This is a genomic window from Fluctibacter halophilus, assembly GCF_020687825.1.
In the GTDB taxonomy this organism is placed as follows: domain Bacteria; phylum Pseudomonadota; class Gammaproteobacteria; order Enterobacterales; family Alteromonadaceae; genus Fluctibacter; species Fluctibacter halophilus.
Genome location: NZ_JAJEWP010000001.1, coordinates 914,433 through 1,375,805 on the forward strand (window position 1 = coordinate 914,433; position 461,373 = coordinate 1,375,805).

General features: G+C 52.2%; 413 protein-coding genes, 9 tRNA genes, 3 pseudogenes and 1 riboswitch (1 of these 426 cut by a window edge). Of the genes and pseudogenes, 263 read left to right on the top strand and 162 right to left on the bottom strand.

Features of this window, described 5'->3' with window-relative positions; genetic code table 11:
• Nucleotides 1–201 precede the first annotated feature (201 nt).
• Nucleotides 202–286 (bottom strand) — tRNA-Tyr (locus LJ739_RS04250).
• A gap of 108 nt (nucleotides 287–394) precedes the next feature.
• On the opposite strand from LJ739_RS04250, the gene LJ739_RS04255 reads away from it, so the two are divergent.
• The 3 genes from LJ739_RS04255 (at nucleotide 395) to LJ739_RS04265 (ending at nucleotide 2,279) form a co-directional block, all read left to right on the top strand.
• Nucleotides 395–874 (top strand): VC2046/SO_2500 family protein, encoded by a 480-nt coding sequence (locus tag LJ739_RS04255; protein ID WP_229157351.1) that lies wholly within the window; start codon nucleotides 395–397, stop codon nucleotides 872–874.
• Between the two features lie 94 nt (nucleotides 875–968).
• On the top strand, nucleotides 969–1,964 hold the full coding sequence (gene trhO, locus LJ739_RS04260; protein ID WP_229157352.1) for an oxygen-dependent tRNA uridine(34) hydroxylase TrhO: 996 nt from the start codon (nucleotides 969–971) through the stop codon (nucleotides 1,962–1,964).
• Between the two features lie 66 nt (nucleotides 1,965–2,030).
• Nucleotides 2,031–2,279: an EF-hand domain-containing protein gene (locus tag LJ739_RS04265; RefSeq protein ID WP_229157353.1), complete on the top strand. Its 249-nt coding sequence runs from the start codon at nucleotides 2,031–2,033 to the stop codon at nucleotides 2,277–2,279.
• A 63-nt stretch (nucleotides 2,280–2,342) separates the two neighbouring features.
• Here LJ739_RS04265 and LJ739_RS04270 read toward each other — a convergent pair whose 3' ends face one another.
• The 4 genes from LJ739_RS04270 to LJ739_RS04285 form a co-directional block, all read right to left on the bottom strand.
• Complete coding sequence (locus LJ739_RS04270; RefSeq protein ID WP_229157354.1) at nucleotides 2,343–3,710, bottom strand: DEAD/DEAH box helicase; 1,368 nt, start codon at nucleotides 3,708–3,710, stop codon at nucleotides 2,343–2,345.
• Nucleotides 3,711–3,809: 99 nt separating this feature from the next.
• Nucleotides 3,810–4,847, bottom strand: a complete 1,038-nt coding sequence (locus LJ739_RS04275; protein WP_229157355.1) for a tetratricopeptide repeat protein — start codon at nucleotides 4,845–4,847, stop codon at nucleotides 3,810–3,812.
• A gap of 78 nt (nucleotides 4,848–4,925) precedes the next feature.
• Nucleotides 4,926–5,582 (bottom strand): CoA transferase subunit B, encoded by a 657-nt coding sequence (locus LJ739_RS04280; RefSeq protein WP_229157356.1) that lies wholly within the window; start codon nucleotides 5,580–5,582, stop codon nucleotides 4,926–4,928.
• Between the two features lie 13 nt (nucleotides 5,583–5,595).
• Nucleotides 5,596–6,294, bottom strand: a complete 699-nt coding sequence (locus tag LJ739_RS04285) for a CoA transferase subunit A (RefSeq protein ID WP_229157357.1) — start codon at nucleotides 6,292–6,294, stop codon at nucleotides 5,596–5,598.
• 104 nt (nucleotides 6,295–6,398) lie between these two features.
• On the opposite strand from LJ739_RS04285, the gene LJ739_RS04290 reads away from it, so the two are divergent.
• Nucleotides 6,399–7,289 carry a LysR family transcriptional regulator gene (locus LJ739_RS04290; protein ID WP_229157358.1) on the top strand — a complete coding sequence of 297 codons (891 nt, stop codon included), beginning with the start codon at nucleotides 6,399–6,401 and terminating at the stop codon, nucleotides 7,287–7,289.
• Nucleotides 7,290–7,293: 4 nt separating this feature from the next.
• Here the strand turns inward: LJ739_RS04290 and LJ739_RS04295 are convergent, their stop codons facing one another.
• Both LJ739_RS04295 and LJ739_RS04300 read right to left on the bottom strand, forming a co-directional pair.
• Nucleotides 7,294–8,061 (bottom strand): hypothetical protein, encoded by a 768-nt coding sequence (locus LJ739_RS04295; protein ID WP_229157359.1) that lies wholly within the window; start codon nucleotides 8,059–8,061, stop codon nucleotides 7,294–7,296.
• Nucleotides 8,062–8,110: 49 nt separating this feature from the next.
• Nucleotides 8,111–8,809, bottom strand: a complete 699-nt coding sequence (locus tag LJ739_RS04300; RefSeq protein ID WP_229157360.1) for a sensor histidine kinase — start codon at nucleotides 8,807–8,809, stop codon at nucleotides 8,111–8,113.
• 195 nt (nucleotides 8,810–9,004) lie between these two features.
• Between LJ739_RS04300 and cysB the strand changes: the two genes are divergently transcribed.
• On the top strand, nucleotides 9,005–9,979 hold the full coding sequence (cysB, locus tag LJ739_RS04305; protein ID WP_229157361.1) for an HTH-type transcriptional regulator CysB: 975 nt from the start codon (nucleotides 9,005–9,007) through the stop codon (nucleotides 9,977–9,979).
• 34 nt (nucleotides 9,980–10,013) lie between these two features.
• Here cysB and LJ739_RS04310 read toward each other — a convergent pair whose 3' ends face one another.
• From LJ739_RS04310 to pabB, 3 genes are all read right to left on the bottom strand, one after another.
• Entirely contained in the window at nucleotides 10,014–11,387 is a 1,374-nt protein-coding gene (locus tag LJ739_RS04310) for an L-serine ammonia-lyase (RefSeq protein WP_229157362.1), read from the bottom strand.
• A 116-nt stretch (nucleotides 11,388–11,503) separates the two neighbouring features.
• Entirely contained in the window at nucleotides 11,504–12,091 is a 588-nt protein-coding gene (locus LJ739_RS04315) for a CoA pyrophosphatase (protein WP_229157363.1), read from the bottom strand.
• Nucleotides 12,084–13,481, bottom strand: a complete 1,398-nt coding sequence (gene pabB, locus LJ739_RS04320) for an aminodeoxychorismate synthase component I (RefSeq protein WP_229157364.1) — start codon at nucleotides 13,479–13,481, stop codon at nucleotides 12,084–12,086. Before pabB ends, LJ739_RS04315 begins: the two co-directional genes overlap by 8 nt.
• A 136-nt stretch (nucleotides 13,482–13,617) precedes the next feature.
• Between pabB and LJ739_RS04325 the strand changes: the two genes are divergently transcribed.
• Nucleotides 13,618–15,147: a fumarate hydratase gene (locus LJ739_RS04325; RefSeq protein ID WP_229157365.1), complete on the top strand. Its 1,530-nt coding sequence runs from the start codon at nucleotides 13,618–13,620 to the stop codon at nucleotides 15,145–15,147.
• Nucleotides 15,148–15,248: 101 nt separating this feature from the next.
• Entirely contained in the window at nucleotides 15,249–16,733 is a 1,485-nt protein-coding gene (rmuC, locus tag LJ739_RS04330) for a DNA recombination protein RmuC (RefSeq protein ID WP_229157366.1), read from the top strand.
• 39 nt (nucleotides 16,734–16,772) lie between these two features.
• On the opposite strand, the gene rimO is transcribed toward rmuC, so the two are convergent.
• Nucleotides 16,773–18,197: a 30S ribosomal protein S12 methylthiotransferase RimO gene (gene rimO / locus LJ739_RS04335; RefSeq protein WP_229157367.1), complete on the bottom strand. Its 1,425-nt coding sequence runs from the start codon at nucleotides 18,195–18,197 to the stop codon at nucleotides 16,773–16,775.
• 350 nt (nucleotides 18,198–18,547) lie between these two features.
• Between rimO and LJ739_RS04340 the strand changes: the two genes are divergently transcribed.
• From LJ739_RS04340 to LJ739_RS04350, 3 genes are read left to right on the top strand one after another with little or no spacing between them, the layout of a single operon-like run.
• Nucleotides 18,548–20,317, top strand: coding sequence for a GGDEF domain-containing protein (locus tag LJ739_RS04340; protein ID WP_229157368.1), 1,770 nt, complete (start codon nucleotides 18,548–18,550; stop codon nucleotides 20,315–20,317).
• A complete protein-coding gene (locus LJ739_RS04345; protein WP_229157369.1) occupies nucleotides 20,314–20,739 on the top strand; it encodes a GNAT family N-acetyltransferase in 426 nt (141 codons plus the stop codon). Before LJ739_RS04340 ends, LJ739_RS04345 begins: the two co-directional genes overlap by 4 nt.
• Entirely contained in the window at nucleotides 20,736–21,212 is a 477-nt protein-coding gene (locus LJ739_RS04350) for a DUF2919 family protein (RefSeq protein WP_229157370.1), read from the top strand. The genes LJ739_RS04345 and LJ739_RS04350 overlap by 4 nt, the downstream gene beginning before the upstream one ends.
• 3 nt (nucleotides 21,213–21,215) lie before the next feature.
• Here LJ739_RS04350 and LJ739_RS04355 read toward each other — a convergent pair whose 3' ends face one another.
• Entirely contained in the window at nucleotides 21,216–21,623 is a 408-nt protein-coding gene (locus LJ739_RS04355) for a hypothetical protein (protein WP_229159423.1), read from the bottom strand.
• Between the two features lie 8 nt (nucleotides 21,624–21,631).
• Nucleotides 21,632–22,561, bottom strand: coding sequence for a LysR family transcriptional regulator (locus LJ739_RS04360; RefSeq protein WP_229157371.1), 930 nt, complete (start codon nucleotides 22,559–22,561; stop codon nucleotides 21,632–21,634).
• A 118-nt stretch (nucleotides 22,562–22,679) separates the two neighbouring features.
• Between LJ739_RS04360 and LJ739_RS04365 the strand changes: the two genes are divergently transcribed.
• Nucleotides 22,680–23,318, top strand: a complete 639-nt coding sequence (locus tag LJ739_RS04365) for a hypothetical protein (RefSeq protein ID WP_229157372.1) — start codon at nucleotides 22,680–22,682, stop codon at nucleotides 23,316–23,318.
• Here the strand turns inward: LJ739_RS04365 and tcdA are convergent.
• The gene (gene tcdA / locus LJ739_RS04370; RefSeq protein ID WP_229157373.1) at nucleotides 23,309–24,100 is read right to left on the bottom strand and encodes a tRNA cyclic N6-threonylcarbamoyladenosine(37) synthase TcdA; all 792 of its coding nucleotides are present in this window, start codon (nucleotides 24,098–24,100) and stop codon (nucleotides 23,309–23,311) included. The genes LJ739_RS04365 and tcdA overlap by 10 nt on opposite strands.
• 74 nt (nucleotides 24,101–24,174) lie before the next feature.
• Here tcdA and lhgO point away from each other — a divergent pair, with 74 nt between their 5' ends.
• Nucleotides 24,175–25,374: an L-2-hydroxyglutarate oxidase gene (gene lhgO, locus LJ739_RS04375; protein ID WP_229157374.1), complete on the top strand. Its 1,200-nt coding sequence runs from the start codon at nucleotides 24,175–24,177 to the stop codon at nucleotides 25,372–25,374.
• On the opposite strand, the gene LJ739_RS04380 is transcribed toward lhgO, so the two are convergent.
• Nucleotides 25,366–26,343 carry an ion channel gene (locus LJ739_RS04380; RefSeq protein WP_229157375.1) on the bottom strand — a complete coding sequence of 326 codons (978 nt, stop codon included), beginning with the start codon at nucleotides 26,341–26,343 and terminating at the stop codon, nucleotides 25,366–25,368. The two genes, lhgO and LJ739_RS04380, sit on opposite strands and share 9 nt — an antisense overlap.
• Before the next feature lie 161 nt (nucleotides 26,344–26,504).
• On the opposite strand from LJ739_RS04380, the gene LJ739_RS04385 reads away from it, so the two are divergent.
• From LJ739_RS04385 to LJ739_RS04395, 3 genes are all read left to right on the top strand, one after another.
• Nucleotides 26,505–27,467, top strand: a complete 963-nt coding sequence (locus LJ739_RS04385; protein ID WP_229157376.1) for a glutathione S-transferase family protein — start codon at nucleotides 26,505–26,507, stop codon at nucleotides 27,465–27,467.
• A gap of 124 nt (nucleotides 27,468–27,591) precedes the next feature.
• The gene (locus tag LJ739_RS04390) at nucleotides 27,592–29,022 is read left to right on the top strand and encodes a mannose-1-phosphate guanylyltransferase/mannose-6-phosphate isomerase (protein WP_229157377.1); all 1,431 of its coding nucleotides are present in this window, start codon (nucleotides 27,592–27,594) and stop codon (nucleotides 29,020–29,022) included.
• The gene (locus LJ739_RS04395; RefSeq protein WP_229157378.1) at nucleotides 29,015–30,466 is read left to right on the top strand and encodes a phosphohexomutase domain-containing protein; all 1,452 of its coding nucleotides are present in this window, start codon (nucleotides 29,015–29,017) and stop codon (nucleotides 30,464–30,466) included. Before LJ739_RS04390 ends, LJ739_RS04395 begins: the two co-directional genes overlap by 8 nt.
• A gap of 21 nt (nucleotides 30,467–30,487) precedes the next feature.
• On the opposite strand, the gene LJ739_RS04400 is transcribed toward LJ739_RS04395, so the two are convergent.
• Both LJ739_RS04400 and LJ739_RS04405 read right to left on the bottom strand, forming a co-directional pair.
• Nucleotides 30,488–30,895 carry a DUF3429 domain-containing protein gene (locus LJ739_RS04400; RefSeq protein WP_229157379.1) on the bottom strand — a complete coding sequence of 136 codons (408 nt, stop codon included), beginning with the start codon at nucleotides 30,893–30,895 and terminating at the stop codon, nucleotides 30,488–30,490.
• 67 nt (nucleotides 30,896–30,962) lie between these two features.
• The gene (locus LJ739_RS04405; RefSeq protein WP_229157380.1) at nucleotides 30,963–32,246 is read right to left on the bottom strand and encodes a citrate synthase; all 1,284 of its coding nucleotides are present in this window, start codon (nucleotides 32,244–32,246) and stop codon (nucleotides 30,963–30,965) included.
• Between the two features lie 421 nt (nucleotides 32,247–32,667).
• Between LJ739_RS04405 and sdhC the strand changes: the two genes are divergently transcribed.
• The 16 genes from sdhC (at nucleotide 32,668) to LJ739_RS04485 (ending at nucleotide 58,982) form a co-directional block, all read left to right on the top strand.
• The gene (sdhC, locus tag LJ739_RS04410) at nucleotides 32,668–33,042 is read left to right on the top strand and encodes a succinate dehydrogenase, cytochrome b556 subunit (RefSeq protein WP_229157381.1); all 375 of its coding nucleotides are present in this window, start codon (nucleotides 32,668–32,670) and stop codon (nucleotides 33,040–33,042) included.
• Nucleotides 33,036–33,383, top strand: coding sequence for a succinate dehydrogenase, hydrophobic membrane anchor protein (sdhD, locus tag LJ739_RS04415; protein ID WP_229157382.1), 348 nt, complete (start codon nucleotides 33,036–33,038; stop codon nucleotides 33,381–33,383). Before sdhC ends, sdhD begins: the two co-directional genes overlap by 7 nt.
• The gene (gene sdhA / locus LJ739_RS04420; RefSeq protein WP_229157383.1) at nucleotides 33,384–35,153 is read left to right on the top strand and encodes a succinate dehydrogenase flavoprotein subunit; all 1,770 of its coding nucleotides are present in this window, start codon (nucleotides 33,384–33,386) and stop codon (nucleotides 35,151–35,153) included. It begins immediately after the preceding gene.
• 14 nt (nucleotides 35,154–35,167) lie between these two features.
• Nucleotides 35,168–35,878, top strand: coding sequence for a succinate dehydrogenase iron-sulfur subunit (locus tag LJ739_RS04425; RefSeq protein ID WP_229157384.1), 711 nt, complete (start codon nucleotides 35,168–35,170; stop codon nucleotides 35,876–35,878).
• Between the two features lie 187 nt (nucleotides 35,879–36,065).
• Nucleotides 36,066–38,891 carry a 2-oxoglutarate dehydrogenase E1 component gene (locus tag LJ739_RS04430; protein ID WP_229157385.1) on the top strand — a complete coding sequence of 942 codons (2,826 nt, stop codon included), beginning with the start codon at nucleotides 36,066–36,068 and terminating at the stop codon, nucleotides 38,889–38,891.
• 13 nt (nucleotides 38,892–38,904) lie between these two features.
• Complete coding sequence (odhB, locus tag LJ739_RS04435; protein ID WP_229157386.1) at nucleotides 38,905–40,422, top strand: 2-oxoglutarate dehydrogenase complex dihydrolipoyllysine-residue succinyltransferase; 1,518 nt, start codon at nucleotides 38,905–38,907, stop codon at nucleotides 40,420–40,422.
• Between the two features lie 127 nt (nucleotides 40,423–40,549).
• Complete coding sequence (gene sucC, locus LJ739_RS04440; protein ID WP_229157387.1) at nucleotides 40,550–41,719, top strand: ADP-forming succinate--CoA ligase subunit beta; 1,170 nt, start codon at nucleotides 40,550–40,552, stop codon at nucleotides 41,717–41,719.
• A complete protein-coding gene (sucD, locus tag LJ739_RS04445; RefSeq protein ID WP_229157388.1) occupies nucleotides 41,716–42,588 on the top strand; it encodes a succinate--CoA ligase subunit alpha in 873 nt (290 codons plus the stop codon). Before sucC ends, sucD begins: the two co-directional genes overlap by 4 nt.
• Before the next feature lie 267 nt (nucleotides 42,589–42,855).
• On the top strand, nucleotides 42,856–44,469 hold the full coding sequence (locus tag LJ739_RS04450) for a methyl-accepting chemotaxis protein (RefSeq protein WP_229157389.1): 1,614 nt from the start codon (nucleotides 42,856–42,858) through the stop codon (nucleotides 44,467–44,469).
• 291 nt (nucleotides 44,470–44,760) lie between these two features.
• Nucleotides 44,761–46,164: an alpha-amylase family glycosyl hydrolase gene (locus tag LJ739_RS04455; protein ID WP_229157390.1), complete on the top strand. Its 1,404-nt coding sequence runs from the start codon at nucleotides 44,761–44,763 to the stop codon at nucleotides 46,162–46,164.
• Between the two features lie 388 nt (nucleotides 46,165–46,552).
• Complete coding sequence (locus LJ739_RS04460) at nucleotides 46,553–49,339, top strand: TonB-dependent receptor (RefSeq protein WP_229157391.1); 2,787 nt, start codon at nucleotides 46,553–46,555, stop codon at nucleotides 49,337–49,339.
• Between the two features lie 109 nt (nucleotides 49,340–49,448).
• Nucleotides 49,449–50,942, top strand: a complete 1,494-nt coding sequence (locus LJ739_RS04465) for a tryptophan halogenase family protein (RefSeq protein ID WP_229157392.1) — start codon at nucleotides 49,449–49,451, stop codon at nucleotides 50,940–50,942.
• Nucleotides 50,943–51,006: 64 nt separating this feature from the next.
• Complete coding sequence (locus LJ739_RS04470; RefSeq protein WP_229157394.1) at nucleotides 51,007–52,869, top strand: alpha-amylase family protein; 1,863 nt, start codon at nucleotides 51,007–51,009, stop codon at nucleotides 52,867–52,869.
• Between the two features lie 80 nt (nucleotides 52,870–52,949).
• Entirely contained in the window at nucleotides 52,950–55,349 is a 2,400-nt protein-coding gene (locus LJ739_RS04475) for a TIM-barrel domain-containing protein (RefSeq protein WP_229157396.1), read from the top strand.
• A 107-nt stretch (nucleotides 55,350–55,456) separates the two neighbouring features.
• Entirely contained in the window at nucleotides 55,457–57,505 is a 2,049-nt protein-coding gene (locus LJ739_RS04480) for a glycoside hydrolase family 97 protein (protein WP_229157398.1), read from the top strand.
• Between the two features lie 16 nt (nucleotides 57,506–57,521).
• Nucleotides 57,522–58,982: an MFS transporter gene (locus tag LJ739_RS04485; protein ID WP_229157400.1), complete on the top strand. Its 1,461-nt coding sequence runs from the start codon at nucleotides 57,522–57,524 to the stop codon at nucleotides 58,980–58,982.
• Between the two features lie 68 nt (nucleotides 58,983–59,050).
• Here LJ739_RS04485 and LJ739_RS04490 read toward each other — a convergent pair whose 3' ends face one another.
• Nucleotides 59,051–60,079 carry a LacI family DNA-binding transcriptional regulator gene (locus LJ739_RS04490; protein ID WP_229157402.1) on the bottom strand — a complete coding sequence of 343 codons (1,029 nt, stop codon included), beginning with the start codon at nucleotides 60,077–60,079 and terminating at the stop codon, nucleotides 59,051–59,053.
• A gap of 204 nt (nucleotides 60,080–60,283) precedes the next feature.
• Here LJ739_RS04490 and glnS point away from each other — a divergent pair, with 204 nt between their 5' ends.
• Entirely contained in the window at nucleotides 60,284–61,951 is a 1,668-nt protein-coding gene (gene glnS / locus LJ739_RS04495) for a glutamine--tRNA ligase (RefSeq protein WP_229157404.1), read from the top strand.
• A 68-nt stretch (nucleotides 61,952–62,019) separates the two neighbouring features.
• On the opposite strand, the gene LJ739_RS04500 is transcribed toward glnS, so the two are convergent.
• The gene (locus tag LJ739_RS04500) at nucleotides 62,020–62,760 is read right to left on the bottom strand and encodes a YciK family oxidoreductase (RefSeq protein ID WP_229157406.1); all 741 of its coding nucleotides are present in this window, start codon (nucleotides 62,758–62,760) and stop codon (nucleotides 62,020–62,022) included.
• Nucleotides 62,761–63,029: 269 nt separating this feature from the next.
• Here LJ739_RS04500 and LJ739_RS04505 point away from each other — a divergent pair, with 269 nt between their 5' ends.
• From LJ739_RS04505 to LJ739_RS04530, 6 genes are all read left to right on the top strand, one after another.
• Nucleotides 63,030–65,609 carry a VolA/Pla-1 family phospholipase gene (locus LJ739_RS04505; protein WP_229157408.1) on the top strand — a complete coding sequence of 860 codons (2,580 nt, stop codon included), beginning with the start codon at nucleotides 63,030–63,032 and terminating at the stop codon, nucleotides 65,607–65,609.
• A gap of 119 nt (nucleotides 65,610–65,728) precedes the next feature.
• Entirely contained in the window at nucleotides 65,729–66,757 is a 1,029-nt protein-coding gene (gene sohB, locus LJ739_RS04510; protein ID WP_229157411.1) for a protease SohB, read from the top strand.
• A gap of 339 nt (nucleotides 66,758–67,096) precedes the next feature.
• Nucleotides 67,097–69,670 (top strand): TonB-dependent receptor plug domain-containing protein, encoded by a 2,574-nt coding sequence (locus tag LJ739_RS04515; RefSeq protein WP_229157413.1) that lies wholly within the window; start codon nucleotides 67,097–67,099, stop codon nucleotides 69,668–69,670.
• Between the two features lie 92 nt (nucleotides 69,671–69,762).
• Complete coding sequence (locus LJ739_RS04520) at nucleotides 69,763–70,338, top strand: RNA polymerase sigma factor (protein WP_229157414.1); 576 nt, start codon at nucleotides 69,763–69,765, stop codon at nucleotides 70,336–70,338.
• Nucleotides 70,339–70,341: 3 nt separating this feature from the next.
• Entirely contained in the window at nucleotides 70,342–71,394 is a 1,053-nt protein-coding gene (locus LJ739_RS04525) for a FecR family protein (RefSeq protein ID WP_229157415.1), read from the top strand.
• A gap of 182 nt (nucleotides 71,395–71,576) precedes the next feature.
• On the top strand, nucleotides 71,577–74,429 hold the full coding sequence (locus tag LJ739_RS04530; protein ID WP_229157416.1) for a TonB-dependent receptor plug domain-containing protein: 2,853 nt from the start codon (nucleotides 71,577–71,579) through the stop codon (nucleotides 74,427–74,429).
• A gap of 114 nt (nucleotides 74,430–74,543) precedes the next feature.
• Here the strand turns inward: LJ739_RS04530 and LJ739_RS04535 are convergent, their stop codons facing one another.
• Nucleotides 74,544–74,978 (bottom strand): hypothetical protein, encoded by a 435-nt coding sequence (locus LJ739_RS04535; protein WP_229157421.1) that lies wholly within the window; start codon nucleotides 74,976–74,978, stop codon nucleotides 74,544–74,546.
• Nucleotides 74,979–75,017: 39 nt separating this feature from the next.
• Complete coding sequence (locus LJ739_RS04540) at nucleotides 75,018–75,182, bottom strand: hypothetical protein (protein WP_229157423.1); 165 nt, start codon at nucleotides 75,180–75,182, stop codon at nucleotides 75,018–75,020.
• Between the two features lie 324 nt (nucleotides 75,183–75,506).
• Here LJ739_RS04540 and LJ739_RS04545 point away from each other — a divergent pair, with 324 nt between their 5' ends.
• A complete protein-coding gene (locus LJ739_RS04545; protein WP_229157425.1) occupies nucleotides 75,507–76,553 on the top strand; it encodes a serine hydrolase domain-containing protein in 1,047 nt (348 codons plus the stop codon).
• 12 nt (nucleotides 76,554–76,565) lie between these two features.
• On the opposite strand, the gene LJ739_RS04550 is transcribed toward LJ739_RS04545, so the two are convergent.
• On the bottom strand, nucleotides 76,566–77,192 hold the full coding sequence (locus tag LJ739_RS04550; RefSeq protein ID WP_229157427.1) for a methyltransferase family protein: 627 nt from the start codon (nucleotides 77,190–77,192) through the stop codon (nucleotides 76,566–76,568).
• A 183-nt stretch (nucleotides 77,193–77,375) separates the two neighbouring features.
• A complete protein-coding gene (locus tag LJ739_RS04555) occupies nucleotides 77,376–79,175 on the bottom strand; it encodes a M2 family metallopeptidase (protein WP_407646760.1) in 1,800 nt (599 codons plus the stop codon).
• A 270-nt stretch (nucleotides 79,176–79,445) separates the two neighbouring features.
• Here LJ739_RS04555 and LJ739_RS04560 point away from each other — a divergent pair.
• A pseudogene (locus LJ739_RS04560) lies at nucleotides 79,446–80,027 on the top strand (TetR/AcrR family transcriptional regulator); the annotation flags it as partial.
• Here LJ739_RS04560 and LJ739_RS19175 read toward each other — a convergent pair.
• Nucleotides 79,930–80,181: pseudogene (locus LJ739_RS19175) on the bottom strand (hypothetical protein); the annotation flags it as partial. The pseudogenes LJ739_RS04560 and LJ739_RS19175 overlap by 98 nt on opposite strands.
• Here LJ739_RS19175 and LJ739_RS04565 point away from each other — a divergent pair.
• On the top strand, nucleotides 80,074–81,021 hold the full coding sequence (locus LJ739_RS04565; protein ID WP_229157434.1) for a YbgA family protein: 948 nt from the start codon (nucleotides 80,074–80,076) through the stop codon (nucleotides 81,019–81,021). The pseudogene LJ739_RS19175 and the gene LJ739_RS04565 sit on opposite strands and share 108 nt — an antisense overlap.
• A gap of 72 nt (nucleotides 81,022–81,093) precedes the next feature.
• Here LJ739_RS04565 and LJ739_RS04570 read toward each other — a convergent pair whose 3' ends face one another.
• Entirely contained in the window at nucleotides 81,094–81,465 is a 372-nt protein-coding gene (locus LJ739_RS04570; RefSeq protein ID WP_229157436.1) for a hypothetical protein, read from the bottom strand.
• Between the two features lie 138 nt (nucleotides 81,466–81,603).
• On the opposite strand from LJ739_RS04570, the gene LJ739_RS04575 reads away from it, so the two are divergent.
• The gene (locus LJ739_RS04575) at nucleotides 81,604–82,368 is read left to right on the top strand and encodes a Nif3-like dinuclear metal center hexameric protein (RefSeq protein ID WP_324254895.1); all 765 of its coding nucleotides are present in this window, start codon (nucleotides 81,604–81,606) and stop codon (nucleotides 82,366–82,368) included.
• Between the two features lie 13 nt (nucleotides 82,369–82,381).
• Here LJ739_RS04575 and LJ739_RS04580 read toward each other — a convergent pair whose 3' ends face one another.
• Nucleotides 82,382–83,143, bottom strand: a complete 762-nt coding sequence (locus LJ739_RS04580) for an ElyC/SanA/YdcF family protein (RefSeq protein WP_229157438.1) — start codon at nucleotides 83,141–83,143, stop codon at nucleotides 82,382–82,384.
• Between LJ739_RS04580 and LJ739_RS04585 the strand changes: the two genes are divergently transcribed.
• Complete coding sequence (locus tag LJ739_RS04585; protein WP_229157440.1) at nucleotides 83,144–83,920, top strand: methyltransferase domain-containing protein; 777 nt, start codon at nucleotides 83,144–83,146, stop codon at nucleotides 83,918–83,920.
• On the opposite strand, the gene LJ739_RS04590 is transcribed toward LJ739_RS04585, so the two are convergent.
• The 4 genes from LJ739_RS04590 to sbcB all read right to left on the bottom strand — a co-directional run bounded on the left by LJ739_RS04590 (nucleotide 83,898) and on the right by sbcB (nucleotide 88,634).
• Nucleotides 83,898–84,923: a 2-hydroxyacid dehydrogenase gene (locus tag LJ739_RS04590; RefSeq protein ID WP_267494146.1), complete on the bottom strand. Its 1,026-nt coding sequence runs from the start codon at nucleotides 84,921–84,923 to the stop codon at nucleotides 83,898–83,900. The two genes, LJ739_RS04585 and LJ739_RS04590, sit on opposite strands and share 23 nt — an antisense overlap.
• Nucleotides 84,923–85,405 (bottom strand): glutathione peroxidase, encoded by a 483-nt coding sequence (locus LJ739_RS04595; RefSeq protein WP_229157442.1) that lies wholly within the window; start codon nucleotides 85,403–85,405, stop codon nucleotides 84,923–84,925. Before LJ739_RS04595 ends, LJ739_RS04590 begins: the two co-directional genes overlap by 1 nt.
• A gap of 31 nt (nucleotides 85,406–85,436) precedes the next feature.
• Entirely contained in the window at nucleotides 85,437–87,092 is a 1,656-nt protein-coding gene (locus tag LJ739_RS04600; protein ID WP_229157445.1) for a DUF342 domain-containing protein, read from the bottom strand.
• Nucleotides 87,093–87,206: 114 nt separating this feature from the next.
• Nucleotides 87,207–88,634 carry an exodeoxyribonuclease I gene (gene sbcB / locus LJ739_RS04605; RefSeq protein ID WP_229157447.1) on the bottom strand — a complete coding sequence of 476 codons (1,428 nt, stop codon included), beginning with the start codon at nucleotides 88,632–88,634 and terminating at the stop codon, nucleotides 87,207–87,209.
• A gap of 129 nt (nucleotides 88,635–88,763) precedes the next feature.
• On the opposite strand from sbcB, the gene LJ739_RS04610 reads away from it, so the two are divergent.
• From LJ739_RS04610 to LJ739_RS04630, 5 genes are all read left to right on the top strand, one after another.
• Nucleotides 88,764–88,970 (top strand): dodecin, encoded by a 207-nt coding sequence (locus tag LJ739_RS04610; protein ID WP_229157449.1) that lies wholly within the window; start codon nucleotides 88,764–88,766, stop codon nucleotides 88,968–88,970.
• 10 nt (nucleotides 88,971–88,980) lie between these two features.
• A complete protein-coding gene (locus LJ739_RS04615; RefSeq protein WP_229157451.1) occupies nucleotides 88,981–90,021 on the top strand; it encodes an isoaspartyl peptidase/L-asparaginase family protein in 1,041 nt (346 codons plus the stop codon).
• Between the two features lie 105 nt (nucleotides 90,022–90,126).
• The gene (locus LJ739_RS04620; RefSeq protein ID WP_229157453.1) at nucleotides 90,127–90,543 is read left to right on the top strand and encodes a CBS domain-containing protein; all 417 of its coding nucleotides are present in this window, start codon (nucleotides 90,127–90,129) and stop codon (nucleotides 90,541–90,543) included.
• Between the two features lie 109 nt (nucleotides 90,544–90,652).
• Nucleotides 90,653–94,579, top strand: a complete 3,927-nt coding sequence (gene hrpA, locus LJ739_RS04625) for an ATP-dependent RNA helicase HrpA (RefSeq protein ID WP_267494148.1) — start codon at nucleotides 90,653–90,655, stop codon at nucleotides 94,577–94,579.
• Nucleotides 94,580–94,651: 72 nt separating this feature from the next.
• Nucleotides 94,652–94,954: a PilZ domain-containing protein gene (locus LJ739_RS04630; protein WP_229157456.1), complete on the top strand. Its 303-nt coding sequence runs from the start codon at nucleotides 94,652–94,654 to the stop codon at nucleotides 94,952–94,954.
• 13 nt (nucleotides 94,955–94,967) lie between these two features.
• On the opposite strand, the gene LJ739_RS04635 is transcribed toward LJ739_RS04630, so the two are convergent.
• Nucleotides 94,968–96,155: a class I SAM-dependent rRNA methyltransferase gene (locus LJ739_RS04635; protein WP_229157458.1), complete on the bottom strand. Its 1,188-nt coding sequence runs from the start codon at nucleotides 96,153–96,155 to the stop codon at nucleotides 94,968–94,970.
• Between the two features lie 57 nt (nucleotides 96,156–96,212).
• Here LJ739_RS04635 and yccX point away from each other — a divergent pair, with 57 nt between their 5' ends.
• Both yccX and LJ739_RS04645 read left to right on the top strand, forming a co-directional pair.
• Nucleotides 96,213–96,485, top strand: coding sequence for an acylphosphatase (gene yccX / locus LJ739_RS04640; protein ID WP_229157460.1), 273 nt, complete (start codon nucleotides 96,213–96,215; stop codon nucleotides 96,483–96,485).
• Nucleotides 96,482–97,459: an NAD(P)H-quinone oxidoreductase gene (locus tag LJ739_RS04645; protein ID WP_229157463.1), complete on the top strand. Its 978-nt coding sequence runs from the start codon at nucleotides 96,482–96,484 to the stop codon at nucleotides 97,457–97,459. Before yccX ends, LJ739_RS04645 begins: the two co-directional genes overlap by 4 nt.
• Here LJ739_RS04645 and rnhA read toward each other — a convergent pair whose 3' ends face one another.
• Nucleotides 97,460–97,984, bottom strand: coding sequence for a ribonuclease HI (rnhA, locus tag LJ739_RS04650; RefSeq protein WP_407646738.1), 525 nt, complete (start codon nucleotides 97,982–97,984; stop codon nucleotides 97,460–97,462).
• A gap of 23 nt (nucleotides 97,985–98,007) precedes the next feature.
• Here rnhA and dnaQ point away from each other — a divergent pair, with 23 nt between their 5' ends.
• From dnaQ to LJ739_RS04675, 5 genes are all read left to right on the top strand, one after another.
• Entirely contained in the window at nucleotides 98,008–98,718 is a 711-nt protein-coding gene (gene dnaQ / locus LJ739_RS04655; protein ID WP_229157467.1) for a DNA polymerase III subunit epsilon, read from the top strand.
• A gap of 6 nt (nucleotides 98,719–98,724) precedes the next feature.
• Nucleotides 98,725–100,242: a TIGR03503 family protein gene (locus tag LJ739_RS04660; RefSeq protein ID WP_229157470.1), complete on the top strand. Its 1,518-nt coding sequence runs from the start codon at nucleotides 98,725–98,727 to the stop codon at nucleotides 100,240–100,242.
• 178 nt (nucleotides 100,243–100,420) lie between these two features.
• Nucleotides 100,421–100,497 (top strand) — tRNA-Asp (locus tag LJ739_RS04665).
• 32 nt (nucleotides 100,498–100,529) lie between these two features.
• Nucleotides 100,530–100,606, top strand: a tRNA-Asp gene (locus tag LJ739_RS04670).
• A gap of 25 nt (nucleotides 100,607–100,631) precedes the next feature.
• Nucleotides 100,632–100,708: transfer RNA gene (locus LJ739_RS04675), tRNA-Asp, on the top strand.
• A 79-nt stretch (nucleotides 100,709–100,787) separates the two neighbouring features.
• On the opposite strand, the gene LJ739_RS04680 is transcribed toward LJ739_RS04675, so the two are convergent.
• From LJ739_RS04680 to LJ739_RS04690, 3 genes are read right to left on the bottom strand one after another with little or no spacing between them, the layout of a single operon-like run.
• Nucleotides 100,788–102,152: an MATE family efflux transporter gene (locus tag LJ739_RS04680; protein ID WP_229157472.1), complete on the bottom strand. Its 1,365-nt coding sequence runs from the start codon at nucleotides 102,150–102,152 to the stop codon at nucleotides 100,788–100,790.
• 10 nt (nucleotides 102,153–102,162) lie between these two features.
• On the bottom strand, nucleotides 102,163–103,386 hold the full coding sequence (gene moeA, locus LJ739_RS04685) for a molybdopterin molybdotransferase MoeA (protein ID WP_229157474.1): 1,224 nt from the start codon (nucleotides 103,384–103,386) through the stop codon (nucleotides 102,163–102,165).
• Nucleotides 103,387–103,394: 8 nt separating this feature from the next.
• Complete coding sequence (locus LJ739_RS04690) at nucleotides 103,395–104,270, bottom strand: TraB/GumN family protein (RefSeq protein WP_229157476.1); 876 nt, start codon at nucleotides 104,268–104,270, stop codon at nucleotides 103,395–103,397.
• 413 nt (nucleotides 104,271–104,683) lie between these two features.
• On the opposite strand from LJ739_RS04690, the gene LJ739_RS04695 reads away from it, so the two are divergent.
• A complete protein-coding gene (locus LJ739_RS04695; protein ID WP_229157478.1) occupies nucleotides 104,684–104,995 on the top strand; it encodes a DUF3718 domain-containing protein in 312 nt (103 codons plus the stop codon).
• 413 nt (nucleotides 104,996–105,408) lie between these two features.
• Entirely contained in the window at nucleotides 105,409–105,762 is a 354-nt protein-coding gene (locus tag LJ739_RS04700; RefSeq protein ID WP_229157481.1) for a VOC family protein, read from the top strand.
• Nucleotides 105,763–105,821: 59 nt separating this feature from the next.
• Here the strand turns inward: LJ739_RS04700 and LJ739_RS04705 are convergent, their stop codons facing one another.
• The 6 genes from LJ739_RS04705 to LJ739_RS04730 all read right to left on the bottom strand — a co-directional run bounded on the left by LJ739_RS04705 (nucleotide 105,822) and on the right by LJ739_RS04730 (nucleotide 111,216).
• Nucleotides 105,822–106,031: a hypothetical protein gene (locus LJ739_RS04705; protein ID WP_229157483.1), complete on the bottom strand. Its 210-nt coding sequence runs from the start codon at nucleotides 106,029–106,031 to the stop codon at nucleotides 105,822–105,824.
• Between the two features lie 33 nt (nucleotides 106,032–106,064).
• Nucleotides 106,065–106,277: an EF-hand domain-containing protein gene (locus LJ739_RS04710; protein ID WP_229157485.1), complete on the bottom strand. Its 213-nt coding sequence runs from the start codon at nucleotides 106,275–106,277 to the stop codon at nucleotides 106,065–106,067.
• A gap of 259 nt (nucleotides 106,278–106,536) precedes the next feature.
• Complete coding sequence (locus LJ739_RS04715) at nucleotides 106,537–108,285, bottom strand: sugar phosphorylase (protein ID WP_229157487.1); 1,749 nt, start codon at nucleotides 108,283–108,285, stop codon at nucleotides 106,537–106,539.
• 4 nt (nucleotides 108,286–108,289) lie between these two features.
• Nucleotides 108,290–109,513: a glycosyltransferase family protein gene (locus LJ739_RS04720; protein WP_229157489.1), complete on the bottom strand. Its 1,224-nt coding sequence runs from the start codon at nucleotides 109,511–109,513 to the stop codon at nucleotides 108,290–108,292.
• Between the two features lie 8 nt (nucleotides 109,514–109,521).
• On the bottom strand, nucleotides 109,522–110,343 hold the full coding sequence (locus tag LJ739_RS04725) for an HAD-IIB family hydrolase (RefSeq protein WP_229157491.1): 822 nt from the start codon (nucleotides 110,341–110,343) through the stop codon (nucleotides 109,522–109,524).
• Nucleotides 110,344–111,216 (bottom strand): kinase, encoded by an 873-nt coding sequence (locus LJ739_RS04730; protein ID WP_229157494.1) that lies wholly within the window; start codon nucleotides 111,214–111,216, stop codon nucleotides 110,344–110,346.
• 174 nt (nucleotides 111,217–111,390) lie between these two features.
• Nucleotides 111,391–111,544: riboswitch (molybdenum cofactor riboswitch) on the top strand.
• On the opposite strand from LJ739_RS04730, the gene moaA reads away from it, so the two are divergent.
• The 6 genes from moaA to LJ739_RS04760 all read left to right on the top strand — a co-directional run bounded on the left by moaA (nucleotide 111,536) and on the right by LJ739_RS04760 (nucleotide 114,813).
• On the top strand, nucleotides 111,536–112,504 hold the full coding sequence (moaA, locus tag LJ739_RS04735; RefSeq protein ID WP_229157495.1) for a GTP 3',8-cyclase MoaA: 969 nt from the start codon (nucleotides 111,536–111,538) through the stop codon (nucleotides 112,502–112,504). It overlaps the preceding riboswitch by 9 nt.
• Before the next feature lie 4 nt (nucleotides 112,505–112,508).
• Nucleotides 112,509–113,078: a molybdenum cofactor guanylyltransferase gene (mobA, locus tag LJ739_RS04740; protein ID WP_229157497.1), complete on the top strand. Its 570-nt coding sequence runs from the start codon at nucleotides 112,509–112,511 to the stop codon at nucleotides 113,076–113,078.
• Nucleotides 113,068–113,589: a molybdenum cofactor biosynthesis protein B gene (moaB, locus tag LJ739_RS04745; RefSeq protein ID WP_229157499.1), complete on the top strand. Its 522-nt coding sequence runs from the start codon at nucleotides 113,068–113,070 to the stop codon at nucleotides 113,587–113,589. Before mobA ends, moaB begins: the two co-directional genes overlap by 11 nt.
• Complete coding sequence (gene moaC / locus LJ739_RS04750; protein WP_229157501.1) at nucleotides 113,586–114,089, top strand: cyclic pyranopterin monophosphate synthase MoaC; 504 nt, start codon at nucleotides 113,586–113,588, stop codon at nucleotides 114,087–114,089. Before moaB ends, moaC begins: the two co-directional genes overlap by 4 nt.
• The gene (gene moaD / locus LJ739_RS04755) at nucleotides 114,082–114,327 is read left to right on the top strand and encodes a molybdopterin converting factor subunit 1 (protein ID WP_229157503.1); all 246 of its coding nucleotides are present in this window, start codon (nucleotides 114,082–114,084) and stop codon (nucleotides 114,325–114,327) included. Before moaC ends, moaD begins: the two co-directional genes overlap by 8 nt.
• Nucleotides 114,328–114,333: 6 nt before the next feature.
• Entirely contained in the window at nucleotides 114,334–114,813 is a 480-nt protein-coding gene (locus LJ739_RS04760) for a molybdenum cofactor biosynthesis protein MoaE (protein WP_229157505.1), read from the top strand.
• Here the strand turns inward: LJ739_RS04760 and cmoB are convergent.
• Together cmoB and cmoA are read right to left on the bottom strand one after the other, a co-directional pair.
• Entirely contained in the window at nucleotides 114,810–115,778 is a 969-nt protein-coding gene (cmoB, locus tag LJ739_RS04765; RefSeq protein WP_229157507.1) for a tRNA 5-methoxyuridine(34)/uridine 5-oxyacetic acid(34) synthase CmoB, read from the bottom strand. The genes LJ739_RS04760 and cmoB overlap by 4 nt on opposite strands.
• The gene (gene cmoA, locus LJ739_RS04770) at nucleotides 115,771–116,520 is read right to left on the bottom strand and encodes a carboxy-S-adenosyl-L-methionine synthase CmoA (RefSeq protein WP_229157510.1); all 750 of its coding nucleotides are present in this window, start codon (nucleotides 116,518–116,520) and stop codon (nucleotides 115,771–115,773) included. The genes cmoB and cmoA overlap by 8 nt, the downstream gene beginning before the upstream one ends.
• 165 nt (nucleotides 116,521–116,685) lie before the next feature.
• Between cmoA and LJ739_RS04775 the strand changes: the two genes are divergently transcribed.
• The 9 genes from LJ739_RS04775 (at nucleotide 116,686) to LJ739_RS04815 (ending at nucleotide 125,985) form a co-directional block, all read left to right on the top strand.
• Entirely contained in the window at nucleotides 116,686–117,321 is a 636-nt protein-coding gene (locus LJ739_RS04775) for a response regulator transcription factor (RefSeq protein WP_229157512.1), read from the top strand.
• A gap of 25 nt (nucleotides 117,322–117,346) precedes the next feature.
• The gene (gene add, locus LJ739_RS04780) at nucleotides 117,347–118,345 is read left to right on the top strand and encodes an adenosine deaminase (protein ID WP_229159432.1); all 999 of its coding nucleotides are present in this window, start codon (nucleotides 117,347–117,349) and stop codon (nucleotides 118,343–118,345) included.
• A gap of 205 nt (nucleotides 118,346–118,550) precedes the next feature.
• Nucleotides 118,551–119,177, top strand: coding sequence for a GntR family transcriptional regulator (locus LJ739_RS04785; RefSeq protein ID WP_267494249.1), 627 nt, complete (start codon nucleotides 118,551–118,553; stop codon nucleotides 119,175–119,177).
• A gap of 21 nt (nucleotides 119,178–119,198) precedes the next feature.
• A complete protein-coding gene (gene prpB, locus LJ739_RS04790; protein WP_229157516.1) occupies nucleotides 119,199–120,077 on the top strand; it encodes a methylisocitrate lyase in 879 nt (292 codons plus the stop codon).
• A 78-nt stretch (nucleotides 120,078–120,155) separates the two neighbouring features.
• Nucleotides 120,156–121,280, top strand: coding sequence for a bifunctional 2-methylcitrate synthase/citrate synthase (gene prpC / locus LJ739_RS04795; RefSeq protein WP_229157518.1), 1,125 nt, complete (start codon nucleotides 120,156–120,158; stop codon nucleotides 121,278–121,280).
• 84 nt (nucleotides 121,281–121,364) lie between these two features.
• Nucleotides 121,365–123,959 carry a Fe/S-dependent 2-methylisocitrate dehydratase AcnD gene (acnD, locus tag LJ739_RS04800; protein WP_229157520.1) on the top strand — a complete coding sequence of 865 codons (2,595 nt, stop codon included), beginning with the start codon at nucleotides 121,365–121,367 and terminating at the stop codon, nucleotides 123,957–123,959.
• A gap of 12 nt (nucleotides 123,960–123,971) precedes the next feature.
• Nucleotides 123,972–125,144 (top strand): 2-methylaconitate cis-trans isomerase PrpF, encoded by a 1,173-nt coding sequence (gene prpF, locus LJ739_RS04805; RefSeq protein ID WP_229157523.1) that lies wholly within the window; start codon nucleotides 123,972–123,974, stop codon nucleotides 125,142–125,144.
• A gap of 154 nt (nucleotides 125,145–125,298) precedes the next feature.
• Nucleotides 125,299–125,709, top strand: a complete 411-nt coding sequence (locus tag LJ739_RS04810; RefSeq protein ID WP_229157525.1) for a hypothetical protein — start codon at nucleotides 125,299–125,301, stop codon at nucleotides 125,707–125,709.
• Nucleotides 125,710–125,766: 57 nt separating this feature from the next.
• Nucleotides 125,767–125,985, top strand: a complete 219-nt coding sequence (locus LJ739_RS04815) for a hypothetical protein (protein ID WP_229157527.1) — start codon at nucleotides 125,767–125,769, stop codon at nucleotides 125,983–125,985.
• 64 nt (nucleotides 125,986–126,049) lie between these two features.
• On the opposite strand, the gene fadE is transcribed toward LJ739_RS04815, so the two are convergent.
• Nucleotides 126,050–128,515, bottom strand: a complete 2,466-nt coding sequence (gene fadE / locus LJ739_RS04820; protein WP_229157535.1) for an acyl-CoA dehydrogenase FadE — start codon at nucleotides 128,513–128,515, stop codon at nucleotides 126,050–126,052.
• Between the two features lie 160 nt (nucleotides 128,516–128,675).
• On the opposite strand from fadE, the gene LJ739_RS04825 reads away from it, so the two are divergent.
• Nucleotides 128,676–129,461 (top strand): class II glutamine amidotransferase, encoded by a 786-nt coding sequence (locus LJ739_RS04825; protein ID WP_229157537.1) that lies wholly within the window; start codon nucleotides 128,676–128,678, stop codon nucleotides 129,459–129,461.
• A gap of 6 nt (nucleotides 129,462–129,467) precedes the next feature.
• On the opposite strand, the gene LJ739_RS04830 is transcribed toward LJ739_RS04825, so the two are convergent.
• Genes LJ739_RS04830 through purM form a run of 3 tightly spaced genes read right to left on the bottom strand, consistent with a single transcriptional unit; the run spans nucleotide 129,468 to nucleotide 131,843 of the window.
• Nucleotides 129,468–130,196: a DUF3108 domain-containing protein gene (locus LJ739_RS04830; protein ID WP_229157540.1), complete on the bottom strand. Its 729-nt coding sequence runs from the start codon at nucleotides 130,194–130,196 to the stop codon at nucleotides 129,468–129,470.
• Nucleotides 130,156–130,791: a phosphoribosylglycinamide formyltransferase gene (gene purN / locus LJ739_RS04835; protein WP_407646739.1), complete on the bottom strand. Its 636-nt coding sequence runs from the start codon at nucleotides 130,789–130,791 to the stop codon at nucleotides 130,156–130,158. Before purN ends, LJ739_RS04830 begins: the two co-directional genes overlap by 41 nt.
• A 14-nt stretch (nucleotides 130,792–130,805) precedes the next feature.
• Nucleotides 130,806–131,843: a phosphoribosylformylglycinamidine cyclo-ligase gene (gene purM, locus LJ739_RS04840; protein WP_229157544.1), complete on the bottom strand. Its 1,038-nt coding sequence runs from the start codon at nucleotides 131,841–131,843 to the stop codon at nucleotides 130,806–130,808.
• Between the two features lie 187 nt (nucleotides 131,844–132,030).
• On the opposite strand from purM, the gene LJ739_RS04845 reads away from it, so the two are divergent.
• Both LJ739_RS04845 and hda read left to right on the top strand, forming a co-directional pair.
• On the top strand, nucleotides 132,031–133,194 hold the full coding sequence (locus LJ739_RS04845) for a DUF2066 domain-containing protein (RefSeq protein ID WP_229157546.1): 1,164 nt from the start codon (nucleotides 132,031–132,033) through the stop codon (nucleotides 133,192–133,194).
• A 5-nt stretch (nucleotides 133,195–133,199) separates the two neighbouring features.
• Nucleotides 133,200–133,907, top strand: a complete 708-nt coding sequence (gene hda, locus LJ739_RS04850) for a DnaA regulatory inactivator Hda (protein WP_229157548.1) — start codon at nucleotides 133,200–133,202, stop codon at nucleotides 133,905–133,907.
• A 5-nt stretch (nucleotides 133,908–133,912) separates the two neighbouring features.
• Here the strand turns inward: hda and LJ739_RS04855 are convergent, their stop codons facing one another.
• The 4 genes from LJ739_RS04855 to arsC are packed head-to-tail and all read right to left on the bottom strand — an operon-like array spanning nucleotide 133,913 to nucleotide 137,237.
• Nucleotides 133,913–135,856 carry a hypothetical protein gene (locus LJ739_RS04855; protein WP_229157550.1) on the bottom strand — a complete coding sequence of 648 codons (1,944 nt, stop codon included), beginning with the start codon at nucleotides 135,854–135,856 and terminating at the stop codon, nucleotides 133,913–133,915.
• 16 nt (nucleotides 135,857–135,872) lie between these two features.
• Nucleotides 135,873–136,292, bottom strand: coding sequence for a DUF2069 domain-containing protein (locus tag LJ739_RS04860; protein WP_229157552.1), 420 nt, complete (start codon nucleotides 136,290–136,292; stop codon nucleotides 135,873–135,875).
• Nucleotides 136,289–136,882 carry an NAD(P)H:quinone oxidoreductase gene (wrbA, locus tag LJ739_RS04865; protein ID WP_229157554.1) on the bottom strand — a complete coding sequence of 198 codons (594 nt, stop codon included), beginning with the start codon at nucleotides 136,880–136,882 and terminating at the stop codon, nucleotides 136,289–136,291. The genes LJ739_RS04860 and wrbA overlap by 4 nt, the downstream gene beginning before the upstream one ends.
• Nucleotide 136,883: 1 nt before the next feature.
• Nucleotides 136,884–137,237, bottom strand: coding sequence for an arsenate reductase (glutaredoxin) (arsC, locus tag LJ739_RS04870; RefSeq protein WP_229157556.1), 354 nt, complete (start codon nucleotides 137,235–137,237; stop codon nucleotides 136,884–136,886).
• A gap of 78 nt (nucleotides 137,238–137,315) precedes the next feature.
• Between arsC and LJ739_RS04875 the strand changes: the two genes are divergently transcribed.
• Complete coding sequence (locus LJ739_RS04875) at nucleotides 137,316–137,798, top strand: TlpA family protein disulfide reductase (protein WP_229157558.1); 483 nt, start codon at nucleotides 137,316–137,318, stop codon at nucleotides 137,796–137,798.
• On the opposite strand, the gene bepA is transcribed toward LJ739_RS04875, so the two are convergent.
• Complete coding sequence (gene bepA, locus LJ739_RS04880) at nucleotides 137,795–139,222, bottom strand: beta-barrel assembly-enhancing protease (protein ID WP_229159434.1); 1,428 nt, start codon at nucleotides 139,220–139,222, stop codon at nucleotides 137,795–137,797. The genes LJ739_RS04875 and bepA overlap by 4 nt on opposite strands.
• A 310-nt stretch (nucleotides 139,223–139,532) precedes the next feature.
• Between bepA and LJ739_RS04885 the strand changes: the two genes are divergently transcribed.
• Nucleotides 139,533–140,609: an AI-2E family transporter gene (locus LJ739_RS04885; protein WP_229157560.1), complete on the top strand. Its 1,077-nt coding sequence runs from the start codon at nucleotides 139,533–139,535 to the stop codon at nucleotides 140,607–140,609.
• A gap of 18 nt (nucleotides 140,610–140,627) precedes the next feature.
• On the opposite strand, the gene bcp is transcribed toward LJ739_RS04885, so the two are convergent.
• Both bcp and LJ739_RS04895 read right to left on the bottom strand, forming a co-directional pair.
• Nucleotides 140,628–141,092 carry a thioredoxin-dependent thiol peroxidase gene (bcp, locus tag LJ739_RS04890; RefSeq protein ID WP_229157562.1) on the bottom strand — a complete coding sequence of 155 codons (465 nt, stop codon included), beginning with the start codon at nucleotides 141,090–141,092 and terminating at the stop codon, nucleotides 140,628–140,630.
• A 23-nt stretch (nucleotides 141,093–141,115) separates the two neighbouring features.
• Nucleotides 141,116–141,643 carry a glycine cleavage system protein R gene (locus LJ739_RS04895; protein WP_229157564.1) on the bottom strand — a complete coding sequence of 176 codons (528 nt, stop codon included), beginning with the start codon at nucleotides 141,641–141,643 and terminating at the stop codon, nucleotides 141,116–141,118.
• A gap of 271 nt (nucleotides 141,644–141,914) precedes the next feature.
• Here LJ739_RS04895 and dapA point away from each other — a divergent pair, with 271 nt between their 5' ends.
• The 14 genes from dapA to LJ739_RS04965 all read left to right on the top strand — a co-directional run bounded on the left by dapA (nucleotide 141,915) and on the right by LJ739_RS04965 (nucleotide 155,804).
• The gene (dapA, locus tag LJ739_RS04900; protein WP_229157566.1) at nucleotides 141,915–142,796 is read left to right on the top strand and encodes a 4-hydroxy-tetrahydrodipicolinate synthase; all 882 of its coding nucleotides are present in this window, start codon (nucleotides 141,915–141,917) and stop codon (nucleotides 142,794–142,796) included.
• Nucleotides 142,797–142,806: 10 nt separating this feature from the next.
• A complete protein-coding gene (gene bamC / locus LJ739_RS04905) occupies nucleotides 142,807–143,919 on the top strand; it encodes an outer membrane protein assembly factor BamC (RefSeq protein WP_229157568.1) in 1,113 nt (370 codons plus the stop codon).
• Between the two features lie 15 nt (nucleotides 143,920–143,934).
• Nucleotides 143,935–145,038, top strand: a complete 1,104-nt coding sequence (locus LJ739_RS04910; protein WP_229157570.1) for a phosphoribosylaminoimidazolesuccinocarboxamide synthase — start codon at nucleotides 143,935–143,937, stop codon at nucleotides 145,036–145,038.
• 274 nt (nucleotides 145,039–145,312) lie between these two features.
• A complete protein-coding gene (locus LJ739_RS04915) occupies nucleotides 145,313–145,816 on the top strand; it encodes a hydrogenase maturation protease (protein ID WP_229157572.1) in 504 nt (167 codons plus the stop codon).
• Between the two features lie 169 nt (nucleotides 145,817–145,985).
• Nucleotides 145,986–148,331, top strand: a complete 2,346-nt coding sequence (hypF, locus tag LJ739_RS04920; protein ID WP_229157574.1) for a carbamoyltransferase HypF — start codon at nucleotides 145,986–145,988, stop codon at nucleotides 148,329–148,331.
• Entirely contained in the window at nucleotides 148,322–148,570 is a 249-nt protein-coding gene (locus LJ739_RS04925) for a HypC/HybG/HupF family hydrogenase formation chaperone (protein WP_229157576.1), read from the top strand. The genes hypF and LJ739_RS04925 overlap by 10 nt, the downstream gene beginning before the upstream one ends.
• On the top strand, nucleotides 148,563–149,693 hold the full coding sequence (gene hypD / locus LJ739_RS04930) for a hydrogenase formation protein HypD (RefSeq protein WP_229157578.1): 1,131 nt from the start codon (nucleotides 148,563–148,565) through the stop codon (nucleotides 149,691–149,693). Before LJ739_RS04925 ends, hypD begins: the two co-directional genes overlap by 8 nt.
• Complete coding sequence (hypE, locus tag LJ739_RS04935; RefSeq protein WP_229157580.1) at nucleotides 149,683–150,711, top strand: hydrogenase expression/formation protein HypE; 1,029 nt, start codon at nucleotides 149,683–149,685, stop codon at nucleotides 150,709–150,711. The genes hypD and hypE overlap by 11 nt, the downstream gene beginning before the upstream one ends.
• A gap of 19 nt (nucleotides 150,712–150,730) precedes the next feature.
• Nucleotides 150,731–151,066: a hydrogenase maturation nickel metallochaperone HypA/HybF gene (locus LJ739_RS04940; protein WP_229157582.1), complete on the top strand. Its 336-nt coding sequence runs from the start codon at nucleotides 150,731–150,733 to the stop codon at nucleotides 151,064–151,066.
• A complete protein-coding gene (gene hypB / locus LJ739_RS04945) occupies nucleotides 151,066–151,815 on the top strand; it encodes a hydrogenase nickel incorporation protein HypB (protein ID WP_229157584.1) in 750 nt (249 codons plus the stop codon). Before LJ739_RS04940 ends, hypB begins: the two co-directional genes overlap by 1 nt.
• Nucleotides 151,808–152,905 carry a 4Fe-4S dicluster domain-containing protein gene (locus LJ739_RS04950; RefSeq protein WP_229157586.1) on the top strand — a complete coding sequence of 366 codons (1,098 nt, stop codon included), beginning with the start codon at nucleotides 151,808–151,810 and terminating at the stop codon, nucleotides 152,903–152,905. Before hypB ends, LJ739_RS04950 begins: the two co-directional genes overlap by 8 nt.
• Nucleotides 152,898–153,716 carry an FAD/NAD(P)-binding protein gene (locus LJ739_RS04955; RefSeq protein WP_229157587.1) on the top strand — a complete coding sequence of 273 codons (819 nt, stop codon included), beginning with the start codon at nucleotides 152,898–152,900 and terminating at the stop codon, nucleotides 153,714–153,716. Before LJ739_RS04950 ends, LJ739_RS04955 begins: the two co-directional genes overlap by 8 nt.
• Nucleotide 153,717: 1 nt before the next feature.
• The gene (locus LJ739_RS04960) at nucleotides 153,718–154,506 is read left to right on the top strand and encodes an NADH-quinone oxidoreductase subunit B family protein (protein WP_229157589.1); all 789 of its coding nucleotides are present in this window, start codon (nucleotides 153,718–153,720) and stop codon (nucleotides 154,504–154,506) included.
• Entirely contained in the window at nucleotides 154,503–155,804 is a 1,302-nt protein-coding gene (locus LJ739_RS04965) for a Ni/Fe hydrogenase subunit alpha (protein ID WP_229157591.1), read from the top strand. The genes LJ739_RS04960 and LJ739_RS04965 overlap by 4 nt, the downstream gene beginning before the upstream one ends.
• Nucleotides 155,805–155,818: 14 nt before the next feature.
• Here the strand turns inward: LJ739_RS04965 and LJ739_RS04970 are convergent, their stop codons facing one another.
• Nucleotides 155,819–156,316, bottom strand: coding sequence for a DUF2165 domain-containing protein (locus tag LJ739_RS04970; RefSeq protein ID WP_229157593.1), 498 nt, complete (start codon nucleotides 156,314–156,316; stop codon nucleotides 155,819–155,821).
• Between the two features lie 318 nt (nucleotides 156,317–156,634).
• Here LJ739_RS04970 and LJ739_RS04975 point away from each other — a divergent pair, with 318 nt between their 5' ends.
• From LJ739_RS04975 to LJ739_RS04985, 3 genes are all read left to right on the top strand, one after another.
• Nucleotides 156,635–158,728: a TonB-dependent receptor gene (locus tag LJ739_RS04975; protein ID WP_229157595.1), complete on the top strand. Its 2,094-nt coding sequence runs from the start codon at nucleotides 156,635–156,637 to the stop codon at nucleotides 158,726–158,728.
• Nucleotides 158,729–158,838: 110 nt separating this feature from the next.
• Nucleotides 158,839–159,378 (top strand): hypothetical protein, encoded by a 540-nt coding sequence (locus LJ739_RS04980; RefSeq protein ID WP_229157597.1) that lies wholly within the window; start codon nucleotides 158,839–158,841, stop codon nucleotides 159,376–159,378.
• A gap of 81 nt (nucleotides 159,379–159,459) precedes the next feature.
• The gene (locus tag LJ739_RS04985) at nucleotides 159,460–159,702 is read left to right on the top strand and encodes a hypothetical protein (RefSeq protein WP_229157599.1); all 243 of its coding nucleotides are present in this window, start codon (nucleotides 159,460–159,462) and stop codon (nucleotides 159,700–159,702) included.
• Between the two features lie 110 nt (nucleotides 159,703–159,812).
• Here the strand turns inward: LJ739_RS04985 and LJ739_RS04990 are convergent, their stop codons facing one another.
• Both LJ739_RS04990 and LJ739_RS04995 read right to left on the bottom strand, forming a co-directional pair.
• Nucleotides 159,813–161,441 (bottom strand): methyl-accepting chemotaxis protein, encoded by a 1,629-nt coding sequence (locus tag LJ739_RS04990; protein WP_229157602.1) that lies wholly within the window; start codon nucleotides 161,439–161,441, stop codon nucleotides 159,813–159,815.
• A 57-nt stretch (nucleotides 161,442–161,498) separates the two neighbouring features.
• On the bottom strand, nucleotides 161,499–163,355 hold the full coding sequence (locus LJ739_RS04995; RefSeq protein ID WP_229157604.1) for a sensor domain-containing diguanylate cyclase: 1,857 nt from the start codon (nucleotides 163,353–163,355) through the stop codon (nucleotides 161,499–161,501).
• 588 nt (nucleotides 163,356–163,943) lie between these two features.
• Here LJ739_RS04995 and LJ739_RS05000 point away from each other — a divergent pair.
• On the top strand, nucleotides 163,944–165,230 hold the full coding sequence (locus LJ739_RS05000) for an HAD family hydrolase (RefSeq protein WP_229157606.1): 1,287 nt from the start codon (nucleotides 163,944–163,946) through the stop codon (nucleotides 165,228–165,230).
• A 1,224-nt stretch (nucleotides 165,231–166,454) separates the two neighbouring features.
• On the opposite strand, the gene yfaE is transcribed toward LJ739_RS05000, so the two are convergent.
• The 5 genes from yfaE to ubiG form a co-directional block, all read right to left on the bottom strand.
• A complete protein-coding gene (gene yfaE / locus LJ739_RS05005; protein WP_229157608.1) occupies nucleotides 166,455–166,727 on the bottom strand; it encodes a class I ribonucleotide reductase maintenance protein YfaE in 273 nt (90 codons plus the stop codon).
• An 11-nt stretch (nucleotides 166,728–166,738) separates the two neighbouring features.
• Complete coding sequence (gene nrdB / locus LJ739_RS05010) at nucleotides 166,739–167,872, bottom strand: class Ia ribonucleoside-diphosphate reductase subunit beta (RefSeq protein WP_229157610.1); 1,134 nt, start codon at nucleotides 167,870–167,872, stop codon at nucleotides 166,739–166,741.
• Between the two features lie 62 nt (nucleotides 167,873–167,934).
• Nucleotides 167,935–170,256, bottom strand: a complete 2,322-nt coding sequence (gene nrdA / locus LJ739_RS05015) for a class 1a ribonucleoside-diphosphate reductase subunit alpha (protein WP_229157612.1) — start codon at nucleotides 170,254–170,256, stop codon at nucleotides 167,935–167,937.
• 375 nt (nucleotides 170,257–170,631) lie between these two features.
• Nucleotides 170,632–171,300 carry an HAD family hydrolase gene (locus LJ739_RS05020; RefSeq protein ID WP_229157614.1) on the bottom strand — a complete coding sequence of 223 codons (669 nt, stop codon included), beginning with the start codon at nucleotides 171,298–171,300 and terminating at the stop codon, nucleotides 170,632–170,634.
• Nucleotides 171,297–172,025 (bottom strand): bifunctional 2-polyprenyl-6-hydroxyphenol methylase/3-demethylubiquinol 3-O-methyltransferase UbiG, encoded by a 729-nt coding sequence (ubiG, locus tag LJ739_RS05025; RefSeq protein WP_229157616.1) that lies wholly within the window; start codon nucleotides 172,023–172,025, stop codon nucleotides 171,297–171,299. Before ubiG ends, LJ739_RS05020 begins: the two co-directional genes overlap by 4 nt.
• 253 nt (nucleotides 172,026–172,278) lie before the next feature.
• On the opposite strand from ubiG, the gene gyrA reads away from it, so the two are divergent.
• From gyrA to pyrF, 9 genes are all read left to right on the top strand, one after another.
• Nucleotides 172,279–174,969: a DNA topoisomerase (ATP-hydrolyzing) subunit A gene (gyrA, locus tag LJ739_RS05030; RefSeq protein WP_229157618.1), complete on the top strand. Its 2,691-nt coding sequence runs from the start codon at nucleotides 172,279–172,281 to the stop codon at nucleotides 174,967–174,969.
• Nucleotides 174,970–175,062: 93 nt separating this feature from the next.
• Complete coding sequence (serC, locus tag LJ739_RS05035; protein WP_229157620.1) at nucleotides 175,063–176,145, top strand: 3-phosphoserine/phosphohydroxythreonine transaminase; 1,083 nt, start codon at nucleotides 175,063–175,065, stop codon at nucleotides 176,143–176,145.
• On the top strand, nucleotides 176,145–177,431 hold the full coding sequence (gene aroA, locus LJ739_RS05040; protein WP_229157622.1) for a 3-phosphoshikimate 1-carboxyvinyltransferase: 1,287 nt from the start codon (nucleotides 176,145–176,147) through the stop codon (nucleotides 177,429–177,431). Before serC ends, aroA begins: the two co-directional genes overlap by 1 nt.
• A 123-nt stretch (nucleotides 177,432–177,554) precedes the next feature.
• Nucleotides 177,555–178,238, top strand: coding sequence for a (d)CMP kinase (gene cmk / locus LJ739_RS05045; protein ID WP_229157632.1), 684 nt, complete (start codon nucleotides 177,555–177,557; stop codon nucleotides 178,236–178,238).
• Between the two features lie 110 nt (nucleotides 178,239–178,348).
• On the top strand, nucleotides 178,349–180,022 hold the full coding sequence (gene rpsA, locus LJ739_RS05050; RefSeq protein WP_229157634.1) for a 30S ribosomal protein S1: 1,674 nt from the start codon (nucleotides 178,349–178,351) through the stop codon (nucleotides 180,020–180,022).
• A 79-nt stretch (nucleotides 180,023–180,101) separates the two neighbouring features.
• The gene (gene ihfB, locus LJ739_RS05055) at nucleotides 180,102–180,392 is read left to right on the top strand and encodes an integration host factor subunit beta (protein ID WP_229157636.1); all 291 of its coding nucleotides are present in this window, start codon (nucleotides 180,102–180,104) and stop codon (nucleotides 180,390–180,392) included.
• Between the two features lie 127 nt (nucleotides 180,393–180,519).
• Nucleotides 180,520–180,780 (top strand): lipopolysaccharide assembly protein LapA domain-containing protein, encoded by a 261-nt coding sequence (locus tag LJ739_RS19025; RefSeq protein WP_324254896.1) that lies wholly within the window; start codon nucleotides 180,520–180,522, stop codon nucleotides 180,778–180,780.
• 2 nt (nucleotides 180,781–180,782) lie between these two features.
• A complete protein-coding gene (gene lapB / locus LJ739_RS05070) occupies nucleotides 180,783–181,952 on the top strand; it encodes a lipopolysaccharide assembly protein LapB (protein ID WP_229157638.1) in 1,170 nt (389 codons plus the stop codon).
• Between the two features lie 3 nt (nucleotides 181,953–181,955).
• Nucleotides 181,956–182,657, top strand: coding sequence for an orotidine-5'-phosphate decarboxylase (gene pyrF, locus LJ739_RS05075; RefSeq protein WP_229157640.1), 702 nt, complete (start codon nucleotides 181,956–181,958; stop codon nucleotides 182,655–182,657).
• A gap of 54 nt (nucleotides 182,658–182,711) precedes the next feature.
• Here the strand turns inward: pyrF and LJ739_RS05080 are convergent, their stop codons facing one another.
• Both LJ739_RS05080 and cysK read right to left on the bottom strand, forming a co-directional pair.
• A complete protein-coding gene (locus LJ739_RS05080) occupies nucleotides 182,712–183,185 on the bottom strand; it encodes a hypothetical protein (protein WP_229157642.1) in 474 nt (157 codons plus the stop codon).
• A gap of 108 nt (nucleotides 183,186–183,293) precedes the next feature.
• Nucleotides 183,294–184,259 (bottom strand): cysteine synthase A, encoded by a 966-nt coding sequence (gene cysK, locus LJ739_RS05085; RefSeq protein ID WP_229157645.1) that lies wholly within the window; start codon nucleotides 184,257–184,259, stop codon nucleotides 183,294–183,296.
• Between the two features lie 187 nt (nucleotides 184,260–184,446).
• Between cysK and LJ739_RS05090 the strand changes: the two genes are divergently transcribed.
• The 9 genes from LJ739_RS05090 to LJ739_RS05130 all read left to right on the top strand — a co-directional run bounded on the left by LJ739_RS05090 (nucleotide 184,447) and on the right by LJ739_RS05130 (nucleotide 192,895).
• Nucleotides 184,447–185,283, top strand: coding sequence for an AAA family ATPase (locus LJ739_RS05090; RefSeq protein WP_229157648.1), 837 nt, complete (start codon nucleotides 184,447–184,449; stop codon nucleotides 185,281–185,283).
• 2 nt (nucleotides 185,284–185,285) lie between these two features.
• Complete coding sequence (locus tag LJ739_RS05095; RefSeq protein ID WP_229157651.1) at nucleotides 185,286–186,464, top strand: vWA domain-containing protein; 1,179 nt, start codon at nucleotides 185,286–185,288, stop codon at nucleotides 186,462–186,464.
• Between the two features lie 8 nt (nucleotides 186,465–186,472).
• Nucleotides 186,473–187,642 (top strand): RDD family protein, encoded by a 1,170-nt coding sequence (locus LJ739_RS05100; protein WP_229157653.1) that lies wholly within the window; start codon nucleotides 186,473–186,475, stop codon nucleotides 187,640–187,642.
• Nucleotides 187,623–188,600, top strand: a complete 978-nt coding sequence (locus LJ739_RS05105) for an XdhC family protein (protein ID WP_229157656.1) — start codon at nucleotides 187,623–187,625, stop codon at nucleotides 188,598–188,600. The genes LJ739_RS05100 and LJ739_RS05105 overlap by 20 nt, the downstream gene beginning before the upstream one ends.
• Nucleotides 188,601–188,603: 3 nt before the next feature.
• A complete protein-coding gene (locus LJ739_RS05110) occupies nucleotides 188,604–189,176 on the top strand; it encodes a nucleotidyltransferase family protein (RefSeq protein ID WP_229159437.1) in 573 nt (190 codons plus the stop codon).
• Between the two features lie 16 nt (nucleotides 189,177–189,192).
• Nucleotides 189,193–189,657, top strand: a complete 465-nt coding sequence (locus tag LJ739_RS05115; protein ID WP_229157658.1) for a (2Fe-2S)-binding protein — start codon at nucleotides 189,193–189,195, stop codon at nucleotides 189,655–189,657.
• 2 nt (nucleotides 189,658–189,659) lie between these two features.
• A complete protein-coding gene (locus LJ739_RS05120; RefSeq protein WP_229157671.1) occupies nucleotides 189,660–191,912 on the top strand; it encodes a xanthine dehydrogenase family protein molybdopterin-binding subunit in 2,253 nt (750 codons plus the stop codon).
• Nucleotides 191,913–191,982: 70 nt separating this feature from the next.
• Nucleotides 191,983–192,630 carry a rhomboid family intramembrane serine protease gene (locus LJ739_RS05125; RefSeq protein ID WP_407646741.1) on the top strand — a complete coding sequence of 216 codons (648 nt, stop codon included), beginning with the start codon at nucleotides 191,983–191,985 and terminating at the stop codon, nucleotides 192,628–192,630.
• Between the two features lie 118 nt (nucleotides 192,631–192,748).
• Nucleotides 192,749–192,895 (top strand): type II secretion system protein M, encoded by a 147-nt coding sequence (locus LJ739_RS05130; protein WP_229157675.1) that lies wholly within the window; start codon nucleotides 192,749–192,751, stop codon nucleotides 192,893–192,895.
• Nucleotides 192,896–192,964: 69 nt separating this feature from the next.
• Here the strand turns inward: LJ739_RS05130 and rne are convergent, their stop codons facing one another.
• On the bottom strand, nucleotides 192,965–195,976 hold the full coding sequence (gene rne / locus LJ739_RS05135) for a ribonuclease E (RefSeq protein ID WP_407646761.1): 3,012 nt from the start codon (nucleotides 195,974–195,976) through the stop codon (nucleotides 192,965–192,967).
• Nucleotides 195,977–196,537: 561 nt separating this feature from the next.
• On the opposite strand from rne, the gene rluC reads away from it, so the two are divergent.
• Together rluC and LJ739_RS05145 are read left to right on the top strand one after the other, a co-directional pair.
• Nucleotides 196,538–197,482, top strand: a complete 945-nt coding sequence (gene rluC, locus LJ739_RS05140) for a 23S rRNA pseudouridine(955/2504/2580) synthase RluC (protein ID WP_229157679.1) — start codon at nucleotides 196,538–196,540, stop codon at nucleotides 197,480–197,482.
• Nucleotides 197,479–198,171 carry an HAD family hydrolase gene (locus LJ739_RS05145; protein WP_229157681.1) on the top strand — a complete coding sequence of 231 codons (693 nt, stop codon included), beginning with the start codon at nucleotides 197,479–197,481 and terminating at the stop codon, nucleotides 198,169–198,171. The genes rluC and LJ739_RS05145 overlap by 4 nt, the downstream gene beginning before the upstream one ends.
• Here LJ739_RS05145 and LJ739_RS05150 read toward each other — a convergent pair.
• Nucleotides 198,159–198,755 carry a Maf family protein gene (locus LJ739_RS05150; protein WP_229159439.1) on the bottom strand — a complete coding sequence of 199 codons (597 nt, stop codon included), beginning with the start codon at nucleotides 198,753–198,755 and terminating at the stop codon, nucleotides 198,159–198,161. The genes LJ739_RS05145 and LJ739_RS05150 overlap by 13 nt on opposite strands.
• 107 nt (nucleotides 198,756–198,862) lie before the next feature.
• On the opposite strand from LJ739_RS05150, the gene yceD reads away from it, so the two are divergent.
• From yceD to LJ739_RS05215, 13 genes are all read left to right on the top strand, one after another.
• Nucleotides 198,863–199,390: a 23S rRNA accumulation protein YceD gene (gene yceD / locus LJ739_RS05155; RefSeq protein ID WP_229157683.1), complete on the top strand. Its 528-nt coding sequence runs from the start codon at nucleotides 198,863–198,865 to the stop codon at nucleotides 199,388–199,390.
• A gap of 9 nt (nucleotides 199,391–199,399) precedes the next feature.
• Nucleotides 199,400–199,570: a 50S ribosomal protein L32 gene (gene rpmF, locus LJ739_RS05160; protein ID WP_229157685.1), complete on the top strand. Its 171-nt coding sequence runs from the start codon at nucleotides 199,400–199,402 to the stop codon at nucleotides 199,568–199,570.
• A 9-nt stretch (nucleotides 199,571–199,579) separates the two neighbouring features.
• The gene (gene plsX, locus LJ739_RS05165) at nucleotides 199,580–200,611 is read left to right on the top strand and encodes a phosphate acyltransferase PlsX (protein WP_229157698.1); all 1,032 of its coding nucleotides are present in this window, start codon (nucleotides 199,580–199,582) and stop codon (nucleotides 200,609–200,611) included.
• Between the two features lie 3 nt (nucleotides 200,612–200,614).
• Nucleotides 200,615–201,574, top strand: coding sequence for a beta-ketoacyl-ACP synthase III (locus LJ739_RS05170; protein WP_229157700.1), 960 nt, complete (start codon nucleotides 200,615–200,617; stop codon nucleotides 201,572–201,574).
• Nucleotides 201,575–201,609: 35 nt separating this feature from the next.
• Complete coding sequence (fabD, locus tag LJ739_RS05175) at nucleotides 201,610–202,530, top strand: ACP S-malonyltransferase (protein ID WP_229157702.1); 921 nt, start codon at nucleotides 201,610–201,612, stop codon at nucleotides 202,528–202,530.
• Between the two features lie 20 nt (nucleotides 202,531–202,550).
• Nucleotides 202,551–203,288: a 3-oxoacyl-ACP reductase FabG gene (gene fabG, locus LJ739_RS05180; RefSeq protein ID WP_229157704.1), complete on the top strand. Its 738-nt coding sequence runs from the start codon at nucleotides 202,551–202,553 to the stop codon at nucleotides 203,286–203,288.
• 177 nt (nucleotides 203,289–203,465) lie between these two features.
• Entirely contained in the window at nucleotides 203,466–203,705 is a 240-nt protein-coding gene (gene acpP / locus LJ739_RS05185; RefSeq protein WP_012518211.1) for an acyl carrier protein, read from the top strand.
• 89 nt (nucleotides 203,706–203,794) lie between these two features.
• A complete protein-coding gene (gene fabF, locus LJ739_RS05190; RefSeq protein ID WP_229157707.1) occupies nucleotides 203,795–205,033 on the top strand; it encodes a beta-ketoacyl-ACP synthase II in 1,239 nt (412 codons plus the stop codon).
• 81 nt (nucleotides 205,034–205,114) lie between these two features.
• On the top strand, nucleotides 205,115–205,930 hold the full coding sequence (pabC, locus tag LJ739_RS05195; protein WP_229157709.1) for an aminodeoxychorismate lyase: 816 nt from the start codon (nucleotides 205,115–205,117) through the stop codon (nucleotides 205,928–205,930).
• A complete protein-coding gene (gene mltG / locus LJ739_RS05200; RefSeq protein WP_229157712.1) occupies nucleotides 205,927–206,928 on the top strand; it encodes an endolytic transglycosylase MltG in 1,002 nt (333 codons plus the stop codon). The genes pabC and mltG overlap by 4 nt, the downstream gene beginning before the upstream one ends.
• Nucleotides 206,929–207,564, top strand: a complete 636-nt coding sequence (gene tmk / locus LJ739_RS05205; protein ID WP_229157714.1) for a dTMP kinase — start codon at nucleotides 206,929–206,931, stop codon at nucleotides 207,562–207,564.
• A complete protein-coding gene (locus LJ739_RS05210) occupies nucleotides 207,548–208,462 on the top strand; it encodes an AAA family ATPase (protein WP_229157716.1) in 915 nt (304 codons plus the stop codon). Before tmk ends, LJ739_RS05210 begins: the two co-directional genes overlap by 17 nt.
• Nucleotides 208,452–209,225: a TatD family hydrolase gene (locus LJ739_RS05215; protein WP_229157728.1), complete on the top strand. Its 774-nt coding sequence runs from the start codon at nucleotides 208,452–208,454 to the stop codon at nucleotides 209,223–209,225. Before LJ739_RS05210 ends, LJ739_RS05215 begins: the two co-directional genes overlap by 11 nt.
• Before the next feature lie 51 nt (nucleotides 209,226–209,276).
• Here the strand turns inward: LJ739_RS05215 and LJ739_RS19120 are convergent, their stop codons facing one another.
• The 4 genes and pseudogenes from LJ739_RS19120 to LJ739_RS05240 all read right to left on the bottom strand — a co-directional run bounded on the left by LJ739_RS19120 (nucleotide 209,277) and on the right by LJ739_RS05240 (nucleotide 213,081).
• Complete coding sequence (locus LJ739_RS19120; protein ID WP_324254897.1) at nucleotides 209,277–211,706, bottom strand: S8 family serine peptidase; 2,430 nt, start codon at nucleotides 211,704–211,706, stop codon at nucleotides 209,277–209,279.
• Nucleotides 211,707–212,186: 480 nt separating this feature from the next.
• Nucleotides 212,187–212,573, bottom strand: coding sequence for a YchJ family protein (locus LJ739_RS05235; RefSeq protein ID WP_229157730.1), 387 nt, complete (start codon nucleotides 212,571–212,573; stop codon nucleotides 212,187–212,189).
• A 9-nt stretch (nucleotides 212,574–212,582) separates the two neighbouring features.
• Nucleotides 212,583–212,639 (bottom strand): annotated as a pseudogene (locus LJ739_RS19180) (SEC-C metal-binding domain-containing protein); the annotation flags it as partial.
• Nucleotides 212,640–212,712: 73 nt separating this feature from the next.
• Nucleotides 212,713–213,081 (bottom strand): hypothetical protein, encoded by a 369-nt coding sequence (locus tag LJ739_RS05240; protein WP_229157732.1) that lies wholly within the window; start codon nucleotides 213,079–213,081, stop codon nucleotides 212,713–212,715.
• A 196-nt stretch (nucleotides 213,082–213,277) separates the two neighbouring features.
• Between LJ739_RS05240 and LJ739_RS19125 the strand changes: the two genes are divergently transcribed.
• Nucleotides 213,278–214,999, top strand: a complete 1,722-nt coding sequence (locus tag LJ739_RS19125; protein WP_324254898.1) for a PepSY domain-containing protein — start codon at nucleotides 213,278–213,280, stop codon at nucleotides 214,997–214,999.
• On the opposite strand, the gene LJ739_RS05250 is transcribed toward LJ739_RS19125, so the two are convergent.
• The 3 genes from LJ739_RS05250 to LJ739_RS05260 all read right to left on the bottom strand — a co-directional run bounded on the left by LJ739_RS05250 (nucleotide 214,996) and on the right by LJ739_RS05260 (nucleotide 218,024).
• A complete protein-coding gene (locus LJ739_RS05250) occupies nucleotides 214,996–215,613 on the bottom strand; it encodes a protein-methionine-sulfoxide reductase heme-binding subunit MsrQ (RefSeq protein WP_229157736.1) in 618 nt (205 codons plus the stop codon). The genes LJ739_RS19125 and LJ739_RS05250 overlap by 4 nt on opposite strands.
• A gap of 2 nt (nucleotides 215,614–215,615) precedes the next feature.
• The gene (gene msrP, locus LJ739_RS05255; RefSeq protein WP_229157738.1) at nucleotides 215,616–216,620 is read right to left on the bottom strand and encodes a protein-methionine-sulfoxide reductase catalytic subunit MsrP; all 1,005 of its coding nucleotides are present in this window, start codon (nucleotides 216,618–216,620) and stop codon (nucleotides 215,616–215,618) included.
• Between the two features lie 72 nt (nucleotides 216,621–216,692).
• Nucleotides 216,693–218,024 (bottom strand): anti-phage deoxyguanosine triphosphatase, encoded by a 1,332-nt coding sequence (locus LJ739_RS05260; RefSeq protein WP_229157746.1) that lies wholly within the window; start codon nucleotides 218,022–218,024, stop codon nucleotides 216,693–216,695.
• A 244-nt stretch (nucleotides 218,025–218,268) separates the two neighbouring features.
• On the opposite strand from LJ739_RS05260, the gene LJ739_RS05265 reads away from it, so the two are divergent.
• On the top strand, nucleotides 218,269–220,923 hold the full coding sequence (locus tag LJ739_RS05265) for a cation-translocating P-type ATPase (RefSeq protein WP_229157748.1): 2,655 nt from the start codon (nucleotides 218,269–218,271) through the stop codon (nucleotides 220,921–220,923).
• Here LJ739_RS05265 and yfbR read toward each other — a convergent pair.
• Both yfbR and LJ739_RS05275 read right to left on the bottom strand, forming a co-directional pair.
• A complete protein-coding gene (gene yfbR / locus LJ739_RS05270) occupies nucleotides 220,904–221,512 on the bottom strand; it encodes a 5'-deoxynucleotidase (RefSeq protein WP_229157751.1) in 609 nt (202 codons plus the stop codon). The genes LJ739_RS05265 and yfbR overlap by 20 nt on opposite strands.
• The gene (locus LJ739_RS05275) at nucleotides 221,509–222,732 is read right to left on the bottom strand and encodes a pyridoxal phosphate-dependent aminotransferase (protein ID WP_229157753.1); all 1,224 of its coding nucleotides are present in this window, start codon (nucleotides 222,730–222,732) and stop codon (nucleotides 221,509–221,511) included. The genes yfbR and LJ739_RS05275 overlap by 4 nt, the downstream gene beginning before the upstream one ends.
• A gap of 159 nt (nucleotides 222,733–222,891) precedes the next feature.
• Here LJ739_RS05275 and LJ739_RS05280 point away from each other — a divergent pair, with 159 nt between their 5' ends.
• From LJ739_RS05280 to rmf, 33 genes are all read left to right on the top strand, one after another.
• Complete coding sequence (locus LJ739_RS05280; protein ID WP_229157755.1) at nucleotides 222,892–223,413, top strand: lecithin retinol acyltransferase family protein; 522 nt, start codon at nucleotides 222,892–222,894, stop codon at nucleotides 223,411–223,413.
• Nucleotides 223,414–223,651: 238 nt separating this feature from the next.
• Nucleotides 223,652–224,446, top strand: a complete 795-nt coding sequence (locus LJ739_RS05285) for a DUF2189 domain-containing protein (RefSeq protein WP_229157758.1) — start codon at nucleotides 223,652–223,654, stop codon at nucleotides 224,444–224,446.
• Between the two features lie 273 nt (nucleotides 224,447–224,719).
• Nucleotides 224,720–225,913, top strand: a complete 1,194-nt coding sequence (locus LJ739_RS05290; protein WP_229157760.1) for a thiamine pyrophosphate-dependent dehydrogenase E1 component subunit alpha — start codon at nucleotides 224,720–224,722, stop codon at nucleotides 225,911–225,913.
• Nucleotides 225,906–226,883, top strand: a complete 978-nt coding sequence (locus tag LJ739_RS05295; RefSeq protein WP_229157762.1) for an alpha-ketoacid dehydrogenase subunit beta — start codon at nucleotides 225,906–225,908, stop codon at nucleotides 226,881–226,883. The genes LJ739_RS05290 and LJ739_RS05295 overlap by 8 nt, the downstream gene beginning before the upstream one ends.
• Nucleotides 226,884–226,897: 14 nt before the next feature.
• Entirely contained in the window at nucleotides 226,898–228,457 is a 1,560-nt protein-coding gene (locus LJ739_RS05300; RefSeq protein WP_229157765.1) for a dihydrolipoyllysine-residue acetyltransferase, read from the top strand.
• Between the two features lie 89 nt (nucleotides 228,458–228,546).
• Nucleotides 228,547–229,401: a 23S rRNA (adenine(2030)-N(6))-methyltransferase RlmJ gene (locus tag LJ739_RS05305; RefSeq protein ID WP_229157767.1), complete on the top strand. Its 855-nt coding sequence runs from the start codon at nucleotides 228,547–228,549 to the stop codon at nucleotides 229,399–229,401.
• Complete coding sequence (locus tag LJ739_RS05310; RefSeq protein ID WP_229157769.1) at nucleotides 229,401–231,272, top strand: protein kinase domain-containing protein; 1,872 nt, start codon at nucleotides 229,401–229,403, stop codon at nucleotides 231,270–231,272. The genes LJ739_RS05305 and LJ739_RS05310 overlap by 1 nt, the downstream gene beginning before the upstream one ends.
• The gene (locus tag LJ739_RS05315) at nucleotides 231,253–232,119 is read left to right on the top strand and encodes an acyl-CoA thioesterase domain-containing protein (RefSeq protein WP_229157771.1); all 867 of its coding nucleotides are present in this window, start codon (nucleotides 231,253–231,255) and stop codon (nucleotides 232,117–232,119) included. Before LJ739_RS05310 ends, LJ739_RS05315 begins: the two co-directional genes overlap by 20 nt.
• A gap of 1 nt (nucleotide 232,120) precedes the next feature.
• Entirely contained in the window at nucleotides 232,121–232,642 is a 522-nt protein-coding gene (locus LJ739_RS05320) for a gamma carbonic anhydrase family protein (RefSeq protein WP_229157774.1), read from the top strand.
• 405 nt (nucleotides 232,643–233,047) lie between these two features.
• Nucleotides 233,048–234,175 (top strand): pyridoxal-phosphate-dependent aminotransferase family protein, encoded by a 1,128-nt coding sequence (locus LJ739_RS05325; RefSeq protein WP_229157776.1) that lies wholly within the window; start codon nucleotides 233,048–233,050, stop codon nucleotides 234,173–234,175.
• Between the two features lie 79 nt (nucleotides 234,176–234,254).
• Nucleotides 234,255–235,484, top strand: coding sequence for a nucleoside recognition domain-containing protein (locus tag LJ739_RS05330; RefSeq protein WP_229157778.1), 1,230 nt, complete (start codon nucleotides 234,255–234,257; stop codon nucleotides 235,482–235,484).
• 77 nt (nucleotides 235,485–235,561) lie between these two features.
• Nucleotides 235,562–235,825: a DUF3862 domain-containing protein gene (locus tag LJ739_RS05335; RefSeq protein ID WP_229157779.1), complete on the top strand. Its 264-nt coding sequence runs from the start codon at nucleotides 235,562–235,564 to the stop codon at nucleotides 235,823–235,825.
• A gap of 72 nt (nucleotides 235,826–235,897) precedes the next feature.
• Complete coding sequence (locus tag LJ739_RS05340; protein ID WP_229157780.1) at nucleotides 235,898–236,599, top strand: SIMPL domain-containing protein; 702 nt, start codon at nucleotides 235,898–235,900, stop codon at nucleotides 236,597–236,599.
• An 89-nt stretch (nucleotides 236,600–236,688) separates the two neighbouring features.
• Complete coding sequence (locus LJ739_RS05345; protein WP_229157781.1) at nucleotides 236,689–237,147, top strand: GAF domain-containing protein; 459 nt, start codon at nucleotides 236,689–236,691, stop codon at nucleotides 237,145–237,147.
• Nucleotides 237,144–237,431, top strand: coding sequence for a hypothetical protein (locus LJ739_RS05350; RefSeq protein WP_229157783.1), 288 nt, complete (start codon nucleotides 237,144–237,146; stop codon nucleotides 237,429–237,431). Before LJ739_RS05345 ends, LJ739_RS05350 begins: the two co-directional genes overlap by 4 nt.
• Nucleotides 237,432–237,457: 26 nt before the next feature.
• Nucleotides 237,458–238,102, top strand: coding sequence for an RNA chaperone ProQ (proQ, locus tag LJ739_RS05355; protein ID WP_229157785.1), 645 nt, complete (start codon nucleotides 237,458–237,460; stop codon nucleotides 238,100–238,102).
• Between the two features lie 4 nt (nucleotides 238,103–238,106).
• On the top strand, nucleotides 238,107–240,146 hold the full coding sequence (prc, locus tag LJ739_RS05360; RefSeq protein ID WP_229157787.1) for a carboxy terminal-processing peptidase: 2,040 nt from the start codon (nucleotides 238,107–238,109) through the stop codon (nucleotides 240,144–240,146).
• A 128-nt stretch (nucleotides 240,147–240,274) separates the two neighbouring features.
• Nucleotides 240,275–241,609 (top strand): sodium-dependent transporter, encoded by a 1,335-nt coding sequence (locus LJ739_RS05365; protein ID WP_229157788.1) that lies wholly within the window; start codon nucleotides 240,275–240,277, stop codon nucleotides 241,607–241,609.
• A 17-nt stretch (nucleotides 241,610–241,626) separates the two neighbouring features.
• Entirely contained in the window at nucleotides 241,627–243,090 is a 1,464-nt protein-coding gene (nhaC, locus tag LJ739_RS05370) for a Na+/H+ antiporter NhaC (protein ID WP_229157789.1), read from the top strand.
• A gap of 106 nt (nucleotides 243,091–243,196) precedes the next feature.
• Nucleotides 243,197–245,794, top strand: coding sequence for an aminopeptidase N (gene pepN / locus LJ739_RS05375; RefSeq protein WP_229157790.1), 2,598 nt, complete (start codon nucleotides 243,197–243,199; stop codon nucleotides 245,792–245,794).
• Between the two features lie 10 nt (nucleotides 245,795–245,804).
• Entirely contained in the window at nucleotides 245,805–246,044 is a 240-nt protein-coding gene (locus LJ739_RS05380) for a DUF2835 family protein (protein ID WP_229157791.1), read from the top strand.
• Nucleotides 246,045–246,216: 172 nt separating this feature from the next.
• Nucleotides 246,217–248,298, top strand: a complete 2,082-nt coding sequence (locus LJ739_RS05385) for a DUF1302 domain-containing protein (RefSeq protein WP_229157792.1) — start codon at nucleotides 246,217–246,219, stop codon at nucleotides 248,296–248,298.
• 11 nt (nucleotides 248,299–248,309) lie between these two features.
• Nucleotides 248,310–249,677, top strand: coding sequence for a DUF1329 domain-containing protein (locus LJ739_RS05390; RefSeq protein WP_229157793.1), 1,368 nt, complete (start codon nucleotides 248,310–248,312; stop codon nucleotides 249,675–249,677).
• Nucleotides 249,678–249,739: 62 nt separating this feature from the next.
• Nucleotides 249,740–250,762, top strand: coding sequence for a WD40/YVTN/BNR-like repeat-containing protein (locus tag LJ739_RS05395; protein ID WP_229157795.1), 1,023 nt, complete (start codon nucleotides 249,740–249,742; stop codon nucleotides 250,760–250,762).
• Nucleotides 250,759–253,074: an efflux RND transporter permease subunit gene (locus LJ739_RS05400; protein ID WP_229157797.1), complete on the top strand. Its 2,316-nt coding sequence runs from the start codon at nucleotides 250,759–250,761 to the stop codon at nucleotides 253,072–253,074. Before LJ739_RS05395 ends, LJ739_RS05400 begins: the two co-directional genes overlap by 4 nt.
• Nucleotides 253,075–253,364: 290 nt before the next feature.
• On the top strand, nucleotides 253,365–258,215 hold the full coding sequence (locus LJ739_RS05405; protein ID WP_229157799.1) for an NAD-glutamate dehydrogenase: 4,851 nt from the start codon (nucleotides 253,365–253,367) through the stop codon (nucleotides 258,213–258,215).
• 81 nt (nucleotides 258,216–258,296) lie between these two features.
• The gene (pyrD, locus tag LJ739_RS05410) at nucleotides 258,297–259,304 is read left to right on the top strand and encodes a quinone-dependent dihydroorotate dehydrogenase (protein WP_229157801.1); all 1,008 of its coding nucleotides are present in this window, start codon (nucleotides 258,297–258,299) and stop codon (nucleotides 259,302–259,304) included.
• A 113-nt stretch (nucleotides 259,305–259,417) separates the two neighbouring features.
• A complete protein-coding gene (locus tag LJ739_RS05415) occupies nucleotides 259,418–259,957 on the top strand; it encodes a cell division protein ZapC domain-containing protein (protein WP_229157803.1) in 540 nt (179 codons plus the stop codon).
• Nucleotides 259,958–260,053: 96 nt separating this feature from the next.
• Complete coding sequence (gene rlmKL / locus LJ739_RS05420) at nucleotides 260,054–262,156, top strand: bifunctional 23S rRNA (guanine(2069)-N(7))-methyltransferase RlmK/23S rRNA (guanine(2445)-N(2))-methyltransferase RlmL (RefSeq protein WP_229157805.1); 2,103 nt, start codon at nucleotides 260,054–260,056, stop codon at nucleotides 262,154–262,156.
• Nucleotides 262,149–262,397: a glutaredoxin family protein gene (locus LJ739_RS05425; protein ID WP_229157807.1), complete on the top strand. Its 249-nt coding sequence runs from the start codon at nucleotides 262,149–262,151 to the stop codon at nucleotides 262,395–262,397. Before rlmKL ends, LJ739_RS05425 begins: the two co-directional genes overlap by 8 nt.
• The gene (uup, locus tag LJ739_RS05430) at nucleotides 262,394–264,298 is read left to right on the top strand and encodes an ATP-binding cassette ATPase Uup (protein ID WP_229157809.1); all 1,905 of its coding nucleotides are present in this window, start codon (nucleotides 262,394–262,396) and stop codon (nucleotides 264,296–264,298) included. The genes LJ739_RS05425 and uup overlap by 4 nt, the downstream gene beginning before the upstream one ends.
• 28 nt (nucleotides 264,299–264,326) lie before the next feature.
• Nucleotides 264,327–265,985, top strand: coding sequence for a DUF3466 family protein (locus LJ739_RS05435; protein WP_229157811.1), 1,659 nt, complete (start codon nucleotides 264,327–264,329; stop codon nucleotides 265,983–265,985).
• Between the two features lie 267 nt (nucleotides 265,986–266,252).
• Entirely contained in the window at nucleotides 266,253–266,429 is a 177-nt protein-coding gene (rmf, locus tag LJ739_RS05440; protein WP_229157813.1) for a ribosome modulation factor, read from the top strand.
• A 58-nt stretch (nucleotides 266,430–266,487) separates the two neighbouring features.
• Here the strand turns inward: rmf and fabA are convergent, their stop codons facing one another.
• Nucleotides 266,488–267,006 carry a 3-hydroxyacyl-[acyl-carrier-protein] dehydratase FabA gene (gene fabA / locus LJ739_RS05445; RefSeq protein ID WP_229157815.1) on the bottom strand — a complete coding sequence of 173 codons (519 nt, stop codon included), beginning with the start codon at nucleotides 267,004–267,006 and terminating at the stop codon, nucleotides 266,488–266,490.
• Between the two features lie 135 nt (nucleotides 267,007–267,141).
• Between fabA and LJ739_RS05450 the strand changes: the two genes are divergently transcribed.
• The 7 genes from LJ739_RS05450 to LJ739_RS05480 all read left to right on the top strand — a co-directional run bounded on the left by LJ739_RS05450 (nucleotide 267,142) and on the right by LJ739_RS05480 (nucleotide 273,796).
• Nucleotides 267,142–267,399, top strand: a complete 258-nt coding sequence (locus LJ739_RS05450) for a hypothetical protein (RefSeq protein WP_229157817.1) — start codon at nucleotides 267,142–267,144, stop codon at nucleotides 267,397–267,399.
• Nucleotides 267,400–267,700: 301 nt separating this feature from the next.
• Nucleotides 267,701–269,197: a S8 family serine peptidase gene (locus LJ739_RS05455; protein ID WP_407646762.1), complete on the top strand. Its 1,497-nt coding sequence runs from the start codon at nucleotides 267,701–267,703 to the stop codon at nucleotides 269,195–269,197.
• Between the two features lie 173 nt (nucleotides 269,198–269,370).
• Entirely contained in the window at nucleotides 269,371–269,805 is a 435-nt protein-coding gene (locus LJ739_RS05460) for a universal stress protein (protein WP_229157821.1), read from the top strand.
• 5 nt (nucleotides 269,806–269,810) lie between these two features.
• Nucleotides 269,811–271,151, top strand: a complete 1,341-nt coding sequence (gene glgC / locus LJ739_RS05465; RefSeq protein WP_229157823.1) for a glucose-1-phosphate adenylyltransferase — start codon at nucleotides 269,811–269,813, stop codon at nucleotides 271,149–271,151.
• A gap of 117 nt (nucleotides 271,152–271,268) precedes the next feature.
• The gene (locus LJ739_RS05470) at nucleotides 271,269–271,904 is read left to right on the top strand and encodes a hypothetical protein (RefSeq protein ID WP_229157825.1); all 636 of its coding nucleotides are present in this window, start codon (nucleotides 271,269–271,271) and stop codon (nucleotides 271,902–271,904) included.
• Between the two features lie 79 nt (nucleotides 271,905–271,983).
• Nucleotides 271,984–273,339, top strand: coding sequence for a 3-oxoacyl-ACP reductase (locus LJ739_RS05475; RefSeq protein ID WP_229157828.1), 1,356 nt, complete (start codon nucleotides 271,984–271,986; stop codon nucleotides 273,337–273,339).
• A 178-nt stretch (nucleotides 273,340–273,517) separates the two neighbouring features.
• On the top strand, nucleotides 273,518–273,796 hold the full coding sequence (locus LJ739_RS05480; protein ID WP_229157830.1) for a hypothetical protein: 279 nt from the start codon (nucleotides 273,518–273,520) through the stop codon (nucleotides 273,794–273,796).
• Nucleotides 273,797–273,844: 48 nt separating this feature from the next.
• On the opposite strand, the gene LJ739_RS05485 is transcribed toward LJ739_RS05480, so the two are convergent.
• Complete coding sequence (locus LJ739_RS05485) at nucleotides 273,845–274,492, bottom strand: phosphoribosyltransferase (protein ID WP_229157832.1); 648 nt, start codon at nucleotides 274,490–274,492, stop codon at nucleotides 273,845–273,847.
• Nucleotides 274,493–274,777: 285 nt separating this feature from the next.
• Here LJ739_RS05485 and LJ739_RS05490 point away from each other — a divergent pair, with 285 nt between their 5' ends.
• Together LJ739_RS05490 and LJ739_RS05495 are read left to right on the top strand one after the other, a co-directional pair.
• Nucleotides 274,778–275,527 (top strand): zinc-dependent metalloprotease family protein, encoded by a 750-nt coding sequence (locus LJ739_RS05490; protein ID WP_229157833.1) that lies wholly within the window; start codon nucleotides 274,778–274,780, stop codon nucleotides 275,525–275,527.
• Nucleotides 275,528–275,550: 23 nt separating this feature from the next.
• On the top strand, nucleotides 275,551–276,114 hold the full coding sequence (locus LJ739_RS05495) for a hypothetical protein (RefSeq protein ID WP_229157835.1): 564 nt from the start codon (nucleotides 275,551–275,553) through the stop codon (nucleotides 276,112–276,114).
• Between the two features lie 182 nt (nucleotides 276,115–276,296).
• Here the strand turns inward: LJ739_RS05495 and LJ739_RS05500 are convergent, their stop codons facing one another.
• Genes LJ739_RS05500 through LJ739_RS05510 form a run of 3 tightly spaced genes read right to left on the bottom strand, consistent with a single transcriptional unit; the run spans nucleotide 276,297 to nucleotide 278,707 of the window.
• Complete coding sequence (locus LJ739_RS05500) at nucleotides 276,297–277,325, bottom strand: oxidoreductase (RefSeq protein ID WP_229157837.1); 1,029 nt, start codon at nucleotides 277,323–277,325, stop codon at nucleotides 276,297–276,299.
• A gap of 15 nt (nucleotides 277,326–277,340) precedes the next feature.
• Nucleotides 277,341–277,841 carry an MliC family protein gene (locus LJ739_RS05505; protein WP_229157839.1) on the bottom strand — a complete coding sequence of 167 codons (501 nt, stop codon included), beginning with the start codon at nucleotides 277,839–277,841 and terminating at the stop codon, nucleotides 277,341–277,343.
• A 26-nt stretch (nucleotides 277,842–277,867) separates the two neighbouring features.
• Nucleotides 277,868–278,707, bottom strand: a complete 840-nt coding sequence (locus LJ739_RS05510; RefSeq protein WP_229157842.1) for a type 2 periplasmic-binding domain-containing protein — start codon at nucleotides 278,705–278,707, stop codon at nucleotides 277,868–277,870.
• A gap of 92 nt (nucleotides 278,708–278,799) precedes the next feature.
• Between LJ739_RS05510 and LJ739_RS05515 the strand changes: the two genes are divergently transcribed.
• The 5 genes from LJ739_RS05515 (at nucleotide 278,800) to bfr (LJ739_RS05535) (ending at nucleotide 282,978) form a co-directional block, all read left to right on the top strand.
• Entirely contained in the window at nucleotides 278,800–279,669 is an 870-nt protein-coding gene (locus LJ739_RS05515; protein WP_229157844.1) for a D-Ala-D-Ala carboxypeptidase family metallohydrolase, read from the top strand.
• Nucleotides 279,670–279,751: 82 nt separating this feature from the next.
• Complete coding sequence (locus tag LJ739_RS05520; protein WP_229157846.1) at nucleotides 279,752–280,258, top strand: hypothetical protein; 507 nt, start codon at nucleotides 279,752–279,754, stop codon at nucleotides 280,256–280,258.
• A 78-nt stretch (nucleotides 280,259–280,336) separates the two neighbouring features.
• On the top strand, nucleotides 280,337–281,929 hold the full coding sequence (locus LJ739_RS05525; protein WP_229157848.1) for a cation:proton antiporter domain-containing protein: 1,593 nt from the start codon (nucleotides 280,337–280,339) through the stop codon (nucleotides 281,927–281,929).
• 102 nt (nucleotides 281,930–282,031) lie between these two features.
• Nucleotides 282,032–282,511 (top strand): bacterioferritin, encoded by a 480-nt coding sequence (bfr, locus tag LJ739_RS05530; RefSeq protein ID WP_229157849.1) that lies wholly within the window; start codon nucleotides 282,032–282,034, stop codon nucleotides 282,509–282,511.
• Nucleotides 282,511–282,978, top strand: coding sequence for a bacterioferritin (gene bfr / locus LJ739_RS05535; RefSeq protein ID WP_229157850.1), 468 nt, complete (start codon nucleotides 282,511–282,513; stop codon nucleotides 282,976–282,978). The genes bfr (LJ739_RS05530) and bfr (LJ739_RS05535) overlap by 1 nt, the downstream gene beginning before the upstream one ends.
• Before the next feature lie 7 nt (nucleotides 282,979–282,985).
• Here bfr (LJ739_RS05535) and LJ739_RS05540 read toward each other — a convergent pair whose 3' ends face one another.
• Nucleotides 282,986–283,420, bottom strand: a complete 435-nt coding sequence (locus LJ739_RS05540) for a hypothetical protein (protein ID WP_229157852.1) — start codon at nucleotides 283,418–283,420, stop codon at nucleotides 282,986–282,988.
• 303 nt (nucleotides 283,421–283,723) lie between these two features.
• On the opposite strand from LJ739_RS05540, the gene ccoN reads away from it, so the two are divergent.
• From ccoN to rssA, 12 genes are all read left to right on the top strand, one after another.
• Entirely contained in the window at nucleotides 283,724–285,157 is a 1,434-nt protein-coding gene (gene ccoN / locus LJ739_RS05545; protein ID WP_229157854.1) for a cytochrome-c oxidase, cbb3-type subunit I, read from the top strand.
• 11 nt (nucleotides 285,158–285,168) lie between these two features.
• Nucleotides 285,169–285,774, top strand: coding sequence for a cytochrome-c oxidase, cbb3-type subunit II (ccoO, locus tag LJ739_RS05550; RefSeq protein ID WP_229157856.1), 606 nt, complete (start codon nucleotides 285,169–285,171; stop codon nucleotides 285,772–285,774).
• A 1-nt stretch (nucleotide 285,775) separates the two neighbouring features.
• Entirely contained in the window at nucleotides 285,776–285,961 is a 186-nt protein-coding gene (locus tag LJ739_RS05555) for a cbb3-type cytochrome oxidase subunit 3 (RefSeq protein WP_229157858.1), read from the top strand.
• The gene (gene ccoP / locus LJ739_RS05560; RefSeq protein ID WP_229157860.1) at nucleotides 285,954–286,907 is read left to right on the top strand and encodes a cytochrome-c oxidase, cbb3-type subunit III; all 954 of its coding nucleotides are present in this window, start codon (nucleotides 285,954–285,956) and stop codon (nucleotides 286,905–286,907) included. The genes LJ739_RS05555 and ccoP overlap by 8 nt, the downstream gene beginning before the upstream one ends.
• A gap of 77 nt (nucleotides 286,908–286,984) precedes the next feature.
• Nucleotides 286,985–287,464, top strand: coding sequence for a FixH family protein (locus LJ739_RS05565; RefSeq protein WP_229157862.1), 480 nt, complete (start codon nucleotides 286,985–286,987; stop codon nucleotides 287,462–287,464).
• Nucleotides 287,464–289,851: a heavy metal translocating P-type ATPase gene (locus LJ739_RS05570; RefSeq protein WP_229157864.1), complete on the top strand. Its 2,388-nt coding sequence runs from the start codon at nucleotides 287,464–287,466 to the stop codon at nucleotides 289,849–289,851. Before LJ739_RS05565 ends, LJ739_RS05570 begins: the two co-directional genes overlap by 1 nt.
• Entirely contained in the window at nucleotides 289,852–290,070 is a 219-nt protein-coding gene (gene ccoS / locus LJ739_RS05575; RefSeq protein ID WP_229157866.1) for a cbb3-type cytochrome oxidase assembly protein CcoS, read from the top strand. It abuts the gene before it with no gap.
• The gene (locus LJ739_RS05580; RefSeq protein WP_229157868.1) at nucleotides 290,054–290,731 is read left to right on the top strand and encodes a sulfite exporter TauE/SafE family protein; all 678 of its coding nucleotides are present in this window, start codon (nucleotides 290,054–290,056) and stop codon (nucleotides 290,729–290,731) included. The genes ccoS and LJ739_RS05580 overlap by 17 nt, the downstream gene beginning before the upstream one ends.
• A gap of 14 nt (nucleotides 290,732–290,745) precedes the next feature.
• Nucleotides 290,746–291,501 (top strand): fumarate/nitrate reduction transcriptional regulator Fnr, encoded by a 756-nt coding sequence (fnr, locus tag LJ739_RS05585; protein WP_229157870.1) that lies wholly within the window; start codon nucleotides 290,746–290,748, stop codon nucleotides 291,499–291,501.
• Nucleotides 291,502–291,578: 77 nt separating this feature from the next.
• Nucleotides 291,579–292,511, top strand: a complete 933-nt coding sequence (uspE, locus tag LJ739_RS05590; RefSeq protein WP_229157872.1) for a universal stress protein UspE — start codon at nucleotides 291,579–291,581, stop codon at nucleotides 292,509–292,511.
• A gap of 153 nt (nucleotides 292,512–292,664) precedes the next feature.
• The gene (gene ttcA, locus LJ739_RS05595; protein ID WP_229157874.1) at nucleotides 292,665–293,576 is read left to right on the top strand and encodes a tRNA 2-thiocytidine(32) synthetase TtcA; all 912 of its coding nucleotides are present in this window, start codon (nucleotides 292,665–292,667) and stop codon (nucleotides 293,574–293,576) included.
• A gap of 16 nt (nucleotides 293,577–293,592) precedes the next feature.
• Entirely contained in the window at nucleotides 293,593–294,543 is a 951-nt protein-coding gene (gene rssA, locus LJ739_RS05600; RefSeq protein WP_229157876.1) for a patatin-like phospholipase RssA, read from the top strand.
• 18 nt (nucleotides 294,544–294,561) lie between these two features.
• Here the strand turns inward: rssA and LJ739_RS05605 are convergent, their stop codons facing one another.
• Together LJ739_RS05605 and LJ739_RS05610 are read right to left on the bottom strand one after the other, a co-directional pair.
• Nucleotides 294,562–295,203 (bottom strand): DUF2987 domain-containing protein, encoded by a 642-nt coding sequence (locus LJ739_RS05605; protein WP_229157878.1) that lies wholly within the window; start codon nucleotides 295,201–295,203, stop codon nucleotides 294,562–294,564.
• Complete coding sequence (locus LJ739_RS05610) at nucleotides 295,200–295,991, bottom strand: glucosaminidase domain-containing protein (RefSeq protein WP_229157880.1); 792 nt, start codon at nucleotides 295,989–295,991, stop codon at nucleotides 295,200–295,202. The genes LJ739_RS05605 and LJ739_RS05610 overlap by 4 nt, the downstream gene beginning before the upstream one ends.
• Before the next feature lie 186 nt (nucleotides 295,992–296,177).
• On the opposite strand from LJ739_RS05610, the gene LJ739_RS05615 reads away from it, so the two are divergent.
• On the top strand, nucleotides 296,178–296,801 hold the full coding sequence (locus tag LJ739_RS05615) for a hypothetical protein (RefSeq protein ID WP_229157882.1): 624 nt from the start codon (nucleotides 296,178–296,180) through the stop codon (nucleotides 296,799–296,801).
• 43 nt (nucleotides 296,802–296,844) lie between these two features.
• Here the strand turns inward: LJ739_RS05615 and LJ739_RS05620 are convergent, their stop codons facing one another.
• Both LJ739_RS05620 and cobB read right to left on the bottom strand, forming a co-directional pair.
• Nucleotides 296,845–297,492, bottom strand: a complete 648-nt coding sequence (locus tag LJ739_RS05620; protein WP_229157885.1) for a LysE family translocator — start codon at nucleotides 297,490–297,492, stop codon at nucleotides 296,845–296,847.
• A gap of 1 nt (nucleotide 297,493) precedes the next feature.
• Nucleotides 297,494–298,213, bottom strand: a complete 720-nt coding sequence (gene cobB, locus LJ739_RS05625; RefSeq protein WP_267494257.1) for a Sir2 family NAD+-dependent deacetylase — start codon at nucleotides 298,211–298,213, stop codon at nucleotides 297,494–297,496.
• A 131-nt stretch (nucleotides 298,214–298,344) separates the two neighbouring features.
• Here cobB and LJ739_RS05630 point away from each other — a divergent pair, with 131 nt between their 5' ends.
• The 7 genes from LJ739_RS05630 to LJ739_RS05660 all read left to right on the top strand — a co-directional run bounded on the left by LJ739_RS05630 (nucleotide 298,345) and on the right by LJ739_RS05660 (nucleotide 305,685).
• A complete protein-coding gene (locus LJ739_RS05630) occupies nucleotides 298,345–299,163 on the top strand; it encodes a MurR/RpiR family transcriptional regulator (RefSeq protein WP_229157888.1) in 819 nt (272 codons plus the stop codon).
• Nucleotides 299,164–299,228: 65 nt separating this feature from the next.
• Nucleotides 299,229–300,410 carry an amidase gene (locus tag LJ739_RS05635; protein WP_229157889.1) on the top strand — a complete coding sequence of 394 codons (1,182 nt, stop codon included), beginning with the start codon at nucleotides 299,229–299,231 and terminating at the stop codon, nucleotides 300,408–300,410.
• Complete coding sequence (locus LJ739_RS05640) at nucleotides 300,400–301,986, top strand: gamma-glutamyltransferase family protein (RefSeq protein WP_229157891.1); 1,587 nt, start codon at nucleotides 300,400–300,402, stop codon at nucleotides 301,984–301,986. The genes LJ739_RS05635 and LJ739_RS05640 overlap by 11 nt, the downstream gene beginning before the upstream one ends.
• Nucleotides 301,987–301,988: 2 nt before the next feature.
• On the top strand, nucleotides 301,989–302,807 hold the full coding sequence (locus LJ739_RS05645; RefSeq protein WP_229159443.1) for a sulfite exporter TauE/SafE family protein: 819 nt from the start codon (nucleotides 301,989–301,991) through the stop codon (nucleotides 302,805–302,807).
• A gap of 43 nt (nucleotides 302,808–302,850) precedes the next feature.
• Nucleotides 302,851–304,035, top strand: coding sequence for a pyridoxal-phosphate-dependent aminotransferase family protein (locus LJ739_RS05650; RefSeq protein ID WP_229159445.1), 1,185 nt, complete (start codon nucleotides 302,851–302,853; stop codon nucleotides 304,033–304,035).
• Nucleotides 304,007–305,269, top strand: coding sequence for an allantoate amidohydrolase (locus LJ739_RS05655; protein WP_407646742.1), 1,263 nt, complete (start codon nucleotides 304,007–304,009; stop codon nucleotides 305,267–305,269). The genes LJ739_RS05650 and LJ739_RS05655 overlap by 29 nt, the downstream gene beginning before the upstream one ends.
• 35 nt (nucleotides 305,270–305,304) lie before the next feature.
• Nucleotides 305,305–305,685 (top strand): PAS domain-containing protein, encoded by a 381-nt coding sequence (locus LJ739_RS05660; RefSeq protein WP_229157893.1) that lies wholly within the window; start codon nucleotides 305,305–305,307, stop codon nucleotides 305,683–305,685.
• On the opposite strand, the gene LJ739_RS05665 is transcribed toward LJ739_RS05660, so the two are convergent.
• Complete coding sequence (locus tag LJ739_RS05665; protein ID WP_229157901.1) at nucleotides 305,675–306,538, bottom strand: sulfurtransferase; 864 nt, start codon at nucleotides 306,536–306,538, stop codon at nucleotides 305,675–305,677. The genes LJ739_RS05660 and LJ739_RS05665 overlap by 11 nt on opposite strands.
• On the bottom strand, nucleotides 306,535–306,861 hold the full coding sequence (locus tag LJ739_RS05670) for an antibiotic biosynthesis monooxygenase family protein (RefSeq protein WP_229157903.1): 327 nt from the start codon (nucleotides 306,859–306,861) through the stop codon (nucleotides 306,535–306,537). The genes LJ739_RS05665 and LJ739_RS05670 overlap by 4 nt, the downstream gene beginning before the upstream one ends.
• A gap of 105 nt (nucleotides 306,862–306,966) precedes the next feature.
• Here LJ739_RS05670 and LJ739_RS05675 point away from each other — a divergent pair, with 105 nt between their 5' ends.
• The gene (locus tag LJ739_RS05675) at nucleotides 306,967–307,482 is read left to right on the top strand and encodes a cupin domain-containing protein (RefSeq protein WP_229157905.1); all 516 of its coding nucleotides are present in this window, start codon (nucleotides 306,967–306,969) and stop codon (nucleotides 307,480–307,482) included.
• Here LJ739_RS05675 and LJ739_RS05680 read toward each other — a convergent pair whose 3' ends face one another.
• Complete coding sequence (locus tag LJ739_RS05680; RefSeq protein WP_229157907.1) at nucleotides 307,483–308,496, bottom strand: adenosine deaminase; 1,014 nt, start codon at nucleotides 308,494–308,496, stop codon at nucleotides 307,483–307,485.
• 172 nt (nucleotides 308,497–308,668) lie between these two features.
• On the opposite strand from LJ739_RS05680, the gene LJ739_RS05685 reads away from it, so the two are divergent.
• The gene (locus LJ739_RS05685) at nucleotides 308,669–309,997 is read left to right on the top strand and encodes an NCS2 family permease (protein WP_229157910.1); all 1,329 of its coding nucleotides are present in this window, start codon (nucleotides 308,669–308,671) and stop codon (nucleotides 309,995–309,997) included.
• Here LJ739_RS05685 and puuE read toward each other — a convergent pair.
• Together puuE and LJ739_RS05695 are read right to left on the bottom strand one after the other, a co-directional pair.
• Nucleotides 309,984–310,898 (bottom strand): allantoinase PuuE, encoded by a 915-nt coding sequence (gene puuE, locus LJ739_RS05690; RefSeq protein ID WP_229157912.1) that lies wholly within the window; start codon nucleotides 310,896–310,898, stop codon nucleotides 309,984–309,986. The two genes, LJ739_RS05685 and puuE, sit on opposite strands and share 14 nt — an antisense overlap.
• 16 nt (nucleotides 310,899–310,914) lie before the next feature.
• Nucleotides 310,915–311,559 (bottom strand): TetR/AcrR family transcriptional regulator, encoded by a 645-nt coding sequence (locus LJ739_RS05695; RefSeq protein ID WP_229157914.1) that lies wholly within the window; start codon nucleotides 311,557–311,559, stop codon nucleotides 310,915–310,917.
• A 251-nt stretch (nucleotides 311,560–311,810) separates the two neighbouring features.
• Here LJ739_RS05695 and xdhA point away from each other — a divergent pair, with 251 nt between their 5' ends.
• From xdhA to LJ739_RS05730, 7 genes are read left to right on the top strand one after another with little or no spacing between them, the layout of a single operon-like run.
• Nucleotides 311,811–313,256: a xanthine dehydrogenase small subunit gene (xdhA, locus tag LJ739_RS05700; RefSeq protein ID WP_229157916.1), complete on the top strand. Its 1,446-nt coding sequence runs from the start codon at nucleotides 311,811–311,813 to the stop codon at nucleotides 313,254–313,256.
• Nucleotides 313,249–315,576 (top strand): xanthine dehydrogenase molybdopterin binding subunit, encoded by a 2,328-nt coding sequence (gene xdhB, locus LJ739_RS05705; protein WP_229157918.1) that lies wholly within the window; start codon nucleotides 313,249–313,251, stop codon nucleotides 315,574–315,576. The genes xdhA and xdhB overlap by 8 nt, the downstream gene beginning before the upstream one ends.
• Nucleotides 315,573–316,433: a xanthine dehydrogenase accessory protein XdhC gene (gene xdhC, locus LJ739_RS05710; protein ID WP_229157920.1), complete on the top strand. Its 861-nt coding sequence runs from the start codon at nucleotides 315,573–315,575 to the stop codon at nucleotides 316,431–316,433. Before xdhB ends, xdhC begins: the two co-directional genes overlap by 4 nt.
• Nucleotides 316,430–316,954 carry a 2-oxo-4-hydroxy-4-carboxy-5-ureidoimidazoline decarboxylase gene (gene uraD, locus LJ739_RS05715; RefSeq protein ID WP_229157922.1) on the top strand — a complete coding sequence of 175 codons (525 nt, stop codon included), beginning with the start codon at nucleotides 316,430–316,432 and terminating at the stop codon, nucleotides 316,952–316,954. Before xdhC ends, uraD begins: the two co-directional genes overlap by 4 nt.
• Entirely contained in the window at nucleotides 316,947–317,267 is a 321-nt protein-coding gene (uraH, locus tag LJ739_RS05720; RefSeq protein WP_229157925.1) for a hydroxyisourate hydrolase, read from the top strand. The genes uraD and uraH overlap by 8 nt, the downstream gene beginning before the upstream one ends.
• Before the next feature lie 3 nt (nucleotides 317,268–317,270).
• Nucleotides 317,271–318,578, top strand: coding sequence for a guanine deaminase (guaD, locus tag LJ739_RS05725; RefSeq protein WP_229157927.1), 1,308 nt, complete (start codon nucleotides 317,271–317,273; stop codon nucleotides 318,576–318,578).
• A complete protein-coding gene (locus LJ739_RS05730; protein WP_229157929.1) occupies nucleotides 318,575–319,777 on the top strand; it encodes a urate hydroxylase PuuD in 1,203 nt (400 codons plus the stop codon). The genes guaD and LJ739_RS05730 overlap by 4 nt, the downstream gene beginning before the upstream one ends.
• Nucleotides 319,778–319,789: 12 nt before the next feature.
• Here LJ739_RS05730 and LJ739_RS05735 read toward each other — a convergent pair whose 3' ends face one another.
• A complete protein-coding gene (locus LJ739_RS05735) occupies nucleotides 319,790–320,119 on the bottom strand; it encodes a hypothetical protein (protein WP_229157932.1) in 330 nt (109 codons plus the stop codon).
• A 372-nt stretch (nucleotides 320,120–320,491) separates the two neighbouring features.
• Between LJ739_RS05735 and LJ739_RS05740 the strand changes: the two genes are divergently transcribed.
• Nucleotides 320,492–320,722, top strand: a complete 231-nt coding sequence (locus LJ739_RS05740; RefSeq protein ID WP_229157934.1) for a hypothetical protein — start codon at nucleotides 320,492–320,494, stop codon at nucleotides 320,720–320,722.
• A 165-nt stretch (nucleotides 320,723–320,887) separates the two neighbouring features.
• Entirely contained in the window at nucleotides 320,888–321,754 is an 867-nt protein-coding gene (locus LJ739_RS05745) for an aminoglycoside 6-adenylyltransferase (RefSeq protein ID WP_229157936.1), read from the top strand.
• A gap of 779 nt (nucleotides 321,755–322,533) precedes the next feature.
• Here the strand turns inward: LJ739_RS05745 and LJ739_RS05750 are convergent.
• From LJ739_RS05750 to uvrY, 6 genes are all read right to left on the bottom strand, one after another.
• A tRNA-Leu gene (locus tag LJ739_RS05750) sits at nucleotides 322,534–322,620 on the bottom strand.
• Between the two features lie 26 nt (nucleotides 322,621–322,646).
• Nucleotides 322,647–322,720, bottom strand: a tRNA-Cys gene (locus tag LJ739_RS05755).
• A gap of 56 nt (nucleotides 322,721–322,776) precedes the next feature.
• Nucleotides 322,777–322,852: transfer RNA gene (locus tag LJ739_RS05760), tRNA-Gly, on the bottom strand.
• 334 nt (nucleotides 322,853–323,186) lie between these two features.
• Complete coding sequence (gene pgsA / locus LJ739_RS05765) at nucleotides 323,187–323,762, bottom strand: CDP-diacylglycerol--glycerol-3-phosphate 3-phosphatidyltransferase (protein WP_229157938.1); 576 nt, start codon at nucleotides 323,760–323,762, stop codon at nucleotides 323,187–323,189.
• 69 nt (nucleotides 323,763–323,831) lie between these two features.
• Entirely contained in the window at nucleotides 323,832–325,664 is a 1,833-nt protein-coding gene (gene uvrC, locus LJ739_RS05770; protein WP_229157941.1) for an excinuclease ABC subunit UvrC, read from the bottom strand.
• A gap of 32 nt (nucleotides 325,665–325,696) precedes the next feature.
• Nucleotides 325,697–326,341 (bottom strand): UvrY/SirA/GacA family response regulator transcription factor, encoded by a 645-nt coding sequence (gene uvrY, locus LJ739_RS05775; protein WP_229157943.1) that lies wholly within the window; start codon nucleotides 326,339–326,341, stop codon nucleotides 325,697–325,699.
• 498 nt (nucleotides 326,342–326,839) lie between these two features.
• Between uvrY and LJ739_RS05780 the strand changes: the two genes are divergently transcribed.
• On the top strand, nucleotides 326,840–327,082 hold the full coding sequence (locus LJ739_RS05780; protein ID WP_229157945.1) for a hypothetical protein: 243 nt from the start codon (nucleotides 326,840–326,842) through the stop codon (nucleotides 327,080–327,082).
• Nucleotides 327,083–327,085: 3 nt separating this feature from the next.
• Here LJ739_RS05780 and LJ739_RS05785 read toward each other — a convergent pair whose 3' ends face one another.
• Nucleotides 327,086–327,466, bottom strand: a complete 381-nt coding sequence (locus tag LJ739_RS05785; protein ID WP_229157946.1) for a VOC family protein — start codon at nucleotides 327,464–327,466, stop codon at nucleotides 327,086–327,088.
• 977 nt (nucleotides 327,467–328,443) lie between these two features.
• Nucleotides 328,444–328,535: transfer RNA gene (locus tag LJ739_RS05790), tRNA-Ser, on the bottom strand.
• 232 nt (nucleotides 328,536–328,767) lie between these two features.
• Here LJ739_RS05790 and LJ739_RS05795 point away from each other — a divergent pair.
• The 5 genes from LJ739_RS05795 to LJ739_RS05815 all read left to right on the top strand — a co-directional run bounded on the left by LJ739_RS05795 (nucleotide 328,768) and on the right by LJ739_RS05815 (nucleotide 330,865).
• Nucleotides 328,768–329,436, top strand: a complete 669-nt coding sequence (locus tag LJ739_RS05795) for a Bax inhibitor-1/YccA family protein (RefSeq protein WP_229157948.1) — start codon at nucleotides 328,768–328,770, stop codon at nucleotides 329,434–329,436.
• Between the two features lie 67 nt (nucleotides 329,437–329,503).
• Complete coding sequence (gene tusD / locus LJ739_RS05800; RefSeq protein WP_229157958.1) at nucleotides 329,504–329,893, top strand: sulfurtransferase complex subunit TusD; 390 nt, start codon at nucleotides 329,504–329,506, stop codon at nucleotides 329,891–329,893.
• Nucleotides 329,893–330,246: a sulfurtransferase complex subunit TusC gene (gene tusC, locus LJ739_RS05805; RefSeq protein ID WP_229157960.1), complete on the top strand. Its 354-nt coding sequence runs from the start codon at nucleotides 329,893–329,895 to the stop codon at nucleotides 330,244–330,246. The genes tusD and tusC overlap by 1 nt, the downstream gene beginning before the upstream one ends.
• Nucleotides 330,247–330,248: 2 nt before the next feature.
• Nucleotides 330,249–330,530 (top strand): DsrH/TusB family sulfur relay protein, encoded by a 282-nt coding sequence (locus LJ739_RS05810; RefSeq protein WP_229157962.1) that lies wholly within the window; start codon nucleotides 330,249–330,251, stop codon nucleotides 330,528–330,530.
• A gap of 5 nt (nucleotides 330,531–330,535) precedes the next feature.
• Complete coding sequence (locus tag LJ739_RS05815) at nucleotides 330,536–330,865, top strand: TusE/DsrC/DsvC family sulfur relay protein (protein ID WP_229157964.1); 330 nt, start codon at nucleotides 330,536–330,538, stop codon at nucleotides 330,863–330,865.
• A gap of 58 nt (nucleotides 330,866–330,923) precedes the next feature.
• Here LJ739_RS05815 and serS read toward each other — a convergent pair whose 3' ends face one another.
• From serS to lrp, 6 genes are all read right to left on the bottom strand, one after another.
• On the bottom strand, nucleotides 330,924–332,222 hold the full coding sequence (gene serS, locus LJ739_RS05820) for a serine--tRNA ligase (RefSeq protein WP_229157966.1): 1,299 nt from the start codon (nucleotides 332,220–332,222) through the stop codon (nucleotides 330,924–330,926).
• Between the two features lie 11 nt (nucleotides 332,223–332,233).
• Complete coding sequence (crcB, locus tag LJ739_RS05825) at nucleotides 332,234–332,623, bottom strand: fluoride efflux transporter CrcB (protein ID WP_229157968.1); 390 nt, start codon at nucleotides 332,621–332,623, stop codon at nucleotides 332,234–332,236.
• Entirely contained in the window at nucleotides 332,620–333,960 is a 1,341-nt protein-coding gene (locus LJ739_RS05830) for a replication-associated recombination protein A (RefSeq protein WP_229157970.1), read from the bottom strand. Before LJ739_RS05830 ends, crcB begins: the two co-directional genes overlap by 4 nt.
• Nucleotides 333,941–334,561 carry an outer membrane lipoprotein chaperone LolA gene (gene lolA, locus LJ739_RS05835; RefSeq protein WP_229157972.1) on the bottom strand — a complete coding sequence of 207 codons (621 nt, stop codon included), beginning with the start codon at nucleotides 334,559–334,561 and terminating at the stop codon, nucleotides 333,941–333,943. The genes LJ739_RS05830 and lolA overlap by 20 nt, the downstream gene beginning before the upstream one ends.
• A gap of 2 nt (nucleotides 334,562–334,563) precedes the next feature.
• Nucleotides 334,564–336,990 (bottom strand): DNA translocase FtsK, encoded by a 2,427-nt coding sequence (locus LJ739_RS05840; RefSeq protein WP_229157974.1) that lies wholly within the window; start codon nucleotides 336,988–336,990, stop codon nucleotides 334,564–334,566.
• 120 nt (nucleotides 336,991–337,110) lie between these two features.
• Nucleotides 337,111–337,599, bottom strand: a complete 489-nt coding sequence (gene lrp / locus LJ739_RS05845; protein WP_229157976.1) for a leucine-responsive transcriptional regulator Lrp — start codon at nucleotides 337,597–337,599, stop codon at nucleotides 337,111–337,113.
• 132 nt (nucleotides 337,600–337,731) lie between these two features.
• On the opposite strand from lrp, the gene ald reads away from it, so the two are divergent.
• Nucleotides 337,732–338,862: an alanine dehydrogenase gene (ald, locus tag LJ739_RS05850; RefSeq protein ID WP_229157978.1), complete on the top strand. Its 1,131-nt coding sequence runs from the start codon at nucleotides 337,732–337,734 to the stop codon at nucleotides 338,860–338,862.
• A gap of 65 nt (nucleotides 338,863–338,927) precedes the next feature.
• Here ald and ggt read toward each other — a convergent pair whose 3' ends face one another.
• Both ggt and LJ739_RS05860 read right to left on the bottom strand, forming a co-directional pair.
• Nucleotides 338,928–340,673, bottom strand: a complete 1,746-nt coding sequence (gene ggt / locus LJ739_RS05855; protein ID WP_407646743.1) for a gamma-glutamyltransferase — start codon at nucleotides 340,671–340,673, stop codon at nucleotides 338,928–338,930.
• A gap of 38 nt (nucleotides 340,674–340,711) precedes the next feature.
• Nucleotides 340,712–341,479: an enoyl-CoA hydratase gene (locus LJ739_RS05860; protein ID WP_229157980.1), complete on the bottom strand. Its 768-nt coding sequence runs from the start codon at nucleotides 341,477–341,479 to the stop codon at nucleotides 340,712–340,714.
• Between the two features lie 120 nt (nucleotides 341,480–341,599).
• Between LJ739_RS05860 and rrtA the strand changes: the two genes are divergently transcribed.
• A complete protein-coding gene (gene rrtA, locus LJ739_RS05865; protein WP_267494155.1) occupies nucleotides 341,600–342,196 on the top strand; it encodes a rhombosortase in 597 nt (198 codons plus the stop codon).
• A gap of 18 nt (nucleotides 342,197–342,214) precedes the next feature.
• Here the strand turns inward: rrtA and LJ739_RS05870 are convergent, their stop codons facing one another.
• On the bottom strand, nucleotides 342,215–344,704 hold the full coding sequence (locus tag LJ739_RS05870) for a S9 family peptidase (RefSeq protein WP_229157984.1): 2,490 nt from the start codon (nucleotides 344,702–344,704) through the stop codon (nucleotides 342,215–342,217).
• Nucleotides 344,705–344,867: 163 nt separating this feature from the next.
• On the opposite strand from LJ739_RS05870, the gene LJ739_RS05875 reads away from it, so the two are divergent.
• A complete protein-coding gene (locus LJ739_RS05875; protein WP_229157987.1) occupies nucleotides 344,868–345,407 on the top strand; it encodes a glutathione peroxidase in 540 nt (179 codons plus the stop codon).
• A 118-nt stretch (nucleotides 345,408–345,525) separates the two neighbouring features.
• On the opposite strand, the gene LJ739_RS05880 is transcribed toward LJ739_RS05875, so the two are convergent.
• A complete protein-coding gene (locus LJ739_RS05880) occupies nucleotides 345,526–346,137 on the bottom strand; it encodes an FMN-dependent NADH-azoreductase (RefSeq protein ID WP_229159451.1) in 612 nt (203 codons plus the stop codon).
• 177 nt (nucleotides 346,138–346,314) lie between these two features.
• Between LJ739_RS05880 and LJ739_RS05885 the strand changes: the two genes are divergently transcribed.
• Entirely contained in the window at nucleotides 346,315–347,694 is a 1,380-nt protein-coding gene (locus LJ739_RS05885; protein ID WP_229157989.1) for a DUF4397 domain-containing protein, read from the top strand.
• A gap of 37 nt (nucleotides 347,695–347,731) precedes the next feature.
• Here LJ739_RS05885 and LJ739_RS05890 read toward each other — a convergent pair whose 3' ends face one another.
• Nucleotides 347,732–348,979 carry a cystathionine gamma-synthase family protein gene (locus tag LJ739_RS05890; protein WP_229157991.1) on the bottom strand — a complete coding sequence of 416 codons (1,248 nt, stop codon included), beginning with the start codon at nucleotides 348,977–348,979 and terminating at the stop codon, nucleotides 347,732–347,734.
• Nucleotides 348,969–349,592: a 1-acyl-sn-glycerol-3-phosphate acyltransferase gene (locus tag LJ739_RS05895; protein WP_229157993.1), complete on the bottom strand. Its 624-nt coding sequence runs from the start codon at nucleotides 349,590–349,592 to the stop codon at nucleotides 348,969–348,971. The genes LJ739_RS05890 and LJ739_RS05895 overlap by 11 nt, the downstream gene beginning before the upstream one ends.
• Nucleotides 349,593–349,778: 186 nt before the next feature.
• Between LJ739_RS05895 and LJ739_RS05900 the strand changes: the two genes are divergently transcribed.
• From LJ739_RS05900 to LJ739_RS05910, 3 genes are all read left to right on the top strand, one after another.
• A complete protein-coding gene (locus tag LJ739_RS05900) occupies nucleotides 349,779–350,546 on the top strand; it encodes an NRDE family protein (protein ID WP_229157995.1) in 768 nt (255 codons plus the stop codon).
• Between the two features lie 79 nt (nucleotides 350,547–350,625).
• Entirely contained in the window at nucleotides 350,626–351,816 is a 1,191-nt protein-coding gene (locus LJ739_RS05905; RefSeq protein WP_229157997.1) for an amino acid aminotransferase, read from the top strand.
• A 120-nt stretch (nucleotides 351,817–351,936) separates the two neighbouring features.
• Entirely contained in the window at nucleotides 351,937–353,223 is a 1,287-nt protein-coding gene (locus LJ739_RS05910) for a DEAD/DEAH box helicase (RefSeq protein ID WP_229157999.1), read from the top strand.
• A gap of 6 nt (nucleotides 353,224–353,229) precedes the next feature.
• Here LJ739_RS05910 and LJ739_RS05915 read toward each other — a convergent pair whose 3' ends face one another.
• The 3 genes from LJ739_RS05915 to topA form a co-directional block, all read right to left on the bottom strand.
• Nucleotides 353,230–353,706, bottom strand: a complete 477-nt coding sequence (locus LJ739_RS05915) for a YaiI/YqxD family protein (protein WP_229158001.1) — start codon at nucleotides 353,704–353,706, stop codon at nucleotides 353,230–353,232.
• A complete protein-coding gene (locus LJ739_RS05920) occupies nucleotides 353,700–354,251 on the bottom strand; it encodes a DUF2058 domain-containing protein (protein ID WP_229158003.1) in 552 nt (183 codons plus the stop codon). The genes LJ739_RS05915 and LJ739_RS05920 overlap by 7 nt, the downstream gene beginning before the upstream one ends.
• 95 nt (nucleotides 354,252–354,346) lie before the next feature.
• Nucleotides 354,347–356,992, bottom strand: a complete 2,646-nt coding sequence (gene topA / locus LJ739_RS05925; protein WP_229158005.1) for a type I DNA topoisomerase — start codon at nucleotides 356,990–356,992, stop codon at nucleotides 354,347–354,349.
• 396 nt (nucleotides 356,993–357,388) lie between these two features.
• On the opposite strand from topA, the gene astB reads away from it, so the two are divergent.
• Complete coding sequence (astB, locus tag LJ739_RS05930) at nucleotides 357,389–358,729, top strand: N-succinylarginine dihydrolase (protein ID WP_229158007.1); 1,341 nt, start codon at nucleotides 357,389–357,391, stop codon at nucleotides 358,727–358,729.
• A 63-nt stretch (nucleotides 358,730–358,792) separates the two neighbouring features.
• Here astB and LJ739_RS05935 read toward each other — a convergent pair whose 3' ends face one another.
• Nucleotides 358,793–360,952, bottom strand: coding sequence for a beta strand repeat-containing protein (locus tag LJ739_RS05935; RefSeq protein WP_229158009.1), 2,160 nt, complete (start codon nucleotides 360,950–360,952; stop codon nucleotides 358,793–358,795).
• 118 nt (nucleotides 360,953–361,070) lie between these two features.
• On the opposite strand from LJ739_RS05935, the gene LJ739_RS05940 reads away from it, so the two are divergent.
• Entirely contained in the window at nucleotides 361,071–362,420 is a 1,350-nt protein-coding gene (locus LJ739_RS05940; protein WP_229158011.1) for a dicarboxylate/amino acid:cation symporter, read from the top strand.
• Nucleotides 362,421–362,461: 41 nt separating this feature from the next.
• Here the strand turns inward: LJ739_RS05940 and LJ739_RS05945 are convergent, their stop codons facing one another.
• The 8 genes from LJ739_RS05945 to LJ739_RS05980 all read right to left on the bottom strand — a co-directional run bounded on the left by LJ739_RS05945 (nucleotide 362,462) and on the right by LJ739_RS05980 (nucleotide 372,214).
• A complete protein-coding gene (locus LJ739_RS05945; protein WP_229158013.1) occupies nucleotides 362,462–363,691 on the bottom strand; it encodes a lipoprotein-releasing ABC transporter permease subunit in 1,230 nt (409 codons plus the stop codon).
• A gap of 1 nt (nucleotide 363,692) precedes the next feature.
• On the bottom strand, nucleotides 363,693–364,394 hold the full coding sequence (gene lolD, locus LJ739_RS05950) for a lipoprotein-releasing ABC transporter ATP-binding protein LolD (protein ID WP_229158015.1): 702 nt from the start codon (nucleotides 364,392–364,394) through the stop codon (nucleotides 363,693–363,695).
• Between the two features lie 5 nt (nucleotides 364,395–364,399).
• Complete coding sequence (locus tag LJ739_RS05955; protein ID WP_229158017.1) at nucleotides 364,400–365,455, bottom strand: CNNM domain-containing protein; 1,056 nt, start codon at nucleotides 365,453–365,455, stop codon at nucleotides 364,400–364,402.
• Between the two features lie 83 nt (nucleotides 365,456–365,538).
• Nucleotides 365,539–366,948: a M14 family zinc carboxypeptidase gene (locus LJ739_RS05960; protein ID WP_229158019.1), complete on the bottom strand. Its 1,410-nt coding sequence runs from the start codon at nucleotides 366,946–366,948 to the stop codon at nucleotides 365,539–365,541.
• A gap of 12 nt (nucleotides 366,949–366,960) precedes the next feature.
• Nucleotides 366,961–367,842 (bottom strand): alpha/beta fold hydrolase, encoded by an 882-nt coding sequence (locus LJ739_RS05965; protein WP_229158021.1) that lies wholly within the window; start codon nucleotides 367,840–367,842, stop codon nucleotides 366,961–366,963.
• A 50-nt stretch (nucleotides 367,843–367,892) separates the two neighbouring features.
• The gene (locus LJ739_RS05970) at nucleotides 367,893–369,161 is read right to left on the bottom strand and encodes a catalase family protein (protein WP_229158023.1); all 1,269 of its coding nucleotides are present in this window, start codon (nucleotides 369,159–369,161) and stop codon (nucleotides 367,893–367,895) included.
• Complete coding sequence (locus LJ739_RS05975; protein ID WP_229158025.1) at nucleotides 369,154–371,259, bottom strand: di-heme-cytochrome C peroxidase; 2,106 nt, start codon at nucleotides 371,257–371,259, stop codon at nucleotides 369,154–369,156. The genes LJ739_RS05970 and LJ739_RS05975 overlap by 8 nt, the downstream gene beginning before the upstream one ends.
• A gap of 46 nt (nucleotides 371,260–371,305) precedes the next feature.
• Entirely contained in the window at nucleotides 371,306–372,214 is a 909-nt protein-coding gene (locus LJ739_RS05980; RefSeq protein WP_229158028.1) for a lipase family protein, read from the bottom strand.
• A gap of 129 nt (nucleotides 372,215–372,343) precedes the next feature.
• Here LJ739_RS05980 and LJ739_RS05985 point away from each other — a divergent pair, with 129 nt between their 5' ends.
• Nucleotides 372,344–374,176: a sensor domain-containing diguanylate cyclase gene (locus LJ739_RS05985; protein ID WP_229158030.1), complete on the top strand. Its 1,833-nt coding sequence runs from the start codon at nucleotides 372,344–372,346 to the stop codon at nucleotides 374,174–374,176.
• A 39-nt stretch (nucleotides 374,177–374,215) separates the two neighbouring features.
• Here the strand turns inward: LJ739_RS05985 and LJ739_RS05990 are convergent, their stop codons facing one another.
• From LJ739_RS05990 to ftsH, 10 genes are all read right to left on the bottom strand, one after another.
• Complete coding sequence (locus LJ739_RS05990; RefSeq protein WP_229158038.1) at nucleotides 374,216–374,527, bottom strand: DUF1244 domain-containing protein; 312 nt, start codon at nucleotides 374,525–374,527, stop codon at nucleotides 374,216–374,218.
• 69 nt (nucleotides 374,528–374,596) lie between these two features.
• Entirely contained in the window at nucleotides 374,597–376,714 is a 2,118-nt protein-coding gene (gene pnp / locus LJ739_RS05995; RefSeq protein ID WP_229158040.1) for a polyribonucleotide nucleotidyltransferase, read from the bottom strand.
• A gap of 150 nt (nucleotides 376,715–376,864) precedes the next feature.
• On the bottom strand, nucleotides 376,865–377,257 hold the full coding sequence (locus tag LJ739_RS06000) for an MmcQ/YjbR family DNA-binding protein (RefSeq protein ID WP_229158042.1): 393 nt from the start codon (nucleotides 377,255–377,257) through the stop codon (nucleotides 376,865–376,867).
• Nucleotides 377,258–377,268: 11 nt separating this feature from the next.
• On the bottom strand, nucleotides 377,269–378,303 hold the full coding sequence (locus LJ739_RS06005) for a serine hydrolase domain-containing protein (protein ID WP_229158044.1): 1,035 nt from the start codon (nucleotides 378,301–378,303) through the stop codon (nucleotides 377,269–377,271).
• 355 nt (nucleotides 378,304–378,658) lie between these two features.
• Nucleotides 378,659–378,745 (bottom strand) — tRNA-Leu (locus LJ739_RS06010).
• Between the two features lie 11 nt (nucleotides 378,746–378,756).
• Entirely contained in the window at nucleotides 378,757–379,110 is a 354-nt protein-coding gene (secG, locus tag LJ739_RS06015; protein ID WP_229158046.1) for a preprotein translocase subunit SecG, read from the bottom strand.
• 21 nt (nucleotides 379,111–379,131) lie between these two features.
• Nucleotides 379,132–379,932: a triose-phosphate isomerase gene (tpiA, locus tag LJ739_RS06020; RefSeq protein WP_324254902.1), complete on the bottom strand. Its 801-nt coding sequence runs from the start codon at nucleotides 379,930–379,932 to the stop codon at nucleotides 379,132–379,134.
• 42 nt (nucleotides 379,933–379,974) lie between these two features.
• Nucleotides 379,975–381,318, bottom strand: coding sequence for a phosphoglucosamine mutase (gene glmM / locus LJ739_RS06025; protein WP_229158048.1), 1,344 nt, complete (start codon nucleotides 381,316–381,318; stop codon nucleotides 379,975–379,977).
• Nucleotides 381,318–382,148 (bottom strand): dihydropteroate synthase, encoded by an 831-nt coding sequence (gene folP / locus LJ739_RS06030; RefSeq protein WP_229158050.1) that lies wholly within the window; start codon nucleotides 382,146–382,148, stop codon nucleotides 381,318–381,320. The genes glmM and folP overlap by 1 nt, the downstream gene beginning before the upstream one ends.
• A gap of 82 nt (nucleotides 382,149–382,230) precedes the next feature.
• A complete protein-coding gene (gene ftsH, locus LJ739_RS06035; RefSeq protein WP_229158052.1) occupies nucleotides 382,231–384,171 on the bottom strand; it encodes an ATP-dependent zinc metalloprotease FtsH in 1,941 nt (646 codons plus the stop codon).
• Between the two features lie 518 nt (nucleotides 384,172–384,689).
• Here ftsH and yhbY point away from each other — a divergent pair.
• The 6 genes from yhbY to LJ739_RS06065 all read left to right on the top strand — a co-directional run bounded on the left by yhbY (nucleotide 384,690) and on the right by LJ739_RS06065 (nucleotide 390,027).
• Nucleotides 384,690–384,986 (top strand): ribosome assembly RNA-binding protein YhbY, encoded by a 297-nt coding sequence (gene yhbY, locus LJ739_RS06040; protein ID WP_229158053.1) that lies wholly within the window; start codon nucleotides 384,690–384,692, stop codon nucleotides 384,984–384,986.
• A 132-nt stretch (nucleotides 384,987–385,118) separates the two neighbouring features.
• Nucleotides 385,119–386,465 carry a pepsin-like aspartic protease gene (locus LJ739_RS06045; protein WP_229158056.1) on the top strand — a complete coding sequence of 449 codons (1,347 nt, stop codon included), beginning with the start codon at nucleotides 385,119–385,121 and terminating at the stop codon, nucleotides 386,463–386,465.
• Nucleotides 386,466–386,565: 100 nt separating this feature from the next.
• Nucleotides 386,566–387,009 carry a GNAT family N-acetyltransferase gene (locus tag LJ739_RS06050; RefSeq protein ID WP_229159456.1) on the top strand — a complete coding sequence of 148 codons (444 nt, stop codon included), beginning with the start codon at nucleotides 386,566–386,568 and terminating at the stop codon, nucleotides 387,007–387,009.
• Nucleotides 387,006–387,824 carry an SAM-dependent methyltransferase gene (locus LJ739_RS06055; RefSeq protein ID WP_229158058.1) on the top strand — a complete coding sequence of 273 codons (819 nt, stop codon included), beginning with the start codon at nucleotides 387,006–387,008 and terminating at the stop codon, nucleotides 387,822–387,824. The genes LJ739_RS06050 and LJ739_RS06055 overlap by 4 nt, the downstream gene beginning before the upstream one ends.
• Before the next feature lie 95 nt (nucleotides 387,825–387,919).
• Nucleotides 387,920–388,129, top strand: coding sequence for a hypothetical protein (locus LJ739_RS06060; RefSeq protein WP_229158060.1), 210 nt, complete (start codon nucleotides 387,920–387,922; stop codon nucleotides 388,127–388,129).
• Nucleotides 388,130–388,269: 140 nt separating this feature from the next.
• Nucleotides 388,270–390,027 (top strand): GGDEF domain-containing protein, encoded by a 1,758-nt coding sequence (locus LJ739_RS06065; RefSeq protein ID WP_229158062.1) that lies wholly within the window; start codon nucleotides 388,270–388,272, stop codon nucleotides 390,025–390,027.
• A 5-nt stretch (nucleotides 390,028–390,032) separates the two neighbouring features.
• Here LJ739_RS06065 and LJ739_RS06070 read toward each other — a convergent pair whose 3' ends face one another.
• From LJ739_RS06070 to LJ739_RS06080, 3 genes are read right to left on the bottom strand one after another with little or no spacing between them, the layout of a single operon-like run.
• The gene (locus LJ739_RS06070; protein WP_229158063.1) at nucleotides 390,033–390,515 is read right to left on the bottom strand and encodes an FKBP-type peptidyl-prolyl cis-trans isomerase; all 483 of its coding nucleotides are present in this window, start codon (nucleotides 390,513–390,515) and stop codon (nucleotides 390,033–390,035) included.
• Nucleotides 390,516–390,560: 45 nt separating this feature from the next.
• Nucleotides 390,561–391,106, bottom strand: coding sequence for a hypothetical protein (locus tag LJ739_RS06075; protein WP_229158065.1), 546 nt, complete (start codon nucleotides 391,104–391,106; stop codon nucleotides 390,561–390,563).
• Nucleotides 391,099–393,489, bottom strand: coding sequence for a Lon protease family protein (locus LJ739_RS06080; protein ID WP_229158067.1), 2,391 nt, complete (start codon nucleotides 393,487–393,489; stop codon nucleotides 391,099–391,101). The genes LJ739_RS06075 and LJ739_RS06080 overlap by 8 nt, the downstream gene beginning before the upstream one ends.
• Before the next feature lie 162 nt (nucleotides 393,490–393,651).
• Here LJ739_RS06080 and LJ739_RS06085 point away from each other — a divergent pair, with 162 nt between their 5' ends.
• A complete protein-coding gene (locus LJ739_RS06085; protein WP_229158069.1) occupies nucleotides 393,652–394,176 on the top strand; it encodes an SRPBCC family protein in 525 nt (174 codons plus the stop codon).
• Here the strand turns inward: LJ739_RS06085 and LJ739_RS06090 are convergent.
• Nucleotides 394,173–394,655 carry a zinc ribbon-containing protein gene (locus LJ739_RS06090; RefSeq protein WP_229158071.1) on the bottom strand — a complete coding sequence of 161 codons (483 nt, stop codon included), beginning with the start codon at nucleotides 394,653–394,655 and terminating at the stop codon, nucleotides 394,173–394,175. The genes LJ739_RS06085 and LJ739_RS06090 overlap by 4 nt on opposite strands.
• 178 nt (nucleotides 394,656–394,833) lie before the next feature.
• Between LJ739_RS06090 and leuS the strand changes: the two genes are divergently transcribed.
• The 15 genes from leuS to LJ739_RS06165 all read left to right on the top strand — a co-directional run bounded on the left by leuS (nucleotide 394,834) and on the right by LJ739_RS06165 (nucleotide 409,585).
• Nucleotides 394,834–397,431 carry a leucine--tRNA ligase gene (gene leuS, locus LJ739_RS06095; RefSeq protein ID WP_229158073.1) on the top strand — a complete coding sequence of 866 codons (2,598 nt, stop codon included), beginning with the start codon at nucleotides 394,834–394,836 and terminating at the stop codon, nucleotides 397,429–397,431.
• Between the two features lie 3 nt (nucleotides 397,432–397,434).
• Entirely contained in the window at nucleotides 397,435–397,956 is a 522-nt protein-coding gene (locus LJ739_RS06100; protein ID WP_229158075.1) for an LPS-assembly lipoprotein LptE, read from the top strand.
• 2 nt (nucleotides 397,957–397,958) lie between these two features.
• Entirely contained in the window at nucleotides 397,959–398,981 is a 1,023-nt protein-coding gene (gene holA / locus LJ739_RS06105; RefSeq protein WP_229158077.1) for a DNA polymerase III subunit delta, read from the top strand.
• Nucleotides 398,978–399,631, top strand: a complete 654-nt coding sequence (nadD, locus tag LJ739_RS06110; RefSeq protein ID WP_229158078.1) for a nicotinate-nucleotide adenylyltransferase — start codon at nucleotides 398,978–398,980, stop codon at nucleotides 399,629–399,631. The genes holA and nadD overlap by 4 nt, the downstream gene beginning before the upstream one ends.
• A gap of 45 nt (nucleotides 399,632–399,676) precedes the next feature.
• Nucleotides 399,677–399,994 (top strand): ribosome silencing factor, encoded by a 318-nt coding sequence (gene rsfS, locus LJ739_RS06115; protein ID WP_267494161.1) that lies wholly within the window; start codon nucleotides 399,677–399,679, stop codon nucleotides 399,992–399,994.
• Nucleotides 399,995–400,003: 9 nt separating this feature from the next.
• Nucleotides 400,004–400,474, top strand: a complete 471-nt coding sequence (gene rlmH / locus LJ739_RS06120; RefSeq protein ID WP_229158080.1) for a 23S rRNA (pseudouridine(1915)-N(3))-methyltransferase RlmH — start codon at nucleotides 400,004–400,006, stop codon at nucleotides 400,472–400,474.
• A gap of 2 nt (nucleotides 400,475–400,476) precedes the next feature.
• The gene (gene mrdA / locus LJ739_RS06125; protein ID WP_229158082.1) at nucleotides 400,477–402,384 is read left to right on the top strand and encodes a penicillin-binding protein 2; all 1,908 of its coding nucleotides are present in this window, start codon (nucleotides 400,477–400,479) and stop codon (nucleotides 402,382–402,384) included.
• Nucleotides 402,385–403,500 (top strand): rod shape-determining protein RodA, encoded by a 1,116-nt coding sequence (gene rodA, locus LJ739_RS06130; RefSeq protein ID WP_229158084.1) that lies wholly within the window; start codon nucleotides 402,385–402,387, stop codon nucleotides 403,498–403,500. It begins immediately after the preceding gene.
• Between the two features lie 43 nt (nucleotides 403,501–403,543).
• Nucleotides 403,544–404,551, top strand: coding sequence for a lytic murein transglycosylase B (mltB, locus tag LJ739_RS06135; protein ID WP_267494163.1), 1,008 nt, complete (start codon nucleotides 403,544–403,546; stop codon nucleotides 404,549–404,551).
• On the top strand, nucleotides 404,551–405,348 hold the full coding sequence (locus LJ739_RS06140; protein WP_229158088.1) for a septal ring lytic transglycosylase RlpA family protein: 798 nt from the start codon (nucleotides 404,551–404,553) through the stop codon (nucleotides 405,346–405,348). The genes mltB and LJ739_RS06140 overlap by 1 nt, the downstream gene beginning before the upstream one ends.
• Nucleotides 405,349–405,532: 184 nt before the next feature.
• A complete protein-coding gene (locus LJ739_RS06145; RefSeq protein WP_229158090.1) occupies nucleotides 405,533–406,705 on the top strand; it encodes a serine hydrolase in 1,173 nt (390 codons plus the stop codon).
• A gap of 92 nt (nucleotides 406,706–406,797) precedes the next feature.
• Entirely contained in the window at nucleotides 406,798–407,061 is a 264-nt protein-coding gene (gene ybeD / locus LJ739_RS06150) for a DUF493 family protein YbeD (RefSeq protein WP_229158092.1), read from the top strand.
• Nucleotides 407,062–407,067: 6 nt separating this feature from the next.
• Complete coding sequence (lipB, locus tag LJ739_RS06155) at nucleotides 407,068–407,718, top strand: lipoyl(octanoyl) transferase LipB (protein WP_229158094.1); 651 nt, start codon at nucleotides 407,068–407,070, stop codon at nucleotides 407,716–407,718.
• The gene (lipA, locus tag LJ739_RS06160) at nucleotides 407,711–408,673 is read left to right on the top strand and encodes a lipoyl synthase (RefSeq protein WP_229158095.1); all 963 of its coding nucleotides are present in this window, start codon (nucleotides 407,711–407,713) and stop codon (nucleotides 408,671–408,673) included. Before lipB ends, lipA begins: the two co-directional genes overlap by 8 nt.
• A gap of 48 nt (nucleotides 408,674–408,721) precedes the next feature.
• Nucleotides 408,722–409,585 carry a peptidylprolyl isomerase gene (locus LJ739_RS06165; protein ID WP_229158097.1) on the top strand — a complete coding sequence of 288 codons (864 nt, stop codon included), beginning with the start codon at nucleotides 408,722–408,724 and terminating at the stop codon, nucleotides 409,583–409,585.
• Here LJ739_RS06165 and LJ739_RS06170 read toward each other — a convergent pair.
• Nucleotides 409,582–410,262: a PilZ domain-containing protein gene (locus LJ739_RS06170; RefSeq protein ID WP_229158098.1), complete on the bottom strand. Its 681-nt coding sequence runs from the start codon at nucleotides 410,260–410,262 to the stop codon at nucleotides 409,582–409,584. The genes LJ739_RS06165 and LJ739_RS06170 overlap by 4 nt on opposite strands.
• Nucleotides 410,263–410,481: 219 nt before the next feature.
• Between LJ739_RS06170 and LJ739_RS06175 the strand changes: the two genes are divergently transcribed.
• Complete coding sequence (locus tag LJ739_RS06175) at nucleotides 410,482–412,272, top strand: M61 family metallopeptidase (RefSeq protein ID WP_229158100.1); 1,791 nt, start codon at nucleotides 410,482–410,484, stop codon at nucleotides 412,270–412,272.
• Nucleotides 412,273–412,290: 18 nt separating this feature from the next.
• Here the strand turns inward: LJ739_RS06175 and LJ739_RS06180 are convergent, their stop codons facing one another.
• From LJ739_RS06180 to yejK, 3 genes are all read right to left on the bottom strand, one after another.
• Nucleotides 412,291–413,100: a M23 family metallopeptidase gene (locus LJ739_RS06180; RefSeq protein WP_229158111.1), complete on the bottom strand. Its 810-nt coding sequence runs from the start codon at nucleotides 413,098–413,100 to the stop codon at nucleotides 412,291–412,293.
• On the bottom strand, nucleotides 413,093–413,968 hold the full coding sequence (locus LJ739_RS06185) for a 6-carboxytetrahydropterin synthase (RefSeq protein WP_229158113.1): 876 nt from the start codon (nucleotides 413,966–413,968) through the stop codon (nucleotides 413,093–413,095). Before LJ739_RS06185 ends, LJ739_RS06180 begins: the two co-directional genes overlap by 8 nt.
• Before the next feature lie 77 nt (nucleotides 413,969–414,045).
• A complete protein-coding gene (gene yejK, locus LJ739_RS06190; RefSeq protein WP_229158116.1) occupies nucleotides 414,046–415,119 on the bottom strand; it encodes a nucleoid-associated protein YejK in 1,074 nt (357 codons plus the stop codon).
• 118 nt (nucleotides 415,120–415,237) lie between these two features.
• Between yejK and LJ739_RS06195 the strand changes: the two genes are divergently transcribed.
• Nucleotides 415,238–415,462, top strand: a complete 225-nt coding sequence (locus tag LJ739_RS06195; protein ID WP_229158118.1) for a YejL family protein — start codon at nucleotides 415,238–415,240, stop codon at nucleotides 415,460–415,462.
• Entirely contained in the window at nucleotides 415,463–417,004 is a 1,542-nt protein-coding gene (locus LJ739_RS06200) for a DUF3413 domain-containing protein (protein WP_229158120.1), read from the top strand.
• Between the two features lie 23 nt (nucleotides 417,005–417,027).
• On the opposite strand, the gene rlmA is transcribed toward LJ739_RS06200, so the two are convergent.
• The 6 genes from rlmA to LJ739_RS06230 form a co-directional block, all read right to left on the bottom strand.
• Nucleotides 417,028–417,852 carry a 23S rRNA (guanine(745)-N(1))-methyltransferase gene (gene rlmA / locus LJ739_RS06205; RefSeq protein WP_229158122.1) on the bottom strand — a complete coding sequence of 275 codons (825 nt, stop codon included), beginning with the start codon at nucleotides 417,850–417,852 and terminating at the stop codon, nucleotides 417,028–417,030.
• 103 nt (nucleotides 417,853–417,955) lie between these two features.
• Nucleotides 417,956–418,717 (bottom strand): SDR family oxidoreductase, encoded by a 762-nt coding sequence (locus LJ739_RS06210; protein WP_229158124.1) that lies wholly within the window; start codon nucleotides 418,715–418,717, stop codon nucleotides 417,956–417,958.
• A 2-nt stretch (nucleotides 418,718–418,719) separates the two neighbouring features.
• Nucleotides 418,720–419,616 carry a 3-hydroxyisobutyrate dehydrogenase gene (gene mmsB / locus LJ739_RS06215; RefSeq protein WP_229158127.1) on the bottom strand — a complete coding sequence of 299 codons (897 nt, stop codon included), beginning with the start codon at nucleotides 419,614–419,616 and terminating at the stop codon, nucleotides 418,720–418,722.
• 5 nt (nucleotides 419,617–419,621) lie between these two features.
• Nucleotides 419,622–420,743, bottom strand: coding sequence for an enoyl-CoA hydratase/isomerase family protein (locus LJ739_RS06220; RefSeq protein WP_229158129.1), 1,122 nt, complete (start codon nucleotides 420,741–420,743; stop codon nucleotides 419,622–419,624).
• A 9-nt stretch (nucleotides 420,744–420,752) separates the two neighbouring features.
• Complete coding sequence (locus tag LJ739_RS06225; RefSeq protein ID WP_229158131.1) at nucleotides 420,753–421,910, bottom strand: acyl-CoA dehydrogenase family protein; 1,158 nt, start codon at nucleotides 421,908–421,910, stop codon at nucleotides 420,753–420,755.
• Nucleotides 421,911–421,981: 71 nt separating this feature from the next.
• Nucleotides 421,982–423,472 carry a CoA-acylating methylmalonate-semialdehyde dehydrogenase gene (locus tag LJ739_RS06230; protein ID WP_229158133.1) on the bottom strand — a complete coding sequence of 497 codons (1,491 nt, stop codon included), beginning with the start codon at nucleotides 423,470–423,472 and terminating at the stop codon, nucleotides 421,982–421,984.
• Between the two features lie 223 nt (nucleotides 423,473–423,695).
• Here LJ739_RS06230 and LJ739_RS06235 point away from each other — a divergent pair, with 223 nt between their 5' ends.
• Nucleotides 423,696–425,363: a response regulator gene (locus LJ739_RS06235; protein WP_324254899.1), complete on the top strand. Its 1,668-nt coding sequence runs from the start codon at nucleotides 423,696–423,698 to the stop codon at nucleotides 425,361–425,363.
• Here LJ739_RS06235 and LJ739_RS06240 read toward each other — a convergent pair.
• Nucleotides 425,360–426,814, bottom strand: coding sequence for a diguanylate cyclase (locus tag LJ739_RS06240; RefSeq protein ID WP_229158136.1), 1,455 nt, complete (start codon nucleotides 426,812–426,814; stop codon nucleotides 425,360–425,362). The genes LJ739_RS06235 and LJ739_RS06240 overlap by 4 nt on opposite strands.
• A gap of 233 nt (nucleotides 426,815–427,047) precedes the next feature.
• The gene (locus LJ739_RS06245; protein ID WP_229158138.1) at nucleotides 427,048–428,223 is read right to left on the bottom strand and encodes an acetyl-CoA C-acyltransferase; all 1,176 of its coding nucleotides are present in this window, start codon (nucleotides 428,221–428,223) and stop codon (nucleotides 427,048–427,050) included.
• A 218-nt stretch (nucleotides 428,224–428,441) separates the two neighbouring features.
• Between LJ739_RS06245 and LJ739_RS06250 the strand changes: the two genes are divergently transcribed.
• The 7 genes from LJ739_RS06250 to LJ739_RS06280 all read left to right on the top strand — a co-directional run bounded on the left by LJ739_RS06250 (nucleotide 428,442) and on the right by LJ739_RS06280 (nucleotide 436,061).
• Nucleotides 428,442–428,828 carry a MerR family transcriptional regulator gene (locus LJ739_RS06250; protein WP_229158140.1) on the top strand — a complete coding sequence of 129 codons (387 nt, stop codon included), beginning with the start codon at nucleotides 428,442–428,444 and terminating at the stop codon, nucleotides 428,826–428,828.
• Between the two features lie 4 nt (nucleotides 428,829–428,832).
• Nucleotides 428,833–430,002: an isovaleryl-CoA dehydrogenase gene (locus LJ739_RS06255; RefSeq protein WP_229158143.1), complete on the top strand. Its 1,170-nt coding sequence runs from the start codon at nucleotides 428,833–428,835 to the stop codon at nucleotides 430,000–430,002.
• 83 nt (nucleotides 430,003–430,085) lie between these two features.
• Nucleotides 430,086–431,693, top strand: a complete 1,608-nt coding sequence (locus tag LJ739_RS06260) for a carboxyl transferase domain-containing protein (protein ID WP_229158145.1) — start codon at nucleotides 430,086–430,088, stop codon at nucleotides 431,691–431,693.
• A 10-nt stretch (nucleotides 431,694–431,703) separates the two neighbouring features.
• Nucleotides 431,704–432,501 carry an enoyl-CoA hydratase/isomerase family protein gene (locus LJ739_RS06265; RefSeq protein ID WP_229158147.1) on the top strand — a complete coding sequence of 266 codons (798 nt, stop codon included), beginning with the start codon at nucleotides 431,704–431,706 and terminating at the stop codon, nucleotides 432,499–432,501.
• Complete coding sequence (locus tag LJ739_RS06270) at nucleotides 432,498–434,498, top strand: acetyl-CoA carboxylase biotin carboxylase subunit (protein ID WP_229158149.1); 2,001 nt, start codon at nucleotides 432,498–432,500, stop codon at nucleotides 434,496–434,498. The genes LJ739_RS06265 and LJ739_RS06270 overlap by 4 nt, the downstream gene beginning before the upstream one ends.
• A complete protein-coding gene (locus tag LJ739_RS06275; protein WP_229158151.1) occupies nucleotides 434,495–435,397 on the top strand; it encodes a hydroxymethylglutaryl-CoA lyase in 903 nt (300 codons plus the stop codon). The genes LJ739_RS06270 and LJ739_RS06275 overlap by 4 nt, the downstream gene beginning before the upstream one ends.
• An 88-nt stretch (nucleotides 435,398–435,485) precedes the next feature.
• A complete protein-coding gene (locus tag LJ739_RS06280) occupies nucleotides 435,486–436,061 on the top strand; it encodes a DUF922 domain-containing protein (protein ID WP_229158153.1) in 576 nt (191 codons plus the stop codon).
• A 7-nt stretch (nucleotides 436,062–436,068) separates the two neighbouring features.
• Here LJ739_RS06280 and LJ739_RS06285 read toward each other — a convergent pair whose 3' ends face one another.
• The 3 genes from LJ739_RS06285 to LJ739_RS06295 form a co-directional block, all read right to left on the bottom strand.
• On the bottom strand, nucleotides 436,069–436,602 hold the full coding sequence (locus tag LJ739_RS06285; RefSeq protein ID WP_229158155.1) for an SRPBCC family protein: 534 nt from the start codon (nucleotides 436,600–436,602) through the stop codon (nucleotides 436,069–436,071).
• 80 nt (nucleotides 436,603–436,682) lie between these two features.
• Nucleotides 436,683–437,618, bottom strand: a complete 936-nt coding sequence (locus LJ739_RS06290; RefSeq protein WP_229158157.1) for a nucleoside hydrolase — start codon at nucleotides 437,616–437,618, stop codon at nucleotides 436,683–436,685.
• Nucleotides 437,619–437,687: 69 nt separating this feature from the next.
• On the bottom strand, nucleotides 437,688–438,629 hold the full coding sequence (locus tag LJ739_RS06295) for a GlxA family transcriptional regulator (RefSeq protein WP_229158159.1): 942 nt from the start codon (nucleotides 438,627–438,629) through the stop codon (nucleotides 437,688–437,690).
• Between the two features lie 195 nt (nucleotides 438,630–438,824).
• Between LJ739_RS06295 and glgC (LJ739_RS06300) the strand changes: the two genes are divergently transcribed.
• Nucleotides 438,825–440,087, top strand: coding sequence for a glucose-1-phosphate adenylyltransferase (gene glgC, locus LJ739_RS06300; RefSeq protein WP_229158161.1), 1,263 nt, complete (start codon nucleotides 438,825–438,827; stop codon nucleotides 440,085–440,087).
• Here glgC (LJ739_RS06300) and LJ739_RS06305 read toward each other — a convergent pair.
• Complete coding sequence (locus LJ739_RS06305) at nucleotides 440,081–440,893, bottom strand: alpha/beta fold hydrolase (RefSeq protein ID WP_229158163.1); 813 nt, start codon at nucleotides 440,891–440,893, stop codon at nucleotides 440,081–440,083. The two genes, glgC (LJ739_RS06300) and LJ739_RS06305, sit on opposite strands and share 7 nt — an antisense overlap.
• A gap of 174 nt (nucleotides 440,894–441,067) precedes the next feature.
• On the opposite strand from LJ739_RS06305, the gene LJ739_RS06310 reads away from it, so the two are divergent.
• Nucleotides 441,068–441,358: a hypothetical protein gene (locus tag LJ739_RS06310; protein WP_229158165.1), complete on the top strand. Its 291-nt coding sequence runs from the start codon at nucleotides 441,068–441,070 to the stop codon at nucleotides 441,356–441,358.
• 72 nt (nucleotides 441,359–441,430) lie between these two features.
• Here the strand turns inward: LJ739_RS06310 and LJ739_RS06315 are convergent, their stop codons facing one another.
• Nucleotides 441,431–442,744 carry a spinster family MFS transporter gene (locus LJ739_RS06315; RefSeq protein ID WP_229158167.1) on the bottom strand — a complete coding sequence of 438 codons (1,314 nt, stop codon included), beginning with the start codon at nucleotides 442,742–442,744 and terminating at the stop codon, nucleotides 441,431–441,433.
• A gap of 203 nt (nucleotides 442,745–442,947) precedes the next feature.
• Between LJ739_RS06315 and LJ739_RS06320 the strand changes: the two genes are divergently transcribed.
• Entirely contained in the window at nucleotides 442,948–443,736 is a 789-nt protein-coding gene (locus tag LJ739_RS06320) for an acyl-CoA thioesterase (protein WP_229158169.1), read from the top strand.
• A gap of 47 nt (nucleotides 443,737–443,783) precedes the next feature.
• On the opposite strand, the gene LJ739_RS06325 is transcribed toward LJ739_RS06320, so the two are convergent.
• Together LJ739_RS06325 and LJ739_RS06330 are read right to left on the bottom strand one after the other, a co-directional pair.
• The gene (locus tag LJ739_RS06325) at nucleotides 443,784–444,629 is read right to left on the bottom strand and encodes an HDOD domain-containing protein (RefSeq protein WP_456151874.1); all 846 of its coding nucleotides are present in this window, start codon (nucleotides 444,627–444,629) and stop codon (nucleotides 443,784–443,786) included.
• Nucleotides 444,630–444,720: 91 nt separating this feature from the next.
• Entirely contained in the window at nucleotides 444,721–445,743 is a 1,023-nt protein-coding gene (locus LJ739_RS06330) for a 2-dehydropantoate 2-reductase (protein ID WP_229158174.1), read from the bottom strand.
• Between the two features lie 188 nt (nucleotides 445,744–445,931).
• Between LJ739_RS06330 and LJ739_RS06335 the strand changes: the two genes are divergently transcribed.
• A complete protein-coding gene (locus LJ739_RS06335) occupies nucleotides 445,932–447,155 on the top strand; it encodes a GGDEF domain-containing protein (RefSeq protein WP_229158176.1) in 1,224 nt (407 codons plus the stop codon).
• Entirely contained in the window at nucleotides 447,152–448,405 is a 1,254-nt protein-coding gene (locus LJ739_RS06340) for a glycosyltransferase (RefSeq protein ID WP_229158185.1), read from the top strand. The genes LJ739_RS06335 and LJ739_RS06340 overlap by 4 nt, the downstream gene beginning before the upstream one ends.
• On the opposite strand, the gene LJ739_RS06345 is transcribed toward LJ739_RS06340, so the two are convergent.
• The 3 genes from LJ739_RS06345 to LJ739_RS06355 are packed head-to-tail and all read right to left on the bottom strand — an operon-like array spanning nucleotide 448,402 to nucleotide 451,029.
• Nucleotides 448,402–450,051: an aminotransferase class V-fold PLP-dependent enzyme gene (locus LJ739_RS06345; RefSeq protein ID WP_229158188.1), complete on the bottom strand. Its 1,650-nt coding sequence runs from the start codon at nucleotides 450,049–450,051 to the stop codon at nucleotides 448,402–448,404. The two genes, LJ739_RS06340 and LJ739_RS06345, sit on opposite strands and share 4 nt — an antisense overlap.
• A 32-nt stretch (nucleotides 450,052–450,083) precedes the next feature.
• On the bottom strand, nucleotides 450,084–450,647 hold the full coding sequence (locus tag LJ739_RS06350; RefSeq protein WP_407646763.1) for a DUF6942 family protein: 564 nt from the start codon (nucleotides 450,645–450,647) through the stop codon (nucleotides 450,084–450,086).
• Nucleotides 450,631–451,029: a DUF2750 domain-containing protein gene (locus LJ739_RS06355; RefSeq protein WP_229158192.1), complete on the bottom strand. Its 399-nt coding sequence runs from the start codon at nucleotides 451,027–451,029 to the stop codon at nucleotides 450,631–450,633. The genes LJ739_RS06350 and LJ739_RS06355 overlap by 17 nt, the downstream gene beginning before the upstream one ends.
• A 195-nt stretch (nucleotides 451,030–451,224) precedes the next feature.
• Here LJ739_RS06355 and LJ739_RS06360 point away from each other — a divergent pair, with 195 nt between their 5' ends.
• On the top strand, nucleotides 451,225–455,622 hold the full coding sequence (locus tag LJ739_RS06360) for a hypothetical protein (protein WP_229158194.1): 4,398 nt from the start codon (nucleotides 451,225–451,227) through the stop codon (nucleotides 455,620–455,622).
• Here LJ739_RS06360 and recD read toward each other — a convergent pair.
• The 3 genes in view from recD to recC are tightly spaced (each overlapping or abutting the next) and all read right to left on the bottom strand, a layout consistent with a single transcriptional unit that may run on beyond the window.
• Nucleotides 455,607–457,472, bottom strand: a complete 1,866-nt coding sequence (gene recD / locus LJ739_RS06365) for an exodeoxyribonuclease V subunit alpha (RefSeq protein WP_229158197.1) — start codon at nucleotides 457,470–457,472, stop codon at nucleotides 455,607–455,609. The two genes, LJ739_RS06360 and recD, sit on opposite strands and share 16 nt — an antisense overlap.
• A complete protein-coding gene (gene recB / locus LJ739_RS06370) occupies nucleotides 457,466–461,023 on the bottom strand; it encodes an exodeoxyribonuclease V subunit beta (RefSeq protein WP_229158200.1) in 3,558 nt (1,185 codons plus the stop codon). Before recB ends, recD begins: the two co-directional genes overlap by 7 nt.
• Nucleotides 461,020–461,373: the 3' end of an exodeoxyribonuclease V subunit gamma gene (gene recC / locus LJ739_RS06375; protein ID WP_229158202.1), read on the bottom strand. It continues 2,943 nt past the right edge of the window; 354 of the gene's 3,297 nt are visible here — the last part of the coding sequence; its start codon lies beyond the right edge, outside the window; its stop codon occupies nucleotides 461,020–461,022. The genes recB and recC overlap by 4 nt, the downstream gene beginning before the upstream one ends.

A 461,373-nucleotide genomic window follows, 5' to 3' on the forward strand; every position in this document is an offset into this window, starting at 1 on the left:
TCGGTTGAAGTAAGAAGAGTGGTGGAGGGGGCTGGATTATCGCAGGCGTCCTGCCTGCGACCTCTTAGGCCGTACTTCGTACGTTCCCAAATGCTCCCGGCATTTGGGTCGAACACAGCGTATCGCTGGTTCTCATCCGAGCCCCGATACGGTTGTCTTTGTGATTGTTGGATAACGTGACTTCGGTTGAAGTAAGAAGAGTGGTGGAGGGGGCTGGATTCGAACCAGCGAAGGCGGAGCCGTCAGATTTACAGTCTGATCCCTTTGGCCACTCGGGAACCCCTCCACAAAAGAGGCGCGTATACTAACAAAATCGACGGGGCTGTAAATGCCTGCTCAAGGTTTTTTTCAAATCTGCGATATAAAAAGCAGGTAAGCCACTGCTGTAGTACACATGACCGACAACATCACCCTTGAACAACTGCAACGGGATCTGGAATGGTCCTGCACACTGAACCGCTCGGTCGGTGACGGAGCACGGTTCAGTTTGTTGTTGTCGATGCTACAGCAGAACGTGATGGAGCGTCCGGCACTGACACCCCAGACGCCCGAGACCTTGTCCCTGCCGCTGCCCGAAAATCCCTATCGTCGGGCGCCGTTATCGGCCAGCGAAGACACCGCCATCCATCTGTCCAACGCTGCACAGCTGGCGCAACAAAGTGCCGCCGATGCGAGGCTGTACCTGTCGATGCACCCCGAGCCGCTATCGCTGTACAATGATGCCAAGCGCATCAGCGATGAGGTGCGGGTCAATTGCGACTGGTATACCCAACAGCGTTTAGCCGGTGAAGCGCCTGCCCATACCATCGAAGAAGATGCCACCCAGCTGCACGATATTCTGCAGCAACTTGAAGCCGAGATGGCTGCCGCATAGCCCCTGACTGGCTTTTCGCCGGCTGTTTTGCTACTATCCGCGCCGCAAAAATTTTGCCTTGGTTTTACGTTCCAATTAGCAAATAGGTAGTATTATGAAGCAGTTTATCGTCTGTGCGATGTACAAGTTCGTCGCGCTCGAAAATTATCAAGACATGCGCCAGCCCCTGCTGGACGTGATGGAAGCCAACGACATTAAAGGCACACTGTTGCTGGCCCATGAAGGTATCAACGGCACCATTTCAGGTCCCCGTGAAGGTATCGACGCGCTGTTGGCGTACCTCAACAGTGATCCGCGCATCAACCCGATTTCCTACAAAGAATCCCTGGATGACAACCAGCCGTTTTACCGCACCAAGGTGAAACTGAAAAAAGAGATTGTCACCATGGGCGTTGATGGCATTGACCCGCGCAAAACGGTCGGCACCTACGTCAAACCCCAGGACTGGAATGCGTTGATTTCCGATCCGGACGTTACCGTCATCGATACCCGTAATGATTACGAAATCGAGATCGGCACGTTTAAACACGCCATCAATCCGAAGACCGAAACCTTTCGTGAGTTTCCTCAATATGTGAAAGAAACCCTGGATCCGGCCAAAAACAAAAAGGTCGCGATGTTCTGTACCGGTGGGATCCGTTGCGAAAAATCCACCGCGTATCTGAAAGAGCAGGGTTTTGAAGAGGTGTATCACCTGGAAGGCGGTATTTTGCAATATCTGGCTGATGTGCCCAAAGAAGAGTCGCTGTGGGAAGGTGACTGCTTTGTGTTTGATAACCGGGTTGCGGTCGATCACGATCTGAACAAGAGCCATTACGACCAGTGTTACGCCTGTCGTTTGCCAATCACCGAAGAAGACAAGCAGAGCGATAAATTTGAGTCCGGCGTCAGCTGTCCTAAGTGTTACGGTACCCATAGCGAAGAGCAGATTGCACGTTTCCGTGAGCGGGAAAAACAGGTCAATCTGGCCCGCGAACGTAACGAAGCGCACGTGGGGACTGAAGCGCGTAAAATCACCAAGCTACGTCGTCAGCAGAAAGCCGCTGAGCGCCGGGCCCGTCGCGCTGCCATGGGAAAAACCAACATTTAGTGCATAGACAGGTCGACCAGAGTCACGCTACACTGGCCCCATCTGTACAATGAATGTGAAGTAATTATGACCCAGACAAACACCTTGGACGACGCTCAGGTTGATGCCATTCGCAAAGAGTTTGAATTCTTTGATCGCGACAACAATGGCCAGATCGATTTGCAGGAGTTCATCGAGCTGTTAACCGTATTGTCGCCGAAAACCAAAGCCAGTCATGTTCAGGAAGGCTTTGCCATTATCGATGATAACGCCGATGGCTACATCGATTTTGACGAATTTCTGGCCTGGTGGCAGCAAGGCTGGTGGGAATACTGAGTCTCTGAAGATCGAGTAACAAAAAGCCCGGCGATTGCCGGGCTTTTTTGTGTCTGACAGGTGTTAATCTTCACTGTCGATGTTGTCGTCCTGTTCGTCAGGCACATCGACCTTACGGGGCTTACGCTTGAGCGGGATGTGGCCCACATCCTGTCCGCCCATGGTTTTGATCCGTTTGGTGGGGCGGGACTTGGCTTGCTGTTCGCTGCCGTCTTTGCGTTTGGCCTTATTGTTGTTAGCCATCGTGCGTTTGGGTTTGGGCGGCTGCAGGCCTTTAAAAGTCGCTTCCAGACCTTCAATGCTGTCGAATGTCGGTGTCTCAGCCAGCAAGGGTTTGATGCGCTCGAAGCTACGCCAGTCTTTAGGGCCTACCAAGGCGATGGTGGTCCCTTTGCTGCCGGCCCTGCCGGTACGCCCGATACGATGGATGTATTCATCGGCATGCTTGGGCAGGTCAAAGTTGATCACCATCGATACATTGCGCAGATCCAGCCCTCGGGAGGCCAGATCGGTCGTGACCAGAATGCTGTGCTGGCCTCGACCAAAGGCATTCATGATATTGCTGCGCTGGGATTGGGTCAGATCGGCGCTCAGCGCCGTGGCATCCAGACCCTGTTCTTTCAGCAGTGCGGCCAGACGCTCGGTGTCCGACCGGGTGGCGGTGAAAACGATCAGTTGTTGGTAGCTTTGCTGTTGCAGCAATGCCAGTAACAGCTGATCCTTATGCTCAATGTGGTCGGCCAGATAAAAGTGCTGATCAATGTCCTGGTGCTGAGCATTGGCCTGACCGACTGCGATTCGCTGGGGGGCTTTGAGCAGGGTATGGGTCAGGTTGTGCAGGGCAGCGCTGTCCAACGTGGCTGAAAACATCATGGTCTGACGTTTGCGGTGGTCAGCTGCCTGGTGGATCTGCATCAGCTCCTGACTGAAGCCGAGATCCAGCATGCGGTCTGCTTCATCCAGGATCAGTAGTTCAAGGCCGTTTAAAAACAGCGATTTGCCTTTCAGGTGATCGGCCACACGTCCTGCAGTACCGACCAGAATGTCCGGGTTTCGACGCAGCAATTTAACCTGATCGTTAAAATTTTCGCCGCCCAGAATAAGGCCAATCTTGATCGGCGTATTGGCGACCAGCCATTTAAGTTGCAGGAACACCTGTTTGGCCAGTTCTCGGGTTGGCGCCAGGATCAGTGCACGGGGATCTTTCTTGCTCAGTGCTTTGGTTCGCAACAGACGGTGTACCGCGGGCAGCAAAAACGCCAGGGTTTTACCGGATCCGGTCTGTGATGACGCCAGCAGATCCTTGTACAACAGGCCATGGGGGATCGCTTGTTGCTGTATCTCTGTGGGTGTCACCAGTTGCTTGACTTCAAGGGCTTTGAGCAAACGGTGATCGAGTGGGAAATCGTTAAAACTGGGCGTTGGTTGCATGGGCAATGGTGCGCTACCTGGGTTGAGCAATAAAATATGGCGCTATTATGCCATTAAGTCACGAGGGGCGTGATGCTTTTTATCGCCTTTATCCCTCGCTCAGGGGTGTTCTGCAGGTCTGTCAGGCCATTGGCACAGGGTTAAGCCGTTCAACCATGTCAGGGACAACTGGCTGGCATCGGCAACATCGGGGCTGACGTCAAGCTTCAGGGCCACAGCGACAGGCAACAGAAATGTCTGGATGCCAACATCATTGATGTCGTGGAAGGCGCGGGTTAGTGCCTGCAGCCGTTCCTTGCTGAAGGTTTGTTGGTCTTGCCAGTCATGATCTGCTTCAATCCATTGCAAGTAGGCTTGCCGGGCAAGGTTTGGATACTGATCCAGCATCCGTTTGATGCGCGGTAACAGACGCTGGTAGGGGGTGTCATCCTTCTGTTGTACGAAGGTGTAGAGCAAATTCAGACCACTGAGTAGCTCGCTGGCCCGACGTATCAATTTCTGATTCATGTCCATTGCTTGTTGAAATGCCGACCGCGCTGCGGGCAAGTCGCCCATGCTCAGTGCGGTGGTGCCCAGATTATTGTGGATCGCGGCTACCAGACGGGGTTGCTCAAGCTGCCGGGCTTGCTCCAACGCCTCAAGATTAAGGGCCCGAGCCCGTTCATAGTCACCAAAGTTACGGGCGATAACCGCCAGATTGATACGGGATTTAAGTTGATCGAGTGGGTCAGAGGCATGGGCCAACGCGCATTGATAACTGGCGCGGGCATACAGTAACCAGTGATGCCGTCTGAACCAGGCGCCCAGGTTGTTCAGGTATTCGGTACGACGGCTGCTGAACGATGGGGTGTCCTGTAACAGAACCAGAGCCTGCAGCGCTTGATGCATGGTGTCCAGATTGGCCAGACGTCGCGCTGCGTTGAGCAGGGCAAAATACCATTGGGCTTGTTGGTCCGGGGGCAACTGGTCAAGCAGCTCAGTTTGTTGCAGCAGGGCAATGCTGTGGTCGGGCAGCGCGCTGAGGTGGGCCTTGGCTTCAGCCAATACCGTGACAGCGTTGTGTTGTGGTTGCCCGGCGTGGCTGAGGTGACTGATCATCATGATCAGACACCCCCACGCGGTCAGTTGTTTTGCCATGGTTATTCTCAACATCCTTGTTAAGAGTCTACGTCCATTTGGCAAAACGGCAACTGCACTCGCCGGTAATTATCCTTGTCAGAGGACCATTTCAGGTACTGAATCCGGCACCACCAGTGGGCCTGCGGTTTTGGCTTGAATCTCTTCAATACTGACGCCAGGCGCACGCTCGGTCAGGTGAAATGCGCCATCTCGAACTTCCAGTACCGCCAGGTCAGTAATGATCCGGGTGATACAATTCACCCCTGTCAGTGGCAATGTACAGTCAGCCAGCAACTTGGAATTGCCGTGTTTGTCGGCATGGGTCATGGTGACAATGATGTTCTTTGCACCGGCCACCAGATCCATTGCGCCGCCCATGCCCTTGACCAGTTTGCCGGGGATCATCCACGAGGCGATGTTACCGTTGGCATCCACTTCAAAAGCACCCAGAACAGTGAAATCGACATGTCCACCGCGGATCATGGCGAAGCTTTCTGCCGAACTGAAGATCGACGCGCCGGTGATGGCAGTGACGGTTTCTTTACCGGCATTGATCATGTCTGCATCCACTTCGGCTTCGGTAGGATAGCGTCCCATACCCAACAGGCCATTTTCTGATTGCAGCATAACGTCAATGCCTTCGGGCACATAATTGGCCGCCAGGGTAGGGATACCAATGCCCAGATTAACGTAATCGCCGTCTTTAAATTCTTTTGCCACACGCATGGCAATTTGTTCACGTGTTAGAGCCATGAGATCCTCCCAATCAGTTAGCGGTGACTTTGCGTTCGATGCGTTTTTCAAAACTGCCTTTGATCACGCGGTTCACATAAATCCCCGGCGTGTGAATTTCACTCGGTGGGATCTCACCAGGTGCGACAATCTCTTCCACTTCCACCACGGTGATTTTGCCCGCGGTGGCGGCCATCGGATTAAAGTTCTGTGCCGTGTGTCGGTAGATACAGTTACCGTAGGTGTCTGCTTTCCACGCTTTTACGATGGCAAAGTCACCGGTAATCGCTTCTTCCAGAATGTAAGGGCGACCATTAAACTCGCGGACTTCCTTACCGTCGCCGACCGGCGTACCGTAGCCGGTGGCGGTGTAAAATGCGGGGATACCGGCACCGCCGGCACGCATTTTTTCCGCCAGGGTACCCTGAGGGGTCAGTTCCACTTCCAACTCACCATTAAGCAGTTGTTGTTCAAACAGGGCGTTTTCACCCACATAGGAAGACACCATTTTGCGGATCTGCTTGTCTTCCAACAGCAAACCGAGCCCGAAACCGTCCACACCACAGTTATTGGATACCACCGTCAGATCGCGGGTGCCCATGGTTTTGATTTGCGCAATCAGCCCTTCCGGTATACCACACAGACCAAAGCCTCCGGCAATCACGGTCATACCATCTTCAAGTCCGGCCATCGCCTGCTCGTAAGTGTCGACGACTTTATTGAATCCCGACATTTTGAATCTCCTGTTCAACATTTTGTTAACAAGTGTACGGAGGATGAGATGAAAGTAAAATTGAATTAATGTAGATTATGATAAAAAAAATGGAATAATAACGAATGTCCGTAACCTACCGTCAGATGCTTGCCTTTGTGCGGGTTGCCAACGCGTCTACGTTCGCCGAAGCGGCGGAACAGTTGCACCTGTCACAACCGGCGCTATCCACCTCGATTAAAAAGCTTGAAGCCTATCTCGGTGGCAGTTTGTTTTCCCGCACCACGCGAAAGGTGACCCTGAGTCCGGAGGGCGAAGAATTTCTGCCCATGGCCACCCGGTTGCTGAACGACTGGGATGCCACCATGGCTGACATGCGTAACGTGTTCGCGATGCGCCGCGGCAAACTGACGCTGGCGGCAATGCCATCCTACGCCAGCGCCCATTTGCCGGATTTGTTGGCACGGTTCTATCAAAAGTGGCCTAACATCAACGTACAAATTCTGGATGTGGTGATGGAGTCGGTGTATCAGCAGGTCAGGACCGGGCGCGCGGAATTAGGTTTTACCTTTGAGCATGAGCAGTTGGACGGGTTGGATTTTCTGCCCCTGATGGTCGATGAGTTTATCGCCGTTGTACCTGCAAGCTCTCCTTTGGCAGACCGATCTTCAGTGGGGCTAACGGATTTGCTGTCACATGCCTTTGTGATGATGGAGCGCGGCTCCACGGTGCGCCGCTGGTTGGACGCATTTTTTGACGCGCAGCATTTATCGGTGGCCACAACCATTGAAGCCGGTCAGCTATCTACGCTGGGTCAACTGGTGGGGGTTGGGCTGGGGGTGTCTATCGTACCGGGGTTGTGTCGAAGCCAGTTTAACGGTCTTGAGGTCAGCTGTTTACCAATAGAGCCTGTGCCGATAACTAAACGGATTGGCCTGATCCGTGCCCAGCGCCGGGCATTGTCGGTGCCGGCACAGGCGCTATGGGATCAGATCGCCGAACAACAACCCGATTGACCCACTACCATTTCTTTTTCGGTGCAAACAATTCATCCAGCTCGTCACGCTCGGCTTCCCGTTTCTTGGCACGATCTTCAGCGTTGGCATTGCGCATAATGTCCTGAATACCGTGCAACTGTTCTTCCAGTTGGGCCTTGCGGTGAATGATGTAATCGGTTTGCTGGGGCTGTGCCGCTAATGCGGCAATGGCTTTTTCAAAATACTGCCGTGCCGACCCTAACATTTCTGACTGGATGGCCGACGTCGCCCGACGGGCCAGAGTTTCAACATTGACGCGCAATTGCAGGGCGGCAAGCATGCGATCTTCGTTAACGAAGGATTGGGTGTCGACTTTGCCTTTGGAGTGCTCTGAGCGCAGTAATATGCGGAATTTTTTGATCGCCTGAATGTACTGAATGATCAGTTTGTCATTTTCCGGCAAGACGAATGATTCATGGGGCGGGGCGGGTTGTTCGATATCGATGCTGTTGATTTTGCTTTCTGCGTCCCGAATCCGCTGTTTGATATCTGTCTGCGTCGGGTTGAGTTGCTGCATGATTTTCAACGCATTGAGTACACGGCGGTAAAGGATTTGCACCATTTTGGGTGACACCGGTATGGTTTCTATGGTCAACAGTACGTTTTCGGTTTCGTCGATAACCGATTTCTGTTTGGCAATTTCAGTGCGTTTTTCCGCTTCCACTTTCTCCCGATGCTGTTGAATCGCATTGACCACGATGGCCACCACGATCAGGGCAACAATGAGAATGATGACTATGCTAAATACCATCGTTATTATTATGTCCGCTTAAAGTAAACCACAACGGTTGTGTGCCATATTAGGGCAATTTTAAGGTAAAAACACTCCCTCCGAGGGAGCCGCCATTAGCCAGCACGATTTCACCGTGTTTATCACCGTGGCTGTGGGCGGTAGCAATCAACCGTGCAAAAAACACCCCCAGTCCGGTACGTCCTTTACTGATATCGTACTCTGGCATGGCAATTTGAGTCGCATCGAGCATATTTTTCGGGTAACCAGGTCCATCGTCCTCGATTTCTATCACCAACAAGCCGGCGTCAACATAAATGTGCAGCCGAATCTCAGAACTGGCATAGCGCGTCGCATTGACCAGCATGTCGTTGAGCAGCAGCGTGACCAGATCCCCGTCCATAAACCAGGACAGGTGTGGTTCTACGTCAACGGTAACGGCAATGTTCTTGTGCGCTATGTAGACTTCATTGTTGCTGATCAGCTCTTCAACCACGTCTTCGATAAACCATTCATCTACGTTTATCGGCAGGTTTTCCATTTCCGCCCGGTATAATGACAACAATTGCACCAGCCCGGTGTTTAACCGCGCGGCTTCATAGTGGGCATTGGCCAGGTGGGCGGTGGCCTTCTGGTTGGTAGGGTCAACCGTTCTTGCCAACTGTTCAATGGTCTGCCGGAGCAGGCACAACGAGTTCTTCATATCGTGCACTGCCGCCGCCAGAACGGAAGAAAAATCAATTTGTCCGGGTGTTTGATGCTTGTCCATGTCAGAATAACAACGTGACAGATTTTGTTAGGCCAATTTGGTACAGTATCCTTTAAACAACAGGGATTTACCAAAAGTTTGTCCCACCGACGCAGAAAAAATCCGCTTTTTACTAAAATTATATGGAATTAATCTGCCCTTCAGTATATATATTTTGAATATAGAAATGTTCAAGGAGAGTGACGGTCTGGCGCCATGAAATTACAACAACTACGTTATATCGTTGAGGTACTCAACAACAATCTGAATGTGTCGGCGACCGCCGAAAACCTGTATACCTCTCAGCCGGGCATTTCCAAGCAGGTACGTATGCTGGAGGATGAACTGGGCGTTCAGATATTCGGGCGTAGTGGTAAGCACCTGACCCACGTCACCGATGCCGGCAAAGATGTTATCAACATTTCCCGTGAAATCCTCGCCAAAGTGGAAAGTATTAAAGCCGTGGCCCGGGAGCACACCTTGCCCGATCAGGGTAAACTGAATATCGCCACCACTCATACCCAGGCCCGTTATGCACTGCCGGATGTGATCAAAGGTTTCATGGGCAAGTACCCGAAAGTCTCTTTGCACATGCATCAGGGCACGCCGTCACAGATCAGTGATTTGGCCGCCAAAGGGGAAGCCGATTTCGCCATCGCCACCGAAGCGCTGCATTTGTACAACGATTTGGTGATGTTGCCTTGTTACCATTGGAATCGCAGTATCATCGTTAACCGGGAGCACCCGCTGGCGAAGAAAACATCGATTGCCATTGAAGACATCGCCGAGTTTCCACTGGTCACTTATGTGTTTGGTTTCACCGGACGCTCGGAACTGGATCAGGCGTTTAACAAGGCCGGATTGACGCCGAAAATTGTTTTCACCGCCACCGATGCCGATGTGATCAAAACCTATGTCAGACTGGGTGTTGGGATTGGTGTGATTGCCTCGATGGCAGTGGATGACAAGTTGGACGGCGATTTGGTGAAGATCGATGCCAGTCATTTGTTTGATTACAGCACCACCAAAATTGGCTTCCGCAAGGGCTCTTTCCTGCGCAGCTACATGTATGACTTCATTGAGCGTTTTGCTCCCCATCTGACCAAAGACGTTGTCGAACGGGCGATGATGCAGAAAAACAATGATGAAGTGGAAAAGATGTTCAAAGGCCTGACCCTGCCGGTCAAGTAAACGGGCAGGGCAAAGTGCCCCGCCCAAGCCGCCATCAACACTCGATAATGTTAACTGCCAGACCGCCTCGTGCGGTCTCTTTGTATTTGGACTTCATATCGTTGCCGGTGTCGAACATGGTTTTGATCACCTTGTCCAGCGAGACCTTGTGTTGGCCACTGCCACGCAGCGCCAATCTTGATGCATTGATGGCCTTGATTGCCCCCATGGCATTGCGTTCAATGCAGGGCACCTGCACCAATCCGCCGACCGGATCGCAGGTCAGGCCCAGGTTATGCTCCATGCCGATTTCGGCGGCATTTTCTACCGCGTCCACTGAGCCGCCAAGAATTTCCGTCAAGGCACCGGCGGCCATTGAACAGGCCACACCTACCTCACCCTGGCAGCCCACTTCAGCGCCGGAGATGGAGGCGTTTTTCTTGTACAGAATGCCGATGGCTGCTGCGGTCAGCAGGTAGCGCGCCGCGGTATTTTTATCGACACTGCGTACGAATTTATCGAAATAACACAGCACTGCGGGAATGATCCCGGCGGCGCCGTTGGTGGGCGCAGTGACTACCCGGCCGCCGGCGGCGTTTTCTTCATTCACCGCCAGAGCAAACAGGTTGACCCAGTCCATGGCACCCATGGGATCGGAGCTTTGCTCGCTTTGCAGTCGACGGTACAGGCTGGGCGCCCGGCGCAGTACTTTCAGACCGCCCGGTAAGATCCCTTCGGATTCAATACCGTTGTTAACGGACTCCAGCATCACCTGCCAGATATGCCACAACTGATCGACTACCTGATCCTTGGGCGCAAGGGCGGTTTCATTGGCCAACATCAGTGAACTGATGCACAGACCGTTTTGCTTGCATTGTTCGATCAATTCGGCGGCACTGGAAAACGGGTATTTAGGCTCGATTTGAGCCGTGTTCATCGCCTCGGTTTTTGCTTCGGTGAACTCATCGTCACGAACAATAAAACCACCACCGATGGAGTAATAGGTCTGTGAACAAATCACGTTGTCGCCTTGTAATGCATGCAGGGTCATCGCATTGGCATGCAGGGGCAGGGTTTTACGACGATGAAACACAATGGCGCCTTCGCGGGGAAAGCGCACGGTTTTCTGGCCGTTCAGGTTCAGGGTCTGGCTTTTTTCAATGTCTGCCAGGTATCCATCCACGGCTTTGACATCAACGGTTTCCGGTTCCAGGCCGAGCAGGCCGAGGATCACCGCTTTACCGGTTCCGTGACCTTTGCCGGTCTGGCCCAGAGAGCCAAACAATTCAACCTTTACCCGGTCGACATTGTCCATCAACCCTTCGGCATTGAGGTGGTCGCAAAATGCTTTGGCCGCGCGCATCGGGCCAACGGTGTGTGAGCTGGATGGGCCAATGCCCACGGAAAACATATCGAATACACTGATCATGACAACTGTAGGGTCTTATTATTTTGTCAGGCACTATGCGCAAATGTGTCAAAATGAGCAACCTGAAAATTCTAATCCGTAGAATAAATATAGCTTAGCGGTGTAAACAAATATTGCTACGCGGACAGGCAGTCCGGCTGTACATGGTGGGATAAGGTGCGTACAAACGACGCTGTGGCGCCCCAGATATGTTTGTCCTGCCAGGGAATAAAGTAAATGGGGTGGCGGTGGCCCTTGCGATTGACTTCGTGGATCAGGTGATTGGCCGGGTTGAGCAGGAAGTCCAGCGGAACATCAAAAATGGCATCCACTTCGTTGTCATCCAGGCGAAAATCTACGTCACCACGCACAAAACCAATAAAGGGCAGGACTTCAAAACCACTGATGGTGCGATAACGGGGCAAGGTACCGACGATCTGGACCTGGCTGAGGGGCAGGCCAATTTCCTCATGGGCTTCGCGTAGAGCGGCATCCAGCAGGCTATTGTCGGATGCTTCGAGCTTACCACCGGGAAAACTGATTTGACCGCCATGGTGTTTAAGGTGTCGGGCCCTTACGGTGAACAGCATCGACAACTGTGTGTCCCTTTCCAGGATGGGCATTAACACTGCCGCGGGTTTACCGGGTTTACGCAGCGGATAGTCAGGTTCGCCCTGAACCTGACGGGCATGATGAAAGCGTTGTAAAAACTGCTCTTTATTCATGGTGCGTAGTCAGTACCGGTAATATTTTAGCCACCTTGTCAAAGCTTTCCTGATACTCCGAGGCGGCGGTTGAGTCGAGTACGATGCCTCCGCCAGCCCAGCAATACAACATGGGCGGTTCACTGAGCAAGGTTCGGATACAAATGGAGGTGTCCATATCATCGTTCAGCCCCACGTAGCCGATACTACCACAATAAATGCTGCGGCGGTGAGGTTCCAGATGGTCAATCAGTCCCATCGCACTGATCTTCGGAGCACCGGTGATACTGCCGCCAGGGAAGGCATCCCGCAACAACGTCAATGGGCTGCTGTGTGACGCCAGTTTTCCGGTGATGCGGGTGACCAAATGGTGAACGGCTGGGTAACTGTCGATGTAGAACAGGGCCGGCACACTGACACTGCCGGGTTGGCAGTTGCGGCTTAAATCATTGCGTAACAGGTCAACGATCATCAGGTTTTCGGCGCGGTCTTTGTCGCTGGCCAGTAATGCCTCGGCATTGCGCTGATCCTGCTGCGGGTCCTCACTGCGGGGACGGGTGCCCTTGATCGGTTTGGTTTCCACGTGACCATCACTTACGCGCAAGAAGCGTTCCGGTGACAACGACAGGATTTCACTGTCTGGCAGTTTGATAAAGGCAGAAAACGGCGCCTTGTTGGCGGCCCGCAATTTCAGGTAGCCCTGCCAGGGGGAACCCTGTGCCTGGGCACAAAATCGCTGTGCAAGGTTAACCTGGTAGACATCACCACACTGCAACGCGTCATGTATTGCATCAATGCGCTGATGGTATTGTGCCTCGGACAGATTGGACTGCCATTGTGAATCCAGGCTGAAGTCGGTGCCAGCGACCTTGTTTGCCAGCCATTGCTCTATGCATTGAGGCGTTGGTGCATCGTGGTCGTGGTGACGACACAGCCACAGGCTGTTGTCACTGTGATCGGCAATCACCGACCAGCTGTACACGCCCAGCGCCAGATCCGGCGTACGGTAGGGGTCTTGTGCCACACTGGGTAAGCGTTCGTAGCGGCGGCCTAAATCGTAGCCAAAGCTGCCCATCAGGCCGCACAGGAAAGGCAAAAGCGTGTCGTTGGGGACTTGGCCGGGCAGCAACCGCTCTTTGAGTTGTTGTGCCAGAACCAGCGGGTCGTCGTCCTGATACACAGTTTGGTTGTCGCCTTCGCACACCACCGTCTGCGCGTCTTTGGCGGTAATGGTTGCCAGCGGCTGGGCAACCAGGATTGAAAAGCGGGCATCGCTGCGGGCACTGTCGGCACTGTCCAGTAGCATCGACCAGGGTGTATCGGCCCAGTGACTGAACACATCAACCAGTGTCGTTGAAGGGGGTAATGACAGCCGGCTGACCGACACCTTACTATCCTGTTGTTGGGTCATAAAAATGCGTGTAATTCCGTAAAAATCATAGGGAAATGACGTAGAGCTTGTCGCCCACAAAGGGTATTATTATGAAATAACAACGACAACAAGTATAACCCTAACTTTTCACTCCGATATTTAGCATGAGGCACATATGGCCGTTATTCGCCAACAGGACTTTATCGATAGCATTGAAGATGCGTTGCAATTCATTTCTTATTATCACCCGCTGGATTACGTCAAAGCCGTGGAACAGGCTTACCTGCGTGAACAAAGTCAGGCGGCAAAAGACGCCATGGCCCAGATCCTGATCAACTCACGGATGTCGGCGGAAGGCCATCGTCCGTTGTGTCAGGATACCGGCATTGTGACCTGCTTTGTGAAGATCGGTATGGGCGTGTCGTTCGACAAGACCGATATGACGGTACAGGAAATGGTCGACGAAGGGACACGCCGAGCGTACACCAATCCGGATAACCCGCTGCGCGCTTCCATCGTGGCAGATCCGGCCGGCGCCCGTAAAAACACCAAAGATAACACGCCAGCCGTCGTGCACATTGACATGGTGCCAGGGGACAAAATCGAAGTGATGATCGCGGCCAAAGGCGGCGGTTCGGAAAACAAGTCCAAAATGGTGATGCTCAACCCCAGTGATGACATTGCCGAGTGGGTGGTGAAAACCTTACCGACCATGGGTGCCGGCTGGTGTCCACCAGGGATGCTGGGCATTGGTATCGGTGGTACCGCTGAAAAAGCGGCGGTATTGGCCAAAGAAAGTTTGATGGATCCGGTCGACATTCAGGAACTGATCGACCGTGGCCCACAGACCACAGAAGAAAAATTGCGTCTGGAGATTTTTGACAAGGTCAATAAGTTGGGTATCGGAGCCCAGGGCCTTGGTGGCGTTACCACCGTGGTGGATGTCAAAGTGAAATCGATGCCTACCCATGCGGCATCCAAGCCGATTGCCATGATCCCAAATTGCGCGGCGACCCGACACGCCCATTTTTACCTCGACGGTTCTGGCCCGGCGGAATTGAAAGCGCCAAAACTGGAAGATTGGCCGGAAGTGACCTGGGAGGTGGGAGAGAACACCCGACGTGTGAACCTCGATACCGTGACCAAAGAAGACATCCGTGAATGGAAAGTGGGCGAGACCGTGTTGCTGTCCGGTAAAATGTTGACCGGGCGAGATGCTGCGCACAAGCGCATTCAAACCATGCTGGCCAATGGCGAAGGTATGCCGGAAGGTGTTGATTTGACCAACCGTTTTATTTACTACGTTGGTCCTGTGGATGCGGTGGGTGACGAAGTGGTTGGCCCGGCCGGTCCGACAACCGCGACCCGGATGGACAAGTTTACCGACATGATGCTGGAACAGACTGGCCTTATCGGCATGATCGGGAAAGCCGAGCGGGGTCCGGCAACTGTAGACAGTATTGCCAAGCACAAAGCGGTTTACCTGATGGCAGTGGGCGGCGCCGCCTACCTGGTGTCTAAGGCAATCAAAAAGAGCCGCGTGGTGGCGTTTGAAGACTTGGGTATGGAAGCCATTTATGAGTTTGACGTGGAAGACATGCCGGTGACCGTTGCAGTCGACAGCGACGGTAACAACGCCCACCAGACCGGTCCTGCAATCTGGAAAGCCAAACTGGAAGATTTGGACGCGGCGCTGGCCAAATAATCCCATTGGTAATACAGTCGGGCTGTAACCCGTTACACAGAGTCGGGCCAAAAGCCCGACTTTTTTTCATCCTGTAATGAACAAATAACAATAAGTCGACTATGAATTTACAACTCGATCTCGTTCTGCTACTGGCCTGTGTGATCAGTGCCGTGGTGGGTGCTATCGCAATGAAAGTCCTGTCTGCTGCAGCCCAGAAAAGACGTCTGCAAGAAGCGGCCGCGCAACAGGAATCACTGGCGCAGAAGCTGGCCCAGACGGAGCATGAACTGGGTAGCGCCGATGAAAAAATTGATCAGTTGCAGCAGCAGATCAATGTCGCCCAAGGGGAATTGGGTGAAGCCCGTCAACTGCGACAGCAATTGCAGGACGTACAACAGGAAAAGCAACAGTGGCAGAGTCAGTGGAAACAAGCATCCGAAGAGATCTCAGAGCTCAAGTCAGCGTTGGAGAAACAACGAGCATCGGCGGTCGAGCAGCAAAAAGCTGCCGATGAAAAAATCCAGTTGCTACAGGATGCCGAACAGCGTTTACAACAGCAGTTTGAAAATCTGGCCAACAAGATTTTCGAGCAGAAGCAGGAGAAATTTACCCAGTCCAGCAAGGCCGGTCTGGATGCGCTGTTGAATCCACTCAAAGAACAGATCGAAGGCTTCAAGAAGCAAGTTACCGATCAGTATGTGAGCGAAGGCAAGGAGCGCGCGTCGCTGAAAACCGAAATCCTTGGTCTCAAAGAGCTGAATCAGCGCATCACTGAAGAGGCCGCAGCATTGACCAAAGCCCTGAAAGGCGATAACAAACAACAGGGCAACTGGGGAGAAGTGGTACTGGAACGGATCCTGAAAGAATCGGGGTTACGTGAAGGACATGAATTTGAGCTGCAGGTGTCACTTAAAAACGACCAGGGCAAAACTTACCAGCCAGATGTGGTCGTACATTTGCCCAATGACAAAGACATTGTTATCGACTCCAAAGTGTCGCTGGCCGCTTATGAGCGCTACTTCAATGCCGGTGATGATGACGCATTACGCCAAGCCTGTCTGACAGAACACGTGGCAAGCCTGAAGAGTCATATTAAAGAGCTGGGTAAGAAGGATTATCAGGATCTGCAGGGCATTCGTACGCTGGATTACGTGCTGATGTTTGTGCCAGTCGAGCCGGCGTTTCTGCTCGCCGTTGACCAGGCCCCTGAGCTGGTCAAACTGGCGTTGGACAACAATATCATGCTGGTCAGTCCGACCAACTTGCTGGTTGCGTTACGTACCATCAACAATATCTGGCAGTATGAATACCAGAACCAAAACGCACAGAAAATAGCCCTTAGTGCGGGTAAGTTGTACGACAAATTCCATGGCTTTGTCGGTGACATGGAAAAAATTGGCCGTTCACTCGACACCGTACAAAAAGCCTATGATGCCTCGATGAACAAGCTGACCAGTGGTAAGGGTAACCTGGTCCGTCAGGTCGAGCAGTTTCGTGCCATGGGAGTGCAGACCAACAAGCGCCTGGACAGTCATTTGCTGGAGAAAGCCGGGCTGGATGAAGGTCTTGAGGATGGGCCGCCGACGGCACCGTCAGACGAATAAAAAAGGCGCCCAGGGCGCCTTTTTTTGGTCGGTAACGGACTATTCGTCTTCGTCATCGGTCACTTTCACAGCCCACAAATCATGCTCATCGGCATGGATAATGTGCGCCCAAATCAGATCACCGGGCTGCACATCAAACTCGTCGGTCAGGTGTACATTGCCGTCGATTTCCGGTGCATCAGCATAGCATCGTCCTACCGCACCTTCGCTGGTCACTTCGTCGATCAGCACCTGGAACTCGAGGCCAATCTTGGCCTGCAGTTTTGCGGCACTGATGGCTTGCTGCTTGGCCATAAAGCGGGCAAGGCGATCTTCCTTGGTGGCTTCATCGACCGGATCCGGCAAGTCGTTGGCTTTGGCACCTTCGACATCGGAATACTTGAAGCAGCCAACCCGGTCCAGTTGTGCCTGCTCAATGAAATCCAACAGTTCCTGAAACTCTTGTTCGGTTTCACCCGGAAAACCGACAATAAAGGTGGAGCGTATGATCAGTTCAGGGCAGATTTCACGCCATTTTTTGATCCGCTCCAGGGTGCGTTCCGCCGCTGCAGGTCGCTTCATCAGTTTGAGGATGCGAGGACTGGCATGTTGCAGCGGAATGTCCAGGTAGGGCAGCACTTTACCCTGGGCCATCAGTGGAATGATCTTATCGACGGAGGGGTAAGGATACACGTAGTGCAGGCGCACCCACATGCCCATTTCGCCCAACTTTTCGCACAACCCCAGCATGTCGGTTTTGACCGGCATACCGTTCCAGAAGCCGGTGCGGTGTTTGCTGTCAACGCCATAGGCACTGGTGTCCTGTGAAATCACCAGCAACTCTTTAACCCCGGCGTCTTTTAAGCGTTTGGCTTCGTCCAGCACTTCGCCAATGGGTCGAGACACCAGATCGCCACGCATCGACGGAATGATGCAGAAGGTACAGCGGTGATTACAGCCTTCAGATATTTTCAGATAGGCAAAATGGCGCGGCGTCAGTTTTACCCCATGGTCCGGCACCAGGTGCTCGAACGGGTTGTGCACCGGACGTGGCAGGTGTTCGTGTACCTGTTCCACGACAGACTCGTAGGCATGGGGCCCGGTGATGGCCAGTACATTGGGATGCACTTCACGGATTTCGTCTTCTTTGACGCCCAGGCAGCCGGTAACAATGACTTTACCGTTTTCGGCCAGCGCCTCACCGATGGTGTCCAGTGATTCCTGCACTGCCGCATCAATGAATCCACAGGTGTTGACGATCACCAGTTCAGCATCGTTGTATGAAGGAACAACGTCATAACCTTCAGTACGTAACTGGGTCAGAATGCGCTCTGAGTCGACCAGGTTTTTGGGACACCCCAGCGACACGAAACCAATGCGCGTACCACCTTGGTTGGGTGAATTCGCGCCGGCCCCATCCTGCAAAACCTTGTTAGGGGTCTCAAGGGTTGTGGTCTGTTTCGGATTAAATTGTTCAACCGTCATGCGTAGCGCCTGCCCGTGGAAGAAAAAAGGGCGCGGATTATACACCATGTTATTGACCAACGCACGAGAGTACGTGCTGTGGGGTGTTTGTGTGTTAGTTGGAAAAGGGAAATGGGCGCTTTAGTGAGAGGATGATGCGGTTTGACTCACTTGCTCCATTGATGTGGTGACCTGAAAGGGCAGAGGGTGGCTTTTTTTTCACCGAACACATCAAAAGTCATGCTGTTGCGCTAGAGAAGCCTTGATATTCTTTGTACTATCAGGGGAGCCGTGAATACCACCACAAGGTTTGATAATAACACCCTATGCGAATAATAAGACCGAGCTTGGTTGGCGTTGTGGCCACACTGATGTTGTTAACTTCCTCAGCGTTTGCCAACACCATCGCCGATGCACAAGATTACCTGGCAACCCACGATGTCAAAACCTACGACTGCCCTGATGCAGATGCGATTGATGGGTTGAACACCTATTTGCAACTGGAAGGGTTGCCAATCGAGTTGCACCAGCGCTTACTGGTTGAAAAATCACACTGGATGATTTGTATGGGTCAGTACAGTGAGGCTAAACGTCAGTTGGAAGGTTTGTTGTCCAGTGATTATTTGTCGCAGGGATCGGAAGCTCACGTGAACGCACTGTACCAGATGGGCTTTATCCTCGATGTGTTGGAACAACCCGGTCGTTGTGACTATTACGCGCAAGCGGAAGCCGGCGCCAAAGATCGTTTCTCGGACGTTTATCTCAGTGCCCAGCTTGGCCAGATCACGGTGTGTGACAGCTATGGCTCAGCAGAAGGGATCAAGCTCGGACGCCTGTATGCGTTGCTGGAGTTGTATGCCAATCAAGGCGACAAGGCGGCGATTGCGCACATTCATAACAATATCGGCTTGTTATACGGCGCGTTGGGGCAACATGTGTTAGCCGCGGAGCAGTTTGAAAAGTCTTACCAGATAGGGCTGGATGTCTACGAGAGCAGTAACCTGCTGGCCACTCTGATCAGTGTTATCACCTCGCAGATGGCGGCGGGGGATTTTGACGGCGCCCGCGCCAGTATTGAAGAATTCAAACGTCAGAATGTGTCAGTCAATACACCCTTGACCAATGTCTGGTTACATTTTGCCGAGGCAGGCTATTACTACCGTACCGGTAACTATGATGAGTTACGCAACAGTCTGGCAAAGTGGCAGGTGTATTTGCCGCAGGTGAAAAATCAATTAATGGCGGGTTACTACCGTTGGTACAACGCGGCTTTGTGCCTGAATGAAAAGAACATACCTTGCCTGGAGGATTTTCTTCAGCAGGAACGGGAAGCGCCGGAAAGCTATCGCAGCCAGGTGAGCAAAAATAAAGACTACTTGCGCATGCAGGTAGACATACAACTGTTGCTGGGCAACGTGGAAGCGGCGCGCGCCCAGTTCGATGTGTTCGCCGATACCATGCTGAACAAAACCATGGATCAGCAGGCGTCCGGAAAAGTCCTCGGTGTTGCCAATTTGCACAATCAGATACTGGCTTTGGAGAACAACCTGGCGCAAGCCCGCAATGAACAATGGTGGTCAAATGCGATGGTCATGTTTGGCTTCGTAGTGTTGATGGCGTTGCTGATGTATTTGCTGCGTCGCCAGTACGTCGCCCGGATCAGTCTTGATCCGTTTACCGGATTGCATAATCGTCGTAGCGTGACCAATGCCATCAAGCGCGTCCCGGCCCCGTCAAAAGACAAAACCAATGCGTTGGCGTTATTCGACCTGGACAATTTTATCCGTTCCCATCATGCCATCGCCCAATGGCGTGAAGATCACGTCCTGCGTCAGATTGCCAATACCCTACAACAAGTGACCCGTGATCGTGATCTGGTTGGCCGTCTGGCACCCCGGCAGTTCATTCTGTGCCTGACCAATCTGGAAGAGACCACTGCGGTCGCATTTTTTGAGCGCATGCGGGAAGCACTGGAACACTCCATCATGAACATGGAAACCGGCGAAACGGTCAGTCTTAAGTCCAGTATGAGTATTTATGTCAGCACCGAAGGGTTTGACGATCTGGATGATATTCTGGCTGACATGCAATCGGCGTTGGACAAAAACAGCGCACAAACCGCGCAGGCAATGCAATCATGAACATAACGCTGGCGAGACACGCCGAACACTATCAATTTGCTGCACAGGTGCTGCATGAGCTGAGGCCACACCTTAGCGAGCAGGCCATTGAAAAGCAGATTGCCGTGCAGGCACAGCAGGGGTTTCAGGTCGCTATTGCCTGGCAAGATGAGCGAGCTGTCGGCGTTGCGGGTTACTGGATTCAGCACAAGTTAGCGTGGGGAAAACACGTTTACATAGACGATTTGGTTACCTTACCGGCTTGTCGTGGCCAGGGCGTTGGGGAACATCTGCTGTCTTTCGTCTGTGAGCAGGGCAAAGCGCAGCAGTGCGTCTCCCTTCATCTGGATTCCGGCGTGCAGCGCTTTGACGCCCACCGCTTCTATTTGCGCCACGGTATGCGCATTGCCAGTCACCATTTTTGCAGTGACCTTGTGCCGTGAGTCAGCCGAATATCCATCCACGACATTTTGCCGATGACGGTCGTGCAACCGTTCCATCTTTGATGTGGATAGCCTGTCTATGGGTTATGCGTGGCTGGTTGGTGTTGGTCTTTGCATTGAGTTCCCGGCAGCAAACGGAACAACTGCTGGTTGTTTTTTATCCACGACCTGAACAATTGTTGCAAGGAATGGCGCCAGGGGCGATTGCCCTGATCGTGTGTTTGTTGATGGCGTTTCATCGTCGTTTGCTGGATAGAGGCTGGACCGCCTGGGTTGCGTTGTGCAGACCGTTGATAGTGCTGGGACTTTTGGCTGATGCATCGCTGTTGTTGTGGCAGTCCTCCCACCATCATTGGCAGTTTTCCTGGGGCGTTGCGACCGGATTATGGTTTGATGCGATGTTGTTAGTGTGGCTTCTGCGCAGCGAGCGTCTGCAATGGATGTTATCAGACTGGCGAAGCCACAAGGGTTAGGCCTTATTGCACGCTATTGCCAATGGCCTGGTCGAAATAGTGTTTGACACTCACCTGGCTGTCATTAACCAGACGCTGATAACAGATCCCGGCAAACGCATAGCTTTTTCCTGCATATTCCAGCACCACATAGGGGGCGTCTGGATCTGACACGTCGTAATGCCAGTTGCCGCCCACACGATGGCGAAACACTTCGCCTACGTACGCACCGTAAATATTACACAGTGTAAACACCATGTTGTCTTCCAACGCACTGTCTTTATAGCGGTCGATCCAGGACAACAGCACATCATCAACCAACGCAATGCTTTCTGGACTGCCGTCCAGGGTTAGCTGGAATTCTTCCCGGGTGGTATTGATGGCATTTTGTGCGCTGTCGGCCATCAATGCGGTAATTTCTTCTTGGGTCATTGCATCTGTCATGGGTTGTTCCCCGTGGTTGCGGTGTTGTCATCCTGACGGATAACCTGTCGGTTACTCAGGATCAAATCATAAAGGAGTTGTGAACCTGGTCCAATGTTATCAGGGCGTGGTTTAACCAGATAGGACACCAGCCGTCGGAAGCTACTGCCATCGAGGTCCAGTTGTTTTAGTAAGCCGTCTGCGAGATGAGGCTGCACCACGTGTTCCGGTAACCAGCAAAAGCCAATACCCTGCAACAGCAAGTCGACGGCGGTGTGAAACTGGCTGACGGTCCAGCGGGCTTCTGATTTCAGCCAACCCTGTTTTTCATCCGGTGATTGGGACGTATCCGCAATCACAAGTTGAAGGTGTTGTGATAATTCGTTCGGATCGATGGGACCGGATGTTTGGCTAAGAGGATGCTCAGGATGACATACCAGTAGAAAGTTGACCTGGGCAATCACCTCACCCAGGTGCCCCTTGGGGACGTGGTGACTAATGACCAGATCGGCCCAGCCCTGGGTAATGGCTTCTTCAGTGCCGGTAATCACCGTATCGATGATCTTCAGGCGGCTTCCCCGACACTCGGGTAAAAACTGTTGTAGTGACGGGTAGAGCAGGGAACGGGGAAAAGCGAGATCGACCGCAAGGGTGATTTCTGGCTCCCAATGTTGCTGAATATTGGCCGCCAGTGACTCCAGATCCTGAACATTTTGGGTCAAATGACGGGAGCGTCGCAGCATCACTTCGCCGGCTTCGGTCAGGTAGGCTTTGCGTCCACGTACTTCAAGCAACTGCACCCCAAGCTGACTTTGCAATTTGGCCACCGCATGATTGAGACTGGATTGGCTTTTATTCAGCTTTTCCGCCGCGTGGGCGTAGCCACCGTGGTCAACAACCGCCTGTAGGATACGCCATTGCTCCAGTGTCGTTTTGGGCCGGTACATGGATAATTGTTCTATTTTTTAGAAAGTTACTCTCATGCTAGCGGTTAGCGTAACAATTTGCAACGCAGCCATGATCTCGAAGCTTTGCCGGGCCGTAAACGTACGGGTGGAGGATATCATGCACCTGAAAAGCCTTTTGCCGGCCAGCGCGTTATTGGTGGCCAGCGCTTTCTATTTTGCTACCCAATCCGGCGCATTGGCGCCCGGCGACGTATTGCTCGAGCAACTGCAACATTATCTGAACGATGCGTTTGTGCCGGTGCTTTTTTTGATCATCCTGCTTGAGTCGATCATGTATGTTGGGTTCTATTTTCCGGGACAGTTTTTTGCTGTGCTGTTGGTGATTGCCGTGTCGCCTACGTTCGAGGGAGTACTCGGCCTGACCGTTGCGATGGTGGCGGCGGCTACTGTTGGTTCGGCGATCAATTTTTACCTTGGCCGCGTTTGTGCAAGACCGCAGCAAAGGCATCAGCAATGGCGACTCAAACAGTTGCTGCCGGCGATGATCCACATGAATGGCCTGGCGTTCTATATGTTCAGTCAGGGGGCCAATGGTGCTCCCTGGCGTATCGTGTGGCTGGCGGGCCTTTTCAACCTGCCGTACTATTTGCTGCTGGTATCAGTCACCGTGATGTTCAGCAATGACATTATGGGCATGGCTGAGGATCCGCGCATTATTCTTGTTTTGCTGGCGACCTGGCTAATCATTGCCAGCTGGCTGGATATCAAACGCTGGCGACAACAACGTCAGTCCTGAGGCAGGGTTTTAGCCAGGTATTTGTCAATCGCACGGGCTGCGGCGATAAAGCCGAAGGTACCGGTCACCATCACTGAGGCGCCAAACCCGTTATTACAGTCCAGTTTTACACTGCCATCTGCCAACCGTTTGGTATGGCATACGCTACCGTCAGGTTGGGGGTACTTCAATTGCTCGGTGGAGTAAACACATTCGATACCGAAACGCCGTTTGGGATTGGTGCTGAAACGATGAAAACGGCGCAGCTCACTGCGTAATTTTGCCGCCAGTGGATCCTGTGTGGTTTTACTCAAATCTGCCACGGTGATCTGGGTGGGGTCGGTTTGTCCGCCGGCGCCGCCGACGGTAATGACCGGGATTTTATGGCGCTTGCAATGGGCGATGATGGCCGCCTTGGCTTTGATACTGTCGGTGGCATCAATGACGACATCAAAATCTTTGCTCAATGTTTCGCTGACGTTATCCGGGGTCACAAAGTCTTCGACCGCATGTAGCGTGCATTCGGGGTTGATCAGGGCTATCCGCTGCGCCATCGTGTCGACTTTGGCGCTGCCCACGGTGTTGGACAGGGCATGGATTTGACGGTTGGTGTTGGTCACACATATGTCATCCAGATCGATGAGTGTCAGTGTGCCGACTGCACTTCTTGCCAACGCTTCAGCCGTCCAGCTACCTACACCACCAATACCGATAACACAGAAGTGTGCGGTGCGCAGGGCTTCGGTTTGCGCCTGGCCATACAGGCGTTGTGTACCGCCAAATCGTTGGTTATAGTCTGTCATCCCATTTCTCATCAATTGATCCGAAGCCATTATATCAGGCCTGGCGGACAACTTTTCAATGTGGGTGATTGATTATGCCGGCGATGGATATCATCGTGATCGGTGCCGGTATTGTCGGCGCCGCCACCGCAAGGGAGCTGCAGCAGCATTTACCGGGTCGTAAGATACTGGTGTTGGAAAAAGAAGCCCAATGTGCACAACACCAGACCGGTCGCAATTCCGGAGTGATCCACGCGGGTGTGTACTATGCGCCCGGCAGCCTGAAAGCCCGATTGTGCCGCCAGGGGCTGGATCAGACCTTTGCCTTTTGTCAGCAGTATAATGTGCCGGTGGCACGTCCTGGCAAACTGCTGGTGGCGACCGACGATCGAGAATTAACGGCGATGGCAGTGTTGGCTGAACGCGCCCGGTTAAATGATTTACACATTGAAACCCTGGATCAGCAGCAACTCAAACAACGTTTGCCAGAGGTCGCAGGTGTTGGCGCATTGTGGCTGTCGGCCACTGGCATTTGCGACTATCGCCAGATGACCCACGTATTGTTGGGGTTGTTTAAAGACGGTGGTGGTGATGTCATTTATGGTCAAAATGTACAGGGGATCACTGAAACCGGGCAAGGTTGTCAAATCCATACCCAGGAACAGCGGTTTTCATGCAAGGTGTTGGTGAATTGTGCCGGTTTGTATGCCGACCATATTATTCGTGCGCAAGGTCTGAAACCCGATTTTCAGATTGTACCGTTCAGGGGTGAATATTATGCGCTGCCAGCCCAAAAAGCGAAACCGATCAGGCATCTGGTATATCCCATCCCCGATCCGGAATTGCCCTTTCTGGGCGTGCACCTTACGCCAATGATCGATGGGCAGGTGACCGTCGGGCCCAATGCGGTGTTTTCGGCCGGTCGTGAAAACTACAACAAACACCAGATGAATGTGCGTGAAGCACTGACCAGTTTATCTTTTGCCGGTACCTGGCGGATGTTGTGGCAACATCGTAACTACATCGCCCGTGAATGGCGCTCGTCAATATCTCGCACGGCATACCTGCAAAAAGTGCAGCGTTATTACCCATCGCTGACGCTCAATGATTTAACCCCCTACCCGAGTGGTATTCGCGCTCAGGCGATGCTCAAGGATGGCACGTTGTTGCATGACTTCCACTTTGAGGAAACCCCTTGTAGTGTGCATGTGGGTAACGCACCATCACCCGCGGCAACGTCGTCGTTGCCGATTGCCAGCATGATTGCAAAGAAAGTTATCGAGCGATTAGCGTGACATACGTTTAACAAACACCACCACAAACAAGGCGATGGTAAAGCTGCCCAGAAAGGCTTCAATGACCGCAAAGAAACGGGTGATCCCGACCGGGGTAATATCGCCATAGCCCAAGGTGGTAAAGGTCACGACGGAGTAATAGCACGACAACAGAAAGCTGTTGAGGTTATCCGATACAGATGCATCCGGGCGATAAATCACCATCTCGCCGGAGTAATTCACGCCGAACAGAAAGTACCCCACCGCACAGAACATGATCAGCAAAATCGAAAACAGCACAGTATTTTCCGGTTTTTCGCCATAACCACACAACGTATCGACCAAATGGGAGAACCACCAACGCAATGAGAAGCGTGGCAACAGGTGCCGCCTGACCCAAAGCTCTTTGTAGCTGTACTGACCAGCCAAACGAAACAGCCCTTGATCCTCGGCAGCCTTTTTGAGGTTACGGTATATCTCTTCGGCCTGTTCGAAGTGGTCAATGGCTTGTTTATGGTTACCTTGTCGGCGGTATTGTATGGCTTGCTTTTCCTGTGCCAGTCGCTTGCCCAGGTGCAAATTGTCCAACCTGGCATCTGCCAGTTTCACGCCAAGCAGGTTACAACCCTCAAGATCAGCGCAGTGAAGGTTGGCTTCGCACAGGTTGGCTTTCATCAACGACCCGTCTCGCAAGGTGATATTGAATAAATGGGCATGCTGCAAATTGGCGCGGTAGAAATCAGTGCCGGAAAAATCATAGCCATCGGCTTGGCCCCGGTTAACCAGGTTTACCCCGGCCAGGTTGGCTTTTTGCAGGTGCAAGCCTTGCGTCAGTCCGCCTTTGCGGGCATAGGACTCAAGCTTCTCGGCGAGCTTCATGTTGGCTTTATCGACCATCGGGTCGTGCCAAAAGCAGTATCCGTTGCCTAAATCGGTTTCCTTGCACCGCTCACCTGTGGGTGCTGTGAAACTGCATTGACTGTCGGGCATACGTGTTGGTCTTGTCTTAGGCTAACCTCACTGTTGAGTGTAGCAGGCGTGCTCATGATCGGATGATGTTGTTATTTTTTCGAAGGGTTTATTGAAAACTCTGCACTGTCTTCTCGTCACGGGCTTTGCTATTTATAAACTTCGTCGAAGAGGAGAATACGATGGGATTATTGGTAGATGGCCATTGGCAGGATCAATGGTATGACACAAAATCGAGCGGAGGTAAGTTTAAACGCCAGGCATCGCAGTTCCGTGATGCTATCAGCGACTCGCCTGACGCCCGCTTTGCGCCGGAGTCCGGGCGCTATCACCTGTATGTATCCCTGGCGTGTCCATGGGCACACCGGACGCTGATTTTCAGGGCCCTCAAACAGCTGGACGCACACATCGATGTGTCAGTGGTGTCACCGGACATGCTGGAACACGGCTGGACCTTTGCTGAGTATCCTGGCACTACGGGGGATAGATTATATGGCTGTGATTACCTGCATCAAATCTACACCCGGGCCAAACCGGACATTACCACCCGGGTGACGGTGCCCGTTTTGTGGGATAAGCACCATCAAACCATTGTCAGCAATGAATCGGCGGACATCATCCGCATGTTCAACTCCGCCTTCAATGGGCTAACCGGCAATCAGGATGATTACTATCCTCAGGCTCATCGACACGCCATCGATGAGATCAATCAGTTCGTTTACGACAACATCAACAACGGTGTTTACAAAACCGGTTTTGCGACCACCCAAGCGGCCTATGAAGAGGCGTTTGAACAGTTATTTGCAGCACTGGATGAGGTTGAACACCGGTTGTCTGGGCAACGCTATCTGGTCGCCGATGTGTTGACCGAAGCAGACTGGCGCTTGTTCACCACGTTGGTGCGGTTTGATGCAGTGTATGTCGGTCATTTCAAGTGTAACCGTCGTCGTATTGCCGATTATCCGGAGATATCCGACTATCTGCGTCATCTCTACCAATATCCGGGCGTCAGTGAGACGGTCAATATGGATCATATCAAGCGTCACTATTATTTTAGCCACACCATGATCAACCCAACCCAGATTGTACCTAAAGGACCGGCGCTGGATTTAGAACAACCCTCAAAGCGCAATCAGGGTGGTTAAGAGATGCGCGATTCGTGCGTTTTGCGGCTGTGCTAATTGATTGTTGGTCCGCGCTCGCATAACATGCTTTTCATGCACTGGGTGGCACTCAGCCAGCCATTGATTATTGTAAAAGGAAGCATGCATGAAACCTGTGGTACTAGCTGGTGGCAGTGGTAGCCGCCTATGGCCAAAATCCCGCGCTGCATTACCCAAGCAGTTCTTATCGCTAACCTCCGAGCACTCTATGTTGCAGGAAACGTTTTTACGTCTAGAGGGCCTGGACGCCGGTGACCCAATCGTTATCTGTAACGAAGCACATCGCTTCCTCGTTGCTGAACAATTACGTCAGCAAGATATCCAGCACGGTGGCATCTTACTTGAACCCGTAGGGCGCAATACGGCGCCGGCAATCGCTTTGGCAGCGTTGCATGCCCGTCAGCAGGGCGAGGATCCTGTACTTCTAGTGTTGGCTGCAGACCACCTGATTCAGGATACCAAGGCATTCCATAAAGCCATACAACATGCCGAGCGACTGGCTGAAGACGGAAATCTCGTTACTTTTGGTATCGTACCTGACAGTCCACATACGGGTTACGGTTACATCCGTCGCGGTGAGCAGTTGGATCAGGCCGAAACCGGATTTGCGGTCGCCGAGTTCGTTGAAAAACCGGACATGGAAACTGCTAAAGGCTATGTTTCAAACGGTGATTACCTGTGGAACAGCGGTATGTTTATGTTTAAAGCCAGCCGCTATCTGGAAGAACTGAAGGCAAATGCGCCGGAAATCTTGAATGTGTGTGAGCAAGCCTTTGAAACAGAATCACAGGATCTGGACTTTGTGCGCATCGATGCTGATATTTTTGCTCAGTGCCCGGAGGACTCAATTGACTACGCGGTGATGGAAAAGACCGATGCCGCAGCGGTCGTGCCGCTGGACGCTGGCTGGAACGATGTCGGTAGCTGGTCCTCGTTGTGGGAAACGGCGCAACGCAAAGATGCCCAAGGCAATGTCACCGTCGGTGATGTGATGATGCACGATACCCATGACAGTTATATCAACGCCGAAGAGCGTCTGATTGCGGTGGTGGGTCTGGATAATGTGGTGGTGGTTGAAACCAAAGACGCCATACTGGTGGCCGACAAAAATAAAGTTCAGGACATCAAGCATGTGGTGAATACCCTCAAAGAACAGCATCGCCCCGAGTTTGAATTCCACCGTGAAGTGTTCCGTCCCTGGGGCAGCTATGACTCTATTGACAACGGTGAGCGCTTCCAGGTCAAACGCATCACGGTCAAGCCCGGCGAGAAGCTTTCAGTTCAAATGCATCATCATCGTGCTGAACACTGGATTGTGGTGTCTGGCACCGCCAAGGTCACCAATGGCGATGAAACCTTTTTGGTCACAGAAAATGAATCGACCTACATTCCCATCGGCGTTGTGCATGCGTTGGAAAACCCCGGCAAAGTGCCTCTGGAGTTGATTGAGGTGCAGTCGGGCAGTTACCTGGGTGAAGACGATATTGTGCGTTTTTCTGATCGCTATGGGCGAGTGGATGCGACCGACAATGACTGAGATCAGCTGTTTTAAAGCCTACGATATTCGCGGCAAGTTAAACGAGCAACTGGATGAAGACGTTGCTTACCGTATTGGCTATGCCTTTGCGACCTATCTTGGTGCTAAAAAAGTGGTGGTGGGCAGTGATGTACGACTGACATCCGAACCGCTGAAGTTTGCGCTGGCTGCCGGCCTGATGCAGGGCGGGGCAGAAGTGTTGGATATCGGCATGGCCGGTACCGAAGAAATCTATTTTGCCACCGACCACCTGAACTGCGATGGTGGCATTGAAGTTACCGCCAGCCATAACCCGATTGATTACAACGGCATGAAGCTGGTGCGCGAGGGGTCGCGGCCGATCAGCGGCGATACCGGTTTGTTCACCATCAAGCAGATGGCAGAACAGCTAACCATGGCTGAGGTCGAGGATGGCTTCTATGCCTATCAGGCGGCACCCTATGACGCCAATGCTTTCCTGACCGGTTGTGGACGTTTGACCGCCCAGGCGTTGACCGCGTACGGTAACTATCGCAGCGTATCGGTGATGGATGCCTATGTAGCGCACATGCTGGGCTATATTGATGCGCCAGCATTGAAACCTCTGAAGCTGGTGGTCAATGCAGGTAATGGTGCGGCGGGTAAGGCGTTGGATGCCATCGAACAGGGTCTGCAGCAGGCGGGTGCGCCAGTGACCTTTGTCAAAATTCATCATCAGCCTGACGGTACCTTTCCCCATGGCATACCGAACCCTCTGTTACCGGAAAGTCGTGCTGATACCGCCAATGCGGTTCGCGAGCACAAGGCGGATATGGGGATTGCCTGGGACGGTGATTTTGACCGTTGTTTTCTGTTTGATGAACGGGGCGAGTTTGTCGAAGGCTACTACATTGTCGGGTTGCTGGCACAGGCCTTCCTGAATCAGGTGCCGGGTGCAGGGATCATTTACGACCCCCGAGTGTACTGGAACACGGAAGCACTGGTCAATGAGATGGGCGGTATTCCGATCAAAAGTAAAACCGGTCATGCCTTTATCAAGGAACGTATGCGCGCCGAAAATGCTGTGTATGGCGGTGAGATGAGTGCGCACCACTATTTCCGCGATTTTGCCTATTGTGATTCAGGCATGATCCCGTGGTTACTGGTGTGTGATTTGCTGACCAAAACAGCCAAGCCCCTTTCTGCCCTGGTTGAAGAACGCATCGCTGCCTATCCGTCATCGGGCGAGATCAACAGCGTGGTGGATGATGCCGACGCTGCCCTGCAACGGGTAATGGATAGCTATGCTGCCCAGGCTGACGTACATGACACCACTGACGGTGTGGGCCTGGAATTCGGAAACTGGCGATTCAACTTGCGAAAATCCAATACTGAACCGGTGATCCGCCTGAATGTGGAAAGCCGTGGCGATGCCGCGTTGGTGGCCGAGAAGACCGAGGCGCTGCTGGCCCTCATTCGCCAGTAGGCCAACACCTTGTGGGCTGGTTCACGCCAGCCCAATCATCCATACATGACAGGCAACCACAACACCGCTGATGCCAATGCGCATCAGCGCGTAGGTCCTTTGCCAATTCAGCCACAGCCCGTCGGCGACCAATACCAGCATAAAGCTGGCCATTAATAACCACCATGCCAGCCCCTGAGGTAATTGTAGTGCCAGTAGTCCAACCAGCGACGGCAACATCGCAAACGGCAATTGACGTGGTGATGGTGCAGGGGATTGTAGGGCATGCCACCAGTGAATACCACCCAGAAACGACAAAATGATGGCACTGTAATCGGTGAATACGTCGCGCCACAAAGTGACGGGACTGCCGAGGGTAATGAGGAGCGGGCAAAGTACAAACGGCAAAAGACCCGCCAACGCAAACCCTAACGCTGTTTTGGGTAACATAGACACTCTCCGGGCAAAAAAATAGCGCCAAGCGGCGCTATTTTTAGTCCTAAGACGGTGTCTTGGATCAATCTTTTTTGATTGGCGTGTAGGGACGCTGGGCGTGACCGGTGTACAACTGACGGGGACGACCAATTTTCTGGCCAGGCTGAGACAGCATTTCGTGCCAGTGAGAAATCCATCCAACGGTACGTGCCAGTGCGAAAATACAGGTGAACATGTTGGTGGGAATACCGATCGCCTTGAGAATGATACCGGAGTAGAAGTCAACGTTCGGGAACAGTTTCTTCTCGGCAAAGTAGGGGTCACTCAGGGCGATTTTTTCCAGCTCCATGGCGACATCCAGTAGCGGATCCTGAATGTTCAGTTCGGCCAGTACTTCGTGACAGCTTTCGCGCATCACCGTGGCACGGGGATCGTAGTTTTTATACACACGATGGCCGAAGCCCATCAGACGGAACGGGTCATTCTTGTCTTTGGCTTTTTCGATGAATTCTGGAATACGGTCAACGCTACCGATCTCTTCCAGCATGTTCAGACACGCTTCATTGGCGCCACCGTGAGCCGGACCCCAAAGAGACGCAACACCCGCTGCGATACAGGCATAGGGGTTTGCACCGGAAGAACCGGCTAAACGAACGGTCGAGGTGGATGCGTTTTGCTCGTGGTCAGCGTGCAGGATGAAAATACGGTCCATGGCACGGGATACCGCATCACTGATTTGGTATTTTTCGGCCGGCACAGAGAACATCATATTCAGGAAGTTTTCTGCATAGCTCAGGTCGTTGCGTGGGTACACAAACGGCTGGCCGATGTTGTATTTGTAGCACATTGCAACCAGGGTCGGCATTTTCGCCACCAGGCGGTACGCACTGCGCAGGCGTTGTTCAGGATCTGCGATATCCAGGTCGTCATGGTAGAACGACGACATGGCACCCACCGTACCGCACAGCATTGCCATAGGGTGTGCATCACGACGGAATCCACGGAAGAAGTTATTAACCTGATCGTGAACCAGCGTGTGGCGGGTAATGGTGTTTTTGAACGTTTTATATTCTTCTGCAGTGGGCGTTTTGTCATGCAGCAGCATGTAGCACACTTCCAGATAGTCAGCATCCCTTGCCAACTCTTCGATGGAATAGCCACGGTGCAGCAACACACCTTTGGCACCATCGATAAACGTGATGTTGGATTCGCAAGAACCAGTGGCCATGAAACCAGGGTCATATGTGAAGTAACCGTTAGCGCCCAGGCTGCGCACATCGATAACCGGGTGTCCGGCGGTGCCTTCCAGGATGGGTAGTTCGATTTCTTTGTCACCTGCTTTCAGAATGGCTTTCTGATCTGCCATAAGATGCTCTCCTCAGAATGGTTCCGTGAGTGGCAATCGGACCAAAAGGTATATTGCCAGGGAAAAAAGTGTGCGTATTTGTACTTATAAAGTCCGTTCAAGTCAATTTTAATGCACTTATGCCCAATATCTATTCTGTTTATTAAACTATTGTATATGTTTCCACCAAATGAATTGGATCATAAGCCTTTATTACAGAACAAAAATTGTAATTAATGAAAACGCTGGATATACTTTGCAGCTGTTAAATGACGGTATTTAAAAGGTTTGTTAACCATTTAACAAAGCACATACAAGTTGTTTACAAGTGAACAAAAACGCTCGTTTGATTTTCGCATCGTCCATCGGCATGTTGAGTGCAACACTGATATACCGGACGAATAAATATTGATAACCCTACGGTTAGTACAGGCAACAAATCGTGAAAAAGCAAAGACCCGTAAATCTACAACTCAATACGATTAGTTTTCCGCCCTCTGCCATTGTTTCCATTCTTCACCGGGTGACCGGTGTGGCGATGTTCTTCGCGCTGATTTTCGTGATCGGTGCGTGGGGAATGGCGCTGGAGTCGCGTGAAGGCTTCCAACAAGTGCAGGAATGTATGAACGGATGGTTTGGCAAAGTGATTGCCATTGGTACCGTTTCTGCTTTGATTTATCACATCCTGGGCGGTATCCGCCACATGATCATGGACAAAGGCCACTGGGAAGAGCTTGAGTCCGGTAACAACAGCGCGAAAGCAATCATCGCGCTGTGGATAGTGTTAACCATCGTGGTAGGAGTTGTCCTATGGTAACTAATCAAGCGAGCCTTAAGCGCAATGGTGTACAAGACTTTGTCACCCTGCGTGCTACAGCTATCGTGATTACGCTGTTTTCCTTTTATATGGCGTATTTCTTTATCTCCACTCCAACCGTGACCTACGAAATCTGGCGTGAGCTGTTTTCCGGTCTGGGTATGAAAGTGTTCACCGCAGCAACCTTGATCTCCATCATGCTGCACGTACGTATCGGCCTATGGCAGGTATTGACCGATTATGTCAAGCCTCACGGTCTGCGTTCCACACTGCAGTACCTGTTGAACCTGCTGGCGTTCGTCTACGCGGCGGCTGGCCTGTTTATTTTGTTGGAGGTGTAAGTGAGTATTCCAGTTCATGAATTCGACGCCGTTGTAATCGGCGCTGGCGGTGCGGGTATGCGCGCCGCGCTACAAATTTCACAGTCCGGTAAATCCTGTGCACTGTTGTCAAAAGTCTTTCCGACCCGTTCTCACACCGTGTCTGCTCAGGGTGGTATCACGGTCGCACTGGGCAATGCCCACGAAGACAACTGGGAATGGCACATGTACGACACCGTTAAAGGTTCCGATTATATCGGTGACCAGGACGCCATTGAATACATGTGTAAGACCGGTCCTGAAGCCATCATTGAGATGGAAAACATGGGCTTGCCGTTCTCCCGTTTTGAAAACGGAAAAATCTATCAGCGTCCTTTTGGTGGCCAGTCGAAAAACTTCGGTGGCGAGCAGGGCGCCCGTACTGCCGCAGCGGCTGACCGTACCGGTCACGCGTTGCTGCACTTGCTGTATCAACAGAATGTAAAAAACCGCACTAAGGTGTTCAGTGAATGGTATGCACTGGATCTGGTTAAAAACCAGGACGGTGATGTTGTTGGTTGTACTGCCATCGACATTGAAACCGGTGAAGTGGTTTACTTCAAATCTAAAGCGGTCGTGCTGGCTACCGGTGGTGCAGGACGTATCTTCGCATCGACCACCAACGCACACATCAATACCGGTGACGGTGTGGGTATGGCGTTGCGTGCCGGCGTTCCCGTACAAGACATGGAAATGTGGCAGTTCCACCCCACCGGTATCGCCGGTGCAGGTACCCTGGTAACCGAAGGTTGCCGTGGTGAAGGTGGTTATCTGCTGAACAAAGATGGTGAACGTTTCATGGAACGTTATGCGCCGAATGCCAAAGATTTGGCCGGCCGTGACGTTGTTGCCCGTTCGATGATGACCGAAATCCGTGAAGGTCGCGGTTGTGAAGGTCCGTGGGGCACGCACATTAAATTGAAACTGGATCACCTGGGTAAAGAAGTGCTTGAGTCACGTCTGCCGGGTATTCTGGAACTGTCCCGTACCTTCGCCCACGTCGATCCGGTCAAAGAGCCGATCCCTGTTATCCCGACCTGCCACTATATGATGGGTGGCTTGCCAACCAACGTGAACGGTCAGGTATTGACCGTTGATGAAAACGGCAATGAGTCTCACGTTAAAGGCCTGTTCGCCTGTGGTGAAATTGCCTGCGTATCGGTACACGGTGCCAACCGTCTGGGCGGTAACTCACTGCTTGACCTGGTGGTGTTTGGCCGTGCAACGGGTCTGCATCTGGGTGAAGCGATGGACGACACCGAAGCCCGTGATGCCAGCGAATCTGATCTGGACGCAGCGATGGCCCGTTTCAATCGTTGGGAAAGCTCCGAAGCCGGTAAAGGTGAAGATCCGGTTCAAATTAAGAAAGACCTGCAACAGTGCATGCAGCTGAACTTCTCGGTATTCCGTGAAGGTGATGCCATGGCACAGGGTCTGAAAGAACTGACCGAAATCCGCGAGCGTCTGAAATCTGCCCGTCTTGACGACAAGAGCAGCGATTTCAACACCCAGCGTATCGAGTGTCTGGAGCTGGACAACCTGATGGAAACTGCCTTCAGTACTGCCGTTGCGGCAAACTTCCGTACTGAAAGCCGTGGCGCACACAGCCGTTTCGACTTCCCGGAGCGTGATGACGAAAACTGGTTGTGTCACTCCATTTACCGTCCACAGTCTGAGTCTATGCTCAAGCGTGACGTGAACATGTCACCAAAATTGCGCGAAGCTTTCCCTCCGAAAGCCCGTACTTATTAAGGGGAGTTGTGAAGATGAAATTAGCATTTTCGGTTTACCGCTATAATCCCGATGTCGATAATGCGCCGCGCATGCAAGACTACACGCTGGAAGTGGAAGAAGGCCGTGACATGATGGTGCTGGACGCACTGCTGGCGCTGAAAGAGCAGGATCCAACCCTGTCATTCCGCCGTTCATGTCGTGAGGGCGTGTGTGGTTCAGACGGTTTAAACATGAACGGTAAAAATGGTCTGGCGTGTATTACGCCACTGTCGGCACTGGGCAAAGGCAAGATTGTCATCCGTCCGTTGCCGGGGTTACCGGTAGTACGTGACCTTGTTGTCGACATGAGCCAGTTCTACACCCAGTATGAAAAGGTGAAGCCATACCTGATCAACGACGACAAACAGCCGCCTGCCCGTGAGCATTTGCAGTCACCAGAAGAGCGTGAGAAGCTCGACGGTCTGTACGAGTGTATCTTGTGTGCCTGCTGTTCAACGTCTTGTCCGTCGTTCTGGTGGAATCCAGACAAGTTCATTGGCCCAGCGGGTCTGTTGCACGCGTATCGTTTTCTGATCGACAGCCGTGACACGGCGACCGATGAGCGTCTAAACGATTTGGATGATGCGTTCAGCGTGTTCCGTTGTCACGGTATCATGAACTGTGTCAATGTGTGCCCGAAAGGGTTGAACCCAACCAAAGCCATCGGTCACATTAAATCGATGCTGCTGCAACGGGCTGTTTAGAACACGAACCTGCAATCGTCGGTTTTTGCAGATTTGGTTACGTCTAAATAGCCATCCAGGTACTGGGTGGCTATTTTTTTGTTAAATCGACCTGATGTCCGCTTGTCGGTCATCTGTTGGCAACTGACATTGATAGTTGTGGCAATACAGCTATCGTATTGAGAGTCTTTAATTACAAGGGACGACAATGCAACAAAGCGTGATGAAAGCATGGTGGGATTCTTCCCACATGGCTGGCGGTAACGCGGCTTACGTAGAGGAACTCTACGAAGCATACCTCGACGATCCCAACAGTGTAGAGGACACATGGCGCGACATCTTTGACAAGCTGCCCAAGCTGGACGGTGTTGCCCTGGAGGCCAATCACTCTCAGATCCGAGACGAATTCCGAAAGATGGCGGCCCTTGGCCCAGCAGCACGGGTACCTGCCGCGGCTGCAAGTGGCAGCGGTGCGGTCAGTGACGACAAGCAAGTCAAGGTATTGCAGCTGATCAATGCGTACCGCTTTCGCGGTCATCAGCATGCCAACCTTGATCCGTTAGGGCTTTGGAAGCAGGCCCGTGTGCGTGATCTGGAGCTGTCGCATCATACGTTGTCAGAGCGCGACTTTGATACCGTATACAATGTTGGCTCCTATGCCATTGGCCAGGACAGCATGTCGCTGGGTGAGTTGTATAAATCACTCAATCGTACCTATTGCGGCTCCATTGGTGCCGAATACATGCACATCACCGACACTGAACAAAAACGTTGGTTACAGCAGCGCATCGAGTCGGTTCAAGCCAAGCCTGAAATCAGCCGTGATGAAAAGGTCAGTATCCTCAAGGGACTGATTGCTGCGGATGGCATGGAAAAATACCTCGGTGCCAAGTTCCCGGGCGCTAAACGCTTCTCGTTGGAAGGCGGTGATTCACTGATCCCAATGTTGAAAGGGCTGATCACACACGCCGGTACCCATGGCACCAAAGAAGTGGTCATTGGTATGGCACACCGTGGCCGTCTGAATGTGTTGGTCAACGTGTTGGGTAAAAACCCATCGGTATTGTTCGACGAGTTTTCTGGCAAGCATGATGAGAGCCTGGGTGCTGGTGACGTGAAGTACCACGCGGGTTACTCATCCGATTTTGCAACACCGGGTGGCAATGTTCACCTGGCATTGGCCTTCAACCCGTCACACCTGGAAATTGTTAACCCGGTGGTGATGGGGTCTGTGCGGGCCCGTTTGGACCGCCGGGGCTGTGAAGACGGCTCAACGGTACTGCCGATCACCATCCACGGTGATTCCGCCATTGCCGGACAGGGCGTGGTACAGGAAACCTTTAACATGTCCCAGGCGCGGGGCTTTAAGGTTGGCGGTACAGTACGTATCGTGATCAACAATCAGGTTGGTTTCACCACCTCTAAAATTGAAGACACCCGCTCGACCCAATACTGTACTGACATCGCCAAGATGGTTCAGGCGCCGATTTTCCACGTCAATGCTGACGATCCGGAAGCGGTGTTGTTCGTGACCAAGCTGGCGATGGATTACCGTAACAAGTTCAAGCGCGATGTGGTGATTGATCTGGTCTGCTACCGCCGTCACGGACACAACGAAGCGGATGAGCCGAATGCGACGCAGCCGCTGATGTATCAGAAGATCAAGAAGCATCCGGTGCCTCGACAGATTTATGCCGATCAGTTGACTGCTGAAGGCAGCATCGACGATCACGAAGTGGAAAAACTGATCAGTGATTATCGTGCCGCTTTGGATCACGGTGCCTGTGTGGTTGATGAGTGGCGCCCCATGACCGAACATTCGGTCGATTGGAGCCCCTATCTGGGTCACGATTGGACTGCTCCCTACGACGGTGCACTGAGCGTGGATAAACTCAAAGAGCTGGCCAGAGCCATGTGCCGAGTTCCGGACGGTTACCCCTTGCAGTCGCGGGTTAAAAAGCTGTATGCCGACCGTGAAGTGATGGCCGCCGGTGACAAGAACCTTGACTGGGGTATGGCAGAAAACCTGGCTTATGCCTCGTTGGTCGACACCGGTGTGAACATCCGTATGACCGGTCAGGACTCTGGCCGTGGTACCTTCTTCCACCGTCATGCGGTGTTGCACAACCAGAAAACCGGCGAAGCCTACATGCCGCTGCAACACATCAAAGACGATCAGGGCAAGATGGAAATTTATGATTCTGTGCTGTCCGAAGAAGCGGTCATGGCGTTTGAGTTTGGTTACGCCACGGCAGAACCACGTACTCTGACTATCTGGGAAGCCCAGTTTGGTGATTTCGCCAACGGTGCACAGGTGGTTATCGATCAGTTCCTCAGCTCCGGTGAAGCGAAATGGGGCCGTTTGTGTGGATTAACCTTGCTACTGCCTCACGGTTACGAAGGGCAGGGGCCGGAACACAGCTCGGCACGCCTTGAGCGTTTCCTGCAGTTGTGTGCCGATCATAACTGGCAGGTGTGCGTACCCTCCACACCGGCACAAGTTTTCCATATGCTGCGTCGACAAGCCATTCGTCCGATGCGCCGTCCATTGATCGTGATGTCACCGAAGTCATTACTGCGCCATCCGTTGGCAACGTCGACGCTGGAAGAACTGTCCGAAGGCGTATTCCACAACGTTATCGATGAAATTGATGATATCGATGCGGCCAAGGTTAAGCGTGTGGTGATGTGCTCCGGCAAAGTCTACTACGATTTGCTGGATCAGCGTCGTAAAGATGAGCGTGACGACGTGGCAATCATTCGTATCGAGCAATTGTACCCATTCCCCCATGATGAAATGGCCGCAATTGTGCAAAGTAAATACAAACATGTTAAAGACTGGGTGTGGTGTCAGGAAGAGCCGCAAAACCAAGGCGCATGGTATTGTAGTCAACACCACTTCTGGGCGTCTATACCAGAAGGCGGTAAGTTGACCTATGCCGGCCGTGCTGCAGCTGCTTCACCCGCAGTAGGCTATATTTCTGTACACAACCAGCAACAAAAGGCATTGGTTGACGATGCCCTCACACTGTAATTAAGGAACCTGTATGACAATAGAAATAAAAGTACCGGTCTTACCTGAGTCTGTGGCGGATGCAACCATCGCAACCTGGCACGTCAAGGCTGGCGACAAAGTGTCCCGTGATCAAAACCTGGTAGACATCGAAACCGACAAAGTGGTACTGGAAGTGGTATCGCCAGCTGACGGTGTGGTCGGTGAAATCCTGGATCAGGAAGGCGACACGGTATTGGGTGAACAGGTTATTGCCAAGTTGGAAGAAGGTGCTGGCGGCAACGCGAATGCAGCGGATAGCAGTGATAAGCCTGCTGCGGACTCTTCTGATAAAGGCGCAGCAAGCGGTAAAGGTGAATCTGTGGAAATTAAAGTCCCTGTTCTGCCAGAGTCTGTGGCGGATGCAACGATTGCGACCTGGCATGCTCAGCCCGGTGAAGCAGTATCCCGCGATCAGAACCTGGTCGACATTGAAACTGACAAAGTGGTTCTGGAAGTGGTTGCTCCCGCTGACGGTGCATTGAGTGAAATTCTGGCTCAGGAAGGTGACACGGTTACCGCTGAGCAGGTGATCGCAAACTTTACTGCCGGTGCCGGCGGTGCTGCCGCCAGTGCGTCAGCTGCCAGCGACACCAGTGCCGACAGTGGCGAAGAGTCTGATGCGCTGAGCCCCTCTGTTCGTCGCCTGTTGGCGGAGAAAGGTGTTGATGCCAGCAAGGTGAAGGGCACCGGGAAAAGCGGCCGTATCACCAAAGAAGACGTTGAGAAGTATCTGAAAGACGGCAGTGCGCCGGCGCCAGCGGCGGCAGCTGCTAGTGGTAGCTCGGCGTCCGCAGCCCCTGTGATGGGCGATCGTACCGAGAAACGTGTCCCGATGACCCGTTTGCGCAAGACCATCGCCAATCGACTACTGGAAGCGAAAAACTCAACCGCGATGTTGACCACGTTTAACGAAGTCAACATGAAGCCGATCATGGATTTGCGTAAGCAATACCAGGAAAGCTTCGAAAAGCGTCACGGTATTCGCCTTGGCTTCATGTCGTTCTACGTGAAAGCGGTGACCGAAGCGCTGAAACGCTTCCCTGAAGTGAATGCGTCTATCGACGGTGACGACATTGTTTATCACAACTATTTTGACATCTCGATCGCCGTATCGACGCCACGTGGTCTGGTAACCCCGGTATTGCGTGATTGCGATGCCCTGGGAATGGCCGGCATTGAAAACGGCATCAAGGCTTTGGCGATCAAAGGTCGCGATGGCAAGCTGTCCATGGATGAACTGCAGGGCGGTAACTTCACCATCACCAACGGTGGTGTGTTCGGCTCGCTGATGTCCACGCCAATCATCAACCCACCTCAAAGCGCTATCCTGGGGATGCATAAAATCCAAGATCGTCCGATGGCGGTAAACGGTAAGGTGGAAATCCTGCCTATGATGTATCTGGCGCTGTCATACGACCATCGTATCATTGACGGCAAGGAGTCAGTAGGGTTCCTTGTAACCGTGAAAGAGATGCTCGAAGATCCAACCCGTTTGTTGTTGGATGTATAACAGCTCCGAGGTAGGTGAATGGTGACATTCACCTACCGTCTTGCCGGCGATTAGCCTATAATGCTGGCACCTGAAATCAAGCTGCGTTCTCGCGGCTTTTGTCTTAAATAAAACGGATAGAAACACCATGAATTTGCATGAATATCAAGGCAAGCAGCTATTCAAAGAATATGGTTTGCCTGTTTCTGAAGGGTATGCCGCTGACACGCCTCATGGCGCGGTAGAAGCTGCCGATCGCATCGGTGGCAACGAGTGGGTTGTTAAATGTCAGGTACACGCGGGTGGCCGCGGTAAAGCCGGTGGCGTAAAGCTGGTTAAAACCAAAGATGACATCAAGCAGTTTGCTCAACATTGGTTAGGCAAAAACCTGGTGACCTATCAAACTGACGAAAATGGTCAGCCGGTAAGCCGTATTCTGGTTGAATCGTGCACCGATATCGACAAAGAACTGTACCTGGGCGCGGTTGTTGACCGTGGTTCTCGCCGCATTGTTTTCATGGCGTCCACCGAGGGCGGCGTTGAAATTGAAAAAGTGGCTGAAGAAACCCCAGAAAAAATCCTTAAGGCTGAAATCGATCCACTGGTAGGTGCACAACCATACCAGGCCCGTGAGATTGCTTTCAAACTGGGTCTGGAAGGTGTTCAAATTCGTCAATTTACCCAGATCTTCATGGGTCTGGCAAAAATGTTCGAAGACCTGGACGTTGCCCTGATCGAAGTTAACCCGCTGGTGATTAAAACTGACGGTAACCTGCACTGTCTGGATGCCAAAGTCGCGATCGACAGCAACGCAATGTACCGCCAGCCTAAGCTGCAGGACATGCACGATCCATCACAGGAAGATGCCCGTGAAGCTCAGGCTGCTAAGTGGGAACTGAACTACGTAGCACTGGAAGGTAACATCGGTTGTATGGTTAACGGTGCGGGCCTGGCAATGGGCACCATGGACATCGTTAAGCTGCACGGTGGTGCACCGGCTAACTTCCTTGACGTTGGTGGCGGCGCGACCAAAGAGCGTGTTACCGAAGCGTTCAAAATCATTCTGTCTGACAGCAATGTACAAGCCGTTCTGGTCAACATTTTCGGCGGTATCGTTCGTTGTGACATGATTGCCGAAGGTATCATCGGTGCCGTTGAAGAAGTGGGCGTAAATGTTCCCGTTGTTGTGCGTCTGGAAGGTAACAATGCCGAACTGGGTGCCAAGAAACTGGAAGAATGTGAATTGAACATCATCGCGGCAACCAGTCTGACGGACGCTGCGCAGCAAGTGGTTAAAGCAGCCGGAGGTGCAGCATGAGTGTACTAATCGACAAAAACACCAAGGTAATCTGCCAAGGTTTCACCGGTGGTCAAGGTACGTTCCACTCAGAACAGGCATTGGCTTACGGCACCCAAATGGTTGGCGGTGTAACGCCAGGCAAAGGCGGTACCGAGCACCTGGGTCTGCCCGTGTTCAATACCGTGCGTGAAGCGGTAGAGGCTACCGGCGCAACAGCGTCAGTGATCTACGTTCCAGCGCCATTCTGTAAAGACTCCATCATCGAAGCGGCTGATGCCGGTATCGAATTGATCGTTTGTATCACCGAAGGTATTCCTACCATCGACATGCTGTACGTGAAAGAGTACATCACCCAGAAGGGTGTGCGTATGATCGGTCCTAACTGCCCGGGTGTTATTACCCCTGATGAGTGTAAGATCGGTATCATGCCTGGTCACATTCACAAAGCAGGTAAGGTCGGCATCGTTTCACGTTCAGGTACACTGACCTATGAAGCGGTTAAACAGACCACTGACGAAGGTTTTGGTCAGTCTACCTGTGTGGGCATCGGTGGTGATCCTATCCCTGGCTCTAACTTCATCGATATCCTGAAGTTGTTCCAGGAAGATCCAGCGACTGAAGCCATCGTGATGATTGGTGAGATTGGTGGTACTGCAGAAGAAGAAGCTGCGGCCTACATCAAAGATCATGTCACCAAGCCTGTTGTCTCTTACATCGCCGGTGTTACTGCACCTGCAGGTAAGCGTATGGGTCACGCCGGTGCAATCATTGCCGGTGGTAAAGGTACTGCTGACGATAAATTCAAAGCCCTGGAAGCGGCCGGTGTTAAAACCGTGCGCTCTCTGGCTGATATCGGTAAAGCGTTGCGCGAAGCCACTGGCTGGTAACCTGCTTTTCCTGTCATGTTTCAAAACCCGCCATTCGGCGGGTTTTTTATATTTTGCGGTTTGCTTTTTTACCCATTGGAAGACAGGGGGCGATCCTAGGCGACCTTACCTATTTTTAACCCGCTGTTATTTAAATTCTTTTTATATTGGACGGTGAAAAAATTTATCAATAATTATGACAAAAACGTTCTTTTGTCATAAAAGTGTCACGATTAAATTGCATCCTTGCTGCGCCTGTTCTCTGTGCTTTCCAAGGGGCCAATGTCAATGAAAGTGAAACACAAGCTCGTCGTCCTGGTAACATTTCCTGCCATTTTGGCCTTGTCTCTAATCCTCGGTATTCATCAGTCAATGAATCAATTGTCACAAACGGCACAAGCCGTGATTGATGAACGGTTGGCGCCGATGCTGATCTTAAACCAGTTGAACAGTGTGTACTCCCGCTCAATCATTGATTTGGCGCACAAAACCCGTGCGCAAATGTTGTTCTGGAACGAAAGTGAACAAGCGCTGGCTGAAGCAAGGGCCGAGCTCGATGTGTTGTGGCAACAATATCGCAGTGGACGTTTATCTGCGCAGGAGCAGACGGTTCTTGATGCGTCACAGGAAGCGTTTGAACAAGCGGAAAAAACCATTGCGAGCATTGAGGGGTTCATCGCCGAAAAGTCCAGCTATTCCATGGGCAACTTCATCGACTTAAACCTGTATCAGGGCATTGAGCCGATCATTCAGGTGATCGCCACGTTAACCGAAATACAGGAGTCTATGGCCGGGCAAACGGCGACGCAGGCTGCTGAATTGCGCAGCGAGCGGCAAGTCTTCTTGTATGTCCTTGGAACAGCACTGGTTCTGTTAAGTACCGGCTTTGGCCTGTGGATCATGCTGGGGTTACAAAAGGATCTGGATCAACTGCTGACCACCATTACGCAAATTGAGAAAAATCGTGACCTGACCTTGCGCAGCAGCATTCGCAGCCAGAATGAATTCGGTGATATGAGTCGACGGTTTGATCGCATGATTGAAGTGTTTGCAGCGTTGCTGACCGACACGCAGCAATCGGGCATGACATTGCACACGCACAGCGAGACGTTGTACAACTCTGCCTGTGACAACAAACAGCAGAGCGAACGCCAACAACAAGCGCTCACGACCACCCGGGATACCATGGCAGCATTGAAAAACAGTGCCCAGGTAGTGCTGGAAAACGTCCAAACCACCAACGCATTGACAGAAAATGTGCAGCGAATTACCGACGACGGTGAGGCGGCTGTGCAGCAAACGGTGCAATCCATCAGCGACGTGGCCGGTTTGGTCAATAAGACCTCAGACAGTATGTCGCAACTGCGTGACCACAGCGAGCAAATCGGTAGTGTTATTACAGTGATCAATACCATTGCCGAACAGACCAATTTACTGGCGTTGAATGCAGCCATTGAAGCGGCCAGAGCAGGGGAGCAAGGCAGGGGGTTTGCGGTTGTTGCCGGAGAAGTGCGTGAATTGGCCAGTCGAACGGCAGAATCGACCGCAGAAATACAGGGCATTATTCAAAAGATCCAAAGCAGTACCGAAGCGTCCTGGTCACTGATGCAACATGGTGAAAAAGCCACCCAACAAGCGGTTTCACTGGCACAGTCTTCAGGGGCACAACTGACCGAACTGAAACAACAATTTGAACGTATCGTTGAACGCAGTCAGCAAATTCGTGACGCGGCGGACAGTCAAACCCGCACCGTCGACAACATGGAATTGACCATTGATGATCTGTCTGAACTGGCGAAAGACGGAACGTTACGCTCCATGGCCAACGTTCAGGCTGCGCAGCAAATGAGCAGCACGGTTCAACAGGTGACGGATAACCTGAAAAAGTTCGTTGTGATTTAATCCGCACTTAGTCCAGCATGTCATCATAGGGATGATTGCCCCGGCGACAGAGACTGCCATGCTGCGCCAGGGTATTGGTACAGATTTGAGTTCGGCAAAAGACCACCGAACGGTGGTACAAAAAGTAGACTTTAGTCTAGTTTGTATCTTTGCATACGTATGAAGTCTTTCTTGTTGTTAATCCGGTGTTAACCTGCCCGTTCCACATCTGACGCGACAACAGTGCATCAGTGATTGTGTACTACACTGGTTGAATTGCTTGTACGCGACACAACACGAGCAGGAGCCGGAATGAAAAGCTTACGTAGCGCATGCAGCGTCGCAACCGTCGTTTTGATGATTGCAACACTGACCGGATGTCAGACCCATCATATAAACAAGCCCGCCCACGCAGCAACATCCTATGACTATGTTGAACTGGCCCACCCGGAATGGGCCAAAAACGCCACAATTTATCAAATCAATACCCGACAATTTACTGCCGAGGGTACCTTTGCTGCGGCGCAGCAACAATTACCACGCCTGAAAGCGTTGGGCGTGGACATCCTGTGGTTGATGCCTGTCCATCCCATTGGTGAAGAAAACCGCAAGGGCACATTGGGTAGTCCCTACGCAGTAAAAGACTATTTTGGTGTCAATCCTGAATTTGGCACGTTAGCGGACTTGAAAGCCTTTGTTGATGCAGCGCATCAGCTAGGCATGTATGTGATCCTGGATTGGGTGGCAAACCACACGGCGTGGGATAACGTGATGCGTTTTGAGCATCCCGAATGGTATGAGCGGGATCATGAGGGTAACTTCAGGCCCACACCCTGGTGGGATTGGAGTGACATTATCGACCTGGATTACAGCAATGCCGACATGCGCGACTACATGAAAAAGGCCATGCGTTATTGGGTCGAAGAGGTTGGCGTAGATGGGTATCGATGTGATGTTGCCGGTTTTGTTCCTGTTGCCTTCTGGAATGAGGTACGGGCTGAACTGGACAGTGTAAAGCCGGTGTTTATGCTGGCAGAATGGGAGTCTCGTGATCTTCATGCCAAGGCCTTTGATATGACCTATGGCTGGTCCTGGCAGGAGGCTGTTCACGATGTGCTGTCCGGACATGGTGGCCTGAATCCGCTGTACGTTTATTACTCCTGGAATGAAAGTGCCTACCCGAAAGATGCCTATCGGATGACCTTTGTCACCAATCACGACATGAATGCCTGGGAAGGAACGGTGTTTGAACGCTATGGCAGCCGTGAGAAGGTGGAAACCGCCATCGTATTGTCGGTCGTAGGAGAGGGAATGCCACTTATTTATAACGGTCTTGAAGCGGGCAACGATCGGCGACTGGCGTTTTTTGAACGGGACCCGATCGCGTGGAAACCCCATCCATTTGGCGATTTGTACAAGCGCCTGTTTGCTTTAATGAAGCAAAACACGGCACTGTGGCACGGTAAACACGGGGCAACCATGCAACGGGTTGTGAATGACAAACCCAATAGCGTGTTTTCTTTCGTGCGCCAGAATGACAACGACAAAGTGGTGGTGATGATCAATTTCTCCGACCATCAACACGCCGTGTCGTTTGACAGCAGTTTGCTGCACGGAACCTACCGGGAATTCAACAGTCCTGACATGGTTACGTTGACCGAATCCAGTCAGTTGACCCTGGGGCCATGGGAATACAGGATTTACATTAAACCGTGAAAAAGGGCAGCGTAAGCTGCCTTTTTTGTGTCTGATTTTGGCAATATTTTTACCTCTCAAAATGTTGAACTACACTGAATATGCATTGTTGCATAGGTAAACAGGGTGTAAATACTAAACCTTAGTGTGGTTTCTGAGAATGCACTATGAATATCCGCCAGGCCTTGTAATTTAAGGCTTTCGACGATTTTGATGTGGTTTATTTGTTAATGGCGTCGAGGGTATTTGTAAACAATCTGTATAAAAAACCCGTTGAATACGTATGCATAATATTGAGTGCTCAAGAAGGATGGCGGTACTATCCCTGCACATAAGCAAAAGTGTAAAAAATTAGTAACAAATTAACAATTTTGCTTATTGAACTCTCATAACAACGGGACACACACACATGAAAAACTTCAAACCCAGCTTAATCAGAGCCGCTTTGATGACCAGTGGTTTTGCGTTTGGCGCTAGCCCTGCGTTAGCGCAGGAAGCTGCCACGGATCAAGCTGCAAGCGATGTCGAGGTTATCCAGGTATCGGGTATCCGCGCCAGTCTGCAAAAATCTCAAGCGATCAAAATGAGTGAGACTTCTATTGTGGAAGTGGTCACTGCGGAAGACATCGGTAAGCTTCCTGATTCCAGTATCGCAGAATCCATCGCCCGCTTGCCCGGTTTGGCGGCTCAGCGTTTGGATGGTCGAGCTAGCTCTATTTCTATCCGTGGTTTGGGTGAGAACTTCAGCGCCGCAACCTTCAATGGCCGTGAGCAGGTTTCATTGGGTGACAACCGTGGTGTTGAATTTGATGTGTACCCTTCAGAAATCATGAATGAAGTGGTGGTCTACAAAACCCCTGAAGCGTCGCTGATGACGCAGGGTATTGGCGGTACCATCGATATGCGTACCGTAAAGCCGCTGCGTCATGGTGAGCAAACAATGTCTGTCACTTTGCGTGGCGAAAACAATGATATCGGCAAACTGAACCCGGACGGTGAAGATACCGGCTGGCGTGGTAGCTTTGCCTATATTGACCAGTTTAAAGATGACACTGTCGGCGTCGCATTTGCCTATGCACACATGCAATCGCCTAACAACGAAGAGCGTTTCAATACCTGGGGCTGGCCTGATGGCACCATCGGTGGCATGAAGCCTTTCGTGCGTTCTGCCGAATTAACCCGTGATACCTTCATGGGTGTCTTGGAATTTATTCCTTCCGATAACCTGCAAATCAACATCGATGCATTGTATATCGACTTTAAAGACGAACAATTGCTGCGTGGTCCGGAAATCCCTGCTGCATGGGGTGATGCGGGCATCACTGTCGATTCAACCAATCAAGGCTTCAGCCAGACCGGTACCATCGGTAGCGACGGTTCGCCGGTAGGTGTGGTGATTCGTAATGATGTGACCAACCGAGAAGCGGATTTGACTGCGCTGGGTTTCAACCTTCAGTACGACATCAATGATTCCTGGTCGATGGAATTTGATGCTGCATACTCCAAAGTTGAGCGTCAGACCTGGTCGTTGGAAGCCTACGCCGGTTCCGGTCGCGGCCCGGCTAACCGTCTGCCCGAATCGATCGACTTTACCTTTGCTGATGACAACCAGAGCGTCGACCTTGATCCAGACCTGAACTACGGTGATCCGAACGTGATTCAGTTGGGTAACCCACAAGCCTGGGGCTGGGGTAACCTGTTGGATCCCAACAGTGACCTGGATCAGGATGGCTTTATCAACACCCCAACTGTTGATGACGAGCTGACGACACTGAAAGTGGCGGCGACCAAAGTGATGGAGTCGGGTATCATTTCCAGCGTTGAATTTGGCGCTTACTACAGTGATCGTACCAAAGAGAAAAAGGACAGTGGTTATTACCTGACCCTGCCGGGCAGCCTGGATGAAAACGGTAATGTGGATGGTTATCAACTGGCGATTCCTGATGAGTACCGTGTGCCGAACGTATCATTGGATTTCATTGGCTTTGGTGAAATGGTTGCGTTTGATTCCTTCCGTTTCTGGCAGGACGGGAATTACCGTGAGTACGATTCCGCAATTACCGATCCTGGCCGCAGTCAAAACACCTGGACGGTGGATGAAACCGTTCTTACCGCCTATGTGAAAGCCAACATTGAAGGTGAGTTGGGCGATATCCCTGTTCGCGGTAATGCCGGTGTACAAGTGGTTCAGATTGATCAAAGCTCTGATGGCTTTACCTCTCGTCGTCTGGCAGACCGTACTCTGGACATTAACCCGGTCAGTGGTGGCGACAAGTTCACCGAAATCCTGCCCAGCGTTAACCTGATTTTTGATGTGGCAGAAGACCAACTGGTGCGTATGGGTGTTGCCCGTACGATGTCCCGTTCACGTATGGACCGCATGAATGCCAGCTCCGGTGAGCTGGGCTTTAACGAACAAGTGGGTATTTGGTCAGGTGGCATTGCTAACCCTGAGCTACGTCCTATCATGTCCGATCAGTTCGACCTGACCTATGAAAACTATTTCCACGAGGAAGGTTATGTTGCCCTGGCGTATTTCTACAAGTCGCTCAGCGACTGGCAATTGAATGTTCCTACATTGGTTGATACTTCTGATCTGACCCCGCCAGATGGTTTTGATCCTGCGCCTATCGGTGTGCTGAGCTCTTGGGAAAACGTCGGTGATGGTAAAGTCAGTGGCTTCGAATTCAGCTTGTCTTTGACCGGTGGCATGTTCTCCGAAGCGCTGGAAGGCTTTGGTGGTATTTTCTCTGCAACCTTCCTGGACAGTTCCATTGAGTTTGATCTGGAAGTACCCACAGACACGTCAGGTGGTGTTTCAACCCAGTCGTATGAAATCACTGTACCTGGATTGTCAGATGAAGTGTATAACGCGACTGTATATTACGAGCGTGATGGTTTCGAAGCCCGTGTCAGCTACCGTAGCCGTTCCAATTTCTACGGCGAAGTATCGGGTCTGAGTCTGGTACGTCAGCCAGTGGATGTTTTCGGTTCCGACCTGGTGGATGCCCAGATCAGCTACGATTTCAGCGAATCTGATATTGAAGCACTGCATGGTCTGACCCTGACCTTGCAAGCACAGAACCTGACTGACGAGCCGTTTGTAACAGGACATTCTACGGACAGTCCGTTAAACGTTCGTGACGTGCAACGCTTCGGTCGTAACTACCTGTTCGGTGCAAGCTATCAGTTCTAATCCGTTCTGATACGACAAAAAAGCCACCTCTTTGGAGGTGGCTTTTTTATGCAACGAATGCCTAGAATGAGCATACAGATATTCGCGCACAATCACAGAGCACTGCAACATGAATCAACAAGTTCAACGTTTAGTCGTCGTTGGCGGCGGGTCCTCGGGCTGGATGGCAGCCAGTCTGCTGAAACGGCTGTTTGGTCAACAACTGGACGTTACGCTGGTCGAGTCTGACGACATCGCTACCGTTGGTGTCGGAGAAGCCACCATTCCGCCGATCCTGTTTTTCAACCGAGCGTTGGGCATTGATGAAAACGCGTTTTTAAAGGCTACCGGTGGCACATTTAAATTGGGTATCGAGTTTGATGGCTGGTTTGAACCGCAGCAAGCCTATATGCATGCCTTTGGACGCCTGGGTAAAGACATGGGGTTGGCGGGGTTTCATCATACCTGGCTGAAAGCCAGAGCAAACGGTGATGCGCGTAGTTTCTGGGATTTTTCGGTCAACTACCAGGCCGCCAAACAAGCGCGTTACCAACCGCTCAGCATGCTGCCGAATACCAATCTCCCCGGGTTGGTCCATGCCTATCATTTTGATGCAGGCCTGTACGCAAAATATTTACGTTCCCTGTGTGAACAGTGGGGTGTAAAGCGTGTTGAAGGTCGCATTGAACATGTGTCGCTGGCACCGCAAAGTGGTTTTATTGAATCGGTTGACCTGGCAGATGGCCAGCGTATCCAAGGAGACTTTTTTATCGATTGTTCCGGCTTCAGGGCGCTGTTGATCTCAGAGGCACTGAAAACCGGCTACGAAGACTGGCGCCATTGGTTGCCCTGTGACAGAGCGGTCGCCGTCGGCTGTGAAGCGACCGAACCTCGGCTTCCCTATACCCGTTCTATTGCCCATGAATTTGGTTGGCAATGGCGCATTCCGCTGCAACACCGCACCGGTAACGGTCTGGTCTACAGCAGTGAACATTGCAGCGAAGACGACGCGGCGGCAACGTTACTGGCAAACCTCGACGGTAAGGCATTGGGTGAACCGCGCACGATTCGTTTTACAACGGGGCGTCGTCAGAAGCAGTGGTACAAGAACTGCCTTGCATTGGGGTTATCCAGTGGATTCCTTGAGCCGTTGGAGTCCACCAGTTTGCACATGGTGCAATCCGGTCTGGTGCGTTTCATCAAGTTGTTCCCCAAACACGGCATCAACCCAGAGACCGTGGATGAGTATAACCGGCAGTCGAAGGTGGAGTTTGAGCGTATTCGCGACTTCATTATTCTGCATTATCATCTCAACGCCCGTTCCGAGCCGTTCTGGCAACGTTGCCGGAATATGCCAATTCCGCCCGAATTGGAACGACGAATAGCGTTGTTCAGACAATCGGGTAGCGTATTCCGGGAGCAAGATGAATTGTTTACCGAAGTTGCCTGGCAGCAGGTGATGTTAGGGCAAGGCAATATCCCGGAACACTACCACCCGCTGGCAGATTCTTTGTCTGACACGCAGGTCAATGAATTGCTGAATAACTTGCAAACCCTGATCAATGGGACCGTGGAAGGCCTGCAGACCCACGACAGTTATTTGCAGCAGCATTGTCATCGTTAACCACGAGCGGGCTATTATGAAACAATGGCCCGCGAAGCAGTGTTTACTCAAGTGAGAATCCAAGATGAAAAACCGTCTGACCTGCACGTTGTTGGCAGGTGCAATTGTTATAGCGGGTTGTGATACCGTGACACCACAACAACCCTCAGCCTCACAAGCGCCTGCGGTGGCGGCTCAGGAACAACATAAACCTGTGATCTATCAGGTGTTTACCCGGCTTTTTGGCAACAAAAATAGCACCAACAAGCCGTGGGGCACGATCAGTGAAAACGGGGTTGGGAAATTTAATGATTTCACTGACACCGCGCTGGCTGAAATTCGTGACATGGGCACGAGTCACATTTGGTACACCGGCGTTCCTCACCATGCCGTGATCAATGATTATCGCGCGTTGGGGATCAGTCTGGATGATCCTGATGTGGTAAAAGGCCGCGCTGGGTCACCCTATGCGGTCAAGGATTATTACAACGTGAACCCTGATTTGGCCGAGGATCCGAGCCGACGACTTGAAGAGTTTGAAGCGTTGATAGAGCGCACCCACAAACACGGCATGAAAGTCATTATCGACATCGTGCCCAACCATGTGGCGCGCAATTACCAGTCGGTCAGTGCGCCAGCAGGGGTTGAAGATTTTGGCGCCAATGACGACACGTCGGTCACTTATGCCCGGCACAACAACTTTTACTACGTGGTAGGGGAAGCGTTTCAGGTGCCTGATTTCAAGGATGGCCCTTTACCTTTAGGCGGGGAATCTCACCCGTTGGCTGATGGTCAATACCCGGAAAATCCGGCCCGCTGGACCGGTAATGGCGCCCGCAAAGCTCAACCTGATGCCAATGACTGGTATGAAACCATCAAAGTGAATTACGGCGTCAGACCGGACGGCAGCCATGACTTTCCCGCGTTACCGGCCCATTTGGAGGAAGCAGATACAGCATCCCACTATGTTTTCTGGCAGGATAAAGATGTACCGGATTCGTGGCTAAAGTTCAGGGATATTGTGCTGTACTGGCTTGAAAAGGGTGTTGACGGATTTCGCTATGACATGGCTGAAATGGTGCCGGTGGCCTTCTGGAGCTACCTCAATTCAACCATCAAACACCACAACCCTGACGCACTACTGTTGGCTGAAGTGTACAACCCTAGTTTGTACCGGGATTACATTAAGTTTGGCAGGATGGACTACCTTTATGACAAAGTCGGTTTTTACGACACCTTGAAAGGGATCATGCAGGGTAAGCAGGATGCTATGGCACTTCACCGGGAACATCGTGCGGTTGCCGATATCGAGCAACACATGCTGCATTTTCTGGAAAACCACGACGAACAACGCATTGCCAGTGACGATTTCGCCGGCAACGCTCAGCAGGGGATCCCCGCCATGGCGGTTTCTGCATTGATCAGTCGCGCACCCACGTTGTGGTACTTTGGCCAGGAAGTGGGAGAAGACGGCAGCGAAGATGCAGGGTTTGGCCAGCCAACCCGTACGTCTATTTTTGATTATGTTGGTGTTCCCGCTCACCAACGTTGGATGAACAACGGTGCGTTCGACGGCGGCCAGTTATCTGAGGCTGAAAAACAATTGCGCGCAGACTATCGACGTATTTTGCGTCTGAGTGCATTTCATCCTTCTATGCAGGGACGTTATGTTCCCTTACAAGTAGCGCCAACCGAGGGCGATGCCTCGGCCGTATTGGGTTTTGTTCGCTACCACCAGGGACGGGCGTTGTGGGTGATTGCAAATTTTGCTGCCACGCCGTTTACCGGAAAGGTCAGTGTGCCACTGGACGTAATCGGTAACCCACAGAGCGCACTGACAGTGCAAGGACAGTTGAAAGGACAGGATGCAGTGCTACAACCTGAGGGTGACATGGGCGTCTTGCCGGTGATGGTTGACGCCAATGATGTGCGGGTATTCAGTCTGTGAAGGGGGCCGTACCATTCGGTTTGCGAAAAAAACTCAGGATCGGGTTACCACTATCATTGTCTATTGAGCCAGGAAGCAAAATGAGCCGTTTTTTCATCGCCCTTGGATTATGGGCAATCTTTGCAACTGCTCCGCTGCAGGCGGCGGAATATGTTTCCCACGTTGTTACCGGCAATGTCGTAACCGTACGCACCGATGAGGGGCTGGTTCGCCTGCGGGCGCTCACCGACGATGCATTGGAGGTCTGGTATCAACCCGATGGGGTTGAACAATTACCGGCATTTGCCATCGCTGAGCAGCAGGTGGCGAATGCGCCGGATATTGAGCTTAACCATACCGGGCAATCACTGATCCTGACGTTGCCAGGTTTGACCGCCGTGATGCAGAAGTCGCCGCTGAGAATACGCTACCTGCGTGATGAAAAACCTTTGTTAGGTGAAGAAATCGGCTTGTTTGTCAACACCACACAACGGGGCTTTCGTTTTTTTCTGACTCCTGCAGAAAAGCTATTTGGCGGCGGGCAGCGGGTGCTGGGAATGGATCGGCGAGGGCATCGCTTACCGTTGTATAACCAGGCCCACTATGGGTATGGCGATCAGTCAGCGCAGATGAATTACAGTTTGCCCGCGGTAATGTCGGACCGTGGGTATGCGTTACTGTTTGATAACAGTGCACGGGGGGTGCTGGATATCGGCCATAACAACCCCGACATTTTGCAATTTGAGGCAGTGGCAGGGCGTACCGCGTACATCGTGATCGGCGGTGATGGGTACCGTCAGTTAACCCAGAATATCGGGGCTGTCACCGGTTTTCAGCCCTTGCCACCCCGTTGGATGATGGGCAATTTCGCGTCCCGTTTTGGCTATCGCAGCGAGCAACAGACCCGCGAAACGGTTGCGCTGTTCAAGCAGCACGGCGTGCCTTTGGATGCGGTTGTGCTCGATTTGTTCTGGTTCGGGCCGGATATTCAGGGGCACATGGGAAACCTTGCCTGGGATCGCAATGCCTTTCCTGATCCAGAAGGCATGATGGCTGATTTTCAGCAACAGGGGATCAAAACGGTCGTCATCACCGAGCCATTTGTGTTGACCACTTCCAGCAAATTTAAGGCCGCCCGTGCTGCCAATGCGCTGGCCACCGATCTGGCGGGCAATACCCGACGGTTCGATTTTTACTTCGGCAACACGGCATTGATCGATATCTTCAACCCGCAAGCAAAGGCATGGTTCTCTGAGGTGTACACTCGATTGTCAGATCAAGGCGTTGCCGGATGGTGGGGGGATCTGGGCGAGCCTGAAGTGCATCCAGCAGATACGCTACACCGGGTAAACGGTAAAGCTGTGCCTGCGGATGCGGTACACAACGTCTACGGTCACGAGTGGGCGTGCATGGTGTACGAACAGGAGCAACACCTGCGTCCTGGGCAACGACCGTTTATTCTGATGCGAGCAGGGTTCCTGGGGTCACAGCGCTATGGCATGATCCCCTGGACCGGAGATGTCAGCCGCAGTTGGCAAGGTCTGGCATCACAAGTAGAACAGAGCTTGCAAATGGGCTTGTTCGGACTCGCCTACACACACTCTGATCTGGGCGGCTTTGCCGGTGGTGAGCGGTTTGACCAGGATTTATACCTGCGTTGGCTGTTATACGGTGTGTTTCAGCCGGTTTATCGGCCACATGCCCAAGAGCATATTGCGCCAGAACCGGTGTTTCATGATGACACCACGTTGTCACTGGCCCGTCGTTTTGTTCAGCTGCGTTATCAATTACTTCCCTACAATTACAGCCTGGCAATTGAACACTCGCTGACCGGGTTACCCCTGATGCGTCCGATGGTGATGGCTGCGCAGGGAGAACAATGGTTTGACGTTAAAGATCAATACCTGTGGGGCGAGGCATTTTTGGTCAAGCCTATAACCGCCCCGGCACAAACGGCGGCCACCGTACTGTTACCCGGAGGGGTATGGTTTGACTTTTGGACCGGTAACCGACACAGCGGAGATAAAGCCATTGTGCCGGTTTCCCTAGAAACCATTCCGGTTTTGGTAAAGGCCGGTAGCTTTGTAGTGATGGGCCCTCGTATGAATACCACCCAGGATTATCAGCGCAATCAATGGCAGGTACATTATTACCACGATGACACTGTCACCAGCGCACAATCGGTCTTGTTTGATGATGATGGACATCGTCCGGATACGTTACGTAACGGCCACTATCAGAAGCTTGTAATGACGTCGCAGGCGGTAAACGGCGAGCAACTTTCGTTGACATTACAACTCGAGGGAGATGATCCGAGTGCGCCAGCGATGCGCAGTGTCGAAGTGATTGTGCATCAGGTGAAACAAAAACCTGCGCAGGTGTCGCTGTCCGATGATGACGGTCAGGATCAGGCTGTGCCGTTTCAGTGGAACGCAGAGCGTCAACAGTTGTCCTTTAATGCGGTACTGAACAAGGCGTTGCGGGTGACAATCAGCAACTAACCGTGGTGAATACGTATGCAGTGCGTTGTTGAGGTTGGCTTGGCAACGGTAGACTCGTGGCTATAAAAAAACGTTAACGTACTATTAACACTTTTAGGAACCCAGCTATGTCAATTGCCAAGCAGTGTTTCGCAATCGCCTTGCTATTGCCCGCCGTTATAATCACCCCGGTTGCGGCTAAGTCGGTCGCGGTGTCATCACCGGACAAGGCCCTGGTCGTGACCATCAGCGATGATGGGGGATTGCACTACAAGGTCGATTATCAGCAGCAACCCGTGTTGTTGCGATCGGAAATGGGCCTGTCATTTCGCGACCAAAGCGATTTCGGACCTGGCTATCGCATTCGCCAACACCAGCAAAGTAGCCACCACAGCGATTGGCAGCAACCCTGGGGAGAGCGGCGTACGGTGGTCGATCAGCACAATGAACTGGTCGTAACACTGGACAGTGAACTTCCCCATACTCGACCTTATCGGGTGCGGGTCAGGGTGTTTAATGACGGGCTGGGTTTTCGTTACGAAGGGGTAACCCACAACGAAACGGCAGCGATAACCGGTGAACTGACCGGATTTACGGTGGCGAACCCGGAAGGCGCGACGGCCTGGTGGGTACCTGCGCTGCGTTGGAATCGTTATGAATACCTGTACAACACAACCCCGGTTCCCGCGATCACCCACGCGACTACGCCATTGACGATGCGTAACGCCAATGGCGTTCATCTGAGTATTCATGAAGCGGCGTTGGTTGATTTTGCTGAAATGACGGTCAAACAGAGCCGATCAGGTTTCCTGAGTGCCGAACTGACACCCCGTTCGGATGGCTTGAAAGTGCTGACCCAAAGTGATTTTGTGACCCCATGGCGGACCATTCAGGTCGCCGATAGCGCCACGGGCCTGTTGAACTCGTCGATGATCCTCAACCTTAACGAACCCAATGCCCTTGGCGATGTCTCCTGGGTGGAGCCGGGCAAATATGCCGGTATCTGGTGGGGAATGCATCTGGGGGTGAATACCTGGGGCAGTGGCGAGCACCACGGCGCCACCACCGACAACACCAAAGCGGTGATGGACTTTGCAGCACAGTCGGGGTTTGACGGCGTATTGGTAGAAGGTTGGAACATTGGTTGGGACGGCAGTTGGTTCCACAATGGTGATGTGTTCAGTTTTACCCAGAGTTACCCGGATTTTGATATCGCTGAAGTGTCAGCTTACGGTAAACAAAAAGGCGTGCGTCTTATCGGGCATCATGAAACCTCCGGCAGCGTGAGCAATTATGAACATCAAATGGAAGATGCTTTCCGTTTGTACCAACAACACGGTGTGCGCCAGGTCAAAACCGGTTATGTCGCTGACGGTGGCACGATCAAACGCATTGACGACAGAGGTATCGTCCGCCATGAATGGCATGGCAGTCAGTTTATGGTCAATCACTACCTCAATAACGTAAAGACCGCTGCCAAGTATCAGATCAGCATTAATACCCATGAACCGATCAAAGACACCGGTCTGCGTCGTACCTATCCAAACTGGTTAAGTCGCGAAGGCGCCCGTGGGCAGGAATTTAACGCCTGGGGTTCGCCGCCCAATGATCCGCAGCATACAGTAAACCTCGTGTATACACGCATGCTGGCCGGACCGATGGATTTTACGCCGGGGATTTTTAACCTGGCTTACGAAGGATTGGATGCGGAAAATCGGGTTCAAACCACCCTGGCCAAGCAATTGGCATTGTATGTGGTGCTGTACAGTCCCATCCAGATGGCGGCTGATCTGCCAGAGCATTACGACGCGCACCCTGAGGCCTTCCAGTTTATCAAAGATGTCCCTACCGACTGGGAAGAGAGTATTGCTCTGCAAGGTGAAGTGGGGGACTTTGTGGTATTCGCCCGCCAGGCGCGTGACAGTGATGACTGGTATCTGGGGGCCATTACCGATGAACAGGCGCGTCAGTTGCAAGTACCTCTCGACTTTCTGCCACCAGGCAAGTCTTTCCAGGCCCAATTATATCTTGATGGTGAAAATGCCGATTGGCTGACCCAGCCCTATGATATGCAGATCAGCCGCCAAACGGTGTCCGCCAGCGACACCCTGACCTTGCCTTTGGCGACCAGTGGCGGCGCCGCGGTGCGCTTTGTCGCCATTGACAACGAATCCTGAAGTATTGAGAAACCTTATGTCAAAACAACAACCACAACTTTCTTTTTGGCAAATCTGGAACGTCAGTTTCGGATTTCTGGGTGTCCAGTTTGGTTTTGCCCTGCAAAATGCCAATGTCAGTCGCATTTTGTCCGATTTGGGCGCAGACCTACACTCGTTATCACTGTTTTGGTTGGTTGCGCCGATCATGGGGTTGATTGTCCAGCCCATTGTTGGCTCTGCATCGGATCGTACCTGGAATCGTCTGGGACGGCGCAAACCGTTTATTCTTGCCGGTGCAGTGGCGGCCGCATTGGGGATGTACCTGATGCCCAATGCTCCGCTTTTCGTCGCTTTTATGGCGCCCATGCTATTTGGTGCGCTAATGCTGGCGTTAATGGATGCGTCATTTAATGTGTGTTTCCAACCCTTCAGGGCGCTGGTCTCAGATATGGTGCCCCCCAAACAGCGCAACATTGGTTATTCGGTTCAGTCGCTTCTGATCAACATCGGTGCGGTGGTCGGTTCTATCCTGCCATTCGTGCTGACCAATGTGGTTGGACTGGAAAACACCGCCAAAGCGGGGCAAGTCGCGCCATCTGTCATGTGGGCGTTCTACATTGGCGCTTCGGTGTTGTTGGGCTCTGTGTTATGGACCGTGTTTCGTACCAAAGAATATGCACCACAGGATTATGCGGCGTATAAAGGGTTATCGGTACAAGAGGCCACGCCGAGTCTGCAGCGCGCCCCATTATTAACGCGATTAAGCGGTTTTTTCGCCCTGGTGGCAAGCATGCCGAAAACTATGAAACAACTCGCCGTTGTGCAGTTTTTTTCCTGGTTTGCCTTGTTTATCATGTGGGTCTATACCATGCCGGCCATTACCCAGCATATCTGGGAGGTCGAAACCCAGTGGTTTGACCCGGCCTACCTGAGCGGCCTGGAGGTCGTTCCGGCCCATATTCTGGCTGCCAAAGGTGCTGCAGGTGATTGGGTAGGGATCCTGTTTGCTGCCTATTCACTGTTTGCGGCGTTCTTCTCGGTGGTGCTGGCGCGCATGGCAGACCGTTTTGGTCGCAAGACCATCTATGCCGGCGCCTTGTTTCTGGGCGGCATCAGCTATATCAGTTTCTTGTTTTTCCAGAATCCGACCCAGGTTGAGGTCGATTTGTTGATCACCCAGGTAACCGTGCCCCAAGGGGCGGTGAACCTGATGATCCCGATGATCGGCGTGGGTATTGCCTGGGCGGCGATCCTCGCCATGCCTTATGCCATGTTGGCGGGTGCATTGCCGGCAGACAAAACCGGGGTTTATATGGGGATCTTCAACTTTACTATCGCCGCACCACAGATTGTTTCCGGGCTGTTCAGTGGCTGGATATTGAGTAGCGTGTTTGACAATCAGGCAATTTACATCGTTCTGTTGGCTGGCGGGGCAATGCTGCTCGGTGCCGTCTCGGTGTTTTTCGTTCAGGAACACGAACCCGCGGTGGAGTAAGGATTAAAAAAGGCAACCACCGGGTTGCCTTTTTTATGCTCGTTTTATGCTCGCTTTCTTTCAGCGATTCATTCGGGGGCGCCACAAGAACGGCGTATCACCAGCTCTACCGGCATTAGCTGGGCATCCGCTTGGTCACCATTGACCAGCCGAAGCAGGTTTTCAACCAGGGCTTCTCCGGCCAGAGTGGTGTTTTGTTTGACCGTCGTCAGGGCAGGGTGGGTAAAGCGCGCCACCGGAATATCGTCGTAGCCTGTGACCGCAATGTCATCAGGGACGGTCAGGCCCGCTTCGTTGATTGCCTGCATCGCACCAATGGCAATAAGGTCGCTGGCGCACACCATCGCATCCGGGCGATGACCTTCACGGAGCAAGGCATTCACCGCCGCATAACCGGACTCTTCGGTGGAGATGGCATCCCGTTGCAAGTCTTTTTGTGGCGTAATGCCGGCATTTTGCAGTGCGCTGACATGGCCTTTATAGCGGGCGAAAAATTCCGGCGCCCGGCTGTCTGCACCTCCGATAAAGGCGAAGGAGCGATGGCCAAGGCCGAGTAGGTGGTCGGTTACGTCGTACCCGCCCTGGAAATTGTCACAGCCCAGCGAGATGCCAGGGTGCTCCTTGTCAAAGGCCCCCCAGCGCACGAAATGGGTTTCCTGTTCTTCCAGTTTGGTCAGTTTATCCCGATAGTCCATGTAGTCACCGTAGCCGAGCAGAATGATGCCGTCGGCTTTGTTGGTGTCTTCATAGTCAGCATGCCAATCGTCACTGAAGTTCTGGAACGACACCAAGAGATCGTAGCCGGCCTGGGCACTGGCACGGGTAATGCTGCCGAGCATGGACAGGAAAAACGGGTTGATCAAAGAATCGTCGGTGGTTGGGTCTTCGAACAGCAGCAGTGCCAACGTCCGGCTTTGTTGCTGACGCAGATTACTGGCGTTCTTATCGACCTTGTAGTTCAGTTCCCGGGCAATCGCTTTGATTTTATCCCGGGTTTCCTGATTGACCAGCGGGCTGTCTCGTAACGCCCGGGAGACGGTCGATTGAGAAACGCCCGCCATATGGGCAATATCAAAGGATGTGGCTTTGGCTTTCATGGTTGGTAAACTGCAAACTCTTTTATGATTGTCGTTGGTAAAGTCCCTGATTGTTATACACTACCTTATTCTCAAGGTCTTGTGTTTCTTTGTGTAGCCTTGCGGGCATCAGCGCGAGAAATCCATAAAAAACATTTTGTGTTGAGCGCATGATGGTATAATCCCGCGACATTTTATGACCAACATTGCACAGGGGAATTGTGAATGGCCGAGACTGAGCACCGTCCGACCAACTTTATTCGTCAAATTATCGAAACCGATCTGGCGTCGGGATTGCACTCTCAGATCCATACCCGTTTTCCGCCGGAGCCCAACGGCTACCTGCACATCGGCCATGCCAAGTCCATTTGCCTGAACTTTGGCATTGCTCAGGACTACAAGGGTCAGTGCAATTTGCGCTTTGACGATACCAACCCCGAGAAAGAAAACATCGATTACGTCACGTCTATCATGAAAGATGTGGAGTGGTTGGGTTTTCATTGGGACGGCGATGTCTGTTACTCATCAAACTACTTTGATCAGTTACACGCGTATGCCATTGAGTTGATCGAAAAAGGTCTGGCATATGTGGATTACTCCACACAGGATGCGATGCGCGAAATGCGTGGAACCCTGACCCGCCCTGGACAGAACAGCCCGTATCGGGATACCTCGGTGCAAGAAAATCTCGACGGCTTTGCAAAAATGACTGCCGGTGAGTACAAAGAGGGCGAGGCCTGTTTGCGCGCCAAGATTGATATGGCGTCACCCTTTATGTGCATGCGCGATCCGGTCCTGTATCGGGTGAAATTTGCCCATCACCACCAGACCGGTGACAAGTGGTGTGTCTATCCGATGTACGATTTCACCCACTGTATTTCCGATGCGCTGGAAGGGATCACCCATTCACTGTGTACACTGGAATTTCAGGACAACCGTCGGTTATACGACTGGGTGATTGAAAACATCAGCATCGATACTGTTCCCCGTCAGTATGAATTCTCTCGTCTGAACCTGGAGTACACGGTGTTGAGCAAACGCCGCCTTATCCAGTTGGTTGACGACAATCATGTGGAAGGCTGGGATGATCCCCGTATGCCCACCATCGCTGGTTTGCGTCGTCGTGGTTACACCCCGGCATCGATCCGCGAGTTCTGTAAGCGTATTGGCGTGACCAAAATGGACAACATGGTCGAAATGGGCATGTTGGAAGCCTGTATCCGTGATGATTTAAATGACAATGCACCACGGGCCATGGCAGTGCTGGACCCGATCAAGCTGGTGATTGAAAACTACCCGACTGATCAGGTTGAACAGCTCAGCGCACCGAATCACCCCAACGATCCCGAGATGGGAACTCGCAACGTGCCATTTACCCGCGAGATCTACATCGAGGCCGAGGATTTCCGTGAAGAAGCGAACAAGAAATTCAAACGTCTGGTGCTGGGTAAGGAAGTTCGTCTGCGCAATGCGTATGTGGTGAAAGCGGAACGGGTCGAAAAAGACGCCGATGGCACTGTCACTACTGTGTATTGTTCATATGACGAAGACACGCTTGGCAAAGATCCTGCCGATGGCCGTAAGGTGAAAGGGGTGATCCATTGGGTCAGTGCCAGCGAAGGATTACCCGCGCAAATTCGCTTGTATGACCGCCTGTTCAATGTGCCAAACCCAGCCGCTGAAGATGATTTCACCTCGGCCATCAACCCGGAATCACTGATCGTGAAACAGGGATTTGTTGAGCCAGGTCTGGCAACGTTACCTGCGACCCAGGCGGTTCAGTTTGAACGCACGGGTTATTTCTGTGCAGATACTTCCAGTACGCCCGAGCAACTGGTGTTTAATCGCACTGTGGGATTGCGTGATACCTGGGCTAAAATCAGTCAGGATTAATTCCGCTTTGCAACACTGAAACAAAAAAGCCGGCAACATGCCGGCTTTTTACTGTCTGCGAATAGACCCTACTTGGGTTGAGCAACCAGTACCTGGCCATGTTCCTTGCACTCAGGACTCATGGCGTACAGATAGACGGGCATTAGATCTTCAGGCGTTTTGAGTTTTTCGGGATCTTCGGCCGGGTAAGCACTGGCACGCATGTTGGTCCGCGTCGCGCCGGGATTGATCCCGTTGACGGTGAGTGGATGGTTGGCGTATTCATCGGCCAGTACCTGCATCATGCCTTCGGTGGCAAACTTCGAAATCGCGTAGGTGCCCCAGTAGGCACGACCCTGGCTACCCACTGTCGAGGTGGTAAATAGCAGAACACCCCGGTTGGCTTTTTCCAGCAACGGTAACAACGCCTGGGTCATGTAAAAGGTGCTGTTGAGGTTTACCTGCATGACCGTCTGCCAATCCGTTTCGCTGATATTCTTGAGTGGCTCAAGGTGCCCCAGGGTACTGGCATTGTGCAGCACACCGTCGAGACGGCCGAATTGTTGTTCTATGGTATTGGCCATGTCTCGGTAATGTTGTGGTGTCGCGCCCAGCAGATTGAGGGGCACAATGGCCGGCTCCGGATATCCCTGTGCCACAATCTCATCGTAAACCGCTTCGAGCTTTTCGGTTGTTTTGCCCAGCAGAATAACCGTTGCACCGTGCTGCGCATACGCCAAAGCCGCGGCTCGTCCAATGCCATCACCGGCACCGGTCACCAGAATGACGTGTTCTTTCAGAAAGTGTGGGGTGGGGGAATCGTTAAGCATAAGTCCAATCTTGTCGGTCAGAATGGCGCGCAGTCTATCATTGCCGGTGGGTTGTGAGAAATTTTTTGGTGCTGGAAAAAATCCTCGGGGCGGACTAACAAATACTTAACAAACCTTTGCAAATGGCTAACAAAGTCAATACTATTGCGGTAACTTTAACTGGTCATACTTGTTGGTTATTTTGTGACTGATTGAATCGCAGTGGGCGATAAAACACGTCGTAAAAACAAGTAGATATAAGAATAACTAGAGGATTCTGGGGAGTTAGAATGAAAAAACTGTTTATCAGTACCAGCGTTGCAGCGGCACTCGCGTTGACCGGTTGTGGCGGCGGTGAGGATCTCAAGGAAGTGCAACAGGAAACGGCCAAGCAACGCCCAGCATCGCGGATTGTTTTCGATCCGACGGCGGGGGATTTGCCGGTACCGACTGATTTGCTGTTTGCGCTGGTGGAGCAAACTGATGACGGTACGTTAGAGGTGCCGGACGAAATCGCAGGCCAAGCCGATGGCGGTACGCCTGATTTCGGTAACCCTTCCGTCGCACTGGGTGCGTTGGACGGCTGGTCAACCCAGCATCCTTTTACCTTCTCTACCCGCCATCCTGATGGCATTACCCTGGATGCCGCATCGGCCAGCGCGCCTGGCGCCGTGCGCCTGTTTAAAGGTGCTATCGGTGGCGATCTGAAAGATCCAGAGTGTACAACCGCATCGCCTCTGGCGGGATGTAAAATCAATGAAGAGCTGACCTTCGGTGTAGACTTCGTGACCCAGGCAGTGGGTAATGACGTTGCCGTCATTCCACTGAAACCACTGGAAGGCGCGACCACCTATTACGTGGTCGTCACCGACCAGCTGAAAGCCAGTGATGGTGCAAGTATTCAGCCTTCCACCACGTATGAGTTGGTGAGCCAGGACATTGAAACCTTGCCACTTGCCACGGAATCTCAGCTGGCGCTTCAAGGTCTGGTAAACTCTTATGAGGGTGTCATCGGTCGAGATGCAGGCATTTCCGGCGACAACATCATCTTCAGTTATACCTTCACTACACAAACCACCACCGACATTATTGCAACTGTCAAACAGCTGCAAATCGGTACCTTTGCCCAGGCTGTGGGCCAGGGGATGCCAGTTGCCCAGGCGGCTCAGTTCCTGCCGGCGATTGTTGCCAGTGACTCCGGTCTGGCGGACACCGCTTTTGACGTACTGGCCCCGTCCTTGTTGGGTGACCAACTGGCCCAGTTGCAAGCGGTCGGCCTGGGTTCGTGTGATGGTCTGATTGCTGCAGTCAGCAACCCCGCGTCACCGCTGTTTTCCACTGCAGCATCCGTGTTCCCTCAGGTTGGCGCGTTCTGTGCGGCCAGTTTGAAGCAGGGTAATATCAATCTGCCTTATTACCTGAGCACGACTGAGCCATTGACGGACAATTGGCGCGCAGCGTGTACCAATGGTTTGATCATGCAATCTCTGGGTGCTGAGACCATCGGCAACCTGTTGGCCGCTGGCACGATTTCCACCGGTGTCAACAATGAGCTGTGTCAGGCTGCGACCGGTGGTCAGCTGATGGATTTGGACCTGACCAATCTGGGTATCAAAGATCTGCGTCACCTGACCCGTTACAGCCCGGTACCTGCCCGACAGGGTAGCAATGCAGACGGTACTGAAACACTGGATGTACAAATTACTGTGCCAGATCCTGCAGTAGTCGGAGTACTGTCGGCCTTGACTGGCGGCGCCATTGCTCCGATCAGCAAGCCTGAAGCCGGCTGGCCGGTGGTGATCCTGCAACACGGCATTACCTCTAAGAAGGAAGACTTCCTTGCAATTACCGGTGCATTGTCAGTAGCGGGCTTCGCAACTGTTGCCATTGACCACCCGCTGCACGGTAGCCGTGGTTTTACGGTTGACGGCAGCGTGGTTAACGCCAGTGCAGGTTTTGGTGGTGCGACCACCGATTACATGAACCTGGCTTCCTTGGTCACAACCCGTGACAATCTGCGTCAGAGTATTGTTGATGCCATGGGATTGCGTCTGGGTCTGAACGCCGTGGTAGATACCACCGGTGGTTCGATTGATTTGGACGGCAGTGACGTGAGTTTCGTTGGACAAAGCCTTGGCTCTATCAGCGGTATTGGTACCGTCGCGGTATCAAACATGAGCCTGGGTGGCCAATTGGCCGCTTTCGACAGCATGTACGCCTTTGATGCGGCCGTGTTCTCCGTTCCTGGTGGTGGTGTCCCTGGGTTCCTGATGGAAAGCCCGAGCTTCTCAAGCCTGATCAAAGGATCATTGCTGGCAGCGTCTTCTGCAGACTTCCAGCAGTTCCTGGCTGGCTTTGCCGCTCAAAACGGCATTCCTGCAGACCAGGCAATTGCCCCTGCATACGATGTGTTTGTCACCCTGTTAGACGATGCGCAATTGGCTGAGATTAACGGCCTGTTTGCAGAGTTTACCTTTGCGGCACAGACCATCAGCGATGCTGGCGATCCGAACAACTTCGCCGCCTTGTTGGGCAGCAACAGCAATGTATTGCTGCATGAAGTTGTCGGTGGTGGCCAGAACGACGGTGGCGATGTGGCCCTGAGCGATCAGGTGATCCCCAACACAACCGTGAATTCGCCTACCTTCGCCGGTACAGAGCCTCTGGCCAGCTTCATCGGTTTGCCAGGTGTATCCAGCACTGCACAGGGTAACGGTATCGTGCGCTTCCTGACCGGTTCACACAGCTCATTGCTGAGCCCGGCTACCAGCGCGGCAGCGACCACTGAGATGCAGACCCAGGCCGCAACCTTCATTGCGACCGACGGTGCTGTGATTCAGGTCACAGACGAAAGCGTCGTCGCCAACTAATTCCGGATTCGGAACTACAAAAAAGCCAAGTCACAGACTTGGCTTTTTTTTTCGTGTATTGTCCCCATCTATACACCTCAAACCATCATAAAAACAAGCAGTAGTAAGGGAGCCGGAACGTGGCATTTTTATACGAATATGGGCTGTTTATCGCCAAAACAGCAACCTTGGTCATCGCGATACTGGTCGCTGTTGGCGGTATCGTGGCGATTGCAGCGCGCCAGAAGCAGGACAAAGGACAGTTGGAATTCCGTTCCTTGTCGGACCATTACGAGGATATCACCGAGCATGCCAACCATCTGTTGTTGAGTAAGGATGAGATCAAAAAGCTGCAGAAAGACAAGAAGAAGGCCGCCAAAGCCAAGGAAAAGGCCGCCAAAGACCAACAGGATACCCCTGGGCGCTTGTTTGTGATCGATTTTGAAGGCTCCATGGACGCCCATGAAGTGGCCAGTTTGCGCGAAGAAATCACGGCCATTCTGTGCATTGCCACAGAAAAGGACGAAGTGCTGGTGCGTCTTGAGAGTGGCGGTGGTGTGGTGCATGGTTATGGCCTGGCTGCCTCCCAGTTGCAGCGTATCCGTGATAAAGGCATCAAGCTGACAGTGTCTGTGGACAAGGTGGCTGCCAGTGGCGGCTATATGATGGCCTGTGTGGCGGACACGGTATTGGCCGCCAAGTTCGCGATTATCGGCTCAATAGGCGTGATTGCCCAGTTACCCAACTTCAACAAGCTGCTGAAGAAAAATGACATCGACTTTGAGCAGCACACCGCCGGGGAGTTTAAGCGGACGCTGACCGTGTTCGGCGAAAACACCGAAACGGCACGTCAGAAGTTTCGTGAAGAGCTGGAAGATGTGCACGGCATGTTCAAACAGTATGTCGCTGAGCACCGCCCGACACTGGACATCGATAAAGTGGCGACCGGTGAATACTGGTACGGCATTCGCGCCAAGGATCTCGGGTTGGTTGACGAATTGTGTACATCAGATGATTACTTGCTGGCAGCGCATCCCGAACGACAAATCTATGCCGTGAAGTATGCGCAGAAAAAGTCGCTTGCTGAGCGGGTGGGGGTTGCCACTGCCGCGGCAGTTGAAAAAGGCAGTATACGGTTGTTGAGTAAAATGCAGTCGTTGCTGCGTTAAAACATGACAATTGTGTGAAGGTTAAAAAAAGGCCCGCCAAATGGCGGGCTTTTTTATTGTCCAGGAAAGAAAAAGTGTCGCGCAGGACGGGCTATTTCAACCACGTAAACCAACGCCAACAAGTAATAGACAAACCACATTTCAAAATCCTCTACGAAAAAAAATATATTTTTTATTTCGCCAAATTTGTTTGTTTTTTAGTGAGTTGCATTTTATATATTAAGTGCGCCAGCAGAATTGTTGGTGTTGAAGGATTATAAAAAACAGCGGGTGGCATGGGTGTTTTTTAAAGGCACAACATGACCCTCGTGATAATCAAACTACATGCTGGAAAACATTATGAACATGACTATCTCTCGACTCGCGAAGAGTGTGCGTTATGGCATCGCTGTGTCTGCTGCAGCCGGTGTTATGACGACAATGTCCGTGTCGGCCCAGGAGGCTGAGACTGACACCGCGGCTGCCGATGTGGAAAAAATCGCCATTGTGGGTACCCGTGCGGCGCCCCGTTCAATTGGTGATTCTGCGGTTCCTATCGATATCATCGGTGACGAAGAATTCAAAAACCAGGGTTCCACTGACATGGTTTCCATGATGCAGTCAGTGGTGCCGTCGTTTAACGTTAACGACCAACCCATCAACGACGCGTCAACACTGGTACGTCCGGCCAACCTGCGTGGTATGGCTTCTGACCACACCTTGGTGCTGGTAAACGGCAAACGTCGTCACCGTTCAGCGGTCATCACCTTCCTGGGTGGTGGTTTGTCAGACGGTGCTCAGGGACCGGATATTTCCGTGATCCCGGCAGCGGCCCTGAAGCAGGTCGAAGTGCTGCGTGACGGTGCTGCGGCACAGTACGGTTCTGACGCCATTGCCGGCGTAGTGAACTTCGTGCTGCGTGACGACGCCGAGGGTGGTTCTGTTGAAGCGCGCATGGGCTCTTATTATGAGGGTGATGGCGACATGATGCAGGTGTCTGCCAATGTCGGTATGCCATTGACCGATGATGGCTTCCTGAATGTAACCGCCGAGTACCGTACTGCCGATGCAACCTCGCGCAGTGTGCAGCGTGATGACGCACAGGCGCTGATTGATGCAGGCAACACTGCTGTCGCCGATCCGGCGCAGATCTGGGGTAACCCGGAAATCAAAGACGATATCAAACTGTTCGCCAACCTGGGTCTGGACCTGGGGGATGACCGCGAAGCTTACATGTTTGGTAACTACGCTGAACGTACCGTCGACGGTGGCTTCTATTTCCGTAACCCGCACAACCGTGGCGGCGTGAATGACGGTGGTACAAACGCAGACGGTGAACAATTGCTGTTGGTAGGTGATTTGACCGGCGACATGAGCGGCAACTGTCCGACCGATATCGTTGTCGGTGATAATGTGCTGGAAAACCCTCGCTACATTAACGAAGTTGCCAACAATCCGGACTGTTTTGCATTCAACGAAATGTTGCCTGGTGGTTTTACGCCTCGTTTCGGCGGTGACATCACCGACATGTCGTTGGTGTTCGGTACCAAAGGTTTCCTGGATAACGACGTTCGTTATGACGTGAGTGTTAACCTGGGTCGCAACGAAGTGGACTTTGCTATCCGCAATACCATCAACCCGTCATTGGGTCCGGATACACCGACTTCCTTCAAACCGGGTAAGTACATTCAACAGGAACAAACCCTGGACATCGATTTGGGTAAACCGTTCGAAGTCGGTTTGTATGATGCCCTGTATCTGGCCGGTGGTTTCCAGTATCGTCATGAAACCTACGAGAGCATCGCAGGTGATCCGGCGTCTTACGAAATCGGTCCATTGGCCTCACAAGGCTTTGGTATCGGTTCAAACGGCTTCCCGGGTCTGTCAAATAAGAGTCAGAACAAAGCGTCTCGTCACAACATCGCGTTCTACCTGGACGCAGAAGCCTACCTGACGGAAGACTTCATGCTGACAGCGGCTATCCGTTATGAGGACTTCTCTGACTTCGGTAGCACCAGCAAAGGTAAACTGGCTGCCCGCTGGCAGATTACGGATACCGTAGCGTTGCGTGGTGCGTACAGTACCGGCTTTAAGGCACCAACCATTGGTCAGAGTAACGTACGTAACGTAACCACCGCCTTCGGTACAGACGGTCGTCTGATTGACCGTGCAACGTTGCCACCCACGGATCCGATTTCCGTGCAAAAAGGCGGTACGGTGCTGACACCGGAAGAGTCTGAAAGTTACAGCATGGGTATGGTCGCCGAGTTTGACAACGGCCTGTTCCTGACCGTGGATTACTACCACATTGAAGTGACCGACCGTATCAGTACCACATCTGGTATCAAACTGACTGAGGAAGACATTGCTGCGCTGTTGGCGCAAGGTGTTACCGATGCGTCAAGCTTCTCTGAAGTCAGCTACTTTACCAACGATTTCGACACCACCACCGAGGGTGTGGATATCGTGGCGAACTACAGCATGGAAATGTTTGGCGGTGACACCAAGTTCTCCTTGGCGTACAACTGGACGTCCACCACGGTAGATCAAGCCTCTGAAAACATCTCTCCGGATCGTGTACACATGATCGAAGACAACCTGCCTGCGGTACGCTACAGCGTAACGGCCAACCATAACAATGGTGACTGGCGCTTCCTGGCGCGGGTGAACTACACCGGTAGCATCTTCGAAGATCACCTGGACTCAGGCCTGCCGATTGACAACGTCGGTTCCGAGTTCACACTGGATCTGGAAGCGGGCTATCACTTCAACGATCAGTTCCAGGTGGTTGTTGGTGCGAAGAACGCACTGGATGAGTACCCTGATGAGAACGTGCTGTGGGATACTGAAATTGCCGGGGCTAAGTACCCAGTAACGTCACCCATTGGCATCAACGGCGGATTCTACTATGTCCGCGGTGTTTACACCTTCTAATCTGGCCAGGCAGGGGAAGCAGTGCTTCCCCTGCATTTTATTGTGAGCTACAGTGGGCCACCGTTTGGTCTGCTTCCATACCGAAGACACCCATGAGTGATAAATCGTCAATCACAAAAGCATTTTTGAATTACCGCCAGCAGCTGGTGAAAGCCATCAGTGCCATTGTGAGTGCCGATGATATCGAAGATATCGTGCAGGAAACCTTTATTCGCAGCTATGCCGCGGAACTGAAACAGGAAATTAAGTTCGAACGTACATACATGTTAAAAACGGCCAGAAATCTGGCCCTGAATCATGTATCCTCTGCCGGCGCCAAAGGGCATGATCCATTGCACGATCTGGACATGTTACCGGATGACCTGACCAGCGACAGACTGGAAAAAGAGGTTGAAAGCAAAGAACGTTTTTTACATTTCTGCCGGGCAACGGATACCCTGTCGGTGGAAGTGAAGCGGGTATTTTTACTCAAAAAAGTGTATGGGCTGAGTCAGAAAGACATTGCGGATTTTCTGGGCCTCAGCCAGAGCACCGTTGAGAAGCATGTCGCCAAGGGACTGATGCAATGTGCGCAATACATGAAACAGGTTCATGCACAGGGTGAACGAGTGGCAACAGACAGTGATAGCAGTACGGTGCAGGCGTTATCACGGGTAGTGAAGAAGTAGATCATGAGTAATATTACCGCGTTTCACGATCGAGAAGAGCTCTTGCAGCAAGCCTGCGAGTGGATCAGCCGTATTGATCGTGGCTTACGCCCCCAGGAACACCAGACCCTGACTCAGTGGGTCGCCAAAGGTAATGCCCATCAGCAGGCGTTGTATGAAGCGGCCGCGCTGTGGGACGACCTGAGCGTATTGAACGAACTGAAAACCCTGTTCCCGTTGCGGCCCAAAGATAACCTGCGCAAGCGAACCTTTGCCGACAGAACCCGTATGGCTGTCGCCGCATCGGTGGTATTCGTGGTGATGTTTGCGGCCTCCTGGTTGTTGAATCAACAACTGGTGGATAACAACATCCAAACTGCCAGCACGATGACCCACGCTGAAACCGGTGTTGGCGAACAGAAACCCTTTACCCTGCCTGATGGCACAGTGGCGCACCTGAATACCGATACCGAAATTACCTTGTCGTTCAGTGACAACGCCCGGCAGGTAACATTATTACGGGGCGAAGCCCATTTTGCCGTCGCCCATGACGTCAACCGACCCTTTACGGTCACAGCCGGAGAGCGGGCGGTAACGGCGGTAGGGACAGCCTTTAACGTAGAAATGACCAGTCCTGAAGATTTTGAGTTGCTGGTGACCGAAGGCCGTGTGCTGGTGCAGCATGAAGCGAAAACTACCCCCTCCGTACTGCAGGAATGGCAATCGGTCGTCAATCAGGGCAAGGGGATCCTGGTCTCTTCCGGTGAAAAAGCAGTCTTTGACCGTCACATTAACCCGATCACCAAAATGAGCCTGGATCAGGTCCAACAGCAGTTGGCCTGGCAGCAGGGCATGGTGGTGTTTAACGGCGAAAGCCTTCAGCAAGTGTTGGACGAAGTCGCGCGCTACAGTGCCGTGCAATTCGAATTGGCAGAAGCGTCATTGCGCGAACGCCGGGTCGCGGGCTATTTTAAGGCCGGAGATATTGACGGCTTGCTGTATGCACTGGAGAATAGCTTCCAGATCGAACATGAAAAGAACACACAAGGCACCATTATTCTGAGCGCCAAACGTTAGCTTTTCGGTATACTGCGTATACGCGGGACTAACCCAGCACAGGCGTGTTGCTATTCGCCCGCTGCCTTGTGTATAACAACAATAAAAAGCAGTCAGTGCACAATTTGCGAGTCTTTCCGGCGACATTACAAAAACTGTCTCAACGTTGCACCCGGCGGCGACTGCCTGCCGTGCGGACGGCTGTGTTGCTCGCCGTTGGTACATTGACTGCGTGTTACGCGCAGGCCGAAGACAAAACCAATTTTTCAATTCCTTCCCAGCCAGCCAATCAGGCCCTGACCGAGTTTGCCCGTCAGGCCAATATTACCTTGTTGTTTCCGGTCGACTTGGCTGAACAGGTGTCTGCCAATGCGCTGTTCGGCAACTACAGCGTTGAATTGGGCATTGTGAAGCTCCTGGAAGGCACTACGCTGTATGCCGTTGCCGATGAGCAGGGCAGGTTAACGGTTAAACCGGTGCCCACCTTTCCTGTCGCCGCAGAGTCACCCCCATTACCGACTTCGCAGACCGGCGAAGAGGCTGAACTTGCGGAAAGCATCGAGAAAATCGCCATCGTCGGCACCCGCGCGTCGCCGCGCAGTGAGGTGGCGTCAGTGGTCCCTCTGGACATTATCAGTCAGGCAGATCTGGAAGGTCAGGGCGATGGCGATCTGATCAATTTGCTGACCAACATTGTGCCGTCATTGAACGTTAACGATCAGCCCATCAACGATGCGACTACGTTGGTTCGGCCGGTGAATCTGCGCGGCATGGCAGCGGATCACACCCTGGTACTGGTGAACGGCAAACGGCGCCATCGCTCAGCAGTGATCACGTTTTTAGGTGGCGGTTTGTCAGATGGCGCCCAGGGGCCTGACATATCAACCATACCGGCATCGGCGTTGCAACAGGTGGAAGTGTTGCGTGATGGCGCCGCCGCCCAGTATGGTTCTGATGCCATTGCGGGGGTGATCAACTTTGTCCTTAAAGATGACAGTAGCGGCGGCGAACTATCCCTAAAAGGTGCCGAGTACGGTGCCGGTGATGGTGAAATGGTGCAACTCCAATGGCATCAGGGCTTTAGCTTGCTGGATACCGGCTTTGTGGCACTCAGTGCAGAATACCGACAACAGCATGGCACCAGCCGCAGTGTTCAGCGGGACGATGCCCAGCAACTGATCGACAGTGGTAACAGGTTTGTTCCCCAGCCGGCGCAACACTGGGGTTCACCGGCGGTGGACCATGATGTGAAGTTTGCTGTCAATGCCGGTGTTCCAATCGGGCAGGACAGTGAGTGGTATTTGTTTGGCATATTGGCCAACCGTGACGTGGCGGGCGGTTTTTATTATCGTCATCCCCATTTGCGTCGTGGGGTGTTCACCGACGGTGAAGGCAATTTGCTGGTTGGTGACTTGGATGGACTCGGTCAAGGGGTGTCTTGTCCGTCGGTACCGATCAACGACGACAACGTGCTGGATGATACGGCTTACCAATTGATTGCCGATCCCAGCAGTGCCGTGGGCCAGAACTGTTTCGCATTCAATGAGCTATTTCCTGGCGGTTTTACGCCGACCTTTTCCGGTGATATCGACGATGGCAGCCTCTACACCGGCGTGCGCAGCCGTTATGGTGAATGGTCGGTCGATGGCGGTCTTGGGATAGGGTATTCGGCAGTGGATTACCGTTTGTTTGATACCGTCAATCCATCGCTGGGCCCCGACTCTCCGACCGAGTTCTTGCCTGGCTCGGTGTCACAACGGGAATTTAACGTAAACCTCGATGTTCAGCGCAGCTTCGATCTGCACACCGCTGACGCGTTGCACCTGGCGGCTGGGTTCGAGTGGCGTCGGGAAAGCTACGAGCAAACCGCAGGGGATCCTGCGTCCCATACCGTCGGGTTGTTGGCCTACGATCCCGCCACCGGGATGTCCCAGGGGTTTGGTATTGGCTCAAATGGCTTCCCGGGATACAAACAAGCCTCGGCAGGTCGCTGGACACGGGGTAACTGGGCCTTATACACCGATGTTGAAGCCGAGTTAAGCAGTGATGTGGTGTTGGGTTTAGCTGCACGTTTTGAGCATTTCACTGATTTTGGCAGCACGTTCGATGGAAAAGTCAGTGCCAGATTCCGTCTGGATGAGGCCCTGGCCTTACGCGGCTCTATTAGCAGTGGCTTCAAGGCGCCGACCGTGGGACAAAGCAATGTGATCAATGTGACCACAGCGTTTGGCCCCAATGGCTTGGAAGATCAGGCAACCTTACCGCCCACCAATCCCATATCTCAACAGCTTGGCGCCACTGCGCTGTCGCCGGAAGAATCAGTCAATCTGAGCTTTGGGCTGGTTGGCGATTTCCTGCCACAGTGGTCTTTCACGCTGGATTACTTCAACATCCAACTGACCGACCGGATCAGTACCACATCAGCAATACCGCTCACTGACGAGGACATTGACGCATTATTGCGCCAGGGCATACAGGATGCGCTCAGTTTCAGTGCCGCCAAGTACTTCACCAACGATTTTGATACCACCACACAGGGCATTGATTTGGTGGTAAACGGCGATTTTACCTGGCATACGATCCCGACCCGGCTGACCCTGGCTTATAACTGGACCGACACCGAAGTGGATCGCCTGACCACCTATCGGCGCCAGGATGCCGACGGTAATATTTACCTTGAGACCAACCTGACCGAGCAGCGCATTCGCATGATAGAAGACAACCTGCCGGCCCACCGTCTGACGGTGTCGTTGCGCCAGTCTTTCGAACACATTGCCACACAACTGCGCCTCAACTATTACGGCGGCTTTTACGAAGATCACCTCGATGCCTCGGCCGGCTTTGATATCTACAGCGGTGGGATCTGGACGCTGGACGGGCAGGTCAGCTGGCAGCTCAATGAAGCGCTGAACCTGACCTTGGGGGCCAAAAATCTGCTCGATAAACGCCCGGATGAAAATCCTTACCAAGGGGAGGTGGGTTCCCGCTATCCCGCCACATCCCCCTCGGGGATCAATGGCGCGTTGTGGTACCTGCGCGGCAAAGTGGTGTTTTAGTGCGAATAAGCCACCTTGCAATAGGCTGATGAGTTGGGTGACGAATGTTTATGCGTTTGCCAGTCACATGGTGACCTTATTGAACCCGGTGTCCATTGGCCGCAACGAACCGTTTTATGCGCGGGATGGTGTTAAGTATTGCTTAACGACATAGCCCCAGGGCATCGCAATGATTGGTAAAACAACCAGGGTGAACGGGAACAGCATACCGTCAGTTGTATCATTCGAGAGTTGTCCCGCACTGTACAAAGGCGCTGCAACCATGATCAACCATATCGTTTTATAGGCGATTTCCAGCAATAGAACAGGGATCATCTGTACGGGTTTGAAAATGCCAATAACGGCAAACAGTGTGAACGCGGCCCAAACGCTCCAGTCCATAGCCTCGCTCGGATCCCAAACCTGATCGTATGTGGCAATGTATGACCACACATCAAAGGCCAAGGCCGTTGCCATCAATGCATAGATTACGCGCATGGCATAGATGTTAATCGGTCGAATGCCGTCGTACTTATCATTCTGCGAGAATACATAGTGAAGTGTCTTCATTGATTTTCTCTGCTTGATTGTTTCAGTGAAAACAGCGGGTTATTGACGGCGTTTGCGGGGCAACAGTCCAAACCAGAAGCCGGCCTCAAGGCAAAAGCCAATCACAATAAATAAAAACATGCCGGTGGTGCTTCCGTAGCTGTATGCCGACAGAGCCCCTATCAGCAGGGCAAGAAGGAGCAGGCCTCTGAATAACGTTTTCATGTGATTGGTTTCCTTGTTGTATAGCGCCTTCTTGAGCGCTTGGTGTTGCAGTTTCCGTTATACCGTTTACTGTCCAAGTGTCGAACACCTGCGTGAATCGATCACCTTGATAATTGTTACATAACGTAAACAGCGCACCTATCGTCGTGCCCAACAGCGTATGCGCCAACCCAATGTCCTGTGGCCTGAACGAAGCACAGTGCATTAAATTCAATGCCGTTTTAACCCCTCAACTGTCAACCGTGGACGCTACCTTTTGCTGTCAAACAGTGTCACTATCGAGGTTAACGTTTTCTGACTGAAGAGTGTATGAGACAGGGACGAGTGACCCTTATATTGCGTATCTGTGCATTGGTCGCAGGCCTGGTTGCGACCGTAATGTTGCCACCCTGGTCTCTATTGTTTGCCTGGTTAGCGCCACTGCCGGACAGTGTGGACAAAGAAGTTCAGCATGCCCTGGAACACGGATTCGACGGTATCATTGTTTACGTCGAGCAGGGCGGGCAACCGCCGTCAGTGTACAGTGCTGGCTGGCATGACCGGGAAGCCAGGATACCGGCCAAGGGAGATGCGCTGTTTAAGATTGCCAGTATTAATAAGCTGTATCTGGCCGTCGCCGCAGTAAAACTTGTTGAGCAGTCGAGACTCTCCCTGGACGTTACGTTGTCTGAGTACTTTCCCCGGTGGGCTGGCCGTATACCCTATGCAGACAAGATCACGGTGCGACACCTGATCCAACATCGTAGCGGTCTGGCCAACTTCACCGATACACCGGGTTATTGGCAAGACCCGCCAGCAAACAGTGACGATGCTCTGGCGTTGATTTTTGACCAACCGGCAAGCTTTGCGCCAGGGCAGACCTATGGGTATTCAAACACCAATTATCTGTTGATTGGCGCGCTCATTGAGCATACCACCGGTCAACCCTATCAACGCTTCATTGACAAGGCTATCCTTGGCCCACTGGCGCTGTACAACACTTTTCATGCCCTTGATGAGGTTGATATCAGCCGTGTCATGGGGGGCTACTATGTCGGACTGGATGAAAACCTAAAAACCACAGATTATGGCTCGATGCTCGCCACTGCAGCGGATGTTGGTCGGTTTATCCGCGCCCTGAATGACGGCAGCGTTTTTTCCGGGCAGGAGCAGGCGATTTACGACGACGTATATGTCTACGAGCACACCGGTTTGATACCGGGATATCAGAGCATTGCTCGCTATCACCCCGACATCGACGCTGTGGTGGTGCAGTTCATCAATACTACCGATTTTAGTGACTATACCCATTGGGCCCTGTCGGAGCGCGTCTACAGCCGAATAATCGAAATATTGCGCCGTCAGCAAGCGTTGCAAAAACAGGACGAGTAACGGGGTAGCAGGTTACAACCAACGCCTGACACGGTCCTTGTAAAGAGGATACAAGGTCGGGAAACGTCGGTGCAAATGTTCTTCTTCCGCTGAAACCTGGCGGGCAAGTGCGATCCATCCGACCACAAGACACAGCATGGAGAACAGGCTGGGCAAAGCCAGAAAAAAACCAAACTGGGCAATGCCTACACCGATAAACATCGGATTACGGGAAAAGCGGTACAGCCCATTCACTTCAAGTTTATCCGGTCCGCTAGGGTCGATGCCGGACCGCCAGGCATGTCCGTAACGCCAGTGCAGTGAGGCGGCAACGGCAAATCCCAATGTCAGCAACAGCAACCCGCTGATGATCACCGGCGGCGTTATCATGGCGTCAATCATTCCCAGCCAGCGATCAGTCTCAGGAACAAACAGCCGTATCAGACACACCCACCAAATGAGCACCCGAAAGAGCCTGAATGCCATGTGATTCCACCAGGTAGCACAAAACGCTTTGCCGGGAAAAACGTATTCCCGCTGAGTAGCGCCTTTCATGGTCAGGATCCGGGTGGTGTAAAACAGCGCGACAAAGGTGAAAAACACTGCCAGATAACAGCGGGTAAAGGAGAGCAGTTCCGTGCCGTCGAGCGTTCCTTGCATACCATTGCCTGTGATTGAACCGGCTATTGGAGAGCCAGTTTATGGGTTAGATAACAGGGATAGTAGCACAATCAATGACTCAGATAAGTAGCTGATTAATATATATTAAGTCTTTCTGAGAATAAAAAACGGCGCCTTTATGGCGCCGTTTTTTTAGCGGTTTTCTGTAGTCAGTTGGTCAGACTACCAACCACAGGTGCGGCCCTGGTTCTGCTCATCCAACCAGGCTTTCAACGGTGCGAAGTAATCCATGATCGCCGTGGCATCCATCTGGCCACTGCCGGTCAGGCTTTCCAACGCATCCTGCCAGGGGCGACTTTGTCCCATTTCCAGCATGGTGTTGAGGGCTTCACCGGCTTCTTTGCTGTTGTAAATGGAGCAGCGGTGTACCGGGCCCTGATCGCCGGCGATCTTGCACAGTTCGCGGTGGAACTGGAACTGCAGAATATGCGCCAGGAAGTAACGGGTGTAAGGCGTGTTTGCCGGAACGTGGTACTTGGCGCCCGGATCGAAGGCGTCGGCATCACGCTCTACCGGGGCTTTCACACCCTGATATTTTTCGCGCAACTGCCACCATGCGGTGTTGTATTGTTCCGGGGTGATTTCACCGGAGAACACTTTCCAGCGCCATTGGTCGACGAGCAGGCCAAAAGGTACAAAGGCGATTTTATCCAGCGCTTGCTTGAGCAGCATACCGATATCATTTTTAGCATCCGGTACAGTGTCCACCAGACCAATTTCTTTCAGGTACTTCGGCGTAATGGACAACGCGATGGTGTCACCGATGGCTTCATGGAAGCCGTCATTGGCCGAACCTCGATACAGCAGCGGCTGATCTTTGTAGGCGCGTTGATAGAAATTGTGTCCCAGCTCGTGGTGGATAACCGCGAACTCTTCGCCGGTTTTCTGGATACACATTTTGATCCGCAGATCGTCTTTGTCATCCAGATCCCACGCAGAGGCATGGCAGACAACGTCACGGTCAGCGGGTTGCTGGAACTGAGAGCGCTCCCAGAATGTCTCCGGCAGAGGTTCAAAGCCGAGGGACGTGAAGAACGATTCGGCTTGCTTGACCATCTTGATCTCATCGTAGCCATGCTGTTCCAGTGCGGCGGTGACGTCGATAACCTCAAGGGGTTCTTCAGGTTTGACGACATCATAAATATTGCCCCAGGTTTGCGCCCACATGTTGCCCAACAGGTGCGCTGGAATAGGCCCTTGCTGAGGAACAACGTCGGTGCCGTATTGCTCACCGAGTTTGGCGCGCACGTGGCAATGCAAGGCTTCATAGAAAGGTTCAACCTGATTCCACAGACGATCCAATTCGTTGGCAAAATCATCCGCTGGCATATCATAGCTGCCGCGCCACAATTCACTGACATCGGCAAAGCCAAGTTCTTGGGCACCTTTGTTGGCAATTTCTACTTGTTCAGCGTACAAGTCTTTCATCGGTGGTGAGACTTCGCGCCATCCTTGCCACATTTCCAGCAGTTCATCGGCATCACGGGAGTTCGCCATGATGGCGCTCATTTCGGTCAGGCGGAAACATTCTTCTTCGCTGCGGCAGTATTTACCCGCACCGTACATGCCATTCAGATCCGATCCCAGCTGGGCCAGGCGTTCTGACAGCTTGGCATCGGCTGGGGCTGGCATCACCAGGCCATTGCGCATCAGGTTGAGTTTACGACGGGTGTCGGCATCCACTTCAACGTTATTAAATTTGGCGGCTTCTTTGGCCAGCTCCGATGCACGGCTGGTCAGTTTTTCTGACAAGTAAGCGGTGACCGCGGCAGTGTCCTGATTGATGTAGGTCTGGTAAGCCCACTCGGCGTGAGCGGCAGGGCGTTGCAGCTTCTCAATTTCCTGCTGGGCATTTTCAATGAAGGTTTTCGCGTCAGCGGCAGTCAGCTGTTGCGGGGCTTCTGTGCCAGCAGACGTGTCTTTTGTCGATGAAGGCGTACAGGCGGCAGTGGTCAATGCCATCGCAGTGACCAGCGCACTGAGGCGTAGCGTTTGTCCCATGTTGGTTTCCTATGCTTTTATTGTAATTCTCGATCGGTAGATCGATATTTCTGTCCGGTTGGCAGTATAGCCAGTATCGCGCCAGGATATAAGTCCTGTCGCCGCATCTGGCGGGTATCGCGCTCAATCATCAACAAAACAGGATAAACCTCACTATTTCGACGCGCTGAACTTGCCGAATCCGGGTTAGACGGTTAATTTAAACTCCTGTTTTAATCCAGCGTTTAGATCATGGCCAATACCAAACTGCAGATCCTTAACAGTGCCGAAACCCTGTTTGCCGAACGAGGCTTTAATCAGACCTCAATGCGGGACATTACCACCCGTGCGAACGTCAACCTTGCGTCGGTTAATTACCATTTCGGATCAAAAAAGAACCTCATCCAGGCGGTGATGGCACGCAACCTGGATACCGTCATGGATCATATCGAACAGGTATTGGGACACAACACGCCGTCAGGTGTGGAGGCGGTGCTTGATTTGATTGGAGACAGTTTACAGCGCCTCGAAGCGATCCGTCCCGGGGCCAGTCACGTACTACTGGTGTTGTTAGGTCAGGCCTACGCCGAAACTCAGGGACACTTGAGACGGTTTATCCAACAGCAATATGCCAAACCGCTGGAGGCGTTACACAGGGTATTAAGACAGGCGTTGCCGGGGCTCTCACCGCAGGCATTATTCTGGCGCCTGCATTTTGCCATGGGAGCGTTTGTGTTCAGCGTTCGTGCCAATCAGGCGCTGCGGGAAATTGCTCAAGCCGATTATCAACAACAGGTTGATGAGCAGGGAATATTTGCTCATCTGAAGCCTTTCGTCCAAGCTGGACTACAGGGCAAAGCAAAACAGTGAATGAGGGGTTATGTCTACATCCACCATCCATGTGGGCGTCAGTGCCTGCGTTCTGGGCGACAAGGTACGTTTTGACGGCGGCCACAAGCGCTCTAATTATGTAACCGATTATCTCGGTGCAGTGTTTCGTTTTGAACCCATTTGTCCAGAGGTGGCAATGGGCATGCCGGTGCCTCGTCCCGCAATCCGGGTACAAGAGTTAGGCAATGAGATCCATCTGGTAGACAGTAAAGACAGTGCACTACGACACACCGACTCACTTAATCGGGTGTTCGAACAGCAGCGCGGCAAAATGGCGGCGCTGGATGGCTACATCTTTTGTGCTAAATCGCCCACCTGTGGTGTTGAGCGGATCAAGGTCTACGGGGAGTCGGGAGAATTGCTGCACCGAAAAGGGCGCGGTCTGTTCGCGCAGCAGGTGATGGACGCCTATCCTTGCTTACCGGTAGAGGAGGACGGTCGTCTCAACGACATGGGACTGAGGGAAAGCTTTATCACAAAGGTGTATGTGCATCACCGTTTCCGTCACGATGTGCTGGCCAAGCCCAGCGCGGCCGCGTTGGTTGATTTTCACAGCCGGCACAAATTCCTGGTCATGGCGTATAACCCCAAAATGTACCAGGCCATCGGGCGGCTGGTGTCCGGGGCAGGTAAGGAACACCTTGATACCTTGTTCAGTCAATACCTTACCATGCTGATGCAAACCCTCAGTAAACCGACCAACCGACGCAAACACACCAATGTTCTGATGCACCTGCAGGGCTTTTTCAAAAAGTATCTGGATCCACAGGAAAAGCAGGAATTGGCGGAGCAAATTGATAAATACCGCCTAGGGTACGTGCCACTGTTGGCGCCAATTACGTTATTGCAGCACCATTTGCGTAAGTATCCGAATGACTACCTGTCCAACCAGGTTTATCTGGCGCCATACCCCGAACAACTGGGTTTGCGGGCGTAAACCGAACGGGTGCAACAGGCACAAAAAAAGCGGCTGATGCCGCTTTTTTTGTTTATCGCGTTTATTCGGTGCTTAGCGAGGCGGACGTGAGCCGTCGGCCACTTGCTCTGCCCAGTATGCTTTAACCGAGAAACCACCTTTGGCAGGTTTCTTGGCTTTAGCGGCAGGCTTTTTCGGTGCAGCCTTCTTGCTGTCTGCTTTCTTGGCGTCGGCCTTTTTAGGCGCTGCTTTTTCAGCGGCAGGCTTTTTCGCGGCCGCTTTTGCAGGTTTGCTGCCACTGGCCAATTCGTCGGCCATTTCATCCAATGCTGCCAGGCGGATATTTTTGCCACCGTCGACAGAATACCAGCCACCTTTGGCTTCGATGTTAGGGGCTTTACCGTTGGCTGCTTTGTAGGCTTCGGTAAACTTTGCAATGACTTGGTCTTTGTCCAGTTTGCTCATAGTCAGGTCGTTACCTTATTGTGTGTTTTTTTGTTCGAAAATACGCGAATATGGTCAGCGTTTATACCGTGTTTTCCGTATAATGTCTAATTTTCGCCATTTGTGTAGCAAATCTGTAACAAAAAGGTAAAGGGGCATATGCAACTGACAAATCTGCAATTGGAAACCTATCTAAATGACTTCCTGCAAAGCGACAAGGTCCGGGATTATTGCCCCAACGGCCTGCAAGTTGAGGGTCGTCAAAGCGTTCAGCGCATGGTCACCGGAGTGACCGCCACAGAAGCCCTTATTGATGCGGCGATTGAACATCAGGCCGATACCGTGCTGGTTCATCACGGTTATTTCTGGAAAGGGGAAAATGCCCAGATCCGGGGAATGAAACAACGTCGTCTGAAGAAGCTGTTGAGCCATGATATTAATTTGCTGGCTTATCACTTGCCGCTCGATGTCCACCCGGATGTCGGTAACAACGCCGAGTTGGCCAAGCGTCTGGGTATCGCAGTACAGGGAGGCCTGGAAGTCGGTAACCCGTTCAGTGTCGCCATGTATGGTGAATTTACCACTCCTTACGCCAACCTGGCGTCGCTGGGACAGCACATTGAAACGGTACTGGAGCGCAGCCCCATGCTGATTGAAGGGCATGATCGTCCGATTAAGCGTGTGGGGTGGTGCACCGGTGGCGGACAGAACTACATTGAGTTGGCGGCCAATGCGGGCCTGGATGTGTTTATCAGCGGTGAAATATCAGAGCAAACCGTTCATACAGCGCGGGAAATGGGGATCCACTTTGTTGCCGCCGGTCATCATGCCACCGAGCGCTACGGCGCCAAGGCGCTGGGTGAGCATTTGGCCGAATATTTTGGACTCGACGTCACCTTTGTCGACATTGATAATCCGGCCTGAGCCCCGGCACTGGCTAAAACCAGGTTTTGAGTTGGATCCAGGCATTGCCAAGGGTTTCATACCACCAGCGTTCAAAGTGCTTGATGTGGTTGGCAGACGGTAAACTTGATTGCCAGTCACTGTCGATCCCCTGGCGGATCAGGTGCTCGGTGGGAGCGGGCATCGGTGTCAAACCATAGCGTTGCATCAATGTAACTGAGCGGGCCATGTGGCTGGCTGAGGTGACCAGTACAAACGGCTGACCATCGGGCAACAGGCTCGCCAGCGCCTGAGCTTCTTCTTCCGTGTCTCTGGGCGATTCCATCATCTCAATGTGATGCTCAGGAATGCCAAGTGCAATCAGCAGTTCCCGGGTCATGAAAGCGTTGCTAAAGGGTTGCTTGATGGCTGCGCCTGACGTAATCAGTTTGGCGGTGGGGTTGTGTTGCCAGATGCGCAACGCTTCGACCGCGCGGATGGTTGAACAGGGTTTTAGTTGCGCGGTTATTGGCAGAGTACCGTCATTGGTGTGGCCACAACCAAGAATAACAATGGTCGATGCGGGCTTGCTGATATCATACTGCGGATATTGATGCTCCAGATCGCCAAGCATCGGTTCTGCGACAAACGGGGTAGCCACAATCAATAGCAGCAGAGTGCCCCCGATGCAGGTCCAGCGAGCCAGACGAATACGACCAAAGATCAGTGCGATAGAGCCGCACAGCAGTAGTACAGTGATTAACGACATTGGCATCAGCATGTTGCCGAGCAGCTTTTTAACGAGAAATCCGTCCATATGACAACCGGTAAACGACCAACGCCTCAGGATCATAGCTTTGACGCGCTGGCACAAAAATTTGAAACGAACATTTATGGTACCAGTAAAGGCCAGTTACGACACCAGTTGTTACTGTCTTACCTGGATGAGCATTGCGATATTCGCCATCACCCCCGTACAGCGCTGGATATCGGTGGTGGTACCGGTGTCATGACTGCTGACCTGGCCCGTTTCGGCCATACCGTCACCCTTAATGATGTGTCAGCTGATGTGCTGGCGTTAGCACGCGACAAACTGACAGGGGTCGACAATGTTGCTTTCCATCATGGTCCCTGGCAACACTACAGCCCACCTGAACCGGTTGATCTGATCCTGTCCCACGCGGTGATGGAATGGTTGGCGGAACCCTTAGAGGCGATTGGACAGTGGGTAGACTGGCTGGCTGTTGATGGTTACCTGTCGCTGAGCTTTTTTAACCTGACTGCAAAACGCTATGCCAACTTACTGTACGGTAACTTTGACTATGTCGAGGCGGGTATGCCAACCAAGAACACCGTGCGGATGAACCCGACCAACGCAGTGGATCCGCTGGCGGTGATTGACTACCTGGGATCACAGCCGGTCACGATTGTTCATCAGGCGGGTATCCGCTGTATTCATGATTACATGAGTGTCAAAGATCGCCAGGAGTGTGATTTTGACAAGCTGGTGACGATGGAGCGCAAATATGGCCGACAGGAACCTTACCAGTGGCTGGGCAAGTACTACCACATCATTGTTCAGCGCCGGGACTGAGAAAGTAGGTTGGATCAAAGCGTTGTTGCCCTGCGGCAATGATGTTTGACAGGGTAACATCGGCGATTTGCTGCAATGCCTCATGGGTAAAAAAGCCTTGATGCCCGGTGATAAGTACATTGGGAAACGTTGACAGCCTCTCAAACACGTCATCCTGAATGATGTTCAGCGACTTGTCTTCAAAGAATAATTCAGACTCCATCTCATACACATCCAGGCCGAGGTAGCCCACGTGACCGCGCTTTAATGCGCCGATCACTGCCTGGGTGTCAACCAGGCCACCCCGGGAAGTATTGATCAGCATTACGCCAGGTTTCATGCTTGCCAGCGTATGCTCGTTAATCATGTGATAGGTGTCGCGGGTCAACGGGCAGTGCAGCGATACGATATCACTGCGTTGCAGCAACTGCTCAAGGGAGGTATACATCACACCTTTCGTTGCCAGTGACGGGTCGGGATTGGGATCGTAACACAGCACATCACAGCCAAAACCGCGGGCGATGTTAACCACGCTACGGCCAATCTTACCGGTGCCGATCACGCCAAGGGTTTTGCCGTGAAGATTGAATCCCAGCAATCCCTCGAGACTGAAGTTGTTTTCACGCACCCGGTTGTAGGCTTTGTGTAATCGTCGGTTAAGGGTCATGATCAGGGCAAATGTGTGTTCCGCCACGGCTTGAGGTGAATAGGCCGGTACCCTTGATACCGGCAAATGACAGGCGCGGGCATGATTGATATCAACGTTGTTGAATCCGGCACAGCGCAGTGCAATGTGTTTTGTACCCCGTGCCACCAGATAGTCGATCACGTCGCTGTTGACCACATCATTGACAAACACACACAGCGTATCCGGAGCTTCGAGCGTGTGCAGGGTGTCTGGGGTGAGACGAAATTCATGGAAGTGCAGCGCCACTTCGTTGCCGTGATTGGCGGTTTCGAAGTAGCGGCGATCGTAGGGTTTACAACTGAAAAAGTCGACGCGCACAGGGGGCTCTGAGGGCATTACAGCAATGCGACGATGTCTTGCTCGATCTGCTCTGGCTTGGTGGTAGGGGCGTAACGTTTGAGTACTTTGCCATCGCGATTGACCAGGAACTTGGTGAAGTTCCACTTGATGCTTTTACTGCCCATCAGACCCGGAGCAGCCTGCTTAAGATATTGGTACAGGGGCGTCGCGGTATCACCGTTTACATCGATTTTCTTGAACAGCGGAAAATTGACGTTGAAATTCATGCTGCAGAACTGGGCGATTTCATTGTCATCGCCAGGCTCCTGATGACCGAACTGATCGCACGGAAATGCCAGAACTTCGAGACCTTGTTCCTTGTACTTGTCATACAGAGCCTGCAGACCATCGTATTGGGGAGTGAATCCGCATTTACTGGCGGTGTTCACGATTAACAACACTTTGTCTTTGTAGTCGCTCAATGCTTGCTCGGTGCCGTCATTGCGGGGCAGGGCAAAATCGTAGATTGAGGCGGTCATGGTCATTCCTTTTGGCTAACGGGTTGCCCCTCTACAGGAGGGGTTCATATTGCCACTGGTGTCCTTCATAGAACACTTTGGCTTTGGCATATTCGCGTTCGGCACGCCAGGTGCGGTTATTCAACTTCACCGTCACACCGGGATACAGTCGTTTGTTGGCAATCAGCTGAATCGCTTGTTGGTACTCATCTTTAGCATCGCGCATATCAATGGCTTTCATCTCCAACCATTGCAGCAATGCCAGTTCGTTACGCAGCAATTCCTCAGCTTCTGAGAATTTTTCTTTCAGATCCGCATGGATCTTTTTCTTGCGGATCAGGGTCATTTTGTCCATGTGGCGGGCATTGTTGTCGCGCAGCACCTGCAGCAGTTCGTCCAGCGTGTCCTTGCGTTCCAGTAAACTATTGAAGCCCGGTGAGAAGTCGATGTGCAGGCTGCTGCCGGATACGGCACCCAAGGTACCGGCAATCACTTTGTCATGGCTTTGAATATCACAGGCAAACAGGTTGCCATTGGGGTTTTCTACCGGCCCCACCAAAACACTGCCACCACAGACAATGCGGCTGTAAGCTAATTGTCGGCCGACAGTTACGTTGCCGGCACAGTTAATGTCCAGTCCCTGACCATGTTGGATATGAATGCTGCCCTGAGACACCAGCTTGGTGCTGTAATCAGTACTGGCATCATTGACCTTACCCATGGCACCTTCGGTGATGATGATATCGCCACCGGCATGGATGGTGGCCGATTCGACAAACCCGTTGATGGTGACATCGCCTTCCGCAATGATGGTCATCTTTTCTGTCACATCACCGTTTACCAGCACCGCACCGTCGTACTTGATGTTGCCGGTGCCCACGTTGACGCCGGTACAGATGAAGGTGTCATCCACCCACATCTTGTCGTTTTTGAATTTTGGCATGCCGGTGATGTCAGCGATGATAAGGTTCTCGTCGTGGTCACTCATCACCGTGTTTTCACCCGGCTGGAATTTGGTCCAACTGCCGGGTTTGGCTTCCAGCACGGCACCCGTCACCGTATAGCCATTGCGCCCCTGGGTGGGTGGTAAACGACGCAACAGTTCGGTGCCTTTCTTGACACAGATAACGTCGCCTAGATTACGCATGTCGACCCGTGTGCCGCCCGCTGATTGGGGCTTTAAGATACGCTCCAGTGCGTTGGGAACCAAAGGCTGAAGTTTGGAGGGACGGCCGTTTTTCTCGGGCAGACCTTTGGCAACCAGATCTTCGATAATTTCGCCGGGCGTCGCTTTACGCACCTGTTTGGCCATGTTTGCCAGTCGTTTGGTGCTGAGTCCGCGGATGATCCCTTGGTCGTGTGCGGCTTTGACCAGTGCGTTTACCGACGGCGCCTTGCCGCCGTAAGGGGCGGTGATCGACAGGCTGGCTGTCATGTCTTTGTCTTCGAGGCGGTATTTGATCACCGCATCACGCCGTTCGGCGATGCGCTCAGTGATGGGATCGTTGCTTTCCGCTTTGATGGATTGCTTTAGTTTTTCAATCGCATTTTTAATGTTTTCTTCAAACAGGTAGAAGTGCTTGTATGGACTGGCCTTTACTTGCGCCAGCGCTCCGGCCAGATCCAGACCTGTGCCTGCCTCCTGAGGAGTTATGACCATGTCCAGGTATTTGTCCTGGGTGTCGAGCTGAAAACTGATCCCACTCATACTATTCACCTGCCTGCCAACATCGGGTTAACCGGGCGCCTTGCGCTATGCTGGCGCCTGCCTGTATCACCTTATCGACTGAATTGTTGAATTCTTGTCACTAAGTTTAGGAATTTATAGATTTTCTGCATACTTCACAAGGGCATTAATGATCGCCATTTTGTCAGCGTCCTGACCATACTGATGGCTGAGCTGCTCCAGACGTTGCCAGTACTCGGGCAGCGTGATACTGGCCGGCGAGTCAGGATCCATCAGGCGAGACTGACGCTGACGTTGCCATTTGTGCAATTCTTCGTCCGTCAGTGTTGCCGGATAGTTGCGCGCCCGTAATCGAAACAGCAGGGTTGCCAGGCGAGGATCATCAAAACCGAAGGTTTGTTCACCGAGCAGTTCGGCTGGGGTCTGGTGGATGCGATCAAACAGGGCTTTGTCGTGATCGGAGAAAAAGCCGCGGTAAATGGCATGATCGGCATCAATGGGGGAGTCTTCGTAGTCCTCATCAAACAAGTTGCTGATGGTCTGAAAAACCGCCGTATGCTGACGGATCAATTGCAGGTTAGCGAGGCATTGTTCTCGATCGATGCCCAACCGTTCAGCGTTTTGTTCGGTCAAGGTTTTGGCCGGTGCCAGAACAGGGCATTTGTTCAGATGGATAAGCTTTATTGGCAACCGCTGTTCACCCTCTGCCAGACTATCACTGGGGGCATACAAACGGGCCTTGAGTTCAGCTTCCGATAATTCAAAAAGCGGTGTGGGGTCCTGCGCCAGATTCAGGGTAATGATGGCGTTCTTATTGCGTGGGTGATAGGCCACCGGCACAACCCAGGTACAGCATCCCTGCTGGGCAGGTAATTTACTGCTGACATGCACCAGCGGCACCAGATTGTAACAGTCAATCAACTCTCCAACGGCGCGTTTATTGCGCAGGTTAAACAAATACTCATATAACTTGGGTTGAGCGGTTTTGATTTTCTTGGCCAGTCCGATGGTGGCGTAAACGTCTGACATGGCGTCGTGTGCGTTTTCATGACCTATGTCATTTGCCTGGCTCAGCAGTTCGAGTTTGAACGATGGCGCACCATCTTCTCGATACACCCATTCGAGGCCGTCTGGTCGCAAGGCGTAGCAAGCCCGTACCATGTCGATGATGTCCCAGCGACTGTTGCCGTTTTGCCATTCTCGTCCGTAGGGATCGTAAAAATGGCGATACAAAAGGTTACGCGTAACCTCGTCGTCAAAGCGAATGCTGTTGTAGCCAACGCCGCATGTGCCGGGGGCTGAGAGGGTTTCATGAACCCGTTTTACAAACTCAACTTCCAGTAAGCCGTCACGCAAGCTTTGCTGGGGAGTAATGCCGGTGATCAGACAGGCTTCGGGATGAGGAAGGTAATCATTGGGTATCTGGCAAAACAGGTTTACCGGCTTGCCAATGATGTTCAAATCCAAATCCGTACGAATGCCGGCAAACTGACAGGCAGGGTCTTTACGCGGCGACGTGCCCCAGGTTTCGTAATCGTGAAAAAACAGGCTTTGTGAACTCAACGGATGGTCTTCGGCTGCAGAATGTTGACCGGATCACAACAGAAATAACCGGCAAACTCAACCGCTTGCTGCCTTTCCTGAGGTGAGTTTTTGACTATAGTCAGGAGGCAGACCACAAAAGGAGGTTTTATGTCTTCACACACTTACAAACTGATCGAACTGACCGGTTCCTCACCGGACGGCATTCAACCGGCTATTGAGAGTGCAATCGCCAAAGCCGCAGAATCCCTGCACAACATGCGATGGTTTGAGGTCACCGATACCCGAGGGCATATCGATGATGGCAAAGTGGCCCATTGGCAGGTTACGATAAAGGTTGGATTCACTCTCGATTAGGAACAACTCCATGCGTCGTTTATCCCTGATACCGGTTGTAGCCGGCATACTCGTTACACCCGCCGTACTCGCAGAGCCTTCTGATGTGGCAATTGCCCTGCACGGTGGCGCCGGCACGATCAGCAAGGCCAACCTGACAGAAGAACAGGAACAACAGTACCGACAAACCCTTCGCCAGGCGGTTACCGCAGGGTATCAGGTACTCCAGGAGGGGAAGCCGGCCATGGATGCTGTGATTGAGGCGATTCAAATCCTTGAAAACAGTTCGTTGTTTAATGCCGGTAAAGGCGCTGTATACACCTATGACGGCACTCATGAGCTGGATGCTTCGCTGATGGATGGCGCAACGTTACAGGCCGGTGCTGTGGCCGGTGTGAAGCGGGTCAAAAATCCGATCCTGGCGGCCCGTGCTGTGATGGCGTTGTCACCTCACGTGATGCTCAGCGGAGAAGGGGCTGATACCTTTGCCGCTGCCCAAGGGCTTACCATGGTGGAAAACAACCATTTCGATACGCCGTTTCGACGCAAGGCGCTGGAGGATGCGAAAGCCAGGCTGCAACAGGATACTCAGGCGCTGCGCTGGCAGCGTCCGGATATGCTGGATTACAAGTTTGGCACGGTCGGTGCCGTTGCGCGGGATCAAATGGGCAATCTGGCCGCTGGCACCTCCACCGGCGGTATGACTGCAAAACGCTTTGGCCGGGTTGGTGATTCACCGATCATTGGCGCCGGCACCTTTGCTGACAACCGCAGTTGTGCGGTGTCTGCAACGGGGCATGGCGAATACTTTATTCGCTACCATGTTGCGGGTGACGTTTGTGCCCGTGTTCGTTACGCCGGTGCCTCGTTGTCACAGGCGGCTTCTGATGTGATCCATGGCGAGTTGTTTGATGCCGGTGGAACAGGAGGGATCATTGCCATCGACAGTGAAGGCAATATCGCCATGCCGTTTAACACCGAAGGAATGTACCGGGCGTCGGTTGATACGTCTGGCAAAGTAACGGTGGCCATATACGGTGAAGAAGGTAACGGTAAAATCGCCGTTGAGTAACGCCAAAGAAATAAAACCTGTGCTGACGTAGCCAAGTTGTGAAAAGCTGGTCTATGTTATTAATCAGGCAGTTATATTTCGTGATGAGACCTTGAAGGAGACGACGTGGAGTCACTACAAGCGGTTGATTATATGAACCGGCACCCGGTAACGTTTACCACAGAGATGCCCGTAGCGGAGGCTGTGGAACGGCTGATCAATTACCACCAGACCGGTGGTCCGGTGATGGATGAGCAGCGCAAAGTGGTTGGCTTTTTGTCTGAGCAGGATTGTCTGGCTCGGATGATTGAGTCCAGCTACTATCGCGAGCAGGTCGCCAGAGTGAAGGACATCATGCGCCCCGATGTGCTGACCATAAAACCCTACGAGTCGGTGTTGGAGCTGGCCCAGCAAATGCTTAACACCAAGCCGCGTATTTACCCCGTGGTTGACGATGACGGATACCTGCTGGGTACCATCAGTCGTTCGGAAGTGTTGACCGCAATCGATGTCCAGCTTAAGTCCGGCTACCGACGACCTTAGACGTCAGGTACTGTTTTCGTGTAAACGGCGGGGTGAATGAACTGGAAATTTCACCCGCATTCTTCTAGGATCGGCGGCCATTTTAAGCCGTTTGTGTTAAAGGTGCTTTTTGGCCGCCGCTGATCCCGATGTTTTCAATCAACTTCAACAACTTCGCGCCCAACTTCGTGAGTGTATGGGTGAGGACAAGCACGTCCTGCGTCGGCATATCGACCGGCTCAAAAGTGATATCAGCCAAGGTGAGGTCGATAAATCCGCTTTCGAGCGATCCTTTCAATCCTTATATGAACGGGTTGAGCGCTCCATAAACCGGGTAAAGAGCCGTCGCCAGAATGTGCCGGGGCTGTCATACCCGCCGTTGCCGGTCACCGATCAGAAAGACACCATTGCCAACGCCATACGGGATCACCAGGTGGTGATCATTGCCGGCGAAACCGGCTCCGGAAAGACCACCCAAATCCCCAAAATTTGTCTCGAGTTGGGCCGTGGGATCAGTGGCTTAATCGGCCATACCCAACCGCGCCGGCTAGCTGCCCGTACGGTGGCAAATCGCATCGCGGAGGAAATGAATACGCCGCTGGGGGAGCAGGTCGGGTTCAAGATCCGGTTCAGCGATCAGGTAGCCGAGAACACTTACATCAAGCTAATGACCGACGGTATTTTGTTGGCCGAGATCCAGAACGACAAATTTCTCAATCAATATGACACCCTGATCATCGATGAAGCGCACGAACGCAGTCTCAACATCGATTTTATTCTCGGTTATCTGAAACAACTGCTGCCAAAACGCCCGGATCTGAAAGTGATCATTACCTCGGCGACCATTGATCCCGAGCGCTTTTCAAGCCATTTCGGCGATGCACCGATCATCGAAGTCAGTGGGCGCACGTACCCGGTGGAAATGCGCTATCGTCCGCTCGACGATCCTGAACAAGACCGTGACCAGACCCAGGGCATACTGGACGCTGTGAAAGAGCTGCAACGGGAAGGCCCTGGCGACATTTTGGTGTTCTTATCTGGTGAGCGGGAAATTCGTGATACGGCCGATGCGCTGCAAAAAGCCCAGTTACGTGGCACCGACATACTGCCGCTATACGCACGCTTGTCCAGTACAGAACAGAATCGGGTCTTTCAGGGCCATACGGGGCGTCGTGTTGTATTGGCCACCAATGTGGCGGAAACGTCACTGACGGTACCGGGGATCAAGTATGTGATCGATCCCGGTATGGCGCGAATTTCCCGTTACAGCTATCGGAGTAAAGTACAGCGTTTGCCGATAGAGCCGATCTCACAGGCGTCGGCCAATCAACGGGCCGGTCGATGTGGCCGGGTCTCTGAAGGGATTTGTATTCGTCTGTACAGTGAGGACGATTACAATAACCGTCCTGAATTTACCGATCCGGAAATCCTGCGTACCAACCTGGCATCGGTGATCCTGCAGATGCTGGCGTTAGGTCTCGGACGAATCGATGCATTCCCGTTTGTTCAGCCGCCCGATAGTCGCCACATCAACGATGGTTTCCGCCTGCTGGAGGAGTTGCAGGCCACCCATAAACACAAGGGCCGTATGGTACTCAGCCCGATGGGGCGACAAATTGCCCGATTGCCGGTGGATCCCCGTTATGCCCGTATGGTGATCGAAGCGGGACAGCAGAATTGTGTCAGCGAAGTGCTGGTGATTGCCGCCGGATTGAGTATTCAGGATCCCCGTGAACGTCCTCAGGACAAGCGTCAGGCAGCGGATGAATGTCATCAGGTGTATGCCGACAAGGATTCTGATTTCGTCGGACTACTGAACCTGTGGCGCCACTTCAAGCAACAACAGCAGACCTTGTCCGGGAATCAACTGAGAAAGTGGTGTAAGCAGCATTATCTCAACTACCTGCGAATGCGGGAATGGCAGGACATTGTCAGTCAATTGAAGAAATCGGCCGCTGAAGTTGGCCTGCGATTGGTTAAACAAGAAGCGGACTATCAATCCATTCACACCGCCATCGCTTCCGGCCTGTTGTCTCACATTGGTTTTAAGGACAAGGAAAAGGAATACCTGGGGGCGCGTAATACCCGTTTTCTGATCTTCCCAGGTTCGGCGCTGTCGAAAAAGCCACCCAAGTGGACCATGGTGGCGGAGCTGGTGGAAACCTCACGTCTGTTTGGCCGAATGGCGGCGCGAATTGACCCGGCATGGGTTGAGGGGCTGGCGACGCACCTTATAAAGTATCAATACGACGATCCTCACTGGTCAAAAAAACAAGGTGCGGTGATTGCCCGGCAAAAGGTGCTGTTGTATGGGCTGACATTGGTGGCTGGCCGCAATGTTGCCTATGCCAATGTCGATCCCGCACTGTGCCACACGCTGTTCATTCGTGAGGCACTTGTCAACGGTGAAACCCGCCTCAACATGCCGTTTCTGGCGCACAATCAACAGATGGTGGCGGATGTTCAGCAATTGGAAGACAAGTCACGCCGCCGCGATATTCTGATTGACGAAGACGATTTGGTCGCGTTCTACGCGCAGCGTTTGCCGGAACAGGTTAACAGCGAAGCCAGCTTTAAAAAGTGGTGGAAAAAACACAGCCAGGATCCCAACGCGCTGACGTTTGATCCGCAGGATTTACGCAAACAGTCTGATGATCATGTGACCGAGCATCAGTACCCTGATGTCTGGCGGCAGGGCAATCTGCGCTTACCGTTAAGCTATCATTTCGATCCGCGGGATCCCAACGACGGTGTCAGCGTGCACATTCCCCTTGCGATGCTAAATCAGGTGCAACCGGTTGAATTTGACTGGCTGGTTCCCGGCTTTCGCCATGAATTGATCGTTACCCTGATCAAAGGTTTGCCCAAGCGGCTGCGGCGCAATTTTGTGCCTGCGCCGAATTATGCGGATGCCTGCCTGTCTGCCATGCACAGCCGTGACAAACAAGATAAACCGGTAGCCTTTCTGAGTGCCTTGTCACATCAGCTTCTGCGCATGACCGGTGTGGAAGTGGCTACGGAAGAATGGCAGACCGACGCGCTACCAGCGCATTTAAAAATGCACTTTGTGGTTGAGGACAATGGGGGCAAGGTGATTGGCCAGGGCCGTGACCTGCAGGCACTGAAAGCACAATTGTCAGGTAAAGTGCAGGATTCTATTTTGCAGGCAGCGGAGCCTGATATCGAGCAGTCCGGCTGCATCGACTGGCAATTTGATCAGATTGAACCGCAATACGTTTCACAGCAGGGGGCCTTCGAGGTCAAGGCCTATCCGGCGCTGGTGGCTGAAAAGGACAGTGTTGGCCTGCGTTTATTTGATCAGGCCTGGCAGGCGGAGCAATCCCACCGTGAGGGGGTACGCCAACTGATCATGTTAAACATTCCTTCGCCAATAAAATATTTGCAGGACAAGCTGCCGAACAGGGCCAAGCTGGGCTTGTATTTCAATCCCTTTGGTCAGGTCAAGCCGCTTATCGATGATTGTATCAGGGCAGGGCTTGATCACCTGATGACCGGTTTCTGTGCTGAGCACAACACTGATATTCGCGATGCTCAGACGTTTGAGCAGTTGAAAGAGTATTGTCGTGGTGCAATCAATGATGAAGTGCTCGACATTGCTGAACAGGTGGAGCGCATTTTAACCCTGGCACACGGGATCCAGAAAAAGCTCAAGGGCAATGTGCCGCTGGACATGATTGCTGCACACGGACACATCAAGCAGCGATTGTCTGAACTGGTTTATCCTGGCTTTGTCAGTGCCGTGGGGGCTGCCAAGCTTGCTGATCTGCAACGCTATGTGCAGGCATTGGCCAAGCGGCTGGAAAAGCTGCCGATCGATCCCAACCGTGACCGTTTACAGCAGCTGACCATCGACAAAGTACAGCAGCAATACCAGCAACATCTGACACAGCTCCCCAAAGGGGAGCCTGTACCTGAAGGGTTGCAAGACGTTCAGTGGATGATCGAAGAGCTGCACGTGTCGTTGTTTGCCCAACAGTTGGGCACTGCCTATCCGATCTCGGCCAAACGGATCGAGAACCACCTGGCATCAATTTGACGATACGCATTGACATCGTCTGATGGGCACCCTATAAAGTGAAAAGCCCATCGGGTGAGGAGAGGTAGATCAATGCTAGGATATGACGACAAGCGCAATTTTTTCCGCATGCTGCTCAATTCACCGTGCGAACTGAAGCTCAGTGATGATGAGTCTACGCGTACGGTCTCTGCGGTGTGTAAAGACATCAGTGCCACCGGCATGTCATTCGAACTGGATGAAGCGTCTGTAGAGATTGGTACCCGTATTACTGTGGCGATCGAATCTACCAGTAGTCAGATCCCGTCGTTGTCAGCCAGCGCCAAAGTGGTGCGCTGCGAATCGGTCAGCGACAACAGTTGTGTTATCGGTGTTGAAATCACCGAAATGACCTGAGTCGGTGTGGCCATCAGGCCACATGACATACCAACCCCTTGAGGTAATAGCCTTCCGGATAGGTGCTCAGCACCGGATGGTCCGGGGCTTGGCCCAGTCTTTCCAGGTAGTGGACGGTGCGTTTCGCATCCAATGCTGCATCGGCCACCACTTTATGAAAAAGCTCGGTAGGCATCAGCCCCGAGCAACTGAACGTCAGCAGTATGCCCCCCGGGTTTAACAGCCCCATCGCCAGACGATTAATGTCTTTGTAACCCCGGCAAGCACGGTTGAGGCTCGCTTTGCTGTCGACAAACTTGGGCGGGTCTAACACGATCATGTCAAAGGTTTTGCCGTCCTGTTGATAGCGTCGAAGCGCTTCGAACACATCCTCTTTGACCAGGCTGTACTGCTCGGGGTCAATGCCATTGAGTTGATGATTTTTGTCTGCGATCGCCAGCGCCAGGTCTGACACATCAATGTTGGTCACGTGGCTGGCACCGCCTTTCAGTGCGTAGCAACTGAAAGTACCGGTATAACTGAAACAGTTGAGTACGGTTTTGCCTTTTGCATAACGGGCTGCTGCAGCGCGACTGTCGCGCTGATCGAGGTAGAAGCCGGTTTTGTGACCCTCTTTCACATTGACCGTGATCGACACGCCGTTTTCTTCAATCTGCACGCTGTCCGGTATTTCCCCGTGCAGTGCCTGGGTCAACAAGGGCAAGCCTTCTTTTTCCCGCACCGCGACATCACTGCGCTCATAGATCACGCAGTCAGGAAAGGTCTTTTTCAATGCCCAAACGATCTTATCCCGATGTTTGTCTGCGCCGGCAGACAGCAATTGGCACACCAGCACATTGTCATAACGATCGATGGTGACACCGGGCAAGCCGTCGGCTTCCGCCGCAACAACCCGGTAGCCGGTGGCACCTGACTGCTCGAGTGCACTTTTTCTAAGCGTATTGGCGGCCTGGATGCGACGCAAAAAGAAGCCGTTGTCGATCACTTCGTTCTTGTCAAACGTCCATACCCTGACCTGAATTTGCGATTGGGGCGAATAGGCACCCCGAGCCAGCCATTGTCCGTCACTGCTGATCACATCAACGGTTTCACCGCTGCGCAAGCGCTTTTTCAGCGGCGCCAGAGCGCTGGCGAAAATCCAGGGATGCTGTCGAAGCAGAGATTTTTCACGTTTGGGTTGTAAAATGATTTGGCTGGACATACGTTTTCAACAAGGCTCCGTGAATGGGGCGTGGATTATACACATAGGACAGCGTAAATGGCGAAGGTTTGCAAACAGGCGTGGGTCAGCGGACAGGTGCAGGGGGTATTTTTCCGTGCTACAACCCGTGATATGGCGTTACGTTTTGGCGTCACCGGGTATGCAAAGAATCTATCCGATGGCCGGGTGGAAGTGGTTGCCTGCGGCGAGCAGGACAGTGTCGATGCACTGATGAATTGGCTGTGGGAGGGCTCGCAACAAAGCCAGGTCACGGATGTGATCAGCAAGGTTGTCAGCACGGTGAAACACCAGGGCTTTGAAATCCGATGATGCAATACATCGCCATAGCGCCTGACAGTCGTGCATTGAATATAGAGCACTGTCCAATCCCCGAGATCGCAGCGGATGACGTATTGATCAAGGTCAGTGCGTTCGGTGTCAACCGTGCTGATACACTGCAACGGGCAGGAAAGTATCCACCACCGCCCGGTGAAAGTGACATCCTGGGACTGGAAGTGGCCGGACAGATCGCCGCGTGCGGCGCGCAGGTCAGCGATTGGCAGACTGGCCAGCGCGTCATGGCGTTGGTCCCTGGTGGTGGCTACGCCCAGTACTGTCGGGTGAAAGCCTGTCATGTGCTGCCGATACCAGACGGTTTGACAGATGACGCGGCAGCAGGGTTGATGGAAGTGTTTCTGACCGCCTGGCAAAGCCTGATGTGGCTTGGTGAGCTTCGCCAGGGGCAACAGGTGCTCATTCACGCAGGTGCCAGTGGTGTAGGCCTGGCGGCAATCCAGCTAGCCAAGCGGGCAGGGGCCAGAGTGGCGGTGACTGCCTCCAGTGACGCAAAGCTGGCTGTGTGTCGGGACGCCGGTGCAGATTTGCTAATCAACTACAACACCGACGATTTTGTCGAGATTCTTCAGGCCGATGACTGGCAGGGCGTTAACTGCATTGTTGATGTGGTGGGCGGTGACTATCTGACCCGCAATATGCGTTGCCTGCGTCAGGACGGCTGTATCGTGCAATTGGCCATGCTGGGCGGACGGTTTGCACAATCCTTTGATATGGGGTTGTTGCTGCAACGACGTATCCGAATACAGGGCTCTACATTGCGCAGCCGCGATGATGACTACAAAGCGCGCTTGATCGCAGATTTCGGCCAATGTCTGGATGACTTCCGCGACGGACGGCTTACCGTTTCGCTCGAGGGGGTTGTGGCCCCAGCATGCGTTGATAATGTGCATCAACGCATGCTGAACAACCAAACTCAGGGTAAATGGGTGGCCAGCTGGGAGGCCTGATCAGCTTTGCGGATTGAAGCCGGTATCCTCGGGAAGGTTTGACTGTTCGGCGGCACTGCGGGCCAGCTCATCACAACGTTCATTTTGAGGGTGGCCACTGTGCCCTTTGACCCATTCCCAGCGCACCTGGTGACGCTGCACCTGTTCATCCAGGCGCTGCCACAGATCAACGTTTTTGACCGGTTTCTTATCCGCGGTGCGCCATTGCCGTTTGCGCCAGTTGTGGATCCATTGGGTAATGCCGTTTTTAACGTATTGACTGTCGGTGGTTAGCACCACATCGCAGGTCTCGTTCAAGGCGGCCAGGCCCTGGATCGCGGCCAGCAACTCCATGCGATTGTTGGTGGTTAACTGATAGCCCTGACTGAGTTCTTTGTGATGCTTGCCGTATTCCATCACCACACCGTAGCCGCCGGGGCCGGGGTTGCCGAGGCAGGAGCCGTCAGTATAAATATGCACTTTCTTCACCGTGCTGGTCTTCCCTTGTGTTTTTTCTGCGGACGGGCAGTATAATGGGGCTAACATCATAACGCACATAAGAATTTGCCATGCGACAGATTGTACTGGATACCGAGACCACCGGTATCGATCCCAAAGAAGGGCACCGGATCATCGAAATCGGCTGTGTTGAAATCGAAAACCGACGACTGACCGGCAATCACTATCACGTTTACATCAATCCACAGCGTATCGTTGAACAGGAAGCCATCGATGTGCATGGCATCACCAACGAGTTTTTGGCCGATAAACCGGTGTTTGCCGACATCGCGCAGGGCTTTGTTGAATTCATCAAAGGTGCCCAGTTAGTGATCCACAACGCCCCGTTCGATACCGGCTTTATGGATCATGAGTTTGCCATGGTGCCAGGGCTGAGTGTGACCACCGACAGTATCTGTGGTGTGCTCGACACATTGATGCTGGCAAGACAGATGCACCCTGGTCAGAAGAACAACCTGGATGCGTTGTGTAAACGCTATGGGATTGATAACTCTCACCGTGAATTGCATGGCGCGTTACTGGATGCGGAGATCCTGGCTGACGTCTACCTGATGATGACCGGTGGTCAGACCAAACTCAACCTGCATGGCAACAATGCCTCGGGACCGTCGGATCAGCAGGAGAGCATTCGTCGATTGAGCGCTGACAGAAAAGACCTAAAGATCATCCGTGCTACAGCCGATGAATTAGCACAGCATGAAAGTCGTCTCGACATAGTGGAAAAGGCAGGGGGCTCCTGTCTCTGGCGCCAACCATCATAGGAACGTATGCGGGTATTGTTTGGCCTGATAGGCCTTTTGGGATTTCCTTTGTGGGCTCAACAAGCCCCAACCACTGAAACACCTCCCCCCAAAGAGGTGTCGCCGATCCGTTCGCTGGGCGGTGACTACCATAACAGCATCAAACTGCTGCAAAACCGCTTTCGCATCGATTACCAGGTGGACGAAATTACCATGGTGTTCTTCCGTGAATACGGCAGTGCGCCGGTGGTGTTAGTGCGTCCTGATGGTTCAAAGATTTTCCAGAAAGATGCAAATGGCGTTGATCTGTTTTGGTATGACGCCTCTACGTACGACATGATCAGTATCAAAAATCCTGTCCCCGGCCCATGGCAGGCGGTTGGGCAAGTCTTGCCCGGCAGTCGGGTGATGGTGATCAGCGACATTCAACTGCATGCCGACCCGCTACCAGACATCATATTCTCCGGTGAGATCCTTAAACAGACGGCCTATCTGACCAATGGCGGAGAGCCCATTGACTATACCGAATTCAGGGACGTGGTTTCCCTCGATATCCGGCTGATCAGCACCAATAATCCCAATTTCAATAACTTCGGTGCGGATGCTCAAACCATTGCCACCTTTGAAGATAATGGTCGGGGCATGGATGAGAAGCCAATGGACGGTGTGTTTACCGGACAATTCAATCTGGCGGTACCCGACGGTGAATGGACGCCGGTGTTTGTGGTGACCACCCCTATGTTCACCCGTGAACAGGTCGATCCTAACCTGATGTTGTATCCAAATCCGATCAACATCAGTGTGCAACTGGACAGCGGCAATGAGGGATATCACAAGATATTGATCGATGCCGAACGCGAGTTTGTCGACATGGAGACGTTACTGATCGACGGCAAGATTCGCTTTCCCAACGGTGACGTGCAGAACTTTTCGTTGACCGAGTCATCACCGAATACCCGCGAGCACCAGATCATCAATTACGAATACGGTGTTTATCGGGTTAAGTTAACCGCCTACGGCAACACAACCTCAGGGCGTGATTTCATACTCGATGTGCCGGAATACACTTTCTTGGTCGATGCACCCGAACCAGAGTTGCCGCCAGCAGCAGAAGGGGCGGCTGACCAGGCAACGGGTGCGAATGGCGAGCAGAGCGGTGTGGATGCGGTAGTGACGGCTGAACCACAAAACATGGCTGGCGAAGACCCGCTGGCCCAAGCCATGCTGGAGCAGCAATCTGAGCAGGAGCAGGGCTTAGGTGGTGCCGCTTTGGCTGGCTGGATCATCGGCATCAACGTGTTTCTGGTGTTAGTGGGGGGCGGCGCCATCTGGTGGTTGCTGAGACCTAAACGGCCGGCAATGCCGACCAGTGAGCCCGGCACGCAGCAGCAACCACAGCAGGGCGCGGATAAACCCGCACTGATGGATCGGTTACGGGCATTGTGGCCATTCGGTAAAAAGCCCTCGCCCGAGCAAGCACCGGCTGAAAAGGAAAATAGCAAAGGCGGAAGCAAACTTAATTTATCCCTTCCGGAAGATGATTGATCAACAATTCATCGAATTGGCTAAATTAGCGGCAAACGCACGCCCATCGGGCCGTTTGGGGTAAAAAAGCGTGAAAAAGCGGTTGACTCACTTGCCCCTTCCTCGTATCATCTGCGCCGCAGTGAGGGACGTGGCAACCACTTGTTACTCCTAAACTGTTGAAAATGAAAGATTTTGTGGAGCGGTAGTTCAGTTGGTTAGAATACCGGCCTGTCACGCCGGGGGTCGCGGGTTCGAGTCCCGTCCGCTCCGCCACTTTCCTTCATTTTCGCACTTTGCATCAATCCGGAGCGGTAGTTCAGTTGGTTAGAATACCGGCCTGTCACGCCGGGGGTCGCGGGTTCGAGTCCCGTCCGCTCCGCCAGATGTGCAAAGTATCCCGATAACGTGGAGCGGTAGTTCAGTTGGTTAGAATACCGGCCTGTCACGCCGGGGGTCGCGGGTTCGAGTCCCGTCCGCTCCGCCACTTATCGACACAAGCCACCGTGAGGTGGTTTTTTTGTGCCTGTGGTTTATGCCATGCGCCATCCAGGATGTTGCTTTGGCTACCAGGATGGATGACCGCGCAGAGGCTGGCGCTGAATGTAACGCAGGCGGATCCCCAGCATCACCGCGGCACTGCTTAATCCAATTATGAATCCTACCCAAAACCCCGCAGCTTGCATGGGTTCTCCCCACCAGTCTGTAAGAGCCAGAATACAGCCGCTTGGCAGTCCTATCAGCCAATACGCAATGAATGTCAGGTAAAACATCACCCGGGTGTCTTTGTAACCACGCAGTGCACCGGCGGAAATGACCTGTACCGCATCAGAAAATTGGAACATGGCTGCCAGTAACATGAGCTTTCCGGCAATGGCGATCACAGCCATATCGGTGGTATACAACGCTGCAATATGACTGCGTGCCAGTATGGTCACTGACGCTGAGCATGCAGCAATGGCAAGGCTTAACCCCAATGCTGACTTAATGCTGTCTTTGGCGGCTTGAGGATCTTGCCGTCCCAACAACAAGGCTACCCGTATACTGGTGGCCATGCTGATGCTGAGTGGAAACATAAAGGTCAGTGACGAAAAGTTCAGGGCAATCTGGTGTGCAGCGACGGTGTTCGCACCAAAAGGGGACAACAACAACGCCACCACCGCAAACAGGGTCACTTCAAACAGGATAGTCATCGCAATAGGTAGCCCAAGGGCGACCAGCTTGCGTATGTAACTGACCGACGGGCGGTGCCATTGTTCAAACAACGGCATGGCGTTGAAATGGCGGCTGCGCAACACATAAAGGGCACTGAGAACGGCCATCACGACAAACACCAGTGAGGTGGCTATGCCACAACCTGCGCCACCGTATGCCTGCAGCGGGCCGTAGCCATAGATGAACGCGTAGTTGGCCGGAATGTTGACCAGCAGGCCAATTAACATGATCACCATGGTAGGCTTGGTCAATGACAGCCCCTCACAATGGTTACGTAACACCTGATAGAGGGCAAACGCGGGTGCGCCCAACAGAATGTACGTGACATAGTCTACCGTAATGGTCAGTAGCGTCTCGCTCATGTCCATTAAGCCCAGCAGATCCGGTACAAAAGGGATCAATAACCACATGGCAAATCCCAACAACACACTGAGGTAACCCATCTGCTGGGTCGCGTTGGCCATGCGATCCTGCTGTTGTTCGCCATTGAGACGGGACACAATCGGCGGAAGTGCCATGATCAGACCCTGGATAAAAAACAGTGCAGGCAGCGTGACACTGAAGCCGATAGCAACAGCAGCCATGTCATTGGCGGTGTAACGGCCTGACATGATGGTGTCGCACACCCCCATCAGGGTTTGGGTGACCTGGGCAATCAGCAGGGGCCAGGCTAACGTTACCAGCGCGCGTAATTCATGTTTTACCGTGGTGGACATGTTTGTACCGTCAGCGTGAGAAAGGTTGAATGTTGACCTGGCTACCAGCTTCAACATGCGTCACATCTGCGTCGATCACAATGTAGCAATTGGCGTTGGCGATCGAGTGCATAATCCCGGAACCCTGTTTGGGCAGTGGTGTGGCGCACAGGTTGCCTTGCTCGTCGTTGTGCAGTCGGGCACGAACAAACTCCTGACGTCCGGCACGCCGGTTTATGGGGGTTACCAATCGCGCGGTCCAGTTCAGTGGAGGCCACTGAGATTGTCCTGCCAGGGTGTTTAACACCGGAAGGACCAACTGCTCAAAGGTCACATAGCTGGAAACCGGGTTGCCCGGTAAACCGCAAAACCAGGCGTTGCCCAGCTTACCGAAAGCAAAGGGTTTACCTGGCTTGATCGCCAATTTCCACACATACAATTCACCCAATTCACGGACCATCTCTTTGACCAGATCGGCCTGACCGACGGACACGCCACCACAACTGATGACCACATCACTGTCAGACATGGCCGATTGAAGGGCATTGCGCAGCGCAGTTGCATCGTCACCGATGATCCCGCCATCAATGACGTCGACACCTGCACGGTTTAACAAGGGGATCAATGCACTGCGATTGGATTCGTAGATTTGTCCTGGAGCCAAGGGGGAGCCCGGCGCGACCAGTTCATCACCGGTCGCTAACACCGTGACCCTTGGTTTGCGATACACACTGACCGTTGCCAATCCCAGCGAAGCCAGCATCGCCAGATCCGCTGGATTCAGGCGGCGCCCTTTGGCGAGTATTCGTTGTCCTTTTTGCAAATCATCGCCTTGAGGGCGAACGTGTTGGCCTGGTTGGATTGCTTCGGTACAACGCAGCGTGGTGCCCGATAAGCTGGCATTCTCAACCATGACCACGGTGTCAGCACCCTCGGGGAGTAGCGCGCCGGTAGTAATGGTGACACATTGTCCCGGCAACAAGGGCGTGTTGTAAGGGTGTCCGGCCAGGCTTTGGCCAACATGCTCGAAGGTTCGGGTATCTGTCGTGTCAGCATAGCGCAGGGCAAAACCATCCATCGCGCTATTGGTTGCTGGCGGTACATCCATCGGGCAAAGCACATCCTCGCTGAGGACGCGCTGATCGGCGTCCAGTACCGTGATGACTTCTTGATCCTTCAACGGATGAATGTTGGCCAGCATTACCTGCAATGCAGCATCAAGGGACTGGAGGTTCGGATTGTCACAGTGTTGCATGGTGTACCTCACTGAACAGAGACAGCTTCAACGGTATAACCACTCGCCTGAAGCTGTGTCAGTATGCTGTCGGGGCCGGCCAGGTGCATGGCACCGACCAGTACAAATTCTATATCCGGATCCTCAAGCATGGCCAGGATCTGAGGCATCCAGTCGCGGTTCCGATCGACGATCAGGGTTGCGTATATCGCCGGAAAGGCGTCCCGCATAGGGTCGATACTGATTGCCGCCAAGCCTGGCATATCACCGGAACGCCAGGTTGATTTCATGGTTTTCAGCGTGCTCGGCAACTGTTTAATGTCATCCAGTGTATACCGGATCAGCGCATCGTCGTCGTCATTGGCCATGCTGGCGATAAAGGCCAGTTGTTGTTGTGGTGACTCCAACCAGTCAATGTCTTTGCCATCGTGTTGTGCGCGCTGATGAAAATGGTTGTCGACACCTTCCTGGGTCAGTCCCAGACGCTGAAATTCTACCATGCTCATGGACAATGCCATCAACCCCGGTTTGTAGTGTTTCACCGCATCAAAGGGAACGTTGCGCTGGGCGAAAAATGCCCGCAGCAGGTTGAGCGTCTCAGGGCTGAGGGATTGTTCAATACTGCGTCCCGCCGGGTAGGTCAGTTGCCGTTGCATGGAAGCCTGAAATGCCGGGCTTTGTAACGCACTCATATCCGTTTCGAATACCAAATTATCCGCCTGGCGATAAACATGATCATAGGCATCAGGTAAAGGATAATCCTGTTCGGCTAACAGGTGCATGGTTCCACCGATGTAAAGGTGATGATCCCCGTCACTGACCTTCCACACGGATGTTTTTGCCTGTACCGCAGACCCGACACACACCAGCACACACAGACTTAAGCCTTTGAACAACCAACCCACGAAACCCTTCCTTTATTCGTTAAAACGTGCGGCGCTCACTCTACACAAATTAGCCGGTAAAGCACACTGCCCAAACCGAGATGAAGTAAATAGTTGTTAAAAAAACGGTTTCTGGTCGTCACAGAGGGGCTGTCAACGGACAATATTTAGACGATTTGATTACTACAATCTTGTTTTTACTCCCATTACTCATAAATCAAAAAAAATAGTTGTTTAAAATCAGTCGGTTATATTTGTTGTCGACCGTTAACGTATTGATTTACTTCAGGTTTACTAAGCCTTCACAGAATGGCTACAACATCCTGCTGATTTTTGCGCCATAACAAAGGAGCAGGGGAGCCCACTTAATCAATGGGTGAACCTGTATCCGGGGGATTACCCCCACACCGTTAATGGCGACAGGAGAAATAACCATGAAACGTTTACTCGTGATGATTGGGGTCTGCTTTATGCAAAACGCGATGGCCAATAGTGATGGCGGGAAATATCACTTTGTCGGCGACCTACGCTATGCCGATTTTTGTAAGGCCGTGGTTGAGGATGATGTGTCCATGATGCGCCGGGCGTTAGGGCGCAAGATTGGTACGGTGGCTGAATCCCGCAAAGGGGTTCTGCGACTGCTCACCTCTGACAGTGGCATGACATGCAACGGCCGCAGCCTGATTGATTTCACCCGACAACGGGAGGCAATGGCGATCCATGCGTATCTGCAACGTATGCAATAGCCGTGAAGCGCGCGTATTCTCACCGGTAATGAGAAGGCTAACAGGGCGTTGGCGTGTTCCATTGCCATGCACTGTGTACAAATATCGGGCACCGAAACTGTGCATCAACGCACTTTTTTGAACAGATGGTCTGCTCAGTGGGGAACGCGTAAAAACATAACATATTGATAATAATGAAAAATTAAAAATGGCACGGCGGATGCAATACTCTTCGCGTCTGCACACACAGTGCGTCAAACACAATAATAATAATACCTGCACCGATAAGGTCAGACCGGCGAATCGTCGGATTACAGTAAGGCAAACTCCCCGTATTGACTTTCGTGTCCTGGGACAATACGGGGCTTTTCTTGCCTGCCATTGTGCTCTACAGTGTTGCCTCTTTTAAACGAGATACCACATGGAGCATCAACATGGATACAGTTACGCCCATCAACTACATTGAAATTCCCTGTACAGATCTGGCCCGCAACAAGCAATTTTTTCATCAGGCATTTGGATGGACCTTTACCGATTACGGCGAAGAATATGCTGCGGTAAACAATGCCGGTATTGATGCCGGGCTGTTTCAGGCGCCACAAAGTGCACACACCGACAACGGTAGTGTCTTGGTTGTGTTGTATCAGGCCGATTTAGAGCGTGCACTTGCTCAGGTCGAACAAGCCGGTGGCAACGTGATCAAGCCGATTTTCTCATTTCCGGGCGGTCGTCGCTTTCAGTTTGCGTGTCCGGGTGGCTCGGAACTCGCGGTCTGGAGTGATCAGTAACGAGAGGCGGGTGTTTGCAGAGCTGCAAACACCCTGTTGGGGTCGCCGTTGGTGCTGGTTTAGCGGTCTGACAGTTCGTCTGCGCTCAGAAAACCGTCTTTGTTGGTATCCAGCTCTTCAAACTTGGCTGCCAGAGCGGCATCCTGTGCGGCTTCTTCGGCACTGACTTTGCCGTCTTCATTCGCATCCAACTGGGTCAACACATCAGCACGGGCCACAGTGGCGGCAGATGTCAGCAAAAACAGGGTAAGGGCTACATAACGTTTCATAATGAATTCTCCTTGAATGATGGTTACGGGTAATTAGTCGCTGCGCTTGGCCATTTCCGACGCTGTCAGATAGCCATCCTGGTCGCTGTCCAGCTTGGCGAATACGGCGGCAAGGCCGGCATCTTTGGCGGCTTCTTCGACACTGACTTTACCGTCTTTGTCGGTATCCAGCGCTTTCATGGCATCTTGTTCTGCGTAGGCATTCAGTGCGAGTAGGGCAGTAGCTGCCATCATCAGTTTTTTCATGATTTTCTCCTTGTGATAAACGTACCGTCGATAAGTAAACGAAGGTCGCTTGGTCTATTACAGGGACCATGCCAACTTTGAAATAATCAATAAAAACAGATAGATAAGATGGTATTTTGTGGGATGTTAGGTGACGCGTCGCGATCTGTGGGGTAAAACCCCCTCAGAGTGTCTTATTTAACAGACAGATCTGGAGGGGGCAAAGCATAACGTCTATAAATCAATGAGTTATACCGATTCCAAACGTATACACCGAGCGTCAGGCCGGCCGATTGGCGATCCACAAGGTCTGATAGGGATGTAAGGTCAGGCTGGGATCATCCAGTGAAATGGCGCTGTCGGTTATCAGGTCGACCCAGTGATCGGTGCCTATCAAATTGATGTCAGACAAATGAATATCCTGGTTCTCATCTGATACGTTACTGATACAAAAGATGCTTTGGCGACGATCGATGCTTTGCCGCCAGAACCCGAACACGGCATCACCCAACTGCAGCGTAAATTGGGTCGCATTGGGATGAAACGCAGGTTGCTGAGTACGCACCTGCATTAAGCTTTGTAAGCGGCTTAGCACTTTGTGATGCGTTGAAACAGGGTCTGCCAGGGCACTTTGCAGCGCCTGATAGTCCCAGCGGTGCCGGTTAATGGAGCGGTTGTGGCTGGTGTTTTTGACTTTTTCATAGTCATTCTGAGTGCCCAGCAGGGAATGAATATAAATGCCGGGGATCCCTTCCATGCCTAACATGATGGCGTGGGCGCAAATCATTCGTTCCAGTCCCCATTTATCCGCACCGCGCACCGTACCCTGCAGCGCATCGTACAGTGCGATGTTGATCTCATACGGTTGTTGTTGACCACTGGCGGCGGTGCGCCAGGAAACCAGGCCGCCAAATTGCTGCATGGTAGACAGTAAGGTATTGAGTTCGATTTCACTCAGTAGTCCCTCAACCGGACGCAAACCAATGCCATCATGGGACGCAATAAAATTGAAATAGGTGGTGCCGTTCTGGGCCGGCGGCATGCTCATCATCCAGTTTTTCAAATGCTGGCAATTGCCGGTGATCAGGGTGTTAACCAACAGGGGGGGTAATGAAAAGTTATAGATGGCATGGGCTTCATTGGCATTACCGAAGTAGGTCAGGTTTTCACGGTTGGGAATGTTGGTTTCAGTGATCAACACGGCACTGGAACGGGCGTGTTCAACCAGTGTGCGCAACAACCTGACCACTTCGTGGGTTTGCGGCAGGTTGATGCACGGCGTGGTGATGTCCTTCCATAAAAAAGCGACTGCATCAAGGCGAAAGATGTCGACACCCATGTCCAGGTACTGGCGCATGATACTGACAAAGGTGGTCAGTACCGCAGGATTACGAAAATCAAAGTCGACCTGATCATGGCTGAAGGTGCACCAGACATATTGGGTGCCAGATGCGGTCTGGGTTTCACGCAACAGTTCCGAGGTGCGCGGCCTGACCACGGATGACAGATCATCCTGAGGGCTGGCCGTCATGAAGAAGTCATGCCCAATCCCTTCGCCTTTGATGAAATTATCAAACCAGACGCTGCGCGACGAACAGTGATTGATCACCACATCGGCCATCAGACGGAATTCACTGGCAATCCCCTGAATATCCTGCCAGTCGCCGAGGGCTTCATTAACACTGGAGTAGTCAATCACCGCAAAACCATCATCCGAGCTGTAAGGAAAAAATGGCAAGATGTGCACGCCATTGAGGTAGCCTTTGGCGTAGCGGTGCAAAAAGTGATGCAGCGTATGTAACGGATGCTCGTCTTCTTCCAGCAGGCTGTCACCATAGGTGATCAGGATGATGTCCTCCTGTGACCAGTGGTTCTGATGCGGCACCGGCTCATTGTAGGGATGATCCAGTCGCATGGTTGCCAGCAGGTCCGTTGCCAGTGCACCGGTATCGACATCCATGCCGGCGTAGATGGTGTCCAGATGGTGCAGCACTTTATCGTGCAGGGTCGGTGACGGTTGGGTACTCATGGGCTTACCCCCTGAATTCCAGGTAGTCTTCTTCCACGGCGTTTTTCAGCCGCTCTAAAATGTCTGGCGCGGCGCTGACAACGCGGTTCCAGGACGGAATGAACGGTGTTTCCATGGGATTGTCGAGGAAACTTTGTCCGGCTTTCATAATGTTCTGAGCAAACATTTCTACCGCTTTTTCTTCATTATGGATATCCAGCTTGAGGCCGTTCATAACCGCGTCGTTGTGATAGGTTTCAATAAAATCCAGCGCGATGCGGAAGTAGGTTGCCTTCAGTGAGCGAAAGGTTTCACTTGAAAAGGTTTGCCCCTGGGTGGCGAGCTTGCGAAACAAGGCTTTGGTGATATCAATGGACATCTTTGATAACCCGCCTTGATCATTGTGCAGCGACAAATCCTGGTGTTTATGATCATAGGTTTTGGCGATGTCGACCTGGCACAGGCGGTTGTGGCTATAGTTACGGTGCATTTCTGACAATACACCGATTTCCAATCCCCAGTCGCTGGGTATACGAATGTCGTTGAGTACGTCGCGGCGAAACGAAAACTCCCCCGCCAGTGGATAGCGGAAGCTGTCCATGAATTCCAGGTATTCACTTTCGCCCACGATACGTTTTAACGCCCGCAACAACGGGGTTACCAGAAGTCGTGAAACGCGGCCATTGATCTTGCCGTCTGCAACCCGGGCGTAATAGCCCTTACAGAATTCGTAGTTGAAATTGGGGTTGGCCACCGGGTAGATCAAACGGGCCAACAAGTGCCTGTCATAGGTGAGGATGTCACAATCATGCAGTGCGACGGACTCTGCTTTACCACTGGCCAGGATATAGCCCATGCAATACCAGACATTCCGCCCTTTGCCGAGTTCTTTCGGGGCCAGACCCAGTTCAGCCAGTTCGGCATCGATGGCTTTCAGTCTCGGACCGTCGTTCCACAGAATACGGTGATGTTGTGGCAGGGTGTCAAAGAATTTCAGTGCGTACTGATACTGCGCTTGATCAGCACGATCCAGTCCGATCACGATTTGTGACAAGTAGGGGACTTGGGCAATGTTCTGAATAATATTACTCAATGCCGGTCCTTCCAGTTCGGAAAACAATGAGGGTAACAACACCGCCATCGGTCGTTTACGGGAAAAGGACAGCAACTCTTCTTCAAGGTCTTCAATGGGGCGCTCATCCAGGTTGTGTAGAGTGGTGACCACACCGTTTTGGTAAAAATCTGCCATAAAGCCTCCTAGACCTGTTGTTCAAGCAGTTGAGTTAACATTTCGTTCCAACCCGCCGGGCCTTCCAGCGTGCTGGTTAAACAATGGGGATGTCCTTGTACCGTCGGCGGTGGGTTAACCGGCGACAGGATCCGAATGGCGACGTCCGCCGCCTGTAGCATGGCGATGTCATTGTTGCCATCACCCAGGGCAATGCTGCGGCAGGGTTTGTGCGGATACTGGCGGCGCCATTCCTGCATAAACCAACGCAGCGCCTGACCCTTATTGCAATCACCTGACACATGGATAAAGCGACCGCCTTGCAGTGGGGTGGCGCCATTTTGGCGCAAGTCGTCCATGAACTGCTGTTTTTGTTGTTCGCTACCGCGCCAAAGTACCGGCTCACCGTACTGACGCTGCGCCGCCAGTGCCGCTTGGGCGGGACTCAGACCGGTAGCAGCCACGATGTCATCCAGGCTCATATCGCTAAAACCCACAAAGCTGTCGGGATACCGTTCTTTGACCTGACGCAATAAATTGGTCCAGTAGTGTTTACGGGAACAAAACTGGTGCACCCAATGATCATCCTGCCATTGGGTGCCAGGGGGTTTTTGCTCAAAAAAACCATGGGGAATATGAATTGCGGCGCCATTTTCAACACAAAATGGCCCGTCGAGTCCGAGCGTTTCACGCAGCACGCGCATTTCTGCGTAGGTTTTACTGGTGTTGGGGATGACTGGAATGCCCAACTGTTTTAGCCTGTTCAGCATGGGTATGGCGGCATCCATGCTGTAGGTATGGTGATCCAGCAAAGTACCGTCCATGTCGGTGAATACTACGAACTCGGTCATTTAGTCCTTTCCCCTTTGGTGACAACTGTTGATGTGACGATGGGTATTCAGGCTGTATACCCAGTCGCAATGGAATGGCAAGGTGGCCAGACCGTGTTCCGTGAGTCGCTGATAGTGTTGAATGAACCGTTTCACCTGTTCAGCGCTCATGATGCCGGGAGCATCCGATCCCATGCGTGCCGCGAGCTTGTGTTCCTGCTCCAGTCGCCATTGGTAGATACAGGCAAATGACGGTGCTTTTAGCATGACCCAATGATCCATATGGGCATACAACGGTACGTAATCGGTGGCTAATACCTGGTTAACGTAGCGGCGCCATACACCGTTTGGATCTTCTTCGGCCTCCAGTGCATTGACGGGTTGCAACAGGGCATTGGCTGTTTGCGGGCGAACGCCCCAACACCATCCTTCAAACAATACAATGTCGGCGTGTGAGCAATGGGACCATTGTTGCCGTGGCACTGGATCATCCATCGATTTGTCAAATCGCGGCAGGGCCACGTCGGTGCTGTCACGTAACGCCATCAGCACATCGGCCATACTCTTGGTGTCGTGGGTGCCCGGCACACCGCGGGTAGCTAGCAGTGGATGAACGGTACGGGCCAGTTCAGCCCGTTGCTGGCGTGACAAGTAAAAGTCATCCAGCGACAGGTTGGCGACCGAGAGACCGCAGCGACGGCTAAAGTAATCGCTCAGAAACGCGGTCAGGGTTGATTTCCCTGACCCCTGTGCACCGTTAACACCAACGAAAAGGGGGCCGTTTGCACTATCATGGTGCACTTCAATCTGCTCCGCCAAGGGAATGAACCATTTTTGCGCAGTGTGTATAAATGACTGATCTAATGCATTTTTTTCAGCAAACTCATTAAGCATAGTGGGTGTTCCTGAGCAATTTTGCACCACAATTAACGGCATTATGTAAGAGTAGCATCAACATATGTGCCAGGGTGGTTGTGCAGTGACATGACAAACAGGTTCACAGTGTTGGGTGGATTAGCGTATGCTTAAGCCTGAACATAAATGAAATGATCGGGCCTTTTGCCCGGTCAAACAGACAATCTCCGAGCCTGTGTACCTACGTTGTTATCAATACGGTGGGCAGGCCGAGTGCCCTGGCGCTCCAGGGTTGGAAGAGAAATCGACCAGCCTCCCGGTACTGTTAGGCAGTACACATTTGGAAAGGTGATTAATCATGCTACAAGACCCCTATGGCAGGCGTTTCCATTATCTGCGCCTGTCTGTCACGGACGTATGTAATTTCCGCTGTGATTATTGCTTGCCGGATGGCTACGAAGGCGATGGCCCCTCGGGCTTTTTAAGCGTGCCTGAAATCGAACGGTTGGTCAGAGGCTTTGCTGCAGAAGGCACCCGTAAACTTCGTATCACCGGTGGAGAACCCTCGCTGCGTAAAGATCTCGGCGCGATCCTGTCCCGTTGCCGCGCGATCGACGGTATTGAAAAGCTGGCCATTACCACCAACGGTCATCGATTGGCCAGGCATCTGCCGATGTGGCGCGATGCAGGGGTGGATCAAATCAATATCAGTATCGATAGCCTAGATGCGCGGGTCTTTCACCGCATCACCGGTCATGATCAGTTACACCAGATCCTGCAAGCCATCGAGCAGGCACTGGCCATGGGCTTCAAGATTAAAGTGAACGCCGTACTGATGCGCGGGGTTACCGAACAGGGCATGACGGACTGGTTAGGGTGGCTCAAGCAGACGCCGGTAACATTACGCCTGATTGAACTGATGGAAACCGGCGATCATGGGCGTTTTTTCAATCAGTACCATACCTCAGGTGAGCCGTTGTTATTGGATTTGCTGTCGCGGGGATGGACACGTCAGGACCGTACGCTGGATGCGGGCCCGGCGATTGAGCTGAGCCATCCCGAGTACGCGGGACAAATGGGCTTTATCCTGCCTTACAGTAAAGATTTCTGCACTACCTGTAATCGTTTACGGGTATCGGCTACCGGCGATCTGCACCTGTGCTTGTTTGCCGAGCAGGGATTGTCTCTGCGCGATTACCTGCAACAGGACGATACCACTGAGTTACGCCATGCGCTGCGACGCTTATTGCAGGATAAAGGCGCCAAACACTGGCTGGATGAGGGCAAGACCGGGGCTACCCGACACCTGGCCATGATCGGTGGCTGACACCATGTTAGTTGATGGCATTGTATTGTGTGGGGGCAAATCCTCACGGATGGGACAGAACAAAAGTACATTAGCGTTTGGCGCGATGTCCTGGCGGCAGTGGAGTGCAGTGCGTTTACGCGAGGCGGGTGTGCAACAGGTCTGGTTCAGTGGTCATTCCGGCTCAGAGGGGATCCCGGACCAGTATCCTCACGGCGGCCCAGTTTGTGCAATCACCAGCTGTATTCAGGCCCGGGCAGGGCATGTCGATGGTTTGTGCATTGTGCCGGTTGATATGCCCATGCTGAGTGTATCAAGCCTTAAGCACCTGATAGGGTATGGGGTGCAATCGGGCGAACCGTGTCATTTCAGCCACCATCCGATGCCGCTGTACCTACCACTAACACCCGCGTCAGGGCTGCATGAGCAGAGACCTGACAACCTGATAAATCATTCTCTCAAGGCGTGGCTGAGTTCTCTGTCAGCGCGCCAAGTTGCTTTTCAGGGTGATGACACAGAACTGGTCAATATCAACACCCCGCAGGCACTAAAACAATGGAAGCCCTATTTACAGGAGGAACACCATGTCGGCTGACACATCGATGAAACCACTCAATATCGCGGTATTGACGGTTTCTGATACCCGAACCCTTGAAACCGATACGTCGGGACAATACCTGGTCGACACATTGCAAGATGACGGGCACCGATTGGCGAAACGGCAGTTGTGTGTTGATGATAAATATCAGATGCGCGCGATCGTGTCTGACTGGATAGCCGATCCGGCCATTCAGGTTATCCTGGTGACCGGTGGCACAGGATTTACCGACCGCGATTCAACCCCTGAAGCGCTGGCGGTGTTGTTTGACAAGACCGTTGACGGATTTGGTGAACTGTTTCGGGCGATTTCCTACCAGGAAATCGGTACCTCTACGGTACAATCCCGTGCGATAGCGGGGATTGCCAACCATACCGGTATATTCTGTCTGCCGGGCTCAACCGGCGCGTGCAAAACCGCCTGGCAGGGGATCCTTCACAGCCAACTGGACAGTCGGCATCGTCCGTGTAATTTTGTTGACCACTTCAGCTCGGGGGATGGGGCATGACGCAACACAGCCCTTTTACTCACCTCAATGAGCAGGGTGAGGCCAACATGGTCGACGTATCCGACAAAGCCGTCACCGTGCGGGAAGCCGTAGCGCAAGCCCGCGTTTTCATGGCGCAGGCAACCTTTGACCTGTTGCAACAGGGGCAGCATGCCAAAGGCGACGTGCTGGCTGTGGCTCGCATTGCCGGCATACAGGCGGCCAAACGCTGTGCCGATCTCATTCCTTTGTGTCATCCGTTAATGTTGAGCAAAGTGGATGTGGATTTTACTTTGCAGCCAGAACAGCATTGTCTGGCTATCCGCGCCCGCTGCAAGCTGTCGGGCCAGACCGGTGTCGAAATGGAAGCCCTGACGGCGGTCTCCGTTGCCGCGCTGACCGTGTACGACATGTGCAAAGCGGTCGACAAGCACATGCGCATCGACGACATCAAAGTGGTTAAGAAGCAGGGGGGCAAACAGGATTTTGATGTCTCGGACAACGGAGTGGCAGATGATTAAAGTACTGTTTTTCGCTCAATTGAAAGACGTGTTGGGCACCGGCCAACTGGAAATCGACGAACCGATCAATGACGTCGCAGCGTTACGTCGCACATTACAGGCGCGCGGCGAACTCTGGTCAGAATACCTGTCTGCACAACGGGCACTGGTTGCGGTTAACCAAACCATTGCCCATGAAGATACCCGCATTGGTCCTAACGACGAGGTGGCCTTTTTCCCACCGGTAACCGGAGGCTAGGCCAGCGTGACAATTTCAGTGTCAGTATCAACGCAGGTATTGGACATACAGCAACTCTCGGCAGCGCTGCAAACGGCGAGTCTGGGAAAATGTGGGGCATTGGTGACCTTCACCGGCCTGGTGCGTGACTTTTCTACCTTGTCCAATGTCGACGCCCTGAGCCTGGAGCACTATCCCGGTATGACCGAACGGGCCATGGCAGCGCTGGCTGAGCAGGCCAAGGACCGCTGGGCAGTCGAACATGTGGTGGTGTGTCACCGCGTGGGTGAGATGCAATCCGGTGATGTGATAGTGTTTGTCGGCATTGCCAGTGCCCATCGCGCAGCGGCGTTCGATGCAGCTCAATTTATCATGGATCAGCTAAAGACCTGCGTGCCATTGTGGAAGAAAGAGCGCAGTAATGGTCAGTGGCACTGGACGGCGCAAAAAGACAGTGATCGCAGCCAGGCAGCACGCTGGAGCGCACCTTCTGGCAACGGCGACTAGGTGTTAGCGATCAACACCGCGCGCAAGGGGGCGGGATAGCCCTCGATGGTTTTGTTAGGATCCGTCGGATCGAGGAAATCTTGCAGTGATTGTCCGGTCATCCACTCGGTACTGCGTTGTTCCTGCACCGAGGTCTGATCCACATCCACCACGCGGATGTTTTTAAAGCCGACCCGCGCCATCCATACCGTTAATGCGGCGGTACTGGGCAGATACCACACATTCCGCATCTGTGCATACCGCTCGCCAGGCATGAACACTGTCTGCTCATCACCCTCGACCACCAGGGTTTCCAGCACCAGTTCTCCCCCCGGGCGCAATTGGGCTTTCAACTGATGCAGAAAGTCGATCGGACTTCGGCGATGGTACAGCACGCCCATCGAAAACACCGTGTCAAAACCCCGTAATTCCGGTAACTGCTCGATACCCAATGGCACCAGATGGATGCGGGGATCGGGATTGAAGCGTTTGATGGCCTGAAATTGGATCAGAAACAATTGGGACGGATCGGCGCCGACCACCAGGCTGGGATCCTGTGCCAGCATACGCCACATGTGATAGCCGCTGCCACAGCCTACATCAAGCACACGCCGCTGGGTGAGGGGGCTGATATGGGGAGCTACCCGATCCCATTTCCAGTCGGAACGCCATTCTGTGTCGATGTGCACATCGTGAATAAAAAACGGCCCTTTGCGCCAGGGCTGGAACTGCATCAACAACCCCTTGATCTGACGTTGGGTGTAGTCATCGATATCGTCAGCACTGCCAAAGCGCACCTCGGGATCGAGTTGGATCGATGTCGGCTCTGTGGCGGGCAACTTGTCAATCAGCTTGACCCATTTGGAAAACTCGCCGTGCAGTTGCTCTCGTTGCCACTGACTGATAGCAGCAGGCAATGTTTCAAGCCAATGTTGCAGCGGTGATGATGTCAGCGAACGGTAAAGGCCCTGAAACCATTCATTCATCGCCTGACTCCCCCTTGATTGCCATCATCGACAGAAAATTGTAGCACTGGAACCATACGCTTGGCTGTTCAAAGCCGAGCCGGGTGAGGCGGTCGAGGTGGGTCTGCAGGCTGTCCAGACGCATGACATTTTCCAGTGCTGTGCGTTTCTGGCTGATTTCCAGTTCGCTGTAGCCGTTGCGACGTTTAAATTCATGGTGCAGATCCACCCAGGCATCATTGGTACAGGGATGGGGATGATTAACCTTTTCAGACAGGATCAGCAAACCTCCGGGTAACAGCGCATCGTAGAGGCGCTGCAACAGATCCTGGCGTACCTCTGGTTCAACGAACTGCAGGGTAAAGTTCATCACAATGACACTGGCTGGCTCAAAGTCCACATCGAGGATGTCCTGACACACAACGGTGACCGGGGTTGGCGTTTTAAAAGCTTCCACATGCAAACGACAGCGTTCGACCATCGGTTGCGAGTTATCAATGCCAATGATGCGGCATCCGTCTGTCGAAACGTAACGACCCATCGACAGGCTCGCGCCTCCCAGGGAACAGCCCAAATCATACAGTGCGCTGTCAGGTTGGGAGAAACGTGCGGCCAGTTGTCCGATCCCGTCGATAATGGTGGTATAACCGGGTATCGAGCGTTGGATCATGTCGGGAAACACTTCCGCCACGCGCTGATCGAAACGAAAGTCTTCCACTTCCGGGTGCGGGTGTGCGTAGAGGGCGTCGGTGGGTTGATGCATATACAATGGTGTCTTGATTCTGGTGGCGCAATTCTACCCGCGCAGACTCGGGCGCGCAAATCCACCAGCGCGACGAGAATTGTTGTTAACCGCATGAAAACACTTCAATACCTGACATATTCATACTAGTCTGTAAGCACGGAGTGACATTGAAAGGAAGCCGCCATGGCCAGATTTCTGATTGCTGATGACCATCCTCTATTCCGCGAAGCCTTGATTGGTGCACTGACGCCACACTTTGAGCCCGCGTCATTTGTCGAGTCCGACTCGCTGGCGACAACGCTGGCTGCGCTGGATAATGACAGCATTGACGTCATACTGCTGGATCTGAACATGCCCGGGTGTGAAAACTATTACGGCGTTATCAGGGTTCATCAGGAGCACCCAGCGATCCCGATCATTGTTGTGTCTGCCAGTGAGTCGAATGAGGTGATTTCGTACGTTATGGGCCTGGGGGCCTGTGGCTTTGTGCCCAAATCGACACCGACGGCGACCATCGCTGAAGCAGTCCGCCTGGTGATGAGCGGTGAACAATGGCTACCGCCGGAACGTGCTGATGACATTCAGGACGTTGGTGCAGAGCAACGCAGCATTGCTGAAAAAGTCGCTCAGCTAACGCCCAAACAATTCAAAGTCCTGAAACTGTTGCAGGCCGGTTTGCTCAACAAGCAGATCGCCGGTGAATTATTTGTCACAGAAGCAACGGTGAAAGCGCATATCAGCGCCATTTTTAAGAAGCTCGACGTGAATACGCGCACACAGGCGGTATTGCTGGTCGAAAAACTGCAACACGAACTGTAACGACAATAGGAGTCCCATGTCGTCATTGATTGACCCAACCCTACCGCTGGTGGATTTACACCGCCATCTGGATGGCAATATTCTGGCCCCTCGTATTTGGTCGCTGGCCCAACAGCACGGGATCGATATCGGCGCAACCAGCCTTGAAGAAGTGTACGCCATTACCCAAATCCAGGATAAGACCAGTGATTTGCTGGCGTTTCTGGCCAAACTTGATGTAGGGGTCTCGGTGCTTGCCGATTTGGACGCCTGTCGACAGGTGGCCTATGACAACATGCTGGATGCACGGGACAGTCAGTTGGACTACGTCGAGTTACGGTTTTCGCCCTATTACATGGCCAAAGCGTTTGATTTGCCCATGGCCGCATTGGTCGAAGCCGTCATCGATGGTGTTAACACCGGCAGTCGCGAAACCGGGGTTAAGGCCAACCTGATTGGTATCCTCAGCCGCACCTTTGGTGCTGCCACCTGTATGGCTGAACTCGATGCATTGCTCGTACACCGTGAGCACATTTGTGCGCTGGATTTGGCCGGTGATGAACTGGGCTACCCCGCACCACAATTTGTTGAACACTTCAGCAAGGCCAGGGACGCGGGCTGGCAGGTTACGGTTCACGCCGGTGAAGCCGACGGTCCCCAGAGTGTCTGGAATGCCATCGAATTGTTGGGAGCACAGCGAATTGGTCATGGTGTTGCTGCAGCAAGTGATCCTGCATTGATGGCATATATGGCAAAAAATGACATCGCGATTGAGTCCTGCCCGACGTCCAATTATCAAACCGCGACAGTGTCAGACCTGACCAACCATCCTATGGCAAAATTTATTGAAAATGGGTTATGCGTAACCCTCAATACCGACGACCCTGCGGTATCCAACATTACCCTGGCCGGCGAATACCAGGTTGCCCATGAGGTGTTGGGGTTAAGCCGAGAAACATTGCACCGTGTGCAGCGCAACGGTGTCACAGCGGCGTTCCTGTCAGCGGCGGAAAAGCAAGCCCTGTTGATGGCGAAGGCGCGCTAACCGGGGAATAGCACTAAGGGTGCCCCTCTGGCACCCGTGTCGTACACCTACGACTAAAGTATTGTCGACAATATTGCGTCGTTTGCTTGATCAAATCCTGAAACGGCACTATATTGTCGACACTTTTAGCGTAACCCCGTTGGTGTACAGTGTGCTAGCACAGTCCGAACTTCCCGTAACCAATGCCGACAAAACCTTCTTTGCGATGCGTCGCGACATCGTCGAAGGTGTGATCCCCGCCGCCAGTAAGCTCAGTGAGACCGAATTGTCGACAACCTATGGGGTCAGTCGCGCGGTAGTGCGTGAAGCGATCAATCGACTGGAGCGCTGCCTGCTGGTGGAGCGCCGTGCCAACGTCGGCGCACGGGTAGTGGCCCTGTCGGAAACCGGGCTGTTGGAATTGTATCAGGTCCGGGAAGCCCTCGAAGGCATGGCGGCGCGATTGGCTGCCAGCCGTATGTCGGATGACGAAATCGCCGATTTACAGGGCTTGCTGGAACAACACCGTTCGAGCATACGGGGTAACGACTCTTACTATCAGGAAGCCGGTGATGTGGACTTTCATTACCGCATTATTCAGGGCAGTAAGAACGCGCAACTGATCTCGGTGTTGACTGACGGTATTTATCATTTGGTACGCATGTACCGGGTGCAATATGGCATGGCTGGCCCTCGGGTCAGTACCGCTTTCGACGAACACCGACACATTGTCCAAGCCATTGCCCATCGGGACGGTGAGTTAGCGGAAATGCTGATGCGCCGCCATATACTGTATTCCAAAAACAATATTCAACGTAAATTTCATTTAGATTCGGCGTCAACTGACGCCTGACACAGCAGAGGACAACTTCCCATGAGTGCAGGAAAAGCCTTCCGCGACGCGCTACGTGACAATCAGCCGTTGCAAATCGTAGGTACCATCAATGCCTATTCTGCCATGATGGCAAAACACATCGGCCATAAAGCCATTTATCTGTCCGGCGGTGGTGTTGCCAACGCATCGTATGGCTTGCCCGATTTGGGTATGACGTCGTTGAATGATGTATTGGTCGACGTGCAACGTATTACCAGTGCCTGCGATTTACCGTTGATGGTGGATATTGATACCGGTTGGGGTGGTGCATTCAACATCGCCAAGACCATTCGGGACATGGAAAAAGCCGGTGCGGCTGCGGTGCATATGGAAGATCAGGTTGCACAGAAACGCTGTGGACACCGTCCTAACAAAGAGATTGTCTCAACAGAGGAAATGGTTGACCGCATCAAGGCGGCCGTCGATGCCCGCACGGATCCGGACTTCTTCATCATGGCACGTACGGACAGCTTCGCTCAGGAAGGTCTGGAAGCGGCTATTGAACGCGCCAAAGCCTATGTGGCTGCCGGTGCCGACGGCATTTTTGCCGAAGCGGTGCAAACCGAAGCCCATTACCGTGCCTTCAGTGAAGCACTGGACGTTCCGATCCTGGCCAACATCACCGAATTCGGTAAAACCGAACTGTGGAATGCTCGTGAGCTGGCCGAGTGGGGGGTTGACATGGTGTTGTACCCATTGAGCGCCTTCAGAGCGATGAACAAAGCCGCAGAGCGCGTATACCAGACCATCCTAAAGGATGGGGATCAGAAAGCCGTTGTCGACAGCATGCAAACCCGCATGGAACTGTACGATTATCTTGGTTATCACGAGTATGAACAGAAGCTTGATGCACTGTTCGCTGAAGGCAAAAACAAATAATACCGGGCAGGGCGCTAAAGGCGTCCTGCCAGACACTTTACTGTACCCGATACATAAACGAATAACAGGAGATATCACATGGCAAAGGTGTTAAGTGGCGCAGGCTTGCGCGGACAGGTTGCTGGTAAGACGGCATTATCCACCGTGGGTAAATCCGGTTCAGGACTGACCTACCGTGGCTATGACGTCAAAGAGCTGGCAGAGCACTGTGAGTTTGAAGAAGTCGCTTACCTGATCCTCAAGGGCAAATTGCCCAATGGGGCAGAACTGCAAGACTACAAGGCTCGTTTAAAGTCGATGCGCGGTCTTCCCCAGGCACTCAAAGACGTGTTGGAACGTATTCCGGCCAGTGCTCACCCGATGGATGTGCTGCGTACCGGTTGTTCAATGTTGGGCAACCTGGAAACGGAAACGGATTTCGCCCAGCAGCAAGACGTGACGGATCGTTTACTGGCCACCATGCCAAGTATGATCTGCTACTGGTATCGCTTCAGCCATGACGGTGTGCGTATCGACGTGGAAACCGACAATGATTCTATCGGTGGCCACTTCCTGCAGATGTTGCATGGTAAAGCGCCCCGTGAACTGCACGAGAAAGTCATGCACGTTTCGCTGATCCTGTATGCGGAGCATGAGTTTAATGCGTCTACATTTACCGCGCGGGTGTGTGCTTCGACCTTGTCAGATATGCACTCCTGTATCACCGGTGCCATTGGATCGTTGCGTGGTCCGCTGCACGGTGGCGCCAACGAAGCTGCCATGGCGATGATCGAGAACTTCACATCGCCTGAACATGCCGAACAGGAAATGATGGGCATGTTGGAACGTAAAGAAAAAATCATGGGCTTCGGTCATGCGATTTATTCTGAATCTGATCCGCGCAATGAGATCATCAAGGGGTGGTCTGAAAAGCTGGCACAAGATGTTGGCGATACCGTGTTGTATCCGGTGTCTGTGCGCTGCGAAGAAGTCATGTGGCGTGAGAAAAAACTGTTCTGTAATGCCGACTTTTTCCATGCGTCTGCCTACAATTTCATGGGCATTCCAACCCCATTGTTCACGCCGATTTTCGTGATGTCTCGCCTGACTGGTTGGGCAGCGCACGTGATGGAACAGCGCGCCGACAACCGCATTATTCGTCCATCGGCCGAGTACACCGGCGAAGAGTTACGCCCCGTTCCGCCGATTGCCGAACGCGCGTGATCCCCACCCAACGACATTGAATTCGATGGCCGGTACTGCTGTGCGTTACACAGCAGGCACCGGCCTCATTGTTTGGAGCTAGCTATGAACAGTGAATTTAAAAAACGCCTGCCCGATTCCAGCCTGATGTATTTTGATGCCCGCGAGGCGGTAGACAGGCTGTCCCCTGACGCTTATGCCAAGTTGCCCTATACCTCCCGAGTGCTGGCTGAAAACCTTGTACGACGCTGCGATCCGGCGCAATTGGATGCAGCACTTGACCAACTAATTGGCCGCAAACGGGATCTGGATTTTCCGTGGTATCCCGCTCGTGTGGTTTGTCACGATATTCTGGGCCAGACTGCGCTGGTCGATCTGGCGGGGTTACGCGATGCCATTGCCGAGAAAGGTGGCGACCCGGCCAAAGTCAATCCTGTGGTGCCCACCCAGTTGATCGTTGACCACTCCCTGGCTGTCGAACATGCCGGCTTTGAGCCCGATGCGTTTGAAAAGAACCGTGCCATTGAGGAACGCCGCAACGAAGACCGTTTCCACTTCATCAACTGGACCAAAACCGCATTTAAGAACGTTGATGTGATCCCGCCCGGAAACGGCATCATGCACCAGATCAATCTCGAAAAGATGTCACCGGTGGTACAGGTGCGCGACGGTGTGGCGTTCCCGGATACCCTGGTCGGTACCGATAGCCATACGCCCCATGTGGATGCCCTTGGCGTGATTGCCATCGGTGTAGGTGGACTCGAAGCCGAAAACGTGATGTTGGGACGGGCCTCATACATGCGTTTACCCGACATTGTCGGCGTTGAACTGACCGGCAAGCCACAGCCTGGCATTACCGCGACCGACATCGTGCTGGCCATCACCGAGTTCCTGCGTAAGGAACGGGTGGTTGGCGCGTACCTGGAATTCTTCGGTCAGGGGGCGGCCAATCTGACCCTGGGCGATCGGGCTACGATCTCCAACATGACACCAGAATACGGCGCCACCGCAGCGATGTTCTACATTGATCAGCAAACCCTCGATTACCTGACCCTGACCGGTCGTGAAGATGAGCAGGTCAAGCTGGTTGAACAGTATGCCAAACAAACCGGACTGTGGGCGGATGATCTGGTCAACGCCGAGTACGAGCGTGTACTGAACTTCGATCTGTCGTCGGTGGTGCGCAACATTGCTGGCCCGTCGAACCCTCATCGCCGCGTAGCGACCACGGATCTGCGTGCCCAGGGCATTGCCGGGGATATCAAAGACGAGCATGTGGGTATGCCAGATGGCGCAGTGATCATTGCGGCAATCACCAGTTGTACCAATACCAGTAACCCGCGCAACGTGATTGCTGCTGGTCTGCTGGCACGCAACGCCAATGCCAAAGGGTTGTTGCGCAAGCCGTGGGTGAAGTCTTCGCTGGCGCCCGGCTCAAAAGCGGTAAAATTGTACCTTGAAGAGGCCAATTTGCTCAGTGAGTTAGAGCAACTGGGTTTCGGGGTTGTGGCGTTTGCCTGTACAACCTGTAACGGCATGAGCGGCGCGTTGGATCCGAAGATCCAGCAGGAAATTATCGACCGGGATTTGTACGCCACCGCAGTGCTGTCGGGGAACCGAAACTTTGACGGCCGTATTCATCCTTATGCGAAACAAGCGTTCCTGGCATCACCGCCGCTGGTGGTGGCCTATGCGATTGCCGGTACCGTGCGTTTCGACATTGAAAAAGACGTGCTGGGGCACGATGAAGACGGTCAACCAGTGACCCTCAAGGATATCTGGCCCAGTGATGAAGAAATCGATGCTGTGATTGCCAAAAGCGTGAAGCCGGAGCACTTCCGCAAAGTGTACGAGCCAATGTTTGATCTGAACGTCGAATACGGCGAGCACATCAATCCATTGTACGACTGGCGACCACAAAGCACGTATATTCGTCGTCCTCCCTACTGGGAAGGGGCGTTGGCTGCTGAGCGTACCCTTAAAGGGTTGCGGCCTCTGGCGGTGTTGGGGGATAACATCACCACCGATCACCTGTCACCGTCCAATGCCATTTTACCAGACAGTGCGGCGGGCGAGTACCTGGCCAAGATGGGACTGCCGGAAGAAGATTTTAACTCGTATGCGACCCACCGTGGCGATCACCTGACCGCCCAACGGGCGACCTTCGCTAACCCCAAACTGCTCAATGAGATGGTCAGGGAAAACGGCGAGGTAGTGCAGGGCTCTTTGGCCCGACTGGAGCCCGAAGGTAAGGTCATGCGCATGTGGGAAGCGATTGAAACCTACATGCAGCGTAAACAACCGCTGATCATCGTTGCGGGTGCTGACTATGGGCAGGGTTCTTCCCGTGACTGGGCTGCCAAAGGGGTTCGTCTGGCCGGTGTTGAGGTGATCGTCGCTGAAGGCTTTGAACGTATTCACCGTACCAACCTTATTGGCATGGGCGTGTTACCGTTGGAGTTCGAACCGGGCACAACGCGCCTGACGTTAAACATTGACGGTACCGAAACCTATGATGTGAGTGGTGATATCAGTCCAGGCGCCACGCTAAGCCTGGCGATACACCGTGCCAATGGCGACACTGACACCGTCTCGGTGAAATGCCGTCTCGATACTGCCGAAGAAGTGTCTGTATACAGCGCTGGCGGTGTATTGCAACGCTTCGCTCAGGATTTCCTGGAAGCGGAAGGACAGGCATAGGAGGTATTGGGCATGAAACAAGTGAAAGTGCCGGCGACCTACATGCGTGGTGGTACCAGCAAAGGGGTGTTTTTGCTGCGCAGCGAGTTGCCTGAACGTGCACAACAGCCCGGACCTTCCCGTGATGCATTATTGCTGCGCATCATCGGTAGCCCCGATCCGTATGCCAAACAAATCGATGGCATGGGCGGTGCGACATCCAGTACCAGTAAAACTGTGATCCTGGACAAAAGTACCCAGCCGGATCATGACGTGGATTATCTTTTTGGGCAGGTATCCATCGACAAGGCGTTTGTCGACTGGAGCGGTAATTGCGGAAATTTGACCTGTGCGGTCGGCGCGTTCGCGATAACCAAAGGGCTGGTTGACAAAAGCCGGGTGCCGGACAATGGCATAGCGGAGGTTCGGATCTGGCAGAAGAATATCGCTAAGACTATCCTCGCCAGGGTGCCGATGGTGGATGGCGAGGTGCAGGAACTGGGTGATTTTGAGTTGGACGGTGTGACCTTCCCGGCTGCCGAAATCAGTCTGAGTTTCATGGATCCCGCTGACGGGGAAGGGGCCTTGTTTCCTACCGGTAGTTTACAGGAGGATCTTGACGTCCCTGGTGAAGGCGCGCTGCGGGTAACGATGATCAATGCCGGGATACCGACCATTTTTCTGCACGCCGAAGCCTTGGGGCTGACAGGCACTGAGTTGCAGGATGATATCAACGGTAACACTGAGCTGCTGACCCGTTTTGAAAACATTCGCGCCCATGGTGCGGTGAAGATGGGCCTGATCAGGGACATCAGTGAAGCGGCATCCCGCCAGCACACACCCAAAATCGCCATTGTTGCCCCGCCAACGGATTATGTGTCTTCAAGTGGAAAAACCGTCTACGGGGAAGACATTGATTTGTTGGTTCGGGCCCTGTCGATGGGCAAGTTGCACCATGCCATGATGGGCACTGCTGCGGTGGCCATTGGCACAGCGGCGGCCATTGACGGTACGTTATTGACCGACGTAATGGGCAATGCCGGTAAGCAACAGATCAGCTTTGGACATCCGTCGGGAACCTTAACCGTGGGGGCAAAAGCCCAGAGCAGGGATGGTCAGTGGCAGGTTACCGAGGCCATTATGAGTCGCAGTGCACGTACGCTGATGTCTGGCTCGGTGCATGTGCCAGCCGATTTGACTAGCTAGTATGTTGGTGTTGAGTGATATAAAGCCCCGTCAGTGATGGGGCTTTTTTTATTGTTCGTTGGCGATTCGATGGCTAAAAAGACCGGACACCAGACTCAGACTGTACTAGGTTATAAGAACTACGCTATCAATGGGTATGGAGACAGGAAAGACGATGGTGTTTGAGCAACACGGATCATTTCGCCTCTGGTGTCATGGCAACGTGGTGTATGCAGAATTGTCGGGTACCTGGAACAAGGAAACGGCGGAACAGTTTGCAGGCGAATTCAAGACCTTGGCGCAGCAGGTGGATAAACCCTGGGCGCACATGGTGTATTTGCAGGATTGGGAATTGTGCAGCGCCGAGGTTTTTGCGGTGATCCAGGCATTGGTTGATTGGTGTCTGGAACACGGACTGGTAAGAGCCGCACAGGTTTATCCGCCGTCCACAATGAAGCGAGAATTCCTCGACCGGATGGTGGTGGAACGAAAAGGCCAGTTTCAGCGCGCTGTATTTGACAATGCCTATCAAGGTGCTTTGTGGCTTACCCACGAAGGGTTTGAAGCCAATGTCAGCAAAGTATGACATCTGAGGCTGACTTTGCTAGTTTAGCAGTCACATGCAAATTTACCGGCGACCGTTATGAGCAAACAGGGATCATCAACGAACCAGGCCATGGCAATCCCCCTGGTGCTGGGGATCAGTCTGGGAATGGCGTTTGGTGTCAGCGCCGGACTGGCCGTTGGTGCCTACACGGATAATTATGGTGTGGCGCTGGGCTTAGGGGTAGCGATTGGCTGCAGTCTGGGCATGACCATTGGTGCGTTGGTGGCTGTTTACCGGCATAAGAAACTGAATTAATCACTGCAAGAAGACATAAAAAAAGCCCCGCAATCGCGGGGCTTTTTGTGTTGTATCGTGGCGACTACGCTGCTTTGGTGGAGCGCGATTTGCGTTTCGGTTTGGCCGCAGCCTGACCCGCAATCAACTCCTCGTGGTCGAAGTCGTCGACGTTGATGGTTTTCAGACGGCCGGCTTCAGCCCGCTTCATCAAATCGGCTTCCTGCTCGTTGATCACGCCCATTTCCAGCCCTTTGTCAGCCAAAGCGTCCAGTTGGGTAAAGGGGAAGCGTTCTTTTGCCGCGGCACAGATTTTCTCGTACAACGGCTCACTGGCAAGAATGTCGTCGAGGATCTGCTCCAGTTCTCCCATAGGGTTACCTTCATCACGGCCCAGGTATTGACCCTGACCAAGACGGGTGCGGGCTTCGCACGGGGTCTGCAGCATGGTGGCGATTTGGTGATCCAATTCATCGGACGGACGGGTAAACTGTCGACCGAAAGGCATCACGACTGCACGCATCAACCAACCCAGCGGTTTCGACGGGAAGTTGCACAGCAGTTCGTCGATGGCCTCTTCAAGGTGGAACATACAATCCTGCATGGCCCAGTGCATCAGTGGCGCATCTTCGCCAAGACGACCCTGATCATCGAAGCGTTTCAACACCGCGCTGCCCAGATACAGGTAGCTGAGAATATCCCCGAGGCGGGCAGACAAGCGTTCTTTACGCTTCAGTTCGCCGCCCAGAACACCCATTGCAACGTCAGACAGCAAAGCAAGGTTACTGGAGTAGCGCTGCATGGCCCGGTAGTAGCGGGCGGTTTCGTCTGAAAACGGTGCGTCGGCTAAACGGGCACCGGTTAACGAGAACCAGGCGGAGCGGAAGAAGTTACTGACCGCAAAGCCGATGTGGCCAAACAACGCCTCATCGAACTCGCGCAGGCCTTCACTGTGATCTTCATTGGCCGCAGCGTACATTTCTTTTAACACGTACGGGTGACAGCGAATCGCACCCTGACCGTAAATCATCATGTTGCGGGTCAGAATATTCGCCCCTTCCACGGTGATCGCGATCGGAGCGCCCTGATAGCCCCGACCCAGATGGTTGTTCGGCCCCAGCATGATCCCTTTACCACCATGCACGTCCATGGCGTCATTGACGCACTGGCGCATCTTCTCGGTCAGGTGGTATTTACAAATGGCGCTGATCACCGACGGTTTTTCACCCAAATCCACCCCTTTGGTGGACAGTGATGTCACGGCGTCCATCAGATAAGCATTGCCGCCGATGCGGCCGAGCATTTGTTCGATACCTTCCATCTTGCCCACCGGCAAACGGAACTGACGGCGAATGCGCGCATAGGCACCTGTTGCCAGGGCGACAGACTTGGCACCGCCGGCTGATGTTGAGGGCAGGGTAATGCAGCGTCCCACTGACAGGCATTCAACCAGCATCCGCCAGCCTTGTCCGGCCATTTTGGCACCACCAATGATGAAATCCAGTGGCACAAAGATGTCTTTGCCGCGGATGGGACCGTTTTGAAACGGCACATTCAACGGAAAATGGCGGCGACCTATGTCCAGACCTTCGGTGTCCCGCGGGATCAGGGCGCAGGTAATACCCAGCTCTTTCTGATCCCCCAGCAATCCGTCCGGATCGTACAGTTTGAAGGCCAGGCCAATCACCGTGGCCACCGGCGCGAGGGTGATGTAGCGCTTGTCGAAGGTTAGCTTCATCCCCAACACGTCTTTGCCTTCCCACTTCCCTTTACACACGATACCGCTGTCGGGGATTGCTCCCGCATCGGAACCGGCTTCTGGGCTGGTTAACGCAAAACAGGGAATTTCTTCACCCTTGGCCAAACGAGGCAGGTAATGGTCTTGCTGCTCTTCGGTGCCGTAATGCTGCAACAGTTCGCCCGGGCCCAAGGAGTTGGGGACACCAACCGTGGTGCCCAGTACCGCATTGCAACCGGACAGCTTTTGCAACACCCGGGATTGGGCGTAAGCAGAAAACTCCAGACCACCGTACTTTTTCTTGATGATCATGGCGAAGAACTTATTGTCTTTGAGGAATTGCCATAATTCTTCAGATAAGTCGACACGCTTGTGATGAATGTCCCACTCGTCGGCCATTCGGCACGCCTCTTCCACCGGGCCATCGAGAAAGGCTTGTTCTTCGGCGCTCAGGCGCGCCTGCGGAATACGGTGCAGGGTTTGCCAATCAGGATCACCACTGAAAATTTCGCCGTCCCACCAGACAGTACCGGCATCGATGGCTTCCTGTTCAGTACGGGACATCTCTGGCATGATTTTCCGGTAGATTTTTAACAGCGGAGCGCTGATAAACTGTTGACGGAAATCTGTCAGGTTTAAGGGCACTGCGATTAACAGAAACAGCAGCCACGTAAGGCCACCAACGTAGCCCAACACCGTCCCTACGACCAGGGCTCCGCCGACTACGATACTTGCATTGAGCAAGTGCAGGCGGAAGTAACTGACGGCACCGACGGCACCGAGGATGGTGAGTAACCATATGAAAATTTGCATAAAAAACGCCTCCATGGAGGTCTGACCAGAATGTGTCGCAAAAACATATGCGTTCGTCCGACAAAGATCAAGTGGATTTCTGACTGACGATCGAATATCTCTATAAGCATGGTACGAAATGCAGTAATTGCCAGTTCACTGGGGAGAGGTAAGCGGCGAAATGTGTGAGTTATTGGGTATGTCGGCCAATGTGCCGACCGATATTTGTTTCAGTTTTGCCGGGCTACTCGAGCGGGGAGGCCGAACGGGGCCACATCGGGACGGCTGGGGGATCACGTTTTACGAAGGCAAGGGGTGCCGTAGCTTTAAAGATCCGCTGCCCAGCTGTGATTCAGAAATTGCCCATTTGGTACGCCGCTACCCGATGAAATCTACTGCCGTCATTGCCCACATCCGTCAGGCGAATCGTGGCGGTGTCAGGCTGGAAAACACCCATCCCTTTATACGTCCGTGGTGGCGGCGCAACCTCACCTTTGCCCACAATGGTCAGTTGTCCGGTTTTCGTCAGGCATTACCGCTGGAACAGGGCTTCCAACCGATTGGGGCCACCGACAGTGAGTGGGCGTTTTGCTGGTTGCTACAGCGGCTCGCTCAGCGCTATCCTAAACGGCCTGCCAACATGTTAACCGCGTTTCGTTACATGGCCCGGGAGTGTCAGCATTTAAGAGCGCTGGGGGTGTATAACATGTTACTCAGTGATGGCGTCTATCTGCTTGCCTACTGCACCAGTCAGTTGCATTGGATAACCCGTCGCGCGCCGTTTGGTAAAGCCACACTGATTGATTCTGATTGGGTGATTGATTTTGAGCAGGAAACCACCGACAACGATGTCGTGTCGGTGGTTGCGACCCGGCCTCTTACCCAGGACGAACAGTGGCATTCGATACCGTCCGGACACTGGGTGGTGTTTAAACAGGGTGAAATTGTCGCCCGCAGCCGTTTTTAGGTGTTATCAGCGTGCGGGGGAGGTGGTGTAACTGCGCAGTTGGATATCTCCCTGCTCATCACCGTCTTTGAACTGTTGTAGACGCACTAACTGATAATTCAGCGATGGCGCGAACCAGGCGAAGGTTTCCCGTCGGGCGCTGTCTCGGACGATGCGCACTTTAATGCCTTCTAACATGCCATAGGGCAGCTCCAGCTGCTCCTTACCAACGACTTCAAGGGTGTAGTCCCGCAGTTGCCCTCGGTAATTCAGCATGCGGTATTCAAACTGGGTTTGACCGGCGGCCAATTGCTTTTGCAGATCCAGACGGTACAGTTGATTGTCCAGTGCACCCTGCCATACCAGGGTTTCGCCGTTGTCCAGTGTGATCTGATCATTCGCCTTGTTGAAACGGGCTTCAAGTTCCTTGTCTGAGCCTGTTCCTTCGCGGCTGTAGTGATATTTGTAAGGTTGGATTTTGCCGTCGCTGATTTCAAACAAACTCACTTCTGTACGTTTGTCTGATAAAAAAAACAGCGATACATGGCTCTGGTACTCCAGCCGGTAGCGGTTACGCCCCAACGATTCCAGTTGCATATAGGCATCACCGAGGTCACTGCCATGGCGATATGCGGTATAGTCAGCCCGAAACGGTACCAGTTCACTGGCAACAGTTGTCAGGCTGAGCACTAACCCACACAGAAGGAACGCGAACTTAATCAGCCGCATAACCTGTGGGTGGTAATTCTTGTCCATCGAGATACGCCTTGTTGTTATCCATTTTCAGGCGCCCCTGACAATACCATGCCACAACCAATGGGTACATGCTGCGTTCTTGCACCTGTACGCGACTGGCCAGTTCGTCGGCGGTATCATCGGTGAAAATCGGCACCTTGGCTTGTATGACAACAGGACCGCCGTCCAGTTCAGGGGTCACAAAATGGACCGATGCACCATGTTCATCGTCGCCGGCTTCCAGTGCGCGGGCATGGGTGTTGAGCCCCTTGTACTTGGGCAACAGGGAAGGGTGAACGTTGAGCATTCTACCGGCGTAATGATTCACAAACTCAGGGGTCAGAATGCGCATGAAGCCGGCCAGAACCACCAGATCGGCCCCGGCATTGTCAATCGCCTGGCGCAGCGCTTCATCATACCCTTCACGGCTGTCGAACTGTCGGTGATCCAGACACAGGGTTTCAATCCCTGCGTCCTCGGCCCGGTTCAGTCCGTATGCGTCGCCATTGTTGGAGATAACCAGCGCGATACGGCCGTGCAATTTGCCGGCCGCCTGCTGATCGATCATGGCTTGCAGATTAGAACCATTGCCTGAAATCAAAACCACTATGGACATCGGGCTGGTCATGATCAGCGGATCTCTACCTGTTGGTCATTTTGCTTGGCCGTGATTTCACCAATTTTCCACGCTGTTTCACCTTGCGCCGAGAGCAGTGCAAGGGCACTGTCGACCTGATCCTGCGGCAGCGCGATGATCAAACCAACGCCACAGTTAAAGGTACGGTACATTTCATGGGTGGTGATATTGCCGTTTTCCTGCAGCCAGTTGAAAATGGCTGGCCATTGCCAACTGCTGCCGTCAATGCTGGCGGCACAATGATCGGGCAATACCCGTGGGATGTTTTCCCAGAAGCCACCACCGGTAATGTGAGAGATAGCGTGTACGCTGTGCTGTTCCAGCAGCGCCAGCACCGATTTCACGTAAATACGGGTCGGGGTCAGCAGCGCATCTGCCAGGGTACCGTCGCCAAACGCCTGCATTGGGTCAGCACCGCTGACTTCCAACACTTTACGGATCAGTGAGTAACCGTTTGAATGGGGACCTGATGAGGCCAGTGCAATCAGGGCATCACCGGCCGCCACTTTGCTGCCGTCAATCACGTCATCCTGTTCGACCACGCCGACACAGAAACCGGCGACATCATAGTCATTGCCATGGTACATGCCGGGCATTTCGGCGGTTTCACCACCGATCAGCGCACAGCCTGACATTTCGCAACCTTGGCCGATACCGGTGACCACATCGACCGCGGTGTCCACATCCAGTTTGCCGGTGGCATAGTAATCAAGGAAGAACAGTGGCTCTGCACCCTGTACAATCAAATCGTTAACGCACATGGCCACCAGATCGATACCGATCCCCTGATGCCGTTGCATGTCCATCGCAAGGCGCAACTTGGTTCCTACGCCATCGGTGCCTGACACCAGTAGTGGACGCTTGTATTTCTCGGGCAGGGCACACAATGCACCAAATCCGCCAAGACCACCCTTGACTTCAGGGCGGTGGGTCTTTTTGGTGACAGATTTGATGCGTTCAACCAGTTGGTTGCCTGCATCAATGTCGACACCGGCGTCTTTATAACTCAGGGACACAGAAGAATCGCTCACGGTTTACCTCGATGGCACAAAAAAGTGTGCGGATTTTACCAGCAAGACTGGCTAAATAACACCGCTGTATCACCTTCTGTGCGGCAATTTTTGATCTGGCATGACAAACAACAGGTGAAATTTGTTGTCAAATAAAAGACAATAACCATCTGATTGTTAAACCTTTGTTGGCCGAGTTAGTTAATCCGTGACCAAATTGCGCATTTTTCCCGTGTTCGTGGCCCTTTGCCTGTATTGGGCGTTGCCTGTTCACGCCGCTGTGGTGGAAGGGCTGTACAGCGCCCGGATTGCGATTGAAGACCAATCTCAACGCAGCCAGCAGCGCGCACAAAAAGCCGCCATGCGTGAAGTCCTGATCAAAGTCAGCGGGCAACAGGAAACCGTGCGCATCGACGCAATCCGGGACGCCATCCAACTGGCCAATGATTACCTGTTTGCGTATCAATATGAATTGGACAACGGACGCCGTTATTACGTCGCCGAGTTTGATCAGCAACGTATCAATGGCTTATTGCGTGCCAACAATGTCTCTATCTGGGACAGTCGCAGGCCGGATATCATCGTGTGGCTCGCCATACAGCAACAGCCCGGCAGCGTAAACCGTCAACGCATTGATCAGGAAGATTTTCCCGTCATCGTTGAACGGGCCAAGAATGTTGCTCGCCAACGAGGGTTACCCTTGACCCTGCCGGTGTGGGATTTGACTGACCATCAGGCATTGACCCTGTATGACATTTGGGGCGGCTTTTCCCAGCAGATCTGGACGGCCAGCCAGCGTTATGGCGTCGAATACGGGCTGTCGGCGCGTATATACCCAACGCCGACAGCACCGCAGTCAGACAGTGAATCCCCCCTTTTTAATGGCGCCAGTGAAGACACTGATATCGACAGCAAGGCTGACCCTGTGGTGCCTCAAACACCTGCCTCTGATGCCCCATGGCAACTTGACTGGCAACTGTTGCGCGACGGTATTGTTGGGCGCGGCCGCGAAAATGCACAGTCACCGGAGCAGTTGATCGACATTGTGATTAACCGTCTTGCCGATCGACTGGGCGAAACCTACGCCATCCGTACATCAGAGCAAGGTGCCGGGCAGTCTACTGAGGTTGTGATCAACAATGTCGGCGATCTGGCGATGTATTGGCAGGTGTATGAGTTTCTCGACAGCCTGAGTGTGGTTACCCGGGTGTCCTTGTCACACCAGCAAGGCAAAACAGCGACCTTCAAGGTCAATTTGCTCGGTAGCAGAGACAATCTGCTCGATGCATTGAGATTGACCGAGCGTCTGACGCCGGTTCGAGACCAGTTTGGGCAGGTCGTTGAGCCCATCGTGTATTCGTGGCAGGGCTAGGCGACGTGGCACAACAACTGTCCTTACCGGTTCAACTCCCCGATGGCGAAACCTTCGAGCAGTTTGTGGTGGGTAACAATCAGGCCATCGTCAGTCATTTGCATGGCTTGCTGGATGGCCCTGAACAGGGTACCCACAAACCGATCACCTACATCAGCGGAGAGCGGGGGCGGGGCAAGAGCCACCTGTTGTTTGCCCTGTGCCATGCCGCCCAACAGCAACACCTGAACCCCGTGTACATTGGTCTGGAAGGTTTCCGGGACATGGACGCTGGCGTGCTGGATGGCCTTGAGCATTTTGGCTTGGTGTGTGTGGATGATGTGGATGCCATTGGTGACGATCGGGACTGGCAGGTCGCACTGTTTGATCTGATCAATCGTGTGTTGGAGATCAAAACCTGTCAGATTGTGCTGTGTGGTCGCCAACAACCGAATGGACTGACTTTACAACTGGAAGATTTGCGCAGTCGTCTGACCTGGGGTATGGGGTTTCAACTGCAGGAACTGTCCGATGACGAAAAGGTTGATGCATTGCAATGCCGGGCAGACGCCCGTGGCATGATGGTGTCGGCAGACGTGGCGCGTTTCCTGCTGGCCCATGTGAAGCGGGATATGCCGAGTTTGATGGCGGTGCTGGATACGCTGGACGACGCATCCCTGCAGGAGCAACGTCGACTGACCATTCCATTCATTAAACGGGTGTTGGCGATATAACCCTGCTAGTGTTGAACGGGACGTTTTCGCTTTAGGTGGTAATGTTGATGCCACAGTGTTCCCTGAGCAGCCTTGCTCATATCGACCTTGCGCGGCTGAGCTGAGCGGCGCTTGCCGGTCGCGGTCAAATCCAAATTTTCCAACCAACCCACGCCTTCATTGAGCAATTGCGGCGCTGCCAGGACTGCATAGGCTGCATCAACATCAATGTCCGGTAAAATCTGATTAACCACATAACGGGTGCGCCCCAGCAGGTCTGCTTTGGCGATTCGATTGCGTTGTCCCCAGGTAACCAATAAATCGTCGTTGTCCTGGCTGGCCAGGATCCCCACGTCAGCCTCTACACCCATGCGATAAGCCATCATAAAACGCTCAAACACCGTGGCGTAGTCTTCGCGATCGGTAGAGTAACTGTAAAATGACGTTGCATCGTCGGGGGTAAAGAAACCCACAATGTCACCCGGCTGGTAGTTGCGCTGTACCGTCGAGGCGGTTTCACCCGCATAGCGTACCTGGGCCAGGGATTTCATGGTGGCTGAACGCAACGGATACTGACTGACAAAGCTGGCCGAGCGGGGAGGGTTATCGTCACTGTACGCCAGTGGGCTGACATCCGAGGGTAATGTCGCCCAGGCGTCAGGTGGTAAAAAGTCATTCGCATGGGCCAGCTCATGATACAGCAGCCAGGTCATGGAGGCTTCCTGCTGCCCTTGTGTGCGGCTCAGGCGTAGTTCAGGTGGAAAGTCACTGGAACGGAAATAGTACTGCCCGTTTTTGACATAGCGCCAGGGGATAATGAACTGTAAATCATCTCCGAAGTCACTACGAAAGTCAGGTTGATCATTGAGCGTGTCCCGTTGTTGCGGCGTACGCCACAGGTTATTGGCATCCAGATAAATGGCGCCGGTGGCGCTCCAGTAAAACGACGGGCGCACATCATATGAAATGACAATCGCAGTGGTAGCACCGAATAGCTGCAACAAATCTTGCTGCGCTGACGTCTGCTGCAGGTATGCCTCGAATTCTTGTCCCATCCAACGGTGAGATACCAGCACGCGATCCATGATGTCGTCGATACTGACGTCGCTGTGTTCCTGGCCGAGTAACGGCAACCGGGAAAAGTCACAGGAACGGGCCAGGGTATTGGTGTAGATACAGTCTTGTAAGGCGATGAAGTAGGGGCTGTCTTGCCGGTATGCCTGTATATCTTCTGTGACTATTTGTTGCGAATAGCGGGGAAAAAAGCCGTTCTGCAGATCAATGTTAACATTGCGCGCCAGTACCCACGCGGTATCGGTCAGGGTTTGTTGATCGTCAAGGACAACAGTGACCAGCCATTCCACCAGAACATCTTCATCAACGGCCGGATTGTCGTAATACAGCGCTTGGTTGTCGTCATCGAGACGGGTATTGCTGACCTGTGGCCCTGCGGTCTGCTCCCACTCAATGGATGTTGGTGTGAGACCTTCAGGAATATCGACCCGCAATGACACTTTGGCCTGTTCAGAGGCGCTGTGATCGAGGCGAATGTTAGCCTGACGGTTACTGGTTTCCTGCGCCGAAAAGCTGATATCGTGACTGAAGGATTGGCCATTATTGCGCCCACTGACAGCAAACACGTAATCTCCAGCAGCAGGGATGTCGAAGCCTACTACCGGCGATCTATCTGCCAGTAATGGCACCTGAGCGGGACCGCTGATCTGCTGCCATTGGAGGTTATTCAGCCGGCCACCGTTTCTTGCTGAAATCGCAAGACCGATGCTTTGTCCGACGAGCACCTCATCGGGGGCATAAATCAATACGGCGTCAAGGGTGGCTGCAGGTGTCACGGTGGTATAACTGCCGGGCGCCTGAACGGGAGGCGGGGTGACTGTGGAGGGGGAGGAAGATGAACCGCCACAGCCGCTCAGCGCAAGTACCATCAATGTCACGATCACAGCGGTCCGCATGACGTTCAACTCCCGATTATTTGTCTGAATGACATTCGAAACGGTCCTTTTCTTCCTGCATGACCTGCTTTAGTTTTGGCAGGCCAACCCCTTGCTCTTTGCCACGCAGACGAGCGTAGTAACTGCAGCCAACAAACATGCCAATCGCGAGGATGATCTCGACCAATGCATAGAGCCGCTCGCCGTCCACCGCATAAACCGCGGTAAAGCCGTGCAGTAAATACCACATGACCACAAAATTGGCCCATGCATAGGTATAGGGTTTGTCTTTCAACATACCGGGGATCGGCAGTAACAAGGGGACAACCCACATCGCAAAGGTCAGTAAGGGTGACATGCTTTGTGCGTCGCTGAGCAGGTAGTGCCATACCGGCACCCAGATCAGTAACCCGCCATGACAGACGGTTGCCAGTTTGCGCAATGTTGACGTCTTCATGCCTTATCTCCCAGTCGTTGACAGGTGGCAGCGAGGCGTTCGCCCATTGCCATGGCTAACTGTTTTTCTTCGTCGCTCAGTTCATTATTGTGTTGCCAGGCCACATGGCTGACGCCATAGGGTGTTCCTCCTGTACGGGTGTCGTGCAAAGACGGTTCACTGTAAGGAAGTCCCATCACCATCATGCCGTGATGGAGTAACACCAGCATCATCGACAATAAGGTCGATTCCTGGCCGCCGTGCAGACTCGACGTTGAGGTAAATACGCAGGCGGGTTTATCAATCAGCTCGCCTGATAACCACACTGGGGTTGTGCTATCCCAGAAGTATTTCATCGGGCTGGCCATGTTGCCAAAATGGGTAGGGCTGCCCAGTGCCAATCCGTCACAGGTGCGCAAATCATCCAGACTGACGTAGGGGTCACCTGCATCCGGCACGGCAGGCTGATCGCTGATCCCGTCCGATACGGCTGGCACGGTGCGCAAAATTGCTTCCGCGCCGGTACGTTCGATGCCTCTGGCCAGGGCGTTGGCCAGTTGCCGGGTTGCTCCGTGGCGACTGTAATACAGCACCAGAACGCGAACGCTCATCTCAGAATAACGCCAGTACGTTTTCGGGAGGACGACCGATAGCGGCTTGCTCGCCGTTGATGACGATGGGGCGCTCAATCAATGCCGGATGTTCGGCAAGAACGTTCAGCAGACTGTCATTGTCGTGGGCCGGGTTGGCCAAATCCAGCGCCTTGTATAGGGCTTCTTTGGTGCGCATCATCTGACGGACATCATTAATACCCAGCTTTTCCACCAGCATCGATAATTCATTGATGCTCAGCGGTGTTTTCAGGTATTCAACAATGTCAGGGGTGTGGCCGTTGTCTTGCAATAATTGTAAGGTCTGGCGGCTCTTCGAACAGCGTGGATTGTGCAGGATCTGCAAAGTGGACATAAACAAGCTCTTTTCAAAAGTCCAAAAGATTGGCACATTGTAACGGTCGCTGTATGCACAGGTAAAGGCTGTAACGTAATGATAAATAGAAAGATTGGGATTGTGGTGCTGGCGTTGGCCGGATTCGCGGCCGGGCTGGTCTGGCAGATCTATAGCCGGGCTGATTTTGTCACTCTCGACGGCCAGCGTCATCAGTGGCAGGGCTACCGGGGAGAATGGGTGGTGGTGAACTACTTCGCCGAATGGTGTGCGCCGTGTTTACGTGAAGTACCCGAATTAAACCGATTTGCCCGCCAGGTACAACAGGATCCGGCCGTGTCGTTATTTGCCATCAGTTACGATCCGCTGTCACAAACCCAGTTGGCCGACTTGAAAGCCGCCCATGGCATGGCGTTTCCGCTGATTGCTGAGATTGAACAGCAGGGACCACTGCAGCGTCCACGTCATTTACCGGCGACCTATATCGTTGCGCCTGATGGTACGTTGCACGGACCGCTTCTCGGCGAGCAGACCGCGGCATCGCTGACCGCAGCATTGGAAAAACTCCGTGCTGCGGGTTAACGCAGCGTTTTAAGGCGCTGCTGGGCCTCTCTGAACTGGTCGATACGGGCACGGATGCGTTGTTTTTCCAACTGCCGCTCGGACGCATAATTGTACGCCGAATGCAGCTCATCGATGGCCCTGTCATAGGCCGCCAACGCGGCATAAATTTCCGCTTTACTCTGGTGCATTTCCAGCAAGCGCCCGTCTGCCCGGTAGGCATCGGCGAGCAACTGCTGGGCCAGGTAGTGTTCCGGCTGAACCAGCAAAAAGTCGCGCAACACATCAATCGCCGCAGCGGTTTGCTTGTCTTCCATCAAGGCATTGGCCAGATTTAACGCCACCACCGGATTGCGGGGCGTGCGCTGTTCCTGTTCTCGCAGCAGTGAAATGGCAACTTGCGGGGTTTCTTTTGCCAGTGCGATGTCGGTTGCGGTATCCAGATAAAACAGATTCTCCCGATCCTGTTTCAACAGGATATCCAGGTGTTGCTGCGCCGCTTCCAACTGTTCATCCCGCAAGTAGGACAATACCAGTCCATAGCGGGCAGCTTGCTGAAACAGGCCGCGGGTTTTCTCCAACTGCTCAGTGAACAGGGAGATGTTGTGTCGTGCGCTATGGTAATAACGGGCCACGATTCGGGCCTTGGCCAAATGGAAAGACAGGTTGGGGGCTACGTAGTTTACCCGGTATTGCTGGGCACGGCTGCGTACATCAGAAATCCGGCTTTCCGGCAACGGGTGGGTCAGCAAAAATGCCGGCGGTTTTGAGCGGTTACGGTATTTTGCTGCCAGGGTCTGGAAAAAACTGGCTGACGCGTTGGGGTCAAAGCCGGCCTGGGCAAGGATCTGCATGCCGACCCGGTCCGCTTCCTGCTCGTTGGAGCGGGTGTAATTGATCGAGGCCTGACGGCTGGCGGCACTGCTTGCCTGCATCGCTGCGATACCGGCCTCCGGATTGGCCAGTGCCAGTAACAGACCGCCAAACATGGAGGCCATTGCCAGAGGGGAGGCTTTTTGTTGTGCCTGAATGCTGCGTGCCAGATGTCGCTGTGTAACGTGGCTGACTTCATGGGCCAAAACCGACGCCACTTCGCTTTCATTCTCGGCCTGTACAATCAATCCCGTGTGGACACCAATGTGCCCGCCAAAGAAGGCAAAGGCATTGATTTCCGAATTGTTGATGACAAAAAATTCAAACGGAAATTTGACGTTGTCGGCCTGCACCACCAGGCGATTACCCAGATCCTGGACGTATTCCTGCAGTAACGGGTCATGCAGCATCGGTGCCTGACCGCGCAACTGGCGCATCAGTACGTCGCCGATTTGCAGTTCTTTGTCGATGCTGATGGCGTCTGAGGCGACAACACCGATTTCAGGCAGTGCATTTTTATCTGTACCCTGACTTAGGTTGAGGACCTGAGCGCTGCTTCCTGCACAAAACAACCAGCAGGCTGCGAAAAGAGCCGTCTGGGTTGTACTTCTTGTGACAATTCGATCCAAACTTTCTCCCCTGCGACTGACCGAAAATCCATGTATTGGAAAGGGATTTAGGCCAAATAGTTCCCACTGTTGTGGGGTTTTACACTGTCTTTACACCGCATTGCAATACAGAGCATACCACGTTTGTCAGCGCAACGGACGCGCAGCCAATTCCGTTTAACCCAGAATTTTTACCGTTGGGGGCTTTTATTCCCCTTTGCGATTGTCGATAATCCCGCTACTTCAATCCGTTATACCGAGTTCAGGGAGTCCCATGTTCGACGTTTTTGGTCGCTGGTATAAACGCAAGTTTTCCGATCCCGATTCCGCCATGTTGTTGTTGCTGATCGTCCTGATCAGCGTGGTACTGGCAATATGGGGCGGCTTATTAATGCCGGTCTTGGTGGCCGCAATCATTGCCTATTTGCTTGATTGGCCGGTGGTCAAATTGTGTAACCTGGGCAGTGGCCGGTTATTGGCGACGACAGGGGTGCTGATGTCGTTTATCGGCCTGTGTGTGCTGACCTTTGTCGGATTGGTACCGGTGGTCACACAACAAGGGATCAATCTGATCAAAGAGTCTCCGGCAATTTGGGAAAAAGGTCAGCAGTGGTTGTTGCACCTCCCCGAGGAGTACCCGGATTTCGTTCAGGTTGGCCACATCCAACAGATGCTTCAAGGGGTCAATGAACACATTGTCGGGGTCGGAGAGACCCTGATCTCCGCCTCTTTTTCGTCCCTGGCAGACATCGCTGCGATTCTGATTTACTGCATCCTGGTACCGTTAATGGTGTTCTTCATGCTCAAAGATAAGCAGGAGTTACTGGATAATATTTCCCGCATCCTGCCCAGAGAGCGACGACTGATCAAACAGGTAGGCAGTGAAATGAACCTGCAAATTGCCAACTACATTCGCGGTAAAGTGATTGAAATTATCATCGTCGGCTCTGTGTCGGCGGCGACCTTCGCCATCATGGATCTGCGTTATGCATTGTTGTTAGGGGTACTGGTCGGGTTTTCCGTGTTGATCCCCTACATCGGCGCCGCAGTGGTGACGTTGCCGGTTGCCATTGTGGCCCTGTTTCAGTGGGGCATATCGCCGGAGTTCTGGTACCTGATGGTAGCCTACGGCATTATTCAGGCGTTGGACGGTAATCTGTTGGTGCCGCTGTTGTTTTCTGAGGCGGTCAGCCTGCACCCGGTGTACATCATTGTGGCGGTATTGTTCTTTGGCGGCTTGTGGGGCTTTTGGGGGGTGTTTTTCGCCATTCCTCTGGCCACGTTGGTCAAAGCGGTATTTAATGCCATGGCCACCGAACCTGAACCGTCAGAACAGCAGGCCGCCAGCTAACGCTGACGGCCTTTACCATCAACTGTTGAGGTAGTCCAACACCACGTCGTGGTGTTCTTTGGTCTTAAATTTATTGAACACGTGTTCCACAACACCCTGTTCGTCAATCAGGAAGGTCAGACGGTGGATGCCGTCGTATTCCTTACCCATAAACTTTTTTGGACCCCAAACACCAAAGGCATCAGCAACCGCATGATCTTCATCAGATAGCAGGGTGAAATTGAGGTTTTCTTTGTCGATGAACTTGGGTAACCGTTTGACGGCATCCGGGCTGATCCCCAGTACCACAACGTTTTTGTCGTCAAGGGCGGCTTTGCTGTCACGTAACCCTTGCGCCTGCACGGTGCAGCCGGGTGTCATGGCCTTGGGGTAAAAGTACACCAGCACCTTTTTGCCTTTAAACTGGCTCAGGCTGACGTCGTCGCCATTTTGATCAGGCAGGGTGAAAGCAGGGGCTGTATCGCCTTTAACCAATGTTTTCATCGGATGTCCTTCTTTTAGAGCGGTTAATGGTTTTCTACAATATTGCCGGTTAAACCGAGCTCTCCCAGCAACGCCGTGAATTCTTCACGCAAGGCGTCCATTGACGTCTGAGCCGGAACTGAAGCGACCAGTTTGCATTTCATCGTGTCACACTGATTCTGCTTGTCGACCGAGGTTTTCTGTCGAAACGCACTGACAGCAACTTCGTGTTTGGCCAGTAGTGCTGTGACTTTCTGGATCACCCCGGGTGTATCAACGCCGGAGAACTCTACGTCAACAATGTGCTCAAGGTTTTGCTTGGAGTGCTCGCTGGTACGCTTCATCATCGACAACAGATCAAGCTGCTGACAAATCTGAGGGATCTTCAGCTCTGCTTTGATGATAGCGCCTTGGGTGCCCTCAAGGATCATGGTCAACGAGAAGTCCTGACCATATATTGCCTGGCGAGAATCCAGGATGTTGCAGCCGGTTTCGCTTACCACGGCGGCAATCTGCGAAAGAATGCCAACCCGGTCGGCGCCGAGGATGGTAATGATCAATTGGTGCTTCATACGGTTCGTACACGGATTTAAAAAACGCCAGAGTCTAGCACAGAAAATCGACCCAATGACAGCGTCCTGTCAATGACCAGCCGCTGTCGCCAGTCATTCCCGTCATGCAGTGCTAAAAGGGGTCATAGGAACCGATAGAAGGGCATGAATTGGTGATTATTTCCCCACTGCATCGGATAAGGTCGGATTGTCCGTGAATTGTGCTGATTAAGCCTTGTGTTTAGCGGTATAGCTCATTACCATAAAGCGCTTATTTTCAAGGGGAGGTGGCATGTTTAAAGGCAGTTTCGTGGCGTTGGTAACACCGATGACGGCATCTGGAGACGTGGATTATCCGGCGTTAGAAAAGCTGGTTAAATTCCACCGGGATCAGGGCAGTCATGGCATTGTTTCGGTGGGCACCACGGGCGAGTCCGCGACCTTGCCCTTTGAAGAGCACATTGATGTGGTTAAGCGTACGGTCGAGTTTGCCGATGGCGCTTTGCCTGTAATCGCTGGCAGCGGTGCCAACAGTACTGCAGAAGCGATTTACCTGTCTGAACAGCTGGCGCCTACCGGCGTGGCTGGATTCCTGAGTGTGGTGCCGTATTACAACAAACCGCAGCAGCGCGGCATGGTGGCACACTTTAACGCCATCGCCGATGCGACGGATTTACCGGTGTTGCTGTACAACGTGCCCGGTCGGACAGTGGCAGATATGCTGCCCGAAACGGTCGCCACACTGGCCCAACACCCGCGTATTGTGGGACTTAAAGATGCCACTGGCGATATACAGCGGTTGAAAGACACCCAGGCGCTGGTACCTGAAGATTTTGTCTTGTTATCCGGTGACGATCTGACCTCGCAGGCATTTCTGGCCGAGGGCGGTCACGGGGTTATTTCAGTGACTGCGAATATTTTACCGGCAGCGATGTCGCAGATGTGTGAAGCTGCCTTTGGCGGCGATCATGACGTCGCCGCTCAATTGGATGCGAAGATGCAGGCGCTGCATGAAGCCCTGTTTATAGAACCAAATCCTGTGATGCCCAAGTGGGCATTGTTCAAAATGGGATTGCTACAATCGCCAGAATTACGGTTACCCCTGGTAACTCCGGAACTTGCGCACCAGAAAAGACTCGAAGAGGTCATGCGCAACATCGGCGTATTGGCATAAAGGAGAAAAAATGGCCCGCGCGACAATCTTTACCGTTAGCAGTATCGCGCTGACACTGCTGGCAGGATGCTCAACCCTGTCAGAACGACAAATCGCCAATGGTGATTTTGAATATCTGGAAGCGTCCAACAGCACTGCACTGAAAGTGCCCGAAGGACTGGACCAACCCCCGGCTTACCCCGATTGGAACATTCCCGCGCTGGAAACTGACCCGCAAAGCGCGTTGGTCGGTAAAGCGGTAAAAGTGTCTTCGCCGGCACTGGTGCTGCCGGTGGTGTCCGGTTCTCACATTGAAGAGGGTCACAAAGAAGCCACGGTTTTCTTTGATCAGGTAGACGACTCACAACCACTCGACGTGGCCATCTGGAATTCACTGATCAGCTTTCTTGAAGAGCAGGGCATTGGCGTGATGTCTTTCGATAAAGACAATCAGGTGCTGATCACCGACTGGATGATCGTCGAAGAAGAGCACGACGGCGGCTGGTTCGACTGGACCACCACCGAGCGTAGCGTCGGTAAGCGCTTTGAGTTTAAACTCGACGTGAAGCCCCATGGCCGCACCGCGTCACTGAAAGCCGAATTGAAGGACTTCCTGCAAACCGAGGGTGACAACGCCACTGCTGATTTGGCGTTTGAACAAGAACGTAGCCTGGAAGTGGACGTCCTCAACCAGGTGATTTCCCATTACGAAAACCAGATCCGTGTTGCTGATGCCCGTCGACTCAAGCAAATCCGCAGTGGGTTCACCATGGAGCGGGGCTTTGATGCCGACGGTAATCCAGCCTATGTAGTGAACGGTGAGTATGACCTGGTATGGCCGAGACTATTGCTGGTGTTGCGTAAACTTGGGTTTAATGTCAAAGACCTGGATCAGTCCAATGGCTTGCTGTTCGTCAACTACGGCAGTTCAGACATCGGGTGGTGGGACAAATTGTGGGGCGATGACGGCACTGAGCTGCCGATTGACGCCGATGCCTACCGCATTCAGGTCACGAAATCCGCCAGTGAAAAAACCACCTTTACACTGCTGACAGATGACAACCAAGCGTTCACCGCCGATAAAGTGAGTGAGCTGTATGATGCCTTCGCCCGCACGATGGCGCAGGACAACCTGGACATTTAAAGGACGCCACCGTCAATGACCCTTGCACAACAGGTATTGGCTACCAATGATGATTTGCCCATTCGCACAGAATTGCCCGTTCACAGTGGCAAAGTGCGGTCTGTTTACTGGTTGACCGACACCGACAGTCGCCGACTGATTGCCGAGCGTGGCTACCCGGTACCGGCAGATACGCCGCTGGCGATCATGGTGATAAGCGACCGGATCTCGGCGTTTGATTGTATCTGGCATGGCGAAGGCGGACTTAACGGTGTGCCCGGTAAAGGCGCTGCGTTGAATGCCATTTCAAATCACTGGTTCCAGACGTTCAAAGACAACGGACTGGCAGACAGCCATATTCTGGATATTCCTCATCCGTTTGTGTGGATTGTACAAAAGGCCAGACCGGTCAAAATTGAAGCCATCGCGCGTCAATACATCACCGGTTCTATGTGGCGGGCCTATGACAATGGCGAGCGCGAATTTTGCGGCATTCGTTTGCCCGAAGGACTGCATCGCGACAGCAAGTTGCCGGAGCTGTTGATCACGCCGTCTACCAAGGGCATTTTGCGCGGTATACCCGGCGTACCCGAAGCGGACGATGTCAATATCACCCGGGCCAATATCAGTGACAATGCCAGCGCGTTCGGCTTCAACAGCGTTGACGACATTGCCCGTTATGAAACCTTGTTAAAGCAAGGCTTTGGTGTCATCAGCGATGCGTTGGCAACATTGGATCAGATTTTTGTCGATACCAAGTTTGAGTTCGGTTATGTCAAAGACACTGAGGGCAACGATAAGCTGATCTACATGGACGAAGTGGGCACCCCTGATTCTTCGCGGATCTGGGACGGTCCGGCCTACCGAGAGGGGCGTATTGTTGAAAAATCGAAGGAAGGGTTCCGTCAATGGTTGCTGAATCACTTCCCTGATCCCGATATCCTGTTAAATAAAAACCGTATGGATGAACGGTTGGCCCTTGCCCGTGACAACGCGTTGCCGGTTGAGGTGATGATGGACATTTCACGTACCTACCTGGGTATCGCCGAAACCATCGTCGGTCAGCCGATCACACTGAGTGACAATCCCAAACAGGAAATTACCGCCATACTGGCAGAACAGTATGGGTTGATACGCTAGTCAGCGAATACCAATGATCAAGCGGTGCCGAGCACCGCTTTTTTTATGTCTGTTACTCCCTCGCTCGGTGCCGTTCACGTCGATCAGACGTCTTATTGATGCCTGCAATGTCCGTTTGACGAATAAAAAGTCCTTTCATTTTAATACGCTAGCCAGATTGACTGATTTTCGTGTAGGGTAAACTTTGGTGACAAGGTTTGACGGGAATCAAGGCCAGTGGCCTGAATTATCGCTATGCTTAATCAATCAACAAGCACGATGGGTGAGGTTCACAATGTCCAGGGTTCGGATCATCTGTATCGGCAATGCCTTGCACGGCAACGACGGCTTCGGAGCGCAGTTGTTTGACCGATTGCAGAACAACATCAACCCTGATATCGCCGACTGCTTTGACGGTGGGATTGGTGGGCTGACATTGCTGCCGTTGTTCAAAGGTGTATCACGGGTGCTGCTGATTGATCTTGTGCTGAGCGATGCAGCGCCGGGCAGTGTTAAGTTTTACCCTGATGTGCTTAGTGGTTTACCGGTGACGGAAGAACATGGCGCTGAGCATGGGGGAGACTTGACCACCTTGCTGGCGATGTTGCCGGTGTATCTGACCAAAGTGCCCAGGGTCGATTTACTGTGTGTGACTGCGCGCCAGGTGCGACACTTTGAAACCGAATTGGAGCCCGCTGTGACAGGAGCGATTGACACAGTGTTACAGCAGGTAAACAACTATCTTGAGCGACAGTTACAGACTGTCGATACCGCGTGTCAGCAGGGAGAATATCAGTGAGATACATCACAGGCACACTATTATTGGCGGCACAGTCCACATCTGCGCTTGCCCATGGAGGTCATCATGACATCGGGCTCAGTGACGCGCTTCACTTCGTGTTGCACGCCATACCGGTGTTATTGGTTGGCGCGTTGTGTGTCTGGTCATATCGGTGGTACAGCAAGCGATGCAAGCGCCACTAACATCCCTGTTGGGCTATCGACTGAAAGTTGAAGGCCTTGTTCAGGGCGTTGGTTTTCGGCCGTCGGTGGTCAGAGTGGCCCGCCAGCTTGGCATTGTCGGGGAAGTGCGCAATGGCCAGGACGGTGTGTACATTGATCTGCTTGTCGATGCTGCTGGCGTAGCGCGGTTTATTGCCAGCATTGAGCAGGTGATACCGTCCCAGGCGCGGGTCACACGTATCACCACCACACCGATGGATTACCACACCCCGTGGGATGAATTTACCGTTCAACCGAGCCTGTCAGGTGGCGGTGAAACGGACATCCCGGCGGACAAAGCGCTGTGTGACCAGTGCCGTGCGGAACTGTTGTCGCCGCAAAGCCAGTATTGCGACTATGCCTTTGTCAGCTGCAATGATTGCGGTCCACGCTACACCATGATCACTGCCATGCCGTATGACCGGTCCTCGACGGCCATGGCACCTTTTGCCCTGTGCGAAACATGCCAGAGGGCCTATCAGGGTGTGTCTGACCGACGTTTTCATACCCAGGCCAGCAGTTGCACCCACTGCGGACCGACCCTTGAGTATGTCGGCGACGTTGCCGACACTGGCGCAGTGGATCCATTGGCCATCGCAAGCAAATGCCTCGAAGATGGTCAGATCCTGGCCATCAAAGGTCTGGGCGGTTTTCATTTGAGTTGCGATGGCCTTAATGACGTCGCGATAGCGCGGTTGCGACAACGTAAGCAACGGCCCGACAAACCGTTGGCCCTGATGATGGCCGATATTGATCAGGTCAGCGCGTATTTTGCCCTGACGGCAACCCAGGCCGAACAACTTACCGGTGGGCACGCGCCGATTGTGTTGTTGCCCAAATCACGACAGCGGTTGCCTTTGCCTGACGGGATCGCGCCGCGCACCGCGTATGTGGGTGTGATGCTGGCTTACACACCCCTTCATCTGCTTTTACTTAAACGGGCAGGTCATCCACTGGTGATGACCTCAGGCAATCGCCGTGGCGCGCCCCTGTGTATTGATAACCAACAGGCACTGCAACAGCTTGAGGGGATCGCCGATGGTTGGCTTATGCACGACCGCACCATTGTCAGGGCCTGTGATGATTCCGTGGTTCAGATCATTGATGATGTTCCGCGCCTGCTGCGCCGCGCCCGGGGGTATGTGCCTGAGCCGTTGCCGTTCAACCTGTCTGAACGCAATGTGCACGTGAACAATGTGCTGGCGATGGGCGGGGACGTGAAAAATGTGTTTGCGATGACCCGGCAAGATGAAGTGATCCTGTCTGCCCACAACGGGGATCTTGGTGATCTGGATTGCTACCGCCACGCTGCACAGCAAGTGGCGGATCTGACCTCCTTATTGCAGTTGAAACCCCAACGGGTGGTTATCGACAAACACCCGGATTACTTGTCGGCCCGGTTGGGGCGGGACTACGCACTCCGCCATCAGTTACCGCTGGTCAAGGTGCAGCATCACCATGCCCACCTTGCGGCGTGTCTGGTGGACAATGGGATTGTTCCGCAGCGTCCGATACTTGGCATTGTGCTGGATGGCATGGGCTATGGTGATGACGGTACGGTGTGGGGCGCTGAGGTGCTGCTCGCCGATTTTCATCACTATGAGCGACTGGCGCGACTCAAACCGTTCCCGCTGCTGGGTGGCGAAAAAGCCCATCTGCAGCCCTGGCGCAACCTTCTGGCGTTGCTGGACGGTAGTGACTGTCTGGCGTTGGGGCGCGATCTGTTAAGCCGACGGGTGCCCGAGCAGCAACAGCGATTTATCGACCCATTGTTAGGCAGTAAAGCCCACAGCGTACTGACCAGTTCGGCTGGACGCCTGTTCGACGCGGTGGCGGCGTTGTTGAACGTGGCCCCGGCGCAGGTCAGCTATGAAGGGCAGGCCGCCATGCAATTGGAGGCACTTGCCACACATCGCGACAATGACTTGCAGCTGCCGCTGTGCGAGTTCTCACGGGTTAACGACAAACAGGGCGTTATGCTTGACCCGGGGACGTGGTTTCAAACCGCGCTCGGCTATCTGTCTGAAGGTCTGGCAGCAGAACAACTGGTCGATTGGTTTCACCAGTGTTTCGTGGCCAGTTGGGTTAACGTGGCGCAACATTTACGAGCAGTACACGGCTGCGGCGATGAAATCGCGCTAAGTGGCGGTGTGTTTCAGAATCAACGGGTTTTGCAGGCCATGACAGAGCAACTTCGGGCCAACGGATTTACGGTGTATACCCATCGCCAAATTCCCTGCAATGATGGGGGGTTGGCGGCGGGGCAGGCCATTATCGCAGCGCATCAGACGGAGGCGTCGTTATGTGCTTAGGCGTACCGGCCCTGATCACGGCCATTTTAGACGAGGAACGGGGCCTGGCCAGTGCGCAGACTGACGGCGTTGTTCGTACTGTCAGTACCGCAATGCTGGCAATGAAAGACATTCCACAGGAGCAACTGGTTGGCCGCTGGGTATTGGTGCACGTTGGCTTTGCCATGGCACTCATCGATGAACAAGAGGCGCTGCGGTCGCTGACATTGCTATCAGACATGGAGGATGAGGATGTTTAATCGTCAGGCCTTCAGGGCGCCGCCAGCCGTTAAAACGTTGGTCGACAAAATCGTGCCACTGGCCCGTCGAGTGGCCGAGGCTCGCCAGCGTCCGGTGCAGGTGATGGAAGTGTGTGGCGGTCATACCCACGCGATTTTTCACAGCGGTATCGACCAGTTGATCGGACCCGATGTCGAGTGGGTGCACGGGCCGGGCTGTCCGGTTTGTGTGTTGCCTGCCCAGGCCGTTGATGAAGCCATTGCGCTGGCACAGCAGCCGGGGGCCATATTGGCCACCTTCGGTGATGTGTTACGTGTGCCGGGCCGTCACGGAACTCTGGCGCAGGCCAGCGCCCAAGGCGCTAACGTTCAGGTGGTGTATTCACCCATGGATGCGCTGACACTGGCACAGCAACAACCGGACAAAAGGGTGGTCTTCTTTGCCATCGGTTTTGATACCACCATGCCGGGCATCGCCTTCACTATTCAGGCCGCCAGGCAGCAGGGGCTGACCAATATTCAGTTTTTGTGCTACCACATTCGCCTGATCCCCACACTGATCCGCTTACTGGAGCAGGACAGTGTGTGTATCGACGGCTTTATCGGTCCCGGCCATGTCAGCATTGTGCTGGGCGCCGACGCCTATCAACCCATCGCCCGGCGTTTTGGGCGTCCGCTGGTGATTTCCGGCTTTGAACCGGTGGACTTGCTCAACGCGTTACTGATGTTACTGCAACAACTGGATGAGGGACGTTGCGAGATTGAAAACGCCTATGCACGGGTGGTCAACAACGCTGGAAACCTGGCCGCAAAGGCGGCGATGGCGGCGGTATTTGACAGCACAGTATGCCATTGGCGCGGTGTTGGTGAGGTGCCTGAATCAGTTAACGGGCTGACCCCTGACTATCGAGCCTTTGACGCCAGATCGTCACTGCCGCGGTTGCACCAGGGCACCGATCAGGAGCCAGCGTATTGCGCCGAAGTGTTAACTGGCAACCGTAAACCCCACCAATGCCCCCATTTCGGACACGCATGTCAGCCTGAAACGCCGATGGGGCCATTGATGGTGTCCTCGGAAGGCGCCTGCGCCGCGTACCACAAATACAATGTCGGCAAGTGCAAGGAGCCGTGCCATGAGGGATGAGCAACTGATCACCCTGGCGCACGGCGCCGGCGGTAAAGCCAGTAGTGCGCTGATCCAGTCGGTGTTCGTGTCGGCATTTGGCCCCCATCAGGATAAATCCTTGCAGGATGCGGCGGTGATTGATGTGCAGCAACATTTCGGTGCCGGAAGCCGGATAGCGATGACGACAGACAGTTACGTCGTGTCACCGTTATTCTTCCCCGGGGGCGATATCGGTACGCTGGCGGTGTGCGGCACGGTCAACGACCTGGCCGTCTGCGGCGCACGGCCTTTGTGCCTGAGTGCAGCATTCATTCTAGAGGAAGGGCTGCCAATCCGTGAGCTTCAGCGGGTTGTCGCATCGATGGCCGACACGGCCCGGCGAGCCAATGTGTCGATTGTGACCGGTGATACCAAAGTGGTGGCGAAGGGCCAGGTCGACAAGGTATTTATTACCACCACCGGGTTGGGGGTGGTGCCACCGGGTGTGCAGGTGCGTTCCGATCAGGCCGAGGCCGGTGATGCCGTGCTGGTAAACGGGCCAATTGGCGACCATGGCGCCGCGATCATGCTGGCCAGAGGCGATCTGGGATTGAGCGCCGATGTGCGCAGTGATTGTGCAGCCCTGAACCCTATGATTGGCGATATTCTGTCTGCTGTTCCCGCATGTCGGGTGATGCGGGACGCAACCCGTGGTGGTGTGGGGGCGGTGCTGAGTGAAATTGCCCAGGCATCAAACGTTGCCATTGCCCTGGATGAAAATGCCTTGCCGGTGCGCCTTGAGACCCAGGGGATTTGCGAACTGTTGGGGTTGGATCCGTTGTTTTTCGCCAATGAGGGTCTGGTTGTTGTGTTGGTGCCACAGGCCCAGGCAGAAGCCGTACTCAGCGTGATGAAAAATCACCCGGAGGGACAGAGTGCCCGTCAAATCGGGCAGGTTGTGGAGCAAGGGCAACCTTTGCTCTACATCAATACCTCGTTTGGCACAAAACGTATGATTGAACTACCTTACGGGATCCAGCTGCCGCGGATTTGTTAGAGGCTGATGAGGCGACATAATGCATGAATTGTCGGTAGTACAGGCGCTGCTGGATACCGTCAAACAGTACCAGACACCACAAGACAGAGGGATCGCTGGGATCACTGTCGCGATAGGAAGCCTGACTTGTGTGGATCCTGAGCGACTACAGTTTTGTTTTGATGCAGTGCGTGAAGAGGCGGGGTTAGCCGCTGCGCAACTGCATATTACCCCTGTGCAGGCACGTGGTCGTTGTAAAGTGTGTGGGCAGGACGTTGAAATACAACAGTTAGGCCAGGCATGCCATTGTGGTAGCTACCGTTTTGACATGCTCAGTGGCAATGAATTAAACCTGACAGAAATCGAGTTTGAATAATGTGTACCCATTGTGGATGTTCGTCTGAAAAAGCCCGCCTGGTCTCGCCGGGCGCCAACACCAGTGCAGAGGTTGTTGCGCTGGCCCGGGACCCGGCAACCCTGAAGCTGGAGCACGCGTTGCTGGCCGGTAATGATGCCATTGCGGCAGACAATCGCGCGCACTTCGACGCCCATCGCAGCGTGTGCATCAACCTGATGGGCACACCGGGCGCGGGTAAAACCGCGTTACTGGAAGCCTTGTTACGCCGTGGCAGTTTAAATAAGCGGCCGCTGGCGGTGCTTGAGGGCGATCAACAAAGCAGTAATGATGCCCAGCGTATTGTTGATGCCGGGGGAAACGCCTTACAGATCAACACCGGCACCGGTTGTCACCTGGATGCCGAGATGATCCGCTCGGGCGTTGCTGCGTTAGGCCTGGCGAACAACAGTTTGTTGTTTATCGAGAATGTCGGCAACCTGGTGTGCCCGGCGTTGTTCGATCTGGGTGAGAACCTGCGCATCGCCATGATGGCGGTCACCGACGGTGAAGACAAGCCACAAAAATACCCGCATATGTTCAGTCAGTGCGATTTGGTGCTGATCAATAAAGCCGATTTGCTGCCGTACATCGATGTGAATATCGACCGCATTGAACACGACATCGGTCACCTCAACCCCGGCTGTGCGGTTATCACCGTATCGGCCAAAACCGGCCAGGGGCTTGATGCCGTCGAGGCCTGGTTACAGCAGCACAGTAGCCATGGATAAAGTTTATTTACCCCGCGGGTCACTGGGAGAACTGTATCAGGCCCTGGTCGATGAAGGCTATGAAGTGATCGGCCCGCAGGAGCAGCAGGACGCCATCGTGTTTGCGCCCCTTTCCGGCATTGAACAATTACCCTGGGGGCGCCAGGAATTTACAGCACCGGGGCAATACCGACTGGACAACGCCAGTGAGCAGCGGGCCTTTCATTGGAACACCGGGCCACAATCCTTTAAGCCGTGGTTGTTCAAACCCCAGCAGGTGATGTGGCTGGGGCAGGAAACCGACGATGGCATTGTGTTTAAAGCGCCCGTTTCTGATGCCAAACCCCGTGCGTTTATCGGTGTGCGCAGTTGTGATATCGCGGCGTTGTATTTGCAGGACCAGCACTTTATGCATGGTCCTCACCCGGATCCCTGGTACAGCGAGCAGCGGCGCCAGTTGTGTATTGTGGCGGTTAATTGCAGCCGGGCTGCTGACACCTGCTTTTGCGTGTCGACCGGTGATGGACCGGAAGCCACCTATGGTTACGACCTGTTGCTCGATGAACTGGACGACGGCTACCTGGTACAGGCCAAAGGCGAACGGGGTAATCGTATCCTGGCAACACTGCCGACCCAAGGCGCAACACCGTTGCAACAGCGCCACGCCGAGGAGCAATTGGCCCGGGCGGCACGACAATCCCGCCAGATGCCCGACGCCGACACACTGAAAAGCCTGGTTGAACACCTCAGCGATGAACAATGGCTGCGCATCGCCGAGCGCTGCCTGGCCTGTGGTAACTGCACGTCGGTGTGCCCGACCTGCTTTTGTTCCAAACAGGAAGCCGAACAGGACTTGGTCAGTGGCGAACATCAGCAGGTGCGGGTATGGGATTCGTGCTTCAGTGAGCAACACGGCCATATCGCCGGCAAAAACATTCGCGGCGAGGTCAGTCAGCGTTACCGTCAGTGGGTATTGCACAAACTCGCGACCTGGCAGGATCAGTACCAGCGCAGTGGTTGTGTCGGTTGTGGGCGGTGTATCAGTTGGTGCCCGGCGGCCATCGACCTGGTGGAAGAGGTAAACCTGATGCTGGGTAGCCGTCATGACTGATTTTGTACCAATGACCGCGCGGCTTGTGGCCAAAACTGCCGAAGGTGACAGGCTGGACACCCTGCACCTGAAGCTGAACAGCGATCAACCCTTTGGCTTTGAGTTCGGTCAGTTCAACATGCTGGCCATTCCCGGTATTGGCGAGATCCCGATTTCGATCATGGGCTGGCAGGACGATTGTCTGCTGCACACCGTTAGAGGGGTCGGGCGGGTATCGGATGCGATGCTGGCCTTGCCTGAGGGCAGTACTTTGGGGCTACGGGGACCCTTCGGTAATGGTTGGCCGCTGGCCCGCTTTGAAGGTCGCGACCTGGTGTTTATCACCGCCGGTTTGGGCTGTGCGCCGGTGGTTGCGGCGATCAATCATGCCGTTACCCATCGCAACCGCTACCGGCGTATTGTGATCCTGCAGGGGGTTAAACACCATCAGGATTTACTCTGGCAGGCCAAATATGATGCCTGGCGGGACATGGGCGATTGTCAGGTGCTGTTAGCGGCCAGTGAGGAACAAAAGCGCAAGTATCACTGGCGCCTCGGCATGGTGACGGAATTATTGGCGTTTGCTGAGTTTGATCCGTCCCACTGTGCGGTAATGATCTGCGGGCCTGAAATCATGATGCTTTCGGCCATCCCGTATTTAAAGCAGCGCCAGGTCGCCGATGGCGATATCTACCTCAGTATGGAACGCAATTTTCAGTGTGGGCAGGGTCTGTGTGGCCACTGTCAACTGGGGCCGTATTTCGTGTGCCGGGATGGGCCGGTGTTTTGCTATCCTGATGTAAAGCCCTGGCTGGGCGTAAAGGGGTTCTGACATGGCATTAACGGTGGCGGTGCATAAACTCACGTCTTGTTCCGGCTGTCAGCTGGCGTTTCTGAACCAGGGGCCGGCGCTATTGTCGTTGATGGAGAAAGTGACCTTCGTGCACTTTATCGAGGCGGGACTGTACGATCCGAACACGCCGGTCGACCTGGCCCTGGTTGAGGGCAGTGTGACCACCAAAGACGATTTGGAACGGCTGAAACAGGTCCGAGCCCATTGCCGGTATCTTGTCACCATGGGCGCTTGCGCCACCAGTGGCGGTGTGCAGGCGCTGCGCAACATGGCCAATGTGGATGTGTGGAAGCGGGCCGTTTACGCGCGACCGGATTTTATCGATACACTGGCCGACTCAACGCCAGTGGCAGAGCACGTCAAAGTGGATTTTGAACTGTGGGGCTGCCCGGTGACCCAGGCCCAGTTGGATCAGCTTATCCTGCAGTTAAGCCGTGGCGTGTTGCCCAAAGACGATGCCGAGAAAGTCTGTATGGCGTGCAAACGTGCGCAGCAGGTGTGTGTCATGGTGACCCGGCAGGAACCCTGCATGGGACCGGTGGTACGTACCGGGTGCGGAGCGCTATGTCCGTCCTTCGGGCGCGGCTGTTACGGCTGTTTTGGCCCTTCGGAGCAACCCAATGGCGACAGTCTGGCCAATCGATTTGCCGGCCTTGGCTTGCAGCCCGAGGAAATCGTTCAGCGCTTCGCCGGCATTCACAGCCATACACCCAGCCATCAGGCCCAGATCAAGCGCTGGCAGCAACTGATTGTCAAGGAAATCGAATGAGCGAAGGGCGCAAAATAAACCTCAAGGTGCCGTTCATTACCCGTGTCGAAGGGGAAGGGGCATTGGCGTTGTCTGCCAAAGGCGACCGTATCGATACCCTGCACCTGAAGATCTTTGAGCCGCCACGGTTGTTTGAACGGTTTTTGCAGGGCAAGTCTTACGTTGAGGTGCCGGATTTGAGCGCCCGCATTTGCGGGATCTGTCCGATGGCCTATCAGTTAACGTCGATCCTGGCCTTTGAGCGGCTGTTTGAGGTTGAGTTGCCGGCCCATCTGGTGCGCTTGCGCAAATTGATGAACCTGGGGGAATGGTTGCAAAGTCATTCGTTGCACATTCACTTTCTCGCCATGCCGGACGTGTTTGGTGTCGACAGTGCTTTGCAACTGGCCGACAGTCATGGCGATTTATTAAAGCGTGGCATGCAAATTCAGGAAGCCGGTAACACCTTAATGCGCCTGTTGGGTGGACGTTCTGTGCACCCGGTAGGACTGCAGGTTGGCGGTTTCAGTCGACTGCCGACGCAAAATGCATGGGACAATGCCTGTGTGCAAGTAGATGCTGCCATCATCGCAGCCGATCAACTGTTGCAATGGTGTGCTGAGCAGTCGGTGCCTGATTTCAGTCATGACTTTGTGGCGGTGAGTCTGCAAGGCCTTGAGGATTATCCCATCAATGGTGGCGATATCATCACCAGCAGCGGGTTGTCGATGCCGGTGGATGAGTATCCTCAGCGTTTCAAGGAGCATCAGGTCAGTCACTCCACCGCGTTCTATTCGTTGCTTGACGGTAAAGATTACCTGGTAGGGCCGCTGGCGCGGATCAACCTGAATTATCACCGTCTGCCAGCGTCTGTGCGTCAGCGGGCCGAGCAGTTGGGTCTTCACTTTCCAAGTCAGAACATGTTTGACAGCCTGCGCGCGCGGGCACTGGAGTGTGTGTGGGCGTTGAATGCTGCCCGTGACATACTCAAGGAAGGATGTCCTGAAGGTCCGGCCAACGTTGACTATCAGGTACGGGCAGGCACTTGCTGTTTCGCCACCGAAGCGCCCCGGGGACTGATCTATCATCATTACACCTTAGAAGACGATGGCACAGTGGCAAACTGCACCATCATTCCTCCCACCAGTCAGAATCAGGCCCGTATCGAACAGGATTTGAAACAGGCGGTGATGGCATTCGGGCTGGATAAATCAGACCTTGAACTGAAGCATTTTTGTGAACAGGTGATCCGCAACTACGATCCCTGTATTTCATGCTCTACCCACTTTCTGGATTTTCGCATCAAACGCGACAATTAGGCGATGCCTGATACTCAGCCAAGTTCCCGCTCAGGCATATTCACAAATAACAGCACGAATGCGCTGATCCCGCCGTAAATGAAGGCGCCGTCGAACGAGCCGTCGCCGATCTGGGTTTGCCACATCTGAAACAGGGCGCCACCAATGACCACGAAGCCGCCAAACCACACCACCATCGCCATGCCAGGGCCGAGCAGGGCGAAGGTTTTGGCGCGATCAAAATCGTTTGCGCTGCTGCGACGGGCTTGCCACAGATCCCAGGCGCCCTTAAACGACAATACCCCGACCAGAAACTCACCGCTGATGATCAGCAGAAAAGCCAGCGTGACCAGGGTAGGGTCAGTCACAGGGGGAAAGATGGGGTTTGTGTACACGGCATGTTCCTGCATGCTGAGCACGTAACCTACCGCCGCCCGTCCGGCGTCCCAATTGGTCAGATTGCCGGCCACATACAGCCAACCCTGCAGCCCGACAAAGACCACCAGGACAATTTTTAGAATACGAGTCGCCATGGACGTTCTCCCAATGTTTACTGGCGAACCTGCGTGCCGCCACCCGATGTTGATCAGTACAGTCAAGGGAAAGGATATCGTCAAGTCAGGTGGGCTCAGCGAGGCGTAAGTGGCAAGTCAATGAAGGCGAAACATATTTTTTCGCATTAATAGTGTCAATCGACGTGCAAATAGGAAGTATTCGTATTACCATACGCACCATCAAATTTGGCAGTGACGAAGAAGTACGCCGCTAAGCAGTGATAAACCCACAGTTTTACTGCAGTCCCGGCCGTCAAATCACTGTATAAAACAATCGCATACACGGAGATTAACGCGTTGAAGTTTAAAGTGACCTCTATTGCAGCCGCCATGATCATGGCAAATGTCAGCACCCTGGCCCAAGCAGAAAACATCGAACGTTTGGTGGTAGAAGGGCAATACCTGTCAATTAACGAGTCTAACTCGGTCAAAACCCCAACGCCGATCATCGATGTACCCCAGAGTTTGTCGATCATCAGTGCCGAGCAGATCACTGCACGCGGCATGGACAGCATCGCTGACATCATCGACTACACGCCCGGTGTCAACACCACCCAGGGGGAAGGGCACCGTGATGCCGTGGTGTTCCGCGGAAACCGCTCTACTGCCGACTTTTACATCGATGGCAACCGCGATGACGTACAGTACTACCGTTCGTTGTACAACGTTGAGCAGGTTGAAATCCTGCGTGGCCCGAATGCCTTGTTGTTCGGCCGTGGGGGGACTGGCGGTATTCTGAACCGGGTCTCCAAAAAAGCCGCGATTGGCCAGGAGTTCACCGGTTATCAGGCGTCACTGACATCCTTTGGCGGTGCCAGCGGTTCGGTAGACACCAATTTCACTACCAGTGATAACGCCGCAGTGCGTATCAATGCCATGGTCGAGAGCCTGGACAATCATCGCGATTTCTTCGACGGTGAGCGTTATGGCTTTAACCCGACTGCACGTATCGTGCTGGCGCCGGAAACCATTTTGGATCTGTCCTACGAGTACGCCAATCACGAGCGTTTCATCGACCGTGGTATCCCCACCGTTGACGGCCGCCCGGCAGAAGTTTTGAAAAACATCGTGTTCGGTGACCCTGAGAATAACTTCACCGAGCTGGAAGCCCACGTGTTCCGCGCAGCATTACAGCACCGCTTCAGCGACAACATCAAGGGTAACTTCAGCGCCCAGTACGGTGACTATGACAAGGTGTACTCCAACTTCTACGCCAGTAACTACGATGCCAGCGCCAATGCCGTGGAACTGGACGGGTATATCGATACAACCGTACGCGACAATACCATCCTGTCCGGTAACCTGATAGCCGAGTTTACCACCGGCAGTGTCGAGCACACCCTGATCTTCGGCGGTGAATACATCAGCACCGATTCAGATCAGAACCGCTATAACCCGGTGTTTGATTCCACTGACGATGATAACGAGTGGTTCTCTGTGACCCGCCCGCTGGACTTCCGTGGTTTTACCGGCACCAATGCCGATGGCGTCACGGTGACCACTGCGTTTACCGATCTGAACGACGATACCCGTGTGGATCTGACGGTAACATCCGCCTATCTGCAGGACGAAATCAGCCTGTCTGAGCACCTGGACGTGGTGATTGGCGCACGCTTCGACCGTTTTGACATTGATGTGTTTAACGCACACCCGGATGTACTGGAAACCCGTAGCCGCAGCGATGAAGAAGTCAGCCCCCGTGCCGGCCTTATCTACAAACCACAGGAAAACATTTCCCTGTACGCCAGCTACAGCGAGTCATTCCTGCCGCGCAGTGGTGAACAGTACACCGACATCAACGGTGACAAGGACAAACTGGACCCTGACACCTACAGTAACCGTGAAATCGGTCTGAAGTGGGATTTCAACGATGCCATGAGCTTCACCGCGGCGGCCTTTGAAAACAAGCAAAGCTCTCCGCAGGTGGCCGATGCCGACCCGTCCACCCTGGATGTGATTGACACCGAAATCTCCGGTTTCGAGATGCAGATCAAAGGCTTTATCAACGATGACTGGTCGATCAATGCCAACTACAGCTACCTGGACGGCGAAATCGTTGACCGTAGCGGCCCCACTGGCCAGACACCACGTGAACTGCCTGAAAACACCTTCTCGGTGTGGAGCATGTATTACCTGAGTGACAGCATTGCCTTCGGTCTGGGCGCAACCTACCAGGACGAGAGCTTCATTGATAACGGCAATACCAAGGTTCTGCCCAGCTACACCCGTGTGGATGCGTCGGCGTATTACGACATTTCCGACAGCCTGCGTGTACAGCTAAACATCGAGAACCTGTTCGACAAGGACTATTACCCGAATGCCCACTCAAGCCATCAGGTTACCGTTGGTGCACCGGTCAATGCCCGCCTGACCCTGGTCGGCGAGTTCTAAGCCTTGGTTCGATAGGGACGTTATTTAAAAAGCCGCCTTCGGGCGGCTTTTTTGTGTCTGCTCTGGTATAACAGTCTGCGACAAGGACATCATCACAGGGACGCATCATCATGACCGTTAAGGTACATCCGTTTTTTCACGACGTGTTTGGCGAACAGCAAACCGTGTTTGACGTCACGGCGACGCTGTTGTTTGCCGTTGTCGGCACTCTAGTCATCTACCATCTGATGCCAATACCGCTGCAAAGCTGGCAAGGGTGGCTGGCCTTGCTGCTGATTGCCGACGTGCTGGCCGGCTGTGTGGCCAATTTCACCCGCGGTACCAATGCTTTTTATGCCGCCCGGCCCAAAAACCGCAGGATATTTATTGCCGTTCATGTACACCTGTTGGCAATCGCCTGGTTGCTTGAACTGCCATGGCAGGGTGTACTGACGGTGTGGGGCTACACCATGGTCGCAGCCGCACTCGTTAATGCGCTGCACGGTAGTCAACGGCAGCGCTTTTGCGGCGCCTTGCTGTGGTGCGTTGGCTTGGTACTGATCACCGTGTTGGCACTCCCTCCGGGTGTTTTCCTCGTCAGTGCGCTGTTTATGACCAAAGTGGTGTACAGCTTTGCGGTGGACCATTACCCGGATCTCACGGCGCGATAAGCAGCGCCGTTTACCCGAAAGGGTGGAAAAGGGTGAGGGGGAGATCTACCCTGAGTGTGCAATTCAACATACGGAGGTTTTATGACCAAATCTGATGCCACCCGGGATGCTGAGAACAACCCCATCGCCAATATGGAAGGCCTGCAGGCAGCCATCGTCGATGGCGAAGCCGCGCGGGTCAAAGAACTGATTGCTGACCAAGCCCTCGACCCGCTGCAGAAAGACTACCTGATCGAACTGGCGATGCTGAACAATAATGCCGAAGTGATTGATGTGTTGAAAAAGGCGAGGGTGCGTCGCGTTCGCGATAGTGGTGAACGATAACACCTTGGTGCCATAGAGCCATATAGGTACAAACGTACGTCAGTTGTCCCCAAACGTAGTGCTCTTTTGTACTTACAGGCAAACTTTCGAGCTTATTTGACTTTCTGCACCTAGCTGCTGAATTTTAATGTCTGAATTTCCTGACGCAGCTCTTCTGCGAGTCGGGCCAGGCTCTGGCTTTCTTCTGAGCTGTTTTCAGATACTTCAAGGGATTTGTTGGCATACTCTGAAATCTGGTTGATATTTTTCGAGACATCATCGGATACCGAGTGTTGCTCCTCTGTAGCGGAAGCAATACTTGCCATGCGATCATTGATCTCGGCAATGATTTCAAGGATCTTCTCCAGCTTATCTTCGGTACTGGTGGCCTTTTCTACGGCGTTTTGTGCTTGTTCAAAGCTAATATCTGATTCTTTTCCTGCTTCGACGATAAGGTTGCTGAGTGTCTCGGTCATGGTTTGTATCTCAACCGCCGATGTGTGTGTGCGCTGAGCGAGTGTTCTGACTTCATCAGCTACGACAGCAAAGCCTCGACCCGCTTCTCCAGCTCGCGCAGCTTCAATGGCTGCGTTTAGGGCTAGCAGATTAGTTTGTTCCGCCACATTGCGTATCACATTGAGCACATGATCAATGTTTTTCGCTTCCTCTTCCACGGTGTTTATTCTGTCATTGGCACTTTTAACGCTACTAACCAATTGCTCGATTGAGGCAATTGTGGTTTGTAGCATTTCTTTGCCTTCATCTGACTCATGTGCGGCCAGATTTGATTTATCTGCTGTATCCTGGGTGGTTTTCGCCACTTCACTAAAGGATGCATTCATTTCCGTCATGGCGGTAGCGACTTGTTCAATACCAGCCTTTTGCTCAGTAACCGCCTCGTTTGTGTTTGAAGAAAGGTCCTGTAATTTGATTGACATGGTCGTTAATTGATCGATGGAGCGATAGACATTGGCTAAAAGCTGTTCCAGTTTAGCAAGGGCTGCATTGATACCCGTGGCAATCTGGCCAAACTCATCATCCGTATTGGTACTGATGCGACTGGTTAAATCCCCGTCGCTTAGTGGTGCAGTAAACGATAGCAGCTCTTTTATACCGGCATTCAGGCGCTTTGACATCAGGTAACTGAGGAAAGACACTGCAACGATAAATACAACCGCAATAAGCAGAGTACTGGCCCGTGCTGTTTCATAATTGGACACTGCTTCCATGACAAATCCATTGGAGCGCTGAGCTGTCTGTGCTGATATCTCGCCAAGCGAGCGCTGAAAGCTTTCAAACTTTGGCTCTAATTCCTTTAGTAAAAATTGTCGAGCAGCATTGATGTCTTTGCTGTCATACAACGTTTTAAATTGTTTGATATCAGACTCAATGCTTTGCCAGTGTTGTTTAACCTCGCGGTATTTTTGTTGTTCCTCGTCAATGAGCAAGCCAGAGAGGATATCCATATTACTATTCAATGCCTTTTGTACACTGCCCAGAGTATCTGACAGTTTGTTGGTCCTTTGTGTCGAAGTACTGAGTAATAATGCGCGGACCGTGTTGGGAAGTTCAGCGCCGAGTGATTGCAGTTGACTGACACGTTCCATTTTAGGCATTGCTCGATCTTTGACTATTTTCAGTTTGTCTGCCATCGCATCCATGCGGTAAATACTGATGATTAAAATGATCACAGGTGCTGCACATGCGATGGCTGCGGTCAGAGTGCTTTGTTGTTTTAACGATAAGTGAAGTTTAAGCATTGTACTGTTTCATGTGATGGAACGGTTATTGTGTAAAAAATGTCAGCCAAGTGACATTTAGTTTTTTTCTTCATTTGGACACACATACCCGTCGTTCTTGAGTAACAGCGCCTCAAGTTCGTGATGGGGTAGAGGTTTGGCGAAGTAGTAGCCTTGTACCACATCGCAACCAAAGGACTTCAGCACCACTTGTTCAATATAGGTTTCGACGCCCTCGGCGACCACTTCGAGTCCTTGTGAGTGACCTACTTGGATGATGTGGTGGGCAAGCACACTTTGCCTGACGTCTCCTATCATGTTGCGGATAAAGGATTTGTCGATTTTAAGTGTTTTGATCGGGATTTTGGTTAGTTGCGCTAGGGAAGAGTATCCAGTGCCGAAATCATCCAGAGAAAAGTGAATGCCCAATCTGGCCAGTGCTTCCATGCGTTTGATAACAAAGTCACAGTCTTCAAGAAAGGAATCTTCGAGGATCTCAAACTCAAGAATCATTCTCTCTTCATATTGGCCAAGGATACTGGCAACTTGTTCAACGGTTTGCGGTGCCAGTAAGGTGGTTTCGGTGATATTGAGGCTCAGCTTGGGGGCTTCTATCTGTTTCTCAAGCCAACGGTGGTACTGGGCGGCGACTTTCTCAATCACGTACATGTCCAGTTTTTTTGTCAACTCCAATGAGCTTGCTGCATCGAGTATTTCCAGTGGAGAAATATAGCCAATCTTGTCGTCAAACCAGCGAATAAGCGCTTCGGCTCCGACTATACGGTAGTCATCAAGTCTGACTTTGGGTTGATAATGAACTTGAATCAGATCCCGCTGGAGTGCGTTCGGTAGTTTATTGACAATGTGTGACATACGCTCATGTAGCGGTCTCATCTTGTCAGTAAAAAGTGAAAAATGCACTCCCGGTTCATTTTCCACGATCAAGTCCAATGCAATACGGGAGTTTTCCACCAAATCATCAAGTATCTTGTCATCGCATTGGTTCATTTCTGAGCTAGTAAGGCCGATTTTAATTGGCGTGAACACCGTGCTTGAGCCAGTCTGTATGCGGGTGCCAATGTTTTCTTCAATATCCTCACTTAACCGGAATAGGTTGTGTTTTGAAGCATCACTTATCACTGCAAAAACATACTTATTGACGTCACAGCGAGCAATCAGGTGCTCTTTGGTTGCTAGTGTCATCGTAAGTCTGCGTTTTATTTCAGCAAGGCACTCATTCGCCACATCTTGCCCAAAATTGCGTGCAACCGTCTTAATTTTGGGTAAATCAATAGAGCCGACAATGATGGATTTAATCTGGTCTGACTGAATGCCTTGCTCGAGCCTGCGTTTGAACGCTGAAAACGACATGGGATCATCACTGTAAACATCGTCCAAATAACTAAGCCAGCGATCCCCCTTTAAGCGGTGTTGACGCAGGAAAATACGCTGTTCAACTAGCTCAGCAAACAGCGAGATTAATGCCAGTTCGTTGTCTGTAAATACACGCGTTTTGGTATCGATGACACAGAGAGTACCGAGAGGGTACTTATCTGCAGATCGCAGCACCTTACCTGCATAGGCGCGTATGTGTGGAGGACCGAGGACCAACGGACCGTCTTTAAAGCGGGGATCGCTCAGCGCATCGTTGACAACAAGCAAATCCGAACTTTCATTCAGTGCGTGGGTACAAAAAGAAATGTCACGATCGGTCTCACAAACGTCGAGCCCCTTGCGACTCTTAAACCATTGTCTCTTTTCATCGACGATTGACACCAGGCAGATAGGAACGTTTATGGCTTTGGCAAGCGCGTCGGTAACGGCATCGAATTCTTGTTCAGGTGGGGAGTCCAAAATCCCTGTTTCGTTGAGGGCATGTAATCTTTGTTGTTCATACTCATGTTGTGTGTCGGTCTTTGCACTGAGCTTTACCATATAAACAATCCTGGCCAAATAATGACAACGTCTTAACCGCCCAATTAAGTACCTTCAAGCCTTGGAAATCTATTCTCAAGCCTCGCACTGTTGGGATAGGACAATACCCTGAACTTTAAAGGCTAGACCATGAGTCTAACTTTTCAAGTTCCAAGTATATGAATCAATGGAAGATTATTGAGTTAAGGAGGTTAGGTTTGTTTTCGCAGAAGAGGTTTTGGGGCTCACGCCTTCGGTTGATGTCTGAGATCTGTGTTATTGATGTAGCGGGAGTAACGTGTTAAAAATTTACCCTGGATGTAATTTGTTGCTTCATAACATTATCCGAAAATAAGGACATTATCACATGCGATCTAAAGTGGCTTTTCTCTTACGTTGAAACTGACATCGCTCCAATATTCAGGAAAACGAACAAACAGGTCGTTTTCGTTCTGGGCGTCATCTGCAATGCTTGTTGTATCTCAGCACTGGCAAGCGTTACAGAAACCCGATATCAATGGTCAGAGGACATAAACGCGCAAGCTTGCGGTAGAAAAGCGTGAAAATTGGGCACTATTAAATTGTTAACGTTCAAGGAGTTTGGGTAATATGGATAGTTTAAATAGAGAATTTTTTCCAGGTTATGCTGATCCAGATGGACGACCTTGGCAATGGTGTGGAGAGCCTGAAAATTATAGGGATGTGTTAGAGTTTAATCTCAAGCTTGCACTATTAACGCAAAAACGATTAGTTATGCCAAGAGGTTATATTTTTGACAATCCAGGATTTCAAAAGTTAATTGAAAATCGAGTTGGGAATAATTCAGAAAGTGATTTTTTCTTCAAATGCATATCAGATCTATTTGTAATTGCTACTGATGAAACAGAGGGTGAAAAACTTGATAGTAAATCTGCATGGGAGCATCAATTTCTTCTATGGATAGGAGGTAGTCAAGGTGCTGAATCACGAAATGTCCACGCCCATCCAAATATAGTTTGTCAAGACAATCATGTAAATGAGCTGACTAAAATACGTGATGCCAGTATTTATCGTGAGAAATTCATAAAATATAACCGCCTTGAAAATAAAATAAATTTGGATAAGGTTTTTGAGGCTCTTTCCAGTTGCAAATTAAGAACAGAAGAACCCACATACAAATTTGATTTCGGTTTTCGAGTTGCAGATCAGTTAATTAACAATCCAGTATACGAAATAGATAAAAGAGTTTTGGAAAAGCTCAGTTATATTAATGAGAGCAATAATGATGGAAGGTTGTCGAGGTCGCTTCTTCAGAATCGAGAAAAGCAGTTAGAGCTTGTGGGTGAAAAATTCATTATCAGCCCAGAAGAATATAGGATTAATTTGATGAAGCCATTAAGACATTATCATCATTTATCCTTTGCTAACTCTTTTGGGTCTGGTTGTATATTGAGTGATATTCATGTGCCTAGCAATGGAAAATTTGAAAATGCCGCTAGACGTGTATCTAAATCAATAGGGAAAGAAGGGTTTTCAATACATGGGAAGTTAGGAAGCTTAACATATGAAAATCTTTTTAAATTGAGAAGTAATTATAAATTTAAAAGAAGTTTAACTTCTCTGGATGAAACACAAGGGACTAACGAATCAGATTACTACAAAAAGCTAAAGCAGCACTGGCGTGAGAGCATTGCTATCATGCAAGAAAAATCTATTTCTTTAGTAAAAGGTAATGTGGTTAAGGTCATTACAGGTTCTATATCTTCCCCAGATACTAGTTCAGAAATAAACGCTGTTGATGCTATTAAGACAATTTTGTCTGTAGGAGCCGGAATACCTAAGGATATTCAATTGGAATATGATATGTGGAAGTATTGGAGAAAACTCGAAGGCGAGAGAACCAAATACCTAAAATAATGAAAGTTAACAAGTTGCTAAAACGGACAAAACAGTTGGCTTTTTCTCGTTCCTCGCTAATTATTGCCAACTGTTTTTCGCCGCTTAGCAAGGCGTTAATAGTCTGCCATTCACTTTTGCGTTAACCAGCGTCCACTACTGGCACGTAGCTCGCGTTAAACATCTGAATACTAGGTTTCTTATTTCTAGTCCAGACAGTCTGACTCACTTTGTTGTCATTGCTGGATAAATAGTTAGTCGGTTTGAACGCTACAGTGCAAACACGTCCATAATGATCGGCACTCAACTCGACCGTCCGTTGGTCGGGCGTGCGAGACTGAAATGGCTGCTCGCCCTCACCATTTCGGGACGTCTCTTACCCACGATGTGTCGTGCGCCGCGTTCGCCGTAATTACCTATTACGGCTCTTTCGCTTTGCTCACCGGTAAAGGTTTTATCTTTTACTGTATTCGGCCTGAAAATGTGAGTTAAACCCGTCCATGGTGTTTCGACCAGCCGGCACTTCCTGTGCCGTCGTTCGTTCCTCGCCGAGCAATTACCTATTGCTCGTCGTCTTCTTCGAAGACCGGAGCCCTTAATCTGGTGTAGTAACAACACATCCCTGTGGCTTGGTTCCAGCCATTTACAGGACATAAGTGGCATTTCTTCTATGTATCAGCAGAAACACACACTGAACCCATCCCTGGTAACGCACCCAGCCCGACCGTCCGTTGGTCGGGCGTGCGAGACTGAAATGGCTGCGCGCCCTCGCCATTTCGGGACGTCTCTTACCCACGATGTGTCGTGCGCCGCTTTCGCCGTAATTACCTATTACGGCTCTCTCGCTTTGCTAACCGGTAAAGGTTTTATCTTTTACTGTAATCGGCCTGAAAATCTGAGTTGAACCCGTCCATGGTGTTTCGCCCAGCCGGCACTTCCTGTGCCGTCGTTCGTTCCTCGCCGAGCAATTACCTATTGCTCGCCGTCTTCTTCGAAGACCGGAGCCCTGAATCTGGTGCAGTAACAACACATCCCTGTGGCTTGGTTCCAGCCACATCGTCCACGATGTGTCGTGCGCCGCTTTCGCCGTAATTACCTATTACGGCTCTCTCGCTTTGCTCACCGCGGCTTACCCTTGCGCTAATCGCAGGGCCAGATGAAATTTGTAGTTACTTGTAAGCGTAGTCAGACAGCTGAACTCACCTTGCGCTCATTGCTGGGAAACTACACCCAGTCAATGAGCACCTACAACCCAGCCTTCAGCTTTAAGCTGGTTTTTGCCTTGCAGCAGCAGGGCAGGATTTCGTCGTCGTCGATGAAGGCGAGGGGATCGGTGGTGTAGTCGACGTCGCCGTCGAGGAGTTTGGTGCGGCAGGCGCCGCAGAAGCCGTCGCGGCAATGGTATTGCAGGTTGATGCCGGCCGCTTCGAGGCTTTCCAGCACCGTTTTGTCGTCCAGACTGGGCACCGGATCATGATCAATCACCTCAATCATGATCCGGTTGTCATCCCCTGACATGCTGTTATGGCTTACAGGTCGTCAAAGTCGCCAAAGTCATTGGCGCTGACTTCAGAGTCAATCTGACCGACCAGGTAAGAGCTGATTTCAGATTCCTGTGGTGCTACCTGCACGTTGTCGGAGTTCAGGTAACTGTTCATCCACGGCAGGGGGTTCTCGTTCACATCAAAGGCCGGCTCAAGACCAATCGCCGCCATGCGCTGGTTGGCGATGTACTCGACATACTGACACAGGATGTCGCGGTTCAGGCCGATCATCGAACCCTGTTCAAACAGGTATGCTGCCCATTGCTTTTCCTGCTCTACGGCGGTCATGAAGATTTGGGTGGCTTCGTCACGCAACTCTTCGGCAATCTCGGCCATTTCCGGATCGTCCTTGCCGCGGGCCCACAGGTTCAGGATGTGCTGGGTGGAGCTGAGGTGCAGGTTCTCGTCGCGGGCGATCAGGCGGATGATCTTGGAGTTGCCTTCCATCAGCTTGCGCTCGGCAAACGCGAAGGTACAGGCAAACGATACGTAGAAACGGATCGCTTCCAGCGCGTTCACCGAGTTCATGCACAGATAGAGCTTTTTCTTTAGCTCACGCTGGTTAACGATGTAGGTGTGACCATCGACCGTGTGGGCACCTTCGCCCTGGGTCTGCCACAGCTGGGTCAGGAAAATCAGCTCATCGTAATAACGGCTGATATCACCGGCCCGCTCTTTGATCTGTTTGTTGACCACAATGTCGTCAAACACCGGGCTTGGATCGGTAAACAGGTTACGCAGAATGTGGGTGTAGGAGCGGGAGTGAATGGTCTCAAAGAATGACCAGGTCTCAATCCAGGTTTCCAGCTCCGGCAGTGACACGATAGGCAGGAACGCAATGTTGGGGCTGCGGCCCTGGACCGAGTCGAGCAGGGTCTGGTACTTCAGGTTGGAAATGAAAATGTGTTTTTCAGAGTCACTCAGGGCCTGGAAGTCCAGGCGGTCCTTGCTCACATCCACTTCTTCCGGGCGCCAGAAAAAGCTGATTTGCTTTTCGATCAGACGCTCAAAAATGTCGTGTTTCTGTTGGTCGTAACGGGCTACGTTCACCGGATTACCGAAGAACATGGGTTCGGCCAACGGGTTAGTCGCTTGTTGATTAAACGTGGTGTATTTCATGGGTATGGGTATCTACGTCAACGCAATAAAAAACGCCGGCAAGGAAGCTTGCCGGCATACGCTTAGATTTTGCACGCACCGCCGGCGCAATCGTCATCTTCCTCGACCACGGCTTCTTGTGCCAGGGGCTTGGATTCGGCGCGCTTCACGGCCTGGGTGCTTTCGTCTTTGTTGCCGTCACGGGTATTGTGATAGTACATGGTCTTCACACCCAGTTTGTAGGCGGTCAACAGGTCTTTGAGCAAGAGCTTCATCGGCACCTTGCCGCCGTCGTACTTGCTCGGATCGTAGTTGGTGTTGGCTGAGATGGTCTGATCGATGAATTTTTGCATGATCGCCACCAGTTGCAGGTAACCGTCGTTGGACGGGATATCCCACAGCAGCTCGTATTGTTCTTTCAGGCGCTCGTACTCCGGTACCACCTGTTTCAGCACGCCGTCTTTACTCGACTTGATACTGATGTGGCCACGAGGCGGCTCAATGCCATTGGTGGCATTGGAGATCTGTGAGGACGTTTCTGACGGCATCAGTGCAGACAACGTGGAGTTACGCAAACCGTGCTCCTTGATGGAGGCACGCAGGCTGTCCCAGTCGTATTGCAGCGGCTCGTTGCAGATGGCGTCGAGATCTTTTTTGTACGAGTCGATGGGCATGATGCCCTGAGAGTAGGTAGTCTCGTTAAACTTCGGACATGCACCTTTCTCTTTGGCCAACTCGTTAGAGGCTTTTAGCAGGTAATACTGCATCGCTTCAAACGTGCGGTGGATCAGGCCATTGGCACTGCCATCGGAGTATTTAACGCCGTTCTTGGCCAGGTAGTAGGCACAGTTGATCACGCCCACACCCAGGGTACGACGACCCATGGTGGCGTTGTACGCCGCCGGTACCGGGTAGTCCTGGTAATCCAGCAGGCTGTCCAACGCGCGCACGGCAAGTTCAGACAGCTCTTCGAATTCATCCAGGTTTTCAATCGCGCCGAGGTTAAAGGCCGACAGGGTACACAGGGCAATTTCACCGTTTTCGTCATCCACCTGCTCCAGCGGCTTGGTGGGCAGGGCGATTTCCAGACACAGGTTGCTCTGGCGTACCGGCGCCACTTTCGGGTCGAACGGGCTGTGTGTATTACAGTGATCGACGTTCTGCAGGTAGATACGGCCGGTACTGGCGCGCTCCTGCATGAACAGGCTGAACAGGTCGATGGCACGCAGGGTTTTCTTGCGAATGCTGTCGTCTTGCTCGTATTTGACATACAGCTCTTCAAACTTCTCCTGATCGGCGAAGAACGCATCGTACAGTCCCGGCACGTCAGAGGGGCTGAACAGGGTAATGTTTTCGTCTTTGATCAGGCGCTGGTACATCAGTTTGTTGAACTGCACACCGTAATCCAGGTGACGAACGCGGTTCTCTTCAACACCGCGGTTGTTCTTCAATACCAACAGGGATTCGACTTCCAGGTGCCACAAGGGGTAGAACAGGGTGGCTGCGCCGCCACGAACACCGCCCTGAGAGCAGCTTTTCACGGCAGTCTGGAAATACTTGTAAAACGGGATACAACCGGTGTGGAACGCTTCTCCACCGCGGATCGGACTACCCAGTGCACGAATGCGGCCGGCATTCACACCGATACCGGCGCGCTGGCTGACGTATTTCACGATCGCACTGGCAGTGGCATTGATAGAATCCAGGCTGTCACCGGTTTCGATCAGTACGCAGGAGCTGAACTGACGGGTTGGGGTACGCACGCCGGACATGATCGGTGTCGGCAACGACAACTTAAAGGTAGAAACGGCATCGTAGAAACGCTTGATGTAATCCATACGCGTTTCTTTCGGGTAGTTGGCAAACAGGCAGGCAGCGACCAGGATATACAGGAACTGGGCTGACTCATACACTTCACCGGTGACACGGTTCTGCACCAGGTATTTGCCTTCCAGCTGTTTTACCGCTGCGTAGCTGAAATTCATGTCGCGCCAGTGATCCAGGTACGAATCCATTTGTTCGAATTCGGACTGGGTGTAATCTTCCAGCAAGTGATGGTCGTATTTCTGCATCTCGACCATTTTGCTCACATGATCAAACAGCGCGGGCGGCTCAAACTGGTTGTAGGCGCGCTTACGCAGGTGGAAGATCGCCAGACGGGCCGCCAGATACTGGTAATCCGGACTGTCGGTGGAGATCAGATCCGCTGCCGATTTGATCAGCGTTTCGTGAATTTCCGAGGTTTTGATCCCGTCATAAAACTGGATGTGCGCCTTGATCTCAACCTGAGATACCGAGACGTTTTTCAGGCCTTTGGCCGCCCAGGTAATGACTTTGTGGATTTTGTCCAGATCGATGGGTTCCCGCTCACCGGAGCGTTTGGTCACGAGTAGATTGTTGTTCATGAAGAGTATGCCGTTTTTTTTTTATGTGTTAGCGCAGTACTGAAAGGGGACTATCCGCCTTTCATCCCGGCAAAACCAAGTCATCCCGGTGACAGCTTCCGTGGCTTGTGTTGGCGTTGCTCGATGAACACAAGATAGTGAGGTTTTTCTTTTAAATCAACCCAATATCTGGTGGTTTATTGGGCACTTGGAACCTGACCATGTGGTCGGTTAGTGGCTCCTCACCTAACAGGGGCTTTCAGTATCAAAGATCGCTGATTGCAAGAAAAAACATTGGCCTTTTTTGGCCTTAAACTTTTTTCGTTTTAAAAGGTGCGAAGTTATAAAAGCACGAAATATAGTGTTATTAAAATGCAAATGGCACTAGATGTTGTGTTAAATCGATGGGAGTAGGGCGAGCAGGGCGTCTGCCCGATCGATCACATGGTGTGCACCCCATTGGTGCGCATCCGTCGGATCGTGCAAAAATCCGTACGCGGCGGCCACGCTGATCATACCGGCCCGGTGTGTGGCTTCAATGTCCCGCGGCGCATCCCCCACATACAGTGTTGCAGCAGGCGCAATGTTCATCACTTCAGCGGCATGTAATAAAGGCATCGGATCCGGTTTACGTTGCGCCAGGCTGTCACCACTTAATACCACCCGGGCAGTGGACAGTTCGTCAAACTGCGGGACCAGCGCGTCGGTCAGAAACGCCGGTTTGTTAGTGATGATCCCCCACGGGATCTGCTGCGCATCCAGATGGGCCAGTACCTGTGACATACCGTCAAACAAGCGGGTATGGCGAGCAATATTGGCAGCATAATGATCCAGCAGGGCCTGGCGCAATGGCGCCGTGTCTTGTGGCAATGCGTTGCCAAAACCCATTTTAAGTAACCCCAGTGCCCCGTCGGAGGCCACCGGGCGGTATTGACGGGCCTCGGTTAACGGACGTTGGTGCTGTGCCAGTACATGGTTGAGGGCTGCTCCCAGATCGTCGGCGGTGTCGAGCAATGTGCCGTCCAGATCAAACAGCACACCCTCTACTTTATTGGCTTGACTCATGCCAGGCGCTCGGCGTGCAGCAGGTAATTGACGTCGAGGTTCTTGTCCGACAGAAAATAACCCTGGGTCAGTGGGTTGTAATGCAGGCCGGTGGCGTGGCGGGACACCAGGTCGGTGTCATCCATCCAGCGCATCAGCTCAGCCGGCTTGATGAATTTGTCATGTTGATGGGTGCCTTTGGGTACCCAGCCGAGTACATACTCGGCGCCCACAATCGCCATCAGATACGATTTGACGTTGCGGTTTAAGGTTGAGAAGAACACCTGACCGCCGGGTTTTACCAGCGTGGCACAGGCCCTGACCACCGAAGCGGGGTCTGGCACGTGCTCAAGCATTTCCAGGCAGGTCACCACATCAAACTGGCCGGGTTGCTGTTCGGCGAGGGCTTCCACGGCGATGGCCTGATAGTCCACCTTCACACCAGACTCCAGGGTGTGCAAGCGGGCCACTTCCAGCGATGCATCGGCCAGATCGATGCCGGTCACGTTCGCGCCGCGACGGGCCATGGCTTCACTGAGAATGCCGCCACCACAACCAACATCCAGCACGTTTTTACCGTGCAGGCCGCTGCTGTGCTGTTCGATAAAATCGACCCGCAGCGGATTGATGTCGTGCAGGGGTTTGAATTCTCCGGCCGGATCCCACCAACGGCTGGCCAGTTCGGAAAACTTGGCAATTTCTTGGGGGTCGACGTTCACGGCAGGGGATTCAACAGGGCTGGTCATGGGCACTCCTTTTTATCTGCCGGGCATTATAACCAGCCTATTTATGTGCTGACCAGATACCTGTGTTTATAAATGAGCCGTTATGCGGTCTGATTGCGCAGGATATGAGCGACAGGCGCTATAAATTTGTAATTGCCGGTGGTAGAATCGAGCGTTACTTGCAATTCCAATGCGCGTAGATTGCCCCGGTCTGCGTCCGTACTACACGGACCTGGCAAGACACCAATAATAATGATTAGGGACAAGGCTGTATATGACTGACCTCGCCAAAGAAATATTACCGATTAACATTGAGGAAGAGCTAAAGAACTCCTACCTGGATTACGCCATGAGCGTAATCGTCGGACGGGCATTGCCGGATGTTCGAGACGGGTTAAAGCCGGTTCACCGTCGCGTGTTGTTCGCGATGAACGAACTGAAAAACGACTTCAACAAGCCGTACAAAAAATCCGCCCGTGTGGTCGGTGATGTGATCGGTAAATACCACCCTCACGGTGACTCTGCCGTGTATGACACCATTGTTCGTCTGGCGCAGCCTTTCTCCATGCGCTACATGCTGGTCGACGGCCAGGGTAACTTTGGTTCGGTGGATGGCGACAGCGCTGCAGCAATGCGTTACACCGAAGTTCGCATGGCCAAGATAGCTCACGAGCTGCTGGCTGACCTGGAAAAAGAAACCGTCGATTTCGTGCCTAACTACGATGGCACGGAGATGATCCCCGAAGTGCTGCCGACCAAAGTCCCCAGCCTGCTGGTGAACGGCTCATCGGGTATTGCTGTGGGAATGGCGACCAACATTCCGCCGCACAACCTGACCGAAGTGATCAACGGCTGTATCGCCCTGATTGACAACCCGGACATGACCATCGAAGAAATCATGGAGCATATTCCGGGTCCGGATTTCCCCACTGCCGCAATGATCAGCGGTCGTAAGGGCATCGATGATGCCTATCGCACCGGTCGCGGTAAGATTTACATGCGTGCCCGTGCAGAGATTGAAACCGAAGACAACGGCAAAGAGACCATCGTGGTCAACGAAATTCCCTATCAGGTCAATAAAGCGCGCCTGATTGAGAAGATTGCCGAACTTGTCAAAGAAAAGAAAATTGAAGGCATTTCGGCACTGCGTGACGAGTCTGACAAAGACGGTATGCGCATTGTTATCGAGGTCAAACGTAACGAATCTGCCGAAGTATTGCTTAACCATTTATATGCCCAGACACAACTGCAGACGGTGTTTGGTATCAACATGGTGGCACTGGACAACGGCCAGCCCAAGGTGCTCAACCTCAAAGAAGCGTTGGAAGCCTTTATCCTGCACCGTCGTGAAGTGGTTACCCGCCGTACCGTGTTCGAGCTGAAAAAAGCCCGTGAGCGTGCCCACATCCTTGAAGGCCTGGCGATTGCACTGGCCAACATCGACGAGGTGATTGAGCTGATCAAAGCCTCGCCAAGCCCCAGTGAAGCTAAGCAAGCCTTGGTTGCCCGCGGTTGGGATCTGGGGGATGTGTCGGAAATGTTGTCCCGTGCTGGTGATGACGCGGCCCGTCCTGACTGGTTGGAACCTGAATTCGGTATCCGTGACGGCAAGTATTACCTGACCGAGCAGCAAGCCCAGGCCATTCTGGATCTGCGCCTGCACAAACTGACTGGCCTGGAACACGAAAAAATTCTAGGTGAGTACAAAGAGTTATTGGAACAGATCGCCGAGTTGTTGCACATTTTGGCCAGTTCAGAGCGTTTGATGGAAGTGATCCGCGAAGAGTTGGAGAAGGTCCGTGAAGAATATGGCGACGAGCGTCGTACTGAAATCACTGCGGCCAGCCATGACATCGACATCGAGGATCTGATCGAACAGGAAGACGTGGTGGTCACATTGTCCCGTGAAGGCTATGTGAAGTACCAGAAACTGACCGATTATGAAGCCCAGCGTCGCGGCGGTAAGGGTAAGTCAGCAACCAAGATGAAAGATGAAGACATCATCGAGAAACTGCTGGTTGCCAACACCCATGACCATATTCTGTGCTTCTCGACCCGCGGTCGTCTGTACTGGTTGAAGGTCTATCAGTTGCCGTTTGCCAGCCGCAATGCCCGCGGTCGTCCGATCGTGAACATTCTGCCGTTGGAAGACAACGAACGCATCACGGCGATCTTGCCGATCAAGGCGTTTGAAGATGACAAATACGTGTTGATGGCCACGGCCAACGGCACGGTCAAGAAAACCGCGCTGAGCCAGTACTCGCGCCCACGCTCCAACGGTATTATTGCGGTCAACCTGAATGACGGCGATGAGCTGATCGGTGTGGCAATCACCAACGGCAGCAGCGACATCATGCTGTTCTCTGATGCCGGTAAAGTGGTGCGTTTCAATGAGCGACTGCGTGACAGCGAAACCGGTGAAGTGAAGCGGGATCCTGAGACCGGTGAAGAATTGTTGTCACTGCGTCCGATGGGCCGTACAGCGACCGGTGTGCGTGGTATCCGTCTGCAAGACGGACAAAAAGTGGTGTCGCTGATTGTGCCGGAAGGGGACGGAGCCATCCTGACCGCCACTGAAAACGGTTTCGGTAAGCGAACTCCGCTGGCTGATTACCCGGCCAAGAGCCGTGCCACCCAAGGTGTGGTGTCAATCAAAGTGTCCGAGCGTAACGGTAAAGTCGTTGGTGCGGTACAGGTTGATGACGGCCAGGAAATCATGCTGATCAGCGACATGGGCACACTGGTACGTACCCGTGTCAGCGAAGTGTCCACGGTAGGCCGTAACACCCAGGGCGTGCGTTTGATCCGTACCGGTGAGAACGAACACGTGGTGGGCTTGCAGCGTATCGAGGAAATCGAAGACGAAGAATTGCCAGAACAATTAGACGGGGAAAACCCCGCACAAGACGCCGACGCCGTGACTGAAAACACAGCCACGCCGGACAGCGACGAAACGACAGAATAATTCGCCCGCGGGTGGTAACGCCCGCATAGTCGTTATGCCAGAACGGGCGGCTTTCGGGTCGCCCGTTTTTTGTTTTCATAGAGAATTTCTTCAATGACGAAAGTGTATAATTTCTGCGCCGGTCCGGCGATGCTCCCTGAAGCGGTGATGCAACAAGCGCAACAGGAATTGCTCGATTGGAACGGGCAGGGCTGTTCGGTGATGGAAATCAGTCACCGCAGTGATGCCTTTGTAGCCCTGGCTACCGAGGCTGAGCGTGATTTGCGAGATCTGCTGGGTGTGCCGGACAATTACAAAGTCCTGTTTACCCACGGCGGTGGTCGCGGCCAGTTTTCGGCCGTGGCCATGAACCTGGCGACAAAACAAGACGCCGCGGCCTACCTCGTCAGCGGTTCCTGGTCTAAAAGTGCGTTGCAGGAAGCCGGACGTTATGTGCAGGCCCATGCAGTTGCCTCCGTCAGTGAGCACAATGGCCTGTTTACCTTGCCGTCTGAGCAGGCGTGGCAATACCCGGACAATGCCGCGTACTTCCATTATTGCCCCAACGAAACCGTAGATGGCTTCGAGATCCCTGAACCCCCGTCGGTGGCGCTGCCTCTGGTGGCAGACATGTCATCCAACATTTTGTCCAAGCCGATCAACGTATCGGACTATGGGGTTATCTACGCCGGCGCGCAGAAAAACATTGGCCCTTCGGGATTGTCCGTGGTCATTGTGCGTGATGATCTGCTCGATCGCGCTCGCCCTGACACACCGTCGATTTTGCATTATGCGACGCTGGCCAAACACGACTCCATGTACAACACGCCGCCGACCTTTGCCTGGTACCTTGCCGGTCTGGTGTTCAAGTGGCTGAAAAGTCAGGGTGGGGTAGATGCCATGGCGGCGCGTAACCAGGAAAAAGCCGACACCCTGTATGGTGCCATTGACGGCAATGACTTCTATGTTAACCGCGTTGATCCGCACTATCGTTCACGCATGAACGTGCCATTCCAGTTGGCCCGCCCGGAACTGGACGATGCCTTTTTAGCCGAGGCTCACGATGCCGGACTGATCGCACTACAAGGTCACCGCAGTGTCGGCGGTATGCGCGCCAGTATCTACAACGCCATGCCACTGGAAGGGGTTCAGACCCTGGTGGATTTCATGCATGACTTCGCACGGAGGAACGGTTGATGGAGCAATTAACCCTTGACCCTATCGACCGTATTGACGGCGAAGTGAATGTACCCGGCTCCAAGAGTTTGTCCAATCGGGCCTTGTTGTTGGCCGCATTGGCAAAAGGCACTACCGAGCTGACCAACTTGCTGGATAGCGATGATATCCGACACATGCTCAATGCCCTGAGCGCGCTGGGCGTGGAATACCAGCTGTCGGCCTGTAAAACCCGTTGTACGGTAACCGGTAACGGCGCGGCATTTAATGTTGCAGAACCGCAAACGCTGTTTCTTGGCAATGCCGGCACCGCGATGCGTCCGCTGTGTGCCGCACTGGCCTGTTCCCAGGGTAGGTTTACCTTAACCGGTGAGCCGCGTATGGAAGAGCGCCCCATTGGTGCGTTGGTGGATGCCCTGCGTCAGGCGGGTGCCCACATCGATTACCAGAAGAACGACGGATATCCACCGCTCGACATTCAGGGCGGCGCCCTCAAAGGGGGTGACATCAGCGTTGACGGTTCGGTGTCGAGTCAGTTTCTGACCGCATTGCTGATGGCGGCGCCTTTGTTCGACGGAGACAGCGCGATCCGCATCGTTGGTGAGCTGGTATCCAAGCCCTACATCGATATTACCCTGCACACCATGAAAGCGTTTGGTGTCGAAGTGCAAAACGATGATTATCAGGTTTTCCATGTACGCGGCGGCCAAACCTACCGCAGTCCGGGTCAATTCATGGTGGAAGGGGATGCCTCTTCGGCGTCTTACTTCCTCGCTGCCGGTGCCATCAAGGGTGGTCGTGTCAAGGTGACCGGGGTTGGCAAAGCCTGTATCCAGGGCGATATCCGCTTTGCCGATGCGCTTGAAGCCATGGGCGCAAAAATCACCTGGTTTGATGATGCGATCGTAGTAGAAGGCGCGCCGCTGCACGGTATCGACATGGACATGAACCACATTCCGGATGCAGCGATGACCATTGCCACCACGGCGTTATTTGCCAAGGGCACGACGCGGATGACGAACATCTACAACTGGCGGGTAAAAGAAACCGACCGCCTGGCGGCGATGGCTTGTGAACTGCGCAAAGTGGGTGCCACGGTGGAAGAGGGCCATGATTACATTGTCGTCGAGCCGCCAGTCACGCTGCGCCATGCCGACATAGATACCTACAATGACCACCGTATGGCGATGTGTTTTTCGTTGCTGGCGCTGGCTCCGTGCGGTGTCACCATTAACGATCCGGGATGTACTGCCAAAACCTTTCCGGACTATTTTGAACGCTTCGCGACCCTGTCCCACAGAGTCTGAACTCAGGTTCAATGACACGCCCTGAAACATTTAGCAGGGCGTGTTTTTCCCCACTGTCATTGCTAAACCATCCCTAACGCGTATAATTGCGCCCGATTTTTAAGCTGGAGCTCAGGAGCGCTCATGCAAAACGCCCCCGTCGTCACCATTGACGGCCCGAGCGGTGCCGGAAAAGGCACTGTGAGCACATTATTAGCCCGCCGTCTGAAATGGCATTTCCTTGACAGTGGTGCAATTTACCGCGTGTTGGCTATCGCCTCATTGCACCATCAGATCGATCCGGCCGACGAGGCGGGTCTGGTGCCGTTGGCATCCAGTCTGGATGTCAGTTTTGAAACCGGCGATAGCGGTACCCGCATCATCCTCGAAGGGGAGGATGTGACCGATGCAATCCGCACCGAGGAGATTGGTAGCGTTGCATCACAGGTGGCTGCATTGCCCTGCGTGCGGGAAGCCTTGTTACGTCGTCAACGGGCGTTTCGTGACAGCCCGGGCCTGGTCGCGGATGGTCGTGATATGGGAACGGTGGTTTTCCCTCAGGCACAGGCCAAGATATTTTTAACCGCCAGCGCCGAGGAAAGGGCGTCAAGACGCCATAAGCAGTTGAAAGAAAAGGGCCATGATGTTAGCATTACGCGCCTTTTAGCCGACATACAGGCTAGGGACGAGCGCGATGCGAATCGGAAAGTGGCGCCGTTGGTGCCGGCAGAAGATGCGTATGTGGTTGATTCTACTGAATTAACCATTGATGACGTCGTGGAAAAAATCAGTCAGTTTGTTGCCCTGAAGCTCGAAAGCGCAGAGTAACAGGCTGACCCATTAAACGTAATAAGATGGCAATCACGGATGACTGCGATCAACAATCACAACCCCACATTTACGGGACTGTAATGTGGATGTCAATCATTAAGTAAGTTATGACTGAAAATTTTGCTCAACTATTTGAAGAGAGTTTGAAAGAACTCGAAACTCGCCCAGGTGCCATCGTTAAAGGTACTGTTGTTTCTATCGATAAAGACATCGTTCTGGTAGACGCGGGCCTTAAATCTGAAAGTGCTATCCCTGCAGATCAGTTCAAAAACGCAGAGGGTTCTCTTGAGATTGCCATTGGTGACCAGGTCGACGTTGCACTTGACGCTGTTGAAGACGGCTTCGGTGAAACTATCCTGTCTCGCGAAAAAGCCAAGCGTCATGAAGCATGGGTTGAGCTTGAGAAAGCTTACGAAGAGAAAGAAACCATCAAAGGTGTTATCAACGGTAAAGTCAAAGGTGGCTTCACGGTTGAAGTTAACTCCGTTCGTGCTTTCTTGCCAGGTTCTCTGGTTGACGTACGCCCTGTACGTGACACCACTCACCTGGAAGGCAAAGAGCTAGAATTCAAAGTGATCAAGCTGGATGCTAAGCGTAACAACGTGGTTGTATCACGTCGTGCGGTTATCGAAGCAGAAAGCAGTGCAGAGCGTGACCAGTTGCTGGCCAACCTGGAAGAAGGTCACGAAGTTAAAGGTATCGTTAAGAACCTGACCGACTACGGTGCATTCGTAGATCTGGGCGGTGTTGACGGCCTGCTGCACATCACTGATATGGCTTGGAAGCGTGTTAAGCATCCGAGCGAAATCGTCAACGTTGGTGATGAAATCAACGTTAAAGTCCTGAAGTTCGACAAAGAGAAGCAGCGCGTATCTCTGGGTATGAAGCAGATGGGCAACGATCCATGGCAAGAAATTGCTGAGCGCTACCCAGAAGGCTCTAAGCTGAACGGTGCGGTCACCAACCTGACTGACTACGGTTGCTTCGTAGAAATCGAAGACGGCGTTGAAGGTCTGGTACACGTTTCTGAAATGGATTGGACCAACAAGAACATCCACCCATCTAAGGTTGTTAACCTGGGTGACGTTGTTGAAGTTATGGTTCTGGAAATCGACGAAGAGCGTCGTCGTATTTCTCTGGGTCTGAAGCAGTGTAAAGCGAACCCTTGGGAAGAGTTTGCCAAGTCTCACAGCAAAGGCGACAAAGTATCCGGTAAGATCAAGTCAATCACTGACTTCGGTATCTTCATCGGTCTGGACGGCGGCATCGACGGCCTGGTTCACCTGTCTGACATCAGCTGGAACAAAGCTGGCGAAGAAGCAGTTCGTGAATACAAGAAAGGCGACGAAATCTCTGCCGTTGTACTGCAAGTCGACCCTGAGCGTGAGCGCATCTCTCTGGGCGTGAAGCAAATCGAAGAAGATCCTTTCAATAAGTATCTGACAGACAACAAGAAAGGTGCTATCGTTACTGGTACAGTCACAGCTGTCGACGCGAAAGGCGTTACTGTGAACCTGGCAGAGGAAGTGGACGGTTACGTTCGCGTATCTGACCTGGCTCGCGACCGTGTCGAAGAAGCAACTGACGTTGTCAGTGTTGGTGAAGTACTGGAAGCTAAACTGATGGGTGTTGACCGCAAGAACCGCGTTGTTAACCTGTCTGTGAAAGCGAAAGATCAAGCTGACGAGAAAGAAGCAATGGACAAAGTGAACCAGCAGGATGATGCCGGTTTCGCTAACGCCATGGCTGAAGCTTTCAAAGCAGCAAAAGGCGAAGAGTAAGGTGTTAGATGCCGCTCTTCGGGGCGGCATCGCTATCATCCGATAGCTGCCCAGTGATTTGTTTGACCAAGAGGTTGTTATGACCAAGTCTGAATTAATTGAACGGCTAGCGGACAAAACAAGGCACATTCCTGGCAAGGACGTAGAGTCTGCAATCAAGGAAATGCTGGAACAAATGGCGCAAACCCTGCAACGTGGTGAGCGTATTGAAATCCGGGGTTTTGGCAGCTTCTCGTTACACTATCGGGCCCCACGCGTTGGGCGTAACCCGAAAACCGGTGAAACAGTGAAATTGGACGGCAAGTACGTTCCACACTTCAAACCGGGTAAAGAGCTCAGGGAACGTGTAAACGATAGAGTAACACACTGAATCGTCTGAATATTTAAAAAGCGGCACTCCAAATCGGGTGCCGTTTTTGTTAGAGTGTAGCGGAACTCAATCATACCGCGGAAAACACCGCTTTGCCGGTGACGGTTATCGCACTTAAGGAATGCCATTGAAGCGCTTTCTTATCGTTCTGTTGTCATTGACCATTTTGCTGATCACAGTGGTGATCGGTGCGCAGAATGATCAACTGGTAACGGTCAATTACCTCATTGCTCAATCTGAATTGAAACTGTCGGCACTGCTGGCGGTGATGCTGGTGTTTGGTATCGCCATTGCGGCATTGGCCTTTAGCCTGATCGGGTTGCAGATGCGCTGGAAAATGCGCGCCATGAAAAAACAACTGGGGCGCCGACCTTCGGTTGATGACTGACCATGCTTGAACTGCTGTTTTTGTTGCTTCCCGTTGCTGCCGGCTATGGATGGGTCATGGGCAGGAACAGTGTTCGTACCGCTCAGCGTAAGCAATCCAGCATCATGGCCAGGCATTACTATAAAGGCCTTAACTTCCTGTTATCGGACCAACCCGACAAAGCCGTAGACACCCTGATCAAGATGATCGACCTGGACAGCGATACGGCAGAAACCCACATTGCCATGGGCAACTTTTTCCGTCATCGCGGCGAGTTAGACCGGGCCATTAAAGTGCACCAGAGCCTGGTCAGCAAAGAATCTCTGTCCGATGAACAACAACAAACGGCGCTCAGAGAACTGGGGCGTGACTACATGCTGGCTGGCTTCCTTGAACGGGCCGAAAATGCTTTCCTGCAATTGCTCAGCAGTGACAAACACTACCTCGACGCGCAAATCCAACTGTTCAATATTTACCAGACCACCAAGGAGTGGGAGCGGGCCATCGAACTGGCCGAAAACATGATGGATTGTCATGGCGACAGTGAAGAATTATGTCAGCGTATCGCCCATTTCTATTGCGAACAGGCCGAAATTCAGTTGCGCAACGAAGACTACGAAGGTGCAGAAAAGCTGTTGCAAAAAGCCGTGTTGGCTGACGAGCATGCGGTACGACCCTGGCTGATGCTGGGGCAATGTGCCATTACACTGGGTCACTATGAACAAGCCATGGAATACCTGAAGCAAGTGCCCGAGCGGGACATGTCGTGGCTCAGTGAAGCGGTGCCTTTAATGGAAACCTGTGCGCAAAAGCTGCAGGACGAACAGGCTTTGCAGGCCGTGTTGGACGCTTACTGGCAACGCTGTGCCACTGCCTATCTGGCCAAAGTGCATCTGATGGCACGACAGGGGCAGACGAAGGAGGCGGCCGACGTACTGTTGCAGCAGCTGCGCACCCATCCCACCATGCGCGGCTTCAGCACACTAATGTCATTCTATATCGATCAGGATGCTCAGGATAAAGCCCTGGACAGTCTGCAGATGCTCAAAGAGCTGGTCGAAGAACAGATCCAGCAACGTCCCAAGTATCGTTGCCAAAGCTGTGGTTTTTCCGGACGGAAAATCCATTGGCTGTGCCCATCCTGTAAAAAATGGGGTGTGGTGAAACCCATAAAAGGTCTAGACGGAGAGTAACACATGCAAGATCCCAAGGTGATTGTCGCATTGGACTTTGACAATAAAGCCAACGCTTTGTCACTGGTAGAACAGCTGGACAGTACTGCCTGTCGGCTAAAAGTGGGCAAAGAAATGTTCACCCACTTCGGTCCCAGATTCGTTAAAGATCTGGTCGGCTTGGGGTTCGATGTGTTTCTTGATCTCAAGTTTCACGATATTCCAAATACCGTGGCCAAAGCCTGTCAGGCTGCCGCAGATTTGGGGGTCTGGATGGTCAATGTGCACGCCAGCGGCGGCCCGGTGATGATGGAAAAAACCCAACAGGCCTTGTCTCGCTACGGTAAAGACAAGCCTTTGTTGATTGCAGTGACGGTGTTGACCAGTATGGATGCCGAACAATTGGCCGCTATCGGTATCAACACCACGCCTGAACAGCATGTGCTGCGCCTGGCTAAGCTGGCCAAACAGTCGGGCCTGGATGGGGTCGTGTGTTCAGCCCAGGAGGCCGCGGTGCTGCGTGAGCAGATTGAAGCACCGTTTTCGTTGGTTACCCCGGGGATCCGTCCGGCGGGAGCAGACGCCAACGATCAGAAACGCATCATGACTCCGGAACAAGCGGTGCAGGCGGGGGTGAGTTACATGGTCATAGGCAGGCCGATAACCCGCGCCAAAGACCCTCTGGCAGCACTGCAGGCGATTAATCAGAGTATCGCCGGCGTATAGAACGAAAAAAGGAGGCTATCAGCCTCCTTTTTTAAATGTTTGTCTTTCGTACCACTACAGGTATTTGTCAGCGCGTATCTCGTCCACCAGCCATTTTTTGTCAAGCCGCACCATTTCGACCACCCGCAAATCTTCAATTTGATCGCCGTGACGTTCACCGGTGAAGAACACCGTCACCACTGCATCTTTAGCAAATTCATTTCGGCCGACGGTGTTGCCGGTGTCCGGTTGAATGTCCACGGTATCGTAGGTCAGGTTCAACACATGACGCTGGAAGTTACGTGGCGTATGGTAGGATTTGAGCAACTTTGCCATGCGACGCGTGCTCATTGACATTGCACCATCGATGGTATCGTCTTCATAGATGTGTTGAAAAAACCGTACGGCGGCGAATTCCGGCGTATTGGTGTCCATCATGCCGTATTTGCCACCCCCTTCACCCGCTTTGGGGCGCGGAGCATTGTCACAGCCGGCTATGGCCAGCACAAGCGTGGTAATGAGCGCTAGATGACGCCAGGTTTTTTGCATGGGGATTGCTACTCTGTCTAACTCACCAGTCGTCAGTCTGCAATTTCACGCCCAAAAAGTAAAGGGAGGCGTAAGCCTCCCTTCAACAATGAACCATAAATCAGTAACTTACTGAACTTCTTCGAGATCAGAAAACTGTCCGGCAAACAACGGGCTGCTGAGGTAACGTTCGGTCGAGCTTGGGAAAATCACCACGATGTTTTTGTCGGCATTTTCCGGGCGTTCTGCCAGTCGCGCCGCAGCAACGGTCGCTGCACCGGTAGAAATACCGGCCAGTATCCCTTCTTCCTTGAGCAGACGATGAGCCATTTCAATGGCTTCGTCGTTAGACACTTTTTCCACTTCATCGATCAGATCGAGGTCAAGGTTGCCGGGAATGAAACCGGCGCCAATGCCCTGGATTTTGTGCGGTCCCGGGGTCAGTTCCTCGCCCGCTTTGGCCTGGGAAATGACCGGTGAATCCACGGGCTCAACCGCAACGGTGGTAATGGCCTTGCCCTGCGTATTTTTGATGTAGCGACTGACACCGGTGATAGTGCCGCCTGTACCGACGCCAGCGACGAAAATGTCGATGTTGCCGTCAGTGTCTTTCCAAATTTCCGGACCGGTGGTTTTTTCGTGGATTTCCGGGTTGGCGGGGTTATCAAACTGTTGCAACAGTACGTATTTGTCCGGGTTGGAGTCTACGATCTCCTGGGCCTTGGCTACTGCACCTTTCATGCCTTTGGGGGCATCGGTCAATACCAGATTAGCACCGAGCGCTTTAAGCAGCTTACGGCGTTCCAGACTCATGCTGCTGGGCATGGTCAACGTCAGTTTGTAGCCACGGGACGCCGCAACAAATGCCAGCGCAATTCCGGTGTTACCACTGGTCGGCTCAACCAATTCTTTGTCTTTGGTCAGTACGCCGCGTTTCTCTGCGTCCCAGATCATGTTGGCACCGATTCGGCACTTGACGCTGAAGCTGGGATTACGTGCTTCCATTTTGGCGTACACGTTGCCTTTGGTAACACGATTAAGCTTCACCAGCGGTGTGTTGCCGATGGAGAGCGAGTTATCTTCATAAATGTGCATAGATGATCCTTGCAAAATTCTGTCGGGTCCGGTTGAGAAGAGTGTTGTTAATCGTCACCGGACGCTTTACCTTTACCCAGAGGGTAATACTATACCGTTATAAGATTAAGGCGAGATGGGCAATTTCAAAGTGCTTTTTCGCTATATCTTATTGTTTATTGATAACACGTTGTTAACAGGGGAAACCATGTCCTTCGAAGGAACCCAAAAATACATCGCCAGCAAAGAGTTACAACTTGCGGTGAATGCCGCCATAACACTGGAACGGCCGCTGCTGATCAAAGGTGAGCCGGGTACCGGTAAAACCATGTTGGCCGAAGAACTGGCAACCAGCTTGGGCACCGATTTAATCCAATGGCACATCAAGTCTACCACCAAGGCGCAGCAGGGATTGTACGAGTACGATGCGGTATCCCGCCTGCGAGACTCCCAACTCGGTGATGACAAAGTGCATGACATCAGTAATTACATCGTCAAAGGCAAGCTTTGGCAGGCGTTTTCTGCCGAGCAGCGTCCGGTATTGCTGATCGATGAGATTGACAAGGCGGACATTGAATTTCCCAACGATCTGCTCCAGGAACTGGACCGGATGGAGTTTTTCGTTTACGAAACCCGCGAAACCATTAAGGCGGCGCAGCGGCCAATCGTGGTGATCACGTCCAACAATGAAAAAGAACTGCCAGATGCGTTTTTGCGTCGCTGCTTCTTCCATTACATTACCTTTCCGGATGTGGATGAGATGCGGGCTATCGTTGATATGCATTTCCCAAACATTAAAAAACAGCTCCTCAACCAGGCACTGGAAACCTTTTTCTCATTGCGGGAGGTGCCGGGACTGAAGAAAAAGCCCTCAACGTCAGAACTGATTGACTGGTTAAAATTATTGGTCGCTGAGGATATCCCTCCCGAGGCACTGCAAAGCAAAGATGGTAAGCAAACCATTCCGCCCTTGTACGGTGCGTTGTTGAAAAACGAGCAGGACATCCACCTGTTTGAAAAGCTGATTTTCATGGCACGCCGCTAACCATGCTGGTCGATTTTTTCTTTACCCTGCGCCAATACCAACTCAAACCCAGTTTGCGCGAGTTACTGGATTTGATCAGTGCGCTGGAAAAGCAGGTGGTGTTTGCCGACATGGAAGGGTTTTACTACCTGTCGCGCACCATCATGGTAAAAGATGAAAGTCAGTTTGATAAATTTGACCGGGCCTTCGCGGATTATTTTGACGGTGTTCAAAGCATCGACTTGCTCGGCAAGGATATTCCCGACGATTGGTTACGCAAGGAGCTTGAGCGTTTCCTGAGTGATGAGGAAAAAGCCAAAATTGAAGCCATGGGTGGGCTCGACGAGTTGATGGAAACCCTCAAAAAGCGTCTGGAAGAACAGAAAGAACGTCACCAAGGCGGCAACAAATGGATCGGTACCGGGGGGACGTCACCGTTTGGCGCCTATGGCTACAACCCCGAAGGGATCCGGATGGGACAAGACGGCAATCGCAACTTTTCCGCAGTAAAAGTGTGGGATAAGCGTCAGTTTGCCAATCTGGCTGACGACGTCGAACTGGGTACCCGCAATATCAAAGTGGCCTTACGCAAACTGCGTCAGTTTGCCCGTACCGGTGCCAGTGATGAACTGGACATGCCGACCACTATCCGTCAAACCGCCAAGAATGCAGGCTTACTGGACATCAATATGGTGCCTGAACGCCACAACGCGGTAAAAGTGTTGATGTTTTTTGATGTCGGTGGTTCTATGGATGCGCACATTAAAGCGTGTGAGGAACTGTTTTCAGCAGTGCACACCGAGTTCAAACACCTGGAGTATTTTTACTTTCACAACTGTGTTTATGAAGGTGTGTGGCGGGATAATCGACGGCGTCATGAACAAACCATCCCGTTGTGGGACGTGATCCACAAATACGGCAGTGACTACAAGCTGATTTTCGTCGGTGACGCCACCATGGGCCCGTATGAAATCACGTATCCTGGCGGCAGTGTAGAACATTGGAATGAGGAACCTGGCGCAGTGTGGATGCAGCGGCTGTTACAGCACTTCAGTAAAGCCATCTGGCTGAACCCACAGCAATACCCGTATTGGGAATATTATGCGTCCATTCGCATCATTCAGGATCTGATGGACAACCGTATGTACCCGTTAACCCTACAGGGAATAACGGACGGGATAAAGGCGCTACAGACCCGTTAGGAACACCAATGACCACAAACAATTATCACCCCACAACCGGTGACAGTGAAACCCGGGAAATTGTCACACCGTTTGCGTTTTCGGTTTCGCCAGAACTGTTGGGAACACCATTGGCCAGTCCGATGCGTCGGGGATTTGCGCTGGGTATCGATATGCTGCTGATATCTATGTTAACCCACGTGAATTCACTGTTTCTGGCTGGTTTACTAGCCATCATGTTTTTCCGCGCTGGCAATCGCCTTAAACAGAAGAAACGCTATAACGGTTTGCGTTTGTTGTTGCGCAGTCTGGCGGCCTTAATGCTATTTTTGTTTGCACTGGCGACCTTTGAGTCAGTCTTTGACGCGCCACGCTATGGACCGAAGATCCCGCCCGGTGTTGTCACCTACGGCCAGGATGACAGTGTGGGCGGTCTCGATGGGCTTAAATTGGTGGGGTTGACCGCCGGGTACGGACTTGAAATCGCCGATATGTATGAGCGGGTTGAACGGGGCGAGTGTAAACCGGCATTCACCTGCTGGCAGACAATCAGTACAGACATTGCAGATGTTATGGTTGAAACAGCGTTGCCGGAGGATAAAGCCCGGGGGCTGTTTGACGCTGTACATGAAACCGCCAGCGACCAGCTTACGGCTGAAGAGCAGCTGGCGTTGAAAGCCCACTTTGAAAAGACATATACAGCGCTAAAAACCGGTGAGACGGCCGCCTCGGAAGCCACCTCTGACGATGATACGTCTGTGACGGAAAAACTGCCTGACACAGTGAAAGACGATAAACCAGCGACATCCGCAACTGACGAAACGCCAGAGCATAACTTTGGTTACAGTCTGATTGAATGGGCCAAGGGGATCGCGGCTGACCTGGGCCTTGGTTTTGGTTGGGCAGCGTTTTATTTTTCTGCACTCACCACGTGGTTGAATGGCCAGACGCCAGGCAAAAAGGCGTTGGGGATAAAAGTGGTGAAGTTGGACAATAGCCGGTTAAACCTGTGGGAGAGCTTTGGTCGTTACGGAGGCTATGGCGCCGGTTTTGCGACCGGACTAATGGGCTTTTTGCAGGTTTTCTGGGATCCGAACCGTCAGGCCATTCAGGACAAGATTTCAGAAACCTTGGTGATCAATTTGCGCAAACCTAAACAGTCACTCGGCGGTAGCAGCGATGTCAAACCATCTGTTTGACGCGCTGATCCAGTGGGATCAACAACGGGACACCCTGCAATGGGTACTGGCGACCGTGATTGAGACCGAGGGTTCCAGCTACCGTAAAGCCGGGGCGATGATGCTGCTCAATGACATGGGCAAACATCATGGTTTGCTCAGTGGCGGCTGTCTGGAGGCCGATATCATCCGTCAGTCAAGACAATGCTGGGATACCGATACCAGTCGTATCATTGAATACGATATGCGCGATGAGGATGATCCCGCCTGGCAGCTTGGCATTGGCTGTGGGGGGCGGGTACGTATCCTGCTCCAACCGGTCAATGCTGCAACCGATTATCTGCAGTTGGGCCAGGTGATTTCAGCCCTGCACCAACGACAGACCGTGCAATATGCTGTGAGTTGTGATGTCGACGACGGACACAACCGGATCGTAACCGATGCCAATCCTGGCGATGTCCGAATGCAGCTCTTCACCCTGACACCTCCTACCGGGCTCCTGATCATGGGGGCGGGCATCGATGCATTGCCGCTGGTGAATTTGGCGGCTGATCTGGGCTGGCACGTGAGCGTGGCCGACCCTCGCACATCCCATGCCCGGCCAGCAGTGTTTCACCGTGCCCGACACCATTTGCGTGAGCCTTATGCAGGTCTTGATCACGCCCTGCTAAAAGGAATGGATGCGGTGGTGGTAATGCACCATCACATTCAACTGGATGCCGACGCGCTGGTGTGGCTGGCTGATGCCGGGGCAACGGATGTACGCTACACAGGCTTGCTCGGGCCACGCCATCGTACCGAACGGGTGCTGCAGCGGGCGGGCCTGAATGAGTCGTCCTTTGACGTTTTTGCCAATCCGATGGGTTTGTCGCTGGGCGGCGAACTTCCCGAACACATTGCGTTGTCGACCCTTGCTGAAATCCAGGCGGTGTTGCACGGCAGAACGGCGCGTAGCATCAGTCTGGCGTTGGGGGACTGAGTGATGCGTTATTGTCTGATCCTCGCTGCGGGTGCCGGACGTCGCTTTGGTGGCGCAAAACAGCTGGCAAACGTAGGGCAGGAAGCTATGCTTAGTCGCATTGTTCGTCATTGTCAGGCGAGTCAGGCGCAACGGGTTGGCGTGGTGATTGGCGCCTACCGGGATGCAGTGCGTTCGTTGCTACCGTCACACGTGGACGTGTTTTACAACAGCGGTTGGGAGCAGGGGATCGGTCATTCATTGAAATTCGGTGTCTCACAACTCCCGACTAGCGTCAGTTCTCTGATGGTGGTGTTAGGGGACCAGGTCGCTTTGCTGCCGGACACACTCAACACGTTGTGGCGTGCATGTGATGGCCAGCACATTGTCTGTTCAAGCTATGAACAGCAACGGGGGGTTCCTGCGGTATTTCCTGCCCCCATGTTTGAGCATCTGCTGGCGCTACCCGACGACAGAGGAGCAAAAGCGCTGCTAAAGGGCGAGCGGTTGCCAGTGAACCCGGTTTCCATGCCATTGGCAGCAACTGACATTGATACAACTGTGCAATTGCAGGCATGGTTAAACCAATCCACATGATAAAAAGGAACGTTGCATGATCAGTTTTACCCTCAATGGCAAAAAACAACAGGTGGATGCCGATCCGGCCATGCCACTGTTATGGGCCCTGCGTGATCTTCTTGGCCTGACCGGGACTAAATTTGGTTGTGGGATTGCACAATGCGGTGCCTGTACAGTGCACCTGGATGGGCAGGCCGTGCGCAGTTGCGCATTACCGGTGTCTGCAATCAGTGGTAAAGCAATCACCACCATTGAGGGACTGAACAGCGACCTTGGAGAAGCATTAAAAGCAGCCTGGAAAGCCCACAACGTTCCGCAATGTGGCTATTGTCAGGCGGGCCAACTGATGAATGCCAGTGCCATGCTGGCCAATAATCCGAACCCTTCCGACGCACAGATTGATGCCAATATGCAGGGGAATATCTGCCGCTGTGGCACCTATCCACGCATTAAAGCGGCGTTGCATGATGTCATCGCCCAACAACCGGCGGAGGGCTGATCATGACAACCAAGATTGAAAATGTCAGTCGCCGCAACTTTCTGAAAAACAGCGCAATTGGTGCCGGCTCTCTGGTCCTGGCGACCGGTTTACCGGGTTTTAACCTCGCCATGGCGGCGTTTCCGTCACCGATTGAAGGGGCTGGGGTGTTAAACCTGTTCGTTGCCATCGAAGCGGACAATCGGGTGCGCATCGTATGTCACCGCAGTGAAATGGGACAAGGGATCCGCACCGGTATTCCGCAGGTGCTGGCTGATGAGCTAGACGTTGACTGGTCAATGGTGGACGTCGTGCAGGGTTTTGCAAACCCGGGCTATGGTAGTCAGAACACCGATGGCTCCCGTTCAATCAGACGCTTCTTTACCACCATGCGCCAAATGGGCGCCAGTGCACGAATGATGTTGGAGCAGGCCGCTGCCGAAAAGTGGGGTGTACCGGTTGACCAGGTGCGTGGTAAGCAGGGTTACGTGCATCACGTTAGCAGCGATCGCAAACTGAGCTACGGTGAATTAGCCTCTGCGGCTGCCAAACTGACACCGCCACAAACGGACAGTCTGGTGTTAAAACCCGCCAGCGAATTTACCCTGATCGGAAAGGGCCTGGCGCCGGTTGACATCGACGATATGCTCGACGGCAGTGCGGTTTACGGACAGGATGTGCAGCTCGAAGGCATGCTGTACGCGAGTATTGAGCGCTGCCCTGTGGTGGGGCAAAAGGTCAAATCCCATGATAAAGCGGGTGCGATGAAGGTCAACGGTGTCCGCGATGTGATGGTGATGCCTGAACAGCCAGATGCTCCCGCGTTTCATCCACTTAACGGCGTAGCAGTATTGGCTGACAATACCTGGTCAGCCCTGCAAGGGCGTAAAGCGCTGAAGGTCGAATGGAGCGACAGTCTTCACCAGCAACACGACTCCGCGAACTACATGAGCACCCTGGTGGAGCGGGTGGGTCAGCCCGGCAAGGTGATCCGTACCCGTGGCGATGTTAAAGGCGCTTTCGACGGGGCAGACGCTGTCGTGAAGGCTACCTATCAGGTACCTTACCTGGTGCATGCGCAAATGGAGCCACCAGCCGCTACGGCAGTGGTCAGCGAAAAGCACTGTGAAATATGGGCCTGTACCCAGACACCGCAAAGCACCCAACAGAATGTTGCCCAAGCGCTGGGCCTGCAACCCGAGCAAGTGAAGGTCAATGTGACGCTATTGGGCGGTGGCTTCGGCCGCAAATCAAAGCCTGACTTTTCAGTAGAAGCGGCGTTACTGGCCAGACACACCGGCAAGCCGGTTAAAGTGGTCTGGAGTCGCGAAGACGATATTCAACATGGCTATTATCATGCCGCCAGTGCACAGCGCTTCGAAGCCGCGGTTAACAAAGATGGCTCTGTGGTGGGCTGGTTGCAACGCACGGCCTTTCCGTCGATTAGCTGGACATTTACAGGCACCGTGGACGAACCTCAGGACGGTGAATTGTCGTTGGGGTTTGGTGATGTGCCGTTTGCTGTCAACGCAATGCAATGTGAGTCACAAAAGGCCGAAGGCCATGTGCGGATTGGTTGGATGCGGTCGGTCAGCAATATTCAGCATGCCTTTGCCCAGGGCGCCTTTGTGGATGAAATGGCTGCCGCGACCGGTAAAACACCTCATGCGATGTGGCATGCGTTATTGGGTGAAGACCGTATCGTCGATCCGACCGCGGAAGGGTTCGGCTATGGAAACTATGGTGATCCTGCTGACGTTTACCCCATCGATATAGCGCGAATGAAAAGAGTGCTCGATGAGGTTGTCAAACAGTCGGGTGCAGATAAGTCCACCGGTGACAACGAAGGTTGGGGGATCAGCGTACACCGCAGTTTTGTGTCGTACGTAGCGGTGGCCTGCAAAGTACGTGTAGAGCAGGGCAAGGTCTCGGTGCTGGAACTGCATTCAGCGATCGACTGTGGCACGGTGGTTAACCCGGATCGGGTGCGCTCCCAACAGGAGGGCTCGATGTTGTTCGGCCTGTCCATTGCCCTGATGGGCGAAATCAGTCTGGAAGGTGGCAAAGTTAAGCAATCCAATTATCACGATTACCCGGTTACCCGTTATCATCAGTCGCCGATGATAAAAACCTACATCATTGCATCGGATGCACCGCCCGGAGGGGTTGGCGAGCCCGGTACGCCGCCAGTAGCCGCCAGTGTGGTAAATGCCATTTACCACGCCAGTGGCCGGCGTATCCGAACCTTGCCTGTCAACAAAACCTTGTCGGTGTAACGTCAATCTGGCTTCGTCTGCTTGAGTATGGGGTTTTTACCCCCATACTCGGTGTATGAAACCTGTCTCTTTGTTACCAACCATCTGGTTGAGTGTGTTCCTGACCAGCCTGCTGTGGTGTATAAAATCTGCCGAACTGTTGTGGCGCCTGGATCTGAGTGCGTTTGCAGTCGATCCACTGACTCTGCACGGCCTGTTGGGAATTGCCACCGCGCCGTTGATTCACGGTTCGCTGGAACACCTGTTCAACAATACCTTGCCGATGATCCTGTTGTTGATTGGCTTGCTGTACGGCTACCCGAAAAGTGCCTGGCGTGTGCTTGCAACGGTTTGGATTGGCAGTGGTATCGGTGTGTGGCTGTTTGCAAGGCCCGCATTGCACCTTGGCGCCAGTGGCGTTACCCACGGGCTGTTTTTCTTTTTGTTGGTTAACAGTATTCTTCGCCGCGACAAGCGTTCAATTGCAGTAATGCTGATTGCGTTTTTTCTGTATGGCAGTATGACCCTGACCATTTTTCCCACCGAACAGCATATTTCGTTTGAATCACACTTTTTCGGTGCTGTAATGGGGGTGTTCAGTGCCTTTATCTGGCGTAAAACCGACCCGTTTCCGGCAGTAAAACGCTACGAATGGGAAGGGCAGGAAAACCTGGATGATCCTGTCATTGGTGAACAGTGGAAAGGTGAGGCGCCATCCACGCAGCAGGACAGAGAATAGCTTGCTGAAATGGCGATTAGATTTCTCATGGTTGAACCTGTAGCCATTCGATGTTACCACTGGTATTCACCATACTCGCTGTTGCAGCTAATTTGTCATTCGATCAATGGAGGTGTTTATGACCGTGTTTGAATCCTTCAAACAATGGTGGCAAGGGATGGAATCTAAAGAAAGGCAAGGGTTAAAGGTACTTGCAGGCCTGCTTATCGCCGTGCTGGTTATGGCGCTTGGTGTGAATATCGGTGCCACGATTGGCGCGTTGTAATGGGAATTCTTGCTAGTAAGTTAAAAAAAAAAGCCCGGTTATACCGGGCTTTTTTAATGGCTATGTGACTTACAGTGTTGCTGGCTTGGTCGCCGGTGCAGTGGCGCGATTGCTTACACTGACCAATGCCGCAACGCGACCAGAAGCGTTCGCTGGTGCCCGCTCGCTGGCGGCCAATTCACGGATGCTGATCTCTCCCAGCGCCTGACTTAGCGGCGTGGGTTTGGTGGTTGGTGCTGTTGCACGGCCACCAATGATCACTTTCTTGGCTTTGCTGAACTGGGTTTTTGGTGCCGCAGGGGCTACTGGCGCTTCCGGTGCTTGCGCATCGTTACTGCCGTTTTCTGCGTCTGTTGCTTCAGCGCTATTTGCCTGAGCTAAAGGTGTCTCAGTTTCAGTTGCTGCGGTTGCTACGTCAGCTTCTGCTGTCGTAGCGTTAGCAGTGTCAGCCTTGTCGGTAGTGGCCTCAGTTTCAACCTGCGCAGCTTCTGCCGCCTGTGCACTGTTGTCAGTGCTTTCAACGTTGGTCGCTTGCTCCGCATCAGCTTTAGGCTTGCGGCGGCTACGACGTTTGGCAGGCGCTGGTTTTTCTTCTGCCGGCGCCGCTTCGGCAGCCGGTGCGTCCGTTGCATCCAGGTCAATTTCAACCTGTTTCGGTTGTTGTTCCTGGTTCGCAATCGGGGCGTCAGCCTGCTGCTCCGTTGCTTCACTGGAAGTGGCTGGCTCAAGTGGCAATTCATCTTGCCCTGCGTCAGTGTCTTCCGTCAGTTCTTTTTTGCGTTTCTGACCCGCAGCGCGAATGTGGCGAGGGGAACGACGTGAACGGCTGCGATCGGGTTTTTCACCGTCGTTGCCTTTTTCAGCGTCATCAGACTTTACCGCTTCCGGTGTTGCATCAGTGGCAGCATCAGCAACAACGGCATCTTGGCTAGGCTTAGCCTTAGCAGGCGCCTGAGCTTCTGTATTGCTGTTTTCTACTGGTGCTTCAGCAATGTTCAGGTTGTCCTGTTCCACCTCATTGTCTTGCTTCACCCGTACACTGCGACGATTGTCTCTGCGCTTACGGCGCTGAGTCACCTTTTCCTGCTTCTGAGCATCGGCTTTCTCGACCTGTTCACCTTTAGCCTGTTGCGGCTTGGTGTCCTGGGCCTGTTCAGATTTAGGCGCAGACTTGCGTTTGTCGTCTCGACGGTTCTGATTTTTGCGGCGACCATCCCCACGGGTTGATTCTTTCGTGCCACGGTTGTCAGCTGCTTTATTCTCTTCCTTGTCCGCAGCGCCCTTGCGATCTTTCTGGGCACCACCACGATTGTTGCGACGTTTACCGCCACGCTCGTTGCGGTTTTGACCACCACGACGCTGTTGTTGACGAGGCTTACCTTTGTTGGCAGAACCTTTGTCTTCTTCAGCAGTGAACAAACCGCCAAACCATTTGGCCAAACGTGACAATAACGAAGGCTCTGCTTTGGCAGGTGCCGCTGCAGGCGCCGGTGCGGTCGGCGCGATCAGGCCCTGCAGTGCAGGTTGCTCTTTGGCTTGAGCCGGCGCAATTGAACGCTCTGCTTCAGCGTCCTGAACCTCTGCCAACTCAATGTTGTAGCTCGCTTCGGTCACGGTTTCATCCGGACGGTGGCGCTCGACTTTATAGTGCGGGGTGTCCAGATTCGGGTTCGGGATCACCAGCAATTCAACGTTGTGGCGCTTCTCAATGCTACGAATACTACGACGCTTTTCATTCAACAGGTAAGTGGCAACCGATACCGGCAATTGCGCTTCAATCTGTCCGGTGTTCTCCTTCAGGCTTTCCTCTTCCATGATGCGCAGTACTGACAACGCCAGTGACTCTGTGCCACGAATAGTGCCGTGACCGCTACAGCGAGGGCAGACATTGTGGGCCGATTCACCCAGTGAAGGACGCAGACGCTGACGGGACATTTCCAGCAGGCCGAAGCGTGAAATACGACCTAATTGGACTCGGGCACGGTCATGTCGAACCGCATCTTTGAGGCGATTTTCAACTTCACGTTGATGGCGCACCGGCGTCATGTCGATGAAATCAATCACCACCAGACCACCGGCATCACGCAACCGCAGTTGGCGGGCGATTTCGTCAGCCGCTTCCAGGTTGGTGTTCAGTGCCGTTTCTTCGATATCACCGCCTTTGGTTGCCCGTGCGGAGTTAATGTCGATAGAAATCAATGCTTCAGTCGGGTCGATAACAATCGAACCGCCTGACGGCAAGCGAACTTCCCGTTGAAACGCGGACTCGATTTGGCTTTCAATCTGGTAGTGACTGAACAGCGGTACGTCGCCTTTGTATTGCTTCACACGATTGGCGAAGTCTGGGCGTACCAATTGAATATGTTTTAACGCCTGTTCGTAGACGCTGGTCTTGTCGATCAGGATTTCACCGATGTCGCGACGCAGATAATCGCGAATGGCGCGCACAATGACGTTACTTTCCTGATGGATCAGAAACGGAGCAGGGCGCGACTCAGCAACTTCCGAAATGGCTTGCCAATGGGTAAGCAATACGCTCAAGTCCCAGGCCAGCTCTTCATAGGATTTGCCGACACCCGCAGTACGCACGATCAGGCCCATACCATCAGGCAGATCCAACTTGCTCAACGCCTGCTTCAGATCGGTACGCTCATCACCCTCGATACGGCGGCTGATGCCACCTGCTCGGGGGTTGTTAGGCATCAGTACCAGATAGCTGCCTGCCAGACTGATAAAGGTCGTGAGTGCAGCGCCTTTCTGGCCACGCTCTTCTTTATCAACCTGAACGATAACCTGCTGACCTTCTTTGATCGCATCCCTGATATTGGGACGACCTTCAAAGCGGTATCCGTCTGGGAAGTAAGTTTTGGCAATTTCTTTAAGAGGGAGGAATCCGTGTCGCTCGGCGCCGTAATCGACAAAAGCGGCTTCGAGGCTGGGTTCAACGCGGGTGATGGTACCTTTGTAGATGTTGGCTTTTTTCTGTTCGTGGCCCGGGCTTTCGATGTCCAGGTCGTACAGTTTCTGTCCGTCTACTAAGGCTACTCGCAACTCTTCTTGCTGAGTTGCATTGATTAGCATTCTTTTCATGTATTAGAAACTCGGTTTTTAGGCACCGATCGGGAAGGACAGTAGATGTATGCTTGGCTGCACGCCTCTGAAACCGGAGTCTCTCGACTGCCAGAGGTGTGGTAATTGCGTCTTGTCAGTGGTGTTTCTGGTTGGAAACGCCCATCAACTGAGTTGATGTGGAAGCCTGACGCACACTTCCGAGTTGGTCTATCTTGTTACATTTGATGCCGTTGAGTCTCTGTTTATCAACAGTGACATGGGTATCGGCATCAAGCCAAAAATTCTCTGTATATTCCTGCGATCAATGCAATTTGTTTTGTATCGCAATGACAAGTCAGTGTTTCGCGCTATAACGGACTTAGTCCCGTTGTCAGTGGGGAGGCCGCGCCTGGATGGGGTTGCTGTGCAACGTTTCTCGCATCCTGCGTACACTTGACTTGTTAGTCAGGTTTGAGGGGTTTTGTTATGCAACCCACCAAACACGGCAAATAATGCACGATTTAGGCAGTTTTTGCAAGGGCTTAAAATTCCGTGGGTGTCCCGCATGAATTCGGGTACAATGCGCCTCGTATGAGTGATAATTCTTTTGAAAAAGTACAGTTTGTGCGCATTGATCCGGACCTTGAAGGGCAACGGATAGATAACTTTTTACGGACTTTCCTTAAAGGAGTTCCTAAAAGCCTTATTTATCGTATTTTACGTAAAGGTGAGGTACGGGTTAATAAAAAGCGCGTTAAACCAGAGTACAAGTTACAACCCGACGATGAACTTCGGATCCCACCTGTTCGGGTGTCCAGCCCTGACGCACCACCGTCTACACGTTTGGATAAAGTTGCCCAGCTTGAGCAGCATATTCTGTTTGAAGACAATGTGCTGATTGTGGTCAACAAACCCTCCGGCATGGCGGTTCATGGCGGAAGTGGTCTCAGTTTTGGTGTTATTGAAGCATTGCGCGCCCTGCGACCCGAAGCCAAGTTTCTCGAACTGGTACATCGACTGGACCGGGATACGTCTGGCTGCCTGTTGATTGCCAAGAAACGCAGTGCCCTGAAAAGCCTGCATGAGCAACTGCGTGCCAAGACCGTTGATAAACGCTACCAGGCACTGGTGGCCGGTCATTGGCCGGATAATCGCTTTAAGGTCAAAGCGCCACTGAACAAGAACGTGCTCAAATCCGGCGAACGGATGGTTTCCGTTCACCCTGATGGTAAGCCGTCAGAAACCCGCTATCGCATATTGAACACCTACGCTCATGCGACCCTGGTTGAAGCATCGCCCATTACTGGCAGAACCCATCAGATTCGTGTTCATTGTCTGCACGCCGGTCACCCGATTGCCTGTGATCCGAAATACGGTGATGCCGCGTTCGATGAAATAATGCATCAGGCAGGACTCAACCGGTTATTTTTGCATGCTTACCGTTTGCACTTCGACCACCCTGTAAGTGGCGAGCGTATGACTGTCGAAGCGCCATTGGACAAGGATCTACAAAAGGTCCTTAAGGCACTGTCGTGACCAAACCGGTTATCGTGTTCGACTGGGATGGTACGTTGATGGACAGTGCCGCGAAAATTGTTAAAGCGATGCAAAGGGCCGCCGCAACCTGTCAACAACCGGTGCCCAGTGATTTGGCAGTACGGCAAATTATTGGTATCAGTCTCAAACCCGCCATCGCCCGTTTGTTTTCCCTTGCCGAAGACGACCCGATTGTGACCAAACTGGCTGAAGCCTACAGCGCCGTCTATCTGGAGCTTGATCAACGTCCTTGCCAATTGTTTGATCGGGCCCAATGGCTGTTGAGCACGTTAAAAAGACAGCGTTATCCATTGGCTGTGGCGACCGGCAAAGCCAGACGAGGGTTAAATCGTGCACTTCATCAAAGCGGTATCGGGCATTATTTCAATGAAACAATCTGTGCCGATGAGTCCCGTTCAAAGCCCCATCCACAGATGTTGTTTACTCTTGCCGATCGGTTTGATTGTCAGCCAAATCAGTTACTGATGGTCGGAGATACCACTCATGACATCAACATGGCGCACGCAGCAGGTTGTCCGAGCGTTGCCGTGACCTTTGGTGCGCACCATGCTGACCAACTTGCGGATGTGCGGCCCAACCACATGATCGACACGCTGCCCGAATTGCTGACACGGGTACTGACCCCGGCTACCCATGCAATTAACGGCAGTGCGGGTCAGGGTGATTGATTGAGCGGATAAGCATTCGCCTGCAGTAACAGGTCACATAAGGCCATCATGGGAAGACCAATCAGGGCATTGGGGTCGCGCCCGTCAAAACGCTCAAATAAGGCAATGCCGAGTCCCTCAGATTTAAAACTGCCTGCACAGTCATAAGGTTGTTCGGTGTCCACATAATTGGCGATCTGTGTATCGGTCAACGCACGAAAATGGACCGTGAAAGGTTCCACTGTCGAGTGCACCTGTTGCGTACTGCCGTCAATGACCGCCAGTCCGGTATAGAAGGTAATGGTTTTAGCACTGAATTGTTGTAATTGCGAAATTGCTTTATGGCGATTACCGGGTTTTCCCACCGGAGCGCCGTTGTAACAGGCAACCTGATCGCTACCGATAACCAGGGCATGCGGATACTCAGTTGCCACCGCGCGGGCCTTTTCAATCGCCAGGCGAAGTACCAGAGCTTCAGGGGATTCGCCCGCCTGGGCGGTTTCATCGATATCCGGAGAATGGCAGTCAAAGGGATGCCCCAGACGGGTCAGCAGTGAACGTCGGTAGGGGGATGAAGAGGCGAGGATCCATTGCACGTTTAACAGCTCCGAAAAACAAAATGAAATACGGCGTACAGGGTAGGGAAGTTTATTGCACCATGGCAAACATTTTCTTTGACTCTTGACCCGTCAATCTATATTATGCGCGCCCTATGCAGAAAGTGAAACTGCCTAAGCAGCTCGATCCGTTCAAAAGTGCCATGAAACGCTCTGATTATCAGGGTGTGCTGATGGCCAAGGATATGATCAGGTTAACTGAAGCGGTTGCTGACATTGATGACACCATTGCCGTGGCAGTGAGGTTCGATAAAGACGCGCAGGGTCTGAACTTCTTCCAGGGTACGTTATCAACGTCTGTATCACTCATCTGTCAACGATGTAGCGAGCCTTTTGCTCATCAGATTCACGTGGAGTTCTGTTTCAGTCCAGTGCAGGGAACGGATCAGAATGAAATCGATGAATTACCGGACGGCTACGACCCGGTTGAGGTCAATGACCACGGAGAAATCGATATCATCCAGCTCTTTGAGGATGAATTGCTATTATCGCTGCCTATTGTCGCCCTTCATGCAGAGAAGGATTGCAAGATTGGCCAAGATGATATGCAATACGGTGATGTCGAACCGGACGTAGAACGACCAAACCCTTTCGCGGTTTTGAAAGAACTTAAGCGAGACTAGGAGTAAGTAATGGCTGTACAACAGAATCGTAAAACACGTTCAAAGCGTGGCATGCGCCGTGCGCACGATGCTTTGACTGGTGCGACTTTGTCTGTAGATTCAACATCAGGTGAGACGCACCGTCGTCATCACGTGACTGCTGACGGTTACTACAAAGGCAAGAAAGTCATCGCTGACTAAGACAGCAGTATGACTTCGCGTCATCTAACCATCGCGTTAGATATCATGGGGGGCGATCACGGCCCCCTTGTTACGCTTCCCGCGTCTCTGCGGGCTATTCGCCAATATCCCCATCTGACACTGCTACTGTGCGGTGACGAATCCGTTATTTTACCCCAGCTGGAAAGTCTGACCGACGCTGAACGTCAGCGGGTCGAAATCATTCACACTGAACAGTCCGTTGGTATGGATGAGCTGCCGACCTCCGCATTACGCAATAAAAAGCACAGTAGCATGCGACGTATGCTGGAATTGGTCGAGCAGGGCCAGGCAGATGCTTGCGTCAGTGCCGGTAATACTGGTGCACTGCTGGCCATGTCTTACTACGTGTTAAAAACGCTTCCAGGTATCGATCGCCCGGCACTGATTTCCTCGTTGCCCACTGCCAGCCATAAAAAAGTGTATCTGCTCGATTTGGGCGCCAATGTGAACTGTGATTCTCAGACTCTGTTTCAGTATGCGGTGATGGGCGCGGTGCAGGCAGAGCAGGTATCGGGCATCACGGCGCCGCGGGTGGCGTTGCTGAATGTGGGCGAAGAGCAAATTAAAGGTAACGATGTGGTCAAAGCGACCGCTCATTTGCTCAGTGAAACGCCGGGTATCAACTATATTGGTTATGTAGAAGGCAATGATATTTTCACCGACGCTGCCGATGTTGTCGTCACCGACGGTTTTGTGGGGAATATCGCGCTGAAATCTTGTGAAGGACTCGGCAAACTGGTGATCAACGAAGTGAAGCGGGTGTCTGAGCAAAATATCTTTACCCGCATCATGGCAAAAATAGCGCTACCACTGCTGCGAAAAATCTATTCACGTGTGAACCCCGACCAGTACAACGGGGCGAGTCTGATAGGATTGCGCGGAATTGTGGTGAAGAGCCATGGAAACGCCAAAAGTGACGCTTTCTTGTATGCAATACGAGAAGCCATGCAGGAAGTGGAACGGCAGGTTCCAACCAAAATAAAAGATAAAATTGAAGCCGTTTTAATGGAGCGCCCCTAACGCATGTATTCAAAAATTATAGGCACTGGTAGCTACTATCCCGAAGAAATTCGCAGCAATGCAGATCTCGAAACCATGGTTGATACGTCTGATGAGTGGATCACGGATCGTACTGGTATCAAAGAGCGTCGCATCATCGGCAAGGATGAGACCGCAGCAACCATGGGTACCCAGGCAAGCCTAAAAGCGTTGGAAGCCGCCGGCATTGATAAATCAGAGCTGGACATGATCGTGTGTGCAACCACCAGTGGTCGCTACTCACTGCCCAGCACCGCCTGTGAAATTCAAAAAGAACTGGATATTGATGGCATCCCGGCGTTTGACGTTGCCGCGGCGTGTGCCGGCTTTTGTTATGCCCTGAGTGTGGCTGATCAGTATATTAAGTCGGGTATGGCGAAACGCATTCTGGTGATAGGCACCGACTGCCTGTCACGTCTGATCGACCCCAATGATCGCACCATGGTGATCTTGTTTGGAGATGCTGCCGGTGCGGTGATCATTGAAGCCAGTGAAGAACCCGGCATTCTGTCTACCCATATTCACGCTGCCGGCTCATATGGCGACCTGTTGTATGTTGGCAATCCGGAGCGGGGTAATGAGCAGTCTGTTCATGAAAACTGGGGTGTCATGCGCGGAAATGAAGTGTTCAAGGTCGCTGTGACAAAACTCAGTGAAGTGGTAGAACAGACCCTGGCTGCCAATAACATGCAAAAATCGGATCTTGACTGGTTGGTTCCCCATCAGGCCAATTTCCGCATCATTAAAGCGACCGCCAAAAAACTGGACATGTCGCTGGATCAGGTCGTACTGACCCTCGAACAGTACGGCAATACCTCCGCGGCCACCGTACCAACTGCGTTAGATACTGCCATTCGTGATGGACGTATCAAGCGCGGGCAACATCTGTTGCTCGAAGCGTTTGGCGGTGGTTTTGCCTGGGCATCAGCCCTGGTGCGTTACTGATCCTAACATCCCAATAAGAAAAGACAGGAAACAACATGAGTGAATTGGCATATGTGTTCCCAGGACAGGGATCACAATCTGTGGGTATGCTGGCAGAGTTTGCGGCACAATTTCCCATTGTAGAACAAACCTTCGCCGAGGCATCTTCAGTACTGGGCTACGATTTGTGGCAATTGGTCCAAAGCGATGCAGAAGGCAAGCTGAATCAAACTCAAATCACCCAACCCGCATTGTTGGCAGCCAGTGTTGCCGTGTGGCGTGTACTCGAACAAAGCGGGGCACAAAAACCGGCAGTACTGGCAGGACACAGCCTGGGTGAATACTCTGCCTTGGTGTGTGCTGGTGTTTTATCTTTTGAAGACGGTATCAAACTGGTTGAAGCCCGTGGTCAGTTTATGCAATCCGCCGTGCCAGCGGGCAGTGGTGCAATGTATGCCATCATTGGCCTGGATGACAATGTGGTGGGTGACGTTTGTGCCCGTATCAGTAATGATACTGGTGAGGTCGTTGCGCCAGTGAACTACAATTCGCCGGGACAGGTCGTCATTGCTGGCCAGAAAGAGGCCGTCGAGGCTGCAGGCGTGGCTTGCAAAGACGCCGGTGCGAAGCGCGCGCTACCTTTGTCAGTCAGTGTGCCGTCCCATTGTGCATTAATGAAGCCTGCTGCTGAACAACTTGCAGCATTGCTGGACAAAACCACCTTTAATCAACCTGTCATCCCGGTGATCAACAATGTCGACGTGGCAAAACCTGATGAGCCTGCGGCGATAAAAGATGCGCTGGTCCGACAGTTGTACAGTCCGGTTCGCTGGACCGAAACGGTACAGGCACTGGTTGCCAGTGGCGTAACGGAATGCTGGGAAGTGGGTCCGGGCAAAGTGTTAACGGGCCTGGCAAAACGAATTGATAAAGGTGTAGCGGCGAAAGCCATCAATACACCGGCAGATCTGGTATAACAAAAAAGGTACATAAACGTATGTTTACACTGGAAGGGAAAATTGCCCTGGTCACCGGCGCTAGTCGTGGCATCGGACGTGCAATCGCTGAAACCCTGGTTAAGCAGGGCGCAACCGTGATCGGTACTGCGACGACACAAAATGGCGCAGACAACATCTCAGAATATCTTGGCGAAAACGGCAAAGGCATGGCGCTGAATGTCACTGAACCCGGTGCGATTGACGCGCTGATGGATGCGGTAAAAGAACAGTTCGGTGATGTGGATATTCTGGTGAATAACGCCGGTATCACACGGGACAACTTGCTGATGCGGATGAAGGATGAAGAGTGGGATGCCATCATCGCCACAAACCTGACGGCAATTTTTAAATTGTCTAAAGCGGTTTTACGCGGCATGATGAAGAAACGTCAGGGTCGCATTATCAGTGTTGGCTCGGTTGTTGGCTGTGCCGGAAATGCGGGTCAGGCGAACTATGCCGCGGCAAAAGCCGGTGTCATCGGGTTCAGCAAATCCATGGCTCGGGAAGTGGCTTCCCGAGGCATTACGGTGAATGTAGTAGCCCCAGGTTTTATTGATACTGATATGACACAGGTCTTGTCAGATGAACAAAAAGCCGCCATCTTTAAAGACGTACCGGCCAACCGCTTAGGGCGCCCGGAAGAGATTGCTGCTTCGGTGGCCTTTTTAGCCAGTGAAAGTGCTGCTTATATCACCGGCGAAACACTCCATGTAAATGGTGGTATGTATATGAATTAATTGCATTTTCACATCAGGTTACGGTTTGTGCTTGAATGTAAAAATGGAGTTGATTAGACTTTTTTAATCGGGTGGTTTGACCAGAAAAAAACATGGCAACGCTACTTGCATGCTTGAATTAAGCTGAATAGACTACTCGCAAATTTACCTCTAGCGACTTATAGGGAAAACTAGAAAATGAGTAACATCGAAGAACGCGTAAAAAAGATCATCGTCGAGCAACTGGGCGTTAAAGAAGAAGAAGTAAAAGCCGAAGCGTCATTTGTCGATGATTTGGGCGCCGATTCACTGGACACCGTTGAACTGGTAATGGCTCTGGAAGAAGAATTCGACACAGAAATCCCAGACGAAGAAGCGGAGAAAATCACTACCGTTCAGTCTGCGATCGACTACATTAACGCGAACAAAGACGCGTAATACATTTCTTCAAAACGGCTCTCTGTTCAGAGGGCCGTTTTCCTTTACCTGTCCCATAATCCTTTAATGTGTTTGATGCGGAGGCCATTGTGTCCAAACGTCGCGTTGTAGTAACCGGTCTTGGCATGCTTTCGCCACTGGGCAATGATGTTACTTCCACCTGGGATAACATCCTGCAAGGTAACAGTGGCATAGGTCCAATTACCACCATCGACGCCAGTGAGTTTTCTACCCGGTTTGCCGGTGAAGTGAAAAACTTTGATGTCGAGGCATACATCCCCAAAAAAGAAACCAAAAAGATGGATAAGTTTATCCAGTTTGGTATCGCTACCGGCAAACAGGCATTGGCCGATTCCGGTTTGCAAATCACTGAGCAAAATGCCAGCCGTGTGGGTGTTTCCATCGGCTCGGGTATCGGTGGTTTGGGGTTAATTGAAGAAAACCACAAAAAATTGATGGAAAGCGGCCCACGCAAGATTTCGCCTTTTTTCGTGCCGGCGACCATTACCAATATGATTTCCGGGTTTCTGTCGATCATGGAAGGGCTTAAAGGTCCTAACCTGAATATCGTCACAGCCTGTACAACAGGTGTGCACAACATTGGTGTGGCAGCACGAACGATTGCTTATGGCGATGCTGATGCCATGCTGGCAGGTGGTGCAGAATCATCAATCACGCCGCTGGGTTTGGGAGGCTTTGCCGCCGCCCGTGCGCTCAGTAGTCGTAACGATGCCCCTCAACAAGCCAGTCGTCCATGGGATAAAGATCGTGACGGATTTGTCATGGGCGAAGGTGCGGGTGTGGTGATGCTTGAAGAATACGAGCACGCGAAAGCCCGTGGCGCGCATATTTATGCCGAATTGGTTGGTTTTGGTATGAGCGGTGACGCCTACCACATGACATCACCGCCGGCTGATGGTCAGGGCGCAGCAGCGGCGATGCAAAACGCCATCAATGATGCTGGTATTGCCCTTGAAGAGGTTGGCTATATCAACGCACATGGCACCTCGACGCCGGCCGGAGACATTGCCGAAGTCAATGCAATACGTGCAATCTTTGGTCAGCATGCCGATAATCTGTTGGTCAGTTCCACCAAATCCATGACAGGTCACCTGTTGGGGGCCGCGGGTTCTGTGGAGGCAATATTCACTGTTCTTGCCTTGCGGGATCGCATCGCACCGCCAACCATTAACCTGGATGAACCCGGTGAGGGCTGTGACTTGGATTTTGTGCCGAATAAGGCCAAAGGGTTCGAACAAGACATTGCCATTTGCAATTCTTTCGGGTTCGGTGGCACTAACGGAAGCCTGGTGTTTAAACGAATTTAACCCCAGTGGCTTTTTTCGACGCATAGAAAAGCCTATCATGCTGAATGATAGGCTTTTTTTATTTTTTACATGCAGGTCCGAATGAGCAACATACAGTTGGCAACCTCAACACAAAATGCCTGGGCACTCGACAGGGGGTTGCACTTTGGCGATGGTCATTTCACCACTGCCCGTGTCATGGGGGGTGAAATTGAGCTGTTAGCGGATCATTTACAACGCCTCAAGAGGGGCTGTGAACGCCTTGGGATTGGTTTTGTCGATTGGCAGCCCTTAGTCCTGGCCATGAACCAACAAGCTGACGCGTTAGGTGAGGGCGTGTTAAAGGTCGTGGTCACCCGCGGGAGCGGGGGACGGGGGTATGATCCAGCGGGTGCGAAGGAACCTCAGGCAATCATTTCAACCCATCCCAGCCCTGCGCACTACGAGGTGTGGCGAGCCCAGGGTATAGGTGTCGGTATCAGTGCGGTTACGTTGGGGCATCAGCCACTCCTTGCCGGGTTGAAGCACCTCAATCGGTTGGAGCAAGTGCTGATAAAGCAACACCTAAGCACGACGACATTCGATGATGTATTGGTGTGTGATCAACACAACAAGGTTATCGAGGCATCCGCAGCCAATGTGCTGGTTTGTGACAGCAACGGTGTCTGGAAAACGCCTTTGTTGTCAGAATGCGGCGTCGAAGGGGTTATGCGTAACCATTTAATCGCACTAGCGGCCGCCAATGGTATCTGTATCGAGCAACAACCGCTGAGTTTGGATTCGCTGAGCAATGCGAAAGCGCTGTTTCTGACAAACTGTCTGATGATTGCAGTACCGGTTGTCCAGTTACACGCAGGCGCAAAGGTTTTTGAACTTGATTCGCTGTCAGTCGCGGTGCCATGGAGAAGTAACGGATGATCAGACGGCTTATTTTCGGTTTATTCACGATTGGATTGGTGATTGTTGCCGCTGGTGCCTGGTGGGTGTCTGAACAATGGGAAAAGCCCATGGCCGTTAACAAACCGGAATTGTTCACCGTGCAACAAGGCGACTCGGCACATCGTATTCTGCAGCGGCTGAGGTCGCAGGGGTTTATTCAACAACACTTACCGTACCGTATACTGCTCAAGGTTCACCCGGACTTGTCTCATGTTCAAACCGGGACCTATGAATTGACACCGCAAATGACGGTTCGTGAAGCCCTGCTAATGATCCATAACGGGCAGGAAAAGCAGTTTGACGTGTCACTGGTAGAGGGGTTGCGTTGGCAAGAGTGGATAACCCAGTTGAATCAACACCCCCATTTAAAAGCGTCAGAACTGTCGATGCAGGAATGGGTTGCCCGTCTCGATCCCGGGCTTCCTGGTCAGCATCTGGAAGGATGGTTAATGCCTGACACTTATCACGTCACCCACGGTACGTCTGTTGAAAACGTTGTACACAGGGCTTATCAAGCGATGCACGCCTATTTGCACGATGCCTGGGCGCAGCGAGACGTTGACCTGCCTTTGGAGACCCCTTACCAGGCGTTGATCCTGGCGTCCATTGTTGAAAAGGAAACCGGGCTGGCCAGTGAACGCCCTTTGATTGCGGGCGTGTTTACCAACCGATTGCGCCAGAATATGCGCCTGCAGACAGACCCGACCGTTATTTATGGCATGGGGGAGCGGTTTGACGGTAATATACGCCGCCGCGATTTACGCGAGAAAACCCCGTACAATACGTATGTGATCCGTGGATTGCCACCGACACCCATCGCGATGCCGAGCAAAGCAGCCATTGATGCGGTTATGCATCCACAACAAACCTCAGCGGTGTATTTCGTTGCAAAAGGGGACGGCAGTCACGTGTTTTCAGACACACTGGAGCAACATAATGCGGCAGTGCGGCGATATCAGTTAAAGCAAGGGCAGTAAATGAAAGGCAAATTTATCGTCATCGAAGGGCTGGAAGGTGCCGGAAAAAGCAGTGCAATTGCGTGCATAAAAGCGCTGATCAGTGCGCGCGGTATTGACGTTGTCACCACACGGGAACCCGGTGGTACACCAATGGCCGAAGCTATCCGGGAATGTGTCAAGCATCCCTGGCAAGAGGACGTTGCCGTAGAGACGGAGTTGATGTTGATGTATGCCGCGCGAGCCCAGCTACTCAACAATGTCGTTTGGCCCGCCCTGGCGCGTGGAAGCTGGGTTATCGGCGATCGCCATGACTGGTCTTCATTGGCTTACCAGGGGGGTGGGAGAGAGATCCCGGATGCGATCATCGAACCGCTTAGAACAATCACCCTTAAAGGCTTTTGCGCTGATTTGACCTTGTACCTTGATGTCGATCCTGCCAAAGGGTTACAGCGCGCAGCGACACGAGGGGCGCTGGACAGAATTGAACTCGAGAAACTGTCGTTTTTTGAGCGCACCCGGGCCCGTTACCTGGCGTTGGCAGAAGCCGACCCGAATGCTGTGGTGATCGACAGTATGCAACCGATGGAAAGGGTCCATCGTGACGTTGAACAGCACATCAATAGCTTCATGGATAACCATGTACCCCTGGCTTGAAGACGCTCTGGCTCAGTTGGCAAGCCGCGCAGTTCAGCAGACGCTGCATCACGGTTTATTGATCTGTGGTGGCCCCCAAACCGGTAAACGTGCACTGGCGCAGGCCCTGAGCGGTGTATTGTTGTGTCAGCGACCTGACGGTAACGGTCCTTGTGGAGCCTGTCAGGGGTGTCAGTTATTTTCCGCTCAATCGCATCCCGATGCGCATACCATTGAGTCGGAAAAACAGATTGGGGTAGATGCGATCCGCGATGCCATCAATAAACTGTCAGGAACAGCACAGTTATCGGGCAACAAAGTGCTGACCATTGTTGATGCCGATACCATGACCGAATCAGCGGCCAATGCGCTGTTGAAAACACTCGAAGAACCCACCTCGAAAACCTATTTATTATTGCTGTGCAGTGCACCACAACGGCTGCCGGCGACCATCCTGTCCCGTTGCGAGCGATTTACCGTGACGTTGCCAAGCAGTGAGCAAGCGCTGGCGTTTCTGGCTCAGCAAGGGGTGTCTTGTGATGCAGCGACGTTGCGATTTTTTAACGACTCGCCACTGGCCGTATTGGCTGCTGATCGGGACAAGCAACGCTTTCCAGCCGATCTGTTCAATGATCTTAGGCAACTGCAAGCACGACAACTCAGTGCGATGGCTGTGGCTGAGTCCTGGCAGGAGGACGCCGAGCGGATGGTGCACTGGATACAACGTATGGTGGTTGATGGACTCAACACATCTGCTTCGGATGAGACATTGCTCACGTTTTATCGCCAATGTACACAGGCGATAGAGCGGATCAGGCAATCGGGTACAAACAAAGGGCTGCTGTTGCAAGGTCTGCTGATCGCGTTAGCAGAGGGCCCATTACACGCACTATTGAAGGAGGATAACCTTGCTGGTTGATTCACATTGTCATCTGGACCGTCTTGATATGGACGACGAAACCTTGGCGCAAACCATTGCATTTGCCAGACAGCGCGGCGTCGAGCACTTCTTGTGCGTTGCTGTATCGGTGGACAGTTTTACTGCCATGCATGATCGGGTTGCCCGGTTTGATGATGTGTCAATGTCCTGTGGGGTGCATCCACTGCATCAGGATGAAGCCTGTGACAAACAAACACTTCTGGAAGCCGCCCGCCATCCGCGTGTGGTTGCCATTGGCGAAACCGGACTCGATTATCACTATAGCGCCAATACCAAATCCGTTCAGCTTACCTCCTTTGTTGACCACATTGACGTGGCCAATACGCTGTCTAAACCGCTGATCATACATACCCGAGAAGCCAAACAGGACACGCTTTCATTGCTTAAGGCACATAAAGCAGATAACACGCAGGGTGTGCTGCATTGTTTTACCGAAGATTTGGACATGGCCACCCAGGCGATGGATCTTGGCATGTACATTTCCATATCCGGGATTGTGACATTCCACTCAGCTGACCAATTGCGCGATGTGGTGCGTCATGTGCCATTGGATCGCTTACTGGTAGAAACCGACTCTCCCTGGCTTGCGCCTGTTCCCTACCGTGGTAAGCAAAACCAACCCGGTTATGTCAGGGAAGTGGCTGAGTACGTTGCTGATCTCAAAGGTGTCACTCTGGATGCGCTGGCTAGCGCAACAACAGACAACTTTTACCGTTTATTTTCGCTCGCGGGCAAGGCATAAAAAAACCGGGCAATTGCCCGGTTTTTTATTCGCACTTTGTCACTTCACCCTTTAGGGTTGATATGACGCTTGCAAGGTTACACCAGAGTAGGTTTGGTAGGCGCGAACACCGAAATGCCAGGTGCCCGCCTGAGGATTGGTGAAAGTACAGACCTCTTCATTACCCGATTCGTAGGGACGGCAGTCGTAGCTGCTGGTCGTAGGCTGGCTACCGAAACGTACGTAAAGGTCCGCATCACCGGTACCACCCGTGATCACAACACTCAGCTGCGACATGCCTGCTGGAACATCCCAGGTATAGTGGTTCCAGTTGTTGCGTGAGGCCGAGATATCAGTCACTTCGGCGGTTGCTCCTTGACCACCGGTTCCGCCACCTGTGCTGCCTTCGGTGTAGCTACCCACCAGCTCAACACCGGAAAAGGCAGAGTAACCCAATACTTTCACATAGTAGGTTCCTTCAGAAGGTGTTGCGAAGTTACAGACTTCGTTGTTGCCCGTCTCGTAGGGACGGCAATCATAGGTCGTTGTGGTTGGCTCACTGCCAAAACGCACATACATGTCTGCGTCACCGGTACCACCGGACATGGTAAAGCTCAGATCCGTTGCATTTGCCGGTACATTCATGACGTAGTTCAGTGCTGCGTCCTTCGCACCAGACAAGCCGGTTTCGGCCACGTTGTTGGCCAGGGTTTCAGTACCGCCACCGGTACCACCACCGCCACCAGTGCCTGCACAGTTGCTGGCCATGTAATTAGACGCAGCCTGTGTTTGCACCATACCGTAGCCAGTACGGTTGTCGCGACCGGCCGTGTCGAGATCATCGGCCGTAGCTGCCAATGCTGCGCGCACTTCCTGGGCGGTACAGGTTGGGTTTTTACTCCATGCCAAAGCGGCTACGCCAGAAACGTGTGGTGTCGCCATTGATGTGCCGTTGTAATAGGCATAATCAGTATTGGCAGCAACCTGCAATGTCGCATTGGTACCCGCTGCAGCGACCAGGGATTGGCCCAGTGTGCGGTTAACAGATACGGTGGGAACATCAACCGCTTGGTTAGCGTCGACCAGGAATGGGTTCTGTAAACCCGGGCGTTCGGTGTTGCTGTAAACCACTACGCCGGAAGCACCTGCATTGGCGCACGCTTCTGCCGGGTCTACCTCTGGATAGGAACTGCCTGACTGATTGGCATGACGTTCCGCAACACAAATTTTGCCTGACATGTCGCCACACGAGTAGCTGCTTCCCGAGCGACTACACGCGGCCAATACGCCAGACACGGTACCATTGACATTACTAATGGCATAGCTGCTACCACTGGGTACATAACGGCTTTGTGGCAATACCCGATCATCACCGGTGGTTGAACCATTAAAGGTGATATAGCCTTGGCGACCATCGCCAACACCAACGGTAGACAGAATAGCTTCACCCGGACCGGACAGTTCTACCTGGCTGGTGTACTGGGAAAACTCGGCATGCTTGCCTGACTCATCAACCGCTGCAACTGAAATGACAGAGTCATAAGAAGCAGGGTAGCTGTGCGTGTTGTCACCGTCGTTACCTGCAGCGGCAATTAACAACATACCGTCGTCATAAAAACCTTGCAGGCTGTTGCGCTCTGACGTCGAAGAACTCGCGCCACCCAGCGACATATTGACCACATTGCTGCCTGCGTTCTGACATTTTTGAATTGCACCAACCAGATCGGTACTGTAGGCCCAGCCACTTTCATTAAACACTTTAATGATGTGTAGATTTACGTTTTGATTTGGCAATACGCCGACGACGCCCTGGGTATTGTTAACCGCCGCAATTGTACCGGCGACATGGGTTCCGTGAGAACCACCCGGAGTTGACCAACTACCCGTTCCGCTATCGTTGGTACCGCTCACCTGGTTGTTAGCAAGATCCGGGTTAGAGATGTCATAACCTGAATCAATGATACAAACGTTCATGTTGCCAGCTTCATTATCTGACACCAAATCGCCTTGTACTGCACCAATTCCCCAAGGTTGCATTTCCGCCATGGGATAACGGCGAGGATCGGCTTCTGCACCTTTTACGCCTTTATGCTTGGCAAGCTTGGCCGTCAGCATTTTTACCGCTTTCAGATCCATTTCGTTGCCAAGACCCATAACGACGCGGTTACCATCCAGGCCTTTACGTGCTTTTAACGTAACACCTGCCTGACGAGACAATTCGCCCATGACATTCATTTCACCGGCTTTTGCCATACTGGCGGGTAACATACCCAGCGCTGCTTTGGCAGCTTTTTCGCTGGCAAAGGTAACAACAATCTGGTCGGTTACATCGGCATAGCGCTGGTGACGTTGTTGATCTCGCCATTCTCCGAACGACAAAGGCGCGTCTGCGTCTTTAGTGTTGTGTGGAACGGACTTCAAGACGGGTGAAGCATTGGCTGACAGGCCTGTAAGCACAGCAATAGCCGCACCACTTAAGGCGAGTTTTTTGGTTAGTTTCATTTTCTTTCCTATTGTTGCCGTCCGTCTGCTTATAGCTTTTATTTTTTCACTGCAGAGGACTGGGTTGTTTTTATCGTTAATGTAGAGCCGGTCTTTGTTCTAGCACCTCCTGTTTTTCAAAACGCAATAGCACACCACACGCAGACACAAAGGTGTCCGACGTTCCGGTATTTCTCAAATGGGGGAGATTGGCATCCGTGTAGTTGTAGCGTCTTCCTTAACGGATCCGCCTTGGTGGCAGGATCGGGTTACAACAACCTCATTCAGTTCCGTTGCGGAAATGAACTGGTAAGTATAATTACCGACCTGTTGGCTAAAATGCAACCCAAATTTGCAATAAAATGAAACATTTTTTTCAATTAGATTTCATATGATGTAAAAAAACACCTGATTTTGCCATTGTTGGCTATATATCGATCAGGGTGTGGTAAAAAAACGATCAGTAGGTTAATGATTTGTTAAAGTGGCGGTTATTCAGAACTATGTTCGGCAGCACTTTTTAAACTTTTTACCGCTTCCACACCAACACTGTGCATTCCGATCCCATTGAAACGGACCGGAATCAGACAAAATGTGGCCATCAGCATAGCGCCATTGTCGATCTTCGATGACAAACCGGGAACGCTCATGCAGTCGATAACATTGCCCGTCTTCAACGGAGTAAGCGACAAACTCCACATGCGCTTCACCATGATCCAGGATCTCGAGCTTAACCCAACGGATCTCATCCTGACGCAATGCGTCCAGATTTAATGTTTTACGCACGTCTGATGTGTAGGTGGCCAATACATATTCGACGTTGTTCATCGCATAGGCACAATAACGGGCGCGCATCAGCTGCAGGGGAATAACCGGATTCCCAGTCATAGTGTGGTACGGCTCGCAGCAATTGGCATAGGTGTCGCCAGAACAACAAGGGCAGGCAAGGGGCACTAGAACATTTACCGTTTAAATCGTGGTGACGTAATAATACCATTGCTGCTAACAGATAAAAACGTACTCAGTATCAGGCCGGACGCAGACGGGCAACTTCTCGCGGCCGATGTTGAATATCAACGATGACAACATCGAAACGTCGGCACAAGAATTCCAGTTGCTGTTTAAACAAAGCTGAAAATTTACCATTATCGACCACAATCGTGTGAACATTGCCGCTACAAATTAATTTCTCCAGCCATTCCTGCAGGGTTGCTGTGTCTGGTTTTGGCAACTGTATGAGTGGTGCAGACATTGAACCGATAACAGCATGATTGCTGATGAGATAGGTCCAGCGACGGGGATCGCGGTTAAACAATGGCATCAATCCTGAAGTGTCCTGAAAGGATAACGCGGAAACGCCAGGCAGTACCGTGTTGGTGTTGGTAACGACATTCATAGCAAACCCTTGTTTTTCTATACAGTGTATGAACATACAGTAGTACTGTATAAATAAACATGCAAGTCTTTTTGTGTTTTTTTATACGACCGTCTTTATGGATTATTTCCTTAGCAGGAACAGCAGGTTAAACCATTGTATTGGTATGGCTTTCTGTGTTACCTGTGGCATAACTCAGTTAGTTTGTGTGTAAAAAGTGACTCGAATTAGAATAATAAGAAAAGCCCATCGATGGCTGATGATGCTGGCCGGTATTCAATGTGTTCTGTGGGCACTGTCCGGGTTGTACATGGTCAGTTTTGACATTCATACCGTACACGGTGAACACCTTATTAATGTTCAACCTGCTACGATCGAAACGCCACCCGCTTATCCCGTTGATCGATTGTTGTCAGACTATCCCTCTGCGCAGCAGTTACGTCTCGACGTGATCAATGACACCAAGGTTTTTCGGTTCGTTGATGAACAGAATGTGACCCGTGTGCTTGATGCTGAAACGGGAAAACCTGTTGCAGTGGTGTCTGAAACCACCGCCGAAGAAATTGCCAAACAGGCGTTTCACGCCCCCTATCCAGTGCGCGCAGTTAAACAAATTAACGATCCGCAGCAAGCACCCTCGGAACTGTCAATCCGACATCTGCCGGTTTGGGCAGTAGAATTTGAGCATTGGTCACAACCAACCCTCTATATAAATCAATACAGTGGCGAAGTCGTTACCGTGCGGCACGCAATCTGGCGGCTGTTTGATCTGTTGTGGCGGCTGCATATCATGGATTACGACGATGGCGAAAACATCGGTAATGGGCTGCTGCAGGGGGTCGCCGGTGTGTTTTTTGTCGCCGTTGTTGCGGGGATATGGTTGGCTTACAAGCGAACTACCAGTAAGCCTTATCGTGTACGTCCCCGATTGAGTAAGTTTCACACAGTGCTGGGGATTGTTGTGTCGGTTCAGTTGTTGTTATGGCTGGGCAGTGGTTTGACATTGAGTCTGATGGCATCGCTGGAGCATAACCCTTCCCGCGACAGGGCGCACTCACCGATTAATCTCAGTGAATCAACGTGGCCGGACATCCCGTGGGCTGCGCTCGAACTGTCATCGGCACAACAGATTGAGTTTAAGCAATTGCTGGGCAAACCCTACCTTTACGTCCAACGCACAGTCCCCGTACATGCCAATCAACCCCGGGATGCAGCACTGCTTGATGCTGCGACAGGGTTGCCAATTGAAATCACCTCTGCGTTCGCAACGACAATCGCCAATAGAGCATACGAGGGCCAAGGAAAGGCTCATGTAACCTGGTTTGAGCAACCGCCACTGGACACCGTGCCAGGCTATCAGAATGCTGTATGGGTAACCCAGTTCAATGACGAGGCACGGACGCGGGTCGTCGTTGATGCCGTATCCGGCAATGTGATTTCGTTCACGGACAGGCTTTCTTCCTTAAAAGACTGGATGATGCGCCTGCATTTTATGGACTATCGCGGACCGATGGATTTTCATCATCCGCTGATCATAACCTTCGCTGTCGTGACGTTGTTGCTGAGTCTTACCGGACTGTGGTCAATGATGGGTGTATTGCGACTACGGCTCGGTAAAGGCGTTATGTCGGGTCGCCGTTATCGAATTGATGTCAGCACGGGTCATTCTGCAGACAGCACAGCGATTAAACTTGTTGCCCGTCATTCGCTGTTTGATGGTCTGATGAGCCGTGGTATCGCTGTGCCTTCAGCCTGTGGCGGTGGTGGTACATGTGGACAGTGTCGGTTTCAAACTGAAGATGCTGTGTCAATCAGCGCCAATGAACGAGTGCACCTGAGCGAGACTGCATTGCAAAAAGGCATACGTTTATGCTGCCAGCATTGGCCCAGTGAAGTCACCGAAATCCGAGTGTGGCCGAGCAAAGAAGCAGACCATTAAGGCATAGCGCGGCGCCACCATCGTTGCCATTGTTGGCGTCTTAGCAACATCAGTAACAACAAAGCACAACAGTACAGTAGCGGCTCCAGCCCGATGGTTTTCAGCGACCACAAGTAGTGCAGCAATACCAGCGGCGCGGCAACGTAAACACTGTTATGTAATCGCTGCCAGCGAGGACCGAGACGCCGTTGCCAGCCGCGGGTTGAGGTCACCCCCATCGCGCTTAGCAGCAACAGTGCGATAAAGCCCACAATGATGTAGGGCCGTGAGATCAGTGCGTCAAGTAATTGCTGCCAGTCCAGTTGCAATTCAAACAGTATAAAACTGACAACATGGGTCAGCCCATAGGCCAGTGCCCACAATCCAAGGGGGCGACGTAACGCAAACAAGGGACTTAAGCGAAACCTGCGAATGAGCGGTGAAATGGTAAGGCTCAGCAGTAACAGGTTAATTGCCCCCGTGCCGGTGAAATGCAGGACTTCTTCGACCGGATCAGAATAACGTGTGGTTGCAATGGCATGATAGTACACCCAGCAAAGCCATACGGCTGCCAGCATATGCACAATCACCCTCAACCAGCGAGCCTGTGTCTGCGTTATACGGATGCTAGCCATGCTTAATAATATCTTCGCAGATCCATGCCCTTGTACAGGGAGGCAACCTCGCTGTAACCGTTAAAGGGTAGGGTGTCGATGCGGTTGCGGGCCAACAACCCCCCACTGGTAATCCGCCGCTCACTGGCCTGGCTCCAGCGGGGGTGATCAACCGCCGGATTCACATTGGCATAGAAGCCATATTCCTGAGGCGCCAACCGGTTCCATGTGGTAGGCGGTTGGGTGTCGGTGAGCCGGATCCGGACAATGGATTTTATGCTTTTGAAACCGTACTTCCAGGGCACCACCAACCGGATGGGTGCACCATTCTGTGCTGGCAGGGTCTTTCCGTACAAGCCGACAGACAGGATGGTTAAGGGGTGCATTGCTTCGTCGATGCGCAAACCCTCGACGTACGGATAATCGATGCCGCCGCCGACAAAGCGACTTGCTTGTCCGGGCATTTGTTCGGGGTCATACAAGGTTTCGAATGCCACATAGCGAGCACTGCTCATAGGCTTAGCTTTCTTGAGTAGGGCGTTCAGTTCAAATCCGATCCAGGGGATCACCATTGACCAGGCTTCAACACAACGTAAACGGTAGATTCGCTCTTGCAGCGGGAATGCCGTGGTCAGATCTTCATAACCAAGGCTGTAGGGCGCTTCAACCAAACCGTCGATTTGCAGGGTCCAGGGATCTACCTTAAATCCCTGGGCATTGTTTTTCGGATCGCTTTTCGCAGTACCGAACTCATAGAAGTTGTTGTGACTGATCACCCGCTGTTCCGGCGTCAGGGTTTCACTGGTAGAAACATCAGGTGCGGCTTGTGCGTCAAGAGGAACGGTTTTGAACGCTGTTTCCGGTTCGTCATCGAACCAGCCGCTGGCAAGGCTTGTACGAGGTGCAAGCAGCCCGCTTGCGCCTACATAGCCGAGGCGTTTGAGCAATGTGCGGCGCGATTGATAAACCTTCTCATCCGTCACCATGTGTTCGGGCAAACTGAATGAGGAACGACGATATCCGGTCATGTCATGTTCTCCTGCTGTCTGTTCACTATAGAACGGTGAACACGAGCAATACTTTCAACCGGGCGTCAGCGGTTAAATCTGCCCCTGACTGTCGCCCAGGCTCCCAGCCCTGGGGGCAAACAGATTGGCGTGTAAACGGGCGGCAAAGCCGTCGGTCATGCCCGCAATGTAATCAGCAATGACCCGCATGCCATTATCGTTTTGTTGCTCTTTGTGCCACCGTTCGCGGGTGTTGTGCGGCAATAAACGTTCGGGATCTGAACTGAATGCTTCAAACAGCGCCATCACCACCTGCTGTCCTTTATACTCCAATACCTGAATTTCGGGTTTTCGGATGACATGCTTGAGCACAAACAGTTTGAAAGCAGTTAAGGCTTTGGCGTGGGGGTCGGGCAATTGCGCGTTGTACTGCAACAAGGGGGCTTCAAAATCAGCATCAACCTGAACAATCTCGATGGCGGTAATAAAGCTGTTAACCAAGCCGCCGATGATGTTCTTGCGCTTGTGATGGGCACCGTGGAACAGTTCGTCAGCCATGGCTGTGAGCGGCATGAATGGTGTGTAACCATCAATTTTTGCCAATACATCAACCACATCATGGATAAATGCATCGCGGTGAATAATCCCCATAACGATGGCGTCTTCCAGATCATGGATGCCATACGCGATGTCATCTGCCAGTTCCATGATCGAACAATCAAACGATTTGAAGCGGGTTTTAGCATGTCGTCCAGGCAGTAATTTGATCGACATCAGTTGCTCTTTGTCAGCATTGCTCAGCGGAGCCAACATCCAGTCAAATAGCGCCTGATCGCAGCGATAAAGTCCTTTCGGTGGATGCCAATCACTGGCTTTGACCCGTCGATGGTCGCTGACCGCCTGCGCGTGTGGCGGATACTCGGCATTGTACAGAGTATCAATAAAGTTGGGGTACTTAACCAGTCCTAGCAAGGTACGGCGAGTCAGGTTCATACCGTCTTGTTCGGTGTAGGGTTCCAGTTTGGTGATGATGCGAAATGTCTGACCATTGCCTTCAAAGCCGCCGTATCGGCTCATCATTGCATTTAATGCCACTTCACCACCATGGCCATAGGGCGGATGACCAATATCGTGAGCCAGACACAGGGCTTCGATCAATTGATCATCCAGCGCCAGTTGCTCAACCTGTTGCGGGTATTTGATGCGCAGTTGGGCGGCGATGCCTTGACCGATTTGAGAGGCTTCAAGACTGTGGGTCAACCGGGTGCGGTAAAAGTCACTCATTCCCACGCCCAGCACCTGAGTTTTGGACTGCAGCCGTCTGAATGCGGCAGAATGTAGGATGCGGGCTTTATCCCTTTGATAGGGGGAACGATGGTCCCGTTCCCGTTGCGGCTGGCTCTCAAGTTTACGTTCAGTCCACATAATAACCCCATACTCCTTAGGTGCATTCAGGGCACGTATGCGCCCGATTAACCGCTGTATTTACAACATACTACGTACTCAAAGGGAAAAAGCCCAGTGATCTGTCGCGAGGGCCTGCGGGCCAGAGTACCTATTCACGACATCCGCGTGATTAACTTGACGACGCGGTGAAATAACGCACTATGAAGTTACCGCATTGCAGAGAAACCCGAGAACCTGGAACATGCCACAACAAGAGAGATCATTGACCACACCTGCTTCAGAGGGACTGACTAGCGAACAAGCCCAACAGCGGCTGGTTGAATTTGGTCTCAACCGTTTGCCGGAGCCGCCTGTACCCGGCGCAGTTACCCTGTTTATTCGTCAGTTTGCCAGCCCGTTTATCTATATTCTGTTGTTAGCCTCGGTGGTCTCCTTTGCTCTTGGACAAGTCCCAAGCGGTGTGTTCATTCTGGTGGTTTTGCTGGTCAATGCCGTGATAGGTGCAGTGCAGGAGTATTCAGCGCAACGGGCCGCGGCTGCGTTACGGGACATGGTTAAAGGCACGGCGCATGTGTTGAGGGACGGGCAAATTATCACGCTGGATGTTGAGTTATTAGTGCCAGGCGACACCGTCTTATTGGCGTCTGGTGACAAGGTGCCAGCCGATGTCAGGCTACTCAGCACCCAAAACCTGGCGGTGGATGAGTCGATGTTAACCGGCGAGTCTCTGGCGGTAACCAAATCGGCCGGGGATGGTGGTGCCATCGATGATGCCAATCAGTCCAATGTTCATGCTTGTTACGCTGGCAGCATCATTACCCACGGCAGGGCTCAGGCAATTGTCACCGCCACAGGCAGCCAAACCCAATTGGGCAAAATTGCCCATCATGTGGTGGGCAAGCCGGCCAGTGCGCCTCCGTTAATGATCCGTATTCGCGCGTTTACTTATCAAATCGCCGCGGGGATATTGTTAATGATCGCCTTGTTGGCACTACTCATGGTGCTTTCCGGTCAATACAACGTCGAAGAAATGCTACTGATGAGTATTGGTTTGGCAGTGTCAGTGATCCCGGAAGGTCTCCCTGCCGCATTAACGGTCGCACTCGCTATCGGGATGTCGCGGATGGCAAAAAACAGCGTGATCATACGTCGCTTGCTGGCAGTTGAAGCGCTGGGATCCTGCACCATGATTTGCTCGGACAAAACCGGCACATTGACGGTCAACGAATTGACCATACGACGGGTGGTTATGCCTGACGGCGCAACCTACCATGTCGACGGTGAGGGCGTAGCACCGGGGGGAACCGTACTGCGCCCCGAACAGCGGCCTTTAGAGTGTGATGAACGCCTGAATGAACTGTGTATGGCGGGCGTGTTGGCCAATGAAAGCCACCTTGATTACAGCGGCGGCGATTGGGTCTCTGACGGCGATATCGTCGACATTGCATTTTTGGTGATGGCAAAGAAACTCGGTATGTCAATCCGCACATTGCGCTCCCAACAGGAAGCTATCGCGTTAATCCCCTATGAATCGGAAAAGGCCTACAGTGGCGTTGTTAACCGGGTCGGCGACTGTACGTATATTTATGCCAAGGGCAGCCCGGAACAGATGCTGGCAATGTGCAGTCTGATGCAGGGGTGTGATGGGCCACAACCGATCGACAAACAGGCCATTGAGCGCCAGTTTGTCGCGCTGGCAAGCCAGGGGTACCGGATCATCGCGTTAGCCCGAAAAGTGTCCGATGAGGATGACCATGCGTTGCAGGACATGGTTTTTCTGGGCATGGTGGCAATGATTGATCCCCTTAGACATGAAGCAGCGGATGCGATAGCCCAGTGTCGTAAAGGGGGGATCGAAGTGGCCATGATCACCGGCGATCATCCAGCAACGGCCAAATCCATTGCGCTTGAACTGGGATTGTGTTCAACGGATGACACGGTGGTAACCGGTGCTGATTTCGCCGGTTTAGACGAAACCCGCAACGACCAGATAGATGCACTGGTGCACCCGGCGAGGGTGTTTGCGCGCATTGCTCCCAAGCAAAAGGCACAGATTGTTGCCAGTTTTATCCGTCAGGGACATTTCGTGGCAGTGACCGGTGATGGTGTCAATGATGCCCCCGCCATGCGTTGTGCCAATGCCGGCATTGCAATGGGCAAGCGGGGCACGGATGTGGCAAGGGAAACGGCTGACCTGATCATTACCGATGATAACTTTGCGTCTATCGTCGCCGGGATCGAACAGGGCAGAGTGGTTTACAACAACATTCGCAAGGTGATTGGTTTGTTAGTGGCGACAGGATTCTCTGCCATATTGTTGTTTTTTTTGTGTGTTTTGGCAGGACTGCCCATGCCGCTGATTGCGGTGCAACTGCTGTGGCTCAATCTGGTCGCCAACGGTTTTCAGGATGTTGCGCTGGCGTTCGAGCCAAAAGAGGGGCACGAGTTGACTGAGCGGCCACGTTCGCCGGGGGAACCTGTGATGGAACGACATCTGATTGAACACGTTCTGGTGGTCGGTACGGTGATGGGACTGATTGCTTTTGCCCAGTTCGAATGGAATATCCGCCAGGGAATACCGCTGGAAGAAGCACGCAATCTAACCCTGATGCTCATGGTGCTGTTTGGTAATATACACGCGCTTAACAGTCGTTCAGAATCCCGCTCAGTGTTCAGGATCCCCTTGTTCAGCAATCCCTTTTTGATACTGGCGGTACCGATCGCTCAGATAGTCCACATACTCGCCATGTACACGCCGGGTTTACGGGACGTGCTGGCGTTACAGCCGATTACCCTTATTGAGTGGGCCCAATTGGCTGCACTTGCGCTAAGCCTGCTGGTAATTGAAGAGGCCCACAAAGCATTGATCCGGTGGCGAGCAAAGCGTAACGCCAATGCTATTGGTCATCCAGGGTGATTTCATCCAGGCTGAGGGTAAAACTGGGCATGTAGGCTTGCATAAAGTAATCGACTTCGTCGGAGTGATAATCGTGCAAAATTTTATCCAGACGTTTTTTCGCCAGTTGAAATTCCTGGTTGCCGGCCTGCAATTCTTCGAGTGTTTTCAGGTACGCACACAGCACATCGGCCGCCTTGACGATGAATTGCTCATCGTTACTCTGGTACCGGGTGTCGATTAAGCGCTGGTAGTCCTCACGAAAGGCATCGGGGGCCATATCGATGAGCTTTTGCTCGGCAATTTTTTCAATTTTTTTGTATTCCTGTTGAATGGCCGGGTTGTAGTACTTAACCGGGGTTGGCAAGTCCCCGGTCAACACTTCCGATACATCGTGAAACATGGCCAGTGTCGCGACTTTATAGGGATCCAGATTGCCGCCGAAAAAGCGGTTTTTGATCAGCGCCAGGGCATGGGCGACCATGGCTACCTGCAGGCTGTGTTCCTGTACATTTTCGGTGTTCACATTGCGCATCAAAGGCCAGCGATTGATCAGTTTCATGCGCGACAGATGGGCAAAAAAATGGCTTTTCTCGACGTTGTTATTCATGCTGTTACCGGTTGGAAGTGGGAAAAGTAATGTGCCAATTGATCCATGGCACCCCGTAGCTGGGTTTCATGGGGTAAAAACACCACACGGAAGTAGCAACCATCCTGAAGATTGAACGCGCTGCCATGCACCAGCAATATTTTCTCCCGCTCCAGAATGTCCAACATTAATAACTCGTCGTTTTCAACCTTATAGCGTTTGGTGTCGACCCGGGCAAAACAATACATTGCACCACTGGGTTTGACACAGCTGATCCCATCAATGGCGTTAAGCCCTTCAAACGCGATATCACGCTGTCTGCACAGTCGACCTTCGGGCTTGACCAAATCATCAATGCTTTGATAGCCGCCGAGGGCCGTTTGTATCGCATGCTGACAGGGCACATTGGCGCACATACGCATGGATGCCAGCATGTTCAGTCCGTCAAGGTAGCCTTTGGCGCGATTCAACGCGCCGGTCACCACCAGCCAACCAACGCGAAACCCGGCAACCCGGTAGTTTTTCGACAACCCACCCAAGGTACAGCAGACAAGATCTTCCGCCATACTGGCAATACAGTGGTGTTGCTGGCCGTCATAGATAATTTTGTCGTAGATTTCATCACTGAACAGCATCAATTGGTGTTTTCTTGCCAGTGTGACGACGTCATTCAGCAGTGCAGGGGAATACACCGCACCGGTTGGATTGTTCGGATTGATCAGTACCACAGCTTTGGTGCGTGAAGTGACCTTTTTTTCCATGTCCGCGATGTCAGGAAACCAGCCAGCTTGCTCGTCACAACGATAATGGACGGGAGTGCCACCGGCCAGGCGTACCGCAGCAGTCCACAAAGGATAATCCGGCGCAGGAAGCAGGACTTCATCTCCGTCATCCAGTAACGCTTGCATCGCCATAACAATCAGCTCACTGACACCGTTACCGATAAAAATATTATCCAGGTGTAATGGGCCGACGCGCATTTGCTGGTAATACTGCATTACCGCAACCCGTGCTGCATAAATGCCTTTTGCATCAGTGTATCCCTGAGCGTCAGGTAACTGATGGATGACGTCTTTGAGAATGTCATCTGGTGCCTCAAAGCCGAAAGGGGCAGGGTTGCCAATATTGAGTTTCAGGATGCGGTGTCCTTCTTCCTCCATTCGACGGGCTTGCTCCAGCACCCGTCCCCGAATGTCGTAGCAGACATCGCTCAGCTTGGTTGATTTTTCAAATGTTCTCATCGTCAGGAAACAACTGTCAGACAGACATGCAGAGTAATACAGCTGGTGTAACCTGTTAAGAATAAATGTCGTTTAACGACACAGGTATTTACATCTTTAAGGTTGAGGCCCAGGCGTAGTTGTTCCATGCTGTGGTGAGACTGTTAAGGTGAGAATTGTATGGCTTTACCACTACTTTGGCTTGGTGCAGGTTTGGCTGCGGTGTACGCAGGTAGTCGGCTAACCGAAGGCAGCGAGCGTCATCGCGCGCCTGTTGATGTCTATCCCGGTGAGTCAGGTCAGCGCGTAAAACCCGTCGATGGTGCAATTGTCTGTTGCGGTATTTATGCCGCATTCGAGCATACCGGTGTATGGCTTGATGACAGTATTGTCGAGTTAAAAGGAAACGGTTTGATCAGGGCGATATCACCACAGCGCTTTTTGCATGACCGCAGTGGCAGCAAAATCTACGTCGCCTGCGATACGCATGGCCAACCGCTGGTCGCCAATGGCACAGCTCAACGGGCTAGTGAACGGTTGTACCAGTATTCAGACTACGACGTGATAAAAAACAATTGTCATCGCTTTGTGTGGCAATGTGTCTCAGGGCGCAACGATCCCGTAACCTACTTTTCAGAACTGAACCATGCCCTGGGGCGCCAGTTTGGCCAGCCCGTCAGTTGGTATGAACAACAAATTTGATCCTGATCCATTGCAAGCACCCGTTTGTTAATAGTATGTTAATTTCTGAGTGAGCGATGTTGGTGATTTCGTCCATCAACGCTTAGCACAGGTGTGTCTGTCATTGGTTAAATATTGATCTATCACAATGGCAATGATTAATTCCTTGTTTATACTCACATTAACCCTGGTCAACAAAGCAGCCTGATCCAGGGCCTACTCAGAATACATTCAAGCCATCGCGGTTTTTGGGGGTGCTATGTCTCATCATTTTAAGGAAGAACCACACAACGCCATCACAGACAGTGGCATTGCGCGGGTAATACCCTGCAAGGAACTGGACATCGGTGATCCATTAAAATGGTTGTCGCTGGGGTTGCGGGACTTGTTCCGGGCACCATTGCTGACGGTCTTTTTCGGGATTATTTTCGCGGCAATTCCATGGTTTATCACCTACCTTGTCACATTGACCGGCTGGCACCTTGTGATATTGCCCGCCATGGTGTGCTTTATGCTGATCGGACCCTTTCTGGCCGCAGGTCTGTATGACGTCAGCTGGGAACTGGAAAAAGGCCATAAACCCTCTTTATGGCACAGCGTGAAGGCGATCAAACGCAACGCCGTAAATGAGTGGGGCTTTGGTATCATGTTGATGGTACTGATGATTTTCTGGTTGAGGGTGGCGTCAATGATCCATGCCCTGTATCCCTCCTATCTGAGTGATTCATTGGAGGAGCTGATGCCATTCCTGGCGCTGGGTACAGTGGTCGGTGCCATTTTTACCACCATCGTGTTTTTCCTCAGCGCGTTTACGCAGCCGATCCTGATGGAACGTAAGGTTGACCTTGGTACAGCAGTGCTGACCAGTGTCAATGCGGTGTGGCTGAACAAAGGTCCGATGTTCATCTGGGCGGCGATCATCTTTACCGCAGTCGTGTTTGGTTTCCTGACCGGCTTTATCGGCTTTATCTTCCTGATGCCGTTAATTGGTTATGGTACCTGGCACGCCTATATCGACACCATCGAAACCAAGCGCGAACGCCAATACGAGTAACCCCAAATTGCATGCCGGTAACCTCTACCGGCATGCATTGTTTCAGCACACGAATTTTTCACCTTTTCGTCACACATTCCACAATCCTTTCAAAAAGTTAGGATATATATCCTAATATTTGGCCTTAGTGATGACTGTCTCTTTTCATCTGTCGAACCGACTGGCCAAAAATGGCAACACACTTCCCAACGCTCTCTACTAGTATTAACAACCTGATAACAAGCATGACCAGTGGTCATTTCTGCCATTGGTAACGCAACTACAGGAACAAAGATGAAAGACAGAAATCATCTCTCCCGCGTCAATGTGAGTCATTCAGCAACCATTATTGAAAATGGCCTGATCGACATTCCGATGCTTCAGCTGCTACAGGCTGATGGAACCCCGCACAAAGATGCAACCCTACCCGACATCGACAAAGAAACTGCGCTAAAAATGTATAACACCATGCAGTATGTCCGGGTGTTGGATGAGCGTATGATCGCTGCCCAGCGACAGGGCCGGATCAGTTTCTACCTGGCTTGTACGGGTGAAGAAGCGTCTACCGTTGGTAGTGCCGCCGCACTGCAGGATGTCGACATGATCATGTCCCAGTATCGCGAGCAAGGCACACTGGCGTACCGTGGTTACACCACAGAACAGTTCATGAACCAGATGTTCAGTAACGAGAAAGAGCCTAATAAGGGTCGGCAGATGCCGATCCATTATGGTGCTAAAGAACTGAACTTCATGACCATTTCATCACCGCTGGGCACCCAGATCCCACAGGCCTCCGGCTATGCTTACGGCCAGAAAATGGCCGGTCAGGAAGCCATCACCATCTGCTATTTCGGTGAAGGTGCAGCTTCAGAAGGGGACTTCCATGCTGGCCTTAACATGGCAGCGGTGCTGAATTGTCCGGTTATTTTCTTCTGTCGTAATAATGGTTACGCCATTTCAACCCCTGCAGAGGAACAGTTCGCCGGCGACGGTATTGCTTCTCGCGGACTGGGCTATGGGATTAAAACCATCCGCGTTGACGGTAACGATATCATGGCAGTCTATGCGGCCACACAACAGGCACGGAAAATCGCCTTGGCAGAAAATTGTCCGGTATTGATTGAAGCAATGACTTACCGCCTGGCGGCGCACTCAACGTCTGACGATCCGACCGGTTATCGGAGCAAAGACGAGGAAGAAAAGTGGCGTGAAAAGGATCCCATTCGTCGATTTGCCAGTTGGTTACAGCAACAAGGTTGGTTGGATGAAGCGGCTGATCAAGCCCACGTTGAACAGACCCGTCAGGAAGTGTTGACAGAACTGAAACGGGTTGAAAAAGTACCGGTGTGTGTCATCGATGAAATCATTGAAGACGTTTATGACACGCCTCCCTGGCATCTGCAAGAGCAATTACGTGAACTGAAAGCACACATCAGCAAGTATCCGGATGCCTATCCGAAAACGTCAGGGAGAATCAACAATGGCTAAAATGAATCTGTTACAAGCCATCAATAACGCATTGATTACTGCCATGACTGACGATGAACGGGTGATGGTGTTCGGTGAAGATGTCGGCCACTTCGGTGGTGTTTTCCGAGCCACCAGTAATTTGCAGGAGAAATTTGGTCGTGGACGCTGTTTTAACACGCCATTGACCGAGCAGGGCATCATTGGCTTTGCCAACGGCCTGGCGTCCCAGGGTTCTGTACCCGTGGCAGAAATCCAGTTTGGTGACTACATCTTTCCGGCCTTTGACCAAATCGTCAATGAAACAGCCAAGTGGCGCTACCGCTCCGGTGGTCAGTTTTCCTGTGGAACCCTGACCATTCGTACACCCTATGGCGGTGGTATTGCCGGTGGTCATTACCATTCTCAATCACCTGAGGCCTACTTCGCACATACGCCCGGACTGAAAATTGTCATTCCACGCAATCCTTATCAAGCCAAAGGGCTGCTGCTGGCATCTATCAGGGACGACAACCCGGTGTTGTTCATGGAACCTAAACGCCTGTACCGAGCCTCCGTGGGTGAAGTGCCTGAGGAAGATTATGAGTTGCCCTTGGGTAAAGCGGAAGTGGTCAGTGAAGGCAGTGACATCACGCTGCTGGCGTGGGGGGCACAAATGGAAATCATCGAAAAGGCGGCCGAAATGGCACAAAACGATGGTATCTCCTGTGAAATCATTGATTTGCGCAGCATCTTGCCGTGGGACGTGGAAACAGTATGTGCATCGGTTATGAAAACCGGCCGTTTGCTGATCAACCATGAAGCCCCTTTGACCGGCGGTTTTGCCAGTGAGGTTGCTGCGACGGTTCAGGAGCGCTGCTTCCTGCACCTTGAATCTCCGATAACGCGTGTATGCGGCCTTGATACGCCTTATCCTCTGGCCCACGAGAAAGAATACATGCCCGATCACCTGAAAACCTACGAAGCGATCAAACGCTGCGTGAATTTTTAGGACAGGAGTAAAGAATGACTGATTTTATTCTGCCTGATATCGGCGAAGGTATCGTAGAGTGTGAATTGCTCGAGTGGTTGGTCGCTGAAGGTGATCATATTGAAGAAGACCAGCCGGTGGCTGAAGTCATGACCGATAAGGCCACCGTACAGATCCCCGCCATGCATGCCGGCGTGGTTAAGAAGCTCTATTACAAGGCCGGTGACATTGCCAAGGTTCACGAACCGTTGTTTGCTATGCAGCAGGATGGCGAGACGTCTCAATCTGCACCTGAGCCGGCACCATCACAGGAAGCGGCACCGGTTACTGAAGCGCCAGCGTCTTCATCTGCCGGGCAAAACGTAGAGGACTTTATTCTACCCGACATCGGTGAAGGTATTGTCGAGTGTGAAATTGTCAAATGGCTGGTTGCAGAAGGCGATAACGTCGAAGAAGACCAGGTTGTGGTTGAGGTAATGACCGACAAAGCAGTGGTTGAAATCCCGGCCAAACATGCCGGAACGGTGCTGACGCTGCATTACCAGCAAGGGGATATTGCCAAGGTACACACCCCGTTGTTTGCTTTGCAAACCCAGGGCGATGGTGCCAGCCAACCCGTGCAAGCCAAGCCTGCGGCAACAACAGCGGCTGTCGCCACTGAAACTTCCGCAGGTGCTGCGGTACGTCAAGGCAAAGCGTTGGCCAGCCCTGCGGTACGCAGACTGGCCCGGGAGCACAATATTAATATTGCCGATGTTGCCGGTAGTGGCAAGAAAGGCCGGGTCATGAAGGCGGATATTGAAGCGTTCGTTAAAGGCGGTGCTAACACGACCAAACAAGCAGCATCACAGCCGCAAAGCGTCAGCGGTAGCGTCGTGCAGACAACCGGCGGCAAACGGGTAGAACCGATCCGCGGGATCAAGGCCGCAATGGCGAAACAGATGACCCAATCGGTGTTTACCATTCCGCATTTTTCCGTCAGTGAAGAGATCCAGATGGATGCGCTGATTGCTGCTCGCGCCAAGCTCAAACCGGTATTTGAAGCCCAGGGCGTCAAACTCAGCTTTATGCCGTTTTTCATCAAAGCGATGTCGATGGCGCTAAAGGCGTTCCCGGTGATCAACAGTCAGGTTAACGATGACTGTACCGAAATTACCTATTTTGATGATCACAACATCGGTATGGCAGTGGACAGCAAGATCGGTTTGTTGGTGCCTAACATCAAAGCCGTTCAAAACCTGAGCCTGCTGGACGTGGCCAAAGAAGCCAATCGGTTGATCGACCTGGCGCGGGAAGGACGTTTACCGAGTGAGGATCTGAAAGGCGGCACCATCAGTATTTCCAATATCGGTGTGCTGGGCGGAACGGTTGCGACGCCGGTTATCAATAAACCGGAGTCGGCGATTGTCGCATTGGGTAAAATGCAGCGTTTACCGCGTTTTGACGAACACGATAATGTTCAAGCGGTGAATATCATGCACGTTAGCTGGTCTGGCGATCATCGCATCATCGATGGCGCGACGATGGTGAAATTCAACAACCTGTGGAAGTCCTATCTGGAAGATCCATTGACCATGTTGTCTGAACTGAAATAACCATCCTGAACCCGTCCTCGTGACGGGTTTATTTTTTTGTCGGTGAAATCACGCTACACTGGCAGCATTCGTTCCCTTATTCCTGTCTTATGCTGAGTTATCGCCACGGTTTTCATGCTGCCAATCACGCCGATGTGCTGAAGCACTTTTGCGAGTTTCTGATCCTTGACAAGCTCAAGGAAAAAAACAAACCCTTTGTATATATCGATACCCACAGTGGAGCAGGGGTGTATCGTCTGGATGATGAATTTGCGTTAAAGAACCGCGAATTTGACCAAGGTATGGCGTTGCTACTGAACCAAGCCGGGAGTCTGCCCGAACGGGTCAGGGCGTTTATTGCCTTGATCAGTAACGATTGGATTGAACGCCGATATCCGGGGTCAGCCGGATTGGCGCAAAAACTTGTTCGCGAGCAGGATCATCTGCACCTGATGGAATTGCATTCCCAGGAAGTCTTAAACCTGAAACAAAACGTGCGCGGTGAGCAGGTGCACATTCACCATCGCGACGGGCTGGAAGGCCTGGTGGCATTAACACCACCGAAACCTGCGCGGGGGTTGGTATTGATTGATCCGCCCTTTGAACGCCTGGATGAATACAGTGAATTGCAAACTGCATTACAACGGGCGGTTAAGCAGTGGCAAACCGGGATCTATATGATCTGGTACCCACGTCTAAGTGCTCGTGCGGGACAAAAAGTTGCGGCCAGTCAGCGATTACTCGACAGTATTGCAGCGTTACCGTGCAAAAACGTATTGCATGCGACCCTTGACGTTGCTGATCCGGCAGACGACCCGGGCATGTATGGCTCTGGTATTGTCGTTATTAATGCCCCTTATCAGTTGGATGTACAGCTTGAACAGACGTTACCCGCCATCGCGTCAGCCCTGGCGGGTAGTGGTGGAAAAACGCAAATCAACTGGCTGAAGCGCGGAACCGACTGATGGCACCTGCAGTACCGATGGACCTGAAGCATTTCTACATCCCGGATGAGCAGTCCATCTACCTGTTATCGCACAAAGATGCGCAAAAGCTGAAAGATTGGTTCAAGCTTTGTACTGAACAACTGGAGCGGCTGGGTTACAGAGACATTGAAATGATTGGCAAAGGTGCGTTTGGGTTTGCCTTTGCCGGTATTGATGCCGCTGGCCGTCACCTGGTGTTTAAATTCTCACGGATCAATCTACCCCAACATGTGCAGGATCGACTGGAAGAAGAAGCCTTTATGCTCAGTCATGTCAAACATGAGCACGTACCGGGCCTGATTGAATTTCAGCGCATCAAGAAGCAAGCGATTCTGGTAATGGAGCGAGCCAACGGCAGGGATCTGGAGCATATTTCCCTGCAACGGGGGCCATTACCACCCCGATTAATTGTGAAAATCGCCGCGCAATTGGCGGATATTTTGTTAGCACTGCGTAATTATCATCAGGACGGCAGTAAAAAGCCCATCGTTCATGGCGACATCAAACCGTCCAACATTGTGTTTGATGAAGTCACAGAAACCGTTGGCCTTATTGACTGGGGGTCGTCTGTGTTTGCCCAGTTGGACGCCGATGGACAGTTCGTTGCCCACAATGTGATGGATTTGATGTCTGCCGATATGCAACAAACCAATGCCCGTCTGGGTGATGTGTATTTTATTGGTGAGGAGCAACTCAACGGTGAATTGTCATCCCCACGATTTGATGAGCAGGGATTGGCAAGCACGCTGTATGCGCTTGCCAGCGGTCAATCGAGTCGTTTCGGCCGGCACGTGATCCGTCCTAACAGCCTTGGCTTGCCCAAGGAACTGGCGTTAACCCTGACTGCCATGCTCAGTGATGATCCGGGTATTCGTCGCAAAGGTGGCGACTATCTGCTCAAACAGATGCCGATTATCCGTCACACGGTGTTTACCGACGATCAGTGTAAACCAGAGTCACCATTGATCCCGACCTGGGTACACGAAAAACGCCGCGATATCGATACGGTGGTGTATAGCTCGCGTAAATCGTTCTTGCGTGAAGAAGTTGACACCGTAGAACACGACCTGCGTTACCTGAATGACGCCCAGTTTGAGCGCTATTACAAAAATTACCTGCAAGGTATGGGCGAAACTGAAAAAGCCTTTATCGCCGCGGTGAGCCGACTGGGGCGGTATCCTGTGGTTGGCGGCCTGGTTGTTCGCTGGCAACCGCAGGGGGTCTACATCGACAGCAGTCTGAATTTATACCAGCCTGCTTTACGCAGCGCGTTTGAACATGCGGTTAATACGGTGGTCATTCTGGCCCGGGCGATTCACCGTGTGGGTATTTTTAAAAGTTGTATGTTCAATGCGCGGGACACCCTGCATATCGAGCGGGATGACCCGGGTAAGCCATTCCAGCCGGAACCTTGGATGCAGATCCCTTACGACGTCAGTACGGTGTCGTCAATAGAGGACCGCAGCCGCAACCACTCCTATTTCGAAGACGGTGATGATCCTGACGAGTTACTCCAGCTTCCCTCGACAATGTTGGACATCATCCGTCAATTGAATGATATTCACCACACCGGTTGTATCATTTTTGAGGCGTTGCCAAACCACCTCAAAGTACACAGCTATTACACCCTGTTGGATCACACCAAACAGGCGTTGTTTGAAAAGTTACTCAGTACGCTGCTTGCCGAAGTACCGAAAATTGATGGATTGGGTATTTCCGGATTTATGAAGCTACCCTACAAGGATACGCGCTTTTTCGAACATGTAGCCGAACTACCGGATAAGTTCTACCCACGTAATCCCTATTCACCGAACATGGCACAGGAAAACGATGAAACAAGACACGATTAAACTGGCAAACCTGCTCTCTTTGGAAACCATTGAACAAGGTCTCTATCGGGGCCTCAGCTGGGATTTGGGTTTTCGCGCGTTATTTGGTGGACAAGTGATGGGGCAGGCCCTTGCTGCGGCTCAGCAAACCATGCCTGAAGCCAGAAATTGCCATTCGTTTCACTCGTACTTTTTACTTCCCGGCGATGCCAACCTGCCGGTCGTGTATGACGTGGAAAACGTACGTGATGGTCGTAGCTTTTCAACCCGGCGGATCAAAGCGATTCAAAACGGTAAGAACATTTTTTACATGACGGCGTCGTTTCAGCACCCTGAAGAGGGGCTCTCTCACCAGGCCGCAGAAATGCCGCAGGTACCAGCGCCTGAGGGTGTCGAACCTGACATTAAGTTTTACGAAGATTGTTATGATCAAATTTCAGAACGGATGCGTGAGGCCCTCAGTTATCACCGTCCGCTGGATATCCGCACCGTACAACCCATCGATATTGCTAATCCACAAAAATGTGCTCCGGTGCGGCAAATCTGGATGCGAGCCCAGGAGGCGCTGACCGATTCCATTGGCCTGCAACAAGCAATGCTGGCTTACGCTTCCGACTATCACTTTCTCGCCACTTCGTTGCAACCCCATGGTATTTCAGTCAGAAATCGCCAATTACGCATGGCGACCATTGACCATGCAATGTGGTTTCATCGTCCGTTTCACTTCAATGAGTGGCTACTGTACAGCGCAGAAAGCCCGTTTTCCGGCGGCGCTAGAGGGTTGGTCAGGGGCCAGTTCTTTAATCAAAAGGGTGAGTTGGTTGCGTCAACCATGCAAGAAGGCCTGATGCGTAAAGTAGGGGATTAACATGAAGTATCAATTGGGTGATCGCAAGGTAACATGCGCAGATTCAGTGTTTGTCGCGCCTGGCAGTCATATTATCGGCTCGGTGTCATTGGCGGCCCACAGCAGCGTCTGGTTCAATGTGGTGATCCGGGGCGATTGTGACACCATCAGTGTCGGCGAAAGCAGTAACATTCAGGATGGAGCTGTCCTGCACACAGACGAAGGCGTTCCGCTGGTGATCGGTAAAGGGGTTACAGTGGGGCACAAAGCCATGCTGCATGGATGCGAAATCGGGGACTATAGCCTGATTGGCATTAATGCTGTGGTGCTGAATGGTGCCAAGATTGGCCGCTACTGCCTGATTGGTGCCAATGCCCTGGTGACCGAAAATACCGAGATCCCCGATGGCAGTGTGGTAATGGGCAGTCCTGCCAAAGTGGTGAAACCGCTACCCAAGGAACGCTATCCGCTGTTGAAGGCATCAGCAGAACATTATGTGGACAATGCCCGGCGCTATCTGACCACCCTGAAGGCGCAGGAATAAACCAAAAAAAGGCCCAGAATTATTGCTAATTCCGGGCTTAGGGGAATGGCTCGTTGATAGAGCCGTGCGCTAACTAAAACTTCGCATAGGATCTAACTGGGAGAAGTTATAATCCACACCAATAAAACTGGAAAAGTAATTGTAGATCAATACCGCTCAAATAATAAACACTTTTTGTGCATAATTTATTAAACGCTTACAAATCATCACGTTAAAATGTAAAAATTGTGTTTTTCAGGGCCATAGACAAGCGCACTTGTGCACAAAGTTAACCACAGAAAATCCGATTTAACGGTAGGTTGTCCACCAGTTGTCCACAGTCTATTTTTCTGACGAATAGTGGCTATCTACGGCTACTCAATCGCCATTTTTATTGGGATACTGAGGCACAAAAAGGAGCAGCATATGAATCAGGCATTTCAACCCTTTACACCCCAGGCAAGAACATTGATGGGGCCTGGTCCATCAGATGTCCACCCTCGGGTACTGAAGGCGCTGGGACAAACAACCATCGGCCATCTTGATCCGCAATTCGTACAACTGATGGATCATGTTAAAACCGGTCTTCAATATGCGTTAAAAACCCAAAATCCACTCACCATGGCTATCTCTGCACCGGGCAGTGCCGGTATGGAAGCCTGTTTTGTGAACCTGATTGAACCAGGTGACAAAGTGATTGTGTGCCAAAACGGTGTTTTTGGCGGGCGCATGCGCGAAAATGTACTGCGTTGTGGTGGTCAGGCGATCATGATTGAAGATCCCTGGGGGCAGCCAACAGACATTCAAAAGGTTGCCGACGCGCTGCAACAACATCCTGATGCAAAGGCGTTGGCATTTGTACACGCAGAAACCTCTACCGGGGTTCGTAACGATGCCAAAGCACTGTGTGCCCTGGCAAAGCAGTTTGATTGCCTGACCATCGTTGACGCTGTTACGTCATTAGGGGGTATTGAGCTTGCGGTGGACGACTGGCAAATCGACGCCTTGTATTCCGGCACCCAAAAGTGCTTATCCTGCGTGCCCGGGCTGTCGCCGGTCACGTTCAGCCAAGCGGCAATCGACACCATTAAACAACGTAAGCATCCGGTACAGAGCTGGTTCCTCGACATGGACCTAGTGATGGGCTACTGGGGAGAGGGTGCCAAACGCGCTTATCACCATACCGCGCCGGTCAACAGCATCTATGCGTTACACGAATCACTGTGCATCCTGCACGAAGAAGGACTGGAAAACGCCTGGCAACGTCACCAGACACTGCATAACGCCCTGAAACAGGGCCTCGAAGGGTTGGGCTTATCACTGCTGGTTGATGAACAATACCGGCTGCCCCAGCTCAACAGCGTCGTGATCCCAGATGGGGTGGACGATGCATTGGTCCGATCCCGATTGCTGAATGAGTTTAATCTCGAAATCGGTGCAGGGTTAGGTGCATTGGCGGGTAAAATCTGGCGTATTGGACTGATGGGGTATGCTTGCCGTCAGGACAATATCGATTATTGCCTCGATGCACTGGGCAAAGTGCTTAATCGTTAGAATCCACACCCCGGCCGGTTGTCAATAACCGGCCGATTCCATTACACTGCCATAAAACAACAATAAAATCAGGGCTCTAATGCTACAACGGATCTGGTTGGGGTTTATTTTCTGTGCCGTCTTTGGTGCACTGTGGCAGGTACTCGTCAACGGTCAACTGGATGCATTCTCTGATGTGATGCAGGCCATTACCAGCATGGCATCACTCAGTGTTGAAATCGCGCTGGGACTTATTGGGGTACTGGCGTTCTGGATGGGGATATTTGCGGTCGCTGAAAAAGCGGCATTGATCGATAAAGTTGCCCGGGTTTTGTCGCCATTGCTGCGCAAAATTATGCCAGACATTCCTGCCCACCATCCGGCACTGGGCAGTATTACCATGAACATTTCCGCCAATGTGCTTGGACTCGACAATGCTGCTACGCCGTTCGGTATCAAGGCCATGCAAGACATGCAAAGCCTGAATCCGCACAAGGATACCCTGAGTAACAGCCAAATCATGTTTCTGGTGCTCAACACCTCATCGGTGACACTGTTCCCGATAGCCGTGTTTCTCTATCGCGGGCAGCAAGGAGCGGTGCATCCCACGGATGTGTTTATTCCTATTTTGTTGGCTACTTCGGCCTCGACCCTGACGGGATTACTGGTGACGGCCTGGATACAGAAAGTGTCGTTGCTCAACCGTACGGTGTTACTGTATGCGGCCGCCGTTTTTGCCCTGATGGCAAGCGTCATCCTGTATTTCGGCCAACTGGCTGCGGAAGCCCTGGCACAGCAATCGTCGTTGGTGGCGAATTGTCTGCTGCTGACGTTTATTGTGCTGGTTTTGTGGACCGGGTTTCGTAAAAAGCTCGACACGTATTCACTGTTCGTTGAAGGGGCCAAAGAGGGCTTCTCGTTGGCTGTGTCGCTGATCCCCTATTTACTCGCTATGCTTATCGCGATTGGCATGTTGCGCGCCAGTGGCGTGCTTGAACAAGCGGTCATGGTGATTGCGTCTGGCCTACAAGGGGTAGGGATTGATGCACGCTTTGTGGATGCGCTTCCCAATGCATTGATGAAGCCCTTAAGTGGCAGTGGTGCACGGGCAATGATGATAGAAACCATGCAACATCACGGCGCAGACTCTTTTGCAGGACGACTGGCCAGTGTATTACAGGGGTCGACCGAAACCACGTTCTACATTCTGGCAGTGTACCTTGGGGCTGTGGGAATTCGTCACAGTCGACATGCTATCGCTTGTTGTTTGAGCGCCGATCTGGCCGGGGTGATTGCAGCCATCAGTGTCAGCTATTGGTTTTTTGGTTGAGCAACCAGATCGCCAACAATTATCTGCAGTGCTATAACTATTGACGTTGTCAGTAACTACCTTAACAAGGAAAAATTATGCAAAAACGTAGTTCATTGTTTCTCGCACTTTCACTGTCCCTGCTACTGGCTGGTTGTAGCAAACTGACGCTGACTAATTACGACCAACTTAAAATGGGCATGACCCTGCAGGAAGTCGAAGACATTATCGGTGGGGCTGATAGCTGTGAAAACACTATGGGCGCAATGAGTTGCCTATGGGGAAGTGAAGACGGGACTTACATCAAGATCAGTTTTGTCGCTGACAGTGCAGTCACGTTTAGTCACGACGGACTCAAGTAACACACAATTCAGAGTCTGTTCAGGCGCCACCCCCCACACTGGCGCCTTGTCCGATATTCAAGGGTTACAATCATGCTAAAACGACTGGCCGTTGTGCTACTTTTCACCTTAGGCCTATTCAGTGTTGCCAGTGCGCAACAACCTTTCCAGGGCATCGAAGTCAGTGGACAAGGGGTTGTGATGGCAGCACCGGACCGATTACGCTTCAGTCTGACCATCGAACAACAAGGCGCGGTGGCTGCAAAACTGCACCAACACGTGCGCCACACCAGTGAACAGGTCGTATCATTTTTACTGGGGAAAGGGATTCTGAGCAAAGACATTCAATCATTGCGTGAAAATCTGTCCCCTTGGTATGAGCGTGTAGAACGGCAAACTGTGCAAAAAGGCTTCACTGTCAGTCGTCGAATCGAAGTGACGGTCCGCGAACTGCAGGATTATGCCGATATACTCGACGGCGTTCTGGGTCTGGGTGTCACACGGCTTGATAACGTACGCTACGAGGTCGCAGATCAGGAAGCGTTGTATTTTAATGCACTGCAACTGGCCATCGAAGATGCTAAATCACGTGCCCAGGTTCTGGCCAAGCAGGCGGGTGTAGGGTTGGGTGATATCGTACAAATCATCGAGCAAGGGCACTACCAACCTGCGCCAAAGCGGATGATGGCCGATGCCGTGATGGCGGAGGGTGGTTTTATGCCCGGTGAAAATGTCATCAATGCTCAGGTCCGGGTGTCTTTCGAGTTGGTGACTGGCGGCTCCAAGGCCGATTAAAAACCCGGCAGGGAATAGAGAAGTCCTTCACAAATCGGTCTAAACTGAGTATCTTGCTGCCAGTTTTTCATTCCAATATGAGGGACACTATGTCCAAAACAGCAGTCTATCAGCAACTGCAGCAGCAAATCGCTGGGTTGATTGATGGCGAACCTGATCTGATTGCTAACCTTGCCAATATCAGTGCGGCCATTTTTAATTCGCTGCATGATCTAAACTGGGCAGGCTTCTATTTGTACAAAGACGATCAACTGGTTTTAGGCCCTTTTCAGGGATTGCCTGCGTGTATCCGAATTCCGATGGGCAAGGGCGTTTGTGGTACCGCAGCGTCAACCCGACAAACCCAGAAAGTCGATGATGTTCATCAATTTGCCGGCCATATTGCCTGCGATGCCGCGTCTAACAGCGAAGTTGTGATCCCGATTATCGTCAACCAACAACTGCTCGGCGTGCTGGATATTGACAGCCCCAAACACGCGCGGTTTGACGACGATGACGTTGCTGGCCTTGAAAACATCGTTCAAACCCTGGTTGATCAGTTATCATGAAACACCTGATCGATATTCACGTTGTTCTGTCCACCGTTGATGACATGGATCATTGGGAAGAACAGGCAGAGGATGCCAGTGAGCGTCTGAATACTCTGTTGCACATGGTGTATGATGCCGCTGATGATGACATTCCCGTACCCAGGCTGGAAAACCAACTTCAGCACGTATGGGAAAATTGGCGTGAAGACAGTTATTTACTGGACATTGACCTGGTAGATTTGCGCGACTGGGTTGACCATCTGCTGGCAACTTGGGATGATGACGACAGTCACGACCTGTAGACACACTAACCACACTAGATAATTGAATGGATAATCCACAAAAATTTACCAATAGCAAAGACGTGATCGCGTTTTTGGCTGAAACCTTTCCCGCTTGTTTCTCCGTTGAGGGAGAAGCAAAGCCCCTAAAAATTGGGATCTTTCAGGATCTGGCCAGCCGTCTGAGTGAAGATGAGCGGGTCAGCAAAACCTTACTGCGCTCCTCGCTACGTCATTACACCAACAGCTGGCGTTATCTACACAGCGTCAAAGAAGGCGCTTATCGTGTTGATCTTGACGGTAATCAGGACGCTGCGATTGAAAAAGAGCATGCCGATCATGCTCAGCAGCAGTTGGAAGAAAGCAAAGCGAAAGTGGCTGAGCGTCGTAAAGAACAGAAGAAACAGCAGCCTGAAAAGAAATCTTACAAAAATAAAGCAAGTCCAAATGGGCACACTACACTTAATAAACGACATGCAGATAAAGCTAAACCTGCTGGTCGACCAATGCCGGAAAAACTCACCGATGCAACCATGAAAGTGGGCACAGAAGTCACGGTGAAACTGGGCAAGTCACCCATGTTTGCTACTATCACAGAAGTTGCAAAAGATGGTGTTCAAGTGCAACTTAATTCCGGTATGGTGGTCAAGGTACAAGTAGATCAGTTACGTTTGGCCCGTCCCAAGAGGTAGTAATATGAATAACCTTCTTCGTTTGTCCGTTGCTGCAGCCTGCCTTTCTTTGTGTGCAGGCGCCGGTGCCGTTAATCAGCACGAGTCTGTTGAAGACTTGCCGATACTGCACCAGGAATCCCAGCATTCAGTCTCCGTAAAACGCATCACGTCAAATTTCCTGCGCGCGCATTTCAAAGAGATTGAATTAAATGACGAACTCTCGAACAAGGTTTATGACCGATACCTGCGCTCGCTGGATTTGAACCGCAACGTGTTCACTAAAGCGGATGTCGAGAATTTCGAGAAATACCGGTTGACCCTTGACGATGCGATTGAAAAGGGCAACTTGCAGGCCGCCTACGACATGTATGAGCTTAACCTGCAACGACGTGTCGAGCGCTATGAGTATGCGATTACATTGCTCAACGAGCCGTTTGATTTTGAAAAGGCCGGTGATGCCTTCGAATACGATCGTGAAGACGCTGCCTGGCCGGTAGATCAGGCAGAATTGGACGAGTTGTGGCGTCAACGGGTCAAGTATGACGCCCTGAACCTCAAGCTGGCCGGTAAAGAATGGGACGACATCAAATCGTTACTGACCAAGCGCTATGAGCGCGCCATAAAACGCCTGAAACAGACCCAGAGTGAAGATGTGTTTCAGACCGTTATGAACTCTTTTGCGCGCAGTATTGAAGCGCACACCAGCTATTTGTCTCCCCGCAATGCCGAACGGTTCCAAATGGAAATGAACCTGGAATTTGAAGGCATTGGTGCGGTGCTGCAGAGTGAAGATGACTTCACTGTGATCAAGAGCATTGTGCCCGGCGGTCCTGCTGAGCAATCCAACAAAATCAAGCCGGAAGACAAGATCGTCGGTGTTGCCCAAGAGGGTGAGGAATTTGTTGATGTGATTGGTTGGCGACTGGATGAAGTGGTCGAACTGATCAAAGGCCCCAAAGGCAGTCTGGTTAAATTACAGGTGGTTAAAGGCACCGGAGATGCAACTGCGCCTGAAGTGGTCAAGCTGACCCGCGATAAGATCAAACTTGAAGATCGTGCCGCCAAGTCAGAAGTGTATGTTCCCAAAAGCGGCCCCCATCAGGGTGAGAAACTTGGGGTCATTACTATCCCATCGTTTTATAACAACCTACACCGCGATGTAAAAGCAGAGTTGGCCAAACTGGAAGCCGAAAATGTGCACGGTGTGATCATCGATTTGCGCGGCAATGGTGGTGGCTCTCTGATGGAAGCAACCTTATTGTCCGGTTTGTTCTTCGATAAAGGGCCCGTGGTTCAGATCAAGACCAGTGCTGGCCGCACCCGGGTTGAAAGCGACACCGATGGTATCACTTACTACGATGGACCGCTTACTGTGCTGGTCGACCGTTACAGTGCCTCAGCGTCCGAAATTTTTGCCGCCGCAATGCAGGACTATGGCCGTGCAGTGGTCATTGGTGAGCAGACCTTTGGTAAAGGCACCGTACAACAACACCGTCCATTAGGCCGTATTTATGACCTGTACGACAACCCATTGGGCAGTGTGCAGTTCACGATCGCTAAGTTTTACCGCATAAACGGTGGTAGCACCCAGCATCAGGGGGTGATCCCAGACATCTTGTTCCCATCTCCGATCGATCCGGCGGACTGGGGTGAAAGCCAGGAAGAAAATGCCTTGCCTTGGGACAGCATTCCGCGGGCAAATTACACCACCGTGGGCGATAAGGACGGTGCTATCGAACTGGCTCGCTCACATTACAAGCAGCGCATTGCCGACAATCCTGAATTTGCATACTTGTTTGAAGACATTGCCAAGTACAAGCAGCAAAAAGACAACACCACCATTTCGTTGGTCGAGTCTGAGCGTCGCAAGGAGCAAAAAGAGGATGAAGCAAAAGCGCTGGCCCGTGCCAACGAACGGCTCGACCGTGCCGGCCGGGAGCAGGTAACCAGCCTGGATGATCTGCCGGATGATTTTGCGTCCATTGACCCATTCCTTGATGAGGCGGCCAATATCACGTTCGACATTATTACCACCGGCAAGTACGCATCGTCGGGTAATTAATTAACAAAGGATACAAGTTAGCAAAGGGCTATGTCAGAATAGCCCTTTTTTTCTACCTGAAACATAGCAACGGACATGGCTGTTACCCTTGCCATGGTCAACAACAATAATAACAAAGGTAAAACACAATGAGTGTACGCGGAGAGTTTTCTTCCCGGTTGGGCTTTGTACTGGCAGCAGCCGGTTCAGCGGTAGGCTTGGGCAACATTTGGGGATTTCCAACCCAGGTTGCCAGTAACGGTGGTGCCGCTTTTGTTTTCGTTTACATTATTCTGGCTTTTCTGTTGGCATACCCGGTACTGATGGCTGAGCTGGTCATAGGTCGGGCAACACGTTCCAACATGGTGGATGCCCTAGGGCAAATATCCAATAGCCGCTGGGGACGTGCTACCGGGGTGTGGGGATTTGTTACTGTTTCCCTTATTCTGGCGTTCTATGCGCTGGTTGCCGGCTGGATGCTGTCCTACTTTCTGCAGGCCGGCGCGTTACTGCTCAATCTTGACGGTGCTGCCCAGTGGCTGGTCACCAGTTCCGGCATTCGCGACATTGTGTTTTGTGGTGTCTTTATCGCATTAACCGCGGGTATTGTTACCGGCGGCGTTAGCGATGGTATCGAACGCTGGTCTGTGCGACTGATGCCCACGCTGGTCGTCATCATCGTTTCGCTTATCGTCTACGTATCTACCCTGGACGGCGCGTTGGAAGGTTGGAAGGCATACGTATTACCGGATTTCTCCCGCGTCATGAACCCTGATTTGTTGATCAGTGCAATGGGGCAGGCATTCTTCTCCATGTCATTGGGTGTCGGTACAATGCTGGTATATGGCTCTTATGTCAGCAAACAGGAACGTTTGCCCACATTGGGGGCATCCGTTGCGTTGGTGGATATTGGCGTCGCCATTCTGGCCGGTATGCTGATCATTCCGGCCATGTATGTCGCACTGCACAACGGGGTCGAAATCTTTTCTGACAGCGGTGAACTGATTGGCGGTGACACCCTCATCTTTACCGTATTACCCGCATTGTTCGACACCATGGGCGGGATCGGTGTGCTGGTCGCGCTGGCGTTTTTTGCTCTGATGGTCATTGCCGCACTGACATCCTCTATTTCGATGCTTGAAGTCCCGGTCGCCTACGTTGTGGAAAGCAAAGGCGTTGGCCGCAAACGTGCGGTGTGGGGATTGGCACTGATGATCTTTGTGTTCAGTAGTATCATTGCGTTGAACATGGAGTCGCTGTTCGGACTGGTAATCGCAGCAACCACACAGTACAGCCAACCGCTACTGGGCCTTACATTGTGTATTTTTGTTGGCTGGGTGTGGCACCGCGATGCCATTCTGGAAGAATTGAAACACGGTGATGAACAGATTGAACAGCGTCTGTTCTGGAAGATTTGGCCCTGGTACGTGCGTTTTGTGTGCCCGGTTGTGATCGCCGTTATGTTTTATCGCTCTATCGTTTAGTAGTCATGGGAAGCGACATGGAAAAACACATCAAAGAAGCCTCATTAAGCGACGCCCTCATTCCCATTGGGATGTTGGTGTTTTTGCTGGCGGCATCCGTTTATCTGTTTGGTGACAGTTCCTCTTATGGACCTAATCAAATTGCCTTGTTGGTCGGCATGGGCATCGCTGCCATTATCGGGATCAAGAACGGCTACAGTTGGGACGATATAGAGCAGGGCATCGTAAAAGGTATTTCTCGCTCATTGGGTGCCATTCTGATCCTGTTGGCGGTGGGCTCACTCATTGGTACCTGGATGTTGGCAGGTACCGTTCCGACCCTGATCTATTACGGACTTGAGTTACTCAACCCGTCATTTTTCTACGCTGCCACCTGCCTGATCTGTGCCATTGTCGCAATGAGTATCGGCAGTTCCTGGACAACAGCTGCAACGGTCGGTGTTGCGTTGATGGGGATCGCCATCGGTATGGGCATGTCTGAAGCGATTACCGCAGGCGCGGTCATTTCCGGCGCCTATTTTGGCGACAAAATATCGCCCTTGTCCGAAACGACCAATCTGGCGCCGGCAATTGCGGGAACCAATCTGTTTGAGCATATTCAATACATGTTGTGGACGACGGTACCGAGCATCATTCTCGCGCTGATCCTGTTTACCGTGATTGGCATGGGTGGCGAACACCAGGTGTCTGCCGAGCGTATCGAAACCATGCAAACGTTGTTGTCAGAACAATTTAACCTCGGCTGGCACATGTTGGTGCCACTGGTGGTTTTACTGACATTGGCAATTCGCAAAGTTCCTGCTTTTCCAGCGGTGGCCATCGGTGCACTGTTAGGCGGTGTATGGGCGGCATTTTTTCAACCCGACGTGATCAGCGCCATGGCCAGTACAGACGTTTCTGCTCCGATTGGCACCATCATGGTGGTGTGGACGGCGTTGTTCGACGGGGTTGTGTTTGAAACCCCCAGTGACACCCTGAACAGTCTGCTGAGTCGCGGCGGCATGTCCAGTATGCTCAACACCATCTGGTTGATCATGTGTGCCATGACCTTTGGTGCAGTGCTAGAGCGGGTTGGATTGCTGAAAAGGGTGGTCAGTGCTTTCCTCAAAGGAGCAAAATCTGCCGGGGACATGATCACACGTACCATTCTGACCTGTATTGGTACCAATTTGATCACCGCCGATCAGTACATGGCCATTGTCATGCCTGGTCGTATGTACAAAGAAGAGTTTGAAAAGCGCGGACTGCACCAGCTCAATCTGTCACGCTCGCTGGAAGACGGTGGTACCCTTACATCACCGCTCATCCCTTGGAATACCTGCGGTGTGTATATGCACGGTGTTCTTGCGGTCAACCCGTTAGATTACATCTTTTATGCGTTTTTCAACCTGATTAACCCTGTGCTCGCGATCATCTATGCGTTCGTTGGCATTAAAATTCTGCGTATCACCCCGCCGGGTGCACAAAACGCCAGCGCCTGATCGCAGCAGGCCTGAATTTCTGTCAGGCCTGTCCTAATCTTAGTATCGTTGTGCTCCACCGTTAGGGTGGGGCATGATGTTCTGTCAGTATTGAATGCGAGGTTCCATGCAAAACGCCCGTCACGCCATTAAACGTCGTAGTGATTACCAGTCACCGGCCTACGTCATACAGCACGTAGAACTGGACATTGATCTTTATCCGCACGAAACCCGTGTCATCTGCACTACGCAGGTGGAACGGAAATCGGCAGATCAGCAACCATTGGTGCTTGATGGCGTAGATTTGCAGTTGTTGTCCGTGCGTGTCAACGGTGCGGATTGGACCAACTATGTCGAAAAAGAACAGACGCTGGTGGTTGATGGTTTGCCCGACGCCTTCACGTTGACCATTGAGACCCAGATCGATCCGGCGAATAACAGTTCACTGGAAGGCTTGTACAAGTCAGGAGATGCGTACTGCACCCAGTGCGAAGCCGAAGGTTTTCGCAAAATCACCTATTTCCTGGACCGCCCCGACATTATGGCGGAATACCGCGTCACGGTGCGTGGTAATAAATCCGCCTATCCGTACCTGTTAAGCAACGGTAACGTCGTCGCCAAGGGCGAACTCGACGACGGGCGCCATTTTGTGACGTGGCACGATCCGTTTCCGAAACCTTGCTATCTGTTTGCGTTGGTGGCGGGCGACTTTGATTTGTTGTCCGACAATTTTGTCACCGCATCCGGCCGAGAGGTTGCTCTCGAACTGTATGTCGACAAAGGCAAGCGTGAGCGCGGATATCATGCGCTGGATTCACTTAAGCGGGCGATGGCGTGGGATGAGCAGACCTTCGGCCTTGAGTACGATCTGGATATCTACATGATTGTGGCGGTGGACTTTTTCAACATGGGGGCAATGGAGAATAAAGGACTCAACGTCTTCAACAGCAAATACGTGCTTGCTGACGGCCAAAGTGCCACAGATGATGATTACTTCCACATTGAATCGGTCATTGCCCACGAATATTTCCATAACTGGACCGGTAACCGTGTGACCTGTCGGGATTGGTTCCAACTGAGTCTCAAAGAGGGGCTCACGGTGTTTCGCGATCAGCAGTTCAGTGCCGATATGGCATCGCCTCTGGTGAATCGAATCAATCAGGTCAACGTGATGCGCGAGCATCAGTTTGCTGAAGACGCCGGGCCAATGTCACACCCTATTCGTCCGGACGTGGTGATGGAAATGAATAATTTTTACACCGTAACCGTGTATGACAAAGGTGCCGAAGTGATCCGTATGTTGCACACTTTACTGGGTGTACAAGGATTTCGTCGCGGCATGGATCTGTACTTCGAGCGCCATGATGGTCAGGCAGTCACCTGTGATGATTTTGTCCAGGCAATGCAGGACGCCAACCAACACGATCTGACATTGTTTAAACGTTGGTACAGTCAGTCGGGTACGCCTGTGGTCCGGGCAAGTGGCGAATATGACCAACAAGCGCGCCAGTTCAAGCTGACCCTAACACAGCATACGCCTGCAACCGCCGACCAAGCCGAAAAACAACCACTCATGATCCCGGTAAACACCGAGCTGCTGGGTAATCAAGGTACGATGGTGCAAACCGTACTCAGTCTGACACAAGCGCAACAAACGTTTGTCTTCGACAATATCGATCAAGCGCCGGTGATGTCGCTGTTAGGTAATTTTTCGGCCCCCGTACGCCTTTACGATGGTCAAAACAGCAGTGCACGTCAACACATTGTCATGTACGCCAACGATCCGTTCAGTCGTTGGGATGCCATGCAGACCCTTTACGGTGACTACCTGCATTGCCAGGCCGGCAGTGCAGGGGAGTTTGCCGAGCCCATCAGTACTGCCGGTATCGTCGAGCTACAGCGTTCATTGTTAAACCAAGCAATGGATAGCCCGGCACTGGTTGCTGAGATGTTGTGTCTGCCGAGCTTTGAGACACTGGTTCAACAAGCTGAGCAGATTGATGTTGACGCACTTTTCGATGCACGCAATGCATTGCTCAATCAGTTGGCAGAAGCGTTGGAACAGGACATGTTGGCCGTTGTGCAGCAACTACCTGCACAGGCCTACGACTACCAGCAAAACCAGGTGGAACAGCGACGTTTACGTAACGTTCTGTGGCTGTACCTTGGTCGACTCGACCAGCATCAGGCTGCGCTTAAGTCTCATTATCATGATGCTGACAATATGACCGATTGCCTTGGTGCGTTAAGAGCCGCACAGGAAGGCAATGAGCAAACATTCGATCAACTGATGGTTGCGTTTGAACAACGCTGGCAGGACGATCCGCTGGTTCTCGACAAGTGGTTTGGTTTGCACGCCAGTGCACCCCGAAAGGATTGTTTATCACGCCTCGATTTATTGTCAGGTCACAAACAGTTCAGTCTTAACAACCCGAACCGGGTGCGGGCGTTATTGGGTAGCTTTGCGTTTTACAATCCCAAAGGTTTTCATGCCAAGGACGGTAGCGGTTATCGCTACCTGACCGATTACCTCAAACGCATTGACCCGATTAATCCACAGGTCGCCGCACGACTGGTCACGCCGCTAACCCAGTTCCGTCACCTGGACAGCGAGCGCAAATCTCTGATTGAAACCCAATTGCATCGCCTGCTTGATACACCGAACCTGAGCGGAGATGTGTTTGAAAAGGTCAGCAAAGCGTTAGGCATTCAATCTCAACCCTGACAGATCCGCCATGAAGGTCTACTATTTCTCAATTCAGTTACCTTACAGCCGCTGTCGTATGTTGTACGACAGTGGTCCACCCACCGTGCTATTGACGGCTGACAGTGGAGAGCGTGTGCAACTTCCCACCCGCAATCTGCGTCCGTTCATCGACAGTATGGGCCTCAAAGGGCGGTTCAAACTGGTTGTTGATGACAACAACAAAGTCAAAAGTTTTAACAAAATCAGTCCTGTAACCGGTCAGCAATAGCGGTTGAATAAAATTCAACCTATTGAAAAAGAAAAGGATTGCGAGGGTTTCAACTGGTACGATTTCTTCTTGCTATCCCATGAAAATGATGTAATGATTTTGTGAAATATTTGCGTATTGGTCTATCGGGTCGCCTTGAGCTTAGGCTCTGGTGACAGAGGAGAATAAAAATATGAAGTGTGGACCCCGGATGTTCAAGAAAACCCCTCTCGCGCTCGGTGTTGCCAGCTTACTTGCTGTAGCAGCCACGCCAGCTCAAGCCGTTTCATGGAATGACGGTGATTGGTCTGTCAGTTTTGATTCCACATTTTCATGGGGCACCAGTTTCCGCATGGAAGAACGGGATGACAACCTGATCGGTAAAGCGAACTTAACGTCGCTGGACTGGTCTGGTTACAGCACCACCAACCCGAATTACAATTCAAACTTTGTCTGGGACAACACCCGTGGTACCGGTTCTTATTCGACCAACGGTGATTTGGGTAACCTGAACTTTAATAAAGGTGAAGCGATCTCAACCATCCTGAAAGGCATCCATGAACTGGATATTCGCCATGACAACATGGGTGTGTTCCTGCGTGGGATGTATTTCTACGATTTCGAAATGAATGATCAGGCCCGTGACTGGACTAACCCCTTGACGGGACGTGAGCAAGATCCTTGTAAAGCCAGTGAAGCCAGTGACGAGCTGTGTCAGGATATTCGTTTGCTGGACGCATTCTTCTATGCCGACTTCTATGTAGGCGATGTTCCTGTACAACTGCGTATTGGTGACCAGGTGGTAAGTTGGGGTGAAAGCACATTCATCCAGCACGGTATTAACACCATCAACCCGGTTGATGTTACCCGTGCCTTGGCACCCGGTGCAGAGCTCAAAGAAGTGTTCATTCCGGTTGGGATGGTGTTTGCTTCTGCCGGTTTGACCGACAATCTGAGCATTTCTGCGTACTACCAGTATGAATGGGAACGCAGTCGTCTGCCGCAGGCTGGTAGCTATTTTGCCACCAATGACTTCGCCGGTGAGGGCGGTCAGGCCCAGAACATTCAATTAGGTTTTACCGGTAACCCGGATATTAATCTTGAATACCTGCTGAACAGCCTGAATCAGTTGGGTAATGCCTTTGCTGCAGATCCGACCAATACCGACCTGTTCAGCGCCTACCTGACGTATCCAACGAAGGTGGCTATCCGTGGTTACAGTGACGATGCACACAACGACGCATCTGACAGTGGCCAGTACGGTATCAAAGCGTCGTATTTCTCGTCAGAACTAAATGAAACCGAGTTTGGTCTGTACCTGATCAACTATCATAGCCAGCGACCGTTGATTTCCGGTGTGACATCGGACTTCTCACAAGGTGCGCTGATCGCTGATCTGACCTACATGGCGCAAAACACCATTACACGCGATAACGTGACCGATTTGCGTGCGTTTACCAAGGCGGAATTCTTCTATCCTGAAGACATCAAGTTATACGGATTCAGCTTCAACACCAATATCGGTGAAACGGCATTGGCTGGTGAAATCGCTTACCGCGCAGATGAGCCGCTGCAGATTGACGATGTTGAACTGCTGTACATGGGCATGCCAGAGCAGTTAGCCAACGCAGGTTTGCGTCCTGACCTTGCCGGCATTTCCCAGCTCAACAATATCGACCGTGCCGTAGGCGGTGGAGAGACTGCACAGGGGTGGGTAACTTCTGACACCGTGCAGGCCCAGATCACAGCGACCCACGTATTCGGGCCCACATGGGGGACGGATAACCTGATCATGGTCGGTGAGATCGGTTATGTAGATATTCGCGATATGCCTGATCCGAGTGTGCTGCGTCTGAATGGCCCGGGTACCAACCGTACGCCGTCATTGGAGCCGCTGCGCGACGACCAGGGTAACATCATCTCTACCCGTGAAGGCCTGCACATTGGTTTGTCCGATGGTCCTGAAACCAACCCGTTCCCAACCGATAACGCCTGGGGTTACCGTCTGGCCGCAGTGGCCGACTTTAACAACGTGTTCTCGGGTATCAATTTGCGTGCACGTGCCACATTCGCACACGATGTAGACGGTATTACACCAGACCCAATGTTCCTGTTCGTTGAAGGCCGTAAGTCCAGTAGCCTGGGCTTAACGTTTGACTATCTGAGCAAGATGTCAGCGACGGTTTCTTACAACAGTTACTGGGGTGGTGTTGGCACGACGAACAGTCTTGCCGACCGTGATTACATCGCCTTAGACTTTAAATATTCAATCTAGAGAGCAGCATTATGATGAAGAAATTTGTCCTGGCGACCTCTGCGCTTGCGTTAGCAATGAGCGCCGCGACCCTTCAAGCGAAGGTGTCTGAAGCAGAAGCCGCCAAACTGGGAAGTGAACTAACTCCGCTGGGGGGTGAAAAAGCCGGTAATGCTGATGGCAGTATTCCCGCATGGACCGGAGGTATCACCTCTGCGCCTGCAGGTTATTCTGTTGGGGATTTCCACCCTGACCCTTATGCCGATGACAAAGTATTGTTCACCATCACAGCAGCAAACTACAAAGAGTATGCTGATTACCTGAGTGATGGTCAGAAGAAAATGTTCGAAACCTATCCGGACACGTTCACCATGCCGGTTTACCAAACCCGTCGTTCGGCTTCGAACCCTGAGTTTGTGTACGAAGCAACCAAAAAGAATGCCACCACTGCTGAGCTAGTGCAGGGCGGTAACGGGATTAAAAATGCTGCCGTCGGTGTGCCATTCCCAATCCCACAAAATGGTGTTGAAGCAATTTGGAACCACATTCTGCGCTACCGCGGACATGCGGTTACCCGTAACGGTGGTCAGGCTGCTGTTACCGCTTCCGGCGATTTTAACGTGATTGGCTTCGATGAAATCTTGTTGGTGAAGTATTCAGACAAGGATGCGACTGCTGAAGCGCTGCTGGAAGAAAATATTCTGATGAAGTTTAAGCAGAAGATCACATCGCCAGCCCGTTTGGCAGGTACCGCATTGTTGGTACACGAAACCATGGACCAGGTGCGTGAACCTCGCCAAGCCTGGACCTACAACACCGGTCAACGTCGTGTACGTCGTGCACCCAACATTGCCTATGACGCACCCGGTACTGCGTCAGATGGCCTGCGTACCACTGACGATTTCGACATGTTCAACGGTGCACCAGACCGTTACACCTGGGAGTTGAAAGGTAAAAAAGAAATGTATGTTGCGTACAACAATTATAAGTTGCACAGCAACAACGCCAATTACGGCGACATTCTGAAGCCTGGTCATATCAACCCTGAGCTGACCCGTTGGGAAAAGCACCGTGTATGGGTGGTGGAAGCGAACCTGAAGCCAGAATACCGTCACGTCTACCAGAAGCGCGTTTTCTACATCGACGAGGATAGCTGGCAGGTACAAGTCGCTGACATGTACGACAACCGCGGCGAATTGTATCGTGTTGGTGTCGCATACGGTGTAAATTATTACGAAGTTCCCACCCAATGGTCTACGCTAGACGTATACCATGATCTGAACTCGCGTCGTTACCTGGCGCTGGGACTGGATAATGAAGATCGTGTCTACGATTTCACCGTAACACCAGATGATCGTGAATTTACACCTCAGGCGCTAAGGCGCGAAGGTATTCGCTGATCCTGAAAAACGGTTGGCGATGCCAACCGTTTTCATTTGTAACCTACGAAACAGTGAGTGAGATGCTGAAACAATTCTTACCCGCCTGCGCTTTAGCGCTGACCGTCAGCAGTCATGCTGAACAAGCCTATCAGGCCCCGCTTGTCACTGATTCCCTGCTATTGGATATCGCCCACAACACTGTGCAATCGATCATTGTCGGTGAACGAGGACATATTCTGAGCAGTGAAGATGGCATCCAATGGCAGCAGTCTTCTGTGCCAACCGTTTCCACATTAACTGCCGTTGCTATGGTCGATGAGCACGCTTGGGTCGTCGGTCATGATGCCGTTATCCTGCATAAAGTCGCTGGCGACACACAGTGGCAACGTCAGTATTTCGATCCGGAACTGGAAAAGCCATTACTGGATGTGCTGTTTTTTGACACCCAACACGGTATCGCAATTGGTGCCTATGGTACGTTTTTTCGTACTCGCGATGGCGGTGCTAACTGGCAATCGGAGCGTCATGCCGAATTTCTCAGTGAAGACGACCAGGCCTACCTGAATGATATCCGCCAGGAAAGTGAAGACTTTTATCAGCAAGAATTGTCGTCCATTCTTCCTCACCTAAACCGTGTCAGTCGCGACGGTGATCGTTTGTGGCTGGCCGGTGAAATGGGCTTATTGGCCTACAGTGATGATCAGGGGAGTAATTGGCAACGGATGGAGCTGGATTACTACGGTTCGTTTTTCGATATTCGACGCACCGCAGCGGGCGTTCTGGCCGCTGGCCTCAGAGGTACGCTGTTTCGTCTTGATGAAGCCTCCGAGCAGTGGCAACGGGTACCGTCCGGCTCACAGGCGTCACTGAACAGTATCGTGACCGATAGCGCGCTCAACGAAGCACTGGTGGTTGGCAACAACGGAACATTGGTTTGTGTTACACCGACAGCTCAGGAGCAGGTGCAGTTGGCTGACAATGATGCCGTGGTCAATGCAACGGTGTTCAAAGGCCATTTAATTACAGTCACCGCTGGCGGTGTTCAGACCCTGCCTCTGGATGCTAACTCTTCAACCTGCAAAAAGGTACGTGAGCAACTATGAACAGTTTGATCGACTTTTGTGAAAAGGCCGTATTCCGTCATCGACTGTGGGTCATCGTGGCATTTTTAATTGCCACCGTGTTTCTGGCTTATCAATCCTCGCAACTGAAACTGGATGCAGGTTTCACCAAAAACATCCCGTTAGAACACCAATACATGGTCAACTACATGAAGCACCGCAAGGACTTCGGTGGAGCAAACAGTATTCTGGTGTCGGTGTGCGATCGCAATGGCAATATTTTTAATCAGAACTTTTTCGATACCCTGAAGAATGTGCATGACCAGTTGTTTTTCATCAACGGTGTAGACCGTGCTTTGGTGAAATCTCTGTTCAGTTCTTCGACGCGGTTTACCGAAATTGTTGAAGGGGGCTTCGCTGGCGGACCTGTCATCCCAGCGGACTTCAATTCATCACGCCAGGAAGCGTTGGAGTTGGTATCGCGCAATATCGACAAGGCCGGTATTGTGGGACGCTTGGTGTCAAATGATTTTCAGTGTGCGATGGTCACTGCTCAGCTATTGGAGCTTGACCCTGACACTGGCGAAAAACTGGATACCCTGGCGTTTGCAGACCAGCTTGAAATCCAGCTACGCGACAAGTTTGAGTCTGATCAGATCAGTATTCACATTATCGGCTTTGCCAAAATGATTGGCGATGTCGCCGATGGTGCCAAAGACGTTGTGTTGTTCTTTGCAATCGCCATCGCCATCACCGCTGTCATGGTGTTCTTCTTTTCAAAATCAGTGATGTTAACCTTCCTGCCGCTACTGTGTTCAGTGATCGCGGTGGTTTGGCAAATGGGATTGTTAACCTTGCTCGGTTTTGGCCTCGACCCAATGTCTATTCTGGTGCCGTTCCTGGTGTTTGCCATCGGCGTCAGCCACGGCGTGCAGATGATCAATGCGGTCGGTAAACGGGTTGTGGATGGCGCAGACGCCAAAGTTGCAGCGCAATTGGCGTTTCGTACCTTATTGATCCCCGGTGGGGTGGCGTTATTGTCCGACACCGTCGGCTTTATGACCTTGCTGGTGATTGATATCGGTATTATTCGAGAACTGGCGATCACGGCCAGTTTGGGTGTCGCGGTAATCATCCTTACCAACCTGTTGCTGTTGCCGGTGTTAATGAGCTATGCCCGTTTCAGCGACCGCTATAAAGCACGGTTCGCCGGGAAGGAGCACCGTGCTGACAAGTTCTGGGATACCATTTCACATTGCTCCAATGCCCGTGTTGCTTATGTCATTCTTGCCGTGACGGCAGTATTGTTCTTGTTTGGCTGGCAGCAATCGAAGCAAATGAAGATCGGTGATTTGCATGCCGGCGCGCCAGCATTGCACTCGGATTCACGCTACAATCAGGACACCTTCCTGATCACTGACAAGTACACCATCAGCGTGGACTACATGTCGGTATTGGTAGAAGCGCCGCCTGAGTCCTGTACGTCCTATGACGTGATGAACGCCATTGATACCTTCCAGTGGAAAATGGAAAACATTGAAGGGGTGCAATCGGCAGTGTCACTGGCATCGGTGTCCAAGGTGGTAAACGCGGGTTACAACGAGGGCAACCCTAAATGGCGGGTGTTGCCGCGTAATCAGCAAACCATGGTACAAGCCATATCACGGATCCCAACGTCGTCGGGTCTGTTAAACGGTGACTGTTCGGTGATGCCGGTGATCATGTTTATGGCGGACCACAAAGCGGAAACCATCGATCGGGTGGTCAATGCGGTCAAAGAGTTCCGCCAGGAGTATGAGACCGACGAGCTGAAGTTCAAGCTGGCGTCAGGCCCTGTGGGTGTCATGGCGGCGCAGAATGAGGCCGTGTCCAATGCCCAAACCCCCATGATGATGTATGTGTTTGGCGCCGTCATTTTATTGTGTCTGCTCAGCTTCCGTTCCGTCAGAGCGACATTGTCAGTGGTTATACCGCTGTACGTGGTATCAATTTTGGCTCAGGCACTGATGACCTACCTGGAAATCGGCCTTACCGTATCCACGTTACCTGTGATTGCGCTTGGGGTGGGGATCGGTGTCGACTACGGTATTTATATACTGTCGACCATGAGCGTTAAGCTCAAAGAAGGCATGCCTTGTCGCCAGGCGTATTTCGAAGCGTTGAAAGAGCGGGGCAGTGCGGTGCTGTTTACCGGTATCACTCTGGCCGTTGGCGTCAGTACCTGGGTCTTCTCCTCCCTCAAGTTCCAGATGGATATGGGGATTCTGCTGACCTTCATGTTTGTGGTTAATATGCTCGGTGCAACCATTGTTTTGCCGGCTTTGGCATCACTTTTCTGGTACAAGCAAAAATAATTTTTTGCATAGTTATTACCGTGTTCAACGCAAAAGGGGCCAATTTGGCCCCTTTTTATTTCTCTTTAATGCATAGTTATCTGACGTGTTAAAATCTGGTTAATTTATCCCTTTCAAAGCGGCCTGATTTTAGGGAAAATACGCGCAAATTTAGCAGAAACTGTATATATCTCAGTCTTTTGACTAATCTAATTAGACCCACTGATAAGACCTGTTGGTGGGACTGGTGACCTTTGATACCCAACAACTCGACGACAAGTCACGACAAAGACAAAAACAAGGTACGCTACATGACGGTTGCAACGCACCAACATTCAGTTCTCCTCGATAACGTGTTTACGTTGATCAACAAGAAAGTGCCTAAAGCACACGCTAAGTTGGTTGAACAGTTCTCACGTATCCTGTTCCGGAATATTTCCCAGGACGACCTGGAAAACCGGAATGACAGCGACTTATATGGCGCCACACTCAGCCTGTGGAATGAATTTTCCAAGTACAACAGTGCCAAGCCCAGTATTCGCGTGTTTAATCCTGAAATCGCAAAAAACGGATGGCAGTCATCGCACACCATTGTCGAAATCATCCTCAAGGACACGCCATTTCTGGTTGATTCTGTGCGCATGACCCTCAATCGTTTGGGGATCACTGCCCATCTGTTGTTGCATAGCCCGATTTCTATCAAGCGTGATGCCAAACATCACCTTGTTGAATTTGTCGGAGGGTCTTCAGAGGAACAACCGGCTGAGAAGGGCTATAGTCGCGAAACGGTTTTCCTGATTGAAGTGGATCGCCAAACCACCAAAAAAGCACTGGATAGCCTGTGCGACGAATTGCTGGGTGTGGTCAGTGAGGTTTCTCTTGCCGTTTCTGACTGGCAGCCTATGCGTGACAAGATGTCTGCCATCATCAAGGACTTTAAAAAGCAACCGTTTCCCGGTAGCAAACGGGACCAGGAACAGGCAGTGAAGTTTCTCACCTGGCTAAATGATCATAACTTTACCCTGATGGGGTATCGTTACTATGACGTTAAAGCCATCGAGGGTGATCATCGCTGGGTGCCGCAAAACGATTCAAGTCTGGGCCTGATGAAAAACTCTGTCAGTGATCGTGAGCGAGTATTGTCCAAATTACCCGCGTCTGCACGGGCCGAAGCCCTGAGCCATCATGCGCTGATCCTGACCAAAACCAATACCCGGGCCAAAATCCATCGTCCTGCCTACATGGATTATGTCGGGGTTAAATGCTTCGACAAAGACGGTAACGTCATCGGTGAACACCGTTTCCTGGGTCTGTATTCTGCATCTTTTTACAACAGCAGTGCACTGCAGTTGCCGGTATTGAAAGACAAAATCGATCGTATTTGTGAATACTCCGGTTTCGAGAAAGGCACCCACGCCTACAAAACCTTCCTTAATATCATTGAAACCTATCCTCGGGATGAAATCCTGCAAGGCAGTGCTGAAGAATTGGGACAAATTGTCCTGGGTATCTTCCAGATGCAGGAGCGGGGCATTTCACGGTTGTTCGTGCGTAAAGATGTGTTTGGACGTTATTTCTCCTGCATGGTGTATGTACCTCGGGAGCGTTACAACACGGCCTTACGTAAAGACACCCAGGCGTTGTTGAAAAAGTCATTCAACAGCGACGAAGAAGTGGAATTCACCACATACTTCTCAGAGTCTGTGTACGCCAGAACCCATTACATCGCCCGAGTCAAAGACAACAATGCGGAATACAACGTGAAGGAAATCGAGAAAAACATCATTGAGCTGACCAAGAGCTGGAACGATCGCCTGGCAGCAACTATTCGTTCGAATCACGGTGAAGCCGCGGGCAAAACGTTGGAGAAACGCTACGATAATGCCTTTTCTCCGAGCTATCAGGAACAGAACCTGCCCAGTGCGGCGCTGGTTGATATTGAACGCCTGGAGCGACTCGACGATACCCACACACTGGATATGCTGTTTTACCGTCCTCAGGAAGAGGCCCGCGACAGCAATACGGTTAAACTGAAGCTGTTCCACCGCCACGAACCGATCCACTTGTCGGCCGTGCTGCCGATGCTTGAAAACTTCGGTCTGCGCGTCATTGACGAAAGTCCTTATCGGATCCAATGTGCAGACGGCGTTGTGAACTGGATCATGGACTTCTCCATGTTGCACTCCAACGGCGACAACATGGACATGGAAAAGGCGCAGAACCTGTTCCAGGATGCGTTTGCCAAAGTCTGGCACAACGATCTTGAAGACGATCCCTTCAACCGACTGGTACTTGGCGCAGGTCTGACTGGCCGGGATGTCACTGTTCTGCGTGCTTACGCGAAGTACATGCGCCAGACTGGCAGTTCTTTCTCGATCACGTACATGGCTAATACACTGGCAAACTATCCGGCCATTGCCCGGGTATTGGTGGATTTGTTCGCGCAACGGTTTAATCCGAAGCTGAAACGCTCAGAGAAGAAAGAGCAAGCCTTGCTAAGTTCAGTAAAAGAGCAGTTGGAACAAGTGTCGAACCTAGATGATGACCGTATCATCAGTCGTTACCTGGACATGATCCTTGCTACCTTGCGGACTAACTTCTACCAGCCTGACGAACAAGGCAACGAAAAACCTTATGCGGCGTTTAAGATGCAGCCTGAGTTGATCCCAGACATGCCATTGCCGCTGCCGAAGTTTGAAATTTTCGTTTACTCGCCACGGGTAGAGGGTGTTCACCTGCGTGGTGGCAAAGTCGCACGGGGTGGTTTGCGCTGGTCTGATCGTCTGGAAGATTTCCGTACCGAGGTGCTGGGGCTGGTAAAAGCGCAACAGGTGAAAAACACCGTGATTGTACCGGTCGGTGCAAAAGGTGGTTTTGTGTGTAAAAGCCTGCCGTTCAGTGAAGGTCGTGAGGCGATCCAGGCTGAAGGCCAGGCGTGCTACAAGATTTTCATCCGCAGTTTGCTCGACATTACTGACAACATTGTCAATGGTGAGATTGTACCGCCACGGGATGTCGTGCGTCTGGATGAAGACGATCCTTATCTGGTGGTTGCGGCAGACAAAGGTACCGCAACATTCTCAGACATTGCTAACGGTATCGCCAAAGAGTTCGATTTCTGGCTTGGTGATGCGTTTGCGTCCGGTGGCAGTATCGGTTACGACCACAAGGGCATGGGCATTACCGCCCGGGGTGCCTGGGAGTCAGTGAAACGCCACTTCCGTGAAATGGGCATCGATTGTCAAACCACCGAGTTCACCGCATTGGGTGTGGGTGATATGGCCGGCGACGTATTCGGTAACGGCATGCTGTTGTCTGAGCACACCCGTCTGGTGTGTGCGTTCAACCACATGCACATTTTCTTCGACCCGGATCCGGATGCCAAAGCCACCTACAAAGAGCGTAAGCGTTTGTTTGAAAACCCACGCCTGAGTTGGGACGACTACAACCGCGACCTGATCTCCAAAGGCGGTGGCATCTTCAGTCGAGCGGCTAAATCAATCAAACTGACCCCTGAAATGAAGAAATGGCTGGGTACCAAACAAGCCAGCATGACGCCGAATGAACTGATCCACAATGCATTGAAAATGCCAGTCGATCTGATCTGGAATGGCGGTATCGGTACCTATGTTAAAGGCAGCAAAGAAACCCATTCAGAAGTGGGTGACCGTGCCAATGACGATTTGCGGGTTAACGGCAAAGACGTGCGGGCCAAAATTGTCGGTGAGGGCGGTAACCTGGGCCTGACCCAGTTGGGCCGTATTGAATATGCCGCCAAGGGCGGGCGTTGTAACACTGACTTTATCGACAATGTCGGCGGTGTTGACTGCTCGGACAATGAGGTCAACATCAAAATCCTGCTTAACTCGCTGGTCAATGAAGGGGATCTGACCCTCAAACAGCGCAATGATTTGCTGTACAAAATGACCGACGATGTGGCTGATATTGTTATCCAGGACTGTTATCGCCAGACCCAGAGCATGTCTATCACGCACTTAAGCGGTGCAGGGCAGTTAAAAGAGCAATTACGCTTTATTCATGGCCTTGAGCGTGAAGGTGCGCTGAACCGTGAACTGGAATTCATCCCTAATGACGATGACATTTCAGACCGTCTTGCCCAGGGTAAAGGCCTGACGCGGCCTGAGTTGTCGGTATTGATTGCTTACGCCAAGATGGTGTTAAAAGAAAAGCTCAAGATCCCTCAGATCACCGACAATCCTTATCATGGACGTTTGCTGCAAGAAGCGTTTCCGAAAATGTTGCGCGATAAGTTTGCCCAACAGATGGAACAACATCCTCTGCGCGGTGAAATCATTGCCACCAAATTAACCAACAACATGGTTAATGACATGGGTCTGAATTTCGCCTATCGCATGGTGGAAGAGACCGGCGCAACCATGGAAGAAATCACCACTGCATACGCCGTGGTAAAAGGTATCTTTGAAATGGACGGCCTGTGGCGTGAAATTGAGAAGCTGGACAACAAGATCCCGGCAGATACCCAATTGTCGATGCTCGACAGTATGCGCCGTACCATGCGTCGCGCGGCACGTTGGTACCTGCGTCACGGTGATAAGTCGATGAGTATTGATGAGGCCATCGAGTTCTACCGTTCAACCCATCAGGATCTGAGCAAAAACCTTGAGTCTTACCTGGTTGAAAGCGAATACCAGCAACTGGAAAGTGCTACCGCGAAGCTGGCCGATCAAGGCGTGCCCCAGTCTATTGCTTATCGCGTTGCCAGCCTGAGCAATTTGTTCTCATGTCTGGATCTGGCTCAGGTTGCCAGCACCGAGAAACGCAAAATCGGTCTGGTCGCCAGCTTGTACTACAAATTGGGTCACAAGCTGGAGTTGCATTGGTTCCTTGACCAAATCAACAAACAAACCGTGTCCAACCACTGGCAAGCACTGGCACGGGCATCTTACCGTGAAGAGTTAGACTGGCAACAACGCTCTTTGACCAATGTATTGCTTAACAGCGCAACACCCAAGCAGGATGCTGAACAAATTCTGACCACTTGGATGGAGAGCAATAACATTCTGCTGGAACGCTGGTATCATATGATGTCTGAGTTCAAAACCAGCAGTACCCATGAATTCGCCAAGTTCTCAGTAGCGTTGCGCGAATTGATGTTATTGAGCATTAATGCCAATCACTGATCCCCGGTGATGTGCAGCCGCCCATAATGCCTAAAGCCCTGGTGAACAAACCGGGGCTTTTTTTTACGAGGAACCTGTGAAATGTATTCACTGATAAGAACCGCTTTATTTACCCAGGATCCTGAAAAGGCCCACGACCTGACAATCAACTGGTTAAAACATACCCAGCACACGCCGTTGAAACTGACCTATTGCCAGCACGTTAACGACAAGCCGGTCGAGTGTCTTGGCCTGACATTTCCCAACCCGGTTGGATTGGCCGCAGGCCTGGATAAAAACGGTGAATGCATTGATGCTTTCGCAGCAATGGGATTTGGTTTTATCGAAATAGGAACCGTTACCCCCAAGGCCCAGCCAGGTAACGACAAGCCTCGCATGTTCCGCTTACCACAAAAGCAGGCCATCATTAACCGGATGGGCTTTAACAACAAAGGGGTTGATTACCTGGTTGAGCAGGTGAAACAGTCTCGCTACCAGGGCGTGCTTGGCATCAATATCGGTAAAAACAAAATCACCCCAGAGCAACAAGCGCTGGATGATTACCTGATTTGCCTCGACAAAGTGTTTGAACATGCCAGCTATGTGACGGTCAACATTTCATCGCCCAACACACCGGGTTTAAGAAACCTGCAGTACGGTGAAGCATTGGACAACTTACTGGATGGTCTGAAGCAACGCCAACACAGCCTTAGTCAACAGCACAATAAACACACGCCGTTGCTGATCAAGATTGCGCCGGATCTAAGCCCCGAAGAGATACAAAGCATTGCTGCTTCACTCAACAAAGCCCAGGTTGATGGCGTCATCGCAACCAACACCACGCTGGATAGAAGTGCGGTGCAGGGCTTGGCGCATGCTGATGAGGCCGGTGGCCTGAGTGGTTCGGTATTGCGTGACAAAAGTTTATCAGTGACCCGCCAGCTTCGAGAAGCGCTGGGGGAGGGGATGCCCATCATCGGTGTCGGCGGCATTGACAGCGCAACGGCAGCCAAGACCCGCATGACGGCCGGGGCCAATCTGGTACAGGTTTACACACCGTTTATTTACCAAGGGCCAGCCTTGATCAAACGGATCGTTAACGGGTTATAACGATCCGTTGGCGATCCGCCTTCTCTATTTCAAATTCGTATTAAAAAACAGCAAGATAGCCTTGCTATTTGGGCCAACCGAATGCAGTCTGTTGCAGAGGTAGGAGGGCAATCATGACACCACGCTCAGACTGGTATTGGTACCAACACACAACAACCCAACGAATTGCATTATCTCTTGATGAGGAACAGTGTTTTGTGTCAGCTGTGGGTGCCAAGCAGGTCTGTAAGCCATTGTCAGGCCAGCTGCCGTTCAGTATCGAAGACCACGCCCACTACGCTCGACTCACTGACGCATTAACACAACTCGGCAAGTTCAATGATTTGCAAGTTGCACAAGCCGCCCTCAATGGCTGTGCTGCTCTGGCATTTCACAAACCCATCAGTCACAAAAGTTGGTACGTTGCTGCCCGCCAGCAACATAGCCAGCCCCCGAACGACGATGTTGTGCAATTGATTGGTCAATCAGGCCCTGTCGCAGCACTGGTTCTAGAGCGTGACCAAAGCAGCGCACTTTGTATGTTGCTGGAAGGGCAGATTGATTTGGCCAACGGTAAGACACTGGTGCCTTTTTCCATCATCAGAGTGCTACAGGATCGCCTCCACAGCCTGACGGTTCGACGTCCCTCGGCGCTGTATGCACGAAGCGCCTGACGCTCGCTTCGTTACAATACCGATAAAGCGACGCAAGCCCTTATCTCGTTAGGGAATTTGCCGTATAATCGCCAGCCGTTAACAGTTGGGACGATTATGTACGATTTTTTGGTGACCACATCCAAAGGCCTGGACGGTCTGCTGCAGGACGAGCTACAGCGCTTGTGTCCTTCCGTTACCCTTGCCAGCAAGCCCGGTCAGGTAAGCGGCCACGGTGAATTGCGCGATATTTACCGTATTTGTTTATGGTCCCGACTCGCCAACAGAGTGTTGATCACCCTGGCAGAAGGCAGTGCTGATTGTCCCAAAGATTTGTATGCGCTGGCTCGTGAAGTGCGCTGGCGCAAAGTCTTCAGTGTCGCCGGAACCTTTGCGGTCAGTGTCAACGGCACCAATCGTCAGATCAACAATACCCAGTTTGCTGCCCTGACCATCAAAGATGCCATCGTTGATCAGTTCAGTGAAGAAATCGGCAGTCGCCCCTCGGTGGATAAACAGCAACCGGATGTGCGTATTCATGGCCGTATCCGTCGTGATAAAGGTGCTATATATCTGGATGTCGCAGGCCAAAGTCTGCACATGCGCCACTACCGTCAGCAGACTGGCGAAGCCCCGTTAAAAGAACATGTCGCCTGTGCGATGCTGCTTCGCAGCGGATGGGCACCAGATTGCCGGGCGCCATTGGTCGATCCGATGTGTGGTTCAGGGACGGTCGTCATTGAGGCAGCCATGATGGCGGCCAATATTGCGCCTGGACTGAAGCGACCCCATTGGGGATTTGAGCATTGGCTTGGTCACGATCCTGGCGTTTGGCGAGACTTACACGATGAAGCATTGGCGGCCCGAACGTCACCGCCGTCACCACTGTACGCCAACGATACGGATGAGCGTGTTTTAGGTTTCGCCCAGAGCCATGCTAAGTCGGCCGGGGTTGCAGACTTCATCACCTTCACCCATCAGGATGCCTGTGAATGGGCCGCGCCAGCTGATATCGATAACGGCTATCTGGTCAGCAACCCGCCCTACGGTGAGCGCCTGAGTCAGTTAACCGCATTGCTGCCGTTATTCCAACGCTGGGGTGATCACCTCAAGCATGCGTTTAAAGGTTGGACCGTTTCGCTACTGACATCAAACCGTGACTTGCTGCGTCAGCTAAAATTGGTCGCCAATAAAGAATATCAACTGATGAACGGTAAACTGGAATGTCAGTTGGTTAACTTTGTCTTAGATGAACGCAACTGCGAGGTCAGACCCAATCAGCGAGGCCACTCCGACTTTGCCAACCGGCTCGGTAAAAACCACAAACGTTTGAGCAAATGGGCCCGACAGCAGAACATTGATTGTTATCGCGTTTATGATGCCGATTTGCCGGAATACAACGTTGCAGTAGATTGTTACGCAGATTGGGTGGTGGTTCAGGAATATGCAGCACCTAAAGATGTTCCCGAACAAAAAGCCCGCATGCGTTTGCATGACGTTTTGATGGCAATACCCGAGGTTCTGTCGGTCGACCCTGAACACATTGTGCTGAAAACCCGCGAGCAACAAAAAGGTCGCCAGCAATATGAGAAAATGGCGGCCCAGGGCAACCGTTTGGAGGTTCATGAACACGGCGCCAAGTTCTGGGTTAACCTGACAGACTACCTGGACACCGGTCTTTTTCTGGATCATCGAACCACCCGCCAATGGGTACATCAACGTGCCAAAGATAAAGACGTGTTAAACCTGTTTGCCTACACCGGCAGTGTGTCTGTTCACGCCGCGCTGGGTGGTGCACGATCTGTTACTACGGTTGATATGTCGAACACCTACCTCAATTGGGCCAAGGACAATTTCCGCCTTAATCATTTGCAGGGCCCGTATGCTTTTGTACAAGGGGACTGCACAACCTGGCTGGCAAAGCATCGTCAGCAATATGATTTCATTTTTATCGATCCGCCGTCATTCTCAAACTCCAAACGCATGGACGGCACCTGGGATGTACAACGAGACCATGTGGCATTACTCAAGGCTGCCAAACAATGTCTTCGAGAGAATGGACAAATCCTGTTTTCGAATAACTTGCGCGGGTTTAAAATCGATGAAGCAGGATTGCTTGAAGCCGGCCTTATTGTGAAGGATGTCAGTGCCGCCAGTTTGCCGGAAGATTTTAAGCGCAACCCCCGTATTCATCGCTGTTACGAATTACACCATGTCTGATACCACAAAACCGTTAATCCTGTTCAGCGGCACGTCATGTCCATTGTGCGACACTGCCAAACAAATGATTGATGCAACATTGATTGACGCCGAGCAACTGGTAGAAGTGATCAATGTACGGGATGATCATGACTTGTATCACCAGTACGGCGCCAGGATACCGGTGTTTTATCGCACTGATAGCCGGGAAGAATTACCCTGGCCATTCGATCAGCAACAATTGATAGAGTTTTTATCTTGAACTTACTGCAACTGAAAAACGCCTCTTTAAGCTTTGGTACCCCGCCCATTCTCGATAACGTGGATTTTGTACTGCATGCCCAGGAGCGTGTGTGTCTGGTAGGGCGTAACGGATGTGGCAAATCCACGTTGCTCAAAGTCATCGGCAACGAACAAGCACTGGATGATGGTCAGCGTATCATCACCTCCAATGTACGGGTGTCACGCTTACCCCAGGATCCGCCGGCAACCCTGGACATATCACTGTTTGATTACGTTGCTGAAGGGATGGCCGAAAAAGGGGAACTGCTAAAAGCTTACTTTGCGCAAACACAACGGGTGGCTGAAAATCCGGATGACAGAAACCTGGCAAAGCTTGAGCAACTGCAACACGAACTTGAACACCAGAATGCCTGGCAGTTTGAACAACAAATTCAGCAGGTCCTGACCCAGCTGTCATTGGACGGCAATCAATCACTCAGCGGTCTGAGTGGGGGATGGCGGCGCAAGGCGGCCCTGGCTAGAGCTCTGGCGGGAAATCCGGATGTATTATTGTTAGATGAGCCGACCAACCACCTTGATATCGATATGATCAAGTGGCTGGAGAATGCGTTAAAAGAATACAACGGTGCTATCGTGTTTGTCAGCCACGACCGGGCGTTTATCCGCAGCCTGGCGACACGTATTGTTGATCTTGATCGTGGCCACCTGAACAGCTACCCAGGGAATTATCAGACCTACCTGGATAAAAAGGCTGAAGATCTTGCCAATGAGGCGAATGCCAATGCCGCATTTGACAAAAAACTCAGCCAGGAAGAAGCCTGGATCAGGCAGGGGATTAAAGCGCGCAGAACCCGCAACGAAGGCCGGGTGAGGGCACTCAAAGCCCTGCGTAACGAATATGCACAACGTCGCAACGTTCAGGGCAAAGCGAACATTTCTGTGTCGGGTGGTGATACATCCGGTAAGGTCGTGTTTGAAACCGAACATTTGAGTTACCAGCTCCCCTCAGGCCAGGCTGTGGTCGATAACCTGACCTTTACACTGATGCGCAATGATCGCGTCGCCTTGATCGGCCCAAATGGCTGCGGCAAGAGTACGTTAATCAAGTTGTTGCTGGGGCAACTTCAGCCAACCCGTGGAACGGTAAAGCAAGGCGCCAATCTGCAAGTCGCCTATTTCGACCAGCATCGCGACGCCCTGGATCTGGATAAGCCGGTTATCGACGTCGTTGCCGACGGTAAGCGAGAAGTGAACCTGAATGGTCATAGCAAACACGTCATGAGCTATTTGCAGGACTATCTGTTTACACCAGAGCGGGTCAATTCACCGGTAAGTGCGCTTTCAGGGGGCGAAAAGAATCGATTATTGCTGGCCAAACTGCTCGCAAAGCCCAGTAACGTGTTGATCCTCGACGAGCCGACCAACGATTTGGACGTTGAAACCCTGGAGTTGTTAGAAGATTTACTCGCCGATTATGCCGGTACCGTACTGCTGGTCAGTCACGATCGCGAGTTTGTGGACAACGTGGTAACCCAAAGTTTGTTTTTCGAAGGGCAGGGAAGGATTGTCGACTTTGTCGGTGGCTACAGCGATATCCAGGCATGGTATGCGCTGCAAGGACAAAAAAATCTGTCAGAGGCGGAAACTTCTCAACCGACCACGAGTCCTAAAACCAAGTCTTCACCGCGTAAGAACAAAAAGCTATCATACAAGCACCAGTTGGAACTGGACGCCTTGCCGGAAAAGATTGAACGACTGGAAGCGTCAGTAGCATCAATGCAGGAAAGCATCAGTAATCCCGACTTTTTCAAACAAGATGCCACCACCACACAAACGGTGCTAGCGGACCTGGCCGATGCTGAACAGGCACTGGAAAAGGCGTATGCCCGTTGGGATGAACTCGAAGCACTGCAAGAGTAGTGATATAAGAAGTAAAACAGGATATCGAATGAAATTAAACCGGTTAGCGACAGCCCTGTCCATCACCTGCCTCTGTGCACCCGTTGCAATGGCGGCGAAGTATCGCGTGGTAGAACTTCCGTTACAGGACAAAGCTAAATACACGTTTTCAGCCGCCATCAATGACAGCGGTGATATGTTGGCTCACGGGCAACTGCCTTTCAATCCTCCCATCGACACTTCGTTAGTGAATTTTGAAGATGAAGCCTTAGTTAATAGCCTCACCGATCCCGGTGCAGCAGAAAACGGCATATTTAATGCGGATGATCTGGTCCTGCTGTACAACTACGTAAAAAGTGGTGCTGACAACGCATTATCACAACAACTCGCTGATTATCAGAGCTATGTGTTCGATAGTCAGGAAATCAATGTCGTTCACGGTATCGATGTGTACGATAGCGAGTTGGAAAGCCATACACAGTCAGTAGATATCTTTGCCAGAGACATAAACAACAGCGGTGGCATTGTCGGCAACAGCCCAGATCCCTATCAAAAAGTCGAGTACCAGAATGAAAGCGGTGATGAGTTTACTTTCGTCGTTCACGGTTTTAATCAACGGGGATTTCTATCTCTGAACAATCAAACGACGATTGCTGTTATTCCACCGGAAGACACGTTGGGCGGCGTTTCACAAGCAAACGGAATTAACAACAGTTTCGAAGTGGCAGGTATGGCGTCTATTGGCATTTCAGAGACGTTGCAAGCCGCCGTAGATGATTGTGAAAATGATGAGCAACGGGGTGATTCACCGGTAGAACTGTGTATCAACAACCTGCTAAAAACCAACACCGATGCAGGCTTTGTGCGTCGAGGCATGATTTGGCAGTACGACGCCAATGGCAACCTGATCGATGAACGAGAATTGGGCATGCTGGTAACGCCTGATACTGAAACCAATACCGTCTTAACCAGTCGGGCCGTGGCAATCAATAATAATGGTGTTGCTGTCGGTACATCCCATGATTACTACCAGGGTGATGAGTCCCGCCCACTGGTGTTTGCGGCGATTTTTGATGGTAATGAGGTAAAAGGCATTACCGATCATTCAGAGTATTACACCAGTTATGCCACTGACATCAATGATCAAAATGTAGTCGTTGGTTACGCTCTGAAAATTCTAAGTGGTGGTGAACGCTCGAAGTTTTTTGTACATGATATGCAGGGGGAATCTACGATCTACCCTGATGATTTCTTTGAGTCTTCATCCAGTATTGCCCGCGCCATCAACAATGAAGGGCTGGTTGTGGGCGATGGCGAAGTTGACAGTAACCTGACCGGAAGTCGGCGTCGTGCGGGCTTTATCTACGACATTAATAACGACACGTTTGAAAACATCAACACATTGATTGGCTGCGATTCATCGTACGACATTGTACAGGCCAACGATATCAACGATAACGGTGAAATAGCCGCCACCGCAGTTGTATACCGTGAGCGTATGAACATCGCCGGCGAATTGGATCTGGATGATCGGGGTAACACCATTGAAGAGGGAATGACCGTTGCAGTCAAACTGATCCCCATCCCAGGCGGGGATGTGGACGAGTGCCAGCAAAATGACGTGAAGTATGAGCGCAAAGGTGGGACATTGTCGTTGCTAGGATTACTGTTGTTACCCGTTGTAGCCTGGCGCCGACGCTTGCGTTAACCGGGTAAATAGTCGTAATAAAAGGCCGCTTCTGAAGCGGCTTTTTTTTGCTCTGAACAGAGGGCTAAACTTATATTACATTTTGATTACATAAAGGCATCTAGTAGAAGAAATTGTTGTATAACAAAAAACAGCAGATTTTCATTGTGTTAAAAAATGTCAATTTAAAAAAAAACAAATTGAGATTGAACCAAAGGCTGCGATCCACTATCACATTATTGTGGTCGCAACGATCACATTGGAATCACGTCTACAAGAGGTAACTCAATGAAAAGACAAAAAAGAGATAAACTTTCCCGCGCACATGCCAAAGGTTATCAAGCTGGTGTAGCTGGGCGCTCAAAAGATAATTGTCCCTTTCAAACCTCGGAATCCCGATCCCAGTGGCTAGGTGGCTGGCGAGAGGCCATCGAAGACAGACAGCTGGGTATGACCAAACTCTAACCCCAACAGACGATAATGTTTAAGCCCCTTAACAGGGGCTTTGATTTTTTAAGTGGCCTTAAAAAGCGCTGGTGTCCTGGAATAGCCCCACTTTCAGATCATTGGCACGGTAGATTTCACGACCATCGACTTCGACCACACCGTCACCCAGGCCCATAAACAATTTGCGTTTAATGACCCGTTTTATATCGATTCGATAGGTGACTTTTTTCGCGGTTGGTAAAATTTGTCCAGTGAACTTCACTTCACCAACGCCAAGGGCGCGGCCTTTACCGGGACCACCACTCCAGCCCAGAAAGAAGCCGACCAGTTGCCACATCGCATCGAGTCCCAGACAACCGGGCATCACCGGATCACCCGGGAAGTGGCATTCAAAAAACCACAGATCCGGATGAATATCTAATTCGGCGTGGATAAAACCTTTGTCATGGGCACCGCCGGTTTCGCTGATCTGAACGATACGGTCCATCATCAACATATTCGGGGCGGGCAACTGGCTGTTACCTGGTCCGAACAACTCCCCGCGACTACAGGCCAACAACGCTTCCCGGTCAAAACTCGATTTCTTATCTGTCATAGCTTTCCAACATGTTCTAATAAAGGCGCATAATTTAGCGAACACTTGTACGCTAAACAACTCTGAGCAGTCAATCCTTTTTTACGTTAACGATGGTAGACTGCATCCATCAAACATCAACTTCATGACAGAGTAATGAAAACGAAAACGTCTAAAGCGAATACGAATGCCGAAAAACAACGGCGCTATCGTGACCGTCAGAAAGCCCTTGGCCATAAGCAAGTACGAGGGTATGTCTCACCACAGGCGATGAGTTGTTACGAAGAAATTCGGCATAAGACCCAGTGGACAGACAATGAAGTACTGTCCAATGCATTGCGTATTACTTATGCGGCTTACCGTTGTGGGCAGATAAAGCTGCTTAACGAATGGTTAAAAGACCACAATCGCTAACCTGCAGCCGATAATGAAAGCCATACACAATTGACGGGTAACCACCGTAACAGGTTAAGGTTACATCAATGTGAATATTTTTTACCCAATTTAGTTGTCATTTTTTCTACTTTGCTTCTAGTCTATTGGGCGGGTAATTATTTTACCCCTCATGCAACAAGTCTATAGGAAAGAAAAAATGAACATAAAAAAACGTCTCAGTATCGCTGTATCCGCAGGGTTAACCATTGCCGTTTCGTCGACGGCGCATGCACAGCAGGCCCCAGTGCCTGTGCCGTCTTCACCTGATAGCGCTCCGCCAATGGGGCAATTTTTTGAAGCCGATCCTACCGAACGCTACATGATCACCTTTCAGTCTGTGGCCAACAATACCAACGGGCAGGGGAACGGAGGCTTTGCCGATGTACCCGCCATGGTCGATGGAAAGCTCCATCAAGGTAACGTACAGCGTATTCTTGCTGGCGTCGGTGCACGCATGAATAAGTTTATGCCAAAGCACGACATGGCAGTCGCCAGCCTGAATAAAAAGGCACTGAATGCCTTACGCAACAACCCCAATGTTGCTGCTGTGGATCATGATCCCAAACGGTATCTGCAGGCTCAAACTACACCGTATGGTGTGCCGATGGTACAGGCTGACCAGTTAAATCAAGCCAACCTGTCTGCGCGCAAGGTCTGTATCATCGATACCGGCTTTAATTTGGGGCATGATGATTTAGGTGATCAAAATAACGGCGTAACAGGCCAGGCCAATAACAGTGCTGTGGGCAATTGGTACAATGATGGTAACGGCCACGGCACTCACGTCGCCGGGACCATCGCCGCGTTGGACAACAACCTTGGCGTCGTTGGTGTATATCCTGGTGTTGATTTGCACATCGTTAAAATATTTAACGATCAGGGCAACTGGACCTATGCTTCTGACCTAATCGATGGCATTGATCAATGTCAGACCGCCGGTGCTAACGTGGTGAACATGAGTTTGGGGGGAGGGAGCTCTTCAACCGCAGAAAGCAATGCCATGCAGACCTTTGTCAACCAAGGCGTAATGCTGGTTGCCGCAGCCGGGAATGACGGTAACAGTAGCTTTTCGTATCCGGCTTCCTACGACGCGGTGATTTCAGTTGCTGCGGTGGGCTCCAATGAAAGCCGAGCGTCTTACTCTCAGTACAACAGCCAGGTAGAAATCGCTGCACCAGGCTCTTCGGTGTATTCGACCTATCCTGACAACAGCTATGCCACCCTCAGTGGCACATCCATGGCAACACCTCACGTTGCAGGTGCTGCAGCGCTGGTGTGGAGCTTTTTCCCCAGTTGTAGCAACGAAGAGATCCGTGCCGCATTAAACGCAACGGCAAAAGACAAGGGGAGTAGTGGCAGAGACACCCAGTACGGATACGGGATCGTTCAGGCTAAAGACGCTTACGACTACCTCAATACCTACGGCTGTGAAGGCAGCGGCAATGGCGGCGGTGGCGGTGGCGGCGGTGGCGTCGATCCCGTTAACGGCGAATTGACCGGACTGGCGGGGGCACGCCGAGCCTGGGATCGTTATACTTGGGATATTCCAGCTGGTGTAACGACCATGACCGTGTCTATTTCTGGCGGCTCCGGCGACGCCGACCTGTACATGCAGTTTGGCAGTCAGCCCGAGACGAACAGCTATGACTGCCGCCCCTATCTGTACGGTAACAACGAAACCTGTACCTTCAACAACCCAAGCTCCGGTACATGGCATATCGGCATTCGTGGTTATACCGCGTACAGCGGCGTGACGCTGTCCTACAGCTATGAATAGTCTGTAAAGCCCTTAGGTCGCTGGCTCGCAGCATTTCCCTGGTGTTGCTGGTCAGTGGCCTGTTTCCTGTCTACTTTTATACGGAAGCGCCGCCTTTGTTTGATTCGGATCAAAAAATCAACAACAACAAGGTGGTTCAATAAACCTTAACAATGCACGCAAAGGATATCCGCATGAAAGTTGAAACCAAGCCCTTCGGTCGTATTATCGTCGCCATTGATGTCTATTCTACCTACGCACCCGTGTTGCAACGGGCCCTGGCCATGGCCAGTGAACCATCGCAGCTAAGCTTGGTTTACGTCACCTTACCTCACGCCTACTTCGAACCCTATGCGGTGGATATCGGGCGAGACTTCGTAGCAGATATTCAGGCCAAGGCCGCGAGCCGGTTAAAAGACATTGCCGCCGCAAACGGTATTCCCACTGAACAAACGTATTCAATGATTGGCGATGCCTCAGACGAAATACATCGCCTCGCCGAACAACAGGGAGCAGATCTTATCGTCATCGGCACCCACGGCAAGAGCGGTCTCAAGTTACTGCTCGGCTCCACAGCGAATGCAGTGTTGCACGGCGTCAAGTGCGATGTTTTGGCAGTCAAAGTGTAGCCGTTATGACACTCTCGCCCAGCCGAAATATCAGCCAGCTAACCCAGTCTGCGGTTGCCGTGGTACTTGCCGGTGGGCGAGGTACGCGTCTCGAAGCGTTAACCAAATACCGCTCTAAGCCCGCCTTACACTATGGCGGCAAATTTCGATTAATTGATTTTCCGTTGTCCAATTGTATCAACAGCGGGATACGCCGTATCGGCGTTGTTACCCAGTACAAATCCCATTCATTGATCCGTCACCTGATGAACGGCTGGGGCGGCTTTAATCGTCATCTCGGTGAATACATCGACCTGTTACCGGCATCGCAACAATATGCCAACGATTGGTACAAAGGCACAGCCGATGCGTTATACCAGAATCTACAGTTTATTCAGAAGACTCGCGCTGACTATGTGATTGTGTTGTCAGGCGATCAGGTGTACCGCATGGACTATGGTGAGTTGTTGGCTGATCACGTCAAACACGACGCAGATGTCACGGTGGCTTGTCTGCCTGTGCAGCAATCAGAAGCCCGGGGCAAGCTGGGCATCGCGCAGATCAATGACGAACATCGAATCATTGATTTTGTTGAAAAGCCGCACAATCCCTGTGAGATCCCCGGCCGCCCAGGGTGGTCATTGGCTTCAATGGGCATCTATGTATTTAACACCGATTTTCTGGTCGAAAAACTCAAAGAGGATGCGGTTGCGTTGTCATCCAGACATGATTTCGGTCACAACATCATTCCTGACAGTATTAAGCGCTATCGGACATTTGCCTACACCTTTGAAGAGCAAGCCTGTCAAACACAATACTGGAAGGATGTCGGTACACTGGACAATTACTTTCAGGCCAATATGGACTTGTTAACCCGCCAATGTCAGTTCGATCTGTTTGATCAACACTGGCCAATCTGGACCTACCATGGACAGACACCGCCAGCGCGTTTTTCAAAAGACGAATGCGGCAGACACGGCCTCACTCAGGACTCTCTGATCAGTGGCGGCTGTGAAATTGTGGGAGCGCAGATCATACATTCCTTGTTATTTACCAATGTAAAAGTGGAAGGTGGCGCCACTGTAGAGCATTGTGTGATACTGCCAGAAACAACCATTGGACAAGGGGCATCCCTGAAAAGAGTGATTGTTGACAGCCACTGCACTGTGCCCGCTGGCATAGAAATCGGCCACTGTGCTGAGGCGGACAAGCGGCGGGGTTTTACCGTGACACAACAGCAAATCACCCTCGTCACCCAGGAAATGCTGGATAAAATGCCACTCACGTCCCAGCGTCAGCAGCAATTGCATTTACCGACCCTCAAACAGACCGAAGAGTCTGTAGTGACGCATAAAGGGCAGCATTAACCGTAACGGGTTACGCGTAACCCATGTTCGCTGATATTCCACTCTTTTGGGTAAAAAATAGAAAAGCTGGCGCCTGATTTGCTTAGTAATCACAACACTCCACCCATTGGGTTTACCGTGAACAGCATTCAAAACCAACGCCTGTCATTGTTTGACTATCTTGACCCCAAATCCAACCAATCCACGTCGTTGGATGAGGTGGTAAAGCGCAGCCAGCAAACTCCCAGCGCAGGGATAGATGAAGTTCATCAAAGCCTTAGCAGCCTGCCTTCGATGGACGCCCTGGTAGACGGTATCGTCAACGGAGAAAGCACCGTTTCTCACCAAACCGTTGAGGACATGTGGGCCTTTTACGGTCAGCAGGTTAAGGATGAAGTCGAGCAACTGGCGCAAAACTACAATGTTGCAGAAATGCCGGCACTGGCAAACATTGACGGGCAGTGGCAAGCCGTTGCCGGACAATCGTTGTCCAAAAGCCAACAACAGTTTCTTGATTACCTGAACCGTGATCAACGCCTCAGCGATCGGTTAAGCCGTCTGGATAGTCTTACCCAATTAAAAGAGCTATCTCACAGTCATAGCCTTGCTTCGGCATTACAGGCGCAAGGAAACGATGAAGCCACAGTCACTGGCTATCTTGTGTCTACCCGTGACGCGATCATCAACAATCGCGCACTGGGTCTGGTGGATGGCAAGCTATCGTTTGCCCAGGCCGGAATTGCGCAGCGGCAATTTGAACTGTTGGTAAGCTAAGCTGGCGGTGTTTGCGCCTTCCAAGCAAGCCACGATTGACTTACCATAGCGCACTCAGCCCACAGAACCGAAGTAGACCATGCCTGATCTTCTCCAACGCTTGCACGCCAATCCTGTCAGTGGCTGGTTGTTGCGCAGTTTCAGCGTGCCAAACCCTGTTCCACTCGCGCGCACTCAGGAGCGCTTTTTACCCCAACCAATGACAGGCAAGCGCGTCATGCACGTCGAACTTGGTGGTCCAGAAAACGGGAGTGGCGTGCGCAGCGCATTGGAGGGCAGTGGCGCCTCGTTGATACAGCCTCCACAAACAACGGCAACAGGAACCATTGATCTGTTGATCATCGATGCGCTGCAGGGACTGAATGGTCAGACGATTGAACAGTTATATCGCCAATGCCAACCATTGATGCGCGGTCTGAATCAATGCGCCAGTGTAGTGGTGCTATCCACAGCACCGCAACGTCATGAGCCAGTGAATTGCGCATGCCATTCCGGTTTACGCGGGTTCACCCGTTCATTGGCCAAAGAACTGGGACGTTTTGGTACCCGGGTCAATCTGATCTCTGTTCCCGATGGCGCACATCACCATATTGCCGCCGCGCTGAACTTCTTTGCCACTGAACATACCTGTTACGTAACAGGGCAGGTCATCACCCTGAATCCATCAACGGCACCCTCAACGTCCTGGCAAGCTGAACCATTGCGCGGAAAAGTCGCGGTTGTCACGGGTGCCGCCGGTGGTATTGGGCGCGCAACCGTCTTGCGTCTGGCACAGGAAGGGGCAAAGGTTATCTGCGTTGACGTACCGGGCGCTAAGCAGGCATTGGAAGAAGCCGCTAGCGCCTGCCAGGGCATTCCGCTGGCAATAGACATTACCTCACCGGAAGCACCAAAATTGTTGCTACAGTGCCTGTCACGAATTGGCGAACCCGGCATTGATGTGTTTGTTCATAATGCAGGAATTACACGGGACAAATCGTTTGCCAATATGGACCAAAACCAATGGCAACAAGTGATGGACGTCAATCTGAACGCCATTATTGGCATGGACAAGGCGCTTTTGGCACAAGGCGCCCTTAAACAAGGGGCTCGCTTGGTATACCTGTCTTCCATCAGTGGCATAGCCGGCAATTATGGCCAAACCAATTACGGATATACCAAGGCCGCGTTGATAGGATATGTCGATGGACTCGCCGAAACATTGGCGGAGCAGGGGATCAGTGCCTGCGCTGTTGCGCCAGGATTTATTGAAACCCCAATGACCCGTAAAATGCCTTTTGTCACCCGGGAAGTCGGCCGTCGTCTGAACGCCTTTAAACAAGGCGGGATCCCGATGGACGTCGCTCAGGTGATCGCTTGCCTGGCAACAGAAGCAGGCCCGGCAATGTCGGGAAATACCATCAGGGTTTGCGGTCAACAACTACTTGGCGCCTGAGGCTTCGCTCAATTGCACTACCGCAAATTGATGTACGTCAAAGCTTGGCCGGTTAATGTCACAATTCCTTGTCAGTGCCATTTACAGCAATGAGATCTGACTTACACTGTAGATGATGCAGCGCCGTCTGAACGTTTGCGTTGCAAAACGTCTGATATTCACAACAAGGAAAGCAACCATGGTATCCATCGACAAAGCGCAATTGCAAAAAGAACTCGACCGCCTGATGAACGACGTGCGTCGAGAGAAGGATGAGCTAACCGTAAAAGCACACCTGTTTAAAGCTGATGCCAAAGACGAATGGGACAAAGTGGAAAAAAAGTGGCAACAGTTCAGTCACAAAGCAGAAGCGTTTGGCCAGGAAGCGCAGGATGCGTCAGGTGATGTTGGCGCGGCCCTGAAGTTACTTGGCGAAGAACTGAAACACAGCTTCCAGCGATTGAAAAAGAAACTCTAACCGGTGATCTTCGCGGTTGTCCATGCAAATCGGCAAACGGGCTGCCGTTTACTCTGTCCACACCCGGGATAGGTGTTGCAGGACGGTTTGGTCACTGGCTTGAGGAAATTCATTGTACCAGCAACCAACCGCAACAAAAGGAACGGGCGTGTGTAGACACACCAGTTCATCTGCTAATGCCCTGATGTCAGGCAGGGCATCCTCACAACCGACGGGCACAGCAACAATAACGCTGCGCGGCTGTGCACTGTGTAGCGCGCGTATCGCTGCTTTTATGGTTGCACCGGTAGCGATGCCGTCATCCACCAGAATGACGGTCTTTCCTTCTAATTCGGGAAACGGTTTATCACCCCGATACACGGCCTGACGACGGTTTAATTCCACTTTTTCACGTGCTATTGCCTGGTCAATATCAGATTGCTTTACACCATAATGCGCAATGATATCGTCGTTTAACGCCACCACATCTCCGGATGCAATCGCGCCCATGGCCAGTTCCGGTTCACCGGGAACGGTCAGCTTTCTGACTGACAGCATGTCAAATGGCAGGCCCAACGCCAATGCCAATTCACATCCCACCGGCACACCGCCGCGAGGTAACGCCAGGATCAAAGTATCCTTAGCCCGACGGTAACGTTTGAGTTCCTCGGCCAATAATTGACCGGCTCGCAACCGATCTCTGAAAGGGAAGTCCACTGGGTACACACTCCAATCGTACACTCACTAAAGGTATAGACCGACTTTGTGATTTTCGTCAGTAAAGGGCAGGTCATAAGCGGGCGTTCAATCTACTTTGATAACGGGCCAATCGAGGGTAGGGGGTGGATGGGGTTTATTTTGTCAGCTTTTTTATCATTTTTTGTTGATCGCCGTGACGAAAAAAACCTAACGCTTTGATAAACAACACAATGTGTCTTGTGGTATGCGATGTGCTTAAAAAATAACCGCAAGCATACACACTCTTAAACCAGGTTGTTAACCATGAAACTAACCATTACGTTGTTGTTGTTGCTGTCATTTCCATTCTTACGCGCCCACGCTGCATTTATCGACATTAAACCGATCCAGGTCTGTGACGATGCCGGTACGACCTGCGCGGGTATGAACTTTTTTGAAAACTTTACCGATAAAATCTGGGCTCAGGCCGGTATTGATATCAATTTCCTGTCGTCGGCACAGATCCTCGAAACAGACTGGCTGGACGTTGATATTGATTCTAATCCTGCCAATGGCGAGTTGGATAACGAAGCCATCGCCATGATTGACTATGCCGATGCCAACATCAACGATTCCAATGCAACCCTGGCCATCAATATGTTCTTCGTTGATTTATTGGATAGTAGTGCCGGTTTCTTCGGATTGGGATGTGGCGCCCCCATTTATGCCGCGTTTTGTGTTAATCGCACCGGGATCTTCATATCTGACAATATTTTTGACATTAACAGATACGACACCATCGCCCATGAAATAGGCCATGTGATTGGATTGACCCACGGCGGCTTCGGTGCCGGTGGCGCTGAAAATCTGATGACATCAGGCGGTAGTCGCAGTGTGCCAACGTCGCTGAATGACATCAGTCCGGACGGACTTGGATTGTCAAACCTGACCGATGCACAAATTGCCGAAGTGTATAATTCACGTTTCGTACAGGAAATGCCTGAACCAGCCACATGGTTGTTGATGATGGCCATGACCGCGTTGTTTATTCCAAAACGCAGAACGGCCTGTTAAACGCTATTTGCATTGAAACATACATGAAAACAGTCGTTGCCCACGTTATGTGGGCATTGCTAATGTTGTTGTTCGCAGCACAGGTGCACGCAGCGACTGATATTATCGCGGTACCAGATCCTGTCAGAGAATATGTTTCACCATCGGGTCAGTATCGTCTTGTCATTCGCCGAAACGAAACCCGCGCGTCGATAAGCGTATTCAATTACCAAGATGGCGTAAACGTATCCTGGTCGTCTGAGATCGCTCATCGATTCGGACCTCGCTTTGCGTTTGTATCCGACAACGGCCAGGTCATTTTAGTGGATGAATGGCTTAATCGCTTCACGGACCACGCCGTCACGGTGTTTGATAGCAGTGGTAAAGTAATCGCATCATACAGCACCGACGACATTGCCCAGACATTGTCAGCGACAAGACAGCACGTGCATAAAACAGCAACCATCGGCGCATGGATACAATCACAACCGGTGTTCGATCAATCAGCACATGCCGTGCTTTTCAAGTGTGCCGATAAACCCTTACTTGTTGATGTTGCAACTGGCTTGCTCAGTGTTGTTACTGAAGCTGAAGAAATTGCGCGATAGGCGCTGATATCACTGTGACTTGCCGGAATAAGACTGTCCCCGTAGAAATATACCAAAGTACGCATAATGTATATTATGTTAAATTAACTATTTTAGCATTAAACCCTAATCCAGATACACATTCACAAAGCGATTAACTACAACTACCTCTCACGGTTTTCCGCATTGCCAGGCCCTTACTTTTAAAAGCAGATGGTTTTGCCGTCGTTTGAGCTTTGCACGGCATATTCTAGTAACTGAATACTTTGCAGCGCTGACGATGCGGTGACGGAAGGCTTTTCGTTCAAACGAATAGCTTCGGCAAGTTGTCGGTAATAATGTGCGTAGTCACCCGATTGAGGTTGAAGCAATTGTTGCTGCTCTGACAGGTAAACCTGTGCGAATTGTTCCTGTGGGTATTCGCCCCAACCGGCGCTTCCGGGAAGCACGCCGCGCTTTAATTGATCTTCCTGCGGGTCTAAACCCGTGAAAACCGCACTGCCTAATGTTCCTTGTAACGAAAACCGGGGATTCGGTGCGGCGTTGAACGGACTGCTGTGCAGTCGTACTTTCAGGCCTGGGTAATGCAGCATCACATCAAAAAAGTCACAGGTTTTGCCATTTTCACGCAAGGTTTCACAGTGGGCGGTTAACGCTTGAGGGTAACCAAACAGCACCAACGCCTGGTCAATCAGGTGAGGGCCGAGATCGTATAGGATCCCTCCCCCGTCCTGATCGGTTTCCCGCCAGCGATCACGAACCTGTGGCCGAAACCGGTCGAAGTGACTCGACATATACCGGAGTTCACCGAGGCGTTTTTCTGCGAGCAGCTGTTTAACGCTAAGAAAGTCGCCGTCCCAACGACGATTGTGGAACACCGATAACACTGTACCCTGCTGTTTTGCCGCGTCGATGAGGGCCTGGCCATCGGCACTTCGGGTAACAAAGGGCTTGTCGACCACCACATGCTTGCCCGCGGCTATGGCGGTATTGGCAAGGCCGTAATGATGTGCATTGGGCGCTGTGATCACCACCAGTTCAATGTCCGGGTTCTCACACAACGCATCAATGGTGTCACACACCGTGACGTCCGGCAGTACCGCCCTGACGTCATCCGGTCGGGAGCTCATCACGCCTCGCACTGCAAAACACGCCAGTGCATTCAAAAAGGGTAAATGGAAGGTGGTGGCTGAGAAGCCAAAGCCCACCAGACCTACCTTTATCGGGGTCATCATCGCTTCAGTTTTTTATCGGGGGATCAGTTGGCACTGGACAGTGTCGCCATCCTGGGACAATTGTAACGTTGCTTCATCCACCTTTTGCCAGAAGGCCCGCTGGCCGTCTGCATATTTCAGCCCCGACGCACTGGTGACCCGTGGCAGTTCAAAAGGCTCGGCGAGCATTGCTCCGCTAATTCGAGCACTGTCAGCATGATGGATAACGATGATGGTTCCCTCGCCACATCGAAATTCTGAGTAGGTTGGCATATCCGCGGACGCCGTTTTATGGCAAACGGGCTTTTTATAGGTCTGGCAGGCCTTTTTGGTGCAGGCAGCGGGACCGTTGATATACATTCGTCGACATTGATTGCAGCCATCAAAGTAATCCAGGCACGCCGGACCAACTTTGCCGTTTTCCAGCACTGTTTGTGCAGGTAGCGCATTGTCTGTGCTCTGATTGTCCAACGTCTGGCAACCAGACAGTAAGAGCAGCAATGCGCTGATAGCGAGCAAACGGGTCGACATCATACTGAATTCCTTGTAAATCAGTTGGGTTAAAACGCCAGTGCCTGAACATCACCGATTTCGATCACGTGCGACGATGCAAACTGTTCCAACGGAAACGCACTCGCGGTTAGGCGATGGTTTCGCATGTATTCTTCTATCCAGCCTACCGCTTCCAGTTGCATCAGTCCACGTTCAATGCGCTGCGCCAGCAAGGTATTCTGGGGATGTACAAAAAAATGCATGCTGAGTGAATACGCCAACAGGGTATCGGTAAAAAAGCGTAATTCCGGGTATGTGACTCGGGCGTTATTGGTTTCACCCTTGCCTTCGAACACACTCAGTGGCAGATAATCACAGCGGGAATTCGCCACCATTGCAAACATGGTGTCAATACTTTCGATGCGCAATACCGGCAGGCCTGCCATTTCCAGAATATCCGCATCTGGCCAGTGCTGTCCCTGACAGGCACGTAGTTTACTCAGCGATTTTAAATCGTGTATTTGGCGAAACGCTTCCTGCCGATCAGCGCGGATAACAAACCCCCGCCACCCCAGGCCATTGCGCATTAGCGGTAAGGATATGCGTTTGAGGGTATCATCCCGCAATGGACTTTTAGCCGTCCATATCACATCAAACCGCCGTCCCTGGGCCAATTCAAGCACCGTTCGGCCCTGCCCTGGAAATGGCACGACCTGGAGATCAACCGGCCTGTAGTCGTTTTCTGTAACGCGGAATACTTCCGTCAACAGACCAGAAAAATAGTCAAAACTGGGATCATTTTCGGTTTGCGGTCCCGCTATCCGTACCACCATCTGTTCGACCATGGGGTCAGCAGACACCGCAGCAGTCGACAATATCCCGATCAAAAACAGGACGCTTTTTAACATGTCGAACCTTTTCATCTTGCCATCACTAGATATAGCGCAACACCCAAGCATATGCCATTCTGTACTCTGAAGAAGTTGAGCCTGTATTTGCTATGAAAAAATCTTTTGTCCCCATCATCACCGTCGTTGGCTGTTTGTTGTGTAATTCCCCGGTAATGGCCCGGATCCTTATTGATGGTGTCAACGTTAAAGGTTCGCTGCATTCGGTGTTCCGGGTACCCGGCCAGACCGTTGAGGTGGCATTACCCAGCGGTTGGCAGACTGACCACGATGCGCCAAATGTGGCGATCATCGTCGATGCGTCGCATCAGACCTACCAGTGGCAATCACAACAAGGGGGCGAGGATTTTACCTTGCAGGTATTTTCACTTATCCCTGCAGAACGGGTCAGAAATGGTCGGCTGGGGAATTACATGATCGGCACCTACCCTGTCCCCCCCAAACAAAATACCGCAGCCCATCAACCCCCTGCCGGCTTTTTACAGGTGTCGCCACGGTTAGTGGATATGCAAATCACCGATCATTTTTCGTTACGACCGTTTATCAGCAAACAACCCGGAGAGTTTCCCAAGTATCTGTATCTGAATGACAAACTGCTGGCTTTTCTGGAAGACTTTCGTGCAGCCATCGAACAGCAAGGCTTCGACATTCAAGGTTTTGGCTTTATTTCGGGCTACCGAACGCCCCATTACAATCAACAACTGGACAACATTAATCACAGCCAGCACATGTATGGCAATGCGGCAGATATTTATGTCGATGTTGACCAGGATGGCAGGCTGGATGATTTAAACCGAGATGGTCAGCACAATGCATCCGATGCCAAGTTTCTTTTTGGCTTGGCTGAGCGGTTTATGCGTTCCTCTCCCGACTATAAAGGCGGGCTGGGTCTGTATGTCCCTACCCGCAAACATACCGGTTTCATTCATGTCGATGTGCGCGGTTACCCTGCCCGTTGGTGAATCAAAACTGTAGCTTTGTGGAAACTTTCCGATAACATAACAATGAACAACGGGTTTGCTCGTAGAAACAACCGGCCGATATATGTTTGAGTCAAAGCTGAAAGTCGAAAAAATTGAACTGGTGAAACGGATCATCCGCCAGAACAATTACCGGCAATTTGAAAAGACACATAATCAGTGCCTGGAACTCGGGTTGGTGGTGAATCGCTCCGCATTGGACCGGTTTGCCAGTAAACTGGAGCTGATTGACAAAGCAGAACTGTCGAAGCGACAGTATGAGTTGCACAAACTGGAACTGGCAAAACGACAACAAAAACAAACGGCAGCTGCGCGCAAGCCGGTTGCTACGAAGGCCTCTCCTCCAGCACCCACTACCACGACGGTCACAACTAACGTCCCGCAACAGGTCGTGCGAGCGCCAATTTCAAAGCGCAAACATGTCGAATTGCAGTCCATGACCTATGATCAGGTTAAGCAACGTGAAGCGGAAATAACCTTCGCCCTGGGAGAGCTCAAAATCCGTGAAAATGAATTACTGCAGGAATTGATCAATCTCACAGAACTCCTTGATAGCAAACAATTTAATTGAATACCGTCAGTAGCTACGTTTTAATGTAATACCTGTTCTACATACTTTCTCTATATAGACAATCACCGGATCGCATACGTGGACTTCGCTTATATTCTTTTCGCCTTTGCTTGTGGGCTGGCCGTTAAAACCATCAACCTTCCACCGTTGATCGGTTTTCTGTGCGCAGGTTTCCTGTTAAATGCATTGGGCTACCAGGCGTCGCCAGCGCTATCTACCCTTGCTGAACTGGGCATCACCTTAATGCTGTTTACCATTGGGCTCAAACTCAACATACGGGATTTGATCAAGCGAGAGGTCTGGCTGGGCAGTATCTCTCATGCCATTGTTTGGATAGGTATCTCCAGCGGTCTGTTCATGTTACTGGCCTATCTGGGCGCAGGACATTTCGCCCTGTTGAGTTGGTCTGATGCCGCCTTGCTGGCGTTTGCACTGAGTTTTTCTAGCACTGTCTGTATCGTAAAACTGCTGGAAGACAGTGGTGAAATAAAGACCCGCCATGGCAAGCTCGCCGTGGGGATCCTGATCATGCAGGACATTTTTGCGGTTGTATTTCTGGTCGTTGCAACCGGGAAAACGCCCACCTTATGGGCGTTACTCTTGCCACTACTGCTGTTTACCCGTCCTGTTTGGCGCCGTCTGCTTGAGGCGACGGGACACGGCGAGTTGCTGCCCCTCACCGGATTCATGTTTGCATTGGGTGCCTATGAGCTATTCGAACTGGTCGGCGTAAAAGGTGACCTGGGAGCACTGATCGTGGGCATGATCATCGCGCGCCATCCCAAATCCACCGAATTGGCCAAAGCGCTGATGGGCTTTAAAGACTTGTTCCTGATCGGTTTTTTCCTCTCCATCGGCTTTACTGCGCTCCCCACCCTGGACATGGTTATAACCGCCTTGATCCTTTGTACGCTGCTGCCGTTAAAGTTCGCCGCGTTCTTCCGCCTGTTTACCGGCTTGCGCCTGCGCGCCCGCACGGCCTACCTGGGTAGTCTGGTGCTGGGTAACTACAGTGAATTTGGCCTGATTGTCATTGCCTTACTGGTCAGCCTGGGCACGTTGCCGCAACAATGGCTGGTGATACTGGCTATCGCAGTATCCATATCATTCCTGTTTACTGGGTTTAGCTACCGTCACTCGCACCAGCAGTATCGTCGCCTGAAAGACCACTTGCGTCGTTATCAGCACCCCATCCGACTGGCAGAAGACACGTATATACAACCCACCAATGCCAAGGTTCTTGTGATGGGACTGGGGCGGGTAGGCAAAGGTGCTTACACTGCATTGGCCAATGTGCTGGGTGACTGTGTATGGGGCATGGATGCCGACCCGGTGCGTATCCGCCGTCTGCAACAACAGGGCCTTCAGGCGCTGGTCGGGGATGGTGAAGACATCGATTTCTGGGAAAATACCGATTTGTCCGGCGTCGAGCTGGTATTGCTGGCCGTCCCGTCAACCGAAGACATCAGCAATATTACCGGGCAACTGAGGGCCGCCGGATTTACCGGCAAAGTCGCCGCAATCGCGCGTTATGAAGATGAAATCCAGCCGTTGCTCGATGCAGGCTCCGATAAGGTGTTTAACTTCTTCACCGAAGCCGGTACCGGTTTTGCGGAAGAGAGTCTGCAGTTGATAAAGGCGTCTCCCAAGTACGAAACGAGTCCACAATAATAATCATTCCCATTATCTATCCCACTGTTTTATAAAGTATTTTTACTTCCTCTTAGCCGTCCGCTATACTTAGCGGTCTGTGCCAAACTTAGGGAAAATATCATGCAAGGCAATAAACAGGTCATCAGCGCACTCAATGAAGTGCTGACCAGTGAGCTGACCTCCATCAATCAATACTTTTTGCACGCCAGGATGTACAAAAACTGGGGGCTGAAACGTCTGAATGATGTTTGCTACAAAAAATCGATCAAGGACATGAAACAAGCCGATGCCCTGATTGAACGCATTTTATTTCTGCAGGGACTGCCGAACCTACAGATGTTAGGCAAACTGATGATTGGCGAAGAGCCCACAGAAATGCTCAAGTGTGACATGGACTTTCAACTCGCCGCCCTGCCCTTGGTGCGCAACGCGATTGCTCTGTGTGAAAAGGAACAGGATTATGTGTCGCGGGATCTGTTAGAAGATATCCTTGAGTATGAAGAAGAGCATGTCGACTGGCTGGAAACCCAGGATTACCAGATCACCAACATGGGCATTGAAAACTACCTGCAAGCCCAAATCACCGAGGGAGACGACTGATGCAAGGTAAAAACGTCATAATTGAAGCACTGAACCGCTTACTGGCCTATGAACTGGCGGCAATGGATCAGTATTTTATCCATTCTCAAATGTACCATGACTGGGGTTTGAGCAAATTGTATGAACGGATCGCTCACGAGTTCGATGATGAGAAAACCCATGCCACAAAACTGATTGAGCGCATGTTGTTTCTGGAAGGTGTTCCGGACATGACCCAGCGCGAAGGGTTTAAAGTCGGTACAGATGTTCCCTCCATGCTGGAAAGTGATTTACGGGTTGAATACGCGGTCACGGAAAAACTCAAGGAAACCATCGCCCTTTGTGAGCAGGAACAGGATTACGTCACCCGGGACATGTTAATGGTGCTTCTGGATGACACGGAAATGGATCACGCCTATTGGCTGGAACAACAGTTGGGGCTGATCAAGCGCCTTGGATTACAAAACTACCTGCAATCCCAACTCTGAACGGTTTTTAATCGCCGCTACGCTGAGTGTCAAAATAGAGCTCGAGGCGCAGCGGCGGTTGTTTCTCTTCTTGTACAAACTCAACCACCATTCGCCACTCCATGTGCGGTTCAGAGCAACTGCCCAGGAAGCTCTCGGCATCGAGCGTGGTGTTTTCGCCCTCGCGGGACGGTTGCGACAGCGGTACCACCTGCATTTTGCCCATAAACATGTTCACACCTTCTATCCAGGCTTGTTTAAAGGTAAGGCTGTGTGGGTAGGTCATATGCAGGGTAAACAGTGTTTCAAGAGGAACAGTCTGGCTATCGAGGGAGATGCGAATACGCTGCCCACCGGTTTCAAACGTGCATCCTCCCTGCTCCAGCGTACACCGGGTTCCCTGCACCACTGGACCCGTGTCGTCGTTGGATAACCACTGTCCTAGTGAAACTATCAGAATCATGACTATACTGAGGACGAATAACTTGGAAACGGGTGAGTAGTTTTTGCTCGCGATGGTCATTATTTGGTCTGCTTTATTCGGTAACCAATGGTGAAAAACTGGGCGCTGATTTCGCTCGGTTTGATTGAGATCAAGGACTCCGTGTTTAGGCTATCTTTTTAAGGCCAAACACTTTATCATGCGCGCCGAAAAACCTACATTGGCAACTGTATCAAATGGTTAGGTTTTTTACGCACCCAAACCGTTTACGCCTGACACTGCTCAGGTAAACAACAATAATCTAGAAGTGGAAGATCCAACAACATGAGTGAAATCAGTCAAGCACACCCTGATTACAACTACAAGGTTGTTCGGCAGTTTGCCGTAATGACGGTAGTGTGGGGGATCGTGGGCATGGCAGTTGGCGTGTTTATTGCCGCTCAGCTGTTTCTACCAGCCCTGAATTTCGACATCCCATACCTTACGTTCTCGCGCTTGCGCCCGCTGCATACCAACGCTGTTATTTTCGCGTTTGGCGGCTGTGCCTTGTTTGCTACCTCCTACTACGTGGTACAGCGAACCTCACAGGTAAGACTTTTCAGTGACAAGCTGGCGTCGTTCACCTTCTGGGGATGGCAGGCGGTTATTGTGCTTGCAGCCATCACGCTGCCGTTGGGGATTACCTCAAGTAAAGAGTATGCAGAACTTGAGTGGCCGATTGATATTCTGATCACACTGGTTTGGGTCGCATATATCATCAATTTCTTTGGTACCGTGATCATTCGACGCACGTCGCACATTTACGTTGCCAACTGGTTCTTCGGCGCCTTTATGCTGACCGTTGCTGTATTGCATATTGGTAACAGCATGGCGATTCCGGTGTCCTTTACCAAGTCCTACTCGCTGTACGCGGGTGCCGTCGATGCCATGATGCAATGGTGGTACGGACACAACGCGGTAGGTTTCTTCCTGACAGCAGGGTTCCTGGGCATGATGTACTACTTCGTGCCTAAACAAGCGGGTCGCCCGGTTTACTCTTATCGTTTGTCGGTTATCCACTTCTGGGCGCTGATTTCCCTGTACATCTGGGCCGGTCCTCACCACTTACACTACACTGCCCTGCCAGACTGGACACAGTCTCTGGGTATGGTGATGTCGGTGATCCTGTTCGTACCGTCCTGGGGCGGGATGATCAACGGTATCATGACCCTGTCTGGCGCGTGGCATAAACTGCGTACCGACCCCATTCTTCGCTTCCTGATCGTTTCATTGTCTTTCTACGGTATGTCGACCTTTGAAGGTCCGATGATGGCAATCAAGACAGTTAATGCGCTGTCACATTACACCGACTGGACAATCGGACACGTTCACTCCGGCGCATTGGGTTGGGTTGCGATGGTTTCTATCGGCTCTATTTATCACCTGATCCCCATACTGTTCGACCGACCCAGCATGTACAGCGTGAAATGGGTCAACGTACACTTCTGGCTGGCCACCATCGGCGTTGTGTTGTACATCGTTGCGATGTGGATGTCAGGTGTACTGCAAGGTCTGATGTGGCGTGCAGTGAATGCCGACGGCACCCTGACCTACAGCTTCGTAGAATCGCTTGAAGCGTCCTATCCATTCTATGTGGTTCGATTTATCGGCGGTGTGTTTGTTGTTGCCGGTATGTTGCTGATGGCGTGGAACGTGTACAAAACCATTCGCACCCCACGTGAAGCATTTGATGCTGAACCTCAGGCTCAGGCTGCATAAGGAGTATTGCGATGAAAAACGTACATGAATTAGTTGAAAAGAACGTTGGCCTGCTGACCGTTTTCATCCTGGTGGCAATCAGTTTCGGTGCGATGGTTGAAATCACACCGCTGATGTACCAACAGCAAACCATGGAAAAAGTTGACGGCCTGAAGCCTTATACCGCATTACAGTTGGAAGGCCGCGATATCTACATCCGTGAAGGCTGCGTCGGCTGTCACAGTCAGATGATTCGTCCGTTCCGGGCAGAAACTGAGCGTTACGGTCACTATTCCGTTGCCGGTGAGTCTGTCTGGGAACACCCCTTCTTGTGGGGCTCAAAACGTACCGGACCTGATTTGGCCCGTGTCGGTGGACGTTACAGCGATGAGTGGCACCGTGTGCACCTGATCAATCCACGTGATGTGGTACCAGAGTCCAATATGCCAGGCTTTCCCTGGTTGGCAGAAAACACACTGGATGGTGAGTTGACTGCCGAAAAAATGGAAGTCTTCCGTGGTTTTGGCGTCCCGTATACCGATGAAGACATTGCTGGCGCGAAAGCCGCAGTGCAAGGTAAAACGGAAATGGAAGCCCTGATTGCTTACCTGCAATCACTGGGAACGGCGTTGAAATAACATGGATTATGGATTAGTTGGCAGTATTTTTACTGTTGTCGTCTTTGTCTGTTTCATGGGCATTGTGTTATGGGCTTTCAGTAAACGCGCCAAGACGCGTTTTGACCAAGCACAAAACCTGGTGTTCGATGATGAACCACAACAACAGACAACAAAAAATAAGCAGGAGTCTTCCGTAAATGAGTAGCTTTTGGAGTATCTGGGTTTCAGTAATCACACTGGGCTCTATCTTGGGCTGTTACCTGTTGTTGCGCTGGTGTTTGCTGAATAAAACCGGTGTTGAAGAAGGTGATGATATGCATCATTCCTTTGACGGCATCATTGAAATCAACAATCCGCTGCCCCGTTGGTGGACCATTTTGTTCTACATCGTGCTGGTATGGGGCCTGATCTACCTGGCAGCCTACCCCGGTCTCGGTAACTTTGCCGGTTTGCTAGGTTGGAAGAGTTCCAACCAAAACATTCAGAGCCTGGCCGAGTCCCGTGAAGCGGTAGAACTGGCGAAACAAAATGGTGAATTGGTGCAGTACGACCGTGAAATTGCCCAGGCAGAAGAACGGTTTGGACCCATCTTCGACAAATACGCCTCACAGCCTATTGAAGTGTTGGCCAAAGATGAAGAAGCACTGAAAATTGGACAGCGTTTGTTTTTGCAGAACTGCTCCCAGTGTCACGGATCTGATGCCCGTGGTCAGCGCGGATTTCCGAACCTGACCGACAATGACTGGCTGTACGGTGGCACACCGGCAAAAATCAAAGAAACCCTGCTGAATGGCCGTAATGCCATGATGCCGGCTTGGTTGGACGCCTTCGGCGAGCAAGGTATTGAAGAAGTGGTTGCCTACACTTTGAGCTTAAGCGGTCGTCAGGTCGACCAGCAGCTTAAAGAGGCCGGCGAAGCGCGCTTCGCTGCCTGTGCAGCTTGCCACGGCCCGGACGGTAAAGGTAACCAGGCATTTGGTGCGCCGAACCTGACTGACAATATCTGGTTGTACGGTTCCACCAAAGAAACCGTCACTGAAACGCTCAAATATGGCCGTGCCGGTGTCATGCCGTCGTTCAAAGATACGTTGGGCGAAAAGAAAGTGCATCTGGTCTCTGCGTACGTTTACAGCCTGTCTCAAGACAATTAAACTGCGCTAGCGGTAAACCAAAGCCTCGGTCAGCCGGGGCTTTTTTTTGGCAGTCATTCACATTGGAAAGCATTCACATGCCCAAACCCTGGTACAAGCAATTCTGGCCGTGGTTTTTAATTACTATCCCACTGGTTTCGATGGTTTTGTCATTCACCATGTTAAATCTGGCCTTGAATACCAAAGACAGCCTGGTTGTTGATGACTATTACAAGCAAGGTAAAGGCATCAATCTCGAGCTGGTGAAATATCAGGAAGCCAAAGCGATGGGACTCACCGGACAACTGCGCGTGAGCGGAACATCATTGAGCTTTAACCTTAGCGGCAACATACCACCTCAAACCGGCACATTAAAACTGGCTTTTCGCCATGCCACACTCGAAGACAAAGACTTGATTGTCATGGCCAACCGCGATGCCAGCGGCGTATTCCGTGCGACATTGGATCATTCGCTGGCCGGTAAATGGCGTATCACGGTAATGCCCATCGACGAACAGTGGAAGCTGGCTGAAACCGTTGCCCTGCCCCGCAGTGATGCCATCACTTTCGTGCCCTGATGAATCTGCAGCCATCGTCTCAACAGTGTTTTCACTGCGGTCTGCCATTACCCGCAGATACAACATACAGCGCTACCGTGTGCGGAGAGTCACGGGCGATGTGCTGCCCCGGGTGTGCTGCGGTGGCCGAGGCCATTTGTTCATCGGGTCTTGACGATTATTACCGTTTCAGAAGTGACTTTGCCGCCCAGGGCGATACACAGTTGGCTGGCACACTGGACAAGCTTTCGGTGTTTGACCATGCCGATATTCAAGATGAGTTTGTGGTCGATAGCGGCAATAAACAAACCATTCAGCTTTCCATAGACGGCATCAGTTGCGCGGCTTGTGGCTGGCTGATTGAAAAACAATTGGCCAAAATCGAAGGGATCCTCCAAGTTGCTGTTAACGTTTCCGCCCGTCGGGCAACAATCAGCTGGGATCCTCAACGACTGAAGCTCAGTCAAATCCTGGCATCCATTGAACAGATTGGTTACCACGCACTGCCCTTTGAACCGGATCAGCACGAACGCCTTTACCAGCATTCCAGCAAAACCCTGTTAAAGAAGCTTGGGCTGGCGGGTTTAATGACCATGCAGGTCATGATGCTGGCCATCGGGTTGTATTTTGGGTTATTTGGCGACATCGAGCCTGATGTAAAACAGTATTTTCACTGGCTGAGTCTGTTGCTGACCACACCTGTTGTGGTGTATGCGGGCAGCGGCTTTTTTGTCAGTGCCTGGAATGCCCTGAAAGCGCGGTTCCTGAATATGGACGTTTCGGTGTCGTTAGCCATTCTTGGCACCTACCTCGCCAGTGGCTGGGCAACTGTGACCGGTGATGGCGACATCTATTTTGAATCGGTATGCATGTTTGTCTTCCTGCTGTTGGTAAGCCGCTATCTGGAACAACGCAGTCGATACCGTTCAGCACAGGCCTCCGCCAACATGCTAAAACATATCCCCGTTTCTGCCACTATTGTGGAAGGTAGCGAACAACGTTTGGTGCTGGCCAAGCACCTTACCATTGGCCAGCAGGTATTGGTCAAAGCCGGTGAGACGGTCCCCATTGATGGCATTATCCATACCGGGCACAGTGACATCGATGAATCGATGCTAAGCGGCGAATTTGAACCGGTCAGTAAATCTCAGGGTGACCCTGTTTTTGGCGGGACGGTCAATCAACAGTCACCACTGATCATTACCGTCAGTAAGACCCTTAAAAACGCGTTGGTAAATCAGATCATTCGTATGCAGGAGCTGGCCATGGCCCAGAAGCCTGCCATCGCTCACTTTGCCGATCGCACCTCCCGACATTTCATTGCGCTGGTATTGATCATCGCCGCGGCAAGTTACATCGCCTGGCAATGGATCGATCCCCAGCAGGCGTTCTGGATCCTCATCGCCGTGCTGGTCGCAACCTGCCCTTGCGCACTTAGCCTTGCCACACCCACGGCATTGACCTGCGCGGTGGCACGATTAAACAGGCACGGATTATTGATCAAACGTGCTGATGTGTTGGAGCAGGTACTTGACGTAAAAGAAGTGGTTCTGGATAAAACCGGCACCCTGACCAAAGGCCATTTTAGCCTGTCTCACACCTGGCAATGTGCTGACATTCCTAAAGACCGTTTACTGCAAATCGCAACCAGCCTGGAACAGGTGTCCGAACACCCTCTGTCGAAAGGGTTTAATCACCCTGTCCCCTTGCCCGTTAGTAGCGTCACCGTTGTTCCGGGGGGCGGCATTGAAGGTACAGTTGATGGGATCACCTACCGGATCGGTAACTGTACCTTTGCAGGGCAAGATTGTGGCAATGACTATGTCATGGCAAACGTGTTCCTGTCCGCCAATGGCGTGCTATTGGGCGCGTTCTCGTTAACGGACGAAATCAGAGACAACGCTCAGGCCTTTGTCGATAGCCTGGCACCGTTGCCCACCACACTGTTGAGCGGGGATCGAGAAGCTCAGGCGATCCGGGTTGCCAAAACCCTTGGTATCGACACTGTGCTGTGGCAGCAATCGCCGGATCAAAAGGTCAGCTACGTCACCCAACAACAGCGAAAACACCCGGTAATGATGATGGGAGATGGCATCAATGACGCACCCGTATTGGCCGCGGCGAGTGTTTCAATCGCCATGGGCAATGCGGCGGATATGGCCAAGCGCTCTGCCGATGTGGTGTTGCTTGGGGATAATCTTCCCGTCATTGCTGACCTGTTTTCAACTGCCCGCGACAGTCGCCGCATCATCAAACAAAACATGGCATGGGCACTCGGATACAACGTAGTCATATTGCCGTTGGCCGTCTGCGGGCTATTGACGCCCTGGCTCGCTGTCATTGGCATGTCACTCAGTTCTATACTGGTGGTGTCTAACTCCACACGACTACTCAAGGAACGAATTTAGATGAGTATCATTTATGTGTTGATCCCCATTGCCATTGTGCTGGTACTGGTCGCTATTGGTGTTTTTTTCTGGGCGGTAAAAAGTAATCAGTTCGATGATCTGGAGCGCCAGGGCTACAGCATCTTATTCGACGATGATGTGAAGGACACAAATAACAATAACACCTCAAAAGTCCCATCGGGTCAGCCAAACAAGACCGACGATGACAACCGATCTTAACCTTGTTTCAGCCTTTTTGATTGGGCTGGCCGGCAGTGTTCACTGTATCGGTATGTGCGGCGGGGTCGTCAGCGCATTAAGCTTTGCTATTCCTCGCCAAAAAGCCGCCTGGCCCTATCACCTGGCGTATAATTTTGGACGCATTTTCAGTTACTCGGTGGCCGGCGCCATTACCGGCAGTCTGGGCGGTATCGCCACCTACGGCATTTCAGGTGCCGGCGTTTGGTTGGGCATGATCAGTGCAATATTTCTGATCTTGCTAGGTCTGTATCTTGGCCAGTGGTGGACCGTTCTGAGCCGACTCGAAAGCCTTGGCCATCGCATCTGGCGACGCCTTCAGCCACTGGGTAAACGTTGGGTACCGTTCAAGAACCCCTTTTATGCGCTGGGCTATGGTATCGTTTGGGGCTGGCTGCCCTGTGGCTTGGTCTATTCAACACTGACCTGGAGCATGGCAAGCGGTTCAGCGCTAATGGGGGCTGGTGTTATGTTCGCGTTTGGCCTGGGTACCCTGCCGGCACTGTTAACGGTCGGCAGCAGTGCTACGACAGTGCGAGAATTAATGGCTAACGCCTTGTTTCGAAAAACAATCAGTCTGATTTTGGTGCTCACAGGGTTGATATTGTTGGGTGCTAACGTACATAATGCCTGGGTCAACTAACGGATTTCGGGCTTATGAGCGATAACTTCACCATCCGCTGCCAAAACTGCAGTTTCAGTCACTTGTGTATTCCGGTCTCGCTGGATCAACGGGAAATGGCATCATTGGATGACATCATTCAACGTAAGCGGCCGTTACATAAGAATGACAAACTCACCGAGCCTGAAATGCCGTTTACGTCGCTGTATGCGGTGCGCAGTGGTTCATTTAAGTCGTATATCATGGCCAAAGATGGTGAGCAGCAAATCACCGGCTTCCATTTGCCCGGTGATATTATCGGCTTTGATGCCCTGCGCAATAACGAACATCAGAGTTTCACACAAGCCATGGAGACCTCTATGGTTTGCGAAATCCCTTATCAGACACTGGATCAGATCAGTGCTCAGCTTCCAACCTTGCGTCGTCAGATGATGACCATGATGAGCACCGAAATCAAACAGGATCACGATTTGATGATGCTGTTGAATAAACGCAATGCTGAGGAACGATTGAGCCACTTTTTACTCAATCTCTCACAACGATTTGCTGCCCGAGGCTTTTCTGCCCAGGCATTTAACCTGACCATGACCCGCAACGAGATCGGCAATTATCTGGGGCTAACGGTTGAAACCGTCAGTCGCTTGCTGAGCCGTTTTCAGAAAGAGGGTCTCATCCATGTTGACGGTAAACTGATCGAAATTCTCGATCAGGATGCGTTAAAACAAAAACTCAGTGAACACAAAGCAGACCTGACCCCCTGCCACCCAAAAACGGTGATCGCTGATCTATAACAACGTTTTGGTTGGAAAATCGGTTAATCTGTACATACACTTTATTCAGCTAACGCATTGTACAGGAAAAGAAAACCATGGGATTTTTCAGCAAAATACTGGCCGTCATAGACCCTGAAACAGACCAACAGAAAGCCCTCAAACGGGCAGTGGAATTGGCGCAAAAGACCAATGCCAGTGTAACGGCGTTCCTGACGATCTATGATTTCTCCTATGACATGACCACCATGTTATCGGTGGAAGAACGCGAAACCATGCGTCAGGCAGTGGTCGATGACCGGACTGACTGGGTGTCTGCATTGATCGAGCACCAGGTCGACACAGACCTCGTAGCCGTAGACATCAAAGTGGTTTGGCATAATCGGCCTTATGAAAGCATCGTATTGGAGGCCATTGAAAGCCAATATGATCTGATCGTCAAAGGCACGCAAGATCACGACACCCTCAAATCCGTTATCTTCACGCCGACCGATTGGCATTTATTACGTAAAGCCCCTACGCCGGTATTGCTGGTGAAAGAGCATGATTGGCCTCAGGGTGGCCAGATCATCGGTGCGGTGAATGTCGGAACTGACGACGAGGCCCATGCGCAATTGAACGATGTGGTTACCGAAACAGCCCAAACCATGGCAGAACTGCTCAAAGGTACCGTCAATCTGGTTAATGCATATCCCGGCACGCCGGTAAACATTGCCATCGAAATTCCTGAATTTGATCCCAAAGGTTACCGGGATTCAGTCAAGGCCTATCACACAGAGTCGATGCAAAAACACATCAGCCGCTATGACATCAGTATGGACCAATGCCATATTCGTGAAGGTTTGCCTGAAGATGCAATTCCAGCGGTTGCAAAACTGATTGACGCCGAACTGGTAGTGATTGGCACCGTTGGTCGGGTTGGGATATCCGCAGCGCTTATCGGCAATACCGCCGAACATGTTATCGATCGCCTCGATTGCGATGTGCTGGCGTTAAAGCCAACCGGTTTTGAATCCCCGATACGTCCTTAACCCCCTTCAGACTTCAAAAGGGCGACCGCTGAGTCGTCCTGTTTTTATTATCCCCCCGCCGAGGCAGTGTAAACGGATTTCATTCGCTGTAAATTTCGCTATAATTGCGCGCCCCGTAATAACGGGTTCAGATTCAAACGATGTGGTGAGCCAATGAAACCTGTAGATTCCCTGACCAGCAAACAAAAATACAGTTTTAATAAACTGCAAAAACGTCTGCGTCGCAATGCTGGCAAAGCGATCGGTGATTTCAACATGATTGAACAGGGAGACAAGGTCATGGTATGCCTGTCCGGTGGCAAAGACAGCTATACCATGTTGGATATTCTGCTCTACCTGCAAAGGCATGCGCCTATCGATTTTTCGATTGTCGCTGTTAACCTGGATCAGAAGCAACCCGGATTTCCAGAAGAGGTGTTGCCAAAGTACCTGTCCGAGCTCGGTATCGACTATCGCATTGTCGAAGAAGACACCTACTCCATCGTGACCGACAAGATTCCGGAAGGCAAAACCACCTGCTCGTTATGCAGTCGTTTGCGTCGAGGTATCCTGTACCGAACCGCAAAAGAACTGGGGGCCACCAAGATCGCCCTCGGCCATCACCGCGATGACATGCTAGAAACACTGATGTTAAACATGTTTCACGGTGGCAAAATGAAAGCAATGCCGCCCAAGCTGATCAGCGACAACGGTGAACACATTGTTATCCGACCGTTGGCCTATTGCACCGAAAAAGACATCGCGCGCTACGCTGAATTGGTGGATTTCCCCATTATTCCCTGTAACTTATGCGGCTCTCAGGAAAATCTGCAACGCCAGGCTGTCAAAGCCATGCTTCAGCAATGGGACAAACAGTTCCCTGGTCGAATCGAGAGCATGAGCCGGGCAATTGGTAATGTCGCACCATCCCACCTGGCAGACCCGCGGTTGTATGATTTTGCCGGCTTAAAAACCCAGGACACGCCGTTTGAAGATGGCGATACCGGATTTGACCCGGTCAGTTTTGAATCACCGTCGACAGCAGACAGCGAACAACAGCGGGTTCCCATCGTAAACCTGAGTTAACAGACAAGGAGGCAGTATGAAAATCGGTCTGGCGTTAGGCAGTGGCGCAGCGCGCGGATGGGCCCATATCGGTATCATTCAGGCCCTTGAAGAACTCGGGATCAACATTGATGTCGTTGCAGGCTGCTCCATCGGCGCTTACGTTGGCGCGGCTTATACCAGTGGAAAGCTGCAACCCCTTGGAGAATGGGCCAGTTCTTTGACGGAATGGCAAGTGTTGTCACTGATGGGCGTTGGCTTACGCAAAGGCGGTCTGGCCAGCGGACAGAAGGTGTTCCAGGTACTTGAAGAGCAATTCAGTGCAACCCACTTCAATGAGCTGGACAAACCCTTTGCCGTGGTCGCCACCGATTTGTACAGCGGTAAAGAAGTCAGCTTTACCGAAGGTGCAATTAATCCGGCCGTGCGTGCCTCCTGTGCCATCCCAGCCCTTTTCCCGCCATCTGCAGTTGATGGTCGTTGGTTGGTGGATGGCGCGGTTGTTAACCCTGTTCCGGTCAACCTTTGCCGGCAGTTAGGTGCTGACTTTGTCATCGCCATAAACCTCAGCGCCGATTTTCGCCCACAGCTACTGGAAGAAACCAAGGTTGAGCATGAAAAAATTCAGCAACGTACCAATGAATTTTTCCGTAAGAGCCATGCCATCGTGCAGCAATGGTTCAAAGGCAAAGACAAGGACGACGAAACAATCGACGATGACACCCTAAGCGATGAGCAGGAGTTGCAACAAATGCCTTCATCCCCTGCCCCCAGCATCATCGGTGTCATGTCCAGCTCACTAGAAATTTTGCAAGCTCGCGTAACCCGTTCGCGGCTGGCCGGCGACCCGCCTGACATTCTGATTGAACCTCAATTGCGTGATTTTGGCATTATGGAATTTCACCGCGCGCAGGAACTTATCGAAGAAGGGCGACGCAGTGTAGCCCGCGTCGCAGAGCAGATTAAATACCAGTTGCATCTCGACTGACGCAGCCGCCCGTCACGATCATTCGCCGTCAGTAATGGCGGTAATGCGCTTGGGTAGTGTACCGAACTCGATAGCCTCACCCTGAGCGATGATTTGTTCAGGCAGAGTCAGTGTACCATCGGTGACGGTGACGTTTGTCAGCGACGTACTCACCTCTCCATCAAACCAGAACTTCAAGCCAACGGCATCGGGCATCATAAACGACAAAAAGCCCCCCATGTCATCAAAAAATGCACGGTACTGATCCAGCAATAATGTCAGTTCTTCAGACTGATAGTGGGTTTTAAGGTATTCCGGCTTGGTTTCCAACAACACCGACATATCACATTGGTTAGACGGTTCTGTCAGTTCAATCCTGACGGTAGCCTGTGCCAGTTTAAGGGCTTTTTCATACGGCAAATGGAAGCGTTGTTCCGGGGTAACCACCAACGGAATGTCTTGTTTATCGGTATGCACCAAGGCGTTTTCTATATGACACAGGGTCGACGTTCCAACGTGTTTAAAGCCGAACGAAAACTGCAGTGCAGTCAGGTCTTCGTTATCCAGTTTCCGTAAATGGCTATAAAAGCTGGCGTATTCAACCTCAAGGGGATCTGCGCACACGGCTGAGCTGAGCAGTGCCACTGCACTGCCCATCAATAAGGATTTTAGGGGGGTCATACTTGCATGTACTTCCTGTTGTAACGGATCATTTGAAGCAGTTCATCAATGTAGGCCTGACCACGCTCTGAATAACGCGACAGCCCCTGCACGAGCGCTTCAGCAGTGATGTCTTGCTGGTTTTGGCGTAAACTGGCGCGGATATCACGCAGTTCTTTGTACGCATAATGACGGTTCAGATTGCGTATATAGGTCATCGTGGCATGTGACAAATCTCGGAACTTGGCGACCTCATGGGCTGCGCCGTCGTTGCGCTGTTTGGGTACGAACCCACAACCGCGTTTAAAACACCACAGGCCAAAGAAGTTATAGCCACGGCGGGCAAATCGGCTGGTTCCCCAGGCAGACTCATTGGCCGCCTGCGCCAGTACCAGTTCGGGGGGAATGATATCCGCCCTGCGCAATAAGACTGTCAGTGTTTCAGACAGGCTGTTATCTTCTTTGATTTTGTATTTTTTTGCCAGCGTATCTACCCGTTGTTGCTGTGCGGGACTTAATGTTTCACCACGGGCAAGCTTGTCCTGCATTCCCATCACAAAGTGGCGTTCCGCCAAAACCTGCTCATTCTGGCGGTGAATTTCTGGCAACAGATAGGAAAAAAACGCCTGCTTCTTAGTTTGGACGTCACTGATCGCCGCAAAATCAGGAATGCCCGGCGCGAGTTTTTGTTTGCTGGTACCCGGCTCAGGCGATGTGCGTTCTATCCACGGGTACAATGCTGCATAGGCCGCCATGAACCAGAAAACGGCCAATAGCACCCGTTTGGTTGTTGATGATCCAGTGTGCATTGAAACTGCTTGCCCGTTCGTCATAAAGCCTCCAGACTCTAGCCGCATGGTTTACCCTTTCTATCCAGTATAACGAATTCAACGACAACACAGTAGTCTGGGCATAAAGACATTTTTTTCATGCGGTTTAAACCTTTTCTCAATTGCTGGCGACAAACCGGATAACAATACCAACAGGAAATAATCATGAACTACCCTTTACGCGCTATTGCACTAGCCATCCCATTGTCCTTTGCAGCGCATGCGTCAGCCTGGACTGACCAGGTAACGTTGGAAGATAGTTTTGTCGTTTCAGCCAACGACACCTTGATACTGGACGTTGGCGTTGGCCAGGTAGACGTCAAAACCCACGATGGTGATACGGTTTCAGTCACCGTTGAAGTTGAACCGGCCTCCGATGGATTTTTTGGTGATCATTTTGATTTTTCTGATACAGAGATCAGTAAAACCACCGACGGTTCACGCATCAGCCTGATGGTGAAAGAAGAAGACACCAAGCAACGCTGGACATTGAAAGTACCCGCGTCGATTCATTTTAAGCTGGACATGGGCGTGGGCGAAGCTGACATCACGGGCCTTCGCCAGAATATCAGTGTGGATGTCGGTGTTGGCGATGTTGAAGTTGACCTTGGCGGGAATGACTACGGTTCCATTGAACTTGAAACCGGTGTCGGTGACGCTGATTTGGACGGTTTCAAGGGCGCGCGTGAAATTCGCCAGATGGTTAGCCAAGAGGTTCAGTGGCGTGGAGACGGCCAATATGACATCGAAATTGATGTCGGTGTCGGCGACATTGATGTGAACAACTAACGCGTTGAGGGCCCCGCATCGTTAGGGGCCCAACCTATTCGGTTCAGGTTATGACCAGTTTTACTGCCAACGCCACCAGAACCGCGCCCATCACCCGGTCAAACCAGTAGCCCTTTTTGCCAATAAACGAGCGTACTCTCTGAGCACTTAAAAACCACGATAAGGTGCAGAACCACACGCCGGTGGCGAAGGCCAGGTACACCCCGTACGCTGACTTAACCACAAACGGTGTTTCAGGCGACACCGCGACCGCAAATACCGACAAAAAGAACAACGTCGCCTTGGGATTAAGGCCGTTGGTCACCAACCCGACCAAAAACGCCTTTCTGTCGGTCAGCTTGTCCACACTGTCATGGGTAACCGGCCCTTCTTCTGTCGTTGATCGGGCGGGAGGTGCGCTACGTAACGCTTGCCAGCCAATGAACAACAAATAGGCTGCGGCAACATAGGTCAATGCCGAAAACAACCACGGTGTGGTTTTAATCACCAATCCAATGCCGAGCAACGAGTACACCACATGGATTAGAATACCCACACCAATGCCGATACTGGTGTACATAGCGGCACGCCGGCCATGCCGAATACTGTGTCGCAAAACGATGGCAAAATCCGGTCCCGGACTGGCAACCGCGAGTAGATGGACCGCGGCAATGGTCAGGAATTCAAGCCAATACAACCCAACAACCTCCAACCTAGTTCTCCTTTAACATTCTTTCGACAAAGCGCGGCACCACAACCGTTGCAGGCCCATAGTCGTGTTCATCAAACAATGTGTTTGTATCACTGGCCTTGAGGTTCAGTTCGACAGCATGTGCGCCACATTGCGAGGCCATAGCGACAAAACCTGCAGCAGGATAAACCTGGCCCGACGTACCAATGGCAACAAACACATCCGCGTTATACAACGCTTTTTCAATCCTATCCATGTGCATCGGCATTTCGCCGAACCAAACGATATCGGGCCTGACCGGACTGGGTGGGTCACAGCACTGACAGCGACTGGTCGCATCGAAAGGCTCTTTACAATACACCGCTTGGTTTGAACGGCAGCACCGTTGGCTGAGCAATTCGCCATGCATGTGCAGCACATTGCTGCATCCCGCACGTTCATGCAGATCATCAACGTTCTGGGTAACCAGTGTGACGGTACCCTGACGCCATTCTTTCTGAAGCCGGGCGACAGCATGATGCGCCAAGTTGGGTTTTACCGCCTGTTGCTGTAGTTGCGCGCGACGGGCATTGTAAAAACGGTACACCAACGCCGGATCGCGAGCAAAGGCTTGTGGAGTAGCGACATCTTCAATGGCGTGTTGCTCCCACAAACCATCATTGTCCCTGAAGGTCTTTAATCCCGACTCTGCAGAAATGCCGGCCCCGGTTAAGATCACTATATTGCGCATTCGCCGCATCATCCACGCCCATCCAATGTCGCAAAACATGCTATCACTCCAACCGGATAAAACAAACGCCGTGGCACAAAAGCCTTAACATCACCCGTAATTTGGGTACACTCAATGCATCTCGCGCAATCACGGAACCTTTGGTGAGTAAAACAATTCCCTTCGTTGCCCGCATTGAGCAACAGTATGAAAACCTGTCGCCTAACGCCCGTAAAGTGGCGAATGTACTGCAGCAGAACCCCCTTGCGGTATTGCAAACCTCGGTCGAAGAAATCGCTGAGGTCAGCCAAACATCAAAGGCCACCGTTAGCCGCTTCTTCAGACAGTTGGGGTATGAATCTCATCTTGATGTAAAACGGGAATTGCGTCAGTTAAGAGACAGCGGCTACCCCCTGGCTATCACACCGACACAGGGGGATTTTGTTGAAGATGAACTGATCAAAATTCGTCAAACACTGGAAAACATCAATAAAGAAGATGTTGAAATGTTGGTTCAACGGATTTTATCGGCACCGCGCATCACCCTGATTGGTTTCAGAAACAGTTATCCGATTGCTTTACATTTCCGACAACAGCTACTGCAAATACGGGATAAAGTCCGACTGCTGCCCCAACCAGGACAGACCTTGGGTGAAGAGTTGCAGGATACCCACAGTGACGAGCTCGTGATTGTCATCGGCTTTCGTCGACGTCCACGGGTTATGCCCCACTTGATTGAGCAATTGCAACAACACCAGGTCGTCATGATTGGAGACCCCTCGGCGCTGATCTACAAATCCAAAGTGACCCAGTTGCTGATTTGTCAGTTGGGACAGGAACTGCCTCTGGACAGTTATGCTGCACCGATGAGCCTGATCTCGATGGTCTGTAACGAAGTGCTGAATCAACGCCCCACCGCAAATTCACGAATAAAAGCCATCTCTCGGCTATATTCAGAAATGGAAGAATTGGAAGCTCAATAATATTTCACTTGACTATATAGTGAAACATTTGTTTCATTGAGGCATGCGAAAACATTGAGACCACGATGCCTGTACCGATCAATAACCCGTTTGTTTCAACCACCAAGCCTCCCCTGCCTAGCGGCAAGGGAATGCTTGAAGGCAAGCGCCTGGCAGTAAAAGATGTGTTCGATGTTGAAAACACCGTCACTGGTTTTGGCAATCCAACATGGGCCGCCCGACAACGCCCGGCAACAAACACCGCCACCGTTGTTCAACAATTGATCACCGCTGGCGCGCAGTGGGCGGGTAAAACCATCACGGATGAGTTTGCCTATAGTCTCGAAGGGCAGAATATTCATTACGGTATCCCGCTAAATCCAGTCGCCCCAGAGCGTTTACCCGGTGGTTCCAGCAGTGGATCTGCCAGTGCGGTAGCACAGCGATTGGCCGACATCGGCCTTGGCACCGACACTGGCGGCTCAATCCGCGTGCCCGCCAGTTATATGGGCTTGTTTGGATTTCGCCCTACCCATGGCGCGCTGGACACCGATGGCTTGCAACCGTTGGCGCCTTCTTTTGACACGGTTGGCTTGCTAACCCGTGATCCGGTGACATTACACCGCTGTCTGATTGCTTGTGGGCTCACACCCATGGCAGCGTTTCAAAATGGGCCTCTGGGCACCATTAATGCGCTATTTGAACAGGCTGAGCATGGGCCACAACTGTTGCGACTGTTCGACCAGCTTGCATCAAAACCTGAACCCAGAGACTCGTTAAGTCAACGTCAACTCGACGAAGCAGCCAACGCCTTTGTTACCCTGCAAGGGGCTGAAATCTGGCAAAGGCTGGGTCCGTGGCTTAAAGCCCATCAACCGATCGTGTCACCGGCCATCAAAGCCCGGCTCGATCATTGTGCATCCCTGACTGATGCTGATATTGAAGCGGCAACCCAGGTTCGCCATCAGATCATACAATGGTCACAACAAGCCCTGTCGGATAACGGTATACTGGTATTGCCAACAACACCGGGGCCTGCGCCGCTGATTAACATGAGCGATACACAGCGCGCTGCCTATCGTACGACATTACTGTCGTTTACCTGTCTGGCCGGATTAGCAGGTCTTCCCCAGTTACACGTACCCCAAGGTCAACTGCACGGCGCCCCCGTCGGATTCAGTCTTATCGGTCCACCCGGCAGCGATCTTAATTTAGTTGAAAGGGCCATTACCCTGCTTGGTCATCTGGAGCCTACCCATGCCCAATAGTCAAACCAATATAGCCTTTACCGCACCTCATTTTGCCGCAGCGCAAACCGGAGAGAACGTTCTACGCCAGGGCGGTACAGCCATCGAGGCGATGGTCGCCGCAGCAGCGTCCATCGCAGTTGAATACCCACACATGAACGGTTTGGGAGGCGACGGTTTCTGGTTGATCAGTGAGCCAGGAAAAACCCCTGTTGCGATTGACGCCGCAGGCACCGCGGGTCGCGCTGCTACCCTGTCCCGATTCAGCAACAAGACAGCCTTACCCAGTCGAGGGCCCGATGCTGCGGTGACCATGGCGGGTGCCGTCAGTGGCTGGCAAACAGCACTCCAACTCAGTCACCAGTGGCAGCCAGGGATCCCTCTGGCAGAACTGCTTGCACCCGCAATTGGGCAGGCGAAATGGGGTATCGAAATAACCCACAGTTTGTCATCTGCAAGCCACAAAACTTTCGACGAATTGTCAGAATTTCAAGGGTTTGCGCCATTTTTGCACAAAGGGAAACCGCTTAAAGAAGGACACATTCTTAAGCTTCCTGCTCTGGCTGCGACCCTTGAACAGCTCACCCATGAAGGACTTGATAGCTTCTATCGGGGTGAAATAGCCGCTTCACTTGCACAGGATCTCCAACAGGCCGGTAGCTTGCTAAGCGCTGAGGATTTTGCGGCTTATAGCGCCGCATGGGTTACACCGCTTAAAGCAGACATATCAGTGGGTCGATTGTATAACCTTCCTGCACCTACACAGGGTATTGCTTCGTTGATCATTCTGGCGCTGTATGACCGTCTTGCCCACCTTGTCGACGATGAAGCCAGCAGAGTCCATTTGATCATCGAATGCACCAAACAGGCATTTTTATTGCGTGATGCTCACGTCGTGGACCCCGAACAGGTATCGTTGCCTCTGTCATCACTGCTTGACGCTGAAAAACTCGACCAATTGGCGGCAAAAATCAATGTGCAAAAAGCCCTGCCCTGGCCTCATCAAGCCGCCCATGGTGACACAATCTGGATGGGTGCCTGCGATCAACAGGGACGAATGGTCAGCTACATACAGAGCCTGTATTGGGAATTTGGTAGCGGCATTGTATCGCCGACAACCGGCATTGTATGGAACAACCGGGGAACGTCTTTCTCGCTCGATCCCGATGATAAACGCTGTTTGCGTCCCGGCGCCAAACCCTTCCATACCCTGAACCCAGCTTATGCGGAATTACACGATGGCCGACGTATAAGCTATGGCACCATGGGGGGCGAAGGACAACCCCAAACTCAGGCCGCGTTGTTTAGCCGCTATGTCTATCAGAACCTGCCTCTGGCGCAGTCCATTGCTGATGGCCGTTGGCTACTAGGGCGTACCTGGGGAGACCAAAGTCATAACCTTAAACTCGAAGCGGATTTGGCAGATGAAATCGGTGCGACACTGGCCAGTATGGGTCACGATACGGCGATAGTTTCTCCCTGCAACGAGATGATGGGACATGCCGGCGCTGTTGTACATCATCCCGATGGCCATACCGAGGCTGCAACCGACCCTCGTAGCGATGGCAAGGCTTTTCCCAGCGGAGGAATGTGGTAATGATGGAGTTCTTGCCTGCTCTGCCCGTCATGCTGTGGCTGGCACTGAGCGGTGTATTTGCCGGGCTGTTGGCTGGCCTGCTGGGCGTCGGTGGCGGTATTGTCATCGTACCGGTGTTGTACTTCCTGTTCCAACATTTTGGCGTATCCCCCGAGCATGCCATGGCAATAGCCACGGCGACGTCGCTGGCCACCATCATACCCACGTCGCTCAGTTCCATTCGTTCCCACCACCGCAAGGGCAACGTTGACTGGTTACTGTTAAAGGAATGGGCCTTGTTTATCCTCGTTGGCGTGATTGCCGGCAGTCTGGTGGTTACCCATGTTCAGGGCGAGTGGTTAACCGGTCTGTTTGGCGCTATCGCAACACTGGCTGCACTCAATATGCTGTTGCGGGCCAAGGCCTCACACTGGCATGACGGACTCCCTGGACGGGCAGGTCAATCATTGATGGCGTCGACGATTGGTGCGTTGAGCGCCATGGTCGGCATCGGCGGTGGAACCCTGTCGGTGCCGCTGTTAACCGGTTTCAACTACCCGGCCCACCGCGCTGTAGGTTCGGCAGCAGCGATTGGCCTATTGATCGCGCTTCCTGGTGCCTTGACCATGATAGTGATGGGACAAACGCCAGTCGATGCACCTACTGGCACCGTTGGACTGGTTAACCTACCGGCATTTGTGTGTATCGTGCCTCTGACTGTTTTGTTTGCCCCCGTTGGTGCCCGTTTGGCCCATGCGTTAGATGCCAGTCTGCTAAAGCGGATTTTTGCCGTCGTATTGCTGATCACCGGCATACGAATGATTTCTCAATGGTTGCTGTAGGAGCATTTTCGTGGCGTTGCTCGATCCCCCACACCGTTTATTGATGGGCCCTGGCCCAATCAATTGCTATCCCCGTGTTTTACGGGCCATGTCGACACCTCTGGTGGGCCAGTATGACCCGGTAATGACCGGCTACATGAATGAAACCATGGCGTTATACCGTCACGTGTTTGAAACCCGCAATCCGGCAACCGTGTTAATTGACGGAACATCCAGAGCCGGTATTGAAGCCATTCTGGTGTCAGCCATTGAACCGGGTGACAAGGTATTGGTACCGATATTCGGTCGTTTTGGTTATTTGCTGAAAGAAATCGCACAGCGCTGTGGCGCAGATGTGCATTGTATTGATGTCCCCTGGGGTGAAGTGTTTAGCCTGCAACAGATTGAACAGGCGCTGCGACAGGTTAACCCCAAACTTGTCGCAATGGTACAAGGCGATACGTCGACAACCATGCTTCAACCTCTGGAAGGGATTGGCGAACTGTGCCATCAATACGGTGCGTTGTTGTATGTCGATGCCACAGCGTCAGTCGGTGGAAACCCGTTAAAGGTTGATCCGTGGCAGATTGATGCGGTCTCGGTCGGTTTGCAAAAGTGTCTTGGCGGTCCCTCCGGTAGCGCACCGATCACCCTGAGCCCGCAATTTGTCGAGCAACTGATGCCCCGCCATCACATTGAAGCAGGCATTCGCGAGAGCGGCGACCATGAAGGTAACGGTCGGCGTATTGCATCAAACTATTTCGACCTGCCGATGATCCTCGATTACTGGGGTGAAAAGCGCCTGAACCATCACACAGAATCTGCGACCATGCTCTACAGCGCGCGGGAATGCGCCCTGACATTGCTCGATGAAGGCATTGATCATGCCATTGCCCGACATAAACTTCATGGCCGTGCGATGGCGGCGGGCCTGGACGGCCTCAACCTTGAACGATTTGGCGATCAACAGCACAAAATGAACAATATCGTCGCCGTGTATATCCCTCAGGGGATTGATGGCGAGGTTTTTCGCTCCGTGCTGCTAAACGACTTCCACATTGAAATTGGCACCTCTTTCGGCCCTTTGCACGGTAAAGTGTGGCGCATTGGAACCATGGGCTACAATGCCCGTCAGGACACTGTGTTTCACACCCTCATGGCAATGGAGGCGGTCCTGCGACGTATGGGCCATCCGTTAACCCCCACACAAGCAATCAACAATGCCTATGACATCTATGCCAGCGCTTAACAACGAACTCGTTACCGAGCTTGCGCAACAGACACTCGATCGCTGTGAAGAATTGGCGCTGTTGACTCAGACTCCGGGTAAGGTAGATCGACGCTACCTGACACCACAACACATGGCCGCAAACCTGACCATGAAGCGCTGGATGCAGTCTCTGGAGATGTGCTGCTGGCAAGATCAGGCCGGCAATCAATGGGGACGATGGAAATCGGCCAATCAAGATGCCCCGATGCTGATCATGGGTAGCCATCTTGACACCGTTCCCAATGGCGGAAAGTACGACGGTATATTAGGCGCATTGCTGCCAATCGCACTGGTTGAATACCTACGTAGAAATGACATCCAACTGCCCTACCACCTGGATATCGTAGGATTTTGTGACGAAGAAGGTACACGGTTCGGAACGACCTTGCTGGGCAGTCGGGCGGTAACCGGTCAATGGCAATCCCAGTGGGCGACCCTGAGTGACAATAATGGCGTGACCCTGGCTCAGGCAATGCGTGATTGTCAGTTGGACCTCAACAATATTGCTCGCGCCAGCCGCAAGAATGACCCTTTACTCGGCTTTATCGAAGTTCACATTGAGCAAGGCCCGGTGTTAGAAGCACAAGGATTACCCATTGGCGTGGTCTCGGCAATAGCCGGTGCTGAACGGTTTGAAATCACCGTGGATGGGCGGGCCGGACACGCCGGTACCGTGCCGATGTCGATGCGTCAGGACGCATTAAGCGCAGCTGCTGACATGTTGCTACATATCGAACACTGCGCATTGCGCCATCAGGCCGTTGCTACGGTTGGCGAGCTTAACGTCAGTCCAGGTGCAGTCAATGTGATCCCGGGTCGCGTTGTCTTCACGCTCGATGTACGCAGTCAATCAGACGATGTGCGCAGCGCAACGATTAACACCATATTCGAAGGACTAACCGCGATCGCGGAAAAACGATCCGTAACGTATTCAAACCGATGCTTGCACAAAGCCAATGCTGTTCAATGTGACGATGAACTGACAAAGGCACTGGCGCAGGCTATCCAAAACACCGGCACTCCGGTCACTACACTGCCTTCGGGCGCAGGACATGATGCAATGGCCATGGCCGACATTTGCCCGGTCGCCATGCTGTTTACCCGTTGTCAGGGTGGTATCAGTCATCATCCTGATGAACGTGTAGATCTGGGCGCCGTGTCGGCGGCATTGGCCGCGTTGATCCATTTGACCCAAGGCCCTGGCATAGGGTAGTTTGGTTAGGTAAAAGCCAACACTGTGGATCCACCATGCCAATCCCGACCCAAACGTTAAATGCTTTGCCGGTTGCCATGCTGTTGGTACAGCCGGACCCCAATACCGGTGTGCACTATAACCGCTTTGTGTCGCAGCCTTTCACCGATTTAGTCGGCTGGTCTCTTGCAGATATACCCGACAAGCCAACCTGGTGGGAAAAGGCTTACCCCGATCCTGGTTACAGAGATGCCATTGAGCGGCAGTGGGAATTGGCCGTTGAAGTCGCGTCAGAAGAAAACGCCAACACCGTTAGTATGGAAGCCAATATTACCTGTAAAAGCGGACGGCAACTGCGCTGCAAAGTGACTGCAGTGGTCTCTGATGATCTCGTTCGCGGCCACTATTTTGTGTTCTTTGAGCCGGTTAGCGACTGATCGGAAGTCCACTGCCCTCTTTGCCCCATTCACTCCAGCTACCGTCATACACCCTCACCCGGCTAAAACCACACACCCGTGCGGCCAATGCCACCACGCAGGCGGTCACGCCACTACCACAGTACACAATGAGCGCTTGATCTTGACCTATCCCCAGAGATGCAAAACGAGCTTCCAACACTTTTTTGTCAGCCATACCATGGGAATTTAGCAGGCTGTCAAAGGGAATATTGAGCGCGCCGGGTATATGGCCCCGTTGCATGCCAGGTCGGGGCTCCGGCACTTGCGCAAGATAGCGGGCTTGGCTGCGCGCATCAATGATCACAATATTGGGGTCGTCCAGGGCAATGAGAACATCGTGTTTATCTGCCCAATACTGGGGAAGCCTTTTCGTATCAGGTAGCGCCCAACAAGGCGCAACCGATGGCTGATCTTGTTTTACAGTGGTGCTGTCATCTAGCGGCGTGACGGGTAAACCGGCGTCAAACCAAGCGTTAAAATCGCCGTTCAATAGCCGGATCTGATACCCCATAGAACAAAACATCCACCACGCTCGTGGTGCAAAACGCATCCCCTGATAGTCATATACCAGTAACGGTACATTAGCGGGCAACTCAAGCTGTTTCAGATGATGATAAAAGCGTTGATAAGTAGGCAGCGTATGCGGTAGTTCGCTGTCTGGGTCAGCAAACGTCTTTTCAAAGTCCATTACCGGCGCATGTCCAATACGGTATGCCGGAAGCGGCGGAAGCTGGCCAGTGCTAATATCGGCCATCCGCGTCCAAATCGGGTATATCGCTCCTTGTTGCAACTGTGCATTTGCATCCTGCAATGACAGCAGCGGCGACATCATTCTTCTTCGCCTTCCATGCTGTAGTCCCGTTCAACTTTGGCAATCCTCACGGTATAGCCCTGATACCACTGAGCCTGCCCTTTGGATTGGGCTACCTGATGCTGAGGGTTGGACTTCCAAGCTCGGATCGAATCAAGATCACGCCAATAAGATACCGTAATACCAAGGTCCGAACGGGCGGAGTCCATACCCAAAAATCCAGGTTGTTGCTGGGCAAGCGACACCATTTTTTCCGCCATGGCGTCATAGCCAGAGGTTTCATCGGCCATTACCGAGGTAAATATCACCGCATAATACGGCGCTGTGGGGGCATTGTTAAACATGACGTTCCTTGATGTTCTTTGGCTTAGCGGCATTGTACGCCCAATCACTGGTAGTTTTGAATCCCCGGTGGTACTGTTTGACCAACATCACACGAAGAGAATCTGATGTCCCATGTAACCCAAGCACCGCCCTTGTCCACGTTAATTAAAGGCCTTGGACTTACCCCCCATGTAGAGGGTGGTCATTATCTGGAAACTTACCGCAGCGCAGCAACCTGTGATCCTGATGATGGGCGTGGCAACCGTTCATTGCTGACATCGATTTACTACCTGTTGAGCAAAGATTCTCCGATTGGCCATTTTCACAAGAACCACAGTGATATTGTGCATTATTTTCACGCCGGTGATGCCATCACCTACTATCTGATTTTTGACGATGGGCACATTGAAACCCCGGTACTGGGGCCAGACGTCAGCGCCGGACAAACTTTGCAGTTGATTGTGCCCGGCGGTGTCTGGAAGGCATCTCACCTGTTGGACAATGGCAGCGCCGGCTATGGATTGATCGGCGAAGCCGTCGCGCCTGGGTTTGACTATCAGGACATGACGCTGGCAGATCGTGAGACATTGCAGGCGCAATTTCCACAACATCAGGCCTTGATCAAAGAGCTGACCCGCTAATTAGGGATGCGCGTCAGCCATCTGTTCGATTTTATCCAGCCAATACTGTTTTTGCTCCGGGGCCAGAAAGCTGGCCCGAAAACCGTTGCGGATTAACGTCAGCGCCTCTTCCCGGGTTAACGCCAGTGACGTTACCAGGGCCTGATAATTTTCCAGTAAATAACCACCAAAATAACTGGGGTCATCGGCATTCACGGTGACGTTCAGCCCTTTGGCCAACATGTCACGGAGTGGATGTTGCTCCATCTTTTCATACACACACAACTTGACGTTTGAAAGGGGGCATACGGTCAATGGGATCTGATGCTGAACAAGGTGTTCAACCAACTCAGGATCCTCCAGGCAACGTACACCGTGATCAATGCGATCAACCTGTAAGGTATTGAGGGCTGACCAAATATAACTGGCAGGCCCCTCTTCGCCGGCGTGGGCTACCTTCAACAAGCCATGTTGCCCCGCCTGCTCAAATACACGAGCGAATTTCTCTGGTGGATTGCCCTTCTCGCTGCTGTCCAGGCCAACCGCAGTGATCCGATCTAAATAGGGTTTAGCGTCCTGCAGGGTTTGTATCGCCTCCTGTTCAGTAAGGTGGCGCAGAAACGACAGGATAAGCAGTACCGAAGGTCCGCCGTTTTGTTTGGCCTCTTCAATGGCGCGGCAGAACCCGGGCATAAACACATCATAACCGATGCCCCGTTCAGTGTGGGTTTGCGGATCAAACATGATCTCACAATGCACCACGCCCTGGGCGTGACTGCGCTGCAGGTAATCACGCATCAGACAATAGAAATCTTCTTCGTCACGCAATACCGATGCGCCCAGATAATACAAGTCGAGGAAACTCTGCAGGCTGTCGAACTGGTAGGCCGCGGCGACTTCTTCCACTGTGGTATACGGCAGAGAGACATTGTGCTTGGTCGCCAGTGCCATCATCAGTTCGGGTTCCAGCGAGCCCTCTATGTGCAAGTGCAATTCCGTTTTGGGCAATGCAGCGATGAGTGACATTAGCGACATAGAATTCTCCTGATGCTGGAATGTAAACGGGGTATTGTTCACAGACGAAGTGACTGCACAGCGTCTGTTCAATCGTGTACTCTTAGGTTGTACTGCAAAAGGCCTGCCATTACCAGACCATATGGTCATATATTTGCAGGGCAATCCCACTCATAACAACGAGAATACACGGATGGGTAAAATCCTAGAACACTGGTTTAACCTGAAAGCACATAATACCACCCCGAAAACCGAGCTTGTCGCCGGCCTGACGACCTTTGCAGCGATGTCGTATATCCTGGTGGTCAATCCGGCGATTCTTGGGATCAGTGGGATGCCGGTTGACGCTTTGATCACGGTCACTGCACTGGCAGCCTGTATCGGCACGGTGATCATGGCACTGAGAACCAATTACCCTATCGCAATGGCACCGGGCATGGGGCTGAACGCGTTTTTTGCCTACACCATCTGTCTGGCAAGGGACATACCCTGGGATGCGGCTCTGGGGATCGTGTTTTACAACGGCGTATTGTTTTTATTGCTATCGGTTACCGGCGTGCGCAAAAAGATTGCCGATGCCATTCCCAAAGCACTAAAAATCGGTGTGCAATGCGGCATTGGATTATTCATCGCGTTTATCGGGCTGAAAAATGCCGGGCTTATCGTGGCCCATCCAGCCACCCTGGTGTCCATTGGCGATCTGAGTGAACCGGTAACCTTGCTGGCATTGGCCGGGATCATACTCACCATCGTGATGGTCAGTCGGGGCTATCGCAGCGCCATTTTGTTGTCAATCATCCTGTTGACCAGCGCTGGCCTGTTCATTCCCCATAATGACGGTATGCTGACCGCCACGCCTGAGGCACTGATCGGCTTACCCGCTCCTATCGACACAACCTTCTTGGCCATGGACCTGACCTACCCTCTGGTTAATCTGGCGACCTGCTGGGATCTGATCTTTGCCCTGTTGTTCGTCAACATGTTTGACACCATCGGGACACTGATTGGCGTGTCGCGCAAGGCCAATTTACTGGACAAAAACGAGCAGTTACCCAAAATGGGCCAGGCGCTCAGTGCCGATGCTGGCGCGAGTGTCGTCGGAGCTGCACTTGGCACGTCGCCGGTAACTTCCTATGTCGAATCAGCCGCCGGCGTATCAGTGGGTGGCCGCACGGGGCTGACCGCACTGGTGGTCGGCCTGTGTTTTTTGCTTGCGCTGCTATTCACGCCGGTAATGCTGGTGATCCCATTAATGGCAACCACGCCTGCACTGGTGATGGTGGGAATTTATATGCTGGATGGCATCAAGCAACTGGATTTTGAGGATTTACCCAGCGTTGCAACAGCAACCATCGCCCTCATTGCTATGCCACTGACATTCAGTATCAGTGAAGGAATAGCCCTGGGTTTTATCACCTATGTCGGTGTCATGATGGGCTGCGGAAAAAGGCACCAGGTATCGCCGCTGGCCTGGGCAATGGCACTGATCTTCCTGGCCCGCTACGTGTTCAGTCTGATGTAGGCAGTGGAAACTGGCGACGCCAGTGTTCGGCGATTTCAACCCGACGACACAACCACACATTGTCTTGGGATTGTACATAATCGACAAATCGCTGTAGCGCTGCAAAACGTCCCGGGCGACCAGCCAAACGACAATGCAGCCCTACAGACATCATTTTTGGAGACTGCTGCCCCTCCTCATACAGGACATCAAAACTGTCTTTGAGGTACTGAAAGAACTGCTCGCCACTATTGAACCCCTGCGCAGTGGCAAAGCGCATATCATTGGCATCCAATGTGTACGGTATCATCAGAAGCGGGTTTCGATACTGGGTGTCATAGTAGGGTAAATCATCAGCATATGAGTCGGCGCAATAAACAATATCATCCCGCTCAGCGACCAGCTTTAACGTATTGGGACTGGTGCGACCGGTGTACCATCCTGCCGGTTTTTGCCCGGTTATTGCCTGGTGTAACTGGATGGATGCGTTCATCAGCTTGCGTTCCTGAACGATATCCATGTGCTGAAAATGGATCCAGCGCATGGCATGACTGGCAATTTCCCAATTTGCTTCCAACATCGCCTCAACCGCATCGGGATTGCGCTGCAGTGCCATGGTAACGCCGAACACGGTGATCGGAATCTGTCGCTCGGTAAACAACCGATAAAGGCGCCAGAAGCCTGCCCTACTGCCATATTCGTAAATCGACTCCATGCTCATATGGCGGCCATTATAAGCTTCTGCTCCGATGATCTCAGACAGAAACACTTCGGAACTGGGGTCACCATGCAACACACAGTTTTCACCGCCCTCTTCGTAATTGATCACGAATTGAACGGCAATACGCGCCTTGCCGGGCCATTGCGGGTGCGGTGGTGTTTTTCCGTATCCCACCAGATCCCTTGGATAGGCATGTTTCATGGTGATTTCTCCATACCTATTTAAATTTGTCAGGAACGCTAAGCCCACAACCGCTGAGGATCATATGGATCAATGCTTTGGTTGCATCTGAAAAATCCTGTTTATCCATACCTTTGCCGCGTAACGCCGCGATCTGTGCCTGGAAGTCGGCATAGTGCTGGCTGCAAGCCCAGATATTAAACAGCAGGTAGTAAGGGTCTTTAACCGACAATTTACCCTGATCGATCCAGGCTTGTAGCAGTGCGACCCGACCATCCATCCAGTCTACGTGTTGTTCTTTGTAAAATTTGCTCAAATTTGGTGCACCGTTGATGATTTCCAGTGCATAAATTTTTGACGCTTCCGGTTTGGTGCGGCTGATTTCCATCTTCTCGGCCACATAGTTGGCCAGCACCAGCGCAGGATCATCATCCACCGTGGCGACATCAAATGCAGAATTCCATAGCGTCAGGATCTGTTCCAATACTGCCAGGTAAAGCCCTTCCTTTGACTTGAAATAATACAGAATATTGGTCTTGGGCAACTGCGCCCTGTCAGCCACGTTCTGTAATCGTGTGCCGTTGTAGCCATGCAAAGCAAATTCCTGCTCTGCAGCAGCCAGTATGCGGGCTCGGTTTTGCGCACCGATGCGGCCTTCCTTATTGGTTTTTTGTGCTGTCATAACGTGTTTTAGTTGTTGTTGTATCTATTTTTCGAGTTGACGACAGGTCGCCGGGTTTTGCGTGAAACACAGCATACCAGATTCCTGATCAATACATAGGGCGTTTGCATAAACCCGACGTGCACTTTTCGTACGTGACCACGCTATAGTTATACCTGTTACCGACATAAAAGCAATATAAGTTGACCATCTGGTCTAGTTTTTGTATTACTGCACGTAACAACGCCGGACACACTTACAGGGAGAACGGCATGATCAGCTTTTTGCTGAACCAACAACAAATCGATATTACGCAGATCGATCCGGACACTACCGTCCTGAACTATCTGCGTGAGCAGTGCCACCTTACCGGTACCAAGGAAGGATGTGCTTCCGGGGATTGTGGCGCCTGTACTGTCGTGGTCGCCGAACCCTCTGATAACGGTAAGGAACCACTGGCTTATAGGGCAATTAACAGCTGTGTCACGTCAATGGGAGCATTGCATGGCAAGCAACTGTTGACCGTTGAACACCTCGCCGACGGCCAAACCTTACACCCGATCCAACAGGCAATGGTCGATCACCATGCCAGTCAGTGCGGTTTCTGTACACCCGGGTTTGTCATGTCAGCATTTGCTCTCTATCACCAACACAGCAACAATACTAACCGAGACGCTGTCATCGATGCCCTGTCAGGCAATCTGTGTCGCTGCACCGGATACCGGCCGATCATTGATGCGACGTTGCAGGCGTGCCAACAGCGGCAACCAGATAAGTTTACACAACAGGCTGAACACACCCGTCAGGCGCTGCTGAACATGCAAAATCAGCCTGGCAATGTTCCCGGTTTGTACCGCCCTACCACACGGTCGGAACTGGCCGCACTCAAAGCGGCATTTCCGGATGCAACACTGGTGGCGGGCTCGACAGACCTGGCGCTCACTGTAACCCAGCAACTGGGAACCCTGGGTGATGTCATCTATTTACCGTCTGTCGTTGAACTGCAACGCCTGCAACAAACCGAAGACCGTCTCATCATCGGTAGCGCCGTCCCCCTTTCCACGCTTCATCCGTGGCTGGTTGAACGTATTCCTGCGTTGGCAGAGCTGTTCCAGCGATTTGCGTCGTTGCCCATCCGCAACCAGGCAACGCTGGGCGGAAACATAGCCAATGCATCGCCAATCGGCGATTTACCCCCTGTCGTGCTGGCACTTGAAGGCATCGTTGTGCTTGATGATGGTACCGAACAGCGTCGGGTGCCTGCCAGTGACTTTTTTCAGGGCTACCGTAAAACCGCTTTGTTGCCCACCGAATGGATTGACAGCATCGAAATCCCGCTACCGAGTGCCAACACGGTCATTGGCGCCTATAAAATTTCCAAACGCCACGAGGATGATATTTCTGCCATTTGTGCGGTGTTTGCGTTGACCATCGAAGACGATGTTATTCGTCAAATCAGTAGTGGCTTCGGAGGCGTCGCAGCCACACCGGTACAGGCAAAAACCCTTGCCGCTTCGCTGCAGGGCAAGTCCTGGACAGACAAACAAACCTGTGAAGAAGGCATGCAGCTGTTGCGCGTGGCCTTCTCACCCATTGATGATGTTCGTGGCAGTGCTGATTATCGCAAGGAATCATTGGCAAGGGTGTGGAAACGATTCTGGCTGAGCCATACGCCGGGTAACGAAACCCTGCCAGTGAGGGTGATTGAACATGCGTAAACTCATCGACGCCCCAGCCAATCAACAAACCGGTGACGTTATCGGCAAATCCCAACCCCACGAAAGCGCAATTCGACAAGTGACCGGTCAGGCACGTTACGTCGATGATTACGTGGTACCAATGGGCACTTATCATGCGGCGGTTGGACTGGCGACAGATACCCGTGCGACCCTGAAAGGACTCGATCTCGAAGCCGTGCGCCAAAGCCCAGGTGTCATCGATGTCATCACCATTGACGATATTCCGGGCCAGCGTGATATAGCGCCGGTATTTGATGGCGACCCAATTCTGGTTGATGGCGAGATACGTTTTCACGGACAACCGTTGTTTGCCGTGTTGGCCGATACACACCGGCATGCCCAACAAGCCGCGACCAAAGCCAGGGTTGTCAGCGAGCCTCTACCCCCCTGCCTGAGTGTTTCGCAGGCTCACGAGCAGCAGCGTTTTGTCCGTCCCTTGCACCGAATGGAACGGGGTGACTGGCAGGCGGGTCTGGAAAGCTCGCAGCACATCGCCAGTGCGCACCTGTCCATCGGTGGGCAGGAGCATATGTACCTTGAAGGTCAGGTTGCACTGGCCATTCCGGATGAAGAAGATCGGCTGTTGATCCACACGTCCAGTCAGCACCCCAGTGAAGTTCAGAAGCTTGTCGCCGAAGTCCTCGACGTACCGCTAAATAAAGTGGTCGTTGACATGCGCCGCATGGGCGGTGGTTTTGGTGGTAAGGAAACCCAAGCGGCGCAATGGGCCTGCCTTGCAGCGGTACTGGCCCGGCGCAATGGTAGAGCGGTTAAACTGCGCCTGCCAAGGGCTCAGGATATGCAAGCCACCGGCAAACGCCATCCGTTTGAAAATGGTTATACGGTAGGCTTTGATGCCCAAGGGTTGATACAGGCCTGTCATGTCGATATCAGTGGTAATTGTGGCATATCGGCTGATCTGTCCGATGCCATAGTAGACCGCGCGATGTTTCACGCAGACAACGGCTACTACCTCGGCGATTGCCTGGTTGAAGGTCACCGCTGTCAGACCAACCAGGTGTCTCACACCGCGTTCAGGGGATTTGGGGGCCCACAGGGCATGATCATGGCGGAGGCAATGATGGATCGGATCGCCCGTACGGTACAACAAGATCCCCTGAGCGTACGCAAGCGCAACCTGTATGATGCTGACGCCCGCAGTGAAACCCACTACGGCATGCCGGTGGGCAAACCGCTGCTGGCAGATTTGATTGAAAAGCTGGAACACTCCAGTGACTATTGGCAACGCAGAGAAGCAATAACGGCGTTTAATCAAGGGTCACCGGTGATCAAAAGAGGCCTCGCGCTGACACCGGTCAAATTCGGTATCTCATTTACCGCCAAACACCTCAATCAGGCCGGGGCACTGGTGCATGTTTACACGGATGGTAGTGTACAGGTGAATCACGGCGGGACCGAAATGGGTCAAGGCCTGCACACCAAGATCGCGCAGATCGCTGCCAATGAGTTAGGGATCGGTACTGACGGTATTGAGGTCACGGCAACACGCACCGATAAAGTGCCCAACACCTCACCCACTGCCGCATCCAGTGGCACCGACATTAATGGTAAAGCGGTACAGAATGCCTGTCAGCAAATCAGGCAACGGTTGGCTGAGTTTTATGCCGCCTCGGTGAATGGTGACGCTGACACTGTGGTGTTCAGTCAGGGACGTGTGCAGTGTAACGGCAAGTCAACGACGTTCCAGGACCTGGTTCAACAAGCTTATATAGGACGGGTTTCGCTGTCAGCCAGTGGTTTTTACAAGACCCCCAAAATTCATTATGACCGTGACACCGGCAAAGGTCGTCCGTTCTTCTATTTTGCGTATGGCGCTGCCTGCTCCGAAGTCCAATTGGATGTGCTGACCGGAGAATACAAAGTAACCCGTGTCGATATCCTGCATGACGTGGGTAACAGCATTAACCCGGCCATCGACCGCGGTCAGATTGAAGGTGGCTTTATCCAGGGCATGGGATGGTTGACCACTGAGGAATTGCGCTGGAACGCGGACGGTAAGTTGGACAGCAATAACCCGGCTACCTACAAGATTCCGGCCATCGGTGATACCCCGGCAATCTTTAATGTTGACCTGTACCCAAGGGCAAATGACGAAGACAGTATTTATCATTCAAAAGCGGTCGGTGAACCGCCGTTCATGTTAGCGATCTCTGTGTGGTGCGCAATCAAAGACGCGATCGCCAGCACAGCCGATTATCGTCACGACCCGGACTTGAACACCCCAGCGACACCAGAGCAGGTATTGTGGGCCCTGAAATCCCTCGAGGAGCCGTCATGAAGGCTACATTAAGCTGGCAACAAGCCATCAGCCAATTGAGTGGCCAGCAGCTGCCCTACGTACTGGTTACCGTACTGGGCACCGCAGGTTCAACGCCGCGGAATTCCGGCAGTAAAATGGTCATCACCGCCACCACCCAGCATGACACCATTGGTGGTGGTCATCTTGAACATGTCGCCATTCAACAGGCGCGCAGCATGCTTGGTCAATCCGCGGCTCAACAGCACATCGAGCACTTCCCGTTGTCCTCCAAGCTGGGGCAGTGCTGTGGTGGCGCCGTTAGCGTGCTGTTTGAAGTCATCCAGCAGTATCAACAACCGATAGCGGTTTTCGGCGCCGGACATGTGGCACACGCACTAATACCGATACTGACTCAGCTTCCCTTGTCAATACAGTGGATTGACAGTCGCCAGGACTGGTTGTCAGATCTGGAGCACGCCCCAAACCTGAGGGTGCACTGCAGTGAACATCCACAAGACCATGTCAGTGATCTGGACAACGGCACCTGGGTATTGGTGCTTACCCATAACCACCAACTGGATCTTGAAATCGTCCATCAGGCCCTCAAACGCAACGATTTACCGTATGTCGGGATGATTGGGTCCGACACCAAAGCGAAACGCTTTAACTATCAACTCGCGCAACGGGGACTTGACCCACAACAGCGGGCACGCCTGATCAGCCCGGTAGGTTTGTCCAATATTCCGGGTAAACGCCCCATTGAGGTAGCGGTATCCATCGCTGGCCAACTGATAGAACGCCTGCATCACTGCCCGGCCGCTGGCGCCAAAGGGACTTCCTATCGACAATCACTGGCCACGGCTCAGCAGATAAATCTGCCTCAGGAGACGCAATGACATTGCACGACATTAATCAGTTGTCTGAACAAGCCTGTTTGGACTTTTTTGAACGTTGCTGTGCTGCGACGGTCTGGTGTAATGCAATGTGCCAACATCGCCCCTACCAGAGCGAGACAGACTTACACAAGGCGGCACAGGACGCCTGGTTGGCGTTAACGCCAAAAGACTGGTTGGAAGCGTTTGCCGCCCACCCGATGATCGGCGATCTGAAGACGCTGCAGGCAAAATATGCCAACACCGGAGCCCTTGCCAGTCAGGAACAAGCGGGTACCGCTGATGCCGACCAACAGACATTGCAACAACTGCTGACCCTTAACCAACAGTACCTTAAGCGCCACGGATTCATCTTTATCATTTGTGCCACCGGTCTGTCGGCGCGACAAATGCTTGATGCGCTGTCGGCACGGATTGATAACGACACTGAGACCGAAACACGTATCGCTGCCGGTGAACAACAAAAAATAACCGCATTGCGCCTGCACAAAGCATTGCAACAACAAGGAGCTGACAATGCCTAGCTTATCCAGCCATGTTCTTGATACCACCCTCGGTAAGCCGGCGGTGGGCATGCCCCTGACATTAAAGACACCGGATGGACAGTGCGTTGAAGGGATCACCAATGCCGATGGTCGGTGCAATGAATGGCAAGGCATTCGTCTGACCACAGGTACGTATACCCTGCAATTTAATACCGGCGACTACCTGCGCAGCCACCATGGTAGTGCATTTTATCCTCATGCCGACATCACGTTTTGTATCGAAACGGATGAGCATTACCACATTCCGTTACTGATATCGCCTTTTGGCTACAGTACATATCGGGGCAGTTAAGCAATGTCGACACTCCATGGCTATCGCGCGCAACTATTGCATTTCCCCGTCATAACATCGGCACCGGATAAGGATTGTCAGCATTACAGAGACGGATTATTGGTTACGCGTAACGGAAAAATTGAAGCCATTGGCGATGCAAACCAGCTTTTGCCAAAGTATCCGGACCTGACTGTCAGTCATTTCCCTGATGGCTTATTAGTCCCTGGGTTTATCGACGCCCATGTGCATTTTCCACAAACGGAAATGATCGCCAGTTACGGTGAACAACTGCTTGAGTGGCTGCAAAACTACACATTCCCCACAGAACTGAAGTTTGCAGATCCTGACTATTCATCTGCGATTGCCGATGTTTTCCTGCGTCAGCTGTTTCGCCACGGCACCACCAGTGCGTTGGTTTACGCGACGGTGCATAAAGTGGCCACGGATGCGCTGTTCCAAGCCGCTCAGGCGAAAAACATGCTCTTGGTCGGCGGTAAGGTTTGTATGGACAGGAACAGTCCAGAGGCGCTGCAGGATACCGCAGCAAGCGCGCAACGGGACAGTGCCGCATTGATTGAGCAATGGCATGGCAACGATCGTCTCTATTATGCGCTTACGCCTCGATTCGCACCGACTAGCAGCGAAGCCCAATTGGCGGCCTTGGGAGAACTGGCTCAGTCCTTTCCTGACGTATTTATTCAAACCCATTTGTCGGAAAACCCCAATGAAATTCAGTGGGTAAAGTCACTGTTCCCACAACACCAGCATTACCTTGATGTTTACGACCATTATCACATGGTTCGCCCCAGGGCGGTATTTGGACACTGTCTGCATCTGGCGCAATCTGAATGGCAACGGCTGAGTGACAGCGGCGCAACGATTGCGTTTTGTCCAACCTCCAATCTGTTCCTGGGCAGTGGCTTATTTAATCTCGATAAAGCCCGAGACATGGGCGTGCATGTTGCCCTGGCCACCGATGTCGGTGCAGGAACCTCTTTCAGCATGTTAAAAACCGCCGGTGAAGCATACAAGGTTTGTCAATTGCAGCATCAACGTCTTTGTCCGTTGCAAGGCCTGTATGACATGACCATGGGAAGTGCCGCCGGGTTAGGACTGAATGACAAAATTGGCAACCTCAATCCTGGTACCGATGCCGACTTCGTCATTCTGGAACCTCGCTACGACGAGTTGCTTGCGATGCGGATTTGCACGGATGCGGCACCGACTGACATGCTATTTGCGTTGTCAATGCTTGGCGATGATCGTGCCATCAGAGGCACCTGGATAGCAGGGCAAAATGTCTATCAAAAACAAGGAATCGAGGAATGATGTGGCAAGAATGGATTGCATTATGTTTGCGTTGGTTTCACGTCATTGCCGGGATCGCCTGGATCGGCGCTTCTTTCTATTTCATCTGGTTAGACAACAACCTACGTGAACCACCGCAGTGGAAAAAAGATCGTGGCATCAAAGGCGATTTGTGGGCGATCCATGGTGGTGGGTTTTATGAAGTTGGCAAATATGCCTACGGCCCACAAACCATGCCGACTACCCTGCACTGGTTTAAATGGGAAGCCTATGCCACCTGGCTAAGTGGTACAGCATTATTGGTGCTGATCTATTACATCGGCGCTTCGGCGTATCTGATTGACCCTGCGGTGATGGACCTGACACCGGCCCAAGCGGTGCTGCGTGGCGTAGGTTTGATTCTGGCTGGCTTTCTGGTGTACGAATTGGCCTGCCGCTCTGAACTGGCCAATCGACCCACCCTGTTTGCCGTATTATTGGTTGTGCTGATGTCGGTGGCCACTGTGCTGGCTACCCAATGGTTCAGCGGACGTGGCGCATACATTCACGTGGGCGCGCTGATGGGCACGATCATGGCCGCGAATGTGTTTGTGAAGATCATCCCCGCACAGCGGCAACTGGTGGCAGCCGTGGCCGAAAAACGGCCGATAGACCCCGTTTGGGGCGAGCAGGCAAAGCTGCGCTCGGTGCACAACAACTACCTGACCCTGCCCTTGTTGTTTACCATGATCAGCAATCACTACCCGATGACCTATCAGCACGCGCACAGCGCAGCATTGCTGATTGCTATCATGCTAACCGCCGCATGGATCAGACATTACTTCAATCTGCGCCACACAGGACAGCATCGACCCGCGATCCTGGTCAGCGGTGGCGTAGCGTTGGTATTGATTGCGTTGTGGGCACAATGGCCTGAAGAACAAGCCGTTTCCGAACCGAATTCGCTAAGCAAACAGCCAGCGGCGGAGGTTACAGTGCCTGAAGATGTGATGGCAGTGATGGCCAATCATTGCCAGCAATGCCATAGCAAATCACCCACTGACGAGATGTTTGTGATCGCACCAATGGGTGTGGTGTTGGATACTCCGCAGGACGTTTCCCGTCTCGCGGGGCGCGTCTATCAACGCACCGTGGTGAGTAAAGACATGCCGTTTATGAACAAATCCGCCATCACAGACGCAGAACGGGACGTGATAAAACGTTGGTTTGAACGTTTATAGACGCTTGACTGCTCAGGCGTCACTTTGCTGTGCTGACAGCACCTGATCGAGGCTACGCTTCATGCGCTGATCATTCAGACGTTTGTCGAGCCAGTCAGTCATATAACCAGAGAAAATCAGACCAAGGCCAAGAAAAAGGCCGTTGACCACCAGCGAGTATCCGATGATATAGGGGCCGACAAGGGCGATAAAAATGGTGACGAAGTGACCAAAAACAATACTGGGTAAACCCGGCTTTCCATAATCCAGTTCGGTGGTTGCGTTATAGGCTGCCTTTTCCATGACGGCTTGGTGCTCCGGAGTGATCGGTGCGTTAGCGGTGTCGTGTTGGGTTGGTTCCATGGTGTTACCTTACGTTGTAGGGTTTGGGCGTAGCCCGATTCGGTTTGTCTCAGGTGTATTGACGAGGATGGCGTCTCTTCAACACACTCTAAACAGTGTAGAAAAATGTACGCCAATGCCCCAACTTATGACCAGAACATTTGGGTATAAAAATCCGCCGTTAGGTACGAATAAACAAACCCGGCCAACCCCCTTCTTTCACATCGATAATTCCCCTGCGTGTAATGCCGTGTAATGGCCGGTCAGATCGCGCTTATCTAAGCTGAACAGGCATGGTAAGCACCACTCAGCAACGGGTTGCAAGGAAACGCCCATGCCCTATCTCATTCTTTTAGGATTGAGGCTTAACACATTACCAAGGAGCAATTGCTTATGACCACTATTACTCTCGTTCAGGCTCCGGCCTACGACACCTCCAAAATGTCTGCTGTCATTACCAAACCCGGCAACGTACACCTCACTGGTCTCGGCCCTGGCGGTATTCAATTTTCGTGCACCAATCCCTTCCCGGCAGTATCAGGCCAGAAACAGGTTGATATCACCTATGATGGAAGCTGTCCGACAACACATCAAACCGTAGATATCAGCTCAGTACAGCCCTGAAATGTTCTCGTGCCCGGATTTCCGGGCGCACTATTCCATTCCCCCAACATCAAAGGCTAACCGGTGTGACTTGGATTTATTCCGTATTGCATCAACCCAGAACAGTGTGCGAACCTTACGCTGCATTTGTCGATTCACTTACTTTAACCAATGGACACTGGGAAAATGCTCGACACCTTGACCACTGCACTGCCCTTTCAACGGACATTTTTAGACAGCATCATTAAAACGGCAAAGTGCCATCAAAGTGTCGTTGGCCTGGCAATCGCTGGGTCAGCGTCAACCAATCAGTTGGATGCCTTCAGTGATCTGGACCTGGTGGTTGCCATCGCCCCTGAGCACTATGAAAATGTGATGAAGCAGCGCCATGCACTGGCTGCTGATATGGGTGAGCTTTTGGCTGCGTCAACGGGCGAGCATGTGGGCGAACCACGGTTGCTGATATGCCTGTATGACCTAGACGGTGAATTACTGCACGTTGACCTGAAGTTCGTAACTCCGGACGAGCTGAGCAAACGGGTTGATAACCCTCGCGTACTGTGGGAACAGGACAAGATCGTTACACGGCACCTGGGAAACGAAGATGGACAGTACCCTATTGCTCCATTGCAATGGTTTGAAGATCGTTTCTGGATCTGGGTGCATTATGGTGCCACCAAAATCGGCCGGGGCGAATATTTTGAAGCCCTGGATTTGCACAATTTCATACGCCAGACCGTCATCGTTCCGTTGGCTAAAAAGCATCACGGTTTGCAACCTAATGGTATTCGGCGCGTAGAAGAGCTGCTTCCGGAACTCGCCAAAAAACTCCAGTTCACGCTGGCAACCTGTAATTGCAATGACCTTGTCAGCGCCACTGAACAGCTGGCAGCGTTATTTGTTACCTATCGCGACCTTCTGGCGCAATCTGAATCCCTTGCCCGTCGTGAAACAGCCCAACAACGGGCCATGGAATACCTCAGAATGATCGGTCACAACACCAATCAGCAAACACAAAGAGACGTCATCGATGATTCACAACGTGATATTTGATATGGATGGGTGAAGCACGGTGAGCTGCGCGAATGAGCCGTCATAGGTAATGACGGCGAAAGTGCTGAACGACTGACCGTGGACGGTCAGGCTGGCACCAAGCCACAGGGACGTGTTACATCAAAGATATCAAGTCGTTGAAAGCCCCAATACCAACCCATAGTCCGGTGAATAAAAACATCCGCAAAATCATCGCGTTTAGAGAGCAATTTAAAAAGATCTGAGATAAATGGTGCCCGGGGGTAAGGCTCCGGTCTCCGTAGGAGATTTGTCGTAACACGTAGTTACGACAAAAGGGGCCGCACGCGAGGCCGTGGATGGGTGAAGCACGGTGAGCAGTGCGAAAGAGCCGTCATAGGTAATGACGGCGAAAGTGCTGAACGACTGACCGTGGACGGTCAGGCTGGCACCAAGCCACAGGGACGTGTTACATCAAAGATATCAAGTCGTTGAAAGCCCCAATACCAACCCATAGTCCGGTGAATAAAAACATCCGCAAAATCATCGCGTTTAGAGAGCAATTTAAAAAGATCTGAGATAAATGGTGCCCGGGGGTAAGGCTCCGGTCTCCGTAGGAGATTTGTCGTAACAGGTAGTTACGACAAAAGGGGCCGCACGCGAGGCCGTGGATGGCCGAGCTGGGGTGCGCTACCAGGGACGGGTTTAACCCACGCTATCAAGCCCAGAAAAACAACCGTTGAAACTAACGTTAGTCCGGCGAATACAGTCATCAACGGATCTGTTGCGTTTCATGTGCTGTTGAAAAAGTTTTAGATAAATGGTGCCCGGGGCCGGACTTGAACCGGCACGCTGTTACCAGCGAGGGATTTTAAATCCCTTGTGTCTACCAATTTCACCACCCGGGCGAGGTTCACTTGTATGAAAGTGAAGATGGAGGCGGAACCCGGAGTCGAACCGAGATCCACGGATTTGCAATCCGCTGCATAGCCATTCTGCCATTCCGCCTGAAAGACTGTGAGCTTTTCAGCTCTGATACCGGATGAGGGCCGATATCTAAAATTTGGAGCGGGAAACGAGACTCGAACTCGCGACCCCAACCTTGGCAAGGTTGTGCTCTACCAACTGAGCTATTCCCGCATTGTTTTGTTGCGTTGACCGCATCTAATAATCTGATGTCTGACATCAGATACACATCCCTGATGATACTCACCCAGCTCGGTCATCCACGACCTCGCGTTCTGTCCTCTCGACGTGACGTTAAGTCACCTCTCGTTGCTTCGCAACCGGACATCACCCAACTGAGCTATTCCCGCATTGTTTTGTTGCGAAAACCGGTTAAGTTACCGCAGTAACACTCCACCTGCGGTGAAATGTGAGGCTGCATTCTACCGACACCACCCAAACTGTCAACCACAAAAAGCGCCGTTTTGAATCAACTGCCTGAAAAATGACACATACGGTCATTTAAGCATCAGCCTGCCTTGGCTTTGCCGGTTAAATCGCCCCATGCAGCAACGGTATACGTCACCATTGACCATGTCGACAACACCGCTGCAATGTACAACAAACCATACCCCAGCGACACCCAATAAATAGGAATGCCCATAAACACTTCAAGTTCAGACAACAGGCCAATCAATGCCAGCATCTGCGCCATGGTTTTAGCCTTGCCGACAAAAGACACTTTCACTGTATCGCTACGGCCCTGCTGCCCCATCCACTCACGCAGCGCAGACACATAGATCTCACGGGCCAATAACAGGATCGCAGGGACGGTCACCCAGACAGAATTGTAGGTGTGGGTGATCATCAAAAGTGCAGCTGCGACAATGAGTTTATCTGCCACCGGATCGAGAAACGCGCCGAATGCTGTTGATTGTTTCAGCCTGCGCGCCAGGTATCCGTCAAACCAATCGGTGATTGCGGCCAACCAGAAGATAAATGCGCCAGCCTGATGTGCCCATTGCCAATCCAGGTAGTACACCACCACAAACACAGGAATAAGGAGCATGCGTAGCAGTGTGATGATATTAGGAATGGTCCACATGGCGTTTTAAGCGTCCTATTGCGTGGTTAATGTGTCAAGGCTGACATCTTACTGTCATACCGCGCGAAATCAATGATGTAAATGCTCATAGATGATTTCCGCTAGTTCTTCGCTGATACCCGGCACGTTGGCCAGTTCCTGTTTACTGGCATTCTGCACCCCGTGCAGTCCGCCCATATATTTCAGCAGCGCCTGACGTCGTTTCGCGCCGATACCAGGTACACCTTCCAATGTTGACGTCTTTTTGGCCTTTTGTCGGCGCGCTCTGTGACCGGTAATGGCAAAACGGTGCGCCTCATCTCGTATGTGCTGGATAAGGTGCAGCGCGGAGGAGTCAGCTTCCATTGGAATGGTAGCGTGATTGCCGGCAAGGATAAGGGTTTCAAGTCCGGGTTTACGACTGGTTCCCTTGGCCACGCCAATCAACATCGGCGGTGCTATATCCGGATTGTTCCATTGGTCAAAAAACGCTTCCGCCTGGGCCAACTGCCCTTTGCCGCCATCGATAAACAGGATGTCCGGCATCTTGCTTTGCTCCGCCACTTTTCGGTAGCGACGCGCCAGCGCCTGTGCCATTGCGGCATAATCGTCACCGGGCGTGATCCCTTCGATATTATAGCGGCGGTAGTCGCTCTTCAGCGGCCCTTCGCGGTTAAATACGACACAGGACGCCACCGTTTGCTGACCGGAGGTGTGACTGATGTCAAAGCACTCCATCCGTTGCACCGGCTGTTCGAGCTCAAGCACTGATTCCAGTTCGACAAAACGGGCAAACACCGATTTCTGGTGATTCTGCTTGGCATCCAGAGCATTCTGCGCGTTGGTATTGGCCAGGGCCAAATAACGCTTTTTCTCATCCCGTGCGCCTTTAAAGAACTGAATCTTGCGTCCTGCCTCCTCACTTAACGCCGTCGCGATGGCGGCTTCATCTTCTAACGTGTCAGGAATAACGATCTGCAGTGGGATCGACTTATTGCCCGCCAGGTAGAACTGCAGGATAAAAGACTGTAGTACTTCATTGGCACTGGCCTGTGCCGGCACCTTGGGGAAAAAGCTCTTGCTCCCCAACAGTTTGTTATCCCGGATAAAGAAACCCTGAATACACGCCAGTCCGTTCTGGTAGGCCATGCCGAACACATCCATCTCCTGCTGATCGCCACTCACCCACTGCTGCTCCTGCACTTTGTTCAGGGCGTTGATCTGATCCCGGTAACGGGCCGCCGCTTCAAAGCGCAGCTCGGTGCTGGCCAACTCCATTTTTTCCACCAGGCTGGCAATCACTTGCTTGTTTTTACCTTTAAGAAATAATCGGGCTAGCTGTACCTGTGACGTGTATTCCTCGTCGCTTACCAGGCCCTCTACACACGGTCCGGCGCAGCGTTTCAACTGGTATTGCAAGCACGGGCGACTCCTGGCCCGATAGTAACTGTCTTCACACTGACGGACCGGGAATATCTTCTGCATGGTGCGTAAGCTCTCGCGCACCGCCCAGGCACTGGGATAGGGCCCAAAGTACTCGCCTTTCTGACGGCGAGTGCCACGATGGATCGACAAACGGGGATGACGATGATCACTAAGGAGGATAAACGGATATGATTTATCGTCTCTGAGCAGCACGTTGTAACGGGGCTTGTACTTCTTGATGTAATTGTTTTCAAGAATGAAGGCCTCGGTCTCAGAATGCACCACCGTCACATCCATGTTGGCGATCTGCTTGACCAGTGAGCGGGTCTTGATGCTGTCGAGGTTAGACCGGAAGTAACTCGACACCCGCTTTTTCAGGTTTTTTGCCTTGCCCACATAAATGACATCCCCCTTTTCGTTGTACATACGGTACACGCCGGGTTGGGAGGTCAGGTGTTTGAGAAAGGCTTTGTGATCAAATACGTCGGAATCAGCCATTGAACATTGCCTGATGGCAGTTTGCCATCAGGTCACAATTGATTGGTGTTTATCAGGTTATGGCGAAGCGCAAGGTGGGTCAACTCTACATCGGAGCTGACGTTCAGCTTTTCGAACATGCGATAACGGTAGGTATTCACCGTCTTGGCGCTGATATTCAGGTGTGCCGCGATATCCGGCACACGCGCGCCCTTGGTCAGCATCAGTGTGATTTCCAGCTCCCGGTTTGATAATTGTTCAAACGGATTGTCCTCATGCTTGCTTAGACGGCTGATGGCAATTTGCTGGGCAATTTCTGGCGCCAGGTACTTTTGGCCAACCGCAACCTTGCGAATGGCATTGATCATTTCCTGCGGATCGGCGTCTTTGGTGAGGTAACCGAACGCACCAATTTCCAGCACTTTACCGGGGATCGGGTTGTCTTTTTGTACCGACAACACGATGACACGGGTATCTTCCGCGTAGTGGAGGATTTGCTTGGTAGCTTCCAACCCACCGATGCCGGGCATGTTCATGTCCATCATCACCACGTGAGGACGGTGTTCCCGGCACAGACGTACGGCATCTTCACCACAATTGGCTTCTGCAATCACCTGAAAATCGGCCACGTCTTCGAGGATCCGACGGATACCGTTCCTGACAAGATCGTGGTCGTCGACCAACATCAACGAAATCAAACAAATAACCTCATGAAAATCTAACTAGGATACAGTAGCACCAAACCCGCGTCTGTGCAGTACAGGGAACGCGCAATCGAACGCTACTATCGGTATAAGTGTAAGCTAAGGCGGTTCCATCCCACCACCGTGTCTTTTAATCCTTGCCCTAACACCCAGGCCTTACATCCGGGGGCACTACAGGCGACCAGCCAGCGATCGGGACAGCCATCGATGGTTTCAGGACTGCGCGCAGGCGCGCCGCAGCGACAGGAGATCGGTACAACAGACAATTCGTCACGGTTTAAACATAACAAATGTGTTTTGTGGGGCGCTGTCATAACACACGCTACAACGGAAATGCATGCCGCCAAGTCTAGCACGCGTTGAGGGAGTCAGATCAACCCAAATGAGCGCCCGTTGACAATGGTGCAGTACTTTTAGGCAAATAAATGATCCGTTTTACAAATTTACCATCTATAAGATAAGTAGGGTGTTGAGTTTGCAAGGTAGGTGCGCATGCAAACGTTAGACAGTATTTCACGTTGGGCGTCGAGGCGCTTTTATCATGAAGGGCTTTTGCTTGGGCGCGCCTACATGGTCATCAACGATCTGATCATCTATATCAACAAGCATGACCTTCACTTGGTTGAAGGAAAACGTTTGGGCGAAATCCACGCCCACATCGTAGACGTGTATCGCCTGGGTCAGCCCACTGCACACGTTCCATCTCCCCTGTCCGATGACCACGCACTTTTTTAACCGTCAGGCAACGATATCAACACGCCAGGGTGGGTTCAGACGATTCTCTCCCGCCTGATAAAGCTTAATCCGGTTTCCGGACGGATCGTGCAACAATGCTTCGCGCCACAGATAACGCTTATCCTCCGGCCCTTCAACAAATCGGATCCCTTTGCTTTTCAAGTCATCGACCCACTCATCCAGCTGATCATGCTCGAAATAGATCACTGCGGCATTGACGATAAAGTGATCCACCAATGCCAACGAGAAGGTGCTGTCGCCATCGGGGCAGGCAAACCGCGCATAATGGGGTGTATCAACGATTTGTCTGAAGCCCAGGGTTAGATAGAACTGAACGGCGTCGGGCATGTTGATGACGGGAAGTGTGACCTGATTCATACGCATTGCGGTAATCTCCATAAATAAAATGAGGCAACAGCGTATTTCCTCAACCTTGGTTTAGGTCAACAACCATTTTTTCACTTTTTATTTTCGGTACGACCGTGTTTCTGACAAGACAGTCAAACTAAGCCCTCTTTATAGGACCATAAACAAAAAGGCCACCCGATTGGGATTGATGGTACTGCCCGGAGGGATTACGACGGGCTTTCCTGCCCGTCGCCCTTTGGGCCAGCCTGCGGCTGTTCTGCCTTGTTCCAGACAAGGCAGTCGAACCGAGGGGTTACTTCGGGCTCCCTGCCCTTCGCCTTACAGGCCAGCCTTTGGCTGTTCTGTCTTGTTCCCCACAAGACAGTCAAACCAAGTCCTCTTTCTCAGACCATAAACAAAAAGGCCACCCGTATAGTGACCTTCCATGCTCGTTATAGGGATTGCGCCGGACTCTCCTGTCCGTCGCCCTACGGGCCAGCTAAAGCTGTCCAACATTGCTCCAGGCAATGTTGTCGAACCGAGGGGTCCAAACCAAGTCCTCTTTCTCAGACCATAAACAAAAAGGCCACCCGTATAGTGACCCTCCATGCTCGTTATAGGGATTGCGCCGGGCTTTCCTGCCCGTCGCCCTGCGGGCCAGCCTGCGGCTGTTCTGCCTTGTTCCAGACAAGGCAGTCGAACCGAGGGGTTACTTCGGGCTCCCTGCCCTTCGCCTTACAGGCCAGCCTTTGGCTGTTCTGTCTTGTTCCCCACAAGACAGTCAAACCAAGTCCTCTTTCTCAGACCATAAACAAAAAGGCCACCCGTATAGTGACCTTCCATGCTCGTTATAGGGATTGCGCCGGACTCTCCTGTCCGTCGCCCTACGGGCCAGCTAAAGCTGTCCAACATTGCTCCAGGCAATGTTGTCGAACCGAGGGGTCCAAACCAAGTCCTCTTTCTCAGACCATAAACAAAAAGGCCACCCGAGTGGGTGGCCTTTTTGTTTAATATGGCGGAGAGAGAGGGATTCGAACCCCCGGAAGGTTTAACCCTTCGCCTGATTTCAAGTCAGGTGCATTCAACCGAGCTCTGCCATCTCTCCGAAATGTGCTGCGCATAGTAATGAGCTTTATGGAGCTTGTAAAGCCTAAATCTGCAAATTTGGTTTGTTTGCTAAATCTTTGAACAATTTGAGCCAAAAACCATCAAATAGTCGTATACCTGTGTGAGGTTAACCGATAATCCTTGAAAAAATCGCCTAAACCCCATACAAATACACTGATGGAAGCGGGAGTACGTTTCCTCACAATTGATTTAGTTCACTGGAGAAAGAAATGGAACAAAGAACGTCGTATAGTTCAGTCAGTCAACCGTCGGTGTTGCAAACCAATAAGGTGCTGCGCAATACCTACATGCTGCTTGCCATGACATTGGCTTTTAGCGCCGTCTGTGCTGGCATCACCGCAGCTATCGGCATTTCCCCCATGGCCGCACTGGGTATGAACATCGGTGCATTGGTCGTCCTGTTTGTGTTGCACAAAGCCGCTGACAGTGCTGCCGGACTGGCCTGGGTATTCCTTTTCACCGGTCTGCTGGGTGGCTCTTTGGGTTATACCCTGGGTTACTACGCTGCTGTACCTGGTGGCCCTGACATTATCATGCAGGCCTTCGGTGCGACCGCACTGGTGTTCTTTGCATTGTCCGGCTACGTGCTGACCACCAAGAAAGACTTTTCTTTCATGGGTGGCTTCCTGATGGTGGGCCTGGTTGTGGTATTGATTGCTGCAATCGCGAACATCTTCTTCGCGGTTCCTGCGGTTTCACTGGCGATTAATGCAGCCATCGTTTTCATCATGTCTGGCCTGATCCTGTTTGATACCAGCCGGATCATTCACGGTGGCGAAACCAACTATGTTCGCGCAACAGTGTCGATGTACCTGAACATCTACAACCTGTTCGTTTCATTGTTGCACCTGATCGGCGCTTTCAGCGGCGACGATTGATCGAAATTCGGATACACTAAACACCCCGACTCTGTTCGGGGTGTTTTTTTATCAGGAGCCACAAACGTTGAGTCGATTTACCCTACTGGTTACTACTGCGCCTTATGATGATCAGGGCCCTTCAACGGCACTGCGTTTTGCCCAATCGGTGATCAAATCCGACCATCAGCTTGCCGGTGTGTTCTTTTATGCCCAAGGGGTGGGCACAGCCAATCAGTTGCTATTACCACCCAGTGATGAAAGCAATCTCCATCAACAATGGAGTGAATTTTCGCGCCAGCACAACGTCCCCCTGCAGGTTTGTGTAACCGCGGGAAATCGAAGGGGCGTGGTCAGTCACACAGAAGCCCAGGAAGCAGGCCTGGAGCAATATAACCTCGCTCTTCCCTTTGATCAGGTTGGGCTGGGTGAACTGATGCAACTGCTGGCGGACTCGGATCGGGTGGTACAATTCTGATGAAGCTCGGTATCGTATTTACAGCCCCACCCTTTGGAAATGCCAGAGGTCAGGACGCACTTGACGTAGCACTCGCCGCGGGGTCCTTCGGTCAGGATGTCGCGCTGTTCTTTACCGGCGCGGGTGTTTTACAATTGGTCAAAGGCCAGTCGCCTGATTGCATTGGGGCCAAGAATTACACCAAGACTTTTGCGGCGCTGCCCTTCTATGATGTTGAAGACATCTACGTGTGTCAGACCAGCCTTGAAGCCTATGGTATCGCCAGCTATGAACTGTGCGTGCCCGCTGTTGCCCTGAGCGCTGAAGACATGCGCCAGCACGTTGATAACACCACTCACTTACTGACATTTTAACCATGACCGTACATTGCATCAGATATGCCCCTCGCCCTGCTGACGATTGCCTGTCACTGCCGATCGACCTGCGGGACGGCGATGCCGTTGTACTGATCGAGGACGGCGTTCAGTGGTTACGCCTGCCTGCCACCCTAATACCGTTGATTGAATCCGGGCTCACGGTGAGCGCCCTTGAGGACGACTGTGTCGCGCGGAATGTTCCAATCACGGATGTGCCCCGCATTTCCATGGCTGATCTGGTCGAGCTGTGTGCATCCCATGACAAAACCATTAGCTGGTAAATGACATGATAGAATTTAACGGTCAACACATCGAAACTGACAAAGCCGGTTACCTGGCCAACACCGATGACTGGAGTGAAGCGCTGGCCGAACACATTGCCAGCCTCGAAGGCGTCGAACTGGATGAAGCACGCTGGGAAGTGGTGCGCTTTGTTCGTAACTTCTACCTGGAATTCAATACCAGTCCGGCCATACGTGCACTGGTAAAAGCCATGGCAGCGAAGTTTGGTCCTGATAAAGGTAACAGCCGTTATCTGCACCGCCTGTTTCCAAAAGGCCCGGCAAAGCAAGCCACGAAAATTGCCGGGTTGCCCAAGCCTAAGAAATGTCTTTGATGCGGACATAAAAAAGCCCTGTCATTGCAGGGCTTTCTTTTATCAATCGGGCACTGAATTAGCCGGCTGGGGTCAATTCCGTCAAACCGCCCATGTAAGGCAACAGGGCCTCAGGTACTTTCACACTGCCATCCGCTTGTTGATAGTTTTCGAGGATCGCGACCAGGGTGCGGCCCACCGCAAGGCCGGAACCGTTCAACGTGTGCAACAGTTCGGGTTTGTTGGTGTCTTTGTTGCGATAACGGGCCTGCATGCGACGTGCCTGGAAGTCCAGCATGTTTGAACAGGAAGAAATCTCACGATACGTATCCTGTGCAGGCAACCATACCTCCAGATCATAGGTTTTACACGCACCGAAGCCCATATCGCCAGTACACAATAAAACTTTACGATACGGCAGTTCCAGGCGTTGCAGGATCATTTCCGCATGGCCGGTCAACGCTTCCAATGCATCAAAAGACGCGTCGGGTTTTACCAACTGCACCAGCTCGACTTTGTCAAACTGGTGGTTACGGATAAGGCCGCGGGTATCACGGCCGTAAGAGCCGGCCTCACTGCGGAAACAGGGTGTATAGGCGGTCATTTTAACCGGCAGCGTGGCTTCATCCAGAATTTCGTCCCGGGCCAGATTGGTCAGCGGTACTTCTGCCGTCGGGATCAGTGACAACCCCTGCCCCTCTTCAGTGGCCGGTTTAGTGTGGAACAAGTCTTCGCCAAATTTGGGTAACTGTCCGGTACCAAACAAACTGGCCTCATTGACCAGATACGGTACATACATTTCCTGATAGCCGTTTTCCTGGGTATGTACATCCAGCATAAACTGGGCAATGGCTCTGTTCAGACGAGCTATCTGACCGCGCATCACCACGAAACGTGAACCCGACAATTTAACACCGCTCTCAAAATCCAGCCCGTTGTTCAGGCCCTGGGAAATATCCACGTGGTCTTTTACGTCGAAATCAAACTGACGAGGCTCACCCCAGCGGCTGACTTCAAGGTTATCGTTCTCGTCTTTCCCTTCCGGCACTGAGGTATCAGGCAGGTTGGGGATCCCCTGGCAAAACGCGGCGATATCTTTGAGCAAAATAGACAACGCTTCCTCAGCACTGTGCAATTCGTTTTTTAACTGCTCAACTTCTGCCAGCAATGGCTGAATGTCTTCGCCTGCAGCCTTTGCCTTGCCGATCGACTTGGAACGTACATTCCGCTCGTTCTGCAATTCCTGCGTACGCACCTGAAGCGATTTACGGGTTTCTTCCATTTGCTTAAAGGCGTCTACATCTAGGTTGAAGCCGCGGCGCTTCAGGCGAGCTGCAGTATCTTCTATGTCACTGCGCAAGTACTTGGGATCTAGCATGGTGTGTCAATTTACCCTTTTACCAGTTGCGTACCCATCCAGGCTGCCAAAATACAGCAAAACAGGTTTAACGCGATATTTAGTCCTCCCCGCAGCCATTGCCCTTGCTGAAACAACAGCAATGTATCAACGGAGAAAGTAGAAAACGTGGTCAATGCCCCCAGAAACCCGATGCCGATGGTGGTTCGCCATACTACGATTTCCAGTTGCCCCTGCTCAATCAGGGCGTACAACAACCCCAACAAAAAGGAGCCGATGATATTGACCAGCAGTGTACCAAATGGAAAGCCTTTGCCAAACCACTGAAGCATCAATTGTGACAGAAAAAAACGCAGACAGGCGCCTAACGCGCCGCCGAGAGCTATAAAACTGTAGATTACCCAGCCTTGTTGAACGGTCATGGATACCTCTTGCGTTGGCTTTGCTGATCACAACTGTCCAGGTATGCCATTTTTTGCTGCAACTGTTTTTCCAACCCCCGATCATTGGGAAAATAAAGCCGAGCGTCTTTGATCGACGCCGGCAGGTAGTTTTCACCCGCGGCATAGGCTCCTGGTTCATCATGGGCATAGCGGTAGTCCGCACCATATCCTTGCTCGGCCAACAGGTCTGTCGGCGCATTGCGCAGATGCGCAGGAACCTGTGCATCCGGCGTTTCCTGGGCCAGCTTACGGGCGGCTTTAAACGCGGTATACACGGCATTACTTTTTGCTGCCAGGGCACAGAACACGGCGGCTTGCGCAATGGCTCGCTCTCCTTCCGCCGCACCGACCCGATGAAAAATGTCCCAGGCATTCAGGCAAATTTCTAACGCCCGGGGATCGGCATTGCCGATATCCTCACTGGCAATGGCCAGCAGACGCCGGGCTATGACCAGCGGATCACCGCCGGCCTCCAACAGCCGCGCATACCAATACAATGCACCATCAGCAGAAGAGCCCCGCACTGACTTATGGAACGCGGACAATATGTCGTAGTACTGGTCGCCGCCCTTGTCGAACTGTGCAACTTTGGCCCCTACGGCATCATTCACAATCGCGCGGTCGATACAATTATCCCGGGCAAAATCAGCACACAACTCCAGATAATTCAGTACCCGACGAGCATCCCCACCGGCAAGGTCGACAAGGTGCTTACGGGTTTCATCATCCATCGTCAGATGGCGGCCGCCAAGTCCACGGGTCTGATCGCTTAATGCGCTTTCTACCACCTGCAATAAATCTTCTTGCGTCAACGGCTTGAGTACATACACCCGGGCGCGGGACAGCAAAGCATTGTTCAGTTCAAAGGACGGATTTTCAGTGGTGGCGCCAATAAACAGCACCGTACCGTCTTCGATATGCGGCAAAAACGCGTCTTGCTGACTTTTATTGAAGCGATGCACTTCATCCACAAACAGGATGGTACGTTGCTGTCTAGCAGCGCCAACGTGGCGTGCCTGTTCGATGGCTGCGCGAATGTCTTTAACACCGGCAGTGACGGCGGATATACGCTGTACATGGGCGTCACAATGGTGCGCTATTAACTCTGCCAGGGTGGTTTTACCGGTGCCGGGAGGCCCCCACAGGATCATGGAGTGGGCATGGCCCTGAATGATCGCATTTCGCAACGGCTTGTCCTGTCCGACGATGTGTTGTTGGCCGAGGTATTCGTCAATGGTGCGCGGACGCATCCGTGCCGCCAGTGGCGCGAACTGGGGTTCATCGCCAAATGAAAACTCAGTGTTGGCGCTGGTCATCCAACTCAAAGCCTTGGGGTAAGGTAAAACTGAACTGCTGATCTGCCACGGCAACGTTCTGCTGGATATTGCTGAAGGTCAACGCACTCTCCTGCCCCTGACTGTCAGTCATGGCCAGGCCGGTCAATTGGGCCTGTTCAAACGTCAGCGACAATTGGGTAATCGGGCTATCGGTGCTTTGCGCGTGGATAGTGAACTGGGTACCGGTCTGTTGCACGTCAAAACGTTCCCACTGCGGACTTTGCGGATCGGTCAGCAGGATGATGGGATTGTTGTCCACGGCAGCGGCCTGGTCCAGTGCCACAACTTGTTCAACAAAGGGGTCGATGTGCCACAATGTCTGGCCATCGGCTATCAGGATGTTTTCGTTCGGCGGCAGCACCTCCCAGTGCATCTGCGACGGTTGCCGCAACACGATGTGCCCCTGAGCCTGTTGCAGGATGTTACCCTCTGCGTCGGTCACCTGTTGCTCAAAATCGGCCGAATAGCTGTGCAGTTGGTTGAGGTGTTGTTGCAGTGCAGCCACTGCGGCTTCGTCTGCAACAGCAGACAAAGACAGCACGCTAGCAGCACATCCAAGCAGAAAATTTGGCTTTATCATCATTAATCCCTGGGCGCCGGTGGCGCCAGTACTTCTCGATTTCCATTATGTCCTGGTGCACTTACGACGCCACTATCCTGCATTTGTTCCACCAATCGTGCTGCGCGATTGTAACCAATTCTGAATTTGCGCTGCACACTGGAGACCGACGCCCGTCGGGTTTCGGTAACAAAAGCAACCGCTTCGTCGTAGAACGCATCCAGTTCCTGATCGCCACCCTCAGGCTGCTCGCCAGGCAGCAGCACTTCTGCACCACTGTCACCTGACAAGATTTCGTCGATGTATTGGGGTTTGCCGCGTTTCTGCCAATCAGCAACCACGGCGTGAACTTCGTGGTCATCCACAAAGGCGCCATGAACGCGGGTCGGCACACCGGTACCCGGTGGTAAATACAACATGTCCCCTGCCCCCAACAAGGTCTCTGCGCCTTGCTGGTCAAGGATGGTGCGCGAGTCAATTTTAGACGACACCTGAAACGCGATACGGGTTGGAATATTGGCTTTGATCAAACCGGTGATCACATCCACCGAAGGGCGCTGGGTGGCGAGGATAAGGTGAATACCCGCAGCACGTGCTTTTTGCGCAATACGGGCAATCAGTTCCTCGACCTTTTTGCCGACAATCATCATCATATCGGCGAATTCGTCCACCACCACAACGATGGCAGGCAATTTGGTGAGATCCGGCGCTTCCTCTTCCATACTTTCTTCCGCTTTCCATAGCGGGTCTTTGATCGGCTGACCGTCAGCGATGGCTTGTTCAACCTTGGCATTAAACCCTTTCAGGTTACGTACGCCAAGGGCCGACATCAGTCTGTAGCGACGTTCCATTTCACCCACACACCAACGCAAGGCATTGGCTGCCTCTTTCATGTCGGTGACAACCTCTGCCAACAAGTGCGGGATCCCTTCATAGACCGACAACTCGAGCATTTTCGGGTCGATCATGATCATGCGCACGTCTTCCGGCGAGCTCTTGTACAACAAACTCAGGATCATGACGTTAACACCCACCGATTTACCCGAGCCCGTAGTACCCGCTACCAACAGGTGCGGCATCTTGGCCAAATCCACAATCACCGGCTTTCCGGAGATGTCAGCCCCCAACACCATGGTCAGTGCCGATGGGTTGGATTGAAACGCATCACAGGTGATCACCTCACTGAGACGGACCATCTCGCGGTTCTTATTCGGCAGCTCCAAACCAATCACTGACTTGCCGGGGATAACTTCTACCACACGCACAGAAATCGCCGACATCGCGCGGGCCAAATCTTTGGACAGGCTGGAAATTTTACTGACCTTCACGCCGGGGGCGAGATCCAACTCGAAGCGGGTGATCACCGGTCCCGGATACACACCCACAACACGGGCCTCAATATTAAAGTCTGCCAGTTTGGCTTCGACCAACCGGGCAATCCCTTCAAGCTCCTCTTCGCTGATGGGGTTCTTAATCTTATCTGGACGGTCGAGTAATTCGAATGACGGCAATGGTGCCATATCAGACGCAACCGTGTCCTGTGCAACCTCATCAGCAGTGTGCGTGTTCGTGCCCGACGTTTCGCTGGTGGAAGACGAGGATGGTTTCTGCTTGTCGGATTTCGGCTTATCTGCACCGGTGATTTTACGTTTCAGCTCGGCAATTGACATGGTTTTAGGCGCCGGTTCAGGCTCAGCATCCACGAACACTTCATCAGGGATATCTTCTCCCTGCCAGGGTGGAACTGCGCCATTGTCAACAAGTGCTTCTTCCTGTGGTTCAGGGCGCAGACGGGTAATTTCTACTTCGGCTTGGGGCTCTGCTGCACGACGAAACGGCAACAGTGGCACATTGGCTGTCTGCAATCGGTGAGGCAATTGATAGGCCGTTACTCCCGTGTTGACGGTCCAGGCGCCAATCCGTTCTACGATCGTCAACCAGGATATTCCCGACAGTAAGGTGAAGCCCGTGCACACGAAACACAGCAGCACCAAGGTCGTGCCTGCCATGCTGAAGTAAGGGATGAGTGCGGCGCTGACCACGTCCCCGACGAACCCGCCGGCAGAAAAGTAATGAAAATCGTCAAAATTCATACTGAATAACCCGGTCACACCCAGCACAAACAGAATGAGGCCTATCAGACGAAGACCAATCGTCAGATAATCGAGTTCATGCAAGTGACGGGTTTGCTGGAACAGAAACCAGCCCAGGAATGCGCAGGCAAACGGCAAGATATAGGCCACTGAGCCGAGTGCAAAAAACAGAATATCAGCAAACCAGGCCCCAATCGGACCGACCCAATTGTGTATATTGCCCTGCAATCCGGCCTGGCTCCAACTGGGGTCGGCAGGATTAAAAGACGTCAGGGCCAGCAGTAAGAAAAACGCAAAGGCAGCAGACAACATCATGCCCACTTCCATGATCCTTTGTATTCCGTTTAATCGCGCCATATTCAGAGAAATTTTATCGTTATTATTTGGTGATTGTGTACCCCGGTTACCTTACCAAGACAGCGCTAAAAAGCCCAGTAAAAGGCAAGCTTTATCGCCTATTAATCACCATATTCACGGTCACGGTTTGAGATTGATTTTTAATTGACCAGTTTGTTTTACTTCTTCCATCACAACATACGTCCGAGACTCACTGACACCAGGCAGTCTCAGCAACGTATCGCCAAGCAGCTTTCGGTAGCTGGACATATCGGCGACACGGGCCTTGAGCAAAAAATCAAAATTACCCGACACCAGATGACACTCGAGAATGTCATCATGCTTGCGCACCGCAGCAGAAAACTCTTCAAAAATATCGACCGAGGTTTTGGTCAGAGTGATTTCCACGAACACCAGCATTGCGGCGCCAAGTTTATGAGGGTCAAGGAGTGCGTGATAACCGGTGATATAGCCCTGTTGTTCAAGGCGCTTAACCCGTTCCAGGCAAGGACTGGCACTTAGGCCAACCTTTTTTGCCAGTTCAACGTTGGAAATCCGCCCATTCTGTTGCAAGGCAATGAGGATATTACGATCAATACGATCAAGGTGTTTCGGGGTTTTAACCAGCATATATTATTTTGCCAAACTGACCTTTTAAAGATGATTCTACCGTTTTTCCTCCATCTTCGGGAGTTAAAATTGGATTTTCTCTCCTATACTTGCGCTTTATTTTTATACCCTATTTTCCTTCAGGAGGGCGTCATGCTCATCGGTGTACCAAAAGAAATTAAAAATCACGAGTACCGTATCGGCCTCACTCCGGCTGCTGTTAAAGAATTTGTTGCTCACGGGCACGAGGTGATTGTCGAGAATAACGGCGGTCTGGCCATCGGATTTGATAACCAACAGTACATTGATGCAGGCGCTAGCATCATTGATAGCCCTGAAGAGATTTTCGCCCGTGCCGAAATGATCATTAAAGTCAAAGAGCCTCAGCCCAACGAGTGTAAGATGTTGCGCGAAGGCCAGACGTTGTATACCTATCTGCATCTGGCACCTGATCCGACTCAGACCGAGTTGTTGGTGGCGTCCGGCGCAACCTGTATCGCCTATGAAACCGTCACCGACGCCCGCGGTGCCCTGCCTTTGCTGGCGCCAATGAGTGAAGTTGCCGGACGCATGTCGGTACAGGCTGGTGCGCATTATCTGGAGAAAGCCCAGGGCGGCAGCGGCACATTATTGGGTGGCGTACCGGGTGTAGCACCTGGAAAAGTGTTGGTTATCGGTGGTGGCGTGGTCGGCACCAATGCGGCCAAAATGGCCTTAGGACTGGGTGCTGACGTGACCATCCTGGATCGTTCGTTGACCCGTCTGCGTGAGATTGACGACATCTTCAACGGCCAGGTTAAAACGGTATTCTCCACCGTCGATGCTATCGAGCACTATTCTTCAAAAGCCGACTTAGTGGTTGGTGCTGTCCTCATCCCAGGTGCGGCAGCCCCCAAACTGCTGACCCGCGAGCACATCAAAAACATGAAAGAAGGCTCTGTTGTGGTCGATGTGGCCATCGACCAGGGTGGTTGTTTTGAAACCTCAAAAGCCACTACACACCAGGACCCGGTGTATGTCGTCGATGGCGTTGTACACTACTGCGTTGCCAACATGCCCGGTGGTGTTGCGAGAACCTCTACCATGGCACTGAACAATGCCACCCTGCCTTTTGGTCTGGCGCTTGCCAACAAAGGGCCGAAACAAGCGATGCTTGACGATGCCCATTTACTCAATGGTCTTAACGTTCACAAAGGCAAAGTCACTTACAAAGCGGTGATCGATGCGTTGGGTGATTCCCTGAACCTGACTTACGCAGACCCGCGCAGCGCGCTCAGTGAATAAGCGATATCCGTTAAATAAAAAAGCGAGGCCATGCCTCGCTTTTTTTATGTTCTGAACAAACCGCGCTATTCGCCGACCGCTACGCCTTCGCGACGGGGATCTGCGCCGCCGATCAACTTGCCATCGCGCAACATGATACCGTGCAATCCACTGTTAAGGTCGATGATCTTAACTTCATGGCCCCGTTGTTCAAACGCCGCTTTGAGGGCTTCCAATGAAGTGCCCTTTTCCAGCGCCGTGTAATCATTGCGATTGGTGATCTTAGGCAGGTTGATGGCTTGCTGAATATCCAGCTGCCAATCCAATACCCCAATCAGCGTTTGGGTCACGTAACTGATGATACGACTGCCTCCCGGCGATCCCAATACCAGGTTCAGTGAACCGTCTTGGTTAAACACCATGGTTGGGCTCATCGCACTGCGTGGTCGTTTTCCAGGCTCGACACGGTTTAACGCCGGATAACCATTCTGGGACGGAGACAACGAAAAATCGGTCAACTGGTTGTTGAGCATGAACCCCTCGACCATCAATCCGGAACCAAACGCAAATTCTATCGATGTGGTCATAGATACCGCATTCCCTTCGCTATCGACAATAGCAATATGGCTGGTATTGGGTAACTCAAACGCCGTATCAATGCCCCAAAAGCCGCTGGAGTAAGGCGTTCCGGGTCGGGCATAACCCATGTCTTTTTCAGGCTTAATGGACTCCGCCCGGCGACTCAGGTAGGTGTTGTTGATCAGTGCGCCAAATGGCAACTGGGTGAAATCACTGTCCGCCACGTACACGCTGCGATCCGCGTAGGCCAGCCGTGATGCCTGGGTGAACAGGTGCAACGCGTTAATATCATTGGGCGCATATTTGCTCAGCTCATACGGCTCCAGCATTTTAAGGATCTGCAGAACATTGATCCCCCCTGAGCTGGGAGGCGCCATGCCGCACACTTTATACACGCGGTATTTACCGCAAACGGCAGAACGACGCTTGGCCTTGTATTGTGCGAAGTCTTCTGCGGTCAATACACCCGGGTTAATGGGAGAGTTCTGTACGGTTTCAGCAATCTGCTTGGCCAACTCGCCTTTATAGAGATAGTCAGCGCCGTCTCTGGCGATGCCCATCAGCACCTTCGCCAATTTGCGGTTTTTACGCAGGTATCCCAATTTCAGCGGTTCACCACCGGGATAAAAGTAGGCATTGCTTTCAGTAAACTCCCGCAAGCCCGGATGAAAATCCATCGCCACCAGTCGTGCCAGCCGGTTGGACACTTTAAAGCCGTTCTCGGCCATCATCGAGGCGTCTGAAAACAGGGTCTCCCACGGCAACTTTCCGTATGCCTGATGGGCCATTTCCAGTGCTTTGAGGGCACCGGGCACCCCAACAGAGCGTCCACCAACAACGGCATCGCGCCACTTCATTACGCTACCGTCTTTATTGGTGAACAGGTAGGCATTGACATTTTCTGGAGCCGTTTCCCGGCCGTCAAAGGTATGCAGTTGCTTGGTTTTGTTGTCCCAATACAGGATGAAGGCACCACCACCAATCCCTGAGGATTGCGGCTCAACCAGGGTCAACATGGCCTGTACGGCAATCGCCGCATCTATCGCACTGCCGCCCCGTTTTAAGACATTTTTACCGGCCCATGAAGCATATGGATTTGCCGCACTGACCATGTAATTTTCTGCGACATAGGCCTTTTTCTGATCATACCCTGTGGCGGCTTCCGGTTCCCGGTCTTCTCGTTCATCGATCTGTGCAAGCGAAAATACGCTGACGAGACCCAATAAAAGGCCGCTTAGTTTAACTACTGACACACACACTCCTGATTATTATTTGTTTAACGCTGTCAGACTTAACGATAAATGGACGGATCCGGCTGGCGCTTCTCCAGGAACGCTCGGAACGCTTCCTGGGCCGGGGCTGAAGCCATCTGCTCGATGAACAAATCCAACTCATCATTCATGTGCAACAACACGGCGTCCTGATCCTGCTTCATTAAAGATTTGGTGTGCAGCAGGGCCTGACGAGGCTTACCAACCAATTGGGTAACAACCTGCTCAAGACATTCTGACAAAGCGCTGTCTGGCACAACATGGCTGACAATACCACATTGTTCAGCATCACTGGCGCCAAACGGCTCAGCCAGCATTAACCAGCGACTCGCTTTACGGTGACCAGCCAGTTTTGGCAATAGATAGCTTGATGCATATTCAGGTACCAGCCCCAGGTTCACAAAGGGCAATGAAAAGCGCGCGTTGTCGGCGCATACCACCAAATCACAATGCAATAACAGTGTTGTACCGATCCCGACTGCCAGCCCACGAACTTCTGCAACCACCGGTAACGGGCAGTCCATCAATGCCCGCATAAACCGCACAGTTTCACCCACCTGCTCAGACTCGCCGGCTGCGGCAAAATCTTGCATGTCATTGCCAGCGGTAAAACAGTCCCCATCTGCGCTTAGTACCACAACTTTGGCCTGTGGGTCCTGCGTCGCCACTTCCAGTGCATCAGCCAACAGACCATACATACGCTGGTTTAACGCGTTTTTCTTCTCCGCTCGAGCCAAGGTGATTCTGTGAACGGATTGTTCTACCTTGATACGCACCAGCTCCGACATGACAAACTCCTGTGATTTTGGGCGACACACTTTTTTTCAATGGGGTCGCGGACTTTTTGTTGGTTTGCCGTATCATAACCCGATATTCATTTATTTTTCATGGCCATGTTACGACTTCCTATGACTTTTAGGGCCCTTGCCGGTCCGGTTTTCATTACCCTACTTGCGATCGCTGCGGCCCTGTCGCCAGCATCCCTCTATGACACCCTTGCTTATGACCGATATGCAGTCCAAGGGTTCGAGCTTTGGCGTATGCTGACAGCCAACCTGTTACACACCAACACCAATCATCTGCTATTAAACCTCGCCGGTTTATCATTGTTGTGGGCATTGCACGGAGATGCTTACCGTTTCTGGCGCTACATGATGATCATGGTGTTGTGTGCGTTGGCGACGACATTGGGGATCCTGTTGTTTTCTCCCCAGTTAATTGGCTATGTAGGATTGTCGGGCGCTTTACATGGATTGTTTGTGTGGGGGGCAATCGATGACATCCGTCGCAAAGACGTCACTGGCTGGTTTTTGTTACTGGGCGTGGTTGTAAAAATCGCCTGGGAACAGTGGCAAGGCGCCAGCGATAGCATGGCAACATTGATCAACGCGAGCGTCGCCGTCGATGCCCATGCTTACGGCGCACTTGGCGGTCTGGTGTGTGCTTTATTGATCCGCGCCAGTGGTCAGTTGCCCCAATTCAATACCCAGAAAAAAGCCCCGTAAAACGGGGCTTTTTTTTAATTACAGTTCTTGTTCGAACAGTTTATAGATACGCCGGTATTCATCCAACCAGGAACTAGGCTGGACAAACCCATGAGGTTCCACCGGATAAATTGCGGTTTCGAAGTTTTCCTTCTCCAGTTCAATCAGGCGTTGAACCAGTCGCACCACATCCACGAAGAACACGTTGTCGTCTACCATCGGTGCATTGATCAACAACGGATCTTCCAGTCCTTCGGCAAAATACAGCGGTGAACTGCGACGATAAGCAATCGGATCAATGTCCGGCAGGTTGAGGATATTTGATGTGTAAGGGAGGTTGTAATGTGCCCAGTCAGTTACCGGACGTAGGGCAGCCCCGGCCTCGAACAGATCCGGTGCGGTGAACAACGCCATAAAGGTCATAAAGCCACCATAAGATCCGCCATAGGTACCGATACGACCGCGATCAACATTGGCATTTTCAACCAACCAGTTAACCCCGTCACGCAGGTCCTGGATTTCAGGGGTACCCATCTGACGATAAATGGCGGTACGCCAATCCCTTCCGTAACCCATCGAGGCACGATAATCCATGTCCATTACGACGTAACCCTGTTGGGCGAGCATGTTGTGGAACATGAATTCGCGGAAATAACCCGACCATCCCAGATGGGCGTTTTGCAGGTAACCGGCACCGTGATTGAAAATGACCGCACGGCGTTTTTCACCCTGCTCCACGTTTTGTGGGTAGTACACACGAGAAAAAATCGGTTGTTGCGTATGCGATGACGCCACCGGCACGATTGCTGGCGCTTGCCAGTCTATCTGCGCGAATGCTTCACTGACCGTATGGGTAAGACGGGCAACAGGCTGATTTCCACCCACCCTGGCGTGATACAGTTCAGGTGGTTGGGTCAGCTTGGAATGGGTTAGCAGCAGATGCTGTTCATCCGGGCTTAACACATAATCGGTGTATCCATTCAGGTCAGTCTGCGCCTGTATTTCTCCTCCACTCGCAGCAACCCGGTAAATTTCATAAATGCCAGGGTGCTTGATATTAGCCTGGAAGTAGAAATAGCTATCATCGTGAGTCAGCGTTATCTCATCCACTTCATAGCGCCCGGATGTCAGCGCTTTGGGTTTGGCGCCAGGCACCTGGGTATACAGGTGAGCATATCCACTGTGCTCAGACAAGTACCACAGGGTTGCACTGTTGTTTAACCAACCGAAACTGTTGAACTTGTAGTTAATCCAGGCTTCATCGTGCAAACGATGTTGACTGACCAACTGACCTTGCTTGAAATCCACTGTCGCAATCCAGCGATCCTTGTTGTCCCACGCTTCCAGCATGATCGCAACGGTTGAACCATTGCTGTGCCATTGAATTGCACTCTGATCCCAATACCAATCGACCATCAAGCCAATCTCCCGGGGCAGGCGGTTAGCTTGGTAGGTTTCCCCCCGTGCTTCGGCGTTTTCACGTTTCACGTCTGCCAGAACGTCTTCGTTGAATCCGGGTAACGTCTGGTAAGACAGGGACCGTTTCTCGCCACGTTGCAAATCCATTAACCACAGGGATTGATCCTGCGGTTTGGCATCAGCGACCCGCTGACGAACTTTTTCCGGTTTGATACGTCCGTCTTCACCGATGTAGTTGGGCATAATGTCGCCGTCACTGCGGGAAGGCTTGTCTTCGGTTTCACTAACGATCAACCAACGCCCGTTAGGTGACAGACTCGCTTCCACCGTTCGATGTGAAGCCGGCAGATAGAAAGGCTCTGGGACAGTGGTCGGGTTTTCCTTCAGGATCTGTTGGCGCTTGGCAAAACGCTGTTCCCGTTGGGTGCGTTGCAACGCGACGTAGTCAATCAGCGCAACCTGCTCCTTGGCAATAAAATCCTGTGGATCCTCGTTAGCCTTTGGTTCATCTTTAAATGTCCAGTGTGCCAGCAGCTCAGTCATCCCTGAGTACACATCAATGGCAAAAAAACGATCCCCGGATTGATAGGATAAACGGCCATCGAGAAGAAATTGCAGATTGTGGGGTGACTGCTGATCACGAGTGAGTTGACGGATCTCACCGCTGTCGAGCAATTCAACGAACAAATTGCCTTCAAAGCGCCAGGCCTTAACATTACGTTGCTGGTTATACACAGCACCATCGTCGCCCGCCGTGTGCAACTCACTGAGCGCGACTTTTTGTCCGTTAGTGGTGTCATTTATGTGGGTTTTAAACAGATCCTTTATCGGACTACCTTGCTGTTTCTGCTGATAGTACACTGTCGTACTATCACTGCCCCAGTAGGCGTCCTCAGGTTCTCTGCCAATCCAATCCGGGTCGGCCATAATCTGTGTCAGCGTCAACGGCTTGTCAGGGTCAGGCATCGATGCAGAGGCGTCAATCACTGCCGTTGCTACAACGGCAACATTGCTTGATGACTGAGTTTCCACACTGTTTTGCGTTGCAGCACAGGCTGATAAGCTGGCGCAGACAACAGCCAGTGAAAATCGCTTGGCGAAGTTGGTCATTGGTAATCCTAAGCGTTGTTTTTATAATAGCGGGGCTATTAAACCCCATGCAAAAAGTCAGGTAAACCGGTGATCTGAAAAAGGACGGTATGAATATACCTAGTTTGAGGCTGGTTACGATAAACCAACCATTTCTTACGATGAATCACACAAGGAAATCAGTATGCGCTTCCCAACCCTACTCGTTCTGCTCTCTTTCTTTACGCCGTTATCCATGGCCAATCAATGTCCGGATGTTCTGAAATTTGTTAAGCGAAAGCTCAATTCACAGCAAACGGTTAATTTTTGTCAGGCTTACCAGGGCAAAACATTGTTGATCGTCAATACGGCTAGCTATTGCGGCTACACCCCTCAATTTGAAGGATTAGAGGCACTGTATGAATCCTACAAAGACCAGGGGTTGGTGGTGCTTGGATTCCCTTCCCATGAGTTCAATCAGGAGGCGGACAATGAGGAAAAAACTGCCGAACTGTGTGAGTTGACCTATGGCGTCAAGTTTCCGATGTTTGAGCCAACCGACGTAAAGGGTGACAATGCCGATCCCCTGTATCGGATGCTGGCGAAAAAATCCGGTACCTACCCGAGTTGGAATTTTTTCAAATACCTGGTTGATTCCGAGGGTGAAGTCGTTGGCGTTTACCCCTCTGCCACCACCCCTGAAGATGAAGACTTCCAGAAAACCCTGCAATCGTTGCTGAAATAGCGTCGACAAAAAAAAGCCCCGCTGGGATGCGGGGCAATAAAGCACACTCAACTTGGAACACACTATAGTTACGTGACACTAACAGGGGATGTCGCACCACGTTCCTTACTGCATTAATTTAGGCAGCCGTTTTTTCAATAAGTTCACTAATTTTTTGTTCGGCGTTGGCAATTGCCTGCTCCGACACTGATGGGCCCATAGCCAACCCTTCTGCGTAAACGAACGTCACGTCTTCGATACCAAGAAATGCAAGTACATCACGTAAATACTGCGTCTGACTGTCCTTCTCGGTACCGGCATACATCCCGCCTCGCGCGGCCAACACATAAGCGCGCTTGCCGGTCAGTAGCCCTTGGGGACCAGACTCGGTGTAACGGAACGTAATACCGGCTCTGGCAACACGGTCGATCCATGCTTTGAATGCGGAAGGCACACCAAAATTGTACATTGGCATTCCCAGCACCAGCGTGTCAGCCTGTTGCAGTTCCTCAACCAGACTATCTGACAGCGACGCCAGTGACGCCTGTTGTGCATTGCGTTCGTCCTGTGGCGTCATCCACGCCGCCATCTCCTCAGCGCTGAGGTGAGGCAAGTCAGTTTCAACCAAATCGCGCACGGTTACAGTCGTTTGCTGTTTGGCAGCCAGTTTGTCAAGAAAGTGTTCGACAAGCTGGTTGGAGTTGCCTTGCGTGCCATTCAGGCTGGTGTTAATCGCCAATACATTGTTCATCATTTAACCCTCATCAATGGAATGAACTCAGCTTAATGTCGATTAAATGAAAAATATATTGCTAAATTCCGCAGAATGCGTTCGATATTTTAGAAGTATAGAGAAATGGATTAAGGTGATCCCTCTCACCGGTGACCGCGTAGGAACGTTTGCATAACCAACCACGAGGAACAACCAATGAGAAGGATCATAACACTCACTGCTATTGTCAGTTTATCATGGACTTTATCAGGATGCTTTAATGATGATGATGCAACATTACCGGAGCCAACGCCCCCACCCGCCCCAACACCCACCGCTGAATTGAGGGTGACCCATGCCGCGCCCGATGCACCGGCAGTGAATATCTACGCCAATGACGCTGTGTTAGCGGGACTGGAAAATGTCGACTACCAGGTCAGCTCAGAACTACTCAGTGTGGATGCCGGAACCTACGATGTGCGGGTCGAGGCCATTGTACCGGGTGGCAATCTGGATGTTATCGCCGCGGAACTGACACTTGAGGCAGATACACGCTACGATGTGTTAGCCATTGATACGGTTGCCGAAGGTGTCGAACCCCTGGTGGTGCCTTCTTCGGTTGCTGCGGTTCCTGCCGGCAATGCCCGGGTTCAGATTGTGCACGCAGCCCCCAATGCCCCCACGGTTGACATCTACGTTACCGCGCCGGATGCACTGCTAGCCGACGAACAGCCTGTTGCCACGGCGGCTTTTCGTGATTTCACCGCCGCCCTTGAAGTTCCTGCCGGTGACTACCGGGTACGGATAACCCCTGCGGGTGCAATGACCGTCGTCTATGATTCAGGCACGCTTGAGTTAACCGATGGTCTGGATGTTATGGCTGCGGCGGTTCAAAACATTCAGGCAGGTGAAAGTCCGGTTGCTTTGCTACTCGCTGGCCCCAGCGGTGCGGCAATTGTGGCTGACGCCAATACCCCGGCTGAAGTACGGGTCGTACATGGCATCAGTGACGCTCCGGCTGTTGATGTCATTGCGAATAACGCCGTGACGCTGGTAGATGGCTTAGCCTTTCCGATGAAAACAGACTATCTGGCAGTAGAACCCGCAGACTACCTGTTGGACGTTGTTGCCGATGCAGACAATAGCGTGATCGCCATTGACGATGCGCCGGTTACATTGCAAAAAGGTGGGATCTATACCGCCATTGCCAACAGCAGCCTGGCGTCTGCCGATCTCGATTTGCTTATCGATATGCCACGCAGTGTCGCCACCGAAGCAAAGGTCAGAATTGTACACGCGTCGCCAAGCGCTGGTGCTGTCGATATTTATGTGACCGCAGATGGTGCGATTGATAATGTAGACCCGGCTTTCAGTAACGTTCCGTACAATACTGCTGATCTGGCTGAAACCGGCTATGTATCACTGGCTCCGGGCGACTACGTTGTAACGGTGACACCCACCGGTACTAAAACCGCCGCCCTTGAAACGTCTACGCTGATGTTGGAAGGCGGAGAAATCTACACGGCGATCGCCGTCGATGGTACGGAACCGGGAATTCCCGTTCAGCTTATCGGATTGGATGGATTGGCAAATTGATCGCTAAAAGAGCTACCCAACCGGGTAGCTCTTTTGTTTAAGCACCGATAATGTGAAACGCCTGCTCAAAATCAGCAACGATGTCGTCGATGTCTTCAATACCCACCGAAAACCGAATGAGGTTATCACTAATCCCCATCGCGGCCCGCTCTTCAGGGCCATTTTCAAAGTAGATGGTATGCGCCACAGGTAAAGCCAGTGTACGTGTATCACCTAGGTGAGTCGCATTGATGACCAGTTTTAGCGCGTTTAGAAACGCGAAACAGTCTACGTTTTCATCCAGATCGATACTGAAAATTCCGCCGTACATTCCACCGAAGGTTTCTCGGGCCAAAAAGTGTTGTGGGTGATCGGCCAGTCCGGGATAGAAAACCTGTTTAACGTTAGGATGACCATGCAGATACGTGGCCAGACGTAACGCATTGTCACAGCTGCGTTGCAATCGGATAGACATGGTCTCCATCCCTACCGCAATCTGATGAGCCGCATGGGGCGACAATGTACCGCCGAGATCGCGTAGACCTTTCTTGCGGATCTGGGTTAAACCCCATTGTTTCTCATCCGCGCCTTTATACATTTCGGCGATGTGGGGAAAGTGTGTCCAGTCATAACACCCGGTATCAACGATCACACCACCTAACACGTTGCCATGACCGGCGTAATATTTGGTTAAGCTGGCAACGGTCAGCGATGCATTCACTTTTTGCGCGTCAAACAGCACACCTGGGGTCATGGTGGTATCAATGATAAACAGCAGTTTTTTACTTGCGCACAACCGCCCGATAGCAGACAGATCCGCTACCTGAGTCACAGGGTTGGCAATGGTTTCGGCAAAGACCGCTCGGGTGTCTTGCCGCACGGCCTGTTCAACACTGCGCACATCGGTTACATCAACCCAGGAAATCTCGACACCGAAGTTGCTTAGATTTTCGAAAAAACTGCGGGTGTTGCCAAACAGATATCGGCTGACAATCAGGTGATCGCCCTGCCTGACCAGCGACAGGAACAACGCGCTGATAGCAGCCATGCCAGTGGAAAACGTCACCGCACCAACGCCACCTTCCAGATCACAGACCATATTCTGCAGCGCTGCCGTTGATGGAGAGGACGAGCGGGAATAGACGTGTCCCATCTGTTTGCCCTGAAACACATCCACCAGGTCCTGAACATCGGTAAACTCAAACAGCACAGAATTGGAAGTTGGGGAGTGTACCGCGCCACTATTGGGTTGGTTGATAAAACGATCGGCATGTACCAATCGGGTTGTTTGGCCTTTACGAGTCAATCTCTTTCTCCACCGAAGTGATTACATTTGCGGGATACTTGGCTGGAACACGCGCAAAAAAGGCATACACCTGCTGCATCGATTGTACAACATCAACGACCGGTTCACAGGGCCCCAGAACGACTTTCTTACGCTGATAATCCAAGCCTACCAGGAAAAGAGGCACATCCGCCGCATGGGCGATATGTACAAAACCTGTTTTCCACGGAAACACAGGGCTACGGGTACCTTCCGGGGCAATGCACAACAGCATCTGTTCAGCACTTTTCATGTTAGCCACAATTTGTTCAACCACACCATGAGCACGGGATCGTTCAATCGGGATCCCGCCCCAGCGGCGCATAAGTCTGTCAAAAGGGGGGAAAAACAGCGTGTGCTTGCCAAAAAACGTGATTTTCAGCCGCAATGTGAAGGCCACGGCAAGGCCCAGCACGAAATCCCAGTTTGAGGTATGGGGCGCAACCGCAATCACCATTTTTCCGTGGGTTGGGAATTGCCCTTCGAATTGCCAGCCCAAGCGCTGCAATACGGTGCGTCCTAACCAGGCGCTGAATCGGTTACCCAGACGCGGGATTGCCGGTGACAAAGAAGGTATGTCCAGGGGTTCTGCCATGTTAAAAAGGGACGTTTACTGCATCAGAATGTCGGCATACTCGCTTATCTGGCACCAATTGTCGAGTCTGAGGGTAGCAAGAGATTGCATATTCTACCGTCCGGCAACTGTCACCAAGGTTGCTAGGATAGTCGCAGGTGCACTACCCTGTAGCGCGTTAAATAGATCAAATCAGAGAGCAGGCCCATGTGCATATTGTTTATCGCCGTAAAACAACACCCGGATCTGCCGCTGATCATCGCCGCCAATCGTGACGAATTCTACCAGCGTCCTACCACCCCTTCCGGATTCTGGAACGAGTATCCATCGATACTGGCAGGCAAAGATCGCCAGGCAGGAGGCACCTGGATGGGCGTCACTCGCGGTGGCAAAATCGCTGCACTCACCAACGTCAGGGAACCGCAACGGGTGCTCGACAACGCACCCAGCCGGGGCGAACTGACAGTGAATTATCTGACCGAAGATGTATCAACTTCAGACTACCTGCAGTGCTGTCAAAGCAGCCGTCAGCACTACAATGGTTACAACCTGCTGTTCGGTGAATGGCACAATTTGCACGTCTATAACAACCGTAGCGATACGCTGACCGTGCTTAAACCGGGGTTTTACGCGTTATCCAATGCCAGTATCGATATGCACTGGCCCAAGCAACGACGAGGTGTGAAGGGCTTACAGGCGGCTTGCCAGTTGCCTGCGGATCATATCGTCGATGCCCTGTTAACCGTATTGCAGGATGATCATCAGGCCCCTGAAGAAGCCTTGCCAGACACCGGCATTCCCAAAGACTGGGAAAGGCTGTTGTCATCAATATTTATCACAACGCCCGACTACGGAACACGTTGCTCGACAATCCTCACGGTCGATGATCAGCAGCACATATCCTGGTATGAACAGACTTACCAGAACGGTCATCCCAGCTCGCCTCCTCGGACCTTTCAATTTGCCATAGGTTAGGCCTAAATAGTCCTCGAATTTTGTACCGTGAGTGGCATAATGAGCGCCACTACACTCCATACAATCGCTGAGGACCACAATGTTTGACGTACTATCCCCCTTACCCGCCGATCCAATCCTGGGTTTATCTGCTGCCTTTAAGGAGGATCCCAATCCGAACAAGATTGACCTCGGTGTGGGAGTGTACAAAAACGAACAGGGTCAAACCCCCATCGTTAAAGCGGTCGCTGAGGCACAAAAAGTGTTATTGGCTAACGAAACCTCTAAAACCTATATCACGCCACAAGGTGTACCCGGCTTTATCCAGGGTATGCTGGAATTACTGCTCGGCGCGGGGCACCCTGCGCTGATCGAAGACCGTGTTGCTGCTGTACAAGCACCGGGCGGCTGTGGTGCTCTGCGCATACTGGCTGAATTGCTGAAACGCTGTGATGAAAACCTGACTGTTTGGGTCAGTGACCCTACCTGGGCAAACCATATACCGCTGATTGGCAGTGCCGGCCTGAACATCGAAACCTATCCTTATTTCGATAAAAGCGCTGCGGGGATCGATTTTGCCGCGATGGAAGCCACACTGGCCAAGGTTAAAAAAGGTGACGTGGTCCTGCTGCATGGTTGTTGTCACAATCCCACTGGCGCAGATTTGACCAAAGCGCAATGGCAACGGGTCTTGGAGCTTGCCCAAGAGCGTGAATTTGTACCTTTCCTGGACGTCGCTTACCTCGGTTTCGGTGACGGCCTTGAGGAGGACGCTTACGGTGTTCGCCTGCTGACAGAAAACCTGCCCGAAGTGGTCATCGCCGCCAGTTGCTCGAAAAACTTTGGTTTATACCGAGAGCGCGTTGGCCTGGCCGCGATGATCACCAAAGACAGCAAAGCCCGCAGCATCGTGCAATCGCAGATTCAGTCTGTTGCTCGCGGTAGCTACTCGATGCCCCCTTCCTACGGCGGTGCGCTGGTAGACATCATTCTGCATGATCAGCAACTGAAGGACATGTGGGTATCGGAAGTCGACGAAATGCGTACCCGCATGCAGTCTCTGCGACAATTGCTGGTTGATAAACTGAAAGAAAAAGGCGCCAGTAAAGACTTCAGCTTTATCACTCAGCAAAAAGGCATGTTCTCCTACCTGTGTATTACCCCTGAACAGGTGCAACAGGTCAGACGTGAGCACAGCGTATATTTCGTTGATTCCAGCCGCGTCAATATTGCCGGCATCAGCCTGTCCAATGTAGATGATCTCGCCACAGCATTGGTATCCGTGTTATAATCCTTCGCAACTTTTTACGGGAGTACTGTTGTGTACTCCCGTTTATTTATTCGCTGGGCTACCAGCGCACTTCTGCTGACGACCGGTCAGCATACCCTTTCACTAGTTTGAGTATATTGAATGACATTTTCTGAGCTGGGACTGATCCCAGCATTGTTACGTGCGGTTGAAGCACAAGGTTACGAAACCCCGTCGCCGATCCAACAACAAGCCATTCCCGCCATTCTGCAAGGCGATGACATCATGGCCGCGGCCCAGACCGGCACCGGCAAAACGGCAGGTTTTACCTTACCCCTGCTACAACGATTAGCCGACAAGGGCCAGCGTCCAGCCCCAAAACACGTCAGGGCATTGGTGCTGACACCAACCCGCGAACTGGCCGCCCAGGTTGCTGACAATGTCAAACGCTATGGCACGCACCTACCGCTAAAATCGGCGGTCATCTTCGGTGGCGTTGGTGCTCAACCACAGATTGATAAACTCAAAAAAGGTGTCGATATCCTGGTCGCGACGCCTGGCCGCTTGCTGGATCTGTACCAGCAGGGTGCTGTCACCTTTAAACAACTGGAATATCTGGTGCTTGATGAGGCTGACCGCATGCTCGATATGGGGTTTATCCATGATATTCGCCGCATTTTAAAGCTGTTACCAGACAATCGACAGAATCTGCTGTTTTCGGCAACCTTCTCTGACTCGATCAAATCACTGGCCAAAGGCTGGATGAAGTCGCCCAAGGAAATCAGTGTGACGCCGCCGAACAGCACGGCGCAACGGGTGGAGCAATCTGTTTATCCGGTCGATAAAAACCGCAAATCAGCGTTATTGACACATTTAATCAAACACCATGCATGGTCGCAGGTACTGGTATTCAGTCGAACCAAGCACGGTGCAAACAGACTGGCCAAGCAGTTAGACAGTCGCGGTATTGCCGCTTCTGCCATTCACGGCAACAAAAGCCAGGGAGCCCGCACAAAGGCATTGGCAGAATTCAAATCAGGTGATATTCAGGTATTGGTCGCCACGGACATCGCGGCTCGAGGGCTGGATATTGATCAACTGCCTGTGGTCATTAATGTTGATTTGCCCAACGTTGCTGAGGACTATGTTCATCGCATAGGACGCACCGGCCGGGCCGGCGCGACAGGCATTGCAATATCGTTAGTGTGTGCTGATGAAGCCAAGCTGTTGCACGACATTGAAAAGTTGATTGGCCTGCGCCTCGAGCGCCATACGGTTCCCGACTTTGAACCGGAGCATCCGCTGCCCAGTATCCAACCACATCCGCGCAAAAATCACCCGGGGGGTAAAGGTAACAACAAGCCCAAAACCGTCAAAACGGGGACCGAATCAGATAAACCCCGCAGACGCAGACGTCGACGCAAGCCTGCACAAGCGTCAACCCAATAACAGCACTTATTTCAGCGACGCCAGATAGCGATCAAGTCCATTTGCAAATTGCTGTTTCTCCGCCGCGCCGAGTGGCGGAGGGCCTTTACTCTGCACCCCGCTGGCACGCAGGGTGTCGTAAAAATCACGCATATTTAGCCGTGAACGAATGGTCTGGCGGTCAAACACCTCGCCACGATGGCTGATCGCCTGAGCCCCCTTCTCCATCGCTTCAGCGACTAAGGGTATGTCACCGCTGATCAGTAAATCGGCCCTATCAATTCGTTGCGCAATCAGATGATCAGCGGCATCGAAGCCCTTTTCAACCTGGATGAAGCGGATATTCGGCCCCGCCGCAACCCGCATGGGATGATTGGCAACCAATATCAGTTGTACACCGCTACGTTGCGCCGCACGAAACAGAATGCTTTTGATTTCTTGTGGACAGGCGTCAGCATCAACCCAGACGGTAGGTATCGATTCTCCGGTGCCTGCGGCTACCACGTTAAATCATCCGGGATCTGATAATCGGCATACCAGTCGTCTTCTTCAGCGCTACTGGTGTCAACATCCGCCTGATCCACACGATATACCACGGCTTGCTCATCGCGCTGGGCAATCTTATCTGCGACAGGCATGGGCACCAATTCATAGCCTGTTCCAAAACGCACGATGGCCAACTTGCCCTGGCTAATACGGTTTTGGGTGGTCTGATTGACATACAGTCGCTTGATCACCGTACCGTCAGTAAAATTACAGGCCACGTCACCGTTGTCTTTTGGCTGACGGTTCAGTTCAATCAACTGCTTGATTTGCGCCGCAATGGCTTTCTGCTCTGCCTCAGCTTTTGCTTTCGCATTCAGCGCCTTATCTTTAGCAATCTTCTGCGCTTTTGCCTGTTCAGCGGCAAGTTTGCTTTCACTGACCTCAACCACTTTGTGTTTTTGTTGTTGTTTGGTCTTTTTATGCTTTTCGCGTTTCACTTGCTGGACTTTCTTCTTATCTGCCAAGCCCGCCTTGAGCAATTGTTCCTGTAGCGACAATGCCATGCTGTTCCCCGTCTGAGAGCGATAAAAAAGGGCGGCCAGTTTAGCACCGGCCGCCCTAATGTACTAGATAACGATAAGGGTTAATCTACATCACATCAGCCTTTTTTGGCTGCACTTTTACGCTTATCGTCAGCCACCCACTTGCCATCTTTGTACCAGGCAACCCAGCCACTGGGTTTACCTTCCGGCGTCTCAGCAACGATATACTGCTGCTTGGTCTTGCGACTAAAACGTACCAAGGTTTTATTGCCGTCAGGGTCCGTTTGTGGCGCATCGGCGAGGTAGTGAAACTTGGGCGACAAGCGAGATTTAAAACGTGCAAGCTCTTCTACCAATGGGGCTCGCGTTTCCCTGGATTTGGGGAAATTATGCGCCGCAAGGAAAATCCCAGACGCCCCATCACGTAACACAAAATGGGCATCGGATTTCTCGCACGGCAACTCCGGCAAATCGACCGGATCTTCCTTCGGTGGCGCCACTTCGCCGTTACGCAACAGTTTACGGGTGTTTTTGCACCCTTCATTGGTACAGCCGAAATATTTACCGAAGCGACCGTTTTTCAGCTCCATGTCACTGCCGCACTTGTCACATTCTATGATCGGGCCGTCATAGCCCTTGATCTTGAAGGTGCCGGTTTCCACAAAGGTACCAGGACAGGTAGGCGTGTTACCACACACATGCAGTTTGCGGGTTTCATCGACCAGGTAACTGTCCATCGCCGTACCGCAAATGTCACAACGGCGTTTGGAGCGTAATGCTTCAGTCTCCAGCTCTTCTTCGTCATCCACCTTGACCACTTCGTCACCGGGAACCAGATTTTTGGTGCCGGTGCAACGTTCTTTGGGTGGCAGATTATAACCAGAGCAACCGAGGAATACGCCGGTACTGGCAGTGCGCACATTCATCGGACGACCACATTTGTCACAACTGATGTTGGTTTCAATCGCCTGATTGAGACGCATCCCACCTTCTTCCGGTGGTTTTTCCGCCACCAGTAGTTTCTGGTAAAAATCATCATAGAAACTGTTGAGTACCTGCTTCCAATCGGCATTACCGTTGGCGATTTCATCCAACTGCTGTTCCATGTTGGCGGTAAAATCATAACTGATCAGGTCGTCGAAGTTCTCAAGCAGCCGGTCATTGACAATCTCGCCCATTTTTTCAGCATAGAAACGCTTGTTGTCCAGGCGCACATAGCCCCGGTCCTGAATCGTGGAGATGATACTGGCATAAGTAGAAGGACGGCCGATGCCGCGCTTTTCCAGCTCTTTTACCAACGAAGCTTCATTGAAGCGTGCCGGTGGTTTGGTGAAATGCTGCTTCGGATCGAGGGTTTTCAGATCCAATGCCTGACCTTCTTTCACGTCCGGCAAGGTCAGATCGTCATCCCCTTTCTTTTTCATTTGCTGCTGAACGCGCGTCCAACCATCAAACTTCAACACCCTGCCTTTGGCGACCAGTTCATAGTCACCCGCCGCAACTCTGATGGTACTGGCATCGTATTTGGCAGGTGTCATCTGGCAGGCAACAAACTGACGCCAAATAAGCTCGTAGAGGCGCTGTGCGTCGCGTTCCATGTCAGACAGGGAGTCAGCCTTAATTTTCACATTAGAGGGCCGTATGGCTTCGTGAGCTTCTTGTGCGCCCTCCTTGCTGCCATACCGAATGGCTTGTGCAGGCAAATAGTTGTCACCAAAGTTCGACTGAATATAGTCACGACAGTTATCCAGCGCTTCCTGACTCAGGTTGGTTGAGTCGGTACGCATGTAGGTGATGTGACCCGCTTCATACAGACGCTGGGCCAATGTCATGGTTTTCTTTACGCCGAATCCCAGTCGTGTGCTGGCAGCCTGTTGCAGCGTTGAGGTAATAAAGGGTGCCGAGGGTTTGCTTTGTGTCGGGCGCGACTCACGACTAATAACGTTGTAGCTGGCCCCTTTCAGGTCCGCAACCGCAGCGTCCGCCTGGGACTTGTTAACCGGTTTAAAGGCTTGCCCCTGGTACTTATTTACCAGCATGCGCAGATCGGCCTTTTCGGCCAGTAAATCGGCATGTATATCCCAGAACTCCTCGGGCACAAACGCTTTGATTTCTCGTTCTCGCTCTACCACCAGGCGCACAGCAACAGACTGAACCCGTCCGGCAGAAAGACCCCGAGCGACTTTTTTCCATAGCAGCGGGGACACCATAAAACCGACTACACGGTCGAGGAAACGCCGTGCCTGCTGCGCATTTACACGCTCAACATTGACCTCACCAGGGTGCGAAAAAGCATCCTGAATGGCGTTTTTGGTGATCTCGTTAAACACCACACGCTGATAAGACTTGTCTTTTTTACCTATCAGTTCCTGCAGGTGCCAGGCGATCGCTTCCCCTTCTCTATCCAAATCCGTTGCGAGATAAATGGTGTCTGCGTCTTTGGCCAGCTTCTTTAACTCGTTAACGACCTTCTCTTTACCGGACAACACTTCATAGTGGGCAGCCCAGTCGTTTTCAGGGTCGACACCCATCCGATCGACAAGTTTCAGGTATTCAAAATGGCGCAGGTAATCCTCACGCTCTTTTTCCGGCAATGCCTTTAGTTCTTTGGCACTTTTTTTCGCCGGTGCTTTACCCAATGCCTTGGTTGGCAGGTCGCGAACATGCCCAACGCTACTTTTTACAATAAAATTTTTGCCGAGATATTTATTTATTGTTTTCGCCTTTGCAGGCGACTCGACAATCACCAGTGACTTTGCCATATATGTGAGATTAACCTTTGATTTTTATGGGGATTTTTGTAGTTTAACCAAGCTATTGTGCTGATTGGTACCCACGGTGCTTTTTTAACATATATCTACAAAGTGAATAGAAAACAAGTTCTTCTTCATACTTATATATATGTGGTGAATTTGACAGCAGCAAAACTGTTCAGTTTTTAACCAGCGCGATTGGCAAGGGGGGTAAAAGCCGTATAATGGAACGCCATTCAGGGCTTACTCGCGACCAGAACGTACCCTATGCACAGGGTCCCACCACAAAAAATGACACACAAAAGGTGGTATCCAGCGTTCGTTCGACCGGTTAGTTCAGCGACACGTTGTAAGCCATAACCCAGTGAGCGGCACTGCCCTCACCCGCATGTTAATGAGGATACCATGAAGCAGTTTGAAGTGAATTTTGATGGTTTGGTTGGCCCTACCCATAACTACGCTGGTTTGTCGTTTGGTAACGTTGCGTCTCTCAGCAATGCCAATGCCAACAGCAGCCCCAAGCAAGCCGCCAAACAGGGCTTGCAGAAAATGAAGGCGCTTCACGACATGGGCATGATTCAGGGGGTGCTGGCGCCCCAGGAACGTCCGGACATCTTCACGCTGCGCCGTCTGGGCTTCACCGGCAGTGACGCCCGGGTGCTCGAACAAGCGGCAGCACAAGCCCCGGAAGTGTTTCAGGCCTGTTGTTCTGCCAGTAGCATGTGGACCGCAAACGCGGCCACAGTGTCCCCAAGTGCCGATACCGCCAACGGTAAAGTGCATTTTACACCGGCTAACCTGACCAATAAATTTCACCGCTCCCTCGAGCCGGAGGTCACCGGTCGCATTCTGAAAGGCACGTTTGCTGACGAGAAATATTTTGATCACCACACCCACCTGCCGGACAACGAACACTTCGGAGACGAGGGTGCCGCCAATCACACCCGTCTGTGCACGGACTATGGCCATGCCGGAGTCGAAATGTTTGTGTATGGACGCTATGCCTTTGATGGCAGCAAACCGGCACCGAAAAAGTACCCAGCGCGACAAACCTTCGAAGCATGTCAGGCGATTGCCCGTCTGCATGGACTCAGCGAGGAAAACGTGGTTTACGTGCAACAAAATCCAGACGTGATTGATCAGGGCGTGTTCCACAATGACGTGATTTCAGTTGGCAACCAGAATGTGCTGTTCTATCACGAACAGGCATTTCTGAACACTGACGCCGCCTTTGCCGAAATCCAGCAAAAATTCGGCGATCACAAACTCCACTTTGTCCGTGTCGATAGCGCCGATGTGTCTGTTCAGGAAGCGGTTAAAACCTACCTGTTCAACACTCAGATCCTAACGTTGCCCAACGGTGAAATGGCCATCATTGCCCCCACTGAATGTGAGGAAAGTGAATCAGTTAATCGCTATTTGAGTAACCTGGTGACTCAGGATACCCCTATCAAACAGGTTCATTACTTCGATGTAAAACAAAGCATGCGTAACGGTGGCGGCCCAGCCTGTTTGCGTTTGCGTGTCGCAATGACCGAATCGGAAGTCAGCGCGGTGAATCAGAATACCCTGATCAACGACGAACAGTTTGCACGTCTGAATGCCTGGGTTGACAAACATTACCGTGACGCCCTGAATGTGAATGACTTACGTGACCCGCAGTTGCTGGTTGAGTCCCGCACGGCATTGGATGAACTGACCCAGCTGCTGAAAATCGGTTCCGTATATCCATTCCAGCAAGACTGACAACGCCTGCAAAGCTAAAAAAAACGCTACCCTTGGGTAGCGTTTTTTATTGCGAGTGACCGACTATTTATTGTCGGTACAACTGGTTCCCGTACCGAACGGACTCGGTACTGGTTGTTCTTCCACATCGTCAATATCATCCGACGAAATCGCCAAGGTGTATTCCTGGCTCTGCACAGCCTCTGTACCGGCAGACTGACCAGACACTTTGATGGTAATATCTGCCCACGCAGCGAAGGCCTGTGGATAGCGAATTTGCAGCGTCGCCTGACCATTACTGTCGGTAACCAGACTGTCGGATGCAGAGGCAACGATCCCCGGAGTCAACAAACCATCGTTATTGGTGTCTTCACCTGGATCTAACATGCCATTACCGTTAACGTCTTCATTGTTACAAGTAGCGGACACTTCAGGCACATAAATATCACCGTTCCACACCCAACGCCCCTTACGGTAAACACCACCCTGAGAGAATTTCACAGGTGTAGCAGACGTGGTCAGTTGCGCGCCCTCTACCGGGTTGGCGGAGTTGTCAGTGACGAACACGGCGAATTCTTTCAGGTAAGTAGAATCATCCGGTACCTGAATCGAATTACCGGTACCCAGTGTGATATCAAAAGCGCGATCACCCACTGTCAGTACAGTACTGTCACTCACCGCCTGATCGGACGCTACCTCAGCGGTGATCACAATGTCTTCCTGCACACTCACCGTATTGGAGGTGTACACCGTTGATGCGATACCACGGCTGTCTGTGGTGGCGGTATTCGGTGAAATAAAACCACCGCTTACATCGTCGATAATGAAGTTTACCGTTTCACCCTTGACCAGGTTACCCTGTGCGTCACGCACAACAGCAGTGATGGTAGAGGTTTGGCCATCCGGTCCGATAGAGTCCGGAGAGGCATCGACAATGATGCTGTCAGGCTCCGTGGCGATGAATTCGATTTGTGCCCGTGACGTCACGATATCCCCAACGCCGTCGGTACCTTCCGCGGAGATTGACGCAATACCTGCGTTGCTGGATGAAATCGATACGCTGGCCTCACCCTGGGCATTGGTCACCACACTTGAAGATGACAGGCTGCCCCGTGAACTGGTAAAGGCAACGGTGCCGCCAGAAAACGGGCTACCATCGCGCAACCAGGTCACCGTCAGTATGGCAGACTGACCCAGTGGCGTATCATCGGCAGGCAGGGTGGTAAAGCTGAACTCATCCTGCTGAACGGTAATGGCAATTGAACCATTCGCATTGAGCGCCTGAGCCGTCACACTGCCCTCACCCGATTCGGTTGCCGTGTACATCACCTGTACCTGGCCGTTAGGACCGGTGGTAGGGGTAGCATTGCTCAGCGTGCCGCGCTCTGCCGTCAGGGTAAGCTGCTGCTGGGCAATACCATTGCCGTCAGAGTTAGCCAGAATAATGGTCAGCGGTACCGGATCATTAATGATCACCGAAGACGGACCGTTGATAGAAATATTGGTACCCACCACGTCGATCGACAAGTTTTGGATCAGGTCGCCGGTTCGGGCCTGTGCGCTAATGGTACGGTTCTGTGGATTAGAGTTCGAGGTTAATATCGCTCTGGCTGTACCATCAGCCGCAGTGCTTGCCTGGGTGATCTGCAATTCACCTGAATCAACCGAAAAAGAAACATCAACCCCTTCAAGCAGTACGTTGGCTTCGTTTTTCACCACTGCGATCAATTCAATCTGATCTGAACCACTGGACGCGAGTTGCGTGGTGGTGGCATAGAATTCCAGCGACGCAGGGTCAATCACCGTTTGTTCATTGCCGGTCGAGTTAATACCGATTTGCTCAGTGGTATCACCATCAACCGTGGCGGTCACGAAACCTGAACCTGCGGCGTCGCCTACCGTCAATACGACCGAAGCAACACCATTTGAATCCGTTGCAACGATACTGATTGAACCGGAGAAATTCGCAATTGCGGTATTGGTCAGCTCAAAACTGACATCTTCGTTTGCCACAGCAGCGCCGGTGGAGTCGGTCACTGTCGCGGTGATAGTGAGGGGTTCATTCGCGCTGAGCACATTGTTGTTTTGACCGTTATTATCCGTCACGGTCAACGCGATGCTCAGTTCCGTATCGGGTGTTTGGCCGCCGGTGTTGTCGTCTCGGTCCAACGTTCCACCGCCGCCACACGCTGCTAACGACAGAATCATTACAGCAGTGAGCCATGCCCTTACGCTTGATATCATATTTTTCTTCCTACACGTCCGTTTGTGGGTGAAGTTGACCCACAGGTTGCTTTAGTGGTTTTGCTTGTCTGGCAAACTTGGTAGGCTATCGCTAATAAAAATAATTACTAGGACAATTATGGACCAATCCCCGCCTAAACTCAGTTTAACTGCCAGAATTTTTATCGGCATGATTGCCGGAATCGTTACCGGAACCCTCCTTCAAGCCTTGTTCGATGATAGCGGAGATTTTGCGTTTAGTGTATTTGGCATCACGGTTTCTACGTATACGGTTTTAGTAGAAGGTATATTTCACGTTATTGGTCAGGTATTTATCAACAGTTTGAAGATGCTGGTCGTGCCTCTGGTATTCGTATCACTGGTGTGTGGCATCATGAATCTGACCGAGCCGAGCAAGCTTGGACGGTTGGGCGGAAAGTCAGTCTTGCTGTACGTTTCGACCACCGCCATTGCTATCACACTGGCCATGCTGGCCGCCATTGTCGTGCAACCAGGCGCTGGCGTAGCTCTGCCGACCGACGCTCAGTACGTCGCCAAGGAAGCACCCAGCCTGGCCCAGGTGCTGATTGACATTTTCCCTGACAATCCGTTTGAGTCATTTGCACAAGGAAAAATGTTGCAAGTTATTGTTTTTGCGGTGCTGTTCGGTGTTGCGATGGCAATGGCCGGCAAAGCAGGCAAGCGGCTTGGCGGCGTGTTTGAAGACCTGAATGTTGTCATCATGCGCCTGGTGACGATTTTAATGAACCTTGCCCCTTACGGCGTGTTTGCGTTGTTGGCTAAATTGTTTGCTGATATCAACCCCGACACCATTTTCAGTCTGTTGAAATACTTTTTGCTGGTCCTTGCTGTTTTGGTGCTGCACGCTTTCGGTACCTATTCGGTATTGCTCTCAATGCTGGCGCGCATGAACCCGTTGATGTTGTTTCGCAAGATGCGTGACGCGGCCCTGTTTGCCTTTTCAACCGCAAGTAGCTCTGCCACGTTGCCGGTAACCCTGGAAACGGCGACTAAAAAGCTTGGGGTTAAAAACTCAGTGGCTTCATTCACGGTGCCTCTGGGTAGCACTATCAACATGGACGGAACCGCGATTATGCAAGGTGTCGCCACCGTGTTTATTGCGCAGGTTTACGGTGTGGATCTGACCACCGCCGATCTGTTGATGGTGATCCTGACTGCCACATTGGCATCCGTGGGCACTGCCGGCGTTCCGGGCGTTGGATTGCTGATGCTGGCCATGGTACTTAATCAGGTAAACCTGCCGGTTGAAGGGATTGCCCTTATCATCGGCGTTGACCGGTTACTGGATATGACACGTACAGCGGTCAATGTTACCGGTGATTGCATGGTGGCCTGTATCGTGGGTAAAAGCGAAGGTGAACTTGACGTAGAACGCTATAACGATCCGGATGCCGCACAGCGCGACGAGGATCTGGATTTCGAGCATTTTGACCGCAATCCTGGTTAATTTCATCGGGTGTGGTATCTGCCACACCCTTCTTTCTTTCCCTACAACACCCGCGCAGGATCGATCTTACTGGCTGTACGTGCTGGATAAACCGTTGCAATAACGCTCAACGACAAGGCGATCAAAACCGTCGCAACCACGTCCGTGGGAGCCAGTTCCGATGGCAGGAAATCGATAAAATAAATGTCGCCGGACAACAGGGTAATACCCAGCACAGATTCAATACCTCGGGCGATATCACTCAGGTTCTGTGCCACCAACACACCGGCGCCCGCCCCTATCAATGTGCCGACAAAACCGTTAATCAGCCCCTGCAACATAAAAACCTGCGTTATCAGGCTTCCACGGGCGCCCAGCGTCATGAGCATTGCCACTTCAGCGCGTTTTTCACTCACCGCCATCACCAGTGTCGACACAATGTTGAAACAGGCCACGGCAATCAACAAAGTCAGTGCCAGGTAAACCACACTTCTGACCAATTGAATATCCTGATACAAATGCCCCTGGGTTCTGGTCCAGTCTGACATGTAAACATGCTGCTTTACGCTGTAGCCAATGTTGTACATTGCGGAAGGCGCAACAAAAGGATCATGGAATTGCATTCTGAGGCCTTGAGCGCCGGTCTCTACGCCCAGAATAGCAGCACTTTTTTGCAGTTGAATGAGCGCCAGATGATTGTCCAGTTCGCCGCCAATGCTGATTTCACCGACAACCGTCAACCACACTGCCTTTGGCGCCGCAAAGGTTAAATCATCGCTCAGGCTCGGTAACAACAATTGCACCGTGTCGCCGATGGAGACCGCCAGCTTTTGTCGCGCACCTTTACCCAACAGAATGCCATTCTGCTGGGCACTGAATGCTGCCCACTGCTGAGCTGGGATTAACGACGCCAGTCGACTGCTGGCCGCATACTCAGGATCAACGGCTGTCACGGTGATAGCCTTCATCGTTGACCCCTTCTGCAACATACCGGTTGCTTTGGAATACGGCTCGACATGCGCAATGCGTGGGTCTTTGGCCAATTGTTCGAGCAATACCGGCCAATCTTGCAAACCCTTGGCGCCTACCGCCCAGACTTCACCGTGTGGCACCGCGGATAAAATCCGCTGTTTCAACTCACGTTCAAAGCCGTTCATGACCGATAGCAACACGATCAGCACAAAACAGCCGAGACCTATGCCCAGTGTCGAAGACGCAGAGATAAAGGAAATAAAGCCGTTTTGACGCTTACTGGACCGCAACCGCCAGGCCAGTTGCCATACCAAAGCCATGTTACGGTTCCCACGGTGACAATACACCGTCAGTCAGTGACAGCACCCGTCCCATGCGCTGAGCGAGTGCTGTGTCATGGGTTACCACGATGAAACTGGTGCCCAGCTCCTGCTGCAAAGACGACAGCAGCGCATAAATACCGTCACCGGTTTTATGATCCAGGTTACCGGTAGGCTCATCTGCCAATACCAACTGTGGTTTAGTGACCAACGCACGGGCAATGGCTACTCGCTGACGTTCACCGCCGGATAATTGTGAGGGGCGATGCTGACTACGATGTTCAAGTCCAACCTGTGCCAACATCGCCTGGGCGTCATTCAATGCTTGTTTTTTGGGCGTGCGCCGGATGAGCAGTGGCATCGCGACATTTTCAATCGCACTGAATTCCGGCAACAGGTGATGGAACTGGTATATAAATCCCAGTGAGCGATTACGAAACGCTGCACGCTGCTTCTCATTGAAGCTAAAGATATCTTCACCATCAAACAAAACCTGACCGGAAGAAGGCTGGTCCAGTGCGCCAAGAATATGCAGCAAGGTGCTTTTACCGGAGCCGGAACTGCCAAGAATGGCCACTTTTTCTCCGCGCCCCATTTCGAATTCAACGTCCTTTAACACTTCAACGCGGGACGCGTCTTCCTGATAGTGTTTGGACAGATGCAAACATTGTAACAATGGCCCTGGGCCAGTCGATGGATTCATGCTAATTACTGCTCTGGGGTGGCTTGCATACGGGATTTCTCCCGACGACGCATCATCATGCGGGCGAGCTTTTTCATGCTGGTGGCTTTATCGGTCTCATCGACAATTTCGATGCCCAACAAGGTTTCCAACAGATCTTCTAAGGTCAAAATCCCTTCAAGACCGCCGTATTCGTCAACAACCAGCAGCATATGCACACGGTTTTTGGTGAAATAGTCAAAGCTGTTTCTCAGTGGCATCGAAGCCAACAACGTACTCATGTCTTTACGGTACGCAGACAACGGCTTATCGCCGTTACCCCGAGCGTGGGCCAGTAGCAAATCGGATTTTAAAACAAACCCACTGATATGCTCCGGCTCGTTGTTCTCATACACCGGAATGCGTGAAAAAGACGTGTCCTGGTGTTTATGAAAAAACGCTTCGACACTGAGGGTTTCTGGTAAGGAAAACACCACCGTTCGGTGGGTCATCGCATCTTTTATCCGCAACGCATCCAGATTTAGCAGGCTGTGTAACAATACCGCTTCGTGTTCAGCGATTTGCCCTTCTTCTTTGGACAATGCCGCCATGGCCTGCAACTCTCCACGACTAAGACCTCGCAATGGGCTGTCTTCCTTAAAACCACGGGTGAGGAATTGAGCCAACCACACAAACGGGCCCAAGAGCCAAGTAAGGTAGTGCAGAAAATAAGCCACGCTAGGGGCCAGTTGGCGCCAATAGGTTGCACCCAGTGTTTTTGGAATGATTTCTGACAATACCAGGATCAATAATGTCAGTACCGCTGATGCGATACCCAGATACGCATCGCCAAACACAACCGCGGCTTGCGCGCCAGCACCGGCCGCACCCATCGTATGGGCAATCGTATTCAAAGTAAGGATGGCAGACAACGGACGATTAATGTCCTGTGTTTGATTGGCCAGTAGCTCCCCGTAACCACGCCCCTCTTCTTTGGCAACGGAAATAAAAGCCGATGAAACACTGAGGATGACCGCCTCAGCAACAGAACACAAAAACGAGAAACCCAGTGCAATCGCAACGTAGGTGATCAGCAGCAACATGGCAGCAGAAATTCCTTTTTAACGCGAGAAAACTCAACAATTATGAAGCCGCAATGCTCGCAAATGACGTGCAAGATCACAACCTAAATATACTGATTCAGACTCTCTCCCCGTTCAAGGTCGATCACCGTATCACCCAGCACAGCGTAGCGAAGGGATTTATTGGCAATAAACCAGACCTGTTGGTTGCCCAGCGTCGGACCGCTGACACTGGCGTCTGAGCCCGTTTTCTGCTGCCAGATTGCAGGCCAGCCACTGGTGTTGTTTAGCAACGATGACTCGCCACAAAACAGGCCCTGCCCCTGGCGCAGATATTCAAGGTAGGTTTCCTGGCTGAGTGTTACAGGCTCATCCAATGTTACTTTTTCAGCAGCACGGAACGACAATCCCCGCGCATCAATACCAACGAAACCATTGAGATGACGTAAATCACCGATATCAACAACACCATTGGGGCTGACATCCGAGCGGTTAATGCCGACATCAACGGCAAAATTTTCGCTCCCGTCAGGCGCGACCTGCAAATGCTGAATCAATACATCCACCCGCTCATCATCGACATTCAATGGTAATTGCCAATAGGCATCGTCGCGGTAATTCACGTCATTGTCGTGATGGTAGGTAAGGATACCGTCCAGCGCCGCTAACACAGTCATGGCAACGACTTTTCGTGGTACTGACCGGGTTTGATCACCGCCCAAATAACCGGATTCCAGTAGCATACAACTTATCCCTTTGCTGGAAGCAAAGTCACCAAACGCGCGGCTTGAGTAGGGGCTACGATAACGGGACAAATAGTCCTGTAAACTGCTGGGCAGGTAACCTAACACATGGCTCAGAACCCTTGCAGCACGGGCCCGGGCAGGCGTTACGGTACCGCCACTATTGGCAGGCGGCGTCAGTACAGCCATCACAGACGGTAACCCGCTACCTTGGGCAGTATAAAAACGGGATTGATCGTGCATATTAAACGCGTAATCTGGCTTCAGATTGAGTAAACACTGATGCAACACCCGGCCTTCGGGGCTCTGTAGCGCTGAGGCATCCCGGTTAATGTCGATGCTTTGTGCATTGTGGCGGGTATTTGCATCAGCGCCATCAGGATTTAACATCGGCAAAAAATGAAACGTCATCAGTCGCGACCAGTCTTTCCACAGCGTGTCTTCTTCGTCGTTCAGTAGCATACACACAGCGTCCAGCAACGCCGCGGTGGAAACCGGTTCATTGCCGTGCATCTGGCTCCAGGCAAACACGGAAATAGGCCCCTGACCAATGGAATACAACCACAGCGGTTGTCCAAGATAACTGCTACCCACCTGTCGACGACGTACCAAGGGATGCTGTTGCAGTTCTGCCAAAAGCACCGAAAAGTCCTCAACCGTGCGCGGTGCATCACCAAGCCCGGATGCCGAATACTGTTGGTAGAATTGTTCAATGTCCCAGGGGGCACCATTGAGCCATTCCGACAAACTGAGGTGGGTCTTATGTACCATGACGGTTCCTGTTTACAGTTTTAATAACGGAGGCTCGGTACGTAAAAATTCCCGCACCATCCGCACCGTTTCTTCAGGTCTTTCTTCCATTGGAATATGCCCTGCTCCTTCCACAACCCTGACGGAAGCGGATTGGATAGTATCGCCAAAACGTGCCGCATTTTGGGGTGCAATCCAGCGATCCTCGCTCCCCCACAGAATGAATGTAGGCATCAACAGTTCTGGTAAGCGATCCACAGCATAGTTATAGGTGGTATTGGCACGAACCACAAAGGCATGTCGGTTGCCCTCGCGCAATAACATGTCCCAGTAACGGTCGATTTGTTCGTCAGTCACTCGCTGGGGTTCACCATAGACCTCACGAACATTGCGGGCAACCAACGCCCTTGGCGTCAGGAATTCGAGCAGCGGAGCCGTTAACGGATTTCGGGCCAGTCTCAAGGCACGAGGCAACTCGGCTTGCGGGTACCCTGCAGTATTGACCAAAATTAGCCGCTCAACCTGTTGTGGGTAATGTAACGCGTAATCCCAGGCAATGCCCCCGCCTAAACTATTGCCGGCCAGAATTACCTGCGAATAACCCAGTGTGGACAAAAATTGATGGAGAAACGAGCGGTAGTAGCGAAGGCTGTAATCGGAATCGGGGTTTGGCCCGGTCAAACCAAACGCGGGCAAATCCAATCGAATAACGGTGTGATCTTGGGACAAATTGCTCGCCCACCCATCCCAGGTATGTAACGATGATGCGGTACCGTGCAAAAGGACTATCGCAGGCCCTTTGCCTTCTTTGCGATAATGGGTTTCAACCCCCATCACATTCACAAACGCCGACGCTTCAGTGGTGTATTTACTTTTCAGCGTTTCGACTGGAATATCGGCTTGATACGCCCACATCAGCGCCGCCGATAGAACGAGTAATAGCAATATGAAAACGCGTTTTAGCATCACTTATCTACTCTTTCGCAATGACTCTCACGGGGTTTATCATCCAACGGTTGCGTCAGGCTGTCAAAACACCGCGGCAGAGGCCATTCGGGTTTGCTGTGAATGATATCCTTTAACGGGTTACAGTCAGGCTCACCGGGCAGGCACCAATCGGTGGGTGTAGCGACACTGGCATCGTTTTGCTGATGTCGATAAGCGGACACCGCCTGATACACGACTCGCCGCGCTCGATTCAGACTGCCCAGAGGTTCCCATTCACCCACGCCGTGCCACGGATTCATCGACAGGTTTTCACAAAACTGTTGCTGATTTTCCGACGTAAATAACTGTGGCGGTATCATCACTCTGGCTACGGGTACAAACGGTGAGTCTTTCTCTGACCAAATAACCGAAGCATCATCGACCGGCATGTTTGCCCCGGGGACTTTGTCCTGAAACATTACGTCGAAACAGGCCCCTTTGCGCAACAAATGCTGCTGCATATTGGTGGTCAGAAAATCCTTGTCAGAGGTATCGACCTTATCGTCAAGTACCATCCCCGGGCAGGCTTTCGCGGAGAATTTGACCACTGACTGTCCAATACGATAAGGCAGCATCGAGTAATACTGGGGCTGCAAGGGTGTGGCTATGGTTTTGGACACGGTCTGGATTGCCCGGTAAAAAAGCCGCGGGTGCAGACGGGGTGGAAACAAGCTGATGAAATAGCGTGTGCGCTGCAACTTGGCCAGATAATGCATGTCTTCTACATAATCAAACACGTTGCGGTTAAAAAACGCCGGGGTGTTGGTCATGATAAAGTCCTGTGCAGCAGGTCCCTCAAACTCAGGCGCGATTTTATTCCCCTTTACGCCCACCACTTTGATGGCCATGCCTCTGGCATCAGGTTTACTGTCTGCCTGCACCGTCATATCACCGTTAGAAAAGCGGATCCAGGCCTGATACTCCTGGCCCGGCACAGAAAAAATACTGTGTTGATACTGAGCGGGTATATCGCCATTGACCGAAAAGGTTGCACGTAAACACCCGGTCGCTTTGGCGTGGGCGTCCCGTCGGTAAGGCAATCCGTTAATTTTTTCTGCACGCCTGGAGATTTCCCGCCCTAACGACATTGCCTGATTGATCGCATCGATTTCTTGCTGGGAGATTTCCATTCCCCAGTGTTGCTCGATGCTATCGTTAATGCCCTTGTGGGTTGCATCGGGCTCCTGGGCAAATCCCGCCGTACTGAGGCTCAACGTCAACATTCCGAGCAGCATAGATTTAGCCATGGTTATGCCTCCACTGTTGAGACACATGCTGTTGCAAACTAGCCTTACAACTGGCTTCCAACGTTGGATCAACAGGTGCCTTCGGATACTGGGCCCAATTCAACGGATCTCCGCCCAAGGCATCACTGTAATCGGGGTTGCCCATCACTTTGAGGTATTCAAGCAGCGCCAGACGCTCCTGCTCGCTCAGCAGTTTTCCGATACGTCCAGGCATCTGGACGTCGGTGAACAAGTGACCGGTATTGTGGTTGCCAGCAATGCGCGTGTCGTGTTTAAAGCTGCCCGGCCCCGGTATGCTCCGATAACCTAATTTATCCGGATCATATTCACGGTTCCCCACATAGAACGTGCTTGGCCGCGCCCGAAGCGGTGACAGCAAATCGTAAATCGTTGGCACTGATCCATTGTGTAAAAACGGGGGTGTGGCCCACACACCATGCAGCGGTCTGGCTTTATAGCCACGACGATTGGTTATCCTAAATGGCACATTCATACCATCGTATTCGGCAATGTCCTGTTCAGGTACCGACCAACGCTGGTAAAGGGTTGGCACCAAACGGTTGAGGAGCACTTCAAGTCCGTTGCCCGCATTAACAGGCGGGGCACCGGCCAACACTTTGGTGGCGTCGTAGGTATTGTCCATGAAGTTGTTCGCCAGCTTGGCATCGGTTCCGACTGTTTGGGTACTGATCCAAGGAATCGACCAGATTTGTTCGCGCCAGTCTTTACGCACCGGATTGCCCTTGTCATCGTAGCTGATATCACCGGCCATATCCCACTGCCAGTTGACATCAATCTGATTTGCAGGATTGTCACCGGCTTTTGCAGCAACCGGCCAGTCATAAGGAGCCGAGGTATGTGGACCATGACAATGCTGACACCGGTCGCCAAACAGTTCTTTGCCCTGCCGGGCTCGTTCGATATCGATGTTGCCGAGCACTTCAGCAGGCCATCGTGGTGGCTCAAGCGACCGCAGAACACCTTCTACACAATGCATACCATCAACATCCACCAGGGTCTCTCCAAAATCCTTCCCGCGGATCAGGTTTCCTTGTGCATCAACCAGTTTAATCGGCGCCAACACCCCCAATGCTTCGCCTACGTTGCGCGCCATCGCCTGGTTAGTGAAACCGGTATATTGCACCCAGTCGAAACGCCAGATATCCCATACAAACGGATAACTGGCAGGCGCATCGGCCTTACGATAATTGTCAGGCACGTCGAGATCATATCCGAATACCACATTGGCAATACGTCCTACCGCATCGGTACGCCCACGCCCCTCTTCAACGGGATACCACTGTGGCGCCCCAGGTCCTTTCATAAACCCCAGCATTTGTTTGATGTATGCCCAGAACTCATCCCGAAGTACACCTTCTGCCTCATCATCCTGACCCACCATTCGGGTAGCAAAGCGTGACCATTTCCAAGGGTTAAAATAGGTTTCCAGCGAAGCGGCTGCCAAGGTGGTGATAAACTCGCCGCGCTTTGCCGTTGGCACGCTCTGCATTGCCTGCCCGCCATCGACTCGCAATGCGACGCCTTGATAGTGCAGTTCGCCGGTGTGACACATTGCACAACCCAGATCCAGCTTCTGCTCACCGCTAATGGGATCGATGTGTTGACTGAACCCTACCGGTAGGTTTCCGGGATTTCGTGCGCTGGGACGCTGTGCCGGATCAACAATGAACCCCCACCCGCGCATGTTGGTCTCACTGGCCAGACGTTCATGAGACAAAGGCAATTCGAGGTTTACCAGCCAGTCATAGCGTAAGCCAAGCAGCTCCGTGCCCTGCGGCGTGTGATAATAGGTTTGCCGTTGCTCATCACTCCACCCGCCGTTTAAGTACACCACTCGGTGCACCGACTCCTGGGTCAGATTAGGCGCCAGAAACACAGTCAGTGCGTGGTAAATCAACACACCAATCGTGACAGTCGCCAGCGAGCGTCTGAACCAGCGAGGGCCTATGGCGCGCCATACACCAAAGATGGCCTTACAGATCCTGACTATCCACCCCACGAACGCCATGACCATGCGTTTTATGACCCGCCAGAATGCATCCCATGTATCCCCTATCCAATCCAGAAAAGACCGCATTGTAGTTCCCCTTAGGCTGTTATTGTTATTGTTTGCCTGTTGATGATTAATTGTCGATGTATTGTTTGCGCTGTGCGTAGGCGATCGGTTCCGACCGGTGCAACTTACTGTTAATGTTGTGCAGGTAATGTTTCATAAAATGCGCTTTTACACTGACGTCGGTAATATTGTCCCAGAATGACTCTGCATGGGTTAAACGCTGTAAATGCATGTCTTCGTAGACGTAAAATTTTCCCTCTAGCAGAATCACTTCAGTTCCCATGTGCGCATACGCACCATGTAAAGAGTCAAGTACGCTGAGCGGCGGTAACAGAGGGACAACATCATTTTCATCAACCACACGCATTAATCTGAGGTGCGCATATTTTTCAATCCCGGCTTTGTCTGTCACTTTCGGCTGGCCAAAATTGATTGATGGCGCCACCCTGAAGCCCTCTTTATCCAGGTACATCATCAGTAACGTAGAAATGGCTGCGCCCAACGAATGGCCGGTCAGTACCACCTCGCGATCGGCTTGCAGGAACGGCCGAAGATCATCAAGAACCTTTTGCGCGTCACGATCAAAGCCGTCATGAACGTATATACCCAATGTCGAGTTAAACGACTGTAAGTATTCGGCGTCCTCTTTCGCGTTGTCGAGGTTATAAGTCCCTCTGATACTAATGATTTGTTGTTGTGCATTCGGGTGCTCGATAAAGTACTGTACATCGATACCTTCAACCGTCGCCACGTGCACCGTATCCGGAAAAGCTTCCCTGATCGCAGCCGGGTCATCATAAGCTGCATTTGCACGTTTTGCGTACCAATGCACACGGTGGAAGTCCACCGCTTGTGTTTCGACCTCGGTATTGTTGTTACATCCGACCAGTAGCACAAACCCGGCACAAACGAGCCCAGCGCTGATTACGCACTTAAAAATGCCCCTTGCACGTCCTTTAAGGCCTGTCTTTTTCATAGGCAAAACGCCCCTTCTCCTGTACGCTACAGCACATTATCAGTCATTGTTACCCTGGATTGACGGTCTTTCTTCACGACACAGCCGACGTTAGACCGACGGGTAAATTTTTTATTCCACTGAAGTATCATGCATGTAAAACAAGAATTCCAGCATTTCATGTTTACTATCAAGAAGATAGCTACACCCATATTGCTGCTGTTGAGTGTACTGGCTAGCACAGACACTTTCGCCTCGGTTGATGTCAATCGTCACAGTGATGGCGACAGCACCATCAATGACATGTCCGTGTGGTTTGACCCGAGCAATGAACTGACCGTGCAACAAGCAGACACGGCATGGCACAACGGCGAATTTTCACCCTTGTCCAGCAAAGGGTCGACCGGATTGCGTCAGGGTGCCGTGTGGGCTCGCTTTACACTGCACAACACCGAACGCACTCCACTGACCCTGCACCTGGAGTATGTTGATCATCAGGTGATTGGGATCCAGGCGTTTGCACAAGGCAACAATGCCGGCATGTTTGAGCAAATTGCCGATTTATCCCTGCGCAAGCCTTTTAGTACACGGCAGTATCCACACCATCGGTTTGTGTTCGAAACCCAGATTCCTGCCGGCCAGAGCCGTGTCTATTACATCAAGTACATCTCCGATGGCATGGGTTTTACCTTTCCGGCATTGCGCGTATGGGAGCCAAACCACCTGCGCGCCACCCAAACCATCGAAACCAGTGCGATTGCGTTTTTGCTCGGTGGCTTCTTCCTGATGTCAATATTTGCCTTTGTCGGTGGTATCGCAACCGGTGAACGGTTTTTCTACATCTACTCGTTCTATTCATTGTCAAAAATCACCGCGTGGGCAACCATACTGGGCTTCACCCATCAGTTTATTCTGACCACGGGGTTCCATTGGAGCTACATGTCAATGACCGGGGCCATCACGATATTTTTCGGTTTGTTGTTTGCACGCAACTTCCTGCAAACCAAAGAGCACACCCCGCGCTTAGATTGGGTGTTGCTGCTGATGATGGCAAACGCGATTTTTCTGTTTGTCTGCGCCATCTTTAAACTCACCACCCTTACCGTCGTTTCCATCACCATCGCTTTACTGCTGTATCCGGTGATGTCAGTGATTGGTATTCGTCGCTGGATCCAGGGTTCCAAAGAGGCAGCGGTTTTCGCGTTGGCCTGGAGTTTTCTGGTCATAGGCCTTGTTGTTCAGGCCTTGCGCGATATAGGTTTGGTAGAACACAACTTTTTTAACTACTACTGGCCGCCATTTGCAAGCTACACCGAGATGGTCGTCATCATGGCAGCCATGGGCGTAAAAGTGCGCGGTTTACGACGCCAAAAGGACCGTGCTGAGCAGCGTTACACCGAACACCTGGAGCGCTCCAAAGCGGAATTGGAGGAGCTTGTCATGGAACGCACCCGTGATCTTGAACAAGCCAAACACAAAGCAGAACAGGAAGCCCGCACAGACGCCCTGACCGGTACCCGAAACCGGCGTAGCTTCTTTGCCGAATCTGAACGCTTGCTACAGCGTTGCAAAACCAGTGACATCACCTTTAGCTTATTGATGTTTGACATCGACCATTTCAAAAGCATCAATGATAATTTCGGTCATGTTATGGGAGACGAAGCCTTGCGCGCCTTTGCAACAGCTATCGGTTCTAAATTAAGGGATTCCGATGTGTTCGGCCGTATCGGCGGAGAAGAATTCTCCTTGCTGTTATGTGGTAGCAAAGAAGAAGCGATGCAAACCGCCGATCGGTTGCGCCAGGAAATCGCTGACCTGCACATTGACACTCCCAAAGGCCCGTTAACACTGACCACCAGTGTGGGTGTCGCTCACCTCACCAATGAAACCTTACTGGATGAACTGGTCAATCTGGCCGACAAAGCGTTGTACAGTGCAAAGCAATCCGGACGCAATAAAGTCGTAGAATGCGATCAGAATTAGCGGCGTTCTGATAATTCCCGCCGGATCAAAAAAGGCAACCTACGGGTTGCCTTTTTTCTTGGCTTGTTGACGGGCTTCAAACTGCTGCATTTGTTGTTCTGTTGCCGGCAATTGATAGTTGTCTTTCCATTCACTGTAGGGCATCCCGTAAATGCGCTCCCGGGCCGCTTCGTAGTCTATATCTTCACCACGCTCCTTTGCTTCTGCACTATACCACTTGGCCAGGCAGTTTCGGCAAAAATCGGCCAGTATCATCAAATCGATATTTTGCACATCCTTGTTGTCATCCAGATGCTTTAAGAAGCGCCTGAAGGTTGCGGCTTCAATTTCGATTGCTGTTTGTTGGTTCATTATTAACGCTCCGTTTCGCAATGACAAAAAAGGGAGCCGAAGCTCCCTTTTTACACGGGATAAACCCGATTATTCCTGATTGTCACTGTTGTCAGCAGCCTGTGGCTTTTCCAACAGTTCTTTGATGCTTAAACGCACACGGTTCTGACGGTCAATTTCCATCACTTTTACATCAACCATCTGACCTTCTTCAAGGTAGTCAGACACTTTATTGACTCGCTCGTGAGCGATTTGAGAAATGTGTACCAGGCCTTCTTTACCTGGCAACACCTCAACGAAAGCACCGAAGTCAACGATACGGGTAACTTTGCCGTGGTAGGTTTTACCCGCTTCCACTTCAGCAGTTACCTGCTCAATGCGTTCGATCGCTTTTTCAGCTTTGGCCAGTTCGGTAGCGAAGATCTTAATGGTGCCATCATCTTCAATTTCGATGTTGGTTTCAGACTCTTCGGTGATAGAACGGATCATAGCGCCGCCTTTACCGATAACGTCGCGAATCTTATCCTGATCAATTTTCAGGGTGTAAATACGCGGTGCGAAATCAGACAGCTCTTCACGGTGACCGCTGATAGCCTGATCCATAACACCCAGGATGTGCAAGCGGGCTTCTTTAGCCTGCTTCAATGCAACTTGCATAATTTCCTGAGTGATACCTTCGATCTTGATATCCATTTGCAGTGCGGTAACACCTTCGCTGGTACCGGCAACTTTAAAGTCCATGTCACCCAAGTGATCTTCGTCACCCAGGATGTCAGACAGAACCACAAAATTGTCATCGCTCTTCACCAGGCCCATCGCGATACCGGCAACGGATGCTTTAATCGGTACACCAGCATCCATCAATGCCAACGAGGTACCACACACAGAAGCCATGGACGATGAACCGTTGGATTCGGTGATTTCAGATACCACACGTACGACGTACGGGAATTCTTCCATCGACGGCATAACCGCCTGGATGCCGCGCTTAGCCAAACGACCGTGACCAATCTCACGACGCTTAGGAGAACCGATCATGCCGGTTTCGCCCACACAGTAAGGAGGGAAGTTGTAGTGCAGCATGAAGCGGCTGTTGGTGGTACCCGACAATTCATCAATCATCTGCGCATCACGCTCGGTACCTAATGTCGCCGCTACCAGTGCCTGTGTTTCACCACGGGTAAACAAGGCTGAACCGTGAGTACGCGGCAAAATACCGGTATTTACGTCAAGTGCACGGATCATATCCGGTTCACGACCGTCGATACGGGGTTGACCGGCCAGAATGCGAGAACGCACAACGTCACTTTCCAACTCGTGCAACAGTTCGTTGGCTTCGCCAGTATCCAGCTCAGGATCTTCCTCAAGCAATGCTGCAACGGTTTTTTCTGTCACTGCAGTGACAGCGTCTTTACGCGCCATCTTGTCGGAAATCTGGTACGCAGCAGTCATATCAGCTTCTGCCAGAGCCTTGATCTTGGCTTTCAGATCAGTGTTCTGCGCAGGAGGCTGCCAGTCCCAACGCTCGGTGCCCACTTCTGCAGCGAACTCTTTAACCGCGTTGATGACGGTCTGGCTTTGCTCATGACCGAACATAACCGCGCCAAGCATGGTTTCTTCAGACAGGATGTCGGCTTCTGACTCAACCATCAGAACAGCACTTTCAGTGCCGGCAACCACCAGGTCCAATTGACTCTCGGGTTGCTCTGATGCCAGGGTGTTCAGCAGGTATTGTCCGTCTTTGTATCCGACACGAGCGGCACCGATTGGGCCACTGAACGGGATACCGGAAATTGCCAATGCGGCAGACGTACCAATCATCGAAATGATGTCGGTAGGAATGTCAGGGTTGGCGGATACCACGGTGATCACAACCTGTACTTCGTTCATGAACCCTTCCGGGAACAGTGGACGGATAGGACGGTCGATCAGACGGGCAATCAATGTTTCATTTTCTGACGGGCGACCTTCACGCTTGAAAAAACCGCCGGGAATTTTACCCGCAGCATAAGTTTTTTCCTGATAGTTCACTGTCAGAGGGAAGAAGCTCTGGTCGGGTTTGGCTTCTTTTTTACCCACCACACTTACCAGTACTGCAGTGTCGTCCATGCTTGCCATTACAGCAGCAGTGGCCTGACGTGCAATTACACCGGTTTCCAGAGTTACAGTATGCTGTCCATACTGAAAAGTTTTAGTAATAGGAGTCACTATTAATCCTTTCAAATGTTTTATTTTCGCTTTTAAACGCGGCGCATAGTATAACGGCAGATGCAAGGAAGAGACAGTGAAATTTACCCCGATATTTGACTAATTGCCTTTAAAAACGGCCACTTTGCAGCGGTTACAAAGCCTCTGAGATCACAGTTTGTCCAACCCGAGTTGTTCTTCTCCGTATACCGAAACCAACCGTTTTCGGTCAGCCACTTTAAGCGAACTCACCACCAGTGCATAAGAATGATCTATCATCCGTTGGACCTCGCCTGCTGGCACAGAACCGTCGATGGTGACCGTATTCCAGTGTTTCTTATTCATGTGGTAACCAGGGACAACGGCGCGGAATAACTCCCGCAATAACAGCGCCTGATGAGGTTCACATTTGAGATTAACACTGGCCTGCCCGTCTTTGTCACTGGACAGGGTTGCAAACATCTTCCCTCCCACCTTAAACACCGCAACGTCTGGCCCAAACGGGTAGCATTGCTCACTGTCAGGTTTACTCAGCAGATAGTCCAACACACTGCTTATCGGCATACACACTCCTTTTACGGGTCTTCAATTGCGGCAACAATCCCGTTCATGACGGTTTTTCCGGTTGCATCACTCTGTTGCTGGGCCTGGCTTGCACTCACATCGTAGCGGTTCGTTGCAACAATCACCCATTGCCCTTCACTGCGGGTAAAAATGTACTGTCCACCCCACCCTGCAGCGACCTGATGGGGGTTCTCCCGTTGATTGGATAACCACCATAAATAACCATATCCGTCGATGCCATAATTCCCTGATGGGCCGGAGAACGACACATGAGATTGGGCCATTTGCTGGATCCACGCTTCTGAAACGATACGCCGTGGTTGTCCGGTGATGTTAATGGTCCCTTTTGCAGCCAGCAAGACGCCAAGTTTGGCAATGTCAGCAGCCCTTAATTGCAGCCCGGCAGAACCGTTTACACGGCCGTCTGCGAGACGCTCCCATGCAACGTGATCGATCGCCAATGGTTCGAACAGGTGTTGTTGAACAAAGGCATCAATATTGCCGTTCATTAACGTATCCAACATAACCCACAACAAATGCACCGCTGCTGAGTTGTAGTTGAACGTCGTGCCAGGCGTTTCTGCCAACGGACGAGACAGTAAAAAGTTCACCGGGTCCTGGCTTTGGCTCCAGGTGACAAACAAGCTGCCATCGTCTTCATCCCAGGTAAAACCACTGCGCATGGTGAGTAAATCCAGTATTCGTATGCCCGCCACCTCAGCTGACATGTCTGGGTACGCTTGCCATAGGACCTCGCCCACCGTCACGTCGAGACTGTCTATAACCCCTTTTTCCAGCGCGATTCCTACCACCAAGGCGGCAACGGTTTTCGTCACTGAGCGAACATGGTGTAGTGAAGCAGCGGATTGACCGTTGTAATAGGCTTCGGCGACCAGAGCCCCGTCTTTTAGCACCAATAGCGAGCGCAGCGCGGTGAGTGTCTGGGCACTGTCAAAAGCGGTTTGTAGTGCCGTGGGGTCGATCCCCGCCTGCTGAGGGGTCAGGTGTGAAAAAGCGTCACTTTGCGGGGTCGTGTTGACCGGCACCTGCCGGACGGGCCCTTGCTCCTCAGAGCTACCTCCACCGCCGCACCCACAGAGCAAGACGACCCACATTATGATGTAAATGCAACGCACCCTGGTTCACTCCATACGATAACGAATGGTTTAGCATACGGCTGTTTAGCAAAAGTAACAGCCCCTATTGCTCAAAAGGTGCACAGGAAGGGACAAACAGACAGTGACGCGGGATCAATGCGACGACACTCCGATTAACGTCTAGCCTGACCGTCGTCTGGCGACGACGTTCGGCGCTGCTCCCGGCAGCGCTCGTGAACCCGCTGTCTTGGCTTCAAGTCCGCTGTGTACATAAAAAAACCCGGCCAAAGCCGGGTTTATTTTATGGTGCGGAAGGCGGGACTTGAACCCGCACGTGATTGCTCACACAGCGACCTCAACGCTGCCTGTCTACCAATTTCAGCACTTCCGCAAAATCGTTAATTAGTTTGGTACGTCTGTGTCTGTCGCCGCAGGGGTTTCTTCCTGCGCAGGTACATCACCAGTGGCCGGTTGCGGTTCTGCAGGAACCTCAAGATTCTGCCATTCATCAACGGCTTTTTCGGTGCTGGCAGTCATGTTACCCAAGATCAGGCTGATCAAGAAAAACAACGTAGCCAGGACAGCCGTCGTGCGGGTCATGAAGTTACCTGAACCACCAGAGCCAAATACGGTGTTGGAACCGCCACCACCGAACGATGCGCCCATGTCAGCACCCTTGCCCTGTTGGATCAGTACCATACCAATCAGCGCCAGTGCGACGATGAGATATACAACAATCAATACTTCGTAAAACATGTTAAGCCTCTAGCTTCGCATTCAGGAATCTGCCGCCTGGCAAATTCGCAAAAATTCTTCGGGATCCAAACTGGCTCCCCCGATCAGTCCACCATCAACGTCCGGTTGACCGAACAGCTCGGCAGCGTTACTGCTTTTAACACTACCGCCGTATAAAATTCTTAACCCTTGAGCAACAGCTGGGTTATTTTTTGCGAGGTGTTCACGAATAAAACGATGAACATCCTGCGCTTGTTCCGGGCTTGCTGTTTTACCCGTGCCGATCGCCCAAATGGGTTCGTAAGCGACCACCATATGTTCAAAAGCATCAATGCCGACATGCGAAACAACCGCATCGATTTGCGCGGCCAGGTACTCATACAGATTACCACTGTCGCGGATATCTTCCGGTTCACCCACACAAAAGATGGGAGTGACCTCTGCCGCCAGTGCCATCGCAACTTTGTCGGCAACCAGACCGTTAGATTCATGCTGGTCAGCGCGACGCTCAGAATGGCCAACAATCACATACTGACAGTCTAACGCCTTAAGCATCTGCGCCGAAATTTCGCCAGTGTGAGCGCCATTTTCATACTCGCTCAGTGTCTGTGCACCCAGGGCAACATTGGCATCTGCCAACGCATGTAAAAAGACAAACGGTGGACATACAGCAACATCAACCTTGTTCAGTTGCGCCGTTGCGAAGGTTGACCGCATTGATTCGGCCAGCCCAGCGCTTCCGTTCATTTTCCAGTTCCCAGCTACCAAGGGACGGCGTTTATTGTTCACCTTTGCATCCTTAGCCCAGCGAAAAGCGGGCGAGATATTAACTAACCGAACCACATTATACAAGCGGATATTAGTAAAATACCCGCCTCGCGGTGTTTAACTGGCTACTTTGCGCACAACCTCAGCAATATGCTCAGACCACTGAATACTGAGCGACTCCTGATGCGCTTCTACCATCACTCGTATCAATGGTTCAGTGCCACTCTTGCGTAACAGTACACGTCCTTCTTTGCCCAATGCCCCTTCCGCCGTTTTTACTGCGGCTTCAACATCGACATGTTTGAGAGGATCGTCGGCACTGTCGGCAAAACGTACGTTGATTAACGTTTGCGGGAACATATCCAGCCCTTTGCTCAGTTCGTGCAGACTCATATCCGCCCGCAACATCGCCGTTAGCACCTGCAGACCGGCAACAATGCCGTCTCCGGTTGACGCCACGTTCAAGTTTAATACATGGCCGGAATTCTCTCCGCCTATAGCCCAGCCGCGCTCTTGCAGTTTTTCCATCACATAGCGGTCGCCCACTTTGCTGCGCACAAACGCAATGCCCAGCTTGTTTAATGCCAGCTCAAGGCCGAGATTACTCATTTGAGTACCCACAACACCACCATTGAGACGACCCGACTTGAGCGCATCACGGGCGATAATGTAGATAATTTGGTCACCATCGATGACATTACCCAGGTGATCGACCATCATAATACGGTCGCCATCACCATCGAGGGCAAAGCCCATGTCAGCCTGATGCTCAAGAACCGCATCCCTGGCCGCCTTCATCGATGTCGCACCGACCTTTTCATTGATGTTCAGGCCGTTAGGTTTGGTGCCGATCTCAATCACTTCCGCACCGAGTTCTGACAATACATTTGGCGCGATATGGTAGGTCGCACCATGGGCACAATCGACCACGATTTTCATGCCTTTGAGGGACAGGTCGGAAGGAAATGTGCCTTTACAGAATTCAATGTAGCGCCCTGCGGCGTCATCTATACGATACGCTTTACCCAGCTTATCTGAAGCCACACAGACCATTGGCATTTCCATCTGGCGTTCAATGGCCAGTTCAATATCGTCATCAAGCTTGAACCCGTCAGCTGAGAAAAATTTGATGCCATTGTCGTAGTAAGGGTTATGCGACGCGGAAATCACGATACCGGCTTCGGAACGAAACGTTTTGGTCAGATAGGCGATGGCAGGTGTCGGCATTGGACCCAGTAAGCCGATGTTGATACCGGCCGCAGAAAGGCCAGCCTCCAGGGCGGATTCCAGCATATATCCCGAAATGCGGGTATCCTTACCGATCAATACTTTATTGGTGCCCTGACCCGCCAGTACTTTACCGGCTGCCCAGCCCAACTTGGTGACAAACTCCGGATTGATAGCGGTCTCACCGACTTTGCCTCGAATGCCATCGGTACCGAAATATTTGCGTGAACCCATTATACGTTATCCTTATGTGGGAGTGCGTTTACCACTTTCACAGCATCTACACTGTCTTTTACATCGTGCACACGAATGATGTGTGCACCATACATAGCCGCAATTGTAGCGGCCGCAAGGCTACCTGCCAATCGATCTTCGGTCTGTCTGTTCAGTAACTGTCCAATCATGGATTTCCGCGACATGCCAACCAACAAAGGGACACCCAGGCGATGCAGCAAAGGCAGGTCTGCCAGCAACTGATAGTTGTGCTCCAGGGTTTTGCCAAAACCAAAACCGGGGTCAACCATTAAGCGATCACGACTCATTCCAGACTTTTCGCAAGCAACCATGCGTTGTTGCAGAAACTGCATCACATCATTGGTGACATCCGTGTAATGAGGGTCAGTCTGCATCGTGCGTGGCTGGCCCTGCATGTGCATCAAACACACTGCAGCACCGCTCGATACAGCCGCGTCTAACGCTCCGGGTTCCTGTAACGCCCGAACGTCGTTGATAAGCCCCGCGCCGGCCTTAACCGCTTCGCGCATCACCGATGCTTTGCTGGTGTCCACCGAAACAACCACATCGAGGTTGTTGGCGACCGCTTCGATGATTGGGATCACCCTATCCAGTTCTTCTTGTTCTGAAACAGCAGCGGCCCCTGGCCGGGTTGACTCTCCGCCAATGTCGATAAAATCTGCGCCGGCCTCAAGCATGGCTTGCGCATGTGACAATGCAGCATCCCGTTGGCGATACAAGCCGCCGTCTGAAAAAGAATCGGGCGTTACATTGAGTATCCCCATGATGCGGGGCCGGTCAAGCGAGAGTGTTTTGTTTTTGAAGCGCATGAAAGCTAAGCGTCCACGGTATTAACAGGTGATAAAAAAGGTCGACCGCGTTTGCGGTCGACCTTGTTCCTAACCCTTGGAATTAACCCGGAATGTCGCCAGGTTTTCCGACTGAAGGGCCTTGTTTACCTTCGTTGTCTTTTCCAACCGGCGCGCCACCTGTGGGCGAATCATCATCACGTTGTTTAGATTCATCCCAATCCGCCGGCGGGCGTACGTCACGACGTTCCATGAGGTCGTCAATCTGTTTGGCGTCAATAGTTTCATACTTCATTAACGCATCTTTCATGGCGTGCAGAATATCAATGTTGTCTTGAAGAATACTTTCAGCACGCTCATAGTTACGGTCAATCAGTGACTTGATTTCAGCATCAATGGCCCGCGCGGTGTCATCAGACATATGCTTTGCCTTGGACATGCTGCGACCCAGGAACACTTCGCCTTCTTCTTCAGCGTACAGCATAGGTCCCATTTTGCTGGACAAGCCCCATTGTGTAACCATCTTGCGGGCAATGTCAGTGGCTCGTTCGATATCGTTCGACGCACCGGTGGTGACCTTGTCATCACCGTAAATGATCTGCTCCGCTATCCGTCCGCCAAACAAACTGGAGATCATACTCTCAAGGTGTTGTTTACTGTGACTAACCCTATCCTGTTCAGGCAGGTACATTGTAACGCCAAGGGCTCTGCCGCGCGGAATAATGGACACCTTGTAAACCGGATCATGTTCTGGCACCAGACGACCAACGATGGCGTGACCCGCCTCGTGGTAAGCAGTCATGGTCTTCTCTTCCTCGGACATAACCATCGACTTACGCTCAGAACCCATCATGATCTTGTCTTTGGCTTTATCGAACTCTTCCATTGAGACCAAACGTTTATTGGAACGAGCGGCAAACAACGCAGCCTCATTGACCAGGTTGGCCAAATCGGCACCTGAGAACCCAGGTGTTCCGCGAGCAATCACGGAGGGCTCTACGTTGTCCGCAACAGGTACTTTACGGATATGTACTTTTAGAATTTGCTCTCGACCTCGGATATCCGGCAGACCAACCACCACCTGACGGTCAAAACGGCCTGGACGCAACAACGCAGGATCCAGTACGTCAGGACGGTTTGTGGCAGCGATAACAATAATGCCTTCATGTCCTTCAAAGCCGTCCATCTCGACCAGCATTTGGTTGAGGGTCTGCTCACGCTCATCGTGTCCACCACCCAGACCGGCGCCCCGTTGGCGACCAACGGCATCAATTTCGTCGATGAAAATAATGCACGGCGCAGACTTCTTCGCCTGTTCGAACATGTCACGTACGCGAGAGGCGCCAACACCAACGAACATTTCAACAAAGTCAGAACCGGAGATGGTGAAAAATGGCACTTTGGCTTCACCGGCAATGGCTTTCGCCAACAGTGTTTTACCGGTACCGGGAGGACCTACCATCAACACACCTTTGGGAATTTTCCCGCCCAGTTTCTGGAACTTGGTCGGATCCCGCAGAAAGTCCACTAATTCAGCGACGTCTTCTTTCGCTTCATCACAACCGGCGACATCTGCAAAGGTGGTCTTAATCTGATCTTCACCCAGCAAGCGCGCTTTACTTTTACCAAATGACATGGCACCGCGGCCACCGCCGCCCTGCATTTGGCGCATGAAGAAAATCCACACACCAATCAACAGCAACATGGGGAACCAGGAAATGAAGATAGTGGCCAGGAACGACTGCTGCTCGGGTGGCTTACCCAGAATCTTCACGTCATTTTTAATCAGATCTGAAACCAGTTGTTCATCAAAATAAGGAATGTACGTTGTGAACGTCTCGCCAGTGCGTTTCTTGCCGCGGATCTCACGGGCATCACTGTCGATACGAACTTCACGGATCATGCCGTTGTTCGCTTCTTTAATGAAGGTTGTGTAGTCGGTTTGTACCTGGCTTGACTCACCGGGTGAGAAGCTCTGGAATACCGACATCAATACCACTGCGATCACTAACCACAGGATCAAATTTTTCGCCATGTCGCTCAACGCTATTAACCTCTGTTAACTTAAATCTGCTCCGTAGAGCCTTTCCTTGAAAGACTACTACAGTTTAAAACCGGTCGCTACCAGATAAACTTCGTGGCCCGCGGCCTTCGAAATATCAGGTACACCTCTTTTCACCACGTCCATCGTGGCTAAAACGCCCAGTGCATCTCTACAACCTGGGTGTTACCAAAACCTTCTCAGAACCCTCTCTGGCCCGGACTTTTGCTGAAACCGACTTTCCATCTATCCCGTGTAATTACGTTTGTCACAAGCAGATTGATCAACGGACTGTGGCTGGGCATCACACCCGCTCTCATCGTTACACCGTAACACAGCACCGATCTCTGAAGGCGTCACTCTGACGGCCCTTGTACCTATGTGCCTCCTGTTGAACACTTCCCGAAAGTCGCTTTTTTTTCCTTCAATACCGTTTCTTGATAGGCATATGCTCAAGATGGCGCTAGAATAACGCTTTTCAACCGTGTAAATACAAATTTAATTGTAAGAAATCGTTCTTAATGAAGTTAACTAATAAGCAGAAGCAATATCTCAAAGGGCTGGCCCATTCATTGAAACCTGTCGTTCAATTGGGCGGCAACGGGCTCACAGAAGGCGTGCTGGCAGAAATCGAAAACGCCCTGAGCCATCACGAACTGATCAAAGTCAAAGTGCCGACCGATGATCGCGACGAGAAGTCGTTGATCATGGATGCCATTGTACGCGAAACACACGCAGAAAAATTGCAGGTCATTGGTCATGTCATGATCATGTTCCGTCAGAGTGATGAAAAGAAAATCCAGATCCCGAAAGGCTAAACCCGCGCTATTCACGCCCAAACCCTGCTGTTTTGGCGTGAATGCTCTTGTCTACAGCAAATTCTGAATTAATCACACGACATCATTCCATGCTGTTGATATGCTTTGCCTACAGGCCATCAAGGAAGGCTGATGAGTGTGAAGCAGAATACCACCCGAAGAGTGTTTCCTATCACCAACGTATACGCGAAAGGCGGTTACACGTTGGAAGTAAAGCTGGGCAGTAACCAGCAACCCGCAAACCTGATCCTGGACACTGGCAGCAGCACACTGGTCGTCCAACGGGAAGACTATGACCCATTCACTGACCAGGCACTGTCACCTACCAGTCTGGCCCAAAACGTAGTCTATGGCATGGGCGGTTGGTACGGACCTGTGATCACCACAGACGTCAGCCTGGGAGATGGCCAGCATCACATACGGCTACAGGAAGTACACCTGGCATTCACCAAAAAAGAATCCGAAACCAGCTTTGCACAGGCTGATGGCATGCTCGGTCTTGGCTTTATGGAACTCAACATCGCCCATGATTTACATGATTACCTGGCCTCCAACCAGGTTGATCCGCGGGTTACGTTTCCATGGTTCGTGACAGATCAGCAGAAGGATGACGATGTACAACAATTCCGCACGTTTTTACATGAATACCCCAAACAACCATTAACACCCTACTTCACCCAACTAACCGCCAGCGGCATGGTAGCCAATCAATTTGGTTTCTACATCCACCGGGCCAGTATTTATCATACCCATGATAATGCCAATGCGACGGAACTGGCTGAGCACCCGCTCAATCAAGGGCTATTCGTAATGGGCGATGCAGTCAACCATGCCCACGTTTTTACCGGTCAACCCCGCGCGCTGAAGGTCGTCGACGACAAATACTACAATGTACAACTCAAAAGCATGCAGGTGGGCGAATGTCCGGCCGTAGAGGCGCCTGAGCTAGGTACCCACTTCGACCACTATGGCTCCAATGCAATTATCGACAGTGGTGCATCAATGGTTGTTTTGCCAGATACCTTGTTTGAGACTCTGATCGATGATTTGGCCAAACACCATCCGGATTTTGCTCAACTGCTGGCACCGTTCGCACAGTTCACCGGACAGGAAAAAGGCATTCCCATCGATCTGGTTGATGTTGAACTGTGGCCAGACATTCATTTTGTATTCGATGACATTGACGGGCAGCCCATCACATTAACAATGTCGCCAACGTCTTTTTGGCAGGCCCATGCGCCAGCTCGAGACCAGATAGCGTTCCAATTTATCAAATTAGCCCATTGGCCCAACCAGGCCATTTTTGGTCTGCCCTTTATGTGTAATTATTTTACGATTTTTGACCGCGATCAGGGCAAGCATGGCGCCGTGCTGTTGGCGGATAAAGTCTGTGCAGTGCACGCGGTTCCCCGAGCCCATCAGGAAGATGTAGCGTTACTGTGTCAGCTGTTGCATAAACACGGACTCGCCGCTTCCTGACATGCTTTTGCTCAACGTTAAACCACATGGCCTTAGCTGCCAACGGGCCACGCCTAAAACGCTGAGCGGCGCTGAAGCCTTGTTTCGTTGCGAACAGGTAATGCAGCACATCAGTGCCCCGCTAAGCGCAGATCAAGCCAGGAAAAGGGTAAAATGGCTGATGCAATGTGATAAAAACCCTGCCAATGCCATCTGGGTATTGCTCGATAAACACCAACTGCTCCAGGGATTGATCACGCTACTGGACGATGCTGAGCAAAACCGAGCAGAAATGGGCATCATGCTGCTTCCGCGCTGGCATGGCTCCGGTCTTGGCGCTAAAGCCCTGTATGCCCTGACGCGGGTGGCTTTTCTGGACCTTAACAAGACGGCGTTATTTGCGCAGGTCAGCGAGCACAACCTGACTGTGGCCCGAATACTCAGGGCGCTGGGCTTTACTGAATCACGCCATCAGAAACACAGCCTGCGTCATTTTAACTGCACAATACAACAGTGGCGCGACAATGCCCGCCACACGCTGTTTACCTCAAGAGGAACCCCATGAACCAACAACCCCCATCACAATCCAGTGGCAGTATTGTTTGTGTCGGTCTCGGCATGACCTTAGGCGCCCATTTGAGCCCACTGTCGCGCAACCACATCGCACAAGCTGACGTCGTTTTTGTCGCAGTGTCAAACCCTGTTGTTGAAGCCTGGGTGATGGAAATGAATCCCGATGTACGCAGCTTGCAAAGCTGTTATCAGGACGGTAAAGATCGGCGTCAAAGCTATCGCGACATGGTCGACATGATGATGCAAGAAGTACGGGCCGGTAAAAACGTGGTGGGTGCGTTCTATGGTCATCCCGGCGTCTTTGCCCTACCGCCCCATGACGTGATCCGTAAAGCCCGCGAGGAAGGTTACTATGCCCACATGGAGCCTGGTATATCTGCGGAGGATTGTCTGTATGCCGATATGGGAATTGATCCCGGTTCGGTGGGGTCAATTCACTATGAAGCCTCTCAGTTTATGTTTTACAACCGGGCAATCGATACTGCCGCCTATGTGATCCTCTGGCAGGTAGGTATCGCCGGTGATAAAACCTATGGCATGTACAGCTCCCCCAACGCGTTTCGCCAGGTCTTGTGCGATCAACTGCTAGCTTATTACCCTGCTGACCATCAGATTGCATTATACGAATGCCCTACGCTACCCATACATGGCCCCAGAATCACCTGGCTTCCGTTGTCACAGCTGGCGGACGCACAAACCAGCCAGGAAACCACCATGGTCATACCGCCTGCCAGGGTTGCTGAAAAAAATCACGCGGTATTAGAAAAGCTGAAATCCCTTCATGATCAACAACAAACGGTCGATTAAACTGCTATGCAATGTCATCCAGTTGCACTAACATGAAATGGTTGGCCACACCACGGACAACAAACCACACAACAAAGAAAGAAGGAACCGAAATTATGTCAGCACTGCAATTACTGGAAGCTCTGGCGTGTGATCCGTCCCAACGACGCAATCTCAGCGTCCCCCAGCAACTCGCTGAGGCTATCGAGGATGCCGAACAAGGGAAAGATAAATATTGGTGTATCATTTTTCCGAGTGAACCTGACGACCAGGAAGACGATGACAAAGATGATGAGGATGACAGCGACAAGATTTCACTGCATTAATCCTCGTAACTGACCCGGCATTCAGTGTCGCTTGCCGGGTCGTTTTTAGGGCTCAATAACAAATACGACGAAGCCCTCGACTTTCACGCTCGCCGATTTATAATCACTGTCGTTTTTTGATCAAAAATAGCTATTGCCTGATGAGATTTATTTTTGCCATTGCTTTATTGTTTACGATGCACGCCAGTGCAGACGTATTGCGTAGTGATGAGCAACAGGCGCTGTTAGAAACGCTAGAACAGGCAGATGCGGCACGCTCATCTGACCCCTCAACCCTGAGCAAAGCCATTAATCGTATTTCGCCGGTCGACCTTCACCCAGCGGATTTTAATTATTATCGCTACCTGAAGGCTTATAGTCTCTACTTTCAGGGCGACAGTGTCAGTGCGGTCAGCCTGCTCAAACGGATTGAGCAAGAAGCCTCAGGTGACACCTATTTTAGAGCAGTTGCCCTGTTAACCAACCTTTACTCTCTGCAAGGTGCATGGCGAGAGGGGCTCGAGATCACCACCACGTTGACCCGCAGTTTGGGCGATATTACCACCGTCAGAGTGCGCTCCCAGGTGTTGGGCGCCATGAGTGTTTTCTACAACCAATTGGGCGATTACCAGAGTGCTGAGTTCTATGCCACACAACTGATCAACACCACAGACATCCCTCGTTTGGGGTGTGCAGGACGTGGGGCTTTAGCAGAAGCCTTGTTAAACCAGAATCGCTTGGACGCGTTAAAAAGCGTCCTCGACGAGTGGATCAGTTACTGTGAACAAGCAGACGAAGCCATGCTGGTAGCACTGCTGCACTCTTTCTTGGCACAAGCCTATATCGATGAAGTCAGGGTTGAAGATGCTTATCAGGTATTGAGCAATCAGCTTGATCGGGTTCAGGCCATCAACTATCCGGCGCTAACCGCGAGGGTTTTAAGTCAGATGGCCAAAACGGAATTGCTCCGCGGAGAACTGGAAAACGCAAAATCATTTGCCAGCCGTGCGCTGGCAGCACAACCCTCTCAGGTTTATCAACCCGCCCTGGTCATGGCGTTTGACGTTTTATACCAGGTCAGTGAAGCGCAGCAACAATACCAGCAGGCGCTGGTGTACCTGAAAAGCTATTACGACAGTCAGCGCCAGCTTAATGACGACACTGAAGTGAGGGAACGGGTGATTCAACAACAGCGCATCGCCAACCTGGAAAGCCAGACTCGCATTGATTTGCTCGGTAAAGAAAACGCGCTATTACGAACCCAGTCAGAATTGGCGGAGCAACAATCGAGTAATAATCGGCTTGCCCTCGCCCTGGCCTTTACACTGGTGTTAATGTTGCTGTTGCTCACCTACCGTTCAAGACGGTTACAACACCGATTGCGCCGTATTGCTGAGACCGATGAACTGACAGGCGTCGCAAACCGACATCATTTTAACAAGCTGGCCAAAAACCGGATAGACGAAGCCAATGTGCGTAACAAACAAATGGCATTTGTGTTGTTTGACCTGGACCATTTCAAAGACGTCAATGATACTTACGGCCACCTGACCGGTGACCTGGTACTCAAGCAAGCGATCAATGCGGTACGCAGTGTGTGTCGCAGCGATGATCTGATCGGGCGCATGGGTGGTGAGGAATTTGCCATTCTGTTGCCGGGTTGTTCAATAGACAAGGCATTGGAATTGGCCGAGTCATGTCGCCGTGCTATCGAGGAGCTGTGCCGTCAAACCAACGATCTCCCTATCAATCTGACGGCCAGTTTTGGCGTGGCGGATGCAGCAACAACCGGGTATGAGTTCGAAGCGTTGTTTGCTGGCGCAGACGCGGCGTTATATCAATCCAAATCCATGGGACGTAATCAGGTATATCAATACGCCGAAGGTCAGTTGCAAACCATGCAACCAACCCTGGCGTAACTGCATCAGTGTTGGTGTCCGCCTACACCGTGCGCATGGCCATGTTCAAGTTCCTCGGCACTGGCAGCTCTGACTGACTCAACCGCCAGTTCAAAGTTTAACGTTTTTCCGGCCAATGGATGGTTCAAATCAACCGTTGCCATAAACTTACCCACTTTCTTCACCGTTACCTGTCGCTGGCCTTGATCAGTATTGACCACGGCAACCATACCGGGTTTCCATTGTTTGGCCCCCATAAGATGCTTCACAGAAACCCGCTGTTCGGCGTCAGCCTGGATTTCACCAAAGGTAACCTCTGGCCCAAGTTCTACGCTGAAGCGGTCGCCGGTGGCCTTGCCGTCCAATGCCTGTTCCACTCCGGGCATCATATTATTGTGCCCGTGCAGATACAGTGCGGGATGTTGGTCAAAACTGGATTCTAATTCTGTGCCTTGTTCATCGGTGATACGGTAATGAAATTGAACCACAGTGTCTTTACTGACGTTCATTGTGAACTCCTGAAACGAAAAAGTGACGAAGTGTAGCACACCGCCTTATTGGGTGAACAATACTCCTGACGGTTCAATACAGGCATCGACGGACCGTTGTTTTGCCTGGCGATTGACCTGCCAACACTCTTCATAAATCGAACAGTAACACAGGGTAAAATCCAGCCCGTTATCAAACCCGGACAACTGCTCAATGGTCTTTGGATTAGTAAATGAGAGCACGGTGATTTGCTTGTCGGCGGGGATCACCATGCGACTGATCTGGGACTGCACAAAACCAACGTCGTCGAGCCCCATGCTGTCGAATAACGCGCGCCATGTTGGGTAATAGGTGTCGTCATAGCCTACCTGAACGTATTTGACGATCGCAGGCCCGGTACCGTTATTGATGACCAGGTAATCAAGCTGAGATTTGCCCACCTGCGGCGCGTAGCTCCGCGCCACCATCAATTGCGGCCATACTGAGGCCCGTGCATAATCCCGATCAATGGATGCCGAATACAAGCTCACAACCACAGCAACGAAGCTGACAACCAGCGCAGATATGCCGACCAGCATATCAGGTCTCTTGAACCAAGCTGCGTTACTCATCGTCAGACGCACCATTCACGATATTGGCAATACTGTACAATCGATTGACGGCCAGGTAGTTGATACTCGACTTCGGATAGCGCCCTTTGGCAGACAACTGACCGGCTTCTTTGTCCATCAGTAATTCCAGCGCCTGGTCAACCGTTTCAACCGTGTAAATATGGAACATCCCTTTTTTAACCGCCTGTACCACCGGCGGTGACAACATCAGATTGACCTGATTCGATTTTGGGATCACCACACCCTGAGTGCCGGTGAGTCCACGGTGTAAACACACGGTGAAAAAGCCTTCTATCTTTTCGTTCACGCCGCCGACCGACTGTACTTCACCGTACTGATTGATGGAGCCGGTAATAGCAAGATCCTGTCGCGCGGGCAAATTGGTCAGGGCTGAAATCAGCGCCACCAGTTCCCCCAGCGACGCACTGTCACCATCAATATGACCGTAAGACTGCTCCAGCGCGATGTTGGCCGACAGGGTTAGGGGGAAAAATTGCGCGTACTTGTTGCCAAGATAACCGGTTAATAGCATCACCCCTTTTGAGTGGATCGGTTGTCCGAGCTCGACTTCACGTTCAATATCAACAACACCGTTAGCCCCGGCGTATACTGTCGATGTGATCCGTGCCGGCGTACCGAACACACTGTCACCGATTTCCAGTACGGTCAGGCCATTCACCTGGCCGACTTTACGGCCGTCGGTGGCAATCAGTATCTGTCCTTCTTTGATGTCATCCAACAATGCCTGATTAACCCGGCCTGTACGCCTCGTCTTAGCGTCGAGTGCTGCCTGGATGTGCTCCAGATCTAACACCAGCGACTTGTTTTCAATGCAGAAATAGCGTGCTTCATTGAGCAGCTCAATCACGTCTGAAAACCGTGCCGAAAGACGTTGCTGATGTTCTGCCAGGCGCAAACTGTATTCCACCAGGCGATACATTGCCTTGGCTGAGATACTGTGCAGTCCCAGTGAACTGACCTGACTGCGCACCCGCCCGACAAAATCGTACAACGTGCTTTTATCCAGTGGAATTTCATGATCAAAGTCGACCAATACGCGGAACAGTTCATCAAACTCGTCATCATAGTCCTGCAGCGCGTAGTACAGGTCCCGACTGCCCATCAGGACCACTTTGACTTTTAGCGGAATGGTTTGCGGTGACAACGTAATAGAATTGACCATACCCACATCATGTTGTGGCAACTCCATGCGCAGTTCACCAAACTTGAGGGCCAGCTTAAGGGCATCCCACACGTAAGGCTGCTCTATCATTTTGTCCGCATCCAGCAACAGATATCCACCATTGGCTCGATGCAGTGCGCCGGGCCTTATCATCCGGTAGTTGGTGAACACCGACCCCTGCACGTTGGTGTACTCGATACGACCGAACAGGTTCTGATGGGTGGGATTCGCTTCGTACACGATCGGCGCACCGCTGTTAAGCTCATGAGCAACCAGGATATTCGGTAGATAAAGTTCTTCCAATGTGGCCCGCTTGTCGAACTCATCGTGTTTGTCTTCTTTCGTCTCCTGCGCCAGCAGTTCCACTACCGTATCGACCAAATGGGGTTTCAATTGGCGCAAGAATTTAAGCACACCCAAATCACCGGCATAGGTGTGCTCCAATGCTTTGAGGATTGGTTTGATGCCCTGCTCGGCGGTTTGACGTTTTAGTAAACGCAATTGCTCGGACATTTGTCGTTTCCATTGCGGCAATTCAATCAGCGCTTCACTGAGGCGGTTTTCCAATGTATCGATCAGATCATAATAGTACTGGCGCTGTTCATCACTGAAGTGGGCAAATTCGGCATCGGTAATCGGTTTTCCGTCGATGATCGGTGAGAAGCTGATAGTACCGCTCTCTTCATACAAGGCAACATTGTTGGCCTGTGCATACTGCTCTACCCCATCAATGGCCTGGTCATAGCGCTGGTCGAAGCCCCGTGCAATGGCTGCCTTCTTACGCTGATATCCAGGGTTGTCAAACGCCGCAGGAAAGGTGTCGAGCAATTCATCAACCAACTCTTCCATGTGCTTGTGCAGTTTTTTTCCCTCACCGGGGGACAGACGCAGGACAAACGGCTCGCGCTCGTCTTCGAAATTGTTGATAAAACACCAGTCGTCCGGGGTCGGCACATTCACCACCTGCTTGGCGATATACTCATGCACCAGGGTGTAACGGCCAGTGGCATGTTCGCCCATGACATAAAGGTTGTACCCTTTGGCTTCTATGCCCAAACCAAAACTGAGGGCTTCCCGTGCCCGAATCTGGCCAACAAAGGTTGCATTGAGTACTTGATCGTCTTTGAGCGCTTGATTGATCAGGCGCCTGCTGGGTCGTGCCGACAATTGATTGGCCTGCAGTGAGACGTGATGATCCATGTTTGCCTACTGTGATGTTTTCTTTCAGTGAAACCCGATTACCCGGGCAAGTCAATCTTGTGTGACACTGTCCGTTCAGTTTATCGCCAACATCGTTGATGTGTGGCGTTGAGCGGGTTAACCCAGTACAGTTAGTATGGATCAGTGCAAGGACAGAAAACCATGAAAATATCCCTCTTAACACTGCTGATGCTATTCGCACAACCAGTTCTACTGGCAGAAGTTGTGCATGTCGATGAACACGGTTTTCAGGTCACCAACACCGCTACTGTTCAGCAATCCCCTGACCAGGTATGGCGTGCCTTGATCAACGATGTTGACCAATGGTGGCCAAAAGACCATACATGGTGGCGTGGTGCACTGAGCATCGAGGCCAGCGCCGGAGGGTGTTTTTGTGAAGTCGCCGATGATCGCTCAGCGCAGCACATGGATATTCGTTTCGTTGATCCATCCAAACGCCTGATAATGACCGGTGGCCTTGGCCCTTTACAAGGCATGGGCATGCACGGCGCGCTGGACTGGACATTAACCCCTATCCCGTCCGGCACCCAGATAACACTGTCTTATTCTGTGGTTGGCATTCATCCTCAGGGCTTTACAGACTTGGCTCCGGTGGTTGCCGATGTCCAGGCATTGCAACTGGCAGGGCTCTCCACTTACCTGTCTGCCAAAACAACGCAGGATTAACGGCTATTGGAACGAAAAAAGCGCTCGTTGCCACATTGAAGACAGGGTTCAATGGTGGTAACAAAATCAACACTGACCTGATGACCGCAACGGGTACAGGTCAGCGTACCAAGACTGACCAGCTCACCGGCCTGGTATTCGCCCTGATGGGCGATATCAAGGCTCAACTCTTCCATTTCCAGCCGATTCTGATCCGACAGCCGAGCTAACTGTTGCCAAAACAACCCTTTGACACTTTGCCACCAAAATGACGAACCGGCGGCCGCCTGCCACTGTTGTCTGAAGGTTTCAATATCGCGCAGCAACCAATTCTCCAGCATTAATAACTCGTCTTTGCTGAGTGACTCCCCCGCATGCCAATAGGCTTTCGCAGTTTCGATGATGTCCATTAACGACAACACATCGTTCTCCGCGGCTTGCTGGATGAAATCGGCAGCATTGTCCATGGCACGTTGGTATCGCGATTGATGCTCTTGCATAACAGTCCTTTCGGTTACACCTTATGGTCAAATTATAGTCATGTTGCCCCTGAATTTGCACAACTGCCGGAAATTGCACCGAATTGCTGTGCTCTGCCTATTGTCGATGTCGCCACCGCTAAGGTATTCTTACGGGTTTATATCATCATTGACGACTTACGCGCAGGAACAGACCTGAATGGCCGATAAACAGTATCATCCCCAAGACATTGAACAACACGTACAGGCTCACTGGGAACAAAGCCAGGCATTTAATGTGTCTGTCGACGACGACAAAGAAAAGTTCTATTGCTTATCCATGTTTCCCTACCCCAGTGGTCGATTGCACATGGGGCATGTACGCAACTATACCATTGGCGATGTGATCAGCCGTTATCAGCGCATGTTAGGTAAGAATGTATTACAACCCATGGGTTGGGATGCGTTCGGTCTACCGGCTGAAAACGCCGCCATCAATAACAAAACAGCGCCTGCGAAATGGACGTACGCCAACATCGAGTACATGAAGCAACAATTGAAGTCGCTGGGTTTTGGTTACGATTGGGACCGCGAAATTGCCACGTGTAAACCGGATTACTATCGTTGGGAACAATGGTTTTTCACCCGCTTGTACGAAAAAGGCCTGGTGTACAAGAAAAACGCCACCGTCAACTGGGATCCGGTCGATCAAACCGTACTGGCCAATGAGCAGGTGGTCGATGGTCGCGGCTGGCGTTCCGGCGCTTTGGTGGAACAAAAAGAAATTCCTCAATGGTTCATTAAAATCACGGATTACGCCGAAGAACTGCTCGGTGATCTGTCAGAGTTAAGTGACTGGCCTGAACAGGTCGTCGCCATGCAGCGCAACTGGATTGGGCGCTCAGAAGGGGTAGAGATCACGTTTAATCTTGAACACCCTGTCGCCGGTCAGGATCATTTCGACGTTTACACGACTCGCCCCGACACACTGATGGGCGTTACCTACGTCGGCATCGCTGCCAGCCACCCGATTGCAACAGCGGCAGCCCAAAACAACCCTGCGCTGCAAGCGTTTATTGACGAATGCAAAAATACCAAAGTGGCTGAAGCCGATCTGGCCACGATGGAGAAAAAAGGGTGTGCTACCGGTTTGTATGCGATTCATCCGATATCCGGGGTCAAAGTACCCGTTTGGGTCGCCAACTTTGTCCTGATGGATTACGGTTCCGGCGCAGTGATGGCTGTTCCGGGCCATGATCAACGTGATTGGGAATTTGCCACCAAGTATGGTTTACCCATTGTCCAGGTGATTCAACCTGAAGACGAGTCCTTGGTACAACTGGATCAGCAGGCAATGACCGAGAAAGGTCAATTGATCAATTCGGGTCATTTTGATGGCCTGTCTTCAGAGCAGGCATTTGACAAAATTGCCGAGGAGTTGGAAAACCAGGGTAAAGGGAAGCGCACGGTAAATTACCGATTACGCGATTGGGGCGTGTCTCGCCAACGCTATTGGGGGGCGCCGATTCCGATGTTGAATCTTGAAAACGGTGACTCTGTGCCTGTGCCAGCCGATCAATTACCCGTCGTTCTGCCCGAAGACGTCGAAATGGATGGCGTAACCTCGCCTATCAAGGCTGACCCAACCTGGTCAACCACGAGTTACGAGGGACAGCCGGCAACCCGAGAAACAGACACGTTCGACACCTTTATGGAATCGTCCTGGTATTATGCTCGCTATGCCTGTGCCACCAATGATGGCGCAATGCTTGATCCCACCGAGTCGAATTACTGGCTTCCGGTCGATCAGTATGTGGGCGGTATTGAGCACGCCATCTTACACCTGTTGTATTCACGCTTCTTCCACAAGTTGTTGCGCGATGAAGGCCTGGTTACCTCCAATGAACCGTTTAAACGCCTGTTGTGTCAGGGTATGGTGCTGGCGGACAGTTATTACCGTGAAGAAGCATCCGGTAAAAAACACTGGTACGCTCCGGCCGACGTTGAAACCGAAAAAGATGAAAAAGGCCGTATCGTCAAAGCGTGGTTGAAAAGCGACGGACAGCCGGTTGAACATGGCGGCATGACAAAAATGTCAAAGTCGAAAAACAACGGTATCGATCCTCAACAGGTCATTGATCAATACGGTGCGGACACCGTTCGTTTGTTTACCATGTTCGCAGCGCCACCAGAGCAAACCCTGGAATGGGTTGATTCGGGTGTTGAGGGTGCCCATCGCTTTTTAAAGCGGGTTTGGAAACTGGCCCAGGAAGTTATTGCACAGGATGGACATGAATCTCTGGACGTAAACGCACTCAACGGTGATCAGAAGGCATTGCGCCGTGAAATCCACAAAACCATTGCCAAAGTGTCAGACGATGTTGGTCGCCGACAAACGTTTAATACCGCCATCGCCGCCATCATGGAGCTTCTGAATCACCTGCAAAAAGCACCGCAGGCATCAGCTCAGGACAACGCGGTCTTGCGCGAAGGCATCGAAGCCGTGGTGTTGTTACTGACACCAATAACACCACACATCTGTCATGTATTGTGGCGTGAACTGGGCCATAACGATGATGTTTCAACACACCCCTGGCCGAGTGCAGACGCGTCTGCGATGGTAGAAGACGAGAAGTTGGTTGTCGTACAGGTTAACGGTAAAGTCCGGGCCAAAATTACCGTGCCTGCCGATGCTCAACAAGCCGCAGTTCAGGAGCTCGCTTTGGCAGAGCAAAACGTCCAGCAATTTACCGATGGCAAGACCATCCGCAAGGTGATCTATGTACCCGGTAAATTGCTCAACATTGTGGCGAACTGATCCATGTACAGCGCCCTATTGCGGTCCACTCTGATCCCGTTGCTGGTTGTGCTGACAACCAGTTGCGGGTTTACGTTACGTGGCGACATTCGTTTGCCGGACAATCATACCGGCGTAACACTGTCACCTGAACTGACCCATTTACCGCTGCAGCGGGCGTTAAAGGCCAGTCTGGAACAGTTTCAGATAAACTATGCTGAAACGTTGCCGGCAAGTGACAGCGATCAGATCCATATTCAGCTGATGCCAGAATCGCTGAATCGCCGGTTGCTATCGTTGTTTCCCACCGGTCAGGTTGCCGAGTATGAATTGCTGTTAACCGTGCGTTATGACGTCACGTTTCCTGGACAGGAAACCCATCGGGTCGATTTTGAAATCAGTCGCGAGTATCAGGATGACCCAGACGCCATTCTGGCAAAATCCCGGGAACTGGATTTAATCCTTCATGAGATGCGTCAGGAAGCCGCAGAGCGGATTGTACGGCTACTTGCCTCACAGGCGATACAAACCAAGGCCTCAGGATAACCATGCAGGTCTACCCCAACCGGCTTAGCAGCCAGCTTCAGCAATCCTTGGCGAATCACTATCTGGTGTTCGGGGATGAACCGCAACAAAAGATCGATGCGCTGGACCAAATTCGTCATGCCGCGCGGCAGCAAGGGTTTGACGAGCGGCAATCATTGCTGGCCGACAATCAGTTTGAATGGCGCGAACTACTTGACGCAACCCAGACAATGTCATTGTTTGCCTCACGGCAATTGATTGAATTGGAACTGCCCAGTGGAAAGCCGGGTACCGAAGGCGCAAAAATTCTTACAGAATTGGCCCAGCAGCCCAATGCCGATGTACTACTGGTGATACACGGTGCCAAAATCGGTAAAGACGTTCAGAACAGCAAATGGTTTAAAACACTGGATAAAAACGGGGTATATGTTCCCTGTTATCCGCTGGAAGGGAAATCGCTGCAGCAATGGATCACGCAGCACATGCGTGACCATGGTTTTTCGCCAACACCGGAACAGGTATCACTGGTCGCCGATTTCTGCGAAGGTAACTTGCTCGCTGCCCGCCAGGAGATCGATAAACTTGCCTTGTTGTACCCTGATCGTCAATTGTCGATGGATGCAATGCAGCAAGCCATGGTCGATCAGTCGCGCTACAACGTCTTTCAGTTGATAGATGTGCTACTGAGTGGTGATGCCCAACGCAGCATTAAAATGTTGCACAGACTCGAAAATGAGGGGCTCGAACCAACCATTGTGTTGTGGGCGTTGGTGCGGGAATGGCAGACCTTACAACAATTGCGTCAGTCGCTTGATCAGGGCCAAACCATCAACTGGGCCAAGTTGCGCATCTGGAAAAACCGCCAGTCACTTTATCAACAAGCCTTACACCGCTTAAACGGTCAACACCTGAAAAACCTGGGTGAACACCTGTCCAATATCGACAGTCGTCTCAAGCGCAGCGAATTAACCCGTCCCTACGTCACCCTGTGTCATTTGTGCCTGATGTTCATGCCGATGGCACTTGAAACGGTGCCGCTGGAATGACATTTAACCCTACATCCCCACTGGGGATTCTTGGCGGCACCTTCGATCCCATCCACAACGGCCATCTCGGCCCGGTGCAGGAAGCCGCTCAGCGTATCGGATTGTCAGGCGTCACACTACTGCCCTGCCATATTCCACCGCATAGAGCGACGCCGTCGGTAAGCGCCGAACAACGCCTTGAAATGGCCCGGCTGGCGTGCCTGGACTGGCCTTTTTTCAGCGTCGATGATCGGGAGCTACGCAGAGACACCCCCTCATACACCGTTGATACCTTGCACCAATTGCGCGCTGAATCAGCGCAACGTCCGCTGTGTTTTTTTATCGGCATGGACAGTTGGTTATCGTTTGATCAATGGGTGCGTTGGCAGGAGATACTGACCTTGTGTCACCTGGTTGTATGTCAACGACCCGGCTATCCTGAAAAACCCAGTAACGCGCTGCAAGAAGCCCTTAGTCAACGGCAAACCGAGCACCCCTCGGCATTGCTTGAGCGTCCTTGCGGACACATTTTTTTCGCACCGTCAACGCGCGTTGATATCTCGGCAACCACACTTCGGCAGCGCCTCGCAGCAGGTGAAGATGCAAAAACGTGGCTGCCGGCGCGGGTACTAAACTACATTCAACAGCACCATTTGTATGGGATTGACTGAGCAATCTGATACACTGCAAACAGACCTAAACCAAGGAGCCCTTTTTTGGATCACAACACCTTCACACAATTTGTCATTGATAAAATGGAAGATTTAAAAGCCCGCGATATCGTCACTCTGGATGTCAGCGGCAAGTCCACGGTTACCGATACCATGTTGGTGTGTTCCGGCAATTCAAAGCGCCATGTGGTGTCAATTGCTGACAATGTGATACAAGAGTGCAAAAAAGCGTCACACCCGCCCCTCAGTGTAGAAGGCCAGGATACCGGTGAATGGGTTTTGGTCGATCTGGGTGAGATCATCGTCCATGTGATGCAGGATGAAACCCGCGATTTTTACCAACTCGAGAAGCTGTGGGGCTAGGAACGCGACATGCGCATACAACTGGTAGCAGTAGGGACAAAAATGCCAGCCTGGGTGGAACAAGGGTATCAGGAATATGCCCGCCGTTTTCCATCGGATATGCCATTGAGTTTGCTTGAGATACCAGCCCAGAAACGGGGCAAAAATGCCGACATAAAGCGAATATTGGACAAAGAAGGCGATGCGACCCTTGCGGCAATCCCAAAAGGCAACCGTATCGTGACACTGGAAGTGACCGGTAAACCCTGGGATACCCCCCAACTGGCCTCTCATATGGCCAAATGGCAAATGGATGGGCGGGATGTCAGTTTATTGATTGGGGGGCCAGAGGGTCTGGCGCCAAACTGTATCGCCGCCAGTGAACAACGCTGGTCGCTGTCTGCTCTGACCTTACCTCACCCATTGGTGCGAATCGTTGTTGCCGAAGCCTTATATCGAGCCTGGTCACTGAACACAAATCACCCTTATCATCGCGAGTAGTCATGCCCAGACAGCGCATCACCATTAAAGATCATACCGCCGAGGCCAACCTGTTTGCCCGCCGGGCATTTATTGCCATGATCATCGTAGGTGTGATGCTGACTGTCCTGATCAGCAACCTCTACTACCTTCAGGTAACCCGACACGAAGACTACCAGACCCGTTCCAATGGAAACCGGATCAAGGTGTTGCCTGTCGCCCCAAACCGAGGACTGATTTACGATCGAAACGGCACATTGCTGGCAGAGAACCGGCCGGTATTCTCTCTTGAAGTGGTACCGGAAGATGTTGAAGACCTCGATGCCACACTGGCGCAATTACAACAGTTGCTCAACATTTCCGACGAAGAAATCGCTGATTTTCATAAAAACCTAAAACGTCAACGTCGCTTCAAACCGGTTTCTTTGAGAAACCGCCTGCAACCCACTGAAGTGGCGATTTTCTCTGCCAACCAACATAAGTTTTCAGGCGTCAGTGTTGAAGCTCGCCTCACCCGTCACTATCCCTACGGTGATGTACTAACCCATGTGTTGGGCTATGTTGCCCGGATCAATAAGAAAGACCTGCAGAAGCTTGCCGAAGCGGATTTAGAAGCCAACTATGCGGCAACCCACGATATCGGAAAACAAGGTGTCGAAAAGTATCATGAAGCGCGCCTGCACGGTGAAGTGGGCTACCAGGAAGTTGAGGTAAACAGTAAAGGCCGGATAATCCGTACACTGAACTTCAGTCCCCCCGTCCCCGGCGAAGATGTGGTGCTGAATATCGATGTGCGTCTGCAAATGGAAATTCAGCAAGCACTTGAAGGTTACCGGGGCTCCGTGGTTGCACTGGATCCACGCTCCGGCGGTGTACTGGCGTTGTACTCGAACCCCTCTTACGATCCCAATTTGTTCGTGCATGGGATCAGTTCAAAAAATTACCGGGCCTTACTGGACTCACGCAACCGGCCCCTGATCAACCGCGCCACCCAAGGGCAGTATCCACCGGCCTCAACCGTAAAACCACTGCTTGCTCTTGCCGGTCTCGATGCGGGAGTGATCACACCGGACACCAGCATGATGGATTATGGCCGCTATCAATTAAAAAACGTCAATCATGTGTGGCGTGACTGGCAACCCTGGGGACATGGCAAAGTCAATGTTACCAAGGCCATCGAAGTCTCCTGCGACACCTTCTTTTATGATTTGGCTTACCGCCTGGGCATCGATCGCATGAACGAAGCGATGACGCCTTTTGGCTTCGGTGATTATACCGGCATCGATTTGTACGAAGAGTCCGATGGCAACATGCCCAGCCGGGGCTGGAAACGTGCCCGTTTCAACCAACCGTGGTACATCGGTGATACCATTCCGGTCGGGATCGGACAAAGTTTCTGGACCGCTACGCCTTTACAACTGGCACAAGCCATCAGCATTCTTGCCAACCGCGGAGAGCATTTTATTCCACAAATCCGTCGCGGCAGCATCGTCAACGATGAGGTCATCATCGATGAACCGAAACGTCGGCCCCCTATCGTGCTGCAAAACGAAAGCAACTGGGACGTGGTGTTAGATGCTATGTACGGCACCGTGAATCGCGAACATGGTGGAGCCCGCAAGGCATTCCAGGGAACAACCTATATCTCGGCAGGCAAAACCGGTACCGCCCAGTTGTTCAGTATTGGTCAGGACGAAGAATACGAAGAAGAAAACGTTGCTGAACATCTACGCGACAATGCAATGTATGTCGGATATGCGCCCTATGATGATCCCGAAATCGTGGTGGCTGTGGCGCTGGAAAATGCTGGCGGCGGCGGCAAAAATGCCGCCCCGATTGCACGTCGGGTGATGGACTATTATTTCAAGGACAGAACCGATATGGTGCAGCGCGATGCAACACAAAACGGGCCTGAAGACAGCGTAAACTAGATGCTTAGAACCAAGTTAGAACCGAATAAACAGAGCCTGCTCAACAAGATCCACATTGATGGCTACTTATTACTTGGCCTGCTGGCCCTGATGGGCGTCGGCCTGGTGACTATTTATGCCGCCGGCGGTCAGGACTGGCACCTGATCCAGCGTCAATTGATCAGACTCGGCGTTGCCATGGCGGTCATGCTGACCCTGGCCCAGATACCACCGATGGCCTATCAACGACTCTCTATCTATTTCTACGTTGTAGGTGTGCTGATGTTGGTTGGCGTGCTGGCTTTCGGCGTGGTCGGCAAAGGCGCACAGCGTTGGCTGGATTTGGGCGTTTTTCGCTTCCAGCCCTCGGAAATCATGAAACTTGCAGTACCGATGATGGTGGCGTGGTACATCGCACGTTTCAATCTGCCACCGCGTACCTACCACATATTTGTGGGGTTTGTGCTGGTCAGCGTCCCCACCCTGTTAATCGCCAAGCAACCGGACTTGGGGACTTCGCTACTGATCGCCAGCTCGGGCATTTTTGTGCTGTTTCTTGCCGGGATGCGTTGGAAACTGATTGGGATTATCGCCGGACTCGGGTCAGCCTTTGTTCCGATCATGTGGTTCTATCTGATGCAGGACTACCAAAAGCAACGGGTTATCACCTTTATGAACCCAGAGAGTGATCCACTCGGTGCGGGCTACCACATTATCCAATCGAAAATTGCCATTGGTTCAGGGGGACTCGAAGGGAAAGGCTGGCTGCAAGGGACCCAGTCCCAATTGGAGTTTCTCCCTGAACGTCATACAGACTTTATCTTTGCGGTCTTTAGTGAAGAGTTTGGCCTTATTGGTGTACTGGGATTACTGGCGATTTATGCGTTTATCATTACCAGAGGCCTGCTGATCGCCATGCGTGCGCAGGAAGCGTACACCAAGCTGCTGGCTGGCAGTATTACACTGACCTTTTTCGTCTACGTGTTTGTCAATATGGGCATGGTATCCGGTATTCTGCCGGTAGTAGGCGTTCCGTTGCCACTGGTCAGTTATGGTGGCACATCGATGGTGACATTGCTGGCCGGTTTTGGCATTCTAATGGCCATCAGTACCCAAAAACGGTTACTGTCCCGATAACAATAACACGCCAGCTGATGAATCAGCGGTTCAGGGATACGGTATGTGTGCGCATAAACTTCTAGGGGGCCGTGTATCAAGGGCCCTTGTGTTAACAGTGGCGGCGAGTTTCTCAGTATTTGCCGGTGCATCATCGGACATCGAACGTTCAAAGCAGGCGTTTGTCGATGAATTGGTCAATCAACACGGATTTACCCAACAACAAGTGTCTGACATTTTGGCCACCGCCAACAAGTCGCAACCGATCCTGGAGGCGATTGCGCGGCCCTGGGAAGCCAAGCCCTGGCATCAGTACTATCCCATATTCCTGACCGAAAAACGTCTCAACAGAGGTCTTGCGTTTATGCAGCAGCATGCGCAGGCACTACAGCGCGCTGAGAAAGAAACCGGCGTCCCCGCTCACATTATTACCGCCATCATCGGCATCGAGACCTTTTATGGCAGCTATACCGGTAAGCATTCTGTACTGGATGCCCTGTACACACTGGGGTTCTACTATCCCCCACGGGCCAGCTTTTTCCGCAAAGAACTGGCAGAATTCTTTTTGCTCAGTCGCGAAGAACAGTTCGACATGAATGCCGTCAAGGGTTCCTATGCTGGCGCCATGGGCTGGGGACAGTTTATTTCCTCCAGTTATCGCCACTACGCGGTGGATTTTGATCACGATGGCAAGCGAGACCTGCTAACGAACCCTGTCGATGCCATTGGCAGTGTCGCCAATTATTTTAAACAGCATGGCTGGCGCAGCGGACAACCCGTTGCTTTCGCCGTCGAGGTCAACAATCTGCAAGGGTTGGACATCAATACCGACCTGAAGTATCAGACTACCTGGGCGGATTTGGCCAAGGCCGGCCTTACTGTGCCACACGGGTTGACCTTATCCGCCGATATGCCGGCAAAGGTGTTTCCTTTTGAACAGCAAAATAGCACCGAACACTGGGTTGGCTTGCATAACTTTTACGTCATTACCCGTTACAATCACAGCCCGCTTTATGCCATGGCCGTGTATCAGTTCAGTCAACAATTAAGAGATGCCGCGGAGCAACACTGATGCGCTATCTTGTCATTGGATTATTGATTCTATCGGTGATCGGCTGTGCCTCACAAGGACGCTATACACAGCGCCATGACAGCCATCCAGAGTACGTGCGTGCCGATATCGACTTTACCAACGTGGTGCCGCGCTACGAACCCTACCGCGCAGCGACGTTGCGTCCCTACACTGTACTGGGCAAGCACTATGTCCCGCTAAAAACCGGTAAAGGTTATACCGCCACCGGAGAAGCCTCCTGGTATGGGCAGAAGTTCCATGGGCATAAAACCGCCAATGGCGAAACCTACGACATGTTCAAAATGTCCGCGGCGCACAAAACCTTGCCTTTGCCCAGCTTTGTGCGGGTAACAAACCTGGAAAACGGCCGCCAGGCCATCGTCAGAGTCAATGACCGCGGCCCGTTTCACAGTGATCGTGTGATTGATTTATCCTATGCCGCAGCGATGAAGCTGGACATCATTAAAACCGGCACCGGCAAGGTAAAGCTGGACATTATGCACGTGGATGACCAAGGTATTTTGACCGTCGGTAACCAACCTGTGGTGTCACCTGTCGAAGAGGCAAACCAGTCTTTGTTTATCCAGGTCGCGGCATTGCAGGACAGCCGTCGAATCGAACAATTGGCCAAGGGGCTCGCCAGCTTGTATCAGGTGCCGACCCACACACCGGTTGAAAACGGTGTCTATCGGTTGCGATTGGGCCCACTGAGCGATGCCACACAGGCCAGTCAGTTATTGGAAGATTTGAAACGTGGTGGATATCCGGGCGCTTACACCTTGTATGCGCCTCACTAAATCCTTAAATCGACAAAACTTTTTCAGATTTATAACGTCTTAGTGCTAAGCGCCGTTGCGACTATCGATACCAGCCGCACGGCAAATGTACAACATTACCATTGCAAAGATGGTATATTGTTGCGCGCTTTTTGATGGGCTCTGACCCGTCATCCCGATAACAACAACTTTTTACGGTAGGGCAATGCGGACAATTAAATCTCTTCTCTTCACTCTTCTGGGTTCATCTTCGCTGCTATTAAGCAGCCTGAACGTTTCTGCGGCCGTTGTGATTCCGCCGCCGCCCAGTGTCGACGCCAATGGCTATATACTGATTGACTATAACACCGGTACGGTAATTGCCGAGCAAAATGCCGATGTTCAGCTTGCGCCCGCCAGCCTGACCAAAATGATGACCAGTTATGTTATTGGTAACGAACTGGTGTTGGGCAACATTTCCGAACAGGACATGGTCACGATCTCTGAAAATGCCTGGGCCAAAAAATTCCCAGACTCTTCGAAAATGTTTATTGAAGTGGGCAAGCAGGTTTCCGTCGCCGACCTGAACCGTGGCATTATTGTCCAGTCAGGTAATGACGCGTGTGTCGCCATGGCTGAGCATATCGCCGGCAGTGAAGAAGCCTTTGCCAGTATGATGAATGTCCATGCCCAGAAACTGGGTATGACCGGCACCCACTTCGTTAACAGTCACGGTTTACACGATCCTGAGCATTACACCACCCCCAGAGACATGGCGATTCTGGCTACCGCGTTGATCCGCGATGTACCGGCGGAATATGACATTTATGCCGAGAAGGAATTTACCTACAACGGCATCAAACAATATAACCGCAACAGCCTGTTGTGGGACAAAAGCCTCAATGTTGACGGTATCAAAACCGGCCACACGTCAGATGCCGGCTACTCACTGGTGTCTTCAGCAACGCAGGCCGACATGCGCCTGATTGCCGTTGTTATGGGTGCTGACAGCGAACGAGCACGCAAAATTGAGAACAAAAAGCTGCTCAAGTATGGCTTCCGCTTTTATGAAACCGTCACCCCGTACAAAGCCGGTGACAGCTTCGTCGCACACCGTATCTATATGGGCGACAAAGAAACGGTAGAGCTGGGCATTAACCAGGACACACCCATTACCATTCCTCGTGGGCAGGTTAAAAACCTCGAGGCCAACTTTGAATTGAATAAAAAGTTACAGGCACCACTGGCCAAAGGTGAAGTGGTAGGCACCCTGTATCTGCAGTTGGAAGGTGAGGACGTTGCACAGTACCCGCTGGTAGCCTTACAGGAAGTTAACGAAGGTGGCCTGATTGATCGCATGATCGATTACATGAAGCTGACCTTGGGATTTGAAGGATAAGCCCCATATTCCCTTCGTGGCGTTGTCCAACCGGCAGCGCCACGTTGATTAACGTATACTGTAATAAAGCCATTAGTGAGACGTACCAAACCATGGATACCCGATTCGACGAACTGCTCGACTTTCCCTGCTTCCAGACCTTTAAAGTGATGGGCTTGGCAGATGAGCGCCTGCCCGACCATGTGGTCGGCTGTTTACAGCAACATGCGCCGGGTGACTATAATCCCACCATCAAGCCAAGCGCAAAAGGCAACTATCATTCGGTGTCTATCAGTGTTCGTGTAACGAGTAAAGAGCACATGGAAACCATTTATACCGAGCTGGCCAAACTGGAGCTGGTCCGGGTGGTGTTATAACCCCCGATGTCAGACTCACCATTGATTGTGCGTCAGTTAGGCGTACAACCCTATGAACCCATCTGGGAAGCAATGCAGGCATACACGGATACCCGTGACGATGACAGCGCTGATGAAATCTGGTTGCTGGAGCACACGCCTGTGTTTACCCAAGGTCAAGCAGGCAAAGCCGAACACCTCCTCGCCCCCGGCGATATTCCCGTTGTACAGGTTGATCGTGGTGGTCAGGTAACCTACCACGGCCCCGGCCAGCAAATGCTGTATGTTCTGTTGAACATGAAACGACGCAAGCTGGGTGTGCGAAATTTGGTGACTGCGTTAGAACAATGCGTGGTCGACAGCTTAAAAGAGTATGGCATCGATGCCTACCCTAAACCCGACGCGCCAGGGGTCTACGTTGACGGACGCAAGATCTGCTCAGTCGGGCTGCGTATCCGTCGAGGTTGCTCTTTCCATGGCCTGGCGTTAAACGTCAACATGGATTTATCACCCTTTCAGCGCATCAATCCCTGTGGATATGCAGGGCTGGAAATGGTAGATTGCGCGCAGTTAAACGGACCCGACTCCGTTCAGCAAGCCGGTGAGTCATTGGTGAAACACTTATGTCAGCACCTGGGAATTTCGGCCATCCAACAACGAGAAGGTTTTGATGAGTAACGCACGCCCGCAGGCGGGGGTTAAGCTCCGCGACGATGAAAAGGTCAAACACATTCCGGTCACCATCATCCCCACTGAGAAAGAGGAGATGCTGCGCAAGCCGGAGTGGATCAAAATCAAGTTGCCGCGCACCACAGACAAGATCGACCACATCAAACAGACGCTGCGCAAAAACAACTTACACTCGGTGTGTGAGGAAGCCAGTTGCCCTAACCTGGCTGAATGTTTCAATCACGGCACTGCGACCTTCATGATCCTTGGCGATATCTGCACCCGCCGATGCCCTTTCTGTGATGTGGCACACGGTAAACCCCTGCCACCGAGTGCCGAAGAGCCGGAAAAGCTGGCCCGGACCATCGCTGAAATGAAACTAAAATACGTGGTTATTACCTCGGTTGACCGTGATGACCTCAGAGACGGTGGCGCGCAGCACTTTGTGGATTGTATCAATGCCATTCGCAAGCACAGTCCCAGCACGAAAATCGAAGTGCTGGTACCCGATTTCCGCGGCCGCATGGACAGAGCACTGGAAATTTTCAAACACGGTGTACCGGACGTGTTTAACCATAACCTTGAGACCATTCCACGGTTGTACCGTGAATGTCGCCCAGGCGCCAATTACCAATGGTCACTCGATCTGCTGAAGAAATTCAAAGCCCAGCACCCGGACATTCCCACCAAATCAGGCTTGATGATGGGAATGGGTGAAACCAATGAAGAAATCGTCACGGTGCTGGAAGACTTGCGCAAGCATGACGTGGATATGCTGACCCTGGGCCAGTATCTGCAGCCCAGCAGACACCACTTCCCGGTCAAGCGCTATGTACCACCGGCGGAATTTGATCAGTTGGGTGAAACTGCCAAATCGCTGGGATTCAGTCAGGCAGCTTGCGGCCCCATGGTCCGCTCCAGTTACCACGCAGACCAGCAAGCCGCTGGCGTAGAAGTTAAATAATCAATCAGCCCGCGTTCGTCGCGGGCTTTTTTTTGCCAGGGAAAGTCGATGAATTCTACCTGTATCCGATACTTTAGCCTGATCGTCAGCACGTTGTTTCTCTCACTTGCGCACGCCGAGGACGATCAACAATGGCATTCCATCCCCGTAGAGAACCAGGTTTACATGCAAACCTCTGAAGGCCTGATCATTATTGAACTGGCACCTTTCATGGCCCCCAAACACGTAGAGCGTTTTACCAGTCTGGTTAACAGTGGCTTTTATGATGGGCTTGATTTCTACCGGGTAATAGACGGATTTGTTGCTCAAGGTGGTGATATGAATGAATCCCGCGACAGCGATTATCGCAGCCCTCTGCCAGCAGAATTCAGCCGTAAAATCCCCGCACAAAACACGTTCTTCAGCGTACAGCAGCCAGCCTTCCTTGCTCCCCAGACAGGGTATTTGGATGGTTTTCCTGCCGGTCAGGACATCAGCGCACAACAACAGTGGCTGCTGCATTGTCCCGGTACTGTAGCGATGGCCCGCGGCAATGAAGCAAACAGTGCAACAACCGACTTTTACATCGTATTGGGACAGGCACCCAGACACCTGGACCGCAATATGAGCAGTTTTGGTCGGGTGGTTTTTGGTATGGAGAATGTGCAACGACTCGCGCGCGCACCGCACAATGCGCCGGGCGGTGTGATTGAAAAACCACAACTGCGCAGCCGGATTGAATGGGCAAAAATGGCCAGCGCGATTCCCGCGCAACAACGGATCGCCCTATCGATTCAGCGTCCGCAAAGTGACGCTGTTGAGGAACGTCTGTCAGGCGCACAAAGCTTGCAAGGCCCTTTCTTTCACCATCCGGGCAGTGGTAATCTGGATGTGTGTTACTACCAGTTGCGGATCAAAGCGTCTGCGCCTTAAACCAGCAGGAATTGGCTGAGCATACTTTCAACCACCGGTGCTGACGCTTCGAATTTCACACCGTAGTAATTTTCTACCTCGTCCTGTTTGGCGTTCATGATGGTACCGGCGAGGATCTCGTCGCTACCATCCGGCAGTCGAATTTTGACCCGAATGGGTGTTTTTGCAGCAAAGCGCTCTTTTTGTACCGTGCGCTTAATACCGACGCGACAGCCACTGCTGGACAAGTCAAGAATGACCCCATCAGCCAGTTCTTTGTCACCCTGTTCATTCAGTACCGTGGCCTTTATCTGCGTTTGCGCACGCTGTTCTGCGCGCAGGCCATGGCTTTGAATTGACAAGGGGAAGGTCGTAAACACGTAGTTGCCGGGTTTGCTCAGTACCAGGGTAACTTTCACTTTAAATGCAATGATTTCACCGGTCTCGTCTTCCAGAATGTAACGTACGACCAGGTTATTGTCGGGGTAAATTGCATCTCTGAGGTTGCCCCAGCGGGATTCGTCCGGAAATTTAAGGATCAGGCATTTCATACCATCCCGGCCCACGAACTCCGTCCGCACCCGCTTGGTACTGGTGGGCGATTTGACTTGCAAATCCAATGGCATGCCAGGGCGCATGGATCGAAGCTTACGCATATCGGCGTTCGTCAGACCCACTTTTTCCTTCAAAATTGCCATGTAAAACCTTTTTAAAACCCTAAGGTAATCAGTGATATATTATTTATTATATCGTCAATTATGGCTGATACTTGCGAATTATCCTAATCAATTCGCTACCAACTTTGGTCTAAAAATAAGGCGTACTTTGATGGTATCCGTCAATGGCAACTCAACGCGGTTTTCGCTACAGTAAAAATCAGTGTCATCGCCGCATATCGTGTTAGCCGGGAGTCTGTTTTGAAGCAACACCATTACCACATTGGCCTGTCCGCCAGTACACCACACACATTGAATGTCACCCTGACCATTGCCAAGCCCAATGTGCAGCAACAGGTTACCCTGCCCGCCTGGATCCCCGGTAGCTATATGATCAGAAACTTCGCCCGTCATATCGTGGCGTTTCGCTGCACCGATTCACAGGGAAGTCCAGTACAACACCACAAAATTGATAAACAAACCTGGCAACTGGACAACCACGACCGTGATGCCCTTATCATCCATTATCAGGTCTATGCGTTCGACTTCTCCGTACGTTCTGCTTACTACGGCGCTGACTACGCATTTTTCAATGGCACCAGCGTGTTTCTGGCTGTTAAAGGACAACAGGACCACCCCGTCCAATGTAACCTTGAAACGCCCAACCACCACCCAACATGGCGAGTTGCAACGGCGATGCAGGCCAGCACGGATGTCGACAGTAAAGGTTTCGGGCAATACCACTGTCAAAACTACCCCGAATTGATTGATCACCCTGTACTGATTGGCGCATTTGATACGGTATCCTTTGAAGCCAGTGGCGTCAGCGTCGACATGGTGTTTGCTGGCGGCCATAATGCTGATCTGTCCCGCATCGCCAACGATGTAAAGCGGATCTGTGAACACCATATTGAATTTTTCGGCCAACCCAGTCCCGTCGAGCATTACACCTTTATTACACTGCTGAGTGATAACAGTTTTGGCGGCCTGGAGCATAGCCATTCGACAGCATTGATGTTCAGCCGACATCATTTACCGTCCATCCATGCAGGCAACGACATTGACGACAATTATCGACTTTTCCTGTCGCTCTGTAGCCACGAATTCTGGCACACATGGTTGGTTAAACGCATTCGACCTCAGGAGCTGGCCGAGGCCGGGCTGGATAGCGAAGCGTACACAAGACAACTATGGATTTACGAAGGCTTTACCAGCTATTACGACGATCTGTCGTTGGTACGTTGCGGCCTGGTCGATGCGTCGGACTACCTTGTCACACTGGGTGAAAACCTGACCCGGCTGGAGAGGAACCTTGGTCGCACACGTCAAAGCGTCGCCGAATCAAGCTTTGATGCCTGGACCCGTTTCTATCTGCAGGATGCCAGCAGCATCAATACCATCGTGTCCTATTACCTCAAAGGGGCAATTGTGGCCATGTGCATTGACTTAACCCTCCGCCAGCAGAGCCAGGGGCGCTATAGTCTTGACCACGTGCTTCGAGCACTGTGGCAGGAACATGGTCTGACAGACATCCCTACCAGCGACGATACGGTGTCGAACATCATTTCCCGGGATGCCGGGCTGGATCTCAACGATTTCCTACAGGCAGCCATCAGCAGCACTGAGGCATTACCCCTGGATGAACTGCTAGCGAGTGTCGGTATTACCCGCCACACCCGTGCCCGGCAAAGCTTGTCAGACAAGGGCGGCAAGCCTGTTGATAAAGAAGTTCGTCATGAAGTGGGGATCGCGACCAAATCGCAGGAAACGGGCGTTTTGGTGACCCAGGTTTTGGAAGGGTACCCGGCAGCGCAGGCCGGTATTCAAATGGGTGACCTGCTCATTGCGCTGGATGGATGGCAGGTACAGGATGGGACACTACAGCAACACCTTGATCGACTCGAAACAGGCAGCAGCGTGCCAGTTCACCTGTTGCGGGATGGACGTTTGGTCAGCGTGCTGATGCATATACAGGCAGCACGTGCTGACACCGTGTACCTCACTGCCAATGAACGAGGGGCGCACCTTAGATGGCTCACTGGCCACGATTAAACCGTGGCGTTTACCGCCCTATTTGGCCGCTCTGGGCGGCACCAGCAATGCGGGATCGAGCCGTTCGTTACCCCAGTTTAATCGCCAGTCGAGGTGCGGGCCGGTAGCCCGACCGGTTGCGCCGATCTCGCCCACCAGTTGGCCTTGTTCAACCCGCTGACCTTCACTGACATGGCCTTTGCTCAGGTGCAAAAAGGTCGAATTAATCCCAAGACCGTGGTCGATGATCAACGTCCCGCCCGAGTAATACATGTCAGGCGCCCACAGGGTAACAATACCCGGCGCAGGTGAAACCACCGGCGTACCGGTGGGACCGGCAACATCAACGCCGAAATGGGGTCGCCGGGGTTCGCCGTTTAGCACACGCTGGCTGCCGTAAACGCCACTGATAGGGCCTTCGGCCGGCCATTGGAAATCTACCGCAAAATCACTGCGATCGTCACGCAGGCTGCGGGCTTCACGCACCTTACGACTGTCTTCTTTGATGCGGGCAAGCACTGACGGATCAGGCGTGACCATTTTCGGCGGCAGACCATCAATTTCCTGTATGTCGTAGCTGCGTGGCGTCAGCGATAAGGTGCGTTGTTGTGGCGCTTTACCGGGTAATTGCCAACGCACTACGTGGCTTAGCGGAGCATCGCGGCCAAAACCAAACGCCAGATGACCGTCACTGCTCACCGTCACAGGCTCATCGTTCAACCATACTTTGCTACCGGCAGGCAGCGTTGCGCGGATCAAACTGCCCTGGGTTAGTTGGCCTTGCAGCTCTAACCCGTTTACGCCCATCGACAGGCACAAGGTAAACCACAAGATAACAACCTTACGCATACGCAATTGCTCCTTTACCCACCCCTTCGTATGCCCAGATCTCAAACGCGCTGTCCGGACACAATCGCTTTTGTTCATCGGCCATGAACTGCGCCAGGCATTCTACCGTGGAATCGGTATCAACCAACTCACATTCAGCTTCCGGGATGGCCAGATAGAACATGCCCTGAGAGGCTTCATAACCAAACACGTGATGCGCGTCCAGGTTGTAGGCACTGTCGCGCCACACGCTGTCATGCAAAGGGATCAGATCTTCTCGTGTTCCGATATAAATATCACACCACCGCTCAGCCCAGTATTGTGCCCACTGCTGGCTGGAAACACCGTTTTCGATCACATTGACCTTACTACGATGACCATGGGCAATACGCTGACAGTTGCCATCATGTTTTTTCAAACCATGGGTATAGTGGTAATAAGGGGTGTCAATGATTTCGCTGCGCAGAGCAATCTGAAGTCCCTGCACGTTTTCCGGCAGGTGGGTGGCGATAATGTCTTTCAGATATTGCCCTACCGATGCCATGGTAACCGCCTCCGCGTAGACGAAGGCGTAGGCTTCAGCCGGGCAACACAAATGAATACTGCGTCCGTCCGGTCGGGCAAAATCAACCTGCACCGTATCCGACGAAGGATCACGGCTGACAGTGGAAAAAGGATGATCTGCCGGTACCAACAGCTTGTGGTCAACATAATCGTCGATCAGGGCCTTGAGGCGTTTTTTCACCTTGCCAAAATCCAGCACCATGCTTTCTTCGTTCAATGCACCATCAAGGACCACATCAACAATCCAACTTTCCCCCACCATTCCTCGCTCGGGGCATAAGTATGAAAAGTCCATCACGGTCAAATCATTCACAAATAATTGCATTGTCGCGTATCTTTACCTTGTCGTGATTCAGAGTATACAGAGGGGTGTTCCATTTGCCCAACTGCCTTTTTTCCAGCTTACGCCTTGCTTAACTGGTCTTTCAGGTTTGGCGGAATGCCTTTGATCATCAGGGTATCAGTATCGGCATTGTAGACGACCCGTTCACCGTAAAGCTTACGGTCAAAGCTGAGGCTGATGCCACCACCCTGTCCGCTGAATTTGGCCAGGGTTTTCAGTGCCGCTCTGTCTGCCTGGAAATGCTCTTCCAGCGGCGCTTCCTGAGCCTGGTTAAACTGGTAAAAATCACCGCTGTCATCTTTTGGCAATTTGTCCGCCAGCTCTTTAAGTTGAATGTCTTCACCGGCGTCGAGTTTTTCTTTGTAGTAGTCAGCGACCAGAGTACGGGTCTCAACCTTCTCCTGCGGATCCAATTGTTCGCTGGCCAGGTAGTCATCGACACTATTCAGTAATTGTTTGTTCTGTTGCTTGACGTCAACCTTCTCTTCGCAGCCCACGAACCGCATAAAAAAGTCAGACACCTTGCGCCCCATGCGACCTTTGATAAAACTGATGTAGCGCTCTTCCTGAGCCTGGGTTTGCCACTGGGTAAGGTCGATGCGCACTGCAAGCTGCATTTTGGCCAGGTCAAGGTGATCGGCGCGGTTCAGTTCCAATTGCTGATTGATTTCCACATGCTCTTTGGTGTTTAACAAGGTGATCAGCAAATAGTCTGTGGCCAGAAAATTATAGTGACTGAAAATCACAAAACCGGTTTCCACTGTACCGGTTTCAACCAGACTCTTGAGTAAAAGTTCACTACTTTTAAGGCTAAAATCAACGAAGTTGTCTGGGTTTTCCTGAAATTCCTGCAATAACTGACGAAATGCCATGACCTGATGTTGAGACGGTGCCGGGGTAACGTCTTCTTGCTCACTGTCGCCAGTTTCGTTGCTGTCCGGTACTTGAGCGGGGTCGACGAAGCTCCCCACCCCTTTCCCCGGCTTAGCCGCATAGGCTTGGTTTAACTGATACCCCAGGGTTTCTATATCCGGTGTGACATCGAAGCAAGACGACTTGGGCACCAGTGTCAATGCTTGCTCGGCATTGATGGCCAGTTGGTGCACCACAAAATGATGAATGACTACACTCATAATTTTCCTGTTGTTCGGGTTAAAATCGGGCCAACCATATGGCTGTTACACGGCACATGACTCGCAATTTGCACAGACCATTGGTACTATCGCGCTAATTTGTATGTGAGAACCTACCATGCCCCAACAATCCAAGTATTCCAACCAGCAGTTTGAAGCATTGATGCACGATATTGTTCTCGCGTTGGAAACCCATCAGGCAGGTCGGGACCTGGCGCTGATGGCCCTTGGTAACGTCATCACCAATATATTTGAACATCAGGTGAGCGACGACCAACGCGTAAAAATGGCCGAGCATTTTACACAAGTCCTGCTGAAAAGTATCAACGGAACACAAAAATAAATGATACTCACTGAAACCCCACGCCGAAAACGTGTTTCAAAACTGGTAACCTGGGGGCATTGGTTTGCCCTGACCAATATCCTTATTGCGATCGTTATCGCCTCGGTCTATGTCTTCACTTCCCCGTTGCCGGGTTCAGTGTTGGGCACCGTTTATCTGTTTAGCAACTGGTTGAGTCATATTGCCTTTTTGACATTCATGGGGTTTGTGATTTTTATCTTACCCCTGTGTTACATCCTGCCTAACGCTAAACTGGTCAAAACCGTCAGTTCGAGTATCGCCGCCCTCGGCCTGGCGTTACTCGCGTTTGATGCCTTGTTGTACAACAAATATGGGCTTCACCTGAGCCTCAGCAGTGCTTCGCTGATCCGGCATGAAGCAGAAAGCGTGATGGCTGCATTTGGTTGGCAACAATGGGGCTTCCTGTTGCTGCTATTCCTAGTCTGGTTGTCGTTTCAGTTGATCATTGCCAATGCACTGTGGCAGCGTATCGAGCGAGTTCAGCGCTATAAACTTGCTTTGCCAATCACCAGCTTTTTTATGTTGTGCTTCACCAGCAGTCACGCGTTGCATGTCTGGGCTGACGCCAACCTGTACCAACCCATCGTGCAGCAGGATGACATGTTTCCTCTGTCCTACCCAGCCACCGCAAAAACCCTGATGTCGAAGTACGGACTGCTGGATTTACAAAACTATCAGCAACGCAAAGCGCTACAATTTTCACGGGATGTTGAGCGGGTTGCTTATCCAGCTGAGCCGGTTTATTGCGGTATCGACAACCAGCGCAGTGTTGCGCTGTTAGTAGAGGTCACTGACACACCGATGCCTTTGTCACCGCTGTCGGATTTCACCCCTTATGCCAGCCATTACAATATCGCCAGCACGCCTGGTAATGCACTACACAGCATCCTGTATGGCTTACCTGAACTCTACCATGATGAACTCGAAAACCAGTCACCGGTGATGCTTGAATTGCCTGCGACGCTGGGTATCCCTGTCACGTTGTACAGCGAGTTTCCGTTGCACGGTGCATCGTTACAGCGCTATACGCGCCACTGGGACGACTTTTTAACCACACTGACTCAACCGGGCGGCAAATTGGCTGTGGGGGTTGTTAACAGTGCACAAATGCAGTCATTGCTGGAGCGCGCCAGTGAGCTACCTGAAATGACGTTGCTGGCACAGATAGCCCGGCAACAAGACGGTTTATCCGCAAGTACGCTGTACAGCAATGTCCCCCTGGCCCACACCTTATCCAGCATGGAAGATCTGGCGCCAACCATGCTAAGCATGCTGGGTTGCCAGGCATCACCCTCCGCGTACAGTACGGGCCAAAATCTGCTGTCACCCAAACGACCTTGGCGAGTGTCTACCCGAGGCAACAAGGTCATCGTGCTGACCGCCGAGCTGCGCATTGAAGTGCAGAGCAATGGCAACTACGAAATTTTCGATCGGGTCAGCGGCGAACAGCGCAGTGAAAAACTGGATACCAGCCTGCTGAGTCAGGCCATCAAACACCTGAGTCGCTTCAACCAGCGCTGAAAATGAGCAAAGGAAGGCCCCGTCTATTGAACGGGGCGTTTGCGCAACACGCGAAGTTGAAAGTCAGCCTGTACCGACGTCAGCTCCGTTCGGATCCGTTGCACGGCCTGCTTCTGGGCTCGCCAATAAAACGGAGTCATCATCAGCAAATGCTCTCGGTCGTCTTGACTGGGAAGGACTATATCAAAACGCACTGACAGGCTTTCCTGCAACGCAAAACCGTCGGGCACGGCTGTCTCGCTGTGATGGACCTGTGCAGTGTCATACACCATCGCTTTCAAGCCCGCCAGATGATCGGGACCGGGTGATACTTCTATCCAAATGCCGCCTTCGGCAAGCACCCTTGCTGCTTCTGCCGCCCCCAACGGGGCGAACACCTGTAACACACCATCGACACTGCTATCTGCGACCGGTAACCGGGCCGATGATGCCACCGCGAATTGCATGTTCGGGTAAGCCTTGGCGGCTTTTTGCACCGCATTTTTAGCAATGTCGATACCCGCCAGAGCAACCTGACGTCCCTCGCGGAGCAGACGCTCCTGCAGTTGCGCCAGGTAGTAACCTTCGCCACAGCCGGCATCCAGTATTTGCTCGGCATCGGGTGCCAGGTGCGAAAACATGGCTTCAACGATGCGCTCAGCCAGTGGCGCATAGAAACCAGCACGCAAAAAGGCTCGCCGGGCATTGATCATGGCTTTGTTATCACCCGGATCCTTGCTGTTTTTGTGCTGTACCAACAGCAAGTTGACATAACCTTCTTTGGCACAATCATAACTGTGTTGTTGTTCACAACACCATTGGCGACCCTGTTGGGTCATCGCCTGCCGACAGGCCGGACAAATCCACATACTTTTCCACCACACGAGTCTGACAGTGCGCATACTAGGGGAATAAGACAAAAAAGCCAGCCTTGATCGGCTGGCTTTGGGTTAGCACCTTGGTGCTGCAATGCTATACGCGGGTTCCACCGTCAAGTTCAAGGGTGCGGCCGGTGAAATAATCGTTCTCAAAAATAAACCGCGCGGCATGGCCCAACTCGCCAACGTCAGCCAGGCGGCGTAACGGTACGGTAGAAAGGAACTTGTCACGCATTTCCGGGCGCATTTGCGCTGCCATCGCGGTGTCCACCAGACCCGGCGCAATACAGCCGGTACGAATACCAAAGCGAGCCAGCTCTTTGCCCCAACTGACCGTCATGGTGGCAACTGCGGATTTAGACGCGGAGTAGTTGGTCTGTCCCATGTTGCCGGCCCGTGATACCGACGAAATGTTAATGATCACGCCTTCACTCTTGGTGTTGACCATTTGCGCTGCGGCTTCACGGCCACACAGGAATGTGCCGGTAACATTGACGTCCAGCACAGACTGAAACTGCTGTTTGGACATTTTATCGACCACCTGGCCGTCTTTCACCTTGAGCAACATACCGTCACGCATAATGCCGGCACTGTTGATCAGGCCGTTAAGCCGGCCAAAATCCGCAGCGATCGCTGCAAAGGTCTGCTCAACCTGCGCCTCATCAGTGACATTCACCACATAGGCACGGGCCTTTACACCCAGGGATTGGATCTCTTCAGCGGCTTTATTCAGCGCTTCTTCCTGCATGTCCAGCAGTGCGATGTGCGCGCCCTGCTCCGCCAAGGATTGTGCCATTGCACGGCCCAGGCCTTGTGCTGCACCCGTAACTGCAATTACTTTATCGTTTACGTTCACAATCAATCCTCTTTCGTATGATTAAACAGTTCAAAAATGCTTGAGAAATCGCGCTTACCGTTACCCTGCCCACTGTGCAGTGTGTACAGGCTTTGCGCCAATGCCCCCATTGGGGTGGCCGAGCCACTGTGTTTTGCCGTGTCCATTGCCAGACCCAGATCTTTTTTCATCAGGTCAACCATAAACCCGCCCTGGTAACCGTTGCTAGACGGTACGCCTTCCATCACGCCAGGACAGGGGTTGTATTTTTGCAACGTCCAATTGCAGCCAGAGCTTTGTAACATGATGTCAGATGCAACAGCCGGATCCAGGCCGTTATCGATTGCCATCTGCAATGCCTCGGAGGTACCCACCATCAGCACCGACAACAGCATGTTGTTACAGATCTTGGCTATCTGACCTGCCCCTACGCCGCCGGCGTGAAAGATATTTTGCCCCATCGCTGACAGGATCGGTTGTGCAGCAGCAAAATCGGCATGCTCGCCGCCAACGATAAACGTCAATGTACCGGCTTTGGCACCACCCACACCGCCCGATACCGGTGCATCGATGAAACGCATACCCGCGTCAGCCAATGCACTTCCCACTGCTTTGGCGGTGTCTGCATCAATGGTACTGGAATCTATTACCAAGGTGTTCTTGGCCATGTGATGGACCAAACCATCCTCGCCCAAATAAACGCTCTTTACGTGCTTAGAGGCGGGCAGCATAGAAATAACCACATCACTGCCCTTTACAGCGCTTTGCAAGCTGTCAGCACTGCGTGCACCCTGACCGGTAAGCTCTTTTACCGCTGCCGGATTCAGGTCAAACACACACACATCATGGTCAGCTTTGAGCAGGTTGCTGGCCATTGGACCGCCCATATTGCCCAGTCCGATAAACGTAATCGTTGCCATGTAAGTTACTCCTTCAATTCAGCCAATGGATGAGGCTGATTGCCCCAGGGGGCTTCAAAAAAGCGCGCCAAAACGTCTTCAGGCACGGCTTCTACATTGGCATAGTGCCATTGTGGGTTGTTGTCTTTATCAATCAGCAGTGCCCGAACCCCTTCCTGAAATTCACCAAACTCGCCACAGCGACAAGACATGATCAATTCCATCTGGAAACATTCTGCCAACGACAGGCTCTTAGCGCGCTGCAATTGTTGCCAGACCAGGTGCATGGTGACCGGCGAACCTGCTGCCAGACTCCCTTTGGCCCTTTGCAGCCATTTATCCTGTTGATCATCCAGCGCAAGAATGGCACTCACCACCTCACCAATGGTGTTGCCCGCCGTCACGCGGTCAATCATGGCCTGGTGTTTTTCGACCTGCCCTGCTGGTAACGCCTCACTGTGCTCTTTATGCCATTGCTGACAGATGCTGGTCAGCTGTTGATCGACCGAGGCATGCGCCCACTCCACTGATAACAAGCTATCGAAGAAAGCCTGTTTGCAAGCATGGGGAATAAAGTGATCGGCCAGTCGAATGTACAAGGCATCGGTGGCATTGATGCTGGCACCGGTCAATCCCAGAAATAAGCCACTGCCACCGGGCATACGGTTCAAAAACCAGCTGCCGCCCACATCCGGGTACAATCCGATGGTGATCTCGGGCATTGCGATACGCGAAGACTCCGTGACGATACGGTGACTGGCACCGGCCATCAACCCCAGCCCCCCGCCCATGACAATACCATTGCCCCAGACTAAAACAGGCTTATTGTAGGTATGGATAAGGTGATCCAGACGGTATTCCTGAGTAAAGAAATCCTGCAGCTCTGCAGGCACCTGATCCGGTTGCTCGGCCATCGCTCGATGCATGCTAACCACATCGCCACCGGCACAAAAGGCCTTGTCACCTTCGGCATCCAGTACCACCATCAACACATCATCGCGCTGTTGCCAGGCGCGCAGCTGAGGCAGCAACAATGCCACCATATCACTGCCGAGGGCGTTCAGGGCTTTGGGTTTATTCAGCGTGGCAACAGCAATCCGATGACCTGAAACCGTCGAATGCTCGTCAAACACTACACAATCGGTCATGCATCCCCCTTATAAAATATCACCAGCACCCTCGGCCAGCAGACGACGACCGATGATGACGCGCATGATCTCATTGGTACCTTCAAGGATTTGATGCACCCGCACATCACGCACCATGCGCTCTAACGGGTACTCCTGAATATAGCCATAGCCGCCGTGCAATTGCAGCGCCTCATTACACACCTTGAAGCCAACATCAGTGGCGAAGCGTTTTGCCATGGCACAATAAGCGGTCTTTTCAGGGTCGTCATTGTCCAGTTTAAACGCCGCTAAGCGCACCATTTGCCGCGCGGCAACCAGTTCAGTGGCCATGTCGGCCAGTTTGAACTGCAAAGCCTGAAACGCTGCCAGTGGCTTACCAAACTGGGTACGTTCTTGCAGATACGCCCGCGCAGTGTCTAACGCTTGCTGAGCCGTTCCCAAAGAACAGGTGGCGATATTGATCCGACCGCCGTCCAGACCTTTCATGGCAAATTTAAACCCTTCGCCTTCGTTGCCGAGCAGATGGTCGACGGGAATACGCACATTGTCGAACGTGACCAAACGGGTGGGTTGGGCATTCCAACCCATTTTTTCTTCTGCCTTACCGTAGATAATGCCGTCGGTATCCGCCGGTACAACGACCGCGGAGATACCAGCAGGTCCTTCGCCGCCCGTACGCACCATCACCACCAGTACGTCGGTTTCACCGGCGCCGGAGATAAACATTTTGGAACCATTGATCACGTATTCATCACCGTCGCGTTTAGCACTGGTGCGCAGCGACGCGGCATCAGAACCACTGCCCGGCTCGGTCAGGCAATAGGACGCCAGCTTCTCACCGGTGACCAGTGTCGGGCACCACGCCTGACGCACAGCCTCGGTTCCCCAACTGGCGATCATCCAGGTTGCCATATTGTGTATGGTCATCATTGCCGTGGTGGCGGTACAACCGGTAGCCAGTTGTTCGAAAATGATCGAGGAGTCCAGTCGGGACAGGCCCAGGCCACCCTCTGATTCAGGGGTGTACAAACCGCAAAAACCCAATTCGCCGGCCCGTTGGATGACATCCTTGGGAAAATGGTGTTCTTTGTCCCAACGAGCAGCGTTGGGGGCCAATTCCTGATCAGCAAACTGGCGGGCAGCGTCAGCAAAGGCAAGTTGATCTTCAGTAAGCTCAAAATTCATAGTCAATCCTGTCTCTTTAACAGCAAACGGCGGGCCCCAGGACCCACCGTTGTCAATTCAGTCATTACGCCTTAGCGCAGATTAATCGTCATGTTAGGCCCTTTCGGGATATCGTCTTCGAACCAACGGGCGGTAATGGTTTTGGTTTCTGAGTAGAAACGAATCGCCTGTTTACCGTAGGCGTGCAGATCGCCGAAGAACGAGTTTTTCCAACCGGTAAAGGAGAAAAACGGTAACGGAACAGGGATAGGAACATTGATCCCCACCTGACCTACTTCCACTTCATGCTGATATTTACGTGCTGCAGCACCACTGGCAGTGAAGATTGACGTACCATTGCCGTACGGGTTGCGGTTAACCAAAGCGATGGCCTCTTCGAGGGTATCCACGGTCACACAACACAACACCGGACCAAAAATTTCCTGCTGGTAAATGGCCATCTCTTCTGTCACATCGGTGAACAACGTCGGGCCAACCCAGTTTCCGCTTTCATAGCCTTCAACAGTGCAATCAGAACCGTCCAACAGGCAGGTTGCCCCTTCGTCTTTGCCCTGCTGAATCATCGACAATACCCGCGCTTTGGCTTGAGGGCTGATCAACGGGCCATAGCCGGCTGACTCATCATTCCACAATCCGGGTTTCACTGTACGTAACTGCTCCGTCAGTTCTTCGATCCAGTCTTTGCTGTCGCCGACGAACACGGCCACGGAAATGGCCATACAGCGTTGACCAGCAGCACCCACTGACGCACCAACCAGGTTACTGATCACTTGTGCCTTATTCGCATCGGGCATAATTACAGAGTGATTCTTGGCGCCGGCAAAACACTGTGCACGTTTCATGTTGTCGGTCGCAGTACGGTAGATGTGTTGACCGACTGGCACTGAACCGACAAACGAAACCGCTTTGATGTCCGGGTGGGTCAGCAGATGGTTTACCTGATCTTTGCCACCGTGTACCACGTTCAGGACACCTTTGGGCGCTCCGGCCTGCTGGAACAGTTCCGCCAGACGTATCGGTGTCATTGGATCCTGCTCAGACGGTTTCAACACAAAGGTATTGCCACAGGCAATCGCCATCGGGAACATCCACAGCGGGATCATGGCCGGGAAGTTAAACGGCGTGATCCCTACACACACGCCCAGCGGCTGAATGTAGCTGTAAGTATCAATACCCCGGGCGACGTTTTCTGCTGTTTCCCCCATCATCAGTGCCGGCACATTCATCGCTTGCTCAACCACTTCAATACCACGCCACACATCACCTTTGGCATCGGCAAACGTTTTACCGGTTTCTTTGGCAAGGATTTCAGCCAGTTCGTCATGGTGTTCTTTCAGCAACTGCTGATAACGCATCATCACCCGCGCCCGCTCCGGCAGCGCAACTTCTTTCCAGGTTTCAAATGCCGCCTTGGCACTGGCGATGGCACGTTCCATTTCGCTGTCGGTAGCACAGGGGGCCTTGGCAATCACGCTATTGTCAGCCGGGTTGGTAACATCAATGAATTGCTGGCTCTGTGACGGTAAGAATTCTCCGTCAATCAATAAGGGTACATTTTTCATGGGAAACCTTTGCAGTGTGTCGCTGTTAATGAATTGTAAGGCAGTACAGGCAGTTTTAACCTTAACGTTAACGTAAAGTAAAGCCTTAACAGGTCGAATGTCCAGAATCACTGTAAGTTTCCTTTTACAATGGCGGTAATTTAATCGACCAATACAAAGCCTATAGGCGAACGTAACTTTGCTTGCTATGCTGTCTTCAAGCACCAGTAGGAAGCGGGATCACGTGACGGTGGAGAAACACAAGGTCAACATTGCAGTCGTGGAAGACAATGGAATGGCCAGAACCAATCTGCGTAACCATTTGTTGGAAATGGATTTTGAAGGTGTGCACTGCTTTACCCATGGTCGGGAGCTGCGTCGCGACCTGAAACGCCGGCGCTACGATTTGGTATTGATGGACTTTCACCTGGGTGACAATAAAAACGGCGTAGAGGTTATTCAGGATCTGCAAAAGGAAGGCCTGTTGAAATACTCAACGTGCCTGGTATTCATCACCTCAGACCGATTACCCATGATCATCGGACAAATTGTGGATATCCACCCTGATGATCTGGTGATCAAACCCTATACCATCAAAACCCTCGGCCGTACGATTTTCAATGCACTGAACATTAATCGTACCTTGCGCCCTGTGTTGCGCAACATGGACGAGGGAGACTTTGAAGAGGCACTTCACCAGCTCGACATCATTGAAGAAAAAGAGCTGCTGCCAAAATCACGCACCAACCTGACCAAACTGCGCGCCCGCTTGCTGCTTAAGCTCAAACGTTTTAGCGAAGCCAGCGAGTTGTACAAATCGGTACTCGAACAATCTGACAAGGTCATTTGGGCCAAATGGGGCCTGATACACGCCCAATACCTGGCTGGCGAAACCGATATCAGCGAGAGCATGTTGCAAGACATGCTCGGTGCGCACCTGACCAATGATAAAGCCTGTGAGTGGCTGGCGCGTATCGCAATTGGCAAGAAGCAATACAGCCGTGCCGAAGAATACATGGAGCAAATCAAGGAAGGTGCCCTGTCGCTGGCCGCAGCGAAGCTAAAAGCTTACCTGTATCAAATCCAGGACAAAATGGACGAAGCCATCAGTCTGCTTGAACGTCGACGGGAAGCGAGCCGCCACGTGCGCGAAAAATTTGCCGAGTTGTCCCTTGAACTGGCCCGTTGTTATCTGAGTCTGGCAGAAAGCAGAGCCATGAACGAGCGCGACAAACCGTTGCAGGTAGCGCGCTTCCTGATTGGCTCCGCAGGCCGCCGTTTTGTGGATGACAATCTGGAATTGAAGCGCCATTACATGAACATTCTTGCTGCAATTTTGGAGGGCAATCTGGAAAGAGCCCATGAACTGTTGCAAAAAGAAGAGATGACCGACTTGCAGGAAGCGGATGTCTCCACCATGTCCGATGCCATTCGGGCCTGGCTGGGTGTGGGTGACGAGAAAAAAGCCGCGCAAATTCTGTTCGATTGTGAAGAAAAATTGCAACACATCGAGGATCTGACCGAAAAAACCATGTCCTCAATGATGATCAATAAATCCGAGGAAAGTCTCGGCGCCCGACGCCCACGGGCGCTCAAATTCAACAAAGAAGGGCTGTCACTGCACGGTGCACAACGCTTCGATGAAGCGGTTGACTACTTTTACCAGGCCTACATCCTGTTTCCTAAAGAATCCGCTTTTGGCTTGAACCTGTTACAAAGCATGGTAGAAGCTCGCATCGCACGGCACAAAAACATCCGCACCCTGCGACTCTACAACGAACTGGGCGCAAGGGATTTGTCAGAAGGCAACCGCCAGCGTCTTCAGGATATCAGTGTCAAAATCGAACAGGACAGAGATGCTTACGTTGACGCTGATGCCCCCCCTGCCGATGAGTTCGGCGAAGTGCGCTAATCAGCCACCTTAACACAGTTACGACCGGCCATTTTCGCTTGATACATCGCGGCGTCGGCACGATCAAACCAAGCAATAAACCCCTCATTGTGATGATACTGGGCCACGCCAAAACTGCAGGTTGGCTGAATACCCTGCGGCATATCACTGCGTTCAAGGCGTTCACGTAAACGCTCTGCCAGGATGTTCGCAGATGCAAGATCGGATTGAGGACACAGGATCAGAAACTCCTCGCCGCCCCAACGTCCCAGCGTATCGATTTCACGTATCGCCTCGCGTACCGTCTCCGCCACATGCTGTAATACCGCGTCGCCAACACTGTGACCGTGGGCATCATTGACCGCTTTGAACAAATCAACATCGAACAGGATCAAACTGGCCTGCATGTCAGTGAAGCGTTGCAGACGAACGATTTCCTGCTCACAACGCTGCAACAGGTAATGGCGGTTATACAGATCGGTCAACGGATCGTGGGTGGACAGAAACGCCAGGGTTTCGTTCTTCTCCAGTAACTCGTCCTGTAACTCTTCCAGCATGCGGTTTTTACTCTCAAGCAGCCGGTTGTAGCGGGACACATGGTGGTTGCGCCAGGCAATCAATACCAGCAACGCAACAAAACCGCCCAATAGTGGCCAAACGAAGCGATAGTCCCACTGATCCACTACCCGTGCGTTATGCCATTGCTTGAATATTTCGGCGTGCTTATCCTCATCAATGTCAGCGATTGCTGCGTTTAAGGCAGTCAGCAAACCGGCGTGTTTTGTTATCAGTGCCATGCGCAGAGCGTCATGGGGCGGTGCCAGACCACTGATCTGTAAGTTGCGGAACCCAAACCGTTGGATTTGGCTTGACACCGACAGCATCGAACCGACCATCACGTCAATTTCGCCGGCATTCAACAACTGGAGTCCTTCTGTTTCGCTGGCCAGCTCACGCAAGCGAATATCAGGGTAATGCCGGGCAACAATCTCTGCATGTCGATAGCCGTCAACCACCCCGAGCAACAAATCATGAATATCAGAATAACCTGCGATAAAGCCCTGTTGCTGACGGGTAACAAACACATTGGTGGCACTGAAAATCGGATCGGTAAACACCAGGTATTTGCGTCGATCGGGGGTCATATTGGCAAACAGGGTCGCATCGCATTGGCCCTGTTGCAGCAATCTCAGGGTGTGCTGCCAACTGTCAGTCGGGAGCAAGCTGAATTGAATACCGGTTTTGTCCCGTAGCAGCGCCAGGTAGTCTGCTGAAATTCCCACATGTCGGCCGTTTTGCAGACCTTCATAGGGTAACCAGTCCGGATCGATACAGTACTGCAGGGTCGTCTCCTGCACAGCATTTTGCGCAAACACCCATGACGGCACGACTAAAAACGGCGCGCTTGCCAGTACCAGTAAAGCGGTCAACGGTGTACGCAATGTCACAGTACCTGTAAGAAATGTCAGCATTGAGTATGTGCAAACTTTGCGAGATTTACAAATATCTACAACGTGATCAGTAAGTTACATCTTATAGATGGTCCCAGGCATAAGCAGCGTCGACATAGCGTCGGCGTGATGTGTATAGAATCCTCTCCAGCCAGCTTATGTTCGCTAGCCACGATGGACCGCACTGCACAGCGTCAGGAGAATAAAAAAACGCGGCACAAAGGGCCGCGTTTTTAAATCACAAGGGGTGTCTGTTAACAGCGTTCAATCGCGATCGCCGTTGCTTCACCGCCACCAATACACAACGACGCGACACCTTTGTTAAGTCCTTTGTTGATCAACGCATGCAACAAGGTAACGATCAAACGCGCGCCAGAGGCGCCAATGGGATGGCCCAGAGCACAGGCGCCACCATTAACGTTTACCTTGGCGTGATCCAAACCGAGCTTATTGATCGCCAGCATCGTTACCATGGCAAAGGCTTCGTTGATTTCAAACAGGTCTACGTCACCCGCTTGCCAACCGGTTTTCTCAAACAGCTTTTGCATCGCACCCACCGGCGCAACGGTGAAGTCGGCCGGTTTCATCGCATGGGTGCTGTGGCCGACGATTTTTGCCAACGGCTTCAAACCTAACGCGTCGGCCCGGGCCTGAGACATGACCACCAATGCAGCAGCACCATCCGAGATAGAACTGGAGTTGGCAGCCGTCACAGTACCGTCCTTTTTAAATGCAGGACGCAAGCTGGGAATTTTTTCCGGACGTGCTGAACCAGGGCCCTCATCGGTATCCACAACCGTATCGCCTTTACGACCTGAAACGGTTACCGGGGTGATTTCCTCGGCAAACGCACCACTGTAAATCGCATGTTGCGCACGACGTAACGACTCCAGTGCATACTCATCCATGGCTTCACGACCAATACCCTCCTCGTCGGCCGTCGCCTGGGCAAAGCAGCCCATGGCCTGACCATCATAGGCGTTTTCCAAGCCATCCAGCATCATATGATCCAGCACCTGTCCGTGTCCCATACGATAGCCGCCACGAGCCTTTGGCAACAGGTACGGTGCATTACTCATGCTTTCCATACCGCCAGCAACAACCGCTTGGGCGCTACCAGCCTTGATCAGGTCGTGGGCCAGCATGACCGCTTTCATGCCCGAACCACACACCTTATTGATGGTGGTAACGCTGGCGGATAGCGGCAACTCTGCCCCCAGCGCAGCTTGTCGTGCGGGAGACTGTCCAAGGCCAGCAGGCAACACACAGCCCATGATCACTTCATCAATCTGACTGGCATCGACACCGTCCATCGCAGCGCGGATTGCTTCAGACCCAAGCTCGGTGGCCGTTTTGGCAGACAGTCCACCCATAAAACCACCCATCGCCGTGCGTTTGGCCGCCACAATCACAATGGCATCGTTACTCATCTCTATCTCCTAACAAGTTATGGTATGCCGTCCCCGGCGGGGTCAACAGCATAAGTCAGCGTACAGGAAAGTGAACATAAGACTTTGGTGCTGTGCTGACAAATTTCCAGCAGTTGTTGACGGCTTGTAAGTGTTACTTTACCTTTACGTTAACTTACACCTTACGTAAACGTAAAGTACTTTTATGCTGAACACGGCAGTCCATGAGAACAATAACAATGAGTGAACAGACGTACAGTATTGGCGAATTGGCCAAAGCCTTTGATATCACCCCCCGTTCCATCCGCTTCTACGAGGAACAGGGGTTGGTTTCTCCCGAACGCAATGGTCAGACCCGCATTTATCACAAAAAAGACAGGGTCCGCCTCAAACTGATCCTGCGCGGCAAGCGCCTGGGGTTCTCGCTGGCAGAAACCAAGACCCTGTTCCACTTGTACGACAGCCACCAGAATTCCGAAGCTCAGTTGGAAAAGATGTTGCAACTGACCGAACAAAAACGCGATGTGCTGAATCAGCAGTTGGAGGACATCAAGATGTTGATGGCCGAGCTGGATGATGTTGAAGCACGTTGTAAAGAAGAACTAGCTGAATTAAAACGAGGATAACCCCATGCATGCACCGTACCCTACCCTGAACTTCGGCTTAGGCGAAGACATCGATATGCTGCGTGACCATGTCTACAACTTTGCGCAAAACGAAATTGCTCCGCTGGCCGAGAAGGCCGACGAGAACAACGCATTCCCCAACGAACTGTGGCCCAAATTGGGCGAAATGGGCCTGCTGGGTATTACTGTTTCCGAACAGTACGGCGGTTCAGACATGGGCTATCTGGCACACACCATTGCCATGGAAGAAGTCAGCCGAGCCTCCGCTGGTATCGGCCTGAGCTACGGCGCGCATTCGAATCTGTGTGTCAACCAGATTTACCGTAACGGCAACGACGCACAGCGTGAAAAATACCTGCCCAAACTGGTCTCTGGTGAGCATATTGGTGCACTGGCAATGAGCGAGCCAAATGCCGGTTCTGACGTGGTCAGCATGAAGCTTCGGGCCGAGAAAAAAGGCGACGTTTACGTCCTCAACGGCAACAAGATGTGGATCACCAACGGCCCGGATGCTGACACCTTTGTCATCTATGCTAAAACCGACATCAATGCTGGTCCTCGTGGCATTTCTGCGTTCATCGTTGAGCGGGGAACGCCGGGCTTCACTCAGGCACAAAAGCTGGACAAGCTGGGCATGCGCTCCTCAAACACCTGTGAGTTGGTGTTTGAAGACTGCGAAGTGCCAGCCGAAAACATCATGGGCAATGAAGGGGATGGCGTTCGTATCCTGATGAGTGGCCTGGATTACGAGCGTCTGGTGCTGTCCGGTGGTCCACTGGGTATCATGCAGTCCTGCATGGATATCGTTGTACCGTACATTCATGATCGTAAGCAGTTCGGACAGTCGATCGGGGAATTCCAGTTGGTGCAAGGCAAAGTGGCCGATATGTACACCCAAATGAATGCTGCCCGTGCCTACGTTTATGCGGTTGCGCGCTCTTGCGACCGAGGTGAAACCACCCGTAAAGATGCTGCAGGTGCCATCCTGTATTCCGCCGAACTGGCGACCAAAATGGCCCTCGATGCCATCCAGCTGCTGGGCGGAAACGGTTACATCAACGAGTACCCCACCGGACGTTTGCTGCGTGATGCCAAGCTGTATGAAATTGGTGCCGGAACATCCGAAATCCGTCGCATGCTGATTGGACGCGAATTGTTCAAAGAATCAGCCTAATCTTTAGCGAGTATGATGGCCTCACCGACCACTGTCGGTGAGGTCATTTTGCCAAAAACGATTGTTAATACAGGAGTGACGTGGTGCCACGCATACTCAGCAAAATCAATCCGAAAAGCCAGGAGTTCGCCGACAACCAGGCGCACATGGCGGCCCAGGTACAGGATCTCAACGACCTGGTTGCAACGATCAAACTGGGCGGTGGTGAGAAAGCCAACGCCCGTCACGAGTCTCGTGGCAAACTATTGCCCCGGGATCGTATCAACGCCCTGCTTGACGAAGGGTCTCCGTTTCTGGAGCTGTCCCAGTTGGCCGCCTGGAACGTGTATGAAGACTATGTACCCGCTGCAGGCGTCATTGCCGGTATCGGACGGGTAAGTGGTGTCGAGTGCATGATTGTCGCCAATGATGCCACGGTCAAAGGCGGCACCTATTACCCCCTGACGGTCAAGAAGCATCTGCGTGCACAAACCATTGCCGAGCAAAACAACCTGCCGTGCATCTATCTGGTTGACTCCGGCGGCGCCAACCTGCCCCGACAGGATGATGTTTTTCCGGATAAAGACCATTTCGGTCGCATCTTCTTTAATCAGGCCAATTTGTCTGCCAACAATATCCCGCAAATTGCGGTAGTAATGGGTTCCTGTACCGCAGGCGGTGCATACGTTCCAGCCATGGCCGACGAGTCTATTATCGTGCGCAATCAGGGCACCATATTCCTTGGTGGTCCTCCGTTGGTGAAAGCCGCCACCGGTGAAGTGGTCAGTGCAGAAGACCTGGGTGGTGGTGACGTGCACTGTCGTACATCCGGTGTAGTGGATCACCTCGCCAACAATGATCACCACGCGCTGCAACTGGCACGGGATGCGGTTGCACGCCTGAATCGCACTAAACCACTGTTTCTCGACGTGGTGGAACCTAAGCCTCCGGCATACCCGATTGAAGATATCTATGGCGTGATCCCGAAAGATCCCCGCCAACCCTATGACGTTCGGGAAATCATAGCCCGTATCGTCGACGGTTCCGAATTCGATGAGTTTAAAGCCCTGTATGGCACGACCCTGGTTTGCGGTTTTGCCCGCATCCACGGTTATCCGGTGGGTATCGTTGCCAACAATGGCATCTTGTTTTCCGAATCCGCGCAAAAAGGCGCCCACTTCATAGAACTGTGCGCACAACGCAAAATTCCGCTGGTGTTCCTGCAGAACATCACCGGTTTCATGGTCGGTAAACAATACGAAGCCGGCGGTATCGCCAAACACGGTGCCAAGATGGTCACCGCCGTGGCCTGTGCCAAAGTACCGAAATTTACTGTATTGATTGGCGGTTCCTTTGGTGCCGGAAACTACGGCATGTGTGGACGGGCCTACGATCCCCGTTTCTTGTTCATGTGGCCAAATGCACGCATCTCGGTGATGGGTGGCGAGCAGGCAGCTGGCGTACTGGCCCAGGTCAAGCGGGATCAGAAAGAGCGCGCCGGAGAGTCCTGGAGTGCTGATGAAGAAGCGGCGTTCAAACAACCGGTGATTGACACCTACGAGGAACAGGGTCATCCCTACTATGCCTCCGCCCGCCTGTGGGATGACGGTGTTATCGATCCGGCAGACACGCGCTATGTACTGGGACTGTCATTGTCAGTTGCCCTGAACAAACCGATTGAAGAGACACGCTTTGGCGTGTTCCGTATGTAAGGACGTCACTATGGAACAGCAAGACGCAGTGTTATACACGGTAGATGCCAACGGCGTTGCTACCGTCACCCTGAACCGTCCGGACAAGCATAACGCCTTTGATGATCAACTGATTGCCCGTCTGACGCAATTATTTCAGCAAGCCGGTCAGGATCCTGCCGTGCGCCTGTTGATCCTGCAGGCCAACGGACGCAGTTTTTGTGCCGGAGCCGATCTGAACTGGATGAAGCGGATGGCAAACTACAGCTATGAGGAAAACCTGCACGACGCCAACGCTCTGGCGACCATGCTGCATACGCTGTACAGCCTGCCCAAACCAACCATTGCCAAAGTCCAGGGTGCTGCCTTTGGCGGTGCGGTGGGCTTGGTGGCCTGCTGCGACATCGCCATTGCCAGCAAGCTGAGTAAATTCTGCCTCAGTGAGGTTAAGCTCGGATTGATCCCAGCAACCATCAGCCCCTATGTCGTTAAAGCCTTGGGTGCTCGTGTGGCGAAACGCTACTTCATGACGGCCGAGGTGTTTTCCTCCCGTCGTGCACGGCGACTGGGACTGATCAGCGAATCGGTAACCGAAGAAGAGTTGCAACCCACTGTCGATGCACTGGTGGAACAACTGCTCAGCAACGGCCCGCAGGCGGTTGCCGCAGCCAAACAACTGGTGTTTGATGTTGAAAACCAACCGCTGGATGAAGAGCTGTTGGAAAAAACCAGTTTACGCATTGCCACCATCCGCGTGTCTGAAGAAGGCCAGGAAGGGTTAAATGCCTTTTTGCAAAAACGTCCGGCAGCATGGCAGGAGAAAGCATGATCCGCAAATTACTGATAGCAAACCGCGGTGAAATCAGTTGCCGCGTAATGAAAACCGCACAGCGCATGGGGATCCGGACCGTCGCGGTGTACTCCGATGCAGACAGCGACGCGTTGCATGTCAAAATGGCCGATGAAGCCGTACATATCGGCGGAGCGCCCTCCAAAGACAGTTACTTGCGCGCAGAACATATCATTGAGGTTGCCAAACGCCTCGGCGTCGATGCGATTCACCCCGGCTACGGTTTCTTGTCAGAAAACGCCCGTTTTTGCCGTCTTTGTGAACAAAATGACATTATCTTTGTCGGTCCCCCGGTAGGTGCCATCGAAGCCATGGGGTCTAAGTCTGCCGCCAAACAGATCATGGAAAAAGCCGGTGTTCCACTCGTACCCGGCTATCACGGTGACGACCAATCGGTTGAGACACTGCGCAGCAGTGCGCAAAGCATGGGCTATCCGGTACTCCTGAAGGCTGCAGCCGGTGGCGGCGGTAAAGGCATGCGTCAGGTCTGGAGCGATGATGAATTTGACGCCGCATTGGATGCCGCTAAGCGTGAAGCCCAATCAAGCTTTGGTGACGATATCATGCTGGTGGAAAAGTACCTGACCCAGCCCCGTCACGTTGAAATCCAGGTTTTCTGTGATCAGCACGGCAATGGGGTGTATCTGTTCGAGCGTGATTGCTCGGTGCAACGTCGTCACCAGAAAGTGATTGAAGAAGCCCCTGCTCCGGGAATGACTGAGCAGTTGCGCAGCGCCATGGGCGAAGCAGCACTGAAAGCCGCCCAGGCAATCAACTATGTTGGTGCCGGCACCGTGGAGTTCCTGCTCGACAGCGACGGTCAATTCTATTTCATGGAAATGAACACGCGCCTGCAGGTCGAACACCCGGTGACCGAAATGATCACTGGCGTGGATCTGGTGGAGTGGCAATTACGGGTTGCCAGCAAAGAACCCCTGCCGTTGCAACAATCTGAACTGAAATTACATGGGCACGCGTTTGAAGCCCGGGTGTATGCTGAAGACCCCGACAATGATTTCCTACCGGCCACCGGACACTTACGTCTGCTGAGACCACCTTTAGAAAACCGTCATGTGCGGGTCGACACCGGCGTTCTGGAAGGCGACGATGTGTCGGTCTATTACGATCCGATGATCGCCAAACTGGTGGTGTGGGATGAAGATCGCACCAAGGCCCTCGCCCGCCTGGCCAAAGCCTTGACTGAGTACCACATTGACGGCGTCACCACCAACGTCAATTTCCTCTACAACCTGGCTACAACGCCGGCGTTTATGGATGCACAGCTGAGCACCAACTTCATCACCGAGCATGAAGCAGCGATCTTTCACCGCGATGCCTCAGAGCACAACGGGTTGCTGCCCGTTGCCGCGTTGTACCTGCTGTTGGATCAGCAAAACAAAGTCCCACAGCAGCAGGATGATCGCTTCTCACCGTGGCAACAGCACAATGCCTGGCGAGCCAACGAGCAGCACGTCCAATCCCTGACCCTGCGACTGAATGACGATGATTTTGATCTTCGTGTGAAACGGCTGGACAACGGCTATTCGATTGACTACCAAAACCAAACGTTTGTCTGTCATGGCGAATTGTCCGGCAACAGCTTAATCGCCAACGTAGACGGACACCGCAGTGAATTTGTGGTCGTCGAACATGAAAGCGGCCATAGCCTGTTTGCCCCCGGTGAGGCGCTGCGCTTTACCCGAGTGATGCCGGATCTGGGCCTCGATGATGACACAGGCCATGACGCGGGTTTCACCGCGCCAATGAACGGTACTGTGGTGGCATTGGCAGTGGAACCCGGCCAAATGGTTGATAAAGATCAGACATTGATGATCATGGAAGCGATGAAAATGGAACATGCGCTAAAAGCGCCCAGCCGCGGAAAAGTGACTGAATTTTTCTATCAGCCCGGTGATTTGGTCGACGGCGGTGCAGAATTGCTGGCCTTCGAAGCCGACCAGGGAGCGTCATCATGAGCGACCACGTCACCCTTGTTGAAGTGGGTCCCCGGGATGGCTTGCAAAACGAAAAGCAGGCCATTTCGGTAGAAGACAAAGTCGCCCTGGTGAATGACCTGTCTGACACCGGCCTGTCGATCATTGAAGCAGGCAGCTTTGTGTCGCCCAAATGGGTTCCACAAATGGCCAACAGCGACGCCGTGTTGCAACAGATCAACCGCAAAGCCGGCGTTCGTTATACCGCATTAACCCCCAACCTGAGGGGGTTTGAAGATGCACTGGCGGCCGGCGCTGACGAAGTTGCTATCTTTGGTGCAGCATCTGAAGCCTTCTCGCAAAAGAACATCAATTGCACCATCGATGAATCCCTGGCGCGTTTTGCGCCGGTAATCGAAGCGGCCAAGGCCAATGGACTGCCGGTACGTGGCTATGTGTCCTGCGTGTTGGGTTGTCCCTATGAGGGCGACATTGCTGTTTCAGAGGTTGCACGGGTTGCACAAACCTTGCTGGAGATGGGCTGCTACGAAATATCCCTTGGTGATACCATTGGCGTAGGCACCCCAGGAAGCACGGCAAAAATGCTCGACGCGGTGATGCAAGTGGTTCCCAGTAGCTACCTTGCGGTCCATTTCCACGATACCTACGGTCAGGCACTGGCCAATATTCTGGTGGCGTTGGAAAAAGGCATTCGTGTGGTCGACAGTGCAGTGGCCGGATTAGGTGGCTGTCCCTACGCGAAGGGCGCTTCCGGCAATGTGGCATCTGAGGATGTGGTCTACATGCTGCACGGCATGGGCCTGACGACCGGCATCGATCTCGAAGCGCTGGTCAAGGTGGGTCATACCATCAGTCAGCGCCTGGGTCGCGACGTTCAGTCAAAAGTCGGCAAAGCCCTGTGGGCCGCCAAGGCAGACTAATTTATCAGTCTATGGTCTACCCATCGACAGACGTATACCTTTGCGTCACACTGTCGGTGGGTCGTCTGATAGCTGAGGAGTCTGTTGCATGAGCCTGTTCTTTCGCACATGTTGCGTGGCGCTCACAGTACTGTCATCGCCACATGCCGTGGCCGATGTGCGTCTCGACACCCGCACCCAACATTATGATATTTATCCGACTTCGGCTGCAGATATCAGGCTGCAATTACGCAAACACTCCCCCATTATCGACCAACAACAATCTTTTCATGGCCAGACCCAATGGCATCTGGTACCGGATTTTCGCTGGCGTGAGTACGGCAATGCCTGCCGCTTCCACCACATTAACGTCACCCTGACCGGCGCATACGTACTGCCAAGACTGGCAAATACCAGCGAAACCGATGCTGACACCCGCGAAACATTTGCTCGCTACTACCAGGCGTTGAGGGTCCATGAAGAAGGTCATCAGGCGTTGTGGCTGGAAGCCGGGCAACGGATAGAGACGTTGCTGCAAAACATGCACGGCCAGCAAGGCTGTAAAGCCCTGACGGAACAGGCGACTCAGCAAATACATCAAATCATCGATGAGTATCATCAGCGCAATGGTGAATACGACACCACCACTGGCCATGGCCGCACCCAGGGTGCAGCCATCCGTTAACGGGCTTTTAACGTGGGTTTTCGCTCAGGGTTTTAAGGTTTTCCAGGCCCGCTTCAAAATCAGGCCCAACCATACTGTCCATCATCGCAGCGAAATAGTGGTTGATCGGATTACTGCCCACATCGCCATAGTCCATCCACGTCACGACGGTGCTGTCCCCTTGCGGCTGCAGCACCAGCTCACCGGTTGATCCCATTTCGAAGTCAGGAAAATACAGGGTGTACACGACCCGCTTGTCGGTTTCTGCGGCAATGATCTCCATCGTTCCACTGCCCTCTGATTCACTGCTCCAGGATGAGCGCATTCCTACTTCGCTGTCAGGGCCTGTATACGAGACTTCCATTTGTGGGTCGCGCTGAAACCACACTCCCCACTGCTGCCAGGCTTGCAGATCAACCACCAATGGATATATCTCACTGGCCGGCGCATCGATGGTAATGGTGCGTTCCACTTTAAACGTGGATGGCAACATAAAACCAATCACCAACAAGACAATAAACAGGCTGATCACCAGGATCAGCAGTTTTTTAACAGCCCCCATCGTTCGGTTCCTTGTTGTTTGACAGTCCTTAACGACAGCTTATAACATCCTGTTAACAATTCAAACAACCGCGATGCCGTTTATCGCCGCAACAACTGCAACACGTAATCAAGCACCCGCTGTTTATCTACCGGCTGCGCGACATCCACCCATTGGCCATTGCCCGGTGAGCGGAAGGTCTGGCCGGCATTGGGCTCATGGGTCGACACATCCAGTTCCAGCGATACAAACGGAATACAGTCCTCGGGCAGCCCCAGATAACACGCTGCCAGCACGTCCCACATGTAATAGGTGAATTCGTACGCGGGAATACTGTTGATGGTGGTGGCCCAGAACTGCCCCGCCAGGTCACTCATCGGATACTGTTGTTGAGCAGCAAGCTGGACCAGAAACTGCTTATTGACCGGCAAGCTATTGGTGGCATCCAATGAGATCAGTTTGATTTTCAGTCCCAGGGTAAACAGTTGCTGAGTCGCCTTCGGATCCCAGAACGCGTTCCATTCAGCACTGGTGTCATGATTGTGGGTCGCGACGTTACCCGCCACGTCAACAGCGCCGCCCATCCACACCACTTCATTCACTCGCGCGCAGTTATGGGGATGGGTCTGCAACGCATGCACCAGATTACTGCAGGGTCCTGTCATCAATACCGTTACCCCGTCATGGGCCTGTAACCAGTGATTGATTGCTTCCGGGGCACTGCACGACAGCAGGTTATTGCTGTCAGCTTCGGTTGTCAGCATACGTGGCAATGCATTACAGATCTTGGGCTGCGCACGCCAGTCGGCGGGAAATGCATTGATGCCGTAATACCGACCCTGGGCAACCGGAATGTCCTGACGGCCAAACATACTCAAAATTTTAAGGGTCGATTCAGTGGCGTCCGGTAAATAACAATCGGCCGGGGTAATCGTAACGCCAACCAGATCAACATTGTCCATACTCAGCACCAACATCAACGCCAATAAGTCATCGACACCACCATCATGATCAAAAATGACTTTCTTGTTGTGCATAACGGCTCATCCTGTAGAAGATAAAAGAGCGCGAGCATAGCAGATTTCTGGCTGCCAACTAACGCATATTCAGTTAACAGATTGAAATTGCTGGCGATAATCCGACGGTGCAACGCCTAAATACTTGTTGAAATTGACCCGCAGCGTCACCGGGCTGTCAAAACCAACCTGCGCGGCAACCTGTTGGATATCCGTATCATCACGCTCCAACAGTGCCTGGGCGACCCGCACCCGTTGCTGATTTAACCAATGCTTGGCACTGGTGCCCATGGATTGACGAAAATGCCGGTCAAAACTGCGTCTCGACATGTTTGCATGACGGGCCAGATCATCGACCTGAATGCCATTGGCAAGCTGTTGTATCGCCCAATCCAGGGTTGCTGACAACTTGTTTTGAGGACTGGCCATCGGCGTTTCTACAAATTGCGCCTGGCCACCTTTACGATGCGGTGGGATAACCAGCCTGCGGGCCATTTGATTGGCGATCTCATAGCCATAGTCCCGTCGAACCAGTTCAAGGCTAAGATCAAGTGCCGCCGCGCTACCGGCTGAACAGGCCAACCTTGCATGCACGGTATACAGGACGTCAGGGGTATACTTCACCGCCGGAAAGCGGCGACAGAACGTATCAGCATACTGCCAGTGTGTGGTGGCTTCCACGCCATCAAGCAAACCGAGTTGTGCTAATAGAAATGCGCCCGAACAGAAGCTCACCAATTCACTGCCTTGCCGGTATGCCGATAACAGCGCATCTGCCATTCGTACCTGCAAACGTTTACCACTGGTCGGCCAGGATGGAATGATGATGCGATCATAGAGGTGGAGTTGATCGGCACGTTTAGCCAGGATCTGTAGGTTGGCTGTGCTGTGTAATGGGCCTGGTGTGAACGAGATTACCTCACACTCGTACAGTGCACCCAACCCTTGCCGTTGCAGTCCAAACACTTCAAGCGCACAGCCCAGCTCAAACGCCGATACGCCATCATGCACGACTATTGCCACCCGTTTCATGCTGCATTCTCCTTCCCCTATTGGGACAATTATTGCCAAATTTAATCGCTTCGCCAATCTTACTTTTGCCGTGCGTTGGTAATTGTTTTTTACCAGTGTGTCTGCCACACTGGTATCGCAACATCCCTCCAGAAGCGTGGTCGGCGGGGATGGCAGCACTGTCGTTATGCATCCCATCACTACGGAGAGTTTGATATGCCCTCAGCCAGTCCACGTTATATCAGTAACCTAACGCGTGACACCTATGCCCTCATCCTCGCGGGTGGTCGTGGTTCACGGCTGCATGAATTAACCACCTGGCGGGCCAAGCCAGCACTGTATTTCGGCGGTAAGTTCCGCATCATCGATTTTCCGTTATCAAACTGCGTCAACTCCGGTATTCGACGGGTTGGCGTTGTGACCCAGTACAAGTCCCACAGTTTGATCCGACACCTGGTGCGTGGATGGGGACATTTCAAAAAAGAACTGGGCGAGTCCATCGAAATCCTGCCTGCGTCACAGCGTTTTTCTGACAACTGGTACCAGGGCACCGCGGATGCAGTGTTTCAGAATCTGGACATCATCCGCGATGAAATGCCCAAATATGTGATGATCTTAAGCGGCGACCATATTTACCGGATGGATTATGGCAGCCTGTTGGCCAAACACGTTGAATCCAAAGCAAAGATGACGGTGTGTTGTATGCCGGTACCTATCCATGAAGCGGCGGGTGCGTTTGGTGTGATGTCGGTCGACAACGAAATGCGGATCCTGGGTTTTGAGGAGAAGCCGGCCAACCCAACGCCCCTGCCCGACGATCCATCCCGCTGCCTTGCCTCCATGGGTAACTATGTGTTTGACGCCGAGTTTTTGTTTGAGCAGCTGAAACGGGACGCGGAAACGTCCGGTTCAGAACGGGATTTCGGCAAGGATATCATCCCCTCCATCATTCAGGATCATCCGGTGTATGCCTATCCCTTTAACGGCCGGGACCAACACGAAGTGTACTGGCGCGATGTCGGCACCCTGGACTCGTTCTGGCAGGCCAACATGGAACTGGTTGCCCCGGTCCCGGCACTTAACCTGTATGACAAGCGCTGGCCAATCTGGACCTATCAGGAGCAACTCCCCCCCGCCAAATTCGTCTGGGAGGAAGAAAACCGGCGCGGTACCGCAATCAATTCAGTGGTGTCGGGAGGCTGTATCATCTCTGGTGCAACTGTCAGACGCAGTTTGTGCTTCTCCAATGTCCGGGTCCACTCTTACAGCGAAATTGACGAATCTGTGTTATTGCCCGATGTTGAAGTGAAACGCCACTGTAAGATTCGCCGTGCGATCATTGACAGGGGCTGTGTGATCCCAGAAGGCATGGTCATCGGTCACAACCGCGACGAAGACATCGCCAGGGGCTTTCGGGTCACAGACAACAACGTGGTGCTGGTAACCCGCGAAATGCTCGGTTTACCGGTCGGCTACTGAGCCGTTGAGGCTTGACTCCACCGATTGATATAGTATTGCAGCAGTTCGGCGACGTTGTCGGGCTGTTGCAACGGAAACATATGTCCCCCGCCGGCAAATACCCGATGCTCAAAACCATTTCCTTTGATAAACGGATTGATCAGCGCCGGTTTGCACACTTCGGTTAGCTCGCCGGTGATCACCACACCAGGGCCTTTGTAACGACCATAGTGACGTGGCAGATTGGTGGGTACGGTTCTGAACAATTCCGCCTCGACCTGATGATCAAACGTTAGCGTTTGTTTGTCTCCCAAGTGTGTTGTGGCGCTGCTGACATAATCAGCGATACACGCCGGTTCCATGCCCTGAAACAGGCCTTTGCCAGCAAAATATTCCACCAGATCCGTGTCGGGTGCCCACTGGGTATTGCGAACACTGGCTTTACCTGCGGGTGTGACTTTGTCAATTAACGGCGTGCGCTGAAACAGCTTAAACACATGACGGGTTAGCCCGGTGACCAACGGCGGATCCAACATGATCAAACCACGGCAACGCTCTGGCCTCTCGCTGGCAGCCAGATAACTGACAACAGCACCAAAGGAGTGTCCGACCAGAAACACCGGCTGCTGGGTGTGTTGATCGAGGTAATGCCACAATTCCCGGGCCTGATTCAACCAGTCTCTGGCGACCGGAAATGCGGGATTATGACCGAATTTATCCAATGCCCAGACTTGAATGTTATCAGGTAACTCCTGCAGGAGACGGCGATAACTGCCCGCCGGGAATCCATTGGCATGGGCGAAATGAAGGTGTACGGTGTCGGTCATTACTGGCTCTTCATCATCATTGGATTGGTCTATCGGGGTACATATTGAGATACCTGCCGCCCCATAACGTATATATATCCATACCAAAGTATGAGTTCAGGCCTGTATCACCGATAGAAATTTCTTATTATATCTCTGAGGTTTAGGCAAATACTGCCGTTTTGGAGGTACACCATGTTGAAAAGAGTACTCTTCCCCTGCACTGTGATCGCATTGACCGTTGCTACATCTGCCAATGCCGGAATTCAAACCGCAGTGCAACAAAGCTGTCAGGATATCGACAAGCGCACGACGTTGCAATTGGCCCGTCATGGGGAAACGTCTTCGGACGCCTACAATGCCAAGCTGGCCACCATGTTTCAGGTAACCAGCTGTCACGGCGATGCCCTGTTGGACACCCGTACCGATCGCCGGGACTATCAGCCCGTCGATGTGAATACCCAGGCGAACCATCGCACTGACTAAACCCACGATTACCTCTGAATCCTTCCCGTCCTAAGATGAGAAGATACTCGCGCGCCGTCAGGCGCGTTTTTTTTAGCTGTTGCGCTCTGCAGCCAACGCCCAGTCCTCTCGGACCCGTGTAGCGGTCCATAGAAATGCCAGTATCGACAGCACATAAGCGATAACCAGACAGGCCATGGCAAAGCGCAGTGCTTCCACATCCCCCATGCTGGACGCAAAATGATTACTGGCAATGCCGACCGCCGTTGGTCCGCCGCCCAATGCGATCAGATTGAGCACAAAAAAGAATAGCGCCGTTGACATGGCCCGGACCTTAACCGGTGCCAGCGTTTGCGCCAACGCAAACGAGGGGCCCAGGTATGTACCACTGGTAAATAGTAACACCGTGATCAACGCCACTGACAGCCATAAGGACTCAACCTGCAAGGCAATGTAGAAGCACGGTGTACCGACTATCATCATTAGGGCCGGTAACCAACCATAGGCACGTTTATCTTTTTGTCCCCAGCGATCGGCAATGACGCCTCCCAACCAGACTCCTGCGGCATAAGCGGTACCATTAATAATGCCGAACCAAATCAGCAACTGGGTGACATCAAGACCGGCGTGGGCGCGCACGTAAAAATCGATCAACCAGGTCGAAATGGCATAATTGCCAAACGAACCAAAGGAAATACCCAGGCACATCCCCCACCAGGATGGAATACTCAGCAACGTTTTAACCGCAGATCCAACAGAGACCTGCTGTTGCGACTGACGCACCTGATCACTGCCACGCACCGGCTCTTTGACGGTTAACTTCATCAACACTGCCAACGCGACGCCAGGAAGGCCGACACTGATCATCACCCAACGCCAGTCGGCACTGCCGCCCTGAAGGATAAAAGCCGATGCAAAAAACGCCAGCATGATGCCAAACGGAATACCCAGCGAATAAAATGCCAAAGCACCGGCCCGCTTTTCCTTCGGATACAGATCAGAAATCATTGAATGGGACGGTGGACTGCCGCCAGCTTCACCGATACCAACACCGATCCGGGCCAGTGCCAGTTGGGTGTAATTGCTTGCCACTCCCGATAGCGCAGTGAAGCCACTCCACAGGGTCAGTGAAATGCATACGATGTTGACCCGACTGTAGCGGTCAGCCAGCCAGGCAATAGGAATACCGACCAGGGTGTATAGCAGCGCAAAGTAGATCCCTTTTAACCATCCGAGCTGCGCGTCATCCAAGCCGAGATCGGCCTGAATAAAGGGCGATAAAATCCCTATGATCTGACGATCAATGAAATTAAATGCATACACCAGGGTCAGTATGCACAGTACATACGTCCGGTATGCAGAACGGGGCGCCTGGGCGCTTTCGTTGACCTCATTTGCGGCTGTCATCGGCACGGTTCCTCACAGGAAATCTGAAACCCAGTCTACGCATGGCGCGATAAAGAACTCAAGCAACTGTGTTAATCATTTGTAAATAAAATAGTTTCCATCATCAGGTTGAATGATCACTGGGCAATAATTAATGGATACTGTGCACAAAGGTAGACATCCGACCAGTTGTGCGGGTATAACGGGTTCCACAAGGAGGCACCATGCACATTGATGAATTACTAAACTACGCCGAGCCGGGTCGCGAAATCGTGGTTCCAAGCCAATGGTCTCAGGGCAGAACCTGTTACGGTGGCGTGTCTGCCGCCCTGCTATATCGGGCGATGCAATCACGTTTGACCGGACAACGGGTAATGCGGTCACTGAATTGTAACTTTATCGGGCCACTGTTGGCCGACCAACCTTTTCATATAGAAGTCGAAGCCTTGCGACAGGGAAAAAGCGCGTCACAAATGCTGGCAAGAGCCATACAAAATGAACAGACCGCTGTACTGATGCAGGTCTGTTTTGGCGTTTCCCGTGACTCCAAAGTGCAGGTTAAAAACACTGACCGTCATGGCATGACGATACCCACCAAGCCAAAGTTCATCCCCCAGATCCCCAAGGTAACGCCGAAGTTTATTCGTCACTTTGATTTGGCCATCGAGTCCGGCGGACTCCCCTTTACCGGCAGCAGCACAGCCAACGTTGATGGCTGGATGCGTTATTCAAAACCGCCTCAGCAATTCAGCGATGCCCACCTGGTGGGATTGATTGATGCCTGGCCCCCCACCGTGTTGCAAATGCTCAAGTGGCCAGCGCCGGCAAGCACCATGTGCTGGAATGTGGAATTTCTGCACCCGCACCCGGCGTTCTCACCCACCGGCTGGTTTGCCTATCAGGCGCGGACCCGTCAGGCCGCCGATGGTTATGCCCATACCGAGGCGAATATCTGGGATGAAAACAACAATCTCGTCGCCATCAGCCGACAAGCCGTTGCCGTTTTCGATTGATCCCTCCTGAACGATATCACCCACGGACAAAACCCCGTGGGTGACACTCAGTAAACCGCAAATCCCGAGGGATTGAACAACGCAAACACACTCAGAGATTGCAGATTGGTATACGACAATGCGCTTTGCAGGTCGCTGTGCTCCAGTTCGAGAACATCACAAAGTCGCATGTCGAGGTTGGCGTTGCCAGAGTAATACTCGGAATTAACGTTATCCAGTGCCAGTACGTAGCTTAGCTGCATGATCCGGTCATCATCATTTTGCGCTTCGCTGATACTAAAGTGCTGGTGTTCGATGGGGGTTGCAATGGCGTTGGGTATTCCCCACAGCCTTATTAACGCGGCGCCAATATCCGCGTAGGTCATGCCCAGATGTTCGAGTTGCAGAGACAACGGCGTGTGCTGCTCATTAAAGTGGGCACATTTGCGCGCCACTTCAGGATCAAACTGCACCGTGACCAATTCGCCAATATTGTGCAGTAGGCCGGCCACAAACAAGCGCTCGGATTCTGTTGTGCCACGCCGTTCGGCAAAATACTTGCACAACAACGCACAACACACACTTTGCTCCCAGAATTTGTCCAGATCGATGATGTCAGTGTCAATCGCGCCAAAGGCTTTCGCAACACCGTATCCCACCACCAGGTCATACATAGAATTGGTGCCGATCACCTGAATGGCTTTGGCAATGGAGTCGATTTGGTTGGGAAACTTGTACAGTGCACTGTTGGCGATTTTCAGGATTTGGGTTGCCAGTGCGGGATCGTATTGAACAACCTCGGCTATATCCATCATCGACGCGGCTTCATCGTCAATCAGCGCTCTGATGCGCACCACGGCATCCGGTAAGACGAACACATCGCTGGCTTGTGTTGCATAGTCAATGGCTTTCATCATGCTCTCTTTTGCAAACAGGAAAAGCTGTCTCTGTTAGTGTAGTCTCAGGTAGCAAACATCACCACAATCATGCAGTTAGGTCAATAACTTACCCGTTAATGATTGACCATAACTGTGTCGCCGACAGATCACAACGGGGCTTCCCCTCGCGCTGGGTAGACTCTACTTCCTTGATCAGGGCGACAATGTGCTGATTGGCCCTGCAGTCAATTCCTGCCCGTTGCGCGGCCTCGACAACTGCGCCATTGAGATAATCAATTTCTGTCGGCCGGCTGGCATCCAAATCCCACCACATGGACGTTCGCACCGTGGGATCGATTGACAGCATGCTGTTGGCCACCCGCCGGAACAGCCAGTCTGGCAAACGCAACACCCACGGCAGCCAGGTTCCCGGCAGGCGCGCGACCTTGGGCAGTGACATGTGATTGGCCCGGCATACCGCCAGCAATTCATCCATCAATCGGGCGATGACACGCCGGGCGTCTCTGGACTCCAGCATCTGCTTCACCGGTACATTCAACAGCGCGTTAACGGCATTGCCCAGATTCAACTGCAGTTTGGCCCATTGCAGCGCGGTCATTTGTGTAGTGACGGCCACCGGCATCATCGGATTATTCAGCTGATCGACCAGTGCACGCAGGGCCTCATCCGCGCCCTCCTGCACTTCCACGCTCAGGGTCCCTTCCGAGCCACGATGATAATGTGCCGGTGTCAATGTCACCACATTGAAAGGCACCATGACACGCCTGACCACATTGTCAGGAAAGCGTTGCCTGACCATGGCGTCACTGCCCAGTCCATTTTGACAACACAGGATCATGGTTTCAGGGCCTACCCAGCGAGACATGGCATCAAGGGCCTGTTCAATGGCGGTGCATTTGACGGTCAGCCAGACAACCTCCATCGCCTCACCTGCAGCATCCTCACTCACCATGTCCAATGCCTCGACAACATGGTCATGGCCCTCAAAATCGGTTACGCGTAACCCGCTTTTCAAATTCTCAACAATTCTTGGACGCGCTACCAGCAAAGGCTTGTAGCCCTGTCGGGCTAACATGGCACTCAAATATCCGCCGATCAGTCCAGCACCGAACACCAATTGTTTTTGCATGCCAATAAAACCCTTTACCCCGCCTGAATATCGCTATGGTAGGCACGGCTGGAAGTACGAGGCAAGGGCCATGAAGGATTATCCGCCGAATATTTCATCGACCGACACTGCCCCATGCGGGTTTGGGTTATATGTTGCAAACAATTCCCCTACAATGGCGCTAATCCGTATTTAGCGAGGTTGCGTCATTGCAAGCATTACGTCCCATAGCAACGCGCACGTTGGTGCCATCGCTGGCCTTTGTGTTGACCCTGACTGCAAGTTTTCATTTTTCTACGCTGTTACAGCAGTGGCTATCCAGTTATGCCTGGGTTCCGCTGGCCAGTTTGGTGGCAAGCGGGCTGATTTCGTTGCAGTTTGGCCGTACCCGACTGGTATTTACTGCCCTGTTGTTGGGGGCGTATTACTACGCCCGCTTTCATCTATCGCCCCTTGGCAACAGCAACCTCGATATCTATGCTGATGCATTGATCTTACTGCTGGCCTGGTTAGCCTGGCGCCCGGACAAAGGTGTGCATCCGTTCAATGTCGTGATCACTGTCATTGAGCTGGTACTGGTGGGGGGATTGTGCGTCGTATTGTTGCCACAGCTTGGCGAGAGCATGGCACCGGTTCTCACTACCCTGTATGCTCCGCTTTATCAATTGAATCCAACGCTGGCGGCAATGTTATCGCCCACCCAATGGTTGGTTTACATCGCGGTGTTTGTGATCGGCCTGGTACGGGTCATCCTTGTTCCCAGTAACAGTCAGATCGCGTTGTGGTTCACCGTAATCGGACTGATGGTGGCAAATGCCATTGCCACACCGCTGGTCAGTGCCGTCATCATTACCTGGCTGGCATTGGCGTTTGTGATTTCAACCCTGGTTGACAGTTTCAACATGGCCTTTCGCGACGAGTTAACCGGGATCCCTTCTCGCCGTGCATTGATGCAATACGTTCAAACCCTCGGCCGACGTTACATTGTGGTGATGTGCGATATCGACCATTTCAAGAAATTTAACGATACCTACGGCCATGACGTTGGCGATCAGGTGTTGCGTCTGGTGGCCAGCAAATTTAATCAGGTCAGTGGCGGTGGTCGCGCGTTTCGCTACGGCGGCGAGGAATTTACCCTGATTTTTCCCCGTAAAGACCTGCATGATGTGCTTCCTCATGTGGATCTGCTACGTCAGACCATCGAACAGTACCCGCTGGTCATTCGCAGCAAAGATCGCCCCACTAAACCGCCGAAGAAAGGCCACAATAAAAAAAGCGCTGGCACCAAAACAGTGTCCGTGACCTGCAGTTTTGGGGTTGCTCAACGAACGTCTGAAGTGCGGGATTTCATGGACATCCTGAAAGTTGCGGATCAGGCGCTGTATCAGGCCAAGAAAGCCGGTCGCAATTGCGTTAAGGCTGCGCAACAATGAGCAAGACTATCCAGCGCGTGCTGGTACTCGGCTACGTCTGGCCTGAACCGGACTCTTCGGCCGCCGGACGGCACATGGTGTCGTTGCTGAAAAGTTTCCGCGCGCAGGGTTGGGAGGTTGTGTTTGCCAGTGCCGCACAGCGCAGCGAACACCAAATCGATCTTGGTGAGCTGGGGATTGAACAACACGCGGTTGCCCTCAATTGCAGCAGTTTTGATCGTTTTGTGGCTCAGTTGTCCCCGGACATGGTGTTGTTTGACCGCTTCATGCTTGAAGAACAATTCGGCTGGCGCGTACGCCAGCAATGCCCTGATGCATTACAGGTCATCGACACCGAGGATCTGCACAGTCTGCGCGACGCCCGCCACAGCGCCCACAAACAGGACAGAGCCATGACGGATGATGATCTCATGGGGGATAAACTGTACCGGGAGCTGGCTGCCATTTTGCGTGCCGATCTGTCGTTGATCATTTCAGCCCATGAAGTAGCACTGCTGGAACGTCTTGGTGTACCTGCCCACCAGCTACACCATTGCCCGTTTATCCTCGATCGCCAACGCCACTACCCTGCGCCGGGCTATGACCAGCGAAAGGGGTTTGTGTCCATCGGCAATTTTCGTCACGCCCCCAACTGGGACGCGGTATTGTGGTTGAAGCAACAGATCTGGCCGGCAATCCGTCGTCAGTTACCTGGCGCGACACTGCATGTCTGTGGGGCTTATCCACCGCCTAAAGCGACACAGTTGCACGCACCCAAAGACGGTTTTTTGGTAGAAGGCTGGGTGGACGATGCGTACCAGACCATTGCACAGCATCGTGTGCTGCTCGCCCCACTGCGTTTTGGTGCCGGACTGAAAGGCAAACTGGTTGATGCCATGTTGACAAAAACACCCAGTGTAACCACACCTATCGGATTGGAAGGGCTCGGCGACGCCGCCCACTGGCCAGGTGCAGTCGGTCACACCGACGATGAAATCATCGATGCTGCCATCGCCCTACACGAAATACCCCAACAGTGGCAGCAGGCCAGTGAGCGCTGTGAACCACTGTTGGCAGGACGGTTTGCGCCTCAACCGGTCATCGACGGTCTGATCCACCGACTGACTGCAACTAAGGCCGAACTTGCCGCCCATCGCCGTCGCTGTGTGTTAGGTCAGATGCTGCAACACCATAGCCTCAAAAGCACTCAGTACATGGGGCAATGGATTGAGGCAAAACAGCGTCACAACGCATCCGACACGAACAATTAAACGGATACGTCTAGCCGTTCTATGATCCGGGCCATTACCGCTCGCAGGCCATTACCGCGCGATTCGCTGAGGTGGTGTTGAAGGCCCATATCGTCTAGGTAATCCTGCACATTAAATTGACGGATATAGCTAACCGATTGTCCCTGCAGGGCCTCAATGATCAATGCCAGCAGCCCACGCACGATTTTACTCGGCGATTCTGCTGCCAGTTGCACGTGTTGAGGATCCTGACGATCAACACAGATCCACACTGCACTTTCACAGCCTTTTACTCCATTGTCCTCGGTGCATTGCTGGGGCGACAAACGTGGCAAGGACTTTCCTGCCAACATCACCTGGCGATAGACATTATCCCACCCTTTGGCGGCTTTCACCGCGCTGGCCAATGGTGCCAACGTCTCCTCGGCGTTGCTGGTCGGCATTGGCCCAGGTGGAGGGAACAGTGTGTCATTGCGTAACTGCTGCACGGCACTGCGCAACGCCAGGGCAAATCGCTGTATGTCCTCAAGGGTGTTGTAGCACCCCAGAGAGACCCGCAGCGTTGCCGTGTGGCCCAACGCAGCAATTAACGGCATCGCACAGTGGTGTCCGGTGCGCACAGCAATACCCTGCCGGTCGAGCAAAATGGCCACATCCTGGCAATCGAGCTGTTCAAACACCAGTGACACAAGCGGGATCCTTGGCCCATCAGCTGCCAACATAGAAACACCATCAATGCCATGGAACGCCTCGCTGAGCGCCTCCAAAAGCAAGCGTTCATGGGTCTGCAATTGAGCACGATACTGCTGCATAAATCCCACCGCCGCGGCAAAACCAATCACTTCAGCGATTGCTGGCGTACCGGCTTCAAACTTTAATGGCGCCGGCTGAAACGTTGCATTCTGATAGGTCACTTCCACGACCATTTCGCCACCAAACTGGGTCGGCTGAAGCGCATCGAGGCACGCCGTTTTACCGTATACGGCACCAATGCCGGTCGGACCATACATTTTGTGCGCACTGAACACGTAGAAGTCACAGTCCAATGCCTGTACATCGACATCCAGGTGTCCGACAGCCTGGGCACCGTCCACCACCGTCAACGCGTTGACGAGCCTGGCCCGTTGCAAAACCTCACCCAGCGGATTGATGACGCCTAAGGCATTGGACACATGGCCAATCGCAACCACGGCGGTGTCCGCGCTCAACAAGGTATCCAGCGCCTCAAGCTGCCATATCCCATTGTGATCAACCGGTAATATGTCCAGTTGCCAGCCGCGTCGCTTCGCCAGCTGTTGCCATGGGATCAAATTGGCATGATGTTCACTGCCGCTGACCAGGATCCGCGATCCAGTCACCCAACTCGCATCGGTCAGACCATTGGCGATCAGATTAATCCCGTCGGTTGTACCTTTGCACCACACAATATTGGACGCTGACGGCGCATGGATAAATCCAGCCACTGTCTCCCGGGCCTGCTCAAATTGCTCGGTCGCCTGCTGTGCCCGCTGATAAGCGCCACGGTGCACATTGGCATTGGTATTGATGTAGTAAGATTGCATGGCATCCAGCACAGATTGCGGTTTCTGTGTGGTGGCAGCACTGTCGAGGTAGACACAGTCAATGGCCTCAAAAGCCGGGAAAAGACTGCGAAAAGCATCACTCATGATACAAGACTCTGTCGCTTTTCAGGGATTAGTTATGTGCTGGCGAGTGTAGCATGGTCACGGGGTTGGGACAGCCACGCCACCAGTGTTTTTGTCATCCACCCAATGTCCTGATTGGTAAACTGGCGATAATCAAAATAAGGCGTTACCCAAAGAGGCCTGGCGGGCTGTTGGGCAAATGACGGCGTCAGCCAATGCACCGGTAGATGACAAGCCTGTGCATAGTGTTTTCCCATCACCAGATGGATACCGTCATCGGCCTGCAACGGGGGCGCATTGAACAACAATGCACAGCCACTGCCCTGTTGCAGCATGCACTCATCGCGAAATTGCTGCCAGGCGCTAAACCGACGGATGGACTGGCAACGTGGGTGTTGTGTCTCCATCGCCAACCCATGTAACAGCTTGGCATAGACGTTGAACACTTTGCGCCATCCATTGCCCCCGGCCGCATTAATTCGGTCGATGTCGCCGTTGCTCAGAGGCATAACATGGGATACGTCCTCAAACGGTGCCAGCGGAGGTCGGCGATTGATGTACACCCGGCACCACGGTGCGGGATCGCCCAGTCCAGACAGCTCAGTTACTGCCTTGATTGTCCATTTCCTCGATCAGGCACTGAGACACCTCGTCAGCGTCCAGCATAATGCCTTCTTCGTCCTCACTTAACGGAAACACCAGAACCAGCGTACCGTTTTTCTGCATGCCTGGTAACCACTGGGATTGCCAATCTGTCAGACTGATCGGTGTTGGCACGCAATCAGGGAAATCGTGTTTCTCCCAGGCTTTGGCACAGGCCTCATGAGGCCAGACAGGCAAACAAGCATCATCTTCTGCCTGCAATAACAACCAGCCCTTCTCGCCGTACAGTCCCCACAACTGACCTTCTTTGATCAGTGTTGCGAGGGTGTAATCAAAACGTGCTTCCGGCGAAAGTTTGGTCAGAGCATCAAATTGCTCGGTGGTTAATTGACTCATGATGTCCTCTTTGGGCAAAGGTATGGCGGTTTACAGCTCGAATTTCTGCCAACACGCTATACTTCCTGTAATGGCGTGGCAAAGGTATCACGCACGGTTCGCTTAGCATAGATCAGACGTGCATCTATCTCAGCGCATCTAGACCGGAAAGACCCTGTTACTGGGTGGCAGTCATCCGGACGAAAGGAATCCATAATGACTGGCAACACGGTAGCAAATGCGCCACTGGCGCCCCCCACTTCCAAGCGACATTGGTTGCTGTATATCATTGTGTTGAGCGCATTGCTGACCGCATTGGGTTACTGGATTTTTCAACAGCGCCAGGATGCACTGATCAATCATGATTATTACCGCGTCTTGTACGAAGCCAGCAATTCGTTCAATCAAAACCTCAACAAACTCAGTAGCCTGCATACCTACCGTGAAAGCGAGTCGTCGATCCGTTCGCTGTTACCCAGCTATCAGCGCGAACCTCCACTTGTGAACCGCGACGACATTCTGAGTGTCACGGTATCCGGCGAATTTAAGTACCGCATCAATGGCATGACACTGGAAGTGATGCGACAACGGCAATACAGCACCGGTACAGCACCCGAGGCGAATGAAGCTGATGGTGAACTTGTCGGCCTGACCAACAACGCAACCGGTGGTAAGGCAAAGCGGATCTCCGCAATCGAGCCGGTTGCCTCACTGGCGATAGAAGACATTCTGCCCCAGCCTGAACTCGGCTTTAGCCAATTTTTATTTACCGACGGTCAGGGCAAGGTTTTGGCCAACACCGGACGTGAGACCGCCATTTCGATTGTTGGGCTGGAAGGCATAGCCGCTGCTATTCAACAACAATCCAAACAGTTCCAGTTCAATTTTAGTGCCCCTGATCAGCAGACCAACGAACCGTCAACCCTGTCTGTAGTGCCTCCGCACAGTACTCATGTGGATGTCACCTTGTCGTACGGCGACTTTCGCGTGTTCATTTTTCCGTTTCCCCTTACCACGCCGTTGACCTATCAGGACGATGCGCCGCTGGAAACCCTATATCTCGTCGGTCTGCTACCGATTGAGAAACTGTATCAACGGGGTCAGGGGTACTGGAATGTGTCAGTGTTTGCGGTCACCTTGATCAGTCTGGTTTTTATCTGGACGATTCTGCGCTTGTTTATGCTGCCCCCGCAGCAATCAATCACACCGCTGTATCGGGTGTTCACAGTGTTAGCCAGCAGCGTGTTTTTTGTCACCGTGCTGGCCCTGTTTATTGCCTACAGTCAATCCTGGCAACAGAAACATCATAAAAAAGTACGCGCCGCCGAATACGCCAGTCAACTGCAACAAAGGCTGAAAACGGATCTGGCCGCCGTGTTTAATAACCTGACCCTTTACCGGCACTTCTATCATCCCCTGATCGATTGGCTCAACACCGACCCCAGACATCCGCCAGATCCCAATGCAGAAAGCCTGACCCGAGCCCGTGAAGCCTACCTTTCCCACGATGCGAGCCAACGCTTCAATGACGTGATTCGCCGTGGGATCGTCGACATGACTACAGATAACCAGCATAACCTGTGTGTCCCACGGGTGCCCAGACCTGTTCTGAGTGCGATTCCCGGACGCCTGACCGAACTCAGTGTGGTCAACAGCACCCATCATTCACCCAGCTTAAGCTTTGATTTTAAACGCCATGAAGAAGCCACATTGATGACTGCATTTGCGAAAAACCAGTCCAACCTGGCAATCATGGATTTTTACGCCGGTAACTACCGCTTCAGCTTTGAACAGGACGGTTCGGTACAGACATTTGTCACGCCACAACAACAAGCTATTACACCCTCAAACGAACCCAGCGATTGCTCTGCCGATGTCCCGTCTTTCCCTTTGTTAACGGTGTTCGCATTGAATACCGACGGTAATTCCGTGTTACCTTCGGTATACATGCAGGAGAGCAACGCTGTCCCCTCAACCTTCAGTCTTGCCCACCGGGACTACTACAAACAGGTCAGGGATCAACGGGGCTGGCAACTGCGTATGGAAAACGACCTTCTGCCCGACACCGCCAACCACAACCTGTACATTCAGCGCTTGTTAAACATCAACAACGGCACTCGCGGCACCACCGTCTCGATGCCCATGTATGGCCCCGGCTCAGCATCTCAGATTGACCCTGAACGGGGCTACGTGCTTGGCGCAGATGTGATCCTGCCGTCCATGACATTGGCGCCGCCAGCGCCATTGGACATGCTACACATGGTGGTTAACCGACACACCGGTGATGTGCTGTTTCACAGTGATATGCGTCGCTCGCTGGTAGAGAACCTGTACTTCAGTAGTCATGATGTCAGTGCCATCACTCACGCCATCCGTGGGACTCAGGACGTAACCTCGTCTGCCCGGCTGTCGAATCTGAAGGCCACCACCCTGGACGGCGTTTATCATGGTAAACCCGGACAATTTATGATCCGTCCGACGCCGGTTGATCAATGGGCGTTGGTGATCTTCTACCCCGATGACAGCATCGATGGTTTTATGACCCAGCTATTCAGTTACATCGGCGTTGTGCTAAGTGCAAGTCTGGTGTTAATCGTAGTGATCATCTTCCTGCTCCGGGCCGTGTTCAACACCCAACACCTGAAACAGCGTCTGGGCATGCCATTGCAGAGCAATGGGCGCTTATGGGGATTGATCACCACTGTCCTGTTGGTGTGGACAATGGCCTGTTTTTACGTGGGTATACGACTGGATTTGCGTGACTGGGACAGTCAACCGGTGTATTTCGGACCCGCGTTCGCTATTGTCGGTCTGTTATTTGCCTTACTCATCGCCTATTGGGGACTGAAGCGCTATTTCAGCCCCTTCTGCAGCGATGGTGCTGGGGGCGTCAGTCGCAGTGCCCGACAACTATTGCTGGCCAGCAGCATCTTCATTGCAGTGATCCTTATCCATGTCAGTCTGACGGCCAGACTTCCCTACTTGCAACTGGCAGGCTACCACCAGCAACAGTTCTGCCAGCGAGTAAATCACGAGCGTCAGGAGTTACGCAACATTGCCCTGAGCCGATACCCTAACACCATCACCCGAAGTCAGATTGACCCCTTGACATTATTACCCCTTGAACACGTGGAGGGCTGGCGTGAGGTGTTACTGGGCGAAGAACCGTTATGCAAGGGCTACTCACAGGCAGCAGGTCCACGAGATCTATCCTCGCTATCCACCCACATCGGTACAGTGGCGTCGTGGCGCTGGATCCAACAATATGTGCTGGGTGACTTTTCATCGCTGACAACAGCAAACACGGTACCACTCGACAGCCAATCATTACGCCAGGGCTATCCGCTGACCTTCAGTACACAGATTTCCTTTGCACTCACAACATTGCTGGTGACAGCGTTACTGTGCATGGCATGGCTACAGTTTAATCGCCGGGTGCTGTGGGAACGCCTGTATTGTTCAGACCGTTTCATCGCCCATATTGACGGGCTGGTTAACTCGCAACAGCATGTTACTCATGAACACCGCAGTGACCGTCTGGTGGTGGATCCCGGCACAATCAAACGGGATGGTATTGGTCTGAATTTGCTATTGTTCCATCTACGCCAAACTGACAAATGCAAGGAGCTGATGCCTGGCTTTGATCAGTTGGCCCGACAGATCCCGGTACTGATGCGCGCGGTGGGCGATGGCATGCAGTTCCCAAACTTAAAGATCAGCGTCGATACTGCTGATCCCGAAGGCCTGTTCAACGTTGAATTGTGGGATCTTGAAACCTGTCTGGAGTCAGAAACCCTGCGCAGTACCCTGTTCGAACTGATCATCGAACTGAAATCCATGACCCTCAGTGGGCGCATTCATCACTTTACGTTGTACACCGGTTTCCACAGCTTACATCGCATCAACGCAAAAGAAACACTCATTACCGGCTTACCCTCTTTGCAGCAAAGCGAATACCTGGCCTGGGCCGATTGCCTGATGGATTTTAATGTGGTGGTACCAAAGGCCATGCAATCTCACATCGATCCGCACATCTGGCAGCGTGAAATCCAGCACATTCCTGAATTGCATTACTTGTTGAACATTGCCACGACCCACGGCAACTATCAGCCACAGGCCTTGGGCAAAGAAGATCGCGATGAACAGTTAACCCGTTGCTGGCAAACCATCAATGTGATCAGAATGCACGCCGAAGCGTTGTATCGCTTCAAGTGGGAGTCCTGTTCGAATGCGGAAAAACTGGCGCTGTACAATCTGGCAAACGGTAAACGACTCAACCCTGCCAATGCCAATATGATTGAACAGCTTGCTCTGAATGGCTTGATTCGGGTACATCATGGACATCTGGTACTGATCAATCAGAGTTTTGAACAGTTTGTTCTCAACGCCGAACCGCCGCAAACCCTCGATTTACTGATGCGTCAAAGCGAAACCGGCGCGTGGAAAAGTTATCGCCTGCCCCTGGGCATTCTGATCCTGGTGGTGATTGGTGGGATCGCATTAACGTCCGGTGAGTCCATATACATTATCGCGGCCTCGGTGGCTGGTGTATTGGGTACCGTCGCCAGTGTAACCAACAGCGCCAATTTGTTGCGCGGTCAGGGGCGGGAATGAGTATCCGGTATAGCAAGCCGTGTCGCCAGTGCGCTACTGCGGGTACATCGCGTTTCCAGACTGACAGCAAGTTGCGCCTCAGAACCGAACAGTGAAAAGGTGCGTTTCGCCCTTGTCAGTCCAGTGTACAACAATTCCCGGGTCAACCCTCTTGCTGTGCTACCCCGTTCCTCGGGTAAACACAGAATAACGTCGTCAAATTCAGACCCCTGGCTCTTGTGGATGGTCATGGCATACACCGTTTCGTGAGCCGGCAATCGACTGGCAAGCAGCCCCCGCAGCGTGCCGTCTGCCTGGGCAAACCAGGCTTTCATCAACGCCGGATTAGCCGGATCAGGCGCAATAATTGCCACATCACCGTTAAACACACCGAGTTGTGGATCGTTTTCTGTCACCATCACCGGGCGCCCCAGGTAATGCTCTCCGCTGATGGTTAGCAGCCCTTCGGCCACCAGTTGCTGTTCAACCCGCAGGTTTATCCCATCAACGCCCAACGGCCCGCGTCGCTGCGCACACAAAATCTGCGCTTTGAACCAACTTCGCATTGCCTGACTGAGTTCCCCACGGGCAATGAGCCCAAGGTAAGACTGGTAATGAGACATCATGCGCCTGACAATCTCATCCGGCTGTGGTGCATGCTGCCAGTACAATACGTCAGAATGTGCTGCAAACAGCGCCTGACAGGCTGATGTATCACCTTGCCGGAAGGCTGCTGATAACTGACCGATGGGACTGGTTGCTGAAAAGCGATGACTTTTCTGTAGCACGACCAGGTTGTCATCAATAAGACTCCGTGGTTCAGACCGGGCTGGCAACGTGGTTCCCGTCAGACTGGTCAGGGCTTCACACTGTTGTTTGCTATAGCCAATCTGTTGTTCCTGTCCCAATGCCGCGGCACAGATATCGGATAGCACACTACCGGTTTCAACCGACGCCAGTTGCTCGCGATCACCCAACATGATCACTTTGGCATGAGGTGGAAGCGCTTCAAAAAGCTTGCACATCATCGGCAGATCGATCATCGATGCCTCATCAACCACCAGCACGTCCAGATGCAGTGGCCGGAAGCGACCATATTTAAAGTCACTGCGCAAATACTGGGTGCCGAGCAAACGGTGCAGCGTCTCGCACTGCTGCGGAATGCTCGTTTGTAGCGTTGGCGGCAAATGCTTGATTGCAGAACGCACCGACTCGCCAAGGCGAGCTGCCGCTTTTCCGGTCGGTGCCACTAAACGTATCACCCGCTCAATGCCCTGTTGCCGGGCGGCGCCCTGCAATACTGCTAACAGTCGGGTGACCGTTGTGGTTTTACCGGTCCCCGGACCGCCGGTGATGATACTGAGGCGCTGACGGGCGGCAACCGCCACAGCCATCTTTTGCCAATCTACCTGCTGTTGTACTGGCTCTGGGAAGACCTGCTCAAGTAAACGTCCTACGCCATCATCGACCGGATCCGTTTGTCTGGCACGATCTATCAACTGAATCGCCAACCGCCATTCATACCACCAATAGCGTTGCAGGTAGAGATTGTCTCCCTCCAGCACCAACGGGGCGGCAACATCGTCAGGTGATGTGCATAGCGGCTCAACCACAGCAACGCAGGCGGCATTTGTCAGCAGGCGGCGCACAGTGGTTGGTTCTGATAACGAGGGCTCGGATAGCCAGTGACACAAGCGCTCTATCGACACACAACTGTCCTGTTCACCCAACCGGGCACTGAGCAACGCCGCGATGGCCCCCATTTGCACCTGGTTGTGGCTCTCCCGTTGCTGGATGAATTCACCAAACGCTGCATCAATGGCACGCAATGCGCCATTTTCAAGGTGCTGTGATATCCAGGGATTTACCACGATAACTCTCCCTGTTGTGGCGTTTCAGCCCCTACGGACTGACCTTTAAACAACCGGTCAAGGGCTAGGATCAGGGACTTGGCAGGGCGATGGGCATACACACCCGCCCCATTGTCGGCATCCGTCATGCCCCGCAAGAACAAATACCGTGCACCGCCAATGTGTTGTTCATAGTCATAGTCTGCCATCCAACTCCCCAGCCAGCGATGCAGCGCCAGGCAATAAATGATGATTTGCAGGTGATAATCATGATCCGTCATCGCCGCAAACAGACGCTCCGTCGTATAGTCCTGGGAGGTGTCGCCCAGATGATTGGATTTGTAATCGATCACGAAATACTGTCCGTCCACCTGCACGGTCAAATCAATAAAGCCTTTAAGCATGCCGTTCAAATGCTCCAGGTGGTAGTGAGGTAAGGGCACATCACTATGGCGTTGCAACAGCTGATTGAACACTCGGCCATCTACCGAATCGAGGGGCAAATGAAACGCCATTTCCGCCCTGTAGTGCTGTCGGGGCAATGATGCCAACGGGAGGGACCGGTCACCGAACCGGATGGGATACGCCACCACATTGAATAACCATTGCTCAATGGTGGACTGCCACTTTTCATCAATACCGAACCACTGTCGCTGTTGCTCAATCAGCGCGGGAAGTTCATCAGGTTGATCAAATACCCATTGCTCCAACACACCGTGCAAAAAGGAACCTGCCTGTGCGCCGCGCTCAAAGGTAAACGGTGACAGCAGATCCTGACGATGTGCATTGATGTCGTCCTCCATCACCCTGTCAGTGCCACGCTCGGTACCTTCATCCGAACCTGGTCTAACATGACTCAGGGGGTCCTGCCCCAGCCTCGCAATGCCTGAATAGCTGGTCATTTGCCAACCTCTGCTGACCGGCTGCGGCAACTGCGCCACCTCTGCCTGGCCTTGTGCCAGAGGTTCAGAATAATCACTGGGCAGAGTGTCATCAGCAATACCCACTGCACGAACCCCAACATGTTCAAGCTGCGCAATCGCATGCAAAGGTTGCTGTAATTCACCGTTGTCAGCGCCGGACAGCAACAGGTGGCCCAGCGAGGTTTGCGCCAGCATGCTAGCTTTGCGATTACCCGACTTCGGCTGCCAGATCCCTACTTCACAGTAATACTTGGCGCGGGTGAGTGCCACATACAGCAATCTTACATCTTCGGCCAGCGCCTCTTTACCGTGTCGCTCCCGCGCATCAGGCCCCTCGAGGTAATCCACCATCAGGCGATCGCTGTCATCGTGATACAGCATGCCGTTGCGATCCCGATAACGGGCTGCAAAAGGGAGCAACACCACAGGGTACTCGAGTCCCTTGGCACTGTGCATGGTCACAATCTGGATCAGGTGCTGATCGGTTTCCAGCCGCAATTGTTGCGACTCCGCACTGTGATCGGGGTCTTCCAGGCATTCAGCCAACCAATGAACCAGTTGTAGCTGATTAGGTTTTCGTTGCCCCTGTTCCTGCAATAATTCGCAAAGGTGGCGAAAATCGGTCAGGCTGCGTTGTCCCTGGTCGCCCTGCGACATCCACACGCTGGCGAGTGAAAAGTGTTGCGCGATGGTTTCCAGCATTGCCATGACACCGTGACGTAACCATATCCCATGCCAGACAAACGCCAGATCCATCAGGTTCTGCCATGCACCATCATCACTGAACAGCGCCTCCAGTTGCGCTGCGGTTTTCATCAACATATCACTGCACAACGCGGCTTTAAGCAATCGCTCATCCGCCGGTTCAGCCATTGCCCGCAGTAACAGGTAAACGCTGTAGGCTGTCGAAGTGGCAAACACACTCTTACGCACCAGAAAGACGCTTTGCAGACCCTGCTGTTGCAGAGACGACTTGATCAAATCGGCTTCATTACGATCCCTGACCAAGACACATACATCACCTGGGGTCAGTGACTGGCCATCGTCATAGTGCGCGTTTTGTAGTATCCAGTTTGCCCGTTGTGCACAATCCCTTGCCATAACAGCTGACGCCTGCTCCCAGGGGATGGGTGTTTGCGGGTCATCAACGTCGAGGGCGGCAAACACCACACTGTCCAAGGCATTATCGTCAACCCGTAAGGGTGACAGTGGTTTTGCCGCACTGACCGGTTGAAACGGGATCCGCTGCTGCATCGCAAAAGGATCTGCTCCCCGTTGGAAGAGCTGATTAATCGCCTCTACCACACCTTGCTGGGATCGCCAATTTGTGCCCAGGGTAAACTGATGCTGCTCTTCAACATCGCCCCTGGCCTTGAGGTAGGTAAAAATATCCGCGCCGCGAAAACTGTAGATCGCCTGTTTGGGATCCCCAATCATGATCAAATTGTGGTTTTGCACAGCATTGCGCTGTTGGTCATAAATGGTTGAGAAAATCGCATATTGCACCGGGTCGGTATCTTGAAATTCATCGATCAACGCGGCCGGATAGCGACTCAGAATACCGTCAATCAACGCCCTTCCCTGCGGGCCCCGAATCGCTTCTTGCAATGTGCTCAATAAGTCGTCGGGTGCCAACACCGCGCGTTTCGCTTTGTGCCCTTTGAGACCTTCCAACACTTGTCGATGAGCGTCTCCTGCAATCGCAAGTCTGAGGGTCTGCATGGTGACCGGCCACTCCTCCACCAGCGCATCCAGCAAGGAAAAATCCACATCATCGAGTTTTGACTGATCGGCTTTTGCCACACTGGCCATGATCTTGGAAGAATGTAACCCTTGCCAGCCCTCTTTTAACGGCGGTTCTGTGCGCTCGCTGCGCATAAATTCACTCAGCGCACTGAGCACCCCGTCTTTACCCAACGCACGGTTTTTTGCCAGCTTTACCTGGCTAAGTCGTTGTGCCATGTCCGCCGACATCCACCACTGTTTGACAGCACCGATACGCTGTTCGAGGGCCATTGCGGCAGCAATCGCCGTTTGTTTATCAGCGTGTTGCAGTGTTCTGGCCTGACGGTACAACAGCGGTTGCAACCAGCCCAACAGGGCCTCAGGTGAAGCCCAACGCTCGCTGACCTGAGCCAGTACCATTGTTGGCAATGTCACAATCTCACGGCGCCAGTAATCCTCAACAGCTTCGGCCAGCCATGGCCGTTCATCCAACACCAGGGTTTGCTGATACGTTGAACCACTTTCAAACGCATGCTCGGTCAACACCCGCTGACAGAACCCATGAATGGTGTAGATGCTTGCCTTATCCATCTGTCGCGTGGCCAGCAATAGCCGTTGCTGCAAGCGCTGAGGATCATCTGTTTGCGCCATCAGCCATTGCACAAAATCATCATCACTGTGGCCGCGATATACATCCAGATAGGCCTGATAAAGCTTAGTGCGGATCCGTTCACGCAGTTCTGCCGTGGCGGCATTGGTAAAGGTCACCACCAGGATCTGCTCCACACTCAGTGGAGCGCCACCGATACCCAACAACAAGCGCAAATACAAATTTACAATCGTGTAGGTTTTACCAGTACCCGCACTGGCTTCAATCAGTGCGTTGCCCTGCAACGGAAAGGTCTTGATATCGAGCAACCTCATTGGTCACGCGCCTCCAAAGCTTTCAAAGGGCCCATTATCTGTTCCGCCAGGCGAGTGAACGACACCCATTGTTCATCCAGCGAAGGACAAACCCGTGCCACATGCACATCCTGACCTTCACCACGAGCAAACGCTGAACCGGCAAAACTGTTTAGCGTCAGTTCACGGTTGCCACTGGATACCCATACCCAGGCGCTGTCCGGGAAAAACATTAGTGCTTGGGCGAGACCTTCCTGCCACAAGCCAACAAGCGAGGCCAGCCTTGCCTGAGCGTCATCCGCCGACACTGGCCCCAGGCGGCAGGTCACCGCTTTACCTTTGTCCAGTCCGACGTGCACCGCTTCCTGCCA

Bases quoted from the DNA above. Each gene is read 5' to 3' on its own strand.
- LJ739_RS04255 (WP_229157351.1), top strand. From the start codon at position 395: ATGACCGACAACATCACCCTTGAACAACTGCAACGGGATCTGGAATGG.
- trhO (WP_229157352.1), top strand. From the start codon at position 969: ATGAAGCAGTTTATCGTCTGTGCGATGTACAAGTTCGTCGCGCTCGAA.
- LJ739_RS04265 (WP_229157353.1), top strand. From the start codon at position 2,031: ATGACCCAGACAAACACCTTGGACGACGCTCAGGTTGATGCCATTCGC.
- LJ739_RS04270 (WP_229157354.1), bottom strand. From the start codon at position 3,710: ATGCAACCAACGCCCAGTTTTAACGATTTCCCACTCGATCACCGTTTG.
- LJ739_RS04275 (WP_229157355.1), bottom strand. From the start codon at position 4,847: ATGGCAAAACAACTGACCGCGTGGGGGTGTCTGATCATGATGATCAGT.
- LJ739_RS04280 (WP_229157356.1), bottom strand. From the start codon at position 5,582: ATGGCTCTAACACGTGAACAAATTGCCATGCGTGTGGCAAAAGAATTT.
- LJ739_RS04285 (WP_229157357.1), bottom strand. From the start codon at position 6,294: ATGTCGGGATTCAATAAAGTCGTCGACACTTACGAGCAGGCGATGGCC.
- LJ739_RS04290 (WP_229157358.1), top strand. From the start codon at position 6,399: ATGTCCGTAACCTACCGTCAGATGCTTGCCTTTGTGCGGGTTGCCAAC.
- LJ739_RS04295 (WP_229157359.1), bottom strand. From the start codon at position 8,061: ATGGTATTTAGCATAGTCATCATTCTCATTGTTGCCCTGATCGTGGTG.
- LJ739_RS04300 (WP_229157360.1), bottom strand. From the start codon at position 8,809: ATGGACAAGCATCAAACACCCGGACAAATTGATTTTTCTTCCGTTCTG.
- cysB (WP_229157361.1), top strand. From the start codon at position 9,005: ATGAAATTACAACAACTACGTTATATCGTTGAGGTACTCAACAACAAT.
- LJ739_RS04310 (WP_229157362.1), bottom strand. From the start codon at position 11,387: ATGATCAGTGTATTCGATATGTTTTCCGTGGGCATTGGCCCATCCAGC.
- LJ739_RS04315 (WP_229157363.1), bottom strand. From the start codon at position 12,091: ATGAATAAAGAGCAGTTTTTACAACGCTTTCATCATGCCCGTCAGGTT.
- pabB (WP_229157364.1), bottom strand. From the start codon at position 13,481: ATGACCCAACAACAGGATAGTAAGGTGTCGGTCAGCCGGCTGTCATTA.
- LJ739_RS04325 (WP_229157365.1), top strand. From the start codon at position 13,618: ATGGCCGTTATTCGCCAACAGGACTTTATCGATAGCATTGAAGATGCG.
- rmuC (WP_229157366.1), top strand. From the start codon at position 15,249: ATGAATTTACAACTCGATCTCGTTCTGCTACTGGCCTGTGTGATCAGT.
- rimO (WP_229157367.1), bottom strand. From the start codon at position 18,197: ATGACGGTTGAACAATTTAATCCGAAACAGACCACAACCCTTGAGACC.
- LJ739_RS04340 (WP_229157368.1), top strand. From the start codon at position 18,548: ATGTTGTTAACTTCCTCAGCGTTTGCCAACACCATCGCCGATGCACAA.
- LJ739_RS04345 (WP_229157369.1), top strand. From the start codon at position 20,314: ATGAACATAACGCTGGCGAGACACGCCGAACACTATCAATTTGCTGCA.
- LJ739_RS04355 (WP_229159423.1), bottom strand. From the start codon at position 21,623: ATGACCCAAGAAGAAATTACCGCATTGATGGCCGACAGCGCACAAAAT.
- LJ739_RS04360 (WP_229157371.1), bottom strand. From the start codon at position 22,561: ATGTACCGGCCCAAAACGACACTGGAGCAATGGCGTATCCTACAGGCG.
- LJ739_RS04365 (WP_229157372.1), top strand. From the start codon at position 22,680: ATGCACCTGAAAAGCCTTTTGCCGGCCAGCGCGTTATTGGTGGCCAGC.
- tcdA (WP_229157373.1), bottom strand. From the start codon at position 24,100: ATGACAGACTATAACCAACGATTTGGCGGTACACAACGCCTGTATGGC.
- lhgO (WP_229157374.1), top strand. From the start codon at position 24,175: ATGCCGGCGATGGATATCATCGTGATCGGTGCCGGTATTGTCGGCGCC.
- LJ739_RS04380 (WP_229157375.1), bottom strand. From the start codon at position 26,343: ATGCCCGACAGTCAATGCAGTTTCACAGCACCCACAGGTGAGCGGTGC.
- LJ739_RS04385 (WP_229157376.1), top strand. From the start codon at position 26,505: ATGGGATTATTGGTAGATGGCCATTGGCAGGATCAATGGTATGACACA.
- LJ739_RS04390 (WP_229157377.1), top strand. From the start codon at position 27,592: ATGAAACCTGTGGTACTAGCTGGTGGCAGTGGTAGCCGCCTATGGCCA.
- LJ739_RS04395 (WP_229157378.1), top strand. From the start codon at position 29,015: ATGACTGAGATCAGCTGTTTTAAAGCCTACGATATTCGCGGCAAGTTA.
- LJ739_RS04400 (WP_229157379.1), bottom strand. From the start codon at position 30,895: ATGTTACCCAAAACAGCGTTAGGGTTTGCGTTGGCGGGTCTTTTGCCG.
- LJ739_RS04405 (WP_229157380.1), bottom strand. From the start codon at position 32,246: ATGGCAGATCAGAAAGCCATTCTGAAAGCAGGTGACAAAGAAATCGAA.
- sdhD (WP_229157382.1), top strand. From the start codon at position 33,036: ATGGTAACTAATCAAGCGAGCCTTAAGCGCAATGGTGTACAAGACTTT.
- LJ739_RS04425 (WP_229157384.1), top strand. From the start codon at position 35,168: ATGAAATTAGCATTTTCGGTTTACCGCTATAATCCCGATGTCGATAAT.
- LJ739_RS04430 (WP_229157385.1), top strand. From the start codon at position 36,066: ATGCAACAAAGCGTGATGAAAGCATGGTGGGATTCTTCCCACATGGCT.
- odhB (WP_229157386.1), top strand. From the start codon at position 38,905: ATGACAATAGAAATAAAAGTACCGGTCTTACCTGAGTCTGTGGCGGAT.
- sucC (WP_229157387.1), top strand. From the start codon at position 40,550: ATGAATTTGCATGAATATCAAGGCAAGCAGCTATTCAAAGAATATGGT.
- sucD (WP_229157388.1), top strand. From the start codon at position 41,716: ATGAGTGTACTAATCGACAAAAACACCAAGGTAATCTGCCAAGGTTTC.
- LJ739_RS04450 (WP_229157389.1), top strand. From the start codon at position 42,856: ATGAAAGTGAAACACAAGCTCGTCGTCCTGGTAACATTTCCTGCCATT.
- LJ739_RS04455 (WP_229157390.1), top strand. From the start codon at position 44,761: ATGAAAAGCTTACGTAGCGCATGCAGCGTCGCAACCGTCGTTTTGATG.
- LJ739_RS04460 (WP_229157391.1), top strand. From the start codon at position 46,553: ATGAAAAACTTCAAACCCAGCTTAATCAGAGCCGCTTTGATGACCAGT.
- LJ739_RS04465 (WP_229157392.1), top strand. From the start codon at position 49,449: ATGAATCAACAAGTTCAACGTTTAGTCGTCGTTGGCGGCGGGTCCTCG.
- LJ739_RS04470 (WP_229157394.1), top strand. From the start codon at position 51,007: ATGAAAAACCGTCTGACCTGCACGTTGTTGGCAGGTGCAATTGTTATA.
- LJ739_RS04475 (WP_229157396.1), top strand. From the start codon at position 52,950: ATGAGCCGTTTTTTCATCGCCCTTGGATTATGGGCAATCTTTGCAACT.
- LJ739_RS04480 (WP_229157398.1), top strand. From the start codon at position 55,457: ATGTCAATTGCCAAGCAGTGTTTCGCAATCGCCTTGCTATTGCCCGCC.
- LJ739_RS04485 (WP_229157400.1), top strand. From the start codon at position 57,522: ATGTCAAAACAACAACCACAACTTTCTTTTTGGCAAATCTGGAACGTC.
- LJ739_RS04490 (WP_229157402.1), bottom strand. From the start codon at position 60,079: ATGAAAGCCAAAGCCACATCCTTTGATATTGCCCATATGGCGGGCGTT.
- glnS (WP_229157404.1), top strand. From the start codon at position 60,284: ATGGCCGAGACTGAGCACCGTCCGACCAACTTTATTCGTCAAATTATC.
- LJ739_RS04500 (WP_229157406.1), bottom strand. From the start codon at position 62,760: ATGCTTAACGATTCCCCCACCCCACACTTTCTGAAAGAACACGTCATT.
- LJ739_RS04505 (WP_229157408.1), top strand. From the start codon at position 63,030: ATGAAAAAACTGTTTATCAGTACCAGCGTTGCAGCGGCACTCGCGTTG.
- LJ739_RS04515 (WP_229157413.1), top strand. From the start codon at position 67,097: ATGAACATGACTATCTCTCGACTCGCGAAGAGTGTGCGTTATGGCATC.
- LJ739_RS04520 (WP_229157414.1), top strand. From the start codon at position 69,763: ATGAGTGATAAATCGTCAATCACAAAAGCATTTTTGAATTACCGCCAG.
- LJ739_RS04525 (WP_229157415.1), top strand. From the start codon at position 70,342: ATGAGTAATATTACCGCGTTTCACGATCGAGAAGAGCTCTTGCAGCAA.
- LJ739_RS04535 (WP_229157421.1), bottom strand. From the start codon at position 74,978: ATGAAGACACTTCACTATGTATTCTCGCAGAATGATAAGTACGACGGC.
- LJ739_RS04540 (WP_229157423.1), bottom strand. From the start codon at position 75,182: ATGAAAACGTTATTCAGAGGCCTGCTCCTTCTTGCCCTGCTGATAGGG.
- LJ739_RS04550 (WP_229157427.1), bottom strand. From the start codon at position 77,192: ATGCAAGGAACGCTCGACGGCACGGAACTGCTCTCCTTTACCCGCTGT.
- LJ739_RS04555 (WP_407646760.1), bottom strand. From the start codon at position 79,175: ATGGCATTGACCACTGCCGCCTGTACGCCTTCATCGACAAAAGACACG.
- LJ739_RS04565 (WP_229157434.1), top strand. From the start codon at position 80,074: ATGTCTACATCCACCATCCATGTGGGCGTCAGTGCCTGCGTTCTGGGC.
- LJ739_RS04570 (WP_229157436.1), bottom strand. From the start codon at position 81,465: ATGAGCAAACTGGACAAAGACCAAGTCATTGCAAAGTTTACCGAAGCC.
- LJ739_RS04575 (WP_324254895.1), top strand. From the start codon at position 81,604: ATGCAACTGACAAATCTGCAATTGGAAACCTATCTAAATGACTTCCTG.
- LJ739_RS04580 (WP_229157438.1), bottom strand. From the start codon at position 83,143: ATGGACGGATTTCTCGTTAAAAAGCTGCTCGGCAACATGCTGATGCCA.
- LJ739_RS04585 (WP_229157440.1), top strand. From the start codon at position 83,144: ATGACAACCGGTAAACGACCAACGCCTCAGGATCATAGCTTTGACGCG.
- LJ739_RS04590 (WP_267494146.1), bottom strand. From the start codon at position 84,923: ATGCCCTCAGAGCCCCCTGTGCGCGTCGACTTTTTCAGTTGTAAACCC.
- LJ739_RS04595 (WP_229157442.1), bottom strand. From the start codon at position 85,405: ATGACCGCCTCAATCTACGATTTTGCCCTGCCCCGCAATGACGGCACC.
- LJ739_RS04600 (WP_229157445.1), bottom strand. From the start codon at position 87,092: ATGAGTGGGATCAGTTTTCAGCTCGACACCCAGGACAAATACCTGGAC.
- LJ739_RS04610 (WP_229157449.1), top strand. From the start codon at position 88,764: ATGTCTTCACACACTTACAAACTGATCGAACTGACCGGTTCCTCACCG.
- LJ739_RS04615 (WP_229157451.1), top strand. From the start codon at position 88,981: ATGCGTCGTTTATCCCTGATACCGGTTGTAGCCGGCATACTCGTTACA.
- LJ739_RS04630 (WP_229157456.1), top strand. From the start codon at position 94,652: ATGCTAGGATATGACGACAAGCGCAATTTTTTCCGCATGCTGCTCAAT.
- LJ739_RS04635 (WP_229157458.1), bottom strand. From the start codon at position 96,155: ATGTCCAGCCAAATCATTTTACAACCCAAACGTGAAAAATCTCTGCTT.
- yccX (WP_229157460.1), top strand. From the start codon at position 96,213: ATGGCGAAGGTTTGCAAACAGGCGTGGGTCAGCGGACAGGTGCAGGGG.
- LJ739_RS04645 (WP_229157463.1), top strand. From the start codon at position 96,482: ATGATGCAATACATCGCCATAGCGCCTGACAGTCGTGCATTGAATATA.
- rnhA (WP_407646738.1), bottom strand. From the start codon at position 97,984: ATGTTAGCCCCATTATACTGCCCGTCCGCAGAAAAAACACAAGGGAAG.
- dnaQ (WP_229157467.1), top strand. From the start codon at position 98,008: ATGCGACAGATTGTACTGGATACCGAGACCACCGGTATCGATCCCAAA.
- LJ739_RS04660 (WP_229157470.1), top strand. From the start codon at position 98,725: ATGCGGGTATTGTTTGGCCTGATAGGCCTTTTGGGATTTCCTTTGTGG.
- LJ739_RS04680 (WP_229157472.1), bottom strand. From the start codon at position 102,152: ATGTCCACCACGGTAAAACATGAATTACGCGCGCTGGTAACGTTAGCC.
- moeA (WP_229157474.1), bottom strand. From the start codon at position 103,386: ATGCAACACTGTGACAATCCGAACCTCCAGTCCCTTGATGCTGCATTG.
- LJ739_RS04695 (WP_229157478.1), top strand. From the start codon at position 104,684: ATGAAACGTTTACTCGTGATGATTGGGGTCTGCTTTATGCAAAACGCG.
- LJ739_RS04700 (WP_229157481.1), top strand. From the start codon at position 105,409: ATGGATACAGTTACGCCCATCAACTACATTGAAATTCCCTGTACAGAT.
- LJ739_RS04705 (WP_229157483.1), bottom strand. From the start codon at position 106,031: ATGAAACGTTATGTAGCCCTTACCCTGTTTTTGCTGACATCTGCCGCC.
- LJ739_RS04710 (WP_229157485.1), bottom strand. From the start codon at position 106,277: ATGAAAAAACTGATGATGGCAGCTACTGCCCTACTCGCACTGAATGCC.
- LJ739_RS04715 (WP_229157487.1), bottom strand. From the start codon at position 108,285: ATGAGTACCCAACCGTCACCGACCCTGCACGATAAAGTGCTGCACCAT.
- LJ739_RS04720 (WP_229157489.1), bottom strand. From the start codon at position 109,513: ATGGCAGATTTTTACCAAAACGGTGTGGTCACCACTCTACACAACCTG.
- LJ739_RS04725 (WP_229157491.1), bottom strand. From the start codon at position 110,343: ATGACCGAGTTCGTAGTATTCACCGACATGGACGGTACTTTGCTGGAT.
- LJ739_RS04730 (WP_229157494.1), bottom strand. From the start codon at position 111,216: ATGCTTAATGAGTTTGCTGAAAAAAATGCATTAGATCAGTCATTTATA.
- moaA (WP_229157495.1), top strand. From the start codon at position 111,536: ATGCTACAAGACCCCTATGGCAGGCGTTTCCATTATCTGCGCCTGTCT.
- mobA (WP_229157497.1), top strand. From the start codon at position 112,509: ATGTTAGTTGATGGCATTGTATTGTGTGGGGGCAAATCCTCACGGATG.
- moaB (WP_229157499.1), top strand. From the start codon at position 113,068: ATGTCGGCTGACACATCGATGAAACCACTCAATATCGCGGTATTGACG.
- moaC (WP_229157501.1), top strand. From the start codon at position 113,586: ATGACGCAACACAGCCCTTTTACTCACCTCAATGAGCAGGGTGAGGCC.
- moaD (WP_229157503.1), top strand. From the start codon at position 114,082: ATGATTAAAGTACTGTTTTTCGCTCAATTGAAAGACGTGTTGGGCACC.
- cmoB (WP_229157507.1), bottom strand. From the start codon at position 115,778: ATGAATGAATGGTTTCAGGGCCTTTACCGTTCGCTGACATCATCACCG.
- cmoA (WP_229157510.1), bottom strand. From the start codon at position 116,520: ATGCATCAACCCACCGACGCCCTCTACGCACACCCGCACCCGGAAGTG.
- LJ739_RS04775 (WP_229157512.1), top strand. From the start codon at position 116,686: ATGGCCAGATTTCTGATTGCTGATGACCATCCTCTATTCCGCGAAGCC.
- LJ739_RS04785 (WP_267494249.1), top strand. From the start codon at position 118,551: ATGCGTCGCGACATCGTCGAAGGTGTGATCCCCGCCGCCAGTAAGCTC.
- prpB (WP_229157516.1), top strand. From the start codon at position 119,199: ATGAGTGCAGGAAAAGCCTTCCGCGACGCGCTACGTGACAATCAGCCG.
- prpC (WP_229157518.1), top strand. From the start codon at position 120,156: ATGGCAAAGGTGTTAAGTGGCGCAGGCTTGCGCGGACAGGTTGCTGGT.
- acnD (WP_229157520.1), top strand. From the start codon at position 121,365: ATGAACAGTGAATTTAAAAAACGCCTGCCCGATTCCAGCCTGATGTAT.
- prpF (WP_229157523.1), top strand. From the start codon at position 123,972: ATGAAACAAGTGAAAGTGCCGGCGACCTACATGCGTGGTGGTACCAGC.
- LJ739_RS04810 (WP_229157525.1), top strand. From the start codon at position 125,299: ATGGTGTTTGAGCAACACGGATCATTTCGCCTCTGGTGTCATGGCAAC.
- LJ739_RS04815 (WP_229157527.1), top strand. From the start codon at position 125,767: ATGAGCAAACAGGGATCATCAACGAACCAGGCCATGGCAATCCCCCTG.
- fadE (WP_229157535.1), bottom strand. From the start codon at position 128,515: ATGCAAATTTTCATATGGTTACTCACCATCCTCGGTGCCGTCGGTGCC.
- LJ739_RS04825 (WP_229157537.1), top strand. From the start codon at position 128,676: ATGTGTGAGTTATTGGGTATGTCGGCCAATGTGCCGACCGATATTTGT.
- LJ739_RS04830 (WP_229157540.1), bottom strand. From the start codon at position 130,196: ATGGACAAGAATTACCACCCACAGGTTATGCGGCTGATTAAGTTCGCG.
- purN (WP_407646739.1), bottom strand. From the start codon at position 130,791: ATGTCCATAGTGGTTTTGATTTCAGGCAATGGTTCTAATCTGCAAGCC.
- LJ739_RS04855 (WP_229157550.1), bottom strand. From the start codon at position 135,856: ATGCGGACCGCTGTGATCGTGACATTGATGGTACTTGCGCTGAGCGGC.
- LJ739_RS04860 (WP_229157552.1), bottom strand. From the start codon at position 136,292: ATGAAGACGTCAACATTGCGCAAACTGGCAACCGTCTGTCATGGCGGG.
- wrbA (WP_229157554.1), bottom strand. From the start codon at position 136,882: ATGAGCGTTCGCGTTCTGGTGCTGTATTACAGTCGCCACGGAGCAACC.
- arsC (WP_229157556.1), bottom strand. From the start codon at position 137,237: ATGTCCACTTTGCAGATCCTGCACAATCCACGCTGTTCGAAGAGCCGC.
- LJ739_RS04875 (WP_229157558.1), top strand. From the start codon at position 137,316: ATGATAAATAGAAAGATTGGGATTGTGGTGCTGGCGTTGGCCGGATTC.
- LJ739_RS04885 (WP_229157560.1), top strand. From the start codon at position 139,533: ATGTTCGACGTTTTTGGTCGCTGGTATAAACGCAAGTTTTCCGATCCC.
- bcp (WP_229157562.1), bottom strand. From the start codon at position 141,092: ATGAAAACATTGGTTAAAGGCGATACAGCCCCTGCTTTCACCCTGCCT.
- LJ739_RS04895 (WP_229157564.1), bottom strand. From the start codon at position 141,643: ATGAAGCACCAATTGATCATTACCATCCTCGGCGCCGACCGGGTTGGC.
- dapA (WP_229157566.1), top strand. From the start codon at position 141,915: ATGTTTAAAGGCAGTTTCGTGGCGTTGGTAACACCGATGACGGCATCT.
- bamC (WP_229157568.1), top strand. From the start codon at position 142,807: ATGGCCCGCGCGACAATCTTTACCGTTAGCAGTATCGCGCTGACACTG.
- LJ739_RS04910 (WP_229157570.1), top strand. From the start codon at position 143,935: ATGACCCTTGCACAACAGGTATTGGCTACCAATGATGATTTGCCCATT.
- LJ739_RS04915 (WP_229157572.1), top strand. From the start codon at position 145,313: ATGTCCAGGGTTCGGATCATCTGTATCGGCAATGCCTTGCACGGCAAC.
- hypF (WP_229157574.1), top strand. From the start codon at position 145,986: ATGCAAGCGCCACTAACATCCCTGTTGGGCTATCGACTGAAAGTTGAA.
- LJ739_RS04925 (WP_229157576.1), top strand. From the start codon at position 148,322: ATGTGCTTAGGCGTACCGGCCCTGATCACGGCCATTTTAGACGAGGAA.
- hypD (WP_229157578.1), top strand. From the start codon at position 148,563: ATGTTTAATCGTCAGGCCTTCAGGGCGCCGCCAGCCGTTAAAACGTTG.
- hypE (WP_229157580.1), top strand. From the start codon at position 149,683: ATGAGGGATGAGCAACTGATCACCCTGGCGCACGGCGCCGGCGGTAAA.
- LJ739_RS04940 (WP_229157582.1), top strand. From the start codon at position 150,731: ATGCATGAATTGTCGGTAGTACAGGCGCTGCTGGATACCGTCAAACAG.
- hypB (WP_229157584.1), top strand. From the start codon at position 151,066: ATGTGTACCCATTGTGGATGTTCGTCTGAAAAAGCCCGCCTGGTCTCG.
- LJ739_RS04950 (WP_229157586.1), top strand. From the start codon at position 151,808: ATGGATAAAGTTTATTTACCCCGCGGGTCACTGGGAGAACTGTATCAG.
- LJ739_RS04955 (WP_229157587.1), top strand. From the start codon at position 152,898: ATGACTGATTTTGTACCAATGACCGCGCGGCTTGTGGCCAAAACTGCC.
- LJ739_RS04960 (WP_229157589.1), top strand. From the start codon at position 153,718: ATGGCATTAACGGTGGCGGTGCATAAACTCACGTCTTGTTCCGGCTGT.
- LJ739_RS04965 (WP_229157591.1), top strand. From the start codon at position 154,503: ATGAGCGAAGGGCGCAAAATAAACCTCAAGGTGCCGTTCATTACCCGT.
- LJ739_RS04970 (WP_229157593.1), bottom strand. From the start codon at position 156,316: ATGGCGACTCGTATTCTAAAAATTGTCCTGGTGGTCTTTGTCGGGCTG.
- LJ739_RS04980 (WP_229157597.1), top strand. From the start codon at position 158,839: ATGACCGTTAAGGTACATCCGTTTTTTCACGACGTGTTTGGCGAACAG.
- LJ739_RS04985 (WP_229157599.1), top strand. From the start codon at position 159,460: ATGACCAAATCTGATGCCACCCGGGATGCTGAGAACAACCCCATCGCC.
- LJ739_RS04990 (WP_229157602.1), bottom strand. From the start codon at position 161,441: ATGCTTAAACTTCACTTATCGTTAAAACAACAAAGCACTCTGACCGCA.
- LJ739_RS04995 (WP_229157604.1), bottom strand. From the start codon at position 163,355: ATGGTAAAGCTCAGTGCAAAGACCGACACACAACATGAGTATGAACAA.
- LJ739_RS05000 (WP_229157606.1), top strand. From the start codon at position 163,944: ATGGATAGTTTAAATAGAGAATTTTTTCCAGGTTATGCTGATCCAGAT.
- yfaE (WP_229157608.1), bottom strand. From the start codon at position 166,727: ATGTCAGGGGATGACAACCGGATCATGATTGAGGTGATTGATCATGAT.
- nrdB (WP_229157610.1), bottom strand. From the start codon at position 167,872: ATGAAATACACCACGTTTAATCAACAAGCGACTAACCCGTTGGCCGAA.
- nrdA (WP_229157612.1), bottom strand. From the start codon at position 170,256: ATGAACAACAATCTACTCGTGACCAAACGCTCCGGTGAGCGGGAACCC.
- LJ739_RS05020 (WP_229157614.1), bottom strand. From the start codon at position 171,300: ATGAGTCAAGCCAATAAAGTAGAGGGTGTGCTGTTTGATCTGGACGGC.
- ubiG (WP_229157616.1), bottom strand. From the start codon at position 172,025: ATGACCAGCCCTGTTGAATCCCCTGCCGTGAACGTCGACCCCCAAGAA.
- gyrA (WP_229157618.1), top strand. From the start codon at position 172,279: ATGACTGACCTCGCCAAAGAAATATTACCGATTAACATTGAGGAAGAG.
- serC (WP_229157620.1), top strand. From the start codon at position 175,063: ATGACGAAAGTGTATAATTTCTGCGCCGGTCCGGCGATGCTCCCTGAA.
- aroA (WP_229157622.1), top strand. From the start codon at position 176,145: ATGGAGCAATTAACCCTTGACCCTATCGACCGTATTGACGGCGAAGTG.
- cmk (WP_229157632.1), top strand. From the start codon at position 177,555: ATGCAAAACGCCCCCGTCGTCACCATTGACGGCCCGAGCGGTGCCGGA.
- rpsA (WP_229157634.1), top strand. From the start codon at position 178,349: ATGACTGAAAATTTTGCTCAACTATTTGAAGAGAGTTTGAAAGAACTC.
- ihfB (WP_229157636.1), top strand. From the start codon at position 180,102: ATGACCAAGTCTGAATTAATTGAACGGCTAGCGGACAAAACAAGGCAC.
- lapB (WP_229157638.1), top strand. From the start codon at position 180,783: ATGCTTGAACTGCTGTTTTTGTTGCTTCCCGTTGCTGCCGGCTATGGA.
- pyrF (WP_229157640.1), top strand. From the start codon at position 181,956: ATGCAAGATCCCAAGGTGATTGTCGCATTGGACTTTGACAATAAAGCC.
- LJ739_RS05080 (WP_229157642.1), bottom strand. From the start codon at position 183,185: ATGCAAAAAACCTGGCGTCATCTAGCGCTCATTACCACGCTTGTGCTG.
- cysK (WP_229157645.1), bottom strand. From the start codon at position 184,259: ATGCACATTTATGAAGATAACTCGCTCTCCATCGGCAACACACCGCTG.
- LJ739_RS05090 (WP_229157648.1), top strand. From the start codon at position 184,447: ATGTCCTTCGAAGGAACCCAAAAATACATCGCCAGCAAAGAGTTACAA.
- LJ739_RS05095 (WP_229157651.1), top strand. From the start codon at position 185,286: ATGCTGGTCGATTTTTTCTTTACCCTGCGCCAATACCAACTCAAACCC.
- LJ739_RS05100 (WP_229157653.1), top strand. From the start codon at position 186,473: ATGACCACAAACAATTATCACCCCACAACCGGTGACAGTGAAACCCGG.
- LJ739_RS05105 (WP_229157656.1), top strand. From the start codon at position 187,623: ATGTCAAACCATCTGTTTGACGCGCTGATCCAGTGGGATCAACAACGG.
- LJ739_RS05110 (WP_229159437.1), top strand. From the start codon at position 188,604: ATGCGTTATTGTCTGATCCTCGCTGCGGGTGCCGGACGTCGCTTTGGT.
- LJ739_RS05115 (WP_229157658.1), top strand. From the start codon at position 189,193: ATGATCAGTTTTACCCTCAATGGCAAAAAACAACAGGTGGATGCCGAT.
- LJ739_RS05120 (WP_229157671.1), top strand. From the start codon at position 189,660: ATGACAACCAAGATTGAAAATGTCAGTCGCCGCAACTTTCTGAAAAAC.
- LJ739_RS05130 (WP_229157675.1), top strand. From the start codon at position 192,749: ATGACCGTGTTTGAATCCTTCAAACAATGGTGGCAAGGGATGGAATCT.
- rne (WP_407646761.1), bottom strand. From the start codon at position 195,976: ATGCTAATCAATGCAACTCAGCAAGAAGAGTTGCGAGTAGCCTTAGTA.
- rluC (WP_229157679.1), top strand. From the start codon at position 196,538: ATGAGTGATAATTCTTTTGAAAAAGTACAGTTTGTGCGCATTGATCCG.
- yceD (WP_229157683.1), top strand. From the start codon at position 198,863: ATGCAGAAAGTGAAACTGCCTAAGCAGCTCGATCCGTTCAAAAGTGCC.
- rpmF (WP_229157685.1), top strand. From the start codon at position 199,400: ATGGCTGTACAACAGAATCGTAAAACACGTTCAAAGCGTGGCATGCGC.
- plsX (WP_229157698.1), top strand. From the start codon at position 199,580: ATGACTTCGCGTCATCTAACCATCGCGTTAGATATCATGGGGGGCGAT.
- LJ739_RS05170 (WP_229157700.1), top strand. From the start codon at position 200,615: ATGTATTCAAAAATTATAGGCACTGGTAGCTACTATCCCGAAGAAATT.
- fabD (WP_229157702.1), top strand. From the start codon at position 201,610: ATGAGTGAATTGGCATATGTGTTCCCAGGACAGGGATCACAATCTGTG.
- fabG (WP_229157704.1), top strand. From the start codon at position 202,551: ATGTTTACACTGGAAGGGAAAATTGCCCTGGTCACCGGCGCTAGTCGT.
- acpP (WP_012518211.1), top strand. From the start codon at position 203,466: ATGAGTAACATCGAAGAACGCGTAAAAAAGATCATCGTCGAGCAACTG.
- pabC (WP_229157709.1), top strand. From the start codon at position 205,115: ATGAGCAACATACAGTTGGCAACCTCAACACAAAATGCCTGGGCACTC.
- mltG (WP_229157712.1), top strand. From the start codon at position 205,927: ATGATCAGACGGCTTATTTTCGGTTTATTCACGATTGGATTGGTGATT.
- tmk (WP_229157714.1), top strand. From the start codon at position 206,929: ATGAAAGGCAAATTTATCGTCATCGAAGGGCTGGAAGGTGCCGGAAAA.
- LJ739_RS05210 (WP_229157716.1), top strand. From the start codon at position 207,548: ATGTACCCCTGGCTTGAAGACGCTCTGGCTCAGTTGGCAAGCCGCGCA.
- LJ739_RS19120 (WP_324254897.1), bottom strand. From the start codon at position 211,706: ATGAAACTAACCAAAAAACTCGCCTTAAGTGGTGCGGCTATTGCTGTG.
- LJ739_RS05235 (WP_229157730.1), bottom strand. From the start codon at position 212,573: ATGACTGGGAATCCGGTTATTCCCCTGCAGCTGATGCGCGCCCGTTAT.
- LJ739_RS05240 (WP_229157732.1), bottom strand. From the start codon at position 213,081: ATGAATGTCGTTACCAACACCAACACGGTACTGCCTGGCGTTTCCGCG.
- LJ739_RS05250 (WP_229157736.1), bottom strand. From the start codon at position 215,613: ATGGCTAGCATCCGTATAACGCAGACACAGGCTCGCTGGTTGAGGGTG.
- msrP (WP_229157738.1), bottom strand. From the start codon at position 216,620: ATGACCGGATATCGTCGTTCCTCATTCAGTTTGCCCGAACACATGGTG.
- LJ739_RS05260 (WP_229157746.1), bottom strand. From the start codon at position 218,024: ATGTGGACTGAACGTAAACTTGAGAGCCAGCCGCAACGGGAACGGGAC.
- yfbR (WP_229157751.1), bottom strand. From the start codon at position 221,512: ATGAATAACAACGTCGAGAAAAGCCATTTTTTTGCCCATCTGTCGCGC.
- LJ739_RS05275 (WP_229157753.1), bottom strand. From the start codon at position 222,732: ATGAGAACATTTGAAAAATCAACCAAGCTGAGCGATGTCTGCTACGAC.
- LJ739_RS05280 (WP_229157755.1), top strand. From the start codon at position 222,892: ATGGCTTTACCACTACTTTGGCTTGGTGCAGGTTTGGCTGCGGTGTAC.
- LJ739_RS05285 (WP_229157758.1), top strand. From the start codon at position 223,652: ATGTCTCATCATTTTAAGGAAGAACCACACAACGCCATCACAGACAGT.
- LJ739_RS05290 (WP_229157760.1), top strand. From the start codon at position 224,720: ATGAAAGACAGAAATCATCTCTCCCGCGTCAATGTGAGTCATTCAGCA.
- LJ739_RS05295 (WP_229157762.1), top strand. From the start codon at position 225,906: ATGGCTAAAATGAATCTGTTACAAGCCATCAATAACGCATTGATTACT.
- LJ739_RS05300 (WP_229157765.1), top strand. From the start codon at position 226,898: ATGACTGATTTTATTCTGCCTGATATCGGCGAAGGTATCGTAGAGTGT.
- LJ739_RS05305 (WP_229157767.1), top strand. From the start codon at position 228,547: ATGCTGAGTTATCGCCACGGTTTTCATGCTGCCAATCACGCCGATGTG.
- LJ739_RS05310 (WP_229157769.1), top strand. From the start codon at position 229,401: ATGGCACCTGCAGTACCGATGGACCTGAAGCATTTCTACATCCCGGAT.
- LJ739_RS05315 (WP_229157771.1), top strand. From the start codon at position 231,253: ATGAAACAAGACACGATTAAACTGGCAAACCTGCTCTCTTTGGAAACC.
- LJ739_RS05320 (WP_229157774.1), top strand. From the start codon at position 232,121: ATGAAGTATCAATTGGGTGATCGCAAGGTAACATGCGCAGATTCAGTG.
- LJ739_RS05325 (WP_229157776.1), top strand. From the start codon at position 233,048: ATGAATCAGGCATTTCAACCCTTTACACCCCAGGCAAGAACATTGATG.
- LJ739_RS05330 (WP_229157778.1), top strand. From the start codon at position 234,255: ATGCTACAACGGATCTGGTTGGGGTTTATTTTCTGTGCCGTCTTTGGT.
- LJ739_RS05335 (WP_229157779.1), top strand. From the start codon at position 235,562: ATGCAAAAACGTAGTTCATTGTTTCTCGCACTTTCACTGTCCCTGCTA.
- LJ739_RS05340 (WP_229157780.1), top strand. From the start codon at position 235,898: ATGCTAAAACGACTGGCCGTTGTGCTACTTTTCACCTTAGGCCTATTC.
- LJ739_RS05345 (WP_229157781.1), top strand. From the start codon at position 236,689: ATGTCCAAAACAGCAGTCTATCAGCAACTGCAGCAGCAAATCGCTGGG.
- LJ739_RS05350 (WP_229157783.1), top strand. From the start codon at position 237,144: ATGAAACACCTGATCGATATTCACGTTGTTCTGTCCACCGTTGATGAC.
- proQ (WP_229157785.1), top strand. From the start codon at position 237,458: ATGGATAATCCACAAAAATTTACCAATAGCAAAGACGTGATCGCGTTT.
- prc (WP_229157787.1), top strand. From the start codon at position 238,107: ATGAATAACCTTCTTCGTTTGTCCGTTGCTGCAGCCTGCCTTTCTTTG.
- LJ739_RS05365 (WP_229157788.1), top strand. From the start codon at position 240,275: ATGAGTGTACGCGGAGAGTTTTCTTCCCGGTTGGGCTTTGTACTGGCA.
- nhaC (WP_229157789.1), top strand. From the start codon at position 241,627: ATGGAAAAACACATCAAAGAAGCCTCATTAAGCGACGCCCTCATTCCC.
- pepN (WP_229157790.1), top strand. From the start codon at position 243,197: ATGCAAAACGCCCGTCACGCCATTAAACGTCGTAGTGATTACCAGTCA.
- LJ739_RS05380 (WP_229157791.1), top strand. From the start codon at position 245,805: ATGAAGGTCTACTATTTCTCAATTCAGTTACCTTACAGCCGCTGTCGT.
- LJ739_RS05385 (WP_229157792.1), top strand. From the start codon at position 246,217: ATGAAGTGTGGACCCCGGATGTTCAAGAAAACCCCTCTCGCGCTCGGT.
- LJ739_RS05390 (WP_229157793.1), top strand. From the start codon at position 248,310: ATGATGAAGAAATTTGTCCTGGCGACCTCTGCGCTTGCGTTAGCAATG.
- LJ739_RS05395 (WP_229157795.1), top strand. From the start codon at position 249,740: ATGCTGAAACAATTCTTACCCGCCTGCGCTTTAGCGCTGACCGTCAGC.
- LJ739_RS05400 (WP_229157797.1), top strand. From the start codon at position 250,759: ATGAACAGTTTGATCGACTTTTGTGAAAAGGCCGTATTCCGTCATCGA.
- LJ739_RS05405 (WP_229157799.1), top strand. From the start codon at position 253,365: ATGACGGTTGCAACGCACCAACATTCAGTTCTCCTCGATAACGTGTTT.
- pyrD (WP_229157801.1), top strand. From the start codon at position 258,297: ATGTATTCACTGATAAGAACCGCTTTATTTACCCAGGATCCTGAAAAG.
- LJ739_RS05415 (WP_229157803.1), top strand. From the start codon at position 259,418: ATGACACCACGCTCAGACTGGTATTGGTACCAACACACAACAACCCAA.
- rlmKL (WP_229157805.1), top strand. From the start codon at position 260,054: ATGTACGATTTTTTGGTGACCACATCCAAAGGCCTGGACGGTCTGCTG.
- LJ739_RS05425 (WP_229157807.1), top strand. From the start codon at position 262,149: ATGTCTGATACCACAAAACCGTTAATCCTGTTCAGCGGCACGTCATGT.
- LJ739_RS05435 (WP_229157811.1), top strand. From the start codon at position 264,327: ATGAAATTAAACCGGTTAGCGACAGCCCTGTCCATCACCTGCCTCTGT.
- rmf (WP_229157813.1), top strand. From the start codon at position 266,253: ATGAAAAGACAAAAAAGAGATAAACTTTCCCGCGCACATGCCAAAGGT.
- fabA (WP_229157815.1), bottom strand. From the start codon at position 267,006: ATGACAGATAAGAAATCGAGTTTTGACCGGGAAGCGTTGTTGGCCTGT.
- LJ739_RS05450 (WP_229157817.1), top strand. From the start codon at position 267,142: ATGAAAACGAAAACGTCTAAAGCGAATACGAATGCCGAAAAACAACGG.
- LJ739_RS05455 (WP_407646762.1), top strand. From the start codon at position 267,701: ATGGGGCAATTTTTTGAAGCCGATCCTACCGAACGCTACATGATCACC.
- LJ739_RS05460 (WP_229157821.1), top strand. From the start codon at position 269,371: ATGAAAGTTGAAACCAAGCCCTTCGGTCGTATTATCGTCGCCATTGAT.
- glgC (WP_229157823.1), top strand. From the start codon at position 269,811: ATGACACTCTCGCCCAGCCGAAATATCAGCCAGCTAACCCAGTCTGCG.
- LJ739_RS05475 (WP_229157828.1), top strand. From the start codon at position 271,984: ATGCCTGATCTTCTCCAACGCTTGCACGCCAATCCTGTCAGTGGCTGG.
- LJ739_RS05480 (WP_229157830.1), top strand. From the start codon at position 273,518: ATGGTATCCATCGACAAAGCGCAATTGCAAAAAGAACTCGACCGCCTG.
- LJ739_RS05490 (WP_229157833.1), top strand. From the start codon at position 274,778: ATGAAACTAACCATTACGTTGTTGTTGTTGCTGTCATTTCCATTCTTA.
- LJ739_RS05495 (WP_229157835.1), top strand. From the start codon at position 275,551: ATGAAAACAGTCGTTGCCCACGTTATGTGGGCATTGCTAATGTTGTTG.
- LJ739_RS05500 (WP_229157837.1), bottom strand. From the start codon at position 277,325: ATGACCCCGATAAAGGTAGGTCTGGTGGGCTTTGGCTTCTCAGCCACC.
- LJ739_RS05505 (WP_229157839.1), bottom strand. From the start codon at position 277,841: ATGATGTCGACCCGTTTGCTCGCTATCAGCGCATTGCTGCTCTTACTG.
- LJ739_RS05510 (WP_229157842.1), bottom strand. From the start codon at position 278,707: ATGTTAAAAAGCGTCCTGTTTTTGATCGGGATATTGTCGACTGCTGCG.
- LJ739_RS05515 (WP_229157844.1), top strand. From the start codon at position 278,800: ATGAAAAAATCTTTTGTCCCCATCATCACCGTCGTTGGCTGTTTGTTG.
- LJ739_RS05520 (WP_229157846.1), top strand. From the start codon at position 279,752: ATGTTTGAGTCAAAGCTGAAAGTCGAAAAAATTGAACTGGTGAAACGG.
- bfr (WP_229157849.1), top strand. From the start codon at position 282,032: ATGCAAGGCAATAAACAGGTCATCAGCGCACTCAATGAAGTGCTGACC.
- bfr (WP_229157850.1), top strand. From the start codon at position 282,511: ATGCAAGGTAAAAACGTCATAATTGAAGCACTGAACCGCTTACTGGCC.
- LJ739_RS05540 (WP_229157852.1), bottom strand. From the start codon at position 283,420: ATGATTCTGATAGTTTCACTAGGACAGTGGTTATCCAACGACGACACG.
- ccoN (WP_229157854.1), top strand. From the start codon at position 283,724: ATGAGTGAAATCAGTCAAGCACACCCTGATTACAACTACAAGGTTGTT.
- ccoO (WP_229157856.1), top strand. From the start codon at position 285,169: ATGAAAAACGTACATGAATTAGTTGAAAAGAACGTTGGCCTGCTGACC.
- LJ739_RS05555 (WP_229157858.1), top strand. From the start codon at position 285,776: ATGGATTATGGATTAGTTGGCAGTATTTTTACTGTTGTCGTCTTTGTC.
- ccoP (WP_229157860.1), top strand. From the start codon at position 285,954: ATGAGTAGCTTTTGGAGTATCTGGGTTTCAGTAATCACACTGGGCTCT.
- LJ739_RS05565 (WP_229157862.1), top strand. From the start codon at position 286,985: ATGCCCAAACCCTGGTACAAGCAATTCTGGCCGTGGTTTTTAATTACT.
- LJ739_RS05570 (WP_229157864.1), top strand. From the start codon at position 287,464: ATGAATCTGCAGCCATCGTCTCAACAGTGTTTTCACTGCGGTCTGCCA.
- ccoS (WP_229157866.1), top strand. From the start codon at position 289,852: ATGAGTATCATTTATGTGTTGATCCCCATTGCCATTGTGCTGGTACTG.
- LJ739_RS05580 (WP_229157868.1), top strand. From the start codon at position 290,054: ATGACAACCGATCTTAACCTTGTTTCAGCCTTTTTGATTGGGCTGGCC.
- fnr (WP_229157870.1), top strand. From the start codon at position 290,746: ATGAGCGATAACTTCACCATCCGCTGCCAAAACTGCAGTTTCAGTCAC.
- uspE (WP_229157872.1), top strand. From the start codon at position 291,579: ATGGGATTTTTCAGCAAAATACTGGCCGTCATAGACCCTGAAACAGAC.
- ttcA (WP_229157874.1), top strand. From the start codon at position 292,665: ATGAAACCTGTAGATTCCCTGACCAGCAAACAAAAATACAGTTTTAAT.
- rssA (WP_229157876.1), top strand. From the start codon at position 293,593: ATGAAAATCGGTCTGGCGTTAGGCAGTGGCGCAGCGCGCGGATGGGCC.
- LJ739_RS05605 (WP_229157878.1), bottom strand. From the start codon at position 295,203: ATGACCCCCCTAAAATCCTTATTGATGGGCAGTGCAGTGGCACTGCTC.
- LJ739_RS05610 (WP_229157880.1), bottom strand. From the start codon at position 295,991: ATGCACACTGGATCATCAACAACCAAACGGGTGCTATTGGCCGTTTTC.
- LJ739_RS05615 (WP_229157882.1), top strand. From the start codon at position 296,178: ATGAACTACCCTTTACGCGCTATTGCACTAGCCATCCCATTGTCCTTT.
- cobB (WP_267494257.1), bottom strand. From the start codon at position 298,213: ATGATGCGGCGAATGCGCAATATAGTGATCTTAACCGGGGCCGGCATT.
- LJ739_RS05635 (WP_229157889.1), top strand. From the start codon at position 299,229: ATGCCTGTACCGATCAATAACCCGTTTGTTTCAACCACCAAGCCTCCC.
- LJ739_RS05640 (WP_229157891.1), top strand. From the start codon at position 300,400: ATGCCCAATAGTCAAACCAATATAGCCTTTACCGCACCTCATTTTGCC.
- LJ739_RS05645 (WP_229159443.1), top strand. From the start codon at position 301,989: ATGGAGTTCTTGCCTGCTCTGCCCGTCATGCTGTGGCTGGCACTGAGC.
- LJ739_RS05650 (WP_229159445.1), top strand. From the start codon at position 302,851: ATGGGCCCTGGCCCAATCAATTGCTATCCCCGTGTTTTACGGGCCATG.
- LJ739_RS05655 (WP_407646742.1), top strand. From the start codon at position 304,007: ATGCCTATGACATCTATGCCAGCGCTTAACAACGAACTCGTTACCGAG.
- LJ739_RS05660 (WP_229157893.1), top strand. From the start codon at position 305,305: ATGCCAATCCCGACCCAAACGTTAAATGCTTTGCCGGTTGCCATGCTG.
- LJ739_RS05665 (WP_229157901.1), bottom strand. From the start codon at position 306,538: ATGATGTCGCCGCTGCTGTCATTGCAGGATGCAAATGCACAGTTGCAA.
- LJ739_RS05670 (WP_229157903.1), bottom strand. From the start codon at position 306,861: ATGTTTAACAATGCCCCCACAGCGCCGTATTATGCGGTGATATTTACC.
- LJ739_RS05675 (WP_229157905.1), top strand. From the start codon at position 306,967: ATGTCCCATGTAACCCAAGCACCGCCCTTGTCCACGTTAATTAAAGGC.
- LJ739_RS05680 (WP_229157907.1), bottom strand. From the start codon at position 308,496: ATGTCGCTAATGTCACTCATCGCTGCATTGCCCAAAACGGAATTGCAC.
- LJ739_RS05685 (WP_229157910.1), top strand. From the start codon at position 308,669: ATGGGTAAAATCCTAGAACACTGGTTTAACCTGAAAGCACATAATACC.
- puuE (WP_229157912.1), bottom strand. From the start codon at position 310,898: ATGAAACATGCCTATCCAAGGGATCTGGTGGGATACGGAAAAACACCA.
- LJ739_RS05695 (WP_229157914.1), bottom strand. From the start codon at position 311,559: ATGACAGCACAAAAAACCAATAAGGAAGGCCGCATCGGTGCGCAAAAC.
- xdhA (WP_229157916.1), top strand. From the start codon at position 311,811: ATGATCAGCTTTTTGCTGAACCAACAACAAATCGATATTACGCAGATC.
- xdhB (WP_229157918.1), top strand. From the start codon at position 313,249: ATGCGTAAACTCATCGACGCCCCAGCCAATCAACAAACCGGTGACGTT.
- xdhC (WP_229157920.1), top strand. From the start codon at position 315,573: ATGAAGGCTACATTAAGCTGGCAACAAGCCATCAGCCAATTGAGTGGC.
- uraD (WP_229157922.1), top strand. From the start codon at position 316,430: ATGACATTGCACGACATTAATCAGTTGTCTGAACAAGCCTGTTTGGAC.
- uraH (WP_229157925.1), top strand. From the start codon at position 316,947: ATGCCTAGCTTATCCAGCCATGTTCTTGATACCACCCTCGGTAAGCCG.
- guaD (WP_229157927.1), top strand. From the start codon at position 317,271: ATGTCGACACTCCATGGCTATCGCGCGCAACTATTGCATTTCCCCGTC.
- LJ739_RS05730 (WP_229157929.1), top strand. From the start codon at position 318,575: ATGATGTGGCAAGAATGGATTGCATTATGTTTGCGTTGGTTTCACGTC.
- LJ739_RS05735 (WP_229157932.1), bottom strand. From the start codon at position 320,119: ATGGAACCAACCCAACACGACACCGCTAACGCACCGATCACTCCGGAG.
- LJ739_RS05740 (WP_229157934.1), top strand. From the start codon at position 320,492: ATGACCACTATTACTCTCGTTCAGGCTCCGGCCTACGACACCTCCAAA.
- LJ739_RS05745 (WP_229157936.1), top strand. From the start codon at position 320,888: ATGCTCGACACCTTGACCACTGCACTGCCCTTTCAACGGACATTTTTA.
- pgsA (WP_229157938.1), bottom strand. From the start codon at position 323,762: ATGTGGACCATTCCTAATATCATCACACTGCTACGCATGCTCCTTATT.
- uvrC (WP_229157941.1), bottom strand. From the start codon at position 325,664: ATGGCTGATTCCGACGTATTTGATCACAAAGCCTTTCTCAAACACCTG.
- LJ739_RS05780 (WP_229157945.1), top strand. From the start codon at position 326,840: ATGCAAACGTTAGACAGTATTTCACGTTGGGCGTCGAGGCGCTTTTAT.
- LJ739_RS05785 (WP_229157946.1), bottom strand. From the start codon at position 327,466: ATGCGTATGAATCAGGTCACACTTCCCGTCATCAACATGCCCGACGCC.
- LJ739_RS05795 (WP_229157948.1), top strand. From the start codon at position 328,768: ATGGAACAAAGAACGTCGTATAGTTCAGTCAGTCAACCGTCGGTGTTG.
- tusC (WP_229157960.1), top strand. From the start codon at position 329,893: ATGAAGCTCGGTATCGTATTTACAGCCCCACCCTTTGGAAATGCCAGA.
- LJ739_RS05810 (WP_229157962.1), top strand. From the start codon at position 330,249: ATGACCGTACATTGCATCAGATATGCCCCTCGCCCTGCTGACGATTGC.
- LJ739_RS05815 (WP_229157964.1), top strand. From the start codon at position 330,536: ATGATAGAATTTAACGGTCAACACATCGAAACTGACAAAGCCGGTTAC.
- serS (WP_229157966.1), bottom strand. From the start codon at position 332,222: ATGCTAGATCCCAAGTACTTGCGCAGTGACATAGAAGATACTGCAGCT.
- crcB (WP_229157968.1), bottom strand. From the start codon at position 332,623: ATGACCGTTCAACAAGGCTGGGTAATCTACAGTTTTATAGCTCTCGGC.
- LJ739_RS05830 (WP_229157970.1), bottom strand. From the start codon at position 333,960: ATGACCAGCGCCAACACTGAGTTTTCATTTGGCGATGAACCCCAGTTC.
- lolA (WP_229157972.1), bottom strand. From the start codon at position 334,561: ATGATAAAGCCAAATTTTCTGCTTGGATGTGCTGCTAGCGTGCTGTCT.
- LJ739_RS05840 (WP_229157974.1), bottom strand. From the start codon at position 336,990: ATGGCGCGATTAAACGGAATACAAAGGATCATGGAAGTGGGCATGATG.
- lrp (WP_229157976.1), bottom strand. From the start codon at position 337,599: ATGCTGGTTAAAACCCCGAAACACCTTGATCGTATTGATCGTAATATC.
- ald (WP_229157978.1), top strand. From the start codon at position 337,732: ATGCTCATCGGTGTACCAAAAGAAATTAAAAATCACGAGTACCGTATC.
- LJ739_RS05860 (WP_229157980.1), bottom strand. From the start codon at position 341,479: ATGTCGGAGCTGGTGCGTATCAAGGTAGAACAATCCGTTCACAGAATC.
- rrtA (WP_267494155.1), top strand. From the start codon at position 341,600: ATGACTTTTAGGGCCCTTGCCGGTCCGGTTTTCATTACCCTACTTGCG.
- LJ739_RS05870 (WP_229157984.1), bottom strand. From the start codon at position 344,704: ATGACCAACTTCGCCAAGCGATTTTCACTGGCTGTTGTCTGCGCCAGC.
- LJ739_RS05875 (WP_229157987.1), top strand. From the start codon at position 344,868: ATGCGCTTCCCAACCCTACTCGTTCTGCTCTCTTTCTTTACGCCGTTA.
- LJ739_RS05880 (WP_229159451.1), bottom strand. From the start codon at position 346,137: ATGAACAATGTATTGGCGATTAACACCAGCCTGAATGGCACGCAAGGC.
- LJ739_RS05885 (WP_229157989.1), top strand. From the start codon at position 346,315: ATGAGAAGGATCATAACACTCACTGCTATTGTCAGTTTATCATGGACT.
- LJ739_RS05895 (WP_229157993.1), bottom strand. From the start codon at position 349,592: ATGGCAGAACCCCTGGACATACCTTCTTTGTCACCGGCAATCCCGCGT.
- LJ739_RS05900 (WP_229157995.1), top strand. From the start codon at position 349,779: ATGTGCATATTGTTTATCGCCGTAAAACAACACCCGGATCTGCCGCTG.
- LJ739_RS05905 (WP_229157997.1), top strand. From the start codon at position 350,626: ATGTTTGACGTACTATCCCCCTTACCCGCCGATCCAATCCTGGGTTTA.
- LJ739_RS05910 (WP_229157999.1), top strand. From the start codon at position 351,937: ATGACATTTTCTGAGCTGGGACTGATCCCAGCATTGTTACGTGCGGTT.
- LJ739_RS05920 (WP_229158003.1), bottom strand. From the start codon at position 354,251: ATGGCATTGTCGCTACAGGAACAATTGCTCAAGGCGGGCTTGGCAGAT.
- topA (WP_229158005.1), bottom strand. From the start codon at position 356,992: ATGGCAAAGTCACTGGTGATTGTCGAGTCGCCTGCAAAGGCGAAAACA.
- astB (WP_229158007.1), top strand. From the start codon at position 357,389: ATGAAGCAGTTTGAAGTGAATTTTGATGGTTTGGTTGGCCCTACCCAT.
- LJ739_RS05935 (WP_229158009.1), bottom strand. From the start codon at position 360,952: ATGATATCAAGCGTAAGGGCATGGCTCACTGCTGTAATGATTCTGTCG.
- LJ739_RS05940 (WP_229158011.1), top strand. From the start codon at position 361,071: ATGGACCAATCCCCGCCTAAACTCAGTTTAACTGCCAGAATTTTTATC.
- LJ739_RS05945 (WP_229158013.1), bottom strand. From the start codon at position 363,691: ATGGCTTTGGTATGGCAACTGGCCTGGCGGTTGCGGTCCAGTAAGCGT.
- lolD (WP_229158015.1), bottom strand. From the start codon at position 364,394: ATGAATCCATCGACTGGCCCAGGGCCATTGTTACAATGTTTGCATCTG.
- LJ739_RS05955 (WP_229158017.1), bottom strand. From the start codon at position 365,455: ATGTTGCTGCTGATCACCTACGTTGCGATTGCACTGGGTTTCTCGTTT.
- LJ739_RS05960 (WP_229158019.1), bottom strand. From the start codon at position 366,948: ATGGTACATAAGACCCACCTCAGTTTGTCGGAATGGCTCAATGGTGCC.
- LJ739_RS05965 (WP_229158021.1), bottom strand. From the start codon at position 367,842: ATGTGGGCGTATCAAGCCGATATTCCAGTCGAAACGCTGAAAAGTAAA.
- LJ739_RS05970 (WP_229158023.1), bottom strand. From the start codon at position 369,161: ATGGCTAAATCTATGCTGCTCGGAATGTTGACGTTGAGCCTCAGTACG.
- LJ739_RS05975 (WP_229158025.1), bottom strand. From the start codon at position 371,259: ATGCGGTCTTTTCTGGATTGGATAGGGGATACATGGGATGCATTCTGG.
- LJ739_RS05980 (WP_229158028.1), bottom strand. From the start codon at position 372,214: ATGAAAAAGACAGGCCTTAAAGGACGTGCAAGGGGCATTTTTAAGTGC.
- LJ739_RS05985 (WP_229158030.1), top strand. From the start codon at position 372,344: ATGCATGTAAAACAAGAATTCCAGCATTTCATGTTTACTATCAAGAAG.
- LJ739_RS05990 (WP_229158038.1), bottom strand. From the start codon at position 374,527: ATGAACCAACAAACAGCAATCGAAATTGAAGCCGCAACCTTCAGGCGC.
- LJ739_RS06000 (WP_229158042.1), bottom strand. From the start codon at position 377,257: ATGCCGATAAGCAGTGTGTTGGACTATCTGCTGAGTAAACCTGACAGT.
- secG (WP_229158046.1), bottom strand. From the start codon at position 379,110: ATGTTTTACGAAGTATTGATTGTTGTATATCTCATCGTCGCACTGGCG.
- glmM (WP_229158048.1), bottom strand. From the start codon at position 381,318: ATGGGTTCACGCAAATATTTCGGTACCGATGGCATTCGAGGCAAAGTC.
- folP (WP_229158050.1), bottom strand. From the start codon at position 382,148: ATGCGCTTCAAAAACAAAACACTCTCGCTTGACCGGCCCCGCATCATG.
- yhbY (WP_229158053.1), top strand. From the start codon at position 384,690: ATGAAGTTAACTAATAAGCAGAAGCAATATCTCAAAGGGCTGGCCCAT.
- LJ739_RS06045 (WP_229158056.1), top strand. From the start codon at position 385,119: ATGAGTGTGAAGCAGAATACCACCCGAAGAGTGTTTCCTATCACCAAC.
- LJ739_RS06050 (WP_229159456.1), top strand. From the start codon at position 386,566: ATGCAGCACATCAGTGCCCCGCTAAGCGCAGATCAAGCCAGGAAAAGG.
- LJ739_RS06055 (WP_229158058.1), top strand. From the start codon at position 387,006: ATGAACCAACAACCCCCATCACAATCCAGTGGCAGTATTGTTTGTGTC.
- LJ739_RS06060 (WP_229158060.1), top strand. From the start codon at position 387,920: ATGTCAGCACTGCAATTACTGGAAGCTCTGGCGTGTGATCCGTCCCAA.
- LJ739_RS06065 (WP_229158062.1), top strand. From the start codon at position 388,270: ATGAGATTTATTTTTGCCATTGCTTTATTGTTTACGATGCACGCCAGT.
- LJ739_RS06070 (WP_229158063.1), bottom strand. From the start codon at position 390,515: ATGAACGTCAGTAAAGACACTGTGGTTCAATTTCATTACCGTATCACC.
- LJ739_RS06075 (WP_229158065.1), bottom strand. From the start codon at position 391,106: ATGAGTAACGCAGCTTGGTTCAAGAGACCTGATATGCTGGTCGGCATA.
- LJ739_RS06080 (WP_229158067.1), bottom strand. From the start codon at position 393,489: ATGGATCATCACGTCTCACTGCAGGCCAATCAATTGTCGGCACGACCC.
- LJ739_RS06085 (WP_229158069.1), top strand. From the start codon at position 393,652: ATGAAAATATCCCTCTTAACACTGCTGATGCTATTCGCACAACCAGTT.
- LJ739_RS06090 (WP_229158071.1), bottom strand. From the start codon at position 394,655: ATGCAAGAGCATCAATCGCGATACCAACGTGCCATGGACAATGCTGCC.
- leuS (WP_229158073.1), top strand. From the start codon at position 394,834: ATGGCCGATAAACAGTATCATCCCCAAGACATTGAACAACACGTACAG.
- LJ739_RS06100 (WP_229158075.1), top strand. From the start codon at position 397,435: ATGTACAGCGCCCTATTGCGGTCCACTCTGATCCCGTTGCTGGTTGTG.
- holA (WP_229158077.1), top strand. From the start codon at position 397,959: ATGCAGGTCTACCCCAACCGGCTTAGCAGCCAGCTTCAGCAATCCTTG.
- nadD (WP_229158078.1), top strand. From the start codon at position 398,978: ATGACATTTAACCCTACATCCCCACTGGGGATTCTTGGCGGCACCTTC.
- rlmH (WP_229158080.1), top strand. From the start codon at position 400,004: ATGCGCATACAACTGGTAGCAGTAGGGACAAAAATGCCAGCCTGGGTG.
- mrdA (WP_229158082.1), top strand. From the start codon at position 400,477: ATGCCCAGACAGCGCATCACCATTAAAGATCATACCGCCGAGGCCAAC.
- rodA (WP_229158084.1), top strand. From the start codon at position 402,385: ATGCTTAGAACCAAGTTAGAACCGAATAAACAGAGCCTGCTCAACAAG.
- mltB (WP_267494163.1), top strand. From the start codon at position 403,544: ATGTGTGCGCATAAACTTCTAGGGGGCCGTGTATCAAGGGCCCTTGTG.
- LJ739_RS06140 (WP_229158088.1), top strand. From the start codon at position 404,551: ATGCGCTATCTTGTCATTGGATTATTGATTCTATCGGTGATCGGCTGT.
- LJ739_RS06145 (WP_229158090.1), top strand. From the start codon at position 405,533: ATGCGGACAATTAAATCTCTTCTCTTCACTCTTCTGGGTTCATCTTCG.
- ybeD (WP_229158092.1), top strand. From the start codon at position 406,798: ATGGATACCCGATTCGACGAACTGCTCGACTTTCCCTGCTTCCAGACC.
- lipB (WP_229158094.1), top strand. From the start codon at position 407,068: ATGTCAGACTCACCATTGATTGTGCGTCAGTTAGGCGTACAACCCTAT.
- lipA (WP_229158095.1), top strand. From the start codon at position 407,711: ATGAGTAACGCACGCCCGCAGGCGGGGGTTAAGCTCCGCGACGATGAA.
- LJ739_RS06165 (WP_229158097.1), top strand. From the start codon at position 408,722: ATGAATTCTACCTGTATCCGATACTTTAGCCTGATCGTCAGCACGTTG.
- LJ739_RS06170 (WP_229158098.1), bottom strand. From the start codon at position 410,262: ATGGCAATTTTGAAGGAAAAAGTGGGTCTGACGAACGCCGATATGCGT.
- LJ739_RS06180 (WP_229158111.1), bottom strand. From the start codon at position 413,100: ATGCGTAAGGTTGTTATCTTGTGGTTTACCTTGTGCCTGTCGATGGGC.
- LJ739_RS06185 (WP_229158113.1), bottom strand. From the start codon at position 413,968: ATGCAATTATTTGTGAATGATTTGACCGTGATGGACTTTTCATACTTA.
- yejK (WP_229158116.1), bottom strand. From the start codon at position 415,119: ATGAGTGTAGTCATTCATCATTTTGTGGTGCACCAACTGGCCATCAAT.
- LJ739_RS06195 (WP_229158118.1), top strand. From the start codon at position 415,238: ATGCCCCAACAATCCAAGTATTCCAACCAGCAGTTTGAAGCATTGATG.
- LJ739_RS06200 (WP_229158120.1), top strand. From the start codon at position 415,463: ATGATACTCACTGAAACCCCACGCCGAAAACGTGTTTCAAAACTGGTA.
- rlmA (WP_229158122.1), bottom strand. From the start codon at position 417,852: ATGTGGATTTGTCCGGCCTGTCGGCAGGCGATGACCCAACAGGGTCGC.
- mmsB (WP_229158127.1), bottom strand. From the start codon at position 419,616: ATGGCAACGATTACGTTTATCGGACTGGGCAATATGGGCGGTCCAATG.
- LJ739_RS06220 (WP_229158129.1), bottom strand. From the start codon at position 420,743: ATGACCGATTGTGTAGTGTTTGACGAGCATTCGACGGTTTCAGGTCAT.
- LJ739_RS06225 (WP_229158131.1), bottom strand. From the start codon at position 421,910: ATGAATTTTGAGCTTACTGAAGATCAACTTGCCTTTGCTGACGCTGCC.
- LJ739_RS06230 (WP_229158133.1), bottom strand. From the start codon at position 423,472: ATGAAAAATGTACCCTTATTGATTGACGGAGAATTCTTACCGTCACAG.
- LJ739_RS06240 (WP_229158136.1), bottom strand. From the start codon at position 426,814: ATGCTGACATTTCTTACAGGTACTGTGACATTGCGTACACCGTTGACC.
- LJ739_RS06245 (WP_229158138.1), bottom strand. From the start codon at position 428,223: ATGAGTAACGATGCCATTGTGATTGTGGCGGCCAAACGCACGGCGATG.
- LJ739_RS06250 (WP_229158140.1), top strand. From the start codon at position 428,442: ATGAGTGAACAGACGTACAGTATTGGCGAATTGGCCAAAGCCTTTGAT.
- LJ739_RS06255 (WP_229158143.1), top strand. From the start codon at position 428,833: ATGCATGCACCGTACCCTACCCTGAACTTCGGCTTAGGCGAAGACATC.
- LJ739_RS06265 (WP_229158147.1), top strand. From the start codon at position 431,704: ATGGAACAGCAAGACGCAGTGTTATACACGGTAGATGCCAACGGCGTT.
- LJ739_RS06270 (WP_229158149.1), top strand. From the start codon at position 432,498: ATGATCCGCAAATTACTGATAGCAAACCGCGGTGAAATCAGTTGCCGC.
- LJ739_RS06275 (WP_229158151.1), top strand. From the start codon at position 434,495: ATGAGCGACCACGTCACCCTTGTTGAAGTGGGTCCCCGGGATGGCTTG.
- LJ739_RS06280 (WP_229158153.1), top strand. From the start codon at position 435,486: ATGAGCCTGTTCTTTCGCACATGTTGCGTGGCGCTCACAGTACTGTCA.
- LJ739_RS06285 (WP_229158155.1), bottom strand. From the start codon at position 436,602: ATGGGGGCTGTTAAAAAACTGCTGATCCTGGTGATCAGCCTGTTTATT.
- LJ739_RS06290 (WP_229158157.1), bottom strand. From the start codon at position 437,618: ATGCACAACAAGAAAGTCATTTTTGATCATGATGGTGGTGTCGATGAC.
- LJ739_RS06295 (WP_229158159.1), bottom strand. From the start codon at position 438,629: ATGAAACGGGTGGCAATAGTCGTGCATGATGGCGTATCGGCGTTTGAG.
- glgC (WP_229158161.1), top strand. From the start codon at position 438,825: ATGCCCTCAGCCAGTCCACGTTATATCAGTAACCTAACGCGTGACACC.
- LJ739_RS06305 (WP_229158163.1), bottom strand. From the start codon at position 440,893: ATGACCGACACCGTACACCTTCATTTCGCCCATGCCAATGGATTCCCG.
- LJ739_RS06310 (WP_229158165.1), top strand. From the start codon at position 441,068: ATGTTGAAAAGAGTACTCTTCCCCTGCACTGTGATCGCATTGACCGTT.
- LJ739_RS06315 (WP_229158167.1), bottom strand. From the start codon at position 442,744: ATGACAGCCGCAAATGAGGTCAACGAAAGCGCCCAGGCGCCCCGTTCT.
- LJ739_RS06320 (WP_229158169.1), top strand. From the start codon at position 442,948: ATGCACATTGATGAATTACTAAACTACGCCGAGCCGGGTCGCGAAATC.
- LJ739_RS06325 (WP_456151874.1), bottom strand. From the start codon at position 444,629: ATGAAAGCCATTGACTATGCAACACAAGCCAGCGATGTGTTCGTCTTA.
- LJ739_RS06330 (WP_229158174.1), bottom strand. From the start codon at position 445,743: ATGCAAAAACAATTGGTGTTCGGTGCTGGACTGATCGGCGGATATTTG.
- LJ739_RS06340 (WP_229158185.1), top strand. From the start codon at position 447,152: ATGAGCAAGACTATCCAGCGCGTGCTGGTACTCGGCTACGTCTGGCCT.
- LJ739_RS06345 (WP_229158188.1), bottom strand. From the start codon at position 450,051: ATGAGTGATGCTTTTCGCAGTCTTTTCCCGGCTTTTGAGGCCATTGAC.
- LJ739_RS06355 (WP_229158192.1), bottom strand. From the start codon at position 451,029: ATGAGTCAATTAACCACCGAGCAATTTGATGCTCTGACCAAACTTTCG.
- LJ739_RS06360 (WP_229158194.1), top strand. From the start codon at position 451,225: ATGACTGGCAACACGGTAGCAAATGCGCCACTGGCGCCCCCCACTTCC.
- recB (WP_229158200.1), bottom strand. From the start codon at position 461,023: ATGAGGTTGCTCGATATCAAGACCTTTCCGTTGCAGGGCAACGCACTG.